Origin of the sequence: Halorubellus sp. JP-L1 (genome assembly GCF_011440375.1) — an archaeon.
GTDB lineage: Archaea > Halobacteriota > Halobacteria > Halobacteriales > Natrialbaceae > Halorubellus.
In genome coordinates this window covers 113,483-567,779 of the sequence record NZ_JAAOIR010000002.1, presented here as the reverse complement: position 1 = coordinate 567,779, position 454,297 = coordinate 113,483, and the positions used below count along the sequence as shown (strand labels likewise).

Annotated in this window: 420 protein-coding genes, 8 tRNA genes and 3 pseudogenes (2 of these 431 cut by a window edge); 200 read left to right on the top strand and 231 right to left on the bottom strand. The window is 67.4% G+C overall.

The genetic code is table 11. The features are described from left to right. From G9C85_RS11350 to G9C85_RS11300, 11 genes are all read right to left on the bottom strand, one after another. Positions 1-760: the 5' end (the start) of a PAS domain-containing protein gene (locus G9C85_RS11350; protein ID WP_166039991.1), read on the bottom strand. The gene continues 1,148 nt to the left of window position 1, outside the view; only the first 760 of its 1,908 coding nucleotides appear in the window; the start codon lies at positions 758-760; its stop codon lies off the left edge, out of view. 199 nt (positions 761-959) lie between these two features. After that, positions 960-1,721 (bottom strand): histidine kinase, encoded by a 762-nt coding sequence (locus G9C85_RS11345; protein WP_166039988.1) that lies wholly within the window; start codon positions 1,719-1,721, stop codon positions 960-962. A gap of 124 nt (positions 1,722-1,845) precedes the next feature. Continuing rightward, positions 1,846-2,391, bottom strand: coding sequence for a hypothetical protein (locus G9C85_RS11340; protein WP_166039986.1), 546 nt, complete (start codon positions 2,389-2,391; stop codon positions 1,846-1,848). Next, positions 2,388-3,164 carry a P-loop NTPase gene (locus G9C85_RS11335; protein WP_166039984.1) on the bottom strand — a complete coding sequence of 259 codons (777 nt, stop codon included), beginning with the start codon at positions 3,162-3,164 and terminating at the stop codon, positions 2,388-2,390. The genes G9C85_RS11340 and G9C85_RS11335 overlap by 4 nt, the downstream gene beginning before the upstream one ends. Positions 3,165-3,667: 503 nt before the next feature. Next, complete coding sequence (locus tag G9C85_RS11330; protein WP_394352736.1) at positions 3,668-4,468, bottom strand: adenosylcobinamide amidohydrolase; 801 nt, start codon at positions 4,466-4,468, stop codon at positions 3,668-3,670. Beyond that, positions 4,465-5,535 (bottom strand): aminotransferase class I/II-fold pyridoxal phosphate-dependent enzyme, encoded by a 1,071-nt coding sequence (locus G9C85_RS11325; RefSeq protein WP_166039982.1) that lies wholly within the window; start codon positions 5,533-5,535, stop codon positions 4,465-4,467. Before G9C85_RS11325 ends, G9C85_RS11330 begins: the two co-directional genes overlap by 4 nt. A gap of 36 nt (positions 5,536-5,571) precedes the next feature. Next, positions 5,572-6,558, bottom strand: coding sequence for a nicotinate-nucleotide--dimethylbenzimidazole phosphoribosyltransferase (locus tag G9C85_RS11320; protein WP_166039980.1), 987 nt, complete (start codon positions 6,556-6,558; stop codon positions 5,572-5,574). Next, complete coding sequence (locus G9C85_RS11315) at positions 6,555-7,190, bottom strand: NTP transferase domain-containing protein (RefSeq protein ID WP_166040936.1); 636 nt, start codon at positions 7,188-7,190, stop codon at positions 6,555-6,557. Before G9C85_RS11315 ends, G9C85_RS11320 begins: the two co-directional genes overlap by 4 nt. Beyond that, entirely contained in the window at positions 7,190-8,050 is an 861-nt protein-coding gene (locus tag G9C85_RS11310) for an adenosylcobinamide-GDP ribazoletransferase (RefSeq protein ID WP_369680801.1), read from the bottom strand. Before G9C85_RS11310 ends, G9C85_RS11315 begins: the two co-directional genes overlap by 1 nt. After that, positions 8,047-8,982: an adenosylcobinamide-phosphate synthase CbiB gene (gene cbiB / locus G9C85_RS11305; RefSeq protein WP_369680800.1), complete on the bottom strand. Its 936-nt coding sequence runs from the start codon at positions 8,980-8,982 to the stop codon at positions 8,047-8,049. Before cbiB ends, G9C85_RS11310 begins: the two co-directional genes overlap by 4 nt. Continuing rightward, positions 8,979-9,659, bottom strand: a complete 681-nt coding sequence (locus tag G9C85_RS11300; protein WP_166039978.1) for an HAD family hydrolase — start codon at positions 9,657-9,659, stop codon at positions 8,979-8,981. The genes cbiB and G9C85_RS11300 overlap by 4 nt, the downstream gene beginning before the upstream one ends. Positions 9,660-9,857: 198 nt before the next feature. On the opposite strand from G9C85_RS11300, the gene G9C85_RS11295 reads away from it, so the two are divergent. After that, positions 9,858-10,850 (top strand): TIGR00269 family protein, encoded by a 993-nt coding sequence (locus G9C85_RS11295; protein WP_166039976.1) that lies wholly within the window; start codon positions 9,858-9,860, stop codon positions 10,848-10,850. A gap of 105 nt (positions 10,851-10,955) precedes the next feature. Here the strand turns inward: G9C85_RS11295 and ftsZ are convergent, their stop codons facing one another. The 3 genes from ftsZ to G9C85_RS11280 form a co-directional block, all read right to left on the bottom strand. Further along, positions 10,956-12,164, bottom strand: coding sequence for a cell division protein FtsZ (ftsZ, locus tag G9C85_RS11290; protein WP_166039974.1), 1,209 nt, complete (start codon positions 12,162-12,164; stop codon positions 10,956-10,958). Between the two features lie 3 nt (positions 12,165-12,167). Next, a complete protein-coding gene (locus tag G9C85_RS11285; protein WP_166039972.1) occupies positions 12,168-12,341 on the bottom strand; it encodes a ribbon-helix-helix domain-containing protein in 174 nt (57 codons plus the stop codon). A gap of 232 nt (positions 12,342-12,573) precedes the next feature. Beyond that, positions 12,574-13,269 (bottom strand): zinc ribbon domain-containing protein, encoded by a 696-nt coding sequence (locus tag G9C85_RS11280; protein ID WP_166039970.1) that lies wholly within the window; start codon positions 13,267-13,269, stop codon positions 12,574-12,576. Positions 13,270-13,514: 245 nt separating this feature from the next. On the opposite strand from G9C85_RS11280, the gene G9C85_RS11275 reads away from it, so the two are divergent. Together G9C85_RS11275 and G9C85_RS11270 are read left to right on the top strand one after the other, a co-directional pair. Further along, positions 13,515-13,588 (top strand) — tRNA-Tyr (locus G9C85_RS11275). Positions 13,589-13,855: 267 nt separating this feature from the next. Continuing rightward, positions 13,856-14,305, top strand: coding sequence for a hypothetical protein (locus G9C85_RS11270; RefSeq protein WP_166039968.1), 450 nt, complete (start codon positions 13,856-13,858; stop codon positions 14,303-14,305). Between the two features lie 68 nt (positions 14,306-14,373). On the opposite strand, the gene G9C85_RS11265 is transcribed toward G9C85_RS11270, so the two are convergent. From G9C85_RS11265 to G9C85_RS11250, 4 genes are all read right to left on the bottom strand, one after another. Then, positions 14,374-14,934: a hypothetical protein gene (locus tag G9C85_RS11265; RefSeq protein ID WP_166039966.1), complete on the bottom strand. Its 561-nt coding sequence runs from the start codon at positions 14,932-14,934 to the stop codon at positions 14,374-14,376. A gap of 2 nt (positions 14,935-14,936) precedes the next feature. Further along, on the bottom strand, positions 14,937-15,125 hold the full coding sequence (locus G9C85_RS11260) for a hypothetical protein (protein ID WP_166039964.1): 189 nt from the start codon (positions 15,123-15,125) through the stop codon (positions 14,937-14,939). Between the two features lie 343 nt (positions 15,126-15,468). Further along, the gene (locus tag G9C85_RS11255) at positions 15,469-16,005 is read right to left on the bottom strand and encodes a hypothetical protein (protein ID WP_166039962.1); all 537 of its coding nucleotides are present in this window, start codon (positions 16,003-16,005) and stop codon (positions 15,469-15,471) included. Between the two features lie 179 nt (positions 16,006-16,184). Further along, positions 16,185-17,582 carry a hypothetical protein gene (locus G9C85_RS11250; RefSeq protein ID WP_193570698.1) on the bottom strand — a complete coding sequence of 466 codons (1,398 nt, stop codon included), beginning with the start codon at positions 17,580-17,582 and terminating at the stop codon, positions 16,185-16,187. Between the two features lie 142 nt (positions 17,583-17,724). On the opposite strand from G9C85_RS11250, the gene G9C85_RS11245 reads away from it, so the two are divergent. Together G9C85_RS11245 and G9C85_RS11240 are read left to right on the top strand one after the other, a co-directional pair. Then, on the top strand, positions 17,725-18,180 hold the full coding sequence (locus G9C85_RS11245; RefSeq protein WP_166039960.1) for a DUF4442 domain-containing protein: 456 nt from the start codon (positions 17,725-17,727) through the stop codon (positions 18,178-18,180). A 107-nt stretch (positions 18,181-18,287) separates the two neighbouring features. Beyond that, the gene (locus G9C85_RS11240; RefSeq protein ID WP_166039958.1) at positions 18,288-18,938 is read left to right on the top strand and encodes a hypothetical protein; all 651 of its coding nucleotides are present in this window, start codon (positions 18,288-18,290) and stop codon (positions 18,936-18,938) included. Between the two features lie 158 nt (positions 18,939-19,096). On the opposite strand, the gene G9C85_RS11235 is transcribed toward G9C85_RS11240, so the two are convergent. From G9C85_RS11235 to G9C85_RS11205, 7 genes are all read right to left on the bottom strand, one after another. Next, positions 19,097-19,255: a hypothetical protein gene (locus G9C85_RS11235; RefSeq protein ID WP_166039028.1), complete on the bottom strand. Its 159-nt coding sequence runs from the start codon at positions 19,253-19,255 to the stop codon at positions 19,097-19,099. A 199-nt stretch (positions 19,256-19,454) separates the two neighbouring features. Continuing rightward, entirely contained in the window at positions 19,455-20,534 is a 1,080-nt protein-coding gene (locus G9C85_RS11230; RefSeq protein ID WP_166039956.1) for an aminopeptidase, read from the bottom strand. Positions 20,535-20,597: 63 nt separating this feature from the next. Beyond that, positions 20,598-21,467, bottom strand: a complete 870-nt coding sequence (locus G9C85_RS11225; protein ID WP_166039954.1) for a helix-turn-helix transcriptional regulator — start codon at positions 21,465-21,467, stop codon at positions 20,598-20,600. A gap of 141 nt (positions 21,468-21,608) precedes the next feature. Then, positions 21,609-22,412, bottom strand: a complete 804-nt coding sequence (locus G9C85_RS11220; protein ID WP_166039952.1) for a methyltransferase domain-containing protein — start codon at positions 22,410-22,412, stop codon at positions 21,609-21,611. 125 nt (positions 22,413-22,537) lie between these two features. After that, positions 22,538-23,635, bottom strand: a complete 1,098-nt coding sequence (locus G9C85_RS11215) for a hypothetical protein (RefSeq protein ID WP_166039950.1) — start codon at positions 23,633-23,635, stop codon at positions 22,538-22,540. 135 nt (positions 23,636-23,770) lie between these two features. After that, the gene (locus G9C85_RS11210) at positions 23,771-24,619 is read right to left on the bottom strand and encodes a deoxyribonuclease IV (protein ID WP_166039947.1); all 849 of its coding nucleotides are present in this window, start codon (positions 24,617-24,619) and stop codon (positions 23,771-23,773) included. A 96-nt stretch (positions 24,620-24,715) separates the two neighbouring features. Then, entirely contained in the window at positions 24,716-25,555 is an 840-nt protein-coding gene (locus G9C85_RS11205) for a biotin/lipoate A/B protein ligase family protein (protein ID WP_166039945.1), read from the bottom strand. Between the two features lie 178 nt (positions 25,556-25,733). On the opposite strand from G9C85_RS11205, the gene G9C85_RS11200 reads away from it, so the two are divergent. Then, on the top strand, positions 25,734-25,982 hold the full coding sequence (locus tag G9C85_RS11200; RefSeq protein WP_166039943.1) for a hypothetical protein: 249 nt from the start codon (positions 25,734-25,736) through the stop codon (positions 25,980-25,982). Positions 25,983-26,042: 60 nt separating this feature from the next. On the opposite strand, the gene G9C85_RS11195 is transcribed toward G9C85_RS11200, so the two are convergent. After that, the gene (locus tag G9C85_RS11195; RefSeq protein ID WP_166039941.1) at positions 26,043-26,240 is read right to left on the bottom strand and encodes a hypothetical protein; all 198 of its coding nucleotides are present in this window, start codon (positions 26,238-26,240) and stop codon (positions 26,043-26,045) included. Positions 26,241-26,337: 97 nt separating this feature from the next. Between G9C85_RS11195 and G9C85_RS11190 the strand changes: the two genes are divergently transcribed. Together G9C85_RS11190 and G9C85_RS11185 are read left to right on the top strand one after the other, a co-directional pair. Then, entirely contained in the window at positions 26,338-27,123 is a 786-nt protein-coding gene (locus tag G9C85_RS11190; RefSeq protein WP_205254348.1) for an MBL fold metallo-hydrolase, read from the top strand. Positions 27,124-27,283: 160 nt separating this feature from the next. Beyond that, complete coding sequence (locus G9C85_RS11185) at positions 27,284-28,192, top strand: RIO1 family regulatory kinase/ATPase (protein ID WP_166040931.1); 909 nt, start codon at positions 27,284-27,286, stop codon at positions 28,190-28,192. A 521-nt stretch (positions 28,193-28,713) separates the two neighbouring features. Here the strand turns inward: G9C85_RS11185 and G9C85_RS11180 are convergent. From G9C85_RS11180 to G9C85_RS11170, 3 genes are read right to left on the bottom strand one after another with little or no spacing between them, the layout of a single operon-like run. After that, on the bottom strand, positions 28,714-29,772 hold the full coding sequence (locus G9C85_RS11180; RefSeq protein ID WP_166039939.1) for a metal ABC transporter permease: 1,059 nt from the start codon (positions 29,770-29,772) through the stop codon (positions 28,714-28,716). Continuing rightward, positions 29,769-30,608, bottom strand: a complete 840-nt coding sequence (locus tag G9C85_RS11175) for a metal ABC transporter ATP-binding protein (RefSeq protein WP_166039937.1) — start codon at positions 30,606-30,608, stop codon at positions 29,769-29,771. Before G9C85_RS11175 ends, G9C85_RS11180 begins: the two co-directional genes overlap by 4 nt. Continuing rightward, on the bottom strand, positions 30,605-31,711 hold the full coding sequence (locus G9C85_RS11170; protein WP_166039935.1) for a metal ABC transporter substrate-binding protein: 1,107 nt from the start codon (positions 31,709-31,711) through the stop codon (positions 30,605-30,607). Before G9C85_RS11170 ends, G9C85_RS11175 begins: the two co-directional genes overlap by 4 nt. A gap of 249 nt (positions 31,712-31,960) precedes the next feature. Here G9C85_RS11170 and G9C85_RS11165 point away from each other — a divergent pair, with 249 nt between their 5' ends. After that, complete coding sequence (locus G9C85_RS11165; RefSeq protein ID WP_166039933.1) at positions 31,961-33,214, top strand: PLP-dependent aspartate aminotransferase family protein; 1,254 nt, start codon at positions 31,961-31,963, stop codon at positions 33,212-33,214. A gap of 104 nt (positions 33,215-33,318) precedes the next feature. Further along, a complete protein-coding gene (locus G9C85_RS11160) occupies positions 33,319-34,665 on the top strand; it encodes an MFS transporter (protein ID WP_369680799.1) in 1,347 nt (448 codons plus the stop codon). 28 nt (positions 34,666-34,693) lie between these two features. Here the strand turns inward: G9C85_RS11160 and G9C85_RS11155 are convergent, their stop codons facing one another. The 3 genes from G9C85_RS11155 to psmA all read right to left on the bottom strand — a co-directional run bounded on the left by G9C85_RS11155 (position 34,694) and on the right by psmA (position 37,770). Further along, positions 34,694-36,190, bottom strand: a complete 1,497-nt coding sequence (locus G9C85_RS11155) for a PAS domain-containing sensor histidine kinase (protein ID WP_166039931.1) — start codon at positions 36,188-36,190, stop codon at positions 34,694-34,696. A 132-nt stretch (positions 36,191-36,322) separates the two neighbouring features. Beyond that, positions 36,323-37,012, bottom strand: a complete 690-nt coding sequence (gene psmB / locus G9C85_RS11150) for an archaeal proteasome endopeptidase complex subunit beta (RefSeq protein WP_166039929.1) — start codon at positions 37,010-37,012, stop codon at positions 36,323-36,325. Then, positions 37,009-37,770: an archaeal proteasome endopeptidase complex subunit alpha gene (psmA, locus tag G9C85_RS11145; RefSeq protein WP_166039927.1), complete on the bottom strand. Its 762-nt coding sequence runs from the start codon at positions 37,768-37,770 to the stop codon at positions 37,009-37,011. The genes psmB and psmA overlap by 4 nt, the downstream gene beginning before the upstream one ends. A gap of 295 nt (positions 37,771-38,065) precedes the next feature. Here psmA and G9C85_RS11140 point away from each other — a divergent pair, with 295 nt between their 5' ends. Beyond that, positions 38,066-38,452, top strand: a complete 387-nt coding sequence (locus G9C85_RS11140; RefSeq protein WP_166039925.1) for a hypothetical protein — start codon at positions 38,066-38,068, stop codon at positions 38,450-38,452. After that, a complete protein-coding gene (locus G9C85_RS11135) occupies positions 38,449-39,024 on the top strand; it encodes an NUDIX hydrolase (protein WP_166039923.1) in 576 nt (191 codons plus the stop codon). Before G9C85_RS11140 ends, G9C85_RS11135 begins: the two co-directional genes overlap by 4 nt. Before the next feature lie 113 nt (positions 39,025-39,137). Here the strand turns inward: G9C85_RS11135 and G9C85_RS11130 are convergent, their stop codons facing one another. The 4 genes from G9C85_RS11130 to G9C85_RS11115 form a co-directional block, all read right to left on the bottom strand. Further along, a complete protein-coding gene (locus G9C85_RS11130) occupies positions 39,138-40,007 on the bottom strand; it encodes an EamA family transporter (RefSeq protein WP_166039921.1) in 870 nt (289 codons plus the stop codon). A 214-nt stretch (positions 40,008-40,221) separates the two neighbouring features. Then, positions 40,222-40,812, bottom strand: coding sequence for a 50S ribosomal protein L15e (locus G9C85_RS11125; RefSeq protein WP_166039919.1), 591 nt, complete (start codon positions 40,810-40,812; stop codon positions 40,222-40,224). Positions 40,813-40,968: 156 nt separating this feature from the next. Then, complete coding sequence (locus G9C85_RS11120) at positions 40,969-42,567, bottom strand: Hvo_1808 family surface protein (RefSeq protein ID WP_166039918.1); 1,599 nt, start codon at positions 42,565-42,567, stop codon at positions 40,969-40,971. Positions 42,568-42,697: 130 nt separating this feature from the next. Next, on the bottom strand, positions 42,698-43,594 hold the full coding sequence (locus G9C85_RS11115; RefSeq protein ID WP_166039914.1) for a mechanosensitive ion channel family protein: 897 nt from the start codon (positions 43,592-43,594) through the stop codon (positions 42,698-42,700). 149 nt (positions 43,595-43,743) lie between these two features. On the opposite strand from G9C85_RS11115, the gene G9C85_RS11110 reads away from it, so the two are divergent. Continuing rightward, positions 43,744-44,817, top strand: coding sequence for a succinylglutamate desuccinylase/aspartoacylase family protein (locus tag G9C85_RS11110; protein WP_166039912.1), 1,074 nt, complete (start codon positions 43,744-43,746; stop codon positions 44,815-44,817). A gap of 334 nt (positions 44,818-45,151) precedes the next feature. Then, positions 45,152-45,997 (top strand): ferritin-like domain-containing protein, encoded by an 846-nt coding sequence (locus G9C85_RS11105; RefSeq protein WP_166039910.1) that lies wholly within the window; start codon positions 45,152-45,154, stop codon positions 45,995-45,997. 144 nt (positions 45,998-46,141) lie between these two features. On the opposite strand, the gene G9C85_RS11100 is transcribed toward G9C85_RS11105, so the two are convergent. Both G9C85_RS11100 and G9C85_RS11095 read right to left on the bottom strand, forming a co-directional pair. After that, a tRNA-Thr gene (locus G9C85_RS11100) sits at positions 46,142-46,213 on the bottom strand. A gap of 55 nt (positions 46,214-46,268) precedes the next feature. Continuing rightward, positions 46,269-46,952, bottom strand: a complete 684-nt coding sequence (locus tag G9C85_RS11095; RefSeq protein ID WP_166039908.1) for a hypothetical protein — start codon at positions 46,950-46,952, stop codon at positions 46,269-46,271. 61 nt (positions 46,953-47,013) lie between these two features. On the opposite strand from G9C85_RS11095, the gene G9C85_RS11090 reads away from it, so the two are divergent. Continuing rightward, positions 47,014-47,718, top strand: coding sequence for an enoyl-CoA hydratase/isomerase family protein (locus G9C85_RS11090; RefSeq protein WP_166039906.1), 705 nt, complete (start codon positions 47,014-47,016; stop codon positions 47,716-47,718). A 66-nt stretch (positions 47,719-47,784) separates the two neighbouring features. After that, a complete protein-coding gene (locus G9C85_RS11085) occupies positions 47,785-48,558 on the top strand; it encodes a hypothetical protein (protein ID WP_166039903.1) in 774 nt (257 codons plus the stop codon). An 85-nt stretch (positions 48,559-48,643) separates the two neighbouring features. Here the strand turns inward: G9C85_RS11085 and G9C85_RS11080 are convergent, their stop codons facing one another. Then, a complete protein-coding gene (locus G9C85_RS11080) occupies positions 48,644-49,441 on the bottom strand; it encodes an NAD+ synthase (protein ID WP_166039901.1) in 798 nt (265 codons plus the stop codon). Positions 49,442-49,576: 135 nt separating this feature from the next. Between G9C85_RS11080 and G9C85_RS11075 the strand changes: the two genes are divergently transcribed. Next, positions 49,577-49,647: transfer RNA gene (locus tag G9C85_RS11075), tRNA-Gly, on the top strand. 436 nt (positions 49,648-50,083) lie between these two features. Further along, the gene (locus tag G9C85_RS11070) at positions 50,084-51,880 is read left to right on the top strand and encodes a PQQ-dependent sugar dehydrogenase (RefSeq protein ID WP_166039899.1); all 1,797 of its coding nucleotides are present in this window, start codon (positions 50,084-50,086) and stop codon (positions 51,878-51,880) included. Between the two features lie 4 nt (positions 51,881-51,884). On the opposite strand, the gene G9C85_RS11065 is transcribed toward G9C85_RS11070, so the two are convergent. Beyond that, a complete protein-coding gene (locus G9C85_RS11065) occupies positions 51,885-54,722 on the bottom strand; it encodes a DUF2298 domain-containing protein (protein ID WP_166039897.1) in 2,838 nt (945 codons plus the stop codon). A 46-nt stretch (positions 54,723-54,768) separates the two neighbouring features. Further along, a complete protein-coding gene (locus G9C85_RS11060; protein ID WP_166039895.1) occupies positions 54,769-56,058 on the bottom strand; it encodes a glycosyltransferase family 2 protein in 1,290 nt (429 codons plus the stop codon). Positions 56,059-56,385: 327 nt separating this feature from the next. Here G9C85_RS11060 and G9C85_RS19250 point away from each other — a divergent pair, with 327 nt between their 5' ends. Together G9C85_RS19250 and G9C85_RS11050 are read left to right on the top strand one after the other, a co-directional pair. After that, positions 56,386-58,590 (top strand): endo-1,4-beta-xylanase, encoded by a 2,205-nt coding sequence (locus tag G9C85_RS19250; RefSeq protein ID WP_166039893.1) that lies wholly within the window; start codon positions 56,386-56,388, stop codon positions 58,588-58,590. 332 nt (positions 58,591-58,922) lie between these two features. Beyond that, positions 58,923-60,185 carry an endo-1,4-beta-xylanase gene (locus G9C85_RS11050; RefSeq protein ID WP_166039891.1) on the top strand — a complete coding sequence of 421 codons (1,263 nt, stop codon included), beginning with the start codon at positions 58,923-58,925 and terminating at the stop codon, positions 60,183-60,185. A gap of 69 nt (positions 60,186-60,254) precedes the next feature. On the opposite strand, the gene G9C85_RS11045 is transcribed toward G9C85_RS11050, so the two are convergent. The 4 genes from G9C85_RS11045 to G9C85_RS11030 all read right to left on the bottom strand — a co-directional run bounded on the left by G9C85_RS11045 (position 60,255) and on the right by G9C85_RS11030 (position 63,005). Beyond that, complete coding sequence (locus tag G9C85_RS11045) at positions 60,255-60,731, bottom strand: GtrA family protein (protein ID WP_166039889.1); 477 nt, start codon at positions 60,729-60,731, stop codon at positions 60,255-60,257. A gap of 456 nt (positions 60,732-61,187) precedes the next feature. After that, a complete protein-coding gene (locus G9C85_RS11040) occupies positions 61,188-61,391 on the bottom strand; it encodes a hypothetical protein (RefSeq protein WP_166039887.1) in 204 nt (67 codons plus the stop codon). A gap of 145 nt (positions 61,392-61,536) precedes the next feature. Then, the gene (locus tag G9C85_RS11035; RefSeq protein WP_166039886.1) at positions 61,537-61,854 is read right to left on the bottom strand and encodes a hypothetical protein; all 318 of its coding nucleotides are present in this window, start codon (positions 61,852-61,854) and stop codon (positions 61,537-61,539) included. A 242-nt stretch (positions 61,855-62,096) separates the two neighbouring features. Next, positions 62,097-63,005 (bottom strand): acyltransferase, encoded by a 909-nt coding sequence (locus tag G9C85_RS11030; RefSeq protein WP_166039884.1) that lies wholly within the window; start codon positions 63,003-63,005, stop codon positions 62,097-62,099. 126 nt (positions 63,006-63,131) lie between these two features. On the opposite strand from G9C85_RS11030, the gene G9C85_RS11025 reads away from it, so the two are divergent. From G9C85_RS11025 to G9C85_RS11015, 3 genes are all read left to right on the top strand, one after another. After that, positions 63,132-63,572: a hypothetical protein gene (locus G9C85_RS11025; RefSeq protein ID WP_166039882.1), complete on the top strand. Its 441-nt coding sequence runs from the start codon at positions 63,132-63,134 to the stop codon at positions 63,570-63,572. Positions 63,573-63,674: 102 nt separating this feature from the next. Continuing rightward, a complete protein-coding gene (locus G9C85_RS11020) occupies positions 63,675-64,733 on the top strand; it encodes an aldo/keto reductase (RefSeq protein WP_166039880.1) in 1,059 nt (352 codons plus the stop codon). Positions 64,734-65,359: 626 nt separating this feature from the next. Continuing rightward, entirely contained in the window at positions 65,360-66,277 is a 918-nt protein-coding gene (locus G9C85_RS11015) for an oligoendopeptidase F family protein (protein ID WP_166039878.1), read from the top strand. Positions 66,278-66,360: 83 nt separating this feature from the next. Here the strand turns inward: G9C85_RS11015 and G9C85_RS11010 are convergent, their stop codons facing one another. Beyond that, on the bottom strand, positions 66,361-67,938 hold the full coding sequence (locus G9C85_RS11010; RefSeq protein WP_166039876.1) for a heme-binding protein: 1,578 nt from the start codon (positions 67,936-67,938) through the stop codon (positions 66,361-66,363). 124 nt (positions 67,939-68,062) lie between these two features. Here G9C85_RS11010 and G9C85_RS11005 point away from each other — a divergent pair, with 124 nt between their 5' ends. Continuing rightward, entirely contained in the window at positions 68,063-68,587 is a 525-nt protein-coding gene (locus G9C85_RS11005) for a PadR family transcriptional regulator (protein WP_166039874.1), read from the top strand. 54 nt (positions 68,588-68,641) lie between these two features. Here the strand turns inward: G9C85_RS11005 and G9C85_RS11000 are convergent, their stop codons facing one another. From G9C85_RS11000 to G9C85_RS10990, 3 genes are all read right to left on the bottom strand, one after another. Beyond that, on the bottom strand, positions 68,642-68,914 hold the full coding sequence (locus G9C85_RS11000) for a HalOD1 output domain-containing protein (protein ID WP_369680798.1): 273 nt from the start codon (positions 68,912-68,914) through the stop codon (positions 68,642-68,644). Positions 68,915-68,989: 75 nt separating this feature from the next. Then, positions 68,990-69,481, bottom strand: a complete 492-nt coding sequence (locus G9C85_RS10995; RefSeq protein ID WP_166039870.1) for an Lrp/AsnC family transcriptional regulator — start codon at positions 69,479-69,481, stop codon at positions 68,990-68,992. A gap of 86 nt (positions 69,482-69,567) precedes the next feature. Further along, on the bottom strand, positions 69,568-71,358 hold the full coding sequence (locus G9C85_RS10990) for a site-2 protease family protein (protein WP_166039868.1): 1,791 nt from the start codon (positions 71,356-71,358) through the stop codon (positions 69,568-69,570). 176 nt (positions 71,359-71,534) lie between these two features. Here G9C85_RS10990 and G9C85_RS10985 point away from each other — a divergent pair, with 176 nt between their 5' ends. Beyond that, a complete protein-coding gene (locus G9C85_RS10985) occupies positions 71,535-71,684 on the top strand; it encodes a 50S ribosomal protein L40e (protein WP_166039866.1) in 150 nt (49 codons plus the stop codon). A 99-nt stretch (positions 71,685-71,783) separates the two neighbouring features. On the opposite strand, the gene G9C85_RS10980 is transcribed toward G9C85_RS10985, so the two are convergent. Beyond that, positions 71,784-72,398 (bottom strand): MBL fold metallo-hydrolase, encoded by a 615-nt coding sequence (locus G9C85_RS10980; protein WP_166039864.1) that lies wholly within the window; start codon positions 72,396-72,398, stop codon positions 71,784-71,786. Between the two features lie 106 nt (positions 72,399-72,504). Between G9C85_RS10980 and G9C85_RS10975 the strand changes: the two genes are divergently transcribed. From G9C85_RS10975 to G9C85_RS10965, 3 genes are all read left to right on the top strand, one after another. Then, a complete protein-coding gene (locus tag G9C85_RS10975; RefSeq protein WP_166039863.1) occupies positions 72,505-72,681 on the top strand; it encodes a DUF5786 family protein in 177 nt (58 codons plus the stop codon). Next, positions 72,678-73,235: a DUF99 family protein gene (locus tag G9C85_RS10970; protein WP_166039861.1), complete on the top strand. Its 558-nt coding sequence runs from the start codon at positions 72,678-72,680 to the stop codon at positions 73,233-73,235. Before G9C85_RS10975 ends, G9C85_RS10970 begins: the two co-directional genes overlap by 4 nt. Positions 73,236-73,327: 92 nt before the next feature. Then, positions 73,328-73,999 carry a uracil-DNA glycosylase family protein gene (locus G9C85_RS10965; RefSeq protein ID WP_166039859.1) on the top strand — a complete coding sequence of 224 codons (672 nt, stop codon included), beginning with the start codon at positions 73,328-73,330 and terminating at the stop codon, positions 73,997-73,999. 1 nt (position 74,000) lies between these two features. On the opposite strand, the gene G9C85_RS10960 is transcribed toward G9C85_RS10965, so the two are convergent. From G9C85_RS10960 to G9C85_RS10950, 3 genes are read right to left on the bottom strand one after another with little or no spacing between them, the layout of a single operon-like run. Beyond that, positions 74,001-75,041 carry an ABC transporter permease gene (locus tag G9C85_RS10960; protein ID WP_193570696.1) on the bottom strand — a complete coding sequence of 347 codons (1,041 nt, stop codon included), beginning with the start codon at positions 75,039-75,041 and terminating at the stop codon, positions 74,001-74,003. Next, positions 75,038-75,793 (bottom strand): phosphonate ABC transporter ATP-binding protein, encoded by a 756-nt coding sequence (locus G9C85_RS10955; RefSeq protein WP_166039857.1) that lies wholly within the window; start codon positions 75,791-75,793, stop codon positions 75,038-75,040. The genes G9C85_RS10960 and G9C85_RS10955 overlap by 4 nt, the downstream gene beginning before the upstream one ends. A gap of 54 nt (positions 75,794-75,847) precedes the next feature. Next, on the bottom strand, positions 75,848-76,816 hold the full coding sequence (locus G9C85_RS10950; protein ID WP_166039855.1) for a substrate-binding domain-containing protein: 969 nt from the start codon (positions 76,814-76,816) through the stop codon (positions 75,848-75,850). Between the two features lie 310 nt (positions 76,817-77,126). Here G9C85_RS10950 and hisH point away from each other — a divergent pair, with 310 nt between their 5' ends. After that, positions 77,127-77,798, top strand: a complete 672-nt coding sequence (gene hisH, locus G9C85_RS10945) for an imidazole glycerol phosphate synthase subunit HisH (protein ID WP_166039853.1) — start codon at positions 77,127-77,129, stop codon at positions 77,796-77,798. A gap of 19 nt (positions 77,799-77,817) precedes the next feature. Here hisH and G9C85_RS10940 read toward each other — a convergent pair whose 3' ends face one another. The 7 genes from G9C85_RS10940 to G9C85_RS10910 all read right to left on the bottom strand — a co-directional run bounded on the left by G9C85_RS10940 (position 77,818) and on the right by G9C85_RS10910 (position 85,181). After that, positions 77,818-78,231 (bottom strand): DUF5809 family protein, encoded by a 414-nt coding sequence (locus G9C85_RS10940; protein ID WP_166039851.1) that lies wholly within the window; start codon positions 78,229-78,231, stop codon positions 77,818-77,820. A gap of 24 nt (positions 78,232-78,255) precedes the next feature. After that, positions 78,256-78,807 (bottom strand): DUF5810 domain-containing protein, encoded by a 552-nt coding sequence (locus G9C85_RS10935; RefSeq protein WP_166039850.1) that lies wholly within the window; start codon positions 78,805-78,807, stop codon positions 78,256-78,258. Positions 78,808-79,646: 839 nt separating this feature from the next. Beyond that, positions 79,647-80,159: a ribosomal protein S18-alanine N-acetyltransferase gene (rimI, locus tag G9C85_RS10930; protein ID WP_166039848.1), complete on the bottom strand. Its 513-nt coding sequence runs from the start codon at positions 80,157-80,159 to the stop codon at positions 79,647-79,649. Positions 80,160-80,250: 91 nt separating this feature from the next. Next, positions 80,251-80,748, bottom strand: a complete 498-nt coding sequence (locus G9C85_RS10925; RefSeq protein WP_166039846.1) for an HPP family protein — start codon at positions 80,746-80,748, stop codon at positions 80,251-80,253. 133 nt (positions 80,749-80,881) lie between these two features. Next, entirely contained in the window at positions 80,882-82,366 is a 1,485-nt protein-coding gene (locus tag G9C85_RS18905) for a glycosyltransferase (RefSeq protein ID WP_240148862.1), read from the bottom strand. A gap of 83 nt (positions 82,367-82,449) precedes the next feature. After that, the gene (locus tag G9C85_RS10915; protein WP_166039844.1) at positions 82,450-83,058 is read right to left on the bottom strand and encodes a TetR/AcrR family transcriptional regulator; all 609 of its coding nucleotides are present in this window, start codon (positions 83,056-83,058) and stop codon (positions 82,450-82,452) included. Between the two features lie 143 nt (positions 83,059-83,201). Further along, positions 83,202-85,181, bottom strand: coding sequence for an aconitate hydratase (locus tag G9C85_RS10910; protein WP_166039842.1), 1,980 nt, complete (start codon positions 85,179-85,181; stop codon positions 83,202-83,204). Positions 85,182-85,604: 423 nt separating this feature from the next. On the opposite strand from G9C85_RS10910, the gene G9C85_RS10905 reads away from it, so the two are divergent. Then, complete coding sequence (locus G9C85_RS10905; RefSeq protein WP_166039840.1) at positions 85,605-86,117, top strand: deoxyuridine 5'-triphosphate nucleotidohydrolase; 513 nt, start codon at positions 85,605-85,607, stop codon at positions 86,115-86,117. A gap of 30 nt (positions 86,118-86,147) precedes the next feature. Here the strand turns inward: G9C85_RS10905 and G9C85_RS10900 are convergent, their stop codons facing one another. The 4 genes from G9C85_RS10900 to G9C85_RS10885 form a co-directional block, all read right to left on the bottom strand. Next, positions 86,148-86,984: a hypothetical protein gene (locus tag G9C85_RS10900; protein WP_166039838.1), complete on the bottom strand. Its 837-nt coding sequence runs from the start codon at positions 86,982-86,984 to the stop codon at positions 86,148-86,150. Positions 86,985-87,139: 155 nt separating this feature from the next. Beyond that, on the bottom strand, positions 87,140-87,577 hold the full coding sequence (locus G9C85_RS10895; protein WP_166039836.1) for a CHY zinc finger protein: 438 nt from the start codon (positions 87,575-87,577) through the stop codon (positions 87,140-87,142). Between the two features lie 40 nt (positions 87,578-87,617). Continuing rightward, the gene (locus tag G9C85_RS10890) at positions 87,618-88,289 is read right to left on the bottom strand and encodes a helix-turn-helix domain-containing protein (protein WP_166039834.1); all 672 of its coding nucleotides are present in this window, start codon (positions 88,287-88,289) and stop codon (positions 87,618-87,620) included. 231 nt (positions 88,290-88,520) lie between these two features. Further along, positions 88,521-89,522: a hypothetical protein gene (locus G9C85_RS10885; protein ID WP_166039832.1), complete on the bottom strand. Its 1,002-nt coding sequence runs from the start codon at positions 89,520-89,522 to the stop codon at positions 88,521-88,523. Between the two features lie 187 nt (positions 89,523-89,709). Between G9C85_RS10885 and G9C85_RS10880 the strand changes: the two genes are divergently transcribed. After that, positions 89,710-89,940, top strand: a complete 231-nt coding sequence (locus tag G9C85_RS10880) for a hypothetical protein (RefSeq protein ID WP_166039831.1) — start codon at positions 89,710-89,712, stop codon at positions 89,938-89,940. A 164-nt stretch (positions 89,941-90,104) separates the two neighbouring features. Here G9C85_RS10880 and G9C85_RS10875 read toward each other — a convergent pair. The 10 genes from G9C85_RS10875 to G9C85_RS10830 all read right to left on the bottom strand — a co-directional run bounded on the left by G9C85_RS10875 (position 90,105) and on the right by G9C85_RS10830 (position 97,763). Next, positions 90,105-90,177: transfer RNA gene (locus tag G9C85_RS10875), tRNA-Arg, on the bottom strand. A 136-nt stretch (positions 90,178-90,313) separates the two neighbouring features. Beyond that, a tRNA-Trp gene (locus tag G9C85_RS10870) sits at positions 90,314-90,445 on the bottom strand. Between the two features lie 50 nt (positions 90,446-90,495). Beyond that, entirely contained in the window at positions 90,496-91,935 is a 1,440-nt protein-coding gene (locus G9C85_RS10865) for an MATE family efflux transporter (RefSeq protein WP_166040925.1), read from the bottom strand. A gap of 330 nt (positions 91,936-92,265) precedes the next feature. Then, positions 92,266-92,844, bottom strand: coding sequence for a 2Fe-2S iron-sulfur cluster-binding protein (locus G9C85_RS10860; RefSeq protein WP_166039829.1), 579 nt, complete (start codon positions 92,842-92,844; stop codon positions 92,266-92,268). Positions 92,845-93,014: 170 nt separating this feature from the next. Then, positions 93,015-93,554 (bottom strand): 2'-5' RNA ligase family protein, encoded by a 540-nt coding sequence (locus tag G9C85_RS10855; RefSeq protein WP_166039827.1) that lies wholly within the window; start codon positions 93,552-93,554, stop codon positions 93,015-93,017. Positions 93,555-93,754: 200 nt separating this feature from the next. Further along, on the bottom strand, positions 93,755-94,564 hold the full coding sequence (locus G9C85_RS10850) for an N-acyl homoserine lactonase family protein (protein ID WP_166039826.1): 810 nt from the start codon (positions 94,562-94,564) through the stop codon (positions 93,755-93,757). Between the two features lie 77 nt (positions 94,565-94,641). Beyond that, the gene (locus tag G9C85_RS10845; protein ID WP_166039824.1) at positions 94,642-95,175 is read right to left on the bottom strand and encodes a GNAT family N-acetyltransferase; all 534 of its coding nucleotides are present in this window, start codon (positions 95,173-95,175) and stop codon (positions 94,642-94,644) included. A gap of 1 nt (position 95,176) precedes the next feature. After that, entirely contained in the window at positions 95,177-95,713 is a 537-nt protein-coding gene (locus G9C85_RS10840; RefSeq protein ID WP_166039822.1) for a universal stress protein, read from the bottom strand. A gap of 344 nt (positions 95,714-96,057) precedes the next feature. Further along, positions 96,058-96,975, bottom strand: coding sequence for an MBL fold metallo-hydrolase (locus G9C85_RS10835; protein WP_166039819.1), 918 nt, complete (start codon positions 96,973-96,975; stop codon positions 96,058-96,060). A gap of 308 nt (positions 96,976-97,283) precedes the next feature. Further along, positions 97,284-97,763, bottom strand: coding sequence for a gamma-glutamylcyclotransferase family protein (locus tag G9C85_RS10830; protein WP_166040923.1), 480 nt, complete (start codon positions 97,761-97,763; stop codon positions 97,284-97,286). A gap of 54 nt (positions 97,764-97,817) precedes the next feature. Between G9C85_RS10830 and G9C85_RS10825 the strand changes: the two genes are divergently transcribed. From G9C85_RS10825 to G9C85_RS10795, 7 genes are all read left to right on the top strand, one after another. After that, complete coding sequence (locus tag G9C85_RS10825; RefSeq protein WP_240148861.1) at positions 97,818-99,404, top strand: MATE family efflux transporter; 1,587 nt, start codon at positions 97,818-97,820, stop codon at positions 99,402-99,404. Positions 99,405-99,491: 87 nt separating this feature from the next. Continuing rightward, complete coding sequence (locus G9C85_RS19245) at positions 99,492-100,523, top strand: PGF-CTERM sorting domain-containing protein (protein ID WP_166039817.1); 1,032 nt, start codon at positions 99,492-99,494, stop codon at positions 100,521-100,523. Continuing rightward, positions 100,520-100,909 (top strand): hypothetical protein, encoded by a 390-nt coding sequence (locus G9C85_RS10815; RefSeq protein ID WP_166039026.1) that lies wholly within the window; start codon positions 100,520-100,522, stop codon positions 100,907-100,909. The genes G9C85_RS19245 and G9C85_RS10815 overlap by 4 nt, the downstream gene beginning before the upstream one ends. Positions 100,910-100,983: 74 nt before the next feature. Further along, positions 100,984-101,277 carry a DUF6432 family protein gene (locus G9C85_RS10810; protein WP_166039814.1) on the top strand — a complete coding sequence of 98 codons (294 nt, stop codon included), beginning with the start codon at positions 100,984-100,986 and terminating at the stop codon, positions 101,275-101,277. Between the two features lie 140 nt (positions 101,278-101,417). Then, positions 101,418-102,581, top strand: a complete 1,164-nt coding sequence (locus G9C85_RS10805) for an aminomethyltransferase family protein (RefSeq protein WP_166039812.1) — start codon at positions 101,418-101,420, stop codon at positions 102,579-102,581. Between the two features lie 187 nt (positions 102,582-102,768). Beyond that, a complete protein-coding gene (locus tag G9C85_RS10800) occupies positions 102,769-103,002 on the top strand; it encodes a hypothetical protein (RefSeq protein WP_166039810.1) in 234 nt (77 codons plus the stop codon). Further along, entirely contained in the window at positions 102,995-106,009 is a 3,015-nt protein-coding gene (locus G9C85_RS10795) for a PAS domain S-box protein (protein WP_166039808.1), read from the top strand. The genes G9C85_RS10800 and G9C85_RS10795 overlap by 8 nt, the downstream gene beginning before the upstream one ends. 89 nt (positions 106,010-106,098) lie before the next feature. Here G9C85_RS10795 and G9C85_RS10790 read toward each other — a convergent pair whose 3' ends face one another. From G9C85_RS10790 to uvrA, 4 genes are all read right to left on the bottom strand, one after another. Further along, positions 106,099-107,187: a geranylgeranyl reductase family protein gene (locus G9C85_RS10790; protein WP_166039806.1), complete on the bottom strand. Its 1,089-nt coding sequence runs from the start codon at positions 107,185-107,187 to the stop codon at positions 106,099-106,101. Positions 107,188-107,319: 132 nt separating this feature from the next. Continuing rightward, positions 107,320-108,360 carry a hypothetical protein gene (locus G9C85_RS10785; protein WP_166039804.1) on the bottom strand — a complete coding sequence of 347 codons (1,041 nt, stop codon included), beginning with the start codon at positions 108,358-108,360 and terminating at the stop codon, positions 107,320-107,322. Between the two features lie 57 nt (positions 108,361-108,417). Continuing rightward, positions 108,418-108,894 (bottom strand): type IV pilin, encoded by a 477-nt coding sequence (locus tag G9C85_RS10780; RefSeq protein WP_166039802.1) that lies wholly within the window; start codon positions 108,892-108,894, stop codon positions 108,418-108,420. Positions 108,895-109,233: 339 nt separating this feature from the next. Further along, positions 109,234-112,263, bottom strand: coding sequence for an excinuclease ABC subunit UvrA (gene uvrA / locus G9C85_RS10775; protein ID WP_166039800.1), 3,030 nt, complete (start codon positions 112,261-112,263; stop codon positions 109,234-109,236). Positions 112,264-112,498: 235 nt separating this feature from the next. Between uvrA and G9C85_RS10770 the strand changes: the two genes are divergently transcribed. Both G9C85_RS10770 and G9C85_RS10765 read left to right on the top strand, forming a co-directional pair. Next, positions 112,499-115,339, top strand: a complete 2,841-nt coding sequence (locus G9C85_RS10770; protein WP_193570694.1) for a penicillin acylase family protein — start codon at positions 112,499-112,501, stop codon at positions 115,337-115,339. 67 nt (positions 115,340-115,406) lie between these two features. Then, positions 115,407-115,991, top strand: a complete 585-nt coding sequence (locus G9C85_RS10765; RefSeq protein ID WP_166039797.1) for an LURP-one-related/scramblase family protein — start codon at positions 115,407-115,409, stop codon at positions 115,989-115,991. A gap of 63 nt (positions 115,992-116,054) precedes the next feature. On the opposite strand, the gene G9C85_RS10760 is transcribed toward G9C85_RS10765, so the two are convergent. Further along, the gene (locus G9C85_RS10760) at positions 116,055-118,298 is read right to left on the bottom strand and encodes a PAS domain S-box protein (RefSeq protein WP_166039795.1); all 2,244 of its coding nucleotides are present in this window, start codon (positions 118,296-118,298) and stop codon (positions 116,055-116,057) included. 177 nt (positions 118,299-118,475) lie between these two features. Between G9C85_RS10760 and G9C85_RS10755 the strand changes: the two genes are divergently transcribed. The 8 genes from G9C85_RS10755 (at position 118,476) to G9C85_RS10720 (ending at position 127,792) form a co-directional block, all read left to right on the top strand. Beyond that, positions 118,476-118,922, top strand: a complete 447-nt coding sequence (locus G9C85_RS10755; RefSeq protein ID WP_166039793.1) for a universal stress protein — start codon at positions 118,476-118,478, stop codon at positions 118,920-118,922. Positions 118,923-119,067: 145 nt separating this feature from the next. Beyond that, the gene (locus G9C85_RS10750) at positions 119,068-119,814 is read left to right on the top strand and encodes a TIGR00266 family protein (RefSeq protein WP_166039792.1); all 747 of its coding nucleotides are present in this window, start codon (positions 119,068-119,070) and stop codon (positions 119,812-119,814) included. Between the two features lie 138 nt (positions 119,815-119,952). Beyond that, positions 119,953-120,930 carry an ROK family protein gene (locus tag G9C85_RS10745; protein ID WP_166039790.1) on the top strand — a complete coding sequence of 326 codons (978 nt, stop codon included), beginning with the start codon at positions 119,953-119,955 and terminating at the stop codon, positions 120,928-120,930. Between the two features lie 174 nt (positions 120,931-121,104). After that, the gene (locus G9C85_RS10740; RefSeq protein WP_166039788.1) at positions 121,105-122,661 is read left to right on the top strand and encodes an LVIVD repeat-containing protein; all 1,557 of its coding nucleotides are present in this window, start codon (positions 121,105-121,107) and stop codon (positions 122,659-122,661) included. 120 nt (positions 122,662-122,781) lie between these two features. Beyond that, positions 122,782-124,329, top strand: a complete 1,548-nt coding sequence (locus G9C85_RS10735; protein ID WP_166039786.1) for an LVIVD repeat-containing protein — start codon at positions 122,782-122,784, stop codon at positions 124,327-124,329. 193 nt (positions 124,330-124,522) lie between these two features. Beyond that, positions 124,523-126,187 (top strand): LVIVD repeat-containing protein, encoded by a 1,665-nt coding sequence (locus tag G9C85_RS10730; RefSeq protein WP_166039784.1) that lies wholly within the window; start codon positions 124,523-124,525, stop codon positions 126,185-126,187. Positions 126,188-126,294: 107 nt separating this feature from the next. Then, entirely contained in the window at positions 126,295-126,672 is a 378-nt protein-coding gene (locus tag G9C85_RS10725) for a NifU family protein (RefSeq protein WP_166039782.1), read from the top strand. A gap of 88 nt (positions 126,673-126,760) precedes the next feature. Beyond that, positions 126,761-127,792, top strand: a complete 1,032-nt coding sequence (locus G9C85_RS10720; RefSeq protein WP_166039779.1) for an LLM class flavin-dependent oxidoreductase — start codon at positions 126,761-126,763, stop codon at positions 127,790-127,792. Positions 127,793-127,817: 25 nt separating this feature from the next. On the opposite strand, the gene G9C85_RS10715 is transcribed toward G9C85_RS10720, so the two are convergent. Both G9C85_RS10715 and sepF read right to left on the bottom strand, forming a co-directional pair. After that, positions 127,818-128,279 carry a hypothetical protein gene (locus tag G9C85_RS10715; protein WP_193570693.1) on the bottom strand — a complete coding sequence of 154 codons (462 nt, stop codon included), beginning with the start codon at positions 128,277-128,279 and terminating at the stop codon, positions 127,818-127,820. Positions 128,280-128,484: 205 nt separating this feature from the next. Beyond that, positions 128,485-128,847: a cell division protein SepF gene (sepF, locus tag G9C85_RS10710; protein WP_166039777.1), complete on the bottom strand. Its 363-nt coding sequence runs from the start codon at positions 128,845-128,847 to the stop codon at positions 128,485-128,487. A 168-nt stretch (positions 128,848-129,015) separates the two neighbouring features. On the opposite strand from sepF, the gene G9C85_RS10705 reads away from it, so the two are divergent. Then, on the top strand, positions 129,016-129,423 hold the full coding sequence (locus G9C85_RS10705) for a hypothetical protein (RefSeq protein ID WP_166039775.1): 408 nt from the start codon (positions 129,016-129,018) through the stop codon (positions 129,421-129,423). 74 nt (positions 129,424-129,497) lie between these two features. Continuing rightward, positions 129,498-130,211 (top strand): DUF1028 domain-containing protein, encoded by a 714-nt coding sequence (locus G9C85_RS10700; protein WP_166039773.1) that lies wholly within the window; start codon positions 129,498-129,500, stop codon positions 130,209-130,211. A 34-nt stretch (positions 130,212-130,245) separates the two neighbouring features. Here the strand turns inward: G9C85_RS10700 and G9C85_RS10695 are convergent, their stop codons facing one another. Continuing rightward, the gene (locus G9C85_RS10695; RefSeq protein WP_166039771.1) at positions 130,246-130,725 is read right to left on the bottom strand and encodes an RNA-binding protein; all 480 of its coding nucleotides are present in this window, start codon (positions 130,723-130,725) and stop codon (positions 130,246-130,248) included. Between the two features lie 142 nt (positions 130,726-130,867). Between G9C85_RS10695 and G9C85_RS10690 the strand changes: the two genes are divergently transcribed. Next, a complete protein-coding gene (locus tag G9C85_RS10690; protein WP_166039769.1) occupies positions 130,868-131,164 on the top strand; it encodes a hypothetical protein in 297 nt (98 codons plus the stop codon). Between the two features lie 27 nt (positions 131,165-131,191). On the opposite strand, the gene G9C85_RS10685 is transcribed toward G9C85_RS10690, so the two are convergent. Further along, complete coding sequence (locus G9C85_RS10685; protein ID WP_166039767.1) at positions 131,192-132,355, bottom strand: indoleamine 2,3-dioxygenase; 1,164 nt, start codon at positions 132,353-132,355, stop codon at positions 131,192-131,194. 152 nt (positions 132,356-132,507) lie between these two features. Further along, the gene (locus G9C85_RS10680; RefSeq protein WP_166039765.1) at positions 132,508-133,533 is read right to left on the bottom strand and encodes an alpha/beta hydrolase; all 1,026 of its coding nucleotides are present in this window, start codon (positions 133,531-133,533) and stop codon (positions 132,508-132,510) included. A 155-nt stretch (positions 133,534-133,688) separates the two neighbouring features. On the opposite strand from G9C85_RS10680, the gene kynU reads away from it, so the two are divergent. Next, complete coding sequence (gene kynU, locus G9C85_RS10675) at positions 133,689-134,978, top strand: kynureninase (protein ID WP_166039763.1); 1,290 nt, start codon at positions 133,689-133,691, stop codon at positions 134,976-134,978. A gap of 37 nt (positions 134,979-135,015) precedes the next feature. On the opposite strand, the gene G9C85_RS10670 is transcribed toward kynU, so the two are convergent. Beyond that, complete coding sequence (locus tag G9C85_RS10670) at positions 135,016-136,188, bottom strand: M24 family metallopeptidase (protein ID WP_369680797.1); 1,173 nt, start codon at positions 136,186-136,188, stop codon at positions 135,016-135,018. 203 nt (positions 136,189-136,391) lie between these two features. Here G9C85_RS10670 and G9C85_RS10665 point away from each other — a divergent pair, with 203 nt between their 5' ends. Continuing rightward, complete coding sequence (locus G9C85_RS10665) at positions 136,392-137,693, top strand: ribonuclease R family protein (RefSeq protein WP_166039759.1); 1,302 nt, start codon at positions 136,392-136,394, stop codon at positions 137,691-137,693. Positions 137,694-138,032: 339 nt separating this feature from the next. Continuing rightward, positions 138,033-138,938, top strand: coding sequence for a metal-dependent hydrolase (locus tag G9C85_RS10660; RefSeq protein ID WP_166039757.1), 906 nt, complete (start codon positions 138,033-138,035; stop codon positions 138,936-138,938). A 78-nt stretch (positions 138,939-139,016) separates the two neighbouring features. On the opposite strand, the gene G9C85_RS10655 is transcribed toward G9C85_RS10660, so the two are convergent. The 3 genes from G9C85_RS10655 to G9C85_RS10645 all read right to left on the bottom strand — a co-directional run bounded on the left by G9C85_RS10655 (position 139,017) and on the right by G9C85_RS10645 (position 140,799). Continuing rightward, the gene (locus G9C85_RS10655; protein WP_166039755.1) at positions 139,017-139,235 is read right to left on the bottom strand and encodes a hypothetical protein; all 219 of its coding nucleotides are present in this window, start codon (positions 139,233-139,235) and stop codon (positions 139,017-139,019) included. 37 nt (positions 139,236-139,272) lie between these two features. Then, on the bottom strand, positions 139,273-140,034 hold the full coding sequence (locus tag G9C85_RS10650) for a PHP domain-containing protein (RefSeq protein WP_166039753.1): 762 nt from the start codon (positions 140,032-140,034) through the stop codon (positions 139,273-139,275). A gap of 171 nt (positions 140,035-140,205) precedes the next feature. After that, positions 140,206-140,799, bottom strand: a complete 594-nt coding sequence (locus G9C85_RS10645; RefSeq protein ID WP_240148859.1) for a mechanosensitive ion channel family protein — start codon at positions 140,797-140,799, stop codon at positions 140,206-140,208. Between the two features lie 138 nt (positions 140,800-140,937). Here G9C85_RS10645 and G9C85_RS10640 point away from each other — a divergent pair, with 138 nt between their 5' ends. Continuing rightward, a complete protein-coding gene (locus tag G9C85_RS10640; protein WP_166039752.1) occupies positions 140,938-141,198 on the top strand; it encodes a glutathione S-transferase N-terminal domain-containing protein in 261 nt (86 codons plus the stop codon). Between the two features lie 209 nt (positions 141,199-141,407). Further along, positions 141,408-142,136 (top strand): 3-oxoacyl-ACP reductase family protein, encoded by a 729-nt coding sequence (locus tag G9C85_RS10635; RefSeq protein WP_166039750.1) that lies wholly within the window; start codon positions 141,408-141,410, stop codon positions 142,134-142,136. A 156-nt stretch (positions 142,137-142,292) separates the two neighbouring features. Here G9C85_RS10635 and G9C85_RS10630 read toward each other — a convergent pair. The 7 genes from G9C85_RS10630 to G9C85_RS10600 all read right to left on the bottom strand — a co-directional run bounded on the left by G9C85_RS10630 (position 142,293) and on the right by G9C85_RS10600 (position 147,854). Next, positions 142,293-142,364 (bottom strand) — tRNA-Ala (locus tag G9C85_RS10630). Between the two features lie 30 nt (positions 142,365-142,394). Then, a complete protein-coding gene (locus G9C85_RS10625) occupies positions 142,395-143,051 on the bottom strand; it encodes a rhomboid family intramembrane serine protease (RefSeq protein ID WP_166039747.1) in 657 nt (218 codons plus the stop codon). 65 nt (positions 143,052-143,116) lie between these two features. Further along, a complete protein-coding gene (gene rpsJ / locus G9C85_RS10620) occupies positions 143,117-143,425 on the bottom strand; it encodes a 30S ribosomal protein S10 (protein ID WP_166039746.1) in 309 nt (102 codons plus the stop codon). Positions 143,426-143,428: 3 nt separating this feature from the next. Then, complete coding sequence (gene tuf, locus G9C85_RS10615; protein ID WP_166039743.1) at positions 143,429-144,694, bottom strand: translation elongation factor EF-1 subunit alpha; 1,266 nt, start codon at positions 144,692-144,694, stop codon at positions 143,429-143,431. A 241-nt stretch (positions 144,695-144,935) separates the two neighbouring features. Then, a complete protein-coding gene (locus G9C85_RS10610) occupies positions 144,936-145,907 on the bottom strand; it encodes a homoserine dehydrogenase (protein WP_166039742.1) in 972 nt (323 codons plus the stop codon). After that, complete coding sequence (locus G9C85_RS10605; protein ID WP_166039740.1) at positions 145,904-146,446, bottom strand: amino acid-binding protein; 543 nt, start codon at positions 146,444-146,446, stop codon at positions 145,904-145,906. The genes G9C85_RS10610 and G9C85_RS10605 overlap by 4 nt, the downstream gene beginning before the upstream one ends. Positions 146,447-146,612: 166 nt before the next feature. Further along, on the bottom strand, positions 146,613-147,854 hold the full coding sequence (locus G9C85_RS10600) for a proteasome-activating nucleotidase (RefSeq protein WP_166039738.1): 1,242 nt from the start codon (positions 147,852-147,854) through the stop codon (positions 146,613-146,615). Between the two features lie 173 nt (positions 147,855-148,027). On the opposite strand from G9C85_RS10600, the gene G9C85_RS10595 reads away from it, so the two are divergent. The 3 genes from G9C85_RS10595 (at position 148,028) to G9C85_RS10585 (ending at position 150,508) form a co-directional block, all read left to right on the top strand. Then, on the top strand, positions 148,028-148,687 hold the full coding sequence (locus G9C85_RS10595; RefSeq protein WP_166039736.1) for a TrkA family potassium uptake protein: 660 nt from the start codon (positions 148,028-148,030) through the stop codon (positions 148,685-148,687). A gap of 328 nt (positions 148,688-149,015) precedes the next feature. Then, complete coding sequence (locus G9C85_RS10590) at positions 149,016-149,900, top strand: dihydrodipicolinate synthase family protein (protein ID WP_166039735.1); 885 nt, start codon at positions 149,016-149,018, stop codon at positions 149,898-149,900. Between the two features lie 137 nt (positions 149,901-150,037). Next, a complete protein-coding gene (locus G9C85_RS10585; protein ID WP_166039733.1) occupies positions 150,038-150,508 on the top strand; it encodes a hypothetical protein in 471 nt (156 codons plus the stop codon). A gap of 73 nt (positions 150,509-150,581) precedes the next feature. On the opposite strand, the gene G9C85_RS10580 is transcribed toward G9C85_RS10585, so the two are convergent. From G9C85_RS10580 to G9C85_RS10570, 3 genes are all read right to left on the bottom strand, one after another. Continuing rightward, on the bottom strand, positions 150,582-151,358 hold the full coding sequence (locus tag G9C85_RS10580) for an SDR family NAD(P)-dependent oxidoreductase (protein ID WP_369680795.1): 777 nt from the start codon (positions 151,356-151,358) through the stop codon (positions 150,582-150,584). Positions 151,359-151,647: 289 nt separating this feature from the next. Next, positions 151,648-152,223 carry an RdgB/HAM1 family non-canonical purine NTP pyrophosphatase gene (gene rdgB / locus G9C85_RS10575; RefSeq protein WP_166039729.1) on the bottom strand — a complete coding sequence of 192 codons (576 nt, stop codon included), beginning with the start codon at positions 152,221-152,223 and terminating at the stop codon, positions 151,648-151,650. 84 nt (positions 152,224-152,307) lie between these two features. Beyond that, a complete protein-coding gene (locus G9C85_RS10570) occupies positions 152,308-152,961 on the bottom strand; it encodes a helix-turn-helix domain-containing protein (protein WP_166039727.1) in 654 nt (217 codons plus the stop codon). 119 nt (positions 152,962-153,080) lie between these two features. Between G9C85_RS10570 and G9C85_RS10565 the strand changes: the two genes are divergently transcribed. Further along, a complete protein-coding gene (locus G9C85_RS10565) occupies positions 153,081-154,769 on the top strand; it encodes an NADH-quinone oxidoreductase subunit D (protein WP_166039726.1) in 1,689 nt (562 codons plus the stop codon). A gap of 72 nt (positions 154,770-154,841) precedes the next feature. Here G9C85_RS10565 and G9C85_RS10560 read toward each other — a convergent pair whose 3' ends face one another. The 9 genes from G9C85_RS10560 to G9C85_RS10520 form a co-directional block, all read right to left on the bottom strand. After that, complete coding sequence (locus G9C85_RS10560; protein ID WP_166039724.1) at positions 154,842-155,114, bottom strand: DUF5808 domain-containing protein; 273 nt, start codon at positions 155,112-155,114, stop codon at positions 154,842-154,844. A gap of 143 nt (positions 155,115-155,257) precedes the next feature. Then, positions 155,258-156,958 (bottom strand): bifunctional N(6)-L-threonylcarbamoyladenine synthase/serine/threonine protein kinase, encoded by a 1,701-nt coding sequence (locus G9C85_RS10555; protein WP_166039722.1) that lies wholly within the window; start codon positions 156,956-156,958, stop codon positions 155,258-155,260. A gap of 191 nt (positions 156,959-157,149) precedes the next feature. After that, complete coding sequence (locus tag G9C85_RS10550; protein WP_166039720.1) at positions 157,150-157,284, bottom strand: 30S ribosomal protein S27ae; 135 nt, start codon at positions 157,282-157,284, stop codon at positions 157,150-157,152. 4 nt (positions 157,285-157,288) lie between these two features. Beyond that, complete coding sequence (locus G9C85_RS10545) at positions 157,289-157,603, bottom strand: 30S ribosomal protein S24e (RefSeq protein WP_166039718.1); 315 nt, start codon at positions 157,601-157,603, stop codon at positions 157,289-157,291. A gap of 133 nt (positions 157,604-157,736) precedes the next feature. After that, the gene (locus tag G9C85_RS10540) at positions 157,737-158,417 is read right to left on the bottom strand and encodes a GTP-dependent dephospho-CoA kinase family protein (RefSeq protein WP_369680794.1); all 681 of its coding nucleotides are present in this window, start codon (positions 158,415-158,417) and stop codon (positions 157,737-157,739) included. Position 158,418: 1 nt separating this feature from the next. Beyond that, positions 158,419-158,616, bottom strand: a complete 198-nt coding sequence (gene spt4, locus G9C85_RS10535) for a transcription elongation factor subunit Spt4 (protein ID WP_166039716.1) — start codon at positions 158,614-158,616, stop codon at positions 158,419-158,421. After that, a complete protein-coding gene (locus G9C85_RS10530; RefSeq protein WP_166039715.1) occupies positions 158,617-159,186 on the bottom strand; it encodes a DNA-directed RNA polymerase in 570 nt (189 codons plus the stop codon). A 2-nt stretch (positions 159,187-159,188) separates the two neighbouring features. Next, positions 159,189-159,572 (bottom strand): PIN domain-containing protein, encoded by a 384-nt coding sequence (locus G9C85_RS10525; RefSeq protein WP_166039713.1) that lies wholly within the window; start codon positions 159,570-159,572, stop codon positions 159,189-159,191. Then, the gene (locus G9C85_RS10520) at positions 159,573-160,808 is read right to left on the bottom strand and encodes a translation initiation factor IF-2 subunit gamma (protein ID WP_166039711.1); all 1,236 of its coding nucleotides are present in this window, start codon (positions 160,806-160,808) and stop codon (positions 159,573-159,575) included. Between the two features lie 215 nt (positions 160,809-161,023). On the opposite strand from G9C85_RS10520, the gene G9C85_RS10515 reads away from it, so the two are divergent. The 5 genes from G9C85_RS10515 to G9C85_RS10495 all read left to right on the top strand — a co-directional run bounded on the left by G9C85_RS10515 (position 161,024) and on the right by G9C85_RS10495 (position 164,473). Next, a complete protein-coding gene (locus G9C85_RS10515; RefSeq protein WP_166039709.1) occupies positions 161,024-161,899 on the top strand; it encodes a helix-turn-helix domain-containing protein in 876 nt (291 codons plus the stop codon). A 133-nt stretch (positions 161,900-162,032) separates the two neighbouring features. Continuing rightward, positions 162,033-162,293 carry a hypothetical protein gene (locus tag G9C85_RS10510; protein WP_166039707.1) on the top strand — a complete coding sequence of 87 codons (261 nt, stop codon included), beginning with the start codon at positions 162,033-162,035 and terminating at the stop codon, positions 162,291-162,293. Positions 162,294-162,379: 86 nt separating this feature from the next. Then, positions 162,380-163,381 (top strand): DUF5787 family protein, encoded by a 1,002-nt coding sequence (locus G9C85_RS10505; protein ID WP_166039705.1) that lies wholly within the window; start codon positions 162,380-162,382, stop codon positions 163,379-163,381. 78 nt (positions 163,382-163,459) lie between these two features. Further along, positions 163,460-163,885, top strand: a complete 426-nt coding sequence (locus G9C85_RS10500) for a hypothetical protein (RefSeq protein WP_166039703.1) — start codon at positions 163,460-163,462, stop codon at positions 163,883-163,885. A 78-nt stretch (positions 163,886-163,963) separates the two neighbouring features. Then, positions 163,964-164,473, top strand: a complete 510-nt coding sequence (locus G9C85_RS10495) for a DUF367 family protein (RefSeq protein WP_166039701.1) — start codon at positions 163,964-163,966, stop codon at positions 164,471-164,473. A 43-nt stretch (positions 164,474-164,516) separates the two neighbouring features. Here G9C85_RS10495 and lysS read toward each other — a convergent pair whose 3' ends face one another. Next, entirely contained in the window at positions 164,517-166,244 is a 1,728-nt protein-coding gene (gene lysS, locus G9C85_RS10490; RefSeq protein ID WP_166039699.1) for a lysine--tRNA ligase, read from the bottom strand. A 208-nt stretch (positions 166,245-166,452) separates the two neighbouring features. After that, a complete protein-coding gene (gene pyrH, locus G9C85_RS10485) occupies positions 166,453-167,169 on the bottom strand; it encodes a UMP kinase (protein ID WP_166039697.1) in 717 nt (238 codons plus the stop codon). Positions 167,170-167,620: 451 nt separating this feature from the next. Between pyrH and G9C85_RS10480 the strand changes: the two genes are divergently transcribed. Further along, a complete protein-coding gene (locus G9C85_RS10480; RefSeq protein WP_166039695.1) occupies positions 167,621-167,869 on the top strand; it encodes a hypothetical protein in 249 nt (82 codons plus the stop codon). Positions 167,870-168,071: 202 nt separating this feature from the next. Beyond that, positions 168,072-169,238 (top strand): site-2 protease family protein, encoded by a 1,167-nt coding sequence (locus G9C85_RS10475; protein ID WP_193570692.1) that lies wholly within the window; start codon positions 168,072-168,074, stop codon positions 169,236-169,238. 35 nt (positions 169,239-169,273) lie between these two features. Here G9C85_RS10475 and thiL read toward each other — a convergent pair whose 3' ends face one another. Next, positions 169,274-170,176: a thiamine-phosphate kinase gene (gene thiL, locus G9C85_RS10470; RefSeq protein WP_166039693.1), complete on the bottom strand. Its 903-nt coding sequence runs from the start codon at positions 170,174-170,176 to the stop codon at positions 169,274-169,276. A 123-nt stretch (positions 170,177-170,299) separates the two neighbouring features. Here thiL and G9C85_RS10465 point away from each other — a divergent pair, with 123 nt between their 5' ends. From G9C85_RS10465 to hisS, 5 genes are all read left to right on the top strand, one after another. After that, a complete protein-coding gene (locus tag G9C85_RS10465) occupies positions 170,300-171,328 on the top strand; it encodes a lysylphosphatidylglycerol synthase transmembrane domain-containing protein (RefSeq protein ID WP_166039691.1) in 1,029 nt (342 codons plus the stop codon). 109 nt (positions 171,329-171,437) lie between these two features. Beyond that, on the top strand, positions 171,438-171,893 hold the full coding sequence (locus G9C85_RS10460) for a 30S ribosomal protein S19e (protein ID WP_166039690.1): 456 nt from the start codon (positions 171,438-171,440) through the stop codon (positions 171,891-171,893). Positions 171,894-171,979: 86 nt separating this feature from the next. Continuing rightward, a complete protein-coding gene (locus G9C85_RS10455; RefSeq protein WP_166039688.1) occupies positions 171,980-172,327 on the top strand; it encodes a DNA-binding protein in 348 nt (115 codons plus the stop codon). Next, entirely contained in the window at positions 172,328-172,918 is a 591-nt protein-coding gene (locus G9C85_RS10450) for an asparagine synthase-related protein (RefSeq protein ID WP_166039685.1), read from the top strand. A 97-nt stretch (positions 172,919-173,015) separates the two neighbouring features. Then, positions 173,016-174,320, top strand: coding sequence for a histidine--tRNA ligase (gene hisS, locus G9C85_RS10445; RefSeq protein ID WP_166039683.1), 1,305 nt, complete (start codon positions 173,016-173,018; stop codon positions 174,318-174,320). An 18-nt stretch (positions 174,321-174,338) separates the two neighbouring features. Here hisS and G9C85_RS10440 read toward each other — a convergent pair whose 3' ends face one another. Further along, positions 174,339-174,797: a hypothetical protein gene (locus G9C85_RS10440; protein WP_166039682.1), complete on the bottom strand. Its 459-nt coding sequence runs from the start codon at positions 174,795-174,797 to the stop codon at positions 174,339-174,341. Positions 174,798-175,081: 284 nt separating this feature from the next. Here G9C85_RS10440 and truA point away from each other — a divergent pair, with 284 nt between their 5' ends. Continuing rightward, a complete protein-coding gene (gene truA, locus G9C85_RS10435) occupies positions 175,082-175,915 on the top strand; it encodes a tRNA pseudouridine(38-40) synthase TruA (RefSeq protein WP_166039680.1) in 834 nt (277 codons plus the stop codon). Between the two features lie 103 nt (positions 175,916-176,018). Beyond that, on the top strand, positions 176,019-176,228 hold the full coding sequence (locus tag G9C85_RS10430) for a hypothetical protein (RefSeq protein WP_166039675.1): 210 nt from the start codon (positions 176,019-176,021) through the stop codon (positions 176,226-176,228). A gap of 29 nt (positions 176,229-176,257) precedes the next feature. Here G9C85_RS10430 and G9C85_RS10425 read toward each other — a convergent pair whose 3' ends face one another. Then, the gene (locus G9C85_RS10425) at positions 176,258-177,586 is read right to left on the bottom strand and encodes a M28 family peptidase (protein WP_166039673.1); all 1,329 of its coding nucleotides are present in this window, start codon (positions 177,584-177,586) and stop codon (positions 176,258-176,260) included. Positions 177,587-177,729: 143 nt separating this feature from the next. Between G9C85_RS10425 and pepF the strand changes: the two genes are divergently transcribed. Next, a complete protein-coding gene (pepF, locus tag G9C85_RS10420) occupies positions 177,730-179,520 on the top strand; it encodes an oligoendopeptidase F (protein ID WP_166039671.1) in 1,791 nt (596 codons plus the stop codon). A gap of 84 nt (positions 179,521-179,604) precedes the next feature. Here the strand turns inward: pepF and G9C85_RS10415 are convergent, their stop codons facing one another. Together G9C85_RS10415 and G9C85_RS10410 are read right to left on the bottom strand one after the other, a co-directional pair. Continuing rightward, positions 179,605-179,997 (bottom strand): hypothetical protein, encoded by a 393-nt coding sequence (locus G9C85_RS10415; RefSeq protein WP_166039670.1) that lies wholly within the window; start codon positions 179,995-179,997, stop codon positions 179,605-179,607. A gap of 115 nt (positions 179,998-180,112) precedes the next feature. Continuing rightward, positions 180,113-180,550: a PaaI family thioesterase gene (locus G9C85_RS10410; RefSeq protein WP_166039668.1), complete on the bottom strand. Its 438-nt coding sequence runs from the start codon at positions 180,548-180,550 to the stop codon at positions 180,113-180,115. Between the two features lie 104 nt (positions 180,551-180,654). Here G9C85_RS10410 and G9C85_RS10405 point away from each other — a divergent pair, with 104 nt between their 5' ends. Beyond that, complete coding sequence (locus G9C85_RS10405) at positions 180,655-180,822, top strand: hypothetical protein (protein WP_166039666.1); 168 nt, start codon at positions 180,655-180,657, stop codon at positions 180,820-180,822. A 96-nt stretch (positions 180,823-180,918) separates the two neighbouring features. Beyond that, positions 180,919-181,824 carry an NADP-dependent phosphogluconate dehydrogenase gene (locus tag G9C85_RS10400; RefSeq protein WP_166039664.1) on the top strand — a complete coding sequence of 302 codons (906 nt, stop codon included), beginning with the start codon at positions 180,919-180,921 and terminating at the stop codon, positions 181,822-181,824. A 57-nt stretch (positions 181,825-181,881) separates the two neighbouring features. Here G9C85_RS10400 and G9C85_RS10395 read toward each other — a convergent pair whose 3' ends face one another. Next, entirely contained in the window at positions 181,882-182,538 is a 657-nt protein-coding gene (locus G9C85_RS10395) for a helix-turn-helix domain-containing protein (RefSeq protein ID WP_166039662.1), read from the bottom strand. Positions 182,539-182,650: 112 nt separating this feature from the next. Here G9C85_RS10395 and G9C85_RS10390 point away from each other — a divergent pair, with 112 nt between their 5' ends. Continuing rightward, positions 182,651-182,869: a YgaP-like transmembrane domain gene (locus tag G9C85_RS10390; RefSeq protein WP_166039660.1), complete on the top strand. Its 219-nt coding sequence runs from the start codon at positions 182,651-182,653 to the stop codon at positions 182,867-182,869. A gap of 75 nt (positions 182,870-182,944) precedes the next feature. Here G9C85_RS10390 and G9C85_RS10385 read toward each other — a convergent pair whose 3' ends face one another. Continuing rightward, the gene (locus G9C85_RS10385) at positions 182,945-184,090 is read right to left on the bottom strand and encodes a thiolase family protein (RefSeq protein WP_166039658.1); all 1,146 of its coding nucleotides are present in this window, start codon (positions 184,088-184,090) and stop codon (positions 182,945-182,947) included. A gap of 204 nt (positions 184,091-184,294) precedes the next feature. On the opposite strand from G9C85_RS10385, the gene G9C85_RS18590 reads away from it, so the two are divergent. From G9C85_RS18590 to G9C85_RS10370, 3 genes are all read left to right on the top strand, one after another. Beyond that, positions 184,295-186,934: a flippase activity-associated protein Agl23 gene (locus G9C85_RS18590; RefSeq protein WP_193570691.1), complete on the top strand. Its 2,640-nt coding sequence runs from the start codon at positions 184,295-184,297 to the stop codon at positions 186,932-186,934. Positions 186,935-186,961: 27 nt separating this feature from the next. Next, positions 186,962-188,368, top strand: a complete 1,407-nt coding sequence (locus G9C85_RS10375; protein ID WP_166039656.1) for an ATP-binding protein — start codon at positions 186,962-186,964, stop codon at positions 188,366-188,368. Between the two features lie 79 nt (positions 188,369-188,447). Further along, entirely contained in the window at positions 188,448-189,272 is an 825-nt protein-coding gene (locus tag G9C85_RS10370; RefSeq protein WP_166039654.1) for an MBL fold metallo-hydrolase, read from the top strand. 25 nt (positions 189,273-189,297) lie between these two features. Here the strand turns inward: G9C85_RS10370 and G9C85_RS10365 are convergent, their stop codons facing one another. Next, a complete protein-coding gene (locus tag G9C85_RS10365; protein WP_166039652.1) occupies positions 189,298-190,719 on the bottom strand; it encodes an aryl-sulfate sulfotransferase in 1,422 nt (473 codons plus the stop codon). A gap of 146 nt (positions 190,720-190,865) precedes the next feature. Between G9C85_RS10365 and G9C85_RS10360 the strand changes: the two genes are divergently transcribed. Next, entirely contained in the window at positions 190,866-191,237 is a 372-nt protein-coding gene (locus tag G9C85_RS10360; protein WP_166039650.1) for a hypothetical protein, read from the top strand. A gap of 63 nt (positions 191,238-191,300) precedes the next feature. Here the strand turns inward: G9C85_RS10360 and G9C85_RS10355 are convergent, their stop codons facing one another. Further along, positions 191,301-192,110: a TrmB family transcriptional regulator gene (locus tag G9C85_RS10355; RefSeq protein WP_166039648.1), complete on the bottom strand. Its 810-nt coding sequence runs from the start codon at positions 192,108-192,110 to the stop codon at positions 191,301-191,303. Positions 192,111-192,560: 450 nt separating this feature from the next. Between G9C85_RS10355 and G9C85_RS10350 the strand changes: the two genes are divergently transcribed. Then, positions 192,561-192,875: a HalOD1 output domain-containing protein gene (locus G9C85_RS10350; protein WP_166039646.1), complete on the top strand. Its 315-nt coding sequence runs from the start codon at positions 192,561-192,563 to the stop codon at positions 192,873-192,875. A gap of 171 nt (positions 192,876-193,046) precedes the next feature. After that, positions 193,047-194,429, top strand: coding sequence for a serine--tRNA ligase (serS, locus tag G9C85_RS10345; RefSeq protein WP_166039644.1), 1,383 nt, complete (start codon positions 193,047-193,049; stop codon positions 194,427-194,429). A 149-nt stretch (positions 194,430-194,578) separates the two neighbouring features. On the opposite strand, the gene G9C85_RS10340 is transcribed toward serS, so the two are convergent. From G9C85_RS10340 to G9C85_RS10330, 3 genes are all read right to left on the bottom strand, one after another. Beyond that, a complete protein-coding gene (locus G9C85_RS10340; RefSeq protein WP_166039642.1) occupies positions 194,579-194,896 on the bottom strand; it encodes an RPA12/RPB9/RPC11 RNA polymerase family protein in 318 nt (105 codons plus the stop codon). 210 nt (positions 194,897-195,106) lie between these two features. After that, positions 195,107-195,550 carry a hypothetical protein gene (locus G9C85_RS10335; RefSeq protein ID WP_166039640.1) on the bottom strand — a complete coding sequence of 148 codons (444 nt, stop codon included), beginning with the start codon at positions 195,548-195,550 and terminating at the stop codon, positions 195,107-195,109. 92 nt (positions 195,551-195,642) lie between these two features. Then, positions 195,643-196,518, bottom strand: a complete 876-nt coding sequence (locus tag G9C85_RS10330) for a redoxin domain-containing protein (protein WP_166039638.1) — start codon at positions 196,516-196,518, stop codon at positions 195,643-195,645. A 105-nt stretch (positions 196,519-196,623) separates the two neighbouring features. Here G9C85_RS10330 and G9C85_RS10325 point away from each other — a divergent pair, with 105 nt between their 5' ends. From G9C85_RS10325 to G9C85_RS10300, 6 genes are all read left to right on the top strand, one after another. Then, the gene (locus G9C85_RS10325; RefSeq protein ID WP_166039636.1) at positions 196,624-198,468 is read left to right on the top strand and encodes a Rieske 2Fe-2S domain-containing protein; all 1,845 of its coding nucleotides are present in this window, start codon (positions 196,624-196,626) and stop codon (positions 198,466-198,468) included. A 96-nt stretch (positions 198,469-198,564) separates the two neighbouring features. Further along, positions 198,565-199,935 carry an NAD-dependent succinate-semialdehyde dehydrogenase gene (locus tag G9C85_RS10320; protein ID WP_166040913.1) on the top strand — a complete coding sequence of 457 codons (1,371 nt, stop codon included), beginning with the start codon at positions 198,565-198,567 and terminating at the stop codon, positions 199,933-199,935. A 58-nt stretch (positions 199,936-199,993) separates the two neighbouring features. Next, positions 199,994-201,250, top strand: a complete 1,257-nt coding sequence (locus G9C85_RS10315; protein ID WP_166039634.1) for a PQQ-binding-like beta-propeller repeat protein — start codon at positions 199,994-199,996, stop codon at positions 201,248-201,250. Beyond that, on the top strand, positions 201,247-202,224 hold the full coding sequence (locus G9C85_RS10310) for a hypothetical protein (RefSeq protein WP_166039632.1): 978 nt from the start codon (positions 201,247-201,249) through the stop codon (positions 202,222-202,224). The genes G9C85_RS10315 and G9C85_RS10310 overlap by 4 nt, the downstream gene beginning before the upstream one ends. 28 nt (positions 202,225-202,252) lie before the next feature. Continuing rightward, the gene (locus tag G9C85_RS10305) at positions 202,253-202,564 is read left to right on the top strand and encodes a hypothetical protein (protein WP_166039630.1); all 312 of its coding nucleotides are present in this window, start codon (positions 202,253-202,255) and stop codon (positions 202,562-202,564) included. A gap of 96 nt (positions 202,565-202,660) precedes the next feature. Next, on the top strand, positions 202,661-203,719 hold the full coding sequence (locus G9C85_RS10300) for a metal-dependent hydrolase (RefSeq protein ID WP_166039628.1): 1,059 nt from the start codon (positions 202,661-202,663) through the stop codon (positions 203,717-203,719). 34 nt (positions 203,720-203,753) lie between these two features. On the opposite strand, the gene ilvA is transcribed toward G9C85_RS10300, so the two are convergent. Together ilvA and G9C85_RS10290 are read right to left on the bottom strand one after the other, a co-directional pair. Beyond that, complete coding sequence (ilvA, locus tag G9C85_RS10295) at positions 203,754-204,965, bottom strand: threonine ammonia-lyase (RefSeq protein ID WP_166039626.1); 1,212 nt, start codon at positions 204,963-204,965, stop codon at positions 203,754-203,756. Between the two features lie 110 nt (positions 204,966-205,075). Then, positions 205,076-205,288, bottom strand: a complete 213-nt coding sequence (locus G9C85_RS10290) for a dodecin family protein (protein ID WP_166039624.1) — start codon at positions 205,286-205,288, stop codon at positions 205,076-205,078. 115 nt (positions 205,289-205,403) lie between these two features. On the opposite strand from G9C85_RS10290, the gene G9C85_RS10285 reads away from it, so the two are divergent. Then, on the top strand, positions 205,404-206,615 hold the full coding sequence (locus G9C85_RS10285) for a hypothetical protein (RefSeq protein WP_166039622.1): 1,212 nt from the start codon (positions 205,404-205,406) through the stop codon (positions 206,613-206,615). A gap of 37 nt (positions 206,616-206,652) precedes the next feature. Further along, the gene (locus tag G9C85_RS10280) at positions 206,653-207,042 is read left to right on the top strand and encodes a DUF5611 family protein (RefSeq protein ID WP_166039620.1); all 390 of its coding nucleotides are present in this window, start codon (positions 206,653-206,655) and stop codon (positions 207,040-207,042) included. Between the two features lie 104 nt (positions 207,043-207,146). On the opposite strand, the gene G9C85_RS10275 is transcribed toward G9C85_RS10280, so the two are convergent. The 3 genes from G9C85_RS10275 to G9C85_RS10265 are packed head-to-tail and all read right to left on the bottom strand — an operon-like array spanning position 207,147 to position 209,237. Then, entirely contained in the window at positions 207,147-208,622 is a 1,476-nt protein-coding gene (locus G9C85_RS10275; RefSeq protein ID WP_166039618.1) for a DUF402 domain-containing protein, read from the bottom strand. Beyond that, the gene (locus tag G9C85_RS10270; protein WP_166039616.1) at positions 208,619-209,032 is read right to left on the bottom strand and encodes a hypothetical protein; all 414 of its coding nucleotides are present in this window, start codon (positions 209,030-209,032) and stop codon (positions 208,619-208,621) included. Before G9C85_RS10270 ends, G9C85_RS10275 begins: the two co-directional genes overlap by 4 nt. A 31-nt stretch (positions 209,033-209,063) precedes the next feature. Beyond that, positions 209,064-209,237 (bottom strand): hypothetical protein, encoded by a 174-nt coding sequence (locus G9C85_RS10265; RefSeq protein ID WP_166039615.1) that lies wholly within the window; start codon positions 209,235-209,237, stop codon positions 209,064-209,066. 187 nt (positions 209,238-209,424) lie between these two features. On the opposite strand from G9C85_RS10265, the gene G9C85_RS10260 reads away from it, so the two are divergent. Next, entirely contained in the window at positions 209,425-210,543 is a 1,119-nt protein-coding gene (locus G9C85_RS10260) for a PrsW family intramembrane metalloprotease (RefSeq protein ID WP_166039613.1), read from the top strand. On the opposite strand, the gene G9C85_RS10255 is transcribed toward G9C85_RS10260, so the two are convergent. Next, on the bottom strand, positions 210,531-211,142 hold the full coding sequence (locus G9C85_RS10255) for a riboflavin synthase (RefSeq protein ID WP_166039611.1): 612 nt from the start codon (positions 211,140-211,142) through the stop codon (positions 210,531-210,533). The genes G9C85_RS10260 and G9C85_RS10255 overlap by 13 nt on opposite strands. Positions 211,143-211,322: 180 nt before the next feature. Here G9C85_RS10255 and G9C85_RS10250 point away from each other — a divergent pair, with 180 nt between their 5' ends. Next, positions 211,323-211,598, top strand: coding sequence for a hypothetical protein (locus G9C85_RS10250; RefSeq protein WP_166039609.1), 276 nt, complete (start codon positions 211,323-211,325; stop codon positions 211,596-211,598). 40 nt (positions 211,599-211,638) lie between these two features. Here the strand turns inward: G9C85_RS10250 and G9C85_RS10245 are convergent, their stop codons facing one another. The 5 genes from G9C85_RS10245 to G9C85_RS10225 form a co-directional block, all read right to left on the bottom strand. Continuing rightward, positions 211,639-212,709, bottom strand: coding sequence for a hypothetical protein (locus G9C85_RS10245; protein WP_166039607.1), 1,071 nt, complete (start codon positions 212,707-212,709; stop codon positions 211,639-211,641). A 119-nt stretch (positions 212,710-212,828) separates the two neighbouring features. Then, the gene (arsN2, locus tag G9C85_RS10240; RefSeq protein ID WP_166039605.1) at positions 212,829-213,290 is read right to left on the bottom strand and encodes an arsenic resistance N-acetyltransferase ArsN2; all 462 of its coding nucleotides are present in this window, start codon (positions 213,288-213,290) and stop codon (positions 212,829-212,831) included. A 94-nt stretch (positions 213,291-213,384) separates the two neighbouring features. Next, on the bottom strand, positions 213,385-214,575 hold the full coding sequence (locus G9C85_RS10235) for a M24 family metallopeptidase (RefSeq protein ID WP_166039602.1): 1,191 nt from the start codon (positions 214,573-214,575) through the stop codon (positions 213,385-213,387). Between the two features lie 7 nt (positions 214,576-214,582). Beyond that, complete coding sequence (locus G9C85_RS10230) at positions 214,583-216,439, bottom strand: UvrD-helicase domain-containing protein (RefSeq protein WP_166039600.1); 1,857 nt, start codon at positions 216,437-216,439, stop codon at positions 214,583-214,585. 580 nt (positions 216,440-217,019) lie between these two features. Beyond that, a complete protein-coding gene (locus G9C85_RS10225) occupies positions 217,020-217,196 on the bottom strand; it encodes an HVO_0416 family zinc finger protein (protein WP_166039598.1) in 177 nt (58 codons plus the stop codon). Between the two features lie 170 nt (positions 217,197-217,366). Here G9C85_RS10225 and G9C85_RS10220 point away from each other — a divergent pair, with 170 nt between their 5' ends. Then, positions 217,367-218,182, top strand: a complete 816-nt coding sequence (locus G9C85_RS10220) for a molybdopterin-synthase adenylyltransferase MoeB (RefSeq protein ID WP_166039596.1) — start codon at positions 217,367-217,369, stop codon at positions 218,180-218,182. Positions 218,183-218,208: 26 nt separating this feature from the next. On the opposite strand, the gene G9C85_RS10215 is transcribed toward G9C85_RS10220, so the two are convergent. The 3 genes from G9C85_RS10215 to G9C85_RS10205 all read right to left on the bottom strand — a co-directional run bounded on the left by G9C85_RS10215 (position 218,209) and on the right by G9C85_RS10205 (position 220,470). Continuing rightward, a complete protein-coding gene (locus G9C85_RS10215; protein WP_166039594.1) occupies positions 218,209-219,144 on the bottom strand; it encodes an ABC transporter substrate-binding protein in 936 nt (311 codons plus the stop codon). Positions 219,145-219,247: 103 nt separating this feature from the next. Next, positions 219,248-219,466: a hypothetical protein gene (locus G9C85_RS10210; RefSeq protein ID WP_166039591.1), complete on the bottom strand. Its 219-nt coding sequence runs from the start codon at positions 219,464-219,466 to the stop codon at positions 219,248-219,250. 23 nt (positions 219,467-219,489) lie between these two features. Further along, the gene (locus tag G9C85_RS10205) at positions 219,490-220,470 is read right to left on the bottom strand and encodes a hypothetical protein (RefSeq protein ID WP_166039589.1); all 981 of its coding nucleotides are present in this window, start codon (positions 220,468-220,470) and stop codon (positions 219,490-219,492) included. A 90-nt stretch (positions 220,471-220,560) separates the two neighbouring features. Between G9C85_RS10205 and G9C85_RS10200 the strand changes: the two genes are divergently transcribed. The 5 genes from G9C85_RS10200 to G9C85_RS10180 all read left to right on the top strand — a co-directional run bounded on the left by G9C85_RS10200 (position 220,561) and on the right by G9C85_RS10180 (position 223,983). Beyond that, complete coding sequence (locus G9C85_RS10200; protein WP_166039586.1) at positions 220,561-220,938, top strand: Rid family detoxifying hydrolase; 378 nt, start codon at positions 220,561-220,563, stop codon at positions 220,936-220,938. Continuing rightward, a complete protein-coding gene (locus G9C85_RS10195; RefSeq protein WP_166040911.1) occupies positions 220,938-221,138 on the top strand; it encodes a hypothetical protein in 201 nt (66 codons plus the stop codon). The genes G9C85_RS10200 and G9C85_RS10195 overlap by 1 nt, the downstream gene beginning before the upstream one ends. A 56-nt stretch (positions 221,139-221,194) precedes the next feature. Beyond that, a tRNA-Ser gene (locus tag G9C85_RS10190) sits at positions 221,195-221,276 on the top strand. A 320-nt stretch (positions 221,277-221,596) separates the two neighbouring features. Then, positions 221,597-223,024 (top strand): PAS domain-containing sensor histidine kinase, encoded by a 1,428-nt coding sequence (locus G9C85_RS10185; RefSeq protein WP_166039584.1) that lies wholly within the window; start codon positions 221,597-221,599, stop codon positions 223,022-223,024. Between the two features lie 113 nt (positions 223,025-223,137). Continuing rightward, positions 223,138-223,983: an SOS response-associated peptidase gene (locus tag G9C85_RS10180; RefSeq protein WP_166039583.1), complete on the top strand. Its 846-nt coding sequence runs from the start codon at positions 223,138-223,140 to the stop codon at positions 223,981-223,983. A gap of 30 nt (positions 223,984-224,013) precedes the next feature. On the opposite strand, the gene G9C85_RS10175 is transcribed toward G9C85_RS10180, so the two are convergent. After that, a complete protein-coding gene (locus G9C85_RS10175; RefSeq protein ID WP_166039581.1) occupies positions 224,014-225,765 on the bottom strand; it encodes an alkaline phosphatase in 1,752 nt (583 codons plus the stop codon). 321 nt (positions 225,766-226,086) lie between these two features. Between G9C85_RS10175 and thsB the strand changes: the two genes are divergently transcribed. Next, the gene (gene thsB / locus G9C85_RS10170) at positions 226,087-227,754 is read left to right on the top strand and encodes a thermosome subunit beta (protein WP_166039579.1); all 1,668 of its coding nucleotides are present in this window, start codon (positions 226,087-226,089) and stop codon (positions 227,752-227,754) included. Positions 227,755-227,880: 126 nt separating this feature from the next. On the opposite strand, the gene G9C85_RS10165 is transcribed toward thsB, so the two are convergent. The 3 genes from G9C85_RS10165 to lrp form a co-directional block, all read right to left on the bottom strand. After that, entirely contained in the window at positions 227,881-229,233 is a 1,353-nt protein-coding gene (locus G9C85_RS10165; protein ID WP_166039577.1) for an LLM class flavin-dependent oxidoreductase, read from the bottom strand. Positions 229,234-229,335: 102 nt separating this feature from the next. After that, positions 229,336-230,676, bottom strand: a complete 1,341-nt coding sequence (locus G9C85_RS10160) for a carboxylate--amine ligase (RefSeq protein WP_166039574.1) — start codon at positions 230,674-230,676, stop codon at positions 229,336-229,338. A gap of 157 nt (positions 230,677-230,833) precedes the next feature. After that, positions 230,834-231,292: an HTH-type transcriptional regulator Lrp gene (lrp, locus tag G9C85_RS10155; protein WP_166039572.1), complete on the bottom strand. Its 459-nt coding sequence runs from the start codon at positions 231,290-231,292 to the stop codon at positions 230,834-230,836. A 125-nt stretch (positions 231,293-231,417) separates the two neighbouring features. On the opposite strand from lrp, the gene glnA reads away from it, so the two are divergent. From glnA to G9C85_RS10115, 8 genes are all read left to right on the top strand, one after another. Beyond that, on the top strand, positions 231,418-232,770 hold the full coding sequence (glnA, locus tag G9C85_RS10150) for a type I glutamate--ammonia ligase (RefSeq protein ID WP_166039570.1): 1,353 nt from the start codon (positions 231,418-231,420) through the stop codon (positions 232,768-232,770). A gap of 162 nt (positions 232,771-232,932) precedes the next feature. Then, the gene (locus tag G9C85_RS10145) at positions 232,933-233,283 is read left to right on the top strand and encodes a hypothetical protein (protein WP_166039567.1); all 351 of its coding nucleotides are present in this window, start codon (positions 232,933-232,935) and stop codon (positions 233,281-233,283) included. 108 nt (positions 233,284-233,391) lie between these two features. After that, entirely contained in the window at positions 233,392-235,656 is a 2,265-nt protein-coding gene (gene mutL / locus G9C85_RS10140) for a DNA mismatch repair endonuclease MutL (protein WP_166039565.1), read from the top strand. Positions 235,657-235,692: 36 nt separating this feature from the next. Further along, positions 235,693-236,745, top strand: coding sequence for an RNA 3'-terminal phosphate cyclase (gene rtcA / locus G9C85_RS10135; protein ID WP_166039562.1), 1,053 nt, complete (start codon positions 235,693-235,695; stop codon positions 236,743-236,745). 115 nt (positions 236,746-236,860) lie between these two features. After that, a complete protein-coding gene (kdgK1, locus tag G9C85_RS10130) occupies positions 236,861-237,823 on the top strand; it encodes a bifunctional 2-dehydro-3-deoxygluconokinase/2-dehydro-3-deoxygalactonokinase (protein ID WP_166039560.1) in 963 nt (320 codons plus the stop codon). A gap of 96 nt (positions 237,824-237,919) precedes the next feature. Beyond that, positions 237,920-239,338, top strand: coding sequence for an NAD(P)/FAD-dependent oxidoreductase (locus G9C85_RS10125; RefSeq protein WP_166039559.1), 1,419 nt, complete (start codon positions 237,920-237,922; stop codon positions 239,336-239,338). A gap of 142 nt (positions 239,339-239,480) precedes the next feature. Beyond that, a complete protein-coding gene (locus tag G9C85_RS10120) occupies positions 239,481-239,972 on the top strand; it encodes an Hsp20/alpha crystallin family protein (protein WP_205254345.1) in 492 nt (163 codons plus the stop codon). Between the two features lie 192 nt (positions 239,973-240,164). After that, positions 240,165-240,401 carry a hypothetical protein gene (locus G9C85_RS10115; protein ID WP_166039557.1) on the top strand — a complete coding sequence of 79 codons (237 nt, stop codon included), beginning with the start codon at positions 240,165-240,167 and terminating at the stop codon, positions 240,399-240,401. Positions 240,402-240,634: 233 nt separating this feature from the next. On the opposite strand, the gene G9C85_RS10110 is transcribed toward G9C85_RS10115, so the two are convergent. Continuing rightward, on the bottom strand, positions 240,635-242,383 hold the full coding sequence (locus tag G9C85_RS10110) for a DNA mismatch repair protein (protein ID WP_166039555.1): 1,749 nt from the start codon (positions 242,381-242,383) through the stop codon (positions 240,635-240,637). 142 nt (positions 242,384-242,525) lie between these two features. Here G9C85_RS10110 and G9C85_RS10105 point away from each other — a divergent pair, with 142 nt between their 5' ends. Then, on the top strand, positions 242,526-243,416 hold the full coding sequence (locus G9C85_RS10105) for a ribonucleotide-diphosphate reductase subunit beta (protein WP_166039553.1): 891 nt from the start codon (positions 242,526-242,528) through the stop codon (positions 243,414-243,416). Positions 243,417-243,437: 21 nt separating this feature from the next. Here the strand turns inward: G9C85_RS10105 and G9C85_RS10100 are convergent, their stop codons facing one another. Next, on the bottom strand, positions 243,438-243,680 hold the full coding sequence (locus tag G9C85_RS10100; protein ID WP_166039552.1) for a glutathione S-transferase N-terminal domain-containing protein: 243 nt from the start codon (positions 243,678-243,680) through the stop codon (positions 243,438-243,440). 314 nt (positions 243,681-243,994) lie between these two features. Here G9C85_RS10100 and G9C85_RS10095 point away from each other — a divergent pair, with 314 nt between their 5' ends. The 5 genes from G9C85_RS10095 (at position 243,995) to G9C85_RS10075 (ending at position 248,211) form a co-directional block, all read left to right on the top strand. Then, the gene (locus tag G9C85_RS10095) at positions 243,995-244,549 is read left to right on the top strand and encodes a metal-dependent hydrolase (protein ID WP_205254344.1); all 555 of its coding nucleotides are present in this window, start codon (positions 243,995-243,997) and stop codon (positions 244,547-244,549) included. A gap of 178 nt (positions 244,550-244,727) precedes the next feature. Beyond that, entirely contained in the window at positions 244,728-245,699 is a 972-nt protein-coding gene (locus tag G9C85_RS10090) for a hypothetical protein (RefSeq protein ID WP_166039550.1), read from the top strand. Positions 245,700-245,724: 25 nt separating this feature from the next. Then, positions 245,725-246,186, top strand: coding sequence for a hypothetical protein (locus G9C85_RS10085; RefSeq protein WP_166039548.1), 462 nt, complete (start codon positions 245,725-245,727; stop codon positions 246,184-246,186). A gap of 102 nt (positions 246,187-246,288) precedes the next feature. After that, positions 246,289-246,819, top strand: a complete 531-nt coding sequence (locus G9C85_RS10080) for a DUF4112 domain-containing protein (protein ID WP_166039546.1) — start codon at positions 246,289-246,291, stop codon at positions 246,817-246,819. 72 nt (positions 246,820-246,891) lie between these two features. After that, a complete protein-coding gene (locus G9C85_RS10075; RefSeq protein ID WP_166039544.1) occupies positions 246,892-248,211 on the top strand; it encodes a phosphoribosylamine--glycine ligase in 1,320 nt (439 codons plus the stop codon). 31 nt (positions 248,212-248,242) lie between these two features. On the opposite strand, the pseudogene G9C85_RS19240 reads toward G9C85_RS10075, so the two are convergent. The 3 genes and pseudogenes from G9C85_RS19240 to G9C85_RS19235 form a co-directional block, all read right to left on the bottom strand. Further along, positions 248,243-248,872: pseudogene (locus G9C85_RS19240) on the bottom strand (zinc ribbon domain-containing protein); the annotation flags it as partial. Positions 248,873-248,971: 99 nt separating this feature from the next. Continuing rightward, a complete protein-coding gene (locus G9C85_RS10065; protein ID WP_166039542.1) occupies positions 248,972-249,499 on the bottom strand; it encodes a hypothetical protein in 528 nt (175 codons plus the stop codon). 76 nt (positions 249,500-249,575) lie between these two features. Next, positions 249,576-249,851 (bottom strand): annotated as a pseudogene (locus G9C85_RS19235) (DUF952 domain-containing protein); the annotation flags it as partial. Between the two features lie 60 nt (positions 249,852-249,911). Here G9C85_RS19235 and G9C85_RS10055 point away from each other — a divergent pair. After that, the gene (locus G9C85_RS10055) at positions 249,912-252,155 is read left to right on the top strand and encodes a hypothetical protein (RefSeq protein WP_166039538.1); all 2,244 of its coding nucleotides are present in this window, start codon (positions 249,912-249,914) and stop codon (positions 252,153-252,155) included. A gap of 42 nt (positions 252,156-252,197) precedes the next feature. On the opposite strand, the gene G9C85_RS10050 is transcribed toward G9C85_RS10055, so the two are convergent. From G9C85_RS10050 to G9C85_RS10030, 5 genes are all read right to left on the bottom strand, one after another. Beyond that, the gene (locus G9C85_RS10050; protein ID WP_166039536.1) at positions 252,198-252,638 is read right to left on the bottom strand and encodes a hypothetical protein; all 441 of its coding nucleotides are present in this window, start codon (positions 252,636-252,638) and stop codon (positions 252,198-252,200) included. A gap of 411 nt (positions 252,639-253,049) precedes the next feature. Continuing rightward, a complete protein-coding gene (locus G9C85_RS10045) occupies positions 253,050-253,748 on the bottom strand; it encodes a cob(I)yrinic acid a,c-diamide adenosyltransferase (RefSeq protein WP_166039534.1) in 699 nt (232 codons plus the stop codon). Positions 253,749-253,826: 78 nt separating this feature from the next. Next, positions 253,827-254,495 carry an alpha/beta hydrolase gene (locus tag G9C85_RS10040; protein ID WP_166039531.1) on the bottom strand — a complete coding sequence of 223 codons (669 nt, stop codon included), beginning with the start codon at positions 254,493-254,495 and terminating at the stop codon, positions 253,827-253,829. A gap of 128 nt (positions 254,496-254,623) precedes the next feature. Beyond that, positions 254,624-254,959 (bottom strand): co-chaperone YbbN, encoded by a 336-nt coding sequence (locus G9C85_RS10035; protein ID WP_166039529.1) that lies wholly within the window; start codon positions 254,957-254,959, stop codon positions 254,624-254,626. An 86-nt stretch (positions 254,960-255,045) separates the two neighbouring features. Next, positions 255,046-256,095: a transcription initiation factor IIB family protein gene (locus tag G9C85_RS10030; protein WP_166039527.1), complete on the bottom strand. Its 1,050-nt coding sequence runs from the start codon at positions 256,093-256,095 to the stop codon at positions 255,046-255,048. Between the two features lie 166 nt (positions 256,096-256,261). Here G9C85_RS10030 and G9C85_RS10025 point away from each other — a divergent pair, with 166 nt between their 5' ends. Both G9C85_RS10025 and G9C85_RS10020 read left to right on the top strand, forming a co-directional pair. Next, a complete protein-coding gene (locus G9C85_RS10025; protein ID WP_166039525.1) occupies positions 256,262-257,014 on the top strand; it encodes a helix-turn-helix domain-containing protein in 753 nt (250 codons plus the stop codon). Between the two features lie 28 nt (positions 257,015-257,042). Next, on the top strand, positions 257,043-257,414 hold the full coding sequence (locus G9C85_RS10020) for a rhodanese-like domain-containing protein (protein WP_166039523.1): 372 nt from the start codon (positions 257,043-257,045) through the stop codon (positions 257,412-257,414). A 190-nt stretch (positions 257,415-257,604) separates the two neighbouring features. Here G9C85_RS10020 and yciH read toward each other — a convergent pair whose 3' ends face one another. The 6 genes from yciH to G9C85_RS09990 all read right to left on the bottom strand — a co-directional run bounded on the left by yciH (position 257,605) and on the right by G9C85_RS09990 (position 263,139). Beyond that, positions 257,605-257,898 (bottom strand): stress response translation initiation inhibitor YciH, encoded by a 294-nt coding sequence (gene yciH / locus G9C85_RS10015; RefSeq protein ID WP_166039521.1) that lies wholly within the window; start codon positions 257,896-257,898, stop codon positions 257,605-257,607. Positions 257,899-258,038: 140 nt separating this feature from the next. Next, positions 258,039-260,306 carry a DUF3488 and transglutaminase-like domain-containing protein gene (locus tag G9C85_RS10010; RefSeq protein WP_166039519.1) on the bottom strand — a complete coding sequence of 756 codons (2,268 nt, stop codon included), beginning with the start codon at positions 260,304-260,306 and terminating at the stop codon, positions 258,039-258,041. Further along, positions 260,303-261,325 carry a DUF58 domain-containing protein gene (locus tag G9C85_RS10005; protein ID WP_166039518.1) on the bottom strand — a complete coding sequence of 341 codons (1,023 nt, stop codon included), beginning with the start codon at positions 261,323-261,325 and terminating at the stop codon, positions 260,303-260,305. Before G9C85_RS10005 ends, G9C85_RS10010 begins: the two co-directional genes overlap by 4 nt. A gap of 1 nt (position 261,326) precedes the next feature. Further along, complete coding sequence (locus tag G9C85_RS10000; RefSeq protein ID WP_166039516.1) at positions 261,327-262,319, bottom strand: MoxR family ATPase; 993 nt, start codon at positions 262,317-262,319, stop codon at positions 261,327-261,329. Positions 262,320-262,557: 238 nt separating this feature from the next. Further along, positions 262,558-262,752 (bottom strand): cold-shock protein, encoded by a 195-nt coding sequence (locus G9C85_RS09995; RefSeq protein WP_166039514.1) that lies wholly within the window; start codon positions 262,750-262,752, stop codon positions 262,558-262,560. 78 nt (positions 262,753-262,830) lie between these two features. Further along, entirely contained in the window at positions 262,831-263,139 is a 309-nt protein-coding gene (locus tag G9C85_RS09990; protein ID WP_166039512.1) for a hypothetical protein, read from the bottom strand. 66 nt (positions 263,140-263,205) lie between these two features. Here G9C85_RS09990 and G9C85_RS09985 point away from each other — a divergent pair, with 66 nt between their 5' ends. Next, positions 263,206-263,424, top strand: coding sequence for a hypothetical protein (locus tag G9C85_RS09985; RefSeq protein WP_166039510.1), 219 nt, complete (start codon positions 263,206-263,208; stop codon positions 263,422-263,424). Between the two features lie 121 nt (positions 263,425-263,545). Here the strand turns inward: G9C85_RS09985 and G9C85_RS09980 are convergent, their stop codons facing one another. The 3 genes from G9C85_RS09980 to G9C85_RS09970 all read right to left on the bottom strand — a co-directional run bounded on the left by G9C85_RS09980 (position 263,546) and on the right by G9C85_RS09970 (position 265,926). Continuing rightward, the gene (locus G9C85_RS09980; protein WP_166039508.1) at positions 263,546-264,598 is read right to left on the bottom strand and encodes a 5,10-methylenetetrahydromethanopterin reductase; all 1,053 of its coding nucleotides are present in this window, start codon (positions 264,596-264,598) and stop codon (positions 263,546-263,548) included. Then, entirely contained in the window at positions 264,588-265,346 is a 759-nt protein-coding gene (locus tag G9C85_RS09975; RefSeq protein WP_166039506.1) for a coenzyme F420-0:L-glutamate ligase, read from the bottom strand. The genes G9C85_RS09980 and G9C85_RS09975 overlap by 11 nt, the downstream gene beginning before the upstream one ends. Positions 265,347-265,440: 94 nt before the next feature. Beyond that, complete coding sequence (locus tag G9C85_RS09970) at positions 265,441-265,926, bottom strand: YfcE family phosphodiesterase (protein ID WP_166039504.1); 486 nt, start codon at positions 265,924-265,926, stop codon at positions 265,441-265,443. Between the two features lie 55 nt (positions 265,927-265,981). Here G9C85_RS09970 and G9C85_RS09965 point away from each other — a divergent pair, with 55 nt between their 5' ends. Then, a complete protein-coding gene (locus tag G9C85_RS09965) occupies positions 265,982-267,241 on the top strand; it encodes an NUDIX domain-containing protein (protein ID WP_205254343.1) in 1,260 nt (419 codons plus the stop codon). Between the two features lie 486 nt (positions 267,242-267,727). Next, the gene (locus tag G9C85_RS09960) at positions 267,728-268,342 is read left to right on the top strand and encodes a GNAT family N-acetyltransferase (protein ID WP_166039500.1); all 615 of its coding nucleotides are present in this window, start codon (positions 267,728-267,730) and stop codon (positions 268,340-268,342) included. A 78-nt stretch (positions 268,343-268,420) separates the two neighbouring features. Here the strand turns inward: G9C85_RS09960 and engB are convergent, their stop codons facing one another. Further along, the gene (gene engB / locus G9C85_RS09955) at positions 268,421-269,038 is read right to left on the bottom strand and encodes a GTP-binding protein EngB (protein ID WP_166039498.1); all 618 of its coding nucleotides are present in this window, start codon (positions 269,036-269,038) and stop codon (positions 268,421-268,423) included. Between the two features lie 376 nt (positions 269,039-269,414). On the opposite strand from engB, the gene G9C85_RS09950 reads away from it, so the two are divergent. Further along, a complete protein-coding gene (locus G9C85_RS09950; RefSeq protein ID WP_166039496.1) occupies positions 269,415-270,779 on the top strand; it encodes a TIGR00341 family protein in 1,365 nt (454 codons plus the stop codon). A 46-nt stretch (positions 270,780-270,825) separates the two neighbouring features. On the opposite strand, the gene G9C85_RS09945 is transcribed toward G9C85_RS09950, so the two are convergent. The 5 genes from G9C85_RS09945 to G9C85_RS09925 form a co-directional block, all read right to left on the bottom strand. Further along, positions 270,826-271,791, bottom strand: a complete 966-nt coding sequence (locus G9C85_RS09945) for an NOG1 family protein (RefSeq protein ID WP_166039494.1) — start codon at positions 271,789-271,791, stop codon at positions 270,826-270,828. A gap of 128 nt (positions 271,792-271,919) precedes the next feature. Further along, a complete protein-coding gene (gene hisE, locus G9C85_RS09940; protein ID WP_166039492.1) occupies positions 271,920-272,264 on the bottom strand; it encodes a phosphoribosyl-ATP diphosphatase in 345 nt (114 codons plus the stop codon). After that, entirely contained in the window at positions 272,261-272,710 is a 450-nt protein-coding gene (locus G9C85_RS09935) for a bifunctional nuclease family protein (protein WP_166039490.1), read from the bottom strand. The genes hisE and G9C85_RS09935 overlap by 4 nt, the downstream gene beginning before the upstream one ends. A gap of 92 nt (positions 272,711-272,802) precedes the next feature. Beyond that, entirely contained in the window at positions 272,803-273,402 is a 600-nt protein-coding gene (gene pdxT, locus G9C85_RS09930) for a pyridoxal 5'-phosphate synthase glutaminase subunit PdxT (protein WP_166039487.1), read from the bottom strand. A 101-nt stretch (positions 273,403-273,503) separates the two neighbouring features. Next, complete coding sequence (locus tag G9C85_RS09925) at positions 273,504-273,665, bottom strand: preprotein translocase subunit Sec61beta (protein WP_166039485.1); 162 nt, start codon at positions 273,663-273,665, stop codon at positions 273,504-273,506. A 232-nt stretch (positions 273,666-273,897) separates the two neighbouring features. Between G9C85_RS09925 and G9C85_RS09920 the strand changes: the two genes are divergently transcribed. Then, a complete protein-coding gene (locus tag G9C85_RS09920; protein ID WP_166039483.1) occupies positions 273,898-274,167 on the top strand; it encodes a co-chaperone YbbN in 270 nt (89 codons plus the stop codon). A gap of 255 nt (positions 274,168-274,422) precedes the next feature. On the opposite strand, the gene npdG is transcribed toward G9C85_RS09920, so the two are convergent. From npdG to G9C85_RS09895, 5 genes are all read right to left on the bottom strand, one after another. After that, positions 274,423-275,091: an NADPH-dependent F420 reductase gene (gene npdG / locus G9C85_RS09915; protein ID WP_166039481.1), complete on the bottom strand. Its 669-nt coding sequence runs from the start codon at positions 275,089-275,091 to the stop codon at positions 274,423-274,425. 138 nt (positions 275,092-275,229) lie between these two features. After that, entirely contained in the window at positions 275,230-275,697 is a 468-nt protein-coding gene (locus G9C85_RS09910) for a hypothetical protein (protein ID WP_166039479.1), read from the bottom strand. Between the two features lie 71 nt (positions 275,698-275,768). After that, on the bottom strand, positions 275,769-276,212 hold the full coding sequence (locus G9C85_RS09905; RefSeq protein WP_166039477.1) for a hypothetical protein: 444 nt from the start codon (positions 276,210-276,212) through the stop codon (positions 275,769-275,771). Between the two features lie 189 nt (positions 276,213-276,401). Continuing rightward, positions 276,402-278,645 carry a catalase gene (locus tag G9C85_RS09900; RefSeq protein WP_166039475.1) on the bottom strand — a complete coding sequence of 748 codons (2,244 nt, stop codon included), beginning with the start codon at positions 278,643-278,645 and terminating at the stop codon, positions 276,402-276,404. 167 nt (positions 278,646-278,812) lie between these two features. Beyond that, the gene (locus tag G9C85_RS09895) at positions 278,813-279,685 is read right to left on the bottom strand and encodes a TIGR01548 family HAD-type hydrolase (protein ID WP_166039473.1); all 873 of its coding nucleotides are present in this window, start codon (positions 279,683-279,685) and stop codon (positions 278,813-278,815) included. A 150-nt stretch (positions 279,686-279,835) separates the two neighbouring features. On the opposite strand from G9C85_RS09895, the gene G9C85_RS09890 reads away from it, so the two are divergent. From G9C85_RS09890 to G9C85_RS09880, 3 genes are all read left to right on the top strand, one after another. Continuing rightward, positions 279,836-280,954: a tRNA (guanine(26)-N(2))-dimethyltransferase gene (locus G9C85_RS09890; RefSeq protein WP_166039471.1), complete on the top strand. Its 1,119-nt coding sequence runs from the start codon at positions 279,836-279,838 to the stop codon at positions 280,952-280,954. An 88-nt stretch (positions 280,955-281,042) separates the two neighbouring features. After that, complete coding sequence (locus tag G9C85_RS09885) at positions 281,043-282,569, top strand: YihY/virulence factor BrkB family protein (protein ID WP_205254342.1); 1,527 nt, start codon at positions 281,043-281,045, stop codon at positions 282,567-282,569. Beyond that, entirely contained in the window at positions 282,566-283,423 is an 858-nt protein-coding gene (locus G9C85_RS09880) for a phosphatase PAP2 family protein (protein WP_166039469.1), read from the top strand. Before G9C85_RS09885 ends, G9C85_RS09880 begins: the two co-directional genes overlap by 4 nt. 97 nt (positions 283,424-283,520) lie before the next feature. On the opposite strand, the gene G9C85_RS09875 is transcribed toward G9C85_RS09880, so the two are convergent. The 6 genes from G9C85_RS09875 to mutS form a co-directional block, all read right to left on the bottom strand. Next, positions 283,521-284,756: a PAS domain S-box protein gene (locus G9C85_RS09875; protein WP_166039467.1), complete on the bottom strand. Its 1,236-nt coding sequence runs from the start codon at positions 284,754-284,756 to the stop codon at positions 283,521-283,523. A 133-nt stretch (positions 284,757-284,889) separates the two neighbouring features. Continuing rightward, entirely contained in the window at positions 284,890-285,240 is a 351-nt protein-coding gene (locus tag G9C85_RS09870) for a hypothetical protein (protein WP_166039465.1), read from the bottom strand. A gap of 171 nt (positions 285,241-285,411) precedes the next feature. Further along, entirely contained in the window at positions 285,412-287,325 is a 1,914-nt protein-coding gene (locus tag G9C85_RS09865) for a cation:proton antiporter (protein ID WP_166039463.1), read from the bottom strand. Between the two features lie 91 nt (positions 287,326-287,416). Further along, positions 287,417-289,399 (bottom strand): long-chain fatty acid--CoA ligase, encoded by a 1,983-nt coding sequence (locus tag G9C85_RS09860; RefSeq protein ID WP_166039461.1) that lies wholly within the window; start codon positions 289,397-289,399, stop codon positions 287,417-287,419. Between the two features lie 146 nt (positions 289,400-289,545). Further along, entirely contained in the window at positions 289,546-291,510 is a 1,965-nt protein-coding gene (locus G9C85_RS09855; protein ID WP_166039459.1) for a long-chain fatty acid--CoA ligase, read from the bottom strand. A 252-nt stretch (positions 291,511-291,762) separates the two neighbouring features. Next, a complete protein-coding gene (mutS, locus tag G9C85_RS09850; RefSeq protein WP_166039457.1) occupies positions 291,763-294,540 on the bottom strand; it encodes a DNA mismatch repair protein MutS in 2,778 nt (925 codons plus the stop codon). A 156-nt stretch (positions 294,541-294,696) separates the two neighbouring features. On the opposite strand from mutS, the gene G9C85_RS09845 reads away from it, so the two are divergent. Beyond that, the gene (locus G9C85_RS09845; RefSeq protein ID WP_166039455.1) at positions 294,697-294,891 is read left to right on the top strand and encodes a hypothetical protein; all 195 of its coding nucleotides are present in this window, start codon (positions 294,697-294,699) and stop codon (positions 294,889-294,891) included. Positions 294,892-294,894: 3 nt separating this feature from the next. Here G9C85_RS09845 and thiD read toward each other — a convergent pair whose 3' ends face one another. The 5 genes from thiD to citZ all read right to left on the bottom strand — a co-directional run bounded on the left by thiD (position 294,895) and on the right by citZ (position 300,142). After that, positions 294,895-296,313 (bottom strand): bifunctional hydroxymethylpyrimidine kinase/phosphomethylpyrimidine kinase, encoded by a 1,419-nt coding sequence (gene thiD / locus G9C85_RS09840; RefSeq protein ID WP_166039453.1) that lies wholly within the window; start codon positions 296,311-296,313, stop codon positions 294,895-294,897. A gap of 84 nt (positions 296,314-296,397) precedes the next feature. Continuing rightward, positions 296,398-297,414 (bottom strand): AIR synthase family protein, encoded by a 1,017-nt coding sequence (locus G9C85_RS09835; RefSeq protein ID WP_166039451.1) that lies wholly within the window; start codon positions 297,412-297,414, stop codon positions 296,398-296,400. A 91-nt stretch (positions 297,415-297,505) separates the two neighbouring features. Further along, positions 297,506-297,952 (bottom strand): low molecular weight phosphatase family protein, encoded by a 447-nt coding sequence (locus G9C85_RS09830; protein ID WP_166039449.1) that lies wholly within the window; start codon positions 297,950-297,952, stop codon positions 297,506-297,508. Between the two features lie 34 nt (positions 297,953-297,986). Continuing rightward, positions 297,987-298,382: a metalloregulator ArsR/SmtB family transcription factor gene (locus G9C85_RS09825; protein WP_166039447.1), complete on the bottom strand. Its 396-nt coding sequence runs from the start codon at positions 298,380-298,382 to the stop codon at positions 297,987-297,989. A 623-nt stretch (positions 298,383-299,005) separates the two neighbouring features. Then, positions 299,006-300,142, bottom strand: coding sequence for a citrate synthase (gene citZ, locus G9C85_RS09820; protein WP_166039445.1), 1,137 nt, complete (start codon positions 300,140-300,142; stop codon positions 299,006-299,008). A gap of 204 nt (positions 300,143-300,346) precedes the next feature. On the opposite strand from citZ, the gene G9C85_RS09815 reads away from it, so the two are divergent. Beyond that, positions 300,347-301,645, top strand: a complete 1,299-nt coding sequence (locus G9C85_RS09815; RefSeq protein WP_166039443.1) for a potassium channel family protein — start codon at positions 300,347-300,349, stop codon at positions 301,643-301,645. 191 nt (positions 301,646-301,836) lie between these two features. On the opposite strand, the gene G9C85_RS18680 is transcribed toward G9C85_RS09815, so the two are convergent. After that, entirely contained in the window at positions 301,837-302,859 is a 1,023-nt protein-coding gene (locus G9C85_RS18680; RefSeq protein WP_205254341.1) for a hypothetical protein, read from the bottom strand. 119 nt (positions 302,860-302,978) lie between these two features. Between G9C85_RS18680 and G9C85_RS09805 the strand changes: the two genes are divergently transcribed. Genes G9C85_RS09805 through G9C85_RS09785 form a run of 5 tightly spaced genes read left to right on the top strand, consistent with a single transcriptional unit; the run spans position 302,979 to position 307,986 of the window. Continuing rightward, positions 302,979-304,121 (top strand): hypothetical protein, encoded by a 1,143-nt coding sequence (locus G9C85_RS09805; protein WP_166039441.1) that lies wholly within the window; start codon positions 302,979-302,981, stop codon positions 304,119-304,121. Continuing rightward, entirely contained in the window at positions 304,118-305,329 is a 1,212-nt protein-coding gene (locus G9C85_RS09800; protein ID WP_166039439.1) for a hypothetical protein, read from the top strand. Before G9C85_RS09805 ends, G9C85_RS09800 begins: the two co-directional genes overlap by 4 nt. 27 nt (positions 305,330-305,356) lie before the next feature. After that, entirely contained in the window at positions 305,357-306,313 is a 957-nt protein-coding gene (locus G9C85_RS09795) for a succinylglutamate desuccinylase/aspartoacylase family protein (protein ID WP_166039437.1), read from the top strand. A gap of 2 nt (positions 306,314-306,315) precedes the next feature. Next, a complete protein-coding gene (locus tag G9C85_RS09790) occupies positions 306,316-307,440 on the top strand; it encodes a pyridoxal-phosphate dependent enzyme (protein ID WP_166039435.1) in 1,125 nt (374 codons plus the stop codon). A 9-nt stretch (positions 307,441-307,449) separates the two neighbouring features. Further along, positions 307,450-307,986: an NUDIX hydrolase gene (locus G9C85_RS09785; protein ID WP_166039433.1), complete on the top strand. Its 537-nt coding sequence runs from the start codon at positions 307,450-307,452 to the stop codon at positions 307,984-307,986. Between the two features lie 150 nt (positions 307,987-308,136). Here G9C85_RS09785 and G9C85_RS09780 read toward each other — a convergent pair whose 3' ends face one another. Beyond that, a complete protein-coding gene (locus tag G9C85_RS09780; protein WP_166039430.1) occupies positions 308,137-309,447 on the bottom strand; it encodes a tRNA(Ile)(2)-agmatinylcytidine synthase in 1,311 nt (436 codons plus the stop codon). Positions 309,448-309,620: 173 nt separating this feature from the next. On the opposite strand from G9C85_RS09780, the gene G9C85_RS09775 reads away from it, so the two are divergent. After that, the gene (locus G9C85_RS09775; RefSeq protein ID WP_166039428.1) at positions 309,621-310,604 is read left to right on the top strand and encodes a transcriptional regulator; all 984 of its coding nucleotides are present in this window, start codon (positions 309,621-309,623) and stop codon (positions 310,602-310,604) included. Positions 310,605-310,732: 128 nt separating this feature from the next. On the opposite strand, the gene G9C85_RS09770 is transcribed toward G9C85_RS09775, so the two are convergent. From G9C85_RS09770 to G9C85_RS09755, 4 genes are all read right to left on the bottom strand, one after another. After that, a complete protein-coding gene (locus G9C85_RS09770; protein WP_166039427.1) occupies positions 310,733-310,987 on the bottom strand; it encodes a glutathione S-transferase N-terminal domain-containing protein in 255 nt (84 codons plus the stop codon). 89 nt (positions 310,988-311,076) lie between these two features. After that, positions 311,077-312,501, bottom strand: a complete 1,425-nt coding sequence (locus tag G9C85_RS09765) for an arylsulfotransferase family protein (protein ID WP_166039425.1) — start codon at positions 312,499-312,501, stop codon at positions 311,077-311,079. 108 nt (positions 312,502-312,609) lie between these two features. Next, positions 312,610-314,046 carry an NCS2 family permease gene (locus G9C85_RS09760; protein WP_166039423.1) on the bottom strand — a complete coding sequence of 479 codons (1,437 nt, stop codon included), beginning with the start codon at positions 314,044-314,046 and terminating at the stop codon, positions 312,610-312,612. A 144-nt stretch (positions 314,047-314,190) separates the two neighbouring features. Continuing rightward, on the bottom strand, positions 314,191-314,967 hold the full coding sequence (locus G9C85_RS09755) for a YqjF family protein (RefSeq protein ID WP_240148857.1): 777 nt from the start codon (positions 314,965-314,967) through the stop codon (positions 314,191-314,193). Between the two features lie 106 nt (positions 314,968-315,073). On the opposite strand from G9C85_RS09755, the gene G9C85_RS09750 reads away from it, so the two are divergent. Then, positions 315,074-317,101: a DEAD/DEAH box helicase gene (locus G9C85_RS09750; RefSeq protein WP_166039421.1), complete on the top strand. Its 2,028-nt coding sequence runs from the start codon at positions 315,074-315,076 to the stop codon at positions 317,099-317,101. 96 nt (positions 317,102-317,197) lie between these two features. Here G9C85_RS09750 and G9C85_RS09745 read toward each other — a convergent pair whose 3' ends face one another. The 7 genes from G9C85_RS09745 to G9C85_RS09715 form a co-directional block, all read right to left on the bottom strand. Then, positions 317,198-317,908, bottom strand: a complete 711-nt coding sequence (locus G9C85_RS09745; RefSeq protein WP_166039419.1) for a phosphoribosyltransferase family protein — start codon at positions 317,906-317,908, stop codon at positions 317,198-317,200. A 119-nt stretch (positions 317,909-318,027) separates the two neighbouring features. After that, positions 318,028-318,561: a hypothetical protein gene (locus G9C85_RS09740; RefSeq protein WP_166039418.1), complete on the bottom strand. Its 534-nt coding sequence runs from the start codon at positions 318,559-318,561 to the stop codon at positions 318,028-318,030. Beyond that, positions 318,558-320,552 (bottom strand): DUF58 domain-containing protein, encoded by a 1,995-nt coding sequence (locus tag G9C85_RS09735; protein WP_369680791.1) that lies wholly within the window; start codon positions 320,550-320,552, stop codon positions 318,558-318,560. Before G9C85_RS09735 ends, G9C85_RS09740 begins: the two co-directional genes overlap by 4 nt. Before the next feature lie 11 nt (positions 320,553-320,563). After that, complete coding sequence (locus tag G9C85_RS09730; protein WP_166039416.1) at positions 320,564-321,499, bottom strand: DUF4129 domain-containing protein; 936 nt, start codon at positions 321,497-321,499, stop codon at positions 320,564-320,566. Positions 321,500-321,650: 151 nt separating this feature from the next. Then, on the bottom strand, positions 321,651-323,594 hold the full coding sequence (thrS, locus tag G9C85_RS09725; protein ID WP_166039414.1) for a threonine--tRNA ligase: 1,944 nt from the start codon (positions 323,592-323,594) through the stop codon (positions 321,651-321,653). A 225-nt stretch (positions 323,595-323,819) separates the two neighbouring features. Then, entirely contained in the window at positions 323,820-324,347 is a 528-nt protein-coding gene (gene pyrE, locus G9C85_RS09720) for an orotate phosphoribosyltransferase (RefSeq protein WP_166039412.1), read from the bottom strand. Positions 324,348-324,598: 251 nt separating this feature from the next. Further along, complete coding sequence (locus G9C85_RS09715; RefSeq protein WP_166039410.1) at positions 324,599-325,144, bottom strand: CDP-2,3-bis-(O-geranylgeranyl)-sn-glycerol synthase; 546 nt, start codon at positions 325,142-325,144, stop codon at positions 324,599-324,601. Between the two features lie 71 nt (positions 325,145-325,215). Between G9C85_RS09715 and G9C85_RS09710 the strand changes: the two genes are divergently transcribed. Together G9C85_RS09710 and G9C85_RS09705 are read left to right on the top strand one after the other, a co-directional pair. Continuing rightward, positions 325,216-326,055, top strand: a complete 840-nt coding sequence (locus tag G9C85_RS09710) for a proline dehydrogenase family protein (protein WP_166039408.1) — start codon at positions 325,216-325,218, stop codon at positions 326,053-326,055. A 161-nt stretch (positions 326,056-326,216) separates the two neighbouring features. Continuing rightward, positions 326,217-326,879 carry a DUF502 domain-containing protein gene (locus tag G9C85_RS09705; RefSeq protein WP_166039406.1) on the top strand — a complete coding sequence of 221 codons (663 nt, stop codon included), beginning with the start codon at positions 326,217-326,219 and terminating at the stop codon, positions 326,877-326,879. Between the two features lie 82 nt (positions 326,880-326,961). Here G9C85_RS09705 and G9C85_RS09700 read toward each other — a convergent pair whose 3' ends face one another. Beyond that, entirely contained in the window at positions 326,962-328,365 is a 1,404-nt protein-coding gene (locus G9C85_RS09700; RefSeq protein ID WP_166039404.1) for a hypothetical protein, read from the bottom strand. Between the two features lie 153 nt (positions 328,366-328,518). Between G9C85_RS09700 and G9C85_RS18885 the strand changes: the two genes are divergently transcribed. From G9C85_RS18885 to ribH, 8 genes are all read left to right on the top strand, one after another. Beyond that, on the top strand, positions 328,519-329,814 hold the full coding sequence (locus tag G9C85_RS18885; protein ID WP_240148856.1) for a hypothetical protein: 1,296 nt from the start codon (positions 328,519-328,521) through the stop codon (positions 329,812-329,814). A 145-nt stretch (positions 329,815-329,959) separates the two neighbouring features. Beyond that, positions 329,960-330,751, top strand: coding sequence for an electron transfer flavoprotein subunit beta/FixA family protein (locus G9C85_RS09690; RefSeq protein ID WP_166039402.1), 792 nt, complete (start codon positions 329,960-329,962; stop codon positions 330,749-330,751). Beyond that, positions 330,748-331,707: an electron transfer flavoprotein subunit alpha/FixB family protein gene (locus G9C85_RS09685; protein ID WP_166039400.1), complete on the top strand. Its 960-nt coding sequence runs from the start codon at positions 330,748-330,750 to the stop codon at positions 331,705-331,707. Before G9C85_RS09690 ends, G9C85_RS09685 begins: the two co-directional genes overlap by 4 nt. Positions 331,708-331,909: 202 nt before the next feature. Then, positions 331,910-333,253 (top strand): DolP-mannose mannosyltransferase, encoded by a 1,344-nt coding sequence (locus G9C85_RS09680; RefSeq protein ID WP_166039398.1) that lies wholly within the window; start codon positions 331,910-331,912, stop codon positions 333,251-333,253. 72 nt (positions 333,254-333,325) lie between these two features. Further along, positions 333,326-334,168, top strand: a complete 843-nt coding sequence (locus tag G9C85_RS09675) for a polyprenyl synthetase family protein (RefSeq protein WP_166039396.1) — start codon at positions 333,326-333,328, stop codon at positions 334,166-334,168. After that, on the top strand, positions 334,165-334,815 hold the full coding sequence (locus G9C85_RS09670; RefSeq protein ID WP_166039394.1) for a GrpB family protein: 651 nt from the start codon (positions 334,165-334,167) through the stop codon (positions 334,813-334,815). Before G9C85_RS09675 ends, G9C85_RS09670 begins: the two co-directional genes overlap by 4 nt. A gap of 55 nt (positions 334,816-334,870) precedes the next feature. Then, positions 334,871-335,467: a riboflavin synthase gene (locus tag G9C85_RS18585; protein ID WP_193570690.1), complete on the top strand. Its 597-nt coding sequence runs from the start codon at positions 334,871-334,873 to the stop codon at positions 335,465-335,467. Then, positions 335,464-335,928, top strand: coding sequence for a 6,7-dimethyl-8-ribityllumazine synthase (gene ribH, locus G9C85_RS18580; RefSeq protein ID WP_369680789.1), 465 nt, complete (start codon positions 335,464-335,466; stop codon positions 335,926-335,928). Before G9C85_RS18585 ends, ribH begins: the two co-directional genes overlap by 4 nt. Positions 335,929-335,990: 62 nt before the next feature. Here ribH and G9C85_RS09660 read toward each other — a convergent pair whose 3' ends face one another. Then, on the bottom strand, positions 335,991-337,100 hold the full coding sequence (locus tag G9C85_RS09660) for a DUF373 family protein (RefSeq protein ID WP_166039392.1): 1,110 nt from the start codon (positions 337,098-337,100) through the stop codon (positions 335,991-335,993). A gap of 158 nt (positions 337,101-337,258) precedes the next feature. On the opposite strand from G9C85_RS09660, the gene G9C85_RS09655 reads away from it, so the two are divergent. Both G9C85_RS09655 and G9C85_RS09650 read left to right on the top strand, forming a co-directional pair. Beyond that, on the top strand, positions 337,259-338,107 hold the full coding sequence (locus tag G9C85_RS09655; RefSeq protein ID WP_166039390.1) for a YqcI/YcgG family protein: 849 nt from the start codon (positions 337,259-337,261) through the stop codon (positions 338,105-338,107). Continuing rightward, on the top strand, positions 338,104-338,688 hold the full coding sequence (locus G9C85_RS09650; protein ID WP_166039387.1) for a cysteine hydrolase family protein: 585 nt from the start codon (positions 338,104-338,106) through the stop codon (positions 338,686-338,688). Before G9C85_RS09655 ends, G9C85_RS09650 begins: the two co-directional genes overlap by 4 nt. A 35-nt stretch (positions 338,689-338,723) precedes the next feature. On the opposite strand, the gene G9C85_RS09645 is transcribed toward G9C85_RS09650, so the two are convergent. Beyond that, a complete protein-coding gene (locus G9C85_RS09645; protein ID WP_166039385.1) occupies positions 338,724-339,668 on the bottom strand; it encodes an alpha/beta hydrolase in 945 nt (314 codons plus the stop codon). A gap of 113 nt (positions 339,669-339,781) precedes the next feature. On the opposite strand from G9C85_RS09645, the gene G9C85_RS09640 reads away from it, so the two are divergent. Beyond that, positions 339,782-340,615, top strand: a complete 834-nt coding sequence (locus tag G9C85_RS09640; RefSeq protein WP_166039383.1) for an SDR family NAD(P)-dependent oxidoreductase — start codon at positions 339,782-339,784, stop codon at positions 340,613-340,615. 86 nt (positions 340,616-340,701) lie between these two features. Further along, a complete protein-coding gene (locus tag G9C85_RS09635; protein WP_166039380.1) occupies positions 340,702-341,697 on the top strand; it encodes a radical SAM protein in 996 nt (331 codons plus the stop codon). A 154-nt stretch (positions 341,698-341,851) separates the two neighbouring features. On the opposite strand, the gene G9C85_RS09630 is transcribed toward G9C85_RS09635, so the two are convergent. Further along, on the bottom strand, positions 341,852-342,289 hold the full coding sequence (locus G9C85_RS09630; protein WP_166039378.1) for a hypothetical protein: 438 nt from the start codon (positions 342,287-342,289) through the stop codon (positions 341,852-341,854). 86 nt (positions 342,290-342,375) lie between these two features. Beyond that, the gene (locus tag G9C85_RS09625; protein WP_166039376.1) at positions 342,376-343,317 is read right to left on the bottom strand and encodes an alpha/beta fold hydrolase; all 942 of its coding nucleotides are present in this window, start codon (positions 343,315-343,317) and stop codon (positions 342,376-342,378) included. 253 nt (positions 343,318-343,570) lie between these two features. Here G9C85_RS09625 and G9C85_RS09620 point away from each other — a divergent pair, with 253 nt between their 5' ends. Continuing rightward, positions 343,571-344,062, top strand: coding sequence for a TRAM domain-containing protein (locus G9C85_RS09620; RefSeq protein ID WP_166039374.1), 492 nt, complete (start codon positions 343,571-343,573; stop codon positions 344,060-344,062). 224 nt (positions 344,063-344,286) lie between these two features. After that, positions 344,287-345,072, top strand: coding sequence for an SDR family oxidoreductase (locus tag G9C85_RS09615; RefSeq protein ID WP_166039372.1), 786 nt, complete (start codon positions 344,287-344,289; stop codon positions 345,070-345,072). On the opposite strand, the gene G9C85_RS09610 is transcribed toward G9C85_RS09615, so the two are convergent. Next, positions 345,073-346,188: a sugar phosphate nucleotidyltransferase gene (locus G9C85_RS09610; RefSeq protein ID WP_166039370.1), complete on the bottom strand. Its 1,116-nt coding sequence runs from the start codon at positions 346,186-346,188 to the stop codon at positions 345,073-345,075. Further along, positions 346,182-346,466 (bottom strand): hypothetical protein, encoded by a 285-nt coding sequence (locus G9C85_RS18880; protein ID WP_166039368.1) that lies wholly within the window; start codon positions 346,464-346,466, stop codon positions 346,182-346,184. The genes G9C85_RS09610 and G9C85_RS18880 overlap by 7 nt, the downstream gene beginning before the upstream one ends. 256 nt (positions 346,467-346,722) lie before the next feature. Between G9C85_RS18880 and G9C85_RS09600 the strand changes: the two genes are divergently transcribed. Beyond that, a complete protein-coding gene (locus G9C85_RS09600) occupies positions 346,723-347,787 on the top strand; it encodes a polyprenyl synthetase family protein (protein WP_166039366.1) in 1,065 nt (354 codons plus the stop codon). A 5-nt stretch (positions 347,788-347,792) separates the two neighbouring features. Here the strand turns inward: G9C85_RS09600 and G9C85_RS09595 are convergent, their stop codons facing one another. Then, positions 347,793-348,977 (bottom strand): MFS transporter, encoded by a 1,185-nt coding sequence (locus G9C85_RS09595; protein ID WP_166039364.1) that lies wholly within the window; start codon positions 348,975-348,977, stop codon positions 347,793-347,795. Between the two features lie 188 nt (positions 348,978-349,165). After that, entirely contained in the window at positions 349,166-350,503 is a 1,338-nt protein-coding gene (hmgB, locus tag G9C85_RS09590; protein ID WP_166039362.1) for a hydroxymethylglutaryl-CoA synthase, read from the bottom strand. 207 nt (positions 350,504-350,710) lie between these two features. On the opposite strand from hmgB, the gene G9C85_RS09585 reads away from it, so the two are divergent. The 3 genes from G9C85_RS09585 to G9C85_RS09575 all read left to right on the top strand — a co-directional run bounded on the left by G9C85_RS09585 (position 350,711) and on the right by G9C85_RS09575 (position 352,858). Then, positions 350,711-351,652, top strand: coding sequence for a replication factor A (locus G9C85_RS09585; protein ID WP_166039360.1), 942 nt, complete (start codon positions 350,711-350,713; stop codon positions 351,650-351,652). Between the two features lies 1 nt (position 351,653). Continuing rightward, positions 351,654-352,253: an RPA family protein gene (locus tag G9C85_RS09580; protein WP_166039357.1), complete on the top strand. Its 600-nt coding sequence runs from the start codon at positions 351,654-351,656 to the stop codon at positions 352,251-352,253. A 185-nt stretch (positions 352,254-352,438) separates the two neighbouring features. Beyond that, positions 352,439-352,858, top strand: coding sequence for a CopG family transcriptional regulator (locus G9C85_RS09575; protein ID WP_166039355.1), 420 nt, complete (start codon positions 352,439-352,441; stop codon positions 352,856-352,858). Positions 352,859-352,904: 46 nt separating this feature from the next. Here G9C85_RS09575 and G9C85_RS09570 read toward each other — a convergent pair whose 3' ends face one another. Beyond that, on the bottom strand, positions 352,905-353,360 hold the full coding sequence (locus G9C85_RS09570) for a DUF5814 domain-containing protein (protein ID WP_166039352.1): 456 nt from the start codon (positions 353,358-353,360) through the stop codon (positions 352,905-352,907). 703 nt (positions 353,361-354,063) lie between these two features. Here G9C85_RS09570 and G9C85_RS09565 point away from each other — a divergent pair. The 7 genes and pseudogenes from G9C85_RS09565 to G9C85_RS19120 all read left to right on the top strand — a co-directional run. Then, positions 354,064-354,136 (top strand) — tRNA-His (locus G9C85_RS09565). A 219-nt stretch (positions 354,137-354,355) separates the two neighbouring features. Further along, the gene (locus tag G9C85_RS09560) at positions 354,356-354,622 is read left to right on the top strand and encodes a hypothetical protein (RefSeq protein WP_166039349.1); all 267 of its coding nucleotides are present in this window, start codon (positions 354,356-354,358) and stop codon (positions 354,620-354,622) included. Between the two features lie 135 nt (positions 354,623-354,757). Beyond that, the gene (gene twy1 / locus G9C85_RS09555) at positions 354,758-355,744 is read left to right on the top strand and encodes a 4-demethylwyosine synthase TYW1 (protein ID WP_166039348.1); all 987 of its coding nucleotides are present in this window, start codon (positions 354,758-354,760) and stop codon (positions 355,742-355,744) included. A gap of 200 nt (positions 355,745-355,944) precedes the next feature. Then, positions 355,945-356,646 (top strand): DUF120 domain-containing protein, encoded by a 702-nt coding sequence (locus tag G9C85_RS09550; protein ID WP_166039346.1) that lies wholly within the window; start codon positions 355,945-355,947, stop codon positions 356,644-356,646. Continuing rightward, complete coding sequence (gene ribB, locus G9C85_RS09545) at positions 356,647-357,363, top strand: 3,4-dihydroxy-2-butanone-4-phosphate synthase (protein ID WP_166039344.1); 717 nt, start codon at positions 356,647-356,649, stop codon at positions 357,361-357,363. It begins immediately after the preceding gene. A 95-nt stretch (positions 357,364-357,458) separates the two neighbouring features. Then, positions 357,459-358,403, top strand: coding sequence for a branched-chain amino acid transaminase (locus tag G9C85_RS09540; protein WP_166039342.1), 945 nt, complete (start codon positions 357,459-357,461; stop codon positions 358,401-358,403). Between the two features lie 132 nt (positions 358,404-358,535). Beyond that, positions 358,536-358,790 (top strand): annotated as a pseudogene (locus G9C85_RS19120) (type IV pilin); the annotation flags it as partial. 381 nt (positions 358,791-359,171) lie between these two features. On the opposite strand, the gene G9C85_RS09530 reads toward G9C85_RS19120, so the two are convergent. Then, positions 359,172-359,846, bottom strand: a complete 675-nt coding sequence (locus tag G9C85_RS09530) for a methyltransferase domain-containing protein (protein ID WP_166039340.1) — start codon at positions 359,844-359,846, stop codon at positions 359,172-359,174. 144 nt (positions 359,847-359,990) lie between these two features. Between G9C85_RS09530 and ahaH the strand changes: the two genes are divergently transcribed. From ahaH to G9C85_RS09485, 9 genes are all read left to right on the top strand, one after another. Then, positions 359,991-360,323, top strand: a complete 333-nt coding sequence (gene ahaH, locus G9C85_RS09525; RefSeq protein WP_166039338.1) for an ATP synthase archaeal subunit H — start codon at positions 359,991-359,993, stop codon at positions 360,321-360,323. Continuing rightward, positions 360,310-362,436 (top strand): V-type ATP synthase subunit I, encoded by a 2,127-nt coding sequence (locus G9C85_RS09520; RefSeq protein ID WP_166039336.1) that lies wholly within the window; start codon positions 360,310-360,312, stop codon positions 362,434-362,436. The genes ahaH and G9C85_RS09520 overlap by 14 nt, the downstream gene beginning before the upstream one ends. 263 nt (positions 362,437-362,699) lie before the next feature. Further along, positions 362,700-362,975 carry a hypothetical protein gene (locus G9C85_RS09515; protein ID WP_166039333.1) on the top strand — a complete coding sequence of 92 codons (276 nt, stop codon included), beginning with the start codon at positions 362,700-362,702 and terminating at the stop codon, positions 362,973-362,975. Between the two features lie 21 nt (positions 362,976-362,996). Then, entirely contained in the window at positions 362,997-363,584 is a 588-nt protein-coding gene (locus G9C85_RS09510; protein WP_166039331.1) for a V-type ATP synthase subunit E, read from the top strand. Continuing rightward, positions 363,581-364,636, top strand: coding sequence for a V-type ATP synthase subunit C (locus G9C85_RS09505; protein ID WP_166039329.1), 1,056 nt, complete (start codon positions 363,581-363,583; stop codon positions 364,634-364,636). Before G9C85_RS09510 ends, G9C85_RS09505 begins: the two co-directional genes overlap by 4 nt. Beyond that, the gene (locus G9C85_RS09500) at positions 364,633-364,953 is read left to right on the top strand and encodes a V-type ATP synthase subunit F (RefSeq protein WP_166039327.1); all 321 of its coding nucleotides are present in this window, start codon (positions 364,633-364,635) and stop codon (positions 364,951-364,953) included. Before G9C85_RS09505 ends, G9C85_RS09500 begins: the two co-directional genes overlap by 4 nt. Positions 364,954-364,959: 6 nt before the next feature. Further along, a complete protein-coding gene (locus G9C85_RS09495) occupies positions 364,960-366,726 on the top strand; it encodes an ATP synthase subunit A (protein ID WP_166039325.1) in 1,767 nt (588 codons plus the stop codon). Between the two features lie 2 nt (positions 366,727-366,728). Next, entirely contained in the window at positions 366,729-368,147 is a 1,419-nt protein-coding gene (locus G9C85_RS09490) for an ATP synthase subunit B (RefSeq protein ID WP_166039323.1), read from the top strand. Positions 368,148-368,382: 235 nt separating this feature from the next. Continuing rightward, positions 368,383-369,069, top strand: a complete 687-nt coding sequence (locus G9C85_RS09485; RefSeq protein WP_166039321.1) for a V-type ATP synthase subunit D — start codon at positions 368,383-368,385, stop codon at positions 369,067-369,069. A gap of 153 nt (positions 369,070-369,222) precedes the next feature. Here G9C85_RS09485 and G9C85_RS09480 read toward each other — a convergent pair whose 3' ends face one another. The 10 genes from G9C85_RS09480 to G9C85_RS09440 form a co-directional block, all read right to left on the bottom strand. Further along, positions 369,223-371,241, bottom strand: a complete 2,019-nt coding sequence (locus G9C85_RS09480) for a hypothetical protein (protein WP_166039024.1) — start codon at positions 371,239-371,241, stop codon at positions 369,223-369,225. A 477-nt stretch (positions 371,242-371,718) separates the two neighbouring features. Beyond that, positions 371,719-371,976, bottom strand: a complete 258-nt coding sequence (locus G9C85_RS18675; protein ID WP_205254339.1) for a hypothetical protein — start codon at positions 371,974-371,976, stop codon at positions 371,719-371,721. Positions 371,977-372,266: 290 nt separating this feature from the next. Then, positions 372,267-372,878, bottom strand: coding sequence for a hypothetical protein (locus G9C85_RS09470; protein ID WP_166039319.1), 612 nt, complete (start codon positions 372,876-372,878; stop codon positions 372,267-372,269). Between the two features lie 435 nt (positions 372,879-373,313). Beyond that, positions 373,314-373,970, bottom strand: coding sequence for a hypothetical protein (locus tag G9C85_RS09465; protein ID WP_166039317.1), 657 nt, complete (start codon positions 373,968-373,970; stop codon positions 373,314-373,316). After that, positions 373,967-374,989, bottom strand: a complete 1,023-nt coding sequence (locus G9C85_RS09460; RefSeq protein ID WP_166039315.1) for a hypothetical protein — start codon at positions 374,987-374,989, stop codon at positions 373,967-373,969. The genes G9C85_RS09465 and G9C85_RS09460 overlap by 4 nt, the downstream gene beginning before the upstream one ends. Before the next feature lie 172 nt (positions 374,990-375,161). Beyond that, positions 375,162-375,320, bottom strand: coding sequence for a hypothetical protein (locus G9C85_RS09455; protein WP_166039313.1), 159 nt, complete (start codon positions 375,318-375,320; stop codon positions 375,162-375,164). 66 nt (positions 375,321-375,386) lie between these two features. Further along, positions 375,387-375,773 carry a helix-hairpin-helix domain-containing protein gene (locus G9C85_RS09450; RefSeq protein ID WP_166039311.1) on the bottom strand — a complete coding sequence of 129 codons (387 nt, stop codon included), beginning with the start codon at positions 375,771-375,773 and terminating at the stop codon, positions 375,387-375,389. Next, positions 375,770-375,904, bottom strand: coding sequence for a hypothetical protein (locus G9C85_RS19115; RefSeq protein WP_275690774.1), 135 nt, complete (start codon positions 375,902-375,904; stop codon positions 375,770-375,772). The genes G9C85_RS09450 and G9C85_RS19115 overlap by 4 nt, the downstream gene beginning before the upstream one ends. A gap of 131 nt (positions 375,905-376,035) precedes the next feature. Beyond that, positions 376,036-376,173 carry a hypothetical protein gene (locus G9C85_RS09445; protein ID WP_166039309.1) on the bottom strand — a complete coding sequence of 46 codons (138 nt, stop codon included), beginning with the start codon at positions 376,171-376,173 and terminating at the stop codon, positions 376,036-376,038. Between the two features lie 172 nt (positions 376,174-376,345). Next, positions 376,346-377,011 carry a hypothetical protein gene (locus G9C85_RS09440; RefSeq protein ID WP_166039307.1) on the bottom strand — a complete coding sequence of 222 codons (666 nt, stop codon included), beginning with the start codon at positions 377,009-377,011 and terminating at the stop codon, positions 376,346-376,348. A gap of 1,756 nt (positions 377,012-378,767) precedes the next feature. Between G9C85_RS09440 and G9C85_RS09435 the strand changes: the two genes are divergently transcribed. Then, the gene (locus G9C85_RS09435; RefSeq protein WP_166039305.1) at positions 378,768-380,213 is read left to right on the top strand and encodes an amidohydrolase family protein; all 1,446 of its coding nucleotides are present in this window, start codon (positions 378,768-378,770) and stop codon (positions 380,211-380,213) included. 76 nt (positions 380,214-380,289) lie between these two features. On the opposite strand, the gene G9C85_RS09430 is transcribed toward G9C85_RS09435, so the two are convergent. Then, positions 380,290-381,822: an amidase gene (locus G9C85_RS09430; RefSeq protein ID WP_166039303.1), complete on the bottom strand. Its 1,533-nt coding sequence runs from the start codon at positions 381,820-381,822 to the stop codon at positions 380,290-380,292. 200 nt (positions 381,823-382,022) lie between these two features. On the opposite strand from G9C85_RS09430, the gene G9C85_RS09425 reads away from it, so the two are divergent. The 6 genes from G9C85_RS09425 to G9C85_RS09400 all read left to right on the top strand — a co-directional run bounded on the left by G9C85_RS09425 (position 382,023) and on the right by G9C85_RS09400 (position 391,427). After that, entirely contained in the window at positions 382,023-383,171 is a 1,149-nt protein-coding gene (locus tag G9C85_RS09425) for a BMP family ABC transporter substrate-binding protein (protein ID WP_166039301.1), read from the top strand. Positions 383,172-383,368: 197 nt separating this feature from the next. Then, the gene (locus G9C85_RS09420) at positions 383,369-385,477 is read left to right on the top strand and encodes a hydantoinase/oxoprolinase family protein (RefSeq protein WP_166039299.1); all 2,109 of its coding nucleotides are present in this window, start codon (positions 383,369-383,371) and stop codon (positions 385,475-385,477) included. Next, the gene (locus tag G9C85_RS09415) at positions 385,474-387,654 is read left to right on the top strand and encodes a hydantoinase B/oxoprolinase family protein (protein WP_193570689.1); all 2,181 of its coding nucleotides are present in this window, start codon (positions 385,474-385,476) and stop codon (positions 387,652-387,654) included. Before G9C85_RS09420 ends, G9C85_RS09415 begins: the two co-directional genes overlap by 4 nt. A gap of 63 nt (positions 387,655-387,717) precedes the next feature. Further along, positions 387,718-389,367 carry an ABC transporter ATP-binding protein gene (locus G9C85_RS09410; protein ID WP_193570688.1) on the top strand — a complete coding sequence of 550 codons (1,650 nt, stop codon included), beginning with the start codon at positions 387,718-387,720 and terminating at the stop codon, positions 389,365-389,367. Beyond that, positions 389,364-390,440 carry an ABC transporter permease gene (locus G9C85_RS09405; protein ID WP_193570687.1) on the top strand — a complete coding sequence of 359 codons (1,077 nt, stop codon included), beginning with the start codon at positions 389,364-389,366 and terminating at the stop codon, positions 390,438-390,440. Before G9C85_RS09410 ends, G9C85_RS09405 begins: the two co-directional genes overlap by 4 nt. After that, the gene (locus G9C85_RS09400; protein WP_166039297.1) at positions 390,441-391,427 is read left to right on the top strand and encodes an ABC transporter permease; all 987 of its coding nucleotides are present in this window, start codon (positions 390,441-390,443) and stop codon (positions 391,425-391,427) included. Positions 391,428-392,273: 846 nt separating this feature from the next. Here the strand turns inward: G9C85_RS09400 and G9C85_RS09395 are convergent. Further along, positions 392,274-392,495: a hypothetical protein gene (locus G9C85_RS09395; RefSeq protein ID WP_166039295.1), complete on the bottom strand. Its 222-nt coding sequence runs from the start codon at positions 392,493-392,495 to the stop codon at positions 392,274-392,276. A 596-nt stretch (positions 392,496-393,091) separates the two neighbouring features. On the opposite strand from G9C85_RS09395, the gene G9C85_RS09390 reads away from it, so the two are divergent. The 3 genes from G9C85_RS09390 to G9C85_RS09380 all read left to right on the top strand — a co-directional run bounded on the left by G9C85_RS09390 (position 393,092) and on the right by G9C85_RS09380 (position 394,836). Then, positions 393,092-393,547, top strand: coding sequence for an HTH domain-containing protein (locus G9C85_RS09390; RefSeq protein WP_166039293.1), 456 nt, complete (start codon positions 393,092-393,094; stop codon positions 393,545-393,547). A 262-nt stretch (positions 393,548-393,809) separates the two neighbouring features. Continuing rightward, the gene (locus tag G9C85_RS09385) at positions 393,810-394,367 is read left to right on the top strand and encodes a winged helix-turn-helix domain-containing protein (protein WP_193570686.1); all 558 of its coding nucleotides are present in this window, start codon (positions 393,810-393,812) and stop codon (positions 394,365-394,367) included. Positions 394,368-394,488: 121 nt separating this feature from the next. Beyond that, complete coding sequence (locus tag G9C85_RS09380; RefSeq protein ID WP_240148855.1) at positions 394,489-394,836, top strand: hypothetical protein; 348 nt, start codon at positions 394,489-394,491, stop codon at positions 394,834-394,836. Positions 394,837-394,909: 73 nt separating this feature from the next. Here the strand turns inward: G9C85_RS09380 and G9C85_RS09375 are convergent, their stop codons facing one another. The 3 genes from G9C85_RS09375 to G9C85_RS09365 all read right to left on the bottom strand — a co-directional run bounded on the left by G9C85_RS09375 (position 394,910) and on the right by G9C85_RS09365 (position 397,447). Further along, a complete protein-coding gene (locus G9C85_RS09375; protein ID WP_166039290.1) occupies positions 394,910-395,953 on the bottom strand; it encodes a hypothetical protein in 1,044 nt (347 codons plus the stop codon). Next, on the bottom strand, positions 395,950-396,414 hold the full coding sequence (locus tag G9C85_RS09370; RefSeq protein WP_166039288.1) for a hypothetical protein: 465 nt from the start codon (positions 396,412-396,414) through the stop codon (positions 395,950-395,952). Before G9C85_RS09370 ends, G9C85_RS09375 begins: the two co-directional genes overlap by 4 nt. Positions 396,415-396,511: 97 nt before the next feature. Next, positions 396,512-397,447, bottom strand: a complete 936-nt coding sequence (locus tag G9C85_RS09365) for an ADP-ribosylglycohydrolase family protein (RefSeq protein WP_166039286.1) — start codon at positions 397,445-397,447, stop codon at positions 396,512-396,514. Positions 397,448-398,218: 771 nt separating this feature from the next. Between G9C85_RS09365 and G9C85_RS09360 the strand changes: the two genes are divergently transcribed. The 8 genes from G9C85_RS09360 (at position 398,219) to G9C85_RS09325 (ending at position 411,831) form a co-directional block, all read left to right on the top strand. Then, the gene (locus G9C85_RS09360; RefSeq protein ID WP_166039285.1) at positions 398,219-399,769 is read left to right on the top strand and encodes a hypothetical protein; all 1,551 of its coding nucleotides are present in this window, start codon (positions 398,219-398,221) and stop codon (positions 399,767-399,769) included. Next, the gene (locus G9C85_RS09355) at positions 399,766-402,780 is read left to right on the top strand and encodes an AAA family ATPase (RefSeq protein ID WP_166039283.1); all 3,015 of its coding nucleotides are present in this window, start codon (positions 399,766-399,768) and stop codon (positions 402,778-402,780) included. The genes G9C85_RS09360 and G9C85_RS09355 overlap by 4 nt, the downstream gene beginning before the upstream one ends. 347 nt (positions 402,781-403,127) lie before the next feature. Next, positions 403,128-405,254 carry a hypothetical protein gene (locus G9C85_RS09350; RefSeq protein ID WP_166039281.1) on the top strand — a complete coding sequence of 709 codons (2,127 nt, stop codon included), beginning with the start codon at positions 403,128-403,130 and terminating at the stop codon, positions 405,252-405,254. Next, a complete protein-coding gene (locus G9C85_RS09345) occupies positions 405,247-406,164 on the top strand; it encodes a PD-(D/E)XK nuclease family protein (RefSeq protein ID WP_166039279.1) in 918 nt (305 codons plus the stop codon). Before G9C85_RS09350 ends, G9C85_RS09345 begins: the two co-directional genes overlap by 8 nt. Beyond that, the gene (locus G9C85_RS09340; RefSeq protein WP_166039277.1) at positions 406,157-409,642 is read left to right on the top strand and encodes an ATP-dependent DNA helicase; all 3,486 of its coding nucleotides are present in this window, start codon (positions 406,157-406,159) and stop codon (positions 409,640-409,642) included. The genes G9C85_RS09345 and G9C85_RS09340 overlap by 8 nt, the downstream gene beginning before the upstream one ends. A gap of 231 nt (positions 409,643-409,873) precedes the next feature. Continuing rightward, a complete protein-coding gene (locus tag G9C85_RS09335; RefSeq protein ID WP_166039275.1) occupies positions 409,874-410,539 on the top strand; it encodes a DNA-directed RNA polymerase subunit epsilon in 666 nt (221 codons plus the stop codon). 588 nt (positions 410,540-411,127) lie between these two features. Further along, on the top strand, positions 411,128-411,520 hold the full coding sequence (locus G9C85_RS09330; protein WP_166039273.1) for a hypothetical protein: 393 nt from the start codon (positions 411,128-411,130) through the stop codon (positions 411,518-411,520). Beyond that, positions 411,520-411,831: a hypothetical protein gene (locus G9C85_RS09325; RefSeq protein WP_166039271.1), complete on the top strand. Its 312-nt coding sequence runs from the start codon at positions 411,520-411,522 to the stop codon at positions 411,829-411,831. The genes G9C85_RS09330 and G9C85_RS09325 overlap by 1 nt, the downstream gene beginning before the upstream one ends. 55 nt (positions 411,832-411,886) lie before the next feature. Here G9C85_RS09325 and G9C85_RS09320 read toward each other — a convergent pair whose 3' ends face one another. Both G9C85_RS09320 and G9C85_RS09315 read right to left on the bottom strand, forming a co-directional pair. Next, entirely contained in the window at positions 411,887-413,239 is a 1,353-nt protein-coding gene (locus tag G9C85_RS09320; protein WP_166039269.1) for a hypothetical protein, read from the bottom strand. Continuing rightward, entirely contained in the window at positions 413,232-416,912 is a 3,681-nt protein-coding gene (locus G9C85_RS09315) for an EVE domain-containing protein (protein WP_166039267.1), read from the bottom strand. Before G9C85_RS09315 ends, G9C85_RS09320 begins: the two co-directional genes overlap by 8 nt. A 581-nt stretch (positions 416,913-417,493) precedes the next feature. Between G9C85_RS09315 and G9C85_RS19230 the strand changes: the two genes are divergently transcribed. Together G9C85_RS19230 and G9C85_RS09305 are read left to right on the top strand one after the other, a co-directional pair. Continuing rightward, positions 417,494-418,876, top strand: a complete 1,383-nt coding sequence (locus tag G9C85_RS19230; RefSeq protein ID WP_166039265.1) for an Eco57I restriction-modification methylase domain-containing protein — start codon at positions 417,494-417,496, stop codon at positions 418,874-418,876. Between the two features lie 44 nt (positions 418,877-418,920). Continuing rightward, positions 418,921-420,030 (top strand): helix-turn-helix domain-containing protein, encoded by a 1,110-nt coding sequence (locus tag G9C85_RS09305; RefSeq protein ID WP_166039263.1) that lies wholly within the window; start codon positions 418,921-418,923, stop codon positions 420,028-420,030. Between the two features lie 54 nt (positions 420,031-420,084). Here G9C85_RS09305 and G9C85_RS09300 read toward each other — a convergent pair whose 3' ends face one another. The 3 genes from G9C85_RS09300 to G9C85_RS09290 all read right to left on the bottom strand — a co-directional run bounded on the left by G9C85_RS09300 (position 420,085) and on the right by G9C85_RS09290 (position 432,351). Continuing rightward, positions 420,085-425,385 carry a DEAD/DEAH box helicase gene (locus tag G9C85_RS09300; RefSeq protein WP_166039261.1) on the bottom strand — a complete coding sequence of 1,767 codons (5,301 nt, stop codon included), beginning with the start codon at positions 425,383-425,385 and terminating at the stop codon, positions 420,085-420,087. A gap of 276 nt (positions 425,386-425,661) precedes the next feature. Next, the gene (locus G9C85_RS09295; protein WP_240148854.1) at positions 425,662-429,693 is read right to left on the bottom strand and encodes an Eco57I restriction-modification methylase domain-containing protein; all 4,032 of its coding nucleotides are present in this window, start codon (positions 429,691-429,693) and stop codon (positions 425,662-425,664) included. After that, on the bottom strand, positions 429,694-432,351 hold the full coding sequence (locus tag G9C85_RS09290; protein ID WP_240148853.1) for a helicase-related protein: 2,658 nt from the start codon (positions 432,349-432,351) through the stop codon (positions 429,694-429,696). A 342-nt stretch (positions 432,352-432,693) separates the two neighbouring features. Here G9C85_RS09290 and G9C85_RS09285 point away from each other — a divergent pair, with 342 nt between their 5' ends. The 3 genes from G9C85_RS09285 (at position 432,694) to G9C85_RS09275 (ending at position 439,279) form a co-directional block, all read left to right on the top strand. After that, entirely contained in the window at positions 432,694-435,288 is a 2,595-nt protein-coding gene (locus tag G9C85_RS09285) for a class I SAM-dependent methyltransferase (protein WP_166039257.1), read from the top strand. 188 nt (positions 435,289-435,476) lie between these two features. Next, positions 435,477-438,014 (top strand): McrB family protein, encoded by a 2,538-nt coding sequence (locus G9C85_RS09280; protein ID WP_166039255.1) that lies wholly within the window; start codon positions 435,477-435,479, stop codon positions 438,012-438,014. Next, entirely contained in the window at positions 438,014-439,279 is a 1,266-nt protein-coding gene (locus tag G9C85_RS09275; RefSeq protein ID WP_166039253.1) for an McrC family protein, read from the top strand. The genes G9C85_RS09280 and G9C85_RS09275 overlap by 1 nt, the downstream gene beginning before the upstream one ends. 114 nt (positions 439,280-439,393) lie before the next feature. Here G9C85_RS09275 and G9C85_RS09270 read toward each other — a convergent pair whose 3' ends face one another. Next, the gene (locus G9C85_RS09270) at positions 439,394-440,731 is read right to left on the bottom strand and encodes a tyrosine-type recombinase/integrase (RefSeq protein ID WP_166039250.1); all 1,338 of its coding nucleotides are present in this window, start codon (positions 440,729-440,731) and stop codon (positions 439,394-439,396) included. 701 nt (positions 440,732-441,432) lie between these two features. Between G9C85_RS09270 and G9C85_RS09265 the strand changes: the two genes are divergently transcribed. From G9C85_RS09265 to G9C85_RS09250, 4 genes are all read left to right on the top strand, one after another. Next, positions 441,433-442,626: an LVIVD repeat-containing protein gene (locus G9C85_RS09265; RefSeq protein ID WP_166039242.1), complete on the top strand. Its 1,194-nt coding sequence runs from the start codon at positions 441,433-441,435 to the stop codon at positions 442,624-442,626. Positions 442,627-442,628: 2 nt separating this feature from the next. After that, positions 442,629-443,867 carry an LVIVD repeat-containing protein gene (locus tag G9C85_RS09260; RefSeq protein ID WP_166039240.1) on the top strand — a complete coding sequence of 413 codons (1,239 nt, stop codon included), beginning with the start codon at positions 442,629-442,631 and terminating at the stop codon, positions 443,865-443,867. A 55-nt stretch (positions 443,868-443,922) separates the two neighbouring features. After that, positions 443,923-445,209 carry an LVIVD repeat-containing protein gene (locus G9C85_RS09255; protein WP_166039238.1) on the top strand — a complete coding sequence of 429 codons (1,287 nt, stop codon included), beginning with the start codon at positions 443,923-443,925 and terminating at the stop codon, positions 445,207-445,209. A 116-nt stretch (positions 445,210-445,325) separates the two neighbouring features. Continuing rightward, entirely contained in the window at positions 445,326-445,721 is a 396-nt protein-coding gene (locus G9C85_RS09250) for a DUF6276 family protein (RefSeq protein WP_166039237.1), read from the top strand. A gap of 64 nt (positions 445,722-445,785) precedes the next feature. Here G9C85_RS09250 and prf1 read toward each other — a convergent pair whose 3' ends face one another. Both prf1 and G9C85_RS09240 read right to left on the bottom strand, forming a co-directional pair. Further along, positions 445,786-447,027, bottom strand: coding sequence for a peptide chain release factor aRF-1 (gene prf1, locus G9C85_RS09245; protein WP_166039235.1), 1,242 nt, complete (start codon positions 447,025-447,027; stop codon positions 445,786-445,788). Positions 447,028-447,204: 177 nt separating this feature from the next. Then, a complete protein-coding gene (locus G9C85_RS09240) occupies positions 447,205-447,903 on the bottom strand; it encodes a hypothetical protein (RefSeq protein ID WP_166039233.1) in 699 nt (232 codons plus the stop codon). A 305-nt stretch (positions 447,904-448,208) separates the two neighbouring features. On the opposite strand from G9C85_RS09240, the gene minD reads away from it, so the two are divergent. Next, positions 448,209-449,216, top strand: a complete 1,008-nt coding sequence (gene minD / locus G9C85_RS09235; protein WP_166039231.1) for a cell division ATPase MinD — start codon at positions 448,209-448,211, stop codon at positions 449,214-449,216. Positions 449,217-449,345: 129 nt separating this feature from the next. Continuing rightward, a complete protein-coding gene (locus G9C85_RS09230) occupies positions 449,346-449,489 on the top strand; it encodes a hypothetical protein (protein ID WP_166039229.1) in 144 nt (47 codons plus the stop codon). Positions 449,490-449,568: 79 nt separating this feature from the next. Here G9C85_RS09230 and argS read toward each other — a convergent pair whose 3' ends face one another. From argS to G9C85_RS09210, 4 genes are all read right to left on the bottom strand, one after another. Next, positions 449,569-451,320: an arginine--tRNA ligase gene (gene argS, locus G9C85_RS09225; protein ID WP_166039227.1), complete on the bottom strand. Its 1,752-nt coding sequence runs from the start codon at positions 451,318-451,320 to the stop codon at positions 449,569-449,571. A gap of 63 nt (positions 451,321-451,383) precedes the next feature. Then, on the bottom strand, positions 451,384-452,727 hold the full coding sequence (locus G9C85_RS09220) for a DUF5305 domain-containing protein (protein ID WP_166039225.1): 1,344 nt from the start codon (positions 452,725-452,727) through the stop codon (positions 451,384-451,386). A gap of 88 nt (positions 452,728-452,815) precedes the next feature. Continuing rightward, entirely contained in the window at positions 452,816-453,967 is a 1,152-nt protein-coding gene (locus tag G9C85_RS09215; protein WP_166039223.1) for a signal peptidase I, read from the bottom strand. Between the two features lie 121 nt (positions 453,968-454,088). Beyond that, positions 454,089-454,297: the final stretch of a hypothetical protein gene (locus G9C85_RS09210; protein ID WP_166039221.1), read on the bottom strand. 376 nt of this gene lie beyond the right edge of the window; only the last 209 of its 585 coding nucleotides appear in the window; its start codon lies beyond the right edge, outside the window — the gene reads right to left on this strand; it ends in the stop codon at positions 454,089-454,091.

Here is a 454,297-nt window from a genome sequence, read left to right as displayed (position 1 = left end):
GCGCGTCGACCTCCTCGGTGACGTCGCTCTGGATGCCGACGTAGTGACTGACGTCGCCGTCGTCGTAGACGGGTGCGACGGTGACGCGATTCCAGAACGGCGTGCCGTCCGCGCGATAGTTCCGGAGGTCGACGGTCCGGGACACCTCGTCGTCGATTGCTTCGCGGAGCGCCGTGACCTGCTCGCGGTCGGTGTCCTCGCCCTGGAGGAACCGACAGTTCCGCCCGAGCGCCTCGTCGGCAGCGTAGCCCGTGATGGTCTCGAAGACGGCGTTGGCGTAGACGATCGGAAGGTCGGGGTCGGCGGCGGTCGCGACGGTCATGCCGACGCCGGCCTGGTCCATCGCGGCGGCACGGACGTCCCGGTCCTGGCGGACGCGTTCGGTGGCGACGCGTTCGGCGACGCGACTGCGGAGGAGCGCGTGGTCGCCGGCGTCGTCGTTCGCCGGGACGTAGTCGACGCGGTCGGCGGCCGCGAGTTCGCGGACGCGCTCGGCGTCCAGCCCGTCTCGCGGTGCGTAGTAGACGACGGGGATGGCGGCGGCGGTCGCGATCGGGTCGAGGGGGTCCTCGGGCGTGAGGACGACGCAGTCCACGCCACCGGCGTCGACGCCGTCCGAGAGGCGGTCCGCGCCGACGAGTCTCGTCTCGAGCGTCCGTTCGGCCTCGGGTACGGCGGCGTCCTCGAGCGCATCGGCGAGCGCGTCCGAGGCAAGGACGACTGCCGGCTGGCCGGCGGCGACGGCGTGCTCGACCGTCACGCCGACGCACCTCGCCGCCGAGGGCGGCGGTGGTGTCGCGGAACTCGACTGCGGCACGTCGTCGGCCGACCGATCGGTATCACGTTCCGCCGAACGCGCTCGGCCAAGTAATGCGCTTCGGCTATCGGCGCTACGTTCGATTCGCGAGTCCGGCGGTAGTCGTTCGATGACCACGGCAGCAGTCGTCCGCCGCCGCCTCTCAGGACTGGTACTCGTCGACGACGAACGACTCGATCGGCCGCACGCGCTCGGCGTCGAACGTCCAGAATCCCCGCCAGTGACCCGCGTCGGTCTCGACGCAGACGAGCGCCGCGTGATCGGTCTCGGCGCCCTCGGGCGGGACGTACACGACGAACCACACCTCGTTCAGGTCCGGGTGGCCGGAGTGCGCCGACAGCGACCCCGATGGCGTCCAGTCCCCGGCCCCGTACACGTGCGTGTCGACGTCCGTCGCCGCGAGCGTCTCGTACACCGTCTGCGTGCCCTTCTCGTCGTCGATGCGAGAGAGTCGCTGGAACCCCGAGTGCAGGCGACCGGCGCCCTCGCGGTACGCGCGCGCCTCGATGAACCGCGAGATCTCGACGAGGAGGAACTTCTCTTTGCGCGTCGACGGATACCCCGTCGCCCGGAACGGGACGTCCGTCAGGGCCGCGAGGACCGCGGGCGTCTCCACCTCGGCGAGTTCGCGCGACCCCGAGATGTAGACGTCCGAGTTCACGAACAGGACGGCGTTCCCGACGTCGGCGAGCGCGGACTCGGCGACGCGCTCGCCGTCTCGCTCCAGGAGCACGAGGTTCTCGTCTCGCGCCGCATCGACGACTGTCTCGACGGCGACGGACTGGCGTTCGAAGAGGTCCTCGAACATCCCGGCGACGTGCTCGCTCCCGACGCCGTCGACGTTCACGACCGTCAGCGATACTTCGGGCGCCTCGAGGTCGTCCACGAACGCCGCCAGGTGCATTCGCTCCGAGCAACGCGACGAATCCACAAGTAGCTTGCCGCCGGTTCCCCTTCCGAAGCCGTTCGCGCGCGCCTCGGTTCGCTCGTCGCGCGGTCGCTTGCTCGCGTGGTCGCGTGCTCGGCCGTCAGGAGAGTTCGTCGGCGAACCCCCACTCCTCGGCGCGGCGTTCGGCCTCCGCGCGGGCGTCCTCGCGGAGCGCCTCGACGCGCTCGGGGTCGTCGAGGAACGCGGCGAGCGGGTCCGCTTCGCGGTCGCGACCGGGATGGTCGGGGTCGGCGCGGTCCCGGGTGCGGTCGGCGAGGGCGTCGTCGCCCGCGAGGACGCGCGCCGGTTCGCCGGGCGGGACCGCGAGCGCGTCGACGCCGTCCGCGTCGTGGACGCCCGCGAGCGCGTCGGCGTCGACCGCGCGGTACTCGACCTGCACCGGGCCGGGGCCGGCGAGGTCCGCGAGCGCGCTCGCGCCGCCGCTCCCGGTGCCGGTGTGCGAGGCGAGGACGGGGACGCCGTCGCGGACGGTGAGCACGCCCGCACCGTCGTCGCCGAGCAAGAGGGTCGCGCTCGGCTCCAGGACGACGTACCCCGAGAGCGTCTCGTCGAGGGCGTCCGCGAGCGCGTCCGCGTGGTCGTCGACGACGCGGGACGCGACGAGGTCGCCGCGCGGGAGCTTCATGGCCGGTCGGGGACGACCGCGCTCGCGAACCGGTCGGCGACCGCGTCCTCGTCGCCGTCCGCGAGGTCGATCGCGGCGGCGGCGTCGCGGAACGCGGCCGCGGCCGGCGACGACGGCGCGTGCGCGAGCAGCGGTTCGCCCGCCGCCCTCGCTTCGCGGACGGCGTCGGCGGCGGGGACGCTCCCGAGCACGGGCGCGTCGAAGTACCGCTCGGTCTGCTCGCGGACGCCGTCGACGTCCCCGGGGTCGTGCACGCGATTGTAGAGGACGCCCGCGGTGTCGGTACCGTACGCTTGCGCGTACTCGTGGACCTTCAGGCCGTCGCTGAGCGCGGGGATCGTCGGCTGGAGGACGACCACGATGCGGTCGGCGAGCACGACGGGGAGGACGGCGGACTTCGAGCCGAGTGCCGCGGGCGAGTCCAGGAGGAGGACGTCGGTGTCGCCGGCGAGTTCCTCGACGACGTCGGCGAGCCGGTCGGGATCGGCGGCCTCGAACGCCGCGAGGTCGGTGCCGCAGGGGACGACGGCCATCCCGAAGCGGTCGTAGGTGGCGTCGGCGACGGCGACGTCGTCGTCACCGACGAGGAGGTCGTGGAGCGTCGTCGGCGCGTCGTCGAGGCCGGCGTGGAAGAGGAGGTTCGCGAGGCCGGTGTCGGCGTCGACGACCGTGACGTCGTGCCCGTCGTCGGCGAGCGCCATCCCGAGCGCGAGCGTGGCGGTCGTCTTCCCGGTGCCGCCCTTCCCGCTCGCGACGGCGATGGCTTCGACCATACGACACCTACCCGACGGAGTTTCTAAGCGGTTTCGGTGTTCGAAAGAAACGACGACCCCACCCACGGGGCCACCGAGTGCGCCGACGAAGGGGAGAGCAGTCGGCCACTCGGACCGGAGCGCGTGACACGTCGAGAGTCCACCCCTCGACTACCGTATCTCTCACCGCGGCCTCACGTATAGTTTGTGGCCAGGGGGTGGAAAATCAACCGACGGATATCCGCGACGCAAGTCGCGAATGGCAATCCGACGGCGGGTCGGCGAGCCGACACTGCAACTGTATCAGCTGTCAACACTTCAGAGTTGAAGGACGAGTTTTGACCCGTTCGCGTTTGAGTCCAGGGACGATGCCAGCGCGCCGCTTCGTCGTCCTCGGCAACGTCGTCGACTCGCGGAGCCTCGACGACTGCCAGGACGCCCTCGCCGGGTTCGGTCCCTCGCTCTTCTGAAAAAAGAGCCGCGCGCCCACTCGCTCGCGAACCGACGCACCGCACTCGCCCCGTTCAGGGCTCGAAGACGATTGCTTTGGAGTCGTTTCGGACCCCGTACCGGGCGTCGTCGACCGACGCCGGCGGGTCGTCCTCGTGGTAGCGCGCGTCGAGCGCGGCGCCGACGGCCTCCCGGACGCAGGCGCGTGCCGCGGCGCCGACGCGGGTCGCGCTCCCGGAGAACGCCGCCGGGTCGCCGTCGGGGTCGCACGCGGCGACGACCGCGTCGCTCGTCGTCCCTGGAAATCCGACGCGGTCGAGGAGCGTGGTCGCGCGCGCCTCCGCCGCGACCGCGACGAGGTTCGCGAGCGCCCCCGGCGCCAGGTCGCGGGTCGTGCCGACGACGACGTTCACCGTCCCCGGCACGTACTCGCCGTCCGGCAGGCCGTCGTCTCGCTCGCCGTCCCCGCCGTTCGCGACGGCTGGTTCCCGGAGCGCGTCGGGCTCCGTGGGGAGCGCCGCCGGGTTCGAGACGCCCGCGGTCGCGTACGCCTCCACCGGGCCGAGGCGCGCGCCGCGTGCGTGGCGCATCGCGACGCCAGTGAGGAGCACGGGCGCGTCCCCGCCGGCCGCTGCCGCGACCCGCTCGGGGTCGACGTCGCGCTCGCGGAGTCGATCGTCGACGAACCACGCGAGGTCCTCGCACGCCCAGCCCTCGGGGACCGTCAGGCAGTACGCCGCGTCCGCCGTCGTCCGCCCGCCGCGCCAGCCCGTCGACAGCCACGTCGTATCCTGGCGTGCGAGTTCGAGGACGTCATCGTCGCGGATCGCCGCGTCGAACAGCGGCGACTCCGCGGAGGGCTCCTCGCCGGTCACGACTCGACCACCGCCGCGAGCACGGACAGGAGTTCGTCGTTCTCGTCGGGGGTACGGACGGCGACGCGGACGTGCGAGTCCAGGCCACGGAACGTCGTCGCGTCCCGGACCGCGACGCCGCGCTCGAGGCAGCCGGCGACGACCGCGTCGGCCGCGAGCCCCGTCGCGTCGACGTCGAGCAGGACGAACGGTGCGACGCCGTCGCGACCAGCTTCCGCGGCGACCGCGTCGACGCCCCTGGGGAGACCGTCCACGATGCGCTCGCGCTCGGCGGCGACGCGCTCGCGGGTCGCGGCGACGAACGCGCGGTCGCGCAGGCAGTGTGCGCCGACAGCCGCCGCGGGCGCGCCCAGGTTCCACGCGCGACGGGCCGTCGCCAGCCGGTCGCGCTCGCGTCCGGTCGCGACCGCGAACCCCGCGCGCAGGCCCGGGAGCCCGAACAGCTTCGTGAGCGAACGCGCGACGATCACGCCCGGTTCGCCCGCGAGCGACGGCTCCGCGGCGAATCCGAGGAACGCCTCGTCGACGAGCAAGACGGTGTCCGCATCCCGGCAGCGAGCGGCGAGCGCGCGGAGCGCGTCCGCGTCGTACGCGTCCCCCGTCGGATTGTTCGGGTTGCACGCGATCACCAGCGCGACCGACGCCAGGGCCGAGGCGTCCAGGTCGACGACCTCCCGGTACGGGACGAACTCGGCGCTGGCGCCCGCGAGGTCGACCTCGCGAACGTACTCGCCGAACGACGGCGTGGGAACGACGACCCGGTCGCCGGGTTCGACGGTCGTCGCGATCGCGAGCCGGATGGCGGCGAGCCCGCCGGGCGTCGGCACGACATCGGCGGGTTCGACGTCGCGCTCGGACGCGCGACTCGCGTACGCCGCGGCGGCCGCGCGGAACGCGGGGTAGTCGTCGTCCGGGTACCGGTCGGCTCCGTCGAGCGCGTCCGCGTACGTCGCGCGGACGCCGTCGGGCCGCTCGGGGTTGACGTTCGCGGAGAACTCCAGGAGGTCGCGGTCCCCGGTCCCGCCGTGGGGGACGCGTTCGGCGTCGTCGACCGCCTCAGGGAGCACGCGCACGCACCTCTCCAGAGCGCAGTCGCGACCCCCTCATTCGCCCTCCGTCAGGCGGTCGTAGACGGCGAGGGAGCGCTCGCGGACCGCGGCGAGGTCGCCGGTCTCCGTCGCGAGCGCGAGCGCGCCACCCATGCCGACGCCCTCCTTCGCCTCGCCGCCGACGTACCCGCCGAAGCCGACGTGCGCGCGGTCGAACTGCGGGTCGGTCACGGTCGGCTCGCAGTCGAAGTGACGAGCGGTCTCGCGGAACGCGACGCCGTCGTCGTCCGCGACGTAGCTCGTCGTCGCCACGTCCAGTGGCCCGGTCGCGCCGCCGTGGCGGACGAGCGCGGCGACCGCGAGCTGCTGACTGCCGCCCGCGAGCGTCACGCGCTTCCCGGCGTCGAGCGCGCCAGTCGCGACGCCCGCGAGCGTCGCGAGCACCGGGTCGCCCATCCGCCGCACCGCCGCGCGCGGGTCGCCCTCGCAGTCCCCGGCGTCGAGCCCGCTCGCCGCGAGACCCTCGGCGACGACCTCGCGCTTGCGTTCGATGGGGTTCGTCGGGAGCGACGACGACACCGAGACGTCCTCACCGAGTGCCCGGAGGACGCCGAGCGCGGTCGTCGTCCCGCCCGGGACGGTCTCGGCGAGCACGAGGTGGTCGTCGGGGAGCGAACGCCCGAGTCGGATGCTCGCCGCGTACGCGCCTGGGGCCGTCGACACCGGGTCGGCCTCCCGGATGTCTCCACCGGCGCGCGCACCGACGGTCACGGTCGGCGCGCCCGTCGGTTCCACGAGGCCGGCGTCGACGACCGTCGCGTCGAACCCGAGGACCTCGCGCGCGGCGCGCGTCACGACCGCCGGCGTCGGCGTCCCCGTCGGCGACACCGGCACCGACGGCGCGCGAACGACATCCCCGTACGCGAGGATTTCCGCGTCCGCACCCGGCGTGTGCGCCATCGCCTCCGCGTCCGCGCCCGCGGCACTGAGCCCCTCGATGCGCGCGGTCTCCGTCGACCCCGCCGCGAGGACGACCCTCATCGCTCGCCCTCCGTGCGCGACGACGTCTCGTCCGGCCCCGCGAGCGCAGCGGCGAGGTCGGCGTCTGCGAGCCTGTTCACGTTCACGGCCAGTCGAGCGTCGTAGGTCGTATGCATTGTGTCTCCTCCGGTGTCGACGACGTTCAAACCCGTCGGTGCGAGGCCGTCGACGGAGGAGTCGACGCTCGCCCCGAGTCGCTCCTTGAGCGCGACCGGGACGCACACCGACAGCGAGGCGTTCGGTGCGTCCGCGTCGGCGGCTACGTCGTGCTGGCGGTCGGCACGCTCGCGTCCAGCCCGGTCGCGGGCGTCGAGCGCCCGCCGGACGTGCTCGGGCGCGAGCAGCGGGAGGTCCGCGGCGACGGTCACCGCGGGCCGTCCGACGGCGTCGAGCGCGCGGTCGAGGTCCGCGACGTAGCCGTCGCCGGGCGTGTCGACGACCGCGACGTCGTCGCGCGCGGCGAGGTGCTCGCGGGTCGCGGGCGTCCGCGGCGACACCGCCGCGTACACGCCCCCGACTGCGTCCGCGGCGTCGAGCGCGTCCACGACGCGGTCGACCATCGCCCGCCCCCGGACCTCGAACAGCGGCTTCTCGACGTCGACGTCCAGGCGCGTGCCCGCGCCGCCGCACATCACGAGAGCGTCCACGCGATCACCCCCGCGTGGAGGCCGACGACGCGCGCCACCTCGGTCGCCGCACCGAAGACGTCGCCGCTCGGGCCGCCGAGGCGACGCTGCGCCCACGCGCCGACCGCGCCCGTTCCGGCGAGCGCGCCCGCGAACGCCCCCAGCGCAGCGACCGCGACGGCGACTGCTTCGTTCGAACTGTCAGTCAGAAGCGGCACGGAGACCGCGGGTGCGGCGAGCGCTGGTACGGCGAGCGCGAGCGCGACGACGAGCGTTCCCGGGCCGACGCCGTCCGTGATGGTGCGCCCGAGGCCGTCGTGGGGTGCATCCCCGACCGCGGCGAGCGCCGCGAGCCCCGTCCGCGCGCCGACCTCGGCGGCGAGCGCGACCGCAAACGCGACGAGCGGGTCGGTGCCGGCGAGCGCGAGTGCGCCCAGCGCGAGCCCGGCGACGACGAGCGCGACCGCGGCGAGCGCCCCCACGCCCGTCGTCGTGTCCGCGAGCACGTCGCGCCGGCGTTCGGCGTCGCCGTGGACGACCATCGCGTCCCCGCAGTCCGCGACGCCGTCGAGGTTGTTGATGCCGACGAGCGCGTAAACGCCGACGACGTACGCGAGCGCGACCGAGGCCGCCGGCACGCCGGGAGCGAACGCGAGCGCGAGCGCCGGGACCGCGCCGGCGAGCGCGCCGACGACGTACCCCGGGACGACCGCCGCCGCCGGGTGCGCCGCGAACGCCGCCCACGCGTCCCCGTCGCGACCCACCGGGACGCGCGTCAGGAACCCGAGCGCGCCCGCGACCGCTCGCACTCCCGTGCCGAGGGCGCCCGCGAACGCCCGGACGCCGGTCGCGAGGACGCCCGTCACGGGAGCGCGAGCACCTCCGGTGGCGTCGGCACCGCGAGCGCGAGCGCCGCCGCGGACGCGACCGCGAGCCAGCCGGCGCGGTCGACGACCGCGAGCGCGCGCCGGGCGACCGCCGCCGACGGTAGCGGCTCCTCTGGGTTCAGGACGTAGACGCCGGGTTTCTCCAGTCGCACGCCGACGGTCCCGGCGAGCGCCCCCATCGGCCACCCGGAGTTCGGCGACGGCACGCCCGCGAGCCACTCGCGAGCCGCGGCGAGCGCGCCCGGTCGCCCGCCAGCGAACGCGAGCAGGCCGGCGGATAGCCGCGCCGGCACCCACATCACCGCGTCGTCGAGGCGCGCGCTCGCCGTCCCGTGGGGTTTCCCGGGGTAGCCGAGCATCGAGTCGAGCGTGTTCACGGCCTTCACCCACGCCGCCGCGCCCGCCCCGGCCGCGACCCCGAACGGGAGCGCGAGTGCGAACGCGAGCAGGGGCGCGACGAGGCCGTCCGCGAGGTTCTCCGCCGCGGACTCGACGGCCGCCGACCGCACCTGCGCCGGCGAGAGCGCGCTCGCGTCCCGCCCCGCGAGCCCGCGGAGCGCGTCGCGCGCCACGGCGAGGTCGGTCTCGCTCGCCGCCACCACGTCCCGCGCGAGCGCGAGGAGCATCCGGCGGCTCGTCGCCGTAAACAGCGCGAAAACGGCCGCGACGACCGACAGCGCCACGTGCACGTACCCGACCGCGAGCACGACGCCGGCGACGAGCGCGGCCGCCGCGAGCGGGAGCGCGACCGCGACCGCCGCGCCCGCGAGCGCGGGGTTCTCCCACTCGCGGTCCGCGAGCGCGACGACGCGCCCGAACCACGCCACCGGATGCAGGCGATCCGGCGGTTCGCCGACCGCCGCGTCCAAGCCCGCCGCCGCGACCACGACGACCGCCGCGAGCGCGCTCACCGCGACCCCCCCTCGTCGGTCCGGTCAGTGCTCGCTTCGTCGCCTCCGGTGTCGGCGCTCGCGGCGAACGACGCGACGACGTCGGCGAGCTCGGCCGGCGGAACCGTCCGGACGTCCACGAAGTGCCCGCCGACGTCCTCGACGCCGGCGTCCGCGTCCGCGTCGCCGACGTGCACGAGGTCTCGGGGGTCGCAGTCGAGCGCGTCCGCGGTCCGCTCGAAGACCCGCGCGTCGGGTTTGCGCCACCCGCAGGCCGCGCTCGCGACGACCGCGTCGAACTCCTCGCGCACGTCCGCGCGGACGAGCGTCGTCCGCACGAGCCCGGGGACCGCGCAGTTCGAACACACGGCGACGGGCCCGTGCTCGCGTGCTGCCGCGACCGCCTCGCGCGCGCCAGGACGGACGGTGACGTCGGGGTCGAACGCAGCGACGACCGCGCGACGGGGCGCGTTCCCGGGCGCGTCGACGCCACGGCTCGCCAGCGCGCGAGCGACGTGCGCCGGCAACGGCACCTCGGCGCCCTCGGGCGCGTCCACGTGCACCTCGCGGTACGCCGCCCCCCAATCATAGGGGACCGCGACGTCGCGCTCCCGGAGTTCGCGCGCGACCGCTTCGGCGGGGTCGTCGGGGCGAGTCACGTCGACGAGCGTCCCGAACAGGTCGAACGATACTGCCACTGTAGTTTACTCGGCGAAAGTGGACTTGAACGTTGCTGACTGTGCCAGCATCCGGCGGCCGCCAGGCCGCCGGTTCCACCGGTACCCATTCCACCAGCATCCGCCTGGCCCCAGGCCGCCCGTTCGGCACGTCTCCGTGATGGCCGCGCGCGGCGCGAACGAAACCCGTTTCCCCCCAGGACGGATATCTCGGGGCGAATGGAGTGTTCGAAGTGCGAGCGGGACGCGGTGATGCACGCGGCGTACTCGGGGGCGCACCTCTGCGACGCGCACTTCGCGGAGTCCGTCGAGCGTCGCGTTCGACGGCGCGTCCGCGAGGACGGACTCGTGCCGCGCGACGCGACGCCGGAGAACCCCGAGACGTGGGTGGTGGGGCTCTCCGGGGGGAAGGACAGCGTCGTACTGACGCAGATCCTGCACGAGACGTTCGCCAAGGACCCGCGGATCGAGATCGTCGCGCTCACGATCCACGAGGGGATCGAGGGATACCGCGACGAGAGCGTCGACGCCTGCCTGGAACTCACCGAGGACCTCGAAATCCGGCACGAGGTGGTGTCGTACAGCGAGGAGTTCGGCGTGGAGATGGACGACGTCGTCGAGGACGACCCCGAGGGAATGGCCGCGTGCGCGTACTGTGGCGTGTTCCGCCGAGACCTCTTAGAGGAGTACGCGGACGAGTACGGCGCTGACAAGCTCCTGACGGGACACAATCTCGACGACGAGGCCCAGACCGCGCTCATGAACTTCCTCGAGGGCGACGTCGCCCAGATCGCGAAGCACTTCGACGCCAGCCTCGGGCCGTTCGGCGACGACGACGGCCCGACGCGCGAAGACCAGGAGAACTTCGTGCCGCGCGCGAAACCCCTCCGGGACGTCCCCGAGAAGGAGGTCGCGCTCTACTGTCACCTCCGCGACCTGCCCGCGCACATCACGGAGTGCCCGCACGCCAGCGAAGCCTACAGGGGCGAGATACAGGAACTCCTCCACGGCCTCGAAGAGAACCACCCCGGAACACGGCACAGTATCCTCGCGGGCTACGAGGAACTCGCCGGCATCGTCGCCAGCGAACACCACAGCGACGCCGAAGACACCCGCGAGAAAGCCGACCTTGGCGACTGCGAGCGATGCGGGTCCACGACCACGCGCGACGTCTGCCGGAAGTGCCAGCTGCTCGACGCACTCGACGCCTGAACGCCGTGGGTCGACGGTCGCGTCGATCGAACACGCGATAGTCGCGTCGCTCGACGACCGAGAACGGAGAGAAGTCCGCGTCTGACCGCTTCGAGCCCGGAACCGTCAGCGGATGACGTCCAGGCCGTTGTTCTGCTCGACCTCGCTCCGCCCGCCGTCGCTCTGCGCGCCAGACTGACCGAACGACCCCTCGCCGGAGACGTTCTGGCTCGCGTCGAACTCGGGCTCCTGGCCGCCACCGACGCCATCCACGCCGTCGATAGCCTGCCGGGACTTGTCCGCTTGCTTCTGCGTACTCGGTCCGAGCACTTGCGCGGACTGCACGCCCGTCATGATCGCCATGACGCGGACCTTGCCCTTGTAGTTCTCCTGGATGCGCGCGCCCCAGATGACGTTCGCGCTCGCCTCCAAGCGTTCGGTGATGTTGTCCGCGATGCCCTCCGCCTCTTTGAGAGTGAGGTCCGGTCCACCAGTGATGTGAACGAGACCACCGGATGCACCACGGTAGTCCACGTCCAACAGCGGATGGTTCATCGCGTCGTTCACCACCTCGCGCGTCTTGTTCTTGTCCTGGGTCTCGCCGACCAGCATCACGGCCACACCGCCCTGGTTCATGATGCTCGTCATGTCCGCGTAGTCCAGGTTGATAAGCGACGGCTGCGTGATCGTCTCCGAGATCCCCTTGACGGTCTCCGCGATGATCTGGTCCATCACGGAGAACGCCTTCCCGATCGGGAGGTTGGGGACGTAATCCAGCAGTCGATTGTTGTCGAGGACGATGATGGAGTCCGCTTCCTCGCGGAGCTTCTCCAGGCCTTCCTCGGCCTTCACCGTCCGCGCGCGCTCCACGTTGAACGGCGTCGAGACCATCCCGACGACGATCGCACCCTGCTCTTTGGCGATCTTGGAGACGACGGGCGCGGCGCCGGTGCCGGTCCCGCCACCCATGCCAGCGGTCACGAACACGAGGTCGGCTTCGCCGAGGACCTCCTTGATCGTGCCCTGGGCCATCTCCGTGGCGCGCTCGCCCATCGACGGATCGCCACCGGCACCGAGTCCGTTCGTGAGGGACTTCCCCACGAGGATCTTGGTGTCGGCCTCGATCATCTTCAGGTGCTGTTTGTCCGTGTTGATCGCGATCGTCTCGGCGCCTTCGACGCCGATGTTGTACAGCCGGTTGACGGTGTTGTTGCCGGCGCCACCTGCGCCGACGATCACGATGCGCGGGTCACCGAAGTCGCCGCCATCGATGTCCTGCTGTTTCTTCTTCTCCTCTTCCTCGTTCTCGAGGGCGTCCTGAACTATATCCTGCATCGTCTACACCTTCGCCCAGCTGCGGTTGTTCTTGTCCGCGCGATCGCTCTGTTCGTTGAGCATCTCGCGCACGGCGGAGCGGATCGCTTCCGAGCGATTCGGGAACTCTCCCGTCTCCACCATCTGTTCGACCTCATCGATCTGCTGTTTCGGAATGCGCAGTGTCACACGCTCCATGGTTCGTAGTTTCCCCTTTGGGTAAGACGGCACGCGTGAGAGTCCCACGCACTTTGTCTTACACGGCGAAACCCCGTGAGGGCGGCCCGATACGCACCACCTGAGGGAGCCTGTAAGACGACCGTCTTACGCGACTGTAATCACAGTGTCATACGTAATAAAACTACCGCCGGTGGGTTTCGAATTGGTACGGAACCCACCACCAGCCACCGCTACCCCGCGTATACGGCGTTTACTCCGGTTCGAGGACGTCGGCGGCGGGCGTCCGACGACCACAGCCCGGACAGAACGCCCAGTCCGATCGCAGCTCGTCCCCGCACTCGCAGAACGCCCGACGGGACGTCTTCTCCCCGCAGTTCGGGCAGTACACGTGCTCCGAATCGAGCGCCTCGCCGCACTGCGCGCACGACGACGACGCCTCGCCAGCCGACTCCGGCGCGCGCGAGGCGTCCGACACGTCTTCCTCGTCCACGTCCGACGGCGCCGACTCGTCCGCGTCCGACGCAGCAGTCGACCCGTCACCGTCCGACGCCGCAGTCGACTCCTCGCCGTTCGTTCCCGAGGCGTCCACGCCACCCGTGGACGACTCGATGTCTGACACCGCACCCTCGACCGCGATGGTGACGTTGACGTCCTGCGGCGACGCCCGCCGCCCGACGCCGCGCGCCGACAGCGCCGCGTCGACGCGCTCGGCAACGATCTCGTCCACGCGCTCGCGAACGAGCGCGTCGAGCGTCCCGTCGTCGCCCGCGACAGCACCACCGTCTGCGTCCTCGATGACCTCCCCGTCCGTCAGGCGACCCGACGCCCTCGACCCGTCGTCGAGGTACGCCCGGAGCGCCTCGCGAACCACCTGGCTCTTGGACGCCTCCAGGGCCTCCAGTTGCGCGACCAGGTCGTCGTCCGCGCGGACGGTTATCTTACTCATCTGGCGTGCCCCACAAACACAAGCATCCTATTTCAACTTTCCTACCCGTCGCACGCCGGGTCCCCCACCACTCAGTCGATACCCAAGCAGTCGCTCCGTCGACCCACCAGCAGTCCTCTCTGTCGACGCCCAAACAGTCGCTGCGTCGACGCCAGAGCAGTCACTCCGTGCCACGCATCCGCCCGCCGCACCCCACATCGAAAGAAAACCCTTATAATCGCCCGAGGACCAACCAATGAATGCATCCGCCCTTAGCTCAGACTGGTAGAGCAGTCGACTGTAGATCGACTTGCCCCCCGTTCAAATCGGGGAGGGCGGACCTTCTCTGAAGTCGATTCGTACCCGAGAGTGGTCGGCTTGTCCCCCGTCCCCGCGAGCACCGCGAGCGGGACCAGTGAGACGACCGAAGGAAGTCTCGCGCGTTTCGAATCGGGGAGAGTCAGTTCTGGTGTATTGTATTCGTTCCTGACCGTGGTTGAGTTGTCGACGCGTGCGCGTGGTAGATTGGATTCGACACGAAGCCCGCGACCGTCACCGACTACGACGACGCGACCGACGACGACCAGGGCGATGCCACGAGTGGGTCATGAGCAAGACGGTTCCACTCCGCGACCTGTCCCGTCGCGAACGCCGACAGCTCGAGGAGGACTCCGCGACGCTCGCCGAAGAGATTGCGGCGGCAGTCTACGGCTTCACGCACCGGCCCGACGACGCCGAGTGGTACGACGGCATGCTCGAATCGACCGGTGCGAAGTACGAAGTGAAATCCACGCACTCCGAGATCGGCGACACCTACAGCGCGAACGGACGCTTTCGACTCCGACGCGACCAACTCCGCTCGCTCCGCGCATCCGACGCAAGCGGCGTCGCCTGGGTCGTGTTCGTGCTCTACGACCACAACGACGGCGTCGTTAGACTACGCCGAATGAAACCCTCGACAGTACAGCGAACGCTCGTCGACGGCTGGAATGAGGCGGGTCATCAGGAGTTCAAGTATCAACACAAGGTTCCGTACGCTCAAGTCTTCAAATCGTGAGAGTCATTTATCCTCAGCCATTCGGAACCCCCTTAGATGCCGAGCGATTTCCAGCCAAAGTCCTAGATTCAACTTCTCGAAGACGACCGGCGGGTAACGACTGCCTCAGTAAAGCTCAGACCAAATTTAAATCCACCTCCAATCATAACGTTCGAGAATCCTGCAATCGCTAAGGCAAAGCCGACACTCCCCGCTGTCGATGGCTGAACGAGGGCAAATTGAAGGTCAAAAAGGTCGGCGCTGATGGATAATAGAATCATCATCATTCCAGCTAATGCAGCGACACCACCGATACGCAGCACGTTCCCTGAAATCACCCGCCCTTCTTCACAAACCCGAGCAAACCAATAGCGTTCTGCTAAGACAGGGCGATCGCGCTCGTCATCCGCCAAATACCAAGCCAGATTCCCTCTTTCCGGATGCCCGATTCGCTTCTGATGGATCCTACCTTCTTTCTCGAGATCTTCCAAACGATTACGGACTGCATCCTCTTTCAAATCGACTCGATCGTCATCACTGACTTCAGTTGTACCAACGAAACCAGCATTACTCTCTCGAATGACATTAAGTATCCTCTCGTCAGTGATTCGACCCTCCTTCTTTTCCTTAAGATACTCTCTGACCCCCATCGTTATTTCCCTATAATTGTTGCGACAATCCCGACTGCCAGTACAGCCCCAAGCAGGATCATGAACAGGCCGAAGGTGCTGAGATTGTAAAGCACCGAGCTGGATTCAACCGCCGAGCCCATCAGAATGAGTATGAACCCGCTCACGACGAACGCGATCACACCCTCCACTCCTTCAACTATGTTACTCATGCATGCCTCCGTTCGTTGCGCCAATCACCTTAGTTCGCTTGTACATCGCATCTATCGCCACGAGTTGGAGGGTAATATAAGGATTTGACCGTTCATAATCTCGGGTTTCAAACGCTGTACTGTATGCTCTGACGGTTCAGGTCGATCTGCATCCAGCACAGAATCGGCCCGTGTCGATTGCCCAATCTACACGGCCCGAATTGGGGGACAGCGGAAGGAAGCCGATTCACAACACGCTGGGCGGCCGACTCACCCTGAACCAGCGATTAGTGAGTTCGACTGTCCGAGAATGGCAGGAAATCTGGACACAGTGCAGGAACAGAAATCGGTAGAGACAGAACATTCAAAGAAGGTAGCTCAACATCTGATACATAAATCCGGACATAAATATAATAAATCCTGATGCTCGTACATTATCTCGGACATCTTCAATCCACATCTGCATAGTAACCCAATCAGCTATCTTATATCGCGGAGGTTTGCCGTCATCCTCCACAAATCCTGCCGAGATGCTGGGGTTCCCGTATACCTTGTAATCAATATTAAGGAGATTGCAGGAGCGGTCATAATCCAGTCTACCGTTTTGTCGGTTTATCAACTCTACCATCGATTCAAATCCCTTATCTGTTGGAGTCAGCTGTTTATTATCCTGAAATGTTCTCCAAGAGTGCCGGAGATCACGGGGAAGTGCGTACTGGTCGAGTCTTGGCACGTCAGGCAGAGCTATTATTACAGCACCGATAACGTTCAGAACAAGCCCAAAGAATCCGGACATGCGCCCAATATCGCACACAACTAAATCCAATAGAGGGAGTCCGAGAATAGGAACCGTAGGAAGTACAATTGCCAACCGTTTTGACCAGCGGGGAATCGTTCGCACATCATCTGATTTCGGAGAGTACAATTTAATTGTAGTGGCTGGGAGAATTGTATATGGGTAGATAAATGGAGAAGATGGGCCTAACGGCTGTTTCTACGATGCATCGTCCGGGAAGGCACCGAGAGTCGGACAGAACCGTCCCGATATGACTCTGTTTTGGAAGTCAAGACCGGTGATTGCTAGCATTTCTGACCGCGATGTAGACGTACCGGAAATGGAGTTCGAAGCGTATCCTGACCAAGTCTGAATGAGGGCGTGATCGCCGAAGCGTCGGTGGGTGAGTTCGGGGACGCCCGGACGGAGCTCGCAGTTGAGGTGGATTCGTTCGCGCTCGCGCTCGTGGTCGCGCTCGCGTTCCGGGCGGTGGGGAGGCGCCACGCTGGCGGGGCGTACATGTGCTTGTCGAGGTACGCCCAGTCGTCGAACGCGCCGCTGCTGCTGTACGTGACTGCCTCCCAGGGCGAGTTGTAGTTCATGGTGCTCTCGTAGTCGTCGTAGGGGACGGCGTGCGAGTCGATGCCGGCGTAGCGGGTGGCGGAGAGCCCGAGGGAGTGCCCGAGTTCGTGCATGAGGACGTGCGCCTGGCCGCGCGTGGTGTACGCGTCGCCGTCGTCGCCGTGGGTCTGGAGGACGACGTGGCCGGTGGTCGCGAACCCGGCGACGGACTCGCCGGTCGCGCGGGCGTCCGCGACGACCATCGCGTGGTGGTAGCCGCGGGCGGTGTTGTCGAAGTGCGAGAGCCGGAGGCGGACGCTGTCGAACTCGCTCGTCGTCGGCTCCCTCGGGATGGCGTCGTCGACGACGACGTGGAGCGCGACGCCCGTGGACCCGTCCGGGTTCTCGATCGGTGCGTTCGCGAACCGGTCGACGACGAGCGCGACGGCGTCCGGGTCCGGGCGCTCGCCGCGCATGTAGTCGAGTTCGACGAAGACGTCGCGCGCGAGCGGGTCCGCGGCCGCGAGCGGGCCGGTTTCCGCCGCCTCCACGCCGTCGTCGAGGCCGTCGCCGTCGGTGTCCGCGACCGTCGGGTCGGTGCCGACGACCTCGACCTCGCGACCGTCCGCGAGTCCGTCGCCGTCCGTGTCCGCCTCGGTCGGATCGGTCTCGAGGTCGCGGACTTCGCGCCCGTCCCGGAGGCCGTCACCGTCCGTATCTGCCTCGGTCGGGTCGCTTCCGATCGCGGTGACTTCCCGGTCGTCCCCGAGCCCGTCGCCGTCCGTGTCGACGACCAGCGGATCGGTACCCGTCGACTCGACTTCGCGGCCGTCCGCGAGTCCATCATCGTCCGTATCGGTCGCCAGCGGGTCCGTCCCGAGATCGTGGACTTCGCGCCCGTCCCCGAGCCCGTCGCCGTCGGAGTCCGCCACCAGCGGGTTCGTGCCGGCGTCGCGTTCCGCGCCGTCGTCCAGCCCGTCGCCGTCGGAGTCCGCCACCAGCGGGTCCGTGCCGGCGTCGAGTTCGGAGAGCGACCGCACGCCGTCGCCGTCGACGTCCGCGACCGCGAGCCCGCCAGCGGTCGCGAGCGCCAGCGCTGCGAGAGCAACGAGTGCGCCGGCGACGGCACGCTTCGACCCCACTCCCTCGTCGTACGAACGACTGTTGCTTGAGGCTTGTGCGGCGAAGGGGTGGTCCGCACAATCGGGAACGCGACGCGGCGCGCTCCGCGTTCCATAGCGTTCACGTCCGCGCTCGTGCTCGTGTGGCTATGAGCGCGTGGCAATGAGCGAGTCCTGGCGAACGCGACTGGCGCGACTGAAGTTCAACCTCTTCCCGGTCTATCGCGGCACGGGCGGTCGCGTCCGGTACATCCGCGAGGACTGGCAGGAGATCCGCGTCGAGATTCCCTACTCGTGGCGCACGCGGAACTACATGGGGACGACGTTCGGCGGGTCGATCTACGGGGCGTGCGACCCGATGCACGCGATGCTCCTGATCAAGAACCTCGACGAGGACGAGTACGCGGTGTGGGACACCGAGGCGACCGTCGACTTCGTGAAGCCGGGGCGGACCGACCTGTACGCGCGGTTCGAGCTGGAGGACGCGGAGGTCGCAGCGGTGAAGGCGGCGGTCGACGAGGACGGCGCGGTGAATCGCGCTTACGAGGTGGACGTCGTGGACGAGGACGGGGTCGTGCACGCGACCGTCGAGAACGTCGTGCACGTCGCGAAGCGCTGAGACGGTTGTATCGGCCGCGCAGTACGGCGGCGCGAGGCGGGACGACGGCGGGAGCGTCGGTCGCACGAAGCGGGCCGTTCTTGACGCTGGACTGGCTACCGGGAGCTATGAGTCTCTCCCGGGACGACGCCCTGGACCGCGTCGCGGAGATCGTAGACGCGGTCGAGTCGGAGACGATGCCCGTGCCCGTCCGCGAGGTGTGGGTGTACGGCGACGTCGCGCTCGGTCTCGACCCCGTCGACCGACTGGACGTCTACGTGACGAAGGACATCCTCATGCGTGGCGACGCGGACCGCGCGGACGAGTTCGAGCGCGAACTCGGCGTCCAGGGCGTGGGCCAGACCGTTCGCGCCGAGTGGGCCGACGAGCACCCGGAGCTCGTGCGCGCGAACGCGAACGGGCACGCCGCCCCCGAGCGCTGTCTCGCCGCGCACCTCCTCGAGGACGACGAACCCATCCACCTCGAGGTCTGTAACGCCAGCTTCGAGGACAACGTCACGCAGCGCCTCGAGGGCGCGAAGACACGCGGCGACTGGACGCAGCTCCTGGACCCGCGCGGCGTCTGCCTGTACGCCGAGGGCCAGCGCAGCGACGAAGCCATGGGCAAGCTCCGCGAGGGCGAGCTCGCACTCCCGACGCTCTCGCGCGCCCTCGAGATGCTCGGACTCGACGAGGAGGAATCACAGGCCGCCGCGAGCGACCTGCACGCGTGGCGCGAGCAGCAGGAGGGCGCGACCGTCCGCGGCGACGTCGTATAGACCATCTTTTGTCGCGCCGCTCCCTTCGGTCGCGGCGCGCAAAACATGGGTGAAAAAGTGCACGCGAAGGATCGCTTCGAAAAGTGAACGCGAAGGGTCGCTTCGGGTCAGCCGGAAACTGTACTGGGACCGCGAGTTGCGGGAGCGCCGAGTCGCCGTCAGTCGGCGTCGACGACGGCAGTATCCGGGGGTGATGCATCGTCGCGTCGCGCTCGACGCATGCGGACGCCGAGTCCCGCCGCGAACGCGACGACACCCGCGAGTACTATCCAGAGCAGGCTGGGGTGTTCGAGACCGAGATGCAGTGGTGTGACCATACTCGAACGCGGCGTGGCCGCTACAAAGGCCTCTCGACTCGGGCGAGAATCGACGCCGCGGGAGGTCTCGGCGTCGACGGCGCTCGACGGGGTGGGTCCCGGCGTCGAACGCCCTCTCCGGTCAGGCGTCGGCGTCGAACTCGCCCACTCACGGGTCGCTTCGCTCCCCGTTCCGATTCGAGGCGACTGCGTCGCCTCGCTACTCCTCGAACCGGAACGTCCCGTCGCGCTGGACGACCTCGCCGTCGACCTCGATGAAGCTGTCCTCGCTCATGTCGACGATCATGTCCATGTGCGTCGCGGACTCGTTCAACGGTTCGCCGTCCGGGACGGTGTGCTCGATGGCCTTCCCGACCGCGAGGTGGACGGTGTCGCCCATCTTCTCGTCGAACAGCATGTTGTACGTGAACCGGTCGATGTCGCGATTCATCCCGATGCCGAGTTCGCCGAGGCGACGCGCGCCGTCGTCGGTGTCCAGCACCGCCCCGAGGACGTCCTCGTTCTTCGCGGCTTCGTACTCGACGACCTCGCCCTCCTCGAAGACGAGGCGCGCGTCCTCAATCTCGCGACCCTGTCGAACCAGCGGCATGTCGAACAGGACCTCGCCCTCGACGCTCTCCGGTCGCGGCGCCGTGTACACCTCGCCGCCGGGGAGGTTCAGTTCGCCGTAGTCGTTCGCCGTCACCATCCCGTCGACGCTCATCCGGAGGTCCGTCGTCTCCCCGGAGACGATGCGGACCTCGTCCGCGGGATCGAGGATCTCCACCATCTGCGCCTGGTGCTCGCGCTGGGCGTCCCAGTCCTTGTTCACCGCCTCGTACACGAAGTCCGCGTACGCTTCCGTGCTCATCTCCGCGTCCTGGGCGTTCCCCGGCGCCGGATACTGCGTCCCCACCCACCGCGTGTCCATCCGTTCCTCCTGGATGGCTTTCCCCGCCTTCGACGCGGCGGCCACCTTCGCCGGGTCGACGTCGCCCGTCTCGCTCGTGTTCTCGTCGCCCCGGATCAGGACGACGACGTCCGTCTCCTCCATCTCCGCGAGCCTGTGGTCGGCGAGCGAGAACGAGTCCTCGTCCGCCGCCCGCATGTACGCTCGCGACGCCCGCGGACTCCGCAGATGATACGCGGGGTTCGCGCCCTTCTCGCCGAGTTTCTCCGCGATCGCGACCACGAGGTCCTCCGCGACGGCCGGCGCGACGACCCGCACGTTGTCGTCCGCCTCGACGCTCGTTGAGTGCTCGACGATGACCTCGGCGTGCTGCTCGATGCGTGGGTCCATAGGACGACGGACTCGCGTCTCCCAATTAAGGGTTTCCAGAACGCGCCTTCTGTTCGAATACTTTCACTCCGTTCGCTCCCGGGTGGCGTCGACGACCTCGCCCTCGCCGTCGAGTTCCAGAACGAGCACGTCTCCGTCGAGTTCGATGCGGGCCTTGTAGCGCGGCGGGTCGTCGGCGACTTGCAGCGTCTCGCCGTCGACGATCCCGGGGAGCGTCCACGGCAAGCGGTCGCGGATGTTCACGCCGTGGTCGTGACAGAACGAGACGAACGCGGGCTCGCGGAGCGCCGCGACCGCCGCCGCGGACCGCGTGGTGTACCCGCAGCGCCGGCACGTCGTCCGGTACCCGTACTCGGGGAGCGCGTCGTCGTCCGCATCGGTCGCGTCGACCGTAGCGTCGACGGGCCCGTAGCACTCCGAGCAGATACCGGCGGTGACGAGGTCCAGGCGCGCGTACGTCGTCCGGACGGCGAACGCGACGAGCTCGGCGACGGTCCGGTCGGCGACCGCCGCGGGCGGGACGGTCGTCACGAGCAGCGAGTGTTCGTCGTCGCACTCGACGGTGAGGACGCCGTCCTCGAACCGCGCGGAGAGTTCGCGCTCGCAGAGCGGGCAATCGTCGCCGAGCCCGGTCGGCTCGAGGTCCGCGGCGTCGTCGTACGTGCCCGCGAGGATGGCGCCGACGACCTCGTTCCCGACGTCCGTCAGCGAGTACGTGCCGTCGTCGAGTTCGACGAACTGCCCGCGGAGCTTCCCCAGGTGGTAGTTGAAGCGCCCGGAGTCCGCGACGCCGACGCGCTCCCGGAGCGCGCTGAACGACAGCCCCGGGTCCGTGGGGTTCTCGCGCCGCTCGTCGACGAGCGCTTCGAGGATGGCGACGCGGGTCGCGTCGCCGAGCGCGGCGAACGCGTCCGAGACGCTGTCGTCGGCCATGGCTGCCCGGTGGACGCCATCCGTCAAAAATCCCCCGACGCACGCGGGGAGTGCCGAGTCGAGCCACCGTCAGTCGTCGCCGAGAGCGCCCGAACCGAGCCGCCGTCAGTCGTCGCCGAGAGCGCCCGAACCGAGCCGCCGTCAGTCGTCGCCGGGAACGCGGCCGGTCGTCACGTAGAACGGGACGGTCTCCGTTCGGCGGTAGTCGCCGTCGGCGGTCTGCGCTGCGGCTTCGCGGCCCATCTCGCGCCAGGACGCGCGGAGGTCGTCGTACTCGCCGTCGGAGAGCACCCGGCGGAGGCTCGCGGCGTCGCTCGCGAGCCCGGCGCCGTTGGCCTTCTTCGCGACCGCCTGGAGGTCGGCGTCGTCGTACGGCGGCTCGACGGTGCGCGTGTGATCGTACCGGCGCGTGGTGACGTCGACGAGACCGGCGTCTTCGAGGACGCCGGCGGCGTCCGCGCCGAGCGCGGGGTCGACCGAGGAGCCCGCGATGTACGCGGCGCGAGCGGCCCTGGCGAGTCCCGGTTCGGTCTCGACGGTCGACTCGACGGTGACGGCGGCATTGTCCGGTTCGACGACCGCGACCAGGTCGCTGGAGGCGCGCGCGAACTCCCGGACGGCGGCTGCGGGGTCGGGGAGGTTCACGAGGAGCGCCTGGCACGCGACGAGGTCGAACGCGCCGTCGCGGACCGGGAGCCGCGTCGCGTCCCCGGCGACGACGGGAACGTGCTCGCGTGCGACCGCGAGCAGGTCGGGGTCGGCGTCGCACCCGACGACCTCCCCGGGCGTCTCTCGTGCGAGCACGCGTGAGAACTCGCCGGTGCCGCAGCCGACGTCGAGCACGCGCTCGCGGCCCGGGAGGTCGAGCGCGTCCAGCGCCGCGACGGAGTCCGCCCACATCCCGCTGCGCGTGCGTTCGAGGTACGTCTCGTCGAATCGTCGCACGCGTCCACGTCCGAGAGCGTCCGGCAAAAGCGAGTCGGTCCACGCGGCCGTCCAGGCGTGGCGTGGCGTCGTGCCGCCCGAACCGTCGCGCCCCGCGTGCCGTCGCGCACGACCCCGGGAGCCGCTCAGGCCTGCTGTCTCGCGGCGACGGCGGCGATGACGAGCGTCGTCGCGGCGAGCGCGAGCGCCACCCCGAACCCGGGGACGGTACGGCCGGGGAGCGACGGGAGCGCCGAGTCGTCACTCGTCGACGCCGCACTCGCGGTCGCTCCCTCTCCGTCGCCGGACGCACCGTCGCCGCCGCCGGACGCCGCGTCGCCGCTGGACCCAGCGCTTTCCGCCGACGTGCTCGTCCCGTTCCCGGCGACGACGACGTCCGCGCTCCCGCGCCAGCGCACGACCCCGCTCCCGTCCTCCCCGATCGGCCGGCTCGCGGACGCGCCAATCGCGTACGTCTCGCCGCGCGTCGCGTTCTCGGGGACGTGCACGACCAGTTCCGCTCGCGCCAGCGCGCCCGCGGAGACGTTCTCGAACGCGAACGTCCGCGAGCGCTCGACGACCCTCGACGCCGACCCCTCGAACCCGACGACCGTCCACCCCGAGGGGAGCGGGAAGAACGACACCGACGCGGTCGCCGCGTCGTCGTCGCGGTTGTACACCGCGACCGCGACGGTCGCGTTCTCGCCGGGCGCGACCGTCTCGCCGCTCGCGCGATACGCGAGCCGGCGGTCCTCGCGGAGCGACAGCGGGACGACCGTCGCGCCCGACACCTCGACCGTCCGCACGCGACTGACGTTCCCGTCCCGGAACGCGATGACGTCGTACTCGCCGTCCGGGACGTCCACGGCGAACGACCCGTTCACGGCCGTCCGCGCCGTCCACAGGTCCGCGCCGGACTCGCCGTCGACGACCGACGCGAGCTCCGACGGCGTCGCGTTCGCGAACAGCGACTCGGGGTGCTCGGCGACGACCACCGTCGCGTTCGCCGCCGCCCCACCATCAGGCGCGGCGACGCGACCCGACACCGTCGCGTCCGCCGCCTCTCCATCGTCGACGACGTCACCCGGCTGGTCCGGCACCGAATCCGACGAGTTCGGCACCACGTCCGCGATCGGCCCGACGCCGACGGCCACCACGGCCGCCGTCGTCGCGAGCGCGAACGCCGCGAGCGCACACAGCACGACGACCGCCTGCGCCCCCGGACCGAAGCCACCCTCTGACATACCCACCGGTAGCGGGTCACGGCTGAAAGAGCCCGCGCTAACTGAATCCGCGCTTTCATCTACGCGATGCGGGAACGAGCGGCGAGTCCCCCGAACGGTTCTCTCGCTCTCGATCCTCGTACTCCTCGATCGCCCTCAGGCGTCGTGGTCGTCGCGGAGCTCCTGCACGCGGTCGACGTTCCACGCGAAGCTCTTCCCGTCCTCCGTCGGCGTCTCCAGAACGAGCGGGATCTCGCCGTCGACGATGGCGTCGTGGTTCACGAACGCACGCATGCCCTCGGCGCCGATCAGGCCCTCGCCGACGTGCGCGTGCTCGTCCTTGTTCGTCCCGCACGCGTGCTTCGAGTCGTTCAGGTGCACGCACTCGAGGTGCTCGAACCCGACGACGTCGTCGAACTCCGCCATCGTCGCTTCGACTGCTTCCGGAGAGGAGAGGTCGTAGCCCGCGGCGAACATGTGCGCGGTGTCCAGGCAGACGTCGAGGTCCTGCTCGGACTGCTCGAGGACGCTCGCGAGGTGCTCGAACTGCCCGCCGAGCTTCGTCCCACTGCCGGCGTCGGACTCGACGAGCACCGTCACGCCCTCCGGAACGTCGAGTTCGTCGAGCGCGCTCGCGGCGTTCTCGATACCGCCCTCGACGCCCGCACCCGTGTGCGCGCCCAGGTGGACGTTCACGTAGTCGATACCGAGCGCTTCCGCCGCGTCGACCTCCTGCTGCATCGAGTCGATCGACTTCTCGCGGAGGCCGTCCTTCGGCGTGCAGAGGTTCACGAGGTACGACGCGTGGATGACCCACGGCCCCTCGAGCGACGTCGCCGTGCCGTCGCGGAACGCCGCCGCCTCCTCGTCCTCGATGCTCCCGTGGTCCCACACCTGCGGGGAGTGCGTGAAGATCTGCCCGCAGTTCCCACCGATATCTAGCTGGTTCTCGACCGCGTTGTCGACGCCCCCGGCGATGGAGACGTGCGCACCGACCTTTAGCATGGCCGGAGCGACGAGACAGCGCGTCAAAGTGCCTTCGGAACCGGCCCGCGCTGCAGGGTCGCGAGCGCGAGTGCGCTCGCGCGGACCCGAGGCCGTTCAGCGAGCGTTCGGGGCGTCCCGCTCGCGGAGCCACGCGTCGGCGTCGTACTTCTCGGCGGCCAGGTCGGCGGCGGCGTCGAGTTCGTCGTCGCGCCAAGAGCCGGGGTCGGCGTCGCACCAGTCCGCGAGATGATCCTCGAGCGCGGTGACGAACGCGTCGCGGTCCACGCCCGCTTGCTCGCGCACGCTCGTCACGCGCTCGCGGAACTCCGCGGGCGCGACGTCGTGGTCCGCGAACACGCCGAGGTGCTTCTCGGTCGCGTGATCGAACGAGATCGAGCCGTGCTGGATGACGGCGTCCCGCTGGCGGTACTGCGCGTTCCCCGAGAGCTTCCGGCCGCTTCGATGCTCCTCGTCGCTCTCGTACGCGAGCACGTCGTGCGCGGGATGGATGCCCCGCAGATAACACGACGGCTCGTGGATGCTCTCGTACTCGCGGTCCGCGAAGTCGGCGTCCACGCCGACGCTCCGGATCGCGTCCAGGACGGGCTCGCAGAGCAGCTCGTAGCAGTCCATGAGGTCCCCGGGGAGTTCCGCGGCGGGCGCGACGATGCTGTAGGAGACGTCGGCGTACGAGTCGTGATAGATGCCGCCACCGCCGGTCTGGCGGCGCGTCACGTCGATCCCCTCGCGCTCGCAGTACGTCCAGTCGACGCTGTCGGCGGCCTGCCGGTACCCCATCGAGAGGCAACTCGGCTCCCAGCGGTAGACGCGAACGGTCCGGACGCCGTCGTCGACCGCGGTCCGCGCCGCGACCTCGTCCAGCGCCATGTTCGTCGCCCCGTCCCGGGCCTCCTCCCGGATCAACCGCCAGTCCCCGTCCTCGAGCGAACTCATGGCCGCGAGTTCGCCCACGGGCAGCATATGGATTTGGACTCGACGCCACCACAAACACTCGACGCCACCACGAACACTCGACGCCACCACGAACGGACGATAGCGAACCACGTCCATCTCCGAACGGACGACATGACTCGAGAGAAGACTTATCACCTGAGCGGCTCGACGTCGGTGTATGCTTCGGTATCACGTCGAGAACGTCCGGGGGTTCCTCGACGCGCACTGGGCGATCCGGTTGCTCGTCGCACCGGTCCTCGCGCTCGCGGGCGTCCTCTGCGTCGCCGCCATCGCCACGGGGAACGTCGGCGTCGCAACAGCGACGCTCGTCGGCGGCTACCTCGCGTTCGCGCTCGTCGCCGTCGCCATCGGCCTGGGCGTCGAACTGCTGCTTCGTCGGTTCACCGACGGATCGCTCGGTCCCTGACCCCGGTCGTCACGGCAGATCCCGACCACCGGTGAAACCGCCAGGAGGGAACGCTCGTCGCTACTCCGTGTCGGGATCGGCGACGGCTTCGTCGAGGCCGTCCTCGCGCATCGCCTCGTCGATGGACGACGAGAGGTCGTCCGCGACCTCGCGCTCGCCGTTGGCCTCCGCGGCGTCCTGCTCTTCCACGACCTCCGTCTCGCCCGTCAACTTCTCGAACAGTGCACCGTAGTCCGTGCCGGACCGAGACTTCGACATTGGATGATACCTCCTACTCGCACGAATCGGCCGCGTCGGGATGACCACACCACCTAATCAGTATGGGTTCGGGTCGCAGGCGACGACCAGTAGGCCTATGTCGGGCGATTCCGACGCCGACCGCATGGACTGCACGCTCCTCGGTACCGGCGACATCACGGGCGTCCCCGCCCCGTTCCGGGACCTCGACGACGCCGGCGCGAGCGCGCGCCGCCGCCGCTGCGGCCTGCTCGTCGAGACCGACGCCGCCACCCTCCTGTTCGACGCGCCACCGGACTTCCGCGACGGCGTCCGCGACCGCGGCGTTCGCAGCGTCGACGCGACGTTCCTCACGCACTGGCACCACGACCACGTCGGCGGCATCGACGACATCGCCATGGTCGCAGACCGGGTCGGCGACCGCCTCTACCGGACCGAGACCGCGAGCGAGCGCTTCTCGCGGGAGAAGCCGTACCTCGACGACGCCTTCGACGAACGCACGCTCGAACACGGCGTCCCCGTCCAGGTCGGCGACGCCACTGTCACGCCGATCCCCGTAGCTCACGACCGACCCGCATTCGACACGGTCGCGTTCCGCGTCGAGACCGGCGACGCCAGCGTCGTCTACGCCCCCGACTTCGGGACGTGGTGCCCCGACCGACCCGGCGGCGACCGCTACCGCGACGCCGACCTTGCGATACTGGAAGCGACGAGCGTCGTCTCACCCGACCTGCTCGACGAACTCGACACCACCGACGCTCCCGTCGCCGACGCCGCCGCCCACCGCACCGTCCTCGTCCACGTCAACGAACACCACCTCGAGCGCGACACCGCCACCCTCGCCGCCGACGTCGCCGACCGGGGCTACGAACTCGGCGCAGACTTCGAGACGTACACGATCTGATCCTGACGGCCGCTGTCCCCGCGAGTCACACCTCGAACCTCTACCGACGTCCCGACCTGGGCCGCCGCCACCGTATTTCGTATCGCACTAGCTGGTTTATCACTTATGTCGAGGGTGCGTGACGGGAGGCTTTTCCATCTCGCCCGACTACGGGCAGGCGATGGTCCAGAACGTCGCGCCGATGATGGTCGACCTCGAACAGGAGGACTTCAACCTCCTGTCGGGTGTCGAGCAGGGGATGCGGTTCTCGGAGTGGGTGCAGCGCGGGAAGCTCCCGGACTTCTCGGGGTTGACCGCCGAGAACGTCGAGTACCGCCTGGACCGCTGTCTCGACCGGAGCCTGATCCAGCGGAAGACGATCCAGTACGAGGGCTACAAGCTCACGCCGGAGGGCTACGACGCCCTCGCCCTGCACACGTTCGCGGAACGCGACACCGTGCAGGGGTTCGGGTCGAGTCTCGGCGTCGGGAAGGAATCGGACGTGTACGAGGTGCAGTCCTACAAGCCGATGGCGCTGAAGTACCACCGCGAGGGGTACACGAACTTCCGCGAGGTGATGAAGGAACGCGACTACACGAGCGACCGCGACCACGTCTCCTGGCTGTACACCGCGCGGAAGGCCGCCGAACGCGAGTTCGAGCGCCTGGAGGCGCTGTATCCCGACGTCGCGGTGCCGCGGCCGGTCGACCACAACCGACACGCGATCGTGATGGAGAAGATGGAGGGCGTGGAGCTGGCGCGGACGCGCGTGGAGTCCGCGCAGGTCGTCGGCGTCCTCGATCTCGTGCTCTCGGAGATGGCGACCGCGTACGACGCCGGGTTCGTGCACGCGGACATGAGCGAGTACAACGTCTTCCTCGCCGAATCGGGCGTGACGGTGTTCGACTGGCCACAGGCCGTCCCCGCCGATCACGAGAACGCGCGCGAGTTCCTCGCGCGCGACGTCGACAACATCGTCGGGTACTTCCAGCGCAAGTACCCGAGCGACGTCCCCGAACTCGACCGCGGCGACCTCGTGGACGCGCTCGTCGCGAGCGAGTTCGAGACCGTGCGCGAACACGTCCCCTGAATCGACTCCCGCGACCGGTTTTCGTCGACCGCGCTAGTTCGCCACCGATACTCGTCCTCGACGAACTCGCTCGACCCCGACTTCACACGCTCGAATCCCTGGTTCGCGCGCTCGAACGCCGGTTGTTCCCGTCACGTTCGAACGGCACGGGGCTGTCCTCGGAGAACTCCCTGTTTCTGGGCACGTCAGTGGTCGAGCGATGGTCGATCGACGCCACAAGCCTCGTCGCCGCTGACGGGAGCAGGTGGAGCCATGCAGGACCAGCGATCGTTTGGAGGGCAGGGCGCGGATTTCGGGCGTTCGCCCCCATAACTGTCACTACTTCGAACAAGAGAGGTGACGCGAGCCCCCACGAATAAACCCCATATCGCGATAGTAAATAGGGCGGACTCCGCGAATGCGACTCGAAGCGACGAGGTTCGGGCGCTTCGGAGCGGTCGCGACCGATGCGAGACGTCTACGGGCGGAAATTGGCCGTCGGGCGGTGGACGGTCTGACGGGGCGGTCGTTCGTCGACGTCGTCAGTCGCCGAACGAGTCGTCGACGTTGATGCTCCCCATCTCCGGCGTCTCGTCTCCGGCGACGGCGGTCTGGAGTTTTCCGAGGACGACGGCGAGGACGTAGATGCCGACCGCGATGAGGACGATGACGCCCCCGGCGGTCGCCTCGCCGTAGTACGAGGCGGCGATGCCGAGTGTGACGGCGAGTTCCGCGAGGACGACCGCCACCAGGAGGGATTCGTTGAAGCTCCGGGAGACCTGTGCGGCGCCGGCGACTGGGACGACGAGCATCGCGGCGACGAGGATGACGCCCATGATCTGCATCGCGCCGACGACGACCATCGCGGTCAGCATCACCATGATGCGGTTGTACCAGTTCACGGGGAGCCCGGAGACGGCGGCCGCGGTCTCGTCGAACGTGACGTAGAGGAGCTGGTTGCGGGTGAGTGCGACGACGCCGACGACGAGCGCGAACAGCACCAGGAGGATCGCGGCGCTCTCCGCGGAGACCGTCGAGAGGTTCCCGAACAGGAACTGGTTGACGCCGACCGCGAGTCCACCCGCGTTGACGCTGATGAGGGTCGTCCCGAGCGCGAACCCCGTGGAGAGCACGATCGCCATCGAGACGTCGTTGTACGCGTCGGTCGTCTCGGAGATGAGTTCGATGAATAGCGCGGCGATCATTGCGACGACGACCGCGGTGAGGTACGGGGAGACGCCGAAGTCGAAGACGGCGTTCAGGAACAGGCCGACGGCGACGCCGGCGAACCCGGTGTGCGCGAGCGCGTCGCCGATGAGCGCGAGCTGGCGGTGCACGAGGAACGTCCCGATGAGCGGTGCCATGACGCCGATGCAGAGGCCGACGAGTATCGCGCGGTGCATGAACCCGTACTGGAGGAGTTCCAGGCCGGTCGCGCCCGCGAGCCAGGACATGAGCGCCGACCAGGCGTCGAGCAGCCAGTACAGGGGTGCGAGGATTCCCGACTCGCCAGTGAACAGCGCGACGCCCGACTCGCCAGGGAATAGCGCGACACTTCCGCCGTCGGTGGCGGCGGGGACGAGTCCGTGAGTGCCGGTCATCGGTCGCCACCCAGGACGTTCGCGGCGGTCCCGAACGCGCGGGCGAGCGCGTCGCTCTCGACGAACGCGTCGGTCGGCCCGTCGAAGTAAATCTCGCGGTTCATGCAGACGACGCGGTCGGCGTGCTCGGCGACGGCACCGAGGTCGTGCTCGATGAGGAGGACGGTGATGCCCCGGTCGTTGAGGGCGTCCAGCAGGTCGTAGAACGCGTCGACGGACTCGGCGTCGACGCCGACGGTGGGTTCGTCGAGGACGAGGAGGTCAGCTTCGCTCGCGAGGGCGCGCGCGATGAACGCTCGCTGGCGCTGGCCGCCCGAGAGGTGCGTGACGCGGCGGTCGGCGAACGCGGTCATGCCGACGGTCGCGAGCGCCTCGTCGACGATCGCCCAGTCCGCGGCGTCGAGGCGGCCGAAGCCGACGTGCGGGAATCGCCCCATCTTCACGACCTCGCGGACGGTGATCGGCATCTCCTTCGAGGCGCTCGCGTGCTGGGCGACGTACCCGATGCGGGAGCCGTCGTCGAACTCGTGAGCGGGTTCGCCGAAGAGGCTCGCGGATCCCTCGTCGGGCCGGAGCAGGCCGAGCATGAGCTTCATGAGCGTCGACTTCCCGGAGCCGTTCGGGCCGACGACGGCGACGTACTCGCCGGCGTCGACGCGGACGGAGACGTTCTCGACGACGGGCGTGGCAGTGTACCCGAAGTCGACGTCGGATAGTTCGACGACCGCCGACACCTGGGTCGAGCGCGCCTCGTCCGCGGTCGCGTCGCGCTCGGCGGGCGCGACCCCGGACGCGGACGCGGACGCGGTCGCGGTGGTGGTCGGGTCGGTGCTCATTCGAAGTTCCTCCACTCGTCGGCCCAGCCGTCGGGGCCGACGTTCTCGGGGGCGTCGTTTCCGAGGACGACCTCGAACGTAGGCATGTTGACGTTGTACGCGATCTCCTCGTAGCCCCAGTCGTTCTCGACCCAGTCCTCGCGGACGCCCGCGTACGGGGTGACGGGGAAGTACGCCTCGACCTGGGTCTCGGCGAGGAGTTGCTTCGCGGGGCGACGGGACTCGAAGACGCCGTTCGCGATGTACTGGATGTCGTTGTCCTCGATGACGGCCTTCGCGTCGGCGATGTCGGAGGGCTTGACGTCGCCGCTCGCGGCGAGGTTCGTGACGAGCGGCCGCATCGTGACGTCGTACCTGACGCCGACGTACTGGAAGGCGTTGTGCGCGGCGAGTTGCACGACGTCGCGGTCGGCGGCGTCGAAGATCGCCCGGTAGTCGTCGTCGATGCGGTCGAGCGTGTCGCTCTTGTACGTCTCGGCGTTCTCGCGGAGCGTCTCCTCGTGGCCGGGTGCGAGGTCGACGACGCCGTCGGTGATGTTGTCGATCGAGGTCTTCGCGCGCTCGGGGTCGAGCCAGAAGTGCGGGTCCTTCCCCTGCTGGTCGCCGACGCCCTCCTCGTCGGGGTCGAGGGTGGCGGCGAGGTCGACGAGTTCGACGCCCTCGCGGGCGTCGATGAGCTGGGTGTCGACGTCGTCGTCCTCGAGGGTCTGGATGGCGCGGTCGGCCCACGGCTGGAAGCCGGGGCCGACGTGGAGGAACGCGTCGGCTTCGACGATGGAGCGCGTGACGCTCGCGTTGGGTTCCCAGCCGTGGCCGTGGAGGCCGGTGGGGACGAGGTTCTCGACCTGGATGGGGGTGCCGTCGACGACGTTCCGCGCGAAGTCGTAGAAGCTGAAGAACGACGCGGCGACGACCGGGCCGTCGCCGTCCGCGCCGTCCGTCCCGTTCGCGTCGTCGGTTCCGTCCGTCGGACTGTCGCCGTCTCCGGGATCGGCGATGCTCGTGCAGCCGGCGAGGGCGCTCGCGAGGAGGCCCGCGGTCGCGGCGACGGTCCGTCGCCGCGAGACGCGAGCGGGCGTTCGCGAAGCGGTGGCTTCGTTCATGGGTGCCTAGGTATAGATGAGGAGAAGGATATAGTAGTTTCTATCGAATAGTATAATTAGACTCGTCTAAACTATTTCGTCCGTCCTATCCGGCCGACGTGTCTGCTGGATGATGCTTCATAATGTCGGACCGAGGTCGCAGGCGGAACGACGAGGACCATCTCCCCTATTACTACCAGGCATAGCACGCCAGCGCGGATATTACACCTGCATGAAAGGTTTATTGGCCAGTGGCGGCAAATATTACGCATGCAAGACGGGCCCGAGTCGACGCGCTTCGAGACGCTGTCAGTGACGTACGGCGAGGAACCGACGCCTGGCGACCCGATGACCGGCGACGTGGTCTCCCCCATCCACCTCGCGTCGACGTACGCCCTCCCAGGGCTCGACACCGAGATGTCCCTCGAGGACCTCGACCCGAGCCAGGGCGACTTCGTTTACTCGCGGCTCTCGAACCCCACGCGTCACGCCGTCGAGGAACGCATCGGCGCGCTCGAGGGCGGCGAGTACGCGTACGCGTTCTCCTCGGGCACCGCAGCCATCTTCACCTTCGTCCTCTCGGTCGTCGAGCCCGGCGACCACGTCGTGGCGTTCGACGACCTCTACGCCGGTACGCGCCGGATGCTCGAGGACGTCTTCCGCTCGCGCCTCGACGTGGACGTCGACTTCGTCGACGCGACCGACGTCGAGAACGTCGCAGCAGCGATCACGGACTCCACCGCGCTCGTCTGGCTGGAGACCCCGACGAACCCCCGGATGAACATGTGCGACGTCGCGGCTATCGCCGACCTCGCACACGACGCGGACGCGCTCCTGGGCGTCGACAACACGTTCATGAGCCCGTACTTTCAGAACCCGCTCGCGCTCGGCGCGGACGCGGTCGCGCACTCGACGACGAAGTACCTGAACGGTCACAGCGACTCCGTCGGCGGCGCGCTCGTCACGAACGACGAGAGAGTCGCCGACGAGGTCGAGTTCTTCCAGACCGTCGGCGTCGGCGACATGCTCGCGCCGTTCGACTCGTACCTCCTCCTCCGGGGCATCAAGACGCTCCCCATGCGGATGGAACGCCACCAGGAGAACGCGACGACGGTCGCGAAGTACCTCGAGGACCACGAGCTCGTCGAGGCCGTCCACTACCCCGGCCTCGAATCACACCCCCAGCACGACCTCGCTACGAAGCAGATGTCGGGGTACGGGGGCGTGCTCAGTTTCGAGCTCGCCGGCGAGTTCGCGGACGCGAAGCGCTTCCTCGAGGCACTCACCGAGTTCACGCTCGCGGTGTCGCTCGGCGGCGTCGAGTCCCTCGTCGAACTCCCCGCCGGGATGACCCACGAACCGCTCTCGCCCGAGGAACGCGAGGCGCTCGGCATCACGGACACCCTCGTTCGCGCGAGCGTCGGCGTCGAACACGTCGACGACCTCCTCGCCGACCTCGACCGCGGGTTCGCCGCGATGGTCGACGGCGCCGAGTTCGAGGACCCGCCCACCGCCGACGACTGAGGGTCCGCGCGCGGGTCCAGCGGTCACCGACCACCCCGCACTCGAACCGGTACGCGGCGAGCCGAGAGCGAAACGGTTTCGGGGCGAGGGTGGCGAATGCGACCGTGAACGTGCGCCTCGAATCCGACCGACTGCAGTTCCCCGTCCTCTACCTCACGCGGTTCGCGACCGGGTTCGGGTTCGCGACGCTCGCCGTCCTCCTCGCGACGTACGTCAACCAGTACGACCCCTCCGGGCTGATGCTCGGCCTGTTCACGAGCGGGTTCGCGATCGCACAGACGGTCGCGGTCGTCCCCATCGCGTACCTCGGGGACGCCAGGGACAAGCGCAACGTCCTCGTGGGCGTGCTCGCGCTCGGCGTGCTCGCGTACGTCGGATTCGCGGCGCTCGACGTCTTCTCCGGCGGCGAGTGGGCGTTCGTCGGCGTCCGCGCGCTCCAGGGCGCGGCCGTGACGGGGTCCGGGCTGCTGTCGCTCGCGCTCGTCGGCGACCGGTCGCCGCCCGAGGACACCGCACAGTTCATCGGGAAGGCGAACGCGTGGCGGCTGCTCGCCGGCATCCTCGGCGGTGGCGTCTCCGGCGTCCTCTACGACGTGTACGGGTTCGGCGTCGTGTACAGCGTCATCGTCGGCCTCCTCTCGCTCGCGATGGCGGGCGTCGTGCTCGTGCTCGCACCCGACACCACGCGCGTCGAGGGATTCCCGTTCAGGGACCTCGCCGTGAACGCCCGCATCCTGACGCTCTCCGCCTTCCGGGCGCCGTACGCGGTCGCGGTGACGCTCGTCCGCACGTGGGTCCTCCTGTACGCGGGCGTCGAAGCGGTCCAGGGCGGCCTCGGGTTCGCCGCGGTCGCGGTCAGCGTCGTCTACGGCGCCGAGCGGTTCACGAACATGCTCTGTCAGCCGTACACGGGCCGGCTCTCCGATCGGTTCGGGCGGGCGACGTTCGTTGCGGCCGGCGGTGGCGCGTACGGACTCGTCGCGCTCGCGGTCCCGCTCGCACCCACGATCGGCGCGGAAGTCGCTCTCCCCTCGCTGCCCGCGCTCGCCGGCGCGGTCGCGAGCCTCCCCGGCGTCACGCTCGTGCTGGACGCGAACGCGACCGCGGGCGTCGTCGACGGCCTCCTCGGGACGCCCGGCGAATCGTTCCTCGTCCTCGTCGCACTCAACGGCCTGCTGGGCGTCGCGGACTCGTTCCGCGAACCCGCGAGCATGGCGCTGTTCGCGGACGAGGGCAGCGACGGCGACGGCGTCGCGTCCAGCTTCGGCATCCGCGAACTCGTCTGGCGGCCCGGGAGCGTACTCGCGCCGATGGTCGGCGGCGTCCTCACCACGAGCGTCGGCTACGCCGCCGTCTTCTACGTCGGCGGTGCGAGCGCGCTCGTCGGGGTCGCACTGTTCCTCGGCGCGCTCTGGTACACACAGGGCGCCGAGGCGCTCACCACGTGGTGACGCGGCCGTCCCTTCGTCGCCCCGCCATTCAGTCGACGCGTCCGTCCGCGAGCGGGAGCGTGACCGCGAACGTCGCCCCGGTGTGGTCGTCGTCGACGAGCTCGACGTCGCCGCCGTACGCGTCGACCGTCTCGCGGACGAGGTAGAGCCCGAACCCGGTCCCGGGCGAGTCGAACCCCTTCTCGCCCTTCTCGAAGAGCTCTTCGCGCATCGACGGATCGACGCCCGGTCCGTTGTCCGCGACGGACACCGTCGCCACGCCCGCCGATTCGTCGACGTCGACGTCCACGAACACCGCCGACTGGTCCGCGTCGTTGTGCTGGACGGCGTTCAAGAGGAGGTTCTCGAACACCTCCGGGAGGAGTTCGTCGGCTGCGACCGCGATCGACGGGACCTCCGCGTGCACGTCGACGTCGTACGCCTCCCGGAGCTTCGCGACCTCGGCGTCGAGCACGCGTTCGAGCGAGATGGGGTCGCTATCGTTGTCGTCCTCGACGAGGATGTGCATCAGGGACCGCATCGTCTCCACGAAGTCGATCATCTCGTCGAGGCGCGACGACGCCGTCTCCAGGTGCCCCTCGACCTCGTCGTCGACGTGCCCCTCGAGGAGGTTCGTGCGTGCGTGCGCGACGTTCAGGCTGTTCAGGAGGTTGTGCCGGAGCAAGCGATTGACGTACTCGAGGCGTTCGCGCTCGTGCTCGAGTTGCTCGCGGCGCTCGCGCGCGCGCTCGTCGTCGGTGACGTCCCGGAACGACGCGAACGCCGCGTCCGGGCCGTCGCCGAGCGGGACGACGTCGACGACGAACCACGCGGGCTCGCCCACGTCCGGGTCGATGCGCAATTGGTGGCCGTACGACGCCTCGCCGGTCCGGAACACCCGCGCCCACGGCCGCGCCTCCGGGGGGACGAACTCGCCGTCGGTGTCGTACACGTCGACGTCGCCGGTGCTCGTCTCCCCGATCGATATCTCGAACGCCTCGCGTGCGCGGTCGTTCGCGCGAACGACGGTGCCGTCCGCACCGACGACCACGAGTCGGTCGGGGCTCGACTCGAACAGTCGGTCGACGACGAGGCCGCGCCAGTCCCCGCTCGCTGTCGCACCACTCTCCACGAGATCGCGTCCGACGTCCGGGCCGGGGCCGGCGTCGACCGATACCACGCCGTCGTCCGATTCGACGACCGGCACGACCTCGCCGTCCATCGAGTCGACCGCGTCCTCGACTACCGCCACGACGTCGTCGTCGATCGACACGAGCGCCGTGACGTTCGCCGCGACCGCCGCCGACGCCACCGCCGCGTCCACCGACGCCGCGACGACGACCACCGGCCGCTCGGGCACCGCCTCGCGCACCCGCTCGACGACCGACGCCTCCCCCGCATCGACCGCCAGCACCACGCCCGCGGCCTCGCGCGCCCGCTCGACGGCCGCCGCCACCATCGGCACGTGCTCGACCGCGACGCCCCCCTCCGCGAGCCGGTCGGCAACCGCCGCAGAACGCGCCCCCGTACAGACGATGTCCGCCATTCGTCGAAAGATCCGTTCGCCAGTCATCAAAAGGTCGGCCCTAATCCCGCACGAATCGCGTCGACTGGACGTTCCGCGAGCGAACGCCGTCGCTGACCGAACCGTTCGAAACCGCGAAAGAAGGGTGCCGCGTCAGACCTCGTCGGGGTCCGGGAACTCGTCGTACTCCGTGATCTCGACGCCGTCCGCCGTGACCTCCGCGAGCACGAGCCCGTTCCCGGAGCCCGTGTCGCGCTCGGCCGCCGAGACGACCGCACGCGCTGCCGCCGTCTTCGCCTCGCCCATGTCGATGTCCTCGTGCCACGCCTGCTCGAGGAACCCGTACGCGACCTGCATCCCGCTGCCCGTGACGGTGTAGTCGTCCTTCATGACGCCACCGGCCGGGTCGATCGAGAACACGTGACTGCCCTCGTCGTCGACCCCACCCAGGATCGGGTTGATCGCGAAGTACGGGCCGCCGCGCGCGAAGTTCCCCGCGAGCGTCGACAGCGCCTTCATGCTCATCTCCTCGCCCCGACGCGCCTCGTAGAGGTTCACTTCCGCGCGGAGACTCGAGATGAACGACTGCGCGCCACCGACGCTCCCCACGAGCGTCATCGCCGCGGTCGGGTGGATCTCCTCGACCTTCACCACCTGCTTGTTCGAGACGAATCGGCCAGCGAGGCTGGCGCGGCGGTCCGTCGCGATGACGACGCCGTCGTCGGTCGCGATACCGACCGTCGTCGTCCCGGTCTTGTTCACGTTCTCCTCGTCCTGTCCCGCGTGCTCGCCCCAGTCGTCGGGCGCGAGTTCGGGCTCGTAGGGGTTGTCAGCGTCCATCATTCGTCATCACCGTCCACTTCCTCCTCGGCGAGGAGGTCGAGCTCGTCCAAGCGGTCGCCGATCTCCGCCGTCGACAGCTCCTCGACGCTCCCCGACTCCGTCGGGATCGTCGAGACTGCGATACCTTCCGCCGGGAAGCCCTCCTCGTCGGCCTCCGCGAGCGCCTTCAGCGCGAGGTCCACGCCCTCGTCGAGCGTGAGCGCCTCCGTGAAGTCGTCCTCGAGGCGACGCTGGATGTCCTCGCGGTTCCCGCCGATCGCGACCGCCTTCCACTCGTACGGCGTCCCCGAGGGGTCGGTCTCGTACAGGCGGGGCGTCCCGTCGTTCTCGACGCCACCGACGAGCAGCGCGACGCCGAACGGCCGCGCACCACCCGTCTGCGTGTACTGCTGGATGTGGTCCGTGACGTGCTTCGTCAGCGTCTCCACGCCGACCGGCTCGCCGTACCGGAGCTGGTTCACCTGGCTCTGGCGGCGCGCCACGTCGATGAGCTGGCGGGCGTCCGCGACGTGCCCGGCGCTCGCGATCCCGACGTGGTCGTCGATCTTGTGGAGTTTCTCGACGCTGTCGCGCTCCATGAGTGGCGACCGCGTGCGTCGTTCCGCGGCGAGCACGACCCCGTCGGGCGTTCGGATGCCGACGCTCGCGGAGCCGCGCTTGACGGCCTCGCGAGCGTACTCGACCTGATAGAGACGTCCGTCCGGCGAGAAGATTGTGATCCCGCGGTCGTACGCCTGCTGTTGATTTTGTCCTTGCATATGAGGTTCCTAACCTGAAGTAAGTGGACGAGTCCGGAAGTACTTTCTGAAGGCCGTCAGACGGCCACGTCGACTCCGTACTCCTCCATCGTACGCAAAGGTTGGACCCCACGACCTTTAAAAACTCCGCACTGGGCAACCGCGCCGGGGTCCCCGCTCTGTCTCCCGGTTTCGAGCGGGTCGTGGCCGCCCACGTCGGCGACCGTCCACGCGTCCCCGATGGCCATCCACGTGCCCGCGGTGGCGCCGTCGCGGTCCGGTGGAGGTTTGAACCCCTCCCCCCTAGCGTCGGCGTATGCGACAGCGGTACCTGCTGGTGCTCGTCGGCCTCGTCGTCGTCGCGCTCGCCGTCGGCGCGCTGCCCTCGCTCCTCCAGAGCGGCGACCCGTACCGCGTGCACGCGACCGACGTCGGGAACGCGTCGTCGTTCGACGGTGCGGCGTACGACGCGACGAACGTGAGCGACCGCCGGTTCCCCTACGTGACGGGCGCGATCGAGAACGGAACCTCAGAGCGCTACTACGAGGGGCCCTTCGGCGTGAAGGAGGCGTTCGCGCACTCGCCGTTCGACGAGTTCGGCGCGATCGAGACGCGCGCGCCGGCAGCGATCGACGACGGCGTGGCGCACGTGACGTACGACGGAACCGTTTACCGGCTCGAAATCGTCCGGGAGGACGCATGACGCCGGACCTCCCCGACTCCGACCACCCGGCAGGCGAACTTCCCGACCCCGAGTGGCCCGTCCGCGAGTCCGTCGCCGAGTACGAGACGCCGTGGTTCACGGGCGGCCGCGACCGCGTCGAGCAACCCGACGGCAGCGAGAAGGACTACTACTGGGCGGCACTACCCGACGCCGTCGTCGTGGTGGCGTCGACGGGCGAGGAGGTCGTGTTCGTCGAGCAGTACCGGCCGACGATCCGCCAGACTCAGACCGAGCTCCCGGCGGGCATCGTCGAGGACGGCGAGTCCTACACGACCGCCGGAGCGCGCGAACTCCGCGAGGAGACCGGGTTCGACCCCGCCGGTACCGTACTCCTCCAGGAGGTGTGGTGCTCGACGGGCCTGCTCCGGCACCGCCGCGGGTACGTGTTCGCGGAGGGCCTGACGCCGTGCGAGCGCGAACTCGACAGCAACGAGTTCCTCGAGGTGACGTCCGTTCCCATCGAGGACGCGCTCGCGGTGGCGCGCGACCCGCCGACGAACGACGCGACGCTCGAAGGGCTCTTGCTCGCGAAGGAAGACGGCCTCCTCTGATCGCGAGCGACGACGGCCTCCTCTGATCGCGAGCGACGACGGCCTCCTCTGATCGCGAGCGACGACGGCCTCCTCTGATCGCGAGCGACGACGGCCTCCTCTGGGGGCGGCGGTCAGCCGAGCGCGATGAGGGAGACGCCGCCGACCGCGAGCCCCGCGGCCGCGAGTCGCGCACGGAACCGGGGTTCGTGGAGGACGACCCCGCCGAGGACGACCGCCACGATCGCTTGCGCGTTCACGAGCGGCGACGCGACGCTCGCCGCCAGTTCGACGAACGCGATCGCGACGACGTGCTGGCCGACCGCGGCGAGGACCGCGAGCCCGACCAGGGGTCGCCAGTCGGCCGCGACGTCGACGTCCCTCGGCCACGCGCGGTACGCGAGCGGCGCGAACAGCACCGCGACCACGGGGAAGAGGACGACGACGAACGTCGCCGGGTCGACGCCGAGGTCGCTCACGAGGTGGCGCTTCCCGACGTCGACGACGCCGAACGTCGCCGCGGACGCGAGCGCGAGCTGGCCGGGACGGAGCGTGACCGCCCGCCGCAGGGGCGTCACGAGGTCGCCCTGGTAGTTCGCGAGGTAGAGCGCGACCGTCACGACGAGCACGCCCACGACCTGTAGCCGCCCGAGTTCGGTCCCGGGGAGGAGCGCCAGCTCGATCGGGAGGACGAACAGCGGCACGACCTTACTCACGGGCGTGACGTAGGACACGTCACCGAGCGTGAGCGCGCGGAAGAACGCGAGGATGGCGACGCCCGCGAGCGCCGACACCCCCACGAGGACGGCGAGCGCGTACGCGTCCGTCGGGAGCGTCGCACCGCTCGCGACCGCGACCGGCGCGTACAGCACGGTCGCGATCGCGTACACGCAGACGACGAACACCGTGTCCGGGTAGTGCCCGAACCGGTACTTCACGAGGAACACGTACGTCCCGAACACGACCGCGCCAGCGAGCGCCAGCGCGATACCCACCGAACTCATCTGCGAGTGACTATCGAGAGCGTAGGGAAAAGCCCCGCTATGTGTGCTCGGTATGGGTTCGTTCGGTGCGGGGCCGAGTCACACCACGCGCGGTCCCGCGACGCCGTCGCAGCCCAATGGAGTCGGGCGCTACCGACGACGCCGTCGCTACCCCGGTAAACGCGCGAAAGAAGTCGAGAGTTCGGTCGCCGCCGACCGTCGACCGCGCGAGCGGTTACTTGCCGCGGCCCTTGCCGCCGTTGTTCGAGGGTCGAGTGTGCTCGGTACCCTTGCCCTTGAACGTGAGTCCGCGGTTCTGCTTGCCGGCGCTCGTGAGGCCACGGAACGCACGCGACTCGTGCTGGTTCTCCGTGATCCACGAGAGGTCGTCGTCGTTCTCGATAGCGGGATGCTCCGGGTCCACCATGATCACTTCGTGCCACTTCTGCGAGCCGTCCTCGCCGACCCAGTACGAGTTCAGCACGCGGAGGTTCTTGTACTTGCGAGAGGCGCGCTCCTCGGCGATCCGCTGAATGTTCTTCCGGCGACCGATGCGGTTCACGCCCTGGCGCTTCGAACGCCGCCCCTTCTTGTGGCGGGACTTGCGGGCGGTCCCCTTGCGGACGCTCACGCGAGCGACGACGACGCCCTGCTTGGCCTTGTAGCCCAGTTCGCGGGCCTTGTCCAGGCGAGTCGGTCGGTCGACGCGCTCGATCGCGCCCTGGTCGCGCCAGTCCTGTTTGCGCTGCCACTGGAGTTCGGCGAGCTTGCCGTCGCCAGGGTCGCGCCACGCTTCCTTGATGTGCGAGTAGAAACTTCGTGCCATTGTTGGTTCACCCGGGCGTTGTCCGGTTCAGTCCCGAAGGGACCACATTCCGATGACCCGTCGTTGGACAGGTGCCCACTGGTGCCCGTCGACCAGCGAGTTAGGAGGCAATTCCCGCGTCGGGAGGTAAAGGGTTTCGGAACCCCGCGAGGCCCGTCACGCACTCCCACGGCGCGGCGGCGCAGTTACGAGGCCGGTCGCGTTCCCGCGCATCGCGACCGCGTCGGACGCCAACTGGGCTCGATGGCCGGCCGGCGCGACCCGCTGACCGGCCGGCTCGTGGACGCCGCCGAGGTCGTCGACCGTCGGCGCGTTCACGATCGTGACCCGCCCACCGGAGACGGAGACGGAGAACGCGTCCGCGTACGGGCCATCCTCGACGACGAACACGCCCGCACTCGGTCGGTCCGCGTCGTGGTACCGGAGGAGCTCCCGGTACGAGGACGCGAACTCGCGGGCCTCGGCGTCGTCGTCGAACCGGAGCCGCCACACGTAGCCCGTGTCGCCGTCGTCGCGCTGGTACGCGTACAGGCCGTCGCCAGCCCAGCCCGCGCTCGGCTCGAGCCCGTACGTGATCGGTATCGGGTCGTCGCGCGTGAGGAACGCCTCGCGCGAGACGACGCTCCCCTCGCGGTCGTCGTACAGCGTCGCCGCGAACATCGTCGCCAGGTCCGCCTCGCCGCTCACCACGGGGTCGTCGCCCAGGCGCGTCCACGCGCCGTCGCTCCGGTCGGGCACCGACACGTCGACCGCGGCGTCGTCGGTCCGGTGGATGACCTGCTCGCTCGACGACGGCGGGTCCGCGTACAGCGCGTTCACCGCCTCCCAGCCGCCGGCCCGCTTCGTCGCCGCGACGTACCGCTCGCCCTCCGCGTACGGGAAGTACGACAGCAGATACAGGCCCATGTTCGGACGTGGTGCCGACACCGACCCCTCGTCACCGCCGCCACCATCGCCATCGCCGCCGTCGCTTCCGCCACCACCATCCCCAGCGCCGTCGCCACCGCCGCTACCGGCGTCGTGCCCGACGCACGACCACGCCCCATCGCAGTGCGAGCGCACCGTCCGGTCGACGAGGTTCGCGTCACCCTCGATGAGCGCGACGAGCGCCCGTCGCTCGTCGCGCGTCGGCGACCGCGGGAACCGCACGTCGATGTTCCCGCGGAACTGGTACGCGTGCACGAGCTCGTGCGCGAGCGTCACCTCGTCCACGGTTGGCGTCGACGTCGGCGCGACGATCGTGATCTCGTCCTCGCTCGACGAGTAGAACCCCTGCACGCTCGCCGACCGCGTCCGCTCCTGCTCGGCCTGCGCGTCCGTTCGCTCGCCGACGAGGAACAGCGCCTCCAGCCGGACCGCCTCGCGCGTCGCCGCCGTCTCACCGCCGCCGCCAGAGCCGCTCTGGCGGTCGGCGTACTCCTCGCGCGAGATCACGGACACCGGCACGCGCCGGTCGAACTCGACGTTCCGCACGCGCTCGACGCGCGCCATGCTGCGGTTCACGACGAGCGCAAGCTCGGACTCGTTCAGGCCGTCCGACGCGTTCACGGGGAGGGACTCGTTGTACCAGACGCCGTTCTCCCACCCCTCGACGTCCTCCTCGGGGTCCGCGAGCGTACCGTTCTCCGCCGGTGCCGGCGCGCTCGCCGAGTCGTTCTCCGCCGTCGACGTCCCGTCGAACGCCGACAGCGTACACCCGGCGAGCGCCACCACCGCGACCACCGCGAGCACGACCAGGACGGCTCTCGTTCGCATTCACTCCTACCTCTGGGAGTCCACACCAAAAGTTCCCCGGGCGCGCCGCCACCGACGCACTCGACCGACGACCCCGACCGACGCCCGACGACGCAAACCCCGGCCTCGAGCCGCGGCCCGGGGAACGTCGTCAGGTCGACGCTGGCTCGGACCGCTCGACTTCGATGCGACCCTGGAGCTCGCGCTTCGACGCGGGACTGATGGTGACGCCGGCGCGCTCGAGTCGGTCCTTCACGGCGAGCGCGTACGCCGACCGGATCCCGAGGACGTCGCGGTGCCGCGGGTCGTCGATCCAGTAGTGTACCCGCACCAGCACGGCGTCGCTCTCGAACGTCTCCACGTACGCGCTCGGCGCCGGATCCGCGAGCACCCCGTCCAGTTCGGTCGCCGCCTCCTCGAGGACGTCGAGCGCGTCGTCGACGTCGTCCTCGTAGGCGAGCCCGATGTGTTCGACGACGCGGAACCGCCCACGGCCGTATGGGCGAGCGATGACGTCGCTCGTCAGCGTCTCGTTCGGTATCGTCTGGAGCTTCCCGTCCGGCGTGTGGACGCGCGTCACGCGCAGCGTGATGGACTGGACTTCGCCCTGCCCGTCCGACCACTCGATGAAGTTCCCGACGTTGAACTCGGGGTCGGCGACGAGTACGAGCCCGCTCACGAGCGATCCGATGACGGTCTGGGCGGCGACCCCGACCGCGAGCGTGCCCGCGGCGATGACGAGCGCCGAATCGCTCAGGAACTGGCCGTATCCCGCCACGCCCGCGCCGACGAAGACGGCGCCGACGACGACGAACAACCGCACGTACCGCGAGATCGCCTCCTGAATCGTCGGGTTGTCGGCGTTCCGTTCCTGGACGAGGCGCGAGATCGCGGGTTCGAGTACGTACCAGCCGAGCACGAGCACCAGCAGGAAGCCGGCGACGAACTTGCCCGCTCGCACGAGCACGGGAACGAGGTCGGGCACCCCCAAACCCGACCCTTCCGCGGTCGTCGCCTGGAGCACGGCCGCGGTCGTGACCGAGAGCATACCGAACCCACAGGCACGTCACGCAAAAAGACCCGTGCCGCGGCTGCGAGCGCGAACGCGCCACGCGACGGGCGAGTGCGTTCCGGTCGCCACTCCGTGAGTCCCACGGGAGCACCAAGCGATTAGTGTCCCGCACGCGTCCAGCGGGTATGTCCACCGACGAACCCGAGCCGTTCCGGTTCGACGCCGAGGTCCCGCCCGGCGAGAAGCGCCAGTTCCGCTACGAAGTCAGCGAATCCTACCTCGGCGACCCCGTCGAGATCCCCGTCACGATCGTCAATGGCGACGCGGACGGGCCGCGCGTGTTCATGACCGCCGCCATCCACGGCGACGAACTCAACGGCGTGAAGGTCCTCCAGGAGGTCGCCGATCGCTACAATCCGCGGGACGTGCACGGGACGCTCGTCCTCCTGCACGTCGTAAACGTCCCCGGCTACCAGGCCCAGCAGCGCTACCTCCCGATCTACGACCACGACCTCAACCGGTCGTTCCCCGGCAAGGAGCGGTCGAACACCGCCGAACGCATGGCGTACCGCATCTACGACCAGTTCCTCGGCCAGTGCGACCTCGGTCTGGACTTCCACACGTCCACGCGCAACCGCACGACGATGTACCACGCCCGCGCCGACGTCGGGAACCCCGACGTCGAACGGCTCGCGAACGCCTTCGGCGCGAACGTCGTCCTCTCCGGCGAAGGCGACGAGCACTCGCTCCGCGCCGTCGCCACCAGCGACGGCATCCCCACCGTCACCGTCGAGATGGGCAAAGCACACCGCTTCCAGCCGGCGCTCATAGAGAAGGCGCTCGACGGCGTCGAGAGCGTCCTCGCCGAGTACGACGTCGTCCCCGACGCCACCACGACAGACCCCGCCTGGCGGAAGGTCATGGGACCGACCGAGGAGAAACGCTGGCTGCGCGCCGACACCGGCGGCCTCGTCGACATGCAGTGGGGCCCGAACCCGCTCGTCCACGAAGGCGACTCGATCTGCACCATCACCGACCACTTCAAGGACGAGGAGCACGTCGTCGACGCCCCCTTCACCGGCCTCATCGTCGGCGTCCTCGAGAACCCCGTCGCCCTCCCCGGCCACCCCATCTGTCACCTCGTCCGCATCACGCCCGACACCCGCGAGGAGATCGAACGCGAGATCACGCAGGGCGAGTTCGACGGCTACCGGTCCTACGGCCAGCGCTGGATGGCCGACGACGAAGTCGCCGAGTGAACGCGTCGTGCGATTGCCGTCGCTCGCGTCCGCTCGCCAAGACTGGGGGCACCGACCGGTCGTTCCAGCGGTCGAATCGCAGTCCATCGCTTCGGCGACCCCATACCACTCGGGAACTCGACACGTAAAGCCAGACTTTCCGGTTCCTGAAACGACGCGGAGGGAACGTGCGCAAGCCTACCGACCGTCGCCGAAGCGCGCACGCGAGGCGGTAGCCACGAGATTCGAGCAGCGCAACGTTACTCTACATATCTTGGTATTATTCTGGTATTGGTTGCGGATAACAAACTCCGTCCCGTCGAGGTGCTAGCACGTCGGCCCCGCCGACGCACCAATGACTGACTCGAACGAGACCACGAACGACATCGCAGAACGCATCGCGACATCGATCAACGACCGCCTCGGAGACGACGACGCGTCCAGACGCGGCTTCCTCGGGCGGACAGCCCTCGCAGGCGGCGGACTCCTCGCCCTCGGGAGCGGCGTCGGCCTCACCGTCGCCGACGAACACGAGGACGACGACGGCATGGAGGCCGCCTTCGACGACGTCGAGGGCACCGACCTCGACGTCCTCAACTACGCGCTCACGCTCGAACACCTCGAGGACGCACTCTACCAGGAGGCGACCGAGACGTTCGACGAGAGCGACTACGCCGACTCCGACGCGCTCAGCGGCGCCGACGAGGAAGCAGTCGCCGACGTCGTCGAGTACGTCCAGACGGCCGGTGAACAGGAGGCGACGCACGTCGACGTCCTCACGCAAGCCGTCGAGCTCCTCGGCGGCGACCCCGCGCAGGCGGGCGAGTACGACTTCGGCATCGAGTCCGCCGACGAGTTCCTCCAGACCGCCGCCGTCGTCGAAAACGTCGGCGTGTCGGCGTACGCCGGCGCCGCACCGCACGTCGAGAGCCCCGACCTCCTCGGCGTCGCGCTCTCCATCCACAGCGTCGAGGCGCGCCACGCCGCAGTCCTGAACGACGTCGTCGGCGAACCGCCGTTCCCGAACGCCTTCGACGCGGCGCGCTCGCAGCAGGAAGTCCTCGACGCCGCCGGCCCGTTCATCACCGGAGGGAACATGACCGACGGCAACGAGACCGACGGCAACATGACCGATGGCAACGCGACCGAGGGAACGACGACGACTGCCGGAAACGAGACCACCACCGAGGACTACTCGTAGACGACCGAACCCCGGCGGCGACGCCGAGCACTCGCCCGTCGAACCGCGGGGGGTTCTCTTTGCGAACGATTGTCCGTACCTGATACCAGGCTAGACGAACGCCGCCAGGGACGCTGCTGCTCGCGGGACAGGACAGTTCGGAAGAGCCTAGGCCGGAATTTGAATCCGGGGTCTCGTCCTTACCAAGGACGCGCTTTACCGCTAAGCTACCCAGGCGCGTGAACGCACTCTCCTCTTGTCGGGATTCGTTTTAATGCGTTTCGATTCCGGGTCAGGAATCGCCCGCGGACTGGGGGACGCCGTCGTCGGCGGTCGGCTCTTCGGGTGGAATCGTGCCGCGGAGGCCGGCGACGGTGGGGAGGAAGTCGAGTTCGTTCGGGAAGCCGTCGTCGGTGACGTGGTCGTTGCAGTCGGCGACGTACGCGTACAGTTCCGGCGTGGGCGTGCCGCCGGCGGCGGTGGTGCCGGCGAGGACGGCGAGGTCGAGGACGTCGCGTTCGAGCGTGCGGTCGTGGTCGGCTGGGTCCCGGGTCGGGTCGGCGGCGGCGTCGCGGCGCTCGGTCTGTTCGCGGCCGAACGTCTGGACCACCTCGACGGCGCGGCCGGCGGCGTCGGTGCGCGCGAGGAGGTAGAAGCCGCGGGCGACGAGGACGTCGGCGGCGAGGATGTCGAGATTCGGCTGCGTCTGGTCGTCGACCTCGGTCCAGGGTTCGGTGTGCGCGAGCGTCCGGGTGAGGCGGAGGCCGTCGTAGATGAGTTGGACGCCGGCGGCGCGACTGCCGATGGCGTCGTCGTCGACCGCGTCGTCGACGGCGCGTGCACAGCGGAGTGCGAGCGTCCCGGGTGCGAGCGAGCCGGCGTCGACGTGAGCGACGATGTCGTCGCGGAGGCGCGCCGGATAGACGTCCTCGACGGCGTCTACGGCGGCCGAGCGACACGTTGCTGCCTCGTCCATCGCGCCTACGTAGCGACGGGACACGCAAAGACCTTTGGAAACGGCGGACGTTCCCGGTGGCGTGATTCGAGTCGAGCGCGAGGGCGCGGTGTGCGTGGTGAGCATCGACCGGCCGGCGCGACGGAACGCGCTCCGGCCCGCGGACCTGGACGCGCTCGCGGCCGCAGTCCGGGAGGCGAGCGCGCCGGTGGTGCTCTTGCGCGGGGAGGGGACGGCGTTCTGTGCGGGCGCGGACCTGGACGTGGTGTCGGGCCTGGACCGCGACGGGGCGCGGGACCTGGCGGCGCGCGGCCAGCGAGTCGTACGCGCGTTCGAGGCAGCGGACGCGGTGATCGTGGCGGGCGTCGACGGCGCGGCGCGCGGCGGTGGCGTGGAGATCGCGCTCGGGTGTGACCTCCGGGTGGCGACGCCGGACGCGTCGTTCGCGGAACCGGGCGTGTCGCTGGGGCTGTTCGGCGCGTGGGGTGGGACCGCGCGTCTGGCGCGCGTCTGCGGCGAGAGCGACGCGATGGACCTCGCGCTCTCCGGGCGGCGCGTGGACGCCGAGACGGCGCTCCGGATGGGACTGGTGTCGCGGATCGTCGACGACCCGCGTGCGGTCGCCGACGAGATCGCGGCACACCCGCCGGACGCGCTCGCGGCACTGAAGCGCCGGATGCGCGACCGCGACGACGTCCCGACCCAGGAGGCTCGGGAGGTCGAGGCGTTCGCGGACCTCGTCGCCGCGCACGCCGAGGACATCGCCGCGTCGCGGCGCGAGGACTGACCCGTTCGTTCGCTGCGCTCGCGTTCGTCCGAAAGAGTCGTGAAGTAAGAACGCGGACGTTGGGGTGTGACCGATTGCGAGCACTGTTCGGAGACGTTCGAGGACGACGCCGCGTACCTCCGGCACCTCGACGCCGAACATCCGGACGAGATGGGGCGGATCGAGCGGCGACGACTGGAGGACCTCGGGGGGTCGAGCGACGGGCCGTCGATGCCGCTCCTCGTCGGTGGGATAGCTGTCGGCGCGCTCCTGCTCGCCATCGTCATCTACACCGTGACGACGAGTGGCGGGCAGAACCTCGGGCCGGCGCCGAACCCGCCCGGGCACGAGCTCGGGCCGGCGGGCGACGACCAGACGATCCAGCCCCAGCAGGTCGGGTCCGCGCACACGCACGGCCAGATCTCGGTGACCGTCGACGGCACCGAGATCGACTTCCGACGCGCGGAGTTCCAGCACCCCCAGCAGATGGTTGCGTTCCACTTCGAGGCCGGCGAACGCCGCTGGCACGGGCACGCCCGCCAGATCTCCCTCGAGTACGCGCTCGAGGCGACGGCGTTCGGCGTGACGAACGACTCGTTCGCGTACGACGGCACCGTCTACCGGACGGGATCGAACGCGAGCGCGCCCGACGGCTGGGAGGTCGTGACGGACGCGACCGTGGTGTACGTGGTGAACGGCGAGCGCGTCGACCCCGAGACGTACGTCCTCGAGGACGGCGACAGCATCACGGTCCACGTCGAGGCGCCCGGCGGTGACGGTGGCGGCTCGGCGAACGAGACGACGACGAACGGCATCGCGGCGAGTGGCTCGCCGAGTACCACGCCGGCCGCGCTCGCCTGAGGCCGGTCCGGTATCGCGTCGACGAGACCGACCTGGTGTGGTCGGTGCGGTCGGTGCGGTCGTTACAGTTCTTCGGTCGTTGCAGTCAGGGCGTCGGGTCAACGGGGGCAGGCGGCATCGCGCGCTTGTGTTTGCTGCGCTCGTAGAGTTCGCGGACGGTCGCGATCGCATCGCGGTCGACGTCGAGCGCGCGCTCGGTCGCGGCCGGGGAGAGGTCGCCGTCGACGTGGAGCGCGAGGATGGCGTCGATGGTGTCGTAGTCGACGCCGAGTTCGTCCTCGTCGGTCTGGTCGGCCCAGAGTTCCGCGGTCGCTTCCTTCTCCGCGAGTTCGTCGGGCGCGCCGAGGTGGCTGGCGAGCTGGCGGACTTGTTGCTTGTAGAGGTTCCCGATCGGGTTGCAGTCGACGGCCTGGTCGCCGTACTTCGTGAAGTAGCCCGTGAGCGCTTCCGCGCGATTGCCCGTGCCGAGGACGACGCGGTTCTCCTCGTTCGCGACGTAGTAGTTGATGACGCCGCGCATGCGAGCTCGGGCGTTCCCGACGGCGGTCCGGTCCCCGTCGCTCTCGGGGACGGCGTCGACGAGCGCGTCGACGAGCGGCTCGATCTCGACGACGTCGTAGTCGATCCCGAGGTCCACGGCGACGCGTTCGGCGTCGCTCATGTTCTCGTCGCTCGAGACTTCGGCGGGGAGGACGAGCCCGTAGAGGTTCTCGGTGCCGAGCGCGTTCGCGGCGAGGTACGCGGTCGTCGTCGAGTCGACGCCACCGGAGAGTCCGAGGACGGCGCCGTCGGCGCCGGCGTCGGCGACGACGTCCTGAATGAACGTCTCGATGTGGTCGCGGCGCTCGCGCAGTTCGTCGTCGGAGAAGCGCAAGTCGAGCATCACGCGGTTGTACGGATTGCATCGACAAATACGGTTCCGTCCGACGAGAACGCTGGACGCACGTCCACTTCGAGCAACTCGGGCCGCGTCGAAGCGCTACGTTCAAGTGCAAGCGGCGGGAATCGGCGGATGAGAGCGCCGTTGGTCCAGTGGTAGGACAGTAGCTTCCCAAGCTACTAGCCCGGGTTCAATTCCCGGACGGCGCATTTTCTGAGCGAAGCGAAGAAAATCTCCATCGAGAATTGAACCCTACCAGTCGCGCGCAGCGACGGAGTGAGGGCGACCGTCTCTTATAGTTTCAATTCCTGTACGGTGCATTTCTGCTCCAACGAACGTGAGGAGCGGAATCGCTGGGCGCGGACACCGCGGAGTCGCATGGGGATGAACGGACATGGAAAAGGGTGATTTCGAGCGGAGCGTGCCCTGTAACTGCTCTATTCTTAATAAGCCGTCCTCTGAATCCGGAGGTACATGAGCGAGAGGGGAGACGAGGCTCTCGGCGCCGATGGGTCGTTATGGAGGGCTCGCCGCCGGTCTGGTGCTGCGTTCTCCCGGAGGGGGTTCCTCTCCGCAGTCGGAGCGTCGACGCTGGTTGCGGGTCGCACGAGTGGTCGGATCGTCGAGCGGCTCGAACTAGGTGGCGTGACGGACGGGTGGCGCGGGCGGGCACCGGCCGAGATCGAGGGGGAGACGAACCCGACGCTCTCGCTCGAGCCGGGAGTGGAATACGAGTTGAGGTGGGAGAACGTCGACGGGCGGCCTCACAACGTCGTCATCCACGACTCGGCGGGGATCGAGCTCGAACGCACCGAGCTGGTGCGGGACGAGGGTGAGACGCAGACGCTCACGTTTACCGCTTCGAGGGAGATGGACGCGTACTTCTGCGAGGTCCATCCGACGTCGATGCGCGGTGAGATAGCGCTGGGTGAAAGTGAGACGGAGACGACGGCCGAGTCGGCGCGGGACAGCGTCTTCGCTACGGGTCCGTCGGGCCGGCTGGAACTCGTCGCCGAGGGACTCACTGCGCCGTTCCGGATGAAGGTTCCCCCAGGGGATTCGGACCGGCGGTTCGTCGTCGACCAGCTCGGCTACGTCCACGTGCTCGGTCCCGACGGCCTGGCGGACGAACCGTTCCTCGACATCAGCGACCAGCTGGTCGCGGTTGGCGAGGGGACGTGGTCCAGCTACGACGAGCGCGGACTCCTTGGACTGGCGTTCCATCCTGACTTCCAGGACAACGGCCGGTTCTACGTTCGATACAGCGCACCCGGTGGTCCGTTCGCGGACTTCGGGCATCGTGAGCTGCTCTCGGAGTTCACAGCGGTGTCGAATCTAGAGGCGGCGGACCCGGACTCCGAGCGGGTGTTCCTCGACATCCCACACCCGGGTCCGATTCACAACGCCGGCGCGGTGACGTTCGGTCCCGACGGCTACCTGTACGTGGCGGTAGCGGACGGAAGCGGTGCCAACGACTGGCAGGACGGGAACGGTCACGTATCGGACTGGTACGACGGCAATCAGGGTGGGAACGGGCAGGACGTCACCGAGAACCTCCTCGGGAGCATCCTCAGGATCGACGTGGACGGAACCGGGGGCGAGAGGCCGTACGCCGTCCCCGACGACAATCCGCTCGTCGACAGGGAGGGACTCGACGAACACTACGCATGGGGGCTACGAAATCCCTGGCAGATGTCTTTCGACGACGACGGCCGCCTGTTCGTCGCGGACCCCGGTGCCAGCCGCTACGAGGAAGTGAACATCGTCGAGAAGGGGGGCAACTATGGGTGGAACGTCAGGGAGGGAACCCACTGCTTCGACGCTGGGACCTTCGGGAATCCCGCGGATTGCCCGAAATCGACCCCGGAGTCGATTCGCGGCGGCGAGGAGCTCCGGGACCCCATCATCGAATACCCGCATACCACCGGGGATGGGACCCCGATCGGAAGCGCGGTCGTCGGCGGGCATCTGTACGACGGTGACTCCTTCCCACAGCTGCGAGACAAGTACGTGTTCGCCGACTTCAGTACGTCGTACGAGACCCCGTCCGGGACGCTCATGGCTGCCGCCCCGTCGTCCGATGGAGACGGTCTCTGGTCGATAGAGGAGGTTGTCTTCGAGGAGTTCGAGCACGGACGGCTCGATCGATACATTTTCTCCGTGGAACTGGGCCCCGACGGAGAGCTCTACCTTCTGACGAAGAAGTCGGCTGCACCGAAGGACCAGAACGGAGCGATCTACAAACTGGTTCCGCCCGACGAACCGACGGGCACTTCGAGCGGTACCGAGGGGGCCGCGGGGAGCGTCGAGCCGACCGTCGGCGACGTCGCACAAGCGGGCGACGGGACGGGAGACACGCACCGCGACCTCGTCGTCCTCGGCGGTCTCGGTGGTCTCACGGCGATCGTCCTGTACCTCCTCGGTCGCGACGAGTCGTCCTAGGGCGTCAGATCCAACCGAACGGATTCGGGAGGAGTGGGCCTTTGAGCGAGTCGTCGGAGTCGTCTCGGCAGGCGGGTTCGTCCGCCGGAAGCGGTTTGCCTCTCGCCTCGGGCGACCCGCCGACTCTTCCAGCGGAGAGGTCGGTGTTCGTCGCGAGACGCGACTGGTCGACCCGATATATCGTCACGGCGTCGTTCCGGAACGCGACCGACACGCCCGGGAACGAGAAGGGTTCGACGTCGTCGTAGCGCGCTCGCTCGCTCGGTCCGACGTAGACGTAGCGGATGTCGTTGAAGACGAGTAGTCGCTTGCGTTGCTCCGGCGAGCTCCCGTTGAAGATGGTGTCGGCGACGAGCTGTCGACCGTAGTACGCCGACCAGCTCCGGTACGCTCCTTCATGCAGCCAACCGACATACGTCGGAATTCCCGAGAGACTGGCGCCAGGGCTCGCCTCCCAGATGTATCTCGTCTCGCCGGGTGCGGACAGCATCGTCGGCGTGCCAGACCGTTCGTCGAGCCACTGGATCGCCTCGGTCTCCTCGGGGTATTCGCTCTCCGCATACCGCATCCCGTCGAGCGACGGGTCCTGGTAGCCCGTCGCTCTGTTCGACCAGGCGATGGTCGCGAAGAGCCCGACGGAAACGAGCAGACAGACTGCGAAGACGACGCCGACCTGTTGGCGTCGCAGGGTCGGTACCGACCACGTGGCGAATCTCCCCCGGACGAGCCGCGGGAGCAACACGCCCGCAGCGACGCCCCACAGCAGCCAGACGTGGACGTAGAACTTGTAGACGGTGTTGAACCGGAACGCCGCAGCGTCTTCGACGACGTAAACGAACTCAACGATCAGGACCAGTCCGAGCCCGCCGATCACGAGGACCGTCTCGTAGCCGAGGTCGCGGTCGCGCTGTCTGAGGTACCACGTGACGACGAGGAACGGAACGAAGAGACCAATTACGCGGTAGCGTCTCGGTCCTGCGACGAGGAGCAGCCACGGGACGGAGACGGCGAGGAGCACGAGCACCGTCCGGCGGTCGCGGTCCCGTAGTCGCCCGAGGAAGTAGAGGCCGAAAACGACGAGGAAGCTCCCGTGGACGAGGAGGAGACCGATCGCGGTGCTCCGGCGGGAGGCCGGTACCAGCGCGAGCTCTCGACCGCTCGCTGTCTGCAAGAGGAACGGAAGTGCGACGATGACGCCCGCCGCAGATAGCAGGGTCAGCGGCGGAATCGAACGAACCAGCTGGACGGCTTCTTCGACAATCGTGTTCGGGTTCCCGTCTCGACCGGATCGATTCCAGAGCGTCGAGAGCGAGTCAGTGGGTGCGAAGACCAGTGTCAGGGTCGCCATCCCGAGGACCGTCGCGACGTCCCAGGTGTTCACCGTCGCCACGAACCCAATCATCAGCGGTAGGGCGAGGAAGAGCAGGCCCAGACGTAACCTGCGATTCTCCGCTGGCGCTCTGTAGTAACTGTAGAGGACGCCGACAGCGAGGAGCAGGAACGGGGTGCTCATCAGGTTCGGGTGCAGTTCGCCGGTGAACCAGTGCAGTATCGGGAAGACGTTCAGGGTATCTGGGATGATGCGCGCGGCGTTGAAGTACGAGACCTCCCTCGGCGCTTCGCCGAGGACGCACGCCGCTTCCGGCCGGAGCGAGCCGGAGACGGCGGTCTCGACGATCCGGTCGAACGGCGACGGGACCGCCCAGACGACGGTCACGAGGGCCTGGTAGAGGTTCCCGCCGAATCCGACGAAGAACGCGCTCGCGGCGCCCGCGAGGTGGTGCGCGTCTCCGCGATGTCGTGCGATGGCGGCGGCCGTCTCGTAGGCGGCGGTGACGAGCATCGCGTAGAAGCCGGCGAGTGCGAGGTTGTACGCATAGTGAGGGGCCGTCCCCGTAACGTCGGCGAGGAACGCGGCCGAGACGAATCCGCCGTAATAGTACTGGACGGATTCGCCGGCGAACCAGACGTCCTCGGGTGGCAGTTCCGCGGACCGCAGGAGCGTCTTGAACTGGCCGTAGTCGTGGAACGCCTCCCCGAACGGGTCGACACCCGGCGAGGCGGAGAGGATTGTTACCATCAGGACGTACGCGAACAGGAACACGCAGACGGTCTCGCCGACCGCCGGCCAGTCGATCTCGCTGCCGTCCCGGCCGAGGTGTATCGAGAGCGCCCCGAGGACGAGGAAGGCGGCGCCCACGGAGAACCAGCCGTACCGGTAGTGACCGGCCCAGTAGATGACGACAGTGAGGACGGTCATCGAGAGCGGGAGCGCGTACCCCGCGCCCTTGCTCGCGAGCGGCGCGAAGACGCGGCTGGCGACGGGGAGACCGACGACGAGCAACGCGAGGAAGACGCCGGCCCAGAGGACGACGAACAGCTCCTGTTCGACGGGGAGTCGCGTGAAGAGCTTCGGTCGAACGGTCGCGGCGGGGAGCACGCCCATCCCGACGAGCACCTGGAACTCAAGCCATCGCCTGAGGGTGAGGTGGTCGTCGACGGGTCGACCGGGGAGCACCGCGAACATCCGGACGTTCTGGGCGAGGAGCAGGAGTAGTCCGAGGAGGTGGACGTGGACGAGGAAGACGCTGGTGACGATGTATCCGCCGACGTCCCACTTCGTGTTCGGTGGCCGAGCGACGCGTGAGAAGAAGTACGTTGACGCGGCCGCCAGGAGGAGGAATTGCGCGACCTGGTTGTCCCAGAGGGCGAGGGCACCGAGGAGGGTCACGAGGAGGGCGACGACGCTCCGCGCGGTGAGAAGCCCTCTCGCTCGAGAGTAGTACGTCCTCGCGACGCTCGGCGAGCGAGAGCGAGGCTCCGAGAGGTGTTCGTCGCTCATGGCGCTGGACGCCGCGGCGAGACGAGGCGGCGGCGAGCCCCGACGGTCATTTCGGGGTCACCTCGAACGAGAGGTCGTCCTCCGCGAGGTGGGAGCGTAGCGCGAGGAGGATGGGGACCGTCCAGACCGTCGCGTACAGCGTCTGCGTGACGATGTTCGAACGCAGGTGGTATCTGAGACGGTCCCACGCGCTGTCGAAGCTCTGCGTAGACGACGTGGCGTCCAGCGCCTTGTACGTGTAGAACACCCAGCTCAGGAGGTTGAACAGGACCATCATCCGGACGACCGCGGGGAACGCGTGGCCGGAACCGGTGAGGTACAGGTAGAACTCGATCAGGCCGATCGGAATGCCGACGACGTTGAGGACGGAGATCATCTGGTTGAGGAACATCGTCCCGACGAACTGCAGGCGGTCGTATCCCGAGAGCATCGAGTTCGCGAGCACCTCGTAGGGACCGTTCGCCCACCGGGTCTTCTGCGTGATCCAGTCGTCGTACGCCGCGGGACAGATGTCCTGGACGTACGTGTCCAGGATGCCCAGGCTGCAGCCGTGCTTGTACGCTCTGATGCCGAGTTCCATGTCCTCGGTGATCGAGTAAGGGTTCCAGCCGTCGAGCCGGTAGAGAGTCTCGGCCCGCGTGAAGTAGCCCTTGCCGAGGAGCTGGTACGGACGGCCCGTCAGGCGTTCGTAGACGTTGCACGACCACGCGGTCACGCCGGTGGACTCCAGGAGCGGGAGCCAGCCGTCGTCGATGTTGCGGACGGTCTGCTTCGCCTGGACGATGTCGTGGGTTTCGAGACCGGTGACGGCGAGCTGGAACAGGTGGGGCTCGAAGAGGGTGTCCGCATCGAACACGGTGACGACGTCGTCCGGATCGAAGTCGAGCACGTGGAGGGCGTAGGTAAGCGCCCGGGCTTTGTTCGCCGGGAACGCCTCGCCGTCGTGCCAGCGGTCCTCGATCCGGTCCCAAACCGGGGCGCTCTGCCGCACGGGGACGGGTTCGATGGCCCAATCGGCGGCCAGTTCGTCGATGTACGACGCGAGGACGTCGTCGTCCTCCTCGTACACGACGTAGACGTGCAGGCGGTCGGTAGGGTAGTCGGTTGACTGGATGCACTCGAGCGTGCGCTCGATGAGCTCCCGGGGTTCGGCGTAGGCGGGGAGCAGGACTTGCATCGGTGGCTCTCGGTCGGCCGTAGCCCGCGACACGGACTTGGAGGGGGTAAGGAGTAACGACAGGACGGTGATGTTACCGGTGAAGTAGAGGATCTGTGTCAGTACGAAGAGCACGCCGATTCCGACGTATACGCTATCGAGCGTCGATGTGAAGTCCATCTAGTACACCAGTCGTTGAAGTCGGCTACAGAGAGGGGATGATTAGTTATACACGAGGAATGCGTGACAAACGCCGCGCTATACCAGGAAAGAAGAGCATAGAGTGGCGGTAGCTCGACGACGAGTGGACGGTCGAAAGGGTCCGCAAAGGTATGCGATTGCACCGCCCTGGCCGCAAAGACGCGTTTAATCGCGTACAGTCCTCCGGTAGTTACCAGCTACGTTCGGTTGGTCCCACGGTAGGTCCGCTTGCGTATTTTTATATACCATGAACATTCGTTTCAACTTCCGAAAATTTATTGTTGGTGTGAGTAAGCAGAGGTGACAGTGCCATACGACAACGTAATCAGACGCAACTTCCTGAAGGGCGCGGTAAGTGCCTCCCTACTCGGCGCCTGTGCAAGCAGTGCGAGCGGGAGCGAACCGACGACCGATGACCCTTACTACGCCGGAATCCAACAGACGCTCACCGGGATGGATCTCCCAGAGGGGTCGTTCCGTTACGCACCGACCGAAGCGGAGACGATGGACGTGTTCGACGGCCAGCTGTGGGGCCAGGCCACGCAGACGAGACGGCAGGCGGAGTCCGACCAGCCGTTCTCCACGTACTTCCGCATCGAGAACACGGCGCCCACGTCCAACTTCTGGGACGTCGGCTTCAACGGCTCTTTCCGGAGCGACGTCGCCGCGGGAGAGGTCCTGCTCGGCGTCGTCTACCTCCGAAGCCCGGAAGCGGCGGGCGACGCGACGGTCGACGTCTTCTTCAAGCAGAACGACGGCTACGAGAACCACGTCAAGCGGAACGCCGAGATTTCGCCCGGGTCGGAGTGGACGCGGTACTACTTCCCCGTCGAGTACGACGAGTCGAGCGGCGCCGGCGACGCCTGGATCGACTTCTTCCTCGGATACGGCGAACAGGTCATCGACATCGGCGGCATCGCCGTGCTCAGCTTCGCCGACGCTGATGTGGACGTGAGCGACCTCCCGGGCATCTGGTCGTACCAGGGTCGGTCGCCGAGCGCGGCCTGGCGAGCGGACGCCGAGGAACGCATCGAGACCCACCGGAAATCGGACCTTACCGTCGAGGTCCTCGCCGACGGCTTGCCGGTATCCGACGCGACCGTCGACGTTTCCATGACCGACCACGAGTACGACTTCGGGAGCGTCGTGAACGCCTGGAAGATGGCGGACGACTCGCCCGAAGCACAGACGTACCGGGAGCAGTTCCGGGAGCACTTCAACAAAGCCAGCATCGAGAACGGTCTGAAGTGGGACGCCTGGGAAGACACGCACCACCGAGCGGCCACGCTCGAGACGCTCGAGTGGCTCGAGTCCAACGACGTCCCCGTTCGCGGGCACACGCTCATCTGGCCCGACTTCGCGAACACGCCTGACCGGATAGCGCAGTACTCCGACGACCCCGACGCCCTCCACCGCGCCATCGCCGAACACATCAGGGACGAGGCCGGCGCGCTCAGTGGCCGACTCACGTCTTGGGACGTCATCAACGAACCGTACACCTCCGACGAGATCACCGACACCCTCGGGCGAGGGAGCCTCGTCGACTGGCTGGAGATCGCGAGGGAGGCGGACCCCGAGACGCCCCGGGTCGTGAACGACTGGGGGTTCCTCTACGAGGGGTCGGACGAGAAGCGCGAGTGGTACGCGAACCTGCTCGACTTCCTCCAGTCGAACGACGCAACTCTCGACGGCATCGGCATGCAGGCCCACTTCAGCATGCACAACAAGACCCGGCCGGGGAAGGTCGTCGACATCATCGACCGCTACGCGTCCCGCGGCCTGGACGTCGAGATCACGGAGTGGGACTTCCGGATCGACGACCCGTCGAGCGACTCGCAGCTCGCGCTCCAGGCCGATTACACACGAGACATGTTAACGGCCGTGTTCAGTCATCCGGCGACGACGTCGTTCGTCGGGTGGGGGTTCTGGGAGGGCCAGATGTACCACTCCTCGGGCGCGTACTTCCGCGAGGACTGGTCGGTCAAACCGAACGGATGCGCCTACCTCGACCTCGTGTTCGACGAGTGGTGGACCGAAGAGACCGGGACGACGAGCGACGACGGCAGCTACCAGACGCGGGCCTTCCGCGGCGACTACGAGATCACGGTCGAGCACGGCGGGACGACGAAGACCGTCGAGGCGACCGTCTCGGAGGGCGGGTCGACGGTGACGGTCGACGTCCCGAGCGACGAGCAATCGCGGACCGTCGAGACGAGGCAGCCGTCGAAGGTGACGAAGAAGGTGGCGACGTTCTCGGGCGAGCTGACGGCGCTCGGGGACGCGTCCGAGGTCGACTGCTACTTCCTGTATCGAGTGGCGGGGTCGTACTTCTGGTTCGCGACTGACGTACAGTCCTTGGACGCCCCGGGGACGTTCGAGACGACCATCCGGCACCTGCGTCCGGACATCGAGTACGAGTACTACGCGGTCGCACGGACGAGCGACGGGAAGAAGCAGACCGGCGACACGGTGACGTTCCGGACGAAGGGCAACCGCAATAGCGAGAAGTAGTTCGACCGAGCGACTCGCGACCTCGCGGCGCGAACCGACTCAACCCCGTATGGACGTGAGCGCGACGGGGAACGGGGCAACGGTGTCTCGGCGACGGCGATAGCGAGGCCGTGCGACGTGGCGGCGAACGCCGCCCCCCAGACGAGGGGGGTGCTCGTCCAGCGCCAGGGGAGTCGAGGGTTCGAGCAGAGCCAATCCCTCGCCTGGCAAAGACTTTTTCCTCGGTGTGTCGAACGTACTCCTGACGCGTCTCCTCGAATCCGTCCGCCATGTGCGAGCACATCTCTCGTCGAACGGGCCTGAAACAGCTGGGCGCTGTCGGCCTCGCGTGCATGACAGGCGGGTCCGTCGCCCAGTCCACGCCGTCGTACTACGGTCGCGCCCGCGGCGACCCGAACTGGCGAACGACCGCCGAGAGTCGCATCGAACGGGTTCGAACGGCACCGCTACGGGTCAGCGTGACCGACGCGAGTGGACGGCCGATTCCGGACGCCGAGGTCGATGTCGAGATGACCGACCACGCCTTCGGGTTCGGGACGGCAGTCAGTGTGCCGAAGCTCACGTCCGATTCGACGAGCGCCCAGACGTATCGCCGCCTCCTCCGCGAGCACTTCAACAAGACCACCATCGAGAACGGACTGAAGTGGCCCGCCTGGAGCGGCGAATGGGGTCCCGAGTTCGCCCCGGAGCAGACCATCGAAGCAATCCGGTGGCTGCGCGAACAGCGGTTTCCGGTCCGGGGACACACGCTCGTTTGGCCGAGCTACGACAACGCCCCCGCGTACGTCGAGGAGATCGGGCGCGACGACCCCGAGCGCCTCCGGACGGAGATTCGGGACCACATCCGCGACGAAGCGGGACGGTTGGCGGGACTCGTCGACGAGTGGGACGTCGTCAACGAACCGACGACGAACACCGCGTTCATGGAGGTGCTCGGGCGGGACGCGATGGTGGAGTGGCTCCAGACGGCGCGCGAGGCCGCTCCCGAAGCGGATCTGTTCGTCAACGATTACGCCCCGTTACAGCCGGCGGACTCGAACCTCCCGGAGCGGTTCGAGGAGCTCGTCGAGTACCTGGTCGACTCGGGCGCACCCCTGGACGGGATCGGGATCGAGGCGCACTTCTCCGACGACTGGCTGCTCCACCCGGCGGCCGTCGTGGACGCCTTCGACCGCCTGTCGTCTTTCGGGCTCGAACTACAGATCACGGAGTTCTCGTTCTCGCTCGAAGAGGTCACCCCCGCCACCAGAGCGCTCCAGGCCGCGTACACGCGCGACCTGCTGATAGCCGCCTATAGCCACCCGGCGGTGACCACGTTCACGTTCTGGGGGTTCTGGACGGAGCGACACTTCAGTCCGAGCGCGGCGTTGTTCGGCGAGGACTGGACGCTCAGACCGCACGGACGGGCGTTCCTGGACCTGGTGTACGACGAGTGGTGGACCGAAGCGACGGGACGGACGGATGCCGGGGGGACGTTCGCGACCCGCGGCTACAAAGGGTCGTACCTGGTGCGTGCGAGCGCAGGGCAAGGACGTGCGCTGACGACCACCTCGCTCTCGGGCAGCGGAACGACGGTCGAGATGACGCTACAGTGACTCTCGAGCGGCGTGAGGACTCCCGCCGGAGCATCGTTCGTCGACGGGCCGCCGGAGATGGGCCGCCAGTCACTCGACGGATCTGTCCTCGGTGTGGACGCTCCAGGTGACGAGCGCCTCGAGCGTGTAGTTGAACAGGAACCCGACGCCGATGCCGAGGACGTTCGCGGCGAGATACCAGATGCCGAACCGCACGTGGAGGACGTACAGGGTGGCGATGCCGATGGACGCGCCAGCGACCCGGACGGCGTTCGACTTGACCAGCCGCCAGAGGCGCCGCTTGTATCCGCCGCCGCTCTGGGCCTCGAACGTCCAGCGCTCGTTCAACGCGAACATGAGGAGTATCGACGATTCCTTCGCGCCGAACGCGGCGACGGTCGGCGCGAGCGCTGCCGCCTCGACGAGGAGGACGAGCACGGAGTTGTCGACGATGGCGCCGATCACACCGATCGAGAGGAACTGGGCGAATCGGGTCGGTTCGAGCAGAGACCTGTAGATGGGCGCCGACGAGGGAAGGCGGCGATTCGAGTCGTCGTCTACTGGCATGTGTAGGAGAGGCGTCGGTTCCGGCAGCGCCTCGTTTGAGGCTTCCTGCCGGCCCTGAAAGGTACTCGGAAAGTGAGGGTAACACGTAACAACGACGGAGGAATCGGTTCAGGGAACTTCCCCAATCACGAAGAGAACGACAGCGTCACGTCCGTAGCGACGCCGTTCGTGCAGAGCGGTCGACAGGAATCGGCGGCGCCACGAGGGTCCGAGTCCTCCTCCGCGGATGGAGGTCGCGGGGTCCTTCGGTCCGGCGGCGCTCGGAGCGATGGTGGTCTCGCGGACCGCCAGCTGACCGGTAGAACACGTCGCTATGGTCGGTTTCGATCGGAATGCTGTCGAGACGATGTGGAGAGCGGAATGCAACGACCGACGGACGCGGCGTCCGCTCGCCGTCGGCCGTCGTCGAGGAGTCGACCACCGCCGACCGGACGGCGCTGCGCGGAGGGCGCGAGGTCAGTCGTCGCGGAGACCGGGGCCGGCCGACCCGTCACCGAGACCGCCGTCCTCGAGCGGGTCTCCGGTGGCGGCGTCCTCGACTGGTCGCGTGGTGTCGGATTCGATCCAGGCGTTCAGGTTCTCGCGGTCGTAGACGACCATTCCATCGACGGTCTCTCGGCCGACGTACCGGTCGGCGTCTTCGTTTTCCTGGGACTGCATCCGGGTTCGATGCAGGATATACTGGGGTGGTTCTTATGCTTGCTGGCCGGGTGTGCGGGTCGATAAAAGGGTGTCGGCCGCGGGGTGCGGGGGCGCGTGCTGGCGAGGTGTGGAGTGGATGCGTTTCGTGCGAGTGCGTGGTGTGTCACCCGAGCGAGCGCGTGCAGATGCGGCAGTACTTGATGGTGGCGGTGGCGTCGTTGGTGGTGCCGCAGTGCGGGCAGGTGCGGTGAGTGTCGTCGGCGTCGTGTTGGGTGGTTTGCGGGTCGGTGTCGTCGAGTTGGGGGTCGTCGACGGGGTCGTGCTGGACGCGGTCGCCGGTTCGCGGGTAGTCGTCGGGGTCGCCGATGGCGCTCGCGGACGGCCGGCCGTCGCCGCGTCGGACGTAGTACGCGTAGATGGCGAGCTGGACGACCGCGAACAGGACGGCGTAGCCGATGATCCAGCTCCAGACCTCGACCATACGTGCTAGTAGTTCGCATGGATACTTTATTGTTGCCGCTGAAGAGAGCGCGAACCCGGCCGGATGGCGGCCCAGGCGGCTACTGGATTGGCGGATACCGGCGATGAAAAGGTGTGGTCAGCGCTACCGGTTCGTCCATCGCACGGCACCACGTCGGCGCCACCGCCTCGTCCATCGCACGGCACCACGTCGGCGCTACCGCCTCGTCCATCGCACGGCACCACGTCGGCGCTACCGCCTCGTCACCGCTCGCCGGGAGGCTGCCGGTCGCGATCGAACTCGTCGAAGACGTCGAGGTCGTCCGGGAGGTCGTACTCGATCCGGCGTTCGTCCTGGCGGTTGACGTTCGCGTCCTCGAGCGGGTCGGCAACCGACTCCCAGCCGGGCTTTACCTTCACGCTCCTGGCGGGCGAGCCGACGGCGACGTGATGCGCGGGAACGTCCGAGGAGACGGCCGCTTTCGCGCCGACGACCGCGTTCTCCCCTATCTTGCAGCCGGCGCGGATCATCGAGTCGTACGTGACGCGGGCGTCGTCCTCGATGATCGTGTGGTAGTTCTCGACCTCGGTCTGGTCGACGATATCGTGGTCGTGACTGTAGACGTGCGCGTCGTCGCTGATGGAGACGCGGTCGCCGATCGTGAGCTTCCCGCGGTCGTCCAGGTGGACGTCGTCGTGGACGACGACGTTGTCGCCGACGGTGATGTTGTGGCCGTACGTGAACGAGATCCCCTTGAAGAACCGGCAGCCGTCGCCGCAGTCCTCGAAGAGGTGGTCGGCGAGCATCCGGCGGAACCGGAGCGCGAACTCGACGTTGTCCGCCATCGGCGTGGCGTCGAACTGCCGCCAGAGCCACTGGAGGTGCTTCGAGCGCTCGAACGTCTCCTCGTCCTTCTCCGCGTAGTACTCGGACTCGAGCGTCGTGTTGCACGGGTCGTACCCCTGGAGGCGGACGCGTTCGGCGGGCGAGACGTCCTCGTCGTTCTGCCAGCGCTCGTAGGCGTCGCGGTCGCCGTGGAGGTCCACGAGCACGTCCTCGACGACCTCGCACGTCGACTCCGCGTCGCCGCTGAGTCGGTCGTCGACGTCCTCGATGAACGCCCGGACGCCCGCTTCCGCGGCGTCCGGGAGTGCGACGTGACGTTTCGTCATGGTCCGCCCTTGGCGGGCGGCCCTGATACCCGTTTGGTTGTCCGAAGCCGTGGGAGTCGCCGACTGCGGCCTGCTCGCTGTGGCGTGCAGGAAGGCTTATCAATCGTCCGCGAGCGTCCGTGGTGTATGGGGGCAGGCAACACGGCGGGCGGGAGGCGGGGAGTGCTGCGACGCGCCGTCCTCTCGGGGTGCGTCGCCGGCATCGCGACCACCACCGGGTGCGCGTCGTTCGACGTGCTCGGCGAGCGCACGTACGACACCGTGCGCGTCGACGTGCAAGCGGACGGCGTCGTCTGGTCGGGGGTGGTGTCGTTCCAGAGCGCGGACGGTACGCGCGTGTCGATAACGGTCGACCGCGCACTCGGCAGTCGGTCGTACGGGCTCCCGGGAGACATCGACGCCGACGACTACGACGTCATCCAGGAACCGCTCGCGGTCGTCGCCGTCCCGGAAGGCGGCGTCTCTGCCGGGTCGCCGCTGGCCGTCGTCGTCTACTGCGAGGGCGAGCGCTGCGGACGTGCGACGTCGACGACCGCGGACGACCCGGCGCGCGTCGACGTCTCCTGACGGTTCGAGCACATTCACGATCGTTCGAACGGCTTCCCGACCGTTCCCGGAGGCTGGCGACGAAGCACACCCGCTAAGTGGCGGGCACCCCTAGCCGGTCGTATGCATCATCGCGAACTCGGCGCCGCCGGCGTCGACGTCTCCGAGATCGGGTTCGGCGCGTGGACCGTCGGCACGGACTGGTGGGGCGACCGCACGGACGAGGAAGCCACGGAGATGCTCCGGTACGCGCTCGAGAAGGGGATCACGTACTTCGACACCGGCGACGTGTACGGTCACGGGAAGAGCGAGGAACTCGTGGGCGAGGCGCTGGGCGACGTCCGCGACGAGGTGACGGTCGCGACGAAGGTCGGGTACGACTTCTACGACAACCCGCAGGCGGGCCACGGGGAGCTCCCGAAGGAGATGCACCCCGAGTACCTCGACGACGCCCTCGAGAAGAGCCTGGACCGCCTCGGCTTCGACCACGTGGACGTCCTCCAGTTGCACAACGCGAACGTCGGCGAGATCGACGCGGACGTCCTCGAGTGGCTGGACGAGGTCACAGAGAGCGGGCGCGCGGACGCGGTCGGGATCGCGCTCGGGCCGAGCATCGGCTGGCTCGCCGAGGGCGAGAAGGCGATCCGCGAGGAGTTCGACTCCGTCCAGCTCGTCTGGAACGCGCTCGAACCCGAGATCGGCGACCGGTTCCTGGAGGTCATCGAGGAGTCGGGGAGCGAGACGAGCCTGGTTCCGCGCGTTCCGCACTCCTCGGGCCTCCTGAACGAGCAGATCACGCCGGAGAACCCACCGGGCGAGGGCGATCATCGCGCGTACCGGCCCGACGAGTGGTTCGAGACAGGGTTCGAGAAGGTCGACGCCCTCCGGTTCCTCGAACGCGACGGCCAGCGTAGCATGGCGCAGGCGAGCCTCCAGTACCTCCTCTACCACGACGCGGTGGCGACGGTCACGCCGACGTTCCGCACGCGCGAGGACATCGACGCGTGGGCGGCGGCGAGCGACGTCCCAGCGCTGTCGGACGCGGAGTACGAGCGCGTCCGCGAACTCCAGGCGAACGACTTCGAGCTGGAGCGCGACGACGGCATGGACAGTCTCCGGTCGTCCGTCGGTGGGGAAGACATCGAGCGCGCGGGCCTGGACAAGCACGTCGCCGGCGACTGACCGACCGTCGTCGACGAGTGGACGAACGGGCCGTCGCAGTAACGGCCCGTCGTCCGACCGTAAGGAGTCCTTACGCCCCGGTAGGAGCTATATACCCTTATGTGATACCGCCGTAGTTGATGACGCCCGTTGGCGCTCGTTCCCACAGCGAGCTGCCTGGGCCTGTCCGCACACGCACTCCATACGAGGGGGGAGACCGACGCCTCGTCGGTTCCGTCGTACCGGGTGCAATCGTGCAGACGTCGACAACCGCACCACCGAATCCACCGGCCGACACCACCCACCCACCCCACCCACGTCAGGCCGGACCCACCCACCCATCCACCCATCTACGGTCCGGGGTGGGCCGCGTTCGCGGCTCCCCCGGGACGGATTCTTTCGGCGCCCCGTCCGCACAGTTCACAGCGACGGGTAGCCACGCCGGTCGAACGTGCACGTCGCTCCACAACCTCGCCCCGGAGCGCCCGGATCGATCCTCGTCCAAATCCTCGTCGCCGACCCTCGTCGCCGACCCCCGTCGTCGAACCGCCGGGGGCGTCCAGTCGACGAGTCGTGCGTCTCGAATCTGGCCGAAGCAAGACGATTTTGGCGATGGCGTTTTGTGATAGAAAGCACTCGAGGCGACCATGACACGCACGAGACGTTCACTGTTGAAAGCGACGGCCGTTTCCGGTGCGGTCGCAGTCGCGGGCTGTTCGACCATCCTCGGCGACGGAACCGCGGCCGCGCCCGGCGACTGGCTGTACGAGCCGGGGACGATCGCGGACGTCGACCACTACCTCGCGCTCCGGTACGCGCCCGCCGCCATCGCCGACCGGGCCGGCGACTTCGACGCCGACGTGTACGACGCGATGCGGGCGTTCGGGAGCGACGCGCGCGACCTCGTCGGGTTCGGGTTCGCTGACACCGACGCCCAACTCGTGTTCGGTCGGAACAGCGTCCTCGCCGCCGAGTTCGACGCCGACGACGTCGCGTCGACGCTCAAGGGCGAGGACTTCGTCGCCAAGGGCGAGTACGAGGGGTTCGACGCGTACGTCGGCCCGGACGAGGACGCCGCCGTCGGCATCGGCGACGACGCGGTCGTCGTCGCCCAGTCCACGGGTATCTTCGGGAGCGCGGACGACGCCGAACGAATCCTCCAGGCGATCGTCGACGCGAACGCCGGGGACGCCGAGAGCTACGTCGAGGACGACGCCGACTTCGAGACGCTCCTGGACGCGCTCGACGCCGGCACGATCCAGTCGGTCCGCACGCACGCCGAGACAGACTCGACGGACACCGACGAGGGCCAGTTCCGGGGCGAGGTCGCCCGCGGCGTCACGTCGACGCTCGTCGACGACGGCGTCGAGACGACGTTCGCGCTCGTCTTCGACGAGGCCGCGGACGTCGACGAGGGCGACGTCGAGGACTGGGTCGCGACAAACGAGGACGGCGGGACGTTCGAGAACTTCCAGCGCACCGAGATCTCGGTCGACGACCGCGTCGTGCTCGTCACCGGCACGGAACCGACGAGCGCGTTCGACTTCTTCCTCGCCGACATCTGACGGGTCGGGGTCGAGGGTCGATTCGACGAGTCGGGAAGCGATGGCGCGACGCGACTACGCCAGGAACACGTGTCGTGAATCGACTACGCCAGGAACACGTGTCGTGGACGGTCGGCGAGGACGTCTCGGCCCCAGTCGACAGTGTCGCTGAAGGCGTCGGAGCGGAAGAACGCCATCGCGTCGTCGCGGGACTGCCAGCGGGAGGCGATGAACATGTCGTTCTCGTCCTCGACGTTCGCGAGCAGGTCCGTGTTGATGTGGCCGTCCATGTCGGCGAGGACGCCGCCGACGGTCTCGAACTTCTCGACGAACTCCGCGCGGCGATCGGGCTTCGTGGTGTAGAACATCCCCATCGTTCCCCAGGTGTCGCTGTCGGCGTCGTCGCCGGCTTGCCGGACGATCCCGGGGAGGTCGGTGAGGAACCCGCTCGCGGTGTCGGCGGCCTCCTGGGCCTCCCAGACGCTCGCGACCGCGTGCGGGCCCCCGGCGTTCTCGTACACGGCGGTCTTCACGTGGCGGTCGTAGTGCTCGAAGTTCCCGCGCAGGCCGTCCATCTCATCGTAGAGCTCGTCGACGTCGGCCTCCGAGTAGAGGACGACCGCGTACACGTCCTCGCCGTGGGGCTGACCGCCGTAGACGCCCTCGGCTTCGAGCTCGTCGCGGACTCCCGGCGGCGGCCCGCCCGCGTCGTCGTCCTGGCCGTGCGCGTGCTCCGCGTCGTCGCCGTGGTGGTGGCCTTCCTCGCCGTGGTGGTGGCCTTCCTCGCCGTGGTGGTGGCCTTCCCCACCGTGCGCGTGCTCCGCGTCGTCGCCGTGGGCGTGCGTCTCACCTTCGCCGTGATGGTGACCGCCGCCTTCGCCCTGACTCTCGGGTGCGGGGACGTCCTCGCCGGCGAAGAACGCGGGGAGGTCCGCGGGCGGGAACTTCCGACCGACGAGGAAGTCGCCGAACTCCGCGAACTGCGACGTAGAGGGATCGAACCGCATCTCGTTCAAGAGGTCCTTCACGTCCGTCAGGTCGTCCGTCCAGAGCGTGATGCCCCACTCGTGGGCGTCCAGTCCGACCGACGAGCAGATCATCTGCTCGACCTTCCCCGCGTAGTCGCGGCCGATGTCGGCGTGCCGCATGATGTGCTCGGCGCGCTCGTCGTACGGCGTGTCGTACCAGTTCTGCTCGGGCTGACGGCGCTTGCTCATCGGGTAGAACGACACGAACTCGCTGTCCGGAATCTCGGGGTGGAGGCGGTCGTCGATGTAGTCGCCGATCGCGGCGTCCTCGTCGGTCTCGCCGGCGAGGTACTCGCGGGTCTGCTCGCCGTACCCCGACGCTTCGGTGACGGAGACGTAACTCGTCGCGCGCTCGGTGAACGCGGCGAGCGCGGTGTCCTCGAACGACCGCTCGATGCGGTCGAGGTCCGCCATCTCCGGTCGCAAGTGTAGGAAGAGCAGGTCGGCCTTGTGCCCGAGGATCGAGTAGAGCGCGGACTGGCCGCTCTCGCTTCGCGCGGCGTGCTCGCGGTGCACGAGGAAGTCCTCGCCCTCCTCGAGCGCTCGCTGGCGCTCGTGCTCGGGAGCGTCCCGCCACGCGTCCCAGTCCACCGTCCGGAAGTCGTGGAGTACGTACGACCCTTCCGCCGTCAGCGGCGGTTCGCGCTGTGTCATACGAGCGGCTTGGGGTGGGGGTCAAAAGGCCGTGTCGGTATCGCGCCACGTCGCAGCCGTAGCCCCGGCAACTGACCACCCGTATCGAAACCCTTTCACGAACGCCACGGAAGGTCAATACAAGATGCGTAAGAGCGGCCCACCGAAGGGGCTCATCGCGTACATCGTCCTGGAGCTGCTCGCGGAGAAACCGCGGTACGGCTACGAGATCCTCAAGGAGATCACGGAGATAAGCGGCGGGCACTGGGAGCCCTCCTATGGCTCCGTGTACCCGATCCTGTACAAGTTCGAGGACGAAGAGTGGGCGCGGCGAATCGAGCGCGAGGACGAACCCGACCGGAAGTACTTCGAGCTCACAGACGACGGCGTCGAGGAGCTCGCGAGTCGCCGCGAGGAGTCCGCGCGGATGGCCAAGGAGTTCGCGGACGTCATCCTCGGGTTCTACCACGTGTACGTCGCGTTCTCCTGCGACGACCGGTTCGAGGTCCCCGACCTCGACGGCGAGTGGCACTTCGACGAGGACTTCTCGGCGTGGATCGTCGAACAGATGATCCGCCACCACGACCACTACTTCGGCGAGTTCGACCGCGTAGAGGTAACTCCGGAAGAGTTCTACGACGACCACGGCGTCGAGAGAGACGAGGACTGATCGACCGAGACGCCTACAGCGACCGCCACGCCGACGGTTCCGTTCCGTCCGTCGTCACTCTTTCAGCACGGTTGGTACTGTAGCGAGGGAATTCACTGAAACGTACCCATCGGAGAAGACGCTCACCTCGTAGGTCATGTAGTTGAAAACGACCTTTCCGCGCGCTCCGTCGTTGTCGAATAGGCTCTCCAGGGCGTCGGGATCGATCGCGTCGTACAGGGGTGGAACGAGGTCGGTCGCATCCGTCCGTTCCGCGTCTGCGACTGCTTCAATGACTTTCTGACATATGCTGCTCTTCGTAGAGGCGTCGGCCTGTACCTGGTTCACGTCTTCATTCGAGCCTCGCCGCATTTAAACATGTCGTCAATTGGACACTAACCAGCGTGACTTAAAGCGGGCTGGTCATCGGCCAACCTCGTCGTCGTCAGCGAACTCCTGACCAAAGTGATTGTAGGGCTGGGCCCGTTCCTGTTTCATGATCTCCATACGTTCGATATTAACGCCCAGCGAATCCAGGGCGACCAGGCTCGCCTCTACGTCCTCCTGCGTCCGCCCAACCACCTCCAGGGACAGATTCTCGTTATTTGTCAACAGCTCTCGAACGCTCACGACACCGGAGAGGTCCATGATCTCGTCGACCATCTCCTCCTTCTCCGATAGAGGGACCGTCGCAGTGACCAGGAGATGATGACCGAGCCCGGCTTTCGTGTAGTCGACGATCGTGTGGTACCCCTTGATGACGCCCCGTTCTTCGAGCCGATCGATCCGGTTGGTGACGGTGCTAGACGAGACGCCGACCTGATCGCCGATGTCGGCGACCGTTCGCTTCCGAGCGTCCTGCTGGAGCAGATAGACGATCCCTTTGTCCGTGTCGTCGATCTCTTCGGGGCTCATATGGACCTTACAGGACGCGTTCGGAAAACCCTTCTCGCGCCTGGAAGTGCACGTTCCCAGCAGCGTTCCGCCTGACGTCTGTCGGGTCAGAGGAGGCTGGGGACGAGCACCATCGCGAGGAGACAGACGAGCATGGTGACGCCGACGCTCGTGGTGACGTAGCGGACGTGGCGGCGCTTGGGGTCGATGGGGAGTCGGGAGATGACGGCTTCGGCGCTGGTGCGGAGGATGTGGCCGCCGTCGAGCGGGAACGCCGGGATGCAGTTGAAGAAGCCGAGCTGGACGTTGATCCAGCCGGTCCAGAACGCGAGGTTCGCGAGGACGAAGAGGACGTCTTTGCCGATGAACGAGAGTGGGCCGCCGTCGGCGACGTAGAAGTTCGTGATGGGGCCCTGGAAGCCGGCGAAGTTGAACGGGAGGCCGATGCCGCCGATGGCGCTCGCGAACGGGAGGACGAGCGTCCCGATGAGGGTGCCGAAGAACCGCTGGATGGGGCCGACGCCGCCAGCGCCGCCGTCGGGCGCGGCGCCGAGCGCGGTGAGGTACGTGCCCGCCGGGTAGAGTTCAGTGCCGAAGTCCGTCACGGAGACGCCGCCGATGCCGCGAGCGGGCTGGACGCCGAGGAACCCGGCGCCGTCCTGGTTCCCGAGGGTGACGTTGTACGTCGCGAGTTCGCCGTCGTGGAACGCGGTGACGGCGATCTCCTGGCCGGGTTCGGTGTCGTCGAGAGCCGCGATGAGGGCCGTGGCGTCGAGGACGCGCTCGCCGTCGACGGCGGTGACGACGACGGGGTCGCCGGCGGGTGCGCCCGCTTCGGCGAGCGGTTCGCCGGGGAGGACGGTGAGGTACGCGCCGGCGACGAACGCCACCTGCTCGCGTGCGCCGTCGCGCTCGACGGTGACGGTCGTCCGGCCGGTGGTGTTCGCGAGCGCCGCCCGGAACGCGGAGCGGGAGTCGACGCGCTCGCCGTCGACGGCGACGACGCTGTCGTTCACCGCGACGGCGCTCGGGCCGCCGCGGACGGTCTCGGTGACGATCACCTCGCGGGACACCGTCGCCGTCCGGTCGTCGTTGAGTTCGACGGTGACGTTCTCCGCAGTCGAGTCGTCGAGCACGGCGTCCAAGTCCTCGTTCGTCTCTACGTCGGTGCCGTCGATCGCGGTGATGCGGTCGCCTGGGCCGACGCCGGCGTCGGCGGCGGGCGACCCGGGGAGGGCGCCCGCGACGGCCGCGCCCGGTGCGACCGACAGCGACGCGATGATCGGGCCGAACAGGAGGGCGTACACGACGAGCGTCACCGCGAAGTTGTTCGTCACGCCCGCAGCGAACATCCGCGTCTGCGCGCCGCGAGAGCGCTCGCGACGCTCGGCCTCGTTCGGTTCGACGAACGCACCGATGGGGAGGACGGCCAGGAGCGCGAGCCCCATCGACTCGATCTCGATGTCCTCGACGCGCGAGAGCAGGCCGTGTCCGCCCTCGTGGACGACGAGCCCGACCGCGAGCCCGAACACGATGCCGGGCGCGGCCGAGAGCGGGAGGAAGTCGTTCACGCCGGGGATGACGAGGAAGTTCTTCGGGTTGCTGACCGTCTGCTGGGCGGGGTCGCGCGCGACGCGGAGCGCCGCGAACACCAGCGCGAGGAACGACCCCAGCATCACGACGAGCGCGACGCCGACGCCGACGTTCGACCACGCTCGCCAGAACCGCTTCGGGCCGGCGAGCCAGTTCAGGAACGCCCGCCCGCGCTTCGTGTGCAGCGTCAGTATCGGCCCGCTCGTGCCGACGAACGACGGCATGAGCCCGTTCCGGTCGGCGTAGAGGACGGCGAGCCAGTAGACGAGGAGCCCGAACAGCACCCACTGCAGCGTGGAAACCATCACTTCGACAGTCCGGGACCCGCGGGCAAATGGCTTTGGTTACCCCCTGCACGGGACGCGACCGTCCGTGCGCGAAGACGGCGTGCTCCACTGTCGACCGTCGACGGCCGCGTTCTCGACGGCGCGCGTCGCCGGAACTCGGAAACGTTTAACAGTACCGGGACGTGAGGGGTCGTATGGCCAGTTTCAAGGAAGCGGAAGCGCGGAACCTCGAGAAGATGATCTGCATGCGATGTAACGCACGGAACGCGAAGGAAGCCGATCGCTGTCGGAAGTGCGGGTACAAGAATCTGCGCCCGAAGGCCAAGGAAGCGCGCGCCGCCTGATCGGTCGACTTTTCCGCTGCAGCGTTCTCCGTATCGCTCCATCCCCCACTAGCATCCGGCGTCGTTCTCGCGCCCGAAGACGGCGTAACTCGAGGCGAGTCAGGCGTCGTCGGGGTACTTCGGTTCGCGCTTCTCCGCTCGCGAGAGCGCGGTCTCGACGACGTCCCGGACGTCGCCGTGGAACTCGCTGCCGTGTCCGGCGTACATGTGCTCGACGCCGTCGGGGAGTCGCTCGAGGAGTTCCCGGATGCTCTCGACGAGGCGCTCGCGGCTCTGGCCCGCGTAGTCCGTGCGCCCGAAGCTCCCGTAGTCGAACGCACCGTCGTCGTGCACGACGACGTCCCCCGAGTACAGCGTGCTCTCGGAGACGAACGAGACGTGGTCGCTCGCGTGCCCGGGCGTGTACACGACGTCGAAGCTCTCGTCGCCGATCTCGACCGTGTCGCCGTCCTCGATGGCGTGCGTCCGGTACTCGTGCTCGCCGTACGCGTACACGTCGGGGGCGAACGCGTCGACGACGGCGTCCAGTTCGGCGACGTGGTCGCCGTGCTGGTGCGTGAGGTGGACCGCGTCCACGTCGCCGACGTGCTCGCGGACAGCGTCGACGACGCCGTCGTACGCGCCGACGTCGACGAGCGCCGTCACCGCGCCGGTGGCGAGGTAGGCGTTGCACGTGAACGTCTCCGCGTCGGCCGTCACCGTATGTACTGTCACGTATACACCGACGGACGGTCGATTACTAAAGCCTGACGTGGAGGTCGGTCGGGATTCAGAAATCGCCCGTGACGCTTTTGATGCTGTACGTCATACTGTGTCACGTATGGGTTTTGGGAGCTACGATGAGTCCGAGCAGGACACCCAGGAGATAGACACAGACCTCGACGAGGACACCGTTGACGGCCGCGAGAGCGACCACGAGGGTGAGGTCGAGTTCGAGAATGGGGCATCGAACGACGAACTCCTCGACCGCCTGGAGGACATCAAGAGCGAGACGTGAAGGCCGGGGCGCGGGCGGTGGGCGTCGCCGAATCCTACCGGGGTTCGACGAGTACGCTCGCCGCAGTCGTCGTTCGGGCCGACCGAGCGGTCGAAACGGTTTCTTTCGGAACGTGTACGGTCGGTGGCCGTGACGCGACGAGTGGCGTCGCCGACGTCGTCGCGTCACTGGAGCGCCCGGACGCCAGGTACGTGTTCGTCGCGGGCGTGGCGCCGGCGTGGTACAACCTCCTCGACCTGCAGACGCTCCACGAGCGCGTCGACCGGCCGGTGCTCGCGGTGTCGTTCGAGGACAGCGACGGCCTCGAACCGGCGTTGCGCGAGGCGTTCGACGGCGAGGCGCTCGCGGAGCGACTGCGCGCGTACCGGGCGCTCCCCGACCGTCGCCCGGTCGACGTCGACGACGACGTCGTGTTCGTTCGCGCGCTCGGCGTCGGTCGCGAGCACGCCGCAGAACTCGTCCGCGGGTTCACGCACGAAGGCGGTCGGCCCGAGCCGGTTCGCGTCGCGCGCGAGATCGCGCGCGCTGGCGACGCCCTCCGCACGGACGACTGAGGGCGACCGCTCCGAGATTCGACGTCCATCCAGCGCAGCGGCTGGCAGTCGCGAGGGAAACCGTTAGGGTGGTTCCCGTCCGCGGAGTGGACATGGTCGAAGACGACGACGCCGCGGGGGACGCCCCGTCGGAGCATGCGACGCCGGACGCCGCGCCGGAGGACGCCACGGTCGACGGCCCGGTGGTGCTCGAGTGCGAGCGCTGTCCGGCGCTGTGCGAGTCGCGGTCGCGGATCGTGAACGGCGTCGGGCCCGTCGACGCTGACGTCTGCTTCGTCGGCGAGGGCCCGGGCGCGAACGAGGACGAGCAGGGCGAGCCGTTCGTCGGCCGCTCTGGGTCCGTCCTCGACGACGCGCTGCTGGCCGCCGGGCTCGAACGCGAAGCCGTCCGGATCACGAACTGCGTGCGCTGTCGGCCGCCGGAGAACCGCGACCCGACGACTGACGAACTCGAGAACTGCCGGAGTCACCTCGCGCGCGAACTCGCGATCGTCGACCCCGAGGTCGTCGTGACGCTCGGGAAGGTCCCGAGCCAGCACCTCCTCGAGCGCGACGTCGCCATCACGAACGAGGCCGGCGACGTCCACGACGCTCGCGTCGGCGACGACCAGTACCGCGTCCTCCTCTCCGTCCACCCGGCGGCGACGCTGTACGACCGCAGCCAAGAGGAGACGTTCGAGGAGACGATCGCGGAAGCAGCAGCGCTCGCGGGCGTGGAGAGAGAGAACGGAAGTGGCGGGCAGTCCCGCCTCGGCGAGTTCTAGACTACTTCTCGGTGCGACCCAGCCAGCTGTCGCCGTCTGCCAGTCCGCGCAGGGACTCGAAGAACCCCTTCCCGGAGTTCTCCTCCGGCCGGAGTCGCGACCGGAGCCGCGAGGAGAACAGCTCGACGCTGATGACGATCACGATCACCATGAAGATGCCAGCGGCGGCGCGAGAGAACGCGAGCTGCGCGAGCTGGCCCTTGATGTACTGCCCGAGGCCGCCCGCGCCGACGACGCCCAGCGAGATCGCGATCCGGACGTTGATCTCCGTGATGTACAGCGCCCACGCGATGAACGACGAGAACACCTGCGAGAGCATCCCGAAGCTGATGACTTGCGAGCGGTTCGCGCCCGTCGACGAGATCGCCTCGATCGGGCCCTCCTCGACCTCCTCGAGTTCGTCCGTGAACAGGCGCCCCATGTTCCCGATGGTGTCCGTCGCGATCGCGAACATCGCGGACAGCGGCGTCGGCCCGAACACGGGGATGTAGAACAGCACCCAGACGATCGCGGGAATCGCGCGGATGGTGCTCATCGTCCCGCGGAACAGGAAGTTGAACGGGAACGGCGTCACGCGCTCGCTCCCGAGCACGCCGAAGAACAGCGCGAGTGGGAACCCGACGACCGTGCCGGTGAGGCCGACGATGATGGTGACGACGCTCGCCCCGACGATGCTCGTTCCCTCGTTGCGCTGGAGGATCGACTCGACGAGCGACTCGGGGTTCGCGAGACTCCCGAAGAACCCACTCCAGCCGTCCATGGATTCGCTCGAGGAGTACAGCGTGAAGAACCGGAAGTCCGGCGTCGCGAAGTTCAGCATGTTGTCGAGGAAGACCGGGAACTGCCGGACGACCGCGGCCAGCGTGAACCCGAGGTACGTCAATCCGGCGCCCGTGAGCACGAGCACGCCGATGGCGAGTCCGAGCATCAGGATCCGACGGATGCGCTGGGCGCGCTCGATCTCGTCGAGCCGCTCGCGGATGCGCGCACTCGGCTGCCCTCGACTCGCGCCGGCGTCGGCGTCGACGGCTTCGTCGCTCATTGGACGGCCTCCTGCGTGGCCGCGGACGCGTCCTCGTCGTCCTCGTAGTAGATCTCGTCGACGACGTCCATCGTCAAGTCGTCCCTGCCGCCGTCGAAGACGACGCGACCGTCGCGCAGGCCGATGTAGCGCTCGCCGAACTCGCGAGCGAGTCCGACCTGGTGGAGGCTCGCGATCGTCGTGAGCGTGCGTTCCTTCGCCGCGTCCCGCATGTAGCCCATGACCTCTTCGGCGGCCTTCGGGTCGAGGCTCGCGACGGGTTCGTCCGCGAGCATGAGGTCGGGGTGCTGGACGAGCGCGCGAGCGATCCCGACGCGCTGCTTCTGGCCGCCGGACATCGACCCGGCGCGCTGCTCGGCCTCCTCGAGGAGCCCGACAGTGTCGAGCGCCTCCAGCGCCGACACCTTCTCCGGCGTGTCGTACCACGTGAGGACGCTCTTGATGAGGTCCTCGCGGCTGAGCGCGCCCGTGAGTGCGTTCTTGTACGCGGACATCTGTTCGACGAGGTAGTGCATCTGGAACACCATCCCGATGTCACTGCGACGACCACTGAGCTCGGTGTCGCCCATGTAGACGCCGCCCTCGGTGGGCTCGGTCAGCCCGTTGAGGATGCGAAGGAGTGTCGACTTCCCCGCCCCGGACGGCCCGAGGAGCACGACGAACTCCCCTTCGGGGATCGAGAAGGACACGTCTTCGAGCGCCACGGTGTCCCCGTAGCGCTTCGTCAGGTTCTCTACTGTAATCGCGGGCATTGACAATTGATTCGTGAAGAACGGTTAGTTGCTTTCGGACTCTACTCGACGGGGTTATCCGTCGAGGAGGTCGGTGCTCAGGCCGAGGGAGTCAGCGACGTCGATGACGGGCTGGTACGTCTCGAGGTCCGCGGGGCGGACGCCCGAGAACCAGAGGTCGTCCTCGGTCTCGTCGTCGCCCGTCTCCGAGTTCGGCTTGCCGTTCTCGCCGAGGTACGCCTCGTCGGGCGCGTTCGAGATGGCGTCGACGAGCTGGGACTTGTTGTCGTCGGAGAGCTCGGGGCTCGTCACCATCGGCGCGCGCGGGATACCGTTCTCGTTGTAGTCGGCCATGTAGTCGGCGACCGGCTCGATACCGTCGACGTAGCCGTCGTCGCCCTGCGTGATGAACTTCCCGACGCCAGCGGCCGCCGCCTGACCGTCCTGAAGCGTCTTGAACGCCTCGGCGTGCCCGGACCACGTGGCCGTGAAGTCGGCGCCGTTGTCCGAGGTCGGCGCTTCGCCGATGCTGAGGCCTTCCTCCTTCAGCATCCAGAGCGGGTAGAGCGACCCCGACGCGGACGTGATGTCGGCGAACGCGATCGTCTCGCCCTCGAGGTCGCTGAGGCTCTCGATGTCGGAGTCCTCGCGCGTGACGATGACGCTCGTGTACTTCCAGCCGCCGTAGGCCTTGCGCTGGAGCGCGATCTCGGCGTCGCCGGACTTCACGCCGAGTGCGGCCGCGAACGGACCGGTCTCGGCGATGTCGGCGGAGCCCGAGCCCAGGCCCTGGAGGACCGCGGAGTAGTTCGACGCGTACTCGAGGTTGACGTCCGCGTTGTCGACGGACTCCTCGATGTGGTCCGCGAACGGCCCGTACTGCTTCATCATGTAGTTCTGGGGCTCGGTGGGACTCATCATGAAGTCGATCGTCCCGTCGTTGTACGGCTGGCTGCCGAAGCTACCGATACAGCCCGCCAGTCCGGACGTGCTCGCTGCGCCTAGCGCGCCTGTCACCTTGAGGAAATCGCGTCGACTTGCCATTGCGAATCAGTTCATAGTTCTTGATTACGGACTTAAGTTTTCCTAATCGTTCTATCGAGACCTATTGAGATGACCACAGCCAAAGTTAACGTGTGCGGGATTGCGGCCGCGCCCACTTGTGATTCTGGAATTCGACAGAGGTCGTCGACCAAAGCGGAGGGACTCCCGCCGGGTCGTGAGCGAGACCACCGCCGGGTCGCGAGCGAGACTGACCGTCGTCGTGGGCGAGGGACGCGATGGCGGTCGGTAGTCGCTGGCAGATGCGGCCCGATGGGAAACGCGTTTGAGTTCTCCGACCGTCCGCTCTAGCATGAGCGAACAGGCGGGGAAGATCGTGGAGCAGGACCTCGGCGTCGCCGACGTCGTCGTGGTCGACTACGGGCTCGGGAACCTCCGGAGCGTCACGCGCGGCCTGGAGCGCGCCGGCGCGAGCGTCACCGTCACGGACGACGTGGACAGCATCCGGGACGCGGACGGCGTCGTCCTCCCGGGCGTCGGCGCATTCGGTGAGGGCATGGAGAACGCGGGGCCGTTCCGCGAGACGCTCCGCGACGTCGCGGCCTCGGAGACGCCGCTGTTCGGGATCTGCCTCGGGATGCAGATGCTCCTGACGTCGAGCGAGGAGGCCGAACGCGAGGGCCAAGGCGACGTAACGGGCCTCGACCTCATCCCGGGAACGAACGAGCGCTTCGCCGAGGACCGGAACGTCCCCCACATGGGGTGGAACGAACTCGACGTCCGGCGCGACCACCCCCTCGTCGACGGCGTCGATGGAGAGCACGCGTACTTCGTGCACTCGTACTACGCCGTTCCGGACGACGAGCACGCGGTCGTCGCGACGACGGACTACGGCGAGGACTTCGCGAGCGTCGTCGCGAACGACGACGGCACCGTCTTCGGCACCCAGTTCCACCCCGAGAAGTCCGGCGAGACCGGGCTCCGGATCCTCCGGAACTTCGTCGACATCTGCGCGGACGCGTAGGCAGAACTGACCGAGACCGTCAGAGCCGCTCTTCGTAGATTTCGCCGTAGGCTTGCCGGCGGAGGGTGCCGACGGCGGCGTCGCGCTCGTCCTGGAACGTCGCCGCTACTGCTTGTTCGGCAAAGGGCGCGACGTGCCACGCGACCGCGTGGACGTGCTCGCTCCCGCGCTCGACGACGTCGCCGTCGAACCCCTCGCGCCACGCGTCGTACTCGTCGCGACTCCCGACCCGGACTTCGAGTTCCGCGGCGAACAGTACGTCGCGCGCGGTCTCGACGACGTCGCCGGTGACGCGCTCGCGGTACTCCTCGCGGTCGAACCCCATCGCCTTCGCGACCTCCTTCACGACGAGCTGCGCGGTCGGGCCAACTGCGTCGTACGCCTCGCGCGCTTCCGCGGCGGTCTCGGGCGACAGCGAACCTTCGACGTCCATGCCCGAGCCTATCGGCGTCCCGAACTACTCGCTTTCGCTTGCATCCGACCCGTCGCCGCTCGCGGACTCCCCGTCCGACCCGTCGTCCTCGCTCGCATCCTCGCCCTCGCTCGCGTCCTCGCCCTCGCTCGCGTCCTCGCCCTCGCTCGCGTCCTCGCCCTCGCTCGCGTCGCCGCCCTCGTCGAGCCCGTACATCTGCTCGGTGAGCTGGCGGGCCTCCGCCATCACGCCCGCCGCTTCGTCGGTGAGGTCGCCGCGACCGCCCGCGCTCGCGCCCGCCTCGCCACCGCCGGTCGCGCCGGGGCCGCGGTGCCCGCCCTGCTGCGCGAGTTCGTCCTCGAGCCGACCGCCGTGGTCGTGACCGTCGTCGTCGAACTCGGGGACGTCGACCTCGGGGACGGCCTCGGCGACCGTCGGCGCGAGCGTCTCCGGGTTCCGCTCGCCCCACTCGGGCACGTGGTCGTCGAGCCAGTCCTCGTGCGCGTCGCCGCGGATGACCGCGGTGAACGCGAGGTGGTTCGCGAGATGCTCCGCGTCGGTCTGGGGCGTGTCACACACCGGACAGCGGTACGCCATTACCGGGAACGTGCGTCGCCGCGAGCAAAAGCCCTCCGTCACGACCCTCGCCCGAGAACCCGCTCCCGGTCGCAGAGGCCAACGACGCCACGACGACCCAACAGAACGCCCCCGCATGCTCGACCGTCACTCTATCTCCGAACAGGAACAACACACTACATCGAATACCGCCCCGAACGCCCCCGCACGCTCGACCGTCCGGGACGCGCACTGCGCTCCTCGGCGTCGCTCCGCTCGCCTGCGGTGCTTGTGGCGTCCGGGACGGATCGAGCGCACGGCCCCGTTCAGTCCCACCCGACCGCGACGGCACCGCAGCCTCGCCCTCCCCAGCCGACTGCGCGCCTCGGCCTGCGGCCTCGGTGCTCGTCCTCCGTGAGAGCACGCTCTCACGTGCTCCCGCTCGCTTCGCTCGCGGGAACCTCGCACGGTATCGACGCAGCCGCGCTCGTCTTCACTCGCGCGGCTACGACACCGCGCGCCAGCCGGCGGTCGAACGCCCTATTCGATCCACCGTCCGGGCCGCGAGCAGCGCGCGCCGACGGCGCGCGCTGCGAGTAGGGGGAGGGCAGGGCGCGGTGCGGTCGCGGAAGCGGTGGCGGTGCGGTCCCGGTCGGGGTGGGACTGAAAGGGGCGGCGCGTTCGCCCGGCGTCGCGAAGCAAGGACCGCAGTCGCGAACGCAGTGAGCGACGAGGACCACAGCGAGCGAGGGCGGGCGAACGCGCCGGGGCTTTCTATACGTTCGCGGTGCCGTCTCTTCCGCTGTGTAATCGCGAACGAGCCGGGGCTTTCTATCCGTTCGCAGTGCCGTCTCTTCCGCTGTGTAATCGCGGTCGTTCGTTCAGTGACCGCCGTAGTCGCGGTCGCGTCGGCCCCAGTCGTCGAGTTCGCGCACCATCACGAGCGCGTTCTCGCCGTCGTCGTAGTAGCCCTCGACGCGCCGGAGCGCCTGGAACCCGAAGTCGCGGTAGAGGTGCTTCGCGGGTTCGTTCCCCTCGCGGACCTCGAGTTTCGCGCTCGTCGCGTCCGCCTCCGCGAGTCGCGTCAGCGAGTGCGCGAGCAAGCGACGCCCGTACCCTCGGCCGCGGCGGTCGGGGTGGACCGCGAGGTCTTTGACGTGCCCGAACGACCGGCCGTGGTTCGGAACGACGTCAGCGACCACGTACCCGACGACCGCTTCGCCCTCGATCGCCACGAGGAATCCCGGTTCGCCGAGGAATCGGTCGAACACCTCGTACGGCCACGGCTGCGGGAACGACGCCTTCTCGATCCGGTAGATGGCGAGCAAGTCCGCGCGGTCGGCCTGCCGGATGCGCGACCGCGCGTCGCCGTCGTCGGGGGCCGTCGTCGTCACGCCCGGGGGTTGGGCGTGCTCGGCCATCAATGTCCGGTGTCCGCACCGGAGTAGCCGCCGACACCGTCGACGCGCACTCCCGTCGCCGTCTTCACACGAGCCCGCTGCGGTTGACGGCGGCGTCGACGACGACGAGGACGCCGACGGACGCGACGATCCCGACGAGTTCGAGTGGCGCGGTGAGGAGGCCGAGCGAGACGATGAGCGTCGTCGCGCACGCTGGCGCGTGCGGCACCGAGAAGTACCGCATCCCGAACGTCGTCGCGGCGACGGAGACGACGCCGGCGAGGCCGAGGCGGAGCGTCGCCGTCGACCCGGGCTCGAGCGCGGCCGTGACCGCGAGCCCGCCCGCGAGCGCGTAGTACGCGCCGGCGCCCGCGGCGACGCCGACCGCGTGCCCGGCGACGACGCGCCGGCGCGTCGGCGGGTCGTCGACGGTCGCGAGCACGTACGCTGACGGCCCGAGGCTCGGGAACACGAGCGCGACGCCGAGCAGCCACGCCGCGACCGTCGACGCGACGAGCAGCCCGCCAGCGTACGCGCTCCGCACGACCTCGCCGGCGAACGTGGCGGGCGTCGAGTCGCTCATTGCCCGAGCCGAGCGCCCGCATCGACAAGTGGATGACGTTCCCTCCGCGCGCGCTGGTCGACCGGGATGTTCCCCGCGAGTCAGTCGCGCCGGCCTCGGTCTCGGCCGTCGGTCCTGACCCGGTGGCGGGCGGTCAGCGGCCCTCGAGGCGGCTGGCTGCCACGCGACGGCACCGGCCGAGGGCGTCGAGGCAGCCGTCGGCGACACTCGAGAGCGCGTGCGTCGCGGTCGCGCCGACCCGGCGAGCCGCCCGGCCGACGCGAGAAGCCCCGCGTCCGACGCCGACGCTCGGCGCGCCGAGTTCGACCGTGGAGAGTCGCGCCACCGCACTCGCGACGGCGCCGCCGACGACCTCGACGACGGCGTTCGCGGTAGCGCTGGCGCCGTCGCGTCCCGCACGGAGGCCGCGAGCGACGCCGGCACCGAATGCGCCGAGCGCGCGCCGCCCCCGGCTCCCGACGCCGCGCCCGAACCGCGTCGGGGAGAGCACGCTCCCGGTCGCGACCAGGGCCGCGACCGCGACCGTCGGGACCGTCGCGAGCGCGCCGAGGCGCGACCGACCCGCGACGACGTGCATCTCCTCGTCGACCGCGCCGTCACGCCCGGCATCGCTCGCGTCCACGTTCCCCTCCCCGCCTTCGTCGTTCTCGCTCGCGTACGGGTCCGGGTCGCGGAGGTCCCCGACGACCCGCTCGGCGATGTACGTCGCGCCGTTCTCGAACGCCGGGGGCTCCGGTGGGTCCGCGACGGCGTCGAGGACGTCGATCGGATCGGGCGCGACCGCGAACCCGTCGACGTCGAAGCGCTCCAGCCAGTCCGCCACGGCGTCCTGCTCGTCGGTCGCCGGATGGACGACGCAGGGCGTCCCCGCGACCGCGGCGTCCATGATCGTCGAGTACCCCGAGCAGACGACCGCGTCTGCGCCGCGGATGTACGGCAGCAGCGACGGCACCGGGTCCCAGTCCGCGTCGGCGACGTTCAGGACGTCGTAGCCCTGCCGGCGGAGGTGCTCGGCGACCCGGTCGAGCGACGAGTAGTGACTCGGGACGACGACGACGTCCGCCTCGTCCCGAACCGGCGGGTGGCCGTCGAGCGCGACCGGCGGAATCCGCGTCGCTCGCCCCGGGTCCGCTCCTGACTGGGGCCACACGACCGGATAGTAGAACTCGCGCGCGGCCGACAGCTGGAACGTCGTGTGGAACCCGGCACCGGTTCGCTCGACGACGTCGTCGTACAGCCCCGGCATGTCGTGCTTGAGGACGTACAGCGGCACCCCGACGCGGTTCGCGGCCATCGCGGCGAACATGTCGTCCGTGACGAGCGCGTCCGGGTCGGTGGCGTCGAGCCAGGACTCGTAGTCCGCAATCCGGCCGAGGGTCGCGGGCACGCTCTCGGTCGCCGTCTGCCAGAGCGAGCCGTCCTGGTACGTGTCGATGTAGTCGACGACGGTCGGCTCGAACTCGTCGTAGCCGTTCAGTGCGACGAACTCGGCGCCGGCGCCGCCGCCGGCCATCCGCACGGCCCCGCCCGCGTCCTCGATGGCCTCGGCGATCGCGAGCATCCGGGTCGCGTGCCCCGCACCTTCTGGATAGTGTGCGACGGCAATCGTCGGTACCATTGGCTATCTGTCGGGACGTTCGACTATCTGGACGTATGTCTTGTGGTGCCAGCGACGGTTCGTTGTGCCGAGGCCGCCCGGATTCAGTCGCTGCCGTCCTCGACGAGGCGTTCGTCGAGGTAGTCGAGCAACATCGTCTCGACGTCGCTCGTGTCGACGCCGAGGCTGACGCGCCGGTTGTGTGCGCCCGTCAGTGCCGTCGCGACGAACGTCGCGACCGCGTCCGCGTCCACGTCCCGCCGGAATCGCCCGGTCTCCTTGCCCTCCTCGACGTTCGACCGGACGACGTCGTGCAGCAGGCGGTCGAAGCGCCGGAGGCGGTCGCGGAACGCGTCGTCGTACGGCGCCTGCGCCTCGATCTCGAGGATGGCGACGCGGAGCTCCTCGCGGCCGTCGTCGTCGTCGTGGTACGCCGTCCGGACGAGCTCGCGCAGTCGCTCGCCGGGGTCGTCGCCGGCGATCGCTGCGAGTTCGCGCTCGAAGTCCTCGTAGAGGTACTCGAGGAACGCGAGGAGGAGGTCGTGCTTCGAGTCGAAGTGATAGTGCAGCGTCGACTTCGAGAGGTCCGTGCGGTCCGCGATGTCGACCATCCGCAGGTCCGCGTACCCGCGCTCGCACAGCGCCTCGTACGTCCCGCGCATGATCTGCTGGACCGCCTCCGACCGCGCCGCCGCGGACTCTGTCTCGCTCATGCTGACCGACTAGTCAGTCTAGGGGCTTGAAGGTTCCCGCCGCGCCGCCAGCGTCTCAACGAACCCATCACCGAGCCCCCAGGAGCCCATCGACGCGACCGCTACGCGACCGGAAAGAGAGAGGGAGAGAGCCGCCTGCGTCCTCAGTCGTCCGCGGGCGTCGCGCCGCTGCCGTCGTCACCGGTCGCCTGCTCCTTCGTCCACGGGAGCTTCCCGCCGACCGCGAGCATGTCGCGCTCGCGCTCGGACGCGTCCAGCGTCGCCGTGAACTCCCAGTCGCCGTTCACGCTGACCGTGAACTCCTCCTGGCCGGACTCGACGCCCTCGCGGATGTCGTCGACGACCGCGAGCTCGTCGCCCTGGTCGATCTCCTCGTAGTCCTCGGCGTCGATCGCGAACGGCACGATGCCGAAGTTGAAGAGGTTCGCCTTGTGGATGCGCGCGAAGCTCTGCGCGAACACCGCGTCGATTCCGAGGTACATCGGGCACATCGCGGCGTGCTCGCGGCTCGACCCCTGGCCGTAGTTCTCGCCCGCGACGAGGACGCCGCCGTCGGCGGCCTCGGCGCGCTCGGGGAACGTCTCGTCGATCCGCGTGAGCGTGAACTTCGAGTACTCGGGGATGTTCGACCGGTACATCAGGGCGTCCGCGTTCGCGGGCGTGATGTGGTCGGTCGTGATGTTGTCCCCCATCTTCAGGAGGTTCTCGCCGCGGAGCTCCGCGTCGAGCGCGTCCTTCAGCGGGACGTCCTTGATGTTCGGGCCCTTCACGAGCTCGTCGTCGACGGCCTCGTCGGGCGCGATGAGGTCCGTCTTCGAGCCGTCGTACTGGTCGGGGAGCTCGAACCCGGGATCCTCGAGGTCGCCGAGTTCGTCGGCGAGGTCCCGCGGGTCCACGATCTCGCCCTTGATTGCCGCCGCGGTGGCGACCTCCGGCGAGCACAGGTAGACGGAGTCGTCGTCGATCCCCGAACGACCCTCGAAGTTCCGGTTGAACGTCCGGAGGCTCACGGAGTCGGAGGCGGGCACGTGCCCGATCCCGATACAGGCACCGCACGTCGCCTCGGAGAAGTTGACGCCGGCCGCCATCATCTCAGCGACCCAGCCGTCGCGCGCGAGCATCTCGCTCGCCTGCTTGCTCCCTGGCGCGACGATCATCTCGGTCTTCATGTCGACCTCGCGGCCCTCGAGCATCTTCGCAGAGGGCAGGATGTCGCTGTACGCACCGTTCGTACAGGACCCGATCATGACCTGGCTGACGTCGACGCCCTCGACCTCGCGGACGGGCACGATGTTGTCCGGCATCGACGGCTCCGCGATCAGCGGCTCGATGTCGGAGAGGTCGACGACGATCTCGTCGTCGTAGTCCGCGTCCTCGTCCGGGCCGACCTCGACGAAGTCCTCCTCGCGGTCCTGGCGCGCGAGGTAGTCCCGGGTGTTCTCGTCGGTCGGGAAGATCGAGGAGGTCGCACCGAGCTCGGTGCCCATGTTCGTGATGGTGGTGCGTTCCGGGACGGAGAGCGTCTCCACGCCCGGACCGGTGTACTCGAGGACCTTGCCGACGCCGCCCTTCACGGAGAGCCGTCGGAGCATCTCGAGGATGACGTCCTTCGCGGTCGCCCACTCGGGGAGTTCGCCTTCGAGGCGGACGTTCACGACTTCCGGCATCTCGATGTAGTACGGCGCGCCACCCATGGCGACCGTAACGTCGATACCGCCGGCGCCGATGGCGAGCTCACCGAGGCCGCCGGGCGTCGGCGTGTGCGAGTCCGACCCGAGCATCGTCTTGCCGGGGGCGGCGAAGTTCTCCTTGTGGACGTTGTGGCAGATGCCGTTGCCGGGGCGAGAGAAGTGCGCGCCGTACGTGCCCGCGGCCGAACGGAGGAAGCGGTGGTCGTCCGTGTTCTTGAAGTCGAACTGGTACGTCTGGTGGTCGCAGTACTGCGCCGCGATCTCCGTCTGGACCTCGTCCAGCCCCATCGCCTCGAACTGGAGCCAGACCATGGTCCCCGTCGTGTCCTGCGTGAGGACCTGGTCGATCTCGATCCCGATCTCCTCGCCGGTCTCGAGTTCGCCCTCGACGAGGTGGTCGTCGAGGATTTTCTCGGTAAGTGTCTGTCCCATAGCGTTCAAAGCTCCGCCCCGCCCGACCTTAAAACCCGCGAGTTAGGTGGGGGAAAACGGTGCGGAACCACCGCCGCCGCCTCGCGATTCGTGCGAATCTTGCCACCGAAGTGGACGAGCGTCCACGTCAGGCGCACCGAACTCCGGCGACCGACACCATCTTCGGCGACCGCCAACAGCCCGCGTAACCGACATCTCCCGGAACCGCCGACATCTCCCGGAACCGCCGACATCACCCGCAGCGGCCGACATCTCCCGGAACCGCCGACATCACCCGCAGCGGCCGACATCTCCCGGAACCGCCGACATCACCGGTTCGCTCGACGCCTTCCGCAGCGACCGCATCGTCTGCTGGTACCGCCCCATCCGAGGTGGCGGTCGCGACCCGCAAGCTACATTCCATTCGACCGGGTCCTGCCGGGTATGTATCGCGCTGGGTCGTTCGTGGCTTCGCACGTGGAACCGACGCGCGCCGACCAACACCAGCCCAACGGCGTCGACCTGACGCTCGACGCCGTGTTCGAGCAACGCGAACCGGGTCGCATCGGCCGCGACGGCAAGGAAGTCGGTGCTCGGCAGGAGCGCGAACCCGAAACGGTCGGTGGCGACACCACCGCAAGCGGTGACCGCGACGTCGACGCCGGCACGTACTACCTCGAGGAGGGATCGTACGTCGTCCGGTACGGCGAGACGATCTCGATCCCCGAGGGCCACGTCGGGTTCGTCTACCCGCGGTCGTCGCTCATGCGGAACTCGTGCATGCTGAACACCGCGGTCTGGGACGCCGGCTACGAGGGCCGCGGCGAGGGCCTCCTCCAGGTCCATCACGACGTCGAACTCGTCGAGGGCGCGCGCATCGCACAGCTCGTGCTCGCGGAAGCGGAACACGACGGCGAGTACGACGGCGACTACCAGGGCGAGAACCTCTCACCTTGACCCGGAGGAGAAGCGACGGAACGGGCGGTTTCAGGCCGCGACGCCACTGGACGTGACGCTACCGGACGTGACGCTACTGGACGCGTTCGTCGGACAGACCGGTTCGCCGTCGTCGTTCTCGGGGATCGTGATGGGCGGGACGTCGCCGTAGTCGCTGTACGTCATCGCGAGCGTCATCGTCGTCAGGCGACCCTGCTGGACGAACGCGAGGTCGATCTCGGACCGCAGCAGGCGGTTGTCGTCGTGGGCGACGTACTGCGTGATGGTCGCGTTCCGGACGGTGACCTGCGAGAGGTCCGCGGTCGTCTCGTTCGCGACGACGCGCTCGAGTGCGGCGACGTCCGGCGTGATCCGGACGACGTACGCGTCCTGGCCGCGAACGGTGGTGTTCTCCAGCAACGCGGCTTCGGTGCCGGACGCGTTCAGGATCTCGGCCTGGGCGGCCGGGGAGAGCCCGCCGTTCCACGCGTCGGCGCCCGCCGTGACGTTCCACTCGGACTCGTCGTTCGAGACCGACCGGCAGCGGGTGTCGCCGACGACGTACACGGTCGAGAACTGCTTCGAGCGCGTCGTGTTCGTCTCCACGGACTCCACGACCTCCATCCGCAACCGCTCGCTCGAGTGATTGACGGTCCCCTCGGTGGTCACGTTCAGTTCGTTCTGTCCGAAGGAGACGATCTGCCGCGTGGAGAAGTTGTACGCCGATACGGACTGCATCTCGCCGACGGCGTCCGCGGCGATCCGCTCGGCCTCCCCGTCGTCGGGGTCGTCGTCGCCGAGGAACGGCAGGTTCGCCGCCCCGCACCCTGCGAGGGAGACGGCGAGAACGAGCGCGAGGGCGACGCGGACGTGAGTGGAACCGGTCATCAGTCGTCCGACGCTAGCATGGGGGTGGTTACGACCTTTTTGGTCCGCACCTGTCGCCGGTCGACGGCCGACCGACGGTCGCGTCGTCGTCGCAGGGCGATAGCGAACACGGTGGGATACCTCGACGTTGCCGTCCGCGTGCGCCGCACACCTGATTATACGTCGAAGTAGCGGTCGGCGTGCGCCGCACACCCCGGATTGAACGCGTGCCCGCAATCGGGACAGGCGTGCTCGCAGTCGAGGTACGTCTCGATGGAGAGCACGGTCCCGCAGGCGCCACAGAGGATCGCTGGCGCGTCGAACGACGACCGCGGCCAGCGCTCGGCGTCGTGCTCGGCGACCGCCGCGTGACAGGCGTGACACGGATAGAATCGCTCGCAGCACGCGACCCGGATCGCGACGACGTCGCGGTCGGTTCCGTAGTGCGCGCATCGCGTCACAGCGTCCACCTCGACGCCGCGAACGCGCTCCTCGCCGACGACGCTGACCCGACGCGAGGAGCGGTCGGGTTCAGCGTCGACGTCGGCCGATTCCGTCGCTGCTCGTGCCCGCTCGTCACGGCCCGTTCGTGCCGCAGGGTCGTCCTCGCTCACGGTTCAGGGTCGTCCCCCCAGACTCGTTTGCGTATCGGTGCTACGTGTCGGTGTTCTCCGCTTTCGCGAGCGCCTCCTCGGTGACGGTCTCGCGGATGAGCGTCTCCATGCCGCGTCGCAGCCGCTCCGACGCCGCCTGCCCGGAGATGTTCATCTGCTGGCCGAGCTCCTGGAGCGTGGTCTCGCGCGGAATGTCGAAGTACCCGACCTCGACCGCGCGCGTCAACAGATCCCGCTGCGGGTCCGTGAGCGCGATCTCGTCGCCGGACCCCGAGAACGGCTTGCTGTAGATCGAGTCGACGTCGATCGACAGGTCGACGGCGGCGCACGCGTCCCGGAACTCGTTGAACGCGTCCCGGGTCGGGAACAGCATCTTCAGCGTCCAGCCGTCGCCGGACGACTCCCCCTTGAGGAACACGCCGTCGGCCTCGATGGCGGCACGATAGATGGCGACGTCCGGGATGTCTTCGTGGTAGTGCGCGCGATAGAGTCGCTCGTCGCCGTTCTCGGCGACGAGTCGCGAATCCGTTATCGTTTCGTCGGCTTCGAGACCACGCTCGAATGCGTCGAATTCGCAATCCGACGCCCAGAAGACGCTACGGAGGGGTATCGTCGGTGTCGCGTCGACGTGCTGAACCGTGACGTGCGTCCCCGGCGCGTGCTCGATCGCGGTCTGGAGAGCCGTCGAGTCGAGGTGAAACTGTACGAACATCCTAAACGCTCGATGTTGTTGAGACGTGCATCCTATATTCCCCCGTATCAATCAAGGTGTTCAAACCCGTTCACGTTTCCAACGGGCCACTCCATATCGGTGCTGCCTGTATATACAGGTTCGAGTTATTTAGTGGTAGTTGGTTGCCTGACAAAATTGTGGGTTGCCGAGAGCCAACAACCACGAGCGAAAGCTGGACCCGACACGAACCGGCACAGCGTGGACGAGCGCTCACTCGAGAACCGGTTCGAACCCGCCTCGCGTGCGCTCGCCACCGCGGTATCGTTCCAGATAATAGCGGACACCCGGCTGATGCGCCGCCCCCACGACGAGGTGGACGTCGCCACCGGAGACAGCGATCCCGTCGCGCCCGTGGGCGGACTCCCTCCCGGGAACGGACTCGCCGTCGACGGTCCGGGAAGCCTCCGCGTGATGGATCGCGTAGTCCGCCATGCGCGCGTTCCGGGCGTGCGTGACGAGTTCAAGTTCCGGGTCGTGCCGCCGCAGCCACTCGCGCTCGACGGGCTGCGGGAGGAACGCGCACTCGTAGTACCGCTGGAGTCGCCAGAGCGTCGACGGGTCCGCGGCCGCACGCTCCCGGAGACGGAACGACGCGAAGTCCGAGGCCGTCGCGCGATCGGTGTGACTCCCGAAGAACTCGCTGGCGACCGCCCCGAGCGCCTCCTCGAACCGCCGCCCGAAGCGGTCGCCGCTCGCGTCCACGAGCGCGAACGCCGCCTCCTGGAACTCGCTCGCCAGATCGCCGACGTCCTCGGCGAGCGAGTCGAACGGGTCACCGTCGACGTGAGACTCGATACCCCGCCGCTCGCACTCCCGGAGCGCCCACCGGTAGTCGTCCATCCCGTAGACCCCCGCGAAGTCCCGGAAGTACATCCCGCGGACGCCCTGCTCGCAATACACGACGTCGCCCGCGTCGAGGTACCCACGGACGTGCTCGCGGAGGAACGCCCGCTCCGCTCGCGTGTCGGCGTGCGTGACGCCGTTGACGTGAAACCGCCGCCCGTCGACGACCACCGTCGCCCCCGGAACGCCACCGTCCGGAGGACGTGGTTCGCCGAGCTCCAGCCCGCGGAGCCGCCGCCACTCCGCCTTCGCCTCGAAGTACGCCTCGTCCACGTCGGCCGCGTCGACGACGTCCACGAGCGCCTCGAGCGACGTCACTGCCCGCAATGCCGCCAACCGCGACCGTTCCTCGCGCGACAGGCCCGTCATGCAATCGTGCTAATAACACCCACGAACGTAAGTGAATAGCGGCCCTGCGCGACCACCGCATCGAATGGGCCTTATCCCTCGAACGCATGGCGTCGCTCGTGACCGAGCCCCACCGACAGCGACCGACGACCCGGCCACGAGCCGGCAGCAAACCACACGCGACGAACCGACTCCGGGTGCCGAACTGATGGGAATCCTCAACGACGTCTGGTGGCTGCTCGGGTTCCTGATGGCGGGGCCGTTCCTCGTCCCCGGCGCACAGAGCCTCATCGAAGGCAGCTACCCAACGGGAGCGCTGTTCCTCGCGTGCGGAATCGGTATGCTGTTCCTCCCCGAGTACATCCGCTGGCGACTCACCGGCGGGAACTCCGTACTCGAACGAGTCCCCTTCCTCGGGTCGCGCACACACCAGAACTAGGAATAATCCGACCACCAGTACCCAATATCGTTCCGCTCCTCGACTCCTCGCTACGCTCGCCGTTTTGCGCACCGAGAAAGCGGACCCGACGGGAGTCCCGCGAGCGACCGCAGGGAGCGAGGGGGACTACGTCGGGGGAGCGAGGACAACGAAGCGAATCCGAGCGGACCCGACGGGATTTGAACCCGCGACATCTTGGTCCGGAACCAAACACTCTGTCCACTGAGCTACGGGCCCTCGGGTACGAATTGCTCTCGGGGTGCTATAACGGTTGTGAACCAGCTGTCCGGTGGGGAATCGAATTGAGTGACATCCGTCAGTGCTGAAACTGATGGTAGTTCGACTACGTACGAGCGAACAGGTGTCGTTGGAGCGGACCCGACGGGACTCCCGTGAGCGAGCGCTAGCGAGCGAATGGGAGTCAGTCAGAGCGTGCTCTGACAGAATTTGAACCCGCGACATCGTGGTCTGGAACCAAGCACTCTGTCCACTGAGCTACGGGCCCTCGCTCTCTGGTTGCGTGGTGGAGTGTGAAACGGTTGCGTTCGTTGCGTCTTATTCGTCGCCGGCAGCGGTGGTGGTGCCTGGTTCGTCGTCGATGACGGTGGTCTTCCAGGTGCCGCGGGTGAAGTAGGCGGCGGCGGCGATGGCGCCGATGACGTTTCCGACGGCCATCCCGATCCAGATGCCTCGGGGGCCCATGTCGAGGGCCTGGATGACGAGTGGACCGAGGTCGAGGCCGAGTATGGTTATGGGTCCAAGCGTGATGATGCCGAGTGCGAGGTAGGCGACGGTGGGGACGCGGCCGATCCAGAGGGCGACGATGGAGAAGCCCATTGCGGTCTTGGTGTCGCCGGCGCCGCGGAAGGCGCCGAGGAGGACCTGAAGGACGCCGATGAACGCGAATTCGACGCTGCGGATGCGGAGGTATTCGCTCCCGTACTGGATGGTTTCGACGGCTCTGTCGGTGCCGGTGGCCATGAAGACGCCGACGATGGGTTCGGGGAAGAGGGCGGCGATGGCGGCGGCGACGAGCATGACGCCGGCGCTGGCTTTGGCGGCGATCCAGACGGCGCGTTCGGCGCGGTCGTCGTTGCCGGCGCCGAGGTTCTGGCCGACCATAGTGTTGGTCGCTCTGCCGAGTCCCATGGCGGGGAGGAAGATGACGGAGACGAGGCGGTTGCCGAGGCCGTAGGCGGCGACGACGGCGGGGGCGAACGTGACGACCATGGCGGTGAGGGTGAGCATGGCGGCGGCGCTCGCGGACTGCTCGAGCGCGGAGGGGACGCCGATGCGGACGATCTCGGTGACGTGCTCGAGTTCGAGGCGGAGGTCGCTGACGGAGACGGTCGGGCCTTTGTGCGTGAAGAAGAGGACGTAAATGCCGAGTGCGCTGGCGGCGCCGCGGGAGATGATGGTGGCGAGTGCGGCGCCGCGGATGCCGAGGCCGGGGATGAAGACGGCGTCCCACCCGAAGATGAGGATTGGGTCGAGGACGACGTTGAGGGCGACGGAGAGGAACATGACGCGCATCGGCGTCTGGGTGTCGCCGTAGCCCCGCATGAGCGCTGAGAACACGAAGAAACCGAAGAGGAAGGGGAGCCCGAGGAAGAACACTTCCATGTAGGCGGCGGCGAGCGGGATGACGTCGGCGGTGGTGTCGGCCTGGCTGGGGAGGAGCGCGAGGAGGTCGTCGGTGAAGAGGTAGCCGAGTGCGGAGAGTGCGAGTGCGAGGAGCGTGACGAAGCCGAGGGTTTGGCCGGCGATGGTGCCGGCTGACCCTTCGCTCTCGGCGCCCGTGTACTGGGCGACGAGGATGGCGCCGGCGGCCGTGAATCCGCCGGCGACGCTGATGAGGAGGAAGATGATCGGGAACCCGATGCTCATCGCGCCGACGGCGTCGGCGCTGAAGCGGCCGAGCCAGAACGTGTCGGCGACGTTGTAGGCGACCTGGAGGAGCTGGATGGTGACGATGGGCCACGCGAGCCGGATCATCGGCCGGACGAGCCCACCCTCCGTGATGGAGTCGTCTCCGCGGGAACTCACTACGTTTCGAAACGAAAACCGGAGGCTTGAACCTGTTGATACGTTCCGTGGGACGCGAACGAAAGACCAGGGGCTGGGGTCGTAGGACGGGTCGAGTGGGGCGTTTTCCGCTCTGGCTTCGCGCCGGGGGCGAGCGTGAGTCCTCTTTCGGCGCCTGAACTGCTCTCGCCGGCGACGTAGGCGAGTGGACTGCGAGCGCGACCGGACCGAAAGCTACGGGGTTCGGAGTGCGGGAGAGAGACGGAGTCGAGCTGCGAGCGGTTGGGTGGTGTTCCGCGGTCAGGGCGTCTCGCTGGTCTCGAGCGTGAAGTCGTCGCGGGGGTACGCGACGCACGTGAGGACGTAGCCGTCCTCGAGTTCGGGGTCGTCGAGCATCTCCTGGTCGTCGTGCTCGACGAAGTCTCGTGCGTCGCCGTCCGCGATGTGGCCGCCACAGGAGACGCACTGGCCTTGCCGGCAGGCGTAGGGGAGGTCCCAGCCCTCGTCTTCGCCGGCTTCCAGTAGCGGTTCGTTGTTCGCGACTTCGATGGTCTCGCCTTCCTTCGCGAACTCGATGTCGAAGTACTCCACTTCGTCCTCGGGGATGTCCGCGGGACTGGACGACTCCTCTTCGGTCTCGCCCTCCGCGAGTTCCCCGCCGGCTTCGCCGCCGCCGATCGCGGCGACGCCGCCACCGCCGATGGAGCGGTTCATCGGCTCCGGGAAGTCCGTCTCGGGCACGGTCTCGGCGCGGTGTTCGAGGACCTCCTGGGAGATGTCCTCGTTCGCGGTCCAGCCGGTCCCGCGCGCGTAGTGCAGGACGACGGCGAGGACCGTGAGGGCCACCCCGATTCCGAGGCCCACAGTGCTGACTGCCATGTGTAGGCGGATTAGGAGACCTGGTTTAATTCACTTGTGATTGTTCTCGCCGGCGAGCGACCGACGGCGGCGCGTTCGACGGGCGAGATGGCATGACGGGGCTGCGATCGTGCCGGGGGCACGAAAGTGCCGGAGCCGTGGCTGCGGCGGGCGCGAGCGGTCGTAGGACGTCAGAATTCGACGCGCGAGCGGATGTGCATCTCGTCGTCGGTCGCCTCGAGGTGCGCGACGTCCGTGATATCCATCTCCCACGCGAACTCGCGTTCGCCGAGGAACTCGACGACGTCCCCGAGCTGGTCGCGGTCGAGGCTGTGGTACGCGAGCGTGACGTGCGGGAACCATCGGTCGGGCTGGTAGTAGGAGTCGGCGTGTTCCGCGAACTCGGTGAGGCGACTCCAGAGGGAGTCGTGGAGGGTCGCGAGCGCGGGCGATCGCGCGAGCGGGAGGTAGACGACGGGTGCGGCGGTGAAGACGCCGACGCCACCCGTGTGTACCGTGAAGGGGTCGGTGTCGGCGGCGACGGAGTGCAGGCGGCTCTCGACGGTCGAGGAGTCGTACCGCGTTGCGACGTGATACGAGATGTGTGGCGGTGGGAGTTCGCTGGCGGGATCCAGGTCGAACTCGTCGGCGAGGTCCGCCCAGATGTCGAGGACGCGCTGGTGGTGTTCGTCGGGGAGCGTCGAGATGACCGCCGAGTGCATTTCTGTCATCGAGTGTGTGTGCCGCCGTCCGCTCGCGATTCACTGCACGCGGCGCGGGTGGTGGTGCCTTACCTTGCGCGTGGGGGTTCCTGAACGTAACGGCCAGCGAGACGGTTCACGGGAACGACCAGGGAGACGATTCGCAGGGATGGCCGGTGAGACAGTCCGCTGCCACGGTCGAATTCAACCGATATGGCGGTTTCCCGGGGTTACTCGAGTGCTTCGGGGGGTTCGGGGAGTCGCGCGATGTCGTCGGGGTCGTGGTGGACGTAGACGTCAGCGTCGCGGGTCCGTTCGCGGTGCTTGACGTCGCGGATGGAGTCGACGGTCGCTTCGAGGCTCCACGCGAACGACGCGGCGAGTTCCTCCTCGTAGCCCTGGCGGTGGTTCGCGGCGTCGGCGGCGAGGACGACGGTGCCGGCGTCGGCGAGTTCGAGCTGGAGGCTCTGATGGCCGGGGCTGTGTCCGGGCGTGGGGAACGCGACGACGGTCCCGTCGCCGAAGACGTCGTACTCGCCGTCGATCGGCGTCACGTTCGCGTCGAGTCTGCGGAGCGGGAGGAGGTCGCCGGTGAGGTAGAACCAGCGCTGGACGCCGTCGGGCGCGAACGCGTACCGGAGTTCGTCCTTCTGGACGACGACCTCGCAGCCGGCGTCGACGAACGCGTCGAGGTTCCCGGCGTGGTCGGTGTGGAGGTGACTCATCACGACGACGTCCACGTCCGCGGGACTGTAGCCGACGTCGTCGAGGAGCGCCTCGACGCGCTGGGATTCGTCCATGTCGATGGCGTCGACGAACTCCGCCATGTGGGGCGCGCCGTCGGGCCCGTAGTTCGTCGGGTTCGCCTGCATCTCGTAGGAGAGTCCGGTGTCGAAGAGGACCGTGCCCTCGGGGTGCTCGATCAGGTAGACCGGGCACGTCCCGGCGTAGGGTTCGCCGAGGTTCGTCATCTGGACCGCCATCGAGAAGTCGAACGTCCAGTGGCCGGTGTTCAGCGTATAGAGACGGTCTGCCGACATGCCCGGGGATTGGGTCCGGGTTGACATAAGTTGGGGTGCGGACGGCCCTGAGGCGACGGTCGCGAGGACGTCGCGACTCAGAGGGTCGTGGACAGCCGGATTCCGTGGTCGCACTCGCCGTCCTCGACGAACTCGAGACGCTCGTAGACGGCGCGCGCTCGCCGGTTCCGGGGGGCGACGGAGAGCCAGACGTCGGTGATGCCACGTCGTCCTGCGTGGGCGAGTCCAGCGCGCAGGAGGTTCGTGCCGACGCCGGCGTCCTGGTAGTACTGGTGGACGAACACGCCGAGTTCGTGTTCGCCGGCGTCGTCGGCGACGAACATGACGTGGCCGACGATGCGACCGTCGTGGACGGCGAGGACCGACGCGTCGTCGAGGACGACGTCCAGCCACGCCTCGATGCCACTCCGCTCCACGGGCGGGAGGCCCTGGGTCCGGTCGGCGGCCGCGAAGTCCTCGTACATCGCGACGAGCGAGGAGCGGTCCTCGGGGTCGGCGGTGCGGTAGCGGATGCGCCGGTCGTCGTCATCGACGATGCTACTTGGTGGGGCCAGTGCGGCGTGTTCGTGGCAGGGGACGCGGTGGGACTCGGTCGAGGATCTGCTCGCCATCTCAGTCGTCCCTCACGAACGTCACCGGGCAGGGCGCGTCGAGAAGCACGCGCTGAGCGGTGCTGCCGAACACGACCTTCCCGGTCGGGGAGCGTCGCCGGCCGCCGACCAGGACGCGTTTCGCGTTGACGGTGTCGGCAGCGTCGACGATCGCTGCGCCGACGTCCGTGCCGACGCGGCCGGCGAGCGTCATCGTCATACCCCACATCTCGAGCGGGGCGTCGAGTGCGCGGACGACGTCGCGGACGGGCGCGACCCGGGCGGCGACCGCGTCCGGATCGGGCGGGACGTCAGGGTCGTAACCGAGGCGGTCGACGGCCGCGTCGAACCGCGAGGGCGTGAAGACGTGGAGAACGGTGACTGTGGTCTCCATCATCCCGGCGACCTCGGCGGCAGTGGACGCGAGCCGCTCGACGCGGTCGGCGTCGGTTTCGCCGACGGGCAGGAGCACGGTCGGGCGGTCGCGGGTCGAGTCGTTGGGGAGCGATGCGAGGTCGAGTTCGGTGCCCGACCCGCCGCCGGTCGCCAGTTCACTCATCGGCGGCGAGGTCCCACGGGCGGTCGAACGGAGCGGTCTCGGGGTCAAAAGTCGCCGGGCGTGCGTCCATCGCGTTCATTCCGAATTACGAACGGGCACCAGAACAGATAAAATCGACCTATAACGAATACTATTAGCGGTTAAGGTCCTAGTATCGGAATCAGTTAGGGAGAAATCAGTGAGTTTGTCCGGTAATCACTGCCGCTGATTCCGGAAGTCGAAATTGAGACGGTCGCCGACCGAGGGATCGTCTGAACGTGCGATTCGAGCGCGCGCTTGTCGATCGACGTGCTCTAGTGGTTGCGATAGCTGTTCGGGTGAATAGCGCCACTGCTCCGGCGCGGTCAGACCTCGTCGCGTTTCCGGTCGAGGTACGCGAGGACGCCGCGGACGTTCATCGCGGTCTCGGCGGCGGCCTTGCGGTCGCCCCAGACGTCGGTCATCTCGGTGGTCTCGACGAAGTGCTCGACGACGGCGTCGTCGTCGGGGAGTTCCTGCCGTGCGGCCTCGACGGCGGCGACCCAGTCCGTGAGGCGGGCCTCGTAGCGCTCCAGGCGGTCCGCGGTGGGTGCCGCGCCGAAGTGCGCGTACAGGAGCGTGCTGGGGTCGAGGTCGGCGATGGTCTCGACGTCACGGAGTGCCTGTTCGAGGTCGAACTGCGGCGGGGGCGTGGTCTCGCGGACCGCGTCGATCGCGGGGACGTAGATGCCGGCGGCGTCGGCCGTGAACACGGCGTCGTTCGCGGGGTCGTGGAAGACGTGCTGGTGGGGGGCGTGTCCGGGTGCGTCGTGCGCGCGGAGTTCGTGGTCGCCGAGGTCGAGGACGTCGCCGTCCGCGAGTTCCAGGATGCGGTCTTCGGGGACTGGCTCGGGTTCGGTGTAGAACTCGAACTGGTCGCCGACCGCGTTCTTCGTGCCCTCCCAGAGGCGAGTGGGGTCGACGAGGTGGCGCGCGCCGTTCTCGTGGACCGCGACGGTGGCGTTCTCGCACTCGTCGGCGAGGAAGCCGGCGCCGCCGGCGTGGTCGAGGTGGACGTGCGTCGGGACGACGTACGCCACGTCAGCCGGGTCGACGGCCGCGTACTCGAGGAGGTCGAGGACGCGCTCGTAGTGCGTGCCGATGCCGGTGTCGACGAGCGCGGGCCGCTCGGCGTCGAGCAGGTAGACCGCGCCGTACGCGTCGACGTCGTACATGCCGGTGTCGACGTGGTAGAGGTCCGTGCACTCCCCCGTCGTGACGTCCGTGACGTCGCCTCGTGTCATACGCGAAGGACGAGGGCGCGGGGGAAAAGTCGGTCGGTCGGTCGCGACGCAATCGGGGACGCGCCGGTCGACCGTCGCGGTCGACGGTGCCGTCGCTCGCGGGCGTTGGTCCAGAGGGGGGAAACATCGGGGAGCGTGTGGCGCCCCGTATGCATCAGTACGAGGGGGAGGGAGGAACATAAAGCCCCGCCAACCAGAGTGAAAGTGTAACCGCATGACGTGGCTGCCTTCGAGTCGGCGTCAGACGCGAGTTCGACGCTCGTCTGCCGCCGCCTCGACGGTGCCCTCGGCCCGCGTGTCGAGGAGAGTCAGCGCGGCCCGACCGCGACGTCGGTCGCGTCGACGCACCGGTGGACGCGCTCCCGGAAGTCGCCGTCTTCCGGCCACGAGACCGCGTCTGCGACGCCGAGTCGGTCGGGGTCGCCGACGTACACCGCTACCTCGTCGACGCCTCGCCACCAGTCGTGGGCGTCGCGCTCGCGCTCGACGGCCGGGACGGCGACACGAACGTACAGGCCGCGGTCGACGCCCTCGTACGTATCCAGCGCCGCGACCTGATCCGTTCGGAGAATGCGGCCGGTGACGCTGCCGCCGGGCGCGAGCGTCGGGTAGTCGCCGTCGACGCGGTGCAGGCCCTGGAGCGTCGCGTCCCCGACGAACGACCAGTCGCCGTCACTGCTCTCGCTCGCGGTACCAGCGTCGCCGCTCTCGCTCGCGGAACCAGCGTCGCCGAGCACCGCTGCGACGCGGTCGGGATCGGTGAGCGTCCCGTAGACGAAGACGTGCACGCGGCGGATTTCGGGTTCCGCCACCCTGAAACCCCCGCCCGTCCGAGAGCCGGTATGGATTGGCGGCGAACGCGGCGCGTCTGGGCGCGCGTCGCCAGGCTCTCGTGGCCCATCTCCGTCGAGCAGACGGTTCGGACCGCGATGCGGACGACGGACGTGTTCGTCACCGCCGCGTTCTCGCCCGCCGCCGTCGCCGCCATCGGGCTCGCGGACCTCTACGCGCGATTCCCGCTACGCGTCGGTCTCGGCCTCGGCGGCGGCGCCATCGCGCTCTCCAGCCAGGACACGGGCGCGGTCACCGGCGCGGAGAACGACGACGCAGACGGCGACGCGGTCAGCGACGACGGTACAGACCCGGACGCGGTCGGGCACAGCGACAGGGTCCCTGCCGGCGACAGTGACGACGACTGGGGTGCGGACACCGGCGACTGGGGCGCGGACGCGAACGACGACGCGGATTCGGCATCGGGCGCGGATTCCGCACCGGAACCGGCCGTGGACGCTGCTGCGCAGGCGGACCTGAACCGGGACGAGGCGGTCACGCAAGCCGTCCTCCTCTCCTTCCTCGCCGGCATCCCGTTCGTCGCGTTCGGCCTGCTGTTCGGCGAGCCGGCGATCTCGCTCCTCGGCGCGCCCGACGACGTGGCGCGCGTCGGCGGCACGTACCTCGCCATCATCTTCGCCACCGCACCCGCGAGGATCGTCGGCCTCACCGCCGCTCGCGCGCTCCAGGGGACCGGCGACACGCGGACGCCGATGCTCGTGAACGTCGCCGGGAACCTCATCAACATCGTCGGGTCGCTCGTCCTCGGCCTCGGCCTCCTCGGGGTGCCGAGCTATCGCGTCGTCGGCGTCGGCGTCGCCACCGCCGCCGGGAACGTCTTCATCGCCGGCGTGCTCTGCGCGCTCGTCTACTCGTCGGCCACCGAGGTCGGGTTCGTCCGCCCGCGGAGCGCCGTCGTCGGCCGCCAACTCGTCGGCGTCTCCGCGCCCCGGATCGTCGAGGGGCTCTCGAACACGCTCGCGAACTTCCCGTTCAACGCCCTCCTGCTGGCGTTCGGGACGGACGTGAACGCCGCGTACCAGATCGGGCTCCGCATCTACCAGCAGATCACGGGGCCGCTCTCGAGGGGGTTCAACGTCGCGGCGAGCGTCGTCGTCGGACAGGCCCTCGGCGAGGGGGACGCAACCGCGGCGCGCGAGAACGGGTGGGCGACCGCGTCGCTCGGACTCGTCACGGTCGGCGCGGCCGGCGCGCTCATCTTCGCGTTCGCACCGACGCTCGTCGGGTTCTTCACGGACGACGCGAGCACGGTCCCGAACGCGATCGCGTTCGCGCGGACGTTCGGCGTCGCCGCACCGTTCCTCGTCACGTTCGTCGTCGTCTCCGGCGCACTCCAGGGCGCGAGCGACACCCGGACGCCACTCGTCGCGCGCGTCGTCAGCCTCCTCGCGTTCTACCTCGGGTTCTCGTACGTCGCGAGCGTCGAATTCGGCTGGGGCGTCCCCGGCATCCTCGCGGGCATCGTCCTCCACTACGCGAGCGCCGCGACCATCGTCACGCTCGGGTTCTGGCGCGGCGACTGGGCGGCTCGTGCGAGCGAGATGCTCCGCGAACGCGGGAGCGCTGGCGACGACTGACAGTTCGAGACGACGACGCCTTGTCGGGGTTCCGGATCGGGGCGCTCTCACACAAGACACTTGTAATACCTCTCGGGATTCTGTAACGTGCGAACCGAGTACGTCCTCCTCGGGGTGGTCGGGCTCGCGGTCGTCGTCGGCGTCGGCGTCGCCGTCGGCGTCCCCGGCGCCCTCGACCCACCCGAGGACACCCCCGAGCGACCCGAGCAGCCCTCCCGCGTCGACCTCGTCGAGATGACGATCGGCTCCGGCCAGGTCGGCGGCGAGAACGCCACCCTCCGCGTCCGCCCGTACCTCGAACAGCGCGGCGGTCCCGCGGAGAACGTCACCGTCCTCCTGCGCGCCGTCGACCAGGACACCGGGTTCGTCGTGGCGACGCAGCGCCTCGCGTACGGCACGCTCGACGGCGACGTCAGCCGCAGTCGCGAAGGCGCGCTGACGGTCGCCCGCCAGGGAGACTACGACGTGCAGGCGATCGTGTTCCGGAACGGCACGCGTCTAGAGACCGGCGTCCGCGAGGTCTCGGGCGTCGGCTCGCTCACGCCAGCGTACCGCGACACCCCCGTCCAGTTCCAGGACTTCGACGCCGGGATGCCAGTCATCGAGTACCGCATCGACGCCGTCGAGGACGGCCGGTCGACGCTCGCGGTGTCGACGTACCTGACGAACACCGGCGCTCGGCCCGCCGAGGGGCTCGAGCTCGTGCTGACGGCGCGCCAGAACGGTTCGAACGTCGTCGCCGACCGGACGACGATCGAACTCGACGCGATCGGGAGCGGGAAGACCGCGACGCCGACCGGCGACCTCGTCGTCCCGGACGACTACAACTACTACCTGGACGCCGTCCTCTGGCGCGACGGCACGGTCGTCGCGACCGCGCGCTCGACCGCGAACCTCGCGCCCGGCACCGGGCTCTCCGTCGACGAGAACACGAGCGACGGCGGCGAGGAGTTCCAGGCCGAGGAGTTCGAGAAGACCGAATCGCCGCAAGAGGAGCCGACCAGAGCGCCCGACGAGGGGACGACCTACGAGAACTCGGGTGGCCAGCCCGGGTTCGGCGTGGTCGTCGCGCTCGTCGCCGTCGCCGCCGCGGCACTCGTAGCGAGGACCAGAGCATGACCGACGACACCACCGGCGCGACCGACGACGGAACCGACGCATCGACGTGGAACGAGACCGACGACGAAGACGACCGCCGCGACCGCAGCGGCGACCGCAGCGACGACCGCCGCGACCGCCGCGACGATCGCGGGGGCGCTCGCCGCGACCGGAACGGCGGCGGGTGGAGCGACGCCGGGCTCTACGAGCGCCTGCAGTGGGTGGCGCTCGTCGTGCTCGTGCTCGTCGCCGTCGCGACCCTGTTCTCGTTCTACACGAACGTCACGCGGTTCATCGCCATCTGGGCGAGCCGGAAGTACGAGCCCGCGATCCAGGCGGCGTTCGCGCTCGCGGTGCTCGCGAGTTCGCTCGCCGGCATCGCCGCGCTCGCGCGGACGCTCCGCTGAGTTCGTACCGGGACTCGGCGACGCGCGGCGCTCGGGGACAAGGGTCAAAGTCCCCGGCGTCGAAGTCTCGAGTGATGAGAGCGAAGCGGGAGTTCCGGGACCGCGACGACGTGTCCGTGTCGGTGCTGGACGCCCTGGTCGAACGCGGCGAGGAGGGGATGACCGTCTTCGAGTTGCGGTCGCACGTCGACGCCGGCATCGACGAGATCGAGCCGGCTTTGACGGAATTGAAGGAGGACGACCTCATCGAGGTCGACCGCACTGGCGGCAAGACGCTCCTGAAGCCGGACGCGCGCGTGGTCCCGGAGGACCCCGAGGACGACGATCCGTCGCTGTTCGACGCGCTCCGCGATCGACTCCCGTTCTGACGCGGCGTCGCGGTATCGTGCCCTCGCAGCGTCGCGCCGTCGCGGCACATCGCGCGCCCGGGGCATCGTGTGCTCGCGGACGCCGAGGCGTCGGTCCGGAGACCGTACTCGTTTTGCCGTTCGCGCGTCTCCGCCTCCACATGGCCATCATCGATGACGTGCACGACGCCCACGGGGCGACGTTCGTCGAGCGCGGTGGACGGCGCGTCGTGCGGGACTACGGGCGGCCGGCGCGGACGGCGAAGGCCGTCCGGCGAGTCGTCGGAGCGTTCGAGGCGGCGTACGGCGTCGTGACGGTCGCGGGGTCGGACCGGCACGACTTCGTGGACGACGCGGTGACGAACGTCGTGCCGCGCGAGGACGGCGAGGGAACGTACGCGCTCCTGTTGTCGCCGGAGGGCCGCGTACGGACGGACATGTACGTCTACGAGGCCGACGGCCAGCTGCTGTGTTTCACGCCGCCGGGGCAGGCGGGGTGGCTCGCCGAGGAGTGGGATTCGCGGACGTTCGTGCAGGACGTCGACGTCTCGCGGGCGAGCGACGCGTTCGCGGTGTTCGGCGTACACGGTCCGAAGGCGACGGAGAAGGTCGCGAGCGTCCTGAACCAGTCGGGGACGCCAGATGCACCGCTCTCGTTCGTTCGCGGGACGATGGGCGACGCGGGCGTCACGGTCGTGCGGACGGACGACCTCGCGGGCGAGGAGGGATTCGAGGTCGTGTGCGGGGCCGACGACGCGGACCTCGTCTGGGACGTCCTCCTGAATCACGGGAACAACGCGGCGCCGTTCGGGTACGCGACGTGGGAGACGCTGACGCTCGAGGCCGGGTCGCCGCTGTTCGCGACGGAACTCGACGGGCGCGTGCCGAACGTCTCCGGCGTCCGGAACGCCGTCGACTACGAGAAGGGGTGTTTCGTCGGGCAGGAGACGGTGGCGCGCGTGGAGAACGTCGGTCGGCCGTCGCGCCGACTCGTCGGCGTCGCGCTCCCCGGCGTCGAGGAGGGGGACGCGCTGCCGGCGGCGGGCGCGGACGTCGTCGTCGACGGCGAGGTCGTCGGCGAACTGACGCGGACGGCGTGGAGTCCACACCGCGAAGTCGGTATCGCGTTCGCGCTCGTGCCGTACGCGTTCGACGCGGAGAGCGTCCACGTCGCGGTCGACGAGGGCGCGGTCGACGAGGGCGCGGGCGTCGAGGGCGAGCGCGTCGAGGGCGACAGCGCTGAGGCAGTCGGAGAGGGCGACGTGGTCTCGCTGCCGTTCGTCGACGGCGGCCAGCGGTCGGCGCGCATCCCCACCTACGAGTAGCCGCCGACGCTCGGTCGCCCCGGCAATCCCTCGACTGCGTCGAGAAGCTGCGTCGACCGATCACCTCGATCGATCACGTCGAGGCGCTCCCTCGAGGGAGGAATCGCTAGAGGTGAACGATGTGCGGGTCGAGTGAACGACTCGAACGGTGGACAGGTTTATCTCCCCCTGGAGCGGACTCCAGTCCATGTCAACGACGCTCCCGGAACGCGTTTCGCCGGGAGTCTCGACTCCGGAATGCGGTTCGCCGGGAGTCTCGACCCCGGATCGCGTCCTCGCCGGTGAGCCGACGGCGAGCGACGTCCATCGGCTGCCGGACGAGTTCTCGAACACCGCCGGCTGCGGCCGGGTCGGCGACCCGTTGCGTGGTCTCCGGTGGTTCCGTCCCGGGACGAACGAGTGGCCGGAGCAGGATGAGTGACCGCGCCGACGACGGTCACCCGCCGATCTGGCGGGTCGCGGCGTCCCCGACCTCGCGCCGGTCGACGGTCGTCCTGGGCGTCACGGACGCGGGAGTTCGGGCGTCGCTCGAGGACTGGTTCGACGACGCGGCCTACGACGTCGTCGTCGCCGCACCCGGCGACCTACCGGGCGACGGCGACCTGCCGGGCGACGGCGACCTACCGGGCGACGGCGACCTGTACGTGCTCGACGAGGAGTCGCTCGGGGCGGCCGCGGGCCGCGTCGAGGAACTGAAGGCGGCGACGTCGGGGTTCCTGCCGTGCTTGCTCGTCGTCGACCGGTCGCACGCGGACCCGGTCGGGTCGAGTACGAACGCCGTCCTCGACGTCGTCGACGACGTGCTGGAGACGCCGGTGCGGACGTCCGCGCTCCGACGACGCGTCGACGGGCTCCTGCAGACGCGAGCGCTCGCCGCGGAACTCCACGACCGGTCGACGCAGTACCACCGACTGGTCGAGTTGCTGCCGGCGGGATTGTTCGCCGTCGACGACTCCGGAACGGTGACGTACGGGAACGAGCGCGCAGGAACGCTCGCCGACGTGGACGCGTCGTCGCTCCAAGGGACGGCGTTCGTCGACCTGGTGCGTCCCGCGGACCGCGACGCGGTCCAGTCGTTGCTGTCGTCCGACGGAACCGCCAGCGCGGAGGTCCGGTTCCGGACGGATGCGGCGACGCCCGTCGCCGCGTCGACGCTGACGGACGACGCGAACGCGGCACGAACCGTGGAGCTGTCGGTCGCCCCGGCCGACGACGGCAGCCGGCAGGTGCTCGCACGCGACGTCACCGGCCGCGAGCGTCGCGTCGAACGCCTCCGCGTGTTCGAGCGCGCCGCCGCAGAGGCGAGCCTCGGTCTGTCGATCGCCGACGCGCGCGTCGAGGACACGCCTCTCGTGTACGTGAACGACGCGTTCCTCGACGTAACGGGGTACGACCGGGACGCGGTCCTCGGCCGGAACTGTCGATTCCTCCAGGGCGCAGACACCGACCCCGAGCCCGTCGCCCGCGTCCGAGCCGCCATCGACGCCGGAGAGCCGGTATCTGTCACGTTGCAGAACTATCGCGCGGACGGCACGCCGTTCTGGAATCGGCTCGACGTCACGCCCGTCCGCGCCGACGACGGCACCGTCACGCACTTCCTGGGGTTCCAGCGGGACGTCACCGAACGCCGGGAACGCATGCGGTTGTTCGAGCACCTGCACGAGGCGACCGAGCGCCTCCAGCGCGCTCGCACGCCCGCGGAGGTCGCGACCTCCGCCGTCGAGTCCATCCAGGAGATCCTCGAACTGGACGTGGTGGTGTGTTGGTTCCCGAACGCGGACGGCACGCGCCTGGATCCCGTCGTCGTCGCCGGCGTCGACGACGGGCACTCGCTCGACCCGGAGTCGCCGGACTGGGCGGCGTTCGCCGACCGCGTCGGCGTCACGGAAGTCGCCGTCACCGAGCACGAGACCGACGCGGAGACGGGGCTCCTGTTCTCCCTGGGCGAGCACGGCCTGCTCGGCGTCGCCGACCCGGACCGCGAGTACACGCGAGCCGTCCGGGACGCCGGGCACGCGTTCGCCGACCACGTCACGGTCGCGCTCGACCGCGCGGTCCGGGAGGCCGAACTGGCGGCGACGAGCGCGGACCTCGAGAACACGCTCGAACGCATCAAGGACGGGTTCGTGTCGCTCGACGAGAACGACGTCGTCACGTACGTCAACGCCGAAGCCGAACACCTGTTGCCGTTCCGCGAGACGGAGCTCGTCGGCGAGAACCTCTGGGAGTTGTTCCCCGAGGAAGTCGGCGGTCGGTTCTGGCAGGGTTGCCAGGCGGCGAAGGAGACGAACGACGCGCAGACGTTCGAATCCCACTCCGAGGCCATCGGCACCTGGTTCGAGGTGACGGCGTACCCGAGCGCGGACGGCTTGACGATCTACCTCCGCGACGTGACGGGGCGACGGGAACGCGAGCAGGAGCTCGAACGGTACGAGACGATCGTGCAGACCGCGAGCGACCCCATCTACACGCTCGACGAGGACGGGTGCTTCGCGAGCGTGAACGACGCGTTCGTCGACGTGACGGGCTACGGGCGCGCTGAGATCGTCGGCGAGCCCGCCCGACTGGTGTTCCCGGAGACGGACGTCGAGACCTGCGAGCGCGTGACCGAGAGTCTCGTCGCCACGTCGGGGCCGGACCGGGAGACGGTCGAACTCCGGGTGCGGACGCGCCACGGCGACCAGCGCGTCTGCGAGGCCGCCATCGCGCTGCTCCCCGGCGAGGAGTACGCGGGCACCGTCGGCGTGCTCCGGGACCTCACCGAACTGAAGGACAACGAGCAACGGCTCGCGGTCCTCGACCGCGTCCTCCGGCACAACCTCCGGAACAACATGAACGTCGTCGCGGGCCGCACCGCCGAGTTACTCGACCACGACGACGACGCGGTCGTCGCGGCCGCCGAGGTCGTCGGGGACGCCGCCGACGACGTCCTGGCGATGGCGAACAAGGCGCGAGCGTTTCAGCGAGCGCTCGACGGAGACGGGGGCACGGCATCGAACGTCGACGTCTGCGAGGCCGTCCGCGACGCCGTGGCGTGCGTTCGCGCGGCACACGAGACCGCGTCGATCACGTTCGACGTCGCCGTCGACGCCCCGCTCTACGTCCGCGGGAACGAGTCGATAGCGCTCGCCGTCGCGGAACTCGTCGAGAACGCAGTCGTCCACGACCCCAGCGAGACGCCGTCCGTCGAGGTGCACGTCGCGCGGGCTGGCGACGCGGTGACGGTCGCGGTCGCCGACCACGCACCCACGATTCCCGGAACCGAGATCGAGGCGCTGAGCGCGGACGTCGAGACGCCCCTGGAGCACGCGAGCGGCCTCGGCCTGTGGCTCGTCCGATGGACGGCGACGTCGTTCGGCGGGTCCCTCAGTTTCGACTCGACGCCGGACGGGAACGTCGTCACGCTCGAATTCCCGATCGTCGACTGACCGGCGCGGACGCGGGGTGAACTGGAGCGGATGCGAGAAGCAGGGCGCGGACGCGAGAGGACCGGAGTGGACGCGGCGGCCGGCGTGGGTCAGGGCCGGAGCCAGCGCGCGAGGTGCTCGCGCGAGAACGCGCTCGTCGGGCGATCCATGTGGACGCCGATCTCGCCCGAGAGCGCCTTCAGGCCGACGCGCTGGATCGGTTCGGGGAGCGAGTACGCTCGCCGTATCCAGTGCCCGAGTCGGATCTCGGTCGCCAGGTCCTCGCGCCACGCCGCCTCGTACGCGCCGAGGGTCCCCGGCCGGTCCGGTTCGATCTCGCGAGCGGCGTGGTCCGCGGACCGCATCCCGTACAGGATGCCGCCGCCCGTGAACGGCTTCGTCTGGCCGGCCGCGTCCCCGAGGAGGAACCCGCGATGACTCGTCACCGTGTCCGGTGGCCCGACCGGGATGAGGCCCGAACAACGCTTCGTCACGTCGACGTCGTACCCCGACGGTCCGACGAGGTCGTCGAACAGGTCGTTCACGTCCGGTCCGGGACTCGCCGCCAATCCGTACTCGACGCCCGCGTCGCCGCGCGGGATGCGCCACGCGAAGAACTCCGGCATCGTCAGGTGGACGTCCACGCGGTCGCCGTGGTCGACCTCGTCGCTGAACCCGAGCACGCCGTGCAGGAGTTCGCCGGGGTCGGGCAAGCCGAGATCTCGGCGCACGCGCGACGTCGGGCCGTCGCAGCCGGCGACCATCCGCGCCTCGAAGGACTCCACGCCGCCCGGCCCGCGCGCCTCGACTTCGACCGCGTCAGAGCGCTCGTCGACCGACGTGACCGTGTGCTCCTCGCGAACGTCCGCCCCCGCGTCGCGCGCCAACTCCGCCAAGTGTCGGTCCAGGCCCACGCGGTCGATCACGTTCGACACCACCTCCGTCTTGTAGAAGTCCTCGAACGTGCTTCCCGGCCCCCCGACGTGGAAGCGCGCACCGAAAACCTCGTTCTGGAGCAGCTCCTCGCGACCGTCCGGTCCCGTGTACTCCCACACGTCCCCTGAGACGTGCCCCGAGCACGCCAGCGGCTCGCCGAGTCGACCCTGCTCGAGCGCGAGCACGTCGAACCCGCGCTCGGCCGCCCGCCGCGAGAACCGCGCACCCGCCGGCCCGACGCCGACGACGACGAAGTCGTACATGCCCGGAGACAGCACGGCGAGGAGTAAATTCTTCCCGATTGAACCCCGTGCTCGCGGCGGCGACGTCCGATCGGTCTGATCGCGACGGTCAGACCCCCGACGAATCGACCGGACCCCGTGAATCGGCCGGGTTCAGACGTGGACGAGCCCGCTCGCCGTTCCACCGCCTTCACCGAACGGGACGTCGACTGAGAGCGCACGCCAGGACGCGCCCGCGTCCGTCGTCCGATAGAGGCCGCGGTTCGAGACCGCGTAGAACTCGCCGGCGTCGTCGCCCGCCGCAAGCACCGCCCGCGTCCGCCCCTCGGGGTCGCCGAGGCCGTCCGTCGCGAGCGTCCACGGCTCGTCGCCACGCTTGCGGTACACGTACGTCTCCGCGCGTCCCGGCGAGTGCGCGGTTCGCACGCCCGACGCCGCACTCACCAGGCGGACGTCGGGGTCAGCCGGGTCGACCGCGACGCTCCAGCAGTACCGGTGATCGAGTCCCGCCTGCGGGTGGTCCCAGTCGTCGCCGTGTCGACGACTCTCCGCGTACCCGTCGCCCGCCGCCGCGTACGCTCGACCCGGCGCGTCCGGATGCGTCGCCATCGAGTGCGTGTCCCGGCGCGCCCCCGGCGGCCGCTCCCGGAACGACGCCGTTCCATCGCCGACGTCCAGCACGACGAGCGCGCCCGCCTCCACCGCCACCAGCACGCGTCCCTCGCGCGCCGGATCCGGCTCCAGCCACCGGACGTGGTGCGTGTGCGGCCGCGGCGGGAACGCCCACTCGTCGCTCGACGGCAACTCGACGAGCCCCGGCAGGTGGTGGAAGGACTCGCCGCCGTCCGTCGACCGATAGACGCGCGACGGCTCCGTCCCCGCGAACACCACGTCCGGATCCCACGGCGCCACCGCCACCGCCGTCACGTGGGACGCGTCGACGTCGTCCGCGGCCGGCCCGAGCGCGACGCCCGACCACGACTCCCCGCCGTCCGTCGTCCGGAACAACCCCGCGCCAGCCGTCCCGGCGAACGCACGCTCCGGTCGCGCCGGTGACGCCGCCACGCACTCCACGCGAACTCCGTCGGCCGCGACGCCCTCCCCCGCGTCCACCCCGGGAACGAACGCCTCCTCGACCGCCGACACCGTCGGGTCGACGACCGCCACGCGGCGGTCGGTCGCGAGATACAGCATACCACGACGCACGCCTCGCGACCGGATAAGCGCCGCGCCGAATCCGTCTCCGCGATGTCAGGAGCGTTCGGGGAGGTCGCCGTTCGCGAGTATCTGCGTACTCGAGCCCTGTGGCGAGTTCCACAGCACGAGCACCTGCTCGTTGTCATCGAAGTTGCTGCTCTCACCGGTGGCGACCCCGAGCACCCACTTCTCGCCGGGCTGCCAGACGTCGCCGGGAGGGTTCGACGTCATCCACCCGTACCCAGACGGCGGACTGCCCGCGTACTGGACGGTCACGCGATCCGTGTCGATGTCCTCGCCGCCGTCGTGCTGGATGACGAACCGTTCGTCCGCGTCGTTACCCCAGCCGTCCGCGCTGCCCTCGTCGGCGACGTACCGGAGTTCGGCGTCCGGCGGCGACGTCGTCGTGTCCACCCCCAGAACGAAGATGCCGATGACGGCCGCGAGCGCCACGGTAATTCCTACCATCAGTACCACGCCGATGACCGGCGATACCGCGTCGTCGTCCGCGAGCAGGTTCCAGAGTTGCATGATCCGTTCTCCGGGCGATCGAATCCCCCCGTACGTTCGATCAGACGCACACCAACTTGATATAGTCCCAGAATCTTTGGAATTAAAATTTCCGAGGAGGGCCAGTCGATGGCAGAAGACGACGAGAGAGGACAGGCCCGACAACCAAACCAGCCGACGGCGCCCACGACACCCCATAGGCGACCCATTCATTCAAGCCGGAAGCCGCGGCCACGACCGCCGTGTACTGACCACCCACCCCGGCGTGGCCAAGACGGGAGCGCGACGCACCCGCCGGGACCCCACAGCGTCGCCTGCTCGCCACCCAGGACTCCCAAAAGCGACCCGCTCGCGAGCGACTCAGTCGTCGGTCGCCGGCGCCGCCTCGACCTCCTCGTCGGCGTGCTCCATGTCGCGCGTCTCCGGTTCCACGCGTTCGCCGCGCGGCCCCTCCTCGTCGACCGCCGGCAGGAGATCCCGGAGGTACCGGCCGGTGTGGGACTCGTCGGTGCGCGCCAGCTCCTCCGGCGTGCCCTCGGCGACGAGGTCGCCGCCGTTCTCGCCGCCCTCCGGACCCAAGTCGATCACGTGGTCCGCGTTCTTCACCAGGTCGAGCTCGTGCTCGATCACGACGACCGTGTTGTCGTTGTCGACGAGCCGATGCAGGACGTCGATCAGCTTCTTCTCGTCCGCCGAGTGCAGGCCAGTCGTCGGCTCGTCGAGCAGGTAGAGGGTGTTCCCGGAGTCCTTCTTCCCGAGTTCCTCCGCGAGCTTGATGCGCTGGGCTTCCCCGCCCGAGAGCGTCGTCGACGGCTGCCCGAGACGCATGTAGCCGAGGCCGACGTCCTTGAGGAGCTTCAGGCGACGACGGAGGCGCGAGGACGACTCGAAGAAGTCGTGGGCCTCGTCGACGCTCATGTCGAGGACGTCTGCGATCGTCGCGTCCTTGTACGTCACGTCGAGCGTCGCGTCGTTGTACCGCGCGCCGTCGCAGTCCTCGCAGGGCACGTAGACGTCGCTCAGGAAGTTCATCTCGATCTTCACGGTGCCCTGGCCGCCGCACTCCTCGCAGCGACCGCCCTTGACGTTGAACGAGAACCGACCCTTCTCGTAGCCGCGTTGCTTGGAGAGGCTCGTCTCCGCGAACAGCTCGCGGATGTAGTCGAACACGCCCGTGTACGTCGCCGGGTTCGACCGGGGCGTTCGCCCGATCGGGCTCTGGTCGATGAGGCGCACGGTCTCGACGTCCTCGATGCCGGTGATGTCGTCGTGCTCGCCGGGGTTCACGGACGTGTTGTCGTTCATCCGCCGTGCCAGGCCCTTGTAGAGGACGTCGTGCATGAGCGTCGACTTCCCGGACCCGGAGACGCCCGTGATGGCGGAAAAGGACCCGAGCGGGATGTCGACGTCCAGGTCTTTGAGGTTGTGTTGGCGTGCGCCCTCGATAGTGAGTAGCGACTCCGCGGTCCGTCGCTGCGCGGGGACCGGGATCTGCTTCGCGCCGGAGAGGAACTCGCCCGTGACCGATCCGTCGGTCGCGACGAGGTCGTCGACGTCGCCCTGCGCGACGACTTCGCCGCCGCGCTTGCCGGGGCCGGGCCCCATGTCGATGACTTCGTCCGCGCGCCGCATCGTCTCCTCGTCGTGCTCGACGACGATGAGCGTGTTCCCGAGGTCCCGGAGTTCCTCGAGCGTGTTCAGGAGGCGGTCGTTGTCGCGCTGGTGGAGGCCGATGCTCGGTTCGTCGAGCACGTACAGCACGCCGACGAGACCGCTCCCGATCTGGGTCGCGAGCCGGATGCGCTGGGACTCCCCGCCGGAGAGCGTCGCGGCCTCCCTGTCGAGCGTGAGGTACTCCAGACCGACTTCGGTCATGAACCCGAGGCGCGCGCGGATCTCCTTGAGGATCTCCTCGGCGATCTTCGTCTCGCGTTCGTCCAGGTTGGCTTCGACGCCCTCGAAGTGCGCGAGCGCGTCGCCGATGCTCAGTCGATTCACCGCGGTGATGCTGGTACCGTCGACGAGGACGGCTCGGCTCGCGGGCTTCAGGCGCGTGCCGTCGCACGCCGGGCACTCGGTGACGCTCATGTACTTCTCGATGTGGTCGCGAGTGGACTCGGAGTCCGTCTCGACGTGTCGACGCTGGAGGTTCGGGATGACGCCCTCGAAGCGCTTCTCCTTCCGACGAGTGCCGTTCTTCGTCTGACGCTTGAACACGACCTCTTCGGTCGTCCCGTAGAGGAACGCCTGCTGGACGTGCTCGCTGAGGTCCTCGAACGGCGTGTCGAGGGAGACGTCGAAGTGCGCGGCGACGGCGTCCAGACGCGTCTGGTAGTACGACCGGTTGTAACTCCACGCCTCGAACACGTGCTTCAGGGGTTTGCTCTCGTCGACGACGACGAGGGCCTCGCTGACCTCCTTCGTCTCGCCGATGCCCTCGCACTCGGGGCACGCGCCGTGCGGGGAGTTGAACGAGAACGACCGCGTCTCGATCTCGGGGATGTCGATCCCGCAGTGCGTGCACGCGAGCGCTTCGCTGAGTTCGACGACGAGGCGGTCGTCGGTGGTGTCCTCGGCGTCCGCGTCCGCATCCGCGTCTGCGTCGCCGAGTGCGCCCGTCGATCGGGCGGCGGACCCGCCCAGGGCTTCAGCGGCGCCTTCGGGCGGGTCGGGGACGACGACCTTCACGACGCCGTCGGCCTCCTCGAGGACGGTCTCGACGGAGTCCGTGATGCGCGCTCGCGTCTCCGCGCTGACCTTGATGCGGTCGACGACGACGTCGATCGTGTGGTCGTAGTTCTCGTCGAGCTCCGGGCGCTCGGTCGTCAGGTCGTAGGACTCGCCGTCGACCTCGACCCTGGCGTAGCCGTCGGCGACGAGGCGGTCGAACTCGTCCTCGAACGCGCCCTTCTGGTCGCGGACGACGGGGGCACACAGTTTGGCTTTCGTGCCTTCGGGGAGTTCCATGATGCGCGAGACCATCTGCTGGGCGGACTGTTCGCCGACCTCGCGCCCGCACTCGGGACAGTGCGGGGTGCCGACGCGAGCGTACAGCAGGCGGAGGTAGTCGTGGAGTTCGGTGACGGTTCCGACGGTCGACCGCGGGTTGTTCGCGGCGGCTTTCTGGTCGATGCTGATGGCGGGGGAGAGTCCTTCGACGGTCTCGACCTGGGGTTTGTCCATCTGGCCGAGGAAGTTCCGCGCGTACGCGGACAGCGACTCGATGTAGCGTCGCTGGCCCTCGGCGTAGACGGTCTCGAACGCGAGGGAGGACTTCCCGGACCCGGAGAGGCCGGTGACGACGTTGAACTTCTCGCGGGGGATCTCCACATCGATGTCCTTGAGGTTGTGTTCTTCCGCGCCGCGGACCTCGATGTACTCCTTTGTCATTGCACGTAGCCAGTGGCCCGACCCGTGAAGGGTTGTCGGTTGCGGACGGTCGGTGGGCCTCTCACCCGGTCGACAGGACGGTCTGATGGACTTCCGACCGCCTGGTTCGAGTGGGTCGCGAGACGCCTCTGCGGTGCGGCAGAATCCGTGGGAGAGTCCGTCGCCGACCCGATCGGATCGATTCCGGTTCGATTAGGTATTAATACCTTGTGGCCGAAGCCGGTGACGTTGTGCTATGACATACCAAGACAACGGGACGACGCGACGTAGCTTCCTCAAAGCGAGTGCTGGCGCCGTCGGCGTCGCGACGACCGCCGAGGTGACGCTCGCGTACGAACGCGACGGCCACCGCACGACCGTCCAGGTCCGCCGGGACGAGAACGGCGTCCCGCACGTGTACGCACCAGGAGCGGACTCGAGACCGCCCGTGTTCTACGGGTACGGGTACGCGGCCGCCGAGGACCGACTGTTCCAGCTCGAGATGTACCGGCGGTTCTACCACGGCACGGTCTCGGAGGTGCTCGGGCCCGGTGCGACGGCCGAGGACGAAGACGGACCGAACTGGGTCGCGTTTGACCGCGCGGCGCGCCTGAACCGGTCGGGGACCGACGTCTCCGAGCAGATCGAGACCCAGTTGGACGACGAGCACCGCGCGGTCCTGGAGGCGTTCGCGGACGGCATCAATCAGTACGTGCAGACCGTACGGGGCGGCGAGCGGGAGTTCCACCGCGGATTCATCGAGAACGACTTCGAGCCCGAGCCGTGGGACCGCGAGGACGTCGCGGGCGTGTTCGTCGCGTCGATGGCGTACTTCAGCGGGTTCCAGCTGGAGACGTTCGGTGCGTCGCTCCTCGAGTCGCTTCGGTCGTCGAACGACGACGAGACTGCGATGGAGCTGTTCGAGGACATCCAGTGGGGCGAGGACCCTGGCGCGCCGACGTCGGGCGAACCACAGACCGAGGGGTACGTGCCGCCGTTCACGCCCGCGGGCGACTCGGACGCCGGCGGGAGCGACGACGGCGGGGACGACGACGCCACGACCGCGGGTGCGACGGCGCGGTCGACGCCGGGCGTCCGCCACGCTCCCTCGAACCGGATGACGGGCGGCGAGCACCGGCTGCCCGCGGACGCCGCGAGCGCGCACGAGAGCCAGCTCGAGCACTGGCGGACGCTCGCGAGCGGACTGGACCAACTCGGGCTCCCGATCAAGCTCGGGAGCAACGCGCTCGCCGTCCAGGGCGAGCAGACCGAGAGCGGCGACGCGCTCCTCATGGGCGGCCCGCAGATGGGGTTCTCGTCGCCGTCCGTGATGCACGAGGTCGGCCTGCACGGCGCGGACTTCGACGTCACGGGCATCACGGTCGCGGGCTACCCGTTCGTGATGTTCGGGCACAACGGCGACGGCGCGCTCACGAGCACCGCCGGGATCGACAACAGCCTGCAGACGTTCGTCGAGACGATCCGGGCGGCCCCGGACGGGGCCGACCACGACTGGGAGTACGACTTCCAGGGCGAGTGGCTGCCCGTGGAGTCGACGACGGAGACGATCTCCGTGAAGGGCGGCGAGGACGTCGAGCAGACGATCCGGCGGACGCGCCACGGGTACGTCGCGGACTGGCAACCCCCGTCGGCGGACGCCGAGACGGGGGAGGCGGTGGCGGTCACGCGGAGCTACGAGGGCCTCGACATGAACTCGTTCAAGGCGTTCTACGGGTCCCAGTTCGCGAGCGACGCCGAGGAGTTCGTCGAGCGAGCGCAGGTCTGCGACTACTCGCTGAACTTCATGTGGGCGGGCGCCGACGGCGACGTCGCGTACGTCCACGGCGGTCGATACCCGGACAACGAGTCGGTGTCGTGGGACACGCGGCTGCCAGCGGACGGCACCCAGTACGAGTTGACCGAGGACGACTACCTGCGGGCGGTCGACGGCGAGGTTCCGTTCGTCGTCAATCCCTCGACGGGGTACGTCGCGCAGTGGAACAACAAGCCCGCGCCGGCGTGGGACAACGGCGACCTGAGTTACGCGTGGGGGACCGACCACCGCGTCCAGCGGATCATCAACCTCGTCGAGCATCGCCTGGACGCGGACGGTGCGGTCTCGTACGACTTCCTGAAGGACGTCGTGTACGACATCGCGTTCGTCGACCTGCGAGCGATCCGGTACAAGGAACCGCTCGTGGACGCGCTCTCGGACGCGGACCTCTCGGACACGGAGCAGGCGGCGGCGGACGCGCTCGCGTCGTGGAACGACTTCCGGCAGGGCGACGGCGAGGACCACCTCGGCGACTACCCGGTCGGGTACACGGTGTTCGACGCGGTGTGGCCGAAGGTGCTGGAGAAGACGTTCCGGCCGGCGTTCGGGCCGGTGTTCGACCCGGCCCGGGGCACCTTCTTCGACTACCGCTATGGGCGGCCGCTGTTCATGCGGGCGCTGCACGCGGACGAGGTCGCGTTGCCACCCGCGCGGGATTACTTCGCGATGGAGACAGACGACTCGCCGGCCGGCCGCGACGCCGTGTTCCGCGCGGCGTTCTCGGAGGCGGTGTCGGAGCTGGAGTCCGAGTACGAGACGTCGGACGTCTCGCAGTGGCGAGCGTCCGCGCAGGTCGAACCGCTGAACAACCTCTCGCTGTTCGGCGTCCCGATCGGCGTCGGCGACGCGGGCGACATGCCGTTCCTGAACCGCGGGACCGAGAACCACTTCGTGCGCTGCGGCGGCGACGGCGGCAGCGGCGGGTCGGGCAAGTTCCGAGCGGAGAACGTGCTCCCGCCGGGGAACTCCGGGTACGTCGCTCCCGACGGCACCCGCGACGAACACTACGCCGACCAGCTCGAGGACTTCGTCGACTTCGAGTACAAGACCCTCCGGTTCTACCGGAGCGAGGTGATGCCCGCCCTCGACACCCTCACCGTCCTCATGCACGACGACGACGGCGGGAGCGGTGACGGGAACGGCGGCGGGAACGGAAACGGCCCCAACGGGAACGGTGACGGCAACGGAAACGGCGCCAACGGGAACGGTGACGGCAACGGAAACGGCGGCGGTACTGGAGGTGATGGCGGCGAGAGCGAGTAACTCGTCCACTCGGTACGGGGGATTCGAGAGCAGGTGGTTTTATTTCGGAGAGCGCTGAGCGTACCGTATGGCGCAGACGGATCGAAACTACGACATCAAGGGATTGGACCTGACCGACGACACGTACACGGTCGAGCAGGCGCTCGTTCGGAACAAGTACAAGGCGATGGACGCGGCAGGGAACGTCGTCATTCGCGGGAAGCAGAAGATGCTGAAGATGAAGGAGGAGTTCCCGTTCGTCGACGCGGACGGGAACGAGGTGTTCGAAGTGAAGGCCGGCGGCATCATCGACGTCGCCGGGAACTACGTCCTGACGGACTCCCAGACCGGCGAGGACCTCGTCATCCTCGACAACGACTACTCGATCCTCCAGGACACGTGGAAGATCCGCGACGCGCGGACGGAAGCGAAGATCGCGGAGATCAACTCGCGGGGCGCACTCGTCACGCTCGCGCGGAACATCGTGCCGTTCGGCGGCTGGATCCCGCACAAGTACGAGATCACGGACCTGGACGGGAACCACGTCGGGAACATCGACGGCCAGTTCTCGCTGAAGGACCGCTACGAGATCACGATCGACGACGCGAGTACGGTGCCCAAGGAGCCGATCATCGCGGCGGCGATGGTCATCGACGCCATCCAGGGGAACTAGCGTCCCGCCGTCGCGCGACGGCGTCGCCACGTCGCGAGAGAGCACCCCAGATTTCGGGGCTCGTCACGGGGTGCGGAGTTCGAGGACGACCTCGCTCCCCGCTTCGGGGTCGCCGAACGACACGTCGCCGCCGAGCGACCGCGCCACCCACGAGACGACCCGGAGGCCGAGGCCGTCGCCGTGTTCGACGCGGGAGACGTCGCGGTCGCCCGTGAGGAGGTCGCGTTCGTGGTCGGGGATGCCGGGGCCGTTGTCGGCGACGCGGATCCGGACGGCGTCGTCGACGGCTTCGACCGTCAACTCGACCACGGGGTCGGGTCGCTGGGCGTGCTCGACGGCGTTCTCGACGAGGTTCTCGACGGCGAGGCCGAGGCGTTCGTCGGCGTTCGCGACGAGTTCGTCGGGCGCGTTCGTGGTGATCGTCGCGTTGGGGTACGCGTCGCCGAGGCGGTCGGCGAGCGACCGGACGTGTGCGGCGACGTCCGTCGGTTCCGTCGTGAACGCGGAGTCCTTTCGGATCACTTGCTCTAGCTGGTGGACCTTGTCGGCGAGCGCGGCGGCGTCCTCGGCGCGGCCCGTGACGTGCTCGACGATCGCGATGGCGTCCGGGTCGTCGAGGTCCTCGGCGAGCTGGTCGAGGTAGCCGGTGACGACGCCCATGTCGGTGCGGAGGTTGTGTCGGAGGACGCGGTGCAGGACCTGGAGGTGCTGTTCGCGGTCGTACTGGTCGGTGATGTCCGTGTAGATGCCGAACGCGCGGACGTCGTCGCCGTCGACGTGGTAGGGGATGCCCCGGAAGAGGAAGTGCCGGTCGCCGTCGGCGGTCTCCCGCGTGAGTTCGGCGCTGACGGTCTCGTCGGCGAGCGCGTGCGCGTCGAGTTCGTCGGCGACGTCGTCCCGGTTCGGGACGAGCACGTCGTTGACTGGGGTGCCGACGACGTCGGCCTCTTCGTGCCCGAACACGCGCTCGAACGCGGGGTTGACGGAGTCGATGACGGGTTCGCCGTCCCGGAAGCTCGAGTCGACGACGGGGTCGGGGAGGTGCTCGAACAGCGATCGGAAGCGGTCGCGTTCGGCTTCGGCGGCGAGGAGGTCGCTGATGTCTCGGAGTGCGCCGATGGTGCCCCGGTAAGTGCCGTCGTCGTCGGTGAGCAGCGAGAGTTCGACCTCGGTGGGGACGGCGTCGCCGTCCTTCGTGATGGCGTCGGCGCGGTACGTCCGGGTGGCGTCGGGGTCGCCGTCGGCGACGAGTTCGGCGACGAGTTCGGTGCCGCGGTCGACGTCCTCGGGCGGGAAGAACGTGGAGACGTGCGCGCCGAGGACCGCGGAGCGGTCGTAGCCGGAGGCGTCGACGATCTCGTCGCTGGCGAGGACGACGTGCCCGGTGTCGTCGAGGACGTACATCATCTCGCTGACGTTGTCGACGACGGTCCGGTAGAGCGAGAGCGTCTGTTCGCGGCGGGCGCGCTCGACGCCGGCGGCGGCGTTCGCGGCGAGGATCTCGGCGAACTGGACGTCGGCGTCGGTGATGGCGTCGACGCCGTCGGCGCCGACGGCGAGGACGCCGTGGTCGCCGAGCGGGAAGAACATGAGTGCGGCGTCGTCGTGCTCGATGACGGTCGGTTCGCCGCTCTCGAAGACGCGCCCGACGGGTTCGTCGCCGGGGTCGTACGTTCGCTGCCAGTCGTGGTCGGTGGGGCGGGCGGCGGCGAGGACGAGCGCGCCGTTGCCGCCGTTGCCGTCGTTGCCGTCGGCGACGGCGTCGAGCGTGGCGACGTCGTCGACGAGCCAGACGCTCGCGCGTTCGAACGCGAGGATGTCGACGGCGGCGTCCGTGACGACGCTCGCGATGGCGTCGGGTTTGCGCGTCGTCATGAGTTCACGAGCGGTGGCGAGCAGGCCGCCGAGCGTCTGGTCGTCGGGTGTCGCGATGCGGCCGTCGGCGTGGTGGGTGATGCGTTCGCCGAGGCGCGCGGTCGGGTCCGTCCAGACCGACAGCGGGAGGTACTCGGTGGCGGCGCCGCCGGAGACGGCGGCGGCGAGGTCGTCGTCGGGGTCGCGGCTCGTGAGGATCGCGGGGACGCCGGGGTGACTGGTGGTGAGGCGTTCGAGGAGGCGGCGGCCGGTGGGGCCGTCCGTGCGTTCGTGCGGGCAGACGATGCAGTCGACGCGCGTGGACCCGAGGACGTCGCTGGCCTCGGACTGGGTGGCGACGGTGTACACCAGGAGGTCGTCGCGTTCGGCGAGTGCCCGTCGCGTGGCGTCGTCGGCCCCCTGGACGTAGAGGACTGGTGTCTGCGCGCTCATCCGCGTCGGCCGACTCTAGGCGGGGGGGTGACCATGAAACTGTCTGCCGTTGCCGACTCCGACCCGGGCAGACGGTCGACGCCCGATCAGTCCACTCCTCGCTCGCCAGTAGCGGCGTTCTTTCGGATTCGAGTGAATCCCCCTACGATTAAGGCCGTGCCGGTGCATCTACGATTCATGACGCTTTCGACGCTGCTGGTGGCGGTCGGTCCGAGCGACGCGGACCGGGTCGACTCGCTCTCGACGGCGGTCACGGAGGTGGCGGAACCGACCGGCGCGAACGTCGTGCTCCTGCACGTGTTCGCCGACGAAAGCTTCGCGGACGTCCGCGACCAGCTGGACAGGTCCGACGCCAGTCCGACGGCGGCGGCGCGTCGACAGAAGACCGTCCGCGAGCTGACGGCGGCCTTCGACGACGCGGACGTCTCCTACGAGGTCCAGGGTCGCGTCGGCGAGAAGAGCGACGCGATCGTCGCCGTCGCGGAGGACGTGGACGCCGACCGCGTGTTCGTCGCCGGCCGCGCACGGTCGCCGGCGGGGAAGGCGGTGTTCGGGTCGACCGCGCAGTCGGTGATGCTGACCGCGCCGTGCCCGGTGACGTTCGTCCGCGACGGCTCTCGCTGACCGCTGACGGTCGTCCGCGACGGCTCTAGCTGACCGCGGTCGGAAGCGGTGCTCGCGTCGCTGCCGGCGTCCGCGAGCGCGCACTGGCGGCACTGCCAGCACGCCTCACCTTCGTTTTAAGATGTCAGCTCCCGTATATGGGGGTATGGACCACGAGATACGGAACCGGCCCGCGTTCGCCGCCGTCGACATCGAACTGAACCAGGGCGAGAGCATCATGGCGGAGGCGGGCGCGATGGTCTCCCACACCGACGGCATCGACATCCGAACGGACCGCGGCGGCGGCGGGTTGCTGCAGAACCTGAAGCGGTCCATCCTCGGCGGGGAGTCGTTCTTCCGGAACACGTTCACCGCCGACCGGCCGGGGACCGTGACGTTCGCGCCGCCGCTCCCCGGTGACGTCGTCCAGTACGACCTCGACGGGACCGTCTACCTCCAGAGCGGGTCGTACCTCGCGGCGTCGCCCGAGGTGGACGTCGACACGAAGTTCGGCGGCGGCCGGACGTTCTTCGGCGGCGAAGGCCTGTTCCTCCTGAAGTGCTCCGGCAGGGGGCCGGTGTTCATGTCGAGCTACGGCGCGGTCGAGAAGAAGGAACTACGTGCGGGCGAGCGGTTCACGGTCGATACCGGCCACATCGTCGCGTTCGAGGACGGCGTGACGTGGGACGTCCGGAAGGTCGGCGGCCTGAAGTCCACGCTGTTCTCCGGCGAAGGCCTCGTCTGCGACATGGAGGGGCCGGGGACGGTGTGGGTCCAGAGCCGGAGCCCGGACGCGTTCGTCTCCTGGCTCGTCCCGCACCTCCCGACGCGCGAGACGGGGAACGGCGGCGTGAGCTTCGAGATGGGCGGCAACAACTTCGGCGGCGGTGGCGGTCGCGGCGGGAACGTCTAGGTCGTCGACGGCTCTCGGTCGCCACGCGAGGCGGCCCGTTCGCCCGACGGCAGCAACCGATCCGACGACTCCCCCGATACTCGGGTTCGAGTTAATGCTACAGCGTTAAGTGCGAGCGCGACGCTTGCCCGACATAGAATGGCCACGTACGCGGGCGTCGACCTGGGCGCCACGAACATCCGGGCCGTCGTCGGCGACGCCGAGGGACGCGTCGTCGGCTCGAACCGTCGCGGAACACCGCACGGCCCGACGGGCATCGCCGTCACCGAGGCCGTCCTCGACGCGCTCCGCGCCGCGTGCGGGGACGCCGGCGTCGACCCGACGGACGTCGTCGCGTGCGGCATCGGCTCCATCGGCCCGCTCGACCTCGCAGAGGGGAGCGTCGAGGATCCCGCGAACCTCCCCGACACCGTCGACCGCATCCCACTGGCGGGCCCCATCGGGCAGCTCGTCGACAGCGAGCGCGTCTACCTCCACAACGACACCGCCGCGGGCGTCATCGGCGAGCGCTTTCACTCGAGCCGGAACCCCGACGACATGGCGTACCTCACGATCTCCTCTGGGATCGGCGCGGGCGTCTGCGTCGACGGCCGCGTCGTCGCCGGCTGGGACGGCAACGCCGGCGAGGTCGGGCACTACGTCGTCGACCCCCGCGGCCGCATGACCTGCGGGTGCGGGAAGGACGGCCACTGGGAGGCGTACTGCTCGGGCGAGAACATCCCGGCGTACGCGCGCCTGCTCGCGGAGGACGACCCCGGCGTCGACACCGCACTCCCCATCGACGATCCCGACTTCTCGGCGGTGGACGTGTTCGAGCACGCCGACGACGACGCGTTCGCCGCGCACGTCGTCGACCAGCTCGCGCACTGGAACGCAATGGGCGTCACGAACCTCGTGCACTCGTTCGCGCCCATCGTCGTGTTCGTCGGCGGTGCGGTCGCGCTCCACAACGAGGCGCGCGTCCTCGACCCGATCCGCGAGCGCGTCTCCGAGATGGTGATGACGAACGTCCCCGACATCCAGCTGACGACGCTCGGCGACGACGTCGTCGTCAAGGGTGCGCTCGCCAGCGCGATGACGGGCGGGACCGGAGACCGAGCCGACTACCAGCGCTAGGTGTCGTCGACTGCCGCACCGACTGCTGGCACTCGCGACTGGTTCCGGCGCGACCCGGCTGTCGCGGCCGTACTCGCCCGGAACAGTCCGCGCGAGGCACTGTCTGTCATGGTAGGTAAAATCAACGTCGTACATTCAATATGTTTTAACCATCCGGGGACAGCCAGTGGTGGTATGCGACGAAGAGACGTACTCAGATCGAGCGCTGGCGCGCTCGCGCTCGCCGGACTCGGCGGGGTCGCGAGCGCAGCCGAGGCATCGTACGCGCCACGAGGCGAAGTGGCAGTCGAGGGCGCACAGGAAGTCGAGACGACGACCGACGGGACGTTCGCCGCCGTCGCCGCCGGCGACGGCTTCGCGATGATCGACGTGAACGACCCCGCGAACCCGTCGATCGCGTCCGAGCACGGCGACCTCTTGAGCGACCACGACGCCGGCCCGATGCAGATGATCGCGGACGTCAAGATCGACGGCGACCGTCTCCTCGTCACCGGCCCGAACAACGCACCGCAGCAGGGCGAACTCGTGAAGGCCGCGCTGCTCTACGACATCAGCGACCCCGCGAACCCCACGCAACTGGATTCGCTGACAGTCGACCACCCCATCCACAACAGCTTCTACGGGGACGGCTACGCGTACCTCACCATCTCGGACTTCGACTACGAGGGCTTCAAGATGGTCGACACGAGTGGCGACGAACTCGAGGTCGTCTCGGAGTTCTCCATCGTCGACCACGACGACAAGTGGGAGGACGTCCACGGCTTCCTCCGGTCGTGTCACGACCTCTACGTGCAGGACGACGTCGCGTACCTCGCGCAGTGGGACGCCGGCACGTTCATGGTCGACGTCAGCGACCCGCAGAACCCGTCGGTTATCGGTCGCGCGGGCGGCCTACCGGCGGACGAGCTCTCGCAGGTCACTCGACAGAACCTCGGCCTCGTCGGCCTCCAGCCGCCGGGTAACTCGCACTACGTCCGGCCGGACGAGGACGCGAACTACCTCTACAAGGGCGCCGAGTCCTGGGACGGGAACCCGGACGACGACAAGCGCGGTGCGAGCGGCATCACGGTGTACGACATCTCGGACACGGCGAACCCCGAGGAGGTCGCGCGGATCCACCCGCCCGGTTCCGAGGACGAGGGTCGGGGCGGACAGTTCACGACGAGTCACAACTTCTCGATCCGGGGCGACCGCCTGTTCTCTTCGTGGTACTACGGTGGCGTGATGGTCCACGACGTCAGCGACCCCGCGAACCCCGAGCGGTTGTCGTGGTGGCGCAAGCCCAGCGAGACGATGTTCTGGGGAGCGAAGGTCGCGGGCGATCGCGACTTCTTCGTCGCCGGCAACATGCAGGGGAGCGTGATGACGTTCCCGACGTCGGCCGGCGAGATGTCGGACCCGCCGGGCGCGTTCACGCCGCCGGAGGAGACGAGCATCGTCACGGACATCGACTGGTCGAAGTACACGGCCAGCGAGACGACGACGACGACGACGGCGGACCCGACCACGACGGAGCCGACGACGACCGAGCCGACCACGGAGCCGACGACGACCGAGCCGACCACGGAGCCGACGACGGCGAGTGGCGGCGACGGGCAGACGACCGCGGGCGACGATACGACGACCGAATCCAGTGGGTCGCCCGGGTTCGGTGCGCTCGCGGCCGCGGGCGGCATCGGACTCGGTGCGGCGCGCCTGCTCGCGGACGACGACGACGCGAGCGAGGAGTAACGCTCCGCGACGGCGAGTCGTCCGCGAGCAGGCGCGGACGACGCCCCGGCGTTCGGGCGCCTCTTCGTTCGAGTCAGTTCGGTAGACAGTCTTATCCGGGTTCCTTGGGTGGTTCGTTGCATGGACGAGGATCTGTGGTCCCCGCGGCGTCGTCGCGTCCTCCGTGCCGGTGCGAGCGCCGTCGCCCTCTCGGCGCTCGGAACGACTGCGAGTGCCTGGACGACCGCGAGTGCAGGGACGACTTCGAGTGCCGGGACGACCGCGAGTGCAGGGGCCGCCGCCGCGGCGTACGCCCCTCGCGGCGAGGTGGACGTCGACGATGCCGCGGAGGTAGTCGTCGACCCGGCTGGTGAGACGGCGTTCGTCGCAGTCGGCACCGGATTCGTGAGCGTCGACGTCTCGGACCCGACCGCGCCAGCGGTCGTCGGCGAGGCCGCGGACCTCCAGAGTCCCGAGGGCGAGCCCGTCCGCGAGGTCCTGGACGTGAAGTACGACGACGGGCGGGTGCTGGTGCCGACGGCCGCACAGGGCGGTGGGCCGCGTGGGTTCTACGTCTACGACGCCTCTGATCCCGCGAACCCGACGCAGGTCGGGGAGTGGTTCCCGACGCCGAATCACGGCAACCACAACGCGTTCCTCGTCGACGGCGTCGCGTACCTCACGGGCGGCCTCCTGGTCGATATCGTCGACGTCTCCGGAGAGTCCTTCGAGCGGCTGGCGACGTGGCAGCCCGGAGACTGGAACGAGGACTGGAGTCGACTCCCGAACACGACCCTGCACGACCTCTACGTGCGGGACGGGTACGCGTACTGTGCGTACTGGGACGCGGGCGTGTTCGTCCTCGACGTCTCGGATCCGGCGAATCCGTCGTTCGTGTCGCGCGTCGGCGAATACACGCTCGAAGAGATACGGGACCTCTCCCAGCAGGCGTACCTCGAGCCTGGCGGGAACGCGCACTACGTGACCGTGAACGAGGACGCGACGCTGCTGGCGGAGGGCGGCGAGTCCTGGGACCTCGAGGCCGGCGACGACAGCGGCGGGCCCTCCGGAATCACCTTGTTCGACGTCTCGGAGAAGGCGAACCCGACCGAGGTCGGGCACGTCGACCCGCCGGTGTCGCGGAGCAACGCGTACCGCGGCGGGACGTGGACGACGAGCCACAACTTCGACCTCCGGAACGGCCGACTGTACGCGTCCTGGTACCAGGGTGGGGTGAGCGTCCACGACGTGAGCGACCCCGCGAACCCCGAGCGGATCGCGTGGTGGGCGGCGCCGAGCGAGCGCGCGTTCTGGACGGCCCAACTCGCGAAGCCCGGGGAGTTCTTCGTCGCGTCGAGTCACGCCGAGTCGGGGATGAGTGGGAACGTCACGAGCGGGCTGTTGACGTTCCCGGACGCGGCGGGCGAGATGGCGACGTTGCCGTCGGCGGTCGCGTGGACCGAGGCGGAACTGGAGGCGCGTGCGACGACGAGCGCCGCGACGACGACGGCGACGGCGGCGCCATCGACGACGACGAGGTCGGTGTCGACGACTGCGACGCCGACGCCGGAGTCGACCGCGGAGCCGACGACCGAGTCCGGGGCGTCGCCGGGCCTGGGCGTCCTCGCAGCGCTCGGTGGCCTCGGCGTCGGCGCCGCTCGCGTCCTCCGCGGTATCGGCGAGGAGTGAACGCGCGGAGTTCGAGCGATAGGGACGGTTGACCCGATCGGCCCGCTCGACTCGATCGGCTCGGGCGGTTCGAGGAGTGCACTCGGTCACGGAGCTAGTGTACGTACGGCGAGCGCTCGCTGGACGGAACGCGAGTCGCCGGCCGACTCCAGATATGACAACACTTTTGTGTTTCCGGTCTGGGGTGTGGGGCATGGTCCACGACGCTAACCACTTCGAACGCAGAGAGGTGCTCCTCGCGAGCGCCGGTGCCCTCTCCGTGCCGCTCCTCGGCCAGACAGCGAGCGCCACGTCGTCCGATAGCAGCTCGGTCGGGTCGCCACCGGCGACGTACGAACCGCTCGGGCGCGTCGACGTGAACGGCGCGAAGGAGGCCGTGACGACGCCGGACGGCGAGTACGCGTTCGTCGCCACGGGAACCGGATTCGTCACCGTGGACGTCTCCGACCCCACGAATCCGAGCATCGCGAACGCCACCCAGCACCTCACGGACCCCGACGGAACCGACGTGCAGCAGGTCGCGGACGTGAAGTACGACGACGGCCGACTCCTCGTCCCGACCGCGTTCCAGGGCGAGGGGCCGCGTGGGTTCTTCCTCTACGACGTGAACGACCCCACGAACCCGTCGCAGGTCGGGGAGTGGTTCCCGACGCCCGAGCACGGCAACCACAACTCGTTCCTCCACGACGGGATCGCGTACCTCACGGGGAACACGAGCGACGGGCCGAAGGTGGACATGATCGACGTCGCCGAACCGCCGTTCGAGCGCGTCGGCACCTGGCAGCCCGGTGACTGGAAGGAGGAGTGGGCGAGCCCACCGAGTACGGCGATCCACGACCTCTACGTGCAGGGCGACTACGCGTACTGCGCGTACTGGGACTCGGGGACGTTCACGCTCGACGTCTCCGACCCCACGAACCCGACGTTCGTCTCGCGCGTCGGCGACTACTCGCGCGACGAACTCGACGACTTCGGGCAGAGCGAGTACGTCGAACCGGGCGGGAACGACCACTACGTCGCCGTGAACGAGGACGCGACGCTGCTGGCGGAGGGCGGCGAGTCCTGGGACTTGGAGAAGGGCGACGACTCCGGCGGCCCCTCGGGAATCACGCTGTTCGACAACTCGGACAAGGCCAACCCCGAGCGACTCGCGCACATCGACGCACCGGCGACGGACGACCACACGTACAGCGAGGGGTCGACGTGGACGACGAGCCACAACTTCGACATCCACGGCGACCGCCTGTACGCGTCCTGGTACCAGGGCGGCGTGAGCGTCCACGACGTGAGCGACCCCGCGAACCCCGAGCGGATCGCGTGGTGGGCGGACGCAGACGACATGGCGTTCTGGACCGCCCAGCTCGCGGTCGAGGGCGAGTTCCTCGTGGCGTCCGCCGCCGGGAGCAACGGCACCGGCACCACCGCGCTGGTGACGCTCCCCGACGACGCGGGCGGCAGGATGACGTCGCCGCCCGAGAGCGTGACCTGGCAGACCGACGGCGCCTACCCGAGCGCCGACGAGGCGTCGACCACCACGCAGCCGGCGACGACCACGACCGAACCGACGACCACGGAACCCACCACGACCGAGCCGACGACCACGGAACCCACCACGACCGAGCCGACGACCACGGAACCCACCACGACCGAACCGACGACCACGGAACCCACCACGACCGAACCGACGTCGACCGCGCCGACGGAGGACGGCGGGACGGCGCCGCCGGGCGGGTCCGAGACGGCGACGACGGTGTCCGACGGCGAGTCCGTGCCCGGGTTCGGCGTCCTCGCGGCGCTCGGTGGCCTCGGCGCCGGCGCGGCACGCGTCCTCCGCGCCGACGACGAGGACGACGCCTGAACTCGAATCCACGACCGGGTCCTCGCGTCGGGTCTGTCACGGTCGTTCTTGACGGTCGTGCCACCGATACCCAAGCGTTATCCTCGCCGGCGAGCAACTTACACGCAATGAGTACGGACGCCCGCGACGGCGACGCCGACGGGGAGACGCTCCAGGAGCGCGTCGAGACGTGGCTCGTCAAGCAGATGCCGATCATCCAGATGCACGGTGGCACGAGCGCCGTCCGCGAGGCCGACCCCGAGACGGGCGAGGTCGTCGTGGAGCTGGGCGGTGGCTGCAAGGGCTGCGACGTCGCGAACATCACCACCGGGAACATCGAGGCGGAGCTCCTGACGTGGGAGGAGATCTCGGACGTGACGGTGCGCGTCCCCGAGGCCGGCGAGAGCCTCGGCGTCGACCAGGCCGAGTCCATCATGGGCGTCGACCGAACCGAGGGCGGCCGCGGCGACTGGGGGTCCTCGAACCCCGGCAAGGACAGCTTCTAATTCCAGGGGACTCCACCGGCGGTCGCCGGGTGACTGGCGAGGTCGCCGCGAGCCGAACCGTTATCTCTCGCAGGGCACGAGGCCCGACGTGGAGTATTCCATCGTCGACCTGTCACCGATTCCCGACGCGGGGACGGCGACGGACGCGTACGCGAACACCGTCGAGGCCGCACAGCAGGCCGAGCGCCTCGGTTACTCGCGGTTCTGGGTGGCCGAGCATCACGGGATGGCGAGCCGGCTCGCGGGGACGACGCCGGAGGTCCTCCTCGGGCACCTCGCCGCGGAGACCGACGCGATCCGGATCGGGTCGGGCGCGGTCCTCCTGAATCACTACAGTCCGTTCAAGGTCGCCGAGTCATTCGGCGTCCTCGACGGACTCGCACCGGGGCGCGTCGACCTCGGGCTCGGGCGCGCGAACGGGTCGCCGGCCGTCGACCGCGCGCTCGGCACCGACCGTCGCGTCGAGAATCCCGACCGCGATCACGTCCAGAAGATAGAGGCGGTCGTGAACCACCTCTACGACGACTACCCGGACGGCCACGAGTACGCGGACGTCGAGATCCCGCGCTCGGGCGACGGCCCGCCGGAGCCGTGGGTGCTCGGTTCGAGCACTGCGAGCGCCAGCATCGCGGGGGAACTCGGGCTCCCGTTCTGCTTCGCGGCGTTCATCCGCCCGTCGTTCGCGACGCACGCGTTCGAGGCGTACCGCGAGGAGTTCGACTCGTCGGCGCTCGCCGCGAGCGTGGACGAACCGACTGGGATGGTCGCCGTGAACGCAGTCTGCGCGCCGACCGACGAGGCCGCCGCCCGACAACGTGCGGTCGCCGAGGCCTCATTCAAGCGGATGCAGCGCGGCGAGATCGGGACGACGCCATCCGTCGAGGAGGCGATCGAGGAACTCGGCGGCGTCCCGGAGCCGACGCCGGCGACGCTCGACGACGACGAATGGCCGCGCGCCATCTCCGGCAGCCCCGAGACGCTCGACGGCCTGCTCTCGCAGCTCGCCGACCGCGTCGGCGTCGACGAGGTGATGATCCAGCACGTCGTCGCCGACCACGACGACGCCCTCCGCTCGCACGAACTACTCGCCGACGGCGTCGGCCTGGAACCGCGGCGCTAAGGAGTCCTCGAACGACCGCAATACCCTATCGCCGACCACCAGCCGGCGGTCGCTCCTGTCGGCTCTCGCCGCTGTTCCCGACCGAGGAGACCTTCTCCCGGAGTTCGTTCGCGATCGACTGCACCTGATCCCGGAGCGACGCGACCTCCGCCTCGAACGCCTCGACGTCGCGCTCGACGTGGTAGACGCGCTGGCTCGGAATCCGCAGCACGCGGTCCTTCCCCTCGTCAGTCTCGCCGGTCTTGACCATCCAGTGGTCCTGGAAGTACGCCACCTGCTCGTTCTCGACTCGCTTCTCGACGGGGTCCTCGTCGGGGCCCTCGTAGACGATCGTCGCCTGCCCGAGGTCCTCGTCGACCCCCTCGTCCGGTGCGTTACGGTCGCGCTCGTGACCCTCGTCCGGTGCGTTACGGTCGCGCTCGTGACCCTCGTCCGGTGCGTTACGGTCGCTCTCGTGACCCTCGTCCGTCGCGTTGCTATCGCTCATGACGGTTCGTGCTTTCGGCGGCAGGTCCTTCGGTCGCCTGCTTGCGTTTGAAGCGTTCCAGGGACGGGCGTGGCCGCTCGCTCGCACGGCGACGTCGGACGCTCCCGAGGAGCGACGAGCGCCTCCGGTCGTGGTCGACGGGGACGCGTTCGCGAACCGTACGGCGAGAACGCTCGCGGAGGAGAGTTCGAGAATCCGGTCGTCGTCAGTCCCGGCCGAGCTTCTCGCGGCTGATCTTCACGCCCGTCGGCGTGACGATGAGCTGGTCGTCGCCCTTCTGGACGATGTCTCCGCCCACTTCGTCGGCGACCTGCCGGAGTTCGTCGACGATGTGCTCGACGGTGCGGTCCTCGGTGCGCAGGCGCGTGATGTCGGCGATGACGAGGTCGCCGTCGTAGACGGCGTCCTTGATGTCGATCGCGTCGGCCTGCCCGTCGACCTCCGCGATGTGTACCTGCATCGCCGCGTCGCCCGAGGCCGCGGCGTCGAAGTCGTCGACGTCGAGTTGCACGTAGTCCTCGGTGCTGCGAGAGTCGCGCCCACCGAGAATCTTGCTCATGAAGCCCATACCGGAGTAGGTCCGACGGCAACCGTATAATTCTTGCGTCAGTCCGCGTCGAACCTCGGCGACGACGACGGGACGATCGCACGAACCCGTCAACTCGGTTGCGACTGCGAACCGCCACCGAGTGCAGTTCTCGAAAGAGTCTTATCTGTTCTCAAATAACTTCGGTGTGTGCGACAGTCGCGGTTCTCGCTGCTCGGCGCCCTCCTGCTCGTCGTCCCACTCGGTTTCGCGGCGATATTCGGGTGGCGGACGGCCCTCGAACAGTCGACGATGCCGTTGATGTTTCTCACGGCACTCCTCGCGATTCTCGCGGGGCGCGTCGCCGCAGTTGAACTCGGCGGCGTCCGCCTCTCGTGGCGGCACCTGCTCGCGACGGCGTACGTCCTCGCGGCGATCTCGTTCCCGCTCCAGCAGGCACCGCGAACGCTCGCAGGAGCCACGTCCACGGGACAGCACGTCCTGTTCGGTGCGACCGTCGTGACCGCGTGCTGTCTCGTCTTCTTCGCCGTCGAAATCGCGCGCGACGGTCGGCACTTCGAGATCACCGCGGACGTCGACCGCGTCTTCGCCCTCTGAGTCCACACTCGAGCAGCTCTGTCCGGAGGCTGCCGGAGGACGGACTTTTGCCGACCGAGTCGCTACCGGGTGGCATGACGTTCAGTATCTGCGTTCGCGAGACGTACGAGGACGACGACGGCGCCGAGCAGACGCGCTTCGGCGTCGCGGTGACGACGCGACTGCCGGGCGTCGGGACGATGTGCCCGTTCGTCTCCGAGCACGGCGCGATCGCGACCCAGAGCCTCGTGAACGAACGCCTCGGCCGGAAGGGCGTCGAGTACCTCGACGACGGCCTCCGCGTCGAGGACGCCCTCCAGTCGCTCCTGAACGCCGACGAGAACGCCGCCGCGCGCCAGCTCCACGGCGTCGGGCGCCACGGCGAGTTCGCGTACTCGGGCGAGGACTGCATGGACCACTACGACGACATCGTCCGCGAGAACCACACGGTCGCCGGGAACCTCCTCACCGGCCAGGAGGTCCTCGCCGCGACCAGCGAGGTGTACGAGGGCACGCGCGACGACGACCGCCCGCTCGCACTCCGCCTGATCGACGCGCTCGAGGCCGGCCACGACGAGGGCGGCGACAAGCGCGAGGACCTCACCGTCCAGTCCGCCGCCGTCAAAGTCGAGACGACCGAGGACCGCGACCCGGAGCCGTACTACGACGACCTCCGCGTGGACGCGACCGAGACGCCGCTCGCGGACCTCCGGGAGACGTACGAACTCGCGAAGCAGGGGTACGAGGCCGCCCTCGAGAAGTACGGCGACGCGTACGAAGACGACGACGTGGACGCCGCCCAGGAGTAGTCAGCGGACGGCGTCGCGGAATCGAGCCGCCGCCTTAGACGTCGAACTCGTAGAGGTCGTCGCCGACGTGGTGGACGCTCTCGACGACCTTCCCCTCGGACCCGACCATGTCGTCGCCCGACGTGAGCGCGCGCCCGATCGCGAGCACCTTCCCGTGGGACTCCTCGGCGATGGCGACGAGGTCGCTCTCGGCGATGTCGTCGTCGGCCTCGACGATCCCGGGCCGCATGACGTCCGCGCCGTTCGAGACGAACGAGATCGCGCCCGCGTCGACGGTGACGACGTGCGTCCGCGGTTCGTGCGCGTTCGCGCCGGCGACCGTGAGGAACGGTTCGTCCTCGACGTAGACGACGTCCGGGCTGCCGTCGACGAGGACGACGTCGAACTCGCCGCCCTCGATCTCGACGAGCTCGTACGTGTCGCCGTCCAGGTCGACGCCGAGCGCGTCCGCGACGGCGTCGGTGACCTCGCGTACGTCGTCGCTCCGGAGGTGATGCCGGGACTTGACTTCCATACCCGTGAGTACCGACAGCGACCGGCTTAAAAGGCGTGCTCTCGGGCGGTCGCGGGCGATTCCGGGGCCGGAAGCGTCGTCGCGTACGGTGATTTCGGGCCGCGGGCGAAACTACAAGTTCCATCGCTTCGTCGGTCCACGCATGTGGCGGTCACGGAACGGTTCCGGAGGCGAACCGGTGGCGTGCGTCGCCTGCGGTGCGGAGGTCGACCGGGACGAGGCACGCGAGTACGACAAGCACGGCGACCGGTGGGAGCGCACCGGGAAGGAGTTCGAGTACCTCTGCAAGCCGTGCTTCCGCCGGGAGTGCCATCAGCCCCGGGACGAACTGGAGTCGCTGCTCGTGGAACTGGACGCCGGCGACGGCTCGAGTACCGAGGCGTTCCTCGCCGCGTACGTCGAGGCGGTCGACGAGCGATACGGCCAGATCGAGGAGTAGCGCCGCGGTCCGATGCCCGGTATCGGGCTAGAGCCCGGTGTCTGCGGTCTCGTCGCGCATCGTGCCGAGGAACTGCATGAAGTCGGTGCCGCCGGTGCCGGTGGCGTCGCCGGTCGCGGCGACGATGTACTGGACGACCTGCGTGAGGTGGACCTTCCGGAAGTCGTGGAGCGCGTCGATGGCGTCGTTGTACGCGTCGACGACCGCGGGATCGCCGTCGGCGACGAACGCGCGGAGGCCGTCGGCGGCCTCGAACTCGGCGACGACCTCGCGGTGGGGCGGCGGCATGTACGCGCGCATGTCTCGCAGATGGTCGATCAGGTTCGTCGCGGCGTGCTCGACGTCGAGCGCGCCGTCGAGCGCGGGCATCACGGAGCTCTGTGCGCCCGAGCCGCCGCGGAACGACTGCGGGCCGGAGAGGGCGTCGACGCCCTCGTAGACGACGTCGTCGAACCCGTCGAAGTACGGGCGGTACGCGGTCGCGAACACGTCGGGGTCGTTCCCCTCGGTCATGCGCTGCATGACGCGCGTGCAGTCGCCGAGCGCTTCCGCGATCTCGCGGCACGCGGCCTCGAGGAGCGCCGGGTCGTCGTCGGCGACGCCCCGGTAGGCTTCGGCGCCGGCGACGAGCGCGCGCCCGGCGGCGGCCTCGATGGCGACGTGGACGGCGTAGAACCAGTCCTCGTCGCCGAGGGCGGTGAACGAGAGGAGCGGGTCGACGTTCTCCACGGTGAACCCCTCGTCGGGGTCGCACAGGCGCCAGTTGTGGAGCGCTTGCGTGTCGTACGCGAGCATCGGCTTCCGATCGAGGCGATTCGATGATTCGTAGAGCGGGACGGCGACGCCCGCGGGGATCGCGTCCACGGGGTCGGCGTCGACGAGGTGGACGTGCGCGCTCGCGAGGAACCCGCTGACTTGCCGGAGGCGGACGAGCTGGCGGTCGGTGAGGGCGTCGCAGACGTCGGCACCGATGGGGTCGAGGGCGCGCGTTCGCTCGCGGAGGTCGCCGTCGGCGACGTGGTCGGGGAGGCCGTCGGCGAGCGCGTCGAGCGCGTCGAGGCGGTCGCCCGCGCCCGGTGGCACGGGGTCGTCGCGGAACGAGACGAGGGGGTCGGCGTCGGGGAGGAACCCGCGCGCGGCGCTGACGCCGCGAGCGCGCGGGTCCGGGAGCGACCCTGACTGCTGGTCCATGCGGGACACGTAGGACGTACGGGGCCAACAAAGTTCCCGGCGGGTACCGTTCGTCATCCGGCGCTATCGGGGCTCAGACTACAGAGTCGTCCGTCCACGCTCGAACCTGTACAGTGGTCGTTCGGCGCGCTCGCGGACGGCCCGAACGGTCGCTACTCGTCGACGTCGCCGACCGCGCTGTCGACGTCGCCGACCACACCGGCGACGTCTGCGACCGAACCGGCGACGTCGTCGAACGCGTCGTCGGCGAGCGTGACGTCGTCGGTGACCGAGCAGAAGCCGTGCGCGAGCGTCGGGTAGTGGGCGTGCGTGACGGGGACGCCGGCGTCGGCGAGCGCGTCCGCGTACGCGACCGCCTCGTCGCGGAGGACGTCGACGCCGGCGGTCGCGACGACCGCGGGCGGCGCCGCCGCGAGGAGGCCGTCGTCGGCCCGCAGCGGGACGGCGAACGGATTGTGGGCGTCGACGGGACTGCGGAGGTAGTGCTCCCAGCCCCACGCGACGTCCGCGGTCGACAGGAGCGCGGCGTCGCCGTGCTCCGCGTACGACTCGCGGAGGCCTCCGCCCGCGCCGAACGCGCTCTCCGCGGAGAGCATCGGGTACAGCAGCACCTGCACGTCGAGCGGGACGCCCTCGTGGCCGGCGCGGAGCGCGGTCGCGGCCGCAATCCCACCACCGGCGCTCGTCCCGGCGACGCCCACGCACCCTGGGTCCGCGCCGAACGCGTCCGCGTACTCGCGAGCCCACTCGACGACCGCATACGCGTCGTCGACCGCCGCCGGGAACGGGTGCTCGGGCGCGAGCCGGTAGTCCACGGAGAACACGACGCGGCCGGTGCGGGCGGCGAGTTCGCGGCAGACGTCGTCCGCGGAGTCGAGCGTCCCGAGCACGAACACCCCACCGTGCGTGAACACGAGCGCACCCGGCGAGCCGTCGCCGGTGCTGGTCTCGGCCGGCGGTCGGTACGCCCGCACGGGCACGTCGCCGCCGGGGCCGTCGATCGCGAACTCGCGGACGGCCGCCATCTCCGGCCCGCCGCCGTCCCCGAAGACGTCGTCCTCGAGCGTCCGCGCCGCGGTCACGGACAGCGAGTGCCACGGCGGCAGGCCGCGCTCGGCGAACGCGTCCACGAGCGCCGCGAACTCCGCGTCCAACTCGCCGCTTGCTGCGTCGGTCATACGCGTGCCGTCGCCCGGCCGCGACATAATCCCACCGTCGACGTCCCCCGCCGCCGACGGCGCGACCCCCAGCGAACTGCACCGCGAGCGCTTCCACGCCACGCGTCGCTTCCGGCACCGAAACCGGTACGTGGCCCGCCGCCGACGCATCCCGCATGGACGACACCGAACAGGGCGACGCGCTCGCTCGCGCTCGCGAACGAGACGAATCCGACCCGCTCTCGGCGTTCCGCGAGCGCTTCGAGATCCCCGACGATTACTACATGGACGGGAACTCTCTCGGACCCATCTCCGCGGACGCCGAGGCGAGCCTCCAGAACGCGGTCGACGAGTGGCGCGACCTCGCCATCCGCGGATGGACCGATTCGGACCCCGAGTGGTTCCACTACGGCGAACGCCTCGGCGACGAGCTCGCGCCGCTCGTCGGCGCGCGCGAGAGCGAGGTCGTCGTCGCCGACTCGACGACGCTCAACATCCACAAACTCGTCGGGTCGTTCCTCGACGCGCGCGGCGACCGGCCGCCGGGCGTCCTCGTGAACGACCTCGACTTCCCGACCGACCACTACGCGATCGCCGCCCAGCTCCGCCAGCGCGGCCTCGACCCCGACGAGCACCTCCACCGGGTCGAGTCCCCGGACGGCCGAACGGTACCCGCCGAAGCCGTCGAGCGCGCGCTCGACGAGCACGACGTCGGCATCGTGTTCATGCCGAGCGTCCTCTACCGGAGCGGCCAGCTATTGGACGTCGAACGCATCGCCGAACTCGCGCACGACCACGGCGCGTTCGCGGGGTTCGACCTCGCGCACTCCATCGGTGCCGTCCCGCACGAACTCCACGACCTCGGCGTCGACTTCGCCGTCTGGTGCAGCTACAAGTACCTGAACGCCGGCCCCGGCGCCATCGCCGGCCTCTACGTCCACGAGGACCACCACGACGTCCACCCGAACCTCGCGGGCTGGTGGGGCAACGACAAGGCGACGCAGTTCGACATGGCCCTGGAGTTCGACCCGGCCGACGCCGCCGGCCGGTTCCAGGTCGGGACCGTCCCCGTCCTCTCGGCCGCGCCGCTCCACGGCGCGCTCGACGTCGTCCACGACGCCGGCATCGACCGCATCCGCGAGAAGAGCATCCAACTGACCGAGACCCTGATCGACCTCGCCGACGACCGCCTCGCCGAGTACGGCGTCGACGTCGGCACCCCCAGAGAGCCCGCCCGCCGCGGCGGCCACGTCGCTCTCGAACACGACGAAGCCTACCGCATCAGCGAAGCGCTCCGCGACCACGGCGTCGTCACCGACTTCCGGAAACCCGACGTCGTCCGCGTTGCCCCCGCCCCCCTCTACACGCGCTTCGAGGACGTCCACGACGTCGTCGCCATCATCGAAGAAATCCTCGAAACCCGCGAATACGAGGAGTACGAGCCCCAAACCGGCGGCGTGACGTGACCGAGTAACGTCGACTGGGTGGTTCGCGTCTCGGTGCCTAGAGGACGCGGAGGTCACGCGGGTACTCGGTGAGGTTCTCGTAGCCGTCGTCGGTGACGACGACGAGGTCCTCCAGGCGGACGCCGCCGACGCCCTGCTCGTAGAGACCGGGTTCGACGGTTACGACGTTCCCGGCCGCGAGTTCGCCACCCTCCGGCGCGAGGTACGGCGCCTCGTGGACGTCGAGGCCGACGCCGTGACCCGTGGCGTGCGTGAACCCGTCCTGGGTCCCGTCGTCCGATCGTAGCGTCGGATACCCCGCGTCCTCGTAGACGTCGCAGACCGCGTCGTGGACGGCCTCGCCGGAGACTCCCGGCGCGATGGCGTCGAGCGCCGCCTCGAACGCCTCGACCGTCAGCTCGTACCACTCACGGGTGCGTGCGTCTGGCTCGCCCTTCACGAACGTCCGCGTCATGTCCGCGAAGTACCGGGTCTCGATGTCACGCGGGAAGATGTCGACGACGATCGGCTCGTTCGCCTCGAGCGGCCCCGACCCCGAGTCGTGGCCGCGTGCGGCCGCTGGACCAGCCGCGACGATGCAGTCGTCCAATCGACACCCCCGCTCGAGGAGCGCGATCTCGACGCGCTCGCGAACGCGCTCGCTCGTCAGGACGTCGCCGTCGAGGACCAGGACGTCGTCCTCGACGACCGCACGGGCGAGGAGGTCCTCGACGAGCGCCATCGCGGCCTCGTTCGCGTCCTGCGCGGCCGCGACGTGCTCGACTTCCGCGTCGGACTTGACCGCGCGGATGTCCTCGAGCGCGTACGCGTCGTCCCACGCGACCCCGACGCCTGCCTCGCGGAGCACGTCCGCGGTACTAACGGGGAACGACGCCGGAACGAGGACGGAATCGACGCCCGCCGCTGCGACGAACGCGGCCGTCACTTGCTTGGACGCGACGCGGGGATCGTCGTCGGTCTCCTCGTCGTCGCCGTACGCCGTGGTGTCGTAGACGTCGTCGCCATCGCTCTCGGTCCTCGCCCGCGAATATTCGAGTGGCGAGACGAGGAGCGAGACGCGCCCGTCCGCGTACAGCGTCACGAAGTCGTCGGGCGCGTGATACCCCGAGAGATAGTACTGGTTGCTGTCCTCACCGTCCGCGTCGACGAGGTACCCGTCGACGCCGGCGGCTTCGAGTCGATCCGTTAGCGATGGCGCGGAGGGACTCACGGCAGCGGATTCACGGGAGACCGTTAAGAAACCCCGCGTCCAACGATGGCACGACGCACAGACCGGCGCGTCGCGACGCTTCACAACCGCCCCGCACAGCACCGCGGAGTGCGCCATCGACCGCGGGCAACGTCGCTCGCCGCTTCGCGGCTTCGCGACGCCTGTCGACACGTTTTCCTGCCCCACCCTCGTAGCGGAGTAGCATGAGCGACAACGCGCAGGCCGAGGCCGGGACCGCCGAGGGCCAGGGCCCGGTCACGATCGACGAGGAACTCGCGCGACACCTGGAGAACAAGCGCGAGGAGCTGTTCGAGAAGTTCGAGATCCGCGACGCGTTCCCCCCCGAGGTCATCGAGGAGGCCGAAGCGCGTACGGAGGGCGTCCAGCAGGAGATCCAGGACGAACTCGACGAGCGTCGGGACCTCCGTGACCTGACGACGTGGACGACCGACCCGATCGACGCACAGGACTTCGACGACGCCATCTCGATTCGCGAGAACGAGGACACGTACACGCTCTGGGTGCACATCGCGGACGTCACGCACTACGTCCACCCCGACTCCGCGATGTGGGACGAGGCAGTCGAGCGCGCGAACACCGTGTACCTCCCCGCGTACACGATGCACATGCTCCCGCCGACGCTCGCCGAGACCGTGTGCTCGCTCGTCCCGAACGAGGACCGACTGGCGCACACCGTCGAGATGGAGCTCGACAAGGAGAACCTCGGGTACGAGGAGATAGACATCTACAAGTCCGTCATCGAGAGCGACGAGCGCCTCACGTACGGCGAGGCCGAACAGCGCCTCGACGACCCCGACGCCGCGCTCCACGAGGAGAACCAGATGGTGTTCGAGGTCGCGGACCAGATGCACGAGCAACGCAAGGAGGACGGGTCGCTCGTCCTCAACCCGCGCCGGGACCGCGCACACACCATCATCGAGGAGTGCATGCTGAAGGCGAACAAGGCCGTCACGCACGAACTCATGTGGAATCGCGGCGTGGAAGCGATGTACCGCGTGCACCCGCAGCCGACGCCCGACGAGTGGGACAAGGCCCTCGTCGAGATCCAGGACCTCGACGGCGTCTCGATCCCGGGCGGGAGCTGGGACGACCCGCGGAAGGCCGTGAACGCCACCCTCGAGAACGCACCCGCGCGCCAGCTGGACTCCATCCAGTGGGCCGTGATGAAGGTGATGCCGCGCGCGAAGTACATGAGTGACCCCTTCGGCGGCCATCACGCGCTGAACTTCGACATCTACGGGCACTTCACGAGCCCCATCCGGCGACTCAGTGACCTCATCAATCACTGGATCGTGTACACGAACGACGTCCCCGAGGACCTGCAGGCGCTCTGCAAGCGTGCGAGCGACAAGCAGAAGGACGCCGAGACCTGCGAGCGCGAGTACAAGAAGTTCCTCTCCGAGGTCGGCCTGGACGCCAACGCCGTCAACAACCGCGGGCTCGAAGTCGTCGACGACGAGGACGACGCAGAACACACCGTCTAGGTGAACCCGCACGACCCGACGACTCGACCATCACTCGAACCCGACTCGACCATTACTCGAACCCGACTCGACCATCACTCGAACCCGACTCGACTACCCCTCGAACTCGTCCCGAGCCCTGTCGACGTGATTTTTGCGTTCTAGTTGGAGTACGAGACGTTCCGTTTCACGGACGGTACTGGCCGTTTACTCGTTCATTTAGAGAGATTGAACGTCTAGATGGGACGGCCAATTGTGTTTTACTACAGAACGTGTAAAGGAGGGTGTGACGTGGGAACTGCGGCCAAACGACAGACGCATCGATACCGAACGACAGGCGACCGTAGGGGTGAGGGTGACGTGTACGCGCTCGGGCATCTGGGCATAGGCCTCCTTGCGTTCGCCCCGGTCGCCCTCTACCTCCGCCGCACGAACCGGACGCCGCTGGCCGCCGTCGGGACCGTACAGGTCGTCGCATTGTCGACGATCCCGGACGTCGACCTCCTCCTCGCCGGCGTCTCGCATCGCGGCATCACGCACACCATCTGGTTCGCGCTCGCCGTCGGCAGCGTGCTCGCCACGTTCGCCATCCTCCGAACGCATCATCGACCGACCGCGCTCGGCCCCGCCCGCTCGACGGGTGCCATCGCGAGCGGCCTCACTGGCTCGTACGCGGTCGCGACGCACCTCGTGGGCGACGTCGTCACGCCGATGGGTGTCGCGCCGCTCGCACCCGTCGTCGACGCGCACTACTCGCTCGCGATCGTGAACGCCGCCGACCCGACCGCGAACCTCGCGCTGTTCGCGCTCGGCTGCCTCGCGACCACCACCGGCTGGCTCGCTGGCACCGGCAGCCCCCCGCGGCGGACGCCGACCGCGCGAGGCGTCCCCGGATGGCTCATCGACGTCGACCGCCGACCGTGGCGCAGACCGTCCACGCAGTCCCCGAGTGGACCGCGCCGCGAGCCACGTCCAGCTCGCTCGACGACGACACCTCCCGCTGACCGCGTCGACCACCCGAGGGCCCGTCAGTACGCAGCCGGTCACCGCGAACGAACGGATCGTCGCACACGACGACCGTCGACAGCGAGAACGGTACGACGCCACCGCGTTAGTGACGGCGACGACGCACGGAACCGGAAAGCAGTTCTCGCGCGTGCTCGCCGACCCAGGCGTCGAGGAAAACAGCGAGACGACCTCACCGAGGGCGACCCGCGCCCCACGTCGGCACAGATGTTCAATCCGGAGTCCGAGCGCCCGTACTGAGGGGTCGACACCGGCTCGGTGCCGTGGACCGATCCAGCAGCCCGCTCGAGTCCAGTTCCTCGCTACCGGTCGACGCGCTCACTCCTCGGGCGGCCAGTTACACGTCGTCTCCGTCGCCACGTCGGACTGCCTCGCGTACGCAGACACGCAGCCCCAGTTACAGAACGTCCCCGCTGGCGACTCGTCCCCCTCGAGTGCTACCGACGCGCTCTCCTCGACGGCGTCCGGTTCGCGCTCGTAGACGACCACGGGGTCGTGAGCCTCCACGTCGCAACCGCAGTACGTGCACGCAGTCATAGACGAAATCGGCGCTCGATCCCAATCAGGCCTCGGGTCACCCGTCGGTCCGGTACTCCGCGATCGACCGCGGAACTGCCGGCACGAGCGGCGCGCGCGACGTGAACTCGTAGAGTGCCTTCCGGAGCGACCCCTTCCCGTACTGGACCGCGGACTTCCCGATCGGCGTTCGCCGACCGACGACGCTCGTGTCGCCGTTGCTCAACGCCTCCACGACCTGCTCGACGGATACGTCCGCGACGCTCGGCGCGTCAACAGCGACCTCCGTGTACGCTCGCCCGACGTTCCCCAGGTAGTGCGCGTCGCTGCCCGCGACGCTCCCGTACCCGTACGACGTCGCGTACCGGCGCGCGCGACGATTCCGGAATCCAGTGAACAGCATCGAGTTGTACACCTCCACCGCGTCCACGACCGTCTCGTCGAGCACGCGCCGTCGGACGCCGTGACGCGTCCGCTGGAACGGATGCGGTACCACCGCCGCCCCGCCGAGTTCGTGCACGCGCGTCACCGTCTCCGCGTAGGACATCCCGCGCGCCGGCCGCTCGTCCACGCCGATCGCGAGCAAGTGGCCCTCCGCCGTCGACACCTCCACGCCGGGAATCCCGACCAGCCCGTACTCCGACGCGAGGTCGGCCGCCTCCAGGCTCGCCGCGATGCGGTCGTGGTCCGTCACCACCAGCCCGTCCAGTCCGATGTCCCGTGCGTGCTCTAAGAGCAACGACACCGGCTCGTGGCCGTCGTACGACAGCGACGAGTGCACGTGCAGGTCCAGCGACACCAGGGTCTGGTCACCGACCATCAGTTACCCACCGTTACGTCCCGACCGACGTGAACCTTCTCCCAAGTCGCGTCATCGCACGCGTCGCCCGGTGACGGCCCACGGTCGATCGCCGACCGCTCAGTTGCCGCCTGTTCAGTCGCCCACGGCGAGGCCGACCGCTCAGTCGCCGACCGCACGACCGACGCTTCGTCAGTTGCCAGTAACGTGCTCGCTCTTCGCGCTCTCCGGCCCGACCACCTCCTGCCGCCACTTCTTCTCCACGTCGCGGTTCGCGAGCACCACCAGATCGCCGTCCTCCTCGCGCAGCCGCGTCTTCCGCAGGTCGATGTCCACGATCTCGCCGGTGACGCTCGCGGACTCCACGACGTCCCCCTCGTTGAAGTCCGGGTCCCGGAGGAGATACACGCCCGCGACCGTGTCCGCGATCATCTCCTTCAGCGCGAACGCCACCCCCAGGCCGACGAACCCGCTCGCCGTCCCGAGACTCGCCGCGACCTCCCCCAGGCCGACGATGTTGAACAGCGCGAGCGCCGCCCCGAACCAGAGGAACACGCCGACGATCGCAACCCACAGGTCCACTATCAGTTGCTGGTCCGCCGGGTAGACGCCCTCGAACACGCGACGCACCACCGCCAGCACCACCCTGATCACCACGTACGCGACCGCCAGGAACAGGACGCCGAGCAGCACGTGCGGGATCGCCTCCACGATCCCCGCCAGGAACTCGCGAACGACCGCCTCCGCGTCCATCGGCGCCGGCTCCGGCTGTGTCTCCGATTGCATGCCCGAGGCGTCGCCGGGCGCGCTCGAAAAAGTATGGGTCCCCACAGTCGCCGGGTTCGCCACGACCATCGCGACCGCCCAGAGACGTGGGGCTGGGACAATCGTTTAGTCCACTCGCATCGTCTATTCGGACGACTCATGTTCGAGCTCTACCAGTCCGAGGGCTGCCCGCACAGCAAGAAAGTCCGCGAGAAACTCTCCGAACTCGGCCTCTCGTACGTCGCACACAACCCGCGACTCCCCGGCGACGAAGGCGGCGACGTCACCAACGAACTCACGCACGACGAACTCACCGCACTCGGCGACGACCAGATCCCGTACCTCGTCGACACCGACCGCCGCGTCACCATGCACGAGAGCGACGACATCGTCGACTACCTCGAAGAGCACTACGCCTGAGGACCACCGAGCGGGAGGCTGGTGGGTGGGTTTCGCGACGCCCACGTCGTCGGCAGACTGTTGGAAGGGACCAGATGTTACTGAACGGCGGAGTCACTCGTAGCCTCTGTGACACCGACCACCTCTCACGCCAGGAGATGGAACCGTCGTCCTCTACCGAGTTCTCGACGTGGGTCAGACCCAAGGGCTCGCCGGTCGTTGACAGGAGTATGCCATCGGCAGTTGTCACGGGGTCGTCGCGGGGACTCGGGCGCGCAATCGCGCTCCGGTTCGCCGCAGACGGGTACGACGTCGCGGTGAACTACCACACGAGCGAGGCCGCCGCCAACGAGGTGGCGGACGAAGTACGGGACGCGGGGCAGTCCGCGGTCGTCGTCGGAGCAGACGTCTCCGACCCGGCAGCAGCGCAGCGGCTGGTCGACACTGCCGCAGCAGAGTTCGGGGGCGTCGACCACGTCGTGAACAACGCCGGCATCGACCAGCACGTCTACACCGCCGACCTAGACCCCGCGGACTTCGATCGCGTCATGGACGTGAACGTGAACTCGGCGTTCAACGTCACCAAGGCCGCGCTCCAGCACCTCGAAGCGTCCGCGGACGAGCCGTCGATCACGAACGTCTCGTCGATCCTCGCGCACGTCGGCGCACCGATCGAAGTGCACTACGCGAGCTCGAAGGGCGCCCTGCTCTCGCTGACGCGGAGCCACGCTAGGGACTTCGCGCCAGACGTCCGCGTGAACGCCATCGCACCGGGCCACATAGAGACCGACATGACGAGCGACCGCTCGCCCGAGGAGAAAGCCGAGGAACTCGAAGCGATACCGGTCGGCGAATACGGCGAACCCGCCGACATCGCCGACGCAGCAGCGTACCTCCGCGACGCCACCTTCGTCACCGGAGAAACCCTGAACGTCAACGGCGGCGAAGACATGCGCTAGACGACACGACACGCGTCCCGGTTGGGAACGTCACGTCGTGCCAGTAACAGGGAGACACACCAAGATTGACTCGCTGGGAGTCTCGCGAGCGACCGCAGGGAGCGAGGGGGACTACAGCGAGCCCATGACTGACGCGAGTGAAACGAGCGGCAGGAATGGACTCGCTGGGATTTGAACCCAGGGCCTCTTCCTTGCGAAGGAAGCGATCTACCTCTGATCTACGAGCCCTCGTGCGCGTCTTATCGTACCCGGTGGTGCTTATTTGTAAGTTGCGTTTCGGCCGTCGGCCTTCGTGCTGGGTGGGGTGGCGAGGAGGTCGAGGCGGCCGGCGGCGAGCCCGAGGAGGACGCCGGTGAAGTGCGCGATGATGGCGACGCCGGGGCTGGCGGTCATCCACGTGAGGACGGCGGCGACGAGGAGTGCGAGCGCCCATTCGACGCTGGCGCCGGCGTCGAGGCGGTCGGCGACGGCGGTGGTGAGGCGGTTGCCGCCGAGGACGTACCCGTAGAGCGCGAGGACGGCGCCGCTGGCGCCGAGGACGGCACTCCCGACCGCGGGGCCGCCGGTGAGGCCGTTGAGGAACCCGCCGAGCCAGACCTGGCTCAGGCCAGCGAGCGCGCCCGTGGCGACGAAGAACGCGTGAAAGCGCGCTCGCGTCGTATACCGTTCGAGGACGAATCCGACGAGGACGAGCGCGACCGCGTTCGAGAGCAAGTGCCCGACGCCAGCGTGCGCGTACACGCTCGTGAAGAGCGTCCACGGCCGCACCGTCACCGGCGACCCGAGCACGAACAGCGTCTGCCAGAGCTGGCCGAGCCCGAGCGCGAGCTCGAACACCACCGTCAGTTGCTGGACCGCGAACACGACGGCGAACGCCACGAGCGTATCCAGCGTCGGACTGCCACGGAAACCCATTACGCGTCGCTAACGAGCCGACGGCTAATAGAAGTACAGGAGAAAGCCGTGCGCGAGAGCGACGTCTAGTCCTCGAGGACGATCTCGATGCTGACGTCGTTAGGCACCTGGATCCGCATCAGCTGGCGGAGCGCACGCTCGTCCGCGTCCAGGTCGATGAGACGCTTGTGGACGCGCATCTCCCAGTGCTCCCACGTCGCCGTCCCCTCGCCGTCCGGGGACTTGCGCGACGGCACTTCCAGCGTCTTCGTCGGCAACGGAATCGGTCCCGAGAGCGAGACACCCGTCTTTTCCGCGATGTCGCGAACGTCGTCGCAGATGTCGTCGAGGTCCTCGGGACTCGTCCCGGCAAGTCGTACGCGAGCCTGCTGCATGGATTACTCGCGGTTCTCGACGGACAGGACCTTCCCGGCCGCGATGGTCTGACCCATGTCGCGGACCGCGAACGAGCCGAGCTCGGGAATCTCCGAGGACGGCTCGATGCTGAGGGGCTTCTGCGGGCGTACGGTGACGACCGCTGCGTCGCCGGTCTGGATGAAGTCCGGGTTCTCTTCGGCGACTTCGCCGGACTTGGGGTCCATCTTCTTGTCGAGGCTCTCGATGGTACACGCGACCTGCGCCGTGTGGGCGTGGAAGACCGGCGTGTACCCGGCCGTGATGACGCTGGGGTGCTGCATCACGACGATCTGGGCCTGGAACGTCTCGGCGACGCTCGGCGGGTCGTCGGCGGGACCACAGACGTCACCGCGGCGGATGTCGTCCTTGCCGATGCCGCGAACGTTGAACCCGACGTTGTCACCGGGCTCGGCTTTGGGGACTTCCTCGTGGTGCATCTCGATGGTCTTGACCTCGCCACCGACGTCGCTGGGCTGGAAGCTCACGTTGTCGCCGATGTTCATGACACCGGTCTCGATGCGCCCGACGGGGACGGTACCGATACCGGAGATGGTGTAGACGTCCTGGATGGGGAGGCGGAGCGGGGCGTCCGTCGGCGGCTCCGGCTCCGGCAGGTTGTTGAGTGCCTCCAGGAGGATCTCGCCGTCGTACCACTCCGTGTTGTCGGAGCGCTCGGCGATGTTGTCGCCCTCGAACGCGGAGATCGGGATGAACTCCGCGTCGTCGGGGTTGAACTGGACCTGCTTGAGGAGGTCGGTGACTTCGCTCTTGACCTCGTTGTACTTGGTCTCGCCGTAGTCGACGAGGTCCATCTTGTTGACACCGACGATGAGTTCGCCGATGCCGAGGGTGCGAGCCAGGAAGACGTGCTCCTGGGTCTGGGGCGCGACGCCGTCGTCTGCGGCGACGACGAGGACGGCGTTGTCCGCCTGGGAGGCGCCCGTGATCATGTTCTTGACGAAGTCGCGGTGGCCAGGACAGTCGACGATTGTGAAGTCGTACTCGTCGGTACTGAACTCCTGGTGGGCGATGTCGATGGTGACGCCGCGCTCGCGCTCCTCGGCGAGGTTGTCCATGACGTAGGCGAACTCGAAGCCGCCTTTGCCCTTCTCCTCGGCTTCCTCGCGGTACTGCTCGATGACGTGCTCGGGCACGCTCCCCGTCTCGAAGAGGAGTCGCCCGACCAGTGTGCTCTTTCCGTGGTCGACGTGGCCGATGATGGCCAAGTTCTGGTGTTGGTCGCTCATTTGTTGTCTCACGCGCAGAGGCGCTGTGTGGAATCCTTTCGGCAGAAACGGTTAAAACGATTTCGATACGTGCTACCCGAGACCCCGAAGCCCTCCGGCGGTTTGATGTTGTCAATGTCACGCATGGTTCGGTCGGCGGGGAGCCGCGAAGGAACGACGTACTCGCCGCTAGCCGGTGATTGCCGCGGGTCGGATCGCCGCCGAGTCGGGGAGTGGCGACGCTCGGTCCACGGTCGGGCTCTCAGTCCGCGAGCCGGTTGACGTCGGCGAGCACGGCGCTCGCGGTCTCGTCGCCGCCGGCGCCGCGCCCGCCGAGCTCGAGCGACCCGGCGGCGTCGGTCTCCAGTTGGACGACGTTCCGCGTGCCCTGGACGGCGAGCGGGCCGTCGTCCGGGACGAGCCGCGGGCCGACGCGGGCGCCCTCGGCGGTCGCTTCGCCGACGAGCCTGACCGTCCGGCCGTCCTCGCCAGCGAGGTCGAGCGCGCTCGGCGGGATCGACCGGATGCCCTCGACGTCGGCGTCGTCGAGCGTGAACGCGTCCTCGACGACGCCGTCGGCGGTCGCGCCCTCCGAGAGGACGTTCGCGAGGATGACGCACTTGAGCGCGGCGTCGGTGCCGTCGACGTCGAACGTCGGGTCCGCTTCGGCGACGCCGAGATCCTGTGCTTCCGCGAGCACGTGCTCGTAGGACAATCCCTCGGCGGCCATCCGCGACAGCACGAAGTTCGCGGTCCCGTTCAGGATGCCTCGCGCCGCCGAGACGTGCGCCGGGCCGTAGTCCGCGATGGTGCCGAGGACGGGGATGGCGCCCGCGACCGTCGCCTCGAACCGCACCCGACCGTCGCTCTCGCGTTCGCGCGCCCGGAGGTCGGCGTAGCGTTCGGCGACCGGGCCCTTGTTCGCGAGGACGACGTCCCGGTCGCGGTCGAGCGCGTGCGCGACGTGCGAGAACCCGGGTTCGGCGTCGTCGAGCGTCGTCGGCGTCGCCTCCACGAGCACGTCGTAGTCCGCGTCCAGTACCGCACGCGGGTCCGCGTCGCCGACGCTACCGCGTTCGGACTTCCGTTCCAGGACCGACGCCGCGTCCAGCCCTGCCTCGTCGACGACGGCCGTCTGCGAGTCCGCAATCGCGACGACGTCGTGCCCGTGCGAGCCCGCGAGGTCGACGACCGATCGCCCGACCGCACCCGCACCGACGACCGCGAGCCTCACGCCGATCCCTCCACGAGCGGCTCGACGACCTGCAACTCCTTCTCCGCGGCGACCCCCCGGACGGTCTCCAGCGCCGCCGTCACCCCGTCGGGTTCGACCGCGAGGTGGACGCGCGCACTCGACACGTCGTCGGTGCCCTCCGGCGCGTCGAGCGACAGGTCCGCGACCGACGCCGACGAACACGCCTCGAGCCGCGAGAGCGTATCCGAGAGGTCGGTGTCGACCAGGTGCCCGACGAGCAGGACCGTCACCTGCTCGGTGTACGCGTCCTCGCCGGCCTGGATGACCGTGACGCCCGCGTCCCGGAGCGCGTCGACGATCACCGAAAAGCGATCCGGGCGACACTCGAGGTCGACCTCGACGGGAATGTTCCCGCGCGGTGTGAGGTTCCCACGCTCGTGGTAGATCGACAGCAGATTCCCGCCGTGCTCCGAGATCGGCTCGAGCGCTCGCAGCAACTCGCCGGGCTCGTCGACGAGCTCCAGGCGAACCGTGTACGCGCGAACCGACCCGTTCACGTCAGCAGCCACCCCGGTCACCTCCGCCGCGACTCCGTCGGTCGTCCATGTACTGACCCATCGCGTTCTGTCGTATAAGCCTTCAGCCACACACAAGTGTCGCCGGTCTCACGCGTACCGCCAGAAGTGAGACCATCACGCCGACCGGACCCGCTCAGTGTGAGAGCGTCGCGCCGACCGGACCCGCTCAGTAGTGGTAGGCGGTATAGCCCGCGCTCGGTACGGGCGTCCCCGAGTCCTCGTCCTCGAGTTTCTCGATCGCCTCCTCGAAGTCCGCCATCCGAACCTCGGTGCGCTCGTCGCGGATCGCGAACATCCCGGCTTCCGTCGTCATGCTCTCGATCTCCGCGCCCGAGTAGCCGTCCGTGCGCGCCGCCAGCTCCGCGAAGTCCACGTCGTCCGCGACGTTCATCCGCTTCGTGTGGATCTCGAAGATGCGCTCGCGGCCCTCCGCGTCCGGCTCCGGTACCTCGATGAGGCGGTCGAAGCGACCCGGGCGGAGGATGGCACGGTCGAGCATGTCGAAGCGGTTCGTCGCGGCGATGATGCGGACGTTCCCGCGGGACTCGAAGCCGTCCATCTCGCTCAGGAGCTGCATCATCGTCCGCTGGACCTCCGCGTCACCGCTCGTCTTGGACTCCGTGCGCTTCGCGGCGATCGCGTCGATCTCGTCGATGAAGATGATCGCGGGCGCACGTTCCTCGGCGAGTTCGAAGAGGTCGCGGACGAGCCGCGAGCCCTCGCCGATGAACTTCCGGACGAGCTCGCTCCCGGCCATCTTGATGAACGTCGCGTCCGTCTCGTTCGCCACGGCCTTCGCGAGCATCGTCTTCCCCGTCCCCGGCGGCCCGTACAGGAGCACGCCGCTCGGCGGGTCGATCCCGACCGTGTCGAACTGCGCGGGATTGACCAGCGGTTCCTCGACCGCCTCGCGGACCTCCCGGATCTGCTCCTCGATGCCGCCGATGTCCTCGTAGACGACGTCCGGGCTCGCATCAACCTCCATCGCCTGCGCGCGAGCGTCCGTCTCGCCGCTCAGAACCGTCTGGACGCTGAAGGAATCGTTCACCGCGACGCGGTCGCCCGCCTGTAGTTCGTCCGCCATCCGACGGGAGACGTCCGTGAGGACCTCCTGGTTGTTGCCGTGCTGCTTCACGACGGCCTCCTGTTCGTCTTGGGCAACCTCTTCGACCGTCGCGATGTACAGCGAAGAGGTCTTCAGTGCCTCGTTCTCGCGCTCGGTCTGATCGACCTCTTCTTTGAGTTCGTCGCGGCGCTGGTCTGCCGTCTCGAGCTGACCCGAGAGCTCCTCGTGGACGTCGACGATCTCCATGAAGTGCTCTCGAAGCGCCTCGAGACGCTCCTCGTCCGACATGTCCTGGTCTAGGTCGAGCCGGGGACGGTCGGGCAATGAGGGACTCCGGGACATTCGTTGTCGGTCGTATGCGACGGTCGTAAAAGGACCTTTGGGTTAGCGCACGCCCACCGTCGGACGCCCACGGAACCAGCGCAGTCGGCCGAACACGACCGATCCGTGCATCGACGACCCCCGGCCCCGATGCAGGATAGGGCTTTTTACGCGATGACTGCGTATCGCAGTCCATGAAGTTCGTTATCGTGGGGTACGGTCGCGTCGGCAAGCGCACCTCCCGCATCCTCCGCGAGGAAGACCACGACGTCGTCGTCGTGGACAACGACCACGACCGCGCGAAGCGAGCGCGCGACGACGGGTACGACGTCGTCGAGGGCGACGGCCAGGACGAGGGCGTGCTCGAGGATGCCGGGATCGACTCCGCCGACGCCATCGGCGCACTCACTCCGGACCTGAACGTGAACTTCGCCGCGTGCATGGTCGGGAAGCACCACGGTGCCAGGACCGTCCTCCGCATCGACGAGGACTACCGCGAGGACATCTACGAGAAGTACGCCAGCGACGTCGACGAGGTCGTCTACCCCGAGCGCCTCGGCGCCGCCGGTGCGAAGACCGCGATGCTCGGCGGCGACTTCAACGTCCTCGCGGACATCACGGAGGCACTCCGGTTCTCCGTGTTCACCGTCGACGCGAACTCGTCGCTCGTCGGCGAACGACTCGTCAACGTCGACCTCCCGGAGGACGCACGCGTGTACGCCCACGGCGCGGCCGACGACCCGCTCACGATCCCGCTCCCGACGGTCGAACTCGCCGCCGGCGACCGCGTCGCCGTCGTCGTCGACCAGGACGCCGTCGACGCGGTCCGCGAGACGTTCCGGGCCGAAGCCTGAACGACGCGAACCGGTCCGCGACGACGCGGAACGGTCCGCGACGACGCAGGACGAACGCGTCGCTCGCCGATTGAGACACGAACGCGAACCGTCGAACTCCACCTCGCACGCTCGAAAGTTGACCGCCGGGGAGCGGTCGCCGTGTGACCCTGCGCTGGTACCGAATAGAGAGACAGCGTGGGGCGCGCGATGGATTCGGATGGGAACTGAGGCCGTCTTGCGCGCCCAGGTAGCGAACGGGACTCGGATTCAATAAAGACCCGTCAGACGGTCGACGGACGGATGCGTGACGGCGGGGTTTTTTGCCGTGGCCGCCCCAGCGTCGCGCATGTACGTCTCGGGGACCGGACTGCCGATCGCGACGCCGTTCGACGACGACGGGGACGTCGACGAGACCGCGCTCCGCGCGCTCGTCGAGACGGTCGAGGCCGCCGGCGTCGACTTCGTGGTACCCTGTGGGTCGAACGGCGAAGCCGTCCACATGGACGTCGACGAGCGCACGCGCGTGACCGAGGTCGTCGCCGAAGCTACGGACGGCCCGGTCGTCGCCGGCACCGGCCATCCGAGCGAGCGCGTGACGACGACGCAGACGACCACGGCGGCGGACGCGGGCGCGGACGCCGCACTCGTCGTGACGCCGTTCTACCACCGCCACGACGACGCCGCGGTCGCCGAGCACTACGAGCGCGTCGCCGACGCCAGCCCGATCCCGATCTACCTCTACAGCGTCCCGAAGTTCACCGACCACGCGCTCGACCCGCGGACGGTACAGTCGCTCGCCACTCACGAGAACGTCCACGGGATCAAGGACTCCAGTGGCGACCTGGAGACCCTCCAGCGGTACGTCGCCCTGACCGCCGACGCCGACTTCGACGTCCTCGTCGGCTCCGGGAGCGTGTACGCCGCCGCTCTCGACGCCGGCGCGACCGGCGGCGTGCTCGCACTCGCGAACGTCGTCCCCGGGCTCGCCGCCGAGATCTACGACCGCCACGTCGACGGCGACGACGAGGGCGCACGCGAACTGAACCGAGACCTCGTCGAGTTGAACCGCGCCGTCACCGCCGAGTACGGCGTCCCCGGCCTGAAGGCCGCGATGCGCTCGCGGGACTACCCCGCCGGCCAGGCACGCCGACCGTTCCAGCCCGTCTCAGCCGACGTCCACGCAGAACTGGCCACGCTCGTCGAGGACGCACTCGAGGGCGACGCCGCGTAGCACGACCACCGCGCTCTTTGGCCGCGGCCGCGAACTCGCGGACATGACCTGGGCCGACCTCTTCGACGCGACCAGCGACCTGGACGTGACCGTCGACGACGTCCGCGAGACGCTCCGCGAGCACCGCGAGGGGGACGATGCCTGACGCAGCGCCGACGCGGATCGTCGCGGACGCGGACGTCCTCGCCGCGGACGTCCTCGTCGGCGGCGCGAGCCGTGACGCTCTCGACCACGTCCGTGAGCACTCGTGGCTGACGCTCGTCGCGAGCGACGACCTCCTGGACGACGCTCGCGCCGTCGTCGCCATCCTCGCCGACGACGACCTCGCGGACGCGTGGCGAGCGCGAGCGGCGGAAGCGACCGAGCGCGTCGAACACCCGCCCGGCGACCACCCCGGGCTCGCCTCGGCCGTCCACGGCGACGCCGCACACCTGCTCTCGTTCGACGACGACCTCGGGAGCGTGCAGGCCGGAATGAGCGTCCAACCGCACGCGAACCTCTCCGTGCGGCCACCGGACGCGTTCGCTCGCCTGTTCGACGCCGCGAGCCTCTACGAAGCGACGTTCGACGACGACTACCCCGGTCCCGACCGCGACCCGCGAGCGTAGCGCTCGCTACGGAACCCAGTTCACGCAGCCGTCGCAGTCGCTACCGGTCGCCGTTCACCCGCTCCTCCGCTCGCTAGCGGTCGCCGTTCACGCGCTCGACGATCCGCCGGAGGATCGGCCGGGGCGTGATTCGTTCGCCGTAGTACGTCGCCTTGCTGAGGAGGCTCGGGAGGATCACGGTGTCCCCGGCGAGGAGGCCGCGGTAGCCGGCGGCCGCGACTGACTCGGCGTCGTTCGTGAACACCGACCCGACGAGGGAGTCCGTCATCCCCGCACGCTCCTGGAACTCCGTCTCGACCGGGCCGGGACAGAGGACGCTGACGTCGACGTCCGTGGTCCGGTTCTCGACGGCGAGCGCTTCGCTGAACGAGTTCACGTACGCCTTCGACGCGTAGTAGCCCGCCATCTTCGGGCCGGGAACGAACCCGGCGGTACTCCCGACGTTCAGGACCTTCCCGCGACCGCGGTCGCGGAAGTCGGCGAGGAACGATCGGGTGAGGACGACGAGCGTCTCGACGTTCAGGCGGAGCTGGGTGCGTTCGGCGTCGAGGTCGGTCTCGTGGAACTCGCCGTACGTGGCGACGCCGACGTTGTTCACGAGGATGCCGACGTCGAGGTCGCGGTCCTGGACGTCGTCGTAGAGCGCCTGTGCGGCGCCGTCGGCGTCGAGGTCGTGGACGATCGCGGTGGCGGTGACGCCGTAGCGGTCCTCGAACTCGCTGGCGGCGTCCTCGAGCGCTTCCTCACGTCGAGCGACGAGGACGACGTCGTGACCGTGGCGAGCGAACTGGCGGGCGAGTGCGCGACCGATGCCGGCGGAGGCACCGGTGACGAGGGCGGTCTGCTTCACGGTCGAACCGGTGGCCGCGGCGCGGGTAACGGTTCCGCTATCCGGTCGAGCGTCTCTGTCGCTGGCTGCATCGCGATGGCCGGACGTGGCAGTGGCGAACAACGACGACCCGGGTGGCTCCTTGCCGTTGAGGCGACGGCTGGCTGGAGTCGTTCGTGGTGCTCGCGCGCGGGCTAGGCGTCGAGTTACGGCGAGGCCGGCGCGCGGCGACTGGTCAGGGCACGCCGGTCGTCGCCGCGGCATCCGACAAGAGTCCTCGGGTCCCGAGTGCCGGGTGTCGGGTCCGGCGTCACTCCGCGCCCTTGGTCTGGGCGGGTTCGCCGGCGAGGTAGTCCGCGAACTTCGCCAGGGCACGACCGCGGTGACTGACGGCGTTCTTCTCGGCGGTACTCATCTCGGCCATCGTGGTGCCGTCGTGCTCGAAGATCGGGTCGTAGCCGAACCCGCCGTCGCCGCGCGGTTCGACGATGGTGCCGGGGACGCTCCCGGTGAACGTCTCCACCTTGACGTCGAGGGCGTCCTCGGGGCGGTGCGCGTACGCGAGGACGGTCCGGAAGTGCGCGCGGCGGTCGTCCTCGCGCTCGCAGAGCCGCCAGACGCGTTCGACGCCGAGGGTGTCCTCGACGTACGACGAGTACGGGCCGGGGAACCCCACGAGGGCACGGACGAAGAGGCCGGCGTCGTCGACCAGCACGGGGTCGGTGCCGCCGAGTTCCACGAACGCTTCGCGTGCGCCAGCGGCGGCGACGGACTCGAGGTCGCCCTGGATCTCGGTGTAGTCGAAGTCGACGCGTTCGACGTCGTCGAGGTACTCGCGGGCCTCCTCCGCTTTCCCCTCGTTGCTCGTGACGAATCGGATGGGCATACGGAGGGAAGGGAGCGCGGGGGGTAAGGAATCGTCGGTCCGCACTCGACGGCAGCGGGTCGGCTCGACAGCGTTTTCGGGACTTCAGACGTCGAGGTCGGCGAACACGCGCGATTCGGCCTTCCGGAGGTGTTCGGCGGCGGTCCCGGGCGCGCAGTCGACGGCGTCTGCGACGTCCTCGACGGACGCCGCCCGCGGCACCTCGTAGTACCCGAGGCGCTTGGCGGCGCGGACGACCTCGCGCTGTCGCGTGGTGAGGTCGCGGCCGGCCGGGACGCTCGTCGACGGGGCTTCGCTCACGCGGTCCACCGCTACGTCGATGCCCTCGGGCACGGCGTCGAACGTCGCCTGGAGGACGGCTGGGTCGCCGACGACGCCCATCGTCATCGTCCGGTCGGTCCGGTACTCGATGGGTGGAACGGCGACCAGGCCGCCGCGAGAGAACGCGTCCAGGAGGGAGGCGTCGGTCTCCGACGGCTCCTCGTGGACGTGGACGTAGAAGGCGTCGTCGTCGACTGGCGCGAGGTCGAACGACCGGACGCGGCGCAGGTCGGCGAGGCGGGCCTCGTAAGGCTCGCGCGGGCCGTGGACGTGGAAGAGGAGCGCGTTCGTCCCGTCCGCGTCCCGGTTCCAGTGGATGAGCCGATAGTCGCCGTACCCGCCGTGGTCGCAGACGAACCGATGCATCGGGTGGAGGGCGTCCCGGTCGTGCCGAAGCGTCACCCGCAGGTACTTCACGCAAGACGCGTCGACCCGATTGCACTTAAATCGCCTAGGGAGTGAGACGGAAACGTCGACTGGCGTGCGGTCGTCGATGCGAGCATGTGCAACCGGATCGATACGGGGGGTGCGTCGTCGTGAGCGAAGCCGTCGTCAGCGAGCGGGAGCGCGAGGGGGGTGCGTCGCCGACCGTCGCGGACCTGGAGGGCGTTCTCGGCGACCGAGTTGTTCGCCGGGACGACCACCGGAACGCGCCGGCGGTCGTCGTCCGGCCAGACGCCGTCGCCGACGCCCTTGCAGACATCAGGGACACCCTCGACCTGGACCACTGTTCGTGCGTGACCGCCCAGGAGTACGCCGACCGTTTCGAGACGATCTACCACCTGAAGGACTACGACGACCCGACGCGGGAGGCGAGCGTCGTCGTCCCGACCACGCACGAGAGCCCGCGGAGCGAGAGTGCGGCGAGCGTCTACCGGACGTGCGACTGGCACGAGCGCGAGGCGTACGACCTGTTGGGCGTCGCGTACGACGACCACCCGGATCTGCGACGCATCCTCCTCCCCGAGACCTGGCAGGGCCACCCGCTGCGCGAGGACTTCGACCAGGACCGCCCGCAGGTCGTGACCCTCGAGGAGCACGCGAACCCGCTCGCCGGCGACCAGCGCGACGGGACCGCCTCCGACGGCGAGGCCGGGCGGGAGACGATGTTCCTCAACATCGGCCCGCACCATCCCTCGACGCACGGCGTCCTCCACGTCGAGACCGTCCTCGACGGCGAGACCGTCGTCGACGTCGACCCCGACATCGGGTACATCCACCGGTGCGAGGAGCAGATGTGCGAGTCCGGGACGTACCGCCACCAGATCATGCCGTACCCGGACCGGTGGGACTGGGCGTCCGCGGGCCTGCTCAACGAGTGGGCGTACGCTCGCGCCGTCGAGGACCTCGCTGACGTCGACGTGCCCGAGTACGCGCAAGTGATCCGGACGATGGGCGCGGAGCTCTGCCGAATCGCCTCGCACATGCTCGCCGTCGCGACGTACGCGCTCGACGTCTTCGGCGAGTTCACGGCGGTCTTCCAGTACGGCATCCGCGACCGCGAGAAGGCGCTCGGTTTGTTGGAGGAACTCACGGGCCAGCGGATGATGTTCAACTACTTCCGCGTGGGCGGCGTCGCGTGGGACCTCCCGCAGCCCCGGGAGGCGTTCTTCGAGCAGGTACGGGACGAACTCGACACGCTCCCGGCGGCGATGTCGGAGTACTACGACCTCCTCGCCGCCAACGAGGTGTTCCAGACGCGCACGATGGGGACCGGGCGCCTCGACGTCGACACCGCGAAGTCCCACGGCGTCACTGGTCCGGTCGCGCGCGGCTCCGGTATCGACTACGACCTCCGCCGCGACGACCCCTACGGCTACTACGACGAACTCGACTGGGACGTCGTCACCGAGGACGACGGTGACAACCTGGCGCGCGTCCTCGTCCGCATGCAGGAGGTCGAACAGTCGGCACGAATCGTCCGACAGTGCGTCGACGTCCTCGAGTCCTGGCCAGAGGACGACCGCACCATCCAGTCGAACGTCCCCCGGACCCTGAAGCCGCCCGCGGACGCCGAGACGTACCGCGCGGTCGAGGGCGCGAAAGGCGAACTCGGCATCTACCTCCGGAGCGACGGCACCGACTCGCCCGCGCGCTTCAAGATCCGGAGCCCGTGCTTCTCGAACCTCCAGGCGCTCCCCGAGATGGCCGAGGGCGAGTACGTCCCCGACCTCGTCGCGACCCTCGGCAGTCTCGACACCATCATGGGCGAAGTCGACCGCTGAACCGTCGGCTGGGGCGGGCTGTCGACCACTGAAACGCAACTGAGAAGGAGTCCCCGACGCGAGCCGGGTCGGTCAGTCCTCGACGACGACCTCGACCGGTTCCTCGTCCTCGATACCGCCGTCGCCGCTCCCGCTGCGCTCGTTCCAGAGGAGGCCGCCGACGACCGCGAGCGCGACCCAGGACCGCCAGTTCGCGAGGTTGAGCGTGTACCCGATACCGAACGGCTTCTCGACGAGCATCCCGTCGCCGGGCTGCCAGTAGGCCTTCAGCATGCGGCTGATGCTCGGCCGTTCGAAGTTGTACGGAATACCGAAGATCTCCCCGTCGGTGGGCTTGTCGGGCATACGAAAGGATACGCGCGTTCGGCATAAGAAGGTTGTCGTCGTCACTGATAGCGGCCACGGCCCTCGATGGCGGCGTTACTGATAGCGGCCACGGCCCTCGATGGCGGCGTTACTGATAGCGGCCACGACCTTCGATGGCGGCGTTACTGATAGCGGCCACGACCTTCGATGGCGGCGAGCTGGTCGAGGACGCGGTCGTCGCCGGCGTCGCGGTAGCCGTCGCGGACGGCCGCCCGGAGGGGGTCTGGGTCGGTCGCGGTCCCGACGAGGCTCTGGTCGAACACGTGGAGGTCCATCGCGTAGTCCTCGACCTGCTCGCTGTGGTACCCGAGCCCGAAGTCGATGAGGAACGCGCGCTCGCCACCGGCGTCGTCGCCGTCGCTCCCGTCCCCGGTGTCGGTGTCGCGGGCATCGGGGGCGACGCGGACGTTCCGCGTGGTCGGATCGCCGTGCACGAACCCGGCGGCGTGGATGGCGGCGAGGTGCTCGCCGACGGCGCGGACGCGCTCGGGGGTGAGCGCGTGCGCGAGGTCGCAGTCGCCGACGCGCTCGAACACGAGCGTCCCCTCGTCGTCGTCGATCTCGCGGACGACCGGCGTCGGGACGCCCTCGGCGCGTGCAGCGTGCGTGAGGCGCGCCTCGCTCCGCGTTCGCGTCGCGCGCAGGCGCTCGTCGAGTTCGGGATGCCGGTAGAGCTTCGGGACGCGGCGCTTCGTCACCACGTCGCCGACGTCGACCACCGCCTCCGCGCCCCGGATCTCGGCGCCGGACTCGGGCGCGATAGTGACGTCCTCGCCGTCGCGCCACGTGACGGGGACCTCGTCCGGCCGGAAGTTCGCGTCCACGGACGAGTCCTCGATCGGGAGCGTGTCGCCAGCGGCGTACATCTTCGCGCCCAACAGCGCGATCATGCCGGCGTTGTCCCGCAGGAATCGCGGTTCGGGCGCGTAGAACTCCGCGCCGCGGGCGTCGCACATCTCGCGGAGCATCCGCGTCAGGCGCGCGTTCTGCGCGACGCCGCCGCCGAGGACGAGTTCGTCGCTCCCCGTCAGGCTCAAGGCACGCTCGGTGACCTCCGCGAGCATCGCGAATATCGTCTCCTCCAGTCCGCGACAGACGTCCTCGACCGGCACACCGTCGTCGTACGCCTGCTTGGCGGCGCTCATGATCCCCGAGAACGAGAAGTCCATGCCCTTCACGACGTACGGCAACTCGACGTACTCGCCGTCTCGGGCGCGTTCCTCGACCTTCGGCCCGCCGGGGTGCGTCCAGCCGACGTGGCGCGTGAACTTGTCGATCGCGTTCCCGACGCCGGTGTCCATCGTCTCGCCGAGCACGCGGTAGCGGCCGTCGCGGTACCCCAGGAGGTGCGCGTTCGCGCCGCTCGCGTTCAGGCACACCGGCGACGCGAACCCGGACTGGTGCCGACCGATCTCGAGGTGCGCGACCATGTGGTTCGCGCCGACGAGCGGCACGGCAAGCGACCGCGCGAGCGCACGCGCGGCGGTGCCGACGATCCGCAGGCACGGCCCGAGTCCGGGGCCCCGCGAGAACGCGACCGCGTCAACCGGCGGCCCGTCGCCGTCGTGACGCTCGCGCGCCCAGTCGAGCGCAGTCTCGACGACTCGCGGAATCGCGTCGTGCATGTGCTCGGCGGCCTCACGCGGATGGATGCCGCCGCTCTCTGGCTCGTACGCGTCCGACTCGATCCGGAAGTCGTCGCGCTCGCCGTCGTACACGGCCGCGCTCGCGCACCACGCCGTCCCCTCGATGCCGAGCACGCGCACCGGCTCGCCCTCGCGCGTCACGCCACGACCGGCCGCGTCAGTGGAGGCGTCCGCCATCTACTTGCCCCCGAATCGTTCGTGCACGGAGAAGACCACTTCGATACCGACGCGCTCGCGAGCAACGGCGGAGTTTCGGACTGTGGCAGTCGCTCGCGATCGTCGCTCGTGGCCGTCGTTCCTGCCCGTCATTCCACAGCAGCCGCTGGTCGATGCAGCGTCGAAAGAACGGACCGCCAGTGGCGGTTACGTTACTTCCACTCGGTGTAACTGCACTTCCCGCAGTGCAGTCGGTCGCCGTAGTCGCCGAGGAACGTGTCGCCGCAGCGCGGGCACTGTTCGCGGTCGTGCTCGCCGTCGTCCGTGTAGAACTCGTGTGCGGGCATCCGTTCAGGCCTCCTCCGCTTCCTCGCCACCCTCGGCGCCGTCCGTGATGGCGTTCCGGTCGAGCATGTGGTCCTGTTCGACGTCGCGAGCGGCCTCCGCCGTGTCGTAGACCTTCGCGTAGCCGACGGTCTTGCGCATCCCGAACTTCGTGTCGAGCTCGCGGACGACGACCTCGTCGGCGTCCTTGTTGAGCTTCGCGGCCAGACTGTCTCGGACGGACAGGCGCGAGGGCGTCGCTTCGTCGTGAACGACCTCGAACGTGACGTCCGTGCGGTGCAACATCGGGTTCTCCTCTTCGGAGAGGATTTCGACGTCCATGGTATCTCAGTTACCGTAACTACCCCTCGAAACGCCTAAAAGGATTTCGAAGTGTCGAACTGGCGACGAACAGTCACCTCGCGTACCAATCGTGCGGGAAGGCGTCCCGCCGACCCGCCGCAGAGTCCTCCGGTCAGGCGTCGTCGACGACCGCCCAGAACGCGTCGAGGTCGCCGTCGAACTCCTCGAGGAGCTCGCGGAACTCCGCCTTCGTTCCCTCAGAGACGCGCACGTGCACCATGCCCGCGTCGGGCTGACCGTACACGACGCTCGCACCGACCGGCGCGACCATCACCGCCGGGAGCACCGCGAGGTCCTCCTCGCCCTCGACGAACACCGTCGTCGCGTCCGCGCGCCGCAGGGCGTCCCCGAGCGCGCGAACGAGTGCTTCCGAGAGCGCACCCGCCGGATTCGAAACCGTGACGTCCGGCGTCGCGACCGCGTCCCGAACCGCGTCGTCGACGACCTCGCGCTTCGTGCGCTCGTCGACGACCGCGACGTCCGGCTCGCGGCCAGCCTGCAAGAAGTGATACGTGACGATGTCACCGACCGCGATCAGCGGCCCGTCGACGTCCGCCAGGAGCACGTCCGCGTCCGTCTCCACGGGCCCGAACGGCTCCTTGAACGCCGACCGAAGCGACTCCGGAAGCGTCAACAGCACGTCGTCACCACCGGAAGCGTCGGCGTCGCCGCTACGGCCGCCGTCGCCGCCACGGCCACCGTCGCCGTCGCCGTCACCGCTGTCGACGCCGTGGTCGCCGTCACCGCTGTCGACGCCGTGGTCGCCAACGTCGTCGTCCGGCGCCGCCGTCACGCTACCGGACCTTCAGCGCGTACGAACCCGCCTCGGTGACCTCCATCTCCTCCGCAATCATCGAGGTCTCCGGGTGTGCGATCACGACGTATCCCGCCCAGTCCTCCGAGAGCGACGTCGACCCACAGGACGGACACTGGTTCGCGTCCGGTTCCACGACGCGATGGCACTCGCGACAGACGAGGCGATCTTGGGCCATCTAATCACCAGCCTCCGCTTCGCGGCCCTGCCGGTCCTCCTGGAGCCAGCCGTGCTTGCCCAGTCCCGGCTGCTTCGCCGTCAACCCGATCTTCGAGTCACGCGGGTTCCGCTCGTCGATGCTCTTCGTGACGATCCGCGCCCGGATCGCGTCGTCGACGGCGAGCGTCCGATCGGACTCGCTCGACGCCAGCTGCTGGTTCTGGCCGTCGTACGCGAGGTACTCGTCGCTGATCTGGGAGACGTGCAGCAGGCCGTCGACCGGCCCGATGCCGACGAACGCCCCGAACTCCACGACCTCGACGACCGTCCCGTCGACGACCTCCTGCATCTGCGGGTCGAACGTCACCGCGTCGAACTCCGCCTCGTAGTACACGCCCGGTCGATTCGGCAGCACCGCGCCCGTCCCGATGTCGTGTACGTTCACGACGGAGACGACGCTCCCGACGTCTTCGTCCATTCGCCCCTCGAGTTTGTCCTGCAGCAGTCGCTTGACGAGCTCGGGACTGACGTCCGCGAGCTCCTTCGGGGGGACCTCTACCGTATCCTTGAGCCTGACCTTCTTGTACATCGCTATGGTCGAGTTATATCCAGTTTGTTCGTGCCGCGTAATGCTATTACCGGAACGCTCGCGTCCAGAACGCGGTCGCGCAGCGGCCGGTCGTTCGTGACGACGGCGTCCACTCGCTCCTCGGTGGCGAGTTCGACGAGTGCGTCGTCCGCATACGATTCAGTCGTGTCAACGCGCTCGCAACGCTCGACCGCGAGGTCGTAGCCGACCGACGCCGCGGTGCCCTCGATGCCGCCACCGCCCGCGGACAGCTCTCTGAGTTCCTCGACGACCGCTTCCGGGACGACCGCGTCGTAGTCCTCCGCGACTCGAGCGAGTTCGTCGAACAGTCGGACGTCGAGTTCGACCGGCATCATGAGTGCACTGGTGTCGAGCGCCACGCGCATCTATTCGTCGAGCGTCCCGACGCCGATCAGCCGCCAGCGGGCGCCGACGCGGCGGTTGATCGCGATCTTCGCGCCCGTCTCCGAGCACACCGGGCGCTTGAGGTTCACCTCGCACTCGCCGTCGCGAGCGGACGTGACGGCGCCGACGGTCGTCGCGGTGCCGACGGTGAGCATCAGCGGCTCCCCGGTGTTGATCGGTTCCACTTCCGTCATCTCGTCCCCGACGACGCGATCGAGCAGGTCGACGCTCATCGTGAACGAGTCCCAGACCGGCGGGAGCGTCCCGGGTCGCCCAGCGAGCTGGCCGGCGAGCGCGTCGCCCTTCGTGAGCGCCGGATCGAGGCCGGTGCCGACGCCGAGCAGACCGCCCGGAGAGACCTCGTCGACCGACGTGCCGCCGGCCTGCAGCGACCGGATGCTCGTCTCGATCGGTCGGTACTCGGTCTGGCCGCCCTCCTCGACCTCGCGCCCGGGCTTGATCTCGATCTCCTCGTCGGGGTCGAGGCGGCCGCGGACGAGCGACCCGCCGACGACGCCACCCAGGAGGTCCTCCCACGTGGTACCGGGCCGGTTGATGTCGAAGCTCCGCGCGCAGTGCAGGAGCGGGTCCGCGTCCGGGTCGCGCTCGGGCGTCGGGATCTCGCGTTCGATCGTCTCGATGAGGACGTCCGTGTTGACGTCCTGCTGGGCGCTGATCGGGACGACCGGTGCGCCCTCGGCGACGGTTCCCTCGACGAACTCCTGGATCTGCTCGTAGTTCTCGCGCGCCCGGTCGGCGTCGACGAGGTCGACCTTGTTCTGGGCGATGACGATGTTCTCGATGCCGATGATGTCGAGCGCCATCAGGTGTTCTTCGGTCTGTGCCTGCGGGACGTCCTCGGTCGCGGAGACGACGAGGACGGCGCCGTCCATGATCGCGGCGCCGGAGAGCATCGTCGCCATCAGCGTCTCGTGACCGGGGGCGTCGACGAACGAGACCGTCCGCAGGACCTCGGTGTCGACGTCGTGCTCGGGGCAGGTCTCCTCGACGGTGAACGCTTCGGTGTCGTCGCACTCCGGGCACTTGCGGAACGTCGCGTCCGCGTAACCCAGTCGGATGGAGATGCCGCGCTTCATCTCCTCGGAGTGCTGGTCGGTCCACTCGCCACTCAGCGCCTGCACGAGCGTCGTCTTGCCGTGGTCGACGTGGCCGACGAGTCCGATGTTCACCTCCGGTTGTCGGTGTGTTCCTGACATCTTCAAAGAGGAATCTTGGATACGAATACCCCTGTGCGCTTGATAAACCCACCGTTCCTGCCTTCCAGCGCGAGGCGTCGCGGCGCCGGTAGCGTCGCATTACGGGCGTCGCGTTACTGGGGTCGCGACCCGTCTTCGGCCGAGATTTATGACACCACGTTTACAAAAGCTGGTTTTGGGGAACGTTTAGTAGCGTCGCGGTCCCTCGTATTGACATGAGTCGTGCCAGCATCACCGACTGCGAGGACTGCGTCGAGCCCGCCGAGGCGTTCTCGGTGGTCGGGAACGAGACGCGCCTCGCCATCCTCGAAGCGCTCTGGCAGGCCGACGCTGACGTCGTCCGGTTCTCGCGCCTGCGGGAGGCGGTCGGCGTCCGGGACAGCGCGCAGTTCAACTACCACCTCCAGGAGCTCGTCGGCCAGTTCGTCTCGAACGGGGAGGACGGTTACGCGCTGAAGCACGCCGGGAAGAAGGTCGTCCGCGCCGTGCTCGCGGGCGAGTTCACGCACGATCCGCGCTGGGAGCCGTTCGAGATCGACGGCGAGTGCGTCGCGTGCTCGGCGACGCTCGTCGCCGAGTACGAAGACGAGACGATCACCGTCTACTGCCCGGAGTGCGAGCACGCGCACGGCGAGTACCCGTTCCCGCCGGGCGGCCTCACGGACCGGTCGCGCGAGGAGGTGATGGCGGCGTTCGACCAGCGCGTCCGGCACCTGCACTGTCTCGCGGCCGACGGCGTCTGCCCGGAGTGCAACGGACGGATGGAGAGCCACGTCGAGCGCGGCGGCGAGTGCTGTCTCGGTGCGGACCTCCGCGTCGAGCACGAGTGCGCGCAGTGCGGGCACTCGCTGTGCTCGGCGGTCGGGCTCGTCCTCCTCGACCAGTCCGACGTCGTGACGTTCCACCGCAAGCACGGCGTCGACCTGAACGGAACGCCGTACTGGCAGCTCCCGTGGTGCGTCTCGGACCACCACACGACCGTTGAGCGCGAGGACCCGTTCCGGGTGCGCGTCGACATCCCGCTCGACGACGAGCGGATGGCCGTCGCGCTCGACGAGGACCTCCGGGTCGTCGACGTCGCCCGCGACTGACGCGCTTGCCCCTTCGAACGCGGGCTTGCCTATCCTTCCGCCGTTGGTACTGAACGAGATTTCAGTAGGACGCCCTACAGAAATGTAATTCAGATTACCCTTAAGGCGTCTGCGGCCGTCTGTACGACTGTAGATGAACCCCCAACTCAACTCCCACGAACGCCGGAACGTCCTCGACGTTCCGAGCCCGGTCGCACCGTCGTCGCTGCAGGTCGCCGCACGCGCACTCGCGCTCGTCGCCGCAGTCCTCGCCGTGCTGGCGGCCGTCGTCGTCGCCGCAGCGAACGTCCCCGCCGTCGCCGTCGCACTCGGCATGCTCGCCGCCGCCGCACTCGTCGTCGGCGCGGTCGCACTCCCCGTCGCCCTCGTGCACGCCGTCGGCGAGAGCCTCTGACGAGCTCGAAAGCGCCGCTTCCTATTTCTCGATCGTCGACCGCGTCGAGCGCGACGCTTTTCGTCCTCGACGCCTAGCCACCAGTCGTGTCCGAGTACGGGTTCGAACTCGCGCTGTGCGCCCACCTCGAGCGCGAGCGCGACGGCGTCCTCGCACGCCAGCTCGGCGGCGGCGTGCACGCTCCCGGGAACCGCGTGCTCGACGTCGTGCACGTCGAGCGCGGCCCGTCGTTCGAGGAGCGGGCTGCCATCACGCCCGATCGCATCCCCGACCCCGCGATCCGCGGGCCCGCCGGCCCCGGCCGCGCCCGCCCGTGGCGCGACGCCCTCCCCGACGACCTCGGCGAGGAGTCCGCGCGACGGATCGCGGACGCCTGCGTCGACCGCGGGTTCTTCGAGCGCGAGCGCCGCGGCGGCCGCGAGTACCTCCGGCAGACCGCCAGATATCCCGACGACTGGTTCGGGGACGTGCTCGCCGTCGAGAACAAGCCCGACCTCGGGACGCCCGGCGCGCTCGAACGCCAGCTCCGCCAGGACGTCAGTCTCGCGCTCGCCGACCGCGTCGTGCTCGCCACCGCGAGCCACGTCACGGGCGCGCACCTGAACCGCATCCCCGACGCCGTCGGCGTCTGGCGCTACGACCCCAGCGCGGACGACCCAGACGCGGACGCCCTCGACGTCCTCCGGGAACCCACGCGGTTGCCCGTCGACGAACCCGGCGTCGAACTGCTCGACGCGAGGCCGGCGCGGACCGACGTCGCCGTCGTCGACGCCGACGCCAAGCGCGACGCCCGCCGCCGCCTCGCCGAACGCGCGTACGGCAAGGGTTGGCGGACCTACTCGCTCCCCGACTGCGAGCGCGTCGCGCCCGACGCCCCCGCCGTCGCCGACCACGCGACGCTCCCCCACTGCACGTACCACGACCGCGTCGTCGACCCGGCGCGAGACTGCGGCGCCGACTGCCCCGGCCACGACCCCGGGGACGCATTCGACGTCGACCTCGACGCCGAACGCGACGCCAACAGCGCGTGGCGCCGGGACCCGGACGGCCGCCGGACCCGCCAGAGCGGCCTCGACGCCTTCCAGTAGCGAGCTGTTTCGAAGACCGACCGTCGCGCTCGACCGGAACCACAACCGTTCTTGTCTGCCACGTCGAACGCACCCACAATGGTCGCGTTCGAACTCCGAGACGTCGCGGGCGGCTGGGACACCGCCGCCCTCGGCCCGTCGGACCACGTCGAGTTCGCCGTCTACGACGACGACGACGCCGTCGTCCACACGTACGGCTCCATGCATCAACTGCTCCGACTCTACGACTGCGCGAGCTTCCAGCGCACCACGCACCCGCAGTACCTGGGGTACGACCTCGCCCGGCGCGGCGACCGCGTCCACCTCGACCTCCACGGCGGCCACGTCGAGACGACCTACGACGACCTCCACGACGCACTCGAGGGCTTCCTCGCGGACGTCTTCGACGCGCTCGACGACCACCCGAGTCACGGCACGCGCGACGAGCACCTCGACACGATCGCCGACCACGACGTCGCGCTCGTCGACGTCCACGCACTCTACGACGACCTCGCCGGGAACTAGCCGGCGAGCAGCCAGAGGCAGCCGACAGCCGGCGGAGCGCGTCGCTTTTCCCCGCCCGCCGCGAACGTCGACTCGACCGTGGACCTGCACGTGCGGTACGAGGGCGACGACGACCCCGACAAGTGCACGGTGCGCAAGCTCGAGCGCTTCTCGCTCGCCGAGCTCCATCGCTCGGACCGCGCGACGCCGTACGGCGTCGTCCTGAATCCCCACGCCGACGTCGCGCTCTCGCCCGCGGACGCGGACGCGTCCCGGCTCGTCGCGCTGGACTGCTCGTGGGAGACCGCCGGCGAGGCGATGTTCTCCATCGCGGGCGAGCACCGCGCGCTCCCGTTCCTCGTCGCCGCGAACCCCGTGAACTACGGGAACGCCTTCCAGCTCACGACCGTCGAAGCACTCGCTGCGGCGCTCGTCATCCTCGGCGACCGCGAGCACGCCGAGGCGATCCTTGCGAAGTTCACGTGGGGCGAGACGTTCCTCGAACTCAACGCCGAGCCGCTCGCGCGCTACGCCGACTGCGAGGACTCCTCGGACGTCGTCGCCGTCCAGGACGACTACCTCGTCGACGAACCCGACGCCGCAGAATAATCGGACCCCGACCGCTCGGACCTCGCGACGCAACTCCGACCGCTCAGGCCTCGCGACGCAGCCGCTGCACGACGAACTCGGTCTCGAGCTTCCCGAGGAACTGCCCGAGCTGCGGGCCCTCGTCCTCGCCGAAGAACAGCTCGTAGCCCGCCGCGAAGAACTCGCCGATCGGTATTCCATTGTCCTTCGCCGTCTCGTAGATCTCGCCCTGGATGGCCTCGCCGTCGTGGCCCGCCTCGACGAACGCGGCGAGTTCGTCGAGCGCGGCCTCCGTCTCGGCGTCGAACGCGACCTCGGGGAGGTCCTCGAGGACGGTGTAGTTGTACTCGTTGTCCATGCGGCCCGCCCAGTTCCGGGCGCGCTCGACGCGCTCGAACGCCCGGTCGACGACCGCGTCGCTCGGGTCCTCGGGGAGGTGCCCTTGCTTGACGGCGTGCTCGACGCGCACGTCGTGGTCCGGGAACATCCCGAGCACCGCCGCGAACGTGTACGGGATCCGAACCGGCCGTTCTTCCCCGTCGGAATCGACGTCCTCGGGGCGCGTTCCGGGCTCGACGTGGTCGACGAGGAACGGGTAGACGCGCTCGGCGCGCTCGCGCTCCTCCTCGGTCCCCTCGACGTCGCCGTAGTAGATGCGCTCGAACCGGTCGAACTCGTCGACGAGCTGGTCGAGCCTGGAGAGCGGGAAGTCTCGCGCCTTCTTCGGATTCTTCGCGAAGAAGAATCGGAGCACCTCGGGTTCGAGCAGGTCGAGGACGTCGTCGACGAGGACGACGTGGCCCTCGCTCGACGAGAAGGGTTCGCCGTCGAGCGTGAACCACTCGTACACCATCGGGACCGGCGGCTCGTTCCCGAGGAGGTTCCGGGCGACGTCCTCGCCGCTCGGCCACGACCCCTCCGCGTGGTCCTTCCCGAACGGCTCGAAGTCCACGCCCAGCACCTGCCACTGCGCGGGCCACTCCAGGCGCCACGGGAGCTTCCCTTGGCGGAGCGACGCGGTGCCCTCGTGCCCGCAGCCCGAGATGACCTGGTCGCCGGCCTCCATGTCCGTGCACTCGTAGTCGACCTCGCCCTCGCTCGCGCGGATGGCCGTCACGGTCTCCGTGACCTTTCCGCACTCGGCACAGATCGGATTGAACGGCACGTAGTCGTCGTCGACCTTGTCCTGGTACTCGCGCAAGACGTCGCGCGCCTCGTCGACGTGCTCCAGGACGTATCGTGTGACGTCCTCGAACTCGCCGGACTCGTAGAGTTCCGTGTTCGAGACGAGGTCGATCGGGACACCGAGCGCGTCCGCGCCGGACTGAATGAGGTTCGAGAAGTGCGCGCCGTACGAGTCACAGCACCCGAACGGATCCGGGATCGCCGTGTAGGGATGCCCGAGGTTCCGACCGAGCGCGCCCGCGTCCACGTCCCCGAGGTCGACGAGGTCGCCCTCGAGGTCCGCGAGCTTCCGCGGGAGCTTCCGCAGGGGGTCGCGGTCGTCGCTCGTGAACACCTGCCGGACCTCGTGGCCGCGTTCGCGCAGCACCTCGGCGACGAAGTACCCGCGCATCACCTCGTTCATGTTCCCGAGGTGCGGGACGCCCGACGGACTGATGCCGCCCTTGATCACGATGGGTTCCGACGGGTTCCGCGCCTCGACGACGTCCGCGACGCGGTCCGCCCAGAACGCGCGCCGCCGACCGCCCCGCCCGTCCTCCGCGTCCACGTCGTCGGCGTCGCCGGCGTCGTCGCTCAACGTGTACGGACTGATCGCGTCGTCGCTCACGACGCACCACCGGCCGCTACGAGAGGTCGAATCATACGAGAACGTCCGAGCGAGCCGTTCTTAAGGGTTGTCAACTGCGGAGAACGCGAGCAAGCGGCTGCCTCCGAGCCGCGTCCGTCTGCCCGAACGGCGACGCGTCACCCACCGCAGCGTCGACGCATCACGTCATCTGCGCGTCGTCGCATCGCCCCGCCGGAGCGTCGGCGCGTCACTCCGCCCAGTACGTCAGGTCGTCGCCGGCGGCCTCGGGGACGATGTCGGTGCCGTCGTGGTCGCCGTAGCGGACCGCGTCGAGGACGCGCTCCGGCTTCGTCCCGTCGAGGACGATCGAGCGCGTGCCAGCACGCTGGATGATCTTCGCCGCGAGGAGGTCGACGGGCGCGGACGACCCGGCGTTCATCTCGAGGCCCGCGATGACGTCGACGAGTTCGGCCGCGGAGAGCTGGGGGTACTGTTCGGCGTCCGCGACCTCGTTCGGGTCGTCGGAGTACACGCCGGGGACGGAGGTGGCGTACACGAGGAGGTCCGCGCCGACGTACTCCGCGACGGCCGCGGAGACGGCGTCCGTCGTCTGAGCGGGCGCGACGCCCCCCATCACGCAGACGTCGTCGTTCCGCAGGATCTCGCCGGCTTCCTCGTAGTCGGTCGCTGGCGCGGTCGCGACGCCCTCGCCGAGCGCGGCGATGAGCAGGCGCGCGTTCAGGCGCGTGACGTCGATCCCGAGCTGGTCGAGCTCGATCTCGTTCGCGCCGAGGGCGCGCGCCGCGCCGATGTAGTCCCGCGCGACGCCACCGCCGCCGACGACTGCCGCGACGCGACAGCCGTCGTCGACGAGCGTCTCGACGACGTCCGCGTACGCCGACACGCGAGGCGAGTCGAGGTCGGGGGCGAGGACGCTCCCGCCGATGGAGACGACTACCTTCATTACCACCGGATACCCCGCTGCAGTTCATAAGGGTTGCCAACTCGCGGCCGACGGTCGACTCGCTCGGACCCCGGATCGGGATTGCTGCCGACGCGGCCAGCGAACGGACCCCCATGGGTGGTCGCGTGGCCTCGTTCGCGGACCATGAATGGGCAAGTATGGACGGGAACGGGAGCGCTGCGAGCGAGCACTCGATCGGCCGGATCGGCCCGGACCGACCCCTCGAACGCGGATCCGACCGACAGTTCGGATCGGTCCAGTAAGGAGCAGTTTCGAAGTGTTAGAGACAGTTGTAAAACGTCTAAGTCATTCTAAGCTGCCCATGAAACGACAGTGAATCCTGTCGAAAGGTGAAATGAACGCGAGATTACCCGAAAAAACACTAAACGAACCGAAGGGACTCCCCTTTATAACATCCTCCCGGTGATAGCGACGAGCGAGGCAACTCACAATGAGCGCAACGACGCAACCCTCCACGGACGACGCGCCGAGCAAGGAAGCCCGCCTGAAGGACTACCTCGCGGAGAAGGCCGCCGACGGCGAGATGTACTTCAAGTCGAAGTTCATCGCGGACGAGGTCGGTCTCTCCCCCAAGGAGATCGGCGCGCTGATGGTCAAGCTGACCGACGCCGCCGAAGACCTCGAGATCGAGAAGTGGTCGTACACGAGCGCGACCACCTGGCGCGTCGAACCGGCCTGACCCGACGCCACGCGACTCGACGCATCGACACTTGCGCGGATCTGGTCCCCGCCGGTCCCCGCACCTCCCCCACACCACCGGTCCTTCCCACACCACCGGTCCCTTTCCGCACCATCGGTCCTTCCCACCCGTCGCACTCGCCGGCTTCGTCGCCACGAGTGCGCCGTGGGTTTTTACGCGGGCACGTCTTAGCCTGGCGTAGATGCAGCCCGGCGCCCCCGCTCCATCGGCGAGTCCGCCACCCGCCGGTCCGCCCTCGACGCCCCCGGACGCACCGGACCCCGCCGCGTTCGACGACCACTTCCACACGTACGAGACGCGCGTCGAGAACGACGAGGTGCGGTACTACGGCGAACCGCTCGGCGTCCCCGAGACCGTAGTCAGGGACATCTGGCAGGTGTTCCACGAGCACGGGTACGAAGTCGAGTTGACCGTCGAAGCCGGCCGGTACGTCCTCGTCGCCACCGAGCAGTCCTACGGGATCGACGGCATCCCCTGGAAGAACGTCCTGCTGTTCCTCGCGACGGTTTTCACGACGCTGTTCGTCGGCGCACAGTGGTACCTCGTCGACCCCGTCGCCGACCCCGTGACGGCGCTGACGACCGCGTGGCCGTTCTCCGCGGCCGTGATGGGCGTCCTCATGACGCACGAGCTCGGGCACTACGTCGCGAGTCGGTACCACCGCGTGAACGCGAGCCTCCCCTACTTCATCCCGTTCCCGAGCCTCATCGGGACGATGGGCGCCGTCATCCGCATGAAGGGCCGGATGCCCGACCGGAAGGCGCTGTTCGACATCGGCGCGAGCGGGCCGCTCGCGGGACTCGCCGCGACGATCGTCGTCACCGTCGTCGGACTCTACCTGCCACCGATTCCCGTCGACCCGTCCGTGCTGAACGCCGAGGGCACGGTCACCATCAGTCTCGGCTTCCCACCGCTGATGCACGTGCTGTCGTGGGTTACCGGCCAACCCCTCGAGTACGGCTCCGCGCTGAACGTGAACCCGGTCGTGATCGGCGGCTGGGTCGGCGCGTTCGTCACCGTCCTGAACCTCATCCCCGTCGGCCAGCTCGACGGCGGGCACATCACGCGCGCCGTCTTCGGCGAAGATCAGTCCACGCTCGCCGCGTTCGTACCCGTGTCGCTGTTCGGGCTCGCGGGCTACCTGCACTACGTCGAGCGCGTCACGTTCCAGGCGGTCGTCATCTGGGTGTTCTGGGGCGTGCTCACGCTCGTCGTCGGACGCGCCGGCACCGCCGAACCCGTCCGCGACGACCCGCTCGACCGTCGTCGGCTCGTGCTCGCCGCGCTCACGTTCGTCCTCGGCGCCGCGTGCTTCATGCCCGTCCCCGTGCTCGTCTCGACGACGTGATCACCGGCATCGGGTAGGTTCCCCGAATGGGGTTCTCAGGCCCCGTGCGTGAATCCGCGGTTCGGGAGGGCGTCGCCGTCGACCGTGACGCTCCCGTCCGCACCGTCGGCCGCCTCCTCGGCCGCGTTCACTTCGCCGACGACGGCGAGGTTCGTCGGACAGGCCTCGCGGGCCGCCGGGACCGCGTCCGCGGGAAGCGTAGCGACGAGTTCGAAGTCTTCGCCGAAGAACAGCGACATCTCGCGGGCGTCCGCCGCGTCCTCGGCGTACGCCGACACCGCGTCGGCGACCGGGATCGCGTCCTCGTCGACGTCGATCGCGCAGTCGCTCGCGGACGCGAGCTGGTGGAGCGAGCGGGCGAGGCCGTCGCTGGAGTCCATCATCGCGGTCGCGTGCCCGGCGAGGGCACGCCCGGCAGCGACGCGTGGCGTGAACTGGAACAGGTCGTTCGCGCGGTCGACGTCGCCGGCGTCGAACGCGCGGAGCGCCGCGGCGGACCGACCGAGTTCGCCCGTGACGCAGACGACGTCGCCCGCCGTCGCGCCGTCGCGGTAGACGGGCGCGGTCGTCTCGCCGAGTGCCGTGGACGCCACGGTGAACTCCTCGTGCCCGTCGAGGTCTCCGCCGACGTACGCCGCGTCCACGCGCTCGCAGACCGCTTTCGCCCCCTCGACGAACCGCTCGAGCTCCGTCCCGTCGAACCGGGGCGCGGCGTACACCGCGACCGCGGCGGTCGCTCGCGCCCCCATCGCGGCGACGTCCGAGAGCGACGCCCCCACCGCCCGCCACCCCGCCGTGTACCGCGTCGTCCCCGGCGGGAAGTCGGTGGTCTCGTGGAGCATGTCCGTCGTCACCACCGTCCCGTCGACGACCGCAGCGTCGTCCCCGGCGTGCCCGACCAGCCCCCCGACCAGGTCGAGCGCCGCGCGTTCGTCCATGCCTCGGGGTACTGGACGCGGTGACAAAAGCCGAACGATACCCCGAGCCGCGACCCCGAGGTCGCGACGAGCCCGGACCTGGAAGGCGGTGGCTTGAAATCGCGCGCGGTCGACGAGACGAGTATGTTCGAGGACGTCGACGCTCGCGCGATAGTCGCCGGATTCGTCGGCGCCGCACTCGTGCTCGCAGGGTTGCTCTGGTTCGTCGGGGTCGACGACGTCCTCGAGCGACTCGCGCAGGCACCGCCGGGCGTGCTCGCGCTCATCGTCCTCGCCGCGCTCTGCTGGCTGACGTCGTGGGGGCTGGCGCTCCGATCGGTCCTCTCGAGCCTCGGGCTGTCCATGAGCGTCGTCCAGTCGTTCGTCGTGTTCACCGCGGCGATGTTCGCGAACAACGTCACGCCGTTCGGGCAAGCGGGCGGGGAGCCCGTGAGTGCGCTGTTCATCTCGCGCGAGGCCGACACCGAGTACGAGACCGCGCTCGCCGCGATCGCGAGCGTCGACGGACTGAACTTCGTGCCGTCGATCGGGTTCGCGCTGCTCGCAGTCGGCTACTACGCGGTCACGATCGCGTTCAACGACCGACTCGTGTTCGTCGCCGCCGCCGTCGCCGCCCTCGCGGTCGCGCTCGCCGTCGGCGCCGTCCTCGGGTGGCGTCACCGGTACGCGATCGAGCATCGAATCGTTCGCGGGCTCGCGCCCGTTCTCGGCCGGGTGTCCGCTCGCATTCCCGTGGTCTCGCGCGTGAGCGTCGACGCCATCGAGGCCCGCATCGAGGGGTTCTTCCACGCCATCGAGCGCGTCGCGACGGACCGCAGGAACCTCGCGACCGCGCTCTCGCTGTCCGCGCTCGGGTGGGCGTTCACCATCGCGTCGCTCTCCCTGTCGCTGTACGCCGTCAGCGACGTTCCCGCCTGGAACGTCGTCGCCGCGTCGATGCTCGCCATCCCGCTCGGGAGCCTCGCCGGCGTCACGCCACTCCCCGGCGGCCTCGGCGGCATCGAGGCCGTCCTCATATTCGTCCTGACGCCCGTGACGGCGCTCGGGAGCGGCACGGTCGCCGCAGCCGTCCTCCTGCATCGCGCCGCGACGTACTGGCTGCCGCTCCTCCTCGGCGGCGGCTCCGTCGCCGCGATATCGGCTCGAAACTGACCGAGCCGGCTCGAGCGACCGCCTGACGGCCGTTTCGTGCGTTCGCTGCGCCGACCGGCGGCTATCGAATACGATGGACTTTTAGGCAGTGCGGGGGTACGAACCGGCAATGACGACGATGTACGACGTCCCGGCCGAGGACCTCATCGAGGCCCTCGCCGACGACCTCTCGGACCGACTCGAGGAGCCGGACTGGATGCAGTTCACGACCACGGGCAACAGCAAGGAGCTCCCGCCCGAGCAGGAGGACTTCTGGGCGCGCCGCGGCGCCAGCCTCCTCCGGAAGGTCGCGGACAACGAACCCATCGGCATCGAGCGTCTCTCCACGATGTACGGCGGCGCGAAGGACGGCACGAACCGCTACAAGGTCTCGGGCACGCACCGCGAGGACGGCTCGAAGAAGGTCATCCGGACGCTCCTCCAGCAACTCGAGGAGGAGGACCTCATCCAGACCCGCGAGGGGCAGGGCCGCGCGATCACGCCCGACGGCCGGAGTCTGCTCGACGACACCGCCGGCGAGGTCATGCAGGACCTCGACCGTCCTGAACTCGAGAAGTACGCCTGAGGACGCCGTCGGGGCGACGGTCGCTCGTCGCGCGACCGTCTTCGAGTCCCGAAACCGTTTTTTCGCCGACGCCCCTACGCGTTCCTATGAGTGACAGCCAGGACGACCTCGAGGAGCTTCGAGAGGAGAAGATGCAGGAGTTGCGCGAGCGCAAACAGCAGGAGTCCGGTGACGCGGAAGCCCAGGAAGCGCGACGCCAGCAGGCCGAGGCCCAGAAGAAGGCGGTCCTTCGCCAGCACCTCACGGACGGGGCGCGCAAGCGACTGAACTCCGTGAAGATGTCGAAGCCGGAGTTCGGCGAGCAGGCCGAACAGCAGATCGTCGCGATCGCCCAGCGCGGGCAACTCGGCGAGAAGATCGACGAGGAGAAGATGAAGGCTCTCCTCAAGGAACTCAAGCCCGACGACAAGAGCTTCAACGTCCGTCGTCGGTAGATGGAGCTGGGGTTGCTCTACAGCGGTGGGAAGGATTCGACGCTCGCCGCGCTGTTGCTCGAGGACTTCTACGACGTGACGCTCGTGACCGGGCACTTCGGCGTGACCGACGACTGGGAGCACGCGCGAGCGGCGGCGGACGCGGTCGGGTTCGACCACGAGCGCCTGTCGCTCTCGGAGGCGGCGGCGACGGAGGCGGTCGACCGGATGGTCGCGGACGGCTTCCCGCGGAACGGCATCCAGGCGGTCCACGAGCACGCACTGGAGCGACTGGCGGCGTCGGAGTTCGACGCGATCGCGGACGGGACGCGCCGCGACGACCGGGTGCCGACGGTGTCGCGAGCGCAAGCCCAGAGTCTCGAGGATCGCCACGACGTGGACTACATCGCACCGCTCTCCGGGTTCGGTCGTGGCGCGGTCGACCGGCTCGTCGACGACGCGCTCGACGTGACGGTCGGGCCGAGCGAGTCGATCCCGCGCGCGGACTACGAGGCGGAGCTCCGCGTGCTCCTCCGCGATGAACACGGCGAGGGCGCGGTCCGTGACGTGTTCCCGGCGCACGACCAGACGTACGTCGAAGGACCGCGGTAGCGGCGTGCCCGTGGGCGGTCGCGAGTCCGCTGGACCGCCCGCCGGGCGAGCGCCGGCAAGCGAAAGGTTGGAGGGACGGACTCGCGAACGCTCTGGTATGTACGAAGGACTGAAGGGGTTCACTGACTTCTATCCCCGCGAGATGGCCGCCTACCGGCAGGTCATCGACGAGATCGAGGGCGTCGCCAGCCGGTACGGGTTCCGCGAGATCGAGACGCCGCGACTCGAGCGCGCGGAGATGTGGACGGACAAGAGCGGCGAGGACATCGTCGAGGAACTGTACGCGTTCGAGGACAAGGGCGGTCGGATGGTGACGCTCACGCCGGAGTTGACGCCGACGGTCGCGCGGATGGTCGTCGCGAAGCAGCAGGCGCTCAGCAAGCCGATCAAGTGGCGGTCGACGCGGCCGTTCTGGCGCTACGAGGCCGTCCAGCAGGGGCGGTTCCGCGAGTTCTACCAGACGAACGTCGACATCTTCGGGTCGAGCGAGCCGGACGCGGACGCGGAAGTGATCGCGTTCTCCGTGGACGCGCTCCGCGAACTCGGGCTCGACGGCGAGGACTTCGAGTTCCGCGTCAGTCACCGCGACATCCTCGAGACGCTCCTGGAGGAGTACGGCGACGACGTGCACGTCCGGGACGCGATCCGCGCGGTCGACAAGCGCGCGAAGGTCGACGAGAACGAGTACCTCGGCTTGCTCGCGGACGCGGGGCTGTCCTACGACGACGCCCGAGAGTTCGACGACCTCCTCGTCGCGGGCGAGGACGACCTCGACGAACTCGTGGCGTTCACCGAGGCGGTCGAGCCGGCCGTCGACAACCTCCGCGAGGTCCTCGCGGCCGCCGAGGACTTCGGCGTGCGCGAGTACTGCGACGTGTCGCTGACGACCGCGCGCGGGTTCGACTACTACACGGGCGTCGTCTTCGAGTGCTTCGACTCCGTCGGCGAGGTCTCCCGGTCCGTCTTCGGCGGCGGCCGGTACGACGACCTCATCGAGGAGTTCGGCGGCCAGCCGACGCCCGCGGTCGGCGTCGCGCCGGGCGTGATGAACTCGACGCTCCCACTCTTGCTCCAGCGCGCGGGCGTCTGGCCCGAGGAGGAACTCAGTACGGACTACTACGTCCTCCAGGTCGGCGACACGCGGGCCGTCGCCGCGCGCGTCGCTCGCGACCTCCGCGAGCGCGGACACGTCGTGGAGACGGACGTCTCCGGGCGGAGCTTCGGCGCACAGATGGGGTACGCGGACTCGATCAACGCCGACACCGTCGTCATCGTCGGCGAGCAGGACCTCGAGAACGACGAAGTCACCGTCAAGGACATGGAAAGCGGCGACCAGACGACCGCGCCCGTCGACGACTTCCCCGGCGACCGCGACCGCCCGACGTACGACGACTTCGCCTGACTGCGACGCTACTTCTGCCTACGTCTCGCCGTCGTCGCCGTCGCGCTCCGAGGACGCCTCGAGTGCGCTCCGGCAGCGGTAGACGACGGCGGCCTGCACCATCTCGCCGGGCGTCCGGAACGACGTGGTGCGCGTGAGGAACGAACTCGTCGTCGCGGCGGCGGGGTCGCCGTCGTCGCCGTCGGTGCGGCCCGCGAACGCGGCCTCGACGTCGTCGCGATGCCACGGGCTGGCGTCGAGGAACGCCGCGAACGACTCGAACTCGGAGTGCGCGTCGAGGAAGTCCGGACTGAGTAACGTCGCGAGCGCCGCCACGTCGCCGTCGGCGACGTCGTCCGCGAGCTCGGCACTCTCCGCGAGCGCGTCCGTGAGCGCGTCCAGGTCCGCGTCCGTGTACGGGCCGTCGTCGAGTGCGAAGCGAGCGGCGAGGTCGTCGCCGACGAGTTCCGCGACCTCCTCGCCCGAGTACTCGGTCATACCTCACGGTTCGGCGCCGGGGCGGTAAGCGTGTCGCCGGTCGGCGTCGTCTCGGACGAAGGTTCGAGCGCGAGAGTTCGAGCGCGAGGGTTCATGGGCGATGGCGCGGCGACCGTCGGCGTGACCTGAACGTCGACGCGGGGTGGGCTCGACGACCAGCGCGACGCCACCACCTCGCGCTCGCGAATCCCGGCCGTCTCCGCGGCGGCGTCGCCAGTTCGCCCCACCCAGGACGGTACGCGTCGTCCACAGCGCACTTCCCGACCGGTCGCGTAGCCGGTGGCATGCGTGCGTTCCGCGTCGCGTACGACGGACGGCCGTACCACGGCTTCCAGCGCCAACCGGACGTCCCGACGGTCGAGGACGCCATCCTCGACGCGCTCGCCGACCTGGACGTGCTCGCGAGCGACGCGTCCACGGATCGAGCGCGACCCGTCCCACGCGGGTACGCGGCGGCGGGCCGCACCGACGCCGGCGTGTCCGCGCTCGCGCAGACCGTCGCGTTCGACTGTCCGGACTGGCTGACGCCGCGCGCGTTCAACGGCCGCCTCCCCGGCTCGATCCGTGCGTGGGCGAGCACGGACGTCGACGAGGGCTTCCACGCCACCCACGACGCAACCAGTCGCGCGTACGACTACCACCTGTACGCACCCGGCGCCGACGTCGACCGGGCAGCGGCGGCGCTCGCGTGCGTCGAGGGCACGCACGACTTCGCGGACTTGACCGCCGCGAGCGACCGCGACACCACGCGGACGGTGGAGCGAGCGACCGCGACTCGCGACGGCGACTTGCTCCGGATCCACGTGCGAGCCGACGGCTTCCTCTGGGAACTCGTCCGGCGACTCGTCTCGCTCGTGCACGCCGTCGCGATCGGCGACCGCGACCTCGACGCCGTCTCCCGCACGCTCGACCCGGGGACGATCCCGGACCACGAGCGCGTCGGGCCCGCCCCGCCCGGACCGCTCGTCCTCCGGGACGTCACCTACCCCGGCGTCACGTTCGAGCGCGATCCGGAGGCGGCCGAGAGCGCCCGCGCCGTCTTCGCGGCCGCCAACGAGACCGCCGTCGCCCGAGCCGCGACCACCGCGTTGCTTCGGGACGGCGTCGTCGAGCCCTGACTTCGGTTGCGACGAGGATCGGTGACGTCGGTCGCGGCGACGGCACCGTGCGTGTGGGATGCTAGCGCTGGAACTTATTGCGCTCCCGACCATATCGGGGAGTATGGCGGACGATTCGACCGGGCTTGTCCGGTCCGCGCGCGTCGCGACGCGCGTCCTCTACGTGGCGCTCGTCGTGCACGCCCTGTACGTCGTGTTGACCGCTGACTGGCCGGCAGCAGCGGCGTTCGCGTTCGTGCTCGTCGCGTGGTACGACTACCGGGCGTCGACGACGCTTCGGCGCGTCCGACGGCGACTGCTGGCTCCGGCGTGACGACCGACCGGGACGCCTGAAGGGCCGAGTTAGCGCGTCCACTCCGTCGGCCAGATCCCCGCCGCCTGCATCCCGGAGTCGAATCCCTGCTCTATCATCGCGTCGCGGAGCGCGGCGTCGTCGATTCGGGCGACGTCAGCGTCGGCGAGTTCGAGGACGAGGAGCGTCGCGAGCATCGCGTGTTCGCGGACGATCCGCGAGTCGGTCTTGTCGAACGTGTCGGCGGCGGTGTGGCCCCAGCCCCGGCCGCGGTCGCCGGAGTCGCTGTATAGCTGGACGGCGGGGACGCCCGCGCGGAGGAACGGCCAGTGGTCGCTCCAGGGATGCGGGTCGGTCTCGGTCTCGATCGGGTGATCGACGCGGTCGCCGACCGCGTTCAGGAGAGCGTCGAGGTCGTCGCTGCCGTGGGACATCGCTGTCATGTCGCGGTGGCGGCCCGCTCCGTCGACGTTCACCACGGCTTGTACGTCCTCGAGGTCGAGTGCGTCGGCGAGCGCGTACCCGCCGCGGAGCCCGACCTCCTCCGCGCCGACGCCGGCGACGCGGACGCGGACGTCGAGGTCGTTCGCGGCGTCGAGCCTGCCGAGCGTACGGGCGAGGGCGACGGCGACGGCGATCCCGCAGCCGTTGTCGAGCGCGCCCTCGGCGACGTCGTGCGCGTCGAAGTGCGCGACGACGACGACCTCGCGGTCGGCGTCGGCGGGCCCGAGGACGCCGTGGACGTACTCGCTGTGTCCTTCCGCTATCGTGGCGTCGACGTCGAGCGCGACGCGAGCGCCCCGGTCGGCGTAGTCCGCGAGCCACGTGCCGGACTCCTTCGAGACGCCGACGCCGGGGGCGCGAGCGGGTTCGTCGAACCGGAGCGAGCCCGTCGGCGGGAGCTGGCCGTCGACGTGGTTCCGGAACAGGAACGCCTCGGCACCGGCGTCTATGGCGTGCCCGAACGACTCCATGCGGTGGACGAACCGGCCGTCGGCCGGGGAGTCGGTGCGTGCGAGCGCGACGGCGCCGTCGAGGTCGGCGGCCGCGATCTCGCCGTGCGTGCCGTGGCCGACGTCGACCAGGCGCCCCTCGACCGTCGCTCCCGGCGAGTACGGGAGCGCGAGCGCCTCGAACGCGCGGTCGACGGGGTCGGTGACGCGCAGCGTCGTCTCGCCGCGCGTCCACACCGTCAGCGGGAACGACGTCCGCGTGACGTCGCGGACACCCGCGGTCTCGAAGGCGTCGGCGACGAGCGCAGCGGCGCGCGCCTCGCCAGGGTGGCCCGCCATCCGGTCGTCGAGCTCGCACAGCGATCGCAGGAACGCCTCGGGCGCGTCGTCGCGCCACGTCCGACCGAGTGCAGCGTCGAGGTTCATGCGAGTGGCTACGGGCGCGACCCTAAACCAGTTCCCCCGGCCTGGAGTCGCGTCTGTCCCCCGGCTCGGGGTCGTGTCTGACCCCGTTCTCGGACGCGTGGCGAGTGGCAACGCTTACCTGAAGCTGCAGCCAAGCCCGTCCCATGAGTTCGGTCCCCGAGCGGTCAGAGATCGACGAGCAGTACAAGTGGGACCTCGAGAGCGTCTACGCTTCCGACGACGAGTGGGAGGACGCGTTCGAGGCCGTCAGCGAACGACTCGAGGAACTACAGCAGTACGAGGGCGAGGTCGTCGCGGACGGAGAGACGCTGCTTTCGACCCTCGAACTGCGCGACGACGTTATGCGGGAGGTGTCGACGGTGGCGTCGTACGCGCAGATGCGGTCCGCGGAGGACACGACGAACCAGCAGTACCAGGCGCAGTCGGCGCGTGCGCAGTCGCTCGCGTCGGACGCGCGCTCCGCGGCGTCGTTCGTCGAGCCCGAGATCCAGAGCGCGAGTCGCGAGGCGGTCGAGGCGATGGTCGAGTCGACCGACGGCCTCGAGGCGTACGAGCACTACCTCGACGACGTCCTGCGGACGAAGGCGCACACGCGGTCGGCGGAGGTCGAGGAGGTGCTCGCGGAACTGGGCGAGGTGACGCACGGGACGGGCGACGTCTACAGCATGCTCGCGAACGCGGACATGGAGTTCCCGACCGTCGAGAAGCCCGACGGCGAGGCGGTCGAGATCACGCAGTCGAACTTCACGACGCTCCTGAAGGAGCCCGACCGCGAGTTCCGCCAGACCGTTCACGAGTCGTTCTACGAGGAGTGGGCTGGCGTCCGGAACGCGGTCGGAGCGGCGTACAAGAACTCCGTGAAGGCGGACGTGAAGGAGGCTCGCGTCAGGAACTACGAGACGGCGCGCGAGGCGGCGATGGACGGCCCGAACGTTCCCGGGGATGTGTACGACAACCTCGTGGGGACGGTCCGGGAGAACCTCGACAAGCTCCACCGGCACGCCGAGTTGAAGGCGGACGTCCTCGGCGTCGACGAGCTGGAGATGTGGGACCTCTACATGCCGATGACGGCAACGGAGAGTCCGGACGTCGAGTACGACGAGGCGACGGAGTACGTCGTCGAGGCCGTCGGTGCGCTCGGCGACGAGTACCAGTCACGCGTCGAGGAGGGCCTGGCGTCGCGATGGGTGGACGTGTACGAGAACGACGGCAAGCGCGCGGGTGCGTTCTCCGCCGGGACGTACGACACGCAGCCGTTCATCATGATGAACTACCAGGACGACATCTCGTCGATGTACACGCTCGCCCACGAGCTCGGGCACTCGATGCACTCGCAGTACACGAAGGACGCGCAGCCGTACGTCTATTCGAACTACGAGATATTCGTGGCCGAGGTCGCGTCGACGGTGAACGAGACGCTCCTCACCCACCACCTCCTGGAGACCGTCGAGGACCCCGAGTTCCGCCGGCACGTCCTGAACGAGTACCTCGAACGGGTGCGGTCGACGCTGTACCGCCAGACGATGTTCGCGGACTTCGAACACCAGGCCCACCGGCTCGAGGAGGACGGCGAAGCGATCACGCCGGACGCCCTGGACTCCATCTACGGCGACCTGAAGCGGGAGTTCTACGAGCCCGCGACCGTGGACGAGCACGTCGAGCGCGAGTGGATGCGCATCCCGCACTTCTATCGCGCGTACTACGTCTACCAGTACGCGACGGGCATCTCGGCGGCGGTCGCGCTCGGGCAACGCATCATCGACGAGGGCGAGGACGCGGCCGCGCCCTACCGCGAGTTCCTCGCGAAGGGGTCGCGCGAGTACCCGCTCGAACTCCTGCAGGGCGCTGGCGTGGACATGTCGACGAGCGACCCGATCCAGTCGGCGCTCGACGTCTACGACGACTACCTCGACGAGATGGCGGCGCTCGTCTAGGCGACGGTTGCGCGAAACGGAGGATCGGAGCGCTGTGCAGTCAGCGGCGGATCGAACCGGTGTGCAGGTGGCTGGGGGTCGGATTCAGTCGTCGTCCGAGCGGTCGTCGGCGTCGTCGAGGTCGATCTGGACGGGGCCGTCGTCGCCCAGTTCGCTGTCGTCGGTCTCGACCGCGACGTCGACGTCGTCGTCGGTTTCGACGGTGGCCGCGTCCGCGTCGGTCGCCGCGTCGTCGTCGCGTGCAGCGAGGGCGAAGCCGGTGAGGCCGGCGGCGATCATGCCGGCGCCGCTCGCGCGCGTCGCGTCCACGTACCAGTCGCGGGGCGTGAACTCGCCGTCGCCGAGGGTCTCGTAGCGCGTGGACAGGGAGAGTTTGTCGCCGAGGACGGCGGCCTTCTTCGGGGCGACGAGCGTGACGACGCCGACCGCGACGGTACCGAGCGACGCGACCTTCCGGAGCTTCGGGTTACCGAGCATACGCGACGGTTCGGGGGCGGCGAGTAAAAGCCCGTGCCTTCCGACGTCCGCGAGCGATTCGCGACCGCGGAGGGACGGGGTTGCGTCGTGTGCGTCGCTCGACGTCGTGGGCGCGTCACTCGACGTCGTCGCCGAGCCGGTCGCTGCCGTCCCACGCGGAGCCGCGGGCGTCGCCGGCTGTCTTGAACGTGCCGCGGGCGGTCGCGACGAGCGCGTCGTCGTGCGTGACGGTGACGTCGGCGACGGCGACGGTGTCGCCGTCCTTGCGGACGTCGGCTTCGGCATGGAGGTCGCCGCGGGCGGGCGCGAGGTGGTCGAAGCGGATGTCGACGGTCGGCGTCGGTCGGTGGTGGAGGGAGATGACTGCGGCGCCGGCGACGGTGTCGGCGAGGCCGTGGACGACCGCGCCGTGTGCGACGTCGCTCCCGGGGACCGAGGAGTGGTGGTCGTCGAACGCGAGCCGGCCCTCGGCGTGGCCGTCCTCGGCTTCGGTGACGTCGATGCCGAGGTGGCGACAGTACGGTATCTGCGACATGATGTCCGCCAGGTCCATACTCCCCCTCTGCGTTCTCCAATCCCAAACGCGTTTGGTGTTGGCGTCGCGCCCTACGTGCCTAGCCGGATGCGCTTCCCGCGCGGGAATGCAAGGAAGGAACGATGGAAGCGAACGCGCAGGACGACGCCGACGACCGTGGCGAGTCGCCCGTCCCCAACCGGTACGCGGCCATCGAGACGGGCGAGGGCGACGTCGTCGTGTTCGACGCCGAAGCCGACGACGCGTGGATCCAGACGTCCCGGTCGATCGCGCTGTCGAACCTCCGCTGACGCGACCGCGCTGTCGAACCTCCGCTCGCTAGTCGACGATCGGACTCGCGTCCGGCGACCGGAACCCATACTTGTCCGCCGCGCGCACGCCGACGCATGCAACTTGGAGTCGTCGGCCTCGGTCGGATGGGGCGCATCGTCGTCGATAGAACACTCGACGCGGGACACGACGTTGTCGCGTTCGACCTCGACGAGCACGCAGTCGCGGACGCGGCCGACGCGGGCGCGGAACCCGCCGACTCCGTGACGGACCTCGCCGAGCGCCTCGGCGACGAGAAGCGAATCTGGCTCATGGTCCCCGCCGGCGACGCAGTGGACGCCGCGCTCGACGACCTCGCGAGCCACCTCGACGGCGACGACGTGGTCGTCGACGGCGGGAACTCGCACTTCGAGGACTCCGTGCGTCGCGCGGAATCGACCGAGGCAGCGTACCTCGACTGCGGGACGAGCGGCGGTCCCGCGAGCGCCGAGGAGGGCTTCTCGCTGATGGTCGGCGGCCCCGAGTGGGCGTACGACGAACTCGTACCCGTGTTCGACGCGGTCGCGACAGGCCCCGACGGCCACGACCGCATGGGGCCCGCCGGCAGCGGGCACTACGTGAAGATGGTGCACAACGGCGTCGAATACGCGCTCATGCAGACGTACGGCGAGGGGTTCGAACTCCTTGCGAACGGCCGGTACGACCTCGACCTCGAATCGGTCGCGCGAACGTGGAACAACGGCGCCGTCATCCGGTCGTGGCTCCTGGAACTCTGCGAGGAGGCCTTCCGCGAGGAGGGGAACTCGCTCGGCACGGTCGCGGACCGCGTCGAAGGCGGGTCCACGGGGACGTGGACGATCCAGGAGGCCCTGGAGCAAGAGGTCGCGATGCCGCTCGTCTACGAGGCGCTCGCCGAGCGCTTCGACTCCCGCGTCGCCGACCCCGGGAAGTTCTCGCGACGCCTCGCGAACCGCCTCCGGTACGGGTTCGGCCGCCACGACGTCCCGCGCATTGACGGGTGAGGCGTCCACGCGACCGCGTACGGGTCGAAGCGAGCCGCGGCCGCCACCCGTGACGCCTCAGGCGCCGAATAGTGCGGCGAAGACGCGCGACTCTGCCTTCTGGAGGTGTTCGGACGCGGTCGACCTGGCGCAGTCCAGTTCGCTCGCGACGTCCGCAACCGAGGCCGCCCGCGGGACCTCGTAGTAGCCGACACGCACCGCGGCCCGGACCGCCTCGCGTTGTTTCCCCGAGAGCGACCGGACGACGTCGTCGCCCTCGACCGCCCCCGTCCCGACCGCGTCGACCGTGACGGTGACACCGTCGGGGACGCCGTCTACGGCGTCCTGGATCGCACCGTCGGTCCCCACGAGCGTGAACGTGCTACTTCCGTCGTCGTGGCACTCGATGGGCGGGACGGTCAGGACGTCGTCGCGAGTGAAGTTCTCGAATAGCGCCCGGGCCGGCGTCGCCGTCTCGGCCGCGAGAAACACGTACGCCTCGTCCGACCCATCCGGGAACAACTCGAACTCGCGGACGTTCTCGCCCGCCTCCAGCGCCGCTTCGAGCTGGCCGTGGTCGCCTCGGACCCAGAGCAAGAACCCGACCGGCGGTTCCGCGACGTTCCAGTTCACGATGTCCACGCGAGAGAGGTACGTGGCTTCCCGCGTGAGGAGCCGATAGACGGGCGGCAGGTACGACTCGGAGGGAGATAGCGTGATTCGAACCCGCTTCATACTCGAGGACGCGGAGCGCCACCCGATAGAACTGGCGGCTCGACCGACCCCTAAGAACCCCCCGGACGCGTTCGGCAGCACCGATTCGACGCCAGGGCGACATCCACGAGACATGCGGACGAACCTCGACGAATATGACCGGATTGCTCGCGGCGTCATCGGCATCTGGCTGGTCGCCGTCGCCGTCTCGGCGGCGCGCGCTCGCCGCAGGACGACGGCCGCGATAGCCGGCATCACCGGACTCGGGTTGCTCCAGAACGCAGTCACGGGCTACTGTGGCGGGAACCAGCTCTGTCGCATCGACACGACGACGGACGACCCCGAACAATAATCGAGCGCGGTACCCGGCCTCGACCGCCGTTCACCGCTGGGGCCCCTCGGTAGCCGTCGCCCGCTCGCGGCGCGCTTACTGTCCGTTCACTTCGAACTCGATCGCTGCGCCCTGACCGAAGCCGACGCAGAGCGTGGCGAGGCCGCTGCCGCCGCCGCGCTTGCGGAGTTCGTGGATGAGCGTCACCGGGAGGCGCGCGCCCGAGGCCCCGAGCGGGTGGCCGATGGCGATGGCGCCGCCGTTCACGTTGAAGATGTCCTCGTCGATGCCGAGTTCCTCGCGAGCGTACACGGTCTGGGATGCGAACGCCTCGTTCAGCTCCACGAGGTCGTAGTCGTCGATGTCGCGGCCGTTCCGCTCGAGGAGGCCGCGCGTCGCCGGGACCGGCCCGATACCCATCACAGTCGGGTCGACGCCCGCGACGTTGTTCATCCCGACCTCTGCGAGGATCTCGAGGTCGTGCTCCTCCGCGAACGCCTTGCTCGTGACGAGCGTCGCGGCCGCGCCGTCGCTGATCTGGCTGGAGTTCCCCGCGGTGACGTCCTCCATGAACACCGTCGGGAGGCCCTGGAGCGTCTCGAAGTCCGTGCCGGGCCGGATGCCCTCGTCCTCCGTGACGAGGCCGTCGGGCGTCTCGATCGGGACGATCTCGTCCTCGAACCGGCCCTCCTCGGTCGCCGCGGCGGCGCGCTGCTGGCTCCGGGCGGCGTAGCGGTCCTGCGCTTCGCGCGAGACGTCGTACTCGTCGGCGACCTTCTCCGCGGTCATCCCCATCTGGAGTTCGACCATGTTGTACATTTCCTGGAAGTCGGGGTGGAAGCTCCGGCCGTCCATCCCGCCCTCCATGGGGACGTTCGTCATGTGCTCGAACCCGCCCGCGACGATGCAGTCGCGGTTCCCGGCAGCGATCGCGTCGCTCGCGTTCATCACGGCGGTCATCGAGGACGCGCACCAGCGGTTGATCGTCGTCGCCGGCACGTTCTCGCCGAGGTCGCTCATGAGCGCGATGACCCGGGCCACGTTGTTGTCCTGGTGCCCGCGCTGCTGCGCGCACCCCCACATGAGGTCGTCGACGTCGTCGCCGTCGAGGTCGTTCGTCGCGAGGATCTTGTCGATGAGCGGGATCGAGAGGTCCTCGCCGCGGATATCGGAGTAGACGCCGTCCTTCTTGCCCTGCGGGGTCCGGTACGCGGCTGCGATCACGGGTGTCTGCGAGTCCATAGACGAATAGTGGGGGTGGGGCGCCATAAAACACCGCAGAACTCCGACCTCCGGGGCGCGGAGTTTACGCTGGTCCGTCGGCGACGACGTCGATGAGGACGGTCGTCGTCGTCGTCCCGGAGCGGCCCCGAGCACCGCGGAGGCTCCCGTTCGGCCCGTGAGATAGCAAAAAGCGTTTACCCCCGCACTGGGTCGAGGAGAACAATGACTGACGAGTCCTCGGAGCCCTCCGACGAGGACCCCCCGGACGACGGCGGCGATTCGGCCGACGACGACCGACTGCCCGGAGACGTCTGGCCAGACGAGACACCGGCCGCGGACGACAGTCCCACTGCGGACGACGGCTCGACACCCACCGACGATGGCTCGACGCCCGCCGACGACGGCGACGCGGACGGCGGGTTCGAGTTCGGCCCGGACACCTCGAAGGCCGGACACGAGAAGTCGGCGGGCGCGGATGCCAGTTCCGACGCCGACGCGACCGGCAGGCCCGACGCGGGCGCAGGTGCCAACGCGACCGACGGAACGCCCGCCGTCGAGGATCGCACCGAGGACGCGGACCCCGCCGAGGACGCTGACGACGCCGAGTCTGGCGTCGGCGAGCAAGCCGATCGCGACGACCGCGACGGCCGCGACGGCTGGCTGCTGTCGGCGGCGAACCGCGCGTCGCCGTTCCCGGACACGTCGCGGTCGGCGCTGTACTCGCTCATCGCGATGACGATCGCGGGCCTCGCTTTGCGGTTCGTCACCCTCGGTGCGCGCGTCGCGCACCAGGACGAGGGCCGGGTCGGGTACTGGATCATCCGCTACCTCGAATCCGGCGTCTGGGAGTACCGCGCCATCGTCCACGGCCCGTTCCTCTTCCACGTCAACAAGTACGTGTTCGAGTTCCTCGGGCCGTCGGACGTGACCGCGCGACTCGTCGTCGCCGTCATCGGCGGTCTCCTGCCGCTGACGGCGTGGCTGTTCCGCGAGCACCTCCGGGACACCGAGATCGTCGCGCTCGGTCTCCTGCTCGCGCTCAACCCCGTGCTCGTGTACTACTCGCGGTTCATGCGCAACGACGTGCCGCTGGCGGCGTTCATGCTGCTCGCGGTCGGTGCCGCCGTCAGGTACTACGACACCGGCAAGCACCGGTACGTGTTCGCGGCCGTCGGCGCGTTCGCGCTCGGGATGACGACGAAGGAGAACGGCCTGCTGTACGCGGCGTGCTGGCTCGGTGCCGCCGTCCTCCTGCTGGACCATCGGTTGTTCGTCGCGAACCACGGCGACGGTCGGGGGCCGTTCCGGACCGCGGTCGCGTACGTCGGCTGGCTCCTCCCCGTTCGCGTCCGCCGGATCCCGACCGCGCTCCGCGGCGTCTGGAGCGACGATGCGTCGCGGCCAGACGGCGGCGACCGCGACCACGAGCCCAACCGCGAGCCAGACCGCGAGCCCGACCACGACCGCGCTGCGACGGGCCGACTCTGGTTCGCCGTCGACTGGCGGAGCGTCCTCGTGAGCGTCGGCGCCGTCCTCGAGTTCTTCGCGATCATCGTGTTCTTCTACGCGCCCCGCGGCGGCGGCTACCTCAAGCCCGGCGGTGGCGGGCCGCCGAGTCGCGGCGAGGAAACGACGGACGCGATGGGGCTGTACTCGTCGCTCGGCGACCTCGGCCAAGGGGACCCCACGCAGTTCCTCGCGGTCGTCGAGGAGGCGACCGTCGGGAGCTGGGAGGAGTTCACGCGCATCTGGGGCGGCCACGAGCACTCCTACACCGCGTTCCTCCAGCACTACGTGGAGGTGATGATCGCGGGCGCACTCGTCGTCTCCGCGTTCGCCGTCGTCGGCTTCCTCGTCGACCGCTACGGCGACGGCGGGCCGCGTGACCTCGTCGCGCTCGCGTCCTACTGGGGATTCGTGAGCGTCCTCGGGTACCCGATCGCGACCGACATCCAGGCCGGGTGGGCGACCGCGCACGCGATCGTCCCGCTCGCCATCCCCGCGGCCGTCGGGCTCGCCATCCTCTTCCGGTGGGGGATCGACTCGTACACGCTCGACGACGGCGTCGGCGTGGCGATCGCGGCCGTACTCCTCCTATGCGTGTTCGGCTGGATGGGGTTCGCGGTCGCCGACCAAGTGTACGTGAACCCGCAGGACCCCGACAATACGATCATCCAGTACGCGCAGCCGTCGACGGACGCGAAACCGACGCTCGAGCGCGTCCGCCAGCTCGGCCTGGAGCGGGGTGGGCCGGGCGACGTCGACGCGCTGTTCTGGGGTGACGGGTTCGCGATAGGGAACGAGAGCCAACTCGCGCAGCCGCCGGCTCCCAACCCGTACTACGACAGGCGGACGTGGATGTGGTACATGGAGATGTACCAGTACGACGCGAACCAGTCCGGCCAGCACTTCGTGTATTCGGACACGGACGACGCGTCGGTGCTAAACGACACGAAGCCGCCGGTCGTGGTGACGCTCGGCCAGAACGAGGGACCGAGGTACCCGGAGGACGGCGGACAGCGCCTCCACGAGTGGTTGGTCGCGAACGGCTACGAGCGCGTGAGTCACCAGCGGTACGGCGACAGCCCGGACGAGGAGTACTCGCGCCCGATCCTGTTCTACCTCCGCGTGGACCCCGACGAGTCGACGTCGTCGGGGCCGCGGGACCGACCACCGATCGGAACGGCGGATGCGACGAACGCCTCCTCGAACTCGACGCCCACGAGCGTCCCCGTCTCGAACCCGACGCCCGCGAGCGTCTACGCCCCGAACGCGCCGTCCGCGAGCGCCCAGGTATCGAACCTGGCGCCCGCGAGCGGTCACGTTTCGAACGCGCTCGCCGGGACGGTTCGACGGTCTTAAACGGTTCCCAGTCCTACCTCGCGGGGAATGAGCAACGCGGCGCTCTCGGTCGTCGAACTGTTGTTGACGGCGCACGTCTACAACGAGGAACGGTCGCTGGACGAGAACGACTTGCCGCCGCGGTACCGGCGTGTCTTCTATAGCGACGGGGAAGTCAAACGCCCCGTGTCGGTCACGAACGCGACGGCGCGCGCCGCCGCGAGCACGGATCATCCGTGGGACGCCATCTCCGGGCTGATGTTCACGGAGCGCGACGAGTTCTCGGGCTCGATCTCGCTCGCGGACGTGGACATGGCCGTGGACTGGTACGCCGAGCGCGCCGACGACGAGCGCGTGCACACGAACCCCGTGCTTGCGTTCGCGTACGGCGAGGACGGGGCGTTCGACGTGGACGCGTTCGAGGGCGTGGACTACGAGTCCGCGCGCGAGGCGAACCGCCCGATCCAGGCGGACCGCGTGTGGATCGACTCGCTGCTCGACGAGTACTTCGACTCGGACGACGAGGACGAGGAGGACATGCTCGACCTCGTGGACATCCGCGCGCCCGAGGAGATCGACATGACGCTCGACGACCTCGTGCTCACCGAGGAGCAAGAAGAGGAGATCCAGAAGGTCGTGAAGGCGATTGAGCACCGCGACTACCTCGCGCGAATCGGCCTGCGCGAGATCGGGAAGCTCCTGTTCGTCGGACCGCCGGGGACGGGGAAGACGAGCACGGCGAGGGGGCTCGCGCACTCGCTTGACCTCCCGTTCGTGGAGGTGAAGCTCTCGATGATCACGAGCCAGTACCTCGGGGAGACGGCGAAGAACGTCGAGAAGACGTTCGAGGTCGCGAAGCGCCTGTCGCCCTGTATCCTGTTCATGGACGAGTTCGACTTCGTCGCGAAGACCCGCGGCGGGGACGAGCACGCGGCGATCAAGCGCGCGGTGAACACGCTCCTGAAGAGCATCGACGACATGTCGCTGATCGACGACGACGTGCTCCTGATCGGGGCGACGAACCACCCGGACGACCTGGATTCGGCGGCGTGGCGGCGGTTCGACGAGATCGTGAACTTCCCGAAGCCCGACCGCGGGATGCGGTCGGACATCCTCCGGCTCATCACGCACGCGATGGACATCGACGAGTTCGAGCCGGACGCGATCGCGGACATCACGGAGGGCCTCACGGGGAGCGACCTCCGGCTCGTGATGCGGGAGGCGGTCCTGTCGGCGTTGACGGAGGAGCGGACGACGCTCACCCAGCAGGACCTCGTGGACGCGGTCGAGGAGTTCGAGGAACGCGACAACCTGAAGAACCTCGACATGATGGACGGCGACGGCGACGCCCTCATCGCGGGCGGCACGCCGGGCGCGACCGACGGCGGCCACGACCACGACCACGGCGACGGCCACGACCACGCCGACGGCCACGACCACGCCGACGACGACTGAGGGCGGTTGGTGGGGCGGCGTGCGTCGTCGTCGGCTCGTGGCGCTACGTCTTTCCGGCCGCGTCCTGTAGGACTGCGTGATGCAGGTCACGTTGCTCGGGACGGGCGATACGACGGGGACGCCGACGCCGGGGTGTGGGTGCGAGACGTGCCGCGACGCCGTCGAGCGCGGGATCGAGCGCACGCGGTTCTCCGTGCACGTCCACAATCCCCGTACGGGGGAGTCGTTGCTCGTGGACGCGAGCCCGGACTTCCGCTATCAGTTCCTGAAGAACGACGTCGAACTCCCGGACACCGCCGTCATCTCGCACGTGCACTTCGACCACCTCGACGGCCTCGGGAACGCGTACCGGCTCCTCGACGACCTCGACGTGTACGCGGCCGACGAGACGGACCCCGCGCTCGGGGAGTCGGTCGCGGAGACGGTGTCGCGGAAGTACGACTACCTCGACGCCGTGACGGTTCACGCGACGGCGCCGTTCGAGACGGTCGAGACGTGCGGGTTCGAGGTGACGCTCGTCCCCGTCGACCACCCGCCGTTGCTGTGTTACGGGCTCGTCGTCGAGGACCCGGCGACGGGCGCGAAGCTCGCGCTCTCTGGCGACACGAGCTACGGCGTTCCCGAACGCTCCCGGGACGTGCTCGCGGACCCGGACCTCCTGCTCGCGGACGGCATCGTCCCGGCGTCGCTCTGCGAGCACCACCCGCTCGGCGGGAAGCACGAGGACGCCGACGGCGTCCCGCGGACGTTCGGCACGAAGCACATGACGAAGGAGGGCGCGCTCGCGCTCGGCGAGGACCTCGACGCCGGCGAGACGCGGGTCGTGCACGCCGCGCACTTCTACCCGGCCGACGAGGCGTTCGCGGATCCGATCGCGGTCGACGGCGAAACGTTCGAACTCTGAGTCGCGCTCGAGACCCCGACCGCGTTCAGGCGCCGCGGCGCCGGTAGGCGATGCCGGCGGCGACCGCGAGAATCGCGAGGACGGCGCCGACGAAGGGGACGGGGCCGAGGGCGTCCGAGCCGACCCCGGAGTCACTCCCGTCCTCGCTGTCGTCGCCCGCGCCGTCCGTGCCGTCGCTCCCGTCGTCGTTCCCGCCGAAGAGGTCGCCCACGATACCGCCGTCGCCGTCGTCGCCGAGGTCCTCGAACGCGGTCGCGTTCTCGATGTGCGCGACGCACTCCTCCTGACGGGTCGCGTCGAAGTCCGCGTCGCCGTGGAGGGTCGCGTTCCCGGTCGCGTTCTGGTCGGCGATGGTGGGGCCACCGGCCTCGTCGCCGTACTCGACGCGTTCGACGTCGTAGACGAGCCACGGCGTGTACACCTCCCAGACGACCTCGCCCTCGGGCGTCACCTCGAGGACGCGGTTGTTGCTGGAGTCGCCGACGAGCGTGTTCCCGTTCGGGAGGCGGTCGGCGTCCCGCGGCCACGAGAGCGACGACCGGTTCCCGACGCGCCACGTGCGCTCCCAGTCGCCGTCGCGGCGCGCGTACTCGACGACGCGATTGTTCTCCGAGTCGGCGACGAGCACCGTCGGCGTGCCGTTCTCGCTCTCGTAGTAGACGGGGTTGTGCTGTTTCAGCATGACGTCGTCGCTGTTCGGTTCGCCGAGCTCCCACTCGACCTCGCCGCTGGTGCGGTTCACCATGACGACCATGTCGAAGTTCCGGGGGCTGGCGAGGTAGTGCGTGTCGTTGACGGCGTCGACGTCGTTCACGTGCGTCCAGTCGTGACTGTAGTTCCCGCCGATGTCCGCATCGCGGTCGTAGTGGTCGCGGAACTGCCACTGCCACGTGATCTCGTCGCTCGTGCGGTTGTAGACGAGGAGGCGGTCGCGGTTCCCGGAGACGTTCTGCGTGGCGCGCATGTTCGCGACGAGTATCTCCTCGTCGCTGAGGAGGTCGGCGTCGTGCGTGTCGACGAACGGCGCGGTCTCGCTCCAGACGGTCTCGCCCGTCTCGGGGTCGAGCTTGTAGAACAGCGTCTGGCCGGGCTTGTCTCCCGGACGGGACTGCGTGGCGGTGACGAACAGCGTGCCGTCCTCGAGCGGGTCGACGTCGTACGACCACGTCACGCCGTCGCGCTGGTGCACCCACTCGATCTGGCCGCGGGGGCCGAGCGCGACGAGTCGCGCCGTGCGCTTCCCGCCGTCGTCGCCGAAGCGCATCCCCTGGACGCTGACGACCGTGATGCCCTCGGCGGGACTGCTCATGGTGCCGACGCAGGGGTTCGCTGGGTCGTCCGGGGCAGCGCTGGTGGCGGCGGCGCTCCCGGGGGGCGCCGTCGCGGCGACGACGGGGGCGGCCACGCAGAGACAGCACAGGACGACGAGGACGGGACGATGTCGCATACACACGTTCGGTTTCCGTGAGAGGGTATCAGTCTTGTCCACTGTCCGGTATGCGCCGGGCACCGACATTGTGACTCGAATAATGAAAAAAACAAACCGTGTAAAATCTGTTGGTGCTTAAACGGTTCAGGCCCCTTGGTACCTCCATGAAAGGAGGAAGACAACGGGACGACCTCGGACGGGCGCTCGAAGCACTCTCTAGTCAGGAACGCCGTTACCTCCTGCGTGCGGTCGTGGAGGCCGACCCGGACGACTGGGTCGCCGTCGAGGACGCTCTCGCGGACGACGGTCTCGCATCGAACGAATTGGTCGGCGACGGGGGGAGGACCTCTTCGACCGCACCGACCGTCGCCGACGAGGAGCCGTTGCTCGTCCGCGCCCACCATCAGCACTTGCCGTACCTCGTCGACAGAGGGTACGTTCGCTGGGACGACGCCGAGGGACGGGTACGCCGCGGCCCCGACTTCGAGGAGGTCGCCCCCGTCCTCGCGTTACTGGACGGGTGCCACGAGCAGTAGCAGACCGCATGCGACTGACCGGGTCCCGTTTCTGATTCTCGACCGCTAGCGACGGCGTCCTCTTCAGGGGTCCGCGGGGTCACTGGCGGGGAGCAGGCCCTGCGCCATCAGGCGACGCGAGATGACGACGAGGCCGTTCCCGAACCCCGTCCCGAAGACGGCGTGCTCCTCGCCGGACTCCGGCACGAGCGTGCTCACGAGGATCGCGCCGCGGTCGACGAGCAGCAACCGCCCGATTGCGGTCTCCGCGGCCTCCGCGTCGACCGCGTGCAGCCACTCCAGGCCGGAGACGAACGTCTCCGCGCGAGGCAACCGGTCCGCGACCGCCTGCTCGACCTCGTGAGAGACGGCGCCGATGATCACGTCGACGTCGTCGTCGAGTTCCGTGAGCGTCGCCACGAGCTCGGTCGTCAGGACCGACTCGTCGCCGACGACGAGCACGACCTCGTCTCTCGCGTCCACCAGGAGCCGTTCGGTCCGCGACGCGATCGCCCCCGAGCCGCTCAGCGACCACACCTCCTGGACGGGGTCGTCCTTGTCGTCGGCCTCGATCTGCTCGACGTTCCCGAGTGCGTCCGCGAGCCGCTGGACGCGGGACTCGTAGCGGTCCCGGAGCGTCTCCATGGCCTCCTCGAGCGACACCGCACGGAACTCTTGGGGACTCTTGTGCTGGACCTCGACCAGCCCCTGGGCCTCCAGGACACGGATGGCGTCGTAGACGCGCGTCCGTGGCACCTCCGTGATCTCACTCAATTGCTTCGCTGTACCCCGCGGAAGACGTGCGAGGCCCGCAAAGCACTTCGCCTCGTATTCCTTCAATCCGAGCTCTTGGAGAACGTCGACCGCCTCCTCGAGTGCATCGTTCGTACTCATGTGTCCCAACCTGCTGCCCGGGCGAACCCGGGAGTTCAACTAGAGTCGCACCCGGAGACGGATAGACGTTGTTACTGGGTGTGGCGGTCGCAGTGACGGCCATGTGCGACGCCGTCCGCGGTCGGCGCGCTAACCGTCCGATCGCTCCCGACTGCGAGTTCTGTCACGTTCTCAGCTACACTCGAACCTGATGCCGCCGCTCGTCGTCTCGCGACCTCTCGGGCCCATCGGGCGAGTAACTCAGATAATCACACAACGACTATACGGCTCGGGGTCTGAGGAGGTATCGGCGCGCTTCATCTCTCGTGTCCCAACCACGAACCGTAGCGCGCCAGCGCGGTCGCACTTCGCGGCCGCACTTCGTGGCACGCTCCAGAGCACCGCGTCGGGTCCCTACACTGTCACAAACGGAGTCACAACAACTTTCACCCCCTCGAAGAAAGGCAGTCTATGGACAGTGAGCGAGACAGCCACGCTCCCCCGGACGATATCGCACGTGACGCGATCCGGGAGACGTTCGACTGGTCGGAGACCGACCCGTCGAACGCCGTCGTCAAACTGGTGGCAGCGGACCTGAACCGCGACCCGCTGGATATCGAATCCCTCTACGAGCGCGTCGACCCCGACGCACTCGACGCGATCGTCACCACGACCGGGACGGACACGGACCGCTCGACCGTAACCGTCTCGTTCACGTACGCCGACCGGTTCGTGACCGTCGACGCGACCGGCACCGTCGTCGTCCGACCCGTCGACGTCGGATAGCTAGCAGTCGAACCCATCGATACCAACGAGTGACTCGCGGCCGCCTGGCCGTCGTGACGACCTCCCCCAAGAGTCGCCCGTATCGCCCGCACCCGACCGCGCCAGTCCCTGACACGGTGGAACACACTTCCGATACGATTTTCCCCGGGGATTTCGAACCCTCGGGCAAGAATGCTCAGCCGCCAGTACGTGCGCGAGAACCCCGACGTGGTCCGGGACGCCGTCGACCGGAAGGGCGTCACGGACGTCGACGTGGACGAGATACTCGAGATCGACGAGGAGTGGCGCGAGTTGAAAGCGAAGGGCGACGACCTCCGCCACCAGCGCAACGAGGTCAGTCGCTCCATCGGCGAACTCAAACAGGAAGGCAAGGACGAGGAGGCCGAGGAGGCCATCGAGCGCTCGCAGGAACTCAAGGAGGAACTGGAGGACGTCGAGGCGCGCGCGGACGAACTGGAGACGGAACTCCACGAACGCCTGCTCGAGGTCCCGAACGTCCCCCACGAGAGCGTGCCGACCGGCGCGGACGAGAGCGACAACGTCGAGAACTACCGCTGGGGGTTCGACGACCTGCGGGACCTCCCCGAGACCGTCGTCCCGCACTACGACCTCGGCGAGGACCTGGACGTCCTGGACTTCGAGCGCGGCGCGAAGGTGTCGGGCGGCGGGTTCCAGTTCGTGAAGGGCGACGGGGCGCGCCTGGAGCTGGCGCTCGTCCAGTTCATGCTCGACGTCCACCGCGAGCAGGGCTACACGGACGTCCTGCCGCCGATCCCCGTGAACTCGGCGTCGATGCGCGGCACGGGCCAGCTCCCGAAGTTCGACGAAGACGCGTACCGCGTCGAAGCGCGCCAGGACGACGCGTACGACGACGACGACCTGTGGCTGCTCCCGACCGCGGAGGTGCCGGTGACGAACATGCACCGCGACGAGATCCTGCTCGACGACGACCTGCCGCTGAAGTACCAGGCGTACTCGCCGAACTTCCGCCGGGAGGCCGGCGAGCACGGCACGGAGACGCGCGGGTACGTCCGCGTCCACCAGTTCAACAAGGTCGAGCTCGTGAACTTCGTGCGGCCCGAGGAGAGCTACGACCGACTCGAGGGCCTGCTCGACGAGGCGACGGCGATCCTCGAGCGCCTCGGTCTCCCCTACCGCGTCCTCGACATGTGCACGGGCGACATGGGGTTCACGCAAGCGAAGAAGTACGACGTCGAAGTGTGGGCGCCCGGCGACGACATGGCCGACGGCCCCGAGGAGGGCGGTCGCTGGCTGGAGGTCTCGAGCGTCTCGAACTTCGAGGAGTTCCAGGCGCGCCGCGCGGGCATCCAGTACCGGCCCGAGCGCCACGAGTCGGCGGAGTACTGCCACACCCTGAACGGATCGGGCGTGGCGCTGCCGCGCGTGATGGTCGCGATCATGGAGTACTACCAGAACGACGACGGCACCGTCGACGTCCCGGAACCGCTACGGGAGTACATGGGCGGCCTCGAGGTCATCGAGGGCCACTCGCCGGTCGGCGAGAGCGCACTCGGCGCTGGCGACAGAGAGTAGGGGGGTCGCGCCGCAGGCGCGACCGCACACGGTCATCCTCTGTTGAGCGGTGCGGCGGAGGGCTCGCGCCGCAGGCGCGACCGAACACGGTCGCTTCCGCTCTCCGCGGAATGCGGAGGCTGAGGATAGCACTCGAGCGAGATGCGCCGTCAGGAACCGCGCCACTTGTGGCCGCACTCGATGCAGGTGAACAGTCGGACTTCGTAGGAGCCGCCCGGTTTCGGCATCATCTCGTAGTAGGCCCGGTCGCTGTCGCAGTCGTCCGCCGGACAGGACTCCTGCATCGTCTCGGTGGAGCCCTGGGTCGCGTCGGCCACGGCTGGTGCTCCGTCGTCCCGCTGTCCATCCCGGGTCGCCATCGCCACTTCCGCTTGCGAGTCCCGCGCCGCCTCGTTCTCACAGGATCGACACACCCACGTGTCGCCCTCCGTGTGCATCAACGAACCACACTCGTCACAGAACTGCATGTGCAGCAGGAATACGCGGTTACCGGGTATATGCGTTAACTTTCGATCCGTCGTGGATTGCGGGCACCTGCTGGATGTCCGGTGCGATCGGTGGCTCCTGTCGGTGCTGGCGGCGTTCGTCACGGGGCTCGTGGTCGATGGGGCGTCGAGCGCCGTTGCCAGGGTGGGATGTGTCGCTGGCACAACCGCGCGTTCGTCGGTTCTCCGCGGTCAGCGCGTGTACGTGTCGAGGGCGACGATGCGGTCGGCGAGGACGTCGAAGACGTCGACGAAGCGGACGACGACGTCGCCGTCGGCCGTCTCGACGCTGCCGCGGGCGAGGACGGTCTCGGCTTCGTCGCCGGCGGTCGGCGTCCAAGCGTCGGCGGCGCCGGTGTCGTCGGCGCCGGCGTCCCCGACGCTGCGGCCAGCCGCTGGCGTACGGACGTCGGCAGATGTCTCGGGGTCGTCGCGGACGAATACGCCGTCGAGGACGTGGTCGGTGTCCTGGTGCGGGCGGTCCTCGGTGACGAACGAGAGGAACGCCTCGCGGTCGTCGAACGTGCGGTCGGGCCGGCGCTGGGTGAACCCCGGCGCGAGCACGTTCCGAAGGTCGTCGTACCGCTCGTCGTCGAGGGTCGCGTAGTACGCGCGAACCGTCGCCTGCGCATCCATGCTTGCAGCGTTCTCGCCGGCGATTGAAAAGTACTCCGTGCGGCGTGGTCGACGACGAGGGGATGTCGTCTGGGGAGTCCGTCGGTCAATTATTACGCCACGGGGAGTTCGTCGGGGTCGACGAGTTCGCCGACCTGGCGCGCGGACTCGTGGGGTCGCTGTGCGTCCTCGTGGTACTCGTCGGCGAGGCCGTCCTTGCCCTCGGCGCGGTGCTCGGCGGCGCTCGCGAACCACGCAGCGGCCTGCCTGAAGTCGTCGCTCGCGTTCCGCGCTTCCGTCGCGATCTCGTGGACGCGCTCGGTCTCGGCGAACCGGCGCGCGGAGTCGAACGCGCCGGCGGCGGTGTCGAAGTACGCGACGGCCTCCTCGAACGCCGCCGCGGCGTCCATCCAGCCAGAGCGGTCGTACGCGCCGAGTGCGTTCTCGAACTCCGAGCGCCCGTACGTGTAGTGCTGGTAGCCCCGGCCGTAGCGTTCCGCGGCCGTGCGGTCGTCCTGGACGCCGTCGATCGCGTTCCGGACCGCGTCGAGGTCGGGCTGGACGCGCGGGTCCTCGGTGCTCCAGGCGTACGCGATGCGGCCGCGGTCGTCGACGACGAACAGCGCGCGCTTCGGGACGCGCAGGTGGCCGTCGAGTTCCGGGTGGAGGACGCCGTACTCTTCGGCGACCTCGCCGACGGAGTCCGTCAGGAGCGGGTACTCGAGCGCGTTCGCCTCGGCGAACGCGCGATGGCTGTGCACGGAGTCCCCGGAGATCCCGAGGATGGTGACGTCCTCCATGAGCGTCAGGAGGTCGATGTCGCGGAGACTGCAGAGTTCCTCGGTGCAGCCCGGACTGAAGTCCATGGGGTAGAACGCGACGACGACGACGTCCTCGCCGACGTAGTCGTCGAGCGCGAACTCGCCGATCTCGCCGTCGTGGTAGCCGGGGAGCGCGAACGCGGGCGCCTCCCGTCCCTCGGTGAGCATTGCCCGGCGATAAGTCGGGGGTGCACTTAGGTGGAATGCCCGACGGACCGCTGGTGAACTCGATTTTAGGGAACGGTTTTGACCGACGCGCACGAATCACGTGGTATGGCAACGTCCGACGACGCGGGCGACGACGGCTTCGTTCGAGCGACGAGTCTCGCGACCCTTCGCGAGGCGGGCCGCGAACTGCTGACGGCGCGCGGTCGCGCGATCGCCGTGTTCCACCACGAAGGACAGGTGCGCGCTGTCGACAACCGCTGCCCACACATGGGGTTCCCGCTTTCTGAGGGGAGCGTGGAGGACGGCGTCCTGACGTGTCACTGGCATCACGCGCGCTTCGAGCTCTCCTGCGGGGACACGTTCGACCCGTGGGCGGACGACGTCCGGACGTACCCGACGGAGGTTCGGGACGGCGACGTCTACGTTCACCCGGACCCGCCGCGGGACCGCGACCCGGCGACGCACTGGCGCGAGCGCCTCGACACCGGACTCGAGGAGAACCTCCGGCTCGTGGTCGCGAAGAGCGTCGTCGGGCTCGCGAACGCGGACGTGCCGGCGGTCGACGTCGCCGAGCGCGGCGTCGCGTTCGGAACGCGCTATCGCGCCGACGGCTGGAGTTCCGGGCTCACGATCCTCGCTGCGATGACGAACGCGCTCGACGTCCTCGACGAGGCGGACCGCAAGCGTGCACTCTACACCGGCCTGCGGCACGTGGCGAGCGACTGCGCGGGCGAGGCGCCGCGGTTCGACCAGCCCGCGTTCGACGTCGACGACGTCTCCGCCGAGCGCCTCGCGGAGTGGTTCCGGGAGACCGTCGAGGTCAGAGATAGCGACGGCGCGGAACGCGTCCTGCGGACCGCGGTCGCGACCTGCGACCAGGAGGACGTCGAGCGGATGCTGTACGCGGCGGCGACCGACCACGCCTACCTCGATTCGGGGCACTCGTTCGACATGACGAACAAGGCCGTGGAGACCCTCGACCGGCTGGATTGGCCGGGCGCGAGCGACGGAACGCTGGAGCGCGATGACGAGGCGCCCGAGGGTCGCGCGGACGCGGCGGACGTGCTCGCGAGCCTCGTCACGCGATTCACGGACGCCGAGCGCGCGGAGGAGGGCTCGGAGTGGCGCCAGCCCGAGGACCTCGCGGCGATGCGCGAGTCGTTCGTCGACGACCTGCCAGCGCTCGCGGCGGGCGAACGCGACCCGGGCTGGACGCCGCCGAACGAGTTCCAGGAGGACCTGCTCGGCGACGACCCACACGCGGTCGCGGACGCGCTCAGGGAAGCGATTCGGGCCGGGGCGACCGTCGAGGCGCTCGCGCACGAGGTGGCGAGCGCGGCGGCGACCAGGGTCGCGCGGTTCGGGACGACGAACGAGTTCGGCGACTGGAACACCGTCCATCACACGTTCACGTACGCGAACGCCGTTCAGCAGGCCGCCGGGCGCGTCGAGCCGACCGAACTCTACCGTGGCGTGCTCGACGGCGCGTTCTCGGTGTACCTCGACCGGTTCCTGAACAGTCCACCCGCGGAGATCCCGGACCCCGCCAGCGGCGACGTCGCGGTCGAGACCGTCGACGCGCACCGCGACGCGTTGCGGGACGCGTTCGACCGCGAGGGTTCGGTGAACGACGCCGGCCGGCACGCCGCCGCCCTGCTCGTGGTCGCCGATAGCCCCCGACCGCTGTGGTCGACCCTCGGCGCTGCGCTCCTTCGCGAGGACGCCGGCTTCCATACGCTCCAGGCGTACGAGGCCGCGCTCGCGCAGTTCCGCGCCGTCCGCGAGCGCGCGCCCGACGCCCCCGACGGACTGCCGAGCGAACGCGAGCGCGTCGCCGCCGTCGCCGCCGCGCGCTACCTCGCCGCGCACAGCCCCACGCGCCGCGAGGCCGAACAGACGTTCACGATCGCCAGCCGCCTGCTCCGCGGCGAGAGCGTTCACGGCGACTGACGGCGAGGACGGTCGCGGTCGGCACTCGCTGGCACGACCGAGCGCGACGCCGGGGCAACCTACTTGCCTCGTGCGGAACTACGACCATATATGTCGATGGAACGCGTGAATCCGGCGACGGGCGAGACCTTCGATACGGTCGAGACGCACACGGACGCTGAGGTCGACGAGTTCCTCGAGGCCGCCCACGAGCGGTACCTGTCGTGGCGCGACGTCGAGCTGCACGAGCGCTGCGAGCTCATGGCGAACGCCGCCGACGTCCTTCGGGAGAACGTCGAGGAGTACGCGCAGATAATGACCCAGGAGATGGGCAAGCCGATCGCGAGCGCGCGGAGCGAGGTCGAGAAGTGCGCGTGGGTGTGCGAGCACTACGCCGAGCACGCGGGGTCGTACCTCCAGGACGAGACGCTCCCGAGCCCGCCGGAGGCGGAGGCGAAGGTCGTCCACCAGCCCCTGGGCGTCGTGCTGGCGGTGATGCCGTGGAACTACCCGTTCTGGCAGGTGTTCCGGTTCGCGGCGCCGAACCTCGTCGCGGGGAACGTCGGCGTCCTGAAGCACGCGTCGAACGCCCCGGGGTGCGCGATGGCGATCGCGGAGGTGTTCGCGGAGGCCGGGTTCCCCGAGGACTGCTTCCAGACCCTCCTCGTCGGGGGGTCGAAGGTGGAGCGAGTGATCGAGGACGAGCGCGTTCGGGCGGTGACGCTCACGGGCAGCGAGCGCGCGGGGCGCGCGGTCGCCGAGACCGCCGGGAAGGAGCTGAAGAAGACCGTGCTCGAACTCGGTGGCGCGGACCCGTTCGTGGTGCTCGACGACGCGGACGTCGACGCGGCCGTCGAGACCGGCGTGCGGGCGCGACTCTTGAACTCCGGGCAGTCCTGTATCGCCGCGAAGCGGTTCGTCGTCCACGACGCGGTGTACGACGAGTTCGTGGAGCAGTTCGTCGACGAGATGGAAGCCCAGACGGTCGGCGACCCGACCGACGAGGCGACCGACGTCGGCCCGCAGGCGCGCGAGGACCTCATGGAGGACCTCCACGACCAGGTGCAGCGGAGCGTGCGCGACGGGGCGACCGTCGAATGTGGCGGCGAACCCATGGAGGGCGACGGCTACTTCTACCCGCCGACGGTGCTGACGGACGTCCCGCCGGACGCCGCCGCGGCCTGCGAGGAGACGTTCGGCCCGGTCGCGGCCGTGTTCCGCGTCGACAGCGAGCGCGACGCGATCGACCTCGCGAACGACTCGACGCTCGGCCTCGGCGCCTCCATCTGGACCGAGGACCTGGAGCGCGGCGAGCGCGTCGCCCGCGAGATCGAGGCGGGCTGTACGTTCGTGAACGAACTCACGAAGTCCGACCCGCGCGTCCCCTTCGGCGGCATCAAGGACTCCGGGTACGGGCGCGAGCTCGCCCGGCACGGCATCACTGAGTTCGTGAACGAGAAGACGGTGTGGGTGCAGGACGCTCAGTAGGCACGACCCCGACCTCTCGAGGAGAAGATACTTTTCCGGGGTGGTCGAAGCGCATGCGTTGCCATCGAGCCCTCCCCACTCCAGTACGACGAACGAATCGTCGCGGCGATCGACGTCCAGACGCGGCGTCCTCGCCGCCAGTGCGAGCGCCGCGGTCGCCGCCCTCGCCGGCTGCCTCGGCGGTGACGGACCAGCCGTGAGCGCGTCGGCGTGGCCCATGCAGGGCTACGACGCCGGCCGCACGAACCATCGAGCGGACGCCAGTCCACCGACCGACGACGTCGAGACGGCGTTCCGGACGCCGCTCGAATCGCCAACCCTCGGCGGTGCACAGCCGGTGTGTTACGACGGCGCGATCCTCGTCCCGGACGGCGAGGTGACCGTCGTCGACCGCGGCGACGGGACCGTCCGGGGTCGGATCGACGACGGCGGTCGCGGCCTCGCACTCGCCGCCGCCGACGGCTACCGGACGCCGACGCTCGTCGCCGGCGACACGACGGGCGTCGACGCGTACGACGCCACCGGTGGCGTCGACTCGCCGGTCGGCGGCCGGATCGCCGCGCGCTGGTCGTACCCGCTGGGGTCCGACGGGTCGACGTGGTACCCGATGCCGCCGGCGCTCGACGTCGGCGCGACGCCGGTCGGTCGCGACGGCGTCGTCTATCACCACTCCGAACGCGACGGCGTCGTCGCGCGGGACGCGTCCAGCGGCCGCGAGCGCTGGCGGAGCGGGAACGCGGTCGGGACGCGGTGGTTCGCGGTCGACGAGCACGTGTACGTCGCCGAGTACGGTGGGCCCGTCGTCGCGCTCGATCGCGAGGACGGGTCGCGCGTCTGGACGCACGACCCGGACGCCGACGGCGTGCGCTGGGGTGGCGTCGCGGCCGCCGACGGCACCGTGTACGCGAACGACGGCCGTGGCGTCACCGCGCTCGACGCGACCAGCGGCGGAGCGGTTCGCTGGCGGTCGGCGGAGGGGGACCAACACCTCGACACCTGCGTCCCGACCGTGACCGACGACCGCGTCGTCGTCCCGGGGTCGGACGTCGTCGTCGGGTTCGATCGCGAGACCGGCACGCCAGCGTGGCGGCGAGCGATCGCTCCCTCGCGGCCCCCCCACCTCACCGCCGCTGGCGACCTCCTGCTGGTGCCTCGCGTCGGCTACGGACTCGTGGCGCTCGACGCGACGACCGGCCGGACGGCGTGGGAGTACCTGAGCGAACGACCGGCGCCGTTCGGGATGCCAGTCGTCGCAGACGGGCGCGCGTACGTGTCGACCGGCGAGGCGCTCGTCTGCCTGGAGGGGTCGCGATGACGCTCACGGAGGCGGTTCGCGAGCAACGCGAACGCGACCAGCGCGACCAGCGCGACCAGCGAAAGCAGCGGAATCAGCGAAAGCAGCGGTGCGAGTCGTCCCGCGGCGACGGGGACGCCGAGACGGCGTCGGCGCGCGTGCCGGAGCCGTCGAAGCCCGTGCGGCGCGCGATCGACGGCGTCTCCCGCGACCCCCGGCACGCGCTCGCGTTCGCGGTCGCGGCGGTCGTGGTTGCGCTCGCGGACGTCGCACGCATCCTCGATCCGGTCGGGAACGCCGTCCCGGACGTCGTCGGCGCGCAGGTGTCGTTCTCGCCGATGGCGTTCCCGAGCGGGACGCGGGTCGCGTCCCTTGAACCGGGCGCGCTCGTCGGCCTGGAACTCCCGTGGCTCGTCGTCGCGCTCGCGCTCGCTGCGGTCGGACCGATCGCGGCTGGCGCGGCGACGGCGTGGACGGTCGCGTACGTCGTCGACGGCGCGTTCACCGTCGAGCGCGCGGCCTCGACCGCGGCGTACGCGGTCGCGGTCGCTATCGGCCTGCAGGTCGCGTCAGTCGCGGTCGCGCTCGTCCCGGCCACGACGCTCCCGGTCGCGCTGGTCGGGCTCTGGCTCGCCGCTCGGCTGTTCCCCGCGCCCGCGCTCGCCGCCATCGACCGGTCGCCGCTGGGCGCCGCGAGCGAAGCGTACGCGCTCACGGCTCGCCGCTCGCCGCGGCTCGCATTATCGGTCCTCGGCGTGGGCACGCTCGGCGCCACGCTCGCGTCCATCCCGGCGATCGCCGCGGTCTCGCCCGACGACGCCCTCTTCGCCGCCGGGACCGCCGCGAGTTACGCGCTCGCGGGCACCGTCGCCGCAGTCGCGAGCGCCATCTACGCCGTCGAGGCGCGCGACGAACGGGCCGCTCGACGCACTCGTCGCGGCGACGCCCGTGGCGACGGCGAGGACGCACCGGTCGAGCGACGAAACGGAAAGTGACTTGCCCCACGACGACCGACGGGCGGGCATGACAGACGCCGACGCCGACGCCGCGTTCGCGATCCCGCGAAAGCGGATCGCGCTCGCCGCCGTCTTCCTCGTCATCGTCGTCGCCGTGGAACTCGCGAACGTCACCCTGCCCGCGCTCGGGCTGCCGACCGAGTTCGACGTCCAGGCGGCGGTCGTCGGGACGTTCATCGTCCTCTTCGGCGGCGCGCAGATCAGTCACGCGACGGACGTCGCCGCGACCGCCGAGGACGGCACCGCGGCGCGACTCCAGCGCGGCGGCGCCGTCATCGTCCTCGGCGGCCTCGTCGTCCTCGCCGTCGCCTTCCTCTGACGCGCCACGCCGGTCGCGCCACCGTCACCGACCCCCGCCTCCTCGCTCCGCTCGTGGCGATTCGCTTATTCCTGCGCGTTACGTACGTTCGGCAACGTGTTCGTCGGTCACTCGCTGTTCGCGTTCGCGCTGGTCGCTCTCGTCGCGAGCCGCGGCGCCGGCGTCGACGACCGGCGCGCGCTCGCGCTCGGCGCGATCGCCGGTGCGTTCGCGGCGGTGCCCGACGCCGACATGGCGTACGCGCTCTCGGGCGTCCTCGACCTCCTCCTCGGCGACGCGACCGCCGGTGGCGACGGCGCGTTCGCCGTCACGGGCGCGTTCTGGGCGGCGAGCACCGCCGTCCACCGGTCGATGACGCACTCGATCGTCGTCGCGCCCGTCGCCGCGCTCGGGTTCGCGCTCCTCGCCGTCCGCGGCCGGCGCGCTCGGCCAGCGGCGGTAGTGGGCGTCGGCGTCCTCGCCGCGCTCGCGGTCGCCGCCGCCACCCTCCACGGCGGCCTCGGCCTGTTCGTGTTCGTCGCGTTCGCCGTCGCCGGCGCCGTCGTCGCCACCGTCGTCCGGACGCTCACCGAGGCGTCCGCGACGACGACGTTCGCGCTCGCGGTCGCCGGCCTCGTCACGCACCCCTTCGGCGACGTGTTCACGGGCGACCCCCCGGCGCTCCTCTGGCCGCTCGACGCCGTCGTCCTCGACGCTCGCGTCGTACTCGCCGCGGACCCGACGCTACATCTGCTCGGTGCGTTCGCCGTCGAACTCGCGGTCGTCGCGGTCGCACTCCTCGTCTACGCCGACCTCACCGGTCGAGCGCTGGACGTCCGACCCCGGAGCGTCGCCGGCCTCGCGTACGGCGGCGCCGTCCTCGTCCTCCCACCGCCGACGCTCGAGGTCTCCTACCAGTTCGTGTTCACCATCCTCGCGCTCGGCGTCGTCACCGCCACGCAACCGCTCGGCCGACGCCTCCTCGGGCGCTCCGTCCTCCAGTTCCGCCAGCCCCGACTTCCGGGCGCGCCAGCGTGGCCGGGCGCCACCGCGGTCGGACGTCGCGCCGCGACCGCCGTCGACGAGGACGCCGCGCTCGCCGCGGCCACGACCGGCGTCGCCACCGTCGCCCTCGCACTCCTCGCGTACGCCACCGGCTACCTCGTCCTCGCGTGAGAACGCCCAGCGCGCAGTGACGCCGCGCTGGCGCTCAGACCAGGACCTCGACCTCGTAGCCGGCGTCGCGGATCGCGTCGATGAGTTCCTCGACGTGGTCGTGCCCGCGGGTCTCGAGGTCGATCTCGACCTCGGTGTCCGCCATCCCGATCTGGCGACTCGTCCGGTCGTGCTGGATCGCGTAAATGTTCGCCTTCTTCGCCGAGATGACGTCGAGGAGGTCCTCGAGGCTCCCCGGGCGGTCCCGGAGGACGGTCTTGATCTTCACGTAGCGGCCGGTGGCGACGAGGCCGCGCATGACGACGGTCGTGAGCGTGTTCAGGTCGATGTTCCCGCCGCACATCGCGGGGACGACCGTCTCCCCGTCCGCGAAGTCGAACTTCTCGAAGAGGAGCGCCGCCAGCGGTGCCGCGCCCGCGCCCTCGACGAGCGTCTTCCCGCGTTCGAGCACGTACGTGAGCGCCATCGCGATCTCGGGGTCGCTGACCGTGACGACCTCGTCGACGCGCTCGCGGATCACCTCGAACGGCATGTCGCCGACGCGGCGCGTCGCGATGCCGTCCGCGATCGTGTCGACGCTGTCGCGCTCGTAGATCTCGCCCTTCTGGAGGCTCTGCGCGACGCTCGACGCCCCCTCGGCCTGCACGCCGACGATGCGGACGTCCGGGTTCCGGCCCTTCACCGCGGTCGCGATTCCCGAGATGAGGCCCCCGCCGCCGATAGGGACGACGAGCGTCTCGACCTCGGGGAGGTCCTCGATTATCTCCAGGCCGATGGTGCCCTGGCCCGCCATCACCTTCTCGTCGTCGAACGCGTGCACGTACGTCCGGTCCTCCTCGCGCTCTAACTCGTGAGCCTTCTCCGCGGCGTCGTTGTAGTCCTGACCGTGGAGGACGACCTCCGCGCCGTAGCTCTGGGTGGCGTTGATCTTCGAGATGGGCGCGTACTCCGGCATCACGATCTTCGAGTCGACCCCCGATCGGCTCGCGGCGAGCGCCACCCCCTGCGCGTGGTTGCCCGCGCTCGCCGTGACGACGCCCTTCTCCTTCGCGGCCTCCGAGAGCGTCATGATGCGGTTCGTCGCCCCGCGGATCTTGAACGACCCAGTGCGCTGGAAGTTCTCCATCTTCAGGTGGACCTCCGCGCCCGTCATGTCCGAGAACGTATGCGAGTAGTCGATGGGTGTGCGTCGCGACGTCTCCCGCACCCGCTCGATGGCCGCCTCCACGTCCGCGAGTTCTATCATGCCCCGAGGTTCCGGGGCCGTCCGCTAATCGTTTTCGCCGTCGCCCGAACTGACCGTCCTCGAAGAAGCACCCGCGACGCGGGCGTCGAGATCGACGGCCGCTCGCGTCGTCACTCCTGGCTCTGGTGGACGGGGAACGCGACCTGGACCGTGGTCTTGTACTCCGTGATCTGGCCGTCCTCGACGTTCGCCGTCCAGTCCTCGATCTCGACGCCACTGATGCCGTCGACGCTCTCGCTCGCCTGTGCGACCGCTTCGTGCGCGGCGTCCTCCCAGGACTCCTCGGAGGTGCCGAGCACTTTGATGATCTTGACTGCCGTCATGGCGTCGGCGTATTCGCGGACCGACCGTATTGGTATGCGTTCGTTAGCTCGGTAAGGGGAACGTGTACCCCGGGTAGCACTAGCCTTTTACGCTCGCACGGGGAAGGACTCCGCAATGGGTCTCAGGTGTTCGCTCATCGGCCACGACTGGGGCGAGAGCGAGATCGAGCGCGATCGCGACGAACAGGGCAGCGAGGTGGTGTTGACCGTGCGCGAGTACGAGGTGTGCGCGCGCTGCGGGGAACGCAACCTCCTGAGCGAGAACACGGAGGTGACGACGCTCGCGACCGACGAGGACGGCGACCCGGCGGGGCGTGCGCCGGAGCCGACGCGGGACGCGGCCGCGGACGCACCGGCCGCTAGTGACGCCGAAGCCGACGAGGCCGCTCCGGAGACCGGCGCCGCGGGCGACGGAACCGACGGTCAGTCCGCGGTGGACGCGAGTGCGCCGGCGGACGCCGACGACGCGGAGATACTCGGCGCGGACGGAGACGACGACGGTCGGGCGACCGCGGCCGCCGACGCGACCGCGGATGCGGACTCGGAGCCGGCAGTCGCAGACGCGGACGCGGAGCCGGCGGTCGCGGACGCGGAGCCGGCGGTCGCGGACGCCGAGGCCGACGCGGCGGACGACGACGCGGTGTTCATCGACGACGCCGAGGGCGAACCGGACGCCGCGACGCCCGAGGGCGAGCGAGACGTCGCGACCGCGGAGGACGTCATCGCGGGAGCGGAGGAACCCGTGGACGACGCCGCGCCGGACGCGCACGCCGAGTCCGCGCCGGACGCGGAACCGGCGCCAGCCACCGACGAAGACGTAGCGGTCGACGAACTGTCGGCCGACGAGGTCGCGGACGACGACGGCGTCATCCTCGACGACGAGGACGAAGATGCGGGCCTCGACGAGGACCGCGAGCGCGGCGAGTGGCCCGAACACGAGGACGACGCGCCCAGAGCCGGCGCGAACGCGGGCGGGTCCGCCGCAGCCGCGACCGAGCACGCGAACGCGGCCGAGACAGCGCGCTCGGAAGACGGGGCACGCTCGGACGAGGCGTCGCGCGCCGGCGAGAGCGACGAGGACGGGTACGACGCGGAGTTCATCGACGGCGAGACCGCGACGAACGACACCGAGTCGGAGCCGACGGCGTCCCCGAGCGGCATCAAGTCCGCCGGGTCGACCGCGCCGCCCGGACAGCGCCACCAGCGCAGCGGCGAACTCGTCTGCCCCAACTGCTCGAACGCGGAGAGCGCGGAGCGGACGAGTCTCCGCGCGGGCGACATCTGCCCGGAGTGCCGGAAGGGGTACTTGAGTAACCCCGGCGAGTGACGAAACAGGTAAACACCCGCCCGCCAATGTGCCTTCCATGAAGGAGTACAAGATGCGTCGTGGCGAGTACCTCGAGGAACGCATCCCGGACCTCGAAGGAACCGTCGAGGACACCTTCGGCACGATCACCGGCACGGAGGAGTTCAAGGGCAGCGACCTGTTCGTCGTCGGCGAACCCGACAACCCCGTGTTCGAACGCATCGTCGTCGGCGCCGTCGAGTACGGCTCGAAGAAGGACAAGATCGCCGTGAAGTTCGTGGAGCGCGACCCGACGGAACTCTCCCCCGACGAACTCGAGGCCGCCGAGGAGGCCGTCTCCGCGAAGAACGAGTTCCTCCTCGACGCCACGGGCCGGGACGCGAAGGCGCGTCGCGACTCCCTGAAGCGCTCCGTCGAGGACGACCCCGACCACGACGTCGACGCCTGAGACGACTCCCTCGATCCTTCGACCGACCCCACGCCGCGAGCGACGCGGCCGTCCGACGGGCGACGCCGCCGTAATCAGCGGAGCGCGCGATCGATCCCGACCACTCAGCGGAGTGCTCGTTCGACCGAACTCGCGACGGTGCGGGCGCGGTCGGCGAGCGCGGGCGCGACGTGGCCGACGTCGACGGCGTCGTCGAGTTCGTCGTCGTCGACGCGCTCGACGCTCCCGTCGGCGTGCCTGACGACGTCGACGTGGAGGTCGACGTACCGCGCGCCGTCGGGGAACAGCTCGACGGGCGTGCAGACGTTCACGTACGTGCCCTTCTTCTCGCCGTCCGCGCTCCGGTAGACCGTCGGGTACCACCACTTGCCTTCGGTGAGTTTCGTGACGGCGACGTCGCCGTCCTCGCGCGCGACGCCGAGCGCGTCGTACGTGCCGCCGCCGGTCATGTCGCGCTCGAGCGTGAGCTTCCCCGCGTCGACGTCGAGGTCGGTGATGCGGCCGCGGCCGAGCGTGATGCGTCGCCCCTCTGGCTTCCCGTGCTCGATCGCGAGCGTCCCGCCGTCGCGCGGCCCGAACGCGTCGACGACCGCCGGGAACGGGAGCTCGCCGCCGTCGGCGTCGGCGTCGGCGTCATCGCCGGTGGCGTCCGTCCAGTCGCCGTCCGTGGCGTGTGCGAGGACGCCCTCGGCGAAGTCGACGGCGTCGCTCGCGCTCGCGCTCCCGGCCTTCACGCGGTGGTGCCCGGGCATCGTCGTCGCGACCCGGCGGCGGTCGTCGTCGAGCGCGAACCGCGCGGTCCGCCCGAACCACACCCACGCGGTCGCGGGCGTCGCGACGCCCTCGCGGTCGGTGTCGAGTCGAACGGGCGCGTCGTCGGGGTCACCGGCTGGGAGGTCGTCGAGCGCGCGAGCGCGCTCGCTTGCGGCCGCGAGCGCGTCGCCGAGCGACCCCATGTCGGCGTCGGCGGCGGCGCGCTGCCAGCGGACGCCCCAGCCGTCGGGCGCGTCCCGCTGGAGGAGTTCGGTGGTGCGGACGAGTTCCGTCGCGCGCTCCCCGCGGACGTTCGCGCTGACGCCCGAGCGCCCGCGGTCGAGCGCGACGAGGCCGTCGTCGACGCGGAGCGACTCGGCGACCTCGGGGCGGTCGTCGCCCCACGGCGGCGCGGCGTCGACGACCTGGACGCGCCGGACGTCCCCAGCTTCGACGTAGCCGTCGGCGTCGTCGTACGGCAGGAACGCCTCCGTGTCGCCGAGATCGACGATCGCGCCGCTCCCGAGTTCGTCGCTGACGAGTCCGAGGAACACCGCCCCGAGCGGTGCCCGGTCCTCCCAGGAGAGTGCGTCCACGGCGACGCCGACGAGGTCCTCGCGGAGCGCGTCCACGGCGTCGAGGTCGCCGGAGACGCCGACGCCCTGGCGGTCCGCGGACGTCGCCACCGCGACGTCCGCGGGCGCGAACCCGAACGCGGCGTCGAAGCGGTCGCGGATCGGCGGGGACGCCTGCACGACGTCGTGGCCCGCGTCGAGCAGGCGGCGCGTGACGGCGGTGGTGTAGATGCCGCGGACGCGCGCCCTCATTCCAGTGCCTCCCGCGTCGGTGCGAACCGCACGCGGTCGTGGACCGACGGCCCGAGCGACAGCTCGACGACGAACGGTTCGTCGCCCGTGGTCGCGTCGTCGCCGTCGGTTCGCTCGAGGATGCGACCGTCCTCGACGTACGCGCCCCACGTGTCGAAGCGGAGCCAGCCGCGCATCTCGGCGGCGTGGGTCGTCACGTCGCAGTACGCGACGTCGTGCTCGGGGTACTCGCTCGCTGCGTGAGCCATGTCCATGTCCGAATACACGGTGTCGTGCGCGTCGAAGAACGCGACGAGAGCGGCGGCGTCGTCGTCGACGAGCGAGGCGACGCGGTCGCTCGCGGCCCGGAGGTCGTCGGTGTCGAGGCCGGCGTCGCGGAGCGCGGTCTGCGTGCGCTGGTCGAAGTGCATGCGCGACCGTTCGGGACTCGGCCCTAAGAAGTCAGTCGTCTGCGACGGCGTCGGCGTGGGAAGCGGCGCGGAGAGAATGAGAGGCGTCGGCGGCGGGGTCGTCTGCTGGTCGGTTCGAGAGCGTCGGTACGCGTTTTCGGTCTGTCTCGTCCTCGGGTGTCGGGAGCCCCGGGAAGAGAAGGTTGCTGTTGTCCTCGTCTGTCATTAGCATGCTGTCTCTCTCTTCGTTCCTAATGAACTCCCCCCTTAAACAACTTATGGGAACTAATAGCATACAAGGGACCTGAAGGACGGGATGGAATGGAGTGGCGACCGGGAGTCCCGCGTCGGATTCGCAATCGGGCGGTCCCGTCGGGGCAACGACTATGGGACGGCTCCCGCTACTGGCGTGCATGAAACGGGGCCGGGACCCAGTCGAACGCGCCGCGTCCGACGACGAGGACCTCCAGGAGGTCGCGACCTGGGAACCACGTACGTGGCTCGACCGCGCCGCCGCCGCGTTCACCGGGAGCCTCGTCCCCGCCGCTCGGGGCATGCTCGTCGTCGCCGCGCTCGCGTTCACCGCCATCATCCTCCTCGTCTCCAGCATCGACACGCCGCGGCTCCCAGTCGTCGCCCTGTTCGCCGTCGTCTCCGTCATTCCCGCGCTCGCACTCGCCGCGTACGTGTACGTCGCCGACGTCACCACGCAGGAGCCACTCGACCTCCTCGTCACGACGTTCGCGCTCGCGTTCCTGTTCGCGAGCTTCGCCGCCGTCGTCAACACCGCCGCCGAAGGCGTGTTCTTCGCGTTCGGCGGCTTCGGCGTCGTCGCGTACTACCTCTTCGTCGTCGCGCCCGGCGAGGAGATCGTGAAACTCCTCGCGGTGCGCTTTCACGCGTACGGCGACGGGCGGTTCGACGCCGTCGTCGACGGCGCGGTGTACGGTGCGGTCGCCGGACTCGGATTCGCGGCCATCGAGAACGCGATCTACGTCACCGGGTTCGTGCAGACCGCGACCGCGGGCGCCATCGTCGACCAGGCGATCGACATCACGCAGCGGCGCGCGCTCGCCGGCCCCGGGCACGTCATCTACTCCGCGATCGCCGGCTACTACCTCGGGCTCGCGAAGTTCAACGAACGCCATCGGGGCGCGCTCGTCGTCAAGGGCATCGTCGTCGCCGCAGGGCTGCACGCGCTGTACAACATCAGCGTTGGAGTCGCCCCCGCCGTCCTCGGCGAACTCCTCGGCGTCGGCCGGTTCGCGGCGTTCGTCCTGTTCGTCGCGGTGTTCGACGGCGCCGCCGGCGGCTACCTGTTCCTCAAGCTCCGCCGGTACCGGCGCGCGTACGACCGCGTCGGCGCCGGCGGCGGCTTCGATCCGTCGACGCCCGTGGACGCGACCGAGGTCGATCCGTCGACGGACGCACCCGCCATCGAGGGCGGCGCGGTGCGAGCGCGCTCGACCCGCCGGTCCGACGGCGACGGACCGACCAGCGACGCCGGACGCGACGGCGATCAGTCCCGGTAGCCGGAGAGCAGGGACGCGACGTACTTCCCGACGACGTCGACCTCCAGGTGGACGGGGTCGCCGACTGCCTTCTCCGAGAGCGTCGTCACGTCGTATGTCGTCGGGACGATCGCGACCGTCACCCGCGGCCCGTCGTCGGTCTCTCGGAGGTCGGCGACGGTGAGGCTGATGCCGTCGAGCGTGATCGAGCCCTTCGCGACGACGTAGTCCGCGTACTCGTCGGGGAGCGCGAACTCGAAGAACCAGTCCTCGCCGCCCGTGGAGTCGACGTTCGTGACGGTCGCGACGGCGTCGACGTGTCCCTGGACGATGTGGCCGTCGAACCGGCCGTCCGCGGGCATCGCCCGCTCGAGGTTCACGACGTCGCCCACCGTGACGTCGCCGAGGTACGTCTTCTCGACGGTCTCCTCGGCGAGGAACACCTCGAACGTCTCGTCGTCGAACGCTTCGACCGTGAGGCAGACGCCGGAGACGGCGATGCTCGCGCCGTGCGCGACGTCGCCGAGCACGCGGTCCGCGCGGATGGTGAGCCTGCGGCCGTCCTCGGTCTCGGTCGCGTCCGCGACCGTGCCGGTCTCCTCGACGATGCCGGTGAACATGCTCGCGCCTTCGGCCGAGCGCCGGATAGCGGTGTCGGTCGAATCGACTGTCGACCACTGGATAGCGGTGTCGGTCGAATCGACTGTCCTGAACCGGATCGGCTGTCGATGGTCGAATCGACTGCCGAACTCGGGCACGTCCCGGCGCGTTTTTACTCGCCGAGACGCTATGGGCGACCAATGGCCCGTTCGCTCGCCGAGCAGTTGTCGTTCGCGACCGCCGCCGTCATCGCGGCGCCCATCGCGCTCGCCGGCCTGGACATGACGCTGCGCGGCGAACTGACGTGGGGGCCGGTCCTGCTCGGCGTGAGCGCCATGATCCTGCTCGTCGAGAAGTACGTCACGACCCCGCAGGACCTCCCGGGGGTGGCGCTCGCGAAGGCCGCCGGCGTCGTCGCGAAGGAGCCCGAGGACGACCCGGAGTCGCCGGACGCCGACTCCCGACGGTCGCAGTAGTCTCCGGTTGCACGCGACTCAGTTCCCCGTCGCTCGCGGCCTAGTTCTCGGTCGCTCGCCACTCGCGCGCGTAGCCCGCCATCTCGTCGGCGAGTGCCGCGCGGCCGGCGGCCCACGCTTCCAGGTCCTCGTCGAGCGCGCGCTCCCATGCGGCGACCTGCTCGGCGTCCGCGTTGCTGGCGAGTCGCATCGCTTCGCGAACGACGCGGTCGGGTGCGGCGGGCGAGTCGCCGTCGCCGCGGAGGACGGCGCGGACGTGCTCGGGGTCGTCGGCGAGCGTGAACCGCGAGTCGGGGATGCGCCGGGAGAGCTTCGGGTGGCCGTCGAGACCCGGGACGAGGCGCGTGTACAGCGCGTGCAGCGTGCCGTCGGTCGGGCAGCGCTCGCGGACGCCCTCGACCATCGGTCGGAGGCTGCGTTCGTCCGCGCCCATGACGATGCAGTTCGCGGGATAGTCGTCCTTCACGAGCGGGTGGAGCATGTCCGCGATCATCAGGAACCCGTCCATGCGGCGCGTGAACGCGCTCGGCTCCCAGTCCTCCGGCATGTCGCTCTCGCCGAGGTCTGGGGCGTTCACGCCGGCGTCGTCGTACGCGTCGCGGTTCGCGGCCTCCCAGGCGGTGTTCTCGAGGTCGGCCGCGGCCCGGTCCCGGTCGGGGTCGGCGTACCGCGACAGGTGGTACGCGGTGTGAGCGACGTCTTCGGCGCCGTACTGCGTGCGGAGGCGGCCCTGCTCGCGGTCGAACCCGAGCGAGTCGACGAGTTCGACGAACCGGCGGGCGCGCTCGCGGACGACCGAGAGCGCGTAGCCGTCGGTGCTGTACGGCTCGAAGTCGGCGACGAGGAACTGGACGTCGAACCCGGCGCGCTGGAGCGCGACGGCGGTCTGCATCTGGCCGAGCGTCCCGAGGTGCGGCGGGCCGGTGACGCTCACGCCGAACGTGCAGATGCCGTCGGTGCCGTGGTCGGCGACGAACTCGCCGGCGTCCTCGCCGACCACGAACCGGCGGCGGGTCTCGGCCGGCGAGAGGTCGCCGAGGGCGAGGTCGTCGACGGAGTCGTAGCGCTCGCGCTCGCGGAGGGCGTCGTAGTGGGTTTCGAGCGTGACCATGCCCGCAATCGTTTCACCTGTCAGTAAAGTGTTACTCTGTGACTAGGTACCGATGCACGAACGGCGGCGTGGCGAGGGGTTCCCTGGCCGGTGGCCGACCGGAATCCGGGTCACCGCGCCTACGGCGAGGTCCGCATGCACGTCGCCGAACTCGGGCAGAGGTCCGCGAACTCCGCGGTCCCCTGGAGCGAGTCCGGGGCCTCCGCCCGATCGACGACGTCGTACCCGCGAGCGGCGAAGAAGTCGGCGGCAGTCGTCGTCAGGAGGTAGAGGTCGGTGACGCCTGCGTCATGGGCCTCGCGCTCCAGCGCGTCACAGATCGCGGTCCCGTACCCCTCGCCGCGGACGCGGTCGCGGACGACGAGCGACCGCAGGAGGCCCGCCGAGTCGTGGACTTCGACGCCGCCGACCCCGACCGCGTCGCCGTCGTCGAACGCCACGTAGAACGCGTCGGGCTTCTCGCGGACGTCGTCGGCGGGGAGGTCGTTCGCCGCGAGGAGCGCCTCGACGTCCGCGAGCCCCTCGACGTCCCCGAGTGCGTTGCCGCTCGCCGGTTCCAGATCGACGGTCGCGTCGCTCATACGTCGCCATACGACCGGGAGGCCGGTAAGCGCTTCCCAGATGCTCGGTGAACGCGAGTCGAATTCGAGTCCGCGACCGCGACCGAACTCCGCGTCAGGGCTCGAGCGACCGGTCGGCAGTGCCGAGGCGCTCCGCGCCGTCGACGGTGACGACCGCGAGGTCCGCGACCCGGACCACGCCGTCCGGGCCGCTCGCTGTCGCGTCCAGCGCGAGCACCGCGCCCTCGGGAATCTCGGCGTCCTCGGCCAGCGGGGGCTCCCTGCGGTCCAGCCCAACGCCGTGCGCGTCGAACACGCTCTCGGGCGCGTCGAACCCGTACGCCGTCAACTCCGCCACTCCCTCGCGCTCGACCGCCGCCACGGTCGCGCCGGGCTCGAGTTCCGCGAGCGCCGCGTCCACCGCACCGTCCGCAGCGAGCTGGGCGCGACGCGTCCACCCGCCGTCGCCCTCGACGATCAGCGTCCGCACCACGCGCCCGTGGTAGCCGTCGCGGTCCCGGGGCGCGATCGCGAGCACCACCGGCTCGCCCGGCCGGATCGCCGCGTCCGACCCCGGCGTCGCGTCCGCGCCCGCCCCGACCGCCACCACGCCCGGGTCGACCCCGCCGGCGGCGAGTTCCGCGGCGACCTCGCGACGCAACCGCTCGGTCGTCACCGCCATCCCCTCGAACGCGAGGTGATCGTCTTGCGGGTCGTGGTCGGACTCGCCTCCCTCCACGGCAGCGCCGTCACCACCGTGCCCGTGCCCGTGCCCGTCGCCGTGCTCGCGCTCGCTCTCCCGGAGGACGGTCCGGGCACGTGCGACCGCGGCGTCCGCCGCCGCCTGCACGGAGCGCTGACGCAGTCGCTCGCGGTCGGTCTTCGCGACTCTCGCGTCGTCGACGACCGCCGTCGACGCCACCTCGAACCCGCGGTCCTCCAGGTACAGCGCCGCGTCGTGCGGGACCGTCCGCGGCGCGAGCACCGTCCCCGACCGCCCGAGGTCGTCCAGCGCCACCGCGACGCGCTCGCCCGTCGGCACGTCGCCGCCGCCGGGGAGGACGCGGTCGCCCGGGAACGACTCGCGCGCCGCGTCCGGGTCGTCCGGCGCGAACAGCATCGACTGCTCGGGCGTCACGCACACCGCCAGTTCGCCGTCCACGTCGCTCGCTCGCGCCAGATACCGCAGTACGGGGTCGTCGCTCGAACCGGCGTGCACGAACGCCGTCGCGTCGCGCGCCGCGAGCGCCTCCCGGACCGGCGCGTAGTCGACCGCGAGCGCACCGGCGTCCCCATCGCTCGTCATCGTTCGCCTAGTCCGCGGCCTCCATCGGCTCCTTCGCCTGATCGATGAGGTCCTCGATGTCCGCGCCCGTCGGTTCGTTGTTCAGGAGCACGTCGATGGGGAGCGTCGGCGCCCCGTCCACGAGGTTCTCCAGGAGCACGAGGCGCTCGCGAGCGCGCGACATCCCGACGTAGAACACGCGACGCTCGTTGTCCGTCAGCATCGGCACCGGGCTCGTCGTCTTCGTGAACTCGCCCCCGCCCGGGACCTCGTCGGGGTCCGCGGTCGCCGCCATCTGCTCGACGACCTTCTCCGTCAGGTCCGTCCCGACGAACACGTGGTCGGCCTCGCGACCCTTCGCCGAGTGAATCGTCCCCAGCCGCACCGTATCCCGCGGCAGCCCGTGGTAGTCCGGGCTCGCGAAGTACGCCTTCATCGTCTTCTTCTGGAACGACGTCACCTTCCGCACCATGTCCGACGCCGACGCCGGCCCCGGCATGAACGGCACGTGATCGGAGATCACGTCCGCGTCGATCTCGAGGTCCGTGAGGTCCTCCACGCCGGACTCCTCCTCCAGTTCGTCGACCGTGTCGAAGAGGTTGTCGCGCTCGTTCGTCCCGAACGCCGAGTCCGCGAGCATGTCCGCGAGCCGGCGCGCCTGCAGGCCGTTCACGGGGCGGTCCTCGTCGACCGCCTCGACCGCCATCACGTAGTCGTTCAGTCGATCCGTCCACATCCGCTGGTCCGTGAGGCACTTGAAGGGAATGCCCTCCGTGATGAACTCGTCGATGAACTGGAACATCTGGTAGCGCGCCCGGAACAGCAGCATCACGGTCTCGGGCTCGTCGTCGTCCATCGTCTCGTCGACGGTCCGACGGACGTTCCGCACGAGGTCGAGCATCGACGGACGCTGCACGGCCTCGACGACCCCGCCCTCCTTGCGCGGCTTCAGGTCCTTGTCCTGACGCTTCTCGATGTGTCGGATCTCGCGGTTCACGACGTTCAGGACGTTCGACGGCAGCCGGTAGGAGTTCGGGAGGATGACGTCGTCGTCCGGGGCCGCCTCCAAGAGGAGGTCGGGGTCGGCGCCCTGCCACGCGTATACGACCTGGTCGTCGTCGCCAGCGATGAGCACGCCCGTCATGTGCGGCTTCCACTCCTCGTACACCTCGTGCTGGAGCTTCGTGATGTCCTGGAACTCGTCGATGACGAGGTACTCGACGTTCGGGAGCAGCGACCGCTGCTTGACGCGCTCGAGCATGTCCGCGAACCCGATGACGTCGTGTTTGCCCTTGTACGACCGCCAGCCGCGGATGGCGTCGGGGACGTCGATGCGGTCGTCGTCGCTCGGCCACGTCGGCGTGTACTTGTTGCCCTCCTGTGCGTTGTCGTCGATCTCCGGCGGCAGCCGGACCTCTTCCTCGTTCCACTGGAAGGGGACGTCGTACCAGTCGGCGACCTCGCGGTTCGTCCGCTGCAGCCACTGGCTGGTCGCGATGATCTTGTTCCCGATCGTCGTCGACCGCGCGGTCCGACGGCCGGCGCCGCCGTACTCGTCCTCGAACTCGATGCCGAACTCGTCGCAGAACTCCTCCTTGTCGTCCTCGCCGACGACGTCGCCCCGGGAGAGGTTCAGGAGGTCGTACGCCTTCGAGTGCATCGTGCAGACGTTCCCCTGGAGCGCTTTGGGGTTCTCGTCGAGGCGTTCGGCGAGCCGTTCGCGGATCTCGGCGGCGGCGGCGCGCGTGTAGGAGACGACGAGGATGTCGCGGATCTCCGTGTCGTCGTCCGAGAGGATCTCTTCGACCTTGTCGAGGAGGGCCGTGGTCTTCCCGCTGCCGGGACCACCGAACAGACGGGTCAGGGTCGCGTCCGAATCGGTCATTGTACCTATCCTGGGCCCGAACCTTCATAAGGACCGTGGGTTCGGACGAGCGCTCTCGGGCGATGTACGGCCGCTCCGGGTCGGTACGGAGGATGCGGAACTCGACCACGTCACGTCGGCTGCCGGAGGTGTCCTTCGGCGAGACGCCGGATGCCAGAGGCGTCACTCGGCGTCGCCTGGAAGGCGGAGGAGGAGAGCGGTCGACGAGCGGTGCGCCGCAGAGTTCCCTGGGCGATGCTAGTTGTTGCGCGGAGAGCGGGCCTCTCGCACGTCGCTACCGTCGCGGATCTTGTCCTTGCAGTCGGGGCACACGCGGGGGTTCTCCACGCCCCGCGGTGTGAACACCCGTGCGTATGCATCCGTGACGAAGGACCCGCAGTTTTGACATTCCGGCATTTGAGACTCCATCTTCCTGTAGGGGAATAATCTGTATTAATGGTACCGCCGCTCGTGGTAGTCGTGCGCCATAGCCACCAGTGAGAGCCGATGGAATCGCCAGAGGGAAGAGGCACCATCGGCGTTCGTTTCCCCCTCGGTGCAGCGGAACGAACCGGTTCGCGGCGGATCTGGCCCTGCTATGTCAGGGATGCCAACCGCAGACGCTGCACTCCACCGCGTCGTCGTCGTGGAGCGCCATGCACTCCGGGCACTGAAGTTTGTTGTACTCTCGCTCCCACCCTACCGGCTTCGTCTCGTGACCGCGGTTCTCGAGGAATTCGTCGAACACGTCGTCACCGGAGTCGGGTGCGGACGCCATATATCGTGGTAACGCATGGCACCCTTATAAAATGTGCTCCTCGGACAGTCCGCGAGGGAACCGAACACCCAGTCCGGAGCAAGTCGAAAGCTTCCGGTAGCCACGACCGCACCTACCACAACACCGCTTCGACCCGTCGGACTTTTCGCGTCGGACGCCCTAGAGCGGCCGTGACCGACCTGAACCTCGACGCCACGCAACTCGACCGGTACTCGCGGCACGTCGTGATGGACGAGGTCGGCCCCGACGGGCAGGCCGCGCTCCTGGACGGGAGCGTCCTCGTCGTGGGCGCCGGCGGCCTCGGCGCTCCGGTCGTCCAGTACCTCGCGGCCGCGGGCGTCGGGCGACTCGGCATCGCCGACGACGACGTCGTCGAGCGGTCGAACCTCCAGCGGCAGGTCGTCCACGGCGACGACGACGTGGGCCGCCCGAAGGTCGAGAGCGCGCGCGAGTTCGTCACGGCGCTCAACCCCGACGTGACAGTCGAGACCCAAGAGACCCGCGTGTCGCGCGACACCGTCTCAGACCTCGTCGACTCGTACGACGTCGTCGTGGACGCGACAGACAACTTCGCGACGCGGTACCTCCTGAACGACGCGTGCGTGCTCGCGGACACCCCGCTCTGTCACGGCGCGATCTACCGGTTCGAGGGACAGGCGACGACGATTCCGGCCGGCGGCGGCCCGTGCTATCGGTGCCTGTTCCCCGAACCGCCCGAGCCGGGGACGGTCCCGGACTGCGCGACGACGGGCGTCCTCGGCGTCCTCCCGGGCACAGTCGGGTGCGTGCAGGCCACGGAAGCGATCAAGCTCCTCACCGGCATCGGCGACACCCTCACGGGCCGGATGTTCACGTACGACGCCGCGGACCTGTCGACCGACGAGGTACCGTACCGCGCGAACCCGGACTGTCCGGTCTGCGGCGACGACCCCGTCGACTCCGTCGCGAGCCAGACGTACCAGGAGACCTGCGCCGTCCCCGAGTAAGTCCGCGATCGCGGACGCGCTACCAGTTACGCCTCCGCGCGCAACTCGTCGAGCGGCCGTGCCGCGTCACGCGGCGGCGCGTCGAACGCCTCGGGGTGGAGCATCGCGGCGACGTGCTCGACGGTATCCACGATTCTCGGTCCGGGTCGGTTCGCGTAGTGGTGGCCGTCGAGCGCCCACGTCCGCCCCGCCTTGACCGCGGCGAGGTCGGTCCAGCCGTCGCGGCCGGTGAGCGCGTCGCGGTCGCGCGCGGTCTGCTCGAGGCCGAACCCGCAGGGCGCGGCGATGGCGACCTCCGGGTCGTACGCGACGACCTCCGAGAACTCGCGTGGGCGTGCGTTCTCTCCGGGGTCGACCATCCCGTACGCGCCACCGGCGGCGTCGACGACGTCCGGCATCCAGTGCCCGGCGACCATCACGGGGTCGAGCCAGTCGAACACCGCCACGCGCGGGCGCTCGCCGCCGGTGCGGTCGAGGTGGGTCGCGACGCGCTCGCGGACCGCGTCCACGCGCTCCCGGAGGTCCGCGGCGACCTGAGCGGCCGCGGCCTCCTCGTCGACGGCCGCGCCGACCCGTTCGACGTCCCCCACGACGTCGTCGAGCCGATGCGGGTCCGTCGTCACGACCTCCGGGTTCGCGTCGATCCGCGAGACGGCGTCCTCGACGAGCACCGAGTCGACCGCGCAGACGTCGCAGATCCCCTGCGTCACGATCACGTCCGGGTCGAGGTCGTCGAGGACGTCCATGCGGATGCCGTACACGCCATCGCCCGAGGACTCGGCCTCGGCGACCTGCGCGTTGATGTCGGCGCTATCGGCCTCCGGGTCCACGTTCGCGTAGTTCACCGCCGGCAACTCCGCGGCCGCGGGCGGATAGTCGCACTCGTGGGACACCCCGACCGGCTCGACGCCGACGGCGTACAGGATCTCCGTCGCCGACGGCAGCAGCGACACGACGTTCATAGCTGCGGGTTCGTAGTCGAGTGACAAAACGCCACGCGTTCGTCGCCGCCGCCGGCCAGTGGAGCGACGGCGTCACCGCATCAATCTGGCGTTGGCGACGGCGTCACCGCGTCAATCCGACGACGCTAAACAGGAGGCCGGCGACGACGAGCGGCCAGAAGTCGGGGAGGACGACGCCGACGAGGCTGACGTGGATGCCGAACAGGATGAGCTTCGGACCGGTGAGCAGGCGCTCGTCGGCGCGCTCGGCCTTCGCGGCGCGCACTCGGGAGAGCGGCGAGCGTCCCGATAGCTCGGACGAGTCCGCGGACGGCTTCGACATACGACGCCGTAGCGAGCGCAGCCCTATGAATGCCGCCCTCTGGCCGCCCCGTACCGGACGGTGAGGAACCGACGGCCGTACAGCCACATCTCGTGGGTCGCGACGACCGCGTCACCGCGTCCGCCGTCGGCGTCGGCGTCCCCCTCGCCGCCGTCGCCGCCGTCGCCGGCGATTCCAGCGAGCGCGCGTTCGCGGTCGACGGTGGGGCCGTCGTCGCGCGGCGTCGCGTCGGCGGGCCAGACGCGGAACCGCTGGTGCATCGGAAGCCGCCAGTCCGCTCGCCGCGTCGACCAGTACAGACCGGGGTGGTCGGGCGCTCGCGTCGTCAAGCCGATACGCGTCGTCAAGTCGATACCGACGTCGTCGCGACCGCGGAGCGCGAGCGCGGTCGGTTCGAGGACGGTGGAGAGCGTCGCGTCGGGGAGCGGAACGGCGACGTTGACGTACCGACGGTCGTCGTGGACGTGCGACCCGTACACTGCGACGAACACCGCCTCGCCCGTGTCGACGTCCGTGCGCACCCAGAGGCGTGCGTCCTCGACGCGGTCGTCGACGCGCCCGCCGCGGCGGGCCGCGTCGGCGTCGAGCGCGTACAGGTCGTTCCGGACGACGCGGACGCGGTCCGGCTCGCGCGGCCCGGGGAGGTTCAACTGTTCGACCCGGCTCGTGAGGGGTGCCGCGAGCGCGGCGCCGGTCCGGAACGGCCGATGCCACTCCGCGCCGACGGTCGTCCGGTACTCGCTCGTCCGCTCGTAGAACCGCCGGACCCCGGCGGCGACTTGCGTGGTGTCGAACTCCTCGCGTGCGTACGCGTCGAGGTCGTCCATCTCGCCGCGGACCGGATCGCCCGCGAGCCCCGAGCGCTCGTGGAACGTGCCGCCGACGCGACCGGGAGCGCGAACGCGAGCGAGCGGGACGTCGTCGACACGCGCCGCCGCCAGCCGACGCGCGCCGACGCCCGCCGCGAGCGCCAGCGCTCCGGCGAGCGCGCGGCGACGGTTCATGTCCCGGAATCCGCTCGCGGCAGGCAAAAGTCCGCGGGAACCGACGACGACCCGCCAGTCTTTATAGGGAGTCCGCGAGTGCGTTCGCGCATGAAGCGAATCATCAGCACGGACGACGCACCGGAAGCGGTCGGCGCCTACAGTCAGGCGACGACGAACGGCGACCTCGTGTTCACCGCGGGCCAGATCCCGATGACGCCCGACGGCGAACTGCTCGACGACGAGGACGTCACGACACAGACCCGCCAGAGCCTCGAGAACGTCCAGGGCATCCTCGAAGAGGAAGGCCTGACGATGGAGGACGTCCTGAAGGCGACGGTGTTCCTCGCCGACATCGAGGACTTCGAGGAGATGAACGCCGCGTACAAGGAGTACTTCGTCGACAACCCGCCGGCGCGCTCGGCAGTGCAGGCGGGCGCGCTCCCGAAGGGCGTCGACGTCGAGATCGAGGTCATCGCCTCGCAGTGATGGACGCCGCGGCGAAGGCCGCGGCCCTCTGGGGGCTCGTCGGCGCGCTCGCGTTCCTCGTCCTCCACCAGGGGTACGTGCTCCTCGGGAACGACGGCATCGGCATGCTGCCCGCGATCGGCGTCGCCGTCCTCGTCGGCGTCGTCGCAACCGGCGCGAGTTACGTCGGCGAACGGTACTTCGCAGCCCGCAAGCGGTAACGAGCTTGCGCCGAAACAAAGCCCTTAAATTACCGAGTCGGGTATCGTCGTACGGAGCCAGGATGGCCGAACGGTAAGGCGCACGCCTGGAAAGCGTGTTCCCGTATGGGATTCAGGGTTCAAATCCCTGTCCTGGCGTTTCTTCGCCGTCGCAACGAACGAGGAGCGCCAGCGACGAGCGAGTCGCGACGGCGAAGAACGCGAACCAGGGGATTTGAACCCTACGAGTCGCAGCGCTCAAGCGGAGCGAGGGCGATCGTCTCGTATCGGTTCGAATCCCTGTCCTGGCGCTTCTGAACCGGACTAACGAACGGTGAGCGATAGTGGTGACGAGCGTCGCGAGTGGGCTGTCGAGTGTGAGTGAGGGGTGTCGGCGGTCGGCATCGTGGGTTGCGTGGTGCGTTTCGAGAGCTGTGTTGCCGCGAGTGCTTTTGAGGGCGGGGGGTGTGGTTGGGGTCGTGTTCCGCGAGTTCGCGTCGGGTGTGGAAGCGACGGCTGGCGTGAGCGTGTGCGCCGTTGGCGTGGACGTCGCGGGGTTGTTGCCGGAGTGCGACGTGAACGAGGTGGCGGACGTGGATGCGGTGGTGACGGCGGCGGCGGTGGGGGTGGTGGATTGCGTGGTGGTGGGGCCGAGTCCGCCGACGATGTCGCTGTCGGCGTTCGTGGATGCGGTGGCGGAGGTGGCGTCGCGGGTGCCGGTGGTGGTGGTGACGCACGGCGGTGACGGCGGGGTGTCGGGGGCGTTGGCGGCGGGTGCGGACGAGGTGGTGGACGTGACGCGGGCGGGTGCGGGGGAGGTGCTCGCGCATCGCGTGGAGCGCGCGGTGGCGTACGCGGGGTCGCGCCGGGCGCTCGGGGAGGCGGAATCGTTCTTCGAGCAGGCGCTGGATTCGATGATGGACGCGTTCTACGTGTTCGACGACTCGGGGCGGTGTCGCTACTGGAATTCGGCGCTCGCGGACGTGACGGGACTGGGGGACGCCGAGTTGGAGGGGCGGCCGGCGCCGGAGTTCGTGGTGCGCGAGGACCGCGAGCGGATCGCGCGCGCCATCGCGATAATCCTGGAGCAGGGTGCGGCGACGGTCGAGGTCGACCTGGAGACGGCGGCGGGAGAGGCGCGGCCGTACGAGTTGACGGGGACGCGGCTGTCGGACGGCGACGGGGAGCCGGTCGGGTTCTGTGGCGTCGGCCGGGACGTCTCCGGGCGCGAGCGCCGGGAGCGCGAGTTGCGCCGGCAGGCCGAGCAGTTGTCGGTCCTGAATCGCGTGCTCCGGCACGACATCCGGACGACGGCGAACATCGTCGCGGGGTACGCGGAGACGCTGCCGGACGAGATCGAGGCGGCCGAGGAGATCGCGGCGGCGGCCCACGACCTGGTGGCGCTCGGCGAGCGCGCTCGCGAGCTGGAGCGGGCGTTCGAGACGGACGTGACGAAGAAGCCGTTCGATCTGGCGCCGCACCTGCGGCGGACCGTCGAGGGACTTGAAGAGCCGTACGACGCGGCGTTCTCGACGTTCGCGCCGGAGGCGCTGTGGGTGTCGGTGAGCGACCGCATTCCGTTCGTGTTCGAGAACGTCCTGGAGAACGCCGCGGAGCACAACGAGGGCGACACGCAGCGCGTGGACGTGGTGGCGCGCGAGGAGCATCCAGCGGACGGGGACGCGATGGCGGTCGTGGAGGTGCACGACGACGGGCCGGGGATCCCCGAGCACGAGCGCGAGGTGTTCGACGCGACCGCGGAGACGCCGCTGAGTCACAGCGACGGCCTGGGGCTGTGGCTCGTGAACTGGCTCGTGGAGGACGAGGGTGGGTCGGTCGACGTGACGACGGACGCGTCGGGGACGAGCGTCACCGTTCGATTGCCGCTCGCGGACGACCGGGACTGAGGGCGAGCGGAGGACGACCGGAAGACGCGCAGCTGACGGCCGGAGGACGTGCCGGCATCGAACGGGTCGCCGGCGACGGTGGGCCTATACTGGTTGCTCGCGTACGCGAGGGTATGTGCGGCCGATACACGTTGACGGTTCCGGCGAGAGACCTCTCGGAGCGCTTCGGCGTGCACGTCCCCGAGCGGTACGAGCCGCGGTACAACGCGGCGCCGCGGCAGTCTCTGCCGGTCGTCCGGACGGGCGTCGACGTCGACGACGAGCACGACGAGGAGGGCCACGGCGGCCACGACGATGCCGCGAGCGAGGCGGCCACTGGTGCGCGCGACGGCGACGGCGTGGGCGTGGCGTTCCACGAGTGGGGGCTGGTGCCGTCGTGGGTGGACGAGCCCGACGACGCGGCGCGACCGATCAACGCGCGGTCGGAGACGGTGCGCGAGAAGCGGTCGTTCCGGGAGGCGTTCGAGCGACGGCGCTGTCTCGTACCCGCGGACGGGTTCTACGAGTGGGTCGAGCGCGGTGGCGGGAAGCAGCCGTACCGCGTGACGCTCGGCGACGAGTCGGTGTTCGCGATGGCGGGCCTGTACGAGGTCTGGGAGGGCGAGGTCGCCCAGTCCAGTCTCGCGGCGTTCGGCGCGGGCAGCGGCGACGACGCGGGCAGCGGCGACGACGCGGGCAGCGGCGACGGCGCGGGCAGCGACGGCGACGACCGGCGGCGGCGCGTCGAGTCCTTCACCGTCCTCACCACGGAGCCGAACGACGTCGTCGCGGACCTCCACCACCGGATGGCGGTCGTCCTCGACCGCGAGGACGAGTCGACGTGGCTCCGAGGGGACCCGGACGAGGCCGCGTCGCTCCTCGAGCCCTACGGCGGCGACATGCGGTCGTACCCGGTGTCGACGGCAGTCAACGACCCCGGGAACGAATCGCCGGGGCTGCTCGACGCAGTGGAGGTCTGACCGGCGACGACAGCCAGTCGACGTCGGCGATCAGCGCTTCCGTCGCAGCCGATGCTCGCCGTCGGGGACGACGTACTCGGCGAGCGTGCGCCTGGTGGCGTCCTCGCTGTTCTCGGTGCTGTCGACGCTGTACGCGGTGTACCTCGCTTCGTCGCGCGTGAACTCGACGACGGCGTACCCGTGCTCGTGCCAGTCTACGAACGTCAGGTGCTCGTTCTCGGCCGTTGCGAAGTCGTCGACGTCCTCGTCGTCGAGCCACGTCGGGTACGTGAGGACGTCCGCGGCGTTCGTGCTGGAGATCGCGGGCGTGAGGAGTTCCACGCCGACGCGCGGGCCGCGGTCGCCGCGCCCGAACTCGCCGTAGTGCCCGTGCTGGATGCCCGCCATCGCGCAGTGGAGGTCGCCGGTGAGCGTCACGAAGTTCCGCGGGCCGTGCCGGCGGAGGTGCCGCATGAGCTGGTGGCGTTCGTGCTGGAAGCCGTCCCAGGCGTCGTGGAGGACCTCCACCTGGTTCCAGCCCTCGCCGTGCGTGAGCGGCATCGTCAGGACCTCGTTCAGCCACGTCGTCCACCGCGCCGTCGAGTTCTTCGTCCAGTCCTTCCACCACTGCTTCTGTTCGTCGCCGAGCATCGTCCGACCGCGTTCGTCCTCCCGGAAGCACGTCACGACGTCGCCGCCGGGGCACGGCGGGCCGTCCCGGAACAGTCGTTCGTCGGTGACGGCGAGGTCGACGAGGTCGCCGAACTCGAGCCGGCGCCAGAGCCGGAGCTGGTCGTGGAGGTGCTCGGCGGACGGGTCGTAGTCGACGCGCATCGGGACGTGCTCGACCCACGCCTGGATGCCGTTCGCGGTGACTTCCATCGCGAACTCGGGGTCGTCGCCGCGGCGCTTGTTCGGGAGGACGGGCGCGTCGGCGGCGGCGTCCCAGTAGCGGTCGTTCCCGACCTCGTGGTCGTCCCAGCCCGCGATCACGGTGTGGCGTTCGAGCGCTTCCTGGAGGAACCGGTCGCGCTTGTACCGATCGTACAGGTACCGGAAGTCGTCCAGTGTCTCGGCGAGCGGCCGGCCGCTGGGGAGCGACAGCTGTCGGTCGTCGGGCACGGACCGCCCGGGTGCGGTGTACTGGCCGTTCGCGGACTCGTAGACGAAGTCCCCGAGGTGGACGAGGTAGTCCAGTTCCTCCTGGGCGACGTGGTGGTGGGCGCCGTAGTAGCCGTTCTGGTAGTCCTGGCAGGAGACGACGGCGACGCGGAGGGACTCGGGGCTGGCGTCGGGTTCGGGGAGGGTTCGGAGGCGGCCGGTGCGCGTGGCCGTCCCGTCGTAGACGAACCGGTAGTGGTAGAACGAGTCGGGGGTGAGTTCGCCGTCGAGGTCGACCTGGACGGTGTGGTCGTGGTCGGCCGCGTACCGGCCGTTCGGGATCACCGTCGAGTGCTGGACGTCGGCGAACTCGGGGTCGGTCGCGACCTGGAGGACGAGGAATCCGTTCCCGGCCGCCGCCGACGGCGCGACGCGCGTCCACGCGATCGCGCCCGTGGGCGTCGGCCCGCCGCTCATCACGGACTGCGGGAAGACCTCGTCGGGATCCGCGGTCGCGTCGACCTGGACGCTCGCGGGGTCGACGGACGCCAGGTCGCTCGCGGCGACGGGCTGGACGAGGTCGCGGTCGCCGAGGATGGACGCGAGCCCGCCACCGGCGGCGGCGGTCGCGACCGATCGAAGGAACCACCGGCGGTCGGCGTCGTCCGGCGATCCGTCCGTCGGCGAGTGGTCTTGGGGCATCGGGAGCGCACGTTCCGCCCCTACCCGGTTAGTTATCGGACCGTTAGTCCACGCTTCGCGGGCGACACAGAGCGTCTACCGAATCGAACCCGGGGTTCCGTCGTGCTACCGGCTCGCGAACACAGCGCCCATCCACTATATAAAGTAGGGGCTGCACCGGCAATCCCCGCATATCGAAGCGTGGTAACACGACGCAAACTAGCTCGTAGAAGGTCGTTACGTCGGGTGGTTTCTCCCCATCCATCGTCTGGCCTCGGCGACGTGGCAGATTCCAAATAAGGCACCTTTATTACGAATCACATTCATAGATGCAGGTGAACTATGAGTCAGCGAATGGCCCAAGGCCAGCCCATGATCGTAATGTCGGACGAATCCCAGCGCGTCAAGGACAAGGACGCGCAGGAGTACAACATCTCCGCCGCACGCGCCGTCGCGGAGGCCGTGCGTTCCACACTCGGTCCGAAGGGGATGGACAAGATGCTCGTCGACTCGATGGGCGACGTCACCATCACGAACGACGGCGTCACCATCCTCAAGGAGATGGACATCGACAACCCGACGGCCGAGATGATCATCGAAGTCGCCGAGACCCAGGAGGACGAAGCCGGTGACGGCACCACGACCGCCGTCGCGGTCGCGGGCGAACTCCTCAAGAACGCCCAGGACCTCCTCGAGCAGGACATCCACCCGACGGCCATCATCAAGGGCTTCCACCTCGCGAGCCAGCAGGCCCGCCAGGAGGTCGACGACGTCGCGGAGCGCGTCGACCCCGACGACGAAGCGCTCCTCCAGAAGGTCGCCGAGACGTCGATGACCGGCAAGGGCGCGGAACTCGACAAGGAACACCTCGGTCAGCTCATCGTCGACGCCGTCTCCCAGGTCGCCGTCGCGAGCGACGAGGAGACCCTCGTCGACATGGACTTCCTCAACATCGAGACCCAGACGGGTCGCTCCGCGAGTGAGAGCGAGCTCCTGAAGGGCGGCGTCGTCGACAAGGACCCCGTCCACGACGACATGCCGAAGACCGTCGAGGACGCCAAGGTGCTCCTCCTCAACGAGGCCGTCGAGGTCGAGGAGGCGAACGTCGACACCGAAGTCAACGTCACCGACCCGAGCCAGCTCCAGCAGTTCATCGAGCAGGAGGAGGCTCAGCTCCAGGAGAAGGTCGACCAGATCCTCGACACGGACGCGGACGTCGTCTTCTGCCAGAAGGGCATCGACGACATGGCCCAGCACTACCTCGCGAAGGAGGGCATCCTCGCCGTCCGTCGCGTCAAGAAGTCCGACATCGAGTTCCTCTCGGAGATCCTCGACGCCGCGATCGTCTCCGACCTCGACGACGTCTCCGAGGCCGACCTCGGGTTCGGTGACGTCACGCGCGACGACGAGGACGAGATGTTCTACGTCACGGGCGACGACGACGCCCACGGCGTGACGCTCATCCTCCGCGGCTCCACGCAGCACGTCGTCGACGAGCTCGAGCGCGGCGTCACCGACGCGCTCGACGTCGTCTCCTCGACGGTCCGCGACGGCCGCGTGGTCGCTGGCGGTGGCGCCATCGAGGTCGAGGTCGCGAACCGCCTGCGCGACTACGCCGACAGCGTCGAGGGACGCGAGCAGCTCGCCGTCGAGGCGTACGCGGACGCCCTCGAACTCGTCCCGCGCGTCCTCGCCGAGAACGCCGGACTCGACAGCATCGACACGCTCGTCGAGCTCCGCGCGGCCCACGAGGACGGCGAGAAGCGCGCCGGCCTGAACGTCTTCAGCGGCGACGTCGTCGACACGTTCGACGCCGGCGTCGTCGAGCCCGCGCACGCCAAGGAGCAGGCGCTGACCTCGGCCACCGAGGCCGCGAACCTCGTGCTGAAAATCGACGACATCATCTCCGCTGGCGACCTGTCCACCGACAAGGGCGACGACGACGGCCCCGGTGGCGCCGGCGGCATGGGCGGCATGGGCGGCATGGGTGGCATGGGCGGCGCGATGTAAGCGCTGTTCAGGCCAACGAGACTCCCACCAATCGGCCGACGTACTGACTCAGAACACGCCGATTTCTTCTTTCGCGCGCTCGGTCACGGAGCCGTTGGCTCGTCGGACGGAGCGACTGCCGCTCGTTCAACCGTCCTGCTTCGCGGGATGCGTGTCGCTGAGGCGGTCGCGACCGAACAGGTTCCCGCGGAGGGTGTCGGCCTCGTACGTCTCGCGGAGGAGGTCGCGGTCGCGGAGTTCGGGGACGACGAGGTCGACGAAGTCAGTGAGTGTCTCGGGCCGCGCGACCTCCTTGACGTTGAAGCCGTCGACGCCGACGTCGCGGTACCAGTACTCGATCTCGTCGGCGACCTGCTCGGGGGTGCCGACGACGACGGGCGACGTCGTGCCCAGGCCGGCGAACTCGGCCATCTCGCGGACCGTCCAGTCGCTCTCGCCGCCGGCGAACGCGTTGACGGTGCCCTGGATGGCGTCGGTCTCGATGTGCTCGATCCGCTGGTCGGGGTCGAGTTCGCTCAGGTCCACGTCTACGAACCCGGAGAGGAGCGTGAGGACGCCCTCGACGTCGACGGCGTCTCGATAGCTCTCCGCCTTGGCTTCGGCGAGCGCTTCGGTTGGGGCGACGATGGGGACGATGCCGGGGAAGAAGGCGAGTTCGTCGGGGTCGCGGCCGTGCGCGGCGGCGCGCTCCCGGAGGTCCGCCACGTACGCCTCGACCTTCTCGGGCGTCGGCTGGGAGACGAAGACGGCTTCGGCGTTCTTCGCCGCGAATGCGCGGCCCCGGTCGCTCGACCCGGCCTGGTAGACGACGGGCGTCCGCTGCGGGCTCGGCTCGCAGCCGTGCGGACCCGGAACCCGGAAGTGCTCGCCGTCGTGGTCGATCGCACGGACCTTTTCGGGATTCGAGTAGCGGCCCGAGTCGCGGTCGCGGACGACGGCGTCGTCGTCCCAGGAGTCCTCCCAGAGCGCGTAGCAGACGTCCATGAACTCCTCCGCGCGGTCGTAGCGCTCGTCGTGGTCCATGCGGTCGCCGACGCCGAGGTTCGCCGCCGCGGACTCGAGGTAGCTCGTGACGACGTTGAACGCGACGCGGCCGTCCGTGACGTGGTCGAGCGTCGAGAACTCCCTGGCGAGCTGGTAGGGGTGGTTGTACGACGTCGACTTCGTGACGGCGAACCCGAGGTGGTCGGTCGCTTCGGCCATCGCGGGCACGAGGTACGCGGGGTCGTTCGAGGGCGTCTGGACGGCGCGCTCGATTGCGGGGTCGCGGTCGTCGCCGTAGACGTCGTAGATGCCGCGAACGTCCGCGAAGAACACGCCGTCGAACCCGCCGCGTTCGGCGGTCCGGGCGACCTCGGTCCAGTACTCGCGGTCGGTGTACCGCGCGGACTGGTCGCCGGGGTACCGCCAGGAGCCGACGGTGACGTGCTCCACCGCGTTCATCGTGAAGAGGTTGAGGTGGACGTGGTCGTCGGGCATGCCGACGCGTACTGCAGGGACGGCGTAAGGGACCGCGATTGCGGCGACATTCCCCGGCGACCCCGACGGCCTCGCGGGACCGGAACGCGACCGCGTCGGCGGTCAGCAGGCGCAGTAGTACTCGCGGAGCCCGAGTTCCGTCCGGAGGAGCTGGTAGGTCGGGTCGGGGTCGTCGGGGCGGTAGACGCCCGCGACGACGTCCGTCGTCGCGTCGTTCGCGTGCGATTCGAGTTCGGCGGGCGTGGCGACGTCGCCCTGGACGAGGGCGTACCACTCCTCGCGCGAGAGGACGTCCCCGCCGTCCCCGGCGACCGCCTGCACGTAGTCGGCGAGGAACACCCAGCGCGGGTCTCGAGCCGGTCCAGGCTCGTCGTGTGCGTCGACCGCGTCCGGGTCCGCGACCGCGTCCACGTTCGCGACGGCGTCCGCGTTCGCGACCGCGTCGGCGTACGCAGCCATCGGGAGGTTCGCGCCCGCGGCGACGGGCAGCGAGATCCACTTCCAGGGGCGCGTGTTGACGTCGAGGAGCACGTACGCCTCGCGGTCGCGGTCGTAGACGAACTCGCTCTCGCTGATGCCGTGGTAGCCCGCGTCGTCGAGGACGGCCGTCGCGCGCTCGCGGAGCGCGGGGTTGTCGACGACGTCGACGACGCAGGACGTCCCGTACCCGCGCGGGTACCGGACGCGAGCATTGCCGACGACGCCGAGGACGTCCCCATCGGGGCCGCGGTAGGACGCGAGCGAGCGGTCCTCGCCCGTGGCGACGTCCACGCGCTCCTGGGCCATCACGCGGATGCCGTCAGCGGCCGCGCCGTCGACGACCTCCCGGAACTCGTCGCGGTCCGCGACCTCGACGACGTTCGTCCCCACCGCCTCCTCGAACTCGCGCTTGCGAGCGGGCTTCACGACGAGCGGGAACCCGAGTTCGGCCGCGGCCTCATCCGCAGTCCGGACGGGCGGGCCGTCGCCGTCGACGCCCGCCTCCTCGATGCGGTACGTCTCGGGATAGGGGACGTCCAGGCGCTCGCAGCGCGCGTACAGCGCCGTCTTGTCGAGCACGCCGTCGATCGCGTCCACCGCGAACGGCAACCGGACGCCCTCGGGGTCCGCCGCAACCAGCCCGTGCACCCACTCGTCCATGCACGCGAACGCGACCGGGTCGTCCTCGAGCGCCCCCGAAATCGCCTCCAGGTCCTCCCGGAACCCGTTCACGTCGTCGAGCGGGTACGTCACCGCGCCCGCCGCCGCGACCGCCGTCGACCCCGGCGCGACGCCGTCCGGCGTCCGGTCCAGCGCGATCACCGGCACCCCGTGCGCCGAAAGCGCCCGAGCGACGCCCAGGCCCGTCACGTGCGCGTTACAGACGATCGCCGGCGGCCGATCGAACGACCGCGACGCCAACTCTTGGACCAGTTCAGCGGTCGTGGCGAAGCGCGTACTCATGACTCACTCATAGCGCGAACTCGCGGAAAGAGGGTTCGCATTCGGCAGACACCACCGCCGAATCGAACGCGAAACGACGACCTGGCGGTCGCCGTACGCTGGAACAGTCAGTCGCGGAAACGGCGACCTCGCGGTCGCCGTACGCTGGAACAGCCAGTTACTCCTCTACGTCGAGCGTGAACTGTTCGTTCTCGTTGACGGTGTTGAGGACGACGCTGGTGTTGGACTCGTTGATGTCGGGGTCGGTGAGCAGCGCCTTGATCTGGTCGTTCATGCCGTCGGTGTCGGTGAACTTCCCGATGGCGACGACGTCGTAGTCGCCGGTGACCTCGTAGACGCTCGTCATCTGCTTGTGCCCCTGGAGGCGTTCGGTGATGTCCGGGAGCGCGCTCCCTTCGACCTTCAGTTGGATGAACGCGGTGACGTCGTACCCGAGTTCGTCGTAGTCGACGATCGGCGTGTATCCCCGGATGACGCCCTGGTCTTCGAGGTCGCTGAGGTGGTTCGAGACGGTCGTCACGGAGACGTCGAGATCTTCGGCGAGCGACCGGAGGCTCGCGCGACCGTCGCCGAGTAGTGCATTCACCAACTTCGCGTCGAGATTTTCGTACGTCATTACGTTGACTTCGTACCTGGAGGGTTTAGAACTTTACGAACGTGCAATCGCTCGAAGAGATTCTAAAGTTTGCGCTCATCACTAAGGTTTTTGTGCTGGAAGTCAATTATCGATTCGAGCATAAGATGACAAGCGGTAACCTCTCCGAGAAGGAGGAGGCGGTACTCGAGACGATCGACGAGGAGAACATCGACTTCCTGCGCCTGCAGTTCACGGACATCCTGGGGACGGTCAAGAACGTGTCCGTGCCCGCACGGCAGGCGGAGAAGGCGTTCACCGAGGGCATCTACTTCGACGGGTCCTCGATCAACGGCTTCGTCCGCATCCAGGAGTCCGACATGCGTCTCGACCCGGACCCCGAGACGTTCGCGGTCCTCCCGTGGCGGTCGAAGGCGGACGGCGGTGCCGCGCGCCTCATGTGCGACGTCATCAACACGTCCACGGGCGAGCCGTTCGCGGGCGACCCGCGCGGCGTCCTCAAGACGGCCATCCAGCGCGCTGACGAGCTCGGGTACACCGTCAACGCCGCGCCCGAACCCGAGTTCTTCCTGTTCGAGGAGGACGAGGACGGCCGCGCGACGACGAAGACGAACGACGCCGGCGGCTACTTCGACCTGGCGCCGAAGGACCTCGCGCAGGACGTGCGTCGCGACATCATCTTCGGCCTCGAATCCATGGGGTTCGAGGTCGAGGCGAGCCACCACGAGGTCGCGGAGGGCCAGCACGAGATCAACTTCGAGTACGACGACGCGCTGTCGACGGCGGACAACGTCGCGACCTTCCGCGCGGTCGTTCGCGCCATCGCGTCCGAGCACGGCCTGCACGCGACGTTCATGCCGAAGCCGATCGCGCGCATCAACGGCAGCGGGATGCACACGCACTTCTCGCTGTTCCAGGACGGCGAGAACGCGTTCCACGACGGCGACGACGAGTTCGACCTGAGCGAGACCGCGAAGCAGTTCACGGCCGGCATCCTCGAGCACGCACCCGCGATCGCGGCGGTCGCGAACCCGACCGTGAACTCCTACAAGCGCCTGGTGCCGGGCTACGAGGCACCCGTGTACGTGGCGTGGTCCGACCGGAACCGCTCGGCGCTCATCCGGAAGCCGGCGGCGCGCGTGCCGGCGGCGAGCCGCATCGAGGCGCGCTTCCCGGACCCGTCCTGTAACCCCTACCTCGCGTTCGCGGCGCTCATCCACGCGGGCCTGGACGGGATCGAGCAGAAGATGGACTGCGACGAGCCGGTCCGCGAGAACATCTACGAGTTCGACGAGGCCAAACGCGAGGAGTACGGGATCGAGACGCTCCCGGAGAACCTCGGCGAGGCCCTCGACGCGCTCGAGGCCGACGAGGTCGTGCAGGACGCGCTCGGCGAGCACGTCACCGAGAAGTTCCTGGAGGCGAAGCGCGCGGAGTTCCAGGACTACCGCGTCTCGGTCTCCGAGTGGGAGAAGGAACGCTACCTCGAGAAGTTCTAGCGGCCCCGCACTCGCTTCTTTCGACGCCGTTCGACCGCGAGCGACCCCAGCAGCGCTGCCGACCGCGAGCGACCCCAGCGGCGCTGCCGGTCGTGGTGCGTCGCCGTCCACCACGCCGAGTGGTGCGTCAACGTTTAGCACGATGAGCGAGTAGCGTCGGACATGGACACCGAACCGACGTTCACGGTCGAGCGCGACGGCGACCGAGTCGCGCTCGTCCCGGCGTTCTGGCCGAGCGACCTCGACGACGGCGCGCGACGGCGGTACGACGACCTCCGGTCCATGCACGTCGTCGACGACGGCGCGCTGACGATGCCCGCCGAGTACCTCCCCGACGACCGCATCGAACCCGGGAGCACGCTCTCGCTCGCGACGGTGTGGCGGGCGCGCACCGACCGCCTTGGCGCGCTCGACGTCGGCCCGTTCTCGCCGGGACCGATCGAGGACGTCGACCGGGACCGCGACCGCATCGCGCAGACGCTCCTCGAGACCCACGGCGACTGCCGGGACTGACCGCGGTCGCGACCCACGCGGCACCGGCTACGTCAGCAGTAACGCGGCCGCGACCGTCGACGGTGCTGGACCGTCACGCGTTTGACGCCGCCCGCCCACGATAGCGGTATGACGGAGACGGACATCCGCGAACTCGACGCCCGGACCGTCGAGCGCATCGCGGCCGGCGAGGTCGTCGAACGCCCGGCGTCGGTCGTGAAGGAGCTCGTCGAGAACGCGATCGACGCGGGCGCGGGCCGGGTCGCGGTCGCCGTCGACGACGGCGGCGTCGGCGGCGTGACGGTGCGCGACGACGGCCACGGGATGACCGAGGCCGACGTCCGCGCGTCGGTCCGCGAGCACACGACGAGCAAGATCCGGCACGTCGACGACCTCGAGGCCGGCGTGTCGACGCTCGGGTTCCGCGGCGAGGCGCTGCACACCATCGGCGCGGTCTCGCGGCTGACCATCCGGACCCGGCCGCACGACGACGGGACCGAGGCGAGTACGGACGCCGAGACCGGGACAGAACTGGTGTACGAAGGTGGCGAGGTCGAGTCGGTCGGGCCCGTGGGGTGCCCGGCGGGGACGACCGTCGAGGTCCGGGACCTGTTCTACAACACGCCCGCGAGGGAGAAGTACCTGAAGACGACGCCGACGGAGTTCGCGCACGTGAACCGCGTCGTCCGGTCGTACGCGCTCGCGAACCCCGACGTCGCGGTGCGTCTCGAGCACGACGGCCGGGAGGTGTTCGCGACGCCGGGCCGGGGCGACCGCCACGCGACCGTGATGGCCGTCTACGGCCGCGAAGTCGCTGAAGCGATGCACCCCGTGGACGACGTGGAGATTCCCGACGGCCCCCTCGACGACGTGACTGGGCTCGTCTCGGATCCGGAGACGAACCGGAGCGCGCGCGAGTACGTCTCCGTGTTCGTGAACGGCCGCGCCGTCTCGGCGAGCGCGGTCCGCGAAGCCGTCCTCGAAGCCTACGGCGGCCAGCTGGACGCCGACCGGTACCCGTTCACCGCGCTGTTCCTCGACGTCCCCGCCGGCGACGTCGACGTGAACGTCCACCCGCGGAAGATGGAGGTCCGGTTCGCCGACGAGGCCGCGATGAAGCGCCAGGTCCGCGACGCCGTCCAGGGCGCGCTGCTGGACGCCGGCCTCGTCCGCTCCTCGGCGCCGCGCGGCCGCTCGAAGCCCGCCGAGGCCGCGGTCGAGCCGACGACCGCGAGCGACCTCGCCGACGACGCCGCGTCGACGGCCGACGCCAGTCCGAGCGACGCAGGTCCGCGCGAAGCCGGCGCGAGCGCGGACGACGAGGACGGCGACGCGCCCGACGCTGGCGACGTCGACGCCACGCCGACCGACGCCGATGTCGCGACGACGACCGATTCTGAGACGGCGACGACCGACTCCGACGCCACGACGACCGGTTCTGAGACGACGACCGGCCCCGACGCGGCGTCGTCCGAGTCGTCGGGGGGCTCGGTCGCGCCGGACGCGTCCGCGCCGGTCGACGACGCGACGACGCGGGAGTCGCCAGAGCCGGATTCGAGCGCGACTCCGTCGACCGACTCCGGCGCGTCCGCGTCGTTCGACGGCGCGACGGAGACGACCGCGTCCGCCAGCGGCGACGCCGTCGAGTCGCGCGAGTCGTCGACTGCCCGCGACGCCGAGTCGTCGCCGCGGTTCGGTGGCGGCCTCGAGCAGCGGACGTTGACGGGGGAGGCGGCGACGCCGGGCGACGAGTACGAGCGGTTGCCGGCGATGCGCGTCCTCGGCCAGTACCGGGACACGTACCTGGTCGCGGAGACCGAGGACGGGCTGGTGCTCGTCGACCAGCACGCGGCCGACGAGCGCGTGAACTACGAGCGACTGCGGGCGGCGTTCGAGTCGGACGCGACCGCGCAGGCGCTCGCGGAGCCGGTGACGCTCGAACTCACCGCGGGCGAAGCCGAGGCGTTCCCCGCGTACCGGGAGGCGCTCGCGACGCTCGGGTTCCACGCCGAGCGTACCGATAGCAGCGAGGACGCCGCGAGCGGTCGGGAGGTGACGGTGACGACGGTGCCGGCGGTGTTCGACGAGACGCTCGCCCCCGAGGACGTCCGGGACGTGCTCTCGGGGTTCCTGGCGAGCGACGACGACGGCGCGGCGACCGTCGACGCGCTCGCGGACGCGTTCGTCGCCGACCTCGCGTGCTATCCGTCCGTGACGGCGAACACGTCGCTGACGGAGGGGTCGGTCGTCGACCTGCTGGGCGCACTCGACGACTGCGAGAACCCGTTCGCGTGCCCGCACGGCCGGCCGACGATCGTCCGGTTCGACCACGGCGAGGTCGAGGATCGCTTCGAGCGCGACTACCCCGGCCACGGCGGCCGGCGGGAAACGTGAGTCGGCGTCCGTGGTGGGACGCGTGAGTCGTCGACGATGATCGAGATCGACGGGAGCGCGGGTGGCGGCCAGATCCTCCGGTCGGCGCTGTCGCTCGCCGCGCTCTCCGGCGACGCGGTACGCGTCGAGCACGTCCGCGGCGACCGACGGAAGCCGGGACTGAAGCACCAGCATCTCGCGTGCGTCGAGGCCGCCGCGGCGGCCTGCGATGCCGACGTGGACGGCGCGGAACTGGGGAGCGAGACGGTCGCGTTCGACCCCGGTCGCGTCCGCGGCGGCTCGATCGAGGTGGCCGTCGGGACCGCCGGCGCGGTCGCGCTCGTGTTCGAGACCGTCCTCCCACTGTGCGTCGCGCTCGACGCGGAGCTGTCGGTGACGGCGACCGGCGGGACGGACGTCGCGTGGTCGCCGACCCTGGACTACTACCGGACCGTCCGCCTCCCGCTCGCGCGCCGCGCCGGCTGGCGCGCGACCGTCGACGTCGCCCGACGCGGCTTCTACCCGAAGGGTGGCGGGGAGGCGACCCTGCACGTCGAGCCGGCGGCCACCGAGCGCGTGCGGTTCGATCGTCGCGGTCGGTTCGAAGGCGCGAGCGTCGAGGCGGTCGCCTCGGCGGACCTCGCGGACGCCGACGTCGCCGACCGGCTCGTCGACGGCGCGCTCGACGCCCTGGAGGACGTCGGGGTCGCCGTCGACGCGACCGCCGCGCGGAGCGTGCGCTCGCCGGGGACGGGCGCGAGCGTCCTCGTCAGGCTCGAGTACGAGCACACGGTCGCCGGCTTCACCGCGCTCGGCGAACCCGGAACGCCCGCGGAAGCCGTCGGTGCAGACGCTGCCACGGACGCACTCGCATTCCACCAGCAAGGCCGGACGAGTCCCGGACGTGGCGGCCCCGCGAGTCCACCGGTCGTCGACGCGCACGCCGCGGACCAGCTCGTCCTCCCGCTCGCACGCGGCGGCGGCCGGGTCCGGCCGACCGCGGTCACCGACCACGTCGAGACGAACTGCGCGGTCGCACGCGCGTTCGACCGCGACGTCCACCTCGCCGACGGCGTCCTCGTCGCCGAGCACGACCCCGTCGACGACTGACCGCGGGGGCCGACGACGCACTCGCCAGCCCCGGGGGGCCGTGCCGGGGGAGACTTATACCGATTCGTGCTGACGGTACTGGTATGACCGGACAGCCGACCACTGGGGTGGGTCGATGAGCGACGACCTCGTCACGTTCGGGGAGACGATGCTCCGTCTCTCGCCGCCGAACGACGAGCGACTGGAGACCGCACGCGAGTTCGAGGTCCGGGCGGCGGGCGCGGAGTCCAACACCGCGATCGCCGCCGAGCGACTCGGTGCCGTGACGACGTGGATGTCGAAGCTCCCCGATACTGCACTCGGGCATCGCGTCGACGGCGAGATCCGCCAGCACGGCGTCAACACGGACGTCGTGTGGACCGAGGACGACGACGTCCGTCAGGGCACGTACTACCTCGAATCAGGTGGGCGACCGCGCGGGTCGAACGTCGTCTACGACCGCGAGGACGCAGCGGTGACGACCGCGACGCCCGAGGAACTGGACGTCGACCGCGTCAGGAAGGCGTCGACGTTCTACACGACCGGCATCACGCCCGCGCTCAGCCCGCAGCTCCGGGAGACGACGGCGACGCTACTCGACGCCGCCCAGCAGGCGGGGACGATGACGGCGTTCGACGTGAACTACCGGTCGAAGCTCTGGTCGCCCGAGGAGGCCCGGAAGACGATCACGCAGTTCTTCCAGGTCGTGGACGTCCTCGTCATCGCGCTGAAGGACGCGAAGGCGGTCCTGAACTACGACGGGGACGCGACGCAGCTCGCGCACCACCTCGCCTCCGAGTTCGACTTCGAGACCGTCGTCGTGACCCGAGGCGATCAGGGCGCGCTGGCGTGGAACGACAACGTCATCCATGAACAGCCGGCGTTCGAGACCGACACCGTCGACCCGGTCGGGACCGGCGACGCGTTCGCGGGCGCGTTCCTTGCACAGCGCCTCTCCGGGGCGGACATCCAGAAGGCGCTGCAGTACGCGGCCGCGACCGCGGCGCTGAAGCGCACCATCCCGGGCGACGTGGCGACGGTGACCCGACCCGAGGTCGAATCGGTCGTCAACGAAGGCATGGACGGGATCTCGCGGTAGGTCGACCGGCTGCGCGCAACCACCCCGACGAACGGCCGTGCGTCGCGTGGACGCCCGGGGCGAACCCCTTTCTGCGTCCCTCCCGGAGTGCCGGGCATGACGCACGTCGCAATCGTGGGCGCGTACGGGAGCGCCGGCGCGGCAGTCGCGGGCGAGCTCGCCGACGAACCCGGCGTCGAGTTGACGCTGATCGACGACGGCGAACCGGGCGGTGGGCTCTGCATCCTCCGGGGATGCATGCCGTCAAAGGAGGTGATCTCGGCGGGCGCGCACCGGTTCCAGGCGCGCCACGACCACCGGCTCGTCGGCGACCCGCCGGACGTCGACCTGGACGCGGTCGTGGAGACGAAAGACGACCACGTGCTCGGGTTCGCCGAGCACCGCCGGGCGGCGATCCACGACCTCGCCGAGCGCGACGACGTCGCGTTCCACCACGACACCGCGCGGTTCGTGGACGATCGCACGCTCGCGTTCGCCGACCGGACCGTCGAGTTCGACTACGTCGTCGTCGCCACCGGCTCCTCTCCGAACGTCCCCGAGATCCCCGGCATCGAGACCGTCGGCTACCGGACGAGCGACGACGTGCTCGACGCCACCGACCTCCCGGATTCTGGCATCGTGATCGGCTTCGGGTACGTCGGCCTGGAGCTCGTGCCGTACATCGCGGAAGCAGGCGGCACGGACCTGACCGTGATCGAGCACGACGCGCGGCCGCTGGACGAGGCCGACCCGGCGTTCGGCGACGACCTCCTTGAGATCTACGAGAAGGAGTGGGACGTGGACGTTCGCCGGCACGCCTACGAGCGCCGCGTCGAGTCGACCGAGGACGGCGGCGTCCGCCTCTACGTCGACGACGTCGACGGGAACGAGGTCGCCGTCGAGGGCGAGGAGCTGTTCGTGTTCGCCGGCCGGAACCCGAACGTCCACGGTCTCGGCCTCGAACGCACGCGCCTCGACCCCGACTCGGGCGGAGAGTGGGTGCGGGACACGATGCAGGCCGTCGACGACGACCGCGTGTTCGTCGTCGGCGACGCGAACGCCAAGGAACCCATCCTCCACGTCGCCAAGGAACAGGGATTCCAGGCCGCCGAGAACCTCCTCGCGCACGCCCGCGACGACACCGATACCATCGCCGCGTACGAGAACGTCCACCACCACGTCGTCTTCTCCGCACTCGGCGTCTATCCCTACGCTCGCCTCGGTCACTCGAAAGCGAGCGCCGAGGCCGCCGACCTCGAGTACGTTCACGTCACGCGCGGGGCGAGCGACGACGGCGTCTTCACGACGAAGGACGTCCCCGATGGCCGTGCGAGCCTCGTCGTCGACGCCGACGACGGCACCGTCCTCGGCTACCAGGGACTGCACTACCACGCGGACGCGATGGCGAAGACGATGCAACTCGCCGTCGAGATGGAACTCGACGTCCGCGAGATCCCCGACCGCGCGTACCACCCGACGACGCCGGAGATACTCGACGGCCTCGTCCAGGACGCCAGCGACGCCGTCGAGGACTGAGAAGGCGCGACCGCCGGCCGAAGCGAAGAGACGGATTCGTTATACTATCCCTCCAAATCCGTTCCAGATACCCGGAAAGAGCGTGCTAGCTCTGCTCGCTACGTATTTATATACTTAAGACGCCTATATAAGGATGATTACAATGCGAGATTTCACCACCACGAACCCCAGCATGAGTCAGATGTTCGAGCAGATGGACCGAATGTTCGAGAACATGTGGACGGACGGCCCGTTCGGCGACCGCGACGCGACCCAGATGCTCGAGGGGCGCACGACAGACGGCACGGACGGCATGGCCCGCAGGGACAGCATGGACCGCATGGGTAGCGCGACGAACCTCTACGAGGACGAGGACAGCTTCGTGTTCGTGATGGACCTCCCCGGGTTCGAGACCGACGAGATCGACCTCGTCTTCCACGACGGCCACCTCGAGATCGCCGCGGCGACCGAGGTCAGCGAGGAGTCCGAGACGTCGTTCGTCCGGCACTCGCGACGCACGAACGAGACCGTCGCCATCCCCGGCGCGGTCGACGTCGAGGCCATCGAGGCGTCCTACCAGAACGGCGTCCTCGAAGTGACCATCCCCATCCTCGAGGACGAGATCGAGCGCGGTCACGAGATCGACGTCCGCTAGGTCGCCGACTACGACGGTCCCTCGCGGCCGACACCGGTTTCGATTCCACATCTCCACTCCGGCCCCGCGTTCGAGGCCATCTTCTCCGACCACCCTCCCGGAACCCGTCTTCTACTCGCGGATACTATTCATGCAATATTGGTTAGCAACGAACGAATACCTTTAGGCTTGTGGCCAGTATCCATTGACTATATGGGTCGGAAATTAGGCGCATGTGTCGCCGCGATCGGACTGTTCACCACGAGCGCTGCCGCGTGGTTCCTCATGAAAGGACCGTTCCTCGGGACCGGACTCCCCGCCACCGAGTACCTACTGGCCGCGATCGCCACGCTCCTCGTCGGCCTCCTCCTGCTGCGCAGCGGCCTGAACTCCTACATCCACCACCGCTCCAGCACCGACCGCGTCGTCATCAGCAACAAGAAGATCTGACCGACGACCCCGTCGGACCCCGACCACCCCCACCGACCCTCCCAACCAAAGCGGTCCACCCCCAACGGACTACAGCCTCACCCCTGGGGCACCGACGTACCCACTTCCTGCCGCGACCTCCTTCCTCCAGCACCAGCGTCCAACGCTCCCCAGCACCAGCGTCCAACGCTCCCCAGCACCAGCGTCCAACGCTCCCCAGCACCAGCGACCCGACCGCACAGAAGCCCGCGCGCCTACGACTCCGTCCACCGCGCGTCCGCGAGCGTCCGCTGGACGACCTCGTGCCCGACCGCCTCCGCGAGCGTCTCGAACCCCGAGCGCTCCGCGCGGTCGTCCGCGTTCGCGACCAGCCGCGACACGATGAACTCCGGCGTCGACCGCCCGACCTCCCCGAACCGCGGCTGGTAGTCCACCTCCAATTCGAGGTCCGGCGTCAGGCCCTCCGCGAAGATCCCGTCGACGCGCGCCGTCGACGGCAGCGGCTCCAGGTCGTCCGCGAGGTGCGTGACGAACGTCCCCAGCGCCGCCTTCTCCACCGACAGCGTCACCAGGCCGTGCAGGAGGTCCGCCGCACTCCCCGGCTCCGTGATCGCCTCGAACTCGTCGACGAGCATCAACGTCCGCCCCTCCTCCGTCAGGGGCGGCACCACGTTCCGGAGCGTCGACTCCAGCACGCCCGCGTTGAAGCTCGCGTGCCGACGATGGAACACGACCGAATCGAACCGCCCGACCTCCGCCCGGTCCGCCGGCACCGGCAACCCCATGTGCGCGAGCAATACCACCTGGCAGAGCGTCTCCAGGAGCGTCGTCTTCCCGCCCGAGTTCGCGCCCGTCAGGACGCTCACGCGCTGCTGGCCCGGCGGCGGCGCCAACGAGTGCTCGCCGAGCGCGTACCGCACCGGCTGCAGCGACTCCTCGCCGCCCGCCGCGAGCGAGAGGTTCCGCGCCCCCTCGACCGCGACCGCGTTCTCGACGAACGACGGCGACGTCAAGTCGAACGCCGCCGCGAACCGCGCGAGCGACAGCTCGAACGCCACGTCGTCGACCGCCGCCACCGCCCGGTCGACGTCCTCGCGCGCGTCCGCCACCGCACCCTGGAGGTCGACGCGGACCTCGCGCTCGCGGTCGTCCACGGCCTCCCTGAGGTCGCCCGCGAGCGACCGGAGCGCTTCGTTCACGAAGTCCGTCGCGTCCCGCGCCTCCGTCGGTGCCGCGTCCCGCACGCGCGCCGCGTCCACGCCCGTCTCCGCGCAGACGTGGTCGACGAACGCGTCCTGGAACCCACCCGCCGTCGGTGCGCTCCCCTCCCGGATCTCCTCGACGACCGACGCCGCGTTCGCCTCCAGGGTCTCGACGTCCGCGACGTGCTCGCGGAGCGCGTCCAACCGGTCGTCGGCACCCGGTGCGACGCGACCCTCGCGGAGCGCACCGAGCGCACGCGCCGCGTCCGCGAGCGCCTCCCGGTCCAGGTCGGCGAGCGGCGCGAACACGCCGTCCTCGCGCACGACGCCAGCGTCGAGGAGCGCCACGGCCGCCTCCACAGCGGCCTTCTCCCCACCGCCCGCGTCGTCGTACGTCGCGAACGCCGCCTCGACCGCCGACCGCTCCTCGCTCGACAGCGCCTCCCAGGACGCGCGCGCCGCCTCGACGTCCGCGAGTCGCTCGCCCATTGCGTCCACGTCGGAAAGCGGCGTCAGCACGTGGATGGCGTCCGCCGCCCCGTCCGTGAGCGCGAACGACCCCGCGATAGACAGTATCTCCTTGTACACCTCGCGCGCGTCGCTCGTCGCGAGCACGTCCATCCCGGCTCCTCCCGTCGCTCGACGGAGGATGCGCGTCGCACGTCCACGAGGGACGCCGGCGTCGACGAGCGCCCGCACGTCCGCCGACTCGATGGCGTCGATCGCCGCGTCCACGCCCAGTTCCTCGACGAGCAACGCCCGCGTCTTCGGGCCGACTCCCCAGTACTCCTCCAGTCGCATACCCCATTCCTACGACCGGTCCGTAATCAAAGCCCCACAAACGACCCGCAGCGCCGCAGCGGGCCTGGAACCTCCAGGGGCCGCGGTGGCCGTCGTCGAGTCGTCCGGGAGATTGATTGCCGGAGATACCATAGGCCGGCGCATGACCGACGCCGCGGACCGCACCGGCATCGACGAGGACGCGAGTTCGTTCCGGTACTACCGCAACGCCGTCGAACGCCACTGGGATCCCGCCGAGATCGACCTCTCCGCGGACGTCGAGCGCGTCGCCGACCTCGACGCGGACGCGTTCGACTCGCTCCGGCGGACGCTCGCGCTCTTCGGTGCCGGCGAGGAGGCCGTCACCGAGGACCTGTCGCCGCTCGCGGTCGTCCTCGACGACGTCGACGACCAGCTGTTCGTCACCACCCAGCTCTACGAGGAGGCCAAGCACGCGGAGTTCTTCCACCGATACTGGACGCGCGTAATCCACGCAGCCGAGGATCGACGCGGGGAGGCGCGTTCGGACCCGCGTGACGCGTCGTGGTTCAACGACGCGTACGACGAACTGTTCGAACGCAACGAAGCGGCGATGGAGCGGTTGCTGACCGAGGACACGCCGGAGAACCGGGCACGAGCGTACTGTCACTACCACCTCACCGTCGAGGGCATCCTCGCGCAGACGGGCTACTACGGCGTCCAGAGCTCCTTCGACGGGTCGACGCCGGGGCTCCCCGAGCTCCCGGGACTCGTCGAGGGGTTCTCGCGCATCCGGAGCGACGAAGGCCGGCACGTCGGGTTCGGGATGCGGAAGCTCAAGGCCCTCGTCGCGGCTGACGCGGTCGACCCGTCGCTCCTGCACGACCTGACGGGCGAGCTCGCGATGCTCGTCCAGGACGCGGTGTCGGCGGCGGGCCGCGAGGAAGACGAGGGGGTCACGCCGGCGGACCTGGCGGCGTACGCCGCCGAGAAGCACGCCGAGCGCATGAACCAGATCGTCGACGCGACCGCGGACGTCCCGGACGTGGAGGCCCTCACTCGACTCGACGAGTGAGGAACCGCTAGCGAGGCGTCGTCACTCGGCGTACGTGGTGTCGAGGTACGCGACGATGTTCTCGGACTCGTTCATCGTGACGCCGTACTCGTCGTCGACGAGGACGGGCACGGCGCGCTGGCCGGAGACGCGCTTGACCTCGTCGCGCTCGGAGTGGAGCGCGTCCACCCAGACGCTGTCGTAGTCGAGGTCGAGTTCGTCGAGGCGGTCGGCGACCAGTTCGCACCACGGGCAGCCGTCGAGTGCGTAGAGCGTGAGCGACATGCGTGGACGCACGGACTCGAGGGAGAAGGGTCTGCGGGTGGCTCGTGGCGAGCAGCCGGGCCGTGAGCGGGTCGGGACCGCTGGCAGTTCGAGGTCGCGGACGGTTCGCGGCCGACCGCTGGCGGTTCGAGGACGGTGGCCCGGACTCCCGCCTCGGCCGTCCCCGCGCGTCGGTCAGGTGACGGTGGCCGCGCTATCGCACTTGAACCCTCGGCGGATCAGCGCGGGGCGGGCCGGAGAGCACGGGACTGTGTGGCGGTGAACGGAGGTGGGCGTCGACGGGGTTTTCACCGTGAGATGGCTACGTGTCGGTGATGATGGCGACGACGCACGCGTTCGTCGGGTTGGCGCTGGCGAGCGCGTACGCCGTCCTCGCTGGGGAGTACGCGACGGTCGCGGCGGTGGCGGCGCTCGCCGGCGGTATCTTTCCGGATCTGGACCTCGTCGCCGAGCACCGGAAGACGCTGCACTTCCCGGAGTACTACGCGGTGCTCGCGGTCGTCGCGGTCGCGGTCGCGGCGGTCGCGGTCGGTCCGGCGACGGTCGCGGCGGCGGCGTTCCTGGTGTCGGCGGCGGTGCACGCGGCGAGCGACGCGCTCGGTGGCGGCCTCGAGGCGCGGCCGTGGCTCGCGGAGTCCGACCGCGGCGTGTTCCTGCACACGCAGGGACGGTGGGCGCGACCGCGGCGGCTCGTGCGGTACGACGGCGCGCCCGAGGACCTCGTTGTAGGCGTGGCGTTCGCACTCCCCGGACTGGTCGTGTTCGACGGCTGGATTCGGCGCGTCGCGCTCGCCGGAGTGGCGGTATCCGTCGTGTACGTGCTCGTCAGGAAGCGCCTCCCGGTGCTGGAAGAACGCTACCTGCAGTGACCGCGTCGGCGCCCGACACCGCCCCGAGCGGGCCGATCCCGGCCGGTACGTCAGCACCCGCGACGCCCCTCGTGTGATCGTCTCATACGCCCGTATGTCACAGGTTCCCCGCCTCAGAAATTAAAACGCGAAGACAAATTAGTGAAATTTATCATGGTGGAGTTCGATAGTATGGCCGATGGCACAGCGAGACGACCGACGGGAGGAGTTCGTCGACGTACGGATTCCCGCCGCGCTCGCCGAGCGCATCGACGACGTGTACGCGGAGTGCCGGGGCTACGAGGCCTCGTCGATGCAGGAGAGCCTGAGCGTGCTCTGTGACCTCGCCGCCGGTCGTCTCCGCGTTCCTGACGAGACCGCGCTCGACCGCGTCGACCGGTCGGTGACGGACGCGGCCACGTCCGAACTCGCGGACGGAGACGCGTCCGCGGACGCGGTCGTCGCCGACCTGTCCGAGGAGCGTCGCGCGAACGTCGACGCGGCGTTCCCGACGCGCTGGAGTGCGGACGCGACGGTCGCGAGCCGACTCGCGGCCGTCGTCGACCGGTACGTCCGGAACCCCGAGGGAATGCCGGACCCGGACGCTCGCGAGGCGGACGCGCTACACGTCGTCGGCGAGCGCGAAGGGCTGGCGCCGGACGCACTCCGCGACCGTCTCGTCACCGCGCTGTACGGGAATACGGGACTCCCCGACGACCTCGCGGGCGAGTTCTTCAGCGACGCACTCGCGTCCGTCGCGGAGGCTGCCGGCGACGACGACGCCACCGACCGCGAGGCCGCCCGGCTGTCCACGAACGACGCTACTGACCCTGGAGTCAGTACCGTCGACGGCAGTGACCCGACAGTCAGTACCGTCGACGTGAGCGAGTCGCCGATCTTCGACGACGGCCCGCCGGCGCTCACGGACGGACCGCCCGCGGCGCCCGCTCAGCCCGCGAGCGGCCTGGACCCGGAGGCGGCGTTCGACTCGCCGACGGACGAGGTCACCGTCGACTCGATGCTCGCGGACGAGGCCGCGCCGACCGCGCGCTGCGAGCGCTGCGAGGCGTACCACGCGGTCGACGACCTCGAGACCGTCATCGGGTCCGCGTCCTCGACGATCGAGTTGCTGTGCGAGTCCTGTGCGGCGACCGTAGAGGAGAAGGATTAACGGGGCGCGGGCGGACGATACCTCCATGTCTCTGGTCGAAGTCGGCGTCAGGGCGGTTCATCTGGTCGTCGCGGCGACGTGGGTGGGGGCGGTCGTGTTCTTCGCGTTCGGTATCCTGCCACTCGCCCGAGAGGGGTCGCTGAACGCGACGCCACTGGAACGGTTCGCGGAACGACTCCAGGTCGGCTCCCGGGTGGCGTCCGTTCTGCTCTTGCTCTCTGGCGGGTACATGATCTCGCTCGCGGGCTACGAGCGGACGCTGCTGTCGTCGACGAGCGGGTACCTCGTGCTGGCGATGGTCGTCCTCTGGCTGGCGTTGACCGGACTGGTCGAGGTGGGAGCGAGTCGCGTCCTCGCCGGCACTGAGGAGTTGAAGGTGCGGACGCCCGCGAAGCGCGCGACGCCGTTCCTCCGCGCGGCGACGCTCGTCGGCGTGCTGTTGCTCGTCGACGCGGTCCTCCTGCGGTTCCCGGACGCCCTCTTCTGAGCGAAGACGAGTCGCACCCCCAGGGGCGAGCTGGGTGGACTCGAGTCGATACCAGCGCGATTCGGCCCGACATTCTTCAGTCCTGACTCGGTAGGTACTGGTATGGCTGGAACCGAGATGGACCCGTTCGCGGACCCGTACGACGGACCGATCCCCGACGGCGTCGACGAGGCGGCCGTGGCGCGGATGCGCACGGTCGCGCGCGTGCTCGACGAGGCGGTGCGGGTCCCCGGGACCGACTTCGAGGTCGGCCTGGACCCACTGCTCGGCGTGGTGCCTGGCGTCGGCGACGTGATCGCTGGCGGGCTGTCGCTGTACATCGTCCTGGAGTCGGCGCGTCTCGGCGTCTCGTACACGACGCTCGTGTCGATGCTCGCGAACGTCACGATCGACGTCGCCACCGGCACGATCCCGTACGTCGGGCCGGTCGTGGACGCGTTCTGGAAGTCGAACCGTCGGAACCTCGCGCTCGCGCTCGACGACCTCGCCGAGGGCGCGTCGGAGACGCTGTTCGCGGACGCCGCGGACGCGGCCGGCGTCGGCCCATCGACCGAGACCGGGTTCGGCGACGCGACGGCCGAGGACGCGACCGACGAACCCATCGAGATCCCGATCGAGTCCGAGGACGAGTAACGCGTCCCGTCTCCCCGACGGTCTCGCCGGCGGCGCCTGAACGCTTTTCCGAGCGCCAAGAGTAGCGGTGCTATGCCTTCGAGGAACTTCCTGTTCGTATCCGCCGACGCCGCACTGATCACCGACCTCGCGTGGCAAGTTCACAAAGAAGGCCACGACGTCAGATACTACATCGAAGCCGAGAGCGACAAGGAGATCGGGGACGGGTTCGTGCCCAAAACGGATGATTGGCGCGCGGAGGTCGAGTGGGCCGACGTAATCATCTTCGACGACATTTGGGTGGGCTCGGACATCGGGACAGGCAAACTCGCTCAGGAACTCCGGGAGCAAGGCGAAGCTGTCGTCGGTGGGACGCCGAACACCGATCACCTCGAAGAAGATCGCGGCTACGCGATGGAGATCCTCGAAGAGCACGGTGTCAACACCGTCGAACACCACATCTTCCACGACTTCGACGCCGGCATCCAGCACGTGCAGGAGAACCCGGCTCCGTACGTCATCAAGCCACTTGGAGAAGTCCAGAACGTTAAACGACTGCTCTACGTCGGGAACGAGGATGATGGCAGCGACGTCGTAGACGTGCTCCGTGCCTACAAGAAGGCGTGGGGGCACCGGATGAAGGGGTTCCAGCTCCAGCGGAAAGTCGAAGGTGTGGAGATTGCCATCTGCGGGTTCTTCGACGGGAACGAGTTCATCGACCATGTCAATTTCAATTTCGAGCACAAGAAATTATTCCCAGGAAACATCGGTCCCCAGACCGGCGAGATGGGAACGTCGATGTTCTGGGCCGGCCAGAACAAATTGTTCAAAGAGACCTTCGGGAAACTCGAGGACTGGCTCGCCGACGAGGGCTACGTCGGGAGCATCGACATCAACTGCATCGTGAACGAGGCCGGGATCTATCCGTTGGAGTTCACGCCGCGGTTCGGGTATCCGACGATCGCGTTACAGGAAGAGTCCATCGAGTCGTCTACTGGCGAGTTCTTCTACGATCTCGCGCACGGCAACACCCCCGAACTAGCGGTCCACAACGGGTACCAGATCGGCGTTCGGGTCGTCCTGCCGCCGTTCCCGTTCGATGACGAGAAGACGTACGATGAGAACTCTCGAAACGCAGCTGTGGTGTTCGAGACGGAAAGCCGAGACGGAATTCACCTAGAAGACGCGAAGAAGGTGGATGGCCAGTGGCGGGCGGCCGGGGACAACGGGATGCCGATCGTCGTGACGGGGAAGGGAGAGACGATGCACGCGGCGCGCGAGCAGGCGTACGACCGGATCGACGATATCGTGATGCCAAACATGTACTATCGCGACGACATCGGCGAGCGGTGGAGCGACGGCGAGGGCGACCGCCTGCAAGCGTGGGGCTACCTCGGACCAGGTGGCAAGTAAACAGCCTCGGGCGCGGTGGCCCGAGGCTTTTCTAGTTCCCTCGGCCGTGCGCTAGCGCTCCCTGCTCGGCGAGCGAGCGGGATGAGGTTGGGCGGCTTACGCGCCTTGACCCGGACAGACGCACTAACCGAACCTGCGGCTGGGTTTTGTGAGCCCGGTAATTCGTATCATTACCGTCGGTTTTCGCCTTCTCGCGCTACGCGATGTTCACCGACGCATTCCGGTCAGTATGGTCTTGCTGAACCGCACACTCCCCATTCGTACACCGGAACCACCGTCCCTGCCGATCTCCCCGCTCGCCACAGAACGGACACGTCTGCGAGTTGTAGTAGGCAACCACCGTGTCCGTGAAAATTGCCCGTCACGTCGCCTTGTACGAGACGAACGTCTCGAACTTGTAAAACGGCGATTTGTGCAACCGCCGATTCGTATACTTCCCGTACTCGATCTCGTCGCGGATACCCTCCCTATCCTCGAACACGATAACCGGGTTCGAGAACTGCTCTGCGAACTCCACGACAGCACGGGAGAGACGATGGAGTACCCACTCGGTGTATCGTTCTTCCTTGTCACCGAGTTCCCGGTGGATGCTCGTCTTTCCGTGTTCCGGACAGCGAGTCGTGATGGTGTGATAGCGGTGGCGTTCCTGCTTCACCCGTCCATCGACGACGCCCACTGACTCGCATCCGCGCCACATCCGAGAACCGACCAGCCTGTATCTACTGATCCGGTAAGATGAGCCCCGCTCTGAGAGCGATGTTTATTGGGATCCCGAGGTTCCACAAGGGTCTTCCATATAGGTCGGGCCGATCCCAATTGCACCGTTCCCAGCAGTGGAGAGGCTCCCGATCTTGACGAGAGCCCCGATACACCCCGGATCTTCGTTCCGGTCCGCATAATACGTCTTGTAGTCTTCTCGTGTGAACGTATACTCCCAAACCTCGGTTTCTCTGTCGTCGGACCCGTCGTAATGGACAGCACGTATCGTGTAGTGAGCCTGCGTTTCTGACCACGACGGTGCAATACGCAGCCCCGGCGTACCGGTTTCAGCGTCGATCGCAGGCAGCGAGAGCTTCCGGTCGAGGAGACTTTCGTCATCGCTCTCCGACCTGGTGCCTTCATCGCGCTCCACCATGATACGGACCCGGTTCGAGATAAAGGACGAGTTGATGACTTCGATCGGTCCGAGGACAGTTCCCGACCCACCGGAATCAAGGACCGAAGAACAACCAGCTACAGACACACTACCGACTACTGCCAAACTCTTGAGCGCCTGACGACGGTTCATCTACAGATGGTACTCGAAATCGGACATATATCTCTTCTGTATGGAGTGCGGTCTCTACCAACGTAGGCCGACGACGTCAGTCCGGAGCGAATGCAGCCGCCGTGACATCGTACGTGCGACTATAACACTGATAGCGTCCAAGAGGGTAATGCCGCAGCAGTTCGTCGGACAGACGATAGCCAGATTCATTCCGTACGAATGGGAAGGAGTCGATGACTGCATCCAACGTCTGTGGCCCGTAGACGTATGGGTAGGCACTTGCTCCGTCTCCACTCGTCTCGTATCGGACGGATGAGTCCATATTTGATTCAGCAAGCAGGATGAGCACCATCGTGTCACTGTCAGCATGGTTAGTGAAAGACTGGTTGAACCATTCGGTGGGTTTTCTGTTTCGTTCGTGGTATCATGTGGCGTGCCCCGTCTCCAAACTGCTCTCGCCCTGCTCGGGTGCCTCGTCCTCCTCGCCGGCTGTAGCGGCGGCCCAGGGGCCGACACGACCATCGCGCCGACGAACACCGAGACAGCGAACCGAACCGCCGAGCACACGACCGCGGAACCGACGACCGTCGGAACACCCGCGACTCGGACGCAGGTGCCGACGCTCACGGAGTCGCCCGCGGTGACGAACCCACCTGACCCACGAGCTGTCGGGACGAACTTCGAACACAACCCGTCCCTGGACGCGATCTATCGACGTGTCGAGGCACTCCGTGGTCTCACCGCACGCGAACAGGTGAACGTGTCCGTGCACGGAATCGACATCGTCGATCCGGAGACCAACGAACGGATGCAGGTCGGCGACCCCTTCGACTACCCCGACGACGCCGCGGGCATGGACGAGACCCAGACGAAGGCCCTCCAACTGTACTCCTCGGAGCCGGTCCCGCTCAAGGGCTTCGCTGCAGCCGGGATGGCGCGAGCCACCGCCGTCAACGTGGCGAACGAGAGCGCGTACGAGCGCATCGCCGACGACTCCTTCGAAATCCTCCTCGTCCACGAGTTCGCGCATACGCTACAGGAACAACACGGCCTCAACGATCGTCAGCGACTCACCGAGACGACCGACGCGGACCTCGCAGGCCTGATGCTGACGGAAGGTGACGCCACCCTCACCGCGTACCGGTACTGGCAGACACACGACGCCGGCGGTGCGAACCCGCTCGCGCTCCGGAACACGACTACCGAACGCGGACACTGGACGCACGGGTTCCTCGATAAGACGCGGTACTACGGCGCACGATACCTGCAGGGCGTGCCCGAGGATTTGCGGAACGCACACGTCCGTCAGCCGCCGGACACGACCGCCGAGGTGATGCACCCGAACGGGACCTTGGACCTTCCGGGACCGGCCGTCACCGCACCGGCTCCGGCCGACTGGACGACGAAGAGCGAGAACCGCGTCGGCGAACTCACCATCAGGTACGCGCTCCGGACGAACGGGGTCTCGTTTCACCGAGCAGCCGCCGCAAGCACGGGCTGGTGGAACGGTTCGATGCGAACGTTCCAGCGCCCGGACGGTATCGCGGCGTCGTGGTCGACGCGCTGGGCGAACGAACGAGAGGCCAAGGAGTTCGCGGCGGCTTGGCGTGCAGCGCTAGAGAACCGGGATGCGACGCGCGATGACGGCGTCTTCGTGGTTCCCGGAACCGAGCACACACCGGAGCTATCCTACGTACTCGTCCGTGACGGGGCGGTCATCCATATTGCGGTCGCGTCCACGACAGCGGACGCACGTTCGATCGCCGCCGCCAGTGGCGCCTGGAACGCCTCACAAACGGACCCGCTAGCGGCTGAGCTCTCCGAGAAGGCGGATCGCGCAGCGCCCGTCGACGACTGTGCGCTGGAACGTCCCTCGTCCGATCCGACGTCGAACTCGACCGCTGGAGTCCAAGACGGCGAAGATCGCGTCGCGGCCGCCTGCGAGCGCGGCCACAGAACGAACCCGATGAGTGCAGACGTCGATGGAGACGGTCTCTCGGACTTCGTCGAGAGCACGCGGGTCGTCGGACACCATCCGCGGGTGGTGCTCCCCGAACTCCATCCCTCCGAGAAGGACGTCGTACTCGACGTACTCTACACAAGCACCCTCGATGCCGACCAGCGATTGAGCGAACAGCAAGTAGCGAATATGCGGTCGACGTGGGCGGGATTCCCGGTAGATAACCCGGGGGATTTGTCGGGCGTTCACCTCCACGTTCGTACGCACGAAACCACACAGCTCGATGGGACGTTCGGTGCGGACTTTAGTACCGACGACGTCGACGCGCTCTACGAGCAGCGCTACGGAGAGTCACCGGGCGACGGGGTCGTCAACATGGTCGTCGTCTCGGAGTTCGACGTCGGGTCGTCCGGGCTGGTCGCGTTCGGTGCCAGCGGCGGGAACGTCGCCGTGGTTCGAGCGAGCGAATCACGTCCCATCGTCGTTACCCACGAACTCATGCATCTCGTTCTCGGCCCCATCCACGGCGAGCGCGATTGCGACATCGCGAACGATAGCAGCCACACGTGCCGGGGCTACCTCGCTCCCGGCGGTCAGGCCGAACCGTTCCTCACCGATCTGCTGGTGAGTGCGCTCAATCGACCGTGGACGAGCGCGAACGTATCAAACGCCACCAACCGTACCGTAGTGGGCCACAAAACCACCCCGGTCCGGTGAATTGAGTAACTGAAGGCGGTTTCAGTTCGGACGAATTGTCGCTCAGTCGCTGGAACTGGTTTGCGTGCGTGTCTCCTGTCGCTCCGAGGGCGAGAGCGACGAGAAGGGAACGTCTCGAACGACGATATCGCCGTCACCGACTGCAGTGAGAACGACCGCGACCGCCCTCGTCCCGGTCTGGATGCGCTGGGAGGGAGTCACGTCATTCCATCGGACGAACAATCGAACCGCTCCACTTTCTGCGATGCTGTTTCGCTCGACGACCTCACCGCCGTCGAGTTCGTACGTTTCCCAGAAGAGTGGCTCCCCGGCAGCCTCGAACAGCAGAGTGACCGACTGCTGAGTCTCGGTCTCGTTCCGAACCAGAACGTACCGGAGATCCGTGGCACGTAGTTCTCTGCTGACCGCCGATCCGATGGTCCAGGAGAGGATTCCAGCCCCGGCTCCGAGAGTCCCGGTGAGAAAATCGCGACGTGTAGGCATCTACGCGACTAACTTCACGTCGGCGCAAACGTCTTCTGGTAGTCGTCTCCGTCACGCTCGGAATGGGAATGCCTGACACCGCGTCGGAAAGAACGGTCATGGCCTATCCGCGAACCGACGTCGAACACCGCAAACCCGACCACTACGAATCAGGCCATCAAACCCGAAACATCGTGGCTTCGCACGTCGTCACTGGTGAGTTCCTTGCTGAATGCCGCGCCCACGTGCGAGGGTATTCTACGCGGGAGTTCCGCTCTCGGTTCCCTCGTCGTACGCTCGAAGCAGAGTTCGGACGTTCTGACCGTGCGCTGGATCGACGGCGACGGCGACCGCCTGCAGGCATGGGGCTACCTCGGCCCGCAGTAGTGGCCATCGACGGTCGCCGGCGCGGTCGTCGACGCGAGCGATCGGTCAGAACTCGGTGCCCTTGCGGGCGCGGACGCCGTCGTCGAACGGATGTCTCTCCTTGCGGACGTTCGTGACGAGGTCGGCGCGCCCGGTGACGTACGTCGGCTCCTCGTGACCGCCGGTGAGGACGAGTTCGAGCCCGTCGGGCTTCGAGTCGACGAGGTCGACGACCGCGTCGGGCGCGACGAGGTCGCGGTTCGCGGCGTAACAGAGCTCGTCGAGGACGAGCATGTGGACGCCGTCGTCCGCGGGCGCGTCCAGTTCCAGGGGCGAGTCGAGGTCGGCGTTCCTGGCGGCGTCGACGAGGTCGCGGGCGCGCTCCATCCCGCCCTGCGCGCGAGCCTCGTGGTCGACGTCGTCGGTCCCGTCGTTCATCGCGTGCCAGCCGTAGTGCCCGGAGTGCTCGTACGTGAACCCGGGGACGGCGCGGATGGCGTTGTACTCGCCGCGGACGTCCTCGACGCTCGCCGCGCCGCCCTTCATGAACTGGAGGAGATGCACGCGGTAGCCGTGGCCGGCCGCGCGAAAGCCCATGCCGAGCGCCGCGGTCGTCTTCCCCTTGCCGTCGCCCCACCAGATCTGCGTCCGCCCGAACGCCTCCGGCGCGGCCGGTTCGATGGACGTGGGTTCTGGCGCGCCGGCGGTCCCGTCGTCGCGGTCGCCGGATGCGTCGTCGCCCGTCGCTGGGTCGTCCTCTGTCATGGGTCGACCGACGGCCGCGGGTCGCTTCAGTCCTCGGCTTCGCGAACGACGGTCAGAGCTCGATTCCGCGGACGACGGTCACGCTGCGTCGTCGCGCGCGTCGTCGACGATCGAGATGGCGGCGTCGAGTTCGTCCTCGACGACGCCGTGCCCGATGCCCTGGTAGATGCGTTCGTCGACGTCCGCGCCGAGGTGCTCGAGCACCGCGGTGCTCTCGTGAACGCGCTCCAGCGCGATGTGCGGGTCGTTGTCGTCGCACCCGAGGAACGCGGGCGTCCCGTCGAGGTCGCCGTCGTACTGGTCGGGCGACACCTCGGGGCCGATGAGACCGCCGCTGAAGACGACGAGGCCACCGTACCGCGCGGGGTTCCGAGCGACGTACTCGCTCCCGAGGCACGCGCCCTGGGAGAACCCGAGGACGACGACATGCTCGCGGCCGACGGCGTCCGCGGCCCGGTCGACGAGCGCACCGACCGTTGCGAGCCCCGAGCGGAGACCGGGCTGGTTCGATTCGGTGGGGGCGGTGAACGGGTTCGGGTACCACGTCCGGCCGGCGGCTTGCGGCGCGAGGTATGCGACGTCGTCGAACCCGAACTGGCCCGTGATCTGGAGCATCGATTGCGCCGTCGCGCCGCGGCCGTGCACGCAGACGACGGCCGCCGACGCGTCGGCGAGGTCCGCGCCGGCCTCGGAGACGGGCTGGTCGCCGTGCGGATCGTCGCCGCTGTGGGGGTTCCGCGCACTCATCGCGACCGACCTCCGTGGCGCATCGAGTGGGATGTCATAGCAGGTAATAGACGCCGCAGGGGTTTAGGCGGTCGGCAAGCGGCGACCGGCCGGTCGAGACGCGACGTGACCGAGGAGCGCGCCGGGCGTCACGCCTCGACGGGTTCGTCGACGAACTCGAGGACCGCGTCGGCCCCCTGGAAGCCGTCGGCGAGCCGCCGGACCTCCTCGCCGTCCTCGTAGTAGACGAGGAGCGGGACGCTCGTCACCTGGAGGCGCTCGACGAGCGGCGGGTCGTCGCGCGGGTTGACGAGCGCGACCGCGACGTCCGTCGCGCGAGCGACGTTCCCGAGCACCGGCTCCATGGACGCGCAGATTCCGCAGCCGTCGGTGTACGCCTCGAGGAGGACGCGGTCGTGCTCGGCGAGGAACGCGTCGAGTTCGCTCTCGTTCGCGAGGTGGACGGGTTTCCGTGTTTGACTCATTGGTATCGAGTACGTGGTCGATGAATTTCAGTCCGTGGTCGATGGACGACCGTCGCGTCGAACCGGTTCGGGTCGGAATCGGGCGGTCAGTCCGCGGCCTGCTGGCCGCCGGCGTTCTGTGCGGTGCGGAGGAGTTCGCGGTAGCGGTCGCGGATCGTGACCTCGCTGACGTCCGCGGCCTCGCCGACTTCGCGCTGCGTGAGTTCGGCGTCCTCCAGCAGGCCGGCGGCGTATATCGCGGCGGCGGCGATGCCGACCGGGGACTTCCCGGAGTGAACGGCCTCGCGCTTGGCGGTCTCGACGAGTTCGCGAGCGCGGCGTTCGACGGCGTCCGAGGCGTCCAGATCGCTGGCGAACCGCGGCAGATAGCTCGCGGGATCGGCGGGCTGGACCTCCAAGCTGAGCTCCTTGACGAGGTAGCGGTACGTGCGCGTGAACTCCTGTTCGTCGACGCGGGAGACGCGCTCCACTTCGTCGACGGTCCGGGGCGACCCGGCCTGGCGCGCGGCGGCGTGCAGAGAGGCGGTCGCGACGCCCTCGATGCTCCGTCCGGGGAGCAGGCCGTCCTCGAGCGCGCGCCGGTAGACGACGCTCGCGGTCTCGCGAACGTTCTTCGGGAGGCCGAGCGCGCTCGCCATGCGGTCGATCTCGCCGAGGGCCTGCTTGAGGTTGCGCTCCTGGCTGTCGCGCGTGCGGAAGCGCTCGTCCCACGTGCGCAGGCGCTGCATCTGCTGGCGCTTCTGCGAGGACAGACTGTTGCCGTAGGCGTCCTTGTTCTGCCAGCCGATGGTCGTCGACAGCCCGTCGTCGTGCATCATCTTCGTCGTGGGCGCGCCGACGCGGGACTTCTCGTCGCTCTCGGCGGCGTCGAACGCGCGCCACTCGGGGCCGCGGTCGACCTCGTCCTCCGTGACGACGAGCCCGCAGTCCTCGCAGACGGTCTCGCCGCGCTCCTCGTCGTGCGCGACGTGCCCGCTGCACTCGGGGCAGGTCGTCACGTCCCCGGGGTGCTCGCGAGTGCGCTCTGCGGGAGCAGTTGCATCCTCGTCCTCGTCCCGGGTTCGCGTTCGCGACGTGGCTCGCGAGGACCCGTCGTCGCCGGAGCGAGTTCGGCGCTCGAAGCGTTGAGTCGTCATACCATCCTAGTGAACGGACAGCCCCCAATAGCTTCGTTTGGCGTATGCCAAAGTCGCCCCGGAGCCGGTGGTAGAAGACCGGAGACAGACGGACCGCATGCAGCGATTGTCCCGTCTCGAGCACCTTCGGCGAAACAGTTAGGTTGGCATAGACCGAACTCGAGGTATGCGAGAATACGTCTTCACGCTCGAGTACGAGCGGGGCGTCGACCCCATCGCCGACGTCTTCATCGACCACCCGGAGGCGATCGCGCGCTCCGTGGCGTGCAACGTCGTCGGCGAGGACATGTGGCGCATCGACCGATTCAGCGGTCCCGAGCCCGCGATCGACGCGCTCGAGGCGCTCGTGCTCGACGCGAACCGCTGCAACGAGTGCCCGGAGGGAGCCTGCGACTCCTACCGCGAACACCAACTCCTGGAGCACGACCCGACGACCGCCACCGTCTACACGTACCGCCAGGGCATCGACGCCTGCCCGGCGCTCCCCTACCACGCCACCGACCACCTCGGCCCCGGCCTCTTCTTCGAGACGCGCCGCCGCGGCGACGAGTACGTCTGGCGCATCCTCACGCGCAACGGCGACGGTGCCGGAGAACTGTTCGACGCCATGCGCGAGAACTTCCCGGACAGCATCGGGATCTCCCTCAGCCAACTCAGCGACCCGACCCACTGGGGCGACGACCCCAGTACCGACGCGGAACTCCCCTACGAGCAACGCGCCGCGCTCGAGGCAGCCGTCGACGCCGGCTACTACGAGACCCCGCGCGAGAGCACGCTCGCGGACGTCGCCGAGGAGACCGGTGTCCCGCGCTCGACGCTCCAGTACCGCCTCCAGCGCGCGGAGACGTGGCTCGCGACCGAGTTCACGCAGGGCTGTCTCGGCGTCGAGGACGTCGACGCACCAGAACACGCTCCTTAACACGACCCACCGCGTAGGCCGGGCAACGATGGACGGCGAAGTCGACCCCGACCGCGTCGAGACGCTCCGCGACGACGACGACGTCGACGTCTGCATCGTCGACATCCGGAACCCCTCGAGCTACGCTCGCGGCCACGTCCCCGACTCGCTGAACGTCCCGCTCCCGGAACTCACGGGCGAAGTCGACGCGCTCCCGGACGCCGACCGGTACGTCACCGTCTGCCCGCACGGGAAGTCCAGCGTCCAGGCCGCGCGCCTCATCGCGTCCTACGCGGGCGTCGACGCACCCGTCGAGAGCATGGCCGGCGGCCTCACCGCGTACGACGGCGACCTCGTCACGTCCGGCGGTTCGACCGACGGCCCCGACGGTTCGACCGACGGCCCCGCCGCGCCCTTCTGACGCCCGGCATCGCGCTGCCCGCACCGACTACCGACGACCGCTCGGCTCGACGCGAACGACACTACCGCTCGCGACCGACGGCATCATCGCTCGCGACCGACGGCATCATCGCTCGCGACCGACGGCATCATCGCTCGTGACCGACGGCGCTGTCGCTCGCGGCGCGAGAACGAATCGGAGGAGAGGGTAGTCAGGCGACGTTGAACCCGCGGTCGCGGAGGAAGTCCTCGATGCGGCCCGAGTGGTTCCCCTGCAGTTCGATGTGGCCGTCCTCGACGGTCCCGCCACAGGCGAACTTCGACTTGAGGTCCGACGAGAGGGAGTCGATGTCGACGTCCTTCGATTCGAACCCTTCGATGACCGTTACCTCTTTCCCGTATCTGCGCTCGTCAATGCGGATGGTTATCTCCGTATCTCCCTTGGCCACGTCCTCGCAGACGCAGAGTTCCTCGGGGAGCCCGCACGTCGAGCAGACTTCCGACATTACGAGTCGAAGGTACGGTGTCGCCATATTAAACACTATCGGGACTCGCGGAGGCGAATAAAACTCGAATCCGCGCCCGTCGGCGCGTTTACAGCGCGTTCCGGGTCGGTGCGACAGCGGCGAACTCGCGGCGTCAGGCCTCACCGGAGCCGTCGGAGCAGCGGCGTGTGCGCGCGGACCACGTCGTCGACGATCGCGATGGCCTCGTCGGCCTCCGCCGACGTCACGCCATCGCCGTAGACGGCGTGCTCGTAGAGCTCCCCGACGCGCGTCGCGTCCTCGTCGAGACCGGCGAGCGTCAACGCCTCGATGTACGCCGGCGGCGACTCGTCGACGCGCCGCGGCCGGTACTCGCGAGCGAGCAGTAACTCGAGGCGAGAGACGGCGCGCTCGACGTCCGTCGTCGGATCGACGCGACCGCCGTGCCAGTGGATCTTCGCCGTCCGCAGCGCGCGATCGGTTGCGCCGCTCCGGTGCGCGCCCGCGGCGAGTCCGACGAGCGCGACGAGCGCCACCACGATCGTCTCGCGCGGGATCGGCCCGGAACCACCACCGTCGCCATCGCCGTCGCCGTCACCGCCGCTCCCGTTCGTCACCGTCGGTTGCGTCTGCAGCGTGACGTTCCCACCACCGGGGCTGGTCGTCGGCGCGATGTCCGGGTTCCGGAACGTCTGATTCGACCCGTTCGGCGCGACCGTCTCGTTCGGCGTCGGCGTCGTCTCCGGCGTCGTCGTCAACGGCGCGTCCTCGCTCTCGTCGACGTCGACGTTCTCCGCGCCGCTCGCGCGCGCGTCCTGAACGCTCGCGACCTCCGCGGACTGGCGCGGGTCGGCGGGCGTCGGATCGAACTTCACCCACCCGACGTCCTCGAAGTACACCTCGACCCACGCGTGCGAATCGGACCCACGGACGACCCACTCGTTGTCCTCGACCTGCTGACCTGCCGTGTACCCGACCGCGAAGCGCGCGGGAATGTCCTGACTGCGGAGCATCATCACCATCGTCGTCGCGTAGTACGTACAGTACCCCGCGTCCATCTCGAGCAGGAACTTCTCCGCGACGTTCCCGCTCGGGCGGTCGACGTCGAGGGAGTAGTCCTTGTTCGACTCCAGCCAGTCCTCGATGGCGACCGCCGTCTCGTACGGCGACTCCGCGTCCGAGACGATGCGCTCGGTCTCCGTCGTGAACTCGTCGGACAGCCCCTGTGCTTCCGTGTACCGGGCCTCGACCCGCGACGGATAGTTCGCGTCCGATTCCCGGAGCGTCTCTTCGTCCGCCGTCGGCACCGCGCTCACGACGCTGTACCGGTCGCCCTCGCGGAACCGAACGGACGACTTCAGGCCGCCGTTCATCGTCACTTGCGTGTACTCGCGGACGTCACCGCGGACCTCGACTGGCTGGTTCGCGGCGGGCATCACCTTCGCGGGCGAGAGCACTTCGAACGTCTGACTCACTCGCGCCGTCTCGCCGGGTGGTTCGTCCAGGAGTGACGGCGAGTAGTCGCGGTTCTCGCCGCTCCGCAACCACGTCTGGCCCGTGAACCGGTCGTAGGACGCGACGCGCCAGTACTGGCCCTGGTCGGCCTCGACGCGGAACCGGACCTCCGGCGACAGCTCGATCGAGCCGACGATCGGCGCCCGCCCGGTCTCCGCGGTCAGGCTCCCCTCGACGGTCGCCGCACCCTCCCCGCCGGCGCGCGGCAGGAGGAGCGGACTCCCCGGCAACACCGGGACCGAGGAGACGACGAGCATCGCCGCGAACAGCACGATGAGGACGTCGACCTGCTTGAGCGTCCCGCCGCGGCGTTCGAGTTCGCCGAACCCGATCGCGGCGATCCCGCTGACCGCTCCGAACAGGAGCGGGACGCGACCGAGCAGGACCGGCGCGTCGCCCGTCATGATGAGGATCGCGAGCGCGAGCCCGCCGACGCCGACCGCGGCGACGTACCGCCGCCGGAGCGCGAGGTACGTCGTCACGAACACGGGTGCCGGCGCGAACCCGAGTATCCACACGGTCGGCTCCACGAGCTTCAGCACGCGCCAGCCCGTCAGGAGCGCGTACGAGTCCACGAGGATGCGTCCGCCGCGCGTCGTCAGCGATGCGACACCCAACGGGGTCGCGAGCAGGTACGCGAGCCCGCCCGCGAGTACGATCGCGACGGTGAGGAGCGCGGCGACGCGCTCCCCGATCGTCCGCGAGAGCGCGTACCCCGCGGCGACGGACCCGACGACGAGGATCGCGAGTTCGGGCGTCCCGCCGACGGACGGCACGGACGTCAGCTCGAACAGGACCGCGAGGTACGTCGCCGTCAGTCCGGCGACGCCAGCGAGCGCGAGCACGCGAAAGCGACTCGACTGGCTCTCCGCGTCCGACGCGAACCGCCCGCCGAGCCGGTCGACGGTACTCACGCGCGCACCTCCTCGTGGACGGCGGCTTCCTCGCCGACCGGTGCGTCCTCGACGAACGACGAGAACGGCACCTCGCGCTCGGGCATCTCCACGCGCACGCCCGTCGACTCGCTCCCCGTCACGACGACGTTCGCGCGCGACCGATGCTCGTCGGGCACCTGCCCGGGGCCGACCGTCGCCAACAGCGAGAGGATCGCCTCGCGCTGGTCCGCGCCCGCGTCCGTCTCCAGTTCGCCGTTCGGCGCGGACAATCCGACTCGGATGCCGGAGTCGAGCAGGTAGAGCGCGATGCTCGCCGTCGCCTCCGCCACGTGGTCGTCCCACCCCATCGCGCTCTCGCACGCGATCGTGACGTCGCCGACGTCCTCCTCGCTCACGAACTCCTTCACGACGAGGTCGTCCGCGGCGCGCTTCGCGCTCGACTTCCAGTGGACGTCCCGGAGCGAGTCCCCGCGGTCGTACTCGCGGAGCCGATCGAACTCCTCGCGGTTGTGCTCGAACCCGCCCTCCGGCAGGAGGTTCAGTTCGTGCCGCGTCGACCCCGTGAGCGCGTAGACGCGCGGGAACACGAGCACGCTGTCGAGCGCGCCGTACGTCTGCTCGGCCTCCGCGAGACCGAGCACGTCGACGATGCGGACCGAGAGCGGCCCGAGTTCGTGTCGACCGCGCGCGGTGTAGGTCACGTGGTACGTCAGGTCCGTCGCCCCGAGCGTCGCCTCGAACCGCCCGCCGTGGAGCCGCAGGCCGTCGTCCGCATGGTCCTCGACGGTCGCCGCGACCGGCGACGACACGTCGAACGACAGCGTCACCTGCTTCGTCTCGTCGATGAACCCGGGTTCTGGGACCTGCCGCGTGACCGCCGGCCGCCCCGCTCGCCGGACCTGGACGGCCGCGCCGACGACCGCGACCAGGACCGGGAGGACGATGACACCAAGCTCTCGCGCGCCGAAGAGGACCGAGGCGACGACGCCGAGCGCGACCACGCCGACTGCCCCCTTGCCGCGTCGCGTCAGGCGCATCTCACTCGACCGGAACGGTCTCGATTGCGTCCGCGACCACCTGCTCGCCCTGGTCCCGTGGACCACTGGCCGACAGGCGGATGCGGTGACTGAGCACGCTCGGCGCCTCCGCTTGGACGTCCTCCGGCGTCACGTACCCGCGACCGCGCAGGACCGCACGCGCCTGCGACGCCCGCAAGAGCGCGATCGTCCCGCGCGGCGACACGCCGAGTTTCGCGTTCTCGCGCGTGTACGCCGCGATGCGCGTCCCGTACTCGCGGACGGCGTCCTTCACCGTTACGTTCGCGACGGTCTCGCGCGCCCGTCGAATCGTCGCGGTGTCCGTCACGGACGTCAGCGTCTCGATCGGGTGATGGCCGACCGCTCGCGCCACCACCTCCGACTCCTCGGCCTGGTCGGGGTACCCGAGGTGGAGCTTCTTCATAAACCGGTCGACCTCCGCGAGCGGCAGCTCGTACGTCCGATTCGGCTCGACGGAGTTCTGCGTCGCGATCACCGTGAACGGCTGCGGGAGCTCGCGCGTCGTCCCGTCGACCGTCACCTGCTCCTCCTCCATCGCCTCCAGGAGCGCGCTCTGGGTCTTCGGCGGCGCGCGGTTGATCTCGTCGCCGAGCACGACGTTCGCGAACACCGGCCCCTTCTGGAAGTCGAACTCGCGCGTCTTCTGGTTGAAGACGTTCACGCCCGTGATGTCCGACGGCAAGAGGTCGGGCGTGAACTGCACGCGCTTGAACGAGCACTCGATCGACGCCGCGAGCGCCCGAGCGAGCATCGTCTTCCCCACGCCCGGGACGTCCTCGAGGAGCACGTGCCCGCGCCCGAGCACGGCGGTGACGACGTGCTCGATCTCGTCGTGGTGGCCGACGATGACGTCCTCGACGTTCGAGATGACGTTCCGACTGACTTGCGCGGCCTCCTCGATCGGGAGCGATTCCGGGTCGGTTTCTGGGCGACTCGACTGCGGCGTCGCGTCTGGAGTGTTTGCGTCCGTCATGTGTTGTCGTCCGGCAGCCCCAGCGACGCGGCTGGCGGCCGGGCTGGAGGGCTATCGTTTGCCTTCGTCGTGCGTCCCGCCCGTGCATGGGCGTTGGGTTTGCGTATGACTACCGCAGACCGAACCCGCTTGCCCCCTGTTCGAGCGTGACACACCACGGAATGGCAGAGTGTAGCGGTCGCTCCCATGTAACGTTGCCGGGGACACAAAGATTCGTTTGTGCGAACGTGTCCCGCGGTCAGAGACGCGTGAGGTTCTCCGCGCGCGGGCCCTTGTCGGCCTGCACGATGTCGAACTCTACCTCCTGTCCTTCCTCGAGGTCGGGACCGCCGATGTCCTCCATGTGGAAGAAGACGTCCTCGTCCGCGTCCTCGCTCTCGATGAATCCGTAACCGCCCGTGTCGTTGAAGAAGTCGACCGTACCTGTTGGCATGCAGTACCACAGAGGACGTTCGCGGATATAAACTTTGGCGTGACCGTCGAACGCCCGGTAGCGGCCCTCAGCGGCCAGTCACCAGGACTTGCACGCCGCACAGACCGCGTCGTCCCCGTCGAACCAGAGTCGCTCCACGTCGGCGTCGCACGCCGAACACGAACCCCCATCCGGAGCGACCCGCGACGTCGACGCCGCCGGCGTCACCGACGACGGCGAGACCACCCCAGTCGCGGCCGCGTCCCCGGAACCGTCCGGCTCCCCCCGTGCATCTAGCTCCTCGTCGTCGACGGCTGGCTCGCCGTCCGCGTCGCCCGACCGGTCGTCGGTGACCGACTCGTCGTCGTCGCCAGGCACGAAGTCGTCGATTGACGCGTCATCTCCCATACGCGCCCCGACGACGGGACGGAACTTGAGCGCAACGGACAAGTACCAGCGGCCGAACGTTCGACCATGGCAAGCGAGACGTTCTGGCTCCTGTCCGAACTGCAGACCGCAGCGGACTCCTTCGCGACCGCTGCCAGCGTCGACCCGATCTCCGCCGTGCTCGTCGTCCTCGGCGGCCTCATCACCGCCGGTGCGTCACTCGCCTTCGGCGGACTCGTCGCCGGCGCCGTCCTCGACGCCGTCGCCGACGCCTTCTCCCGCTCCCCACCCGGACCGACTGAGTGACGACAACGGGCGCCCTACGGCAGCGTACCGACCACGAAACACCAACCTCGACGCGCCGCTCGATTCTCACGGGGCTCGACCCTCGCGATAGCCCCCGGCTCGCGATTCATGGCCGGGTCGCTCAGTCGCGTCGCGCCCGCGCGACCGCGTCCGCCGTCAACTCGATCGCGTCCTCGACGTCCGGCCCGAGCGGCGCCGCCGCGACCACGCCGTCCGCGTACTCGAGGACGTCCACGAGCCGGTCCGCGACCGACACCGGCGTCCCCGCGATACAGAACGCGTCCAGCATCCCGTCCGTTACCAGCCCCGCCGCTTCGCGGAACTCGCCCGCCGACACCGCCTCACCGACCGCCGTCGCCCGCTCCCGGTCGAGGTCGTGCCGGTCCAGAACTGGCCCCGGCGCACCGCCGGCGATGAACGCCACCGGGATGCGGGCCGCGTCCCGCGCCATCCGCTCGTCCTCGGCGACGCTCACGCTCGCGTACGCCAGGAACGTCGACTCCCCGAACTCGTCGGGGCGCTCGCTGCGGCCCTCCGCGACGCGCTCGGCCGCCCATTCGAAGTCCCGCGGATGCGACCCGTTGTAGAGCACGCCGTCCGCGTGCTTCGCCGCCATTCGCGTCATGTGCGGGCCCTGCGCGCCGACGTACACCGGAATCTCGCCCGGCGGCTCGAAGTTCAATCCCGCGTCCCGCGCGACGAACGTCCCGTCGTGGTCGACGCGCTCGCCCGCCCACAGCTCGCGCGCGACCCTGAACGACTCCAGGACGCGCCGGAGCGGCCGGTCCTGTGCCACGCCGAGGTTCGCGAGCGTCGACGCGTCGCCCGCTCCGAGTCCGTAGGTCGCCCGACCGCCGCTGGCCTCCGCGAGCGACGCGACCCGCGACGCCTGCGTCACCGGATGCGTCTCGTAGGGGTTCACGACGCCCGGCCCGAGCCGTATCGACGACGTCACCGCCGCCATCCGCGATAGCGCCACGAACGGATCGCGGTTGTTGTAGTGACTCGACGCGAACACCGCGTCGAACCCCGCGTCCTCCGCCGCCGCCCCGAACCGCGCCAGGTCGTCGATCGGATGCTCGGGCGTGATCTCCACGCCGAAACGCACCGGCGGCTCCCCGGCGTCCGCACCGTCGACGCCCGCACCGCCGACGACCCCCTCGTCACTCGTCATACGACCACTCCCGGAGCGCCTGCCGGACGAAGTCGCCGTCGACCGACCGATGGAGGTTCTCGCTCCCATCGAGGTCCCCGAACTCCCAGTCGCGCACGACCGTCACCGGCGTCCCCGCGTCCGCCTCGCCGGACACGAGGTTCGCGGCCGCCGCGAGCTCGTCCACGACGCACTGCACCGTCACCTGCAGCTCGTGCCCGTCCCGGTCGGTCTCGCCGCGATAGTCCCGGCTCGCAGGCATCCCAGCGTACCCGATCGCGACCCCCGTCTGGCCGTGCCGGAACGGCCGCCCGCTCGTGTCCGTCACCACCACCGGATTCTCGTGCTCGAGGCCCGACCGGACGCGGGCCGCACTCTCGTTCGGTCGCTTCGGGAGCAAGAGCAGATCCCCAGACGGAACGTTCGACCGGTCGATGCCAGCGTTCACGCCAACGTGCCCGAACCGCGTCTCCGTCAGGAGGAACGGCGCCTCCATCAGCAACTCGGTCGACTCCTCGAGCACCGCCTGCGCGAACCGCGGGTCCTTCGACTCGCCCGCGATATCCTCCAGCCGGCCGGCGATCTCCCGCGCACGTGGACCCGCCGGATACGCCTCGAGGTCCGCGACGCGACCTTCGGCCTTCGACACGACCGTCGACGCCACCACCACCACGTCCGCGGGCTCGAGTTCGAACCGGTCCTCCACCACGGCCGCGAGATCGTCGCCCTCGCGGACCTCCGGGACGTCCGGGACCGACAGCAGTTGCATGCCCGGTCCTCCGGGAGCCGACGTGAAAGGCGAACCGATACCGGACGCTATCGGCGCCGCCCACGCCGGGACCGGCCCGCTGGTCGCCACCGCGTCACTCCGCCCTGAGCGTCACGTCCAGGTCGCCGTCCACGACCTCGACCTCGTAGAGCGTCGTGCGCGTCGCCGGCGCCGCCCCGGTCGCACTCCCCGGGTTCAGGAGCCGGATGCCGTCGACGACCTCGTCCACGACCTCGTGCGTGTGCCCGGCGACTACCACGTCCGCGTCCTCCTCCCGGCCGACGTCGAGTACGCGCTCGCGGTACGACTCCACCGGCCCGGTGCCGTGCGTCACGACGAACCGGACGCCCTCGCGCTCGAACGGTTCCACGACCGAGACGTCGAGATTCCGCGGATCCATGTTCCCCGCGACCGCCGTCAGCGACGGCGCGGCATCCGTCACGGTCTCGTACGCCTCCTGCGAGTCGAAGTCGCCGGTGTGGACGACGTGGTCCGCCTCCCGGACCGCGTCCAGCACCCACTCGGGGATCTCGCTCGCACGAGACGGTACGTGCGTGTCGCCGAAGATGACGAGTCGCATACCAGTAGTACGGCGAGTCGCAACAAAGTTCCCGGGGGCGTTCCAAGCGCGACGCATGGACGAGGAGACCCACGTCGTCACGGCGTTCTGTCGACACGACGGCCTGCTCCTGTTGTGTCGTCGGAGCGAGCACGTCGGGACGTACGTCGGTCGCTGGGGCGGCGTCTCGGGATTCGCCGAGGACGACCCCGACGAGCAGGTCCGCATCGAGATCCGCGAAGAGACCGGGCTCGAGGGGGACGCGATCGAGCTGGTGCGCGCCGGGGCGACCGTCGACGTCGTCGACGAGGACGCCGACCGGCACTGGGTCGTACACCCGTACCTGTTCGACGTCGATGACTGCGACGTCACCCCGAGCGAGGAACACGAGACCACGGAGTGGGTGCACGCGACGGAGATCCTCCGGCGGGACTGCGTGCCGGGGCTGTGGACGGCGTACGAGCGCGTCGCGCCGTCCGTGCGGTCGGTCACCGCGGACGGCGAGCACGGCGCGGCGTCCCTGTCGGTGCGGGCGCTCGAGGTGCTGCGTGATCGGGCAGCCGTGCTCCGCGACGAAGACGCATCGCCGGCCGCGGCGTGGGACGAGGTCGCGGACCTCGCCCGGCGGCTCCGGACCGCTCGCCCGAGCATGGCGGTCCTCGAGAACCGCGTGAACCGCGCGATGGCGACCGCCGAACGGGACGCGGCGAGCCTGGAGTCCGCGGCGATGGACGGCATCGATCGCGCGGTCCGCGTCGACGTGGACGCGGCCGAACGGACGGCGGCGCTCGTCGGCGACCGCACCGTCCTGACGCTGTCCCGGTCGGGAACGGTCTTGCGCGCGCTCCGGGCAGCGGATCCGTCGACGGTGTTCGTCGCGGAGTCACGCCCCGAGCGCGAGGGCGTCGGCGTCGCCGAGGCGCTGCTCGAGGAGGGGCCGGTGACGCTCCTGACGGACGCCGCCGTCGGGCACGTGCTCGCGACCGAGGACGTGGACTGCGTGCTCGTCGGCGCTGACGCGGTGCTCCCGGACGGCCACGTGATGAACAAGACCGGGACGCGGCTCGCTGCGCTCGCGGCCGCTCACGAGGGCGTGCCGGTATTCGTCGCGTGCGCGACGGACAAGGTCCGGGCGGACGACGTGGTGAACCTCGAGTCCGGGCGGCGGTCGGCTGTCTACGACGGCGACGCGGCGCTCTCGGTGACGAACCCGACGTTCGACGTGACGCCGCCGCACCTCGTCGACGCGATCGTCACGGAGCGCGGCGACGTCGACCCGGCCGCGATCGGCGACGTCGCGGCGGAGCTCGCGGACCTCGCCGACTGGGACGACTGACTGCCGGCGCTCGAAGAACCCGCCGAGTGGGACGAATAGGGGGGCTTGCAACGACGACGCGTCGGCACCGGACGCTGACGGCTGTCGGTCGGGGGCGTCCGCTCTGCGGGGGCGCGCGACGGGACGTCGTCGAATTCGCGAGGCCGTCGCGCGGCGACGGTCACGTCACGCCGACGGTCGCCGCGGCTTCGCACTTGAACCCACGGTCGGTGGGACGGTGGCCGAGTCGAAACGGGCAAAAGCGGGCCGCGTCTACGTTCTCGTGGCGGCAGTGACGACGCGTTACCCCCACCGAGCCCCTTCTGACGAGGGACTTCCCTCCGAGCCGCCTTCCAGCGTTCGCGAGTGACTTCTCGTGGCGTCGCCACTCGACGGTCGCGAGCGACGACCACGTCGCAGCCGGGCGATTCGACGACGCTTCGTGGTTCGACAGGTGCGACCTGCAGGACCGCCGCTGGTTCTTGTAGGGGGGTCGTCCGTGTGGGTATGAACGTGCGACGCATGACCGACCTCGACCGCGGGGCGGTCGCGAACCTGCATCGGCGCTCGGCGCGCGAACTCGGCACAGCCGCGTACGACGACCGGACGGCGAAGGCGTGGGCTGGCGACCGCTGTCGGTGCGACTACGACCTGAACGATCCGGACGCGACGTTCGTCGTCGCCGTCACGGCGCCCGACGAGACGCGTGCGCCGCGCGTCGAGCGCTCCCCGGGCGGTGGCGAGGGCGACGTCGCCGGGTTCGGGCACCTGCAGGTCGACGATGGCGAGGTGCAGGCGGTGTACGTCAGTCCGACGTACGCCGGCGAGGGCGTCGGCACGCAGCTGCTCGAGCACCTGGAGGCGCGAGCGCGCGAGCACGGGCTCGACGCGCTGTCGCTCGCGTCGTCGCTGAACGCCGTCGGGTTCTACGAATACCACGACTACGCGGTCACGGACGTCGCGTCGTTCGAGACGAAGGGGAACGGCGTGACCGCCACGGTCGACGTCCGCGTGATGGAGAAGTCGCTCCGCTCGGACGAGGACGACGCCAGCGGGACCGACGAGAGCGACGGGAGCGACGAAACCACCAGTTCGAGCACGTCCCGAGTGAGTCACTCGTAGCGCTCGCCGAACACCCACCGGTCGTTCGACGACCGCCCGTTCTTTTCGTGCACGCGAGCCGCCAGCGATTCCGGGCCGTCAGAAGAACTTGAAGAGGTCGTCGCGCTTCGCGTCGTGGAGGTGCGTGCGGACCGCGTCGTTCAGCGATTGGATGCGGCCCTGTTTGGCCGTCACGGGCGCGATGATGTTCTGGTACTGCTGCCAGGGCGGGAACAGGCCGAGGCGGTCACAGAGGTCGTTCAGTCGCTCGTCCTCGTCGTCGACCTTGTCCATCTTGTTCACCGCGACGACCGTCGGCACCCCGAGGTCCTCGAGGACGTAGAACATCTCGACGACGTAGGGGATCTCGTCCTCGCCGCTGTGCCGGTCGATGATGTCGATCATGCTCTTCCCGTCCACGACCAGGATTGCGACGAGGAAGTTGTCCGCGTACGTCTCGAGGTACGCGACGATGTCGTCCTTGATCTGCTCGCGGTGCTCGTCGGCGACCCCGGACATGAACCCGAACCCGGGGAGGTCCGTGAGCACGAAGTCGTCGCCCGCCCAGTCGTAGTGATTCGGTTCGCGCGTGACACCGGGCTTCTGGCCGGTATCGAACGAGTGCCCCGTTATCTCGCGCATCAGCGTGGACTTCCCGACGTTCGACCGGCCGACGAGCACCACCTCGTCGCTCCGGTCGGGACGCGTCTCGAACATACCACTCGTACCCGACCGACGGGGAAAAGCCTGCCTCGTTGCCCGCGAGGTCCCGCTCGCACGAGAGTTCAAGTAGGGGACCGCGGCAAGCCCCGGGGCGTGCGGAGAGTCGCCCCCGGTGACCCGAGACGGGAGCGTGGCGCAGCACCGGGCGGGCGTCGAGCGCCACCTGCTCGCCACCACTAGGACGTGAGAGAACGGACCGTCTCCGCGTCTGCCCGCCACCGTGCCGTCCGTTCGCCCAGCGACTGTGCTGTCCGTTCCCCCAGCCACCGTGCCATCCGTTCGCCCAGCGACTGTGCTGTCCGTTCCCCCAGCGACTGCGCCGCGTCGTCGACCCCCGACATATTTCTCCGGTCGTGCCGTCGCGTGAACCGTGCGACTCGTTCAGGTAATGGTGCCGGCGGGGAAACGCCAGACGATCCTCGACGTCCTCGACGACGAAGGGATCGACTACGCCGTCACCGACGAGACCAGCGGCCGCGAGTACACGGCGATCGTCTCGTTCCCGCTCCCCACGGAAGCCGTCGAACCGGTACTGCAGAGCCTCCGCGACGCGGGAATCGAACGCAAGTCGTTCACGATCGTCCTGAACGCCGAGACCGTCGTCTCCCAGAAGTTCGAGAAGCTCAAAGAACAGTACGCAGAGGACGAGGAGAGCACCGGCGACCGGATCGCCCGGGAGGAACTCACCGCGCGCGCCCGGGACCTCGCGCCCGCGTTCTCGACGTACGTCCTGATGACGATCGTGAGCGTCGTCATCGCGACCGCCGGCATCCTCATGGACTCCCCGGAGGTCGTCGTCGGGTCGATGGTCATCGCGCCACTCATCGGGCCGGCGATGACGACCGCCGCCGGAACCGTCGTCGACGACGAGCCGATGTTCCGTCGCGGACTCAAACTCCAGATACTCGGGTTCGCGATCGCGATCGCGGCGGCCGCGGGGTTCGCGTGGCTCGTGAAGAGCGTGAACTTCGTCCCGCCCGGACTCGACCCGACGACCATCGACCAGGTGTCGTCCCGGCTCTCCCCGGACTTCCTGTCGCTCGCGGTCGCGCTCGGCGCCGGCATCGCCGGCGCGGTCTCGCTCCGGTCGGGCGTCTCCGCGTCGCTCGTCGGCGTCATGATCGCGGTTGCGCTCGTCCCGCCGACGGCCGTCATCGGGATCGGTATCGCGTGGGGGCTCCCCGTGGTCGTCCTCGGTGCGAGCATCCTCGTCACCGTGAACGTCCTCTCGATCAACCTCGCCGCGATGTCGACGCTGTGGTACTCTGGGTACCGACCGGACAACTGGCTCCGTCGAGACGAAGCACGCTCCGCGACGCTCTCCCGCATCGGCGTGCTCTTCGCCGCCATCGTCCTCATCTCGGTGTTCCTCGGCGGGACGACGTACGTCTCGTACACCACCTCCCTCACCGAGTCGACCGTCTGCGAGGACATCAACGGCGTCCTCGACGACGAGGCGTACGAGGAGATCCGTCTCGTCAGCGTCCAGTCCGTCGAAAGCGGCCGTAGCCTCGCTGTCTTCCGGAATCCAGCGCCGGAACACCTCGTGGTGTCGGTCGCAGTCGACCCCGGAGAGACGTACCCGACACTCGCGAGCGACATCTACGAGGAACTCTCCAGCGACATGGCGAGCACGACCATCGAGGTACGGTTCGTCGAGACCGAGTACGCACCCCTCGGTGTCACCACCCCGCCGAATCCCGGCTCGACCGGGACGCTCGGCTGTACGGGCTGACTGGCTCTCTCCGCTCGGACGCTCGACGAGACGGACCGACCGCCTGTCAGGCGTCGTCGTAGGGGAGTTCGGGCTCGTAGTCGATGACGTCGACAGCCATGTCGCGGACGGCGTCGACGCCCTCGTCCTCCGTGATGCTCATGTACGCGTCCGCATCGACGTCCGTCGACCGGTCGCTCTTGTTGCAGACGACGAGGACGGGGACGTCGTCGAAGCGCGACTCGACCTCCGCGAGCAACTCCAGTTGCGAGTCGAGGGGGTACCCGCAGTCCGCGCTCGCGTCCAGCATGAAGATCACGCAGTCCGCGAGGTGCGTGAGCGCGGACACCGCTTGCGCTTCGATGTCGTTCCGTTCTGCCTCCGGTCGGTCCAGGAGTCCGGGCGTGTCGACGATCTGGTATCGGAGGTGCCCGCGCTTGAAGTGCCCGACGCCGATGCCCTTCGTCGTGAACGGATAGCTCGCGGTCTCGCCGCGTGCGGCCGTGACGGCGTTCACGAACGAGGACTTCCCGACGTTCGGGTAGCCGGCGACGACGATCGCCGGCTCGTCGGGGTCGATGTCCGGGAGGTTCTTCAGGTCGTCGCGGGCTTCGCCGATCCGCAACAGGTCGTCTTCGATCTCCTCGACGACGTCCGCCATCCGCGCGAACGCCTGTTTGCGGTGCTTGCGGGCGGTGTCCGCGTCCGTCTTCCGGAGCTTCGGCTGGTACTCGCTCTGGATCTCCGCGGTCTTCCGGCTCGCCCACGTCACCTCGTTCAGGCTCTGTCGGACCGCGTCCACGTCGACGATGGCGTCCGCGAGCTCGTAGTAGAACGGGTCGACGGTGGAGAAGTCCGGCCACGCCGTGACGACGTTCTCGAGGTTGTCCGACAGGATGTTCGACGCGGTCGTCAGCATCGACTGCTGGGCCTCCAGCCCGGACTTCGCGCGTCCGGAGCGCGCCGCCCGCGAGAACGCCTTGTCGATGAGTTCCTCCGACCGAGGTGTCGTGGGGAGGTTCTCGAAAATCATGCCGGAACGTACACGGCTGCGACGTAAAAGCGCGTCTATCGGGGCCTGCGCGTGCGACGCCGGCCCACGACGCGCCCGCGGTCGACTCTCCGCAGCGACCTCCGCAGCCGTCACTGCAGCGACGCTGGCTATCGGCGCGACGCGAGTTCTTCGCGGAGCGCGGACAGCGGCACGTCCTTCATCGCGAGCAAGACGAGGAGGTGGTAGACGATGTCCGCGCTCTCGTGCGCGATCTCGTCGTGGTCGTCGTCCTTCGCCGCGAGGACGAGCTCGGTCGTCTCCTCGCCGAGCTTCTCCAGCACGGCGTTCTCGCCCTTCTCGTGCGTGAACAGCGACGCCGTGTACGAGTCCTCGGGGAGTTCGCGCTTGCGGTCCTCGACGACCGCGAACAGCTCCTCCAGGATCTCGTCCGCGGACGCGTCGCTCCGCTCCGCTACGCCGTCGACGTCCACGTCACCATCTGCGTCGGTCATGAGTAGTCGGTCACCTCGCGGACGTCGTCGAACTCGTCGAACTCGGCGGGGTCCGCCCGTCCGCTCTCGAACACCGATTCGGAGACCTCGATCGGGGCGTTCGTGCGGGCGGCGAGCGCCAGGCAGTCGCTCGGTCGGGCGTCGACGACCTGCTCGCCGCGAGGCGTCTCGAGGTGGAGGTCCGCGATGTACGTCCGGTCCTCGACGCGACTCACGACGACCCGCTCGACGCGTCCGCCGAGTTCCTCCATGACGTCCAGGAGGAGGTCGTGCGTGAGCGGCCGGCCGACGTCCTGCGCGTCCAGTCCGCGAGCGATGGCGAGCGCCTCCTCGCCACCGACGAAGATCGGGACGACCTCGGCCTCGTCGTCGACGGCCAGCAGGACGACGGGGGCGGGACCGTCGTGCGTCGCAGCCACGCGGACCGAGTCGATCGTCGCATGCATACGTCCGTCGACGCCCGCCAGCGGGAAAAACACACCTACTCCGCGGGACTCCCGTCGCCTGCCCTACGACCCCTGGCGCGTTCGACCGTCACTCAGGCGTCGACGGCGACCGCGTCGAAGAACGCGAGGTCGTGGAGCCGCGAGTCCGTCGTCAGTTCGGGGTGGAAGCTCGTCCCGACGACCGCGCCGTCCTTGACCGCGACGGGGTTATCGTCCCACGAGGCGAGCACGTCGACGCCATCGCCGACCGCGTCGATGACGGGCGCGCGGATGAACACCGCGGGGAACGGCTCGTCGAGCCCGGCGACGTCGAGCGGGGCCTCGAAGCTGTCCTTCTGGCGGCCGAACGCGTTCCGGTCGACGGAGACGTCGAGGACGTCGAGTTCGCGGACGCGGTCGTCCTTCGCGTCGCGGGCGGCGACGATGAGGCCGGCACACGTCGCGAGCAGCGGCTTTCCGGCGTCGACGTGCGCGATGATTTCTTCGGCAATCCCCTCGTCGTGGAGGAGCCGCGAGATCGCGGTCGATTCGCCGCCCGGGAGCAGGAGAACGTCGCAGTCGGGGACGGACCCGGACTGGCGGATCTCGTGGACCTCGACGGTCTCGCCGTGGGCAGCGCCGGCGCGACGGATCGCGTCCGCGTGCTCGGAGACGTCGCCCTGGACCGCGACGACGCCCGCTACGAGAGTCATACCGACGGGTAGGCGTTCGGTGACCAAAAGCGAACGGAACTGTCCCTGACGGTCGCGGGCTGCGGTCCAGCGAACGGGTCGCGGCGACGCCGTGGGCCGCTCTAGAACGAGGCGGCGAGGACGAACACCAGCGCGCCGAAGACGATGCCGATGGCGACGACGGTGCGCGGGTCGATGCGGATTGCGTTGCTGTCCTCGGCGTCGAAGTACCGGACGAGGCCCGCACTGGACATCAGGCCGCCGGAGTTTTCACCACTGCTCATGCGCGACACTCTGCGCCGCCGGTCACTAAACCTTTCGACCTCCGCGCTCGCTCCGGCGAACGCCCGACCTCGCTCCGGCGAACGCCCGACTTCGCGGCGGGCGCGCGTAGTCGGCGCGAATCGGAGATGGCGCTACCCTTCGCCGACGGCGGTCGCGGGGGGCGGCTGAGCGGCATCGATGCCCGTCAACCAAACCCTTAACCCGACCGATGGGCAACTTCAGGTAGACAGCATGACGGTTACGCTCAAGGACTTCTACGCGGACTGGTGTGGCCCCTGCAAGACCCAGGACCCGATCCTCGACGAGCTCGAGGAGGACTGGGAGGGCCGGTTCCAGGTGGAGAAGGTGAACGTCGACGAGGAGCAGGACGTCGCCAACGAGTACCAGGTTCGGTCGCTGCCGACGCTCGTCGTCGAGAACGACGACGGCATCGTCGAGCGCTTCGTCGGCGTCACCCAGCGCGAGGACCTGGAGGACGCGCTCGAACAGGCCGGCGCCTGACGGAGTCGAGCCTTCTCGAATCGCTCTCGCTCGACCGACGAGCGACTGCTTCGCGAGAACGCATCCGTCTCGTACGCGAGAACTCTCGTTTTCGAACTGACTGCTACTGGAAGCGCACGCCCACGTCGTGCGAACCGACTGCTACTGGAAGCGTACGCCCACGTCGTGCGAACCGACTGCTACTGGAAGCGCACGCCCACGTCGTGCGAACCGACTGCTACTGGAAGCGCACGCCCACGTCGTGCGAACCGACTGCTACTGGAAGCGCACGCCCACGTCGTGCATGCCGTCGTTGTGGCGGGCGATGTTGATGACGAGTGGCGTGATGGATTCGACTTCGCTGGCGTTCGCGATGGGGCCGGCGTCGAGCGGGCGGAGGCCTTCGATGGCGTCGGCGAGTCGCTCGACGGTATCCTTTGCGTCGGGGTCGTCGCCGACGAGGAGGGTGTCGAGGTCGAGTTCGACGTCGAGGTTCGCGAGGCGGTCGGCGCTGAGGTTGTGGAACGCGCCGATGACGCTGACGTCGTCGGGGGCGGCGCGCGCGGCGAGCGCGGTGACGCTCCCGGCGCTCGGCGGGTGATAGTGCATGCCGTCCTCGTCGCCCTTCATGCCGACGGCGGGCGAGACGAGGACGGTGTCGTCGTCGAGGCGGTCGGCGACGGCGTCGACGGTGTCACCGACGTGGTACGGTGGGACGGCGAGGACGACGACGTCCGCGCGGTCCGCGGCCATCGCGTTCTCGAAGCCATTCACGGTGCAGTCCCGGCCGCGCGACGAGAGTTCCGTCTCGTACTCCTCGGCCTTCGTCCGCGCCTTCTCCGGGTCCCGGGAGCCAATGAGGACCTCGTGGTCGGTGTCGTACGCCCAGCGGAGCGCGAGTCCCTGCCCGATGTCGCCGGTACCGCCGAGTAGTGCGATTCGCATGCTCTCACGTGAGGCAGGAGGCCGATTAAGCGTTTGGAACACGCCGGTCTCTATACGCCCGTCAGCGAGCGGGGGCGAGTCGTCGCGATACCGGGGGGCGAGTCGTCGCGATACCGGGGCGAGGCCGACCCCTGCAGTTTAGCGGTCGTCCGACGCCGAGGACCGAGCGGGCGTCCGCCAGGCGTAGGCGTCGCGGTCGTACCACTCGAAGGCGTCCGCGACGCGCTCGCCGACGTAGACGGTCCCGTAGTACGCGACGGCGAGTGCGAGCGCGACCCAGACGACGGTCAACGCGGGCGCGAGTTCGACGAGCGCGTTCGCGGTCGCGAGCGCGAGTGCGGCGACGCCGAGTTCGACGGTCCAGCGCCGGCCCTCGACGGGGACGAGGATGCGTGCGTAGCCGTCTGCGGGGACGAGCAGGACGGTTGCGAGGACGCCGACGGTCGCGCCCGCGAGGAGCGCGTCGGCGTCGGTCGGCGCGACGAGGTCGGTGGCGAATATTACGGCCCCGAACGTCCCGAGTGCGCTGGTCGCGAGGAACGTGAGGGCCGCTCCGAGGACGCGGTCGACGAGCGGGACCGGGGCGTCGTCGGACGCGAAGGACACACGGACGAGTCCACGAGGACGCGTCATCAATCTTCCCGTCGGGACCGTTCTCCTCGGGGAATGCGCTACCGTCAGCGCTCGTTCTCGCGGTAGTAGTCGTCGCGGTCGTACCAGCCGCGGGCGTCGGCGACGGCGTCGCCGATTCGGCGCGTGCCGAGGAGCGACAGGGCGACGATACCGACGACGAGGACGTCCGAGACGACGTCGGCGACGTCGGCGAGCGCGAACGCGCCGGCGACGACGGCGAGCGCGAACGCGAGCTCGACGGTCCAGCGACGGCCCTCGACGGGGATCAGGATGCGGTCGTAGCCGCCGGCGTACACGAGCGCGCCGGCCGCAGCCGTTCCGGCGAGGACGGCGGTGGCGAGCGGGACGACGAGCGCGCTCTCGGTGGGGTTCGGAGCGAGGAGGAGCGCGAGCACGAACCCGACGACGGCACCGCCCGCGAACGTGACGAGCGCGCCGAGCGCGCGGTCGACGGCCGAGACCGGGGCGACCGAAGAGGCGGACTGCATGCGCGACGCTGCCGGCGGAACCGGCGTAAATCTTGTCGTCCTACCGTCACGCTCCGGGCCGGACGGTCACGTCGAGACGCGGACGCGCTGGCGTCGGGCGGGCGGTCGGCCGCGTCTTTCGAACACGGAACGAACGACGAGCGCGACTGCGGAACGAACGACGAGCGCGACTGCGGGGAGCGACGGCGGCTACGCGGAGACGGTCTCGTCGGTGCGGTCCCAGTGCCGGTGCTCGGCGATGGCGTCCGCGAACGCGTCGACGAACGCGTCCACGTCGTCCGCGGCGGCGTCCGTGACGACGCCCTGCTCCGCGACCACGTCGTCGCCGTCCCCCGAGAGGTCGACGTCCGGCAGGTCGACGGCCTCGAGCAGTTCGACGCCGTCGCCGAGCGCGGCGATGGGCTTCTTGTGCTTGAACGCCTCCGCCACGAAGTGCCTCGCGTCGCCTTGCTCTTCGAGCGCGTCGACGCTCTCTCGGCCGCCCGGCACGAACACCGCGTCGTACATGATGGACGCCGACGTCACGTGGCTCTTGTCCGCCTCCACTGTCGTTCCGTCCGCGCCGGACCGCTCTCCGAGCATCTTCGAGACGACCTCGACCGTCGCTCCGCGCTCCTCGAGGTCGTCCATCACGTCCGATACCTGGTCGTCGTCGAACCCGTCGTCGACGAGGACCGCGACGCGACGCGTCTCGATGGTGTCCATCGTCGTGTTCTCCTGGCTGAGCGCGGGCGACTCCCGGTCGTGGTCCGCGATCTCGTCGCCGGGCTCCGCGGGCGGCTCGATCCCGATCCCCTCCGCGGCACGGACGGCGAGGTCGTGGGAGACGTTGTTGAAGAGGTCGTAGACGACGCGCTCCCGGACCTCCTTTCGTTCGACCTTCCCGAGTTCGAAGTGCGTCGCGTTCACGATGTGCTGCTTCTCCGCCTCGCTCATGCTGTTCCAGAACAAGCGCGCTTGCGAGAAGTGGTCCTGGAAGCTCTCGCTGCGCTCGCGTATCTTCTTCCCCTCCACCTTCTCGGCGTGGTGGACGTACGCGCCCTCCTCCTCGGTGGCTTCCGTCGGCTCGCCGTCCGCGATCGAGTTCGGCGAGTACGACCCCTTCCCGCCGTTGATCGTCCGCCGCATGAACCCGGCGCGCTGGTTGTTGTGGACTTCAGCGAGCGGCCGGTTGATGGGGAGTTCGTCCCAGTTCGCGCCGTTGAAGCGATTGAGCTGGGTGTCCTGGTACGAGAACAGTCGGCCCTGCAGGAGCGGGTCGTTCGTGAAGTCGATGCCGGGGACGACGTTGCCGGGGTGGAACGCGACCTGCTCGGTCTCCGCGAAGAAGTTGTCCGGCTTCTCGTTCAGGACCATCCGCCCGATGGGCCGAACCGGCACCTCCTCCTCGGGGACGAGCTTCGTCGGGTCGAGCAGGTCGAAGTCGAACCGGTCGGCGTCGTCCTCCTCGACGATCTGCACGCCGAGTTCGAACTCGGGGTAGTCGCCGCCGTCGATGGCGCTGTAGAGGTTCCGGCGGTTGAAGTCCGGGTCCTTCCCGGCGAGCTTCTGGGTCTCGTCCCACACCAGCGAGTGCGTGCCGTACTTCGGCCGCCAGTGGAACTTCACGAAGCGCGACTCGCCGGCGTCGTTCACCAGCCGGAACGTGTGCACGCCGAAGCCCTCCATCGTGCGGAAGTAGCGGGGGAGCGCGCGATCCGAGAGCACCCACATCAGCATGTGCGTGGTCTCGGGCTGGAGGGACGCGAAGTCCCAGAACGTGTCGTGGGCGGCCGACGCCTGCGGGATCTCGTCGTCGGGCTCGGGCTTGATGGCGTGGACGAGGTCGGGGAACTTCATCGCGTCCTGAATGAAGAACGGCGGCATGTTGTTCGCGACGAGGTCGTAGTTCCCGTCCTCGGTGTAGAACTTCGTCGCGAACCCGCGGACGTCCCGGACGGTGTCCGCGGACCCCCGGGAGCCGACGACGGTGGAGAACCGCACGAACACGGGCGTCCGCTGGTCGGCGTCCTGGAGGAACGACGCCTTCGTCAGGTCCGAAACGTCGTCGTATTCTCCGAGGTCGGGGTCGTCGTACGGCTCGAAGTAGCCGTGCGCGCCGGTACCACGGGCGTGAACGACTCGCTCCGGGATGCTCTCGTGGTCGAACTGCGTCATCTTCTCCCGGAAGTGGAAGTCCTCCATCAGCGTCGGCCCGCGCGCCCCGGCGGTGAGCGAGTTGTCCGTGTCGTCGACGCGGACGCCCTGGTCGGTCGTCAGGTACTCGTCGTCGGGGAGCTCGCTCGCCTCGTCTAGCTGCTCGCGCTTACTGTTCTCGTCGACGTCGTCCCCGCCGTCGGCGCGCGCGTCGTGCCGTTCGGCGTCGGTACTGTCGGTCGATTCCTGTTCGACTCCGTCGTCGGATGCGTCGTCGTCGGGGGCGTCGTCTGTCATGGGTCTGGAGAGGCGGTCGGCTGGCGGCCGTTCGCACGAACTGATACTGCGGGAACGGAGAGGTAAGCGACCGGCTTGCAGTTCCTTGCCGTCGAGTAACACGGGCCAAGACGGCGCGAGTCGGCGGACGACGCGAGTTCGAGACCGAAGACGACGCGAGGGGACGTCTAGTCGAGGAACTCGGGAAGGTCGTTCACGGAGTCGAGTACAGCGCTCGCGCCCGCGTCCTCGTACTTGCGGCGGCCGTCGTCGCCGGTGAGGCCGCCCGTGAGGACGCCGATGCCGGGGTACTCGCGGCTCGGGTCCGCGTCGGCGGCGTTCACCGCGGTGCGGACGTCGTCGAGGGTGTCACCGACGAACGCAACCGAGTCCGCGGCGAAGCGCTCGGCGAGCGTCGTGAGCGCGTAGGGATGGGGTTTGCCCTCCTCCCAGTCGTCCATCGTGAACCGGTGCTCGAGGGGGACGTCGAGGCCCGCCCGCTCCAGGGCGATCTCGGCCTCCGCGGCCGGCCGGCCGGTGACGACGCCGACGTCGAACCGCCTCGTGAGGGCGTCGACGGTCTCCGGCGCGACGATGACGGGTTCGTCGTGGATGAACCCGTCACCAGCCAGGTCGGGGTCCGGTTCCGCGTCCTCGATGCCGCGGTAGAGGTCCGCGCCGAGGTAGAGCTGCTGGAAGACGTCTCGCAAGCGCTCGCGGTTCCACTCGCGGCGCACGCGCTCGGTCGCGTTTCCGCCCAGTTCCGCGCATACGACTCGCTCGGCCGCGTCGACGCCGCCGCCTTCCTCGGCGATACGGTCGGTGTAGTCGTCCATCGAGAGCGCGAACCCCTCGCCCTTCGCCAGCACGAACAGCGCGGCAGCGTCCGTGAGTTCCCAGTCGTTGTTGAACCCACCGGCGTCCTTGAACGACTGAATGTCCGCCCTCCTGATCGTCCGCCCGTACACCGTCTCGATGCTCTCGACGATCGCGCGCCGGTACGAATCCGCGACGTCCACCAGCACGCCGTCCACGTCCAGCACGACCGCGTCCACGTTCATGCTCGGGTCGACGCGGGGCGGGGCCAAGAGCGTCCCGACTCCGGGAGACCGCGTAGACGCGCGTAGACCGAACCGGCGACCGAGCGGTCGCCGGATGCTCGTGCGGCCAGTTCCGCGTTCCTTTTGCCCGTCGATGGCGACGCTCGCTGTATGGAGGTCACGGAGGGCGCGGTGACGATCGAGGTCCCCGAACAGGACGGCGAGGGGAAGGGCGACGCGGTGTTCTTCAACGCCGTTCAGGAGCTGAACCGCGACCTGACGGTCGCCGTGCTGGACGCGTACCGCGAGCGCGAGGACCGCGCGGAGACGTACCTGGACGCGATGACCGCGACCGGCGTCCGCGGCGCGCGCGCCGCCGCGCAGGGGTGGGACGTGACGTGCGCGGACGTCGACCCGGACGCCGTCGAGCTGGCCCGGGCGAACCTCGAGCGGAACGACCTCGACGGGCGCGTCGTCGAACGCGACGTGAACGCGCTGCTGTGGGACGAGTACGTCGACGTCGTCGACATAGACCCGTTCGGGTCGCCGATGCCGTTCGCGGACGCGGCGTTCGCGAACACCCGGGACCTCGTCTGCATCACCGCGACCGACACCGCGCCGCTCTGTGGCGCGCACTTCGACTCGGGCGTCCGCTCCTATAGCGCGACCCCGCGGAACACGGACTTCCACGCCGAGATGGGCCTCCGGATACTCCTCGGTGCGCTCGCGCGGACCGCCGGCCGGTTCGACGTCGGCGTCGACCCGATCTTCACGCACGCCACCAGTCACTACGTCCGCACGTACCTCGACTGCTCGCACAGCGCGACCGCGTCGAACCAGAGCGTTCAGGACGCTCAAGGGCACCTCTATCACTGCGAGGACTGCCTCTACCGCGACGCCGACCGCGGCCTGATCGCGCACCCGCCCGAGACGTGCCCGCGCTGCGAGAGCGCCCGTATCTCCGCGGCCGGCCCGCTCTGGCTCGACGCGTACGTCGACCGCGAGTTCGCCGCGACCGTCCGCGAGCGCGTCACCGACGACATGGGGACCGCCGAGGACGCCCGCGAACTCTGCACCACGCTCGAGGGCGAACTCGACGAGCCCAGTCACTACGACCAGCATCGCCTCTGCAAGCAGTGGGGGATCGGCGCGAGCGCCATGGACGCATTTCTAGACGCCATCCGCGACGAGGGCCACGACGCCTCGCCCGCGCACTACGGCGGCACGACGTTCAAGACCACCGCGAGCATCGACGCGATGCGCGACGCCACCAGCGACCTCGCGCCCTGACCGAGCGAACCGGTTCCGTCCCGTCGAGCGGCACGAACCCGGTCGCGTCGGGCGGACCATTTTAACCGTCGTCGTCGAACGGTGGGACGTGTTCGAGGTTTCACGCATCCGGCGGGGCGTCGGCGTCGGTCGGGCGACGGTTTCGCTCGCCCGTACCGAGCAGATCACGTTCCTCGCCGCCGCCATCGCGTACTACGCGTTCGCCTCCGTCGTCCCGCTGCTGCTGTTGACGGCAGTCGTGGCGAGCGTCGTCGGCGGGGAGGCGTTCGCGCGCGACCTCGTCTCCTTCCTCGGGCAGACGCTGACGCCCGCGAGCCAGGACGTCCTCCTGTCGACGCTGACGACGACGACCGGCCGTGGATCCGCGACGCTCGTCGGGCTCGTCGCGCTCCTCTGGAGTTCCCTGAAGGTGTTCCGCGCGCTGGACACCGCGTTCTCGATCGTGTACGGCGAACCGGCCGAGGAGGGCTTTCTCGACGCGGTCGTCGACGGCGCCGTCGCGCTCGGCGCGGTCGGCGTCGCGATCACCGCGAGCGTCGCGTTCGTCGCCGTCCTCACGCTCTTCGAGGTGCCGTTCCTCGAACGCCTCGGGGTGGTCGTCGAGGTGTTCCTCCTGACCGCGGCGTTCTACCCGCTGTACTACCTCTTCCCGGGCGTCGACGTCTCCTACCGCGAGGCGCTGCCCGGAGCGCTGTTCGCCGCGAGCGGCTGGACCGCGCTCTCCACGCTGTTCCAGCTGTACGTCTCGAACGCCGCCAGTTTCGCGCTCTGGGGCGTCCTCGGCGCCGCGCTCGTCGTCGTGACGTGGCTGTACGTCGGCGCCCTCTGCTTGCTCGTCGGCGCGGCCCTGAACGCGACCCTCGCCGGCCAGACGGTCCCGGACGTCGAATCTGACGTCGCGAGTGCGGTCGACCGGCACCTTCAAAATGCGGGCCGTCGACAGTCTGACTCAAGAATGGTCGACGACCGCGACGAGTCCGAGGACGCCGCCGACGGCGAGGACGAGAGCCGGGACGTCGTCGACTCGACCGGCGACGCGGACGCCACGACCGGCGCGCGCGCCACCAGCACAGTCGACGACGGCGGCGCGAGCGCACCCGGCGACGGTGACGGCGACGAGGGCGACAGCGACAGCGCTCCAGGCGGCGACGGTGACGACAGCAGTGCGGGTGCTCCCAGCGGCGACGACGGCGACGGCGGCGACGGCGGCAAGGAGACGATCGGCGGGGACGACGACGACCGCGACGCGGCGGCGCTCCGCGAAGAGATCGAGGAGCTCCGCGCGGAACTCGAGTCGTTCGAGGACGACGTCGAATCCCGGACGCTCCACCGCGACGACGTCGAGGGGGACCTGAAGCGGTACGTGCGCCGGCGCGTCCGCCGCGGGAAGGCCCGCGGCTGGGGGCCGTACCTCGTCCTCCTCTACGGCACCGCGATGACCCTCGGCGCGTTCTACACGCCGTACCTCTCGGGCGGCTGGGCGATCTTCGCGATGGTCGTCATCTGGCTGTCGACGCTCGGCCTGTACGTCCTGATGGTGCTCGCCGGAATCGGATTCAACCTGCTGTCGGTCCCGGGGCGCCTGCGGGACGTCGTCGGCGACTGGCGGTCGTGAGTCGAAGTCTCGGCGTCGCGGAGTTCCTCACCGGGGTCGTCCCGCCGTGGGCGCTCCCCGTCGTCCTCCTGGCGACGACGCTCGCGGAGGCGCCCGTGGTCGTCGCGGTCGTCCTCGGCCGGTACTGGTTCCGGGACCGCGGGGACGGGATGCGGCTCGCGGTCGTCGTCGCGACCGCGTTCGCGCTCATGCTCGCGCTCAAGCACGAGTTCGCGCTCGCGCGACCGCCGGCGGAGCTGCGCGCACCCCTGTCGGCGGTGCCCGCGCCGTTCGACGAGATCTACCGCGACCTGCTGGACACCGACGAGTCCGGGTTCCCGAGCGGGCACACGACCATTGCAGCGGCCGTGTTCGGCGGTGCGGCGTTGGACGCCGCCGACCGCCGGCGGTGGCTGGCGGTCGCCGCGGTCCTCGTCGCGCTCGTCGGCGGGTCGCGAGTGTTCCTCGGCGTCCACTACCTCGCGGACGTCGCCGGCGGCATCGCACTCGCCGCGGGCGTCGTCGCCGCGGCGCGACTCGCGGACGGCTGGCTGGGCGCGCCGAAGGGCTCGCTCGCGGTCGGGACCGTCGGCGTCCTCCTGTCGGTCGCCGTCCTCCCGGGGTCCGTCGAGGTCGTCGCCGCGGCGGGCGTCGTCGCCGGCGTCGGCCTGATGTGGGCGAGCGTCGACCTCCCCGAGGACCCCTGGACGCCCTCCGCCGCGACCGCGAAGCGCGCGCTCGTGGCCGTCGGTATCGCCGCCGTCGCCGCGACCCCCATCCTCGCGTTCGGCGCGACGCCCGTGCTCGCGTTCACCGTCGCCGTGGTCGCCACGAGCGGCGCTGTCGCCCTCCCCGCCTTCGTCGACCCGGCGTGAACCGCCCCGGGGTCGAGCCCCCAGGCACTCGGCCTGCTCCGCCTGGATACGCCGGTCATACGGCGGCGAGCGGTCTGCAGGCGTCGCACCGCCGCGGTCACTCGTCGACGACCTGGATGGTGAACACGAGCAAGTCGAGGTCGCCGTCGTCGTCGTACAGCGGCGCGCCGTTCACCGATAGCAGGCGACGTTCGCCGTCGCCGCGGACCACCGAATGCGGGAGATCGCGCACGAACACGTCGTCGTCGGGCGAGGACCCCTCTGCTTTCGCCTTCAATCGCTCGAACGCCGTCTCTGACGACGGGAGCGCGTCGCCGTCGGTCGTCTGGAGCGCCCACTCGTCGTCGTCGTACGTCCGGTCGAGGATGCGCTCGCGCGTCGTCCCCAGGATCTCCGCCGCCCGGTCGTTCACCAGCCGGTACGTGCCGTCGAGCTCGTTCACCATGATCCCGACCGGGCTCGTCTCCAGGAGCTGGCGAGTGAGGTCTCGCTCCCGACGCAAGTCCTCGCGGAGCGCGCGCTCGTCGGTCACGTCCGTGATGACGCCCTCGAGCGCCACTAGGTCGTCGTCCTCGAACACGCCCCGGCCGCGCTCCCACACCCACTTCGACTCGCCGTCGCTCGTCTGGATCTCGTACTCGACCTGGAACGGCTCGCGGTCGTCGAGCGCGACCTGCACGGTCTCCCACAGTCCGTCGCGTTCGTCCTCCACGAGCACCTCCGCGCCCCAGTTCACCGCGTCGGACTCCAGTTCCGCGGCCGCGTACCCGGTCAGCGCCTCGGCGCCGTCGCTCACGAACGACATCGGCCATCCGCGCTCGTTCTCGCAGCGGTACACCATCCCCGGGAGGTTCGAGACGAGCGTCCGGAACCGCCGCTCGCTCTCCCGGAGCTGGTCGACGCGACGCTCCAGTTCGCGTTCGGCGCGATACCCGTCGACGGCGTTCTGGATGCGGTTCGCGAGCACCGCGTACTGTTCGGTCCCCGTCTCCTTCTGGAGGTAGTCCGTGACGCCCTTCGAGATCGCGTCGCTCGCGACCTCCTCGCTCCCTTTTCCCGTGAACAGAACGAACGGCAGGTCGGGGTGCCGTTCGCGGACCGCGTCGAGAAACGCCAGGCCGTTTATCCCCGGCATGTCGTAGTCGCTGACGATGCACTCGAACGACGCCTCCTCGAGACGCTCCAGTGCAGTCTGGGCGTCGGCGACGTGCGTCACGGACAGCGGCCCCTCGCGTTCCATGAACTGGCCGGCGAGCGACGCGAACTGGCCGTCGTCCTCCGCGTGCAACACCCGGATCACGGCCTCCGCCTCGCGCTCGATGCCGACCGACATACCCCCCTTGTTGCGGACGCCGCTACGTAAAGGTTCGCTCGCAACACCACGAAAACCCCAGTCACGTGGCCGTTCGCGACCGTAGAGGAGCGCTCCGCGCGTGATAGTTCACGACGTTACAGGAACCACGACGCTACAGGAACTCTCGGACCTCCGAGTACCACATGTCGTGGTACTCGGTCGCGTCGATGGCGTCCGCGACGACCGCCGCGAGCACGTGCCAGCAGTGCTCGGTCGGGTCCTCGGGGTCGAGGTTGTACTCCGCGTCCTTGCACGTGCAGCCGTCGCCCTCGACGACGTACTCCGCGCGGTGCCCGACGACGACCGTGAAGTCCCGGTACTCCTTCACGCGACCCTCGCTCACCGCTTCGATGGCGCGCTGCCCGCGGTCCCCGTGCACGTCGACGATGCGGCCGACGACGTCCGGCGTCAACTCGCCGGCGGCTTCGAGGTCGCGACGCCACTCCTCGAAGGCGTTGGTCACGACCACCACCCGACGCGGTCACTCACGGCAGTCCCGTACGCCGGCCACTCGGAAGAACGGTTCGGTCGCCGACACGCGAGCCACGGCCGCGTGCGCATCCGCAAGCGGCCACCGACGACGATCGTCGGTCGTCAGTCGTCGGTCGTCGGTTGGGCCGCGGACGCCTCGACGTCAGTCCTCCGGGTGGCAGAACGCCATCGCCTCGCGGACGCCCTCGCGCCGCCCGAGGAGCGTGATGGAGTCGCCGCGCTGGAGCGTGAACTCCGCGGCCGGCACCTCCGCCTGTCCGTCGCGTTCGACGAGCGCGATGATGCAGCCGTCCGGGAGCTCCGGGCCGACCTCGCGGATCGTTCGACCCGCGAGGTGATCGCTCGTCACTTCGACCTCCTGGACGTCGCCGTTGTCGCCGATGTGCGTCATCCAGTCCGCGAGCGCCGGCCGCTCGATCTGGTTGTCGAGCGCCCACGCGGTCGCCATCGTCGAGGAGATCGTGCGAACGCCGACGTCCTCGAACGCCTCGACGTTGTCGGGCTGGTTCGCGCGAGCGAGCACCGTCTCGACGTCGAACTTGCTCTTGGCCAGCTGTGCCACGAGGAGGTTCGCGTCGTCGTCGCCGGTCGCAGCGACGACGATCTTCGCGTTCTCCGCGCCCGCGTCCCGCAGGACGTCCGTGCTCGTCCCGTCGCCATCGTGGACGGTGAAGCCGGCGTCGCGAGCCCGTTCGACGACTACTTCGTCGTCTTCGACGAGGACGACGTTCTCTCCACGGTCTTCGAGGCGTTCGGCGAGTGCACGACCCACCTTGCCGCCTCCGACGACGATTACGCGCATTGGTATCACATCTAGGTATTCGGCGATCTGTCTGGCGAGGCCACCCTCGAAGACGACGGTGACGAGGATGACGAGGAAGACGGTGCCGACGAGGACGTTGGCGGCGGCCGGATCGTAGATCTCCAGTTCCGGGTTGGACAGTTCGAGCGCGAACAGCGTCGCGACGGAAGCCGGAATGATCCCGCGGGGGCCGACGAGACTGACGAACATCCGTTCGTCGAACGTCAACCGACCGCCGGTCGTGGACAGGAACACGAGCAGCGGGCGGAGGACGAGCGCGACGATGACGACGACGGCGAGTCCCTCCCAGCCAAGCGCCAGGAGTTGCTCGAACTCGAGGAGTGCGGCGAGCGCGATGAAGACGAACGAGAGCACGAGCAGCGTCACGTCGCCCTTGAACTCCTCTATCTGCCGCTCGTAGGGGAGGTCCGCGTTCCCGAGGACGAGGCCGGCCGTCGCGGCCGCCGCGACCCCCGCTTCCGTGAACAGCTGGTTCGCGATCGCGAACGCGACGATGGCGCCGGCGAGCGTGAGCAAGCGCGCGTTCTGGGGGGCGTTGTCCGGCGACACGTCCACGTACTGCATGATGTAGTAGACGACCGCGGCGACGGCGAGGCCGACGACGATGCCCGTCCCGAGGCGTTCGGCGAACAGCCGGGCGTAGTCGGCGACGTCCGGCGTGGTGATGCGTATCGACTTGAAGATGACGACGGCGACGATGGCGGCGGTGACGTCGTTCACGATGCCTTCGGTCTCGAGGGCGGCTGCGACGCGGTCGCGAACCGGGACGACCTCGAGGATGGGGGTGACGACGGTCGGGCCCGTCGCCACGAGGAGCGCTCCGACGAGGAAGGAGATGCGCCAGCCCGCACCCAGCAGGTAGTGGACGGCGACGGCGGTGCCGACGAGGGCGATGGCGGCGCCGATCGTGACGAGTCTGAGCGCCGCCCCCTGGGCCTCCTTGAGCTTCGATATCTTCAGGTGGAATGCGCCCTCGAAGACGATGATGGCGACCGCGAGCCCGACGATGGTCGAGAGCGGGCCGGCGCCCCCAAGCGTCTCGAGCGTGATGAGCCCGGTCGCCGGACCGACGGCGATGCCGGCCGCGATGAGGAAGAGCACGCTCGGAACCCGGAAGCGAGCGCCGAGGAGTTGCGATCCGACACCGAGCGCCACGATGAGCGCGACGAACGTCAACAGGTCGAGACCCTCGCCACCCGTAGCGAGCACCTGGGCGCTCTCGAACCCGAGCATGTATCCAAGTACCACTGGCGCGTCGGGCATAAACCGGTCGTTTGCGGTGGACGGTCAGCGAGACGTCGTCGCTCCCGCCCCAGCGGAGTCGTCAGTCGTCCGCCGCGGCCGGTGACCGCTGGTCGGACTCCGCGTAGATCTCCGCGACGAGGTCGTCGTAGCGCTCCAGGATCGTCCGGCGCTTCTTCTTCATCGTCGGCGTCAACATGTCGTTTGCCTCCGTGAACTCCTCGGTGACCAGCTGGATCTCCTTGATCTGCTCGTGTGGCTCGAAGCGCTCGTTCACGTCGTCGACCGCCTCCTGAACCACCTCGACGATCCGGTCGTGTTCGACCATCTCCGACGGGTCCTCGGGGACGTCCACGTCCTCGCGCTCGGCCGCCTGCCGGAGGAACTCGAAGTTCGGAACGACGAGCGCGCTGACGAACTTCTCGCCGTCACCCATAACCATCACCTGCTCGACGATCTGGCTGGACGCGAACGCGTCCTCGAGCGGCGCTGGCGCCACGTTCTTCCCCGTCGACAGCACGAGGATCTGCTTCGAGCGCTCCCGGAACACCATGTAGTCGTCCGGCCGCTGCTGGACGACGTCGCCGGTTCGGAAGTAGCCGTCGTCCGTGAACGCCTCCTCGGTCTCCGCGGGCTTGTTCCAGTAGCCGTCCGTGACGTTCGCGCCCTTCACGAGGAGTTCCCCGAGGTCGCCGAGCGCGTCGACGGTCTGGTCCTCCGGAACGACGCTCGTGTCGATCTTCGTCTCGACGCCCGACAGCGGGACGCCGATCGTCCCGATCTTCACCTCCTCTGGTGGGTTCGCAGTGACGACCGGCGCCGCCTCCGTCAGCCCGTACCCCTCGTAGATCGGGAGTCCCATACCGTGATAGAGCGTGCACAGCTCCTCGCTGAGCGTCCCGCCGCCCGAGATGAGGTAGTTGATGTTCCCACCGAGCGCGTCCCGGACGTCACTGAACACGAGCTTGTCCGCGAGCCAGTACTTCGCGCGGAGGACGCCACTCGGGCGGTCGGCGCGATAGTACTCGCGGGACACGTCCGTCGCCCAGTTGAAGATCCGTTCCTTGAACCCGGACTCCTGGGCTTGCTCGCGGATCGCGTCGTAGATCTTCTCGTAGACGCGCGGGACGCTCGTCGCCGTCGTCGGTTCGACGGTCTGGAAGTCCTCCTTGAGCGTGTCGACGCTCTCGGCGTACGCCACGCACGCCCCGGCACCGAACTGGAGGAAGTGCCCGGTGAGTCGCTCGAAGACGTGCGCGAGCGGCAGGTACGAGACGGTCTGAGTCTCGTGGTCGACGACGGGCAGGTCGTCTCCCTTGTCCGGACGCGGCCCGTACCGTCGATACGTCTGGTTGACGTTCGCACGGAAGTTCCGGTGTGTGAGCTTCACGCCCTTCGGTTGCCCGGTCGTCCCGGACGTGTACACGAGGCTCGCGAGGTCCTCGGGGTCGCGGTCGTCGAGCCACGACCGGTACTCGTGCTCCTCGAAGCGCTCTCGGCCCTGCTCGTAGACGTCCGCGAGCGAGTACACGCCCTCGCGGTCGTCGTACTCGTCCGGGAGCGCGTCCATGGACACGACGAACCGGACGTCGAGCGAGTCCGATACCTCGAGGACGCGCTCGAGGAGTTCCCGGTTCTCGACGACCACGCCGGTGGCGCCCGGGTCGCTCAGCAAGTACTGGACTTGCGCGGGCGACGAGGACTTGTAGACGGTCGAGACCACGCCGCCGGCGGCGAGCAGGGAGAAGTCGCACTGCGCCCACTCCATGCGCGTGTCCGCGAACAGCCCGACGCGCTGGCCGTCCGTGACGCCGAGCGCCCGGAAGCCCGCGGCGAGGTACCTGACCGTCTCCCGCATCTCCCCGTACGTGAGTGACCCGTACTCGCCGTCCGGCGCGGGGTCGATGGCGTCCGTCGACGCCAGCGACCGATCGTACACGCCGCCCTTGTACCGCTGTGCCGGTCTCTCTGTATGCCGGTCCGCGGCGTCCTCGAACATCTCAGCGAGCGTGTTCGATCCCACGACCTCGTCCGTGAACTCTCGCTCTGCCTCCACCCAACTCATGTTCGTCCGTAGAACTATCCCCGACCGCTTAAATCAACCCCCTCGTTACCACGCCGCACGATTCGGAAGAAACCGCCCGCGGGCGTCGACGGCCGGAACACTCAAACCAGACAGGGAACCCGACGATCCATCCCGAGACGTCCTCGTCAGTCTTCGGCGTACATCGACGCCACTTCGTCCGCGTACCGGTCGAGGATGTCCCGGCGCTTCTTCTTCATCGTCGGCGTCAGCAGTTCGTTCTCCTCCGTGAACTCCTCGGGGACGACGCGGAACCGCTTGATCTTCTCGTAGGACTCGAAGTCCGAGTTCACGCGGTCGACCTCCGCCTCGAGGACGTCGCGGACGAACTCGTGCGACGCCGCTGCCTCGTCGTCCTCGGGCAGCGAGACGCCCTCGTCGGCAGCCAGCAACCGAACGTGCTCGAAGTTCGGGACCAACAGCGCCCCGACGAACTTCTCGCCGTCGCCGACGACCATGCACTGCTCGACGACCTTCGACGACGCGAACGCGTCCTCGATCGGCGCCGGCGCCACGTTCTTCCCCGTCGACAACACGAGGATCTGCTTCGAGCGCTCCCGGAACTCCACGTACCCGTCCTCGCGCATGTGCACGACGTCACCCGTGCGGAACCAGTCGTCGCCGCCGTCGTCCGCCGGCGTGAACGCCGCCGCCGTCTCGTCGGGCTTGTTCCAGTACCCCTCGGTCACGTTCCGGCCGCGAGCGAGCAACTCGCCGACCGCCCCCGGGTCGTCCGCGAACGGTTCCTGTTCGACCACGTCCTCGTCGACCTGCAACTCCACGCCCGGAAGCGGGTAGCCGATCGTGCCGATCTTCGGTTCCTCCGGCGGATTCACCGTCAGCACCGGCGACGTCTCCGTCAACCCGTACCCCTCCAGGATCGGGAGCCCCATGCCGTGATAGAGCGCGCACAGTTCCGCGGAGAGACTCCCACCACCCGAGATGAAGAAGTCGATGTTCCCACCGAGCGCGTCCCGAACCTGCTGGAACACCAAGCGGTCCGCGACCCTCGCCTTCGCACGCAACACCACCCCCGGGTCGTCGGTCGTGTGGTACTCGACGCCGACGTCCGTCGCCCACTCGAAGATGCGTTCCTTCACGGACGACTCCGTCGCCTGCTCGCGGATCGCGTCGTAGATCTTCTCGTAGACGCGCGGCACGCTCGTCGCCGTCGTCGGCGACACGAGCGAGAAGTCCTCCTGGAGCGTGTCGGGATTCTCCGCGTACGCCACGCACGCCCCAGACGCGAACAGCAGGAAGTGCCCCGCCAGTCGCTCGAAGACGTGCGCGAGCGGCAGGTACGACACCGCTCGCGTGTCCACGTCGATGCTCGGCATGTCCCCGCGGTCGGGCCGCGGCCCGAACCGCTTCCGGATCTGGTTGACGTTCGACCGGAAGTTCTCGTGAGTCAACTGGACGCCCTTCGGCTGCCCGGTCGTCCCGGACGTGTAGATGAGACTCGCCAGGTCGTCGAGGTCGCGGTCGTCCACCCACTCCAGGTACGCGTCCTCGTCGAAGTGATTCGACCCGAGGTCGTGCACCTCGTCGAGCGTGTAGACGTCCTCGCGGCGCTGATGTCGGCGCTCCTCGAGCGCACTCATCGACACGATGACGTCCAGGTCGAGGTCGTCCTCGACGGCGAGCACGCGCGCCAGCATGTCCTCGTTCTCCACGACGACCGCCGTCGCGTCCGGGTCCGATAGCAAATACCGGACCTGCCGCTTCGAGGACCCCGCGTACACGGTCGTCACGACCGCCCCCGCCGAGAGGAGCGCGAAGTCGCACTGCGCCCACTCCATTCGCGTGTGCGAGAAGATGCCGACGCGGTCGTTCGGCTCCACGCCGAGTTCGCGGAACCCGGTCGCGAGGTGCGCGACGATCGTCCGCATGTCCTCGTAGCTGATCGCGCGATACTCGCCGTCGGGTGCGCCGGGGAGCACCGACCGCGTCATCGCGCGGTCGTACACGCCCCCCTTGTACATCTGCGCCGGACGGTTCGCGTTCCGCTGGGCACTGTCCTCGAACATTCGCGCGAGATTCGTCTCCCCGACGACCTCGTCCTCGTACTCCGTCTCCGCGTCCCGCCAGTCCATACCACACCATAACCCACTCAGGTACGATAAAACCCCTGAACCGAACGACCGTTTACGGCCCGTAGATTCAAGTACGGGACCGCGGCCACCGCCGGCGTGCCCTGACAGCCACCGCGCGTCGACACCACCCATCGAGGGAAGCGAACGCGACCCTCGACGCCCACACGGGCTCGCGCGACAACCCGACGCGCACCGAACACCCCCAGCAGCCACCGGTCGCCCGCACGCCCCCTCCCCGACAGCGAGTTGCGACTACTGCTCTTCGAGTCGCTCCTGCCACGCCTGCACGCGAGACAGCACCTCGACCGGCGTCGTCTCGGCAACGTCCACGTCCGCCAGTTCCGCGAGCACCTCGCGCTCCGCCCGCGACAGCCCCTCGTCAGCACCACCAGCGCCGCCGTCCACCGACGCGTTCGACCCGCGACCAGCACTATCGGCACCGCCGGCACCGTCGGCAGCCGCTCCCATCGCATCGTCGGCGGCCGCTCCGCTCGCACCCTCATCGGACTGCGGCGCGCTCCCCTCGCGCGACCCGGACGCCGCCGCGTTCGCGGCGGCACCACCCGGTCGAAGTTCGCCGCTCTCCAGGTCGAACACCACCTGGCGCGTCCCGTCGCCACCGCTCCCACCACGCGCCTCGATCGCCTCATCCTCCCGCAACCGATCGAGAACCTCGCGAGAGCGCTCCACGACCGGCTCCGGAACCCCCGCCAGGTCCGCGACGTGCACGCCATAGGAGCGGTCGGTCGGCCCCTCGCGGACGGTGCGGAGGAACGTCACGTCGCCGTCGCGCTCGTCCGCCGCCACGTGCACGTTCACCACGCGTTCGAGGTGGTCCGCGAGCGTCGTCAACTCGTGGTAGTGCGTCGCAAACAGCGTCTTCGCGCGCACCTCGTTGTGGAGGTACTCCGTCGCCGCCCACGCGATGCTGATCCCGTCGTACGTCGCGGTGCCGCGACCGACCTCGTCGAGGACGACGAGCGAGTCCGCCGTCGCCGTGTGGAGGATGTTCGCGAGCTCGGTCATCTCCACCATGAACGTCGACCGGCCCTGCGCGAGCTCGTCGAGCGCCCCGACGCGCGTGAACACGCCGTCCACGACGCCGACCCTGGCAGCGTCCGCGGGCACGAAGCTCCCGACCTGCGCGAGCAACACGATCAGTGCCGTCTGGCGCATGTACGTCGACTTCCCGCTCATGTTCGGGCCGGTGACGACCGCGAACCGCCGGTCGGCGTCGAGTGCGAGGTCGTTCGGCACGAACTCCGTCGTCTGCTCGACGACCGGGTGTCGGCCCGCGTCGACGTCGAGGACGTCGTCGGTCGTCAATTCCGGTCGCGTCCAGTCGTTCGCGACCGCGTGCTCGGCGAACGACGCGAGGGCGTCGACGTACGCGAACGCTCGCCCGACGTCCTGGAGCAAGGCGGCGTGCTCGGCGACCGTCTCGCGGAGCGCCTGGAAGCGCTCGCGTTCCAGATCGCTCCGGCGGTCCTCGAGCTGGACGAGGTCGCGCTCGCGTTCCTCGAGTTCGTCCGTGACGAACCGCCGCGAGTTCTTCAGGGTCTTCACCTCCCGGAAGCGCTCGGGCATCCGGTCGGCTTCGCTCCGGCCGACCTGCACGTACCAGCCGTCGGTCCTGTTCCGGTCGACGGTGACGTGCGTGAGGCCGGTCTCGCGCTTCACGGACTGTTCGAGCGTGTCGAAGTACTCGCGGGCGGCGTCGTGACGGTCGCGGACGTCGTCGATGTCGTCGTCGTAGCCGGGGGCGAAGATCCCGCCCTGCGTCGTGGTCTGTGGCGGGTCGGCGACGAGTGCGGCGTCGAGTTCCCCTTCGAGGGTGGCGGCGCGCTCGCGCGTGTCGGCGTCGAGGACGGTGGCGAGCGGGCTGTCGGCGAGCGTCGGGTCGTCGACGATGCGGTCGTGGACGACCGCGACGAGTGCGAGCGTGTCGCGAACCCTGGCGAGGTCGCGGGGGGTCGCGCTCTGGCTAGTCGCCTTCGACGCGAGCCGTTCGAGGTCGTAGGCGTCGCCGAGCAGTTCGCGGAGGGCGTCGCGGGCGAGTGCGGCGCTCGCGAGCGCCTCCACTGCGTTCTGGCGGTCGCGGAGCGCGTCGACGTCGCGGCGTGGTCGCTGGAGCCACGCGGCGAGGCGGCGTCGGCCGGCGCTCGTGACGGTGTGGTCGAGCGTCGCGAGCAGCGAGCCCTCCGCGCCGCCCTGCATGGTCTCGGTGAGTTCGAGGTTGCGCTGCGTGGTGGCGTCGAGCGTGACGCGGTCGTCGTCGGCGAGCGTCCGCACTCGCGTCATGGAGGCGAGCACGCCGGCGTCGGTCGCGTCGACGTACGCGAGGATGGCGCCGGCCGCGCGGACGGCGGCGTCGGTCGCGCCGACGCTCTCGAACGTCTCCGCGCCGAAGTGGTCGCGAGCGGCGTGCGTGGCCCGTCCGGGCGCGAACGCCTCGTCGTCGTGGAGCGTGAGTCGTGCGTCGGTGTGGTCGCGGACGCGCTCGACGACGTCGTCGTCGCGGACGCCGGGGCCGGGGAGGACCTCCGCTGGATCGAACCGGTACACTTCCGAGAGTGCGGCGTCGACGTCGTCGGTACTGGTGACGACGAACTGGCCGGTGGTGACGTCCGCGAACGCGAGGCCGTACGCGTCGCCGTCGTCGACGACGGCGGCGAGGAATCGTGCGTCCGCGTCGGTCGTCTCGAGGAGCGTCCCCGGCGTGACGACCCTGGCGATGTCGCGTTCCGGGCCGTCCGCGCCGTCGTGCTGGTCCGCGACGGCGACCCGGTAGCCGCGTTCGACGAGCGCCTTGAGGTACGGCGTGAGGTCGTCGATGGGGACGCCCGCCATCGGGTACGACCCGCCCTGGCTGGACTTCTCGCTGGTCTTCAGGTCGAGTTCGTCGGCGACGAGTTCGGCGTCGTCGCCGAAGAACTCGTAGAAGTCACCCACTTGCATCGCGAGCACGTCGGCGTCGGTCGCCTCCTTGAGCGCGAGGAACTCGCCGACGATTCCCGTCGCCGCTGGCATACACGTTCGTGACGCCCGCGGCCGTATAATCGCTCCGTTCGCCGTCGCGCTGTCGGTCGGGCCCGCCGACCGGGACATTCGGCCACGTCGGGAGGCTGGTCGCGTCGACCGCCGCGGGGACAAGAGTTAACCCGAGTGCCGTCGGGTGTTCGGGGTATGGCTCGCGGTGGGGACGACCACGACCGGAACCGGGTGATTCGCGCGCTCTCGTACTTTCTGGTGGCGCTCGTGGTGACGCCGGCGGTCGCGCTCCTCTTCAAGGTCGGGATGGAGATCGCGCTATTGATGGCGGTGACCCTCGGGTTCTGTCTGGTCGTGACGACGTTCGTCCTCGCATCGCTCGGGATCTGACACTTACTGGTCGCCGTTCGCGAGTTCGGTCGCGAGTGCGTCGAGTCGGTTCGCGAGTTCGTCGGCGGTCTCGGTCGCGAGTTTCGTCATCGGTTCCTTGCCGTGAGCGCCGCGGTCGACGACCGCGACGGGTCGCAGGTCCGCGTGGCGGTACGCGCGGTCGGTGCCCCAGTCCATCGTTCCGGGGGCGTCGTCGGGTTCGTCGGCGCGGTCGTAGGCGGCGACGGGCCACTCGAGTGCGTCGAGTGCGTCGGCGACGGCGTCGTCGTACCGGCAGTTCGCGGCGTACCGGAGTTCGGGGTGGTGTTCGCGTGCGGCGAGTAGGAACCGCGCGACGTGACTGGATGCGCCGGGGCGGACGCCGCCGGTGGCGCGCACGCCGGCGTAGGTGGTCGCGAGGCGGCCGTCGACGGCGACGGTCTCGGCGACGGTCTCGGCGTGCGCGGGTGCGCCGACGACGTTCGTGCCGACCTCCGGGATCAGGGCGTCGACGGGTGCGGTCGCGGTCTCGACGTGCGCGACGACGCGTTCGACGTCGCGGGCGACGGCGGGGAGCGCGGCGTCGGTACGGGCGTCGACGAGGTGCTGGACGGCACCGGGCCCCTGCCCGACGTCGTGGTGGTAGCGGACGGCGCGTTCGAGGACGGTGGTGGCGTCCGCGACGGCGTCGACGACGACGTCGCTGGCGACGGATCGGCCGGTGGCGTCGTTTCTTCGGTCGTCGTTCCCAGCCTCGCGAGCGAGAGTGGCGGCGATGGCGGCCGAGAGCGTGCACCCGGAACCGTGCGTGGCCGCGTCCCGGATGCGGTCGTGCGTGAACGTGCGAACCGAGTCTTCGGTGGCGAGGACGTCGGTGACGGCGTCGTCGTCTTCGAGGTGGCCGCCGGTGACGAGGACGTGGTCGACGCCGCGGTCGCGGATCGCGAGGGCTGCGTCTCGCGCGTCCGAGACCGATTCGACGTCGACGTCGGCGAGGACGGCGGCTTCGTCGGCGTTCGGCGTCGCGACCGTGGCGTCGGCGAGCAGGTCGTCGTACGCGCGTTCGGCGTCGCGGTCGAGGAGTCGGTCGCCGCTCGTCGCGACCATGACCGGGTCGACGACGAGCGGTGCGTCGACCTGCCGGACGTGGTCGTGGACGGTCTCGACGACGTCGACGGTGGCGAGCATCCCGGTCTTGACCGCGCCGACGGCGAAGTCGTCGGCGACGGCGTCGATCTGCGCGGCGACCTCGCCGGGCGGGAGGACGTGCGTCGACTCGACGCCGCGCGTGTGCTGGGCGGTCACGGCCGTGACGACGCTCGTGCCGTGGACGTCGTGGCCGGCGAACGTCTGGAGATCCGCCTGGACGCCTGCACCGCCGCCGGCGTCGCTGCCCGCGACCGTGAGCGCGACCGGACGACTGACTGGAGCGGCCTTGCGCATGCATTAACCACCGAGTCGTACCACCAAGTCATTACTGGTTCGCGGTGGCGCCCCACTGTCCGCGTGGTCGCTCGAAAGACGCAGTCAGTCGTCGCCGTGCTCGGTCGCGAGCCGCTCGTACGCCGCCCACGACGGGTCGACGTCGGGGTGCTCGAGGCGCTCGCCGTCGAGGTAGACGCCAGCGCCCTCGGAGACGCAACCGACCTCGGCCACGGTCGCTCCTTCCGCGTGCAGGGCGTCGAGCGCGTCGTCGACGGCCTCGGGCGGGACGGCGACGACGAGCGTCCCCGAGGACGTGCACGCCCACGGGTCCACGTCGAGTGCGCGACAGGCGGCGCGGACGCCGTCCATGTACGGCACGCGCTCGCCGTCGACGTCGATGCGGACGCCCGCACCGGCCGCGACCTCGTTCAGCGCGCCGGCGAGGCCGCCCTCGGTCGCGTCGTGCATCGCGTGTACGTCCGCCGCCGCGGCGACCCGGAGCGCCTCGCGGACGCACGAAGCGTCCTCCAGGCGGGACTGCGCGGCCGCCAAGGTGTCCGGATCGAGGTCGAACCCCGCCGGGTAGAGCGTCGTGAGGAGGCCAGCGGCCTCCGCCGCCGGCCCGTTCGTCACGACGATGCGGTCGCCGGGACGGGCGCCGTCCGGGCGGACGACGTCCGCGTGGTCGCCGACCGCCAGCGCCGTCGCCGCACCCACCCACGGGAACGAACACCCGCTGTAGCGCGCGGTGTGGCCGGTGAGGACGCTCACGCCGAGGTCCCGGCACTCCGCGTCGATCGTCTCCCAGACCGCCGCGAACGCCTCGTCGGTCATCTCGGGCGGCAGCGAGAACGAGACGGCGAGGTGACTCGGCGGAATCCCGGACACGGCGACGTCCGCGAGCACCACGCCGAGCGCGAACTCGGCGGCGCGCTCCCAGCCGAGCGCCGGCAGGATCGACACCGGGTCCGTCGCCGCGACGAGCGCCGTTCCGTCCACGTCCACGACGCCGAAGTCGACGCCGTGGGCCGGTCCGAGCGCGACGTCCTCGCGCGGAGCGCCGAGGTGGTCGAGGACGTGCGCGTCGAGGAACTCGCGGTCGACCTTGCCGAGGTCCATACCGGAACTGTCGGCGACGCCCGCATAGCCGTGGCGGTTCGCTCGCGACCCGCACCCGAGTTCGGTCCGATCGTGGCGTCCCGCGACCCGCTCAGGCCGTGGTCGAGAGTTCGTCGAACAGCGCCGCGACGCGCGATTCGATCTCCTCGCGGATCGCGACCGCGTCCTCGCGCGTCGCGTCGTCGGGGTCGTCGAGTCCCCAATCGCGGTTCTCGCCCGCCCACGACGCCGGACAGACGTCCTCGGCGGCACACCCCATCGTGATCACGTAGTCGCAGGCCTGGATCTCCTCGAACGTCACCTCGCGCGGCACGCGGTCGGCGAGGTCGAACCCGACGTCTCCCATGACGTCGACGACGACGTCGTGGACGTGCTCGGCCGGGTCGGTGCCGCCAGTGACGATCCGAATGTCGTCTTCGAGGTCGCGCTCGGCGAGTTCGCGCTCGGCGAACGCGGTCGCCATCTGGCTCCGGCCCGCGTTCTGCACGCAGACGAACCCCACGACGAGCCGGTCGTCGTCGGCCGAAGCGACTGTCATCGTTTCCCCTCGTGCGGTTCGTCGAGCGCGTCGCTCATCGCTCGCCCCCGTGCGTCTCGTCGAGCGCGGCGAGGAGCGCTCGCGCCCGCGGCGTCGGCCCGTAGTACCGCCACCGGCCGTCTTTCCGCCGCGTCAGGAGTCCGGCATCCGTGAGGTCGCCGAGCGCGTGACTCACCGCGCTCTCGCTCACCGACAGCAGCGGCGCGAACTCGCAGACGCAGAGCTCCTCGCCCGCCGCAGCGAGCAGCCGCACGATCCGGTAGCGCGTGTCGTCCGCGAGCGCCCGCAGCGCGTTCACGTCCCGCGAGTCCGTCCGCTCCTCCGCGACCGCCGCGAACCCCTCGAGCTCGCGACGGCGCTCCGTCACGTCACCGCCACAGCACTCGTCGACCGTCGCCGCCACGAACCGCTCCAGGCGTTCCGTTTGCATGCTCGTTCATTTGAATAACTATTCAATCAAGGTTCCGATTCCGCAACCGCCCGCTCTCTCGAACCGTCGTCCGCCGAGACCAGCGGACGCACCACCGGGACCAACGACCACGGCACCGAGACACTGCGACGCAGACCCTCGCAACCCTCAAGCCGACGCGACGCCTCCGGACCTTCCACGAGGTGACCCCCCAATGACATGCCTACGATGCACCCGAACCGCCGACGAAACCGGCGGCTCGTCGCTCTGCCCACGCTGCGGCTGGCGCGAACACAGCGGCGCGGATTAACAACCATCTTTTTGCTTCGGAGGGTCGCCTTGCGCTCTGCGAGCGCTGCGGCGACCCCCGCTTGCAAAAACATGGGTGAAAAAGGCCGGGCCTCGCGCTGCTCGGCCCGGTGAACCGCCGGCCAGTGGCCGGCGGACGTCAGAGAACACAGTAACAGCGACCGCACCCCAACAGCGTCAGCGACTGCACCGCAACAGCGTCAGCGACTGCACCGCAACAGCGTCAGCGATTGCACCGCAACAGCGACACCGACCGCGAACGCGACCGTAACTGCACCGCGACCGAACCGGAATCAGCGACCTGACGGTGGCCGTACGCTGGGTCAGTCGGTCAGTTATCGCTCGTCGAGCGGCACGAACTCTTCGCTCTGGCTCCCGGTGTAGCGGGCGCGCGGCCGGATGATGCGGTTGTCCTCGTACTGCTCCATGACGTGCGCGATCCAGCCGCCGACGCGACTCATCACGAAGATCGGCGTGAAGATGTCGATCGGGATCCCCATCTGATAGTACGTCGAACTCGAGTAGAAGTCGACGTTCGGCGCCAACCCTTTCTCGTCCATGATGTACTCCTCGATGCTGGAGGAGTACTCGTACCACTTCAGGTCCCCCGCTGCCTCGCCGAGTTCCTTCGAGCGCTCGCCGAGGATCTTCGCACGCGGGTCCTTGACGTTGTAGACGCGGTGCCCGAACCCGGGGACGCGGCGGCCCTCGTCGAGCAAGTGCTCGACCCACTCGACCGGACCCATGTCGGTGTCGTCGAGCTCCAGGAGCGCCTCCATGACGTCCTGGTTCGCGCCACCGTGGAGGCTCCCCGAGAGCGCGCCGATGGCGCCCGGGATCGCCGAGTGGAGGTCCGCGAGCGTCGACGAGATCACCATCGACGTGAACGTCGACGCGTTCAGGCCGTGGTCGGCGTGGAGGACGAGCGCCATGTCGAACGTCTCCGCGAGCACGTCGTTCGGCTCCTCGCCGTTCAGCATGTAGAGGAAGTTCGCGGCGTGACTCAGGTCGTCGCGCGGCTCCACGACGTCCTCGCCCTTTCGCACGCGGTCGTACGCGGCCAGTATCGTCGGAATCTTCGCCGTGATACGGCGTCCCTTCCGGAGGTTCGCCTCGCGGTCCGTCGGGTCCGCCGCCGCGTCCTCGTCGTACGCGGAGAGCTGCGAGACCGCCGTGCGGAGCGCCGCCATCGGCTCCTCGTCTTGCTCGGCGAGCTCGCGAACCGTCGAGACGACGCCGTCGTCGACGTGACGTTCCTGGGCCATCGTGTCCCGGAACTCCTCGTACTGGTCTCGATTCGGGAGTTCGCCGTGCCAGAGGAGGTAGAGCACCTCCTCGTAGCTCGCACCGCGGGCGAGGTCCTCGATCTCGTACCCGCGATAGATGAGGCGTCCCTCGTCACCATCGATGAAGCTCAGGTCCGATTCAGCGACCAGGACGCCCTCCAGCCCCTTCTTTAGCTCGTCAGACATACCGTGAATCTTCACGGGGGTAGCCGAAAAGGGTTGTCGTTCACGACGTTAGCCCCGCGAAGTGGGTTGATTGCCGTTTCACTCGGTCGTGCGGTGGACTCACACGGCTGGCGACACGACTGGCGGGTCGTTGGTTGGGGTTGTGCGGACTCGCGTTCGCGTCGGGGGCGAACGCTTTTTTCGCGGCCCGGCGTTGGTCCAGCTATGACGGGGAGCGTCGAGTACGAGCCGGTGAGCGTGAAGGCGGTGCTCGCGGAGATGAAGGACACCGCCGAGCTCATGATCGACCTGTCGTACTCGGCGGTCCTGTTCGGGAGTCCGGCGGTCGCGGAGGAGGTGCTGGCGCTCGAGGACCGCATGGACGTCCTCCAGATGCGGGCGCGGATGAGTCTCCTGATGGCGGCGCGCAGCCCGGAGGACGCGGAGGCGCTCGCGCCCGTCCTGGGCGTGGTCGGGGCGACGGAGAAGATCAGCGACGCGGCGGGCGACATCGCGAAGGTCGTCCTCGAGGAGATCGGGCTTCCGGACGCGCTGCGGTCGGTGCTCCCGGAGGCGATCGAGACGGTGGCGCGAGCGGACCTGACTACCGAGTCGCCGTACGCGGGCCGGGATCTCGCGGACGTGAACCTGGAGACGGAGACTGGCGTGCGCGTCATCGCCATCCGACGAGGCGGCGGTCGCGCAGGCGAGGACGACGCGCCGAATCGCGACGACGCGCCGAATCGAGACGACGCGGCCGGACTGGCGCGCGGGGAGTGGCTCCTGAACCCGGACCGCGACACGGTCCTGCGCGCGGGCGACGTGCTCGTGCTCCGGGGCCTCGAGGAGAGCGTGGCGTCGGTGTCGGAGGCGGCGTCGGGCGAGCCCTACGAGCCGCCGGCGGAGGCGGAGTCCGAGATCGCGGACCTGGAGCGGGCGGTGGACGCGATCGTCCTGATGAAGAACGTGAGCGAGGTCGCGGTCGACCTCGCGTACGGCGCGGTCCTGTACGATAGCGAGGCGCTCGCGGAGGAGGTCGCGGAACTTGAGGCGGAGGTGGACGCGCTGGAGTCGCGGTTCGAGGCGTGGACGCTCCGCGCGGCGGCGCGCGTCGACGATCCGGTGTCGCTCCGCGGGCTCGTGCATCTCGCGGGGTCGACGGAGGTCATCAGCGACGCGGCGCTCGAGATCGCGGAGGGCGTGCTCCGCGGCCTCGGGACGCATCCGGTCGTCGCGGAGGCGGTGTTCGAGAGCGACGAGGTCGTGGTGCGCGTGACCGTCGCCTCGGGGAGTGCGCTTGACGGGGCGTCGCTCGGCGAGCGGGAGGTGTCGACGAATACGGGGATGCGCGTCGTCGCCGTCCGGCACGCGGACGCGGAGGGCGACGCGTGGGAGGTGTCGCCGGGGCCGGAGACGACGCTGGCGGCCGGGGACGTGTTCGTCGCGAAGGGCACGCGGAGCGGGTCGGAGCGGATCGCGGCGCTCGCAGGAGACGATTCACTCGACGTGGCAAATACCGACTGACCAGCATCCGGCGGCCCCCAGGCCGCCGGTTCCTGCTGTGGCGCAGGTTCGTGACTACCGACTGACCAGCGTCCGGCGGCCCCCAGGCCGCCGGTTCCTCCTGTGGCGCAGGTTCGTGACTACCGACTGACCAGCATCCGGCGGCCCCCAGGCCGCCGGTTCCTGTCCGCGTCGACGCGTTCTCGTGGTGCTCAGACGGGGCGGTCGGGGTAGGTGCCGGGGGTGCGTGCGATGGCGGTGCCGAGTGCGAGCCACGCGATGCCGGGGAGGACGAGTGCGCCGAGCGGTGCGAGTGCCGGGGGTCCGGTGATGGCGGCGGCGAGGGTGAGGCCGGCGGCGACGCCGGCGAGGGCGCCGCTCGCGGCGGCGAGGCTGCCGAGGTCGCTGTGGCGTGCGAGTGCGTCGGCGAGGGCGGCGGTGCCGGCGGCGAGCGCGAGGGTTCCGAGGACGAGGAGGCTCGCGGGGGCGGGGGCGCTCGCGCCGAGGACTGCGTCGGTTTCGAGGAACGTGGCGACGTGGAGGACGCCGGCGCCGACGAGTACGAGGACGGCGCCTGCGGTCGCGGTCCGTGGTCGTGCGAGGACGTGGTCGAATCCCTCGGCGTCCGCGGACGTCCCTTCTGTCGTGGTGGCTGAAGTGTCGGGGCCGTCGCCGGCGGTGCGTGCGAGTGCGCTCCACGCGCCGACGGCGAGGACGAGTACGGGGAGCGGGAGCGTGGCGGTGACGAGCGCACGGATGCTCTCGGGCGCGACGCCGGCGGTGCTCGCGAGCGCGAGCGCGCCGGTCGCCGTCCACCACGCGCCGCCGAGTGCGCCGACGAGGGCGCCGCGGCACGTCCACTTCGCGTAGTCCATGACGCGGCCGGCGACGGCGCGAACCGCGAGGGCGCTCGCGACGAGGAGCGTCGCGGCGGTCGCGGCGACGAACGCGAGCGCGAGGTACAGGAGCGGTGACTCCGGGCGCGCCGGCGTCGACGGGTCGACGAGCGGGAGGCCGACGAAGAACCCGAACACGGCGGCCGCGAGCGCCAGACCGACCGCGAGCCCGCGCTTGGCGTGGTCGACGACGCCGAGCGCGTCGACGAGGCGAGCACTCGGCGGTCGGTCCGGGCGGTCCGAGCGGTCGCCCACTCCCGTCTCGCCGTCCGCACCGGCAGCGGTGCTGGCGTCCGTCGCGCGGTCGTCGGCCGCGTTCGGTGGCGACGCGTCTGTCACACTGCGAGAATTGGACGGCGCGCACAAAGCCCCGACGGTTGCGGGCTCGTTCCCCTCTCGAGCGATCCCCGCCGGTGGGGCCCAACACGCTTAAGCGGGTTTCCTGTTATCGTCACGACGTGAACCGGAGACGCCTGCTCGCGGCGGTCGCGGGGGTAGCGAGTGTCTCGGTCGCGGGGTGCCTCCGACTGGAGAGCGGGGGGACCGCGACCGACGGCGAGACGCGTCGATCGACGACCGCGGCGACCGCGACGGCGACCGCCAGCGCCAGCGCGACCGCGACGGAGGACAGCGAAGAGACGATCGCCGACGACGACGAAGCGACGTACCCGACGGGGCTGCACGAGGACGGCGTGTACGCGTACCTCGCGGACACGCACCTGAACCAGCTCTCGCGGACGTCCTTCGAGGAACGATGGCAGCGGCAGAACCAGACGGCCGGCACCGAACACGGTGCGAACGCTCGCATCGCGGACGGGAACGCACTCGTCACGTCGCCCGAACACGACGGCGCGAGCTACCACACCGCCGACGGCGTCCACTGGCGAGCGCCACGCGGCGACGACCCCCTGTACGGGCGCGCGGACGGGACGTTCGACTTCCAGCGGGTCGCTCGCATCAGCGAACTCCGCGCGTTGCTGCTCGGTGGCGCGTGGAGCGCCCCCGAGGCGGTCGACGGCGGGTGGCGCGTCGAGGCGACTGGTGTCGACGACACGACCGCGATGCGGAACCGCTTCGGGTTCGCGAGCGTCGAGTCGGTCTCGGGCGAGGCGACGGTGACGCCGGACGGCGTCGTCGACGGCCTCCAGGTCGTCGTGGAGGCGGTCGACGACGACCGGGATAGCCCGTTCGAGGTCGCGTTCGACCATCGCGTGCTCTCCGTCGGGACGGCGACCGTACCCGAGCCGTCGTGGTACCAGACCGCGGTCGACGCGGCGCCGGACGTGACGGTGCGCGCGACCGAGGACGGGAACTACGTCGTCTTCGAGCACCGGGGCGGGGGCGACGTCGCGGCCGGGGACCAGTTCCACCTGCACTCGACTGGCGAGAACGACGTCGGGTTCGCGCACGGACGCCTCGACGCGCCGTTCGCCGCGGGAGAGACGCTGTACGCGTGGGTGCCGTCGGGGACGAACGACCTCGAGTTCCGCCGTGGGTCCCGACCCTCGAGCGCGAACCCGCGGCCGCTCGACGGCGAGTTCCGGACGTTCGTCGACCACGAGGGCCTCGAGTACTTCGGGTTCGTCCGGGTGCGGGCATGACGACGCAGCGACGGACGCTCTTGTCCGCCGTCGGCGCGCTGGCGGGAACCGCCGGGTGTCTGCGGCTGTCCGGCGAGGAGACTGCAACGACCGGGGACGGCATGGCGGGGTCGGACGCAGCCGGCGCGTCGACTGCGGCGACCGACGAGACCGGCACCGCGACCGGCGACGGCGCCGCGACGGCGTCCGAGCCGTCGTTCCCGCCGTACGTGAGCGAGGACGGGACGAGGGACGGTCTGGCGGACGTCCACCGGTCGGTACTCTGGCGGACGTCGTACGAACTCGACTTCCGGATCGTCGACCTGAACGAAGGGCGCGTACAGCACGCGTGGCGGACGCGACACGAGGACGGCCGGGCGGCGAAGTCGCTGCAGGACGGCAGTCGGCTCCACGCGTTCTACGACGACGCCGACGAGGGCCCATACTGGCGGCAGGACGTCGGCGACGGGTACACGTACGGGCAGGCCAGGGTGCACGCGATGACTCAGGAGAAGCTGCTGACGGAGACGCGCTGGGTCGAGGGGTTCTTGAAGGCCGGCGACTGGTCGAGCGCCGAACTGCGCGAGGACGGTCTGGCGCGCGTGACCGCCCCGGGCGTCGAGTGGCCGAAGTCGCTCCCGAATTGGTTCCCCGTTCGGGAGGTCCGCGAGTTCGAGGGCGAGCTCCTCGTCCGGGAGTCGGGGACGGTCGCGGCGTTGACCGTCGAGTTCGAGTTCGAGACCAACCGCGTCGAGGACGTTCAGCGACGGCGGGTCGAACTCCGGACGCGAGACCTCGGCGCGGTGTCGGTGCCGACGCCGGACTGGCTCGGGACAGCCCGAGAGCGCGCGCCGACGGCGTCCGTCTCGCTCGCGGAAGACGCCAGCGCGATCGTCGTCGAGCAGACCGACGGGAACCCCATGCGCCCGGGGACGAAGGTCGTGCTCTACGACCGCAGGAACCGGCGGAACGCCGGGACGACCGAACTCGACGACCCCGTCGAACCGGGCGGTCGCCTGTACCTCTCGTTCGACGGGGACGGCGACGGCGCCAGACTCACGCGGGACCCGCCGACGGCCGACGACGTCGCGCACCCCATCGAGGGCGAGTACGACCTCTGGTGTCGACGCGGCCCCTTCGAGTACTTCGGGGTCGCGCACGTCCCGCGACCGCGGCTCGCACCACGCGACCCGCAGCCGCCCGCCACCCCTGGTCCATCCGAACAATAAAGGCACGTCGGGCGTTCCGTTCCGGTAATGACGACGCTGGGAAGTGCGACGGCCGGCCCGGGCGAGGTCGACACCGGGCGGTTGACGGTCGGCGAGACGCGCGACGGCAGCCCCGTGGGGCTCCCGGTCTGCGTCATCAACGGCGCCGACGACGGCCGGACGCTCTACGTGCAGGCGGCGAGCGACGGCGACGAACTCAACGGCGTCGGCGTCGTCCGCGAGTTCGTGCCGCGAGTCGACCCGAGCGAACTCGCCGGCGAGATCCTGATCGTCGGCATCGTGAACTATCACGCGTTCCAGGTCGCCCAGCACCGCAACCCGATCGACGACACGAAGATGAATCGCGCGTACCCCGGCGACACCGAGGGATCCTCGAGCGAGCGCATCGCCGCGGCGACGTTCGACGTCGCCCGGAACGCCGACCTCGCGCTCGACCTCCATCAGGGGTCGACGAGTCGGATGATCGACGAGGCGCGCGTGCGGTGCGGGCGCCGGCATCGCCTCCACCAGAAGTGCCTGGAGCTCGCGAAGGTGTTCGGCGCTGGACACATCCTCGACCAGAAGGGCCCGGACGGCCAGCTCGCGCGCGCCGGCCCCGACGAGGGCGTCCCGACGATCGACCCCGAGCTCGGCGGGAGCGTCGGGTTCGACCCGGAGTCCATCCAGGTCGGCGTCGACGGCGTGTTCAACGTCCTCCAGTACTACGACTTCCTCGACGGCACCGCCGACCGAGAGAGCCAGACGCGAGCGAAGGGCTTCGACCAGTACGGCTCGCCGACCGGCGGCCTCGTCGACTTCCACGCCGACCTCGGCGAGGAAGTGAGCCGCGGCGATAGACTGTTCACCGTCACCGACCCGTTCGGCACGCGGAAGGCCGAAGTCTCCGCCGACTCCGCCGGCGTGTTCTGGCGGACGCGACGCCTCCCGCAGGTCGCGTCCGGCGAGTACGTCTGCTCGGTCGGCACCGACGTCGACTCCTATTGATCATGGTACGCGACCTCACCTGTCCGAACTGCGACGCGACGTACGCGGCGAGCGCCGACGAACCCTGGCGATGCACGTGCGGGCACGCCCTGAACTTCGTCGACCAGCCCGTTCCGGGCGGCGACCCGCTCCCCGTGAGCCAGCTCGACACCCGCCGCGGCCTGTGGACGTTCCACGAGTTCCTCCCCGTCGAGCGCCGCGTGAGCTTCGACGAGGGGTTCACGCCGCTCGTCGACGCCGACGACTGGGGCGCGTCGTTCAAGCTCGAGTACCTGTTCCCCTCCGGGTCGTTCAAGGACCGCGGCGCCACCACGACGCTCTCGCGCGCCGTCGACCTCGGCGTCGAGAAGGTCGTCGAGGACTCCTCGGGGAACGCAGGCGCCGCCATCGCGACGTACGCCGCACGCGCCGGCATCGAGGCTGACATCTACGTGCCCGCGGACGTCAAGCAATCGAAGCTGATGGCGATCCAGCGCGCCGGCGCACGCCCTGTCCGCGTCGAGGGCAGTCGCGAGGACGTCACCGCGGCCGCGATCGACGCGGTCGAGGACGGCGACGGCTGGTACGCGAGTCACGCGTGGAATCCCGCGTTCTATGCCGGGACGATGACGTTCGCGCTCGAACTCGTCGCGCAACGCGACTGGACCGCGCCCGACGCGGTCGTCCTCCCCTGCGGGCACGGCACGCTCCTCCTGGGCGCGTACCGCGGGTTCGACGTCCTCGAACGCGCCGGCATCATCGACGAGATTCCGCCGCTGTTCGCAGCGCAGGCCGCCGGGTACGCGCCCGTCGTCGAGGCCCGCCACGGCGCCGTCGGCACCACCGCGATCCACGACGAGGACGAACCCGAGGCGCCGAACGAGATCGCGGACGGCATCCAGATCAGGGAGCCAGCGCGTCTGGACGAGATCCAGCACGCCATCGAGGCCTCCGGCGGCGACGCCATCGCGCTCGGCGAGAACATCGTCGAGAACACGCTGGACGACCTCCACCGGGACGGCTTCTACGTCGAACCGACGTGCGCGATCGCACCCGCAGCCCTCCGGAAACTCCAGGACGCTGGCGTCCTCTCGCCCGACCACGACGTCGTCGTCCCGCTCACCGGAAGCGGCCTGAAGACGATGTGAGCGCCTGGTATGACAGTGTATCCGGCCACCTACTGTCCGCGCTGTGGAACCGAACTCGGAACGAAGCACGTCGACGGCCGCGACCGCCAGTACTGCGACTCCTGCGACCGCGTCGAGTGGCGCAACCCAGCGCCGGGCGCGGGCGTCGCCGTCGTCGACCCCGACCGGGGCGTCCTCCTCACGAAGCGCGACATCGAGCCGGGCATCGGGAAGTGGGCGCTCCCAGGCGGCTACCTGGAGGTCGACGAAACGCCCTCCGTCGGCGCCGCTCGCGAACTCGAGGAAGAGACGGGCGTCCGCGTCGACCCCGACGACCTCCAGATCGTCGGCACGTTCACCACCACGTCGTTCGCGGACGAGCACGTCGTCTCCATCAGGTTCGTCGTCGGCGCGGAACGCGCGACCGGTACGCCGGAAGCGGGACCGGAGGTCCAGGCCGTCGAGTGGTTCACGCCCGAGGAGTTCGAGGGCAGCGAGCTCCACGAACCCCACGACGTCGAGTTCGAGCGCGCGTGGAAGTTACTCGGGACGGACCGAGCGCAGTGATTTAAGAGAGAGGACGCGGCCACCGTCGACGTGCGCTGACGAGTCGCCCGCGTCGTCCACGACGAAAGCGTGAACCAGCGTCGCGACACGTAGCCAGGGTTCGCCTGTTCGCCATCGAACTCCAGAGCCCACGGCGACGCGACCGCGCACCTAGCGCTCGGGGTGCGTGCGCGCGTCGAACCCGCCCCTGACGACTGGCGTCGCCAGGTGGCGGCGCGCACACGGCGGCACCTCGTACCAGCCCGGTTCGAGGTCGCGGTCGCGCGACACTTCGACCTTCCCGGGTGCGGTCGTCGAACAGTCCCGGCAGCGATAGCCCTGGTCGCGGCCGGCGGACTTCATCGACCGCCCGCACTCGGGGCAGTCCGGGGTCGCGAGTTCGGTCTCCACGCGCTCGCGGAGTGCGACCTTCTCCAGCTTCAGCGTCCCGTCGCTCACCTCGCCACAGGCCGTCACGCGGTCGCCCGGCACCAGCGACCGCACGCGATCCCGGAAGTGCTTCGTCGGCTCGAACGCCGCTGCTTCCCGCAGAGTCCCGCTCTCGCTTTCGTCCTCGTCAGCGCCCACGTCCGCGAGCGGGACGAAGACGTGGCCGCCGCGACGCGTCTCCGGTTCGCCGGCGACCGTCGCGTCCACGCGGTACGCGCGTCCGTCCTCGAGCGCCGCGAGCGACGGCGCCGACCGGAGGTGGGCGTCCGTCCCCTGGTTCGTGACGAACGTCTCGCGTGCGAGCACCGGCTCCGTCCCCGTCGAGTCGGTCGTTTCGTCGACGACTCGCCGGCACGCCGCGGGGTCGTCGCCGCGGACCGCGAGGAGGATCGGGCACGGCGTCCGCGGAACGCAGACGAGGTCACCGGTCACGCGGTCGACGGTGTCCCACGCGTCCGGATAGGCGTCGTCCGCGGCCGCGAACAGCGCGTCCGCGTCCACGTCGCGGTCTGTCCCCCAGCGGTCGCGCTCGCGGTACGCGATGTGCTCGACGGTCCAGTCGGTGAATCCGCACCATGCGCCGACGGCGGCGAGCGCGCCGACGACGCCGCGACCGTCGCCCCACGACGCCGTCTCGTAGCCACAGTCAGCCGCGAGTTCGCGGGCGACCTCGGGGTCGTGGAACTCGCGGACGGCGTCGGCCGCGAACGTGCCGACTGCGTCTGGGACGTCCTCGGGGTCTCCGGGTGCGGCGACGACCCCCGGGTTCGTTCCCGGGTCGGCGATTTGCGCCGACTCCTCGACGATCCCGCGAGCGACATCGAACGCCTCCTCGGCGGGAGCGTCGGTGTGTACGGCGAGCGCCGCGTTCCCCCGGGTCTTGTGCGGGACCGCCGGGTTCAGCCGTGCGAGCACTACGCGCTCGACGGCGTGCCCGCGGTCGCGGAGCGCGGTCGCTATCGAGTGCGCGACGTACGTCGTGCACATCCCGGTCTCGCGCGAATCCGTGTCGTCGACGCCCACGACCGTCATCGCGAGACCGTAGGGCCTCCCGGTGACAAACCCGTTTCGGGCCGTGTACGCCGCCGCCGGACCGCACGTCCATCCTACTTAAGTGATTCGTCGGTGGAGGGGCCGAATCACCAGACTGGACGCAGCTGCGGGCGTCACAACGCCTATATGGCGTCGTCCACTTACGTATGCGTATGTCCCGGGAGGCACTACTGGGGAACGTCACCGCGATGCTCGGCGACGCTGGCTTCGTCGTGAGCGACCGGTGCGCCGTGCGCCCCAAGAGCTTCGACCTGGTCGCGCGGCGCGGCGAGGAGATCCTCCTGGTGAAGGTGCTCGCGAACGTCGACGCGCTGGACGCCGCGACGGGCGCGGAACTGCGTCGACTCGGCGCGTACCTGAACGGAACGCCGATCGTGATCGGGCTGCGGACGCGCGACGAGGACCTGAAACCGGACGTGACGTACTTCAGGCACGGAATCCCGGTGATCTCGCCGGACACCGCCGTCCAGCTGTTCGTCGACGGCCTCCCACCGCTCATCTACGCCGCACCCGGTGGGTTGTACGTCACGCTCGACGGGGACCTGCTCGCGGACGAACGACAGAGAGAGGAGATGAGTCTCGGACAGCTCGCGAAGGAACTGGGCGTCTCGCGGCGCACCGTCTCGAAGTACGAGGACGGCATGAACGCGTCCGTGGAGGTCGCCCAACAGCTAGAGGAGCTGTTCGACGCGCCGTTGACGGCGCCCGTGGACGTCATGGATGGTGCGGAGGACGTCCGGGAGGCGGACCCGATGCCGGACGATCCGGAGGCGGACCCGGACGACGCACCGGTCGTTGCGGTCCTGCGGCGCGCTGGGTTCAGCGTCCATCCGACGCTCCGCGCACCGTTCAAGGCGGTGAGCGAGGACGAGGAGCGCGAGGGCCGCGACGACGTCGAGTCGACGGTCCTGACGGGGCACTCGGAGTTCAACCGGACCGCGGAGAAGCGCGCTCGCATCATGGCGTCGATCGGGAACGTGACGCGGACGCGGTCGGTGTACTTCGTCGATCGGTCCAAGCGCGAGTCCGTCGAAGGCACTGCCATCATCGAGATGGAGGAGGTCGAGGACGTCTCGGACGCGGAGACGCTCCGCGACATCATCCGCGAGCGTTCGGACGTCGAGGAGCCAGCCTGAGGGCGGGCGTCCCGCGTCGGTCCGCTAATCGGTCTGAATCGGCTCTGTTGTACTACGCGGACCCGTCGCCGTCGCTCGTTTGTCGTCGCTGCGTCGCGGCGTCGAGGAAGCGGTGTTCCGGGCGTGAGTCAGGCTTCGGCCTGGCCGTACGTCTCTTCGAGGTACGCAACGATGTCGTCGGATTCGGGCATGCCCTCGACGTCGTGTTCGGTGTCGACGAGCACGGGGACGCCGGTCTGGCCGCTGACTTCCTTCACTTCGTCGCGCTGGGCGTGCGAACTCGGGACCTCGTGGGAGACGTAGTCGAGGTCGAGTTCGTCGAGCTTCGAGATGACTTTCGCGCAGTACGGACAGCCGGGGAGTTCGTAGAGTTCCAGTGCCATCGCTAGGCGCCAGGGGTTCCGGAGTCAAGAGGGCCGTGGTCGCGTGCACGCCTCGCACAGGAACGAGACGGCGAGAGCCGCAAGTTCCGTCAGCCGGTGAGGCGGGCTTGGACGCGGCCGATGCGGGCGCGCTGCCAGTACGCGACCTCGCCGATGAGCCACGCGAGCACGAGGACGCCCGCGAGGACGAGTCCGACGAAGCCCCAGGGGGCGAGCCAGACGGGCCGCACCCACTCGGAGATGACGTCCCACTGGTCGGCGAACGCGTTCGCGGGCCCGCCGACGACCGGGAGGTCGCCGAGCGTCGTCGTCACCCAGTTCGAGAAGCTCATCGAGTCACCGGTCCCGGGAACGAGCCCGGCGCTCCCCGAGAGCTGGTAGGAGCCGCTTTCGTTCATGTCGCGGATCGTCGGCCGGTCCGTCCCCATTGCTTCGTCGCCGTAGGCCGCGCGTTCCACGTCGTAGGGCGCCCACGGTGCGAGCGCCTCCCAGACGATCTCGCCCTCGGGCGTTACCTCGACCACGCGGTGGTTCTGGGTGTCGACGACGAGCGTGTTCCCGTTCGGGAGGCGGTCGGCGTCACGCGGCCAGTCGAACTGGCCGTCGCCGACTTCCCACACGAGATTCCAGTCGCACGTCCCGTTCTCGTAACGGGATTCGCACGCGTACTCGACGACGCGGTCGTTCTCGGAGTCCGCGACGAGCATCGTCGGCGTCCCGTTCTCGCTCTCGAGGTACGTTGGGTTGTGCTGTTCGTCCAGGATATCGTGGTTCCCGTCCGACCCGAGTCGCATCGTGACGTTCTTCGTCGACTTGTTCACGACGATGACCTCGTCGAAGTTCCGCGGGGAGACGAGGTACTCGCCGTCCCCGATCTTGTCGACGTCGTTGACGTGCGACCAGTCCTCGGTGTTCGAGATCCCCTGGTCCGTGTCGTCGGGGTAGTGGTTCTCGAACTTCCACTCCCACGTGCGTTCGTCGGTCGTGAGGTTGTAGATGAAGATGCCTTCGTCGCTCGTCGACCCCTCGGAGTTCCGGAGGTTCGCGACGAGCAGCTGGTCGTCGTTGATGAGATCGACGTCGTGCGTGTCCGTGATGTTCAGCGTCTCCGTCCACACGCGCTCGCGGGTTTCGGGATTCAGTTCGTAGACGAGCGTCTTCCCGGGTTTGGTGTTGACGGCGAGCAGGTTCCCGTTCGGGAGCGGGTCGACGTCGTAGAACCACGAGACGTCGCCGCCGCCGTCGTACACCCACTTCGCCTGTGCGCGTTCGTCGGTCGCGACGAGGCGCGCGGGCTTCTTCCCGTTGCCCTGGCCGTCGAAGTGGAAGCCCTGGACGGCGACGTACGTCGTGCCGTTGGCTTCGCTCTCGACGGTCCCGGCTTCGAGTTCTGGCGGCGTGTAGTTCGCGGTCGCGACGCCTGCGCCGACGACGAGGAGGAGGACGACGACCGCCAGCGCGGCCCGGAGCCTGTGACGACGGGGTGCGTCCGCGATGGACGAGAGAGACAGCATTGTCGAAATGGAACGCGACGGCGGCCATAAGCCTCGTGGTCTCGACTGCAAGGCGGCTGCGTGGTCGGCTGTCGGCTCCGTCGACTGGGTGGGGTCGCTCGTGGTGGGTTATGCGAGCGTGTTGGTGCGGACGACGTAGTAGGCGACGACCGCGGCGGCGAGCACCCACTGGCCGACCTGGACGTCGTCGAACTCGCCCTGAGCGGTCTTCACGAGCGGGTACGAGAGGAGGCCGGCGGCGATGCCGGTGGCGATGGAGTGCGTGAGCGGCATGAGCGCGATCGTGAGCGCGCCGGGGATGGCGTGGGCGTTGTCGCTCCAGTCGATGTCGGTGACGTTCCGGAGCATGAACACGGCGACGATGAGGAACGCGACGTACGGCGCGTACGACGGGAGTGCCGACAGGAGCGGGATGAACGGGAGCGTGAGCAGGAAGAGGCCGGCGACGACGAGCGTCGTGAAGCCGGTTCGGCCGCCTTCCTCGATGCCGGTGGAGGATTCGATGAACGTCGTCACGGTCGAGGTGCCGAGGATGCCGCCGACGGTGGTACCGACGGCGTCCGCCATCAGCGGTTCGTCGATGTCGGGGACCTCGCCGTCCTCGTCGGTCATGCCGGCGGCCCTGGAGAGGCCGACGAGCGTGCCGGCGGTGTCGAAGAAGTCGACGAAGAAGAACGTGAACAGCACCATCGCGAACGTGATGCCGGTGACGTCCCCGAACCCGTCGAGGAACGCGCCGACGAGCGGCGTGATGTCGAACGCGCTGGCGCCGTACGTGATCTCGCTGACGCCGGGTGCGAGTACGACGTCGGCGAGCGTGTTGAACGGCGTCGGTTCGTTCGTCGCGGCTTCGAACCCGAGTGCGGCGGCGGCGTAGCCGAGGACGGCGGTGGCGCCGATGCCGAGGACGATCGAGCCTCGCGTTCCGCGAGCGTAGAGGACGAACGTGAGGAGGATGCCGAGGATGGAGACGACGGCGACGGGGTCCTGGGCGAGGATGGGGTTGAACGAGAGGATGTCGTTGACGTCGGTTGCGGTGATCCGCATGAACTGGAGACCGATGATGGCGAGGAACAGTCCGATGCCGGGGCCGACGCCGGCCTTGACCGGTTCGGGGAAGAGGTTGATGACGTACTCGCGGGCGCCGACTGCGGTCAGGAGGATGAAGAGGACGCCTTCGAGGAAGACGGCGGCGAGCGCGGTCTGCCAGGTGATCCCGAGCGGTTCGGAGAGGACGACGGTGACGAAGAACGCGTTCAGGCCCATGCCGGAGGCGAGCCCGAACGGTCGGTTCGCGTAGAACGCCATGACGAGCATGGCGGCGACCGCGGACAGGATGGTTGTGACGGCGAGCAGCGGGATGTGCATGCCCTCTGCGACGCCGAGTTTCTCGCTCGTGATGGCGGCCGAGAGCACGAGCGGGTTGACGACGATGATGTAACTCATCGTGAGGAACGTCGTCAGGCCCGCGAGCAGTTCCGTCGAGTAGTCCGTGCCGTGGTCGTCGAAGCCGAAGTACGACGCGACGCTGTCACCCAGAGCCATGATTCACGTCCGACCAACTCAACACCATTATCTTAAATACTTTCGATTGCGAGCCGGTGGAGATGTTCAAATACCTGCATAGGTTCGGGGAAGAGCTAACGTTCTGGCGTCGCGGCGGCCGCTGGTGGGGCAGTCCTCGCGCAGTCAGTCGACGCGTCGGCTGCCGGAGGTCGTGACGTCGACGCCGGGACTGTAGTAGTGCGGGCCCTCGCGGTCGGGGTGGGGGAAGCCGTTCGCCTCGAACAGTCGGTTCTCGCGGACGTCGACGTGAGCGGGTGCGAGCGGCCAGCGCGGGTGGGCGACGGCCGTGGTGCGAAGGTCGCCGCCGGGGGATTCGGTGTAGAACCGGTAGCGTTCCGTGAGGAACTCCGCGAGCGTCCCGGGGCGGGCGTCGACGGCGTCGGCGGGGAGGTGGCCGGCACCGGGAGGTGTGCCGTCCGCGCGCTCGCCGCCGACGGTCGGGTCCGCGGTCGGTCGGTACGTCGCGTCGAACGTCGCCGGCCGCGCGCCGGGGTGCGTGCGCTCGCTCCGGAAGTGAACGCCCCCCGTGCCGTCGCGTTCCAGCGAGATGTCCGCCCGGTAGTAGGGGAGGTGATGGAAGAGGCGCGCGCCGAGGACGCCGAGGTCGCCGTCCGCGTCGAGGTTGAAGAAGTAGACGCCGGGGGCGTCCGAGACGCCGTCGTCGCGGCTGACGTACGTGCGGAGGTTGAGTTCGGGGAGCGGTATGCCGAGCGCTCGCGGGACGCCCTTCGGCCGGACGTGGACGTTCGTGAACGGGACGACCGAGAGCCACGCGTCGCCGTCGTACGTGTCCACCGCCAGCGCGTTCGGAACGCGCTCGCGGACGGCCCGCGGGTCGACCGGGTAGTTGAGGAACGCGAGGTTCCGCCACCCCATCGCCAGCGGCAGCTTCGAGAGCATACTCGACGATACGGCCCGCAGCGCCGTAAGCGGGCCGTCGAGTCGCGTTCCCGAACCGCGCCCCCGGGTCATCGTTTATACGTGAAGGCGACCAAGCCGGTGGTAGATGGACGTCGCGGACCTCCCGCTCGACGACGAGTTCGTCGCGCACTTCCAGGAGCAGGGCGTCGAGGAACTGTACCCGACGCAGGCGGCGGCCGTCGACGCGGGCGTCTGCGAGGGCGAGCGCGTCGTCGCCGCCATCCCGACCGCGAGCGGCAAGACCTTCATCGCAGAGCTCGCGATGCTGACGAGCGACGGCCCCGCGCTGTACGTCGTGCCGTTGCGAGCGCTCGCGACCGAGAAGTTCGACGAGTTCGACGCGCTCCCCGGCGTGAGCGTCGGGATGGCGACCGGGGACTTCGACGCGACCGACGAGGACCTCGCCGAGCACGACGTCGTGGTGGCGACCAGCGAAAAGGTCGACTCCGCGATCCGGAACGGCGCGGGCTGGGTGGAGACGCTGTCGTGCGTGGTCGTCGACGAGATTCACTTGCTCGACGCCGAAGGCAGGGGGCCGACGCTCGAGGTCACGATCGCGAAACTCCGTCGGTTGACGCCCGAGGTCCAGCTCGTCGGGCTGTCGGCGACCGTCGGGAACGCCGGCGCGATCGCGGATTGGCTCGACGCCGCGCTCGTCGAGTCCGACTGGCGGCCCGTCGACCTGAAGACGGGCGTGTACGCCGACGACGCGATGCGGTTCTCCGACGGCGAGGTCCGGCGGGTGCCGGCCGGCGACGAGGGGGCGGCGCGCGCGCTCGCGACGGACGTCGTCGAGGGAGAGGACGGCCAGTGCCTGGTGTTCGTGAACTCGCGGCGGGGCGCACAGGACCTCGCGAGCACGCTGATCGACGAGTTCTACGCGACGCCCGCGGACGTCGCCGAGGAGGTCCAGGCGGGGGCGCGCACGGCGACGGGCGTGGCGCTCGCGCGCTGCGTCGCGCACGGCGTCGCGTTCCATCACGCGGGACTGGCGAGCGAGCAACGCCAGGTCGTCGAGCGGGCGTTCCGCGACCGCGACCTGAAGGTGATCGTGGCGACGCCGACGCTCGCCGCGGGCGTGAACGTCCCGGCGCGACGCGTGGTCGTACGCGACCACGAGCGCTGGAACGGCTCGGAAATGGAGCCCCTCTCGGTGCTCGAGGTCCACCAGATGTTCGGGCGCGCGGGCCGCCCGCACCTCGACCCGTACGGCGAAGCGGTCGTGGTCGCGGACGCGAACGAGGTCGACGACGTCCGCGAGCGCTACGTCGACGCGGAGCCAGAGCCCGTGCGCTCGAAGCTCCGGAGTCAGCGCGCGCTCCGGACGCACGTCCTCGCGAGCGTCGCGTCGGGGTTCGCGGACTCGCGCGAGGCCATCCTCGAACTGCTCGACGAGACGTTCTACGCGCACCAGCGGCGCGCGGAGGCGACTGCAGGGGATGCGGCGGAGGCGACTGCAGGGGATGCGGCGGAGGCGACTGCAGGGGATGCGGCGGAGGCGACTGCCGAGGCGACGGACGCGGAGAGTGCCGAGGGAACTATCGACGACGTCGTCGACGAGGTGCTCACGTACTTGGACGCGGTCGGGATGCTCGAGCGCGAGAACGGGACGGTCCGTGCGACGCCGCTAGGCGATCTGGTGTCGCGGGTCTACGTCGACCCGGTGACGGGCGCGAGCGTCGTCGAGGCGCTCGAACGTGCGGCGGGGCTGGAGCACGTGACGGCGCTCACGGTGCTCGAACTCGTCTGTGACACGCGGGACATGCCGACGGTGTACGTCCGCGACGACGAGGCCGGGCAGGTGAGCGACGCCGCGATGGCTCGACGGGAGGAACTGGCGCGGGACGTGATGGACTTCGACGGCGACTACCAGGCGTGGCTGGACGCGCTGAAGACCGCGCTCATGCTGGAGGACGTCGCCGACGGCATGGACGTGGAGGGGATCAGCGAACAGTACGGCGTCGAACCCGGCGACGTCCGGCGGTCGCTCGAGCGCGCCGAGTGGCTGTTGACGGCGACGGAGTCCCTGACCGAGCACGTCGACGCCGACCTGTCGACGGTCGCCGCCGTCATCCGGGAGACGCGGGACGAACTGGTCGCCGTCGAGATATAGGACTGGAACGGCCGACGCCACCGCTGGCGAGTGCGGTCGCGTCCGAACGTCTGCAACCGCGGGCGAGTGCGGTCGCTTTTCCGACCGCGCTCGCGCTCAGAACTGCGTGAGTGCGCCGACGGGCGCGTCGGTGTGCTCGCGGGCGCGGTCGACGCCGTCGTCGCCGACGGCGATGAGCGCGAACACGCCGACGACGTCCGCGCCGGCGGTGTGCGCGATGTCGAGCAGGAGTTCCTGGGTCTCGCCCGATCGGATGAGGTCGTCGACGACGAGGACGGCGTCGCCGGACTCGAGCGCGCGCTCGGGGAGGTAATACGTGAGTTCGATGCCGGATTGGAGGCGCTGGCGGGCCTCGACGAACTCCTCGACGGCGGTCTCTTTCGTCTTCTTCGCGTACGCGCAACGAGCGCCGAAGTAGCTCGCCATTGCGGCGGCGAGCGTGATGCCGTCCGTGGCGGCCGTGAGGACGACGTCGGGGGCTTCGAAGTCGAACGCGTCCGCGGCGACGGGCGCGGCGAGGTCGAGGAAGGACTGGTCGAAGACGGCGGCGGAGTTGTCGACGTAGCCCTCGTGGTCGACGCGAACGCGTTCCTCGAGTTCGGCGGCGAGTTCGTCGCGGCCGACGCCCTCGACGACCTCGCGGGCGCGGTCGGCACTCGGGAGGACGTGCCCGTTCACGTACCGGTTCAGGTCGCCGGCGGGGAGGTCGGTGAGGGCGGCGAGTTCGTCGTACGTGCGCGTCTCCTTGAGCATCCGGAGGACGGAGACGGCACGCAACTGGAGTGCGGCCTTCTCTGCTCGATTCATGCCAGGTATGCGTGGTTGCACAACTATGAATACATCGAATCGTCGAGGGGAGTGGCTGGACACGTGCGTGCAGGTACCGAGTTGGCCGGTCGAAGAGGAGTGCGACGGAAACGGTCGCGTCAGTCGAGCGCGAGTGCGAGCGCGAGCGCGACGGCCGCGACGGCCGCGACGCCGGCGAGCGCTCCCGTCCCGGTCGCGCCGACGAGGAACGCGCCGCCAGCGAGGGCGACGGCGCCGGCGCCGACGAGCGTCGCGTCCCGGACGTGCGCGAGCACCGTCGCGCGGTCGGTGGCGTCGCCGACGTGGTCGACGAGGGCGAGCGCGTACGTCGTGGCATCCCAGGCGACGAGCGCGCTCCACGCACCGAGGCCGACCGCGAGCGGCGGCGCACCGCCGAGTCCGCCGAGCACCGACGCCGCGGCGAGTCCGACGCTCCCTGCACGCACCGCCGGCAGCGAGCCCAGGTAGCCGCCGGCGGCGAGCACGACCGCACCGACCGCCGCGGCCGCGAACCCGACCCACGAGTACGCGGCCACCGCCGCGAACGACACCACCGCCGCGAGCACGCCCAGCGCGAACGCCGGGTCGGTCGCCGAGAGCCCGCACCTATCCGTCCCGTCGCTGGCGCCGGTCGAGCGTCGCTGGCCGCTCATCGCTCCTCACCTCGGACCGTCGTCCGCGAGAGCGCGGCGCCGAGCGGTTCGTCCCAGGACCAGTCCACGACCCGGACGCCGGCCCCGCGCAGGCCCGTCACGCGCAGGCGGCGGCCGACGCGCGCCAGCCGGTGACTCGGCGTCTCCGCGAGCGTCGGGTCGGGGCTCACGACCGTGACCGCGCGCCCGCCGGCCTCGAACCGGCGCGCGATACGGGCCGCGCGGTCGTCGCACAGCGGCGTCAGGAAGAACACCTGCGCGCCGTCGGGGATGCGTCGCCGGAGCCGATCGACCGACCGGTTCACGCGGAGGTTCCGGGCCGCGGGCACCGGCGACAACGCCGGATGCGTCCCGAGGAGTTCCCGGACGCGCTCGCGGTGCTCGCGGCTCGATCCCGGCGCGAGCCAGCACTCGCTCGTCGACACCGCCGCCACTCCGACGGGGTTCCCGTCCGCGACCAGCGAGTCGTAGAGCACGCCGGCGGCGTCGACCGCGCGGTCGAGCGCGTGCGGACCCTCGGGGTCCGGGGCGACGTAGCCCGCGGCCCGGCCGTCGACGACGAGCACGATCGACGCCGCGCGCTCCTCGCGGAACTCCATCGTCGCCAGATCGCCCGTTCGCGCGAACCGGTTCCAGTCGACGCGAGCGAGCGGGTCGCCGCGGCGGTACTCGCGCGTCTGGAAGAACTCCTGGCCGGCACCGCCCCCGTTCGTCGTCACGTCGCCCGCGTACTGCGTCGTGTGCTCGCGTAGCGGCACGGATCGGGTCGACCTCGCCAGCGCCGGCACGCACGCGAGTTGGCCGGGAGCCGGGACGACGTGCCGTTCCTCGACCGCGCCCGCGCGGTCCCGGACGACCGCGAGTACCGCCTCGTACGCGTGGACGCCGCGGCGTGCGACGACGTCGTACTCGAACGCGACCGTCTCGTCCGGCGCGAGCGAGCAGTGCGCGCGAGCGCGACCGTCGACGACCGACAGCGCCGCGGGCACGCCGTCGACCAGCCGACACTCCGGGAGCGTCGCGTCGCCGACGTTCTCGACGCGGACCGACACCGTCACCGACTCGCCGGGCTCGGGCAGCGTCGTCGAGAACTCGCGGTCGACCGCGAGCGACACCGCCGGCACCGACGTCGCCCGCCCCCACGCGACGTACCCGACCGCGACCGCGCCGGCGAATGCGGCCGCCGGCGACCCCGCGAACGTCCCGACCCCGAGCGCGACGAGCGCGAACGCGCTCGCCCCCCGGAACCGGCCGGTGCGAGCGCGCTCCCGCCGCCTCGTCCGCGTCTCGTCGTCGCTCTCGCCATCCACGGAAGTCCCGCCGTTCACGGACTCGGGGAGCGAGACGGTGTGCGGGGAGGAACCGGCGCCCGGCGACGGCGGGAACCACGACCCCGCCGGTGCGTCGCCGCCGTCGACCGCGCCACCACCGACGCCTTCGGAACCAGCCGGGCCGTCGTCGTGGAGGCCGGCGCGCGCCGCGACCGCGTCCGCCGCGTGCCGGGCCGCGACCACGACCGGCCGGTCGTCGCCGACGCCGAGCCCGCGCCCGACCCGCTTCCGGAGCGAGTCGCCGGGAAGCGTCCACTCGTCCGCGAGGAAGCGCGCGGCGACGCCGTCGGTCGTCCACGACCCGTCGTCGACGCGCGCTCGCGCCGCTTCGGCGGGCACGCCATCGCGGACCGCGACGACTGCCGTCGCCGCCCGCCGCAGCGCGTCGCGAATCCCGCGCGGCGTCAACTGCACGTGCTCGCGGCCGACGAGCGACCCGAGCGCGACGTTCAACCGCGCGCCCGGCGGGTCGCTCGCGACCGACGACTCCACCGCCGGCAGCGGCCCGAGGTGGCCGCCGGCGTCGCCGTACGCCACCCACGCCGCCGCGACGACCGCCACCGCCGCCGACAGCGGCGCGAGCACGCCCGCCCACGACGCCGCGACCGCGTCCGCCGCGACCGCGGCCGCGATCGCGAGCGCACCGACGCCGACCCCCACCAGCCACCGCCTCACGGCGACTCACCCGCGGCTTCGTCGGTCTCGCCAGCACTACTGCGGTCGCTCCCGTCGCCGTGCGCGGTCTCGATTCGTTCCAGCGCCGCGACCGCGCGCCGCGCTCGCTCGCCGTCGGCGTCCCGGTCGCCGTACCGGACCGCCTCGAACAGCGCCGCGAGTTCGGCGACGTCCTCGGCGTCGACGCCAGCGGCCGTCGCGGCCGCCGCGAACTCCCGGGGCGTCGACGACGCCGGCCGCGCGACCGGCAGGACCGACGCGAGTTCGAACCACGCCCGCACTACCTCGTTCTCCGGCGGCGACCCCGAGCCATCGAGGTGCGACGCCGCCCGGCCCGCCGCCGACCCCAGCGCCGCCGCGTCGGCCTCACTATCGGTCGTCGAGACCGCCGCTGCCGCCTCGTCCGTCGACGCCGACTCGGTCGCGTCGTCGCTGCGGACTCGACGATACGCGACTACGGCCACGGCGGCGAGGGCGAGTGCGAGGAGGACCGCGAGCACGACGCCCGGCCCCGGTCCACCGGTCGCCGTCGACGCCTCGGGCGTGCCCTGCACGAGCGGCGCACCCAAGTTCTCCTGGCGGCGCGGTCCCTCGCCGTCGCCGAACGCGCGGACCGCGACGAGGAGGACGCCCGCGACCAGCGTCGCCACGCCGAGGACGAGCGCGACGAACCGCCGCCGCACCCGCTCGCCCCCATCCCCACCGTCTCGCAATCGCGCGACCGCCAGCGCGACGCCCCCCGCGATCAGCGCCGCGAGCGCCACCAGCCACAGCACGCCACCGAGCGCGACCCCAGTCGCTCCAGGACTCCCGATCGACGCGCCACCACCCGCCGCCGACGGCGCCTGCGGCGACGCCGGCGCCACCGCACCCGCCGCGAGCGCGACCGCCACCACCGCGAGCACGCCGACGACCACCCCACGACGCTCCATCACCACCCACTACCGACCCACCCGACCAAAGGCTTTGGACACACGCGACAGCCCCACCGCTGGCCGCTCCCGGAACCACCCGTCAAAAGAACCGCACGACGCCACTCGCGAATCGAAGCGCGCCGGATCCGTCAGCTCGCGGGGACTCGTTTCAGTCCGCGAGGAAGTCCGGGTTCAGTCGCTTCTCGGCGTTCTCCGCCTGCAAGTGCTCGAGGAACGCCTCGCGGTCGACGTCGAACTCCTGGCGTTCCTTCCGGTCGCGCACCGCGACGTTGCCGTCGGCCTCCTCGTCGTCGCCGACGATGATCTGGTACGGCACGCGATCGTCGTGGGCCTGCCGGATCTTCCGTTCGAGCGTCGCGTCCCGCGTCGACACCTCCACGCGGAACTCGTCGAACTCCTCGGCGACCTCGTACGCGTAGTCGAGGTTGTCGTCGCTGATCGGGAGCACGCGCACCTGCTCGGGCGCCAGCCAGAACGGGAACTTCCCCTCGAAGTGCTCGATGAGCACCATGAAGAACCGCTCGTAGCTCCCGTAGATGCCGCGATGGATGACGACCGGCCGATGCTGCTCGTTGTCCTCGCCGACGTAGCTCAGGTCGAAGCGCTCGGGCATGTTGAAGTCCAACTGGACCGTCGGCCCGTCCCACTTCCGCCCCAAAGCGTCTTCGAACGCGAAGTCGATCTTCGGCCCGTAGAACGCCCCGTCGCCCTCCTCGACGACGTACTCCTCCCCGTGCGAGTCGAGGACGCGCTCGAGGATCGACTCCGCGCGCTCCCAGATCTCGTCGCTCCCCATCGACTTCTCCGGGCGCGTCGCCAACGCAACCTCGTAGTCGAGTTCGAACGTCTCCAGCACCACGTCGATCGCGTCCATGATCTGCTCGACCTCCTGCTCGATCTGGTCCGGTCGCACGAACAGGTGGCCGTCGTCGATCGTGAACGACCACACGCGCGAGAGCCCCGAGAGCTCGCCGCGCTGCTCCTTCCGGTACACCTTCCCGTCCTCCGCGTACCGAACGGGAAGCTCGCGGTAACTCCACGAGTGATCCTGGAAGATCGCCGCGTGACCCGGGCAGTTCATCGGCTTCAGGCCGTACTCGTCGTCGCCGACGTCGAAGAGGAACATGTCGTCCTCGTAGTTGTCGTAGTGCCCGGAGCGCTTCCAGAGGTCCGTCTTGAACACGTGCGGCGTCTCCACGTACTCGTAGCCCGCGTCCAGGTTCAGGGCCTCTATGAACGCCGAGAGCTCCCGGAGCACCGTCTTCCCCGGCGGATGATACAGCGGCAGCCCGGGCCCCGTCACGTCCTGGATGGAGAACAGGTTCATCTGCTGGCCGATCTTCCGGTGATCGCGACGCTCGGCCTCGCGCTTGCGGTCCAGGAAGTCCTCGAGCTGACTCTCCTTCTCGAACGCCGTCCCGTACACGCGCGTCAGCATCTCGTTGTCCTCGTCGCCGCGCCAGTACGCCGCGGCGATCTCGCGGAGGTCGAACGCCTCGATCGCGCCCGTCGACTCGACGTGCGGGCCCGCACAGAGGTCCTCGAACTCGCCCTGCGAGTAGAACGTCACCGTCTCGTCCGCCGTGGCGAGCTCCTCGAGCAGCTCTAGCTTGTACGGTTGGTCCGCGAGACGGTCCTCGGCCTCCTCGACGGAGACGACCTCCCGCTCGATCTCGTAGTCCGACTCGACGATCGCCTCCATCTCCTCGACGATCGCCGGCAGGTCGCCCTCGTCGACGTCGAGGTCGTCGAAGTCGTAGTAGAAGCCCTCCTCGGTCGGCGGCCCGATCGCGAGCTTCGCGTCCGGGTGCTCGCGCAGGACCGCTTGCGCGAGGACGTGCGCCGCCGAGTGCCGGAGCACCCGCCGGTACTCGTCGCTGCCGTCCGTGACGATCTCGATCTCCGCGCCGTCGTACACGGGTTCCTCCTTCGCGACCAGGTCGCCGTCTATCTTCCCGGCGACCGTGTCTCGGCCGAGGCCCGGCCCGATCTCGTACGCGACGTCTTCAACGGACGCCTCCTCGGGGACGGACAGCTCCGACCCGTCCGGGAGGACGACCGTTATCTGTGACTCTGATTCTGACTGTGACATGGTTGTGACTGGGATTCTGCGAGCTGGTTGGCGTCTGCGAACGCGGAGAACGGTAGAGTGGGGGAGTTAGCGGGCGAAAGCCCGGCGTGTAAAGCAGACACCTACCATCGTGGTACAACGTATCCGGGGTGCCAGCAAAAGGGTTGCGATGCCGTGCGGATGCGTCGACCGCCATCAGCCGACAGCTGCGGCATCGAACGCGTCGCTCGTCCGTCCTTCGAGGGCCTACTCGTCGACGTGCGCGAGCAGTTCGTCGGCGGTCACGAGCGCCTCAAGTTCCACGCCGACGTCCGCGAGGTTCTCGGTCCCCCCTTCCTGTCGGTCGACGACGACGAGCGCGCGATTCACGACCGCACCCGCGTCCCGGAGCGCCTCGACCGCGTCCACCGCGGACTGGCCGGTCGTCGCGATGTCCTCCACGACCACGACCTCCTCGCCCTCGTCGAGACGACCCTCGACGAGGTTCGCCGTCCCGTACTCCTTCTGGCTCTTCCGCGCGATCACGTACGGCACCTCCGCCGACAGCGCCGTCGCCACCACCAGGGGCACGCCGCCGAGTGCCACTCCCGCCGGCGTCTCTCCCTCGAGTCGCGCCGCGAACGCCTCGCCGATGAGCGCGAGCGGCTCCGGGTTCGTCTCGAACAGGTACTTGTCCACGTAGTACTCGCTCGTCCCGCCGTGGGCGAGCTCGAACTCCCCGAACTGCACCGCGTCCGCCGCCACCAGCGCCTCGATGAGGTCGTCGTTCGTCATTGCGAGAACTGCCGCCGCGACGCGGCATAAGCGAACTGGAATCCCGTCGCCTCCGGCAGGCCACGCGCGAGCACGACCGCCGATCGACCCGGCTGCGACGCCGACCGTTCAAGTACCATGCCGCGGCGACGGTCGACGTCGCGTAGGTATCGCCTCGTCGCGGCCCGGACGGGAGCGCGACCCACCGCACGAGGACGCAGACCCGGGTCGCCTGCTCGCCCCATAGCCAGAGAGCAGCAGCAAAATCCGCGTTACCAGGGTTCGTCCTTCAATCCAAGCTGGTAGGCGAGGACGTTCGTCCCGACGTGCAGGAGCGGCGTGAGCACCACGACCACCGCGAGCACCGGGAGCGTGAACACGTCGCCGAACCACGACGGCGCGACCACCGCCGCGAGCACGAGCGCGACCACCACGAAGTCCAACTGGTCGAGTCCGGGGAACGCCGCACCGCGCTCGCGACCGGACCGGCGCTTGAGGAGCGACGCCAGGACGTCCCCGAGCATCGCGCCGAACGACAGCGCGACCGCCGCCGCGAGCGGGAACCGCGGCACGGAGACGCCCACCGCGTCGCTCGCCGCCGGCGCCAGCGCCGACAGCCCGAGCGCGAGCGCCACGCCGGTCGCCGTCCCCGCGACCGTCCCCCGCCACGTCTTCCCGTCCCCGAGCACGCGACGCCCACCCCACGTCCGACCGCCGTCGATCGGTCGTCCACCACCGAACAGGACGGCCGCGTTGTTCGGGACGTACGCCGGCAGCATCGCCCAGAACGCCACGACGACCGCCGCAACCAGATTCATGTCCGGTCGTTCAGCACGCCGTCCCTTGAAGCATATGAATTGACTTATACGTGGCTACCGGACGTTACTGTATGATTCCGCCCATAGCGAGCCGGTTCGTCGCCGGGGAGACGCCCGCGGAAGCACTCGACCACGCACGAGCGCTCGACGACGACGACGTCAACGTCATCCTGAACCTCCTCGGCGAGCACTACGACGAACGCGCGCCTGCCGAAGCGGACGCCGACGCGTACGTCGACCTCGTCGCCGACATCGGCGACAGCGACCTCGGCGCGTGCGTGTCCGTGAAGCCCTCCCAGATCGGGCTGGACGTCGGCGAGGAGACGTTCCGCGAACTCCTGGAGCGGGTCGTCGAGGCCGGCGACGAGCACGGCGTCTTCGTGTGGGTCGACATGGAGGACCGGCACACGACGGACGCGACGCTCGACGCGTTCGAGGACTTCGCGCGGAAGTACGCGGGCGGCGTCGGGCTCTGCGTGCAGGCGAACCTGAAGCGGACGCCCGAGGACCTCGAGCGCCTCGTCGACGTCCCCGGGAAGATCCGGCTCGTCAAGGGTGCGTACGACGAACCGAAGGCCGTCGCCTACAAGCAGAAGGCGAAGGTGAACGAGGCGTACCGCGACCTCCTCGAGTTCATGTTCGAGGCGTTCGAGGATGGCATCGCGGTCGGCAGCCACGACCCCGCGATGATCGAGTACGCGAAGGAACTGCACGACGAGCACGGCACGCCCTACGAGGTCCAGATGCTCATGGGCGTCCGCGAGGACGCCCAGCGTGACCTCGCCGCCGACGGCGTCGAGGTCTGGCAGTACGCGCCCTACGGCGACAAGTGGCTCCAGTACTTCTACCGGCGAGTGCGAGAGCGCAAGGAGAACGTCCTGTTCGCGGCCCGCGCCGTCCTCGGCATCTGAGAGCGGGTCGGCGGCGGCGTCTGACTCGGTCGTCCGCGACGCGCGACTCGGTCGGCAGCGCTCGCGGACGACACCGAATCGTCGTATGCCGACGGGTGGTCGGCGCCGCGTCGCCGTCGCGACTCGTCACACCCAAGACCCCACCCCTACATTCCTCGGGCATGTCCTCCTGGAAACGGGACTTCGCCTCGGGCCTCATCGTCATCCTACCCGTGCTCGTCTCCGCGTACGTCATCGCCTACCTCTACGGCATCGTCTCGCAGGTGACACCGGAGTTCGTCGACGCGGAACTCCTCCAAGAGTTCAACGTCCCCGAGACGTACGTCTCGGCGATCCAACAGCCAATCCAGGTGTTCCTCGTGCTGATGGTGTTCCTCGTGCTCGTCCTCGCAGTGGGGTACCTGATGCGGACGACCGCCGGCGGACTGTTCGAGGGCGTCATCGACGACGTCGCGAACCGCGTCCCCGGCCTCCGCGTCGTCTACAACGCGTCGAAGATGGCGGCGGAGACCGCACTCGGCGGAACGGACTCGCTACAGACGCCCGTGAAGATCGAGCCGTGGAGTGGCATGCGGATGACGGCGTTCAAGACGGGGAAGTCGACGGACGACGGACGCGTCGTGTTGTTCCTCCCGACGGCGCCGAACATCACGACCGGGTTCGTCATCGAGGTCCACCCCGAGGACATCACGGAGACGGACGAGAACGTCGAAGACGCACTCACGCGCATCCTCTCCGCCGGATTCGGCGATTCGGAGACGATGGGCGGAACCGTCGACATCGAGGACTTGACGGGCAGGAGCGACGACGAAGCGGAGACGTGAGGCGACCAGCTCGTTCACCACGTCGACTCGCGGTATCGGCGCCGAATCGATGCGTGGTCTCGTCCCCAGATTGGGTCGCGGTCTAGTCGTCGAACGAGACGATCCGCGCCGTCGCGTCGACCGCAGGCGACGCAGGCAACGTCACCGCACCGTGACGGATCGGTCCAGTTTCGGTGACGCCCGTCTGGACGCCATTCGAGACGCTCGCGGATGGTGCGGAGACGTTCACCGTCGTCCCGTCGTACTCGACCGTGATCTCGTAGTCCGTCGCCGGCCGAATGAGCCAGAGGTCGCCGTCCGCGCCGGTTCGACCCGCCGTGTGGTTGTTCGCGCGAACGACCGCGTCCAGTGGCGTCGCGGACTCGTTCCCGACGCCGGGACGCGTCACGTTCACGGCGACCGGTCCGCCTTCGAGCGTCGGCGTCACCCTGACGGAGACGTTGTCCTTCGATTCGATCGTCGGTGAGCTCTTCGGGAGTCGGTCGAGGACGAGCGACTGGTGTTCTCGCGCGACGTCCGTCGTCCCGCCGTCGACGTAGACCGCGATCGATCCCTGCGGGTGCCGGTACGTGATCCGGTACAGGTTCCGTGAGAGGTGCGTGTCGATGGCGGGGTTCCGTCGGAGCGACCCCTGGTACGACCACGGGTAGAGTTCCGCGACGCGCGACCGGAACCGGTCGATGTTCCCGCCGAACTGGTCGACGCTCCCGGGCGCTCGGTTGTCGAACCGGACCGCGTTCCGGTGGTACCGGCGGTCGTCGAGCATCTCGACGACGACGCCGTCGTCGGCCGCGGTCACGTGGAGGGAGTTGACCGCGCCCTTCAGTTCGCCGGTGGCGGCGAGGGCGACGTGCTGGCGGATCGGGGACTCGAACGCCTCGAGTTCCATCCGGATGCTCCGAAGTCGCTGGGGGATCGGTGCGTCGGTGCGCTGGATGCGGTCCATCGAGTCCTCGACGGCGCGGGCACGTCGGTCGACCATCGCGAGTCTGACCAGGAGCGCCGACGCGTCGATCTCCCCGCTCTCGTACCGTTGTACGGCCTGCGTTTCGGCGGTCGTGAGCGACTCGAGTTCGTTCTCGACGCCGTCGAGGTACGCTTCGACGATCGCCTCCTGTGCGCTCTGGCTCTGGACTTGGTCGAGCTGGACGGTGACGAGCGTCGTCTGGTACTGGCTCTGGACGCGTTCCCCGGAGAACGCTATCGACGCGGCGAAGTCCAGGTCGACGCTACTGTAGTTCCCCCTTACGGGGCCGGTCAATGGCAGGCGCCGGGTCGTGTTGTTGTCTGCGGTTCCAGCATCGTCCTCCGGAGACGATGCCTCGGTCGTTCCGGTATCCGCCTCGGGAGTCGGTGCGTCGTCGAGCGTGGTGCCGTCGTCGGTGACTGCGACCGAGTGTGGCGTCGTCGCACCAGCGGCGGTAACGGGTGCGACCCCGGCCACGAGGAGGATGGCGACGACGGAGAGAGCGGCGGACCGATTCATTACTGAGACCGTTACGTACGCCGATACAAAAACCGGTCGACGTTACGCTGGCACCCGAGAGCGCGTCGAGACCGGGCGATACCGTTCATAACGCCCGCTGACGTTTTATCGGGATGGAAAGCGTTTTTTCCTCGGGGGGTGCAACGTCCGGGTATGCGGTTTCGCCCCGGGTTGGTCGGAATCCTCCTCCTGTTGGTCCTTACAGGGGCCGTGGTCGCCGCTGGGACGGCCGGGAGCGACGGATTCGGGTCGGCGTCCGACACCGGTTCGGTGAGTCAGTTCGAGCGCGCGGACCCCGGTCTGGTGGTGACGATCCAGTTGCGCGAGAACGGGAACGCCCGGTGGCACGTGACGCATCGGTACGCGGTGAACGGGACGAACGAGACGCGTGCGTTCGAGCAGTTCGCGAGCGAGGTGACCGCCGGCGAGCGAGACGTCGGCGTGAGCCGGGAGACGTTCGTGGAGTTCGCGGCGGCGGCGAACGCGACGTCGGGCAGGGAGATGCAGATCCGGAACGCGAACTGGACGCGTTCGACCGTGGAGAACGGGACGGGGACGGTGACGTACTCGTTCACGTGGACGAACTTCGGCCGGGTCGAGGGCGACAGGGTGTACGTCGGTGACGCGTTCCGGAGTCCGGACGGGACGTGGTTCCCGCGACTGTACGACGGGCAGCGACTCGTGATCCGACCGCCGTCGGGGTTGAACATCGTCGGGACGCCGCCGGACAAGGGCCTGAATCAGCGAGCGCTCGTCTGGGACGGCTACCGCGAGTTCGAGCCTGGCTACCTGTCGGTCGTCCTGCAGCGGCCGGCCGGGGGGACGCCGACGACGGATCCGCCGACGAACGCGACGACGCCCGGCGGGCCCGATCCCGACGAGGAGGGGCTGTCGCCGTTCTTGCTCGGCGTCGGGTTCGCGCTGTTGCTGGTGTTCGTCGGCGCCGGGAGTTACTTCTTCGCGCGCTGGCAGACGGACGAGGACGGCGACGGGTCCGGCGTGGTGCCGGAGGCGTCCGACGGCGGGAGTTCGCCGGGAGCGGCCGGGTCGAGCGACGCGGGGTCGGCGACTGCGGCGGGCGCGAGTGCGGCGTCGAACGGCGGCGACGGCGACGTGACGGGGTCGGCGAGCGTCGACGAACGCACGGGCGTGGTCGACGACGCGACGACGGGTGCGACGGCCACGGCGACGGCAGACGACGGCGACGACGACGGGATCGACGAAGCGCTGCTGTCGGACGAGGAGCGCGTGCTCAGACTGCTGGAGGGCAACGGTGGCCGGATGAAGCAGGCGAACATCGTCTCGGAGACCGGGTGGTCGAACGCGAAGGTCTCGCAGTTGCTCTCGGGGATGCACGACGACGACGAGATACAGAAGCTCCGCATCGGTCGCGAGAACCTGATCGCGCTCCCCGAGGAGAACGTCGCGGAGTTCGGCGACGGCGAGTAGCGCGGTCGGTATCGGCGACGGCGAGTAGCGCGGTCGGTATCGGCGACGGCGAGTAGGCTGTCGGTTTCGACGGCGAGTCAACGGTTCTCGCAGCAAAGGGGGTTTCCGTAACTATTACCGTGATTCCCGGGAAACCGTGGGGACGATGAAGGTTCTCGTCACCGTCAAGGAGGTAGCTGCCGTCGAAGACGAATTCCAGATCGACGGGACAGCTATCGACGAGGCGTACCTCGAGTACGACCTCAACGAGTGGGACGACTACGCCATCGAGGAAGGCGTTCAGATCAGCGAGTCCGTGGACGACGTGGAGGTCGTCTCGGTCACGATCGGCCCGGAGCGGTCCGAGGAGACCATCCGGATGGCGCTCGCGAAGGGCGCGGATCGCGCGATTCGCGTGTGGGACGACTCCCTGGAGGGCGCGGAGCTCCTGGACGTGGAGGCGAAGACGGACATCCTCGCCGCGGTCGTCGAGGAGGAACAGCCGGATCTCGTGCTCTCGGGCGTGCAGGCGGACGACGACGGGTTCGGGGCGACGGGCGTGTCGCTCGCGGACGAGGTCGGGTTCGAGTGGGCGGCGGTCGTGAACGACCTGGACCTGGACGTCGACGAGGGCGTCGCGAGCGTGCACCGCGAGCTCGAGGGTGGCGTCGAGGAGCTCACGGACGTCGAGCTGCCGGCGGTCCTGACGATCCAGACGGGGATCAACGAGCCGCGGTACGCGAGCCTCCGTGGGATCCGGCAGGCCCAGCGCAAGGAGATCGCGCCGATGACGCTCGACGATCTCGGTCTCGGTGCCGAGGTCGCCGATTCCGACCTCGACATCGTGGACATGTACGAGCCCGAGAGCGAGAGCGACGCCGTGATCTTCGAGGGGAGCGCGGAGGATTCCGCGGGAGAGCTTGCGGCGGTTCTTCGTGACGGAGGTGTCGGCCAATGAGTGACGTGCTCGCGGTCGCCGAGCATCGCCGCGGGGAGCTCCGTGACGTCTCCTACGAGCTGGTGACGGTCGGCAGTCAGCTCGCGGACGCGACGGGCGGCGACCTCCACGTGGCGGTCGTCTCCGGGGACGTCGACCGGTACGCGGAGGAGCTGGACGTCGAGGGCGTGGACACGATCCACACGGTCGAGGACGGCGAGGAGTTCAATCACGACGTGTACGCGCAGGTCGTCGAACAGCTCTACGACGCGGTCGACCCGCAGGTCCTGTTGACGCCGAACAGCGTGAACGGGCTGGATTACGGGCCGGCGGTCGCGAACGCGCTCGACCTGACGTACGTGAGCGACGCGGTCGACGTCGAGCTCGAGGGGTCGACGCTCACGGCGACGCGCGAGATGTACGGCGGGAAGGTGGAGACGACGACGGAGGTCGAGGCTGACGCGGTCGCGGTCTCCATCCGGAGCGCGGAGTGGCCGGCGACCGAGGCTGCCGGCGACGCGGTCGTCGAGTCGTTCGACGCGACGATCGACGAGAGCGCCGTGAAGTCGACGGTGACCGGCTTCGAGGAGGTCGGCGGCGGCGACGTCGACATCACGGAGGCGGACGTCCTGGTGTCCGTGGGTCGCGGGATCGAGGAGGAGGAGAACCTCGACCTCGTGCGCGACCTCGCGGACGCGCTCGACGCGACGCTGTCGTCCTCGCGCCCGATCGTGGACAACGGCTGGCTCCCGAAGAACCGCCAGGTCGGGCAGTCCGGGAAGGTCGTGACGCCGGAGTTCTACATCGCGATCGGCATCTCGGGTGCGGTCCAGCACGTCGCCGGGATGAAGGGCGCGGAGAACATCGTCGCGATCAACACGGACCCGAACGCGCCGATCTTCGACATCGCGGACTACGGTATCGTCGACGACCTCTTCGACGTCGTGCCGGCGCTCATCGAGGAGTTCGAGGGCTGAGCGAAGCGAGGCGACGTAGTCGCCTCGATGGCGAGCGGCCGCAGGCCGCGAGCCGCAGCGCGCGCTTCCGCAGTCAGTTTTTCGCCCACGTTTTGCGACCGTCGAACCGAGAGTGGAGAGGCAGTCGAACACCGCTCTGGCGTGGTGGCTTGTTCTCGAGGGGAAGACACTTGCCGGGCGCCGTCGGGAACCCAGACGACGGATGGCGTACGCTCGTTCCGCGATCCCGCCCGCGTTCGAGCGAGTCCGCGACGCTGTCGCGGCGAGTCAGCGGCGCGTCGACGCCTGGCTCGCGGGGCGCTGGCGCGCGGTCCTCGTGGTCGTGGCGGCGATCGCGCAGGGGCTGTCGGCGTGGCGCGTGCTCTCGCTCCCGGGGCGTCCGCACCTCAGGGATTCGCGGATCTTCGAGTACGTCGGCTGGCAGGTCGCTCGCGGAACGACGCTGTACGTGGAGACGTTCGAGGTGAAGCCGCCGCTGTCGTTCGAGACCACCGCGGCGCTGTCGCTACTCGCCGGCGACGACCAGTTGCTCTACCACTACCTGACCGTCGTCGCGACGTGCGTGGCGGCGGTGTGCGTCGTCGTCCTCGTCGGCGAACTCGCGCACGACGTCACGGGCGAGCCCGCTGCTGCGGTCGCCGCCGGCCTGTCCCTGTACGTCCTCCCGCTGTTCGCGCTCCGCTCGGGGTTCGGGTTCAAGGCGAAGTACTTCGTGCTCGCGACCGGCCTGCTCGCCGTGTGGTTCGCGCAGCGAGAGCGCGACGGGCTGGCGGGCGCGGCGGCGGCGGCGAGCGTCGGCTACTGGCAGGTCGCGCTCGTCTTCCCCGTCGTCGTGCTCGCGTTCGCGACGGGACGCGGTCGGCGAGCGGTTGGACGCGTCGTCCTCGGGGGCGCGGTCGTCTCCGCGCTCGTGCTCGCGCCCGTGCTGCTCGCGGGCGTCGACGGCGTCGTCGCGATGCTGAACCAGACCGTCCTCGTGACGGCGTACGCCGCCGAGGACGGGAGCGTCCTCGACCGCGCGGTTCGCGTCCCGAACATGCTCTGGTGGGGTCGCGGCCTGTTCGCGGTCGGCGCGCTCGGTCTCGGGCTGGCGGCGACCCGCGACCGCGACAGCGCCTGGTGGGCCGCGGTCTGCGGCGCGTGGTTCCTCGCGGTCGCGGTCGCGTTCGACCTGGACGCCGCCCCGGACCTGTTCCCGTCGCTCGCGTTCCTCGGCGTCGGCATCGCGCTCGTCGCCGCCCGCGTCGGTCCCGCCGGTCGCGGCGTCGTGCTCGCGGCCGTCGCCGCCGTCGTCGTCCTCAACGTCGGGTTCCTCGGCGGGTTCGGCGTCGTCGCCGAGCCGATGACGCTCTCGACGGAGTCGCCGCCGGTCGCCGACCCCGACGACGTCGACGCGCCGTACTCGACCGCCGAACACCACGCGCTCCTCTGGCACGGCATCCCCGCCGACACCTGCCACGTCTTCTTCGGCCCGACACAGGAGGCGTGGGTGGACGCCGTCGAGGGGTCGCCGACGGAGGAGCGCTGTCGGACGACGTTCCCCTGACCGGGCGTCGCCGCAGTCTTCGCGTCGTACAATCCGTCACCTACTTGCCGGACACCCGCTTACGCGCTGGCAATGGAGTTTCTGGAGCGACGTCAGGGGCTCGTGAACGACCGTCTGCGGGAGGTGCTGTCGGACGTCGAGCCGGCGGCGCTCCGCGAGCAGGTCGAGCACGTGTCGCTCTCCGGTGGGAAGCGCGTCCGGCCGGTCGTCACGGTGCTCGCGTGCGAGGCGGCGGGCGGGACGGCCGAGGACGCGGTCGACTACGGCGTCGGGATCGAGCTCGTGCACAACGCGTCGCTGGTCGTGGACGACATCATCGACAAGTCCGACCTGCGGCGGGGGACGGCGTCGGCGTGGACGGAGTACGGCCACGGGCCGGCGATCGTGGCGAGCGACGGCTTGCTCGGGGAGGCGTTCGCGCTCTTCAGTCAGGACCCGCAGGCGACGCAGGTGGTCGCGGAGGCGATGGTGGAACTCGGCGAGGGCGAGGCGACGGAGGTGGCGGCGATGCCGGCGAACGAGGACGAGTACATGGAGCTTGCGCGCCGGAAGACGGGCGCGCTGTTCCGTGCGGCGGCGGAGCTCGGGGCGGTCGCGGCGGACGCGGACCCCTACACCGTGGAGAAGCTCGGCGAGTACGCCGAGCGCGTCGGCGTGGCGTTCCAGATCCGGGACGACGTCCTGGACGAGACGGCTGACGCGGACGACCTCGGGAAGCCGACGGGGCACGACGAGGCGATGGAGCGGCCGTCGGTCGTGCAGGTGACGGAGTTGACGCCCGAGGAGGCGACGGCGCGCGCGGAGGCCGAGTCGGAGGCGGCCCTGGACGCGCTGGCGGCGGTGGACGCGGACGGGTCGGAGGCCGGCCAGTACCTCCGCGACCTCGCGCGGTTCGTCGTCGTCCGCGAGCGATGACTGACCGGGACGACGCGGGGGATGCTGGCGGGATCGACGACGGCGAGGAGGAGGACTGCCCGTGGTCGAACGCGCCGACGCCGCCGGACTCGCTCGGGCTGGCGCGCGGGACGGTCGAGCTCGTTCCGTACCGCGGGGCGTGGGTGACTGCGTTCGAGCGCGAGGCGGCGCGACTCGAGGCTGCGCTCGGCGAGGACGCGGTGGCGGTCGAGCACGTCGGGTCGACCGCGGTTCAGGGGCTGCCCGCGAAGCCGATCCTGGACGTCGCGGTCGGCGTCCCGGACCTCGCGGTCGCTCGCCGACACCGCGAGCGTGGGACGCTCCGCGACCTCGGGTACGCGTTCCGTGGGACCGACGACGTCCCAGACCGGCTGTTCTTCGCTCGCGGCCCGCCCGAGCGCCGCACGCACTACGTGTCGGTGACACCCGTCGACGGCGAGACGTTCCGCGAGCAGGTGGCGTTCCGGGACGCGCTCGAGGCGGACGACGCGCTCCGGGAGGCGTACGCGGCGCTGAAGCGCGACCTCGCGTCGACACACGGCGACGAGCGCGAGCGCTACACCGCGGAGAAGTCCGCGTTCGTCGAACGCGTGCTCGCGTCGGTCGGCGTCCAGTCCGCCGACAGCGAATCCACGACCGATCGGTAACGTCACGTTTCTGGAATCCATAACGTGTTTGTGAGTGGTGGGCTGTTGTCGATGCATGTACACCGGCGTCATCCGCCACACCGGTCGCATCGAGACGGTCGACGAGTACCACGACGGCGCCGTCGTCCGCGTCGGCGCGCCAGACCTCGGACTCGAACCGGGCGACAGCGTCGCGGTCGACGGCGTCTGCCTCACCGTCGAAGCCATCACGGACGCGGGGTTCCGGTCGTTCGCGTCCGACGAGACCGTCGCCTGCACCGCACTCGTCGACCGCGCAGGCGACCCCGTCAACCTGGAGACGCCCGTCTCGATGGCCGAGGCGCTCGACGGCCACGTCGCGAAGGGGACGGTCGACGCCACGACGACCGTAGAGCGCATCGAGCGCGAGAGCGAGGACGGCACGTGGACGTACCACGTCGCGATCCCGGACGGGCACGCCGTCCACGTCGCGCCGAAGGGCGCGGTGTCGCTCGACGGCGTGAGCCTCACCGTCGACGCGGTCGACGACGACGCCGGCACCTTCGCCGTCGCGGTCGTCCCCGAGACCCGCGAGCGAACGACGCTCTCGCACCGGGGGGCCGGCGACCGCGTGCACTTCGAGGCCGACGTCCTCGCGCGCTACGCCGCCCGCGCCAGCGAGGTGCGGACGTGAGAGAACGCGAGGACCACGACGACGACGGCGACGAAGACGCCGAAGCGCGGGTCGCGCTCGTGGTCGCGCGGTTCTACCCGGACCTCGCCGACGAGATCGCCGCCAGCGCGGTCGAACGCGCCGAAGCACGCGGCGGGACGGTCGTCGAGCGCGTCCCGGTCCCGGGCGCGTACGACGCGCCCGTCGTCGCGGACAGGCTCGCGCGACGGGACGACGTCGACGCTGTCGCCGTCCTCGGCGTCGTCGTCACCGGCGACACCGACCACGACCGGGTGGTCGCGCACGCGACCGCTCGCCTCCTCGGCCGCGTCGCGCTCGACCGCGAGACACCCGTCGGGTTCGGCGTCCTTGGCCCCGCACTGAGTGGCGCGGAGGCCCGCGAGCGCGTCGAGAAAGCCGCCAGCGCGGTCGACGCCGCGCTCGACACGCAGGCGGCGCTCCAGCGAGTCTCGTCGTCTTAGCTAGCGAGCCCCAGCGTCATCTTAGCTAGCGAGTCCCGTCGTCGTCGAGGGACGACCGCCGGTCAGTTCGCGGGGTCGACGCGCTCGGGGTCGTCGTCGCCGTCGCCGCCGAAGTGCGTCTCCGCGACCGCGAACGCGAGCGTCGACGCGACACCGAGGAGCGTGCCGCCGAGGAGCGTCGCGGCGAGGAACGACAGCGAGACGACGTCGAGGAAGTACGCGCTGACGCCGTAGAGGACCGCGCCCATGGCGACGACGTAGAACGGCGCGTTCAGGTACCGCCACTCGAGTCGGCCCGCGATGTACTCGTCTGTGATCTGGCCGAGGCTCGTCGTGACGCCGGCGGCCGCGAACCACTGGACGGCGCCGAACACGAGCGCGGCGAGCACCTCCACCGCGGTGAGTTCGCCCGCAGTGCTCGCGCGGATGCGGTCGAGCGTCTCCACGCCCGTCACGCCGCCGACGCCCAGCAAGGCGGCGGCGACGACGTAACTCAGGATCGTCATCCGGCCAGCGTACAGCGACGACCGGACGCGGTCGACCGCGCCGTCGAGCTTCTCGCCCACGCCCAGGCCGCGCCCGAGGACGTAGAACCCGATCGCGGCCGAGGACAGCCCGAGGATCTCCCCGGGTAGCTCGAGCAGGTCCGCGAGGATCGCGAGCGGATAAATCAGGAGGAGGATGCCTAGCGGCACGAGGATGGTCCCGCGGGTCTCGGGGTCGTTCATCACCTGCTTGAGCGTGTAGTACATCGACTCCAGGTCCTGCGCTTGCCTGACGACGACCCGGCGGACGCCGTCGACGGTCACCCGAGAGCGGATGACGGGGATGACGGACTCGTCCTGCGCGCCGTCCGTGACGATGAGCGCCTTCACCTCCTCGCTCGTCGCGAGCCCCGCGAGCACCTCGTCGACCTCGTCGCCGACCGCGCGGTTCGCGCGCACGTCGCCCTTCTCGTTGCCCGTCACCGCCGCCACCTCCACGCGCTGGTCCGTGATGGTGTCGGCGAGGTGCACGCCCTGGAAGAGGACGTTCACGTCCGAGTCCTCGGGGTCCGCCGTCGCGAGCTTCACCGCGGCGTCCTCGACCGCGTCACGCCCGACGACCGGCGTCTCCACCTCGGTCTTCCGACCGACGTCGTCGTCCAGGTCGACGCACACCACGAGCAGCATCGTCGGAACGTTCGCCGTCGGCGTTTATCTGTTTTTGGTTGGCGCATCGGTAGATCGGTTCGAGCGCTGGAGTCGCCACAGTTCGAGCGCCTGCGGTGGTCTCGTCAGGCAGCTGACTTCCGACGCGTTCATGGCCCCGTGGTCCCGTACGTTGCTGCATGAGCACCGGCGTCACGGGCGGTCGGGAGGCGCTCGCGGGGACCGACGTGGTTCGCCTGTACGAACAGGACCGAGTGGAGCGACGCGTGGACGAGGGGACGCTGCCGGCGTGGGCGTGCCGCCAGTACGAGGCCTTCGACGAGAAGCTGCTCGGTGACCGCGACGGGACCGCGTTCCCGTGTCACTTCGGGGTCGACGCCCAGCAAAACGGCGGCGCGCTGTACGCGTTCGTCCCGAATCCCACAGAGCCGGGTGCGTTCGCGCCGGACGCGCTGGACGCGCTCGCGGACGTCCTCGCGGCGTACCTGGCGACGTTCCGGATGCACGGCCCGCGCACGTCGCTCGTGACGCTGTTCGAGCCGCCCAGTGACCCGGCGGCGTGGGGCGAACGCGAGTACCGGGAGGCGTTCTGGGGCGTCCTCCAGTCCCTCCACGACGCCGACGACGCGCCGTGGCCGGCCGACATCCCGACGGACCCGGCGCATCCCCAGTTCGAGTTCTGTTGCGGGGGCGAACCGATGTTCGTCACGGGCGCGGCGCCGTTCTACGACGAACGCGCGAGCCGGTACAACGGCGTCGGCCTCGAGGTGACGTTCCAGCCGCGAGCCGTCTTCGCGGGCATCACGGGCGACACCGACGCCGGCCAGCGCGCTCGCGACCAGATCCACGAGCGCATCGCGGGCTACGACGGCACCGGCCCGCACCCCCACATCGGCGACTGGGAGGACGACGACAGCCACGAGTGGAAGCAGTACCTGCTCCCGACGGGCGAGGAGACGTACGCCGACGACGCCTGCCCGCTCGACGTCGACCCGGATGCGGTCGCGGAGGCGGAGGCGGACGCATGAGTCGGGACGCAGCCGCGGACGGGACGCGACCGTTCGCCGTCCAGGACGCCGCGCTCGTCCTCGTCGACGTCCAGGAGGGGTTCGACGACCCGGCGTGGGGCGACCGGAACAACCCCGACGCCGAGGCCCGCATTGCGGACCTGCTATCGGCGTGGCGCCGTCGCGGCTGGCCGGTCGTGCACGTCAAGCACGACTCGACGGAGCCGGAGTCGCCGCTCCGCCCGGACGCCCCCGGGAACGCGTTCAAGCCCGAAGCGGAGCCGACGGTCGGCGAGCCCGTGTTCCACAAGTCCGTCAACGGCGCGTTCGTCGACACCGACCTCCAGCCGTGGCTCGAATCGCGCGGCGTCGACCGCCTCGTCCTCGCCGGCCTGACGACCGACCACTGCGTCTCGACGACCACCCGGATGGCGGAGAACCGGGGGTTCGACGTCGCCGTCGTCGCCGACGCCACCGCCGCGTACGACCGCGAAACCCACGACGGCGACGTCCTCGTCGCCGACGAATCCCACCGCGCCGCGCTCGCTCACCTGAACGGCGAGTTCGCGACCGTCGTCGACGCCGCGACGCTACTCGACTGACGCACCTCACAGTGGCTCCCGGACTGAGGTAGCTCTCACTCGCTCTCTGCGGGTTCGAGCGCGTCCGCGAGGTCGTCGGCGACGTGCCGGATGGCGGTGCGGGCGCGGTCCACCTCGCGGAACGTAATGAACCCGTGGACCATCGACGGATAGTTCACGTAGCGAGTGGGGACGCCGTCGTCGACGAGTCGCTGCGCGTACGCCCGCCCGCCGTCGCGGAGCGGGTCGAACCCGGCGGTGACGACCGTCGCGGGTGGGACGCCGGAGACGTCGCAGGCGTTCGTCGGGTCCGCGTACGGGTTCCGTTCGTGCATCTCGCTCTCGAAGTAGCACTCGCGGAACCACTCGACGTCCGCCTCGGAGAGGACGAGACCGGTGTGCTCGCGCATCGACGCCTGGTCGGCCTCGACGCCGACGCTCGGGTAGAGGAGCGCCTGGTAGGCGATGTCGGGACCGTCGCGCTCGGCGGCCACGAGCGCGGCGACGGCGGCGAGGTTCCCGCCCGCGGAGTCGCCCGCGACCGCGAAGCGGTCGTCCCCGCCGACTGCATCGGGGTGCGCTGCCGTCCACTCCACGGCGGCGTACGCGTCCTCGACCGCCGCCGGGAACGGGTGCTCGGGCGCGAGTCGGTAGTCGACGGAAAGGACGGAACACCCGCTCTCCCGCGTGAGATGCCGACAGAGCCACTCGTGGGTCTCGATGCTCCCCAGCACGTACCCGCCGCCGTGGAAGAAGACGACCGTCGGGACCGACTCCTCGGCGTCGGGGCGGTAGAGGCGAGCGTCCAGGCCACCGGCGGGCCCCGGAATCGTCAGGTCGCGCGTCGCGCCGACGCTCGGCACGTCCCGGTTCTGGACCCACATCGCCGCCGCACTGACCAGTCGCAGGAGCTTCACGCCCCCTCGACTGTGCGGCATCGGGAGACGCTGCTGGCGTTCGACCGCCGCCATCGCCTGCGGGTCCACCTCGTTCGCCTGCATACCCGACTGTTAGGGAAACCGACACAAAAGGGCTCGGCGACGAGCGAGCGCCGCCAGCGACGGCCGGTTCCGGCAGTAGCTCTACAAGTCCAGACCGCGTCCTGATAGTACGCATGAACGGGATAGCTGGGAGGACCGCGCTCGTGACCGGCGCCGGGTCGGGCATCGGACGCGCGTCCGCCCATCGATTCGCGGAGGAAGGCGCGAACGTCGTCGTCGCGGACGTCGCCGAGGACGCCGGGCGCGAGACGGTCGCCCAGATAGAGGCCGCCGGCGGAGACGCGACGTTCGTTACAGTCGACGTCTCGGATCTCGCGTCCGTCGAACGGATGGTCGAAACCGCGGTCGAGACGTACGGCAGCCTGGACTTCGCGCACAACAACGCCGGCATCCTCACCGACTTCGTGGAGACGACGGGGATCACCGAGTCCGACTGGGATCGGATAATCGACGTCAACCTCAAGGGAATCTGGGCCTGCATGAAGGCCGAACTCCCCGTGATGGAGGCACAGGGCCACGGTGCCATCGTCAACACCGCGTCCGAGGCGGGCCTCGTCGGGATGGGCGGCCTCTCCAGTTACTCCGCGAGCAAGCACGGCGTCGTCGGACTCACGAAGTCCGTCGCGCTCGAGTACGCGGAGCGAGGAGTCCGCGTGAACGGGATCGCTCCGGGACCGACGAAGACGAACATCCAGTCGGGGATGCTCGGCGGCACGACCGGGTCGTCGTCGCTCCTGGGCCGACTCCGGTCGGCCTACCGGACGCTTCGGCTCGTCGTTCGCACGATGCGCGCCGACTTCGACACGTCGGCGATGCGCGACGTGCCGATGGACCGGATCGCCGACCCCGAGGAGATGGCGGGCGCGGTCGCGTTCCTCTGCTCGGCGGACGCCTCGTACGTCACCGGGCACACGATACCCGTCGACGGCGGGCAGGCGGCCGACTGAGCGGCGCCGCGACCCCACCGCCGCGAACGCACGCGTCCGCGATTCGTACGCTTTTTCCCGCTGCACGCGGTTGCTAGGGACAACGAATGATATCGAAGGGCTGCGAGCAGTGCGCCAAGGGCGGCAAGATGGTGATGTTCGTCTACGGCTACTGCGACCAGCGCGACTGCTTCTACTGTCCGCTCGGCGAGAACCGGAAGAACGTCACGGACGTGTACGCGAACGAGCGCCTCGTCGAGGAAGACGAGGACGTCATCCAGGAAGCAAAGCGCATGGACGCCCTCGGCACCTCCATCACGGGCGGGGAACCCCAGGAAGCGATGGACCGCACGTGCCACTACCTCTCGCTGCTCAAGGACGAGTTCGGCGAGGACCACCACACGCACCTCTACACGGGCATCACGGGCGGCCGCGAGAACATGCGTCGCCTGAGCGAAGCCGGACTCGACGAGATTCGATTCCATCCGCCCGTCGAACTCTGGGGCGACATGCACGGCACCGAGTGGGAGGAGATCCTCCACGTCGCTCGCGAGGAGGGATTGACGCCGGCGTTCGAGATCCCCGGCATCTACCCAGAGCCCGAGTTCCTCGACTTTTTGGACGAGGGCGCCGCGGACTTCTGCAACGTCAACGAGTTCGAGATGAGCGACGGGAACTACCGCCGCATGCAGGAGGAGGGCTTCGAACTGAAGGACGGCCACATGAGCGCCGTCGAGGGGTCCCGCGAGGAGATCCTGGACGTGATGGGCGACCACGAGAAGGTGTACTTCTGTACCAGCGTGTTCAAGGACGCCGCCCAGCACCGCCGGCGCCTGAAGCGGATGGCCCGCAACATCCGCCGGGAGTTCGACGAGGTGACCGACGACGGCACGCTCGTGTACGGGAAGACGACCGTCGAACCCGAGCGCCTACAGGCACTCGGCGTCCCCGACGAGTACTACACGGTCAAGAGCGATCACGTCGAGGTGGCGTGGTGGCTCCTGGAGGAGATGGTCGAGGAGGGCGACGTCGACGACGGCGAACTCGTCGAGCAGTACCCGACGGTGAACGGCACCGTCGTCGAACGCACGCCGCTCGCCTGAGCGGAACCGTCGTCGAACGCACGCCGCTCGCCTGAGCGGAACCGTCGTCGAACGCACGCCGCTCGCGTAAGCCGGCGGGTCCGGCTCTTTTCGCGGTCCTGCATCCTGCGTTCGTAGCGACGCGTCCACGGTCGTCACGGCGCGTCGGTGGCCATCACTGCGCGTGTGCGAGGTAGTTCGGGCGGCGGTTGCGGCCCCGGAACGCGGCGACGATGACGGCGACGCCGGCGGTAGCGGTCGAGAGCGACGCGAGACCGAAGGTGGAGAGCGGGGCGACGTACGTGCGGCGCGCGAACTCGTGGTAGGCGCCGTCGTAGAAGACCGCGATGGAGCCGCGGCCGGGGCCGGGGAGTGCGCCGATGCTGTCGGTGACGTACGGGTCGCCGTCGATGGCGGCGCGGACGAGCGCGCGGTCGGTCGGCGTCAGGTCGGCGTACGCGACGACCCAGTCCACGCCAGCGACGTTCGCGGTGACGCCGACGTACGCGAACTCGAAGCGGACAGCGCCGACGGCGAGCCCGGTGGCGACGACGAGGAGGACGACTCCGGCGACGAACAGCGTCGACGGCGCGAGCCGCAGGCGGGGAAGCATGGGCCAAATACGGTCCGCGAGCGCTTAACCGCTCCGCGCGGGCGACGGCTCCATGGGCCGCTCTCCTGGCGGGGTTCGGGGCGGCCTCAGTCGACGAGGAACTCGAGGACGGCGTCCCGCGCCTTCGTGGTCGGTTCGAGCCACGGCGTGTGGCCGTGGTCGGTGAGCGCGATCATGTCCGCGTTCGGCATGGAGGCGACGACGGGGCGGCCGACGCTCGGCGGCCAGAAGAAGTCCTCGGTCCCCCAGACGAACCGCGTCGGGACGGCGCTCGACGCGAGTTCGTCGCGGACGATGAACTTCTCCAGCATCCCACCGCGGAGGGTGCCGGCGTGGTAGTTCAGGGAGACGAGGCTGTCGGTGTTCCCGGGGACGTTCTCTGCGGCGAGTTCGACCTCGAGGAGCGCGTCGGAGAGCGCGCTGTCGTCCTCGAGGTTCACCTGCTGCCAGCCCTCGCGCGCCTCGTCGACGCTGTCGGCGACGTTCCGCCGGAACAGCCACGGTCCGATCTTCGGGACGTACGTGAGTCGGAACAGCCACGGAATCTTCCGGGAGAGTCCGCCGGGGGCGCCGACGAGGCACGTCCGGTCGACGCGCTCGGGGTGGTCGACCTGGAGGTGCAGCGACTGCATGCCGCCGAGGGAGCTCCCGAGGAGTCGCGTCGAGTCGACGTCGAGCGCGTCCATGAGGCCGGTGACGTACGCGACGCCGTACTCGCGGAAGTCCACGTCCGCGTACTCCGTTGGTTCGGACAGCCCGCGGCCGGGGCGGTCGGGTGCGACGACGCGGAACTCCTCGGCGAGCGCCTCGAACAGCGGGAGCCACGTCGCCGCGCTCGTCGAGATGCCGTGCAGGCAGAGCAGTGGTGGGCCGTCGCCCGCTTCGAGGTAGTGGATGCGGTCGCCGTCGACGGTCGCCGTCCGGGACGCGACCGAGACGTCGAGGTCCGCGGCGTACGATTCGAGCGCGTCGAGGTACGCGCGCTCGCCCGGGTCGTTCGAGCGCGCTTCGACGGTCGTCAGGGGCATACGCGAACCCACCCGCGCACGCAGGAAAGAGGTATCGGCGCCTCGACCGCAGCAGACGACCGAGGCCGACAGTCCAGCCAGCCGCACGCATAGCCTCCCCGCCAGAGCCGCGCGTAGCTTCTCCGCCAGGGCCGCGAGGGGTGCCGCGGCCGCGGAGAACCCGGGGACGGCCGACGGCAGCGATGCGCGTTCGCTCCCGCGGCGGTACCGACCCAACGCAAGCGTTTAGGCCTACGGGGCGCAACAGCACTCCATGCCGGACTGTCCACTGGCGGACGATTGCCCGCGGTTCACAGAGCAGATCGAAGGGATGGGGTGCCAGTCCTACGGCGACCGAAGTGGGATGGAGTGGTGTTCTGACTACGACCAGCCGATCTCGGACCTGAAGACCCAGCCCGTCAAGCCCGGCGAGGAGATCGTCGTCGAGGTGACGGACATCCACGAGAGCGGCGCCGGCGTCGGCCGTACCGAGGACGGCTTCATCGTGATGGTCGACGGCGTCCTCCCCGACGCTCGCGCCCGCGTGAAGGTGACGAACGTCCACTCGAACCACGCTCGCGCCGACGAACTGGAACGACTCCCCCTCGAGGAAGAGGCCGAGGGCGACTCCGACGCCGAGATGGGTCCCGAGGAGGCCGATGCCGACGAGGTCGATGCCGACGAGGACGACGACAGCGACGACAGCGGCGGGCGCCGCGTCGACCGCGAACGACTCGGGAGCCGCGAGAACTTCTGGGGGAACTGACGCTCGCTCCCGAAGCGGCATCGACCTGGACAGTCCACGCCGTCCCCGTCGCGCGTCCACCGATTCTTCACGCGTCAACCCATTCGTCGCTCTCCGCCGATTCCTCCCTCTCCGCCGGTTCTTCCCTCTCCGCCGGTCCGTCGCTCGCCCCACTTCGTCGCTCGCTCGTCGCACTCCTTGCAGCGGGCCAATCGTATTAGTTGGTTCCCGTCGTCTGCGTGAACATGGACCTGCACCTTGCCGACGACGTAGCACTGGTGACCGCGAGTTCTGCTGGTCTCGGGTTCGCGAGCGCGCAGTCGTTCGCTCGCGAGGACGCCGACGTCGCGATCTGCGGCCGGGACGCCGAACGGCTCGCGGCCGCTGAGGCGGCGCTCGAGTCCGTCGGCGACGGGCGCGTCCTCGCCGTCCAGACCGACCTGACCGACCCCCACGACGTCTCGGCGCTCGTCGAGGACACCGTCGACGCGTTCGGCGGCCTCGACCACCTCGTCACGTCCGCTGGCGGACCGCCGTCCGGTAGCTTCCACGACGTCGAGGACCGCGACTGGTACGGCGCGTACGACACGCTCGTCATGAGTGCCGTCTGGACCGTCCGCGAAGCCCACCCGCACCTCGAGGACAGCGGCGCGGGGACGTGGACCGCGATCACGTCGCGGAGCGTCCGCGAGGTCATCGACGACCTCGTGCTCTCGAACGCCGTCCGCAGAGCCGTCGTCGGACTTGTGAAGTCCGTATCCCACGAGTTCGCGCCGAGCGTCCGCGCGAACGCCGTCCTCCCCGGCGCACACGAGACGAGCCGCATCACGGAACTCGTCGAGGACGCCGTCGACCGCGGCGAGTACGACGACTACGAGGAAGGCCTGGCGGCGTGGGGCGAGGACGTCCCGCTCGGCCGCATCGGCGACCCCGAAGAGCTCGGGGACGTCGTCGCGTTCCTCGCCAGCGACCGCGCGAGCTACGTCACCGGCGTGAGCGTCCCCGTCGACGGCGGGAGCCTCCGGAGCTAGTCAGAACAGCCCGCGCTCGCGGAGTTCGGCGACGACCGCGCGGACGCGCTGGCTGGACTCGCGAGGGACGACGAGCACGCGGTCGTCGAACGCCGCGACGACGAGGCCGTCGCCTTCGACGACCGAGACGTGCTTGTCGTCGGTCGCGACGACCGCGTCCTCCGTGTCGACGAGGACCGCGTCGCCGGAGTCACCAGCGTCGGAGCCTCCTTCGGTCGCGAGGACGGCGTTCCCGGCGTCGTCGCCGTCGAGGATGCGGCCGAGGGCGTCCCACGACCCGAGGTCGTCCCACTCGAACGCGGCGGGGACGACGTACGCGCTGTCCGTGCGTTCGAGGACGGCGTAGTCGACGCTCACCGCGGGCGCGGCGTCGAACGCCGCGTCGAGGGCGAGCTCGTCGTCCGCGAGCGATTCGAGCGGCGTCCCCCGGCACTCGCGGAGGAACGCGTCGGGCGTCCACGCGAAGATGCCCGCGTTCCAGAGACAGCCAAGGTCGCGGAGTTGACGGGCGGTCTCGCGGTCGGGCTTCTCGCGGAACGCCGCGACCGGCGCGTACTCGCCGGTCGCGTCATTCGCTTCGGTCCCGTCGGTCGCGTCGGTCGCTTCGGTCGCGTCGGTCCCGTCGGTCGCGTCCGCGTCTCCTGCGAGCGGCTCGAACGCCGTCGGCTCGACGTATCCATATCCGGTCGCGTCCCGCGTCGGCTCGACGCCCATCGTCACGAGCCCCTCGGTCTCGACCGCGACCGCGGCCGCGTGCCTTGCGGCTGCCGCGAAGTCGCCGTCGACGTGGTGGTCCGCGGGTACGCTGAGCAATACGCAGTCGCCGAACGTCTCGCGGACGCGCCGGGCGGCGTACGCGAGCGCCGGCCCCGTGTCCTTCGGAGTGGGTTCGACGAACACGTCGGCGCCGGGGGCGTGCTCGCGAACGTGGTCGGCGTGCGCGTCGCCGGTGAGGACGACCGTCTCGTCCGCGAACGCGACGCGATCGACGGTCTCGGCGAGGAGCGACCGGTCGCCGTCGAGCGAGAGGAACTGCTTCGGGCGGTCGCTCCGACTCGCCGGGTACAGCCGGGTTCCGGTGCCGCCGGCGAGCACGCACGCGACCGTCGTCACCACGTCTCTATCCGCCCGTCCTCGATGTCCTCGAGACAGCCCTGGCAGTCCACGCGGTCCGGATCGAAACAGGCGGGGGCGCCGTTCTCGTCCAGCGCCACTGCACGCTTCTCTGCGTGCAGGCGGCAGACGATGCGCGCACGTCCGTGTTCGTCGCGGGGAAGCTTGCTCACCTGCTTCCCGGTCGCGAAACTCTCGCGGGTCCTGGCGTACTGGCGGCCTGCCGACCGGAGCGTCTTGCGGATGAACTGCCCGACAGAGTCGTCTGTGTCGTCGCTCACCGCGGGCACCCCTCGAAGACGAGCGCTCGCATTGGTGTCCCATCGTAGCGGCGCGAGCCACTAAGGTACGTTGGTGCGGCCAGATTCGTCGCCGGTTCGGGCCACAGACGGGCCGACGTCGGTGTCCCCCGAGGCCTCGAATTGCCAGCTCGCAGATTCGTCGAAACCGAACGACTAGAACGCTTCTGCGGACCGAAATTCCAGATAGTATGAAATGATTTAAGGAGAGTAGGGTCCAAAATATATCCCACTCAGTATGTGGTCCCCAATCGAGCGATGGCGCGAACCCATCGACGACCGACTGGAAACGGTGCTTCCCCCCACAGTGACCGACGAGTGCCTCCGGGAATGGATCGGCCCGGCCCGCGAGCAGTACGACGTGACGGCCGTCCAGGAGACCCTCGCCGACCCCGTCTGGGACCTCCTGGATCGTGGCGGGAAGCGCTGGCGCGCGGTGCTCGCCGCCGTCTGCTTCGAGGCGCTCGACGCCGAACCGAGAGCGCACCTCGACTACGCTTGCATCCCGGAACTCGTTCACAACGGCTCGCTCCTGGTCGACGACGTCGAGGACGAAGCCGCGCTACGGCGTGGCGGTCCGACGATCCACCGCGAGTACGGACGGGACGTTGCCCTCAACGCCGGCAACGCCCTCTACTTCCTCCCGTTCCGCCTCCTCGAACGGACCGCGACCGACCTGGACTCGGCGACCCAGTGCGAACTCTACCGACGCCTGACGGCCGAACTCATGAGTCTCCACGTCGGTCAAGGGATGGACGTCCACTGGCACTCGTCGCCTCGCCCCGAGGTGGCGCCGGCGAGCTACCTGGAGATGAGCGCTCGGAAGACGGGAAGTCTCGCGCGGCTCTCGACGGACGTTCCCGCAATCGTCACGAACCAGCCGCCTGCCGTCCGCGAGGCGCTCCGCGCGTACGCGACGGACGTCGCCGTCGCGTTCCAGATCAGCGACGACGTCCTCGACGTCGAGACGGCCGCCGAGCACGGCGGGTCCTTCGGGAAGGAGTTCGGGAACGACATCAAGGAAGGGAAGGTGACGTTGTTGACGATCGCGGCGCTGGAGCAGGCGGATTCGGCCGACGAACGCCGTCTCCGCGAGGTGCTGGCCGACGACGACCCGGACCGCGACGACGTCGCCGACGCGCTCGCGGTGCTGCGGGAGACGGGGAGCGTCGAGTACGCCCGCGACCAGGCCATCCGGTTCGGCGACCGAGCCCGTAGTCACCTCGAGGGACTCGACCTGCGGACGGAACCGATGGCGGACCTGGAGGCGTTCGCCGCGTTCGCCGTCGAGCGGGTCGTCTGAGGTCGTCAGTCGGCGTTCTGGGTGACGGCTGAATCGACGTCGAACACTCCCTGCTGGCGGTAGATGACGACGAGTGCGACCAGTCCGGTGGCGACGAGGACGGTCCCGGCCCCGAAGAACAGCCTCGCGATGCCGGTGGCGCTACTCAGTGCACCCATCACCGCCATCGCGACTATCTGCCCGATCTTGTTGATGCTCCGGTAGAGCCCGATGAGTCGCCCGGTGAACTCCGTGCCGCCGTACCGCTGGACGACGGTCGTCCCGCACGAGACGACGATGGCGACGGCGATGCCGAGGACCGCGCTCGCGGCGACCGCCACGGGAAGCGTCTGGGCGACGACGAGCGCCAGGAAGCTCGCGCCAGCGACGGGGAGCGTCAGCGTGAGTGCGACCGTCTCCGTGATCGACTCCTCGTAGTGCGACATCGCGAGTCCGCCCGCGACCGCGCCGAACGACGTCACCGCGGTCAGGACGCCGTACGTGGCCTGGTCCAACAGGAGGACGTCTCTGACGTACAGCGGCAGGAGCGTCTTGTACGCGTCGATGGTCCCGTACCCGAGGGTGCTGACTGCGGTGACCAGCAGCAAGACGGGTGCGGTCGAGAACTGTCGGAGGCCGTTCAGGAATCCTGCGGAGAACCGCGTCGACGGGTCCGCATCGACGGTCGACGTCGGTAGTCCGAGGAGGACGATCGCCGTCCCAACGTAGAGCGCGGCCACGGTCCCGAGCAAGAGTTCGCGGGAGAACGCAGCGAGCGCGACGCCAGCGATCCCGGGGGCGACCATCGAGGTGAGTTTGAGGACGACGTTGGCCCTGAGGAGGCGCGAACTCGCGACGAGCTCGGTCACCATCGCGCGCTGCGCTGGCTTGAACACTTCCGCGAACAACGCGAGACAGAAGAACGCGAGGTACAGCGTCGGCAACGACTCGAGCACGAGGAAGCTGGCGGCGACGACTGCGCTGAGTACCTGCGTCACGACCATCAACTGCCGCCGGTCGACGCGATCCGCGAGTACTCCGGAGAGCGGACTCACGACGACGGTCGGGAGGAGACCGATGATCGTGATGCCGGCGACGGGGAGCGCGCTGATGCCGTCTTCGAAGACGAATCGGCTGCTGAGCGTCACGAAGGAGAACCACCAGCCGAGTGATACTGAGATATTTCCGAGGACAAGCCGCCCGAACTTCATCGAATGTCGCGGACGGAGCGCGGGAGGGAGCATGCCTAGAAGCCCCTTTCAAGCCATAATTTAAATACTTATATATTCGTAATGTAGTATTTAGTGAAGTGAGACGGGATGCGGACGATGCCTCCTGTCACGACTGCAAGGACGTGGGGGGGGCGAGAGTCGCCCGGAGCGAACCACCCGAGCGGCGGTCACTCGACGAATCGGTACTGGCGTTCGCCCATCGGCCCCCACCCGTCGAAGACGAACTCCGCCGACGGCGTCGTGAATCGAGTCCGAGGAACGTCCTTTTCGTAGTTGTGAACGTCGTGGATCGACTCGTACTCGTCGAAGGAGAGCTCGTATCGGTTCGCGATCTGGTCGTCGATTGTTACCTCGCGGATCGCGTCCTGCCACCCGTCCATCACGGTCTCGGCGTGCATCTCCGCCTGTGCGCCACTCCCGTAGGATCCGACGAGCAGTCGGTCACCGGCGAGGTCCTCGCCCGCCGAATGTGCGTCGAGGAGTGCGCTCACCCGGGCGACGTGGACGGAGCCCGTGTACCAGTTCCCCACCTCGCGCGAGAGCGCGAGCGTCGGTTCGATGCGATCGGCGTACCACGCCTCGTACGCGTCGGTCTCCCGGAGCTCGTCCATGTACTCTCGGATGGCCGTCTCGTAGGCATCTCGGTCGTCGAACTCGGCCTCGCGGGGCTGGAACCCGATGTCGTCGGCGAGCGCGTCCTCCATCTCCGTCCCACGGACGGTGTGCCGGAAGCCCAGCAGCGCCACCTTCCGGACCATGCCCGGGAACGGCGTGTGGAAGGGAATGTACGCGAAGTCCGTCGGATGGACCGACGCCGTCTGCGCCTCGAGTTGCTGTCCGGCCTCGAGCATGCGGTCGAGGTAGACCTGCACGGAGCGCTTCCCGTCGACGCTCGGGAACTGCTGGTTGGGCTTCAGGAAGTCCGTCTCGTCCGCGCTCCCGTACCCCTGCGCTGCCGAGAGTTCCACCAGCGAGGGATCCTCGTCGACGAGCATCGCGATGGCGCCCGCACCCTGGGTCGCCTCCCCGGGGTCGCCGCGCTCGTAGAGGGCCGTGTCGGTCGCGACGACCAGTGCGGCCCGTCCGCGGTTGCGACCCGCACGAATCCAGTTGTACGCGTCGTCGAGGCTCTGCGTGCCCGCGATGCACGCGAACTTCCGCTCGCCCTTGTTCGCGTGATGGAAGTCACCGTCGTACACCTCCTCGAGACACCCCGCGATGTACGTCGAGACCGGTTTCGAGTTGTCGAAACTCGACTCCGTCGCCACGTCGATCCGGCCGACGTCGTCGGGCGTGATCCCCTCCCGTTCCATGAGCCGGTGAGCGGCGTTCGCGCCCATGGTCACGATGTCCTCGTACGCGTCCGGGAGGGAACTGGCGTGCAGTCCGAGTCCGTCCGCGTACTTCTCGGGGTCGTCTCCCTTCTCGTCGGCGAAGGTGGTCGTGAGTTCGAGTTCGAGCTTTCCACTCCAGATCTCGACTGCATCAATACCGATGGAGGACATGAATAAGCCGTCAAGCTATTAGATTAAATATCTTTTCTTGTCTCATGCACGCCACGCCACTGGATATATTCGTATAAATGTAGTTACGTGTGCGTCCAGGAGCACGGGCGCGGTTTCACTTCCACTCCGCTCACGACAGTTTAAATACTATCGGGCGCGAACGTCGATACGTCTCCCACGAAACACACGCGGAGACAGGAACCCACAATGAGCGATCTGCGAGACCACGCCGAAGACATACACGAACAGTTCTCGGACCACATCGACGTCAGCGTCGACGCCGTCGAGGAGCGCCTCCAGACGCTCGTCGGCGAGTACAAAGTGCCGCTCGACGAGGCACGGCGCTCGGTGACGAGTCACTACCTCGACGAAGCCGGCATGGAGCGCGACGCGCTCGGTGGCGGCGGCGCCGGCGGCTCGAACGACCACGTCCAGGTCGCCGACGTCGAGGAGGACGAACGATGGATCGACGTCACCGCGAAGGTCGTCGACCTCTGGGACCCCCGCAGCGACGCGGTCGCCCAAGTCGGCCTGCTCGGCGACGAGTCCGGCACCATCAAGTTCACCGCGTTCGCGTCCAGCGACCTCCCCAAATTGGAGGAGGGCGCAGTGTACGACCTCGGGAACCTCGTTACCGACGAGTACGAGGGCTCGTACTCCGTGAAGCTGAACCGGACGACCACCATCGAGAAACTCGACACCGACCTCGAGGTCGGCGACGACTCGACGACCGTCGAGGGCGCGCTCGTCGCGATGCAGTCCGGGAGCGGACTCATCAAGCGCTGCCCCGAGGACGACTGCACGCGCGTCCTCCAGAACGGCCGCTGCAACGAGCACGGCGAGGTCGAGGGCGAGTTCGACCTCCGCATCAAGGGCGTCGTCGACGACGGCGTCGACGCGCACGAGGTCATCTTCGACAAGGAGACGACCGAAGCCATCACCGACATCTCGCTCGAGGAAGCGAAGGACATGGCGATGGACGCGCTCGACACGACCGTCGTCGCGGACGAGATCCGCGACCTCGTCATCGGGACGTACTACCGCGTGAGCGGGCCGACGTTCGGTCGGTACGTGCTCGCGGACGACGTCGAGGCACTCACCGAACCGGTCGATCCAGCGCCCGCGCTGATCCGCGCGAGGTCGATGTGACATGAGTCAGGCACCCACTCGCGAAGTCGCCAAGCGCGTCTTCGCACGCGAGTTCAACGACGCAACGTTCACGTTCAAGGAGTCCGACGACGAGCGAGCGCCGAACTTCGCGCTCCTCCCCACGGGCGATCGCGCGAATCGCGTGTTCGTCGTCGGCACCCTGACGGAGACCGAGGACATCGGTGACGAGTCCGAGTACTGGCGTGGTCGCGTGGTCGGTCCGACGGGGACCTTCTTCGTGTACGCGGGCCAGTACCAGCCCGAGGCGACCGCGTTCCTCCGGGACGCCGAGGCGCCGGAGTACGTCGCGGTGGTCGGGAAGCCGTCGACGTTCGAGACCGACGACGGGAACGTGAACGTCTCGCTGCGACCCGAGTCCATCTCGGCGAGCGACGAGACGTCGCGCGAGCGCTGGATCGTCGAGACCGCCGAACGCACGCTCGACCGGATCGAGGCGTTCGAGGACGAGACGAACGAGTACGGCGGGATGGCTCGCGACGAGTACGATACCGCCGTCGAGACGTACCGGCGCGAGGTCGTCGAGGCGCTCGAGTCGATCGCCGGCGACGTCGAGGACGCGGAGCCGGAAGCGACGGCCTGACCGACGCCGGCCGGTACCGACTCCGTTCGACGCCGGCCGGTACCGACTCCGTTCGACGTCGGCCGGTACCGACTCCGTTCGCCGCCGGCCAGCCGGGCAGGACGCGGTTCTCTTTCGGACGCACGCGGTCCGTGCGAGCGTCTGACAAATACTTAAGTGCGTGAGCGAGATAGTTCTCCTGAACGATGGGGAACAAGAACAAGACGATCTCGTTCCGCGTGAACGAGGACGCGTTCGAGACGCTCCAGGACATCGCCGAGGAGCGCGACATCTCGCTCTCGGCGGTGTTCCGGGACTACGTCGACATGCTCGTCGCGCACGACGGCCAGGTCGCGGTCGTCCCCGAGCACGAAGTCGACGAGAGCGAAGCCGGCGACGAGGAGTGGCCGCCGAAGGTCACGGTCCCGAAGAGCTTCGTGCGCGAGCACGAGCGCCTGGAACTCGAGGCCGACCACCTCCGCGACCAGCTCGACGAGTACAAGCAGTACGTGACGAAGCTCCGCGAGCAAGTCGAAGAAGACCCCGGCGAGGACGTCATCCACCTCGACGAACTCGACGGCGGCGACGGCGAAGAGGACGACGACGAGACACCGTACGTCAACTGACGTGACTGTCGTGGATGGATCGACCGGCTGAACTGGCGGGCTGCTTCTACCCGGAGAGGTTTCGTTTGGCGGATCGCATGCGGTCGCGGGCGTCGTCGCGGCCGTCGACGGACGCGAGTTCTTCGGCGGCTTCGAGCGTGCGCACGCTCTGGTCGAGGAAGGAGAGAATGTCGCCCTCGTACGCGTACAGCATGTAGTCGTCACTCATCACGTCCACGATCGCGCTCGGCCCGAGGCCTTGCGCACGCAGTTCCAGGAGGTACGTGATGAACTTCCGCTCGGGGTGCCCACAGTAGGGATTGTTGTCACACGCACAATCGAGGAAGTCGCTCGCGAAGTCCAGCACCCGATCCCGAGTCGCCTCGTCGAGCTTCTCCAACCCACCGCCCTGGAAGAGGATGTCCAGCGTCGCCCCCTTGAACGCCCCCTTCGGGATGTTCGTGTCGAGCTGCGACGACAACTGCCGGTGGTTCTTGACGTAGATCTTGTCCGTGATCGCCACTATTACGACGTGATACCGTCCGCGCGAAGAAAAATCGTTCGCGTTCACGATACCACACCCCACGCCGGCTAGCATCGCGACCACACCGGTTCGTGACTGTCAGAGCCACCGCCAACGCTCAGAACGCTCCACGCTCTCACCTCTCCGACCACCGCACCGCGAACGACCAGAAAGCCCCGGCGCGGTCGGGCGCCCTCGCTCGCTGTGCTCCTCGCTTCGCTGCGGTGCTTACTTCGCGACGCCGCCCGACCGCGCCGCCCCTTTCAGTCCCACCCACCGCTTCCGCGACCGCACCGCGCCCTGCCCTCCCCCTGCGCGAAGCGCGCGCAGTTCCGCGCGCGCTTCGCGCGGCCCGGCTAGTGGGTGGCGTGTCGCGTTCGACCGCCGGCTGGCGCGCGGTGTCACGACGGTGCGAGCGACGGCGAGCACCGTCGCGTCGATACCGTGCGAGGTTCCCGTGAGCCTGCCGAGCGGGAGCACGTGAGAGCAAGCTCTCACGAAGGACGAGCACCGAGGCCGCAGGCCGAGGCGCGCAGTCGGCTGGGGAGGCCGTGGCTGCGGTGCGGTCTGGTCGGGATGCGTCGCTCGACCGTGCCCGAGTGCGTGGTGGAATCGCGGCGAGTCGGTGTGCGACCAACCGACGCAGCCGCGGCGAGTCGTAACGTATATCCATCACAGGAATCGTATCTCAGACTGCAACGTGTCCGGGGTAGGGTAGTGGACTATCCTTCAGCCTTGTGGAGGCTGAGACGCGGGTTCGATTCTCGCCCCTGGACCTTCTCCGAACGACTACGCGAACAGTCGACGCGCCAGCGTCGGCTGTGACCATCCCGAGTGAGGAGAAGTACTGACGGAGAGAATCGAATCAGGGAGCCACTTGTTGCGACTGGAGTTCGTTTCCGCTCCTGGACTGTTTCTGATCGATTCCGCGAACTGGCGTGGCTGTCGGTGTGGGGTCCAGTAATGGTTTGTGGGGGCTGGCCGTGTGGTAGTGTATGGCTCTGGACGAGAACGATCACGCGGTGTTGCATGCGGTGATGGAAATGGGTGAGGTGGCGGAGACGGAGTACGTGGATTCGCCGATCGACGGGGAGCCATCGCGGTTGTACGTGTTGTTCGAGTCGGACGTGGACGTGCTGTCGGCGGACTTCCAGCAGTGGATGGTGGACGCCGGGGTGGCGGCGATGAACGTGGGGTTCGAGTCGGACGCGGTCCTCGACCAGCTGTTCGTGGAGCTACAGGACGTGGACGAACTGACCTGATCGGGCAGACGGCGCGCTGGAGCGCGCCGTTTCTGCGATGCCGGGGTGTTGACGAGTTGGGGTGACGGCGGGGGGAATGGTGGGGCGCATGTGGACACCGCGTGTTTTTCCGTGCTGGGCGGCGAGTGAGTTCGTATGAGCGATAGCGAGGAGTCCGGTGGGCCGATGCAGGTGTCGGATCCGGACTACCATAGCGTGAATCACACGGCCGCGCAGACGTGTGGGTGGACGAAGAACGCACTCGAGGGCGAGGGGAAGTGCTACAAGTACGCGTTCTACGGGATCGAGTCCCATCGGTGCATGCAGATGACGCCGGTCGTGAAGTGCAACGAGCGGTGCGTGTTCTGCTGGCGCGATCACGCCGGGCACGCGTACGAACTCGGGGACGTGGAGTGGGACGACCCGGCGGCGGTGGCGGATGCGACGATAGAACTCCAGCGCAAACTCCTCTCGGGGTACGGCGGGAACGAGAACGTGCCACGGGACGTGTTCGAGCAGGCGATGGAGCCCCGGCACGTCGCCATCTCGCTCGACGGCGAGCCGACGCTGTACCCCTATCTGCCCGAACTCATCGAGGAGTTCCACGACCGCGACATCACTACCTTCCTCGTGAGCAACGGGACGAAGCCCGAGATGCTCGAGCGGTGCGACCCGACGCAACTCTACGTGTCGGTGGACGCGCCCGAGCGGGCGACGTTCGACTCGACGGTGAAGGCGGTCGACGACGACGCGTGGGAGCGCCTCGTCGACACGATGGACGTGCTCGCGGCGAAGGACGAGACCAGGACGGTGCTGCGGACGACGCTCGTGAACGGCGAGAACATGCACAGCCCGGACTGGTACGCGGCGTTCTATCGGCGCGCGAAGCCGGACTTCGTGGAGCTGAAGGCGTACATGCACGTCGGGCACTCGCGGGGGCGACTGGAGCGGGAGGCGATGCCGGACCACGAGGACGTGCTGGCGTTCTCCGAGGACGTCATGGCACACATGCCCGAGCACGACCACCTCGCGGACGTCCCGCAGTCCCGCGTCGCGTTGCTCGCGGAGGACTCGGATACGTGGGTTCCGAAGCTGGAGAAGGGAAGCGAGTTCTGGACGGACGACCCGCTCGCAGGCGTCTAGAGGGCCATCGAGTCGTGAGGCCCTAGGGTACGTCGGCGGCAGGCGTGGTGGGGACCGACGCGCTTATGCCGCCGTCGTCCAAACTCCCAACTCGCTTCTCGTTCCTTCGGTCGCGTCACGCGACCGTGACAGAGCATAACATTTCTGTTATGCGTACCGGGTCCGGTATGCTTATCCGCGCCGGGTGTCAACCGGCAGGTATGCAAGAGACCACGTCCGACGTCGGGCACGACGAGGTCGCCGTCGCGAAACTCCTCGCGATGGACGGCGCCCTCGCCGGCGAGGTCAAGACGTCCTGTTCGGCCCTCGCAGACCGCCTCGACGCCTCGACGCAGACCGCCTCCCGGCGCCTCCAGCGCCTCGAGACCGCGGGCTGGGTGGCTCGCGAGACCGTCAGCGACGGCCAGTGGGTCGCCGTCACCGACGCCGGCGAACGCGGCCTCCGCAGCGAGTACGAGGACTACCGGAGCGTCTTCGAGAGCCGCCAGCGCGTCGACCTCGAGGGGCGCGTCACGAGCGGCATGGGCGAAGGACGCCACTACGTCACGCTCTCGGGCTACATGGCGCAGTTCGTCGAGCGGCTCGACTACGAGCCGTTCCCCGGCACGCTCAACGTCGACCTCACCGACGCGAGCGTCCGCCGCCGGAGCGCGCTCGACGCGATGGACCCCGTCCCCATCGACGGCTGGGAGGACGACGACCGCACGTACGGCCCCGCCGTCTGCTATCCCGCGACCGTCGAGACCGTCGACGGCGACCGCTACGAGGACGCACACACCATCGCACCCGAACGCACGCACCACGACGACGACCAGCTCGAACTCATCGCCCCCGACAAACTCAGGGACGCCCTCGAACTGGACGACGACGACCACGTCACCGTCACCGTGGAGGGCGAATAGATGACGCACACCGACCACGCCGCGACGCCCACCGAGAAGTCGACGGACGGCGACGCGAGCGCGCTCGATTCGGTCGACGCCGCCGTCGCCGCGTTCGCCCGCGGCGACCCCGTCTGCATCCACGACGCCGCCGACCGAGAAGGCGAGACCGACGTCGTCTACCCCGCCAGCGGCGTCGACGCCGCCGCCGTCCGCCGGATGCGCAACGACGCCGGCGGCCTCGTCTGCGTCGCACTCGCCGACGACGTCGCCGAAGCGTACGACCTCCCGTTCGCGCAGGACGCCGTCGACCACGCCCTCACCGCCGACCACGACCTCGACTACGACGACCGCTCGTCGTTCTCGCTCACCGTCAATCACGTCGACACGTTCACCGGCATCACGGACGACGACCGCGCACTCACCATCACGCGCCTCGCCGACGCCGCCGCCAGCGCCCGCAACGGCGACGCCTTCGACTTCGCCGGCGAGTTCCGCGCACCCGGCCACGTCCACCTCCTCCGGGCCGCCCCCGACCTCCTCGCCCAACGCGAGGGCCACACCGAACTCGGGATCGCGCTCGCCGACGCCGCCGACGTCGAACCCGCCGTCGTCGTCTGCGAGATGCTCGACGACGCCACCGGCGGCGCCACCGCACCCACCGACGCTCGCGCGTACGCCGACCGCGAAGGCATCCCGTACGTCGAGGGCAGCGACCTCATCGCCGCACTCCGCTGACGGCGGTTTCGAGCCCGAAGGACCCCCGCTCTCGGGGTGTGTCGCACGAGCCGAAACCGGGTACACTCTTATCCTAGGCAGTCGATGCCCCAGACATGCCTGGCTTCGAGGAGATGGACGTCGACACCATCTGGATGGACGGCGAGTACGTGGACTGGGACGACGCGCAGATCCACGTCCTCACGCACGGCCTGCACTACGGGAGCGGCGTCTTCGAGGGCGCGCGCTGTTACGACACCGAGAAGGGCCCCGCGCTCTTCCGCTGGGAGGACCACGTCGAGCGGTTCTACGAGTCCTGCAAGCCCTACGAGATGGAGATCGACCACGACCCCGAGGAGATCACGGAAGCGACGAAGACCCTCATCCGCGAGCAGGACCTCCGGTCGTGCTACGTCCGCCCGATCGCGTTCTACGGGTACGAGAGCCTCGGCGTGTCGCCCGGTGACTGTCCGACGCGCACCGCCGTCGCGTGCTGGCCGTGGGGCACGTACCTCGGCGAGGACGCACTCGAGAACGGCATCGAGGTCATGGTGTCCTCGTGGCGCAAGCACGCGTCCAGCCAGATCCCGACGAACGCGAAGACCACCGGCCTCTACGTGAACTCGATGCTCGCCGGCGAGGAAGCCCGCCGGAACGGGTACGCCGAAGCGATCGTCCTGAACAAGGAAGGAAACGTCGCCGAAGGCCCCGGCGAGAACATCTTCATGGTGAACGACGGCGAGATCTACACGCCCGGACTCAGCGAGAGCATCCTCGACGGCATCACGCGAGACACCCTCATCACGCTCGCCGAAGAGCGCGGGTACGAGGTCCACGACAACGTCTCCATCTCCCGCGGCGAACTCAACACCGCCGACGAACTGTTCTTCACGGGCTCCGCCGCGGAAGTCACGCCCATCCGGACGGTCGACAACGTCACCATCGGGAACGGCTCGCGCGGCCCCGTCACCGAAGAACTCCAGACCGCGTTCTTCGACCTCGTCGAGCGCCGTACCGACGACCACGACGAGTGGTTCACGTACGTCGACATGGACGACTGACCGGATAGCGCCGTGCGTCTGTTCTGACGAGTGATAGGATAGCGTCGTCCGTCTCACCTTCGCGGTCGCGACTGCGACCGCGACCGATTCTCCGCCCGAGGGTTCAAGTACGGAGCCGCGGCCACGGCCGGCGTGCTCTCGCCGACCCTCCGCGGGGCGTCGCCGTCGCAGCGGGCGACGAGTTCCGTCGTCGGCGTCGTCCTCGTGGTCGCGCTCGCGGTCGTGCTCGCGAGCGGCGTCGCCGTCGCGTTCGCCGTCGGCGTCGCTCCCGGCGAACCCGCGCCGACCGCCCGCCTCGCGGTCAGCGCCGACGCCGACGCCGACGCGTTCGTGCTCGAACACCGCGGCGGTGACTCGCTCGCCGTCGCCGACCTCCGCGTCGTCGTCACCGTCGCCGGCACGCGCCTCGCACACCAGCCACCCGTGCCGTTCTTCGCCGCCGAAGGGTTCGTTTCCGGACCGACCGGCCCCCTCAACCGCGGGAGCGACGGCACGTGGACCGCCGGCGAGCGCTCGCGGATCCGGATCGCGAGCACGAACCACCCCCGGATCGTGCCCGGCGACCGCGTCGTCGTCGCCGTCTACGCCGACGACGCACTCGTCGCACGCACCAGCACCGTCGCTCGCGGACAGGACGACGAGAGAAGTCGCAGGCGCGACCGCCGCCAGTCAGGCGTCGGCTTCCGCTTCGACCGCCACCAGTCAGGCGTCGGCTTCCGCTTCGACCGCCACCAGTCAGGCGTCGGCTTCCGCTTCGACCGCCACCAGTCAGGCGTCGGCTTCCGCTTCGACCGACGACGCTTCGTCCGCACTCGCCCCCTCGTCGTCGGGGACGCGAGCGAGCGTCGTGATGGCGACGTCAGGGTCGTACGACGGCCCCATCAATCGATGCGTGACGTCCTCGAAGCCGGCGTCGTGGAACATCCGGTCGGCCTCGTCTTCGTCGTAGAACAGCATGATCGCGTCCGCGAGCTTCTGGAACACGCTCGAGGAGGGGTAGTTCGGGCCGACGACGAGCACCTGCCCGCCGGGCTTGCACACTCGCCGGAACTCTCGGAGCGTCTCCACGGGATTCGGCCAGTACTCGATGGAGCCACTCGACCACACCACGTCGAACGCGTCGTCCTCGAACGGCAACCGCTCCGCGTCGCCGAGGTGGAAGCGCACGCGACCGGACTTCCCGAACTTCGCGTACGCCTTCTCCAGCTGGTGCGGGCTCTGGTCGAGCCCGTGGACCTCGTCGACGACCTCCAGCAAGCCCGCCGTCCCGAACCCGGTGCCGCAGCCGACGTCCAGCACGCGGTCGTCGCGCTCGATATCGAGCATCCCGATCGCCTCCGTCCGCATCGCTTCGTTCCAGATGAACGGGTTGATTGTGTCGTACACCTTCGAGAGGTACTTGTAGAACAGCCGCGCCCGCGACTTGTCTTCGAGGAATCCCATTGTTTGGACTTCGAACGGCGCGACCAAAGTAGTGCTGATTCCGACGGCGCGGAAGGCCCGCGAGGGGCGCGCTACGGCGTATTCCGGCGACCGCCTTTCGCAACTACCAAATAGGCGCTGTTGTAACTCTCCCACGTTCATACCATGCCGAGGCCAGAGGTTCTCGAACGCATCAAGACGGCCGAAGGAGAGGCCGACGACATCATCGCGGAGGCCGAGGCCGACCGCGAAGAACGCATCTCCGAGGCCCGGGAGCGCGCCGAAGAGATCCGCCAGGAGGCGGAAGCGGAGGCGCGGGAGCTCGAGTCCGAGCGACTCGAAGCCGCCCGCGAGGAGATCGAGACCGAGCGCGACCGCATCCTCGAGGACGGCGAGGACGCACGCGAGCGCCTCCGGTCTCGCGCCGAGGGCCGAGTCGACGACGTCGTCGACTTCGTCCTCGACCGCTTCACGGAGGAGGTACATGCTCAGACCTGAGCGGATGAGCAAGGTCTCGGTGACGGGATCGAAGGCCGTGATGGGAGACGTCATCGAGACGGTTCACGACCTGAACCTCGTTCACCTCAGCGACTACGACGGCTCCTGGGAGGGGTTCGACAACGGCGACCCCGTCGCGGGAGCCGAGTCGGCTTCCGAGAAGCTCGTCACGGTCCGGTCGCTCGAGAACATCCTCGAGGTCGACGACGCGGACGCCGGCCCGAGCCGCATCGTCACCGACGACGCGCTCGACGAGGAACTCGAAGAGGTCCGCCAGGAAGCCAACCGGCTCGACGACCGCCGCGACGAACTCGAGGACGAGCTCCGCGGCGTCGAGGAACGCATCGACTCCATCGAGCCGTTCGCGCGACTCGGGACGCCCCTGCACCTCCTCTCCGGCTACGAGACCCTCGAGGTCCGCGTCGGCGAAGGGAACGCAGACGGCATCCGGCAGGCGCTCCGGGACGCCGCAGTCGTCCGCGAGTTCGAGGTCGAGGAAGCCGACGGGGTCGTCGCCGCGTACGTCTACCCCGAGTCGAACGCTCGCGAGGGGTTCCTCGACGACCTCCTCGTCGGCGTCGACTTCACGACCATCGAGGTCCCCGAGGACGCCGAGGGCGACCCCTCGGCGTACGTCGAGGAACTCGAGCACCGCAAGCAACGCCTCGAGTCGAAACTGAACACGGCCGAGGACGAGATCGACGAACTCCGCCTGGAGGTCGCGAGCTTCCTGCTCGCCGCCGAGGAGCGACTGAGTATCGACGTCCAGAAGTCCGAGGCGCCGCTGCAGTTCGCGACGACGGAGAACGCGTTCGTCGCTGAGGGCTGGATCCCGACCGAGCGCGTGGACTCGCTACAGGCCGCACTCGGTGAGGTCGTCGGCGACCGCGTCGACGTCGAGGAACTGGAACGCGCGGACTACGACCGCCACGGCCACCCCGACCACACCGAGGCTGTCACGGACGGCGGGACGGTGTCGATGGCGGAGGAACCGCCGACGGTCCAGGACAACAACGGGTTCGTGTCGCCGTTCGAGTCGCTCACGAAGATGGTCGGTCGCCCGCAGTACACGGAGATCGACCCGACGGTCATCATCATGCTGACGTTCCCGTTCATGTTCGGGTTCATGATCGGCGACCTCGGCTACGGCATCCTCTACACCGCGCTCGGGTACGGCATCTACAAGAAGTTCGACTCGGAGATCGTCCAGTCGATCGGCGCGATCGCGCTGTTCGCTGGCGTGTTCACGATGCTCTTCGGCGTGCTGTACGGGGAAGTGTTCGGGATGCACACGCTCGGCGAGATCCTGTTCGACGGACACCCGCCGATGCACAAGGGCCTCCAGCCGACGTACGGCGCGTACGCGCGGTCCTGGCTGGTGCTGAGCCTCGTCGCCGGCATCCTCCACATGACCGTCGGCTTCTGGTTCGGGTTCGTCAACGACCGGAGTCACGGTCTCGTGGACGCGTTCACGCACAACCTGGCGTGGTGGTTCCTGATGATCGGCGTCTGGTCGTGGATGTTCTCCGCGCAGGCGCTCGGCATCAAGGACCCGATCCTGTTCGAGCCGCTACGGGAGACGTACATCGCCGGCTTCGAGGGCCTGCCTGAGGTCGTCGGGACGCTCGGACTCGTCGTCGCGCTCGTCGGGTTCGTCGGCGTCCTCTACGGCGAGTACGAGAAGTACGGCGCACCCGGCCTCGCCGTGGGCGTGCTGGAGTCGCCGAACGCGTTCGTGAACGTCCTGTCGTACATCCGGATCGCGGCGGTCCTCCTCGCGAAGGCGGGGATGGCGCTCGTCGTCAACCTCCTGTTCTGGGGGGCGTACGAGCACGACGGCGCGATCCACTTCCTCACCGACAAGGGCCCGAGCGCGGTCCCCGCGGAGGAACTGATGTTCGGCGGGCTCGTTCACGGCGGCGTGCCGTTCGTGCTCCTCGGCGTCGTCATCTTCGTCGTCGGCCACCTGCTCGTCCTCGTCCTCGGCGTGACGAGCGCCGGCCTGCAGGGCGTGCGTCTCGAGTTCGTGGAGTTCTTCGACAAGTTCTACGAGGGCGGCGGTCGCGTCTTCGAGCCGTTCGGGTACGATCGCGAGTACACGACCGAGGACTAACCCTCGGTCGAACCCGTCTTCGACGAACCGTCCGTTCTTCGATTCGACGAACCGTCCGGCTCTCGCGTCGAGCAGCGACCCAGCTCTCGCGGGTGAACTGTGGCGTACCGGCCCATCCGCGAACCGAGACCGAAAACGTCTTTATATCTGCCCCCTGTTTTTCAGGGTTATACGTCCGGTACCGGCCGATTTCTTTGGGAAGTTTTATGGGTGCGCTGTGGCCAGTACGACCTGTCTGGTAGACACGGAGGACTACGCAAATTATGATGGAACTCGCAGAACACGTACTCAGTCTCGGTGTTGCACTACAGAACGACGGGACGCAGGCCGCTTCCTCGCCCGCGCTCGAAAAGCCCGCCGCTGCCGCGATCGGCATCGGTCTCGCCGCACTCGGCTCCGGGTACGCCGAGCGTGGGATCGGCGCAGCCGCCATCGGCGCGCTCGCCGAGGACTCGATCTCCACAGGTATCGCCATCCTGATGACGGTCCTGCCCGAGACGCTCGTCATCCTGGCGCTCGTCCCGCTGTTCGTCGGGTAATCAACCGCTTCGTTTTCCACAATGAGTCTGGATACAGTCGTTGAGGACATCCGGGACGAAGCCCGCGCGCGTGCGGAAGAGATACGAGCGGACGGCGACGAACGAGCCGACGAGATCGTCGAGCAGGCCGAGACGGACGCCGAGGAGACGATCGAGGAGGCAGAGCGCGCGGCGGAGCGAACGGTCGAACAGGAGCGAGAACAGAAGCTCTCCAGCGCGAAGCTCGAGGCCAAGCAGATGCGTCTCGAGGCGCGACGGGACGTCCTCCAGGACGTCCGCGAGCGCGTCGAGTCCGAGCTCGCGACGATGGAGGGCGAGCAGCGCACGGAGCTCACGACCGCGTTGCTGGACGCGGCGAGCGTCGAGTTCGACGACGGAGCGGCCGTGAGCGTCTACGGTCGCGAGGACGACCAGGAGCTCCTCGAGGACGTCGTCGCGGACTACGACGGCTACGCCGTCGCCGGCACGCACGAGTGCCTCGGTGGCGTGGTCGTGGAAGCCGAGGAGAGTCGGGTTCGCGTGAACAACACGTTCGATTCGCTCCTCGAGGACGTCTGGGAGGACAACCTCAAGGAGATCAGTAACCAACTGTTCGAAGAGGAAGAATGAGCAGCGCACAGGGAGCCAATCCGGAGTACGTGAACGCGCGGATCCGGGCCCGCCGTGCGAAGCTCTTCGACGACGAGGACTACCGGAAGCTCGTTCGGATGGGTCCGGGCGAGATCTCCCGGTACATGGAGGAGTCCGAGTACGAGACGGAGATGAACGCGCTCGGGTCGCGCTACAGTGGCGTGGACCTCATCGAGTACGCGCTGAACCGGAATCTCGCGGAGAACTTCGAGGACGTCCTGGACTGGGCCGGCGGTCGGCTCTACGATCAGATCGCGGCGTACCTCCGGAAGTTCGACGTCTGGAACGTGAAGACGGTGCTTCGCGGCCTGTACTCGGGTGCGTCGCGCGAGGAGATCGAGTCCGACCTGATCCGGGCCGGCGAGTTCGACGAGCGCTTCCTCGACCGGCTCCTGGAGGCCCAGTCCATCGAGGGCGTCGTCGAACTGCTCGACGGCACCATCTTCGAGGACGGCATGCGGGCGGCGTTCCCAGAGTACGAGGAGACGGACGTCCTCGTCCCTCTGGAGAACGCGGTCGACCGCGCGTTCTACGAGCACTTGCTCGACGAGATCGGCTCGTACGAGCCCGACAGTCCGCTCGCGCTGTACGCGGAGTTCATGCAGGCCGAGATCGACTTCCGGAACGCGCGGAACGCGCTCCGGCTCGCGCGCAGCGGTACCGACCTCGACCCCGAGGCGTACTTCATCGAGGGCGGCGTGCTGTTCTCGCGCGGCGAGCTCTCCGGGCTCGTGTCGAACCGGAGCGAGCTCGTCGCCCGCATCCGCGAGAGCGAGTACGGCGACGACATCGGGCCGGCGCTCGCGGAGCTCGAGGACGCGGATAGCCTCATCGGCTTCGAGCGTGCGCTGGACGCGGCGCTCCAGGAGTACGCGGACAGTCTCTCGCACGTCCACCCGATATCGATCTCGCCGGTGCTGGCGTACGTCATCGCGAAGGAGCGCGAAGTGGACAACATCCGTGCGATCGCGCGCGGCCGAGAGGCTGGACTGGACGAGGACGAGATCGAACAGGAGCTGGTCACGATATGAGTCAGGAGATCGCCGTCATCGGGAGTCCGGACTTCACCACCGGCTTCAGGCTCGCTGGCGTCCGGAAGTTCCACAACGTGGAGAGCGAGGACGCCGATGCGCTGGACGACGCCGTTCGCGAGGTCGCTCGCGACGAGGACGTCGGGATCGTCGTGATGCACGACGACGACGTGGCGCTGTTGTCGCGGGAGCCGCGGAGTATCGTGGATACGAGCATCGAACCGACGTTCGTGACGCTCGGCGGCGGTGCGGGGTCGAGCGGACTGCGCGATCAGATCAAGCGAGCGATCGGTATCGACCTGATGGACGAGGACTAATCGATAATGAGCCAAGCAACAGATACTGACGTCCGCGAGGACGGCCAGATCGAGAGCGTGAGCGGTCCGGTCGTGACCGCCACGGACCTCGGTGCCCGGATGAACGACGTCGTCTACGTGGGCGACGAAGGACTGATGGGCGAGGTCATCGAGATCGAAGGGAACCTGTACACCATCCAGGTGTACGAGGAGACGTCCGCGGTCGCGCCCGGCGAGCCCGTCGAGAACACGGGCGAGCCGCTGAGCGTCGACCTCGGGCCGGGGATGCTGGACACCATCTACGACGGTGTGCAGCGGCCGCTGGACGTGCTCGAGGAGAAGATGAACTCGGCGTTCCTCGACCGTGGTGTCGACGCGCCGGGGATCGACCTGGAGAAGACCTGGGAGTTCGAGCCGACCGTCGAGGAAGGCGACGAGGTCGAGTCCGGTGACGTGATCGGTGTCGTCGACGAGACGGTGACGATCGAGCACAAGGTCATGGTCCCGCCGGACTATGAGGGCGGCGAGGTGACGTCGATCGAGGCGGGGAACTTCACGGTCGAGGAACCTGTCGCGGAGCTGTCCTCGGGCGAGGCGGTCCAGATGCGCCAGGAGTGGCCGGTCCGCGAGGCTCGGCCGGCTGGCGACAAGCAGACGCCGACGACGCCGCTGGTGTCGGGCCAGCGCATCCTCGACGGCCTGTTCCCGCTCGCGAAGGGCGGGACGGCGGCGATCCCGGGGCCGTTCGGGTCCGGGAAGACCGTCACGCAGCAGAGTCTGGCGAAGTTCTCCGACGCGGACATCGTCGTCTACATCGGCTGCGGCGAGCGCGGCAACGAGATGACGGAGGTCATCGACGACTTCCCGGAGCTCCCGGACCCGCAGACGGGGAACGCCCTCATGGCACGTACGTGCCTCATCGCGAACACGTCGAACATGCCGGTGGCGGCACGCGAATCCTGCGTGTACACCGGGATCACGATCGCGGAGTTCTACCGCGACATGGGGTACGACGTCGCGCTGATGGCGGACTCCACCTCGCGGTGGGCGGAGGCGATGCGCGAGATCTCCTCGCGTCTCGAGGAGATGCCCGGCGAGGAGGGGTACCCGGCGTACCTCGCCGCGCGCCTCAGTCAGTTCTACGAGCGCGCCGGCTACTTCGAGAACGTCAACGGCACCGAGGGCTCCATCTCGGTCATCGGCGCCGTCTCCCCGCCCGGCGGGGACTTCTCGGAGCCGGTCACCCAGAACACGCTGCGCATCGTGAAGACGTTCTGGGCGCTCGACGCCGACCTGGCCGAGCGCCGGCACTTCCCGGCGATCAACTGGGACGAGTCCTACTCGCTGTACAAGGACCAGCTCGACCCGTGGTACCGAGAGAACGTCGCCGAGGACTTCCCGGAGATCCGCCAGTGGGCGGTCGACATCCTCGACGAAGAGGGCGAGCTCCAGGAGATCGTCCAGCTCGTCGGGAAAGACGCTTTACCGGAGGACCAGCGCTTGATCCTCGAGGTCGCGCGCTACCTTCGCGAGGCGTGGCTCCAGCAGAACGCGTTCATCGAGGTGGACCAGTACTGTCCGCCTGAGAAGACCTACCGCATCCTGCAGGCGATCAAGCACTTCAACGACGAGGCGTCGGAGGCGCTGGACGCGGGTGTGCCGGTCGAGGAGATCCAGAACATCGAGGCGGCACCGAAGCTGAACCGCATCGCATCGACGGAGGACGACGAGGTCCCCGAGTTCGTCGACGACCTCGAATCCTCCATCACGAACCAGCTGCGTGAGCTCTACTGACGATGAAGGAATATCAAACGATTACGGAGATCTCGGGGCCGCTCGTGTTCGCCGAGGTCGACGAAGACATCGGGTACGACGAGATCGTCGAGATCGAGACGCCCAACGGCGACACGCGTCGTGGCCAGGTGCTGGAATCCAACAAGGGCCTGGTCGCGATTCAGGTCTTCGAGGGGACGTCAGGTATCGACATGGATTCGTCCGTCCGCTTCCTGGGCGAGACGATGAAGATGCCCGTCACCGAGGACCTCCTCGGGCGGGTACTTGACGGGTCGGGGAACCCGATCGACGGCGGTCCCGACATCGTTCCGGAGGAGCGCCGGGACATCGTCGGCGAGGCGATCAACCCGTACGCTCGCGAGTACCCCGAGGAGTTCATCCAGACGGGCGTCTCGGGCATCGACGGGATGAACACGCTCGTTCGCGGCCAGAAGCTCCCGATCTTCTCCGGGTCGGGGCTGCCGCACAACGACCTCGCCTTGCAGATCGCGCGCCAGGCGACGGTCCCGGAGGAGTCCGAGGGTGGCGACGGCGACGACGAGGAGTCGGAGTTCGCGGTGATCTTCGGCGCGATGGGGATCACGCAGGAGGAGGCCAACGAGTTCATGGCCGACTTCGAGCGCACGGGCGCACTCGAGCGCTCGGTGGTCTTCATGAACCTCGCGGACGACCCCGCAGTCGAGCGGACGGTCACGCCGCGACTCGCGTTGACGACCGCGGAGTACCTCGCGTTCGAGCACGGCTATCACACGCTCGTGATCCTCACGGACATGACGAACTACTGTGAGGCGCTGCGCGAGATCGGTGCGGCGCGCGAGGAGGTCCCGGGTCGCCGTGGCTACCCCGGGTACATGTACACGGACCTGGCGCAGATCTACGAGCGTGCGGGTCGCATCAAGGGCGTCGAGGGCTCGATCACGCAGATCCCGATCCTGACGATGCCCGGCGACGACGACACGCACCCGATCCCGGACCTGACGGGGTACATCACGGAGGGCCAGATCGTGATGGACCGCGACCTGAACAGTCAGGGATTGAAGCCGCCGGTGAACGTCCTGCCGAGTCTGTCGCGACTGATGGACGACGGGATCGGCGAGGGCTTCACGCGCGAGGACCACGCGGACGTCTCCGACCAGATGTACGCGGCGTACGCGGAGGGCGAGGACCTCCGCGACCTCGTGAACATCGTCGGCCGGGAGGCGCTCAGCGACCTCGACAACAAGTACCTGGACTTCGCGGACCGCTTCGAGGCGGAGTTCGTCGACCAGGACTTCGACACGGACCGCTCCATCGACGAGACGCTCGACATCGGGTGGGACCTCCTCTCGATGCTTCCGAGCGACCAGCTGAACCGCGTCGACGAGGAGCTCATCGACGAGTACTACAAGGAAGACGTCGGCGAAGAAGTCGCCGCCGACTAGCGGCTCCGACTTCCCTTTTCGCGCTGGCTGACGCGAGGTCGACGAGCGACGCGTCGATTCGACCCGCGAACTGGTTCCGCGCTGGATCGGTCGCCGGGCACGACCACGCTCCCGGTTGGAACGGTCGCCGGGCACGACAACGCTCCCGCTGGGACGGCCGCCAGCGCGGTCATCGTGCGTTCGCGCACGGAACAATCGTAAAGGGTTAACCGGCTGGCTCCGCAATCCTCACCTAATGGCCAAGGACGTCAAGCCCACTCGGAAGAACCTCATGGCGATCGAGGACCGCATCGAGCTGTCCGAGCGCGGCCACGACACGCTGGAGCAGAAGCGCGACGGCCTCATCATGGAGTTCATGGACATCCTCGACAAGGCCCAGGACGTCCGCGGCGGGCTGGAGGAGGACTACCAGACGGCCCAGAAGAAGATCAACATGGCTCGCGCGATGGAGGGCGACGTCGCGGTCCGCGGTGCCGCCGCGGCGCTCAAGGAGCACCCGGAGATCACGACGGAGTCGAACAACATCATGGGCGTCGTCGTCCCCCAGATCGAGTCCTCGAAGGTCAAGAAGAGCCTCGACGAGCGCGGGTACGGCGTCCTCGGCACGTCGGCGCGCATCGACGAGGCCGCGGAAGCGTACGAGGACCTCCTCGAGTCCATCATCCTCGCCGCCGAGGTCGAGACGGCGATGAAGAAGATGCTCAAGGAGATCGAGACGACGAAACGTCGCGTGAACGCCCTCGAGTTCAAGCTCCTCCCGGAGCTCTACGACAACCAGGAGTACATCGAGCAGAAGCTCGAGGAGCAGGAGCGCGAGGAGATCTTCCGCCTGAAGAAGATCAAAGATAAAAAAGAATCCGAGGAAAGAGAAGAAGAGGAAGCCGAAGAAGCGGAACGTGCCGCAATCGAGGCCGACGACTAACAAAACCAGCGTTCCCGTTCACGCCGGCAAATGATAGCATCTTAGAAGTACACCAAGTCCAACTTGTTCAATCAAATCCGAGTCTCATCAAAGAGGTCGTGCCCCCGAAGCACCTATTTCCAGAAATTCAACAAACTTCGTTCGTCCCAATTTTCATCCGAACAATTCTGTGACGTGTGCCCTCAGCCCAGAGTGTTGCGTGAGGTCTTCCTCTAACCAGTCCTCAAACGCCTCACGGCCGGCCCCAATCACTACGCGGTTCCCCTCGACGTTCGCCCGCAGCCGTGTCGGGATTGTCTTCTCGTACCGGTAGAGTTCCGGTCGTTCGAGCTCCGGGAATGTGCACACTAGCTCTCCGCGCCGCTCTTCGACTTCGAACAACGAGTCTTCCCAAGCGTTCCGCCACCGCCGCCGCCCTGTACTGTATACCTTATCGGCAGGCTCTCTCGGGAAGTACACCGGCAATTCCCGGTTGGCCCGCCTGTACAGTTCGACGAAAGTGTTTCGTGCGTTACGGAGAGTGTCATCGTGGTCGCCAATCGACACCTCTGACTCGATCATTAGCGTGGAAAACCAGTTGAACGTCATGTTATCCCGGCGCTTCAGCTTCGCCACTGCCGCCTCGCTTTGTTTCGTCGAGCGGAACACAACATCGAAGTGGAGAACTTTCGACCGGTTCCGGACCCACTTCTTCGGGCGCTTGTCGTTGCTAACGAAGGCAGTTGCCGGAAAGTCACAGTCAGAACTCCAGTTGTTGTTCCACATGTTCCGTAGCGTCGTGTAACGGTGAATATCCCGTTTCGGAATGTCGTCGACCGCATACGGAAACACCGTGTTCGTGTACTGGAGTTGTTGGATGGACTTTGCACCCACCTTGTCCGCATCCTCGCTGGCAGTGACCGACCCGTTCGAAATCTTCTGGAGCGCAAACTCGAGGAATGTCCCCTTCCCTGCATCTGACTCACCATGTATGTAGAGGTAAGGTAAGTTCTTATCGAGGTTCATATCTGCCATCCGGTAGACACTCGCGTATTTGTTGATGAACGGCGCCCAGAAGACCCAGATTAGTCCCTCGAAGAGGTGAGCCTTCACCGCCTCCGGCGCGTTCGTCTCGCCGTACTCGTCAACCGTTTCGATGTACTCCTCTAGTTTGGCAAGTTCTCGGTTGATGGCGTCCGAACTTTCAGGTACAGGTAGAGACATCCGCGTGGGGAACTCACTGTCGCCCGTCTGCAGGAAGAGATCGCCTGTCTCATCGTTGAACCACATCGACGGGATTCCATACTGTCGCTCGAAGTACTGCGAGACGCCCCGCACGGTGCTACGGAGCGTATTATCGGTGACCGTGATGTCTGTTTCCCGAGACGCGTCTATCAGGTCTTTCTTGAACCCTGAATCGAAGTTTCGCAACGAGATCCCGAACTCCGTATCAACCCCGCCCCCTTCGTCCCCGATGGCGATCGTTTTGTCCGCGTCTTCACCATCCTTGACGAGTTCATGGCTGACGAACTGGTCGACCTCGTCCATGAACCGTTCATTCAACTCCTCGGACTCGCTCTTCGCCGTTGAGCGTCCATCCACCCAACTGTCAATAATCTGCTCGCGCTCCTCTTCATCTTCAACATCCTCCAACCGCTCGCTCAAGTCCTGCATGAACTCCTCGCCATACGTGTCACGGTGCAGCACGTAGGACTCGTGGAACTCTTCGTCGATGACTGTTGACCCATCCGTCTCGTACACCGTCGCCATGTTGGTCTGATGCCCCCACCCCGTCTTCGACAGGTTCGCTGACGTGTCGATGAGCGTCCAGTCCCCACCCCCGTGCTTGATGAGGTAGAGCTTCGTGTGGACACCCCATCCAGGACAGGTGTAGATGACGAGCCGGCCGTCGCTGCGTAACCGTTCGAGCCGATCGGCCCGGGCCGGCTTATCGGTGAGCTGCTCACGGTAGTCTTCGACGTTGCCGACGACGACCTCCAACCGGCCAATCTCAAACTCGCCGAGCATCTTCAGTAAGGTCTCCGGCGAGTCACTGTAGGTAACTGCGAACACCTCTTCGGCGCCGTCGAAGTACTCGCGGAACTTATCGAGCCGCCCGATCTGCTCACGGCGATAGTCGACGACGTCCCCCGTATCGCCGAACTTCACCTTCGTCTCGAACACGTAACCCATAATGCCAAGAGAATTGGACCTCCACTCGCATAAGCGTAGTAACCGGATACGGTGGAGTAGCGTCTTTCCTAAATCCGCACCGACGAAGAGGACTGTTGAACTACAGCCAAAGAGGAATCCTGCGAGGATTCGATGTGGTTTTGGACTGTCCTTTTTATCTGGATGATTGAGCAGGTTTCGTTTAGTAGGAAGAGCATCTTCTGAGTAAAAACAACCATGACGACGAGGTCCTGAATACCAGGGGTCATCGCTGACCATCGACGAATTGATGTTCTCCTTAGTGAATGCACCAAGGTACGGTTCAATAGCGTCGTAAGAACTCTACCCACCGAGTGCCATGACGAGCTGCGGACTGACGTTCTCCTCGACGAGCAGATGGTTGGCCCAGCACCGCCGGGGGTAGTGTGTACTCACGCGCCGGTAGTCATCATCGCCGTTCTCGTCGGCAGCTCGGGCGGCGGCGGCGTCCACCCAGTTCTATAGTGTACACTGGGACCTGTCGACGAGGCAGTCACGGTCGTCGATCTCGTTTACGTCAGCGTTTACGATTCGGTTGATGTGTGCCTCGAGGTCGAGCGGGACCCACGTCTCACGGTGCTTGCCGCCGTCGTACTCGCCGCTGGTGTCTTTCCCGCCGACGACTTCGAGCTTGTAGTGCCGACCGTCGCTCCGGCGAGAGACGTCGCACGGGCGGACGTCGAGGACTTCGGCGACGCGAAGCCCGCGGTCGCCCATCAGTCAGAGGGCGACTTCTTCGAGGCCCGACCGGCGTGCCGAGGTATCTCTCGGTACTCGTCGCGGGTCATCCAGACGTTCCAGGTGCCGTCCTTGTTCCGTTCGGTGCGCATGGTTGGTTCGCGTTCCTACGTAAAATCACGAAACTTCATTCTGTCGGCGCGATGGTCGGGTTCGCTGAGGCGGCGAGGTTCGCGGGGTTCGCGAGTGCGACCGTCGACGGACTTCACGCTTCTGTACAAGCACGGAACACGACCAATATCTGAAACGAATGAATGCAGTGTTCTGCTCTACTCGTCAGTCTCAATGCTGAACTCGTACTGCCCGCTGAACTCGATGTACGTCTCGCCGGTCATGGGGCGGGAAATCTTCACGGTCGCCGTGTCCGAGTACCCCTGGCCCATTATATCCACCCCCTCCCCATCCGGCGCGGCGTTGAGAGAGACGTGCATGTCGAGTTTGAACGTCCATTCGACGGAATTGCCTATGTCGGGGTTTATGTCCGTCTGGGCGAACCACTGCGCATCCTCGCGAAGCGAGACATCCATTTCGGACTGCACGGTACCCTGGTGGGGGGCAACGTCCGTGTACTCCTTCCGATCTCGAATGATGTCCCCGGAGTTCTTACCCTGGAATCTCAGTCCGCCCCCAACAGTGATGTGGCGAACGGCAGTTTCCTGCGATTTATACTCCGCAGTGAGCCCGCCCGTAAGCCGTATGTCAGTTACGGTCTCGTTCGGCCCAACTGTCTTGTCGACGCCGCCGAGTTCGATGCTTTGAAGCGTCAATTCGGCCGCGGACGCGGGCCGCGCCGCATGAATGCCGAGCGCGCCGAGGCCGCCGACGGTCGCGATGGTACCAGCGCCCTTCAGCGCGGTTCTTCGATTAACTCTCTGTTGCATAATGTTCCGTGGTACGAGTGCGCACCCACATTGTTACCCCATCGATATGCCGGAAAATGGTGGCTTATCTCACGAAATAGCACGCATCCACAGTGGATATCTCAGATACAGTGGACGCGTGTCGTACCTGTCTCGCGTCGCGGTAGACCTATCTTTGCGCTATCGCAATATCAAGCCTGCTTCGTCCTCACTTGCCCGACCTCCTGTTCTGAGTTCTGACTTAGTATCGCCTTCTCACCAATTTCCCGACGCTGGAACGTAATGTTAATTGTTTATAGCGTATCTTGCCCTTCCGAGAGTGGACTATTCTTGGAAGTGCTCAACCATCCTTCGTCGCTCACCGCACCCAGCACTCGCTTCCTAAAACAGATTACCCGTGAGTAACCTATTCTCGAGACCCGCCCTCTCTGAAGGTTTCGTTGATTTGGAAGGCGACTATAGATCTTCGGCAGATATTATCTCGATTAACGGATCGCCAGTGAGGTCTTCTATTATCGAACGAATTGCGTCTGAATTGGTGTCAGATATTATATCAGAGTCGATTGCAACCAGTACCGAAATTGAATGCCTATTAGAGATCTCTACTGCATCGACGATGATCTCGCAGTCATGGTTTATCTCAAGCTCTGACTCTATCCGCCTTTGTAGCTCCGGATTGGAGGACTTCGGGTAGGTTTGATCGACAATCTGATTGGGAATCTGATTGCGGAATAATTCGAAGTCTTGGACGCACCGACGGAGCTGGGAAAGCTGTTCCCGCTTTTCCATCTCGTACCAGCTCATCTGGATGTCCTTTCGGATGTGCTTTTTATCGTTGTCGCTGAGGTGAATATCTCGGGATAATGGGGCGTAATCCACCAAATCAGAGTCTGTCCCACGAAGAAATTTGACTACGTCCTCATACAATTCATGGCGTCGTTCACATAACCGGACGAACTCTCCCTCTGCCTTCCCCCCAATGACCGTATAGAAATCATCTCCTTCAAGGATTTTCGCTGATCCCCTGTCTGATTCGATGTTCTCGGGTAATTGAGTATATACATAGTTGACCAGAATTGAAGTGTCAAGATTCAGCTGCTTGCGATGATTCATGCATCCCTCTCCAGGCTTTCCTTTGTCAAATTATGCAAGTACGACGAGTAACCTTCTTTCAGACGTTTAGAGTGGGACCCTGCGTCCGGAAGTAAGCTTTCCTGCTTGGCTTGAGATTCCATCCGCTTTACCCGGGGGACAAATTCTCCGTGGAATGATTCGAATTCACGGACATGTTCGTCAATCAGGTGATGACTGTTTGGTCCTGTTGCAGTCCTGGCTGAGATATACAGCGCTGGGAATCGCCAGACCCCGTAGTAGAAGTAATCGTTTAGATCGGCAACCACCGCTTCTTGCGATTCAGATGGCGAATCAAGCTCCGTGAGACGCGCTAATATGTGTTCCAGGATATTAGTTGATTGTGATAATACGTCCATGAGGTCCTCGAACTTCTCGATACTGGCCAATTCGAGATGAAAGTCGGAAATAGAGAGCCTGAACTCCTGTTCTACGTCGTCCGTGATGGCACTTGCCGAATCAGCGTCGGTGAACTCCGCGAGACTTCGATTCTTGTTCTGGGTGGCGAGTGACTTACTGATCTCGGAGAGCTGTTGTCGGATGTTGGTGGATGAAATATACAAGTCGGTGAAATCGGAGGGCGATTCCGCCTTGTAAAAGTCCTTCAGGAATTCGTATCGGTTTGTATACCAGATATCACGAAGCTTGTAGTCTCCAAAGAACTCGGTTGACCGGAAAAATTCCCTGAATTTGTTTACATCATCGTCTTCTCCAGGATCTTGGAGGGCGTTCGGAGAATCAGCAGTGATCCGATTTACTGCACCATCGGGATCTCCAGCAACACGTGTATACGCTCCTTCTACATACCAGCTGTACGTAATCGGGAGATTGAATTCCTCGATCGCGAAATAGCACAGTTTCTCCTGTTCAAGGCGGGTTATTCGCCGGTCGAGGCTTTCGATTTCGTCCTCAATGGCGAGGTCAATTGCCCTCAAGACTTTGTTCGCAACCTCCCGTTCTTCATCATAGGGGGTTGACCCGAATTTATCTTGAGGTGACATAGGTACTGTTGTTCGATTTGACCGGTGATATGTGTTGTGAAGACGGTGCAGCCACTAGCGTACTGTTATCTTGACTACGCCTTCGATTTCTACTGACAAAGTAGTTCACCCCACATAGGGGTTAGGGGCGAGGACATCCAATTAATACCGATCAGGTTTCTATTTCCCATCGTTATCCCTCGCTCCGCTTGCAGCGTTCGGCGTAGTCGGTGATGGCGTCCGGAATGCTCTCTCCCGCGCCGACGTTGGTACTGCCGACTTCCTGTGCTTGGTATCCGCCATTTGTTTCTTTCACTCGAATCTGGAATATCTGACTGTTCCAGGTCATCATACGAGAGAGTTGTGGCGGTCCCGATGTAAGGGTGGGCCATGGGCGCGGTGAAAGTGAAAGTGAAGTTCAGTCGAGGGACTGTCGAATGGCCTTCGACGTCGACGGGCCGATGCCGTGGACGTCCTTGATCTCCTCGCGGCTGGCTTCGCGCAGCTCGTCGAGCGTGCGGAACCGGCGGGCGATGATCGCGCTGGTGTCGGGGCCGATGCCGTCGATGCATTCGAGACGCTGGCGGGTCTCCTGGGCGCGGTCGTCGAGTTCGAGCGCGACGCGGTCCTCGAACTCTTCGGGCGTGAGGTCGCCGGCGACGTACTGATCTCGGAGGTCGTCGACGGGGTCTGTCTCATCTGTGTATCGTTTCTCGAACCACGAATAGAGGAGCAATAGGGGAAACGCGAGGAGCACGCCGAGGCCGGGTTCGGGCTCGCCAAATCCGTGATTGAGCGGTATCACGGCCGACCACCTGCGAGGATGACATCGAGATTCGACAGCGTGAGCCAGCCGCCGGCGAGTATGAACGCGAGCGGGATGGCGAGGCAGACGGTACGCACGCGGTCCTCGTCGACGTCGAAGTCGGCGGCCATGGCGATGAGGATTGCTGGTAGTAGAGCCACGCGAGGCCGAACGTGAGCGCCTTGACGGCGGCGTGGCCGGCCTGCCCCGACCGCTGGATCACGGTGTTGACGAACGGCGTTGCTTCGACGGCGTGCGCGGTCTAGTAGCCTGCCCAGGTCGTCGCGAGGTCGCCGACGCCCCACGCGAGAATCGCGACGATCCAGAGCGACGGTGCGATGACGTCGCGCCGCAGCTCGCCGAGGTCGACGCGAGTGTTCGATATCGTCACGTCCGTCATCGTCCGCGGAACACCCCTTGATTTTCTCGCCAGATTCGGGTTCGCCACCATTTTCGGGGGTCGGTCGAGGGGCGGGTGTCCGGAAAATCGTGCCCAAAGGCCCCCGTATAGTATATACTATAATGTCGGGGTGGGGGTGGGTGGTGGTGGACAGGGACGCGTGCGGGCGCCGTCATGCGGGATCACCATCTGGCGCGTCCTCCGGGTCTCGATGCTGTCCGTCCTTCCACTCGCGGACGCGGTCGCCGACCCAGCTCTTCGGTTTCTCCATGAGTCTGTTGCTGTGCTGGCCGTTCTCTCTGGTGTCCGCTATCTCGCGATAGCCCATGCCGTCGTCTATCCACGGCTTCGTGGCGGGAATGGCGGTCATGATAGCCTCGTCTCGGCGGACGTCATCGACGTCGACGCTGTCCTCCTCGTCGTCATCGTCGAGGACGACGTCGAACTTTGAGGCCTCGTGCTGGCTGTAGGACTCGCGGGTGTTGGTGAGGCCCTTGTACTCGCCGATCTTCGACTTCTCGTCCTTCCCGCCGGGCGACTCGTAGAGGACGGCTTTGCCGGGGTCGGCGCGACTGGGCTTCTGGATGATGAGGGTGGCGAGGCGGCGGATGTCGGCCGCGGTCTTCATCTCGGTGTGCCCGACGATGAGGAGTGATCCGCGCTTGGCGTAGGGGCCGTGTGCGCCCTCCTTCTTGCGGATGAACGTGGCGCGGTCGACGAACTGTTGGGCTTTCTTCGAGTCGGCACCCTCGCCGGAGAGGTTCTGGTTGGACTCGTCGACGACGCCGAGGGTCTGACCGTCGACGCCGGCCATCGCTTCGAGCATCTCGACGTCCATAGAAACGACGCCGTCGAAGCCGTCCCAGCTCGTGTTCCCGAAATGTAGCCGCCGGTAGGACGCCCCAAGCGCGGGCGGTGTCGAGCGTGGTGGCTGTCTTCCCGGTGCCGGGCGGGCCGACGATAAGGGCGACGCAGCCCTCGTCGGCGAGGCGGTCGACGATCTCCACCATCGTGTCGTTCGCGTCCTGCTCGTGGCCCGTGAGGCCGACGATCCCCTGAAGTTCGCTGGCGTTGCCGTCGCCGAGGGCGTGGTCGGCGGTGCGGGTGGCCGCGCTGCGGATGACGTTCGCGGCGAGCTTAGTGTCGAGGAAGTTCTTCCCGTGTTGCTGGTAGAGGCTGCATCGGTAGTTGACCAGTCGAGGACGCGGCCGTCGCGGGTGTAGCCGGCGTACTCGGTGCTCATGCCGCACCACCAAACCCGGCGCCGCCAACGATGTAGAAATCTCAGGAGGGGCACTGTCAGGCAGCTCTTCGCAGTCGCACTCCTCGTTGGCCTTGACTTCGTCGCTGGTGGTCGTGAAGTCGTCGAGGGTGCTCACGCAACCATCCCGTGTCTGCTACGGGATTCGACGGCGGGCGCGGCCCAGCAATATAGTTGCCATTCCACTCACGTTTGGACGGTAAGTGAGAGGACCGGGAATCACCGGAAAGCGTACCAGTCTGCTTGGAAACGCCGAGGGAGAAGGTCCGCCCGGGGAGAACGGTTTGAACTCACTTCGACCCGTGTTCGAAAAGCCATGAACCCCCAGTGAACACCGCATGAACCCCCTCGAACACCACGCGAATTACTTCGAACGCAACTCTGAACTCCACTCGAACCGCCGTGAACGCACCCTCGAACACCAGGTGAATCGCTTTGAACGCTCCCGAAAACACCCCGCGAACCCCTACTTCGAACCCTCGGTGTTCAGACGCTATAGGTCCACACATGGGAGGCTACGCCTATCCACGAACTTCCGTTCCGAACGAGTCTGTTCCATGGAATCCCCCGTCTCCCCCCGTTGGTAGTCCGTCGCGCTAGGAGCTGATGGGTCGAGGCAGCCTCGAAGCGAGAGAAGCACTTGCCGTCCCGATTCTCCGGATTCGAACCGGGGTCGATGCAACGTCCTCCATTCGTTCAGCGAAAATCCAGCTTGCTGGAACGTAGGTTGAGCAGCTATGACAGGAACCCAAACTCCCATAGTATTCTATCCGGGTACGTCGTGTCGACTTCCGCTTGAACACCCAGGTCCCTGTATCTCGTCTTGGAGACGGGCTTCTACTCTCAACATCTGCAACGAAGGCTACATCCGCTTTGAACGCCCCTATGTCGCAACATCACGGGGGTGAACGTCCGAGAGCGCGAATCCGAATACATCACCAGCCGCTGCAAAGATCCATCTTGCCTCTGACCACGAATAGGGGGTACCTTTGACGGATCCCTCAGGCAGTAGTGGACACTGGAAGCGGGGTAGGCATTGTAGGTCAGCGATGTCTTGGTTGTCCTCTCGCTAAAGATGATTTGCCGAACCGGAGAGGAAGGACTACGATTCAATTCACTCCTTACTCGCCCAACTGATGGACAGGCCGGATATATTCGCAGGTATCGGACTGAGTGAGACGGTTGATGAATATATCGATACAGTTTCGGTTTCACCCACCGACCACTGATGGTCGAGCGTGCAATCCATCCTCAACTCCGGTCGCTGTTCGAAACCATATGTTCAGTTACACTTAGATACACTCATGGTAATCCCTCACGCAAATTCGATAAAATGGTCGATCTCCTCATCAGAAGTGGGACGGTCGCGACGCAGAACGAGAAACGAGAAATCATCGACGATGGCTCCATAGCGGTTGACGAGGGCAGAATCGTCGAAGTGGGTCCCACGGAAACGGTCGCGCCCAAGTACGACCCCGGCCAAACGATCGAAGCTTCGGGAGACGTGGTCTTGCCTGGGTTCGTCATTCCACACGCGCACGTGTCTGATATTCTTCTCCGAGGTGGCGTCAGTCGAGATCGGTCGATCCACGACTGGCTGTTCAACGTGAAAAAGCCCGGCGTCCACGCGATGACCCCCGAAGACCACGAAATCGCTGCCGCACTCTACTGCACGGAGGCCATTCGAGCGGGGGTCACGACGTTCGTGGAGCTCCCGGAAGCCATCCTCATGGGCAGCGAGGATTTCGAGGAGATCGTCGAAAAGAAGATGGCGGTCTACGAGGCCGCTGGGCTTCGGAACGTGTACGCCGCTACCTTCAGGGACAACGACGACGTCGGCGCAGAATTCGAACGGTTTATCGGGCGATTGCTCAGGAAGGAACCGGAGGTAAACCACGTACCGCCGACGTATTCGCTCGTCGAAACCGCAGATGCGCTCGAGAGAATAACCGAACTCATCGAGGAGTATCATCGAGAAGCAGAAGAGGGCCGACAGAGCGTTTGGGTTGCTCCGGAACACGTCTGGACTGTCACCCCAGAGGGCTTCGAACGCTCCTACGACCTCGCCGAGGAGTACGACGTGATGACGACCACGCACGTCTCCGAAACGTTAGAGGACGACTCCGCGATGATCTCTAACGTCGAGTACCTGGAGAGCGTCGATTATCTCGGTGAACGGGCGCTGTTAGCTCACTGTGTCCACGTCGATGAACGGGACATGCGTCTGTTAGCAGCTACAGATACGAAGGTAGCGCACAACCCGCTCACCAATCTTTCGCTGGGGTCCGGATTCGCTCCAGTTCCAACGATGGTGAATTACGGAATCACGGTCGGGATGGGGACAGACAATCCGAGCGCAAACGACTTGGTGAATCCCCTCAGCGACCTACGGGTCGCGACGCTCATCCAGAAGGCGGTTCGGTTGGATGCGGGAGCGCTCACTGCGGAACAGACGTTGGAGATGGTTACTATCGAGGGTGCACGGGCGATTGGGCGAGAAGACGAACTCGGTTCGATCGAGGAAGGGAAACGCGCAGATGTCGTCTTTCTCGATACAGATCACGCTCATCTCACGCCCCAGCAAGAGGTCGCTCCCACGGTCGTTACTCAGACTCAGGGACACGAAGTTCACACAGTCGTGTGCGATGGAAACGTGATCATGGAGGACAGGGAAGTCGAGTTCGCAAACGAACAGTATCCGAACTTGCTGGAGTCCGCGCAGACCGCAGCGGAAGCAGTGACAGATCGCGCCGGTCTATCACACCTCGTTGACGGATGAGTTCAGGGCGTAGGCAAGGGATTTGCAAAAAGAACAAATCGAAACTCCAGAGAACCTGAGTCCGCGCTTGTCTGGGTTAGAGTCCCACGTTGACGTGCTGTTCGAACGCGTGGGCGGCCCGTAACGCGGTTACGTCGTCGTAGTGAGGGGCGACGAAGAGCAGACCGACGGGGAGTCCATCGGCGGTTCCTGCTGGGACCGAGATGCTCGGGTGCCCGGTCACGTCGAACGGCGAGGTATTGTGAGTTCGAGTCCCGGTCTGGGCCTTCAGCACGAGGTCTTTCGGCCCCTCGATGTCTCGATCGGCCTCGAACGCCGTAATTGGCGAAGTTGGAAGCGCCAGAACGTCAACGTCCGACAAGGCGTCGTCGTACTGGCGGCTCAGTTTCCTCGTGAGGTTCCGTGAGATGGCGTGATAGTATCCATAGTACTCCTCCATGAGGTACTCCCCCATCACGAGGAGGAACTTGTACGTAGCTGGGAACTCGTCTCCGCGGCCGCGGCGCGCCGTGGCGAACGCCTGCTGGAACGCCGTATCGTAGTGGCCCGCTACGAAATGACCGACACCGTCGTCTCGCGTAAGCGCTGCAATCGATTCGGGGACCACCCCCCGCCAGATGAGAGCCCCATCGTCGTGGAGTGGGACGGACGCGTCTCGAACCTCTGCTCCTTCAGCTTCGAATGCCTCGAGCGCGTTCTTGACTTGATCGTCGAGTTCTTCCTCGACGCCTATGAACCCCTCTTCGAGGACACCAACCGTGATGTCATCAGGCGTCGTGCCGAGTGTCGCAGCGTATTCGTCGGGTTCTCGACCATCTTGTCGTGGATCGAGTCCATCGGGGCCGGCGATGGTGTCGAGCATCAGTGCTGCGTCCTCTACCGTGTTCGTCATCGGACCCAGGTGATCGAAGGAGAACCCCATCGGGATGGCTCCCGTATAGGGAACCAATCCGTGGGTCGGTTTATGGCCGACGCACCCGCAGAACGCCGCTGGTACTCGAATCGATCCGGCTTGGTCCGTTCCGAGTGCGATGTCAGCGTTCCCGTTGATTACGGCTACTGCACTCCCTCCAGAGGAGCCACCGGCTAGGTAGTTATTATCGCGTGGGTTGTAGATGGGACCGGTTGCGGAGAGATCGGCGCTTCCAGAGACGGCCATGTCGCTCATGTTTGCTTTGGCGACGATGTCCGCGCCAGCGTCGAGTAGTCGCTCGACAGCGGATGCGTCATATTTTGGAATGTACCCCTCGAAAACATTCGAGCCCGCAGTCATTTCGATACCGGCTACGGCGATGTTGTCCTTGACAGCTACTTCGTAGCCTGCGAGGGGCCCGTCGTCGGCTCCTTCGACCAAGCATTCGGTGACGATTGCGTTGTCTGGATCGGCGTCTATAGAGGGAGGCCCGTGCGATTCCCGGACGGTTCGAGTGAGCGTTCGTTCGGGTTCGTGGAGGGACCGAAGTCGTTCGAACGCCTCGACCTGCCCGGTAATGAGGTCGACGAATGCTTCGACTTCCTCTTCAGAAAGATCGAGGTAGTATTGCTCCGCGAGCTCTCTGACCGTTTGAGCCGACGGCGGACGAAAGCGTGCGTTGGGAACATATGGCATGGGTTGTCCCACAGGAACTGGGAATATAAATCTTCACCAAGTCAACCGAGGAACAAGCATCTCACTCTAGGTCTGTGAAGTCTGTTCACTGCAGATTTTATTCTCTAACTCATCTAATAATAAATTTTATATTTCATCGGCCCAGCGGAAATGTTATTCTACAGAAGTTTTAATTGACCCGCCCCCAGACAGTCTATAGCATGCCAGACAGACTCTCACAAATGAGGAGGCGGAAGCTAGTGGCCGCCATAGGCGCAGGGGGCATATCGGGTATCGCTGGCTGTCTAAGCGGTGACAATGAGGGTGACGGTGACGGCTCTGACGGTGACACGGCTTCTGAAGGCACCGATTCGACGAATGGGGGAGGATCGACAGAAGGGGACGGGACGGTGAAGGTGGCCTGGATATACATCTCCCCAGTCGGCGATCTCGGCTTCGCGGCTGCCCACGAGAGGGCCCGGAATGCGCTTGAAGAGGAGCACGATTGGATTGAGACGAACTCCTCGGAAGAAGTCGCACCGCCGGACATCGAATCGACGCTACGAAACTACGCCTCACAGGGGTACGACGCCGTTTTCTCCACTAGCGTCGAATATCAGGATGCGGTTGTCACCGTCGCCGAGGACAATCCCGACATGGCGTTCAATCAGTTGCTCTCGACCGTTACGGAAGACAACGTCGGTTCCTATTACGTGAGAAATTACCAGAGTAGGTTCCTACAGGGTGTTGCAGCAGGAATGGTGACCGAGTCCGATACCATTGGGTTCGTGGCTTCGTTCCCGATACCGGTGACGCTCCGAATGATAAACGCTTACGCACTCGGCGCTCGACTCGTCAATCCGGAAGCGACGACGTTAGTTAGATTCACGAGTGCGTGGTTTGCCCCACAGGATGCGAGCCAAGCAGCGCAGTCGATGATAGACGAAGGTGCGGACGTCCTTACGACCATCATGGATTCGACGGCTACAGTGAAGACTGCGAATGATAACGGTGTCTGGGGCGGCGGTGCGTTCGTGTCCCAAGCGAATGCCGGCGGAGAGAACTACCTGGCTTCGGCGATCATCAACTGGAACGAGTTTTACGAGCCCGAACTCGAGACGGTCAGGAACGACTCCTTCGAAGGCGACTGGTACTGGGGCGGCATGAATGATGGGATCGTCGCCCTCGACGAGTGGGGGCCGTCGGTCCCACAGGAGGTCAAGGACCGTGTGGAGGAGGAGAAACAGAATATCATCGACAACGACCACTACGTCTGGAAGGACAGCAAGTTCTCTGGGTGGAACGACGAGAGATTGTTTAACGAGATGTCCTCGTACGTGGAAGGCGTCGAGGGGGAAGTACCTTCGTAGCGACGCAGGTCTCGAGCTCCATTGCTTCTCTGCTCAGCAGAGTCTTGTAATATCGCCCCAGACCAAGCAATAGGTTCAAATTTTAAAGTTAAAAGTAGATAGTTCTATTATAGCGGCCCTTTTTCGAGTTCAGTTCTAATGGTTAGTATCCCAACCGATAGGATTATGACGGTTCAAGAAGAGGAGCAAGGTACACGATGACATACCGCATTGGGACCGACGTTGGTGGGACGTGTACCGACTCAGCTATCATGGACGAGTCGGGCCGAGTCGTCATCGGGAAAGATCTCACCACATATCCGGACTTCTCCGGCGGGATCTTCAACTCCCTCGAGGATGCGACCGGGAAAATGGACGTCGGCTTCGACGAGCTCATTCAGGACACGTCGTTGTTCCTTCACGCCACGACGGTCGGAGAGAACACGCTCTTCGAGCGAGAAGGGGCCCAAACCGGCTTGCTGACCACGAAGGGATTCGAGGAAACGTTGCACGCAACTCGGGGAGGATATGGTCGGTGGTCCGGGCAGTCGTACGAGGAGACGAAGGACGTCGTGATGAGCAACAAGGTCGAGCCGCTCATCCCGATGGAGAACATCTCGGGACTGTCGGAGCGAGCCTATCGCGACGAAGTCGTCGAACCGCTCGACGAGTCGGAGGTCAGAGAAGCTGTGGATTCGTTCGCCGACCAGGGAATGGAGGCTATCGCTTGTTGTTTCGTCTGGTCGTTCCAATCGCCCGAACACGAGCGCATGGTTAAACAAGTCGTTCAGGACGAATACCCGGAGATTCCAGTATCGATATCGAGCGACGTGTCACCCTCGATGGGCGAATACGAGCGCACCGCGACGACGGTTCTCAACTCATACTTGAAGCCGGCGACCGAACAGTACCTCGAAAGTCTCCAGAAGAAACTTCACGAAACGGGGTTCTCGGGGACGATGCTCCTGATGTTCTCACATGGGGGTTTGGTCTCGCGGAAAGACGCTGTGGAACAGCCCATTGGACTCATCGAGTCGGGGCCAGTCAGCGGCCTCATCGGGAGTCGATTCATCGGTGAGCAGACCGGGCGGAACAACATCATTTCGACCGACATGGGTGGCACGACGTTCAAGATGGGCGTCATCCGAGAGGAACGCATCGAGTATGCCGAAGAGCCAATGGTCGGACGCCACCACTACCAGTTCCCCAAGCGCGACGTCCATTCGATTGCGATGGCGGGGGGGAGCGTCGTCTCCATCGACGAGGAGACCAACGTCCCACAGATTGGCCCCGAGAGCGCCGGGTCTGACCCAGGACCAATCTGCTACGGGCAGGGCGGAGAGAAGCCGACGATCACCGACGTGGACCTCATCCAGGGCTACTTCGAACCGGACTTCTTCTTGGGAGGCGACAAAGAGATGGCTCCCGAGAAAGCGTACGACATCTTCGAAGAGAAGATAGCGGATCCGCTGGGACGGTCGGTGACGGACGCCGCCGCGGACATCTACAAGCTGGCGAACTCGATGATCGGCGACCTCATTCGCGAGACCACCGTCGAGAAGGGTATCGACCCCCGGAACTTCACTCTCTCCGCGATCGGTGGCGCAGCCGGGATGCACGCTGCCTCGTACGCACGAGAATTGAACATCCCCGAAGTGATCATTCCCCACACTGCTTCGGTCCATAGCGCGTTCGGGCTGTTATCGACGGACGTCACGCACCTCTATTCCGACGTCACGCAACTTCAGCCACCGTTCGACGTGAACGAGATTAACGAGGTGTTTGACGACCTCGAAGCGGAAGCCACGGAGAAGCTGACCGGCGAAGGATTCGACGAGCACGATATTCGACTCAACCGGTCGATCAGTATGCGGTACCAGCGTCAGGTCCACGAGGTATTGACGCCGGTGGAGGCAACGGGAACCCTCGACGAAGATGATCTCGAAGCGGTATTAGGTCGGTTCGAGGACCTCTACGAACAGCGTTACGGGAAAGGCTCCGCGTTCAAACAGGGCGAGGTGGAAATGGTGGAATTCCGCGTCCGAGCGGTCGGATCGCTCGCCACGCCAGAACCACACCAACACGAGAAATCCAGACAGGACCCGGAGACCGCGAAGCTCCGAGAGAAGGAGATGCACTTCGAGCCCGCTGGTGGTCTAGTCGACGCACCGGTGTACGACTTCACGGAAATCCAGCCTGGCTTCGTCGCAGAGGGTCCAGGCGTCATCGTCACCCCCGTGACGACGATCGTCGTGAACCCGGGTGACGAGGCTCGTATGGACCGCTATAAGAACGTTCGAATCGACATAGGAGGATCCGACCAATGAGCACTCGCGACGGCGACGAAGGAATCGACCTACAGATTCGGGACGTGGATCCGGTAACGTTCCAGATAATCAAGCACCGCCTGTTCCGCGTTACTGACGAGGCCGTAAAGGCACTCAAGCGAGTGTCGGGGACGCCGGTTACCAACGAGGGACACGACCTCATGGTATCGTTGTATACGAAGGACGGGAAGCTATTGACGGGCGGTGTTGGCTTCCTTCACCACTACATCGGTGCATCGAGAGCTGTCGAGGCTATCATCGACAGGTTCGGTGGCGACATCGAGGAGGGCGACATGTTCCTCCTCAACGACTCGTACACCGCTGCCCTCCATCCGCCGGACGCATACATCATCAATCCGATATTCCACGAGGGGGAACTGATGGCCTTCTCCGCGAGCTTCGTCCACGTCAACGACATCGGATCGGTGGATCCCGGCGGGTTCTCGCCGAATTCGACGTCGGTCTACCACGAGGGGTTCCAGACGCCCGGCCTGAAGTTCATGGAAGAAGGAGAGATCAGGGACGACATCCTCGATACGCTCCTGAACATGAGCCGCGATCCGGAGATGGTCGAATTAGATATCCGGTCACAGATAGCGGCGAACAACGTCGCAACGGACCGGATGCAGGGAATGTTCGAAGAGCACGGACCCGAGACGGTCGAGACGGTCTCCGAGCAGCTCATCGAACAATCCGAAGCCAAGTTCCGGAAGCGGCTTTCTGAGTTACCCGACGGGACCTGGCAAGCGCGCCAGTATCTCGACTCCAAGCCCGAAGACAAGATCTTCACGGTCGACGTGACTCTCACGAAGGAAGGCGACGAGATGAGCTTCGACTTCGAGGGGACCAGCGAACAGAGCGAGTACGGCCTCAACTGTTCGTACTGGACGGCAGTTGGCGGTCTTACTGCGCCCATCTTCCCGTTGCTCTGCTACGACATCACCTGGAACGATGGCATCTTCAATCCAATCGAGGTAGAGGCACCCGAGGGCACCATCGTCAACGCTCAAAGGCCGGCACCAATTTCGATCGCGACGGTGGCAACGCTCCAGACGTGTAACAACCTCGGGACGCTGACCTCGTCGAAGTTGCTCGGGGCGAGCGAGGAGTACAAGGAACGGGCGACTGGCGTTTGGCACGGTGCTCACTGCGTCGCCCAGATCAACGCCGAATTCGAGGGCGGAGGGACCGTCATCGACATGCTGACAGACACGTTCGGCGGTGCCGGAGGCGCCCGAGGACATAGCGATGGCGTCGATCTTGGTGGAGAAGTCCCGAACTTGGTCGCCAGGTGGGGGAACGTCGAACGGCACGAAAGCATCCTCCCCCTGATGTACCTGTATCGGTACTTCGTTTCTGACTCCGGCGGTCCCGGAGAGAATCGCGGCGGGGTCGGCCACGAGTTCGCGGTCACGCCGGTCACCGAAGAGGGGATCGACGAGATCAATTCCATCACGTTCGGACGCGGTACTGACGTCCCACCCTCTACCGGCGTGTTCGGGGGCTACCCCGGCTGTACGTCGGACTATTCGGTCTTCCGGGATACCGACCTTTGGGACGACGATACTGGCTTCCCCCTCTCGAATCACGAGCTGAACGCAGCTGAGCAAGAGGACGCAACGTGGGGAACGCGTTCGTTCGGTATGGACGACGTATTCTATCTCCGTTACACAGGAAGCGGAGGGTACGGCGATCCTCTAGACCGCGATTCAGACAGCGTCGCCGAGGACGTCGCCGACGGGAAAATCACCCCGGAGGTGGCACGCGACATCTATGGCGTCCCCGTCACCGAGCAAGGAGATATCGATGGCTCGGTCGAAGAACGCCAAGAAGCGATTCGGGAGCAGCGCGTAGACGACCCCAATCATTCCCCAACGGTCGACTTCGCCGACACCAGCCAGACCGAACTCCGTCTCGGCGCAAACTTGACCGTCGTCTCCGCCGACGAGGAGCGGTATACGGCCTGCGAGTCGTGTGAGACGGTGCTTGCACCCGTCAGTGAGAACTGGAAAGACGCTGCTTCCGTTACGGAACGAGACCCGACAGCGGCTGGTCCATTCCGTGAGAGTCACGACGACTTCCGGTTCCGACAGTTCAGCTGTCCATCCTGTGCAACCCTACTGGATACCGAAGTAGCGTTGGCAGACCAACCATATCTCGAGAGTCGACTGCACTGACGTCGCGGGCCACAACGCGGCCCCCTTTCTCATGAATACCACTCACAGCCGACGACACGAACCATGACAGAGAACACGCTACTCGAACTGCGCGATATCGTGAAGACCTTCCCGGGAGGAGTAACTGCTAACGACGGAGCCGATCTGACCGTCGAACGAGGGGAGATCCATGGGCTTCTCGGGGAAAATGGTGCCGGAAAGAGCACGCTGATGCGTACGCTCTATGGCCTCTACTCGCCCGATTCCGGCGAAATACGGCTTCGGGGAGAACCGGTCCGAGTCTCGTCACCGGAACGAGCGATCGATCTTGGAGTCGGGATGGTTCATCAGCACTTCATGCTCATTCCTCGACTATCGGTGGTAGAGAACGTCATCGTCGGCCAGCGGGAGCCAGCTGGACTCTTCCAACGCGACGAAGAGGGATTCGGACAGTTCCTCCAGTCGAGATTCGCACAATCAATCGGGAGCCGATTTAGTATCGGGAGGGAACCAGCGAGACAACGTATCAGAGCTCTCAACGAGGAATACGGACTCGACGTTGACGTCGATGCGACCGTCGGAAACTTGGACGTAGGACAGCAACAGCGCGTCGAAATACTGAAAGCGCTGTACCGAGACGTCGACCTCCTCATTCTGGACGAACCCACTGCCGCACTTACGCCACGGGAATCCGAGCAGCTCTTCGCGACCCTACGACGCCTCGTCGACGATGGGCTCAGCGTCATATTCATCACGCACAAGCTCGACGAGATCACTTCGATAACGGATCGAGTTACGGTGCTGAAGGACGGACAGACGGTGGGAACCGTCGAAACAGCAGAGACAACCCGATCCGAGCTTGCGGAGATGATGGTCGGACGAGATGTCGTGTTCAAGGTTGACAAGGACCGGCGGGAACAGGTTGGCGATCCCATACTGAGTGCCCGTGGAATAACGGCAGACGATGACCGAGGACAGCAAGCACTTCACGAGGTGGACATCCGCGTTCATGCGGGCGAAATCGTTGGTATCATCGGGGTGAGCGGAAACGGCCAGCGAGAACTCGTCGAGTGCCTTGCTGGAGAACGCACGCCAACTGACGGCGAGATCTCTGTCAAAGGAGAGCCGATGACCGAACGAGGTCCTCGAGCGTTCCTCGAGGCCGGTCTCGCCTATATCCCTGAAGATAGGCTCGAGAACGGCTGTGCTCCGGGGTTATCCGTCGCACAGAATGCCATTCTTCGGGATTATCATTCGTCTCGATTCGATAGCGATGGACTGTTGCCGTTTCTCGATTCCGAAGCCATCCGCGAGTACGCGAGCCAGCTCGTCGAAGAGTTCGACATTCGTGTCGGCAGTCTGAATACGAGAGCCGGGGAGCTCTCCGGAGGGAATCTGCAGAAGCTCATTCTCGCCCGTGAGCTCTCCCGGGATCCAGACGCGGTAGTGGCGCATCATCCTACCCGGGGTCTCGACGTCGGCGCAATCGAATACGTCCGAGAACTCCTCTTAGAGCAACAACAGGAGGATACAGCCATTCTACTAGTCACGGAGTCGCTTGACGAAGTGCTAGACATGAGCGACCGCATTCTAGTCATGTACGAGGGCGAACTCGTGTACGAGACGACGCCCGACCAAACGGACCGACAGGATCTCGGCCTGTACATGACTGGTGGGGGCGCCTCAAACTCGGAGCGAACCGCTGCTGTCGCCGATGGGGAGGGAGAACGATGATAAATGTAGACGTCACGCCCCGCAAGGAAACGCCTCGATGGCTCCAGTTGTTAACGCCAGTAGCCACGATCTTCGCTGCACTAGTCGTTGGAGCTGTCCCTCTGGTATTCAGCGGCTTCAACCCAATAAACGCGTACGAGATCGTTCTCCTGCAACCACTTTCGACTCCCGCGGGACTTACTCAGACATTGGTCAAAGCGGTCCCACTCACGCTCGCCTCGTTGGCCGTGTATTTACCGATGCGGGCCGGGCTCTGGAACATCGGCGCGGAAGGACAGATCTACGTCGGGGGCATCGTAGCTACCTGGGTAGCTCTCAATATCAACGCCCCGACCGGTATCATGCTCGTCCTCGTCGTACTCGGTGGTGCATTTGGAGGAGGAATTTGGGGATTCATCCCAGGGTGGCTACGGGCCAAATGGGATGTAAACGAGATCATCGTCACGCTCATGATGACGTTCATCGCTGTCTCGATCAACGATTACATGGTACATGGCCCGATGCAAGGTGGACGAGCGGGCTATCCAGCGAGTGAAATGATCGGAGAAGCCGCACAATTGCCCAGCATTCCCGGGACTGGCGTGCACCTCGGTATCGTCCTTGCCGTCCTGGCTGTCGTATTCGTCTACGTCCTGTTGAAGCAGACTCGGTTCGGGTACGAGGCGACGGTACAGGAATCTAACCCTCGCGCAGCGTTCCATGCGGGCATCAGCGACTACCGCGTCTTCGTCACGGTCATGGTACTCGGCGGCGCTTTGGCCGGGATCGGAGGCATGGCTGAGATTGCTGGCTCTCAACACAGGCTGCTGGCGAACTTCTCACCAGGATATGGCTTCACTGCGATCGCTATCGCGCTCCTGGGTCGCAATAGCGCGTTCCACGTACTACTTGCGAGCCTCTTCTTTAGCGTCCTGTTCGTCGGAGCAGGGTTCATCAGCGTGCAATTGAACGTTTCTGCTGCCCTCGTCGAGATTATTCAAGCGCTTATCATTCTCTTCCTCCTGACCGCAACGTTCTTCCAGCAGTTCGAAGTGTCACTCGAACGTTCCGCCGTTGGCGGGGAGGCGGTCTGAATGGCCCCGTTTGCCACGACGGTTCTCGATGCGACGATTGCTGCCGCGACCCCACTATTACTGGGAGCGCTCGGCGAACTCATCAACGAGCGAGCTGGAATTCTCAACCTCGGGATGGAAGGGATGATGTTAGTCGGTGCACTCACCGGCTTCGCCGTGACGAACGTCACCGGCAACCCGTATCTCGGGCTCCTTGCTGGCGCAGGCGCCGGCCTCGCATTCTCCTTGATCCACGCGGTACTCACCGTCTCGTTCAAAGCAAGTCAAGTAGTCAGTGGGATCATGCTCTCGCTCTTGGGCATCGGTCTAACCGACTACTTCGGGGCGGCATGGACTGCCAAGTCCATTACTGGCTTCAATGACGTCATCGTCCCCGTAATCGGTCCGGTGCTCGTACAGGTTCCAGTCATAGGACCTGTGCTCTTCAGAAATACCGTTCCAGAATATATAGCGATCGCATTTGTTCCTCTCGTATGGTATTTTCTCCACCACACCAACATCGGACATGAAATCATCTCCGTAGGCGAAGACCCAGCGACTGCCGATACCATGGGCGTCTCCGTAGTTCGAACCCGTTACCTGGCGATACTCCTCGGTGGCGCACTTGCGGGGGCAGCAGGAGCAACCCTCTCGTTAGCTGTCCTCAAGCTCTGGGTCGGTGATATGGTCGCCGGACGCGGTTGGATCATCGTTGCGCTCGTCATCTTCGCCCAATGGCGGTCTGTGCGCATCCTGCTTGGAGCATACCTATTTGGGGTCCTGAGCGTTCTACAAATCCGATCCCAGGCGTTCCAGTTCTCCGGCATCGACATTCTCGGGATAAACCTCGACCCGGTACTAGGCGTCATCACCAATCCATCCATACTAGCTACGGCTCCATACGTCGCGACGATACTCGTCCTCATTTTCGTCTCGCGAGGCGCAACTAGAGAGAGCCTGGGGGCACCCGCTGCCTTCCTCCAACCGTACGTTCGCGAATCTGAATGAGGTCGATAGCTCTGAATCTTCTGCGCTCTTCCCTTTCTATAAAGGACGAAGGCCAAAACCTCGAAGAGAGAGGAGAAGAAGCCGAACGGGCCGCAGCCGAGGCAACCGGCTAACAAACCTACCGACCGGTCCAGAAGCATATTTCTCAACATCTTGTTTGATTCGATCTACAGTACCGGTTCAAACACGTTCGAAGCGATTCGAACGTCCTTGATTCTCGGTGAACTGCCTCGAACACCCTGTGGTATGCTGTGGAACGAGCCTGAACATCCTCCGGACCACGTTCGAGATAGTGTGAACCCGCCGGGAACACGGAGCAGAATCCCCCGAACACCGACCAAACTCTTCGAACGCTAGCTCGAACCCCAGCCTGAACGGCCTTGAACCCTAGCTTGAACGGCCCTAAACCCCACCTGAACACCCTATGAATCGCTTCGAACGCCCCTGAAACATCGCGCGAACACCCCCTAAAACCCCCCGCGAACGCCCGCTTCGAACCCCTGGTGTTCGGACGCTATAGGTCTATACAGGGTGCGTGACGTGAGTATTCACGAACAGTCACCATCAAGGAAGACCCACTCAGGATTCCAGTAGTGCATCCTCTGGGACTCCGTTGAGACCAGGAACGGATGGGCCCTGGAAGCTCCGAGGGAGAACGGTGCGCCACGTCACTAGTCGACGTGTTCGAACCAGCGCTTCTTCGTCGAAAGTGCCGTTGTCGGACGATCTCAGCTGTGTTCGAGGACTGTGACGTAGAGAGCGGCAGGCGTATTCACCCGGCTCGCTCGACCATCTACGCGTCGATGAGAGCAATCAGAATGATCGTCGGGGGTCGAACGCGACCGTTCACTCGGGCGCTATGCCGCCCGTCTCGAGCAGTTGGCCGGCGAGCGCACCAACCTCATCCTCGCGCTCGGCCAGATTCTGGAGCGTCTCGCTGTGCTCCAAGATGCACTCGTAAATCTGCTCACCGCAGGATCGACACTCGAACACCTTCCCGCCCTCGCGGAAGACGTCGCTGCTTTCGCAACTCGGGCAAGACCAGTTCGCACGGTCGCTGCTCGCCATCCTACGCGACCCCCCTGGCGTCGCCATCAGCCTCGGTCTCGTCATGACCGCATCTCCGTGACTCGTGTGTACCCGGACGTGAGTCGAGCCCTTTCGAGAACGTAGTGGGTCTCGACGCGGATCCGCGAGGAGAGATGAAGTTGAGTCTCTGGGAGGATCCGGTCACCTCGCCCACTCGGAATCGGACGTGCACGTTCGCGTGTGGTGAATCCATAAACGCGAGCGCGCTGCGAACAAGGATCCGATGCTGTTCCTCTACCTGTACGGGGCTGCGGAAGTCTCGTCCGCGATGAGCCAGTGCGTTCGCAAGAGACCGATCTGGCGCGACGCGGTGAACTGCTTCGGACATGGTCGGGGGCGTGCGCGAACGTCGCTGCACTCCATCTCTGGGAGAGGTACTCCCAAGACCGCCATCGAGGACCAGCCGAAGAGGAAGCGCCCTAGATCCGGCGCTCACCGGAGAAAGGCCCATTCGTCGTGGTTTCGGGGCACGCACATGCGATGTTATCGGTACGGACTTAAATTGTTTTTCCCTGCACCAAATGTATTGGCCTCTGCGACCAAACTGACTTGTAGGGTGAGGGCGTACGGGAGGTATGAGCCTGACCGAGAGCCAAGAGGGTATCGAGATGGGGATTCGGACGCTCTGCGCGGGCGAACCCCACTTCTGTACCGTCGAGGACATCGCGACTCAGCTGGACATCTCGAAACAGACGGTTCGGAACAACATCGACGACGTCGAAGAGGCGCGCGACGACATCGGTGTACGCCAAGTCGGTCAGGCGGACGTCTACTACATCAGGACCGACCGCATGGAGGACGTCTGGACCGAGGAGACGAAGAGCGTCGTGCGACTCTCGAGGGATTCGAAAGCGGACTACGCAGAACTACGCAGGACTGCTGACGATAGCCAATTCGACTATGAGATTCACTGGTACGACTACAAAACAAACGAGTTGGAGTCGTACTCGCCCAGTCCTGAGGACGTGGGTAAAGCGACGGAGATGTGGTGGTCGGAGCCGGTGGCAATCAAGATCACTGACCCGCCGTAACGCAGAGGTTCCGCCGATTCGGACGAACGCCAGTAGAGAACGTAGAATCAGTAACAAGGAGTGCGAGTCGACCATCCATGCCGTCGCTGATGTCGTACTTCGATAGCTGAGTAAGGAATGGGACGCATGAGCGATTCTGAAAGGGCGGACGTCTCCCGGCAGGGGAGACAGTGACCGTTCGCAGCCGGTTCGATAACGTGCCACGACATGAGATAAGTATATTGTTCCCAAGACTAATATGTTCACGTCCAGAAGTGTGCGTATGACCGACGACCGCTCTGTCGACGTGAACGAGCGCGTCACCGAGGAGTGGAAGGCGGACACCAGTCCCGGCGAGCGCGTTCGCACCGTGATGAAGCGGACGTACGACCCCCAGTCAGTCGCCACCATCGCCGAGCGTGCCCTGACCTCCGAGACGACCGCACGCAAGCACCTGGACGTGCTTACCGAGGACGGCTTCGTCGAGGCAGTCTCCCCGCCGGACGAGCGCGGAACGTGGTACAAGCGCGCACCGCGCTCGGTCGTTCTGGAACGCGCTCAGCAGATCCTCGATTCGGTCGACGTCGAGACGCTGCCGGCACGCGTCACGGAACTTCGCGAGACCGTCCGGGAGTTCGAGGAGCAGACCGGCGCAGAATCGCCGCGGGCTGCGGCCATCGCTGACGCGGAACTGGATGCGGCAGCGATGACGGAGTGGCAGACGGCGCGTCGGAACCTGAAGCTCGCGCGGGCCGCGCTCGCGCTCGCGGACGCAACCGAGGCCGTCGAGGACGACACCGGGTCCGGCGATCGCGGCGAGCCAGCGGGTATCACTCCTTGATTCGATGGAGGACTCCGAGTCACACTCGCTTCAAGGCGCCATCGACGCGGGCGCCCTCCACGACTTTCGTTCTGAATTTGGACGCCTCGAACCCCTCGCGAGTGGGTCACTGGACGACCCGGTGAACCCCAGTGAACTGCGTCTCCAACTCGACGACGGCATCGGCGAAGCGACGACTGCGACCATCACCGTCCGGTGGTCGGTGCGAGACGACTACAACGTTCACTACAGCGACGATACGAACCGGAACCTCCGATGGGACGTCCATCCCCATGAGTACACCGCCCCTGATGGAGATGTCCACTACCACCCTCCGCCGAGCGCGTCGAGCAATGACGGCGACGTCGAAGCGTCCTGTATCAGGGTCACGGAGATCGTCCTCGTCGCACGTGCCGTCCACCAGCTGTGGCGGGCTGGGTACGAGAGTGGGACTGCCGACCCGCTTGACGACGCGACCAACCCACCCTAGGCGCGACCATCGAATGGTGGTTAGAAGCCACCACGTTCCGCATCAATAGACAGGGCTCTCGGGTCGACGAAGCTCAAGCGGACTGCTCGTACGCGGTGACGATCGCTTTGCGACGGGAGAGCGTCTCGCTGTAGTTCGGGCTCCGACAGTCCACGGACAACCGTTCTCGTTGCCAGTCTTGACCGTCTTTCTCGGGCCAGACCCCGTACAGCGTGACCTTCGGGAGTTCGAGTACGCCGAAGATGACGGTGAGGAGGTAGAGCGCTCGCTCGATCTCGTTCCAGGATGCGACTGTCTTACGGGGGGTGTCGATGGGGAATCGGACGTGGGACGATTGTAGTCCGCGGTCGCGCGCTCGATCGACGAAGCCGTGGTCGTTGCTGAACAGGAGTAGTTCCTGGCGATTCCGATCTCGGAACTCGTCGTACGCGGCGACGATGGCTTCGTCACCGGTCTCGCTCTGGACTTCCTCGACCCTTCGTTCGGCCATCAGCTGGCGGTACTCGTAGAGACCGAGGATACCCTGGCGGTTGTCGCTGACCGGTTGGCCCTCGACGCGCTCGTACTCGGGCCCGAACGCCTGCGGCAGGCGCGAGGTCTCCGGGTTCCGGTAGTAGAAGTCGAGTTCGGACTTCACGCCGGACGCGAGCGCGAAGCCGTTTACTGGCGGGCGCTCAGCGTCGTCCGTACGCCATGGCTCGATCGCTAGGAGCGACTCGGGATACCACGGCAGCAGGTTCGTGTCGAGTCCCACGAACAGCGGATGGTGGCCGGCAGCGAGGTCGCGGTAGCCGTGTCGATCCACGATCTCGGCCACGTCACTGGCGTTCTCGACGTCGAGCAAGCCCGCACCGGCGAGCGCACGAGCGTAGTGCCCCTCGTCTGGGAGGTCGGCCGCGGCGTCCTCGCCGTGAACACGTGCGACGTCTTCGAGCGCTCCCTCGTAGGAGAGCGGGCCCGTCGTGAACCGTACCGCCGTGTCATCGTGCCCGCCCAGGTCGATGCGGAGGAGTTCACCGAGCTCGTCGCTCGGGTGTCGAACTGTGATCGAGCGAACGCCATCGTCCTCGTAGTAGGTATTGAGGAGGACGGTGAGGTGGTCGCGAGTGAGCTTCACGGCATCACCGCCGTGAAGTCGATGAGGTCGACCGCCGGGTCGGGGATGTCGTCGTAGATGTGCCCGTAGTAATCCGCGGAGTCGAGGAAGAGGTAGTAGACGTGATCTGCACCGTACTGCATGCCGGCCTGGAACGCGATTGCAGACATGAATTTCCGCCCGGGGGTGACGTCGACCGCCGTCTCTCCGCTGGGCGGGGCGTCGAGGTTGTCTTTGAAGAACGAGACGATGGCTTCGAGGTCGCGTTCGTCGTCGAGTGACTCGACCGTGGTCTCCAGCGATTCGTCGTATTCGGCGACGATGCGTTCGGCGAGCGCAGTCGCTCGTTCGACGTTGTCGCGGATGGCCTCGTTGGAGAGGATGATGTACTCATCGGGGACGAACCCCTCCGAGCACGCTCCCGCGAGTGGGTTCACCATCGACTCGAACGTGGTGCTCTCGCACGTGACCCAGCGATGCATGACCCCTGATACGCAAAATGACCGCAAAAGCCTGTGGGCAGTTCGTTGCTCGAGGCGTCGAAAGCGCCACGAATGGACGAGTCGCCTCGAGTGCGATTCAGGGCGCCGGATCGAGGTCGAGTAACGAGTCTGCGAGCGAGTCGATGCGTGGTCCTTCGTCGATCACCGATAGCCACCGATCGGGAAGTGGCCCGGTGTCGCCGCGTGCGCCGGCGACGGCGCCCGCGATCGCGCCGACAGTATCAGTATCGCCACCGCGATTGACGGCATGGATGATCGCATCTTCCGCGGTCTCTGCACCAAGTCCGTAGTAGAATGCCGTTTGAAGGGTGTCGACGACGTAGCCGCTGGTTGCGAGGTCGTTCTCGAGGAGGTCGGGGTCTTGGGTGTCGTAGAGGACGTCGTTGACGCGCTGTAGGGCGCCCAGGAGTTCGTCGGGTGCGTCTTGAGACGCTCGGAGTGCGTGGTCGTCGCCGCGGATGAGACCAGCGATTGTACGGTTGAGGACGACGCATCCCCACTGACAGCGCGGGTCGGCGTGCGTAATCGCAGAGGACCGTCTGCTCACGCGCTCTAGCTGGATCTCATCGTGCCGGAACGCGATGGCGTATGGTGCACAACGCATGACGCTCCCGTTGCCGGCGTTGGACCCTTCGGGGCGGGATTCCCAGACAGCTCGGCCGGCCTCGTCTGGATCCATGCCTTCGCGGAGCTTCGAGATCGCGTCTCTCGTCATCAATCCCACGTCGAACGGGTCAGTGTCGAGCCAGTCGACGAACCGCGAGGCGACGTCGTCGGGGTCGAAGCCGTCGTTCGCGACGAGGCTCTCGGCGATGCAAGTGGCAAGTTCGGTGTCGTCGGTGATGGTTCCGGCTGGCTGCCCGTGCGAGCCGTTCGCGAGCATCTCGGTGACGGTCTCGTGCTTGTGTTCGATCTGGCTGGCGGATTTGAATTCGACCGGGCGGCCGAGGGCGTCACCGCAGGCCAGGCCTCGGAGACAGCCACGTGCACGTATGGATTCAGTCTGCTGCATGGATTTAGGAGTGTATCACGGGATGGGTCTTGCGGGTTTTCGGTGTGAGAGGGAGGTCTGATGGTGGATGTTTTTGAGCCGTATACTGGTGATGATGGGTTGGTGGAAGCTGGAATCGTGAGATAGAGTTATTTTTGAGAGGCTATCGTATCAGTGTTCCTGGATAAAATTGTTTGGTGGCGTTGCCCACTGGCTAGTTTAGTTCATGATTCTGTCGGGGCGAGCCAGTGACAGAACCGACGCTATCTGTAGCCTCCATTGGGACGATAACGGTACAGACAGTGTGAGGGTAGTTGTCTGTTTGGGGGTTCGAATGTGAGAGGAGGGATTTGATCCTACTATTATCATCTCACGAAGTCAAGTTGGTTGGTTAGCCGAGTAGTCGACGGGATGATCCGAGTAAGATAGATCGATCTAGGAGCTTACTGCAGTGGTGGAGTTAGCTGTGAGGTCCGATGGGGTTGGTGGGATCATTTGATAAGCCGAGTGGTCGGCAGTTTTAGTCAGGAGCAATCTGGTTTCCCAGGTGGGTGTCGAGTCTTGTTTTAGGTGTTGTATTGCAGTAGGTAGATTAAAATAACTGGCACTTATGCGGTGTGGATACTAATGAGTGGCACGTCGCGGGTTGTTTCTGCAGGGCAGAGACTTAATGGGTTGAGCTTTGAGCAGTACCCTATTTTGAACACTGAAATTGGAAGTAAGAACGTATTGGTGCACCAACCAGGTGGTGAAGTTAACAATGTATCAGAGCTCCCAGCACCGGAGCCGGCAATGGAACAGAAGGCCGAATCGTTCCTCCGACAGGCGAATGATACAGAGTGCCAACTAGCGGTGGCGCCAGAGTGGGCCTATAATATCGAGTGGGTGCTGAACCATCGCGACTACCTCTTTGCAAATGACAGCCCGTTATTCGTGCTCGGTTGTGCCCCAATACAGGATCACACTAGACAACGTGTGTTTGAGAAACTGGAAGAGGAAGAGGAGTTTGAAGTTATTGAAACAGAGGATGTAGAGTGCTCCGGTGATGAGTTTCTCACTCCGACCATTATTCCAATTAAGCCGGCTGCAAGGGTGGAGAGCTCGAAACCTGCGGTCTTGGTGCAGTACAAGACGCAATCGATGAGTGAGGGCGTGCTGCCAAATGAACAGGCGAATCTGGCTTGTGGGGGTTCAATATGGAGCATTGACCCTCGAAATGGTTCTAATGTGATCGTCTGGACGTGTTCTGATATTATGAACGGTGATTTGCGCGAGGAGGTGGCCCACGCTGCTAGGCAATACGATTCATTTGTGGTTCATGTGCAGTGTAATCCAGATCCCTTCCATCAAACCTGGATCGATTTTCGGAATGATGCGTTCAATGGCTCTGATTTTAAAGTCACGTACGTGGCTGCGAATTGGGGACAGATCACGATTGACGGTGACACCCACTGGTTTGGGTACTCCGGGGTATATTCGAAGGCGAAGACCCGATCCCCGTTATATCGCTACGATACCACCTACGATAACGGAGGCCTTGTAGGCACGAAGCCGGGCTATCACTGTGATCACGTGTGGGTAATGGCTAATGATGCTGTAAGCCGATTACAGTTTGAGCGACAAAATCCGGGCGATACAGCCGGTGGTGACGCTTCCTTCTCGCAACCAAGGATCATGGACACTTGGTCCTGGGATGAATCCGCTAACTCGTATAATGCGAGCACTCCTGGAGTGCCTGAATGTACTCATCAGGCGTGTGATGACTGGCGAGCGAAACTACCGGATTCGGCCCTGGCCAGGGAACTGAGCACAGCAATCGCACTTCGGAACATCAACTTCGATGAACTTCCGGATGGGGAATCTGATTTTGATCCTGCCCGTGACTTAACGTGGGCGGCCGTGGAGACGCTTTCAGACCGGGATGGTACGGAACGGTTAGGACATGTCTTCAGTGATCATTCGCGTCGTAGATCATCACCTGTGCCTGATGTGCAGCATTTAGTAGAGGTAACTGATTGGGTCGCTAATCATGGTCTCTGTATGGATGACGAGTTTTCACTCAGTGATGTCCCGATGAATGCAAGGTATACTGACAAACCTGTGCAGGCCTGCTTGATGACCACCAATCGGGTGAGTCCAGAGGAAGAAGACGAGGCCGCTGAGGAGTTGCATAACTGGGTGTTGCAACGGGAGCCTCAGCGTTTCAAACCTCTTGTCGCGACACTGAGTGCGAGTGACGGGCTTGTGCTTAAGACGTTGAAGAATTATGAGGACGCGGGGCGAGTTTCGCATGGAAGTGAGGATGTTAGCAATACTGGTGGCTTAGTGAGGGTTAATGAATGACGATCTCAGAGTACCTGCCATCGCATCTCGATGTGAACGCGCTTACTGCAGTAGAGCGGCCAGGGAGGTTGTATGCGGTCCAGCAAGAAAGAAAGGGGTTCGCTGATGAGTTGCTTCTCTTACGGTATCTCAAGCCTGAGGACAATGCGAGGGAGTTGTTAGATGCTGATATTGACGAGCTGGAGAATCGTTTTTATAATCCTGATACGCCGAACCAGTGGAATATTCGTCTCCTGTGGGCGTACGAAGATGGCGCAAAGCCGGATCCGGATTTAGTGACGGAATTTGAGGAGAGTACACGGTTCGCAATTCGGCGGTGTATCGGCATTGGAGAGTTACAGGATTTCATAGCTCCTTTGCGAACGAGTAAAGCAAAGCTGGCGAACATCACGAATGAGTTCGACCGAGGAGCATTCATCGAGAATATTCTCGACCAAGGACTTGGTTTCTTATTTGATAATCTAAACCGTGATGAGAAGTTTAAGATATTACGGAATGGGGTGGGAGAGCGGTCCGAAGCTAGTAGCCGCTCTTCGGAGATTCGTGGAGATCCGAGGGATGCGTTTGTCGATTCGACCCAACTAGGGGAGTTCCGGAGATCCGCCCATCTTGACAAACTGGATGCAGAGCAGTTTACGCTCTTGTATGGTCGAAATGGGACTGGGAAAACGAGCCTATTAGATGCGACGGCTCTGGGGCTAATCGGGCAGATCCGGCATGACGATGATCGTCGTGCTGATGACTATGCGGATCTCGGCGTGACGCTCGAAGGTGATGCTGAGCCATTGCCGACTGACTCACGGTCGGTGAACGACCGTGTCGCGGACTGGTTTGGGTTTAGACCTCACGGACGGGAACCGAAATATAGCGAGTTCTACCATATCAATTATCACGAAGCTGGCGCTGCTACTCGGTTTATAGAGAATAAGCCTGATTTAGACATTGATCAGACACTCCGACGGCTTTTGTATGGTGAAGAGCTGGAAGATGTGCTCAAAGATAAACGGAAACTTGGGCCAAGGTTAGAGAAGCACATCCGAAACAATGTTCGATCGATTGAAGACCTTGGTAGAGAGTTGAGAGCCGTTCGTGAGAAGCAAGCTCAGGCGGTCCAGCTTTTCTCTCGGCTAGAGCATGCCGGTGAGAAGCTGTCACCGGCGGCAGCGAGGGCGCTCGATGTCGGCCATCATTCGTCACCTCTGGATAGCGAGCTGCCCTCTGAGCAGAATCGGCTCGAGGTGTGGACTCGCTGGCAATCGCGGTTCGCTGACTTGCAGAGTGGCTGTGAGGCGGTGTCAGTAGCAGATGAGGAGATCGATACAGCAGACCAGCTCTGGCAGGAACTGCGAGCGGCCCGTGACGAGACGAATCAATATTTACCTCTGATTCAGGAGGGCAAGCAGTATCAATCAGAGGCTTCGAACCTACGACAAGTACTAAAGGAGTGTTCAGATTCTGTTCTTCAGAGCCTGTCCTCTGAGGCTGGGTTTGTTGGATTACTGCTTGACTCGTATGGGGTAAGTCCGAAGGAGTTAGCGACGCTAAAGGATGTGCTTCAGGAGGAGATCGATACCGACGTCGAACCGACGGGAGCAAGTACGGTGAAGGGGTGGCGAGAGGCGACGAATAAGGCTGTAAACACTGTCTTGTCCGATTTGAAAGAACAACAGGAAAAGATTGAGAAACTTGATGAGCTGGAAGAGCGGCGTCAGGAACTCCAGGCCGAAATTCGCGGGCAGACAGAAAGCTATCTTGAAATTACAGACGATGTTCACTATTGTCCAGCCTGCTATACCGAACAATCCCGCGAAGAGATACTGGAGCGAGAGAAACCAGACCATCTACACGGAGATGCCTCTGACCGTGTTCCAGATGGGTTCATGAATCGTATTTCGAGGTTAGAAGAAGCGAAGTCTATTCTCACGCTATCAGAATGGGAGGAGATCGACTATGCGATCTCGGTCCGATATGATGATATCTGCAACCTGAGTGCATTTACGGAGCTATGGGAGGCTATCGATAGTGGGTCGCTTTCGTCTGAGGGTTCTTTTGAGACGAGTGAAGAAACGGTTGAGACGGTCGCTCAAGTCTTGGACGGCTATATCGATGTTGAAACGGAGAATGTGCTACTCGGTGAGGTTTTAGAACGCGGGGATGATTATCTTGAGTCGCGCATTTCAGAGGTGTGGTTCACGGTTCCCGCGGGGCCGACTGCCGATAGTGATGATCTCATCGCGCTCGAACGGTATCATGAAAACCGATCGTCCGATATCGATGCAGCCTTGCATGTTCTCGAAGAGTTCTGGCCAGACGATGCCTTGGAACAGCCACTGGCTTTACGCGCAGATACTAAAGTGATAGACCGCACGGTCAGCAAGATTGAAACTACCCCCGAAGCGCTAGATCTCCCGCAACACTTTGAAGATGAGATCGAAACTATTGAAGCGGATATTGCGGATCTGCAAGAAGAGATAGAGCATTGTAAGGATAGTCTCGACAGGCTCGATACTGCATTTGAGGGTGGCGATAGTGAAGCTCAGCTGAAACGGCTCGTTGAAGAACACATGACCGTGATCTCAACGTTGTTTAAAGCCTTCCAACGGCCGTATGAGTTTGGCGAGGTCAAATATGATGGTGACGATGTCGTTGTTGAGCGTCGATCCGAACGTGAGGGTGGTTCTGGCGTAGCTGGAATCTCGGAGATGAGTTCCGGTCAACGAGCGGCCCTAGCGTTGGCGATCTTCGTTACAAACAATATTGCACACGAGCGCGCACCGCCGCTGATGCTGCTTGACGAGCCATTCGCCCACCTCGACGATATCAATACTCTATCATTCTTCAATCTATTGATCGAATTAGCAAGAGATGGCTCCAGACAGATCATTTTCGCCACTGCAAACGAAGAGATAGCAGATCTCCTCGAACGAAAGATTGGCAAGTCCACAGACTTCACCCGGGAAAACATCCCAATCATTTCAGAACGAACCTACCCAATGTCGAACTCCGAATAACTCCCCGGAGATTCAAACTGCCAATTCATGCGCTCTTGAGTCAGATGAGGGTGTCTGCAACCCTTACAGAAGAAGCATCATAGATGGGGCACTAGATCGCTCACACCTTCGTTTGCCTGGTACCAACTCGAATAAGGGGGTATCAGGATGACTCTCGACCGCTTGTCGCACCTCCGAAGACGAAAACAACACCGCTGCAGATGCAGTAATCCTACCGCAATCGTTGTTCAATAGCTTGTCTCCTCTAGGTGGCTATCGTCCTCGGCCAAGGAAAAGACTAACTTTCGAATTACAGGCACGGTTCGTTGGCCCCCACAATCATTACGCCAACAGCAGAATCAGGTGGCATGCAGGATACGCCCGTGGATACCGCTCCTTCTCTGGAGGGATCATTACATCTTCTCCCGTTCTTGGGAGACCCGCTGGCGGATGCCGCAGCTCCGTTCTTCGCCGATATCGCCGACACACATGGTGCAGGGAACGTCCTCGTCGTGAAGCGGTTTCCGACGGGTATCGACGACTTGGAGGTGGCGCTCGCGGACGCGACGGACGGCGTCACGACGCCGGAGGTCATGGGGCTGGCAGCGCACAGCCGGCGAGTCCTCGAAGAGAGCCCAGTGTCCTCGCGAGTGCTAACTCAGGCCGAACAGTACCTCTTGCTCGAGACCTTCGAACAGGAATACGACTGGGAGACCCCCTACCTTCATCAGGCGAGTGAGCAAGGGTCGTTTGTCAGCGATCTCGGACGATTCGTCGCCGAGGCCACCTGGCAGAGAAGTTCGATCGAGACGACCGACGAAGTGCTGACCGAACTCGCCACGTTCAATCGGGCGTTCCACGAGTGGCTCGGCGACCACGACCTACTGGATCCGGGGAACGTCCTCTCGACGGCCCTCGAGCAGTTACAGGACGACGAAGTTCGACGGCTGATACAGCGAGAGTTCGACGCGGTGTTCGTCCTCGAGTTCGAGGAGTTCACGCCGATCGACCGGGCGTATCTCGCGTGGCTCACGCTCGACACGCCGCTGGTCTGCGTGGGCGAACGGAATAGCGCCATCCAGCGCCTCTGGAACGAGTCGGGACGGATCGAAGACGTAGTACCTGAACTTTCGGTCGTCGACTATGCAGCTCCCGAGGACGGAACGCGGCCGGAGGCGGTCGCGTCGTTCCTCGCTACGGGCGATCGGTCGGGGGCGACGGCCGACGGCCACGTAGCCGTATTGGAAAGTCCGACGTTCGAAGCGCAAGTCCGGCGGATCGCTGACGAGATCGAGCTTCGCCGACGGGAAGACGGCGTCTCGTACGACGAGATCGTGGTCGTGCTTCAGGATTCGAAAGCGCCGATCCCGGAGACGCTCCGTCTCCTCCAGAACGCGGGGATCCCGGTCACGTCAGCGACGGTCGCGGGGCTCGAACACGACCCGGCCGCGCGAGAGCTCTACGCGCTCGTCTGCTGGTGCTGTAACGACGACGATGCCGAAGCGGGGTGGTCCAGCGAGCGAGCGCTCGCCACGCTCGCTGCGCGCATCGAAGACGATACGGAACTCGAGCAGCGCTGCGTGGAGGTTCGCGACCGATCGGCGTCGAGTGGGCTCGAATCGGCGCTCTGGGCCTGGATGCGAGAGACGGACCTCAAGGAACGCATCGGGAGGGAGCTGGAACCGCTGGACGCCAGAACGACGTTCGAGCACGTTCGAGCGGTGCTCTCACTCGCGAGCTTCGTCGACGATTCCGACCTGGTCGATGCGTCGTGGGAGACGCTCCGCCGGGGACTGGAACGCGAGATGGACCGTGCGGCAGCCGACAGGGTCGCCGCAGAGCTCGAGACGCCGACAGACGGCGTGCTCGTCGACACCGTCCGGGTCGTGAAGAACGTGACGCGCGAAGCGGTGTTCGTGGTCAACGCCGTCGATCGCGACTATCCCGCCGACCCGCGATTCACGTCGCTCTTCCCGACGCCACACCTCGAACGCCTCGACGGCTATCCGGCCTACACGACGCCGACCGACTCGGACGTTCGGGAGACGTTCACGACGGAATCGGAGGCGAGCACGCGCCCGCTCAAGGCGTACTACGCCGCGCTGAGCCGCCGATTCCTCGCCGTCGGTGCACGAGCCGCCAAAGACCGACTCTACTTCGGGACGTTTCGCGAGGAGAGCGGTGGAACGGGCACCAATCTACAGCCATCGCGGTTCCTGGCCGCTGCGGAGGACGCGTACGGAGCGTTCGAGCGGGTCAACCACGGTGGGATACACAGTCACGGAAGCGCCGTCGAGTTCGCGCTCACGAGGACTGACGACGCGCTGGACGCCATCCGGCGGGCCGGCATCGTCGGAGATCCCGTGGAGGTCGACGACGTCCACGAGGACTTCGCGACGATCCAGTCGCTCCTCGACGGTGACCTCCCGGACGAGGTCCGCGAAGCGATTCGAACCCGTGTCGACTTCGCGGAGGGGGTGGTGCATCGTGAATGAGACCGTGACTCGCGTCTCGCCCTCGCGGCTCGCGACCTACGCGGCGTGTCCGCGACAGTACGAGTACGACTCGGAGTGGTCGGTCGAGGCGCCCGAGGAGTCGCGTCGCTACCTCGACCGGGGACTTGCCTACCATGGCGCGATCGAGGACACGTGTACGTGGGTCGCCGATCACTCGGGATCGCCGACGGACGAAGAGATTCGAGCGTATGCGGCCGAGGCAATCGACCGACAGTGGACCAGTCACACCGACCGGTCCGAGTACGCGTCCGACGCTCAGTACGCGTACGACCGGGAGGTTGCCACCACCGGTGTAGCCGCGTACTTCGCCGAGGACGGCCTCGAACACGCAAGGAACTCGGTCACGCAGGAAGGCTGGCTCACGTGCAATCGTGGGGACGTCCATCTGCACGGTCGCGTGGACAACATCGTCCGGACCGACGACGGCCTGCAAGTGATCGACTACAAGGGATCGCTGTCGGGGATCGTCTCCGGTCGAACGCACGACCGCATCGAAGAGCATCACGACGGAGAGGCGTATCACGCCGACATCCTGCGGAGCGTATTTCAGGCTGCAACGTACATCGAGGGCGCGAAACGCACCGACCACTACGAGCCCGGGATGGACGTCGAGTTCACGTTCTACGGGCTCCTTCACAGTGTGGATCGGAATCCCGGACGGGACGGGATCACGGTCACGGTGGAGGCGAACGCCAGAAACGTCGGATGGATCTACGACGCCCACGAGGACGCCATCTGGTCGATCATCGAGGACTGCTACGACGGGATTCTCGATAGAGAGTTCGCGCCCGAACCGTGGGATGAAATCCAGGAACAGACCTATGGCGACTGCTCGTATCAGGGGATGTGTGGAGACTACCTCGGCGCGGAGGTGGGGCTCGATGACTGACGAAGCAGCCGCCGAGGATGACGAGTTCCCGGACCCACGGGACGACGAGTTCCCAGAGCCACGCGAGGCACAGCGAGAGATCATCGAGAGCGACGCGTACCCGATGCGAGTCCGTGCCGGTGCCGGGACCGGGAAGACGTTCACGATGGTCCGGAAGATCCAGCGTCTCATCGAGAACGGGACGCCACCGGACCGAATCCTCGCGCTCACGTTCACGAACAAGGCCGCCGACTCGATGCGAGAGAAGCTCGTCGAGACCGTCGGCGAACACGGCTACGACATCGAGGCGTACACGTACCACGCGATCTGTCACGAACTCCTCCAGGAGTTCGCCTATCACGCCGACCTCGACCCACGGTACGACATCGCGACGGACGCGGACCGATTTGCGCTTAGCTACGAGGTGCTTGACGAGATGCCGTACCGATTCACGAACCCGGACGTGTACGACGGCGTCGACTACGCCACGGGCGCACCGGATCGGCTCCTGCAGTTCGTCCCCGCGATGAAGCGCACCGGCATTACGCCCGACGACGTCGACGCCTACCTGCCGACCGTCGATCGGCTGTTCGAATTCGGGGAGCTGGCCGACGAGATCCGTGAGGCCGCCGACGAGCATCTGAAGGTCGGCTGGCGGAAGATCACCGACGACCGACTCGACGAGATGCTCGCCAACCTCGAAGCAATGGAGCAGACCCTAGGCGAGCTCCGGACTGACCTGAACGACGACAGGATGGAGACCCACGTCGGGACCTATCTCGACGTGATGTGCGAGACGTGCGTCTCGCTGGCTGCATTCCTCGACGCGAACCGAGCGGAGATACTCGACGGGGATCTCGCGTACAGCTACAAGCTCCCCGCACACCTGTTCGGCCAGTACAGCGGCGCCCCGAAAGGGATGCCACCGGTCGACTACGCGCTCCCAGACAAACTCGACGCGTTCGTCGACCGCTGTCAGGTGCTCTCCGACCTGGTGCCTGGCTATCGAGCGTACGAGACGCGACTCGACGAGGAGAACTTCCTCGACTTCAACGACCTCGTCCTTGCGACCGTCGACCTCCTCAAGGCCGACACGATTGCAGGCTGGCTCGGCGACCGCTACGACTACGTGTTCTGCGACGAGTATCAGGACACCGACACCGTCCAGTTCGAACTCGTCCAGCGAATCGCGGCCGACGCTGACCTGTTCGTCGTCGGCGACGACGACCAGGCGATCTACGAGTGGCGCGGCGCGAACGTCGAGAACATCGGCCCCCGACTCGACGCCGCTTGCCCTAAGCTGCACGAGGAGACGCTCGACGAGAACTTTCGTTCGAACCAGCCCATCCTCGACCTCGCGAACGATGCGCTCTCCCAACTGGACGTCCGAGCGAGCGAGAAAGAACTCGCTGCCGTCGGTGACGCCGCGGACGCCGACGCGGGCGTCGTCACGATCGACGCCGACGAAGAACCCGAGGACGAGGCCGCCCAGCTCACGAACGCGCTCACGCGCCTGCTCAACGGCGACACCGAACTCGTCGATTCTGCGTACGACCCTAGCGATATCGCGATTCTCGTCCGGAAGAAGCGCCACGCTCGTCCGATCGCCGAGGCGCTCACGGCGGCCGGCATCCCGTACGAGCTCGGTGGCGACCTCGCGTCCGAAGCCCCCGGCGTCGAGACCGTCATCGCCGCACTCAAAGCGCTCGCCGATCCGCTGAACGAGGTCGCCCTCAACCGGGTGCTCGCGATGCGCTATCGGGTTTCGCGGGCGGACCTCGAACGACTGAACGACCACGAACTGCCCGGTACGGCCCCAGACGAGAACACGCCACTCCACGAGTCGATCACCGAAATCTCGCTCGACGAACTCTCGGAGCCCTCCCGCGTGGAAACCGCGCGCGACCATCTCGGCGACCTGTGGGCGAAGCGGGACACGCACTCGCTGTCTCGGCTGTATCAGGAGCTGAAGTCGACGATGCGGATCGAGTGGTTCCTCTCCGAGCAGGAACGCCACGACCTGCGAGCGCTCGACGAGGTCGTCAGTGCGTTCGAGGAGGGCGCCGTGGAACCCGAACTCTCCGGCCGGTTCGTCGAGTTCCTCGACCAGCACGACGTCTCCGACCGGGAGATGGCAGACCAGCCGGAGACGCAGCACGAAGCGGTCTCGATCATGACGATCCACAAGAGCAAGGGCCTCGAGTTCCCCGTCGTCGTCCTCCCCCAGCTCCGGGCCGGCGAATGGGCACCGCGGGCGCGCTCCTACGACGTGATCGAGCACGTCCTCGATGGCGGGTCGCCACTCGACCACGACTTCGCCCAGCGCGACGAGCACGAAGCACGCCGACTACTCCATGTGGGCATCACGCGAGCCGAAGAGCTCTCCATCCTCAGCGGGCGTCGCGACGATGAATCTCAGGACTCCCTCCATGCGGAAACCGTATCGCCAGCGACCGTCGCCGAGATACTGCCGGAGAACCTGCCTTGGGCCATCGACGGCGTCTCGTTCCCGATCTGGGAGACGATCCAGGAGAGCCTGCCGCTGACGGCCGTCGACGGGACCGAGACCATTGCTGCCCCCGTCGACGACGCTGAGCGCGTTGCCGCGATCGAAGCAGGCACCCGCCTGAGTCGAGGGGCTGGCCAGGATCGCGTGCTCGATCTGGCAAAGCAAGCACTCGACGGCGAGCTCGACCCCGCGCTCGCCGATTCGCTCCCCGACGCCGTGCTCGGCGAACCTGCAGCAGCGACCGTGCAGCGACGGCACAGCTACACGTCCCTAGACACGTTCGCGACCTGCCAGCGCCAGCACTACCTCTCCCACGTCGTCAGGGCGTTCGACGACCCAGCCGTAGGCGAGTTGGACGGAGGAGATGGTAGCGGGCCGAGCCAGCGCCAGATCGGGATTCTGTTCCACGACACCGCAGAACGCGCCGCGGATCGCGGCTACACGGATGAAGCCGAGTGGCGGGCTCTCGCAGAGCGACTCGCCTCGCTTCGAGGCGAGGAGGCAGTCCTCCCAGCGGTCGAAGCGTGCATCGAGCGGTTCTTCGAGACCGACGCGAGCAGCTGGGAGATCATGGAGGCCGAGCGCAGCTTCGAACTCACGTTCGAGGGCGAGACCGTCGTCGGCATGATAGACGCCCTTTGCCGTCGACCCGACGGCGAATTGGTCGTCCTCGACTACAAGGCGACGCAGAACGAGCGGTCCCTCGACGACGACCTCCAGCTTCCCATCTACCTACTTGCGTGTGAGAACCTGTTCGACGAACCCGTCCGAACTGCTGGTTACACCTACGTCGGCGAACAAGGCCCACGTATCGATCTGAAGACGTTCACTGACGCAGACCTAGAACAAGCGCGAGCGCAGCTCTCGGACCGTCTCTCGCTCGCTTCCGAGAGCGCATTCGAGATGGATACTGCAGGATACCATTGCATGTATTGCCCTCACCGAAGTCTCTCCTGTAGCGATGAAGCGGGATTGACCGAGCCCCGATAGTCATGGAGTCGAAGACAGAGAATGAGATGACGGATTGACATTCCTTGCAGGTGGCTACCGTTCCGGTAAACTGTCGTCGATCCGGAAGTCTTCCGAACTTTCACTTCTGTCCCCCTGACAGCAGCGTTCTTTTTTGCCACTGAGTCTGATAGGAAGCAGTTTCAAGCAGAGTAATAATGGATAGATGGTCGCTAGGAAGGATTAAGTTGGTGCCATGTGGGCATAGATGATATGAGGGAGTGGGGCCGAGAACGTGTGAATTCCTCTGAGGAGGTGGGAGAGGAAGAGGATAAAGCAGAGGATGTAGTAGATGAAGAGAGTGAGCAGCGGGCCTCGCGGTCGCGCGAACGGGCAGCTAAGATGGAGGAATATCGGACTGGGTATGATGCGACTGGAGAGACACGAGTTGGTATTGGGACAGCGAAAGGGGACATTGAGCGATTGGTGCGGCAGAATGAGGGGCGGCATCGGTCGGATGGGGAGCATAGTGTGCGGGAGGCGGCGCGTGATAAGACACGGTTGACGGAAGCGTTCTGTTCGGCGATGGGTGTCACGTCGTTCCAGCAGCGGCGGGCGATGGCGGCGATAGCGACGATGAATCTCGATCGGTTCGGGCGGCAGAAGCGATTGGCGAACGTCGCCTTGGCGACGATCCGGGTGATCGTGGAACGTGATCGGTTCCGTCGGTATCAGGAGATGGATGATCTGGCGTCACTTTCAGCGGATGAGGGGCCGCGTCGGGTGACTGACGAGGAGGCATTCTGTGAGTTGTTGGGGACGTATTCGGTGAGTAGGAGTGATCTGATCAGTACGTCGCAGTTGGTGAAGCGCGAGCTGAAGAGGGAGGGATTCTTTACCGGTGCGCGGACGGCCGACGCGGACGGGGAGTCAGTGTGACCGGCCACCCGGAATCCCCTGTTTATTGCCGCTAGATGGGTTATAGATTATATATGGGGGCCTTTGTGATGCCCTGTGCGCATATTTGTTTAAGTGTTCTTTGCTCCAATATGCGTGATTGAGGGCGGTCGGTCGGCGGCTCGCCGAAGGCGACCGTCGGCCTACCAGCCAGGTCGCGGGAATTCCCGCGCCATTGGCCAGCCAACCTCCCCTTACGGGGAGCACCACCCGTTCTGGAACAACACTTCCCAAGAGGGTGGCCTTTGGCTCGAGCTGGCCAGCCTATTCACGATAAAACGTACGCGCACGACCCCGCCTCTTCGAGGCGGCCCAAGACCGGTTGAATCCCAGTCTACGCGGGCGAATTCACGTGCGCGAATCGGTACTGCTCCTCGACGAGGACAGACCCCTTCGGGCTCCTTCCTGATAGCACTTCAGCCACCGTAACGGCGCTCCTCGACCAGTAGCAGCGGTAGCTCCTGGCACGACGCGCCCAGTGGCAACGCTGTCCACCCAGCCCACCATCGACCTGGCAGCCCTCGCTGACTCCTCGTCGACGACCCACCCACTCACCGCGACCAGATTCCGATGTCAGTCAACCAGCAACAGAACCTCGACCAGTCGCATCTCCCACGAATCAAACCACACGCCCGCACGCGGTGGGCCGAGCGCACGCCGGCCGACCGCCCGCTCGAGGTCGCCTGGCGGCAAGCCCAGCCCGTTGACGCGCCGGCCGCCCGGTGCTCGTACGCACGCCTCTACCAGCCCTACGACGCGCTGTTCATCGTCCGAGACGGCTGGCTCCGCACCGTCCTCCACAACGACGGCCGCCTCGAGAAAGACGGCCTCGTCCTCTGCACCACCTGCGACGACCTCATCGACCCCATCATGCACGACACCTGCCCGACCTGCGACGCCGAACAGCCCGCCAGCCAGACCAGTGGCCGCATCACCATCACCCGCCGCGGAGGTGACCGCTGATGAGCGACATCCCTACCATCGGCATCGACGAGTTCGACGGCACCCACGGCTACGTCAACACCAAAGCGTTCGTCAACTACGAGATCGACATCGACGCGTTTCAGCCCCGGCAGAAGGTGATGCTCGGCGACAGCGAGCTTGGCGACGTCCAGCGGCCCTGCGTCGTCTACAGCGACGACATCACGCTCGAGGAAGGTTGCGGGTACCGCTTCGGCGGCATCGACTACGCGTGGGACGACGGCGAGGAGATTCAGCTCTGCCTCGGCGATAACGGCTGGGTCGACAAGTTCTACGACCCCCGCGAGAGCTAACCCCCGGACGCCACGATATCTTGAGACCGAGTTCGTGGATTGATTCTTGCTGGTTTCAGCCACCAAGTGCGAGGATGTCAAAGGGGACGCGGTCGGCGATACTGTGGTCTTCAAGCGCCTCTGCAGTGAGATGCGTGATTGCACCTTTGCCGGCGGTCTGTGTCTCGGTCTCGACGCCGTCCGTGATGAGGAGCCCTGAAACCTCGGTGTCGGTGTCGGAGAGATACTGCCTGGTATCTGACTGGTTGTCTTGGGCGAACTCCATGTATTGGCGGAGTTGGTCTAATCCCGTCGCGAACGTCTGCTGGCGATTGCTGTACTTTATCTCGCTAAGCAGCACCGCCGTGGGCGTCTCGCGAGTGGTGTCGGGGTAGCATTCGATGACGATGTCTGGACGGCCATTGAACAGCGACTGGCGAGGCGTCTGCTGGAGGAACTCCTCATGGAGCTCGTGCGTGTGTTCTTTTGCATGGCGATACCGCTTCACGTAGTCGGCCTCCACGCCATCGATCTGCGAGAGTGGGACGTGGAACGAGAGCGACCCGGTCCGGTCGTGGTAGACATCGAGATGATAGGTGTCCGTACTGAGTTCGGCGATAGTGTTTTCCTGCCGGTCGATCGGTTGGAGCGTGAACGCGCTCGCATTAAGCGCCCGCAATAATCGGAAGACGCAGTAAAGCTCGAACAGCCGCGGCACCCGATTCGGTGCGACGAGGGTCTCCGAGAGCACCTGGGCGACATCTGGATCACCGTAGTCACCATCGAGGAGTCGCTGAAGCTGCCGATAGAGGTCGTGTGCTTCCCGATAGAGGCCGTGTCGGGAGCTCCGCGCGGTGGTGAGCATCCGAGGGGTGATGGTGATATCGTCGGCGTCACGGATACGATTCAAGTGGACGTTCCGCGCGTACAACCTATCGAACGTGTTGATACGCTCACCTGGCCAGTAGTCGTGGCGCCATGACTGAGTTATGCCTGCGATGTCGTCGGTGACGGTCGCATGGATGGTCGAGAGCAGCTGCTTCAAGACGAGATTCTCCGGGATATCGTACTCAGTATACGGCGTCTTGCAGGCGAACCGCGTCCGATCACCAGCCCCGTCCTGATATCGGGCGCGAGTGGTGGCCTGCCAATCGATACCCCCACGGACCTCCCCCCGCGTGATCTCACGGGTCCGCTGGTTCGCAGTCTTCACGCGCCGCAAGCGCTCCTGGAGCTTCGAGACGAACTCGCGGACGTCCGCTGAGAGACAGAAGTGGATGCGTTTGAGCCGGCGGAACTCCGCGATATCTAACCCCGTGAAATCAAGCGATTGCGTGACGGCCCGCTCGCTGATAGTGCCCGCCTGGAGGTACGTCACTAGCTCCTGGTGAACGTCCTCGATCAGCGCGTCACGCCCGTGCTTACTCATCGCTCTTGGCTGGCAGTTCGAAGAAATCCCGCGCCTTCCGACGCAATCGCTCCGACTCCAGATTTAGGGAAATCGTTTCAGATTCCCCCTCGACTGTATCCTGCGACAGTCCGTCGAGTAAATCACGCTGGTCTTGGGGGGGCATCCCTTCGAGCTGCGGGAATACCAACGCAATCACGGCATCGGTCAACCCTACTGCGGGATACCCGTCGGTATCAGCATCTGTTGCGGCAAGATACTCGAGTATGTCTTGGACGATGGACGGCCCGATGGTTCGATGTTCGTTGACTATCGCCCAGATGGCCGCCAGCTGGTCGAACGCTGCCTCCAACGGCGCCCGCAACGCATCCCCTTGCTCGTCGTCCTCCGGGTCGAGCCATGCGGTGGCGTAGTTCTCGGGTCCGTTGGGGTTGAGGAGGCTCGTCTTGACGGCGCCCTCATCGGTGCGGAGGTCGGGGACGCCGACATGGATGAAGTTGAACCGCCGCATAAAGGCATATGAGAGCTCGTAGAGTGAGGTCTTGTCGAACGTATTCATCGTCGCCAACAACCGCCACGAAGGCGTCACCGGGAACACATCCGGATTCCGCACCACCGACTCCAGATCACGCTCCGATTCCGGATCGAGGGAGACGAGTTCGACGGGCGACTCCCGCTCATAGGGGAGCTTGACAGAGTCGCCAGAGAGCACGGAGAATAACTGCCCGAACGCCTTGTCGATATCAGACCGATTAATCTCGTCGATGACCAACCACTCGTTCCGCACCCCATCCTCATCGTCTCGGAACCGATTAAGGAAGACTCTGGGCTCGAACACGAGTTCATCGCCCTCCGCCGAGCGATTCGGGACATAGCCCCCGATGGTATCGAACGTTGTCCACTCTGCCGTCGCCGTCGTGAACTCGTAGTCATCGACGACATCGCCATGGTCGGTGACAACACGCTTACAGACGTGCTTGGCTAGCTTCGTCTTGCCCGTCCCGGGCGGCCCGGTGAAGATGATATGCTGGCCAGAGTTCAACGACGCCTCGATCTGCCGGCGTAATTCTGTCTCGTCCTCGAAGTGTAACCCAGCCGGGAGTTCCACATTGATAGCTGGCGGGGTCAGTCGCTCAGTGAGCGTCTCGAGTTGGGCCTCCAACTCGGCATCATACTCGTAAATGGCCTCGAACGCCGCTGGGTCGAGGGGGAAGAGTGACCCACGCGCATTGGTCTCTACGACCCGCGTCCCTGCAAGGGAGTCCATCGACGAGATCGTCCGCCAGGGGATTGGCCCGAGCGAGCGTTCGTATCGGAGGGTGATACCGTCAACCGGGTTGTCATAGCTCACTGGGTGCTCCTCGTGGAGGGCTTCGACGACGGTTCCCTCACCGACTATCTCTTGGTCTGGGGATGACTGATAGAAGACGACCCGGTCGCCTACCTCGGCGGATTCGAAGGCGCTGTATACCTGTCGCTTCCGTCCCTGCGCGTTCCGCGCCGTATAGAACACCTCCTCGCCTGTCTGTAAGGCCGTGATATCCCGTTGGGCTGGGCTTGCGGTCACCCAATAGTACTGTGGCGTCCGCTCACCGGCGGCCACGAGGATGCTATGGTACTCCTCCGGCGTGAGCTCAGCGAGGACGTAGTCATTGCTGCTCGTCACCACCTCGCAGTCCTGGAGCTGCGGCAGATCCGTGATCTCGTTCCACGAGACATGGTCGACGGCTGTCTCCCACGCAATGATGATACCTTCCACGGGCCCGTCATCGTCGTCTGCAGTTCTCTCGTGGAGACCCTGTTCGATGGTTCCTAAGCCAACTATCGCTCCCGTTGGCTGATTATGATACACCACGACCTTGTCGCCGGGACGAACTCGCTCGTACACCTCCTGATTCTTCCGGGTGTCATATCGTGTGTAGAACTGGGTACCACCAGGGTGATCCCAGTCCAGATTCTGCGAGTTCACCCAGAAATACCGCGTTTCAGTCTCTTGATTCGTAATGACGTGATAGTCTGCCTCCTCAATCTCGATGATGGGATGTTGGAGTGACAGCGATGTCTCGAACTCACCCCGAACATCATTTATCGGGACGGGCGGAATCTCGGTGTAATCCGTGATATCGGCATAGAGGCGGGCCTCATCCCCATCCTCAACGCGGTCGATGTTGGTGATGCGGGCGGTCGCGTAACACTCCCCGTCCTCGAGATACACCACCTGGGCGGTCCCAGCCTCATAGAGTCGGCGCGACCCAGGTAGCCCCGTTGTGAAATGATACCGCTCGCCCGGCTTGTCGTCCCACTTTTCACTCCCCGTCTGGAGTAAAAACCACGACCCCGACTCTATAATCTCGGACTTCGAGTCGTCCGCCTGGAGATCCGACGGGAGGGACTCGTGGGAGGGATTTCGGGTGAGGTTATCGAGGTCTGCAAGTCCAGCAATCAACTCTGGATCTTGGGCAGCGAGCTGCCACCGAATCCCCTCGAACGCATTCGTCTGCACCAATGTCTTCCGCGCCTGGAGTCCAGGACTGATATTCCACCCACTCACATCCAAATCTAACGATGCATCGGGCACCACCCGCCACTCTGTCGGCCAGACATGGACGTGTCCAACACTGTCACCTGTGATACGAGTATCGAGCGCTTCACCAACATACCGATACCCGCCCTGTTGTAGGACACCCAACCCTAACACAGTGTTTCCGTCCTTCGCAACCACCAGATCACCAGGCTCCATCTCCTGTCCGAACCTTCGGAGCGACTCACCCACCTCCTCCCCATCCCACGCAGCCGCCTCCTCAGCTAGCTGCTGCTGTGAGAGCTCCTCGACGGAGCCGACATCCCAGCCAACCGAACAGAGACCATGCTCTAACCAGACGGGCCAGATTCGCTCTGGTTGATCGAACTCACCGGACCCGGCGTTGATCTGCCAGACCGTCCGTGTGCGGAGGTCCTCCGGGAGCGGATTGGTATTGGGGCCGACCTGTTCGCGGAGCCAGTAACAGAAGTAATCGAGCTGTCGAAGGTGCTCCCCAAATTCGAGCTCTGCGTGAACGGCTCGAAACTGCGCTGCACTCTCAAGATACTCTTCAGGACTGTTCGAAAGCGTGATGTCGAAGCAATCCTCGAAGACCACCTCCGTTTGTTGGTTCACAACCGGGTAGCGCTCCGGCTGGAGCAGACAGAGGAGCGCAGTCGTGTTCGCCCCACCAAGATTCTCGATATCCAGTTCGAGCAGCTCAACGGTGGCCTCGTCCAGTTCCGTAATCGGAGCCTCGGATCGTCGCAATGACGTGAAGATATCGTATAGCGTCTCGGCGGCGATATCGTTGGCCCGAGCATCATATGGGATACCGCCAACGATACCGGTTCGGATATCGACCAGCTCGACGACCTGGTCGAGGAGTTCCTCCGGTGCGGCACTCGCATAGATGCGCTCCTTGGTTGCTTGGGCTCCAATCTTCTCTGGGATGAGAATTGTCGCTTTGAGCGCTGTCAGTTCTGCATCCCCAAACGCCCCAGTTCGTTCGTAGCCCTCGAGTAGGAGGCGAACCGCTTCAGCGGTCCGTTTGAACGTTTCCAGGTTCTTCTGCCAGGCGGCCTCTTCCAGAAACCGCTCCCGGCCGAACTGCATGAAATACCAACACTTGGAATCGAAATCCAGATCAATCTCCTCAACTTCATCGACCATATCTTACCGACAAATGATAGATACTGAAAGCTTTGGGCCGACCTATCACCATCTCGAGTGATTATAACTGGAAGGAAGGATATATTCAACTTCTTCTACAATCGCAGTGAGCGCGTCAGCTTCGATCACCTCTCCAAACAAATCTCCTGACCCACCCAACCTTAGCAAGCGGTCAGTTGCAGGCTGACACCTGCCCTTTTCAACTGCCGGCTCTGTGATTGGTTTCGAATGGAGAATCAACCATTCCCGAGAGCAGTCTCCGAGTGGACGTGGCAAACGGTCAAACTATCTGCCCACGGTTACGCGAACTCGTCAACGATGCCCAACGAGATCAACAGAAAGTGCCGATCACCTCAGCTTTGCCGGCGCTTCTAAAAGACCGCTACTCTGCGCCCTCAAGAGTGTCACCGAAGACCCAGAGGATATCGCTGCCTACCGGTTTCTTATACCTTCACTGAATTGACCAATAAGATGGGACAGACGTTCTGTTGGTAGTCTCATGAAGAAGGAAAATAACCCGTGAATCGGAAACTACTCGAGTAGTATGAACCTTTTTATGACTCGAGCAACCAGGGGAGGTAGTGAAGGGTTTCGTCGCAACACCACCAGATCTCACCAACCGGATGGTGGAGCTCCTGTTCCAGGATCACCCACCAACGGAGGAAGATCAAATCCTCTATCCAGGGGTGGGAGAAGGTCCGTTCATCGAAGCTGTCCACGATTATTGCCAGGAAAACGACACCCCCATACCAACGGGATATGCCTGTGATACCCATCAGGAACGGTTAGAAACGACCGAAGCGAGGTTCGCAGACCTCCCCGTCCAGTTTGAGGTGGCTGACTTCCTGGAGAGGAGTTTTGAGTTCGGGGACTTCGACTACATCATCGGGAACCCGCCGTACGTTCCAATCACCGAAATCGACGATGAGAACAAAGCACAGTACCGGGAGGCATACGAAACAGCTACGGACCGATTCGATCTCTATCTACTCTTTTTCGAACGCGCACTCGAGGTTCTCGACGATGATGGGCGGTTAGCGTTCATCACTCCCGAGAAGTTCGAGTACACAGAGACAGCAGAACCGTTACGAAGACTCCTCTCTCAGCACCATCTCGAGCGGCTCGAGCATCTCGACGAGACGACCTTTGACGGATACATAACATACCCCACTATATCGGTCGTGAACGCCACCGAGGCCGACGAGACGGCCATCATCACGCGTGAGGGGACGAAACGGACAACCACGCTCCCCACTGACGGAACCCGATGGACGGAATTCGTCCGAGACATCGACGCCAGCCTCGAGTCGACTGGCGTTACACTCGGTGACGTCACCGAGCGAATCAGCGTCGGCGTCGCGACAGGCGCTGATTCGGTCTTTGAATTCGATGCGGAAGAGCTCCCGTCACAGTTCGAGCCCTGGAGTGTGCCGACGATATCAGGCAAGCAGTTAGAAAAACACCCCCTTGGCGAGACGCCCCAGCCCTCGTCGGTCTTCGTCTGTCCCTACGATGACCGAGGCACGCTCATTCCCTTCGGTGAGCTGGGCGCATTGGGCGAGTGGCTCGATGATATCCACCGCTCCCGTCTCGAGGATCGCTCGTGCTACGAGGGCGGTGGGCGTCGCTGGTACGCGTGGCACGACAACCCACCCATGGACGACCTCATTCAGGAAAAGATCCTCTTCCGCGATATCACCGACGCGCCTCGGTTCTGGGTGGACACCGCGGGCGACATCGTCCCAAAACATTCTGTGTATTACCTCGTACCAAAGGACGACGTGGATATCGAGGACCTACAGACGTATCTCAATTCACCACCTGTAGCGGAGTGGTTACAGGCGAACTGCCAGCAGGCACGGGATGACTACCTGCGGCTACAGACGCGTGTGTTAGAAGACCTGCCTGTCCCACCTCGCTTCAGTGCCCACCGACAGGTCGGTCTCGATATTGCCGGAGAGTAGAAAATTACCGACAGGATAAAGCCGTTCGTAAGAGAGGGTGGTGTATGGCCGATGCACGCGGTTCGACGTGGAGACTCCCCGATCGCGTCCTCGAACTCTTCCGACAGGGAGAGTATTCTGGCACCCGGCGGACACAGACCGACGCGATTAGCCAAGCGGTCGGTGGTGACCTCCTCCGTGAGAACGAAGTCCTTGCGGACGCCGCGCAGCAAGGGGAACTCGTTGCAGAGCGCAATTATACGCCCCCCGGCCACAGCTTCTATCAGGACTGGGACTACGCGATCGGCACCCCACTGGAGCCACCCCAACAAGGCTTGGTGGCACAGGATACGTTCACCAAGGACCCCGTCGACGACGTGTGGTTTGCGCTCGACGTCGAATCGCTCATCTCCTCGGTGAGCAAGAATTGGAAGAACCGCGGCAAGGAGGTGCACTCGTTCTATCTCGGCGTCTACGACGTCGCCCCCATGGCGGCAACGGGATGCGTTATCGTCCTCAACGTCGCCGACCTAGACCGGGACCCGAACGAAATCATCGACGGATACCGGGAATTCGACCTCGCGAACGGCTCACTCGCACAGAGCCTGGATGCGCTCGCTGTCATCCCAATTCGATACGAGAAAGGGACACCCGAGGAAGCGGAGTTAGTGCCCGATCTCCTCGACGCAGATGACGAACTCCACTATAACACATTCGTTCGTACGTTATCGTCCGCGCTCGAACGCCGCTATCAGGGCGAATATCAGGTCTCTCCCAATAGCATCGAGTCCGTATTGAGTCGCCAGGAGAGTGATGTCCTCGAATTCAAAGCGGAGCTTCCTGACCACGTCAATTCACTCAGGAAGGAGGTCGCAGCACTAGCGAACCACGAAGGAGGTGCGCTTCTCCTCGGCGTAGATGATGACGGGAATCCCGTCGGCCTCGATAAAATTGACTCAGATGAGGAACGTGTGGCGGGCGTATTATCTGACGGCCTCACGAGTGTAGTCCGGAACATCAAGAAGGCGCGCGTCGATGGTGCCGACATCCTAATCATTAACGTTGAACGGACGACAACCGCCCCGATTGCTGTCGATGGATCATTCTACGTTCGAACCGGGACCACGAGAGACTGGCTCAGTGGCCGTGAAATCATCGACCAGTATCCCCGGTAACGTTAGAACCGTCGCCAAGGAGGACTCGAAAAAGAACTCCAGGCTGTGGCGTTTTCAGATGTCCGCCCAAACATCGGGGACATCCTCTGGAGTGGAGATTGTAACGAAGCGGTAGTTCATCCGTAGGAGTCGTTGCCGTTTTGCTTCGTCGTCACGTTCGACGTGTGCTTTCTGATGGTCCGGCCCGTCGACGAACACGGCAATCGGCTGCGGCCGTCCCTCTGCCTCATAGAAGAAGTCGGCTTCCACCACCGGTTCATCGTCCTCATAGATCGTCTTCTGTGCGGCATCCGGGAGCGGGAAGCCTTCGTCTCGGACTGCTTCGAGGACGGCCTGCTCGAGCGTCGAGTCACAGGCGTCCCAGAGCTCTTCGAAGTGGTCGTCGTCGGCTGTCGATTCGGTGGGTACCAGTGAGAGCGACAGGGTGGCATGGAGCCACGGCATCACCAGGTTCCGGTCGAAGAACGGATGCTCACGCTGGTTGTAGTACGACATTAGACACTCATAGCAGGCCCGCTCACAACCATCAGCGTCGTTGGCGTGCAGCACGTCGAGCGCTTCAGTGATTGCCCGCTGGAAGCGAGGTTTGTCGGGAGTGGTGAGCTCGTGCAAAGCACCAGCACCACCCTCACTCGTCTCATGAATGACGATCGTCAGCGCGCTATCATCGTCAGGCGCAGGACGGACGAAGGTGGCCAGTTCCTCTTCATCGAGGTCGAATTCGACTAGGATTCCCTGATACAGTGCTTCTTTGAGTGTTCGGAAGAATGACTCGTACTGGTCAGTCTCAAGATCACTCGGGAGCGGCGTCGTGACGGTGACGGTATCGTGGTTACCCTCAGTGTACAGCTCGATTCCCTCGCGGATCGCGTCCCGGTCGGCGTTGGCGTAGCACTTGCCGGAGACGTGCGTTTCGATTTGACTGTGACTCGTGAGCCAGCGGTTACACTCCGTACAAAGGGCAAAGCCCTGGAGTTCGTCATCATCACGACCGCGGATGCCGCTATTGACGGTGACGATTCGCGCGTTCGGCTCGTAGGTGACGTGTGCAGAGACACCATCGCCTGCCAGCTCATATTCTTCAGGAGCGCGCTGTTCGTAGTAGCTGGAGATATCGTACCCTTCGCGACGCCGCTCTTCGTCGTCGCTGGTAATGTTCTCCTCTGGTTGCGCGCGCATGTCCGGTAGCGCCATCGTATGTGGATTGGTATGCAACCCGCTGAACGATTCCCCACAGTTTGGACAGCCAGCTGCCTCCTGGGCGTCATCACCCATCAGGATCGTCTGGCAAGCCGGACAGACGATCTTATGGCGAGTGACGGGTTCGGCATCCCGGGTTTTCGGGCGTGCGTATTTGACGCCGTGGCGCTCCCCTCGGTAGTAGACGTTATTCCCAGGTGCGAATTCGCGGATTGCCTGTGCTTCATCTCGCTGGATGTCATCCTCGAGGGTGGTGAACCCAAGCGTACAGCTAGATTTGGGGAAGCCATAGTTCGGGAGGAACCCCTGGGACCGGAGGTACTGGTATGAGTAGAAGCGCTTCCCGCCGTCACGCATGTCCTCTAGGCGCCGTTCGATGGCGTCTCGTTCGCGCCGTTCGAGATACTTCCCACTGTCCGTCTCCAGCTTCTTGTTGAGCCGTCGGAGTTCACGAGTCAGTCGCATGTACTCGGTCCGCCAGGACTCGAAGGCAGCATTCAAGTTGTCGACAAAATTGTCGACGCGATCGGCGATAAACTCGTCAGTGAACCACTCCTGATAGGCCGCCTGCTCGCGTTCGTGTTCGAATGCACCCTCGACAGTGGCAATGATCTCCTCTCGGTGACGGGTCACAGCAGCACTGAGATCTGCCCGATACGACTCGATAATAGGGTAGTCATCGCTGCTGGCCTCGATATCGAGGATCTGCTTGAGCTTGCCATAGAATTTGAAATCGATGACCTCCAGCACGAGGGCGTTGATGTGCGCCTCGATGAGGTCGCGATTGTTGAGCAGAAACGTCGGCGGGGAGATTTCGCCGGCGATGATCCGCTGCGGGCGCTGATAGAAGTACTGGTCGTGGGAGGCGCGGCCAAAGCCACTCCCACAGAACGTAGTGACTAGGGATGGCTGGTCCTGGCGACCGGCTCGCCCGGATCGCTGAGCGTAGTTGCTGGGGTTCGGCGGAACGTTCCGCATGAACACGTGTGACAGCTCACCAATGTCGATCCCCAGCTCCATCGTCGGCGTACACACGATGGTGTTGAGTTCGTCGCCTTCACGGAATCGTGTCTCGAGCTCCTTTCGGAGATCGCCTTCGATCTGACCGCTGTGTTCGGCAGCAAAGATATCAACGGCTTCGTTGAATTTCCGGGTGTAGAGGCCATAGAAGAACGATTCCCGTAGATCCATGTCCTCTGGTGTGACGTTCCCACAGCTACTGTTGAGACACATGTTGAGCCGTGAGCGCGTCACCACCGTCTTGCACTTGGGACACACCGACACGTCACTCGGGTCGTGGGGTTGGAGCCGGACGTAGCTCGGATTGAGCATGTGCGCCTTGCGGCCCCGATACACGGAGTCCTCGGTGAGGATCGGCAGCTTATCGGGGTCACTCAGGAGGTCGCGGACGGCGGTGATGATCTCAGTTGCCCGATCCGTGTCGACGTCGAAGGCGCGCGTCGTCCACTTGACGTGGCGCGAGCGCCAGCTGGTGAAGCGGTGGATCTGCTCAGTGTTGCTCGTGTCTGCAGTATCGCTGAATCCCTCGGGGAACCTGAAGAACTGCTGTTTGTGGAACTGGGCTTCATCATTGAGCGTATTGATCGTGTTGCGGCGGAAGTCGCCGAAATTCGTGAATATTTCGTGATCGACAGCTGCGGTCCGCCGGAAGAGATCGAGAAACGCTTTGCAGTACTCGTATCGAACCTCGGGGTCCGCATCCGCTAATTCCGGGATGTCAGCCCATTCGTCGTCGAGTTCGGCCAGGCGATCGAGATTTTCATACTCAACATCGAGTAGACCAACGTCCTCGAGGCTCTGCTGGCCGCGTTGCTGGCTTTTTCGAAGCTCCAATAGGGCGTGGAACTGCAGGTACTTACTGAAGCGATCTTTTTCAGCATCCGGCACCCCGAACATGTCGCGGTCGAGTGCCTCCGGCAGCGCGTTACTTTCCTCGAACGCGTCGAACGTTTTGTTCCCGATATCCGTGAGTGCCACCTCCCCGTCATCGGCGTCGAGAAGCGCAGAATATAGCGCGCGCCGGAACTTGACACGCTGATACAGGTTGTTGATGTGGGCTGCCTGCAGGGCCGTGTCTTGGCGATTGTCGGTGAATGCGATCGTTTTCTGCTGGGCCTCGGGCAGCTCCTGCATCGTCGACCCGATCAACACGTCAGTTGCGGTTGAACGACCGACCGTCCCGAATTTGAACATTTTCGACAGCTCCATCGAACGACCCATTCGGGTGTGGCTGACACCACAGTTGCCACAAAAGAGGAACTCTGCTTCGGTCCACATGACGTCGAGCCCCTGGGCCGCAAAACACCCACAGGCCAGCTGACCCGAGTCACGGTGCCCGTCGGTGAGTCGATTATGCTCTGGGCAGTACGTGGCTGGCTCTGGGACAGCGTCCTCGTAGGTATCGCGAAGCTCGCCCTCGTCAGTGAACCACTCACTGGGAAGCGAGGTTTCCTCCCGATCCCACTCACCGCGCATCACATACCCAGCTGTCTCGGTATCCTCAACGCTGAGATCGCTCACCTCCCGTTGCGTAAGGTGCCCATCGTCCGTTCGCACAACGGTGTAGTAGTCCTGACCACAAGAGCGACAAAACGACAGGGGGAATGCGTTGCGACTGCGGTCAAACTCAGTCGCGCAGTGGCGACACTCGATGTCACCGGCATCGCTCAGGTGCGGTGGCTCCGATGTTAGCGTCTCCGGAGTGATACACGCGACCAATCCAGAGCCCTGCGAAAAAAACGAATGCAGTTTAGGGATGAAAATCGGCTGTTGCTCGCCTTGGACGGCCGTTGTGGCGATCGTACCAGCCAGCAAAGTGGCCTGCAGCTCCCGGCGGGCGTCGGCGTCCGTCGCGTCGGGGCGATGCGTAGTCTGATAGCGGTCGACGAGTGGCTGTGTACCGGAATCCTCGCCGTCAGTCGTCTGTTGGATCTGGAGGCTCTCTGTGTTCAGGTGCTCATCGAGGAAGGCGACTGTCGGATGATCTCGCAGGACATCGCCCAGCGCGTCGGCTGAGGCGGTTTCCTCATCGCCGAGTGGGCGATCAGTCAGCTGGGCGGTCAACTCAGCTGCCTGCTCGAGCGTGCCGTCGAACTCTGCGATATCCGTTGCTGTGACAGTGACCGTATCGGGCAGTTGCTCGCCACCAGAGAACTCGATCGGATAGTAGCTCTCCTCGATAACGCGCTCGGAATCGACAGGCGAGCCGAAAATTTTAGCAGAGAACTCAGAGATTTCCTCATCCGCTTCGATTCCAGCCTCGCTTTGGACAGTTGCGGACGTCCCAATACAGGTGAGATCCTCGCCAGCGCCTGTATGCTCGCGAAGGCGACGGATTAACGCGGCCACGTCAGCGCCCTGGTGGCCAGTGTACGTGTGAATCTCGTCGAGCACCAGATACTCGAGGGCCCCGTCATGGCGGTCGGGGAACAGCTCCTTATCCTCATGCCGGGTGAGGATATAGTCCAGCATGACATAGTTCGTCATGAGGATATCTGGCGGCTCCTCTTGCATCTCCTCACGTGAGATGACCTCAGCGTCGTACTTCTCCTTGCGGCCGAACTGTTGGAGGAACTCAGCCTCGTTATCGGGATTGTTCGGGGTGTCACCGGTATACAGTCCAAGTCGCAATCCAGAGTTGTCGAGACGTTCAGCGAATTCCTCGTACTGGGAGTTCGCCAGCGCATTCATCGGGTAGACAATGACGGCCTTGATTCCCGCTTCCCCACGCTCTCTGGCCTCAAGACAGTGGCTGACGATAGGGATGCCGAACGCGAAGGACTTGCCTGAGCCAGTGCCTGTCGAGACGATCGTATTCCCTTGGTTAATCGAGCGGATCGCATCCGACTGGTGTTTGTATGGCTCAATTGACGTCCCCGACTCGTCATCGAACACGTTGAGGACTCCTTCATGCAGAACACCGTCATTAACGAACTGCTCAAGTCGCGTGCCCTGCTTGAAGCGCTGGTTCAGTTCGACAAACGGCTCTTTCCACAGGACCTTGCCCGATTCGATACGATCATCGATCCACGTCTCGATCGTCTCGTCATCGACGTTCTGGAACGTCTCGACGTAATTTCGATAATCCGATTGGACTGTTTCGAGGGCGTCGAAGGGATTAAGTGAAGATGACAAGGTATGTCTTGGTGCTGTACGGCAATCGTTTTAGATGTTACTGTGGGTAGAGTCCCCGCGCTCCTTGAGCGACTCCCAGACCTCATTGACTTCATTTTCGAACTCTGTTTTGGTAGCTGAGCCATCATCACCCTCGAGCGCAAAGGTAGCAGGTTGGACAGCGTCTTCTCTGCACCGTTCCTTCCGGAGCTTGTGTACAAGATGCTCAGTGAGGATTCGCTGCTAGTGTCGACGGAGATGGTGTGAAGGTGGTGTCGTATCGCGAGTCCGACTCACTCACTGCTGAATCTCTTGGGTGATGGTGATGTCGTCTTTCATGTCTTCGAACCGCTGTTTGATTTCGTCTCGAGTCCGGTAGTGGCCGTGCTCGTTGATGTCTTCGGTTTTGATCTGCTCGAACGTCGAGAACAACCGCTCAAAATCATCGGCTTCGATGCCGTACACATGCGCCATGAGCGCCTCCAACTCGTAGCGGACTTCTTTACGGGGGCGGCCGTTTGGTTGGGTGTATGAATAGGGGTCGCGATCATATCCAGCCTCCTTTGCGAATTCGCGGAGATCCTCCGCGTGGTAGGTTAGCTGGATGGCGAGCTCCTGAATGTGATCCGCAACGGGCTCTCCCTGGTAATGGAGCGCTTGGAAGCGGCCCGGATCAGGGATAGGAAGCTGTCGCGTGATGAAGTGACTCATGTGTGTACCACCGACTTTCTGTCGTGCGACAAAATCCTGTGTGTAGGAATTGAACGCAGCAACCAGTAGCAACGCCTCCTGTGCAGACGGTCCAGTCACGTGGTTAAGCGAATGTCCGGATGCAGCCTCTGGTAGGATGCTGAATATTGCAGTTCTTCTGTTTGTTGCATTTGTTATATCACGCAGGGCGATATGCCAATCGCGCCCAGATTTGTCCTCGTATTCAGTAAACGGGATCCAATAACGCGGGCTGGCCAGCTTTGTCTCATCATCCAGCTCACTGGGGGAGAATTCATACGCGTCTCCCCGTTCAACCGCTTCATCCGCAATCCCTCCGAACGTTGCAAATCGGTGGTTGTACTGGTGAGTTAGTTTCGACTCATAGAGACCGATCAGTGTATCGCCGCTGTCCAAGCATGGGTATAACAATTGCCCATCTCGGTCATAGTCGTCCCAATCAAGGTCCTGGATGTCGACGAACAATCCGGAGTCGTCGGACATATTGAACATCCTGTGAATATCCGCATTCCATGGATTGCCCTCTGGATCATCCACGATGATAAACGCGCCACTATTTTCATAGATTTCCAAGACTAACTCGGCATCGCCCTTCGTCTCAAAGGTTGGACAGTTTTTAGTATTGGGGTTGATTTTGGAAATGTCCTCGCTGGTGAGCGAGAAGTGTGAATCATCCTGGTAGAGCTGTTGGATTTCAGTTAGATAGAATGCCAGTTTGAACGATTCTTGGGGGTTTGCGCTTCCAGCCTGCGTCAGAAGGCAGAATTTGACACGGCTGTCAACCGCTGGGAAAATGTTTTTCTTATTGACAAAATCATAGAGCGATTTTAGACGTTTCTCCTCTACCAGCTTACGGAAGTACTCCTGTGTGGTCGAGTCAGTAGCAATTCCAGTTGGCACGATCAGTCCATTGTAGCCCTGATCGTTGATGCTGTTGAGGGACAACTCTGCAAAGAGTGCATACGTATTCACATGACCCCGGCCGGTAAGCTCGTACCGACCGCTGGTACGCATGAACGACATTGCGTGTTCGGCGCCCTCTGCGGAGGCCTGATATTGCTCATACAGCTCCGGATTCTCTTCCTGAAGCTGGTCTATCATCATATTTCGCTTGGCCGCTGTAGAGGCGTTCGCAATATCCGGCCGACTGACAGCAAAGAACTGCTCAGCCTCGAAATTGAGCTTCTCCCACGGTGGGTTTCCGATGATACAATCGAACCCACCCGCATCGTACACCAGCGGGAACTCGAGCTCCCAGTGGAAGAACGAATGTGTCTCGCTCAACTCACGCGCCCGCTGACACATGTCCCCCAAATCCCCATTGGTATCGGTGAGTTCCTCAGGCGCTTCCCGCCGCACTTTCTCGATTGTATTCGGTGATGGATACTCAGAAGCAGACCCGTCAAGCGGCCAGTAGAACGCTGCCGTCCACACGTCAAACGCGAGCCGCTCTCGATTCAAGCTCTCGGAATCCTCGAACGCATCGTACAGCTCAGCCTTGCGCTCTACAGCCTCAATCGAACCTTCCTCCAGATTCTCTATCTCTTCTGCAAGTGCGACGTGCTCGCCCTCGTCGGAGAAACTCGACCAATCCAGTCCCGTTTGCACCTGGGGTTCATCAGGAATGTTCTTGTTCTCCTGACGGACCCGCTTTCGAATCTTATTCCCGACGTGCCAGTCGCACCCGCTCGACGTCTCGTACGCGTCGACGGGCACCCCACCACTCACCAACTCCTCAGTCGCCCCGATCAGCGAGTTGCCCTGCTTGATACGGTGATCGAGGAAACTCAACGGTTGGTTCTCCACTGCCGAATTAATCCAGAGGCTTACCTTCGCCAGCTCCACTGCCATCGGGTTGAGGTCAACTCCGTAGATGCAGTGTTGCACCACCGACCGCCGGGCCTGCCGGAGCTCTTGTTCATCCGGATATGCTGAGTCAGTCCGAATTTCGGCCAGCCGCTTCCCGAGGAAGTTGTTCGCCGCGATCAGGAAGGCCCCACTGCCACAGGCGGGGTCACACACATCGATATCAAGCAACGCTTTCTCCTTCGCGTCTGCCGACTCCACCGACTCGATCCGTTCTTCAACTACCGGCTTGAGCGTGCTGTCGATCAGCTCATCTACTAGCTCGGGCTTCGTGTAGTAACTGCCCGTCTCCTTGCGTTCCATCCCACGAGAGTCCAGATAGAATTCACCCCGAGAGATATCGCGTTCCTCAAGCTCGGGTACTTCGGTCGCATACTGGGGCGTGAACTCGAGCAGGCTCTCATACACCGCCCCGATCTCATCGACCCCTAGATCAGCATAGGATATCCGCTGTTGGTAGCCCTCCTGCTCGACATGGGTGAGATTATGCACCGCGTCAAGCAGGGCGTGGTTCGGGCAGGTCGCCTCATCAACAAAGGAGAGGTTTTCGTCGTCGAACAATCCACCGTTGTACCCCGGGACATGTAGGTGCTCGTCATCGTGCCCTTCACCAACCAGCTCGAAGGTAACCTGCAAACCCTCCCACAAATCAGTCGCTGAATCGCGCACGGACTGGCGTTCAGCCCGCTCGCGCAACGCACTCACACTGTATTCATCAGTGTACAGATCGCCGCGATCCGCCATCATCCCGCGCTGCTCCGCAAACATCAAGAACAACAGCCGATACACGATCCGCAGCTGGTCCTGGTAATAGGCGTCAGCAACGTCCTGGCCTCCCGCTTCCAACTGCTCTCGAATCGCGGGCGTCAGGAAGCCGTTCCCCAGCGTTTCCAGGGCCTCAACAACATTTGACTGCAAGTCCTCACCAACCTTCACGCCGGTCGCAATGGATACCTGGTACAGGGACTCCACTGGCCGTTCATCATCGTCGTCCTCACTGGTAAACCGCGAGGCGTGACACAGCCGGTACAACGCCCGGAAGTCCCCGAAATTACGGTTCGTGAAGATATTTTCCAGGTCGAACTCGACGTATCCTCGCGTATAGGTGTGGTAGAAGTCGCGCAACACCCGCAGCTTCAGGCCATCCGTCACCACACTCCACTGGACCTCGCTACTGGCATTAAGATACGTCTGGAGTTCGTCGTGGGGGCTCTTCTGGCGGGCGCCCGTCCCATCGTGATCGCCATCGTCGAGCCGATGGTCGGCATCGGGCTGCGTCATATGCAGCACAGGTGGTACACCCTCGAACTCCGAACCAGCTGCCTGGACCGATTCCTGGGGTGGCCACCCGAGATGCGAGAGATTGGCCTCAATGCCACTTGCCTCGAGATTTGACTGCTGGAACTCCGGCTCGAACCCAAGCGCATCAAATAACTTCAACAGCCACTGGTTGCGGATGGCCGAGACGTCCATCCCGAACACAGAGTTGTCCCGGCTAATCTCGTCCCACCGCTCCACGAGCGTCTCCCACGCCGCCGAGATATCGCGCTCGACGGCAGCCTCTCCCTCGGGCACCGCATCACCAATTGCGAACGTCTGGGGCGCGACCGCTTCCTCACTGCAGGCCTCATTCCGAAGCTTATACAGCAGCTGCTCGGTCAGCAGGCCACCGCTGGTGGTAATGAACGATGTCTCTCGGCGTCCGCGTCGGCGTTTGGTGTCTTGCATGCTCATTTATGAAGGGTAGTAGAGACCGACCGTTAGCAGGTCCTCACTGGCAACCGAAATCCGGTCGGTGCCCTCCAGTGACGTGCCATAGCCGGCGTCCTCGAGTTTCGCGAGCATCGTGCGTCGTTCCTCGGAGATGGTCTGTGCCCGTTCAATCGCCCGCTGACGAATCGCGTCCTTCCGAGAATCGTGCTCAACCGCCTGCTCCAGGTCACGCTCCCACTCCTGTTGGGTTCGTTGGGCGACCGTCGTCTCCGCCGTCCGGAGTGTGTCAATCGTCTCGTTCGAAAGCGGTTCATCACCGTAGAGTGGCAATCCGACCTGGACCAGTTCCTCCATCACTGTGGGGTCATCTCCAGTATGAGCAAAATACCTGACCTTCCAGGTGTACAGCGCTGTTGGCTGATCAACTGCACCGGTCCCCCGCATCGCAGTCCGGCCGTACCGCTCACCGTCAGTCAGCGCGACCTCTTTGACGGACTCAATCAACCGCTGCACCAGGGGATGTGCGATATCGAGCATCTCGAGGTCGTCGTTTTCCGCAGCTCGATTCGGGTCGAACGTAACGCGCTCATAGGTGGCTTGAATATCAGGCCCACGGAGTTCATCCGCTTTGATTTCGACCTCATAGGTCATGTCAGGATTCATCTCGTACCGACAGTTGAAGAGGTTCAGTCCACTCCGGACAAACTCCTGAACTGCATCAGGCCCCCCAAGCAGCTCCTGGGTTTCTTCCTGGCGCTGTTTCACCTCGCTGAGGTCGACCTCAGTATGATTGTAGAAGGATTCGTCTTCGATTCGTTGGAGCACCGCATCATCGAACGCGCTTTCCTTAGCATCAGCCTGTGTTTGGCTACTGGTGAAATCGGTGAGCGTCTGTTGCGGGACGAGATTCTGCATCTCCTCGGGATCCAGGAGCTGCAAAATCCCCTCATCATCACCCAGATAGGGGGGTGAAAAGCCGTACTCAGAGCGAATTTCCTGTGCCTTTATGATGAGTTTTGTTAGGACGGTCCGGTCCATCGGATCGTCTATCACCATCGTCCGGATGTACACCGTGTCCGCCGTTTGGCCATACCGATCAACGCGACCGTTCCGCTGCTCCAGGCGGTTAGGATTCCACGGCAGCTCGTAGTGGATAACCTGATTAGCGGCATACTGGAGGTTCATCCCTTCACTGATCACGTCGGTCGCGATGAGCACGCCTCGGTCGGCATCAGCAAACGCCTGGAAGCGCTCGTTTCGTTCCGCATCGCCGATCTCGCCATACAACGTGTGGACACTCACTTGGTCACCGTATTCGTCGCGGACGTGCTCCTCCAAATATTCGAGCGTGTCCACATACTTGGTGAAGATGATCGTCCCGCCACTTCTGAATCGCGCCGGCAGCGTCTGCCCAAGCAACTTCTGAAGTTTACTGTCGCGGGATGGGGTGACTCCTTCAGCAGCCTCCAGCGTCGTCTCAAGCGACGCTAACTCCATGCGAATCGCTTTCTCGTCCCCAGTCACGACACGCTCGACGCGCTCGCCCAGCTCCGTCTCAGAGTAGTCTTCGCCCGGGTCGCTGTCGAGGGCGTTTGCCTGCGCCAACTCCGCAGACACCCCCGCAGTCTCGGAGCCGTCGCCACCGCTGGCGTCGATCTCCTCGAGGTGGTCAGTGAGCTTGTCACGCCGGTTCCGTAGTGACCGACGGAGTGCCTCCGGGCTTGAGAGCGCCCGCTTCAAGAAGTGGACGACGGTCCACTGCGCGAGCGTTCGGTTGTCAGACTCCTTAGCAGCCTCTACGAGCGTGTCTCCGTACTCGCGGACAGCATCATACGCATCGGTCTCGAATCCTGTCGGCTCGATTTCGACGGTGTCCTGGTCACGTTTAGGAAATGGATTCTCGTTTTCGTCGCCGAACCACTGCTCGACGTCTGTGCGCCGCCGCTGGACGACGTGCTTTTCGGCGATCCCGCGGTTGATCTGGGGGTTGTGCGGATCCCCCGAGACGATGTCGGGGTTCACCATCCGCAGCAGGCTCGCATAACTATCCGAATAGCCGTTGTGTGGCGTCGCTGTCAGCAGCAACGCATGGGTCGCCGCGTCGGTGATATCCTGTGCGAACTCCCAGCGCTGCTTCGAGGGCGACTGCCCTGCCGATGCTGTGTGGGGACGCGCCGCTTGGTGGGCTTCGTCGATGATCACGAGATCCCAGTCCTGCGCGAGCACCTCGCTGCGGACGTGCGGCTGCTTTGCGTAATCAATAGAGACGATATGCTTGGAGTAGTAGTCCCAGACGCTCGTGCCTGGTGGGACGTCTTTCTCCATCGCTCGCTTGTTCCGACGGCTGGTGATCTGCGCGTCAATATGGAAGAAGTGGTTAAATGCCTCGCGCCATTGCTCACGGAGGTTGGCAGGCGTCACGATCAGGATTCGGTCGGCGCGATTGCGAGCCAGCAACTCGCTTGTGATGAGGCCCGCCTCGATGGTTTTCCCAAGCCCGACGTCATCCGCCAGAAGGAGCCGCACCGACGGCATATCCAGGCCCATCACCACCGGCGTCAGCTGGTACTCAGTCGGGATGACACGGGAGCGCTGGAGACTCATCAGCGGCGCCGTCCCGTGTAGCATTGACAGCCGGTTCGCCTGGATGAGGAGATCCTGAAACTGCGGATTTCCCATCGTGTCTGTCGACGGGGGAGCCATATTCCCTTCCGTGATCGATTCAATTGGGGCGTAGAAGCGGTGTTTGGAGTTGGGGCCCTCGAGCGAAGTGGCCGTTACCTCCTGCCCATCGATTGAATCAACCCGCCACAAGCGATTGCGATTCCGGATGACCGTCCCCGGCTGGAGCTGACTCGGGTCAATACTCATGGGAGAACAACCAGCTGGAGTGATCGGAGCGTGGACATACGAATAGCACTAATGCAGTACGACGACAACTTATAGATTGTCCTGTTCGAGGGAGCTTGCTCTCTGTTGATGGGAAAGGTTGATTCCAATCCAGTTTGAGTGAGGTGTATCGTGACACTCCAGAATCTGAAAAACGGTTTACGTCAACTCTCGTCGATCACGCATGTTTCCACCGTTGCCGATGGGGTGGTGGCAATTGATGGAGACCACTCGGCGGTGGTTGTTCACGACCTCCCAGTGAGTCCTGTTGAGCAGACAACGACCCACCCAACCGAGTGGCAACAGCTTGAGCACGAATTCCAGGCCACAGAGTTTGTCATCGCCCCTGTCGAAGGCACTGTGCTCGTGTTTGAAAGAGAATTTCGAGAATTTGATCTCTCATATCTGCCTACTGAGATAGGGACTATTGACTCAGCACGGCTCACCACAATCATATACAAACTCTACGAGGGACAGCTAGAGACCACGCCAGTATCACTCGAGTTCCTCACTGCTGATGAACAATCGAGTATTGCGACGGTTCTCCAATCAATCGCCAACGCGAATCTGGGTGCATACTACACGCCTGAGTCGGTTGCATCGGTGGCTGCCCAGTGGGCGACAGCTGGTGATCGAGAGTCGATTCTGGACATCGGTTGTGGCGCAGGTGACTTGTTTTCAGCTGCTGTCGATAGCATTGCTAACCCTACCAATGCATGGGCAATCGATACAAACGGAATTGCCTGTGCGTTAACTGCTGCTCGGACCACACCGCATGGTGTCCCACCTGATCATGTCCGTCGCCAGGACGTATTCGAATTAGTTGATCAGAGTGAGTCTGAGCTTCGCCTGAACAGCACACTCACTGAGACTTTGCCGGAACAGGATCCAGAGCGATTTGATTGTATCTTTGCGCACCCTCCTGTTGGGAGAACGCATCAATTGACAGAAGCCGCTCCCAATTCACTTCCTCATTCACGGATTGAGGAGAATTTCATCGCCGCCGGATGCCAACTACTTGCTCCCGGTGGCCGTGGCTGCTTCATCATACCCGCTCGCAGTATCAGGCGAATCCGAGAGCAAGTCATTCCCGATGACGTTCAGATCACACGGATCGTCAGTGTTCCAGATACTGAGTTCACGACGATGGGGACAGAGCCGACAATATTGTGTGTTGAGCGAGCACCTGCTGCTGAGTCGATCGGGGTAGTGAAGATTAGCTCGTTCGATGACCCAGACCGTGCCCTTGGGGCACTGTTTAATCCCGAATCGGCCGAGTCAGTCGAGTCTGTTGCTGCAGCACTTGTAGCAGCCAACGTTGAGACAACCGTACTTCAAACACTGAGTAGGTCACCAGGTGCAGCGCCGTTCTTTGGGGGGCAGTTTCCCACACTCGAAGCGGTCACGGAACACATCGCGATCGGAATGACGACTGGGGACAACCGGACGTTCTATTTCGACCCAGACGAGCGAGCCGCTTCAGCGATTAGTGACCAGTTTTTCACTCCAGTGATTAAGACACTCCCTGAGGAGCGTACAATCATCAAACGAGATCAGGTGAGCCACTACTTATTCGATCTACGGGAGTTCATTGAATCACACGACCTGGATCCATCCGACCGAGCCGCAGTCGCTGACGCACTAGCGTCGGTCGACTCCGCTGCTGCAGAATACGTACAAACTGAATTCCGCGATGATAGACAGTCCACACGCGGAGTCCTGCCCAGAAGTTGCTCATTAGAGAACCCCGATTTGGTCGCACACGAGGTTTCCCGAGATCTTACGTGGTATCGAATTGACCCAGAGCTCCGGCCAGTCCTCTTTAGTAACAATCTCCGGGGGATAGCCTGTAGTGACGAGATTCCTCCAGAGCGACTCCAAACAATTCTGAATTCTCCATTATACCAACTGCTCAATGAGAGTCGGTTTCCAAGAATGGCGAGAGACACAGAAGCGATTCGGATCCAAATGGAGCCGCTGAGGAAACTCCCCATTTGCTTGCTCGACCTATCAGATCGGGAGGCGGCACAATTAGAGCGCTTACACCCGTATAATTCGCCCGAGCACAAGGAATCAGCCCGATCAGTGATTATTGACGCTGTAGCTGGCGAACATCAGCCAGCAGTTGCTGCGACGTATGATGCGGTGTCACCACTCCGAACGGTACGGGGATATGAAGCAGAAATTGAACAACTGCATCAAATTCTTACGAATGGCTTGGACACTGAACCGGAGGCGATCGACTTAGTCGATGACTCCATGATCCAAAAGCTTGAGGAGACATACCAGACCGTAGGCCTATTCGAAACTCGAACTCGCCCAATAACAGAGCTTATGGATGTCTTTGGAGATCAACGATACTGGTCATTCCTCGGTGGCGTGGCTGCGCAGTTCGAAGGTGTGCTGCAAGATTATATCGAGGAACACGTCGGACCCGTCGAATTTCGGCAACCGCCTGACGACGATTCAAAACGGTGGATGTACAGACCGACGGGTGGAGACTGGAAGCCACTCCGGCTGAAGATCTTATTCGATGAAGTGTTTAGTGGCGATCTCCAAAATGTGATGCAGTTAGTTCGTGAGCGGCGCAATGAGATCGCGCACGGCCGATTACTCAGTGATGAAGAGGCGAATGCTGAGGCACTGTTGCTTGCGTTTTATATTTTCACATATGCAGTTCTGCACAAAGAAAACGCTCGGATTGCCTCAGCAAAAAGTGAGCGATGAAATCGGTTTAGCTCCCTCGAGATACTACTCACCCGGCTCTGTCGCGTAAAACCGTGGCTGACGGAGGGGGTTTCATCAGTACCGCAGTGCCCTTGGATTGACCTGCGACAGCTCGGGCTTCCGGTAGTGCTGTAACTCCGGTGCCGGATGCCTCATTTTTATATCACTACTGTCCCAGACTTACTGCAATGAGTACGCCGCCCGGCCTCGTTCTTGCGTCTGTGGTCAGTCCGGCCGAACAGACGATCTTCTCAGAGGTAGTGCAACGGGGGCTCGACCGGACTCAGCTCGACACCGCCGACCCACCAGGCGACGATCGAATGGTCCACGGATACCCGGTCCCAGCAGCCGACCACATCGACGGACGCGCCATCGAGGCTGGGGATTATGTCCTGTTCTACACGGGGGCCAATCAATACACCGACGCAGCACAGGTGCTAGATGTAACCCACAATAGCGAGGTTGCGACCAGTGCCACAAAGCAGGCACTCCGGCAGGCCGGCGCCAGCCTAGACACGTCCGACCACACCATCGGCACGTTACTGTGGATTGATGTGCCGATTCCCATCGAGCTCCAGAGCTTCCAGCTTCATGACGCCCTGGACATCGGTGATGAAGCCCTGACGCGAACCCGGGTATGCGGCCCGGAGACAACCAGCGGACTAGTCGACGAATACGGCTCCATCGAGTCGATGCTTACCACCGCCCGCGTCGAGCCGGACGTCTACATCGAGGTCACCTCACTCGAGGATAAGCCGTACAAACAGCCGGGTGGCGATCTCGAGCTCGGGACGGCCGTGTTCTCCCGCAGTGAGGCCAGTAATGGGGCAGACATCTACAGCACCCTTCGCGACCCCAATCTCGGAGACATCGTGTTACACGTGCTCAAAGACACGCGGGAGCTCCGTGGCATCTCGCGGGTTGCCTCAACACTCCAGACGGATTTCGAGGGACCTCCAGACGACTCCTGGGACGCGAATGCCCGTGGTAACGGGTATTTCCTCCCGTTGGCCAACTACCGTGCGTTCGAGAATCCACTCGACATCGACGGAGATCTACTGCAAAACAGCGACTACCAAGGCGAATTCGAGCGCATCTATGACACCCATGATGGTCTGTTTTATGACAAAAATTTCGAACTCGCGCAAGGGGCGTACTTCACTGCCGTCCCAACGCCACTGCGGTACGTCTTGATCGCCGAAGCGCCAGCCATTGTGGATCACGCTCGCGAGTGGTGGTGGACGATCGAGGCACCCTCCCCAGCAGAGTCGTATGACTCGGTCAGTGGGGCGGTTGTGGACATCCGGACCCGACTGCCCTTTACTCAGTATAATCGCGGCTGGTTCCAAACCGCGATGACTGAGAAGCTGGTCGAGCAGTTCACAGACTCGCTCAAAAGCGTCCAGCCGGAGGCTAAACTCACCCTCCGGGAGGTCCACCACTGTGAGATGCTCCAGGCGATATATACCGATTACGCCAACACGTTCGACCAAGCGGCTCGCGAGCTGGGTGTCGGAGATATCAACCAGGCGAGGCCTGGCGAAGTGCTCTTTTTCGTCTTGTTCCGGGAACTGCAGTCCGCAGTTGGCCTATCGGCCAATATGAACCACGTGAAGGCCAAGACGATTCTTGAAGAGAATTATTCCGTCAAGACGCCTGAGCGCGAGCTCTCGGCGACGCCGGAAGGTGAGCCGCTTGCCTCGAGCAACCCACCAGACCAAGCTAGCGACATCGCCCGCCAACTGCAGGATTCCGGGCAAATGGTCTTCTATGGGCCGCCGGGGACTGGCAAGACCTACACCGCCAAACAGTTCGCACACTGGTGGCTCAACGAGCAGCCCGGCGTCGACCCCCATACTGGCCAGTTCGAGACCGTCACGTTCCACCCATCATTCACGTACGAGGATTTCGTCGAAGGCCTGAGCGTCGGCACGGACGAGGAGGGAGTTGTGACGTACGACGAAGAGGCAGGGGTCTTCCTAGAGTTTGCTGAACACGCGCGCCAAGACTACTACGCCAGTGAGGAGGGTGAAGAGGCCCCGCGATACATCCTTCTCATCGACGAGATCAACCGAGGGAATCTCGCGCAGATTTTTGGCGAACTAATCACCGCCCTCGAAGCAGACAAACGGTTGGCCGGTGCAAACGAAACGGCCATTTCGTTGGCCCACTCGGGGGATCGATTCACGATCCCACCGAACCTTTATTTGATCGGGACGATGAACACGGCCGATCGCTCGATCGCCCTGGTCGACGCTGCACTCCGGCGTCGCTTTACGTTCCTTTCTTTCCCACCACGGTTGCGGCTGCTCCGCGAGGAGTACGACCTCGGGTCGTGGGCTGATGTTGCAACGACCGCCCGGACGGCTGGTGCAGACGACCAGCTTCTCGCGCAGTCGATAATTGCGGTTCACCAACTCAATAGCCGGATTCGTTCGGAGCCGGATCTAGGTCGTGGAAAGCAGATTGGGCACTCGTATTTCTTCGACATCGAGACAGAGCAGGACATCGTCGACATCTGGCAGTTTGAGGTTCTGCCACTCGTCGAGGAGTACTTCTTCGGGCAGTACGGGCGAATCCAGGACGTACTCTTCGGTAGAGGTGGGTCGGAGGTATTCGATTGGGAGCGCCAACAGATTCGAGCGTTCGACAAGACACAGCTGGCGGCTGCACTGGAACCGTTTGTTGAGGAGTTCGATGCCGCGTCGGTCGGCGCCGAGGAGTGATGACTGCGCCCTCCCTGTTCACGGACGGCGAGTTCGACGCCGACATCGAGTTGGGCGAGTACGAGTCCTCGGTACCGTTCGAGCTGAGCAAGGCGGCTGCAGAGATGCTCGAACAAGAGGTGAATGCAGGCGAAGATCGAGAAGGCGACCGCATCAAGCTCACGTATAACCGGGACGGGGACGCCATTCTGACCGCGACGCAGTACGTCGGCGTCGTCTCGCTTCGAGACGGGCCAACGGTTCAAATTCGACCGGAAGCCGCAGGGACGAATCTCCTGTACTTGCTTCGGTATGCGCACGACACGACCGCGGCAACGTTCGACTCACAGACAGCATTCCGTCGTGGTGAAACCTTTCTCGACGCGCTCGGCGCATTGTACGAATCGGAGCTGCGTCGTGTGTTGAATCGGGGGCTCCACACGGACTATCGACGAAGGAGTGGCGCCGAAGAACACCTGCGCGGCCAGCTCAATCTTCAGCAGCAACTCCAGCGACAGCCACCCACACCAACGGCCTTCGAATGTACGTATGACGAGCTGACACACGATATCGCAGCGAACCAGGCGATTCTCTATGCGGCATCCATCTTACTTGGGCTCGTGTCAGACCCGTCGATTACGCGCGCACTGCGGCAGCACCAACAGATACTCCGACGACGGGTGTCGCTGACACCGGTCACACGCCAGGAGCTCGAGAGCATCCAACTCACTAGACTGTCCGGGTACTACGAGGACATCCTGCGTCTCGCCGAGTTAGTGATCGGGAATGCGTTCATCGGCGAGCTCGAGGCCGGGACGAGTGCAGCCTTTGCCATGCTCGTGAACATGAATACGGTGTTCGAGAACGCCGTCGAACGAGCGACCCAGGATGTGGTCTCGGAGTTCGAGGGCTGGCGGGTTGAACCCCAGGAACAGACCACCTCGCTCCTCACTAGTGGCAAACACGAAGTACAACTCAAACCCGACGTGACGGTATACGATGAAACCGATACAGTGCGGTTTGTCGGTGACGCGAAATGGAAAACCGATCTCCCAGGAAATCCTGATTTCTACCAGATGACGTCGTACATGCTTTCTCGTGACGCACCAGGCTTGTTAATATACCCCGATTGTAGGGGGCAGAATGCCTCCCAATCGTGGGTCGCTGGCCAGTTCCCGCTATCATTAATCGAACTCCCGACGGCGGCAGATGTACAGTCGTATGAGGAGTTTGTTCGAATGTTGGAGAGTGGGGTTGAAGTAGCGATTGACGGGGTTGTCAATTAGAGGAGTGAAATTGAATCGCGAAGAGCCCGTTCGCCGCGACCTTATTTCGGCTTGGGACATCAACCCCACTCGCTATATTTCTCAGCGAGAATTTCAACAAAACCCAATCGAAGATTAGTCTTCCACCAGGCCTTCGAGTACATCGAGTAGTTCGGGATTTTCGTCCACCAGTCGCTCCAGCCGATCAAGGTCCTTGTGTTCGTCCAGCGTTTCGGCCTCGTCCTTTGCATCCTGAACGGTGTTTTTAATCTGCTCCTTTGCGCTCTTCGCGTCCGGAGTGAACACGGTACCGCAGATAGAACATGCCTTCGCGTTCGGTTCGAGGATCTCTCCACAGGTTGGACACGTTTCTGGTGTCAGAGCGCTGTTCTTCTCGGGTTCGCGTCCTTCGAACTTCGCGTCGGCGTGTTCTACTGCGTCAGCATCGGATAGGTGGCGATACGTGGTTTCCATAACGTTCGAACCGGGGGAGTCTCCGCGAAGGTGTTTGATGTAGGCGTCGTCCAGGTCGTAGTCGCGCTTCGCGATGGTGGTGAAGTAGTGACGGAAGATGTGGGGGTGGACGTCCTTCTCGACGTCGGCCTTGTCCGCGATCTTCTTGAGGTGGTACCTGATGGTGTCCTGCGTGATCATACCCCCTGGTTCGCCCCCACCAGTCGCCTTCGGCGTGATCAGGTAGTCGTCCGGTTCCTTCGTCGGGTGGTAGTCGAGCCATCGCCTGACGTACGCATCGGCACCGAGCAGTGGACGCTTCCCTTTCGCGCCCTTCATTCCATCCACGTTCTCGTTCAGATACAACACGCCATCGTCCAGATCGATGTCCTTGATGCGGAGCGTCTGGATCGCTCGGATGCGCTGTCCCGTGTACGCCAGCAGTTCGAACAGGCACCGTTCTCGTGGGCTCTCGGTCGCGTCCCGCATCGCTTGCACTTCGTCGACGGTGAACATGTCGCGCTCGTCGACCGACGTATCCTCTGGCGCGAACACGGGGATCTCCTCGGGATCGACATCGTGATCGTCGTGATAGCGGTAGAGCGCCTTGAGTGCGGACTGATACTGCCCGACCGTTCCGCTGGTGTATCCTTTGTCGGGCGCAATTTCGGCGTCACCGCTCGCCATGTCGCCCATGAGCTGATTGATCGAGTCCGTTGTCTGGCCCAGGAGTTCACCGTCGAGTTCCGTCGCGGCCAGCCGAAGCCGCGCAGTGTAGTTCGCGAGCGTCTTGTACTCCTTCGTCTCGGTTCCCTGCCCGTTCGCCTGGAACACCTTCGCAGGTTGTTCCGGATCGAGCGCGTCGAGGACTTCGCGAATGGCGGCAGCGTCGGCTTCTGAGACGTCACCGCGGAGCTGCCCGGGGCCGTCGACGTTTTCGGGCTCTCCGTCGCCGGTGACCCGCTCCAACCGATCGAGTTCCTCGTCATATCGGAGGCGCGGGTCGTCGCGATGAGCCATATCTGACTATCGTTCTGAAGCCCCTTTAGAGTTTTCTTAGCCCGGAAGCGATGGAGCATCAGAAGATCAAGGACAAGAAGGAGGCGGAGGAGAAGGCCGAAGAGGAGGCGGCGGAGGCGGAACAGGTGGCCGTCGAGGCCGACGACTGACGGACGGGCTCTCTTCTATCGTGGTCGGTGAGCGGCGGTCGACGCTGGTGCGTGTCGAGGGGTCGAGTTGGCGAGTGTCGACGGTTCGTCGAGCGTGAGTCGGGTTGTGAGGATTGGCGTTCGGTCGAGCGTGAGTTAGTTCGCGAGCGAACGGCTACGAGTTTCGTCCTCGTCGTTACCAACTGATGTATGTTCGAGGACAATAGATAGTTTTCGCTTCAGTTCGGTGGAAGAAAAACATCGTTTGCCGCCAGGAGGGAACTGTTCACAGCGTCTGGCGTGATACGCTTCGAGAACGCGTTTTCTTGGATCGAGTTAGATACCCCTAGCTGTATCCAGTGGTGATTTCTAATAAGTATAACGATGTTTCATGCCGTTTAGACGGGGTTAGAACCAAATTTACAATACCACATGGTTGCGAAGCGCTGACCGGATCGCCCCATGCAATCGACACGGCGCACGCTGCTCAAGGTACTGGGCAGCACGACAGTGGTCAGTGGCATAGGTACGGTAACCGCGAGCGAACAACCGAAGAAGGGTCGGATCAGGAAGATGGGTCACTCTCTCCTGTCGGATCCGGCGGGCGGCTACGCGGAGGAGGACGTCCGCGCGGACGGACAGTACGCTCTCCTCGGGAGTTACGCCGGACCGGGCGGCTCGTTCCTCGTCGACATCGGGAATCCGCGGGACCCCACGGAAGTCCACGAGTTCCCGACGCCGTCGGAGGGCGTCCGGCACGCCGACGTCCAGTTCGACCGTCGCGACGGCCTCTACTACCGCAGCCGAGAAGGTGGCGGTGGCGACGGCGAACCGCCGAACGGCGTCGACGTCATCGACTACGGCTACGACGAGGGCACGGTCGAGGACCCCGTCAAGGCGTCGCGCATCCCTGCGGGATCGACGCACAACGTCGAAGCACACCCCGAGGGCGACGTGCTCTACACGACCGAACACGACGGCGTCGGCGTCTGGGACACCAGCGACCCGACCGACGTCACCGGCGGCGACGTCGTCAGCCCCGAACCGCACGGCGACTGCCACGACATGGTCGTCGACACCGAGCGCGACCTCCTCCACTGCGCGTTCATCGGCGGCGGCTTCGACGGCTACGTCGCGATGGACATCAGCGACCCGCTCTCGCCGACCGTGGCCGGCAAGTTCAGCTACGAGGGACTACCGGACTACTCCGAGGAGCGCCTCGAGAACGGCGAACCCGGATTCTCCAGTTGTCACTACGCGAGCCACGACCCCGACCGCGACCTCGTCGTCGTCGGCGACGAGATCGGGTTCGGATACCCTGGCGGCAAGCACATCTTCGACATCGGCTGGGGCGACGGATCCGTCGCCGACCCCGAGCACGTGGGCTTCACGTACTCGCCGAACGCACAGGTGATGGACGACCCACTGGACGCGTTCGACTGGACGACCCACAACCACCAGGTCATCTCGAAAGGGAACAACTCGCTGCTCGTCAGCGGCGACTACCACGAAGGAACGGTCGTCTACGACATCTCCGACCCGACCGACCCGACGCCGACCGACCGGTACGCGACCGACGACATGGCCGACCAGGCAGACGGCGCCGGCTTCGTCGGCGAGGCCCCGATGGCGTGGGGCGCGAACTACAGCGAGGAGCGCGACCTCGTCGTGACCAGCGACATGCAGACCGGGATCTACGTGTTCAAGGTCACGCCCGCCGCCGCGAAGGGCGGCAACGGCGGCAACGGCGGCAAGGGTGGGAAGTGACGATGCGGCTGCCCGAGAGACGCGAGTTCCTGAAGGCGACTGGCGCGCTCGGTCTTGCCGGAGTCGCGGGCGTCGGGAGCGCCAGTCCGCCAGGGAACGGCAACGGCCGCGGGACGGACGACTCCCTCCGTCTCTTCAGCGAGGTCGCCGTCGGCGGCACTGCAGAGGTCTCCACGCAGGGGACGTACGCGTACGTCGCGACCGGCGACGGTCTCGGCGTCGTCGACTGGCAGAACCCGAACCGGCCCGAACTCGTCGGGTCGATGACCGCCGACGCCCCCGCGGGAGGCATCCTCGACGCAAAAGTCGAGGGCGACCTCGTCAGTCTCGCGAGCAACGGCGGCCCGGGCATCACGCTCGTCGACGTGAGCGACCCCACCGACCCGACCGAGATCGGGTTCGTGGACGTCGGCCACCACATCCACAACAACTTCCTCGCGGACGGCTACGCGTACCTCACGGTCAACGAGTCCGGCGACGCCGCGTTCAGCGAAGCGCGAACGACCATCGTCGACGTGAACGACCCCAGCGACCCGGAGGTCGTCGGCGAGTACCGGCTCAAGGACGACTTCCCCGAGTTCGCCACGGGCGGCGTCAACCCCTGCCACGACGTCTACGTGCAGGACGACCTGCTCTACCAGGCGTTCTGGGACGCCGGGACGGTCGTCGCCGACGTGAGCGACCCCACCGACCCGCAGCTAGTTACGCAGTTCGGGGAGGCCCCCGGGGCGGACGCCGACGGCTACACGGCCGAACGCTATCTCACGGCACCCGGGAACGCGCACTACGTCCAGCCGTCGCCCGGCGGCGACCTGGTGTACGTCGGCGCAGAGACGTTCCCCGGTAACTTCGTCGAGAACCCGGACAACGACGACTACGGCGGTATCAAGATCTTCGACGTCTCGGACTACGACGACCCGCAGGAACTCGCGCGGATCGACCCGCCGGACGTCGACGGGTTCCGCACGTCGCACAACTTCGACGTCACCGCGAACCGCCTGCACGCGTCGTGGTACGACGGCGGCGTGACGGTCCACGACGTCACCGACCCGTCGAATCCCGAGACGATTTCCGGCTACCACACCGACGACACGTCGTTCTGGGGCGCGGAGGCCGCCCGTAGCTTCACCGTCGGCGCCGACATCGGCGGCGGCCTCGTGTTCCTCCACAAGGACCGCGGTCGGGCGGGGTCGCCCGGCTTCGACGGCTCCGGTCGCCCGGACTCGCCGGGAATGAAGTAAGCGACGCGAGCCACCCGCATCGTTCGCCAACCACCCCTTTCGATGAATCAGAATAATGGACGACTCTGCGAACTACACGAGACGAACAGCACTCAAGACGACCGGGCTGCTCGCGGCCGGCGGCCTCTCCGGGCTGGCGAGCGCTAGCCCACCGGGGAACGGCAATGACAACGGCAACGGCCGCGGGAAGGACGACACCCTCCGCCTGTTCAGCGAAGTCGCCGTCGACGGCGCCCAGGAGGTCGTCACAGAGAAGACGTGGGCGTACGTCGCCACGGGCGACGGCTTCGCGGTCGTCGACTGGCGGAACCCGAACCGGCCCGAACTCGTCGGGGACTGGCACGCGCCCGGGACCGGCATCGCGGACGTGAAGGTCGACGGCGACCTGCTCGCGGTCAGCACGCAGGGCGCCGAACACGACCACGGTCCGGGCGAGGAACCGGACGTAGACCCCGACGCACAGATCGGGACGCACCTCTACGACGTCAGCGACCCCACCAGCCCGCAGTACCTGAGCACGTTCCAGGTGCTTCCCGAGGGCGTCCACAACGCCCACCTCGTCGACGACGTCCTCTACGTCTGCAAGGAAGCGCCGTTCGACGAGAGCGCGCTCATCATCGTGGACGTGAGCGACCCCACCGACCCCACCGAACTCTCCCGGTGGGTGCTCGAGGACGTCCACCCCGAACTCGACTCGGTGACGAACTTCGTTCACGACGTGTACGCGCAGGGCGACTACGCCTACCTGGCGTACTGGGACGCCGGCTGTCGCGTCCTCGACGTGAGCGACCCCACCGACCCGGTAGAAGTGAGCTGGTTCGGTCAGACGGAGAACGCCGACATGGGCATGGACGGCGATCCCTGGGCGCGAGTCTTCGGCTCGCCCGGGAACGCGCACTACGTCCAGCCGTCGCCCGACGGCGACCACGTCTACATCGGGGCGGAGACGTACGCCGGCGAATCCGGCGGCATCAGCGTGTTCGACGTCACCGACTTCGACGACCCCCGCCAGGTCGCGACCATCGAGGCCGAAGACCGCAACGACGGCATCTTCCCCGATACGTCGCACAACTTCGACGTGACGGCGAATCGACTCTACACGTCGTGGTACGACGCCGGTGCGCGCGTCTACGACGTCACTGACCCCACCAATCCAGAGAAGACCTACGAGTACGACCCCGACGGGTCGTCGTTCTGGACGGCCGTCGACGCTCGCGGGTTCACGGTCGCGAGCGACATTGGCGGCGGCCTCGTGTTCCTCCACGAGGATCGCGGGAAACGACGTCCTCCGGGCTTCGACGGCGGTGACACGGGGGCGCACGACGGCCCCGGAGGACGATAGTCGGGGGCACCCCCGACTGTTCCCGCCTCTCGGTGAGCGATGACGGCGCGAATCGCCGCGAGGGTTCCCAGTCGAACGCGAGTAGTTTTTAGGCGGTCGGGCGTGTCGGGTGGGTTATGCAATGCTCAGAGTGTCGTGGTGACGTGACCGCGTTCGAGGTGCCCGAGGACCTGCGCGAGTACGCGCCCGGTGACGCGGCGACGATCTGCACGCAGTGCCTGACGGTGTCGGCAGCGGATCCGGCGAACGCGCAGGCTGCCGAGGAGGTGCGGTTCGAGGACGTCGTGGAGTCGTTCCCGAGCGGGACGAACGGCGTGCGGATGGCGCTCGTGGTGGGGATGCTGTCGTCGCTCGCGTTGAATCGGTCGAACATCGAGACGCTCGTCGAGGAGCTGGCCGCGGACGGCGTGGACGCGATGCTCGTCCTCGAGGACCTGGAGGGCGAGTCGTCGCTCCAGCCGCGGGTCGCGATCGGTCGACGCCGCCACCAGCTCGAGCAGTTGATGGAGTGACGTCGGCGCAACCTGGGGGTCTGCGAGTGCGTCAGCGTCGAGACGTTCGACTATCGCGGCGGTCTCAGACGCCGGTTTCGTACCGGAGCAAGCCGGCGATGCCGCCGAACGCGTTCAGGAGCTGTTCGCCTTTCTCGAAGTCCGTGGAGATGAACTTCGTGTCGGTGCCGCGCTGGTCGGCGATCCCCATCAGGAACTCGATGACGTCATCGCGCTCCTCGAGTTCCGCTTCCGTGCCGTCCTCGCACTCGTGACTCGGCGGGCTCTTGCGGGCGTCGAACGTTTCGTACTCCTCGACGTCCCCGCAGTCGTAGATCGCGACGTCCTGCCGGAGGTCCTCGCTGATGAGGAGGGATTCGACGGAGCCCATGACGAGGTTCTGGCGCGTCGGCTCGAACCCGTACGTCGCCTTGTTCCCGTCGTGGAGTTGCTTGAAGAACCGCTGCATGAGCTCCTTGTCCTCCATGATCTCCGCGTCCGCGAGCACCTCGTCCGCGGCGTCGACGAGGTCGTAGAGCCCGGACTCGTCCGTGTACGCGACGTCGAACTTCCCGAGCACTGAATCCTGGAGTTCGTGGTGGAGGTAGTCGCCGTCGAGGAACTCGTCCTTCGTCGGCGAGGGGCCGCCGACGAGCACGCCGTCGAGTTCGTGGCGCTTCGGGACGAACAGCTCGTTCGCCATCTCCGCGACCTCCTGGTAGAAGTTGTCGATCGCTTCCAGGCGGAGGCGTGCGAACCGCTGGGCGGACTGGCCGCCCTTGCGCTGTTTCCCGGGGACGAGCGAACTCGCTGACTTCACGGGCTCGACGCGCTTCCCGCGAAGCCATCCGACGTTCGCCTCCCGTCGGTCGAGCACGACGAGCCCGTACAGGCCCTTGTCCGCGAGCATGTGCTCCAGAGGCTCGGTGAGGAACTCGCTGTCGCAGTGATAGCGGAACGACTCGACGGGCTGGGGCGGCGACTCCAGCACTTCGGTCTTCATGTCCGTCTGGCCGCCGCCAGAGTCGATCGCGCCCGAGAACAGCACCATCCCGTTCTCCGGCGGCGTGTCGTAGTACTTCAGGCGCGCCTTGAGAGAGGAGAGAGCGTCCTGGACCGCCGTCCGGGTCTGCTTGGACTTGATGTTCGACGCTTCGCTGTGCTCCTGCGTGATGTGCGCGACGACGTCGGAGATGCGTCTGTCCTCCGGAACGTAGATGGTGACGAGCTGTGTCCCTGATCCCTCGTGGGACTGGAGGTCCTCGATGACCTTCTGGAACTCGTACTTCTTCCGGTCGGACTGTTCCTCCTCGCTTTGCTGACTCATTGGGTATAAATCACCGACCTGCGCGTAAGTAACTGTTCCTTGTCCGCGAGACGGTCGCACGGCCCCGCTCGCGGCCGTCTACGCGGGCGCTGTCGCAATCGGGTCGGGAGTGGCGTTCGCGAAGAAAGAAGTCCAGTTACGGTTCGATTCCGAGCGCGTCGCGCGAGTCGTCGGTCGTCACGCGTCCGCGTCGCCGCTCGTGAAGAACGAGACGACGGCGTTCACGACGCCGTTCTCGTTCGCGTTCTCGCTGGCCTGCTGCTGGCCGGTCGCGCTCGCGTTCGCACCGGCGTCGACGCTACCGCCTGCACCGGCGTCGACGCTACCGCCTGCACCGGCATTCGCACCGGCGTCGACGCTAGCGCCCGCGTCCGCGTTCGCGGACGCTTCCTCGTCGTCGCTGGCATTCGCGCTCGCTTCAGCGTCTGCGTCCGCGCTCGCGTTCGCGGACGCCTCCTCGTCGCCGCCGATCACGGAGGAGATGGCGTCGCCGAGGGAGTCGCCGTCGCGCTCGCTCTCGTTCGCGCCGAACCAGTCGGCGATCGTGGACTGGACGGTCTTGGCGGTGTCGCTGGCCTGCTCGGGGAGCGAGCGGTCCGCTGCCGCATCGGCGCGAGCGTCGGCTGCTGCGCCGGCGGCCGCGGACGCCGCGTCGTCGTCGGAGTCGTTCGCCGCGTCGTCGTCGGCGCGGTCGTCGTCAGCGTGACCGTCTGCGGGCGCGCTATCGCTCGCGCCCGCGCCGTCGGATTCGTTCGCGGCGGGGTCGTCGTCGACGATCGTCTGTCCCTGCGTCGATGCGGCGGGCGTGGCCGCGACCGCTCCCGCGCCCACGAGGAGCACGGCGAGGACGGCCGCGAGTAGTTGCGTCGATTTCATGGTTCGTTGCACTCGAGTAGAGGCCACCTGGATACTTGAAGGGGGCAAGCCGTTGCACTCCGTTCGACCGTTTCAAGGCCTCTGAACCGGTTCTTCGCAGTTCTGAACGGTCTGAACGAGCGTGAACGAGCACGAGTGGGCGTCGACTGAACGCTCCTGAATGGAGTGAACGAACGTCACCGCGACGATCCCCCGACCCCGCCCGCGGTCGACGGGCCCCGATACCGCGACCCACACGTCGTGCTCTCATTCCACGAGCACGCGAACCACCATTTATTACTCCGCCAGCACTGTATCGACTCGTAATGAGTCAGGAGACGGTGTACGCCATCGCGAGTGGGAAGGGTGGCGTCGGGAAGACGACGACGACGGTGAACCTGGGCACGGCACTGGCTGGCGTCGGCAATCGCGTCGTCATCGTCGACGTGGACCTCGGCATGGCGAACCTCGCCGGGTTCGTGAGTCTGGACGCCGACGGCACGTCGCTGCACGACGTCCTCGGTGGGACCGCGACCGTCGAGCAGGCGACGTACGAGCTCGCGAACGGCATCTGGGCGATCCCCAGCGGCGTGGAGCTCTCGGGGTACGCGGACGTCGCCACGGAGGAACTCACGTCGGTGGTGGCGGACCTCCGCGAGCGCTTCGACTACGTCCTCCTCGACGTGGGCGCGGGCGTCAGTCACGAGACGGTGCTCCCGCTCGGGCTCGCGGACGCGACGCTCCTGGTGTCGACGACGGAGCCGGCGGCGGTCCAGGACGCGAAGAAGACCGTGGACCTCGTCGGGCGCGCCGGCGGGAGCGTCGGTGGCGTCGTCGTGACGCGGACGCGACCCGAGGACCCCGTGTCGCCCGAGGACGTCACAGAGCAGATCGGGAGCGAGCTCCTGGTGGCGGTGCCGGAGGACCCGAAGGTCCGCGAGAGCGTGCACGCGGGGACGCCGCTGGTCGTCCACGAGCCGAAGTCGCCGGCGGCGCGCGCGTACCGCTACCTAGCCGCGCGACTGCTCGGGCAGGCCGACGACGACGACCACCCGCGCTTCGGCGCGAAGGCGGACGACGGCGGCGAATCCACGCCCGCCGACGCGGACGCCTCGGCGGACGACGCCGTGGACGCGAGCGACGCGGCGTCCGCGGACGACGTGTCGAGCGCGATCAGCGAGGTCGACGGCGACGACGGCGTCGACATCCCGGACGCGGAAGCGGACTACGAACCGGAGAACGCGGACGACGACCGCGTCGAGAGCGCGCTCGCGGAACGCATCGCGACGTCGTCGGACGCGGCCACCGACGGCGGGCGGCCCGACGACGCCTGATTTCCTCGACGCCCGAGTTCCTCGACGGCTGACTCCGACGAGACGCGAGCGAGGTCGCGACCACTCGCCACGCGCGCCGGAGGTAGCGAACGGAAACGTCTATGGCATCTGACGTTGCAATGAGTAGACATGGCAGACGACAACTCGATTCCGCTCTCGTGGATACTCCTCTTCCTGGTGCTCGTCATCGGCGTCGGCGCCGCCGCCGTCTACTTCGTCGGCGGCGACCTCGTAGGTGGGGCATCGGGCGTCATCGCACCGGTCCCGTTCTAGCGGTTGCTCGACGAGGCGACCGTCGGACGCACAGCACGAGCGTCGAGTAAAGGGTGAAGAGCGACGAGGCGACCGTCGACTACATCGAGTCCGGTGCGGCGACGCCGAGTAGACCGAGCGCGTTCGCGACGGTGTGACGCGAGGCGGCGACGAGCGCGACGCGGGCGGCGCGCGTCTCCGGGTCGTCCTCGCTGAGCACCGGGCACTCGCGGTAGAAGGCGTTGAACGCCTCCGCGAACTCGCGCGTGTACGTCGCGACGACGTGCGGTTCGAGCGACTCGGCGGCCTCCTCGACGACCGCCGGGAACCGCGCGATCGTTCGGACGAGGTCGCGCGCTTCCTCGCGTTCGAGCGCGCTCGCGTCGAACTCGGGGACGTCGTCGACCTCGTCGAGGATGCCGCAGGCGCGAGCGTGGACGTACTGGACGTACGGCGCGCTCTGGGCCTCGAAGTCGAGCGCGCGCTCGAACTCGAACGTGATCGCCTTCGTCGGCTGCTTCGAGACGATGTCGTAGCGGACCGCGCCGATCCCGACCTGGCGCGCGATGCGGTCGACGTCGGCCTCGGTGAGTCCGTCGCCGCGGATGCGGTCGCCCATGCGGTCCTCGACCTCGCCGCGGGCGCGCTCGATCGCCTCGTCCAGCAGGTCGTCGAGGTCGATGCCGGTGCCGGCGCGCGTCGACATCGACGCGCCACCGGGGAGGTTCACGTACGAGTACACGACTTGCTCGAGCTGGGAGACGTCGTTCCCCAGGAGGTCGAGCGTGGTCGTGAGCTGGTCGGCCTGGAGCGCGTGATCCTCGCCCAGCACCGTGACCGCGCGGTCGTAGTTCTCGAACTTCCACTCGTGGTGCGCGAGGTCCCGGGTCGCGTACAGGCTCGTGCCGTCGCTACGCAGGAACACGAAGTTCTTCTCGATCCCGTGCGCGGAGAGGTCCAGTTGCCAGGCGTCCTCCTCGTACACCGCCTCCTCCATCTCCTTGAGTTCGGCGACGACGTCGTCGACGCTCCCGTCGAACGTGAACTGCGTCTCCTTCACGAACTCGTCGAACTCCGCGGGCAAGCGCGCGAGGCACTCGGTCATCCCGTCGAGCATCTGGTCGACGACCTCGGTGACGCGCTCGTGCGTGGCTTCGTCGCCGTCGTCCAGTCCCTGCATGATCGCCGCGACCTCCGCCTCGGCTTCCTCGACGGCGTCCTCGGGGCCCTCTTCGAGGAACGCGTTCCCCTTCCGGTAGTACCGGACGAGGTCGTACTCGATGCGGTCGCGCTCGGGCTCCGAGTCGAGGTCTGCCTCGTCGAACGTCTCGTACGCCCACGTGAACACCGCCATCTGGCGGCCCGCGTCGTTCACGTAGTAGTGGCGGGAGACGTCGTGGCCCGCGAAGTCGAGGACGTTCGCGACCGCGTCACCGAGGATCGGGTTGCGTGCGCGCCCGACGTGGATGGGGCCGCTCGGGTTCGCGCTCGTGTGCTCGACGACCACGGACTCGCCGGTGTCCTCGAGCCGCCCGTACTCGTCGTCCTGGCCGGCCGAGAGCGTCGCCGCGTCGTACGCGTCGCTCGGCACGAAGTTCACGTACGGGCCCTGCGTCGTCACCGCCGACACGTACTCGATGGCGTCGACGTCGATGGCCTCCGCGACCTCCGCGGCGACCTGCGGCGGCGGCGCGCCGGCTTCGCTCGCCAGTCGGAACGCGACGCTCGAGGCGAGCACGGCGTCGACGTCTTCCGGCGGTTCCTCGATGCCGAGGTCGTCGGTCGGATAGCCGAGGTCCGCGAGCGCCCCCGCGAGCGCGTCCTCGACCGCCGACCGGAGTGTCAGGAACATACCCACCGCTTCCCCGCCGTCGCCTAAAGGGGTTACTGAACCGCCTGCGCGACCGGCGGGGCGTCAGTCCTCGCCGTCCACGGCGGCGGTCTCCTCGCCGTCCGCGACGGTGGGTTCCTCCGCGTCTGCGCCCGAATCGTTCTCTTCGACAGCCATCACGTCGACGCCTGGGATGCCGTCGTCGAGGACCGCGTCGGGGTCTCGTGCGTCCTCGTCGCCGAAGGGCAGGGCAGCCGAGTCGACGTCGTCCACGGCCGAAATCTCCCCCGTCGATCCATCCCCGGACGCGAGCGCGTCGTCGACGGCCTGGTCGGCGTCGCTGGCCGCCTCGGCATCGGTGTCCGGCCACGGACGCTCTGGCGTCTCGTAGACGTACCGGACGTCGTCGTCGAGGACGTGATACGAGCCCCGGTCGACGTCGTGGAGGACGCGCTCGTCGGTATCGATCGCGACGTCGACGAGCGCGTCGAGCGCGTCGAGGACGACCGCCGGCCGGTCGAGTGCGTCGTCCGGGACGCGTCCCTCGCTGATCCACTCGTCGTACTCCGCGACGCGGGTTCGATACCGGAGCCACTCGCGCTCGACCGTCGAGAGCTCGAGGTGGCCGCGGCGGCGTGCGAGACCGACGCCGACGACGCCGGCGAGTCCCACGAGGAGCGCGAGCGGGCCGACGGTCGACCGGAGCGGCCCCGGCTCCGCGGGGACCGTCGCCGTCTCCGTTCGATTGAACCGTTCGGTCCCCGAGCCGTCGCCGACGCGGTAGACGCCGCGCTCGGACTCGATCGGCAGCGCGAACGAGACCGTCCGGTTCGGCGCTCCCTCGCTCCCCCGCGACGCCTCGACGTCGACGACGATCCGCGTCCGGATCTCGCCGGGCGACTCCAGGCGCTCGCTCACGTTCCGCGCCTCGCGATGGGCGTCGCTGACGTTCACCGCGAACGCCGCGGTCGCGCGCTCGCCGGGAGCGACCGACGTCGTCGCCGACCCCAGCGACCGGTTCCGTCGCCAGTACACCGTCTCCGCGTCGCTCCCGGCGTCGGACGCGACGCTCTCGACGACGAACCGCCGGTCGAGGTGGAGTCGCACGGGACCGGTCCCGTCGTACGCGAGCACGAACTCCCCGGAGAGCACGGGCATCACGCGCTCGAAGTACACCTCGCGGTTCTCCACGGTCGAGTTCGGCTCGAACGGCGTGCCCGCACCGGTCGCGGTGACGCGCGCGCCGTGCTGGAACTGTCCGTCGAGACGCCACTCGTCGACCGAGCGCTCGACCGCTCTGGTACCGGGATCGGCGTGTGCGTCGTACGCGAGCACGCCACCGACGGCCGCGACGGCCAGCAACGCGACGACCACGACGGTCGCGTGCGACGACAGCACGGCTCTCGCGCGGAGTATTCGCTCGTTCATGCGTTCGACCACCGGACGACGTCGACGTTCGAGATCATGATTCGATTCGGGTCAGTCGGTTCGGGTCAATCGGTTCGGGTCAATCGGTTCAGGTCAGTCGGTTCAGCAGTCGCGTTGCGTTCGTCGGCGCGTCCCGCGACTGCGACCGGACGCGGCCGCGTCCGACGAGCGCGCTGGCGAGCGCGTAGAACGACGCGCCGAGCAGCGCGTCGACGACGACGACGGGAAGCCAGGGGTGGACCGCGTGCATCGTCGCGACCGTCGACCGCGGCAACACCGCGAGGTAGCGGTACTCGGCGACGTACCGCCGATAGTAGCCCGTCTCCGGCGGTGCCGCGAAGATGACCGTGGCGTTCGTCTGCGAGCGCGCGTCCAGCGTCGTTCGCTCGGGCGTCACCGACACCCCCTCCGACGCCGGCTCGAGGAAGACGTGCGTCGGGACGAACCCGCCGTTCCCGAGCGCGACCGTCGCGTTCTCGCGCTCGCCGGCGGGAATCACGCCCGGGCCGGGTCCGTCCGTCTCCGCGCTCACGACGCCGTGCTCGTGGACGCCGCTGGGGACGACCATCGCCGCGGTCGCTGACGCGACGACGACCGCGACGAGCGCGAGTACGACGAGGCGAGCGCTGACGCCGTCCCCGCGCGCCCTCGACCGCCCGACGGACCGCCCGGAGCCGCCGCCGACGAAGACGTCGAACGCGTACACGAGCGCGCTCGCTGCGAACACGAGGTACGCGACGCCCTGCGTCCCGAGCAGCGACTCCGACCCGGTCAGGCGCGCGATCCACGCCTGCACGGCGCCGACGGCGGCGCTCGCAGTCTCGACCGCCGTCCCGAGGTGCGGGATCGCGACGACTCGCCCGTTCACCTGGAGAGCCTGCGCGACGACCTGTGGCTCCTTCACGAGCGGCTCCGCGCCGTCCTGGTCCGTGAACGGGTTCGCGTCCCCCCTCGTCACGTACCCACGCGGGGTCTCCTCGACGACGCGGTGCGTCGTCAGCCCGCCGCCGTGGAGTTCCTTCGCGCGGAACGTCACGACGTCGCCCTCGTCGACCGACCCCGCTATCGCCTGCGGGACCGCGACGAACCCGTCGCCGGCGTCGAGCGTCGGACTCATGCTCCCCGTCTCAACGTATCCGAGCAGCACCGGCTGGCCGACGATCCCGCCGACGACGAGCGAGAGGAGGACGACGACGGCGACCGCCTCGACGCTCCAGGCCACCAGTCGCTTCGCGTCCATCGAAAGCAACAATCCCGACGTATCACCGTATGTATTGGCCGAATACGGCCTCGAAGGCGAGACCTTCTCGTTCGGGTGGAAGACGCACGACGGAACGCGACGCGAGAGCTCCCTCTCCTCGCTAGCTGTTGCCCGGAACGCGGGCGTTGATGACGAGCGACAGCTCGTACGCGTCGGATCGGGCGTCGACGCCGTGCGTGTCGAGTTCGATGCCACAGAGCAACTGTTCGCCGACCCCCAGCGGGTCGGACGGGCTGCTCTCGGTCAACAGGTCGCCGGACTCGACGTCGTACATCGTGACCCTCGGGACGTCGGTAGTCGGCGGCGCCT

Excerpts from the sequence above, each read along its gene's own strand:
- G9C85_RS11345 (WP_166039988.1), bottom strand. The coding sequence starts at position 1,721 with ATGCACCTGGCGGCGTTCGTGGACGACCTCGAGGCGCCCGAAGTATCG.
- G9C85_RS11340 (WP_166039986.1), bottom strand. The coding sequence starts at position 2,391 with ATGAAGCTCCCGCGCGGCGACCTCGTCGCGTCCCGCGTCGTCGACGAC.
- G9C85_RS11335 (WP_166039984.1), bottom strand. The coding sequence starts at position 3,164 with ATGGTCGAAGCCATCGCCGTCGCGAGCGGGAAGGGCGGCACCGGGAAG.
- G9C85_RS11320 (WP_166039980.1), bottom strand. The coding sequence starts at position 6,558 with ATGAGGGTCGTCCTCGCGGCGGGGTCGACGGAGACCGCGCGCATCGAG.
- G9C85_RS11315 (WP_166040936.1), bottom strand. The coding sequence starts at position 7,190 with ATGTGCGGCGGCGCGGGCACGCGCCTGGACGTCGACGTCGAGAAGCCG.
- G9C85_RS11295 (WP_166039976.1), top strand. The coding sequence starts at position 9,858 with ATGGAGTGTTCGAAGTGCGAGCGGGACGCGGTGATGCACGCGGCGTAC.
- ftsZ (WP_166039974.1), bottom strand. The coding sequence starts at position 12,164 with ATGCAGGATATAGTTCAGGACGCCCTCGAGAACGAGGAAGAGGAGAAG.
- G9C85_RS11285 (WP_166039972.1), bottom strand. The coding sequence starts at position 12,341 with ATGGAGCGTGTGACACTGCGCATTCCGAAACAGCAGATCGATGAGGTC.
- G9C85_RS11280 (WP_166039970.1), bottom strand. The coding sequence starts at position 13,269 with ATGAGTAAGATAACCGTCCGCGCGGACGACGACCTGGTCGCGCAACTG.
- G9C85_RS11270 (WP_166039968.1), top strand. The coding sequence starts at position 13,856 with ATGAGCAAGACGGTTCCACTCCGCGACCTGTCCCGTCGCGAACGCCGA.
- G9C85_RS11265 (WP_166039966.1), bottom strand. The coding sequence starts at position 14,934 with ATGGGGGTCAGAGAGTATCTTAAGGAAAAGAAGGAGGGTCGAATCACT.
- G9C85_RS11260 (WP_166039964.1), bottom strand. The coding sequence starts at position 15,125 with ATGAGTAACATAGTTGAAGGAGTGGAGGGTGTGATCGCGTTCGTCGTG.
- G9C85_RS11245 (WP_166039960.1), top strand. The coding sequence starts at position 17,725 with ATGAGCGAGTCCTGGCGAACGCGACTGGCGCGACTGAAGTTCAACCTC.
- G9C85_RS11240 (WP_166039958.1), top strand. The coding sequence starts at position 18,288 with ATGAGTCTCTCCCGGGACGACGCCCTGGACCGCGTCGCGGAGATCGTA.
- G9C85_RS11235 (WP_166039028.1), bottom strand. The coding sequence starts at position 19,255 with ATGGTCACACCACTGCATCTCGGTCTCGAACACCCCAGCCTGCTCTGG.
- G9C85_RS11230 (WP_166039956.1), bottom strand. The coding sequence starts at position 20,534 with ATGGACCCACGCATCGAGCAGCACGCCGAGGTCATCGTCGAGCACTCA.
- G9C85_RS11225 (WP_166039954.1), bottom strand. The coding sequence starts at position 21,467 with ATGGCCGACGACAGCGTCTCGGACGCGTTCGCCGCGCTCGGCGACGCG.
- G9C85_RS11215 (WP_166039950.1), bottom strand. The coding sequence starts at position 23,635 with ATGTCAGAGGGTGGCTTCGGTCCGGGGGCGCAGGCGGTCGTCGTGCTG.
- G9C85_RS11210 (WP_166039947.1), bottom strand. The coding sequence starts at position 24,619 with ATGCTAAAGGTCGGTGCGCACGTCTCCATCGCCGGGGGCGTCGACAAC.
- G9C85_RS11205 (WP_166039945.1), bottom strand. The coding sequence starts at position 25,555 with ATGAGTTCGCTCGAGGACGGGGACTGGCGGTTGATCCGGGAGGAGGCC.
- G9C85_RS11200 (WP_166039943.1), top strand. The coding sequence starts at position 25,734 with ATGCTTCGGTATCACGTCGAGAACGTCCGGGGGTTCCTCGACGCGCAC.
- G9C85_RS11195 (WP_166039941.1), bottom strand. The coding sequence starts at position 26,240 with ATGTCGAAGTCTCGGTCCGGCACGGACTACGGTGCACTGTTCGAGAAG.
- G9C85_RS11190 (WP_205254348.1), top strand. The coding sequence starts at position 26,338 with ATGTCGGGCGATTCCGACGCCGACCGCATGGACTGCACGCTCCTCGGT.
- G9C85_RS11185 (WP_166040931.1), top strand. The coding sequence starts at position 27,284 with ATGGTCCAGAACGTCGCGCCGATGATGGTCGACCTCGAACAGGAGGAC.
- G9C85_RS11180 (WP_166039939.1), bottom strand. The coding sequence starts at position 29,772 with ATGACCGGCACTCACGGACTCGTCCCCGCCGCCACCGACGGCGGAAGT.
- G9C85_RS11175 (WP_166039937.1), bottom strand. The coding sequence starts at position 30,608 with ATGAGCACCGACCCGACCACCACCGCGACCGCGTCCGCGTCCGCGTCC.
- G9C85_RS11170 (WP_166039935.1), bottom strand. The coding sequence starts at position 31,711 with ATGAACGAAGCCACCGCTTCGCGAACGCCCGCTCGCGTCTCGCGGCGA.
- G9C85_RS11165 (WP_166039933.1), top strand. The coding sequence starts at position 31,961 with ATGCAAGACGGGCCCGAGTCGACGCGCTTCGAGACGCTGTCAGTGACG.
- G9C85_RS11155 (WP_166039931.1), bottom strand. The coding sequence starts at position 36,190 with ATGGCGGACATCGTCTGTACGGGGGCGCGTTCTGCGGCGGTTGCCGAC.
- psmB (WP_166039929.1), bottom strand. The coding sequence starts at position 37,012 with ATGATGGACGCTGACAACCCCTACGAGCCCGAACTCGCGCCCGACGAC.
- psmA (WP_166039927.1), bottom strand. The coding sequence starts at position 37,770 with ATGCAAGGACAAAATCAACAGCAGGCGTACGACCGCGGGATCACAATC.
- G9C85_RS11140 (WP_166039925.1), top strand. The coding sequence starts at position 38,066 with ATGCGACAGCGGTACCTGCTGGTGCTCGTCGGCCTCGTCGTCGTCGCG.
- G9C85_RS11135 (WP_166039923.1), top strand. The coding sequence starts at position 38,449 with ATGACGCCGGACCTCCCCGACTCCGACCACCCGGCAGGCGAACTTCCC.
- G9C85_RS11130 (WP_166039921.1), bottom strand. The coding sequence starts at position 40,007 with ATGAGTTCGGTGGGTATCGCGCTGGCGCTCGCTGGCGCGGTCGTGTTC.
- G9C85_RS11125 (WP_166039919.1), bottom strand. The coding sequence starts at position 40,812 with ATGGCACGAAGTTTCTACTCGCACATCAAGGAAGCGTGGCGCGACCCT.
- G9C85_RS11120 (WP_166039918.1), bottom strand. The coding sequence starts at position 42,567 with ATGCGAACGAGAGCCGTCCTGGTCGTGCTCGCGGTGGTCGCGGTGGTG.
- G9C85_RS11115 (WP_166039914.1), bottom strand. The coding sequence starts at position 43,594 with ATGCTCTCGGTCACGACCGCGGCCGTGCTCCAGGCGACGACCGCGGAA.
- G9C85_RS11110 (WP_166039912.1), top strand. The coding sequence starts at position 43,744 with ATGTCCACCGACGAACCCGAGCCGTTCCGGTTCGACGCCGAGGTCCCG.
- G9C85_RS11105 (WP_166039910.1), top strand. The coding sequence starts at position 45,152 with ATGACTGACTCGAACGAGACCACGAACGACATCGCAGAACGCATCGCG.
- G9C85_RS11095 (WP_166039908.1), bottom strand. The coding sequence starts at position 46,952 with ATGGACGAGGCAGCAACGTGTCGCTCGGCCGCCGTAGACGCCGTCGAG.
- G9C85_RS11080 (WP_166039901.1), bottom strand. The coding sequence starts at position 49,441 with ATGCTCGACTTGCGCTTCTCCGACGACGAACTGCGCGAGCGCCGCGAC.
- G9C85_RS11065 (WP_166039897.1), bottom strand. The coding sequence starts at position 54,722 with ATGAGCGACGAACACCTCTCGGAGCCTCGCTCTCGCTCGCCGAGCGTC.
- G9C85_RS11060 (WP_166039895.1), bottom strand. The coding sequence starts at position 56,058 with ATGGACTTCACATCGACGCTCGATAGCGTATACGTCGGAATCGGCGTG.
- G9C85_RS11050 (WP_166039891.1), top strand. The coding sequence starts at position 58,923 with ATGACAGGCGGGTCCGTCGCCCAGTCCACGCCGTCGTACTACGGTCGC.
- G9C85_RS11045 (WP_166039889.1), bottom strand. The coding sequence starts at position 60,731 with ATGCCAGTAGACGACGACTCGAATCGCCGCCTTCCCTCGTCGGCGCCC.
- G9C85_RS11040 (WP_166039887.1), bottom strand. The coding sequence starts at position 61,391 with ATGCAGTCCCAGGAAAACGAAGACGCCGACCGGTACGTCGGCCGAGAG.
- G9C85_RS11035 (WP_166039886.1), bottom strand. The coding sequence starts at position 61,854 with ATGGTCGAGGTCTGGAGCTGGATCATCGGCTACGCCGTCCTGTTCGCG.
- G9C85_RS11030 (WP_166039884.1), bottom strand. The coding sequence starts at position 63,005 with ATGACGAAACGTCACGTCGCACTCCCGGACGCCGCGGAAGCGGGCGTC.
- G9C85_RS11025 (WP_166039882.1), top strand. The coding sequence starts at position 63,132 with ATGGGGGCAGGCAACACGGCGGGCGGGAGGCGGGGAGTGCTGCGACGC.
- G9C85_RS11020 (WP_166039880.1), top strand. The coding sequence starts at position 63,675 with ATGCATCATCGCGAACTCGGCGCCGCCGGCGTCGACGTCTCCGAGATC.
- G9C85_RS11015 (WP_166039878.1), top strand. The coding sequence starts at position 65,360 with ATGACACGCACGAGACGTTCACTGTTGAAAGCGACGGCCGTTTCCGGT.
- G9C85_RS11010 (WP_166039876.1), bottom strand. The coding sequence starts at position 67,938 with ATGACACAGCGCGAACCGCCGCTGACGGCGGAAGGGTCGTACGTACTC.
- G9C85_RS11005 (WP_166039874.1), top strand. The coding sequence starts at position 68,063 with ATGCGTAAGAGCGGCCCACCGAAGGGGCTCATCGCGTACATCGTCCTG.
- G9C85_RS10995 (WP_166039870.1), bottom strand. The coding sequence starts at position 69,481 with ATGAGCCCCGAAGAGATCGACGACACGGACAAAGGGATCGTCTATCTG.
- G9C85_RS10990 (WP_166039868.1), bottom strand. The coding sequence starts at position 71,358 with ATGGTTTCCACGCTGCAGTGGGTGCTGTTCGGGCTCCTCGTCTACTGG.
- G9C85_RS10985 (WP_166039866.1), top strand. The coding sequence starts at position 71,535 with ATGGCCAGTTTCAAGGAAGCGGAAGCGCGGAACCTCGAGAAGATGATC.
- G9C85_RS10975 (WP_166039863.1), top strand. The coding sequence starts at position 72,505 with ATGGGTTTTGGGAGCTACGATGAGTCCGAGCAGGACACCCAGGAGATA.
- G9C85_RS10965 (WP_166039859.1), top strand. The coding sequence starts at position 73,328 with ATGGTCGAAGACGACGACGCCGCGGGGGACGCCCCGTCGGAGCATGCG.
- G9C85_RS10960 (WP_193570696.1), bottom strand. The coding sequence starts at position 75,041 with ATGAGCGACGAAGCCGTCGACGCCGACGCCGGCGCGAGTCGAGGGCAG.
- G9C85_RS10955 (WP_166039857.1), bottom strand. The coding sequence starts at position 75,793 with ATGCCCGCGATTACAGTAGAGAACCTGACGAAGCGCTACGGGGACACC.
- G9C85_RS10950 (WP_166039855.1), bottom strand. The coding sequence starts at position 76,816 with ATGGCAAGTCGACGCGATTTCCTCAAGGTGACAGGCGCGCTAGGCGCA.
- hisH (WP_166039853.1), top strand. The coding sequence starts at position 77,127 with ATGAGCGAACAGGCGGGGAAGATCGTGGAGCAGGACCTCGGCGTCGCC.
- G9C85_RS10940 (WP_166039851.1), bottom strand. The coding sequence starts at position 78,231 with ATGGACGTCGAAGGTTCGCTGTCGCCCGAGACCGCCGCGGAAGCGCGC.
- G9C85_RS10935 (WP_166039850.1), bottom strand. The coding sequence starts at position 78,807 with ATGGCGTACCGCTGTCCGGTGTGTGACACGCCCCAGACCGACGCGGAG.
- G9C85_RS10925 (WP_166039846.1), bottom strand. The coding sequence starts at position 80,748 with ATGAGCGACTCGACGCCCGCCACGTTCGCCGGCGAGGTCGTGCGGAGC.
- G9C85_RS18905 (WP_240148862.1), bottom strand. The coding sequence starts at position 82,366 with ATGGTACCGACGATTGCCGTCGCACACTATCCAGAAGGTGCGGGGCAC.
- G9C85_RS10915 (WP_166039844.1), bottom strand. The coding sequence starts at position 83,058 with ATGAGCGAGACAGAGTCCGCGGCGGCGCGGTCGGAGGCGGTCCAGCAG.
- G9C85_RS10910 (WP_166039842.1), bottom strand. The coding sequence starts at position 85,181 with ATGGGACAGACACTTACCGAGAAAATCCTCGACGACCACCTCGTCGAG.
- G9C85_RS10905 (WP_166039840.1), top strand. The coding sequence starts at position 85,605 with ATGTATCGCGCTGGGTCGTTCGTGGCTTCGCACGTGGAACCGACGCGC.
- G9C85_RS10900 (WP_166039838.1), bottom strand. The coding sequence starts at position 86,984 with ATGACCGGTTCCACTCACGTCCGCGTCGCCCTCGCGCTCGTTCTCGCC.
- G9C85_RS10890 (WP_166039834.1), bottom strand. The coding sequence starts at position 88,289 with ATGTTCGTACAGTTTCACCTCGACTCGACGGCTCTCCAGACCGCGATC.
- G9C85_RS10885 (WP_166039832.1), bottom strand. The coding sequence starts at position 89,522 with ATGACGGGCCTGTCGCGCGAGGAACGGTCGCGGTTGGCGGCATTGCGG.
- G9C85_RS10880 (WP_166039831.1), top strand. The coding sequence starts at position 89,710 with ATGGGAATCCTCAACGACGTCTGGTGGCTGCTCGGGTTCCTGATGGCG.
- G9C85_RS10865 (WP_166040925.1), bottom strand. The coding sequence starts at position 91,935 with ATGATCCGGCTCGCGTGGCCCATCGTCACCATCCAGCTCCTCCAGGTC.
- G9C85_RS10860 (WP_166039829.1), bottom strand. The coding sequence starts at position 92,844 with ATGGCAGTCAGCACTGTGGGCCTCGGAATCGGGGTGGCCCTCACGGTC.
- G9C85_RS10855 (WP_166039827.1), bottom strand. The coding sequence starts at position 93,554 with ATGACAGAAATGCACTCGGCGGTCATCTCGACGCTCCCCGACGAACAC.
- G9C85_RS10850 (WP_166039826.1), bottom strand. The coding sequence starts at position 94,564 with ATGTCGGCAGACCGTCTCTATACGCTGAACACCGGCCACTGGACGTTC.
- G9C85_RS10845 (WP_166039824.1), bottom strand. The coding sequence starts at position 95,175 with ATGGCGAGCAGATCCTCGACCGAGTCCCACCGCGTCCCCTGCCACGAA.
- G9C85_RS10840 (WP_166039822.1), bottom strand. The coding sequence starts at position 95,713 with ATGAGTGAACTGGCGACCGGCGGCGGGTCGGGCACCGAACTCGACCTC.
- G9C85_RS10835 (WP_166039819.1), bottom strand. The coding sequence starts at position 96,975 with ATGACACGAGGCGACGTCACGGACGTCACGACGGGGGAGTGCACGGAC.
- G9C85_RS10825 (WP_240148861.1), top strand. The coding sequence starts at position 97,818 with ATGGATTGGCGGCGAACGCGGCGCGTCTGGGCGCGCGTCGCCAGGCTC.
- G9C85_RS10815 (WP_166039026.1), top strand. The coding sequence starts at position 100,520 with ATGACCGACGACACCACCGGCGCGACCGACGACGGAACCGACGCATCG.
- G9C85_RS10810 (WP_166039814.1), top strand. The coding sequence starts at position 100,984 with ATGAGAGCGAAGCGGGAGTTCCGGGACCGCGACGACGTGTCCGTGTCG.
- G9C85_RS10805 (WP_166039812.1), top strand. The coding sequence starts at position 101,418 with ATGGCCATCATCGATGACGTGCACGACGCCCACGGGGCGACGTTCGTC.
- G9C85_RS10800 (WP_166039810.1), top strand. The coding sequence starts at position 102,769 with ATGTCAACGACGCTCCCGGAACGCGTTTCGCCGGGAGTCTCGACTCCG.
- G9C85_RS10795 (WP_166039808.1), top strand. The coding sequence starts at position 102,995 with ATGAGTGACCGCGCCGACGACGGTCACCCGCCGATCTGGCGGGTCGCG.
- G9C85_RS10790 (WP_166039806.1), bottom strand. The coding sequence starts at position 107,187 with ATGTACGACTTCGTCGTCGTCGGCGTCGGGCCGGCGGGTGCGCGGTTC.
- G9C85_RS10785 (WP_166039804.1), bottom strand. The coding sequence starts at position 108,360 with ATGCTGTATCTCGCGACCGACCGCCGCGTGGCGGTCGTCGACCCGACG.
- G9C85_RS10780 (WP_166039802.1), bottom strand. The coding sequence starts at position 108,894 with ATGCAACTCTGGAACCTGCTCGCGGACGACGACGCGGTATCGCCGGTC.
- uvrA (WP_166039800.1), bottom strand. The coding sequence starts at position 112,263 with ATGACAAAGGAGTACATCGAGGTCCGCGGCGCGGAAGAACACAACCTC.
- G9C85_RS10770 (WP_193570694.1), top strand. The coding sequence starts at position 112,499 with ATGACATACCAAGACAACGGGACGACGCGACGTAGCTTCCTCAAAGCG.
- G9C85_RS10765 (WP_166039797.1), top strand. The coding sequence starts at position 115,407 with ATGGCGCAGACGGATCGAAACTACGACATCAAGGGATTGGACCTGACC.
- G9C85_RS10760 (WP_166039795.1), bottom strand. The coding sequence starts at position 118,298 with ATGAGCGCGCAGACACCAGTCCTCTACGTCCAGGGGGCCGACGACGCC.
- G9C85_RS10755 (WP_166039793.1), top strand. The coding sequence starts at position 118,476 with ATGACGCTTTCGACGCTGCTGGTGGCGGTCGGTCCGAGCGACGCGGAC.
- G9C85_RS10750 (WP_166039792.1), top strand. The coding sequence starts at position 119,068 with ATGGACCACGAGATACGGAACCGGCCCGCGTTCGCCGCCGTCGACATC.
- G9C85_RS10745 (WP_166039790.1), top strand. The coding sequence starts at position 119,953 with ATGGCCACGTACGCGGGCGTCGACCTGGGCGCCACGAACATCCGGGCC.
- G9C85_RS10740 (WP_166039788.1), top strand. The coding sequence starts at position 121,105 with ATGCGACGAAGAGACGTACTCAGATCGAGCGCTGGCGCGCTCGCGCTC.
- G9C85_RS10735 (WP_166039786.1), top strand. The coding sequence starts at position 122,782 with ATGGACGAGGATCTGTGGTCCCCGCGGCGTCGTCGCGTCCTCCGTGCC.
- G9C85_RS10730 (WP_166039784.1), top strand. The coding sequence starts at position 124,523 with ATGGTCCACGACGCTAACCACTTCGAACGCAGAGAGGTGCTCCTCGCG.
- G9C85_RS10725 (WP_166039782.1), top strand. The coding sequence starts at position 126,295 with ATGAGTACGGACGCCCGCGACGGCGACGCCGACGGGGAGACGCTCCAG.
- G9C85_RS10715 (WP_193570693.1), bottom strand. The coding sequence starts at position 128,279 with ATGAGCGATAGCAACGCGACGGACGAGGGTCACGAGAGCGACCGTAAC.
- sepF (WP_166039777.1), bottom strand. The coding sequence starts at position 128,847 with ATGGGCTTCATGAGCAAGATTCTCGGTGGGCGCGACTCTCGCAGCACC.
- G9C85_RS10700 (WP_166039773.1), top strand. The coding sequence starts at position 129,498 with ATGACGTTCAGTATCTGCGTTCGCGAGACGTACGAGGACGACGACGGC.
- G9C85_RS10695 (WP_166039771.1), bottom strand. The coding sequence starts at position 130,725 with ATGGAAGTCAAGTCCCGGCATCACCTCCGGAGCGACGACGTACGCGAG.
- G9C85_RS10690 (WP_166039769.1), top strand. The coding sequence starts at position 130,868 with ATGTGGCGGTCACGGAACGGTTCCGGAGGCGAACCGGTGGCGTGCGTC.
- G9C85_RS10685 (WP_166039767.1), bottom strand. The coding sequence starts at position 132,355 with ATGGACCAGCAGTCAGGGTCGCTCCCGGACCCGCGCGCTCGCGGCGTC.
- G9C85_RS10680 (WP_166039765.1), bottom strand. The coding sequence starts at position 133,533 with ATGACCGACGCAGCAAGCGGCGAGTTGGACGCGGAGTTCGCGGCGCTC.
- kynU (WP_166039763.1), top strand. The coding sequence starts at position 133,689 with ATGGACGACACCGAACAGGGCGACGCGCTCGCTCGCGCTCGCGAACGA.
- G9C85_RS10665 (WP_166039759.1), top strand. The coding sequence starts at position 136,392 with ATGAGCGACAACGCGCAGGCCGAGGCCGGGACCGCCGAGGGCCAGGGC.
- G9C85_RS10655 (WP_166039755.1), bottom strand. The coding sequence starts at position 139,235 with ATGACTGCGTGCACGTACTGCGGTTGCGACGTGGAGGCTCACGACCCC.
- G9C85_RS10650 (WP_166039753.1), bottom strand. The coding sequence starts at position 140,034 with ATGGTCGGTGACCAGACCCTGGTGTCGCTGGACCTGCACGTGCACTCG.
- G9C85_RS10645 (WP_240148859.1), bottom strand. The coding sequence starts at position 140,799 with ATGCAATCGGAGACACAGCCGGAGCCGGCGCCGATGGACGCGGAGGCG.
- G9C85_RS10640 (WP_166039752.1), top strand. The coding sequence starts at position 140,938 with ATGTTCGAGCTCTACCAGTCCGAGGGCTGCCCGCACAGCAAGAAAGTC.
- G9C85_RS10635 (WP_166039750.1), top strand. The coding sequence starts at position 141,408 with ATGCCATCGGCAGTTGTCACGGGGTCGTCGCGGGGACTCGGGCGCGCA.
- G9C85_RS10625 (WP_166039747.1), bottom strand. The coding sequence starts at position 143,051 with ATGGGTTTCCGTGGCAGTCCGACGCTGGATACGCTCGTGGCGTTCGCC.
- rpsJ (WP_166039746.1), bottom strand. The coding sequence starts at position 143,425 with ATGCAGCAGGCTCGCGTACGACTTGCCGGGACGAGTCCCGAGGACCTC.
- tuf (WP_166039743.1), bottom strand. The coding sequence starts at position 144,694 with ATGAGCGACCAACACCAGAACTTGGCCATCATCGGCCACGTCGACCAC.
- G9C85_RS10600 (WP_166039738.1), bottom strand. The coding sequence starts at position 147,854 with ATGTCCCGGAGTCCCTCATTGCCCGACCGTCCCCGGCTCGACCTAGAC.
- G9C85_RS10595 (WP_166039736.1), top strand. The coding sequence starts at position 148,028 with ATGAAGTTCGTTATCGTGGGGTACGGTCGCGTCGGCAAGCGCACCTCC.
- G9C85_RS10590 (WP_166039735.1), top strand. The coding sequence starts at position 149,016 with ATGTACGTCTCGGGGACCGGACTGCCGATCGCGACGCCGTTCGACGAC.
- G9C85_RS10585 (WP_166039733.1), top strand. The coding sequence starts at position 150,038 with ATGCCTGACGCAGCGCCGACGCGGATCGTCGCGGACGCGGACGTCCTC.
- rdgB (WP_166039729.1), bottom strand. The coding sequence starts at position 152,223 with ATGCCCATCCGATTCGTCACGAGCAACGAGGGGAAAGCGGAGGAGGCC.
- G9C85_RS10560 (WP_166039724.1), bottom strand. The coding sequence starts at position 155,114 with ATGCCCGACAAGCCCACCGACGGGGAGATCTTCGGTATTCCGTACAAC.
- G9C85_RS10555 (WP_166039722.1), bottom strand. The coding sequence starts at position 156,958 with ATGGCGGACGCCTCCACTGACGCGGCCGGTCGTGGCGTGACGCGCGAG.
- G9C85_RS10550 (WP_166039720.1), bottom strand. The coding sequence starts at position 157,284 with ATGCCCGCACACGAGTTCTACACGGACGACGGCGAGCACGACCGCGAA.
- G9C85_RS10545 (WP_166039718.1), bottom strand. The coding sequence starts at position 157,603 with ATGGACGTCGAAATCCTCTCCGAAGAGGAGAACCCGATGTTGCACCGC.
- spt4 (WP_166039716.1), bottom strand. The coding sequence starts at position 158,616 with ATGGCCCAAGATCGCCTCGTCTGTCGCGAGTGCCATCGCGTCGTGGAA.
- G9C85_RS10530 (WP_166039715.1), bottom strand. The coding sequence starts at position 159,186 with ATGTACAAGAAGGTCAGGCTCAAGGATACGGTAGAGGTCCCCCCGAAG.
- G9C85_RS10525 (WP_166039713.1), bottom strand. The coding sequence starts at position 159,572 with ATGCGCGTGGCGCTCGACACCAGTGCACTCATGATGCCGGTCGAACTC.
- G9C85_RS10520 (WP_166039711.1), bottom strand. The coding sequence starts at position 160,808 with ATGTCAGGAACACACCGACAACCGGAGGTGAACATCGGACTCGTCGGC.
- G9C85_RS10515 (WP_166039709.1), top strand. The coding sequence starts at position 161,024 with ATGAGTCGTGCCAGCATCACCGACTGCGAGGACTGCGTCGAGCCCGCC.
- G9C85_RS10510 (WP_166039707.1), top strand. The coding sequence starts at position 162,033 with ATGAACCCCCAACTCAACTCCCACGAACGCCGGAACGTCCTCGACGTT.
- G9C85_RS10500 (WP_166039703.1), top strand. The coding sequence starts at position 163,460 with ATGGTCGCGTTCGAACTCCGAGACGTCGCGGGCGGCTGGGACACCGCC.
- pyrH (WP_166039697.1), bottom strand. The coding sequence starts at position 167,169 with ATGAAGGTAGTCGTCTCCATCGGCGGGAGCGTCCTCGCCCCCGACCTC.
- G9C85_RS10480 (WP_166039695.1), top strand. The coding sequence starts at position 167,621 with ATGAGCGCAACGACGCAACCCTCCACGGACGACGCGCCGAGCAAGGAA.
- G9C85_RS10475 (WP_193570692.1), top strand. The coding sequence starts at position 168,072 with ATGCAGCCCGGCGCCCCCGCTCCATCGGCGAGTCCGCCACCCGCCGGT.
- thiL (WP_166039693.1), bottom strand. The coding sequence starts at position 170,176 with ATGGACGAACGCGCGGCGCTCGACCTGGTCGGGGGGCTGGTCGGGCAC.
- G9C85_RS10465 (WP_166039691.1), top strand. The coding sequence starts at position 170,300 with ATGTTCGAGGACGTCGACGCTCGCGCGATAGTCGCCGGATTCGTCGGC.
- G9C85_RS10460 (WP_166039690.1), top strand. The coding sequence starts at position 171,438 with ATGACGACGATGTACGACGTCCCGGCCGAGGACCTCATCGAGGCCCTC.
- G9C85_RS10455 (WP_166039688.1), top strand. The coding sequence starts at position 171,980 with ATGAGTGACAGCCAGGACGACCTCGAGGAGCTTCGAGAGGAGAAGATG.
- G9C85_RS10450 (WP_166039685.1), top strand. The coding sequence starts at position 172,328 with ATGGAGCTGGGGTTGCTCTACAGCGGTGGGAAGGATTCGACGCTCGCC.
- hisS (WP_166039683.1), top strand. The coding sequence starts at position 173,016 with ATGTACGAAGGACTGAAGGGGTTCACTGACTTCTATCCCCGCGAGATG.
- G9C85_RS10440 (WP_166039682.1), bottom strand. The coding sequence starts at position 174,797 with ATGACCGAGTACTCGGGCGAGGAGGTCGCGGAACTCGTCGGCGACGAC.
- truA (WP_166039680.1), top strand. The coding sequence starts at position 175,082 with ATGCGTGCGTTCCGCGTCGCGTACGACGGACGGCCGTACCACGGCTTC.
- G9C85_RS10430 (WP_166039675.1), top strand. The coding sequence starts at position 176,019 with ATGGCGGACGATTCGACCGGGCTTGTCCGGTCCGCGCGCGTCGCGACG.
- G9C85_RS10425 (WP_166039673.1), bottom strand. The coding sequence starts at position 177,586 with ATGAACCTCGACGCTGCACTCGGTCGGACGTGGCGCGACGACGCGCCC.
- pepF (WP_166039671.1), top strand. The coding sequence starts at position 177,730 with ATGAGTTCGGTCCCCGAGCGGTCAGAGATCGACGAGCAGTACAAGTGG.
- G9C85_RS10415 (WP_166039670.1), bottom strand. The coding sequence starts at position 179,997 with ATGCTCGGTAACCCGAAGCTCCGGAAGGTCGCGTCGCTCGGTACCGTC.
- G9C85_RS10410 (WP_166039668.1), bottom strand. The coding sequence starts at position 180,550 with ATGGACCTGGCGGACATCATGTCGCAGATACCGTACTGTCGCCACCTC.
- G9C85_RS10405 (WP_166039666.1), top strand. The coding sequence starts at position 180,655 with ATGGAAGCGAACGCGCAGGACGACGCCGACGACCGTGGCGAGTCGCCC.
- G9C85_RS10400 (WP_166039664.1), top strand. The coding sequence starts at position 180,919 with ATGCAACTTGGAGTCGTCGGCCTCGGTCGGATGGGGCGCATCGTCGTC.
- G9C85_RS10395 (WP_166039662.1), bottom strand. The coding sequence starts at position 182,538 with ATGAAGCGGGTTCGAATCACGCTATCTCCCTCCGAGTCGTACCTGCCG.
- G9C85_RS10390 (WP_166039660.1), top strand. The coding sequence starts at position 182,651 with ATGCGGACGAACCTCGACGAATATGACCGGATTGCTCGCGGCGTCATC.
- G9C85_RS10385 (WP_166039658.1), bottom strand. The coding sequence starts at position 184,090 with ATGGACTCGCAGACACCCGTGATCGCAGCCGCGTACCGGACCCCGCAG.
- G9C85_RS18590 (WP_193570691.1), top strand. The coding sequence starts at position 184,295 with ATGACTGACGAGTCCTCGGAGCCCTCCGACGAGGACCCCCCGGACGAC.
- G9C85_RS10375 (WP_166039656.1), top strand. The coding sequence starts at position 186,962 with ATGAGCAACGCGGCGCTCTCGGTCGTCGAACTGTTGTTGACGGCGCAC.
- G9C85_RS10370 (WP_166039654.1), top strand. The coding sequence starts at position 188,448 with ATGCAGGTCACGTTGCTCGGGACGGGCGATACGACGGGGACGCCGACG.
- G9C85_RS10365 (WP_166039652.1), bottom strand. The coding sequence starts at position 190,719 with ATGCGACATCGTCCCGTCCTCGTCGTCCTGTGCTGTCTCTGCGTGGCC.
- G9C85_RS10360 (WP_166039650.1), top strand. The coding sequence starts at position 190,866 with ATGAAAGGAGGAAGACAACGGGACGACCTCGGACGGGCGCTCGAAGCA.
- G9C85_RS10355 (WP_166039648.1), bottom strand. The coding sequence starts at position 192,110 with ATGAGTACGAACGATGCACTCGAGGAGGCGGTCGACGTTCTCCAAGAG.
- G9C85_RS10350 (WP_166039646.1), top strand. The coding sequence starts at position 192,561 with ATGGACAGTGAGCGAGACAGCCACGCTCCCCCGGACGATATCGCACGT.
- serS (WP_166039644.1), top strand. The coding sequence starts at position 193,047 with ATGCTCAGCCGCCAGTACGTGCGCGAGAACCCCGACGTGGTCCGGGAC.
- G9C85_RS10340 (WP_166039642.1), bottom strand. The coding sequence starts at position 194,896 with ATGCAGTTCTGTGACGAGTGTGGTTCGTTGATGCACACGGAGGGCGAC.
- G9C85_RS10335 (WP_166039640.1), bottom strand. The coding sequence starts at position 195,550 with ATGGATGCGCAGGCGACGGTTCGCGCGTACTACGCGACCCTCGACGAC.
- G9C85_RS10330 (WP_166039638.1), bottom strand. The coding sequence starts at position 196,518 with ATGCTCACCGAGGGACGGGAGGCGCCCGCGTTCGCGCTCCCCGGCTAC.
- G9C85_RS10325 (WP_166039636.1), top strand. The coding sequence starts at position 196,624 with ATGGCAACGTCCGACGACGCGGGCGACGACGGCTTCGTTCGAGCGACG.
- G9C85_RS10320 (WP_166040913.1), top strand. The coding sequence starts at position 198,565 with ATGGAACGCGTGAATCCGGCGACGGGCGAGACCTTCGATACGGTCGAG.
- G9C85_RS10310 (WP_166039632.1), top strand. The coding sequence starts at position 201,247 with ATGACGCTCACGGAGGCGGTTCGCGAGCAACGCGAACGCGACCAGCGC.
- G9C85_RS10305 (WP_166039630.1), top strand. The coding sequence starts at position 202,253 with ATGACAGACGCCGACGCCGACGCCGCGTTCGCGATCCCGCGAAAGCGG.
- ilvA (WP_166039626.1), bottom strand. The coding sequence starts at position 204,965 with ATGATAGAACTCGCGGACGTGGAGGCGGCCATCGAGCGGGTGCGGGAG.
- G9C85_RS10290 (WP_166039624.1), bottom strand. The coding sequence starts at position 205,288 with ATGACGGCAGTCAAGATCATCAAAGTGCTCGGCACCTCCGAGGAGTCC.
- G9C85_RS10285 (WP_166039622.1), top strand. The coding sequence starts at position 205,404 with ATGGGTCTCAGGTGTTCGCTCATCGGCCACGACTGGGGCGAGAGCGAG.
- G9C85_RS10280 (WP_166039620.1), top strand. The coding sequence starts at position 206,653 with ATGAAGGAGTACAAGATGCGTCGTGGCGAGTACCTCGAGGAACGCATC.
- G9C85_RS10275 (WP_166039618.1), bottom strand. The coding sequence starts at position 208,622 with ATGAGGGCGCGCGTCCGCGGCATCTACACCACCGCCGTCACGCGCCGC.
- G9C85_RS10270 (WP_166039616.1), bottom strand. The coding sequence starts at position 209,032 with ATGCACTTCGACCAGCGCACGCAGACCGCGCTCCGCGACGCCGGCCTC.
- G9C85_RS10265 (WP_166039615.1), bottom strand. The coding sequence starts at position 209,237 with ATGACAGACGAGGACAACAGCAACCTTCTCTTCCCGGGGCTCCCGACA.
- G9C85_RS10260 (WP_166039613.1), top strand. The coding sequence starts at position 209,425 with ATGAAACGGGGCCGGGACCCAGTCGAACGCGCCGCGTCCGACGACGAG.
- G9C85_RS10255 (WP_166039611.1), bottom strand. The coding sequence starts at position 211,142 with ATGTTCACCGGCATCGTCGAGGAGACCGGCACGGTCGCGGACGCGACC.
- G9C85_RS10250 (WP_166039609.1), top strand. The coding sequence starts at position 211,323 with ATGGCCCGTTCGCTCGCCGAGCAGTTGTCGTTCGCGACCGCCGCCGTC.
- G9C85_RS10245 (WP_166039607.1), bottom strand. The coding sequence starts at position 212,709 with ATGGTCACGCTCGAAACCCACTACGACGCCCTCCGCGAGCGCGAGCGC.
- arsN2 (WP_166039605.1), bottom strand. The coding sequence starts at position 213,290 with ATGAGCGACGCGACCGTCGATCTGGAACCGGCGAGCGGCAACGCACTC.
- G9C85_RS10235 (WP_166039602.1), bottom strand. The coding sequence starts at position 214,575 with ATGACGAGCGATGGGGACGCCGGTGCGCTCGCGGTCGACTACGCGCCG.
- G9C85_RS10230 (WP_166039600.1), bottom strand. The coding sequence starts at position 216,439 with ATGACCGATTCGGACGCGACCCTGACCCGTCTGTTCGGTGGTCCCGGC.
- G9C85_RS10225 (WP_166039598.1), bottom strand. The coding sequence starts at position 217,196 with ATGGCGTCCGCACCCGACTCCGGTGACGACGTGTTCGACGAATTCCTC.
- G9C85_RS10215 (WP_166039594.1), bottom strand. The coding sequence starts at position 219,144 with ATGAACGTCGTGTCGCTGCTGCCGTCGGCGACGGAGATCCTGTACGCC.
- G9C85_RS10210 (WP_166039591.1), bottom strand. The coding sequence starts at position 219,466 with ATGTCGAAGCCGTCCGCGGACTCGTCCGAGCTATCGGGACGCTCGCCG.
- G9C85_RS10205 (WP_166039589.1), bottom strand. The coding sequence starts at position 220,470 with ATGAACCGTCGCCGCGCGCTCGCCGGAGCGCTGGCGCTCGCGGCGGGC.
- G9C85_RS10200 (WP_166039586.1), top strand. The coding sequence starts at position 220,561 with ATGAAGCGAATCATCAGCACGGACGACGCACCGGAAGCGGTCGGCGCC.
- G9C85_RS10195 (WP_166040911.1), top strand. The coding sequence starts at position 220,938 with ATGGACGCCGCGGCGAAGGCCGCGGCCCTCTGGGGGCTCGTCGGCGCG.
- G9C85_RS10180 (WP_166039583.1), top strand. The coding sequence starts at position 223,138 with ATGTGCGGCCGATACACGTTGACGGTTCCGGCGAGAGACCTCTCGGAG.
- G9C85_RS10175 (WP_166039581.1), bottom strand. The coding sequence starts at position 225,765 with ATGCCCCAAGACCACTCGCCGACGGACGGATCGCCGGACGACGCCGAC.
- thsB (WP_166039579.1), top strand. The coding sequence starts at position 226,087 with ATGAGTCAGCGAATGGCCCAAGGCCAGCCCATGATCGTAATGTCGGAC.
- G9C85_RS10165 (WP_166039577.1), bottom strand. The coding sequence starts at position 229,233 with ATGCCCGACGACCACGTCCACCTCAACCTCTTCACGATGAACGCGGTG.
- G9C85_RS10160 (WP_166039574.1), bottom strand. The coding sequence starts at position 230,676 with ATGAGTACGCGCTTCGCCACGACCGCTGAACTGGTCCAAGAGTTGGCG.
- lrp (WP_166039572.1), bottom strand. The coding sequence starts at position 231,292 with ATGACGTACGAAAATCTCGACGCGAAGTTGGTGAATGCACTACTCGGC.
- glnA (WP_166039570.1), top strand. The coding sequence starts at position 231,418 with ATGACAAGCGGTAACCTCTCCGAGAAGGAGGAGGCGGTACTCGAGACG.
- G9C85_RS10145 (WP_166039567.1), top strand. The coding sequence starts at position 232,933 with ATGGACACCGAACCGACGTTCACGGTCGAGCGCGACGGCGACCGAGTC.
- mutL (WP_166039565.1), top strand. The coding sequence starts at position 233,392 with ATGACGGAGACGGACATCCGCGAACTCGACGCCCGGACCGTCGAGCGC.
- rtcA (WP_166039562.1), top strand. The coding sequence starts at position 235,693 with ATGATCGAGATCGACGGGAGCGCGGGTGGCGGCCAGATCCTCCGGTCG.
- kdgK1 (WP_166039560.1), top strand. The coding sequence starts at position 236,861 with ATGAGCGACGACCTCGTCACGTTCGGGGAGACGATGCTCCGTCTCTCG.
- G9C85_RS10125 (WP_166039559.1), top strand. The coding sequence starts at position 237,920 with ATGACGCACGTCGCAATCGTGGGCGCGTACGGGAGCGCCGGCGCGGCA.
- G9C85_RS10120 (WP_205254345.1), top strand. The coding sequence starts at position 239,481 with ATGCGAGATTTCACCACCACGAACCCCAGCATGAGTCAGATGTTCGAG.
- G9C85_RS10115 (WP_166039557.1), top strand. The coding sequence starts at position 240,165 with ATGGGTCGGAAATTAGGCGCATGTGTCGCCGCGATCGGACTGTTCACC.
- G9C85_RS10110 (WP_166039555.1), bottom strand. The coding sequence starts at position 242,383 with ATGCGACTGGAGGAGTACTGGGGAGTCGGCCCGAAGACGCGGGCGTTG.
- G9C85_RS10105 (WP_166039553.1), top strand. The coding sequence starts at position 242,526 with ATGACCGACGCCGCGGACCGCACCGGCATCGACGAGGACGCGAGTTCG.
- G9C85_RS10100 (WP_166039552.1), bottom strand. The coding sequence starts at position 243,680 with ATGTCGCTCACGCTCTACGCACTCGACGGCTGCCCGTGGTGCGAACTG.
- G9C85_RS10095 (WP_205254344.1), top strand. The coding sequence starts at position 243,995 with ATGATGGCGACGACGCACGCGTTCGTCGGGTTGGCGCTGGCGAGCGCG.
- G9C85_RS10090 (WP_166039550.1), top strand. The coding sequence starts at position 244,728 with ATGGCACAGCGAGACGACCGACGGGAGGAGTTCGTCGACGTACGGATT.
- G9C85_RS10085 (WP_166039548.1), top strand. The coding sequence starts at position 245,725 with ATGTCTCTGGTCGAAGTCGGCGTCAGGGCGGTTCATCTGGTCGTCGCG.
- G9C85_RS10080 (WP_166039546.1), top strand. The coding sequence starts at position 246,289 with ATGGCTGGAACCGAGATGGACCCGTTCGCGGACCCGTACGACGGACCG.
- G9C85_RS10075 (WP_166039544.1), top strand. The coding sequence starts at position 246,892 with ATGCCTTCGAGGAACTTCCTGTTCGTATCCGCCGACGCCGCACTGATC.
- G9C85_RS10065 (WP_166039542.1), bottom strand. The coding sequence starts at position 249,499 with ATGAACCGTCGTCAGGCGCTCAAGAGTTTGGCAGTAGTCGGTAGTGTG.
- G9C85_RS10050 (WP_166039536.1), bottom strand. The coding sequence starts at position 252,638 with ATGCCTACACGTCGCGATTTTCTCACCGGGACTCTCGGAGCCGGGGCT.
- G9C85_RS10045 (WP_166039534.1), bottom strand. The coding sequence starts at position 253,748 with ATGACAGAGGACGACCCAGCGACGGGCGACGACGCATCCGGCGACCGC.
- G9C85_RS10040 (WP_166039531.1), bottom strand. The coding sequence starts at position 254,495 with ATGAGTGCGCGGAACCCCCACAGCGGCGACGATCCGCACGGCGACCAG.
- G9C85_RS10035 (WP_166039529.1), bottom strand. The coding sequence starts at position 254,959 with ATGAGTCAAACACGGAAACCCGTCCACCTCGCGAACGAGAGCGAACTC.
- G9C85_RS10030 (WP_166039527.1), bottom strand. The coding sequence starts at position 256,095 with ATGACGACTCAACGCTTCGAGCGCCGAACTCGCTCCGGCGACGACGGG.
- G9C85_RS10025 (WP_166039525.1), top strand. The coding sequence starts at position 256,262 with ATGCGAGAATACGTCTTCACGCTCGAGTACGAGCGGGGCGTCGACCCC.
- G9C85_RS10020 (WP_166039523.1), top strand. The coding sequence starts at position 257,043 with ATGGACGGCGAAGTCGACCCCGACCGCGTCGAGACGCTCCGCGACGAC.
- yciH (WP_166039521.1), bottom strand. The coding sequence starts at position 257,898 with ATGTCGGAAGTCTGCTCGACGTGCGGGCTCCCCGAGGAACTCTGCGTC.
- G9C85_RS10005 (WP_166039518.1), bottom strand. The coding sequence starts at position 261,325 with ATGCGCCTGACGCGACGCGGCAAGGGGGCAGTCGGCGTGGTCGCGCTC.
- G9C85_RS10000 (WP_166039516.1), bottom strand. The coding sequence starts at position 262,319 with ATGACGGACGCAAACACTCCAGACGCGACGCCGCAGTCGAGTCGCCCA.
- G9C85_RS09995 (WP_166039514.1), bottom strand. The coding sequence starts at position 262,752 with ATGCCAACAGGTACGGTCGACTTCTTCAACGACACGGGCGGTTACGGA.
- G9C85_RS09990 (WP_166039512.1), bottom strand. The coding sequence starts at position 263,139 with ATGGGAGATGACGCGTCAATCGACGACTTCGTGCCTGGCGACGACGAC.
- G9C85_RS09985 (WP_166039510.1), top strand. The coding sequence starts at position 263,206 with ATGGCAAGCGAGACGTTCTGGCTCCTGTCCGAACTGCAGACCGCAGCG.
- G9C85_RS09980 (WP_166039508.1), bottom strand. The coding sequence starts at position 264,598 with ATGACGAGTGACGAGGGGGTCGTCGGCGGTGCGGGCGTCGACGGTGCG.
- G9C85_RS09975 (WP_166039506.1), bottom strand. The coding sequence starts at position 265,346 with ATGCAACTGCTGTCGGTCCCGGACGTCCCGGAGGTCCGCGAGGGCGAC.
- G9C85_RS09970 (WP_166039504.1), bottom strand. The coding sequence starts at position 265,926 with ATGCGACTCGTCATCTTCGGCGACACGCACGTACCGTCTCGTGCGAGC.
- G9C85_RS09965 (WP_205254343.1), top strand. The coding sequence starts at position 265,982 with ATGGACGAGGAGACCCACGTCGTCACGGCGTTCTGTCGACACGACGGC.
- G9C85_RS09960 (WP_166039500.1), top strand. The coding sequence starts at position 267,728 with ATGAACGTGCGACGCATGACCGACCTCGACCGCGGGGCGGTCGCGAAC.
- engB (WP_166039498.1), bottom strand. The coding sequence starts at position 269,038 with ATGTTCGAGACGCGTCCCGACCGGAGCGACGAGGTGGTGCTCGTCGGC.
- G9C85_RS09945 (WP_166039494.1), bottom strand. The coding sequence starts at position 271,791 with ATGATTTTCGAGAACCTCCCCACGACACCTCGGTCGGAGGAACTCATC.
- hisE (WP_166039492.1), bottom strand. The coding sequence starts at position 272,264 with ATGACCGACGCAGATGGTGACGTGGACGTCGACGGCGTAGCGGAGCGG.
- G9C85_RS09935 (WP_166039490.1), bottom strand. The coding sequence starts at position 272,710 with ATGCATGCGACGATCGACTCGGTCCGCGTGGCTGCGACGCACGACGGT.
- pdxT (WP_166039487.1), bottom strand. The coding sequence starts at position 273,402 with ATGACTCTCGTAGCGGGCGTCGTCGCGGTCCAGGGCGACGTCTCCGAG.
- G9C85_RS09925 (WP_166039485.1), bottom strand. The coding sequence starts at position 273,665 with ATGAGCAGTGGTGAAAACTCCGGCGGCCTGATGTCCAGTGCGGGCCTC.
- G9C85_RS09920 (WP_166039483.1), top strand. The coding sequence starts at position 273,898 with ATGACGGTTACGCTCAAGGACTTCTACGCGGACTGGTGTGGCCCCTGC.
- npdG (WP_166039481.1), bottom strand. The coding sequence starts at position 275,091 with ATGCGAATCGCACTACTCGGCGGTACCGGCGACATCGGGCAGGGACTC.
- G9C85_RS09905 (WP_166039477.1), bottom strand. The coding sequence starts at position 276,212 with ATGCAGTCCGCCTCTTCGGTCGCCCCGGTCTCGGCCGTCGACCGCGCG.
- G9C85_RS09900 (WP_166039475.1), bottom strand. The coding sequence starts at position 278,645 with ATGACAGACGACGCCCCCGACGACGACGCATCCGACGACGGAGTCGAA.
- G9C85_RS09895 (WP_166039473.1), bottom strand. The coding sequence starts at position 279,685 with ATGAACGTGGACGCGGTCGTGCTGGACGTGGACGGCGTGCTGGTGGAC.
- G9C85_RS09890 (WP_166039471.1), top strand. The coding sequence starts at position 279,836 with ATGGAGGTCACGGAGGGCGCGGTGACGATCGAGGTCCCCGAACAGGAC.
- G9C85_RS09875 (WP_166039467.1), bottom strand. The coding sequence starts at position 284,756 with ATGTCGGTCGGCATCGAGCGCGAGGCGGAGGCCGTGATCCGGGTGTTG.
- G9C85_RS09865 (WP_166039463.1), bottom strand. The coding sequence starts at position 287,325 with ATGCTCGGGTTCGAGAGCGCCCAGGTGCTCGCTACGGGTGGCGAGGGT.
- G9C85_RS09860 (WP_166039461.1), bottom strand. The coding sequence starts at position 289,399 with ATGAGTTGGGTGGAGGCAGAGCGAGAGTTCACGGACGAGGTCGTGGGA.
- G9C85_RS09855 (WP_166039459.1), bottom strand. The coding sequence starts at position 291,510 with ATGGACTGGCGGGACGCGGAGACGGAGTACGAGGACGAGGTCGTCGGG.
- mutS (WP_166039457.1), bottom strand. The coding sequence starts at position 294,540 with ATGCCAGCGGCGACGGGAATCGTCGGCGAGTTCCTCGCGCTCAAGGAG.
- G9C85_RS09845 (WP_166039455.1), top strand. The coding sequence starts at position 294,697 with ATGGCTCGCGGTGGGGACGACCACGACCGGAACCGGGTGATTCGCGCG.
- thiD (WP_166039453.1), bottom strand. The coding sequence starts at position 296,313 with ATGCGCAAGGCCGCTCCAGTCAGTCGTCCGGTCGCGCTCACGGTCGCG.
- G9C85_RS09835 (WP_166039451.1), bottom strand. The coding sequence starts at position 297,414 with ATGGACCTCGGCAAGGTCGACCGCGAGTTCCTCGACGCGCACGTCCTC.
- G9C85_RS09830 (WP_166039449.1), bottom strand. The coding sequence starts at position 297,952 with ATGACAGTCGCTTCGGCCGACGACGACCGGCTCGTCGTGGGGTTCGTC.
- G9C85_RS09825 (WP_166039447.1), bottom strand. The coding sequence starts at position 298,382 with ATGCAAACGGAACGCCTGGAGCGGTTCGTGGCGGCGACGGTCGACGAG.
- citZ (WP_166039445.1), bottom strand. The coding sequence starts at position 300,142 with ATGTCTGACGAGCTAAAGAAGGGGCTGGAGGGCGTCCTGGTCGCTGAA.
- G9C85_RS09815 (WP_166039443.1), top strand. The coding sequence starts at position 300,347 with ATGACGGGGAGCGTCGAGTACGAGCCGGTGAGCGTGAAGGCGGTGCTC.
- G9C85_RS09800 (WP_166039439.1), top strand. The coding sequence starts at position 304,118 with ATGACGACGCAGCGACGGACGCTCTTGTCCGCCGTCGGCGCGCTGGCG.
- G9C85_RS09795 (WP_166039437.1), top strand. The coding sequence starts at position 305,357 with ATGACGACGCTGGGAAGTGCGACGGCCGGCCCGGGCGAGGTCGACACC.
- G9C85_RS09790 (WP_166039435.1), top strand. The coding sequence starts at position 306,316 with ATGGTACGCGACCTCACCTGTCCGAACTGCGACGCGACGTACGCGGCG.
- G9C85_RS09785 (WP_166039433.1), top strand. The coding sequence starts at position 307,450 with ATGACAGTGTATCCGGCCACCTACTGTCCGCGCTGTGGAACCGAACTC.
- G9C85_RS09780 (WP_166039430.1), bottom strand. The coding sequence starts at position 309,447 with ATGACGGTCGTGGGCGTCGACGACACGGATTCGCGCGAGACCGGGATG.
- G9C85_RS09775 (WP_166039428.1), top strand. The coding sequence starts at position 309,621 with ATGTCCCGGGAGGCACTACTGGGGAACGTCACCGCGATGCTCGGCGAC.
- G9C85_RS09770 (WP_166039427.1), bottom strand. The coding sequence starts at position 310,987 with ATGGCACTGGAACTCTACGAACTCCCCGGCTGTCCGTACTGCGCGAAA.
- G9C85_RS09765 (WP_166039425.1), bottom strand. The coding sequence starts at position 312,501 with ATGCTGTCTCTCTCGTCCATCGCGGACGCACCCCGTCGTCACAGGCTC.
- G9C85_RS09760 (WP_166039423.1), bottom strand. The coding sequence starts at position 314,046 with ATGGCTCTGGGTGACAGCGTCGCGTCGTACTTCGGCTTCGACGACCAC.
- G9C85_RS09755 (WP_240148857.1), bottom strand. The coding sequence starts at position 314,967 with ATGCTCTCGAAGCTGCCGCTGGCGATGGGGTGGCGGAACCTCGCGTTC.
- G9C85_RS09750 (WP_166039421.1), top strand. The coding sequence starts at position 315,074 with ATGGACGTCGCGGACCTCCCGCTCGACGACGAGTTCGTCGCGCACTTC.
- G9C85_RS09745 (WP_166039419.1), bottom strand. The coding sequence starts at position 317,908 with ATGAATCGAGCAGAGAAGGCCGCACTCCAGTTGCGTGCCGTCTCCGTC.
- G9C85_RS09740 (WP_166039418.1), bottom strand. The coding sequence starts at position 318,561 with ATGAGCGGCCAGCGACGCTCGACCGGCGCCAGCGACGGGACGGATAGG.
- G9C85_RS09730 (WP_166039416.1), bottom strand. The coding sequence starts at position 321,499 with ATGGAGCGTCGTGGGGTGGTCGTCGGCGTGCTCGCGGTGGTGGCGGTC.
- thrS (WP_166039414.1), bottom strand. The coding sequence starts at position 323,594 with ATGTCACAGTCAGAATCAGAGTCACAGATAACGGTCGTCCTCCCGGAC.
- pyrE (WP_166039412.1), bottom strand. The coding sequence starts at position 324,347 with ATGACGAACGACGACCTCATCGAGGCGCTGGTGGCGGCGGACGCGGTG.
- G9C85_RS09715 (WP_166039410.1), bottom strand. The coding sequence starts at position 325,144 with ATGAATCTGGTTGCGGCGGTCGTCGTGGCGTTCTGGGCGATGCTGCCG.
- G9C85_RS09710 (WP_166039408.1), top strand. The coding sequence starts at position 325,216 with ATGATTCCGCCCATAGCGAGCCGGTTCGTCGCCGGGGAGACGCCCGCG.
- G9C85_RS09705 (WP_166039406.1), top strand. The coding sequence starts at position 326,217 with ATGTCCTCCTGGAAACGGGACTTCGCCTCGGGCCTCATCGTCATCCTA.
- G9C85_RS09700 (WP_166039404.1), bottom strand. The coding sequence starts at position 328,365 with ATGAATCGGTCCGCCGCTCTCTCCGTCGTCGCCATCCTCCTCGTGGCC.
- G9C85_RS18885 (WP_240148856.1), top strand. The coding sequence starts at position 328,519 with ATGCGGTTTCGCCCCGGGTTGGTCGGAATCCTCCTCCTGTTGGTCCTT.
- G9C85_RS09690 (WP_166039402.1), top strand. The coding sequence starts at position 329,960 with ATGAAGGTTCTCGTCACCGTCAAGGAGGTAGCTGCCGTCGAAGACGAA.
- G9C85_RS09685 (WP_166039400.1), top strand. The coding sequence starts at position 330,748 with ATGAGTGACGTGCTCGCGGTCGCCGAGCATCGCCGCGGGGAGCTCCGT.
- G9C85_RS09680 (WP_166039398.1), top strand. The coding sequence starts at position 331,910 with ATGGCGTACGCTCGTTCCGCGATCCCGCCCGCGTTCGAGCGAGTCCGC.
- G9C85_RS09675 (WP_166039396.1), top strand. The coding sequence starts at position 333,326 with ATGGAGTTTCTGGAGCGACGTCAGGGGCTCGTGAACGACCGTCTGCGG.
- G9C85_RS09670 (WP_166039394.1), top strand. The coding sequence starts at position 334,165 with ATGACTGACCGGGACGACGCGGGGGATGCTGGCGGGATCGACGACGGC.
- G9C85_RS18585 (WP_193570690.1), top strand. The coding sequence starts at position 334,871 with ATGTACACCGGCGTCATCCGCCACACCGGTCGCATCGAGACGGTCGAC.
- G9C85_RS09660 (WP_166039392.1), bottom strand. The coding sequence starts at position 337,100 with ATGCTGCTCGTGGTGTGCGTCGACCTGGACGACGACGTCGGTCGGAAG.
- G9C85_RS09655 (WP_166039390.1), top strand. The coding sequence starts at position 337,259 with ATGAGCACCGGCGTCACGGGCGGTCGGGAGGCGCTCGCGGGGACCGAC.
- G9C85_RS09650 (WP_166039387.1), top strand. The coding sequence starts at position 338,104 with ATGAGTCGGGACGCAGCCGCGGACGGGACGCGACCGTTCGCCGTCCAG.
- G9C85_RS09645 (WP_166039385.1), bottom strand. The coding sequence starts at position 339,668 with ATGCAGGCGAACGAGGTGGACCCGCAGGCGATGGCGGCGGTCGAACGC.
- G9C85_RS09640 (WP_166039383.1), top strand. The coding sequence starts at position 339,782 with ATGAACGGGATAGCTGGGAGGACCGCGCTCGTGACCGGCGCCGGGTCG.
- G9C85_RS09635 (WP_166039380.1), top strand. The coding sequence starts at position 340,702 with ATGATATCGAAGGGCTGCGAGCAGTGCGCCAAGGGCGGCAAGATGGTG.
- G9C85_RS09630 (WP_166039378.1), bottom strand. The coding sequence starts at position 342,289 with ATGCTTCCCCGCCTGCGGCTCGCGCCGTCGACGCTGTTCGTCGCCGGA.
- G9C85_RS09625 (WP_166039376.1), bottom strand. The coding sequence starts at position 343,317 with ATGCCCCTGACGACCGTCGAAGCGCGCTCGAACGACCCGGGCGAGCGC.
- G9C85_RS09620 (WP_166039374.1), top strand. The coding sequence starts at position 343,571 with ATGCCGGACTGTCCACTGGCGGACGATTGCCCGCGGTTCACAGAGCAG.
- G9C85_RS09615 (WP_166039372.1), top strand. The coding sequence starts at position 344,287 with ATGGACCTGCACCTTGCCGACGACGTAGCACTGGTGACCGCGAGTTCT.
- G9C85_RS09600 (WP_166039366.1), top strand. The coding sequence starts at position 346,723 with ATGTGGTCCCCAATCGAGCGATGGCGCGAACCCATCGACGACCGACTG.
- G9C85_RS09595 (WP_166039364.1), bottom strand. The coding sequence starts at position 348,977 with ATGAAGTTCGGGCGGCTTGTCCTCGGAAATATCTCAGTATCACTCGGC.
- hmgB (WP_166039362.1), bottom strand. The coding sequence starts at position 350,503 with ATGTCCTCCATCGGTATTGATGCAGTCGAGATCTGGAGTGGAAAGCTC.
- G9C85_RS09585 (WP_166039360.1), top strand. The coding sequence starts at position 350,711 with ATGAGCGATCTGCGAGACCACGCCGAAGACATACACGAACAGTTCTCG.
- G9C85_RS09580 (WP_166039357.1), top strand. The coding sequence starts at position 351,654 with ATGAGTCAGGCACCCACTCGCGAAGTCGCCAAGCGCGTCTTCGCACGC.
- G9C85_RS09575 (WP_166039355.1), top strand. The coding sequence starts at position 352,439 with ATGGGGAACAAGAACAAGACGATCTCGTTCCGCGTGAACGAGGACGCG.
- G9C85_RS09560 (WP_166039349.1), top strand. The coding sequence starts at position 354,356 with ATGGCTCTGGACGAGAACGATCACGCGGTGTTGCATGCGGTGATGGAA.
- twy1 (WP_166039348.1), top strand. The coding sequence starts at position 354,758 with ATGAGCGATAGCGAGGAGTCCGGTGGGCCGATGCAGGTGTCGGATCCG.
- G9C85_RS09550 (WP_166039346.1), top strand. The coding sequence starts at position 355,945 with ATGCAAGAGACCACGTCCGACGTCGGGCACGACGAGGTCGCCGTCGCG.
- ribB (WP_166039344.1), top strand. The coding sequence starts at position 356,647 with ATGACGCACACCGACCACGCCGCGACGCCCACCGAGAAGTCGACGGAC.
- G9C85_RS09540 (WP_166039342.1), top strand. The coding sequence starts at position 357,459 with ATGCCTGGCTTCGAGGAGATGGACGTCGACACCATCTGGATGGACGGC.
- G9C85_RS09530 (WP_166039340.1), bottom strand. The coding sequence starts at position 359,846 with ATGGGATTCCTCGAAGACAAGTCGCGGGCGCGGCTGTTCTACAAGTAC.
- ahaH (WP_166039338.1), top strand. The coding sequence starts at position 359,991 with ATGCCGAGGCCAGAGGTTCTCGAACGCATCAAGACGGCCGAAGGAGAG.
- G9C85_RS09520 (WP_166039336.1), top strand. The coding sequence starts at position 360,310 with ATGCTCAGACCTGAGCGGATGAGCAAGGTCTCGGTGACGGGATCGAAG.
- G9C85_RS09515 (WP_166039333.1), top strand. The coding sequence starts at position 362,700 with ATGATGGAACTCGCAGAACACGTACTCAGTCTCGGTGTTGCACTACAG.
- G9C85_RS09510 (WP_166039331.1), top strand. The coding sequence starts at position 362,997 with ATGAGTCTGGATACAGTCGTTGAGGACATCCGGGACGAAGCCCGCGCG.
- G9C85_RS09505 (WP_166039329.1), top strand. The coding sequence starts at position 363,581 with ATGAGCAGCGCACAGGGAGCCAATCCGGAGTACGTGAACGCGCGGATC.
- G9C85_RS09500 (WP_166039327.1), top strand. The coding sequence starts at position 364,633 with ATGAGTCAGGAGATCGCCGTCATCGGGAGTCCGGACTTCACCACCGGC.
- G9C85_RS09495 (WP_166039325.1), top strand. The coding sequence starts at position 364,960 with ATGAGCCAAGCAACAGATACTGACGTCCGCGAGGACGGCCAGATCGAG.
- G9C85_RS09490 (WP_166039323.1), top strand. The coding sequence starts at position 366,729 with ATGAAGGAATATCAAACGATTACGGAGATCTCGGGGCCGCTCGTGTTC.
- G9C85_RS09485 (WP_166039321.1), top strand. The coding sequence starts at position 368,383 with ATGGCCAAGGACGTCAAGCCCACTCGGAAGAACCTCATGGCGATCGAG.
- G9C85_RS09480 (WP_166039024.1), bottom strand. The coding sequence starts at position 371,241 with ATGGGTTACGTGTTCGAGACGAAGGTGAAGTTCGGCGATACGGGGGAC.
- G9C85_RS18675 (WP_205254339.1), bottom strand. The coding sequence starts at position 371,976 with ATGGGCGACCGCGGGCTTCGCGTCGCCGAAGTCCTCGACGTCCGCCCG.
- G9C85_RS09470 (WP_166039319.1), bottom strand. The coding sequence starts at position 372,878 with ATGCAACAGAGAGTTAATCGAAGAACCGCGCTGAAGGGCGCTGGTACC.
- G9C85_RS09465 (WP_166039317.1), bottom strand. The coding sequence starts at position 373,970 with ATGAATCATCGCAAGCAGCTGAATCTTGACACTTCAATTCTGGTCAAC.
- G9C85_RS09460 (WP_166039315.1), bottom strand. The coding sequence starts at position 374,989 with ATGTCACCTCAAGATAAATTCGGGTCAACCCCCTATGATGAAGAACGG.
- G9C85_RS09455 (WP_166039313.1), bottom strand. The coding sequence starts at position 375,320 with ATGATGACCTGGAACAGTCAGATATTCCAGATTCGAGTGAAAGAAACA.
- G9C85_RS19115 (WP_275690774.1), bottom strand. The coding sequence starts at position 375,904 with ATGGCCGCCGACTTCGACGTCGACGAGGACCGCGTGCGTACCGTCTGC.
- G9C85_RS09445 (WP_166039309.1), bottom strand. The coding sequence starts at position 376,173 with ATGACGGACGTGACGATATCGAACACTCGCGTCGACCTCGGCGAGCTG.
- G9C85_RS09440 (WP_166039307.1), bottom strand. The coding sequence starts at position 377,011 with ATGGACGTCGAGATGCTCGAAGCGATGGCCGGCGTCGACGGTCAGACC.
- G9C85_RS09435 (WP_166039305.1), top strand. The coding sequence starts at position 378,768 with ATGGTCGATCTCCTCATCAGAAGTGGGACGGTCGCGACGCAGAACGAG.
- G9C85_RS09430 (WP_166039303.1), bottom strand. The coding sequence starts at position 381,822 with ATGCCATATGTTCCCAACGCACGCTTTCGTCCGCCGTCGGCTCAAACG.
- G9C85_RS09425 (WP_166039301.1), top strand. The coding sequence starts at position 382,023 with ATGCCAGACAGACTCTCACAAATGAGGAGGCGGAAGCTAGTGGCCGCC.
- G9C85_RS09420 (WP_166039299.1), top strand. The coding sequence starts at position 383,369 with ATGACATACCGCATTGGGACCGACGTTGGTGGGACGTGTACCGACTCA.
- G9C85_RS09415 (WP_193570689.1), top strand. The coding sequence starts at position 385,474 with ATGAGCACTCGCGACGGCGACGAAGGAATCGACCTACAGATTCGGGAC.
- G9C85_RS09410 (WP_193570688.1), top strand. The coding sequence starts at position 387,718 with ATGACAGAGAACACGCTACTCGAACTGCGCGATATCGTGAAGACCTTC.
- G9C85_RS09405 (WP_193570687.1), top strand. The coding sequence starts at position 389,364 with ATGATAAATGTAGACGTCACGCCCCGCAAGGAAACGCCTCGATGGCTC.
- G9C85_RS09400 (WP_166039297.1), top strand. The coding sequence starts at position 390,441 with ATGGCCCCGTTTGCCACGACGGTTCTCGATGCGACGATTGCTGCCGCG.
- G9C85_RS09395 (WP_166039295.1), bottom strand. The coding sequence starts at position 392,495 with ATGGCGAGCAGCGACCGTGCGAACTGGTCTTGCCCGAGTTGCGAAAGC.
- G9C85_RS09390 (WP_166039293.1), top strand. The coding sequence starts at position 393,092 with ATGAGCCTGACCGAGAGCCAAGAGGGTATCGAGATGGGGATTCGGACG.
- G9C85_RS09385 (WP_193570686.1), top strand. The coding sequence starts at position 393,810 with ATGACCGACGACCGCTCTGTCGACGTGAACGAGCGCGTCACCGAGGAG.
- G9C85_RS09370 (WP_166039288.1), bottom strand. The coding sequence starts at position 396,414 with ATGCATCGCTGGGTCACGTGCGAGAGCACCACGTTCGAGTCGATGGTG.
- G9C85_RS09365 (WP_166039286.1), bottom strand. The coding sequence starts at position 397,447 with ATGCAGCAGACTGAATCCATACGTGCACGTGGCTGTCTCCGAGGCCTG.
- G9C85_RS09360 (WP_166039285.1), top strand. The coding sequence starts at position 398,219 with ATGGAACAGAAGGCCGAATCGTTCCTCCGACAGGCGAATGATACAGAG.
- G9C85_RS09355 (WP_166039283.1), top strand. The coding sequence starts at position 399,766 with ATGACGATCTCAGAGTACCTGCCATCGCATCTCGATGTGAACGCGCTT.
- G9C85_RS09350 (WP_166039281.1), top strand. The coding sequence starts at position 403,128 with ATGCAGGATACGCCCGTGGATACCGCTCCTTCTCTGGAGGGATCATTA.
- G9C85_RS09340 (WP_166039277.1), top strand. The coding sequence starts at position 406,157 with ATGACTGACGAAGCAGCCGCCGAGGATGACGAGTTCCCGGACCCACGG.
- G9C85_RS09335 (WP_166039275.1), top strand. The coding sequence starts at position 409,874 with ATGAGGGAGTGGGGCCGAGAACGTGTGAATTCCTCTGAGGAGGTGGGA.
- G9C85_RS09330 (WP_166039273.1), top strand. The coding sequence starts at position 411,128 with ATGTCAGTCAACCAGCAACAGAACCTCGACCAGTCGCATCTCCCACGA.
- G9C85_RS09325 (WP_166039271.1), top strand. The coding sequence starts at position 411,520 with ATGAGCGACATCCCTACCATCGGCATCGACGAGTTCGACGGCACCCAC.
- G9C85_RS09320 (WP_166039269.1), bottom strand. The coding sequence starts at position 413,239 with ATGAGTAAGCACGGGCGTGACGCGCTGATCGAGGACGTTCACCAGGAG.
- G9C85_RS09315 (WP_166039267.1), bottom strand. The coding sequence starts at position 416,912 with ATGGTCGATGAAGTTGAGGAGATTGATCTGGATTTCGATTCCAAGTGT.
- G9C85_RS09305 (WP_166039263.1), top strand. The coding sequence starts at position 418,921 with ATGGCCGATGCACGCGGTTCGACGTGGAGACTCCCCGATCGCGTCCTC.
- G9C85_RS09295 (WP_240148854.1), bottom strand. The coding sequence starts at position 429,693 with ATGAGCATGCAAGACACCAAACGCCGACGCGGACGCCGAGAGACATCG.
- G9C85_RS09290 (WP_240148853.1), bottom strand. The coding sequence starts at position 432,351 with ATGGGAAATCCGCAGTTTCAGGATCTCCTCATCCAGGCGAACCGGCTG.
- G9C85_RS09280 (WP_166039255.1), top strand. The coding sequence starts at position 435,477 with ATGAGTACGCCGCCCGGCCTCGTTCTTGCGTCTGTGGTCAGTCCGGCC.
- G9C85_RS09275 (WP_166039253.1), top strand. The coding sequence starts at position 438,014 with ATGACTGCGCCCTCCCTGTTCACGGACGGCGAGTTCGACGCCGACATC.
- G9C85_RS09270 (WP_166039250.1), bottom strand. The coding sequence starts at position 440,731 with ATGGCTCATCGCGACGACCCGCGCCTCCGATATGACGAGGAACTCGAT.
- G9C85_RS09265 (WP_166039242.1), top strand. The coding sequence starts at position 441,433 with ATGGGTCACTCTCTCCTGTCGGATCCGGCGGGCGGCTACGCGGAGGAG.
- G9C85_RS09260 (WP_166039240.1), top strand. The coding sequence starts at position 442,629 with ATGCGGCTGCCCGAGAGACGCGAGTTCCTGAAGGCGACTGGCGCGCTC.
- G9C85_RS09255 (WP_166039238.1), top strand. The coding sequence starts at position 443,923 with ATGGACGACTCTGCGAACTACACGAGACGAACAGCACTCAAGACGACC.
- G9C85_RS09250 (WP_166039237.1), top strand. The coding sequence starts at position 445,326 with ATGCAATGCTCAGAGTGTCGTGGTGACGTGACCGCGTTCGAGGTGCCC.
- prf1 (WP_166039235.1), bottom strand. The coding sequence starts at position 447,027 with ATGAGTCAGCAAAGCGAGGAGGAACAGTCCGACCGGAAGAAGTACGAG.
- G9C85_RS09240 (WP_166039233.1), bottom strand. The coding sequence starts at position 447,903 with ATGAAATCGACGCAACTACTCGCGGCCGTCCTCGCCGTGCTCCTCGTG.
- minD (WP_166039231.1), top strand. The coding sequence starts at position 448,209 with ATGAGTCAGGAGACGGTGTACGCCATCGCGAGTGGGAAGGGTGGCGTC.
- G9C85_RS09230 (WP_166039229.1), top strand. The coding sequence starts at position 449,346 with ATGGCAGACGACAACTCGATTCCGCTCTCGTGGATACTCCTCTTCCTG.
- argS (WP_166039227.1), bottom strand. The coding sequence starts at position 451,320 with ATGTTCCTGACACTCCGGTCGGCGGTCGAGGACGCGCTCGCGGGGGCG.
- G9C85_RS09220 (WP_166039225.1), bottom strand. The coding sequence starts at position 452,727 with ATGAACGAGCGAATACTCCGCGCGAGAGCCGTGCTGTCGTCGCACGCG.
- G9C85_RS09215 (WP_166039223.1), bottom strand. The coding sequence starts at position 453,967 with ATGGACGCGAAGCGACTGGTGGCCTGGAGCGTCGAGGCGGTCGCCGTC.